Source organism: Kocuria sp. KD4 (assembly GCF_011769905.1).
GTDB classification, from domain to species: Bacteria; Actinomycetota; Actinomycetes; order Actinomycetales; family Micrococcaceae; genus Kocuria; species Kocuria marina.
Map to the genome: position 1 here is coordinate 1,949,679 of NZ_CP050449.1, position 461,373 is coordinate 2,411,051.

380 protein-coding genes, 8 tRNA genes, 3 rRNA genes, 11 pseudogenes and 3 riboswitches (2 of these 405 running past the window's edge) are annotated in these 461,373 nt (G+C 69.0%); of the genes and pseudogenes, 160 read left to right on the forward strand and 242 right to left on the reverse strand.

Annotated elements, in window-relative coordinates; genetic code table 11:
• The 7 genes from HBK84_RS08780 to HBK84_RS08810 form a co-directional block, all read right to left on the reverse strand.
• On the reverse strand, positions 1 to 200 hold the 5' portion of the coding sequence (locus HBK84_RS08780) for a hypothetical protein (RefSeq protein ID WP_240918913.1). The gene continues 652 nt to the left of window position 1, outside the view; 200 of the gene's 852 nt are visible here — the first part of the coding sequence; its start codon is at positions 198 to 200; its stop codon lies off the left edge, out of view.
• Positions 201 to 284: 84 nt separating this feature from the next.
• Positions 285 to 1,646: a galactokinase family protein gene (locus tag HBK84_RS08785; RefSeq protein ID WP_167318690.1), complete on the reverse strand. Its 1,362-nt coding sequence runs from the start codon at positions 1,644 to 1,646 to the stop codon at positions 285 to 287.
• Positions 1,647 to 1,706: 60 nt separating this feature from the next.
• The gene (locus tag HBK84_RS08790; protein ID WP_167318691.1) at positions 1,707 to 3,119 is read right to left on the reverse strand and encodes a sugar porter family MFS transporter; all 1,413 of its coding nucleotides are present in this window, start codon (positions 3,117 to 3,119) and stop codon (positions 1,707 to 1,709) included.
• 239 nt (positions 3,120 to 3,358) lie between these two features.
• Positions 3,359 to 3,643: a glycosyltransferase gene (locus HBK84_RS08795; protein ID WP_035963562.1), complete on the reverse strand. Its 285-nt coding sequence runs from the start codon at positions 3,641 to 3,643 to the stop codon at positions 3,359 to 3,361.
• Between the two features lie 623 nt (positions 3,644 to 4,266).
• Positions 4,267 to 5,244, reverse strand: a complete 978-nt coding sequence (locus HBK84_RS08800) for a GNAT family N-acetyltransferase (RefSeq protein WP_167318692.1) — start codon at positions 5,242 to 5,244, stop codon at positions 4,267 to 4,269.
• 7 nt (positions 5,245 to 5,251) lie between these two features.
• On the reverse strand, positions 5,252 to 6,634 hold the full coding sequence (locus tag HBK84_RS08805; RefSeq protein WP_144999046.1) for a glycine--tRNA ligase: 1,383 nt from the start codon (positions 6,632 to 6,634) through the stop codon (positions 5,252 to 5,254).
• 309 nt (positions 6,635 to 6,943) lie between these two features.
• Positions 6,944 to 8,140, reverse strand: coding sequence for an acyl-CoA dehydrogenase family protein (locus tag HBK84_RS08810; RefSeq protein ID WP_167318693.1), 1,197 nt, complete (start codon positions 8,138 to 8,140; stop codon positions 6,944 to 6,946).
• Positions 8,141 to 8,342: 202 nt separating this feature from the next.
• On the opposite strand from HBK84_RS08810, the pseudogene HBK84_RS08815 reads away from it, so the two are divergent.
• Positions 8,343 to 9,233, forward strand: a pseudogene (locus HBK84_RS08815) (AMP-binding protein); the annotation flags it as partial.
• 154 nt (positions 9,234 to 9,387) lie between these two features.
• Positions 9,388 to 9,906, forward strand: coding sequence for a MarR family winged helix-turn-helix transcriptional regulator (locus tag HBK84_RS08820; protein ID WP_167318695.1), 519 nt, complete (start codon positions 9,388 to 9,390; stop codon positions 9,904 to 9,906).
• An 82-nt stretch (positions 9,907 to 9,988) separates the two neighbouring features.
• On the opposite strand, the gene mmsB is transcribed toward HBK84_RS08820, so the two are convergent.
• The 3 genes from mmsB to HBK84_RS08835 all read right to left on the reverse strand — a co-directional run bounded on the left by mmsB (position 9,989) and on the right by HBK84_RS08835 (position 13,716).
• Complete coding sequence (gene mmsB / locus HBK84_RS08825; protein ID WP_167318696.1) at positions 9,989 to 10,921, reverse strand: 3-hydroxyisobutyrate dehydrogenase; 933 nt, start codon at positions 10,919 to 10,921, stop codon at positions 9,989 to 9,991.
• 156 nt (positions 10,922 to 11,077) lie between these two features.
• Positions 11,078 to 12,574: a CoA-acylating methylmalonate-semialdehyde dehydrogenase gene (locus HBK84_RS08830; RefSeq protein ID WP_167318697.1), complete on the reverse strand. Its 1,497-nt coding sequence runs from the start codon at positions 12,572 to 12,574 to the stop codon at positions 11,078 to 11,080.
• A gap of 122 nt (positions 12,575 to 12,696) precedes the next feature.
• A complete protein-coding gene (locus HBK84_RS08835; RefSeq protein ID WP_167318698.1) occupies positions 12,697 to 13,716 on the reverse strand; it encodes a DMT family transporter in 1,020 nt (339 codons plus the stop codon).
• Between the two features lie 37 nt (positions 13,717 to 13,753).
• On the opposite strand from HBK84_RS08835, the gene HBK84_RS08840 reads away from it, so the two are divergent.
• On the forward strand, positions 13,754 to 13,990 hold the full coding sequence (locus tag HBK84_RS08840; RefSeq protein ID WP_064846925.1) for an RNA-binding S4 domain-containing protein: 237 nt from the start codon (positions 13,754 to 13,756) through the stop codon (positions 13,988 to 13,990).
• Between the two features lie 4 nt (positions 13,991 to 13,994).
• Here the strand turns inward: HBK84_RS08840 and HBK84_RS08845 are convergent, their stop codons facing one another.
• Complete coding sequence (locus HBK84_RS08845) at positions 13,995 to 14,648, reverse strand: alpha/beta hydrolase (protein ID WP_167318699.1); 654 nt, start codon at positions 14,646 to 14,648, stop codon at positions 13,995 to 13,997.
• A 75-nt stretch (positions 14,649 to 14,723) separates the two neighbouring features.
• On the opposite strand from HBK84_RS08845, the gene HBK84_RS08850 reads away from it, so the two are divergent.
• Positions 14,724 to 15,572 carry an SGNH/GDSL hydrolase family protein gene (locus tag HBK84_RS08850; protein WP_085106631.1) on the forward strand — a complete coding sequence of 283 codons (849 nt, stop codon included), beginning with the start codon at positions 14,724 to 14,726 and terminating at the stop codon, positions 15,570 to 15,572.
• 110 nt (positions 15,573 to 15,682) lie between these two features.
• Here HBK84_RS08850 and HBK84_RS08855 read toward each other — a convergent pair whose 3' ends face one another.
• From HBK84_RS08855 to HBK84_RS12675, 3 genes are all read right to left on the reverse strand, one after another.
• Entirely contained in the window at positions 15,683 to 16,840 is a 1,158-nt protein-coding gene (locus HBK84_RS08855) for a homoserine O-acetyltransferase (protein ID WP_085106630.1), read from the reverse strand.
• Positions 16,841 to 16,842: 2 nt separating this feature from the next.
• Positions 16,843 to 18,231 (reverse strand): bifunctional o-acetylhomoserine/o-acetylserine sulfhydrylase, encoded by a 1,389-nt coding sequence (locus tag HBK84_RS08860; RefSeq protein ID WP_167318700.1) that lies wholly within the window; start codon positions 18,229 to 18,231, stop codon positions 16,843 to 16,845.
• Between the two features lie 76 nt (positions 18,232 to 18,307).
• Positions 18,308 to 18,428: riboswitch (SAM riboswitch) on the reverse strand.
• Positions 18,393 to 18,734: a hypothetical protein gene (locus HBK84_RS12675; RefSeq protein WP_206069143.1), complete on the reverse strand. Its 342-nt coding sequence runs from the start codon at positions 18,732 to 18,734 to the stop codon at positions 18,393 to 18,395. It overlaps the preceding riboswitch by 36 nt.
• A gap of 661 nt (positions 18,735 to 19,395) precedes the next feature.
• Here HBK84_RS12675 and HBK84_RS08870 point away from each other — a divergent pair.
• Complete coding sequence (locus HBK84_RS08870) at positions 19,396 to 20,034, forward strand: VOC family protein (protein ID WP_064846920.1); 639 nt, start codon at positions 19,396 to 19,398, stop codon at positions 20,032 to 20,034.
• A gap of 51 nt (positions 20,035 to 20,085) precedes the next feature.
• Here the strand turns inward: HBK84_RS08870 and HBK84_RS08875 are convergent, their stop codons facing one another.
• The gene (locus HBK84_RS08875; RefSeq protein ID WP_240918914.1) at positions 20,086 to 20,850 is read right to left on the reverse strand and encodes a CPBP family intramembrane glutamic endopeptidase; all 765 of its coding nucleotides are present in this window, start codon (positions 20,848 to 20,850) and stop codon (positions 20,086 to 20,088) included.
• A gap of 68 nt (positions 20,851 to 20,918) precedes the next feature.
• On the opposite strand from HBK84_RS08875, the gene HBK84_RS08880 reads away from it, so the two are divergent.
• The gene (locus HBK84_RS08880; protein WP_167318701.1) at positions 20,919 to 23,261 is read left to right on the forward strand and encodes a S9 family peptidase; all 2,343 of its coding nucleotides are present in this window, start codon (positions 20,919 to 20,921) and stop codon (positions 23,259 to 23,261) included.
• On the opposite strand, the gene HBK84_RS08885 is transcribed toward HBK84_RS08880, so the two are convergent.
• From HBK84_RS08885 to HBK84_RS08915, 7 genes are all read right to left on the reverse strand, one after another.
• Positions 23,240 to 24,370 (reverse strand): FAD-binding oxidoreductase, encoded by a 1,131-nt coding sequence (locus HBK84_RS08885; protein ID WP_167318702.1) that lies wholly within the window; start codon positions 24,368 to 24,370, stop codon positions 23,240 to 23,242. The two genes, HBK84_RS08880 and HBK84_RS08885, sit on opposite strands and share 22 nt — an antisense overlap.
• A 241-nt stretch (positions 24,371 to 24,611) precedes the next feature.
• The gene (locus HBK84_RS08890) at positions 24,612 to 25,346 is read right to left on the reverse strand and encodes a transglycosylase family protein (RefSeq protein ID WP_167318703.1); all 735 of its coding nucleotides are present in this window, start codon (positions 25,344 to 25,346) and stop codon (positions 24,612 to 24,614) included.
• 434 nt (positions 25,347 to 25,780) lie between these two features.
• On the reverse strand, positions 25,781 to 26,638 hold the full coding sequence (locus tag HBK84_RS08895) for an inositol monophosphatase family protein (protein WP_167318704.1): 858 nt from the start codon (positions 26,636 to 26,638) through the stop codon (positions 25,781 to 25,783).
• An 8-nt stretch (positions 26,639 to 26,646) separates the two neighbouring features.
• The gene (gene ligA / locus HBK84_RS08900) at positions 26,647 to 29,058 is read right to left on the reverse strand and encodes an NAD-dependent DNA ligase LigA (protein WP_370520524.1); all 2,412 of its coding nucleotides are present in this window, start codon (positions 29,056 to 29,058) and stop codon (positions 26,647 to 26,649) included.
• Between the two features lie 80 nt (positions 29,059 to 29,138).
• Positions 29,139 to 30,215, reverse strand: coding sequence for a MaoC/PaaZ C-terminal domain-containing protein (locus tag HBK84_RS08905; protein WP_167318705.1), 1,077 nt, complete (start codon positions 30,213 to 30,215; stop codon positions 29,139 to 29,141).
• A gap of 4 nt (positions 30,216 to 30,219) precedes the next feature.
• On the reverse strand, positions 30,220 to 31,602 hold the full coding sequence (locus HBK84_RS08910; protein ID WP_144931330.1) for a 3-oxoacyl-ACP reductase: 1,383 nt from the start codon (positions 31,600 to 31,602) through the stop codon (positions 30,220 to 30,222).
• Between the two features lie 50 nt (positions 31,603 to 31,652).
• The gene (locus HBK84_RS08915) at positions 31,653 to 33,062 is read right to left on the reverse strand and encodes an acetyl-CoA C-acetyltransferase (protein ID WP_085106621.1); all 1,410 of its coding nucleotides are present in this window, start codon (positions 33,060 to 33,062) and stop codon (positions 31,653 to 31,655) included.
• A gap of 72 nt (positions 33,063 to 33,134) precedes the next feature.
• On the opposite strand from HBK84_RS08915, the gene HBK84_RS08920 reads away from it, so the two are divergent.
• Both HBK84_RS08920 and HBK84_RS08925 read left to right on the forward strand, forming a co-directional pair.
• The gene (locus HBK84_RS08920; protein ID WP_231885613.1) at positions 33,135 to 33,836 is read left to right on the forward strand and encodes a TetR/AcrR family transcriptional regulator; all 702 of its coding nucleotides are present in this window, start codon (positions 33,135 to 33,137) and stop codon (positions 33,834 to 33,836) included.
• Positions 33,836 to 35,950, forward strand: a complete 2,115-nt coding sequence (locus tag HBK84_RS08925) for an acyl-CoA dehydrogenase (protein ID WP_167319179.1) — start codon at positions 33,836 to 33,838, stop codon at positions 35,948 to 35,950. The genes HBK84_RS08920 and HBK84_RS08925 overlap by 1 nt, the downstream gene beginning before the upstream one ends.
• A 135-nt stretch (positions 35,951 to 36,085) precedes the next feature.
• On the opposite strand, the gene HBK84_RS08930 is transcribed toward HBK84_RS08925, so the two are convergent.
• From HBK84_RS08930 to HBK84_RS08945, 4 genes are read right to left on the reverse strand one after another with little or no spacing between them, the layout of a single operon-like run.
• Positions 36,086 to 37,003 (reverse strand): PP2C family serine/threonine-protein phosphatase, encoded by a 918-nt coding sequence (locus HBK84_RS08930; protein WP_144999020.1) that lies wholly within the window; start codon positions 37,001 to 37,003, stop codon positions 36,086 to 36,088.
• Complete coding sequence (locus HBK84_RS08935; RefSeq protein WP_144999018.1) at positions 37,000 to 38,160, reverse strand: adenylate/guanylate cyclase domain-containing protein; 1,161 nt, start codon at positions 38,158 to 38,160, stop codon at positions 37,000 to 37,002. Before HBK84_RS08935 ends, HBK84_RS08930 begins: the two co-directional genes overlap by 4 nt.
• Positions 38,153 to 38,764 (reverse strand): hypothetical protein, encoded by a 612-nt coding sequence (locus tag HBK84_RS08940; protein ID WP_064846907.1) that lies wholly within the window; start codon positions 38,762 to 38,764, stop codon positions 38,153 to 38,155. Before HBK84_RS08940 ends, HBK84_RS08935 begins: the two co-directional genes overlap by 8 nt.
• A complete protein-coding gene (locus tag HBK84_RS08945; RefSeq protein WP_144999016.1) occupies positions 38,761 to 39,687 on the reverse strand; it encodes a biotin--[acetyl-CoA-carboxylase] ligase in 927 nt (308 codons plus the stop codon). The genes HBK84_RS08940 and HBK84_RS08945 overlap by 4 nt, the downstream gene beginning before the upstream one ends.
• Before the next feature lie 126 nt (positions 39,688 to 39,813).
• On the opposite strand from HBK84_RS08945, the gene HBK84_RS08950 reads away from it, so the two are divergent.
• The 8 genes from HBK84_RS08950 to HBK84_RS08985 all read left to right on the forward strand — a co-directional run bounded on the left by HBK84_RS08950 (position 39,814) and on the right by HBK84_RS08985 (position 49,037).
• Entirely contained in the window at positions 39,814 to 40,104 is a 291-nt protein-coding gene (locus HBK84_RS08950) for a YciI family protein (protein ID WP_064846905.1), read from the forward strand.
• A gap of 152 nt (positions 40,105 to 40,256) precedes the next feature.
• A complete protein-coding gene (locus tag HBK84_RS08955; RefSeq protein WP_064846904.1) occupies positions 40,257 to 41,837 on the forward strand; it encodes an acyl-CoA carboxylase subunit beta in 1,581 nt (526 codons plus the stop codon).
• Positions 41,834 to 42,157, forward strand: a complete 324-nt coding sequence (locus HBK84_RS08960) for an acyl-CoA carboxylase subunit epsilon (protein ID WP_240918917.1) — start codon at positions 41,834 to 41,836, stop codon at positions 42,155 to 42,157. Before HBK84_RS08955 ends, HBK84_RS08960 begins: the two co-directional genes overlap by 4 nt.
• Positions 42,158 to 42,229: 72 nt before the next feature.
• The gene (locus HBK84_RS08965; RefSeq protein ID WP_167318706.1) at positions 42,230 to 43,375 is read left to right on the forward strand and encodes a MauE/DoxX family redox-associated membrane protein; all 1,146 of its coding nucleotides are present in this window, start codon (positions 42,230 to 42,232) and stop codon (positions 43,373 to 43,375) included.
• 197 nt (positions 43,376 to 43,572) lie between these two features.
• Positions 43,573 to 45,300, forward strand: coding sequence for a DUF885 domain-containing protein (locus tag HBK84_RS08970; protein WP_370520637.1), 1,728 nt, complete (start codon positions 43,573 to 43,575; stop codon positions 45,298 to 45,300).
• Positions 45,301 to 45,412: 112 nt separating this feature from the next.
• Positions 45,413 to 46,843 (forward strand): dicarboxylate/amino acid:cation symporter, encoded by a 1,431-nt coding sequence (locus HBK84_RS08975; protein WP_085106614.1) that lies wholly within the window; start codon positions 45,413 to 45,415, stop codon positions 46,841 to 46,843.
• A gap of 172 nt (positions 46,844 to 47,015) precedes the next feature.
• The gene (locus HBK84_RS08980) at positions 47,016 to 48,539 is read left to right on the forward strand and encodes an aldehyde dehydrogenase family protein (RefSeq protein WP_167318707.1); all 1,524 of its coding nucleotides are present in this window, start codon (positions 47,016 to 47,018) and stop codon (positions 48,537 to 48,539) included.
• Between the two features lie 27 nt (positions 48,540 to 48,566).
• Positions 48,567 to 49,037: a DUF779 domain-containing protein gene (locus HBK84_RS08985; protein ID WP_144931317.1), complete on the forward strand. Its 471-nt coding sequence runs from the start codon at positions 48,567 to 48,569 to the stop codon at positions 49,035 to 49,037.
• On the opposite strand, the pseudogene HBK84_RS08990 reads toward HBK84_RS08985, so the two are convergent.
• The 6 genes and pseudogenes from HBK84_RS08990 to HBK84_RS09015 all read right to left on the reverse strand — a co-directional run.
• A pseudogene (locus tag HBK84_RS08990) lies at positions 49,031 to 49,418 on the reverse strand (integrase core domain-containing protein); the annotation flags it as partial. The gene HBK84_RS08985 and the pseudogene HBK84_RS08990 overlap by 7 nt on opposite strands.
• A gap of 27 nt (positions 49,419 to 49,445) precedes the next feature.
• Entirely contained in the window at positions 49,446 to 49,889 is a 444-nt protein-coding gene (locus HBK84_RS08995; RefSeq protein WP_167318708.1) for a nuclear transport factor 2 family protein, read from the reverse strand.
• A gap of 150 nt (positions 49,890 to 50,039) precedes the next feature.
• Positions 50,040 to 50,453 carry a DDE-type integrase/transposase/recombinase gene (locus HBK84_RS09000; protein ID WP_167318709.1) on the reverse strand — a complete coding sequence of 138 codons (414 nt, stop codon included), beginning with the start codon at positions 50,451 to 50,453 and terminating at the stop codon, positions 50,040 to 50,042.
• A gap of 576 nt (positions 50,454 to 51,029) precedes the next feature.
• Complete coding sequence (locus HBK84_RS09005; protein WP_167319181.1) at positions 51,030 to 51,893, reverse strand: SDR family oxidoreductase; 864 nt, start codon at positions 51,891 to 51,893, stop codon at positions 51,030 to 51,032.
• Positions 51,894 to 51,959: 66 nt separating this feature from the next.
• A pseudogene (locus HBK84_RS09010) lies at positions 51,960 to 52,191 on the reverse strand (IS481 family transposase); the annotation flags it as partial.
• A 246-nt stretch (positions 52,192 to 52,437) separates the two neighbouring features.
• Complete coding sequence (locus HBK84_RS09015; RefSeq protein ID WP_167318710.1) at positions 52,438 to 53,130, reverse strand: hypothetical protein; 693 nt, start codon at positions 53,128 to 53,130, stop codon at positions 52,438 to 52,440.
• Between the two features lie 156 nt (positions 53,131 to 53,286).
• Here HBK84_RS09015 and HBK84_RS09020 point away from each other — a divergent pair, with 156 nt between their 5' ends.
• From HBK84_RS09020 to HBK84_RS09030, 3 genes are all read left to right on the forward strand, one after another.
• Positions 53,287 to 53,925, forward strand: a complete 639-nt coding sequence (locus tag HBK84_RS09020; RefSeq protein ID WP_167318711.1) for a nucleoside triphosphate pyrophosphatase — start codon at positions 53,287 to 53,289, stop codon at positions 53,923 to 53,925.
• 104 nt (positions 53,926 to 54,029) lie between these two features.
• Positions 54,030 to 55,835 (forward strand): biotin carboxylase N-terminal domain-containing protein, encoded by a 1,806-nt coding sequence (locus HBK84_RS09025; RefSeq protein WP_167318712.1) that lies wholly within the window; start codon positions 54,030 to 54,032, stop codon positions 55,833 to 55,835.
• A gap of 245 nt (positions 55,836 to 56,080) precedes the next feature.
• Positions 56,081 to 57,487: an MFS transporter gene (locus HBK84_RS09030; protein WP_064846928.1), complete on the forward strand. Its 1,407-nt coding sequence runs from the start codon at positions 56,081 to 56,083 to the stop codon at positions 57,485 to 57,487.
• Between the two features lie 107 nt (positions 57,488 to 57,594).
• Here HBK84_RS09030 and HBK84_RS09035 read toward each other — a convergent pair whose 3' ends face one another.
• Complete coding sequence (locus HBK84_RS09035; protein ID WP_085106941.1) at positions 57,595 to 59,031, reverse strand: NAD(P)H-quinone dehydrogenase; 1,437 nt, start codon at positions 59,029 to 59,031, stop codon at positions 57,595 to 57,597.
• Between the two features lie 106 nt (positions 59,032 to 59,137).
• On the opposite strand from HBK84_RS09035, the gene HBK84_RS09040 reads away from it, so the two are divergent.
• The 3 genes from HBK84_RS09040 (at position 59,138) to HBK84_RS09050 (ending at position 60,764) form a co-directional block, all read left to right on the forward strand.
• The gene (locus HBK84_RS09040) at positions 59,138 to 59,317 is read left to right on the forward strand and encodes a hypothetical protein (RefSeq protein WP_085106942.1); all 180 of its coding nucleotides are present in this window, start codon (positions 59,138 to 59,140) and stop codon (positions 59,315 to 59,317) included.
• Between the two features lie 77 nt (positions 59,318 to 59,394).
• A complete protein-coding gene (locus HBK84_RS09045; RefSeq protein WP_085106998.1) occupies positions 59,395 to 60,213 on the forward strand; it encodes a purine-nucleoside phosphorylase in 819 nt (272 codons plus the stop codon).
• Positions 60,214 to 60,332: 119 nt separating this feature from the next.
• The gene (locus tag HBK84_RS09050) at positions 60,333 to 60,764 is read left to right on the forward strand and encodes a hypothetical protein (RefSeq protein WP_098053338.1); all 432 of its coding nucleotides are present in this window, start codon (positions 60,333 to 60,335) and stop codon (positions 60,762 to 60,764) included.
• Between the two features lie 144 nt (positions 60,765 to 60,908).
• On the opposite strand, the gene mfd is transcribed toward HBK84_RS09050, so the two are convergent.
• On the reverse strand, positions 60,909 to 64,658 hold the full coding sequence (mfd, locus tag HBK84_RS09055; RefSeq protein WP_167318713.1) for a transcription-repair coupling factor: 3,750 nt from the start codon (positions 64,656 to 64,658) through the stop codon (positions 60,909 to 60,911).
• A gap of 258 nt (positions 64,659 to 64,916) precedes the next feature.
• Here mfd and HBK84_RS09060 point away from each other — a divergent pair, with 258 nt between their 5' ends.
• Entirely contained in the window at positions 64,917 to 65,765 is an 849-nt protein-coding gene (locus HBK84_RS09060; RefSeq protein ID WP_167318714.1) for a uroporphyrinogen-III synthase, read from the forward strand.
• On the opposite strand, the gene HBK84_RS09065 is transcribed toward HBK84_RS09060, so the two are convergent.
• A complete protein-coding gene (locus HBK84_RS09065; protein ID WP_167318715.1) occupies positions 65,738 to 66,565 on the reverse strand; it encodes a sirohydrochlorin chelatase in 828 nt (275 codons plus the stop codon). The genes HBK84_RS09060 and HBK84_RS09065 overlap by 28 nt on opposite strands.
• 137 nt (positions 66,566 to 66,702) lie before the next feature.
• Here HBK84_RS09065 and HBK84_RS09070 point away from each other — a divergent pair, with 137 nt between their 5' ends.
• Both HBK84_RS09070 and nhaA read left to right on the forward strand, forming a co-directional pair.
• Complete coding sequence (locus tag HBK84_RS09070; RefSeq protein ID WP_167318716.1) at positions 66,703 to 67,203, forward strand: DUF2505 domain-containing protein; 501 nt, start codon at positions 66,703 to 66,705, stop codon at positions 67,201 to 67,203.
• A 115-nt stretch (positions 67,204 to 67,318) separates the two neighbouring features.
• On the forward strand, positions 67,319 to 68,611 hold the full coding sequence (gene nhaA / locus HBK84_RS09075; protein WP_167318717.1) for a Na+/H+ antiporter NhaA: 1,293 nt from the start codon (positions 67,319 to 67,321) through the stop codon (positions 68,609 to 68,611).
• A gap of 76 nt (positions 68,612 to 68,687) precedes the next feature.
• Here nhaA and HBK84_RS09080 read toward each other — a convergent pair.
• Together HBK84_RS09080 and HBK84_RS12860 are read right to left on the reverse strand one after the other, a co-directional pair.
• Positions 68,688 to 68,945: pseudogene (locus HBK84_RS09080) on the reverse strand (aminoacyl-tRNA hydrolase); the annotation flags it as partial.
• Positions 68,946 to 68,959: 14 nt separating this feature from the next.
• Positions 68,960 to 69,025 (reverse strand): annotated as a pseudogene (locus HBK84_RS12860) (aminoacyl-tRNA hydrolase); the annotation flags it as partial.
• A gap of 206 nt (positions 69,026 to 69,231) precedes the next feature.
• Here HBK84_RS12860 and HBK84_RS09085 point away from each other — a divergent pair.
• Positions 69,232 to 70,041: pseudogene (locus tag HBK84_RS09085) on the forward strand (Na+/H+ antiporter NhaA).
• A 301-nt stretch (positions 70,042 to 70,342) separates the two neighbouring features.
• Here the strand turns inward: HBK84_RS09085 and HBK84_RS09090 are convergent.
• From HBK84_RS09090 to HBK84_RS09110, 5 genes are all read right to left on the reverse strand, one after another.
• The gene (locus tag HBK84_RS09090) at positions 70,343 to 70,885 is read right to left on the reverse strand and encodes a hypothetical protein (protein ID WP_240918918.1); all 543 of its coding nucleotides are present in this window, start codon (positions 70,883 to 70,885) and stop codon (positions 70,343 to 70,345) included.
• A 383-nt stretch (positions 70,886 to 71,268) separates the two neighbouring features.
• Positions 71,269 to 71,742 (reverse strand): Fe-S cluster assembly sulfur transfer protein SufU, encoded by a 474-nt coding sequence (gene sufU / locus HBK84_RS09095; RefSeq protein ID WP_144999544.1) that lies wholly within the window; start codon positions 71,740 to 71,742, stop codon positions 71,269 to 71,271.
• The gene (locus tag HBK84_RS09100; RefSeq protein ID WP_167318718.1) at positions 71,739 to 73,034 is read right to left on the reverse strand and encodes an aminotransferase class V-fold PLP-dependent enzyme; all 1,296 of its coding nucleotides are present in this window, start codon (positions 73,032 to 73,034) and stop codon (positions 71,739 to 71,741) included. Before HBK84_RS09100 ends, sufU begins: the two co-directional genes overlap by 4 nt.
• Positions 73,035 to 73,208: 174 nt before the next feature.
• A complete protein-coding gene (gene pth / locus HBK84_RS09105; protein ID WP_035963638.1) occupies positions 73,209 to 73,793 on the reverse strand; it encodes an aminoacyl-tRNA hydrolase in 585 nt (194 codons plus the stop codon).
• A gap of 179 nt (positions 73,794 to 73,972) precedes the next feature.
• The gene (locus HBK84_RS09110) at positions 73,973 to 74,599 is read right to left on the reverse strand and encodes a 50S ribosomal protein L25/general stress protein Ctc (RefSeq protein WP_167318719.1); all 627 of its coding nucleotides are present in this window, start codon (positions 74,597 to 74,599) and stop codon (positions 73,973 to 73,975) included.
• Between the two features lie 510 nt (positions 74,600 to 75,109).
• Between HBK84_RS09110 and HBK84_RS09115 the strand changes: the two genes are divergently transcribed.
• Together HBK84_RS09115 and HBK84_RS09120 are read left to right on the forward strand one after the other, a co-directional pair.
• Positions 75,110 to 76,588 carry a sugar transferase gene (locus tag HBK84_RS09115; protein WP_144931293.1) on the forward strand — a complete coding sequence of 493 codons (1,479 nt, stop codon included), beginning with the start codon at positions 75,110 to 75,112 and terminating at the stop codon, positions 76,586 to 76,588.
• A 169-nt stretch (positions 76,589 to 76,757) separates the two neighbouring features.
• Positions 76,758 to 78,455, forward strand: coding sequence for a GH25 family lysozyme (locus tag HBK84_RS09120; protein ID WP_144999472.1), 1,698 nt, complete (start codon positions 76,758 to 76,760; stop codon positions 78,453 to 78,455).
• Between the two features lie 127 nt (positions 78,456 to 78,582).
• On the opposite strand, the gene HBK84_RS09125 is transcribed toward HBK84_RS09120, so the two are convergent.
• The 4 genes from HBK84_RS09125 to HBK84_RS09140 form a co-directional block, all read right to left on the reverse strand.
• Positions 78,583 to 79,563, reverse strand: a complete 981-nt coding sequence (locus HBK84_RS09125) for a ribose-phosphate diphosphokinase (protein WP_064847154.1) — start codon at positions 79,561 to 79,563, stop codon at positions 78,583 to 78,585.
• Between the two features lie 58 nt (positions 79,564 to 79,621).
• Positions 79,622 to 81,097, reverse strand: a complete 1,476-nt coding sequence (gene glmU / locus HBK84_RS09130) for a bifunctional UDP-N-acetylglucosamine diphosphorylase/glucosamine-1-phosphate N-acetyltransferase GlmU (RefSeq protein ID WP_370520525.1) — start codon at positions 81,095 to 81,097, stop codon at positions 79,622 to 79,624.
• Positions 81,098 to 81,161: 64 nt separating this feature from the next.
• Positions 81,162 to 81,233 (reverse strand) — tRNA-Gln (locus tag HBK84_RS09135).
• 73 nt (positions 81,234 to 81,306) lie between these two features.
• Complete coding sequence (locus tag HBK84_RS09140; protein WP_167318720.1) at positions 81,307 to 82,038, reverse strand: hypothetical protein; 732 nt, start codon at positions 82,036 to 82,038, stop codon at positions 81,307 to 81,309.
• A gap of 76 nt (positions 82,039 to 82,114) precedes the next feature.
• On the opposite strand from HBK84_RS09140, the gene HBK84_RS09145 reads away from it, so the two are divergent.
• A complete protein-coding gene (locus tag HBK84_RS09145; protein WP_167318721.1) occupies positions 82,115 to 84,067 on the forward strand; it encodes an ABC-F family ATP-binding cassette domain-containing protein in 1,953 nt (650 codons plus the stop codon).
• A 16-nt stretch (positions 84,068 to 84,083) separates the two neighbouring features.
• Here the strand turns inward: HBK84_RS09145 and HBK84_RS09150 are convergent, their stop codons facing one another.
• The gene (locus HBK84_RS09150; protein ID WP_167318722.1) at positions 84,084 to 84,722 is read right to left on the reverse strand and encodes an HD domain-containing protein; all 639 of its coding nucleotides are present in this window, start codon (positions 84,720 to 84,722) and stop codon (positions 84,084 to 84,086) included.
• 157 nt (positions 84,723 to 84,879) lie between these two features.
• Here HBK84_RS09150 and HBK84_RS09155 point away from each other — a divergent pair, with 157 nt between their 5' ends.
• The gene (locus tag HBK84_RS09155) at positions 84,880 to 85,911 is read left to right on the forward strand and encodes a GlxA family transcriptional regulator (RefSeq protein WP_167318723.1); all 1,032 of its coding nucleotides are present in this window, start codon (positions 84,880 to 84,882) and stop codon (positions 85,909 to 85,911) included.
• Here the strand turns inward: HBK84_RS09155 and HBK84_RS09160 are convergent.
• The 6 genes from HBK84_RS09160 to HBK84_RS09185 form a co-directional block, all read right to left on the reverse strand.
• Positions 85,851 to 86,144 (reverse strand): antibiotic biosynthesis monooxygenase, encoded by a 294-nt coding sequence (locus tag HBK84_RS09160; protein ID WP_167318724.1) that lies wholly within the window; start codon positions 86,142 to 86,144, stop codon positions 85,851 to 85,853. The two genes, HBK84_RS09155 and HBK84_RS09160, sit on opposite strands and share 61 nt — an antisense overlap.
• A gap of 90 nt (positions 86,145 to 86,234) precedes the next feature.
• Entirely contained in the window at positions 86,235 to 87,674 is a 1,440-nt protein-coding gene (locus tag HBK84_RS09165) for an RNB domain-containing ribonuclease (protein ID WP_167318725.1), read from the reverse strand.
• A gap of 119 nt (positions 87,675 to 87,793) precedes the next feature.
• The gene (locus HBK84_RS09170; RefSeq protein ID WP_167318726.1) at positions 87,794 to 88,816 is read right to left on the reverse strand and encodes a 4-(cytidine 5'-diphospho)-2-C-methyl-D-erythritol kinase; all 1,023 of its coding nucleotides are present in this window, start codon (positions 88,814 to 88,816) and stop codon (positions 87,794 to 87,796) included.
• Positions 88,813 to 89,871 (reverse strand): 16S rRNA (adenine(1518)-N(6)/adenine(1519)-N(6))-dimethyltransferase RsmA, encoded by a 1,059-nt coding sequence (gene rsmA / locus HBK84_RS09175; RefSeq protein ID WP_167318727.1) that lies wholly within the window; start codon positions 89,869 to 89,871, stop codon positions 88,813 to 88,815. Before rsmA ends, HBK84_RS09170 begins: the two co-directional genes overlap by 4 nt.
• A gap of 156 nt (positions 89,872 to 90,027) precedes the next feature.
• Positions 90,028 to 90,714: a hypothetical protein gene (locus HBK84_RS09180; protein WP_167318728.1), complete on the reverse strand. Its 687-nt coding sequence runs from the start codon at positions 90,712 to 90,714 to the stop codon at positions 90,028 to 90,030.
• Positions 90,715 to 91,415: 701 nt separating this feature from the next.
• On the reverse strand, positions 91,416 to 92,576 hold the full coding sequence (locus HBK84_RS09185; protein WP_144931269.1) for a TatD family hydrolase: 1,161 nt from the start codon (positions 92,574 to 92,576) through the stop codon (positions 91,416 to 91,418).
• A 170-nt stretch (positions 92,577 to 92,746) separates the two neighbouring features.
• On the opposite strand from HBK84_RS09185, the gene HBK84_RS09190 reads away from it, so the two are divergent.
• Genes HBK84_RS09190 through HBK84_RS09205 form a run of 3 tightly spaced genes read left to right on the forward strand, consistent with a single transcriptional unit; the run spans position 92,747 to position 97,748 of the window.
• Complete coding sequence (locus HBK84_RS09190) at positions 92,747 to 93,697, forward strand: MoxR family ATPase (protein WP_098053364.1); 951 nt, start codon at positions 92,747 to 92,749, stop codon at positions 93,695 to 93,697.
• Complete coding sequence (locus tag HBK84_RS09200) at positions 93,694 to 95,280, forward strand: DUF58 domain-containing protein (protein WP_240918922.1); 1,587 nt, start codon at positions 93,694 to 93,696, stop codon at positions 95,278 to 95,280. Before HBK84_RS09190 ends, HBK84_RS09200 begins: the two co-directional genes overlap by 4 nt.
• Positions 95,277 to 97,748 carry a transglutaminaseTgpA domain-containing protein gene (locus HBK84_RS09205; RefSeq protein ID WP_240918930.1) on the forward strand — a complete coding sequence of 824 codons (2,472 nt, stop codon included), beginning with the start codon at positions 95,277 to 95,279 and terminating at the stop codon, positions 97,746 to 97,748. The genes HBK84_RS09200 and HBK84_RS09205 overlap by 4 nt, the downstream gene beginning before the upstream one ends.
• A gap of 151 nt (positions 97,749 to 97,899) precedes the next feature.
• Here HBK84_RS09205 and rsmI read toward each other — a convergent pair whose 3' ends face one another.
• Positions 97,900 to 98,790, reverse strand: a complete 891-nt coding sequence (gene rsmI / locus HBK84_RS09210) for a 16S rRNA (cytidine(1402)-2'-O)-methyltransferase (RefSeq protein ID WP_167318729.1) — start codon at positions 98,788 to 98,790, stop codon at positions 97,900 to 97,902.
• 81 nt (positions 98,791 to 98,871) lie between these two features.
• Here rsmI and HBK84_RS09215 point away from each other — a divergent pair, with 81 nt between their 5' ends.
• Complete coding sequence (locus tag HBK84_RS09215; RefSeq protein WP_167318730.1) at positions 98,872 to 100,497, forward strand: dolichyl-phosphate-mannose--protein mannosyltransferase; 1,626 nt, start codon at positions 98,872 to 98,874, stop codon at positions 100,495 to 100,497.
• On the opposite strand, the gene HBK84_RS09220 is transcribed toward HBK84_RS09215, so the two are convergent.
• From HBK84_RS09220 to HBK84_RS12865, 4 genes are all read right to left on the reverse strand, one after another.
• On the reverse strand, positions 100,481 to 101,200 hold the full coding sequence (locus HBK84_RS09220; RefSeq protein WP_167318731.1) for a TIGR01906 family membrane protein: 720 nt from the start codon (positions 101,198 to 101,200) through the stop codon (positions 100,481 to 100,483). The two genes, HBK84_RS09215 and HBK84_RS09220, sit on opposite strands and share 17 nt — an antisense overlap.
• A 9-nt stretch (positions 101,201 to 101,209) precedes the next feature.
• Positions 101,210 to 102,499, reverse strand: coding sequence for an Ig-like domain-containing protein (locus HBK84_RS09225; protein ID WP_167318732.1), 1,290 nt, complete (start codon positions 102,497 to 102,499; stop codon positions 101,210 to 101,212).
• A gap of 76 nt (positions 102,500 to 102,575) precedes the next feature.
• The gene (locus HBK84_RS09230; RefSeq protein ID WP_240918931.1) at positions 102,576 to 103,232 is read right to left on the reverse strand and encodes a DUF3499 family protein; all 657 of its coding nucleotides are present in this window, start codon (positions 103,230 to 103,232) and stop codon (positions 102,576 to 102,578) included.
• A 5-nt stretch (positions 103,233 to 103,237) separates the two neighbouring features.
• On the reverse strand, positions 103,238 to 103,807 hold the full coding sequence (locus HBK84_RS12865; RefSeq protein WP_064846188.1) for a WhiB family transcriptional regulator: 570 nt from the start codon (positions 103,805 to 103,807) through the stop codon (positions 103,238 to 103,240).
• 233 nt (positions 103,808 to 104,040) lie between these two features.
• On the opposite strand from HBK84_RS12865, the gene HBK84_RS09240 reads away from it, so the two are divergent.
• Entirely contained in the window at positions 104,041 to 104,745 is a 705-nt protein-coding gene (locus HBK84_RS09240) for a TIGR03089 family protein (protein ID WP_167318733.1), read from the forward strand.
• 98 nt (positions 104,746 to 104,843) lie between these two features.
• Here HBK84_RS09240 and HBK84_RS09245 read toward each other — a convergent pair whose 3' ends face one another.
• Entirely contained in the window at positions 104,844 to 105,476 is a 633-nt protein-coding gene (locus HBK84_RS09245; RefSeq protein WP_094067096.1) for a GtrA family protein, read from the reverse strand.
• A 227-nt stretch (positions 105,477 to 105,703) separates the two neighbouring features.
• Between HBK84_RS09245 and HBK84_RS13150 the strand changes: the two are divergent.
• From HBK84_RS13150 to HBK84_RS09265, 5 genes and pseudogenes are all read left to right on the forward strand, one after another.
• A pseudogene (locus tag HBK84_RS13150) lies at positions 105,704 to 106,825 on the forward strand (5-(carboxyamino)imidazole ribonucleotide synthase); the annotation flags it as partial.
• 102 nt (positions 106,826 to 106,927) lie between these two features.
• Positions 106,928 to 107,434, forward strand: coding sequence for a 5-(carboxyamino)imidazole ribonucleotide mutase (purE, locus tag HBK84_RS13155; protein ID WP_370520638.1), 507 nt, complete (start codon positions 106,928 to 106,930; stop codon positions 107,432 to 107,434).
• 157 nt (positions 107,435 to 107,591) lie between these two features.
• On the forward strand, positions 107,592 to 109,304 hold the full coding sequence (locus HBK84_RS09255; RefSeq protein WP_167318735.1) for an LCP family protein: 1,713 nt from the start codon (positions 107,592 to 107,594) through the stop codon (positions 109,302 to 109,304).
• A 40-nt stretch (positions 109,305 to 109,344) separates the two neighbouring features.
• Complete coding sequence (locus HBK84_RS09260) at positions 109,345 to 110,337, forward strand: peptidoglycan bridge formation glycyltransferase FemA/FemB family protein (RefSeq protein ID WP_085106968.1); 993 nt, start codon at positions 109,345 to 109,347, stop codon at positions 110,335 to 110,337.
• On the forward strand, positions 110,334 to 111,089 hold the full coding sequence (locus tag HBK84_RS09265; protein WP_167318736.1) for an SDR family oxidoreductase: 756 nt from the start codon (positions 110,334 to 110,336) through the stop codon (positions 111,087 to 111,089). Before HBK84_RS09260 ends, HBK84_RS09265 begins: the two co-directional genes overlap by 4 nt.
• A gap of 173 nt (positions 111,090 to 111,262) precedes the next feature.
• Here the strand turns inward: HBK84_RS09265 and HBK84_RS09270 are convergent, their stop codons facing one another.
• Both HBK84_RS09270 and glpX read right to left on the reverse strand, forming a co-directional pair.
• Positions 111,263 to 112,816 carry a hypothetical protein gene (locus tag HBK84_RS09270; protein ID WP_144998748.1) on the reverse strand — a complete coding sequence of 518 codons (1,554 nt, stop codon included), beginning with the start codon at positions 112,814 to 112,816 and terminating at the stop codon, positions 111,263 to 111,265.
• Between the two features lie 75 nt (positions 112,817 to 112,891).
• The gene (gene glpX, locus HBK84_RS09275) at positions 112,892 to 113,902 is read right to left on the reverse strand and encodes a class II fructose-bisphosphatase (protein WP_064846181.1); all 1,011 of its coding nucleotides are present in this window, start codon (positions 113,900 to 113,902) and stop codon (positions 112,892 to 112,894) included.
• Between the two features lie 140 nt (positions 113,903 to 114,042).
• Between glpX and HBK84_RS09280 the strand changes: the two genes are divergently transcribed.
• From HBK84_RS09280 to HBK84_RS09305, 6 genes are all read left to right on the forward strand, one after another.
• Positions 114,043 to 114,834, forward strand: coding sequence for a DUF4245 domain-containing protein (locus tag HBK84_RS09280; protein ID WP_144998746.1), 792 nt, complete (start codon positions 114,043 to 114,045; stop codon positions 114,832 to 114,834).
• Positions 114,835 to 114,970: 136 nt separating this feature from the next.
• Entirely contained in the window at positions 114,971 to 115,621 is a 651-nt protein-coding gene (locus tag HBK84_RS09285) for a carbonic anhydrase (RefSeq protein ID WP_206069145.1), read from the forward strand.
• 148 nt (positions 115,622 to 115,769) lie between these two features.
• Entirely contained in the window at positions 115,770 to 117,176 is a 1,407-nt protein-coding gene (locus HBK84_RS09290; protein ID WP_167318737.1) for a class II fumarate hydratase, read from the forward strand.
• Positions 117,177 to 117,816: 640 nt separating this feature from the next.
• Positions 117,817 to 119,559 (forward strand): pyruvate dehydrogenase, encoded by a 1,743-nt coding sequence (locus HBK84_RS09295; RefSeq protein WP_167318738.1) that lies wholly within the window; start codon positions 117,817 to 117,819, stop codon positions 119,557 to 119,559.
• A gap of 276 nt (positions 119,560 to 119,835) precedes the next feature.
• Complete coding sequence (locus tag HBK84_RS09300) at positions 119,836 to 121,002, forward strand: ABC transporter ATP-binding protein (protein WP_167318739.1); 1,167 nt, start codon at positions 119,836 to 119,838, stop codon at positions 121,000 to 121,002.
• Between the two features lie 70 nt (positions 121,003 to 121,072).
• A complete protein-coding gene (locus HBK84_RS09305; RefSeq protein ID WP_338121586.1) occupies positions 121,073 to 122,119 on the forward strand; it encodes an NAD(P)-dependent alcohol dehydrogenase in 1,047 nt (348 codons plus the stop codon).
• A gap of 18 nt (positions 122,120 to 122,137) precedes the next feature.
• Here HBK84_RS09305 and HBK84_RS09310 read toward each other — a convergent pair whose 3' ends face one another.
• The 3 genes from HBK84_RS09310 to HBK84_RS09320 are packed head-to-tail and all read right to left on the reverse strand — an operon-like array spanning position 122,138 to position 124,343.
• Positions 122,138 to 123,043, reverse strand: coding sequence for a carbohydrate ABC transporter permease (locus tag HBK84_RS09310; RefSeq protein ID WP_167318740.1), 906 nt, complete (start codon positions 123,041 to 123,043; stop codon positions 122,138 to 122,140).
• Positions 123,043 to 124,008: a carbohydrate ABC transporter permease gene (locus tag HBK84_RS09315; protein WP_167319188.1), complete on the reverse strand. Its 966-nt coding sequence runs from the start codon at positions 124,006 to 124,008 to the stop codon at positions 123,043 to 123,045. The genes HBK84_RS09310 and HBK84_RS09315 overlap by 1 nt, the downstream gene beginning before the upstream one ends.
• Positions 124,009 to 124,010: 2 nt before the next feature.
• Positions 124,011 to 124,343 carry a hypothetical protein gene (locus HBK84_RS09320; protein ID WP_240918932.1) on the reverse strand — a complete coding sequence of 111 codons (333 nt, stop codon included), beginning with the start codon at positions 124,341 to 124,343 and terminating at the stop codon, positions 124,011 to 124,013.
• An 81-nt stretch (positions 124,344 to 124,424) separates the two neighbouring features.
• Here HBK84_RS09320 and HBK84_RS09325 point away from each other — a divergent pair.
• Positions 124,425 to 125,590, forward strand: a protein-coding gene (locus HBK84_RS09325; protein ID WP_240918877.1) for an IS3 family transposase whose coding sequence is annotated in 2 segments (ribosomal slippage) — positions 124,425 to 124,709 and positions 124,712 to 125,590 — 1,164 coding nt in all. Because the reading frame shifts where the segments join, the coding sequence is not laid out codon by codon here.
• Here HBK84_RS09325 and HBK84_RS09330 read toward each other — a convergent pair.
• Positions 125,559 to 126,701 carry a sugar ABC transporter substrate-binding protein gene (locus HBK84_RS09330; protein WP_167318741.1) on the reverse strand — a complete coding sequence of 381 codons (1,143 nt, stop codon included), beginning with the start codon at positions 126,699 to 126,701 and terminating at the stop codon, positions 125,559 to 125,561. The two genes, HBK84_RS09325 and HBK84_RS09330, sit on opposite strands and share 32 nt — an antisense overlap.
• A 167-nt stretch (positions 126,702 to 126,868) precedes the next feature.
• Between HBK84_RS09330 and HBK84_RS09335 the strand changes: the two genes are divergently transcribed.
• Both HBK84_RS09335 and xylB read left to right on the forward strand, forming a co-directional pair.
• On the forward strand, positions 126,869 to 127,828 hold the full coding sequence (locus tag HBK84_RS09335) for a sugar-binding transcriptional regulator (RefSeq protein ID WP_167318742.1): 960 nt from the start codon (positions 126,869 to 126,871) through the stop codon (positions 127,826 to 127,828).
• 46 nt (positions 127,829 to 127,874) lie between these two features.
• Complete coding sequence (xylB, locus tag HBK84_RS09340; RefSeq protein ID WP_167318743.1) at positions 127,875 to 129,320, forward strand: xylulokinase; 1,446 nt, start codon at positions 127,875 to 127,877, stop codon at positions 129,318 to 129,320.
• Between the two features lie 116 nt (positions 129,321 to 129,436).
• On the opposite strand, the gene HBK84_RS09345 is transcribed toward xylB, so the two are convergent.
• The 3 genes from HBK84_RS09345 to HBK84_RS09355 all read right to left on the reverse strand — a co-directional run bounded on the left by HBK84_RS09345 (position 129,437) and on the right by HBK84_RS09355 (position 132,133).
• Complete coding sequence (locus HBK84_RS09345) at positions 129,437 to 130,969, reverse strand: mannitol dehydrogenase family protein (RefSeq protein WP_167318744.1); 1,533 nt, start codon at positions 130,967 to 130,969, stop codon at positions 129,437 to 129,439.
• A gap of 115 nt (positions 130,970 to 131,084) precedes the next feature.
• A complete protein-coding gene (locus tag HBK84_RS09350) occupies positions 131,085 to 131,552 on the reverse strand; it encodes an NUDIX domain-containing protein (RefSeq protein WP_167318745.1) in 468 nt (155 codons plus the stop codon).
• A gap of 41 nt (positions 131,553 to 131,593) precedes the next feature.
• The gene (locus HBK84_RS09355) at positions 131,594 to 132,133 is read right to left on the reverse strand and encodes an A24 family peptidase (protein WP_085106976.1); all 540 of its coding nucleotides are present in this window, start codon (positions 132,131 to 132,133) and stop codon (positions 131,594 to 131,596) included.
• A 79-nt stretch (positions 132,134 to 132,212) separates the two neighbouring features.
• Between HBK84_RS09355 and HBK84_RS09360 the strand changes: the two genes are divergently transcribed.
• Entirely contained in the window at positions 132,213 to 132,983 is a 771-nt protein-coding gene (locus HBK84_RS09360) for a hypothetical protein (protein ID WP_167318746.1), read from the forward strand.
• A 159-nt stretch (positions 132,984 to 133,142) separates the two neighbouring features.
• Here the strand turns inward: HBK84_RS09360 and HBK84_RS09365 are convergent, their stop codons facing one another.
• Both HBK84_RS09365 and HBK84_RS09370 read right to left on the reverse strand, forming a co-directional pair.
• Entirely contained in the window at positions 133,143 to 134,498 is a 1,356-nt protein-coding gene (locus tag HBK84_RS09365) for a PhoH family protein (RefSeq protein ID WP_240918934.1), read from the reverse strand.
• Positions 134,499 to 134,640: 142 nt separating this feature from the next.
• Positions 134,641 to 135,402 (reverse strand): isoprenyl transferase, encoded by a 762-nt coding sequence (locus HBK84_RS09370; protein WP_085106979.1) that lies wholly within the window; start codon positions 135,400 to 135,402, stop codon positions 134,641 to 134,643.
• A 135-nt stretch (positions 135,403 to 135,537) separates the two neighbouring features.
• On the opposite strand from HBK84_RS09370, the gene HBK84_RS09375 reads away from it, so the two are divergent.
• The gene (locus tag HBK84_RS09375; RefSeq protein WP_167318747.1) at positions 135,538 to 136,251 is read left to right on the forward strand and encodes a hemolysin III family protein; all 714 of its coding nucleotides are present in this window, start codon (positions 135,538 to 135,540) and stop codon (positions 136,249 to 136,251) included.
• A 117-nt stretch (positions 136,252 to 136,368) separates the two neighbouring features.
• On the opposite strand, the gene HBK84_RS09380 is transcribed toward HBK84_RS09375, so the two are convergent.
• The 3 genes from HBK84_RS09380 to mca all read right to left on the reverse strand — a co-directional run bounded on the left by HBK84_RS09380 (position 136,369) and on the right by mca (position 139,959).
• Entirely contained in the window at positions 136,369 to 138,513 is a 2,145-nt protein-coding gene (locus tag HBK84_RS09380; RefSeq protein WP_167318748.1) for a thioredoxin domain-containing protein, read from the reverse strand.
• A gap of 163 nt (positions 138,514 to 138,676) precedes the next feature.
• Complete coding sequence (locus tag HBK84_RS12870) at positions 138,677 to 139,033, reverse strand: hypothetical protein (RefSeq protein ID WP_240918935.1); 357 nt, start codon at positions 139,031 to 139,033, stop codon at positions 138,677 to 138,679.
• A gap of 8 nt (positions 139,034 to 139,041) precedes the next feature.
• A complete protein-coding gene (mca, locus tag HBK84_RS09390) occupies positions 139,042 to 139,959 on the reverse strand; it encodes a mycothiol conjugate amidase Mca (protein WP_094067098.1) in 918 nt (305 codons plus the stop codon).
• Positions 139,960 to 140,119: 160 nt separating this feature from the next.
• Between mca and HBK84_RS09395 the strand changes: the two genes are divergently transcribed.
• From HBK84_RS09395 to HBK84_RS09405, 3 genes are all read left to right on the forward strand, one after another.
• On the forward strand, positions 140,120 to 140,620 hold the full coding sequence (locus HBK84_RS09395; RefSeq protein WP_085106981.1) for a DUF4307 domain-containing protein: 501 nt from the start codon (positions 140,120 to 140,122) through the stop codon (positions 140,618 to 140,620).
• A 260-nt stretch (positions 140,621 to 140,880) separates the two neighbouring features.
• Positions 140,881 to 141,378, forward strand: coding sequence for a transcription elongation factor GreA (gene greA, locus HBK84_RS09400; protein ID WP_085106982.1), 498 nt, complete (start codon positions 140,881 to 140,883; stop codon positions 141,376 to 141,378).
• Between the two features lie 170 nt (positions 141,379 to 141,548).
• Positions 141,549 to 141,764, forward strand: a complete 216-nt coding sequence (locus HBK84_RS09405) for a hypothetical protein (RefSeq protein WP_064846168.1) — start codon at positions 141,549 to 141,551, stop codon at positions 141,762 to 141,764.
• A gap of 30 nt (positions 141,765 to 141,794) precedes the next feature.
• On the opposite strand, the gene ilvA is transcribed toward HBK84_RS09405, so the two are convergent.
• Positions 141,795 to 143,042, reverse strand: a complete 1,248-nt coding sequence (gene ilvA, locus HBK84_RS09410) for a threonine ammonia-lyase (RefSeq protein WP_167318749.1) — start codon at positions 143,040 to 143,042, stop codon at positions 141,795 to 141,797.
• Positions 143,043 to 143,192: 150 nt separating this feature from the next.
• Positions 143,193 to 144,617 (reverse strand): AI-2E family transporter, encoded by a 1,425-nt coding sequence (locus HBK84_RS09415; protein ID WP_144998717.1) that lies wholly within the window; start codon positions 144,615 to 144,617, stop codon positions 143,193 to 143,195.
• 72 nt (positions 144,618 to 144,689) lie between these two features.
• Between HBK84_RS09415 and HBK84_RS09420 the strand changes: the two genes are divergently transcribed.
• Positions 144,690 to 145,292, forward strand: coding sequence for a hypothetical protein (locus HBK84_RS09420; RefSeq protein WP_231885537.1), 603 nt, complete (start codon positions 144,690 to 144,692; stop codon positions 145,290 to 145,292).
• A gap of 105 nt (positions 145,293 to 145,397) precedes the next feature.
• Here HBK84_RS09420 and HBK84_RS09425 read toward each other — a convergent pair whose 3' ends face one another.
• The 5 genes from HBK84_RS09425 to HBK84_RS09445 all read right to left on the reverse strand — a co-directional run bounded on the left by HBK84_RS09425 (position 145,398) and on the right by HBK84_RS09445 (position 150,420).
• Complete coding sequence (locus tag HBK84_RS09425; protein WP_035963708.1) at positions 145,398 to 146,201, reverse strand: Bax inhibitor-1/YccA family protein; 804 nt, start codon at positions 146,199 to 146,201, stop codon at positions 145,398 to 145,400.
• A 112-nt stretch (positions 146,202 to 146,313) separates the two neighbouring features.
• Positions 146,314 to 146,387: transfer RNA gene (locus HBK84_RS09430), tRNA-Leu, on the reverse strand.
• Positions 146,388 to 146,447: 60 nt separating this feature from the next.
• Positions 146,448 to 147,833, reverse strand: coding sequence for an NAD(P)/FAD-dependent oxidoreductase (locus HBK84_RS09435; RefSeq protein ID WP_064846165.1), 1,386 nt, complete (start codon positions 147,831 to 147,833; stop codon positions 146,448 to 146,450).
• 72 nt (positions 147,834 to 147,905) lie between these two features.
• Positions 147,906 to 149,249: a S8 family serine peptidase gene (locus HBK84_RS09440; RefSeq protein WP_167318750.1), complete on the reverse strand. Its 1,344-nt coding sequence runs from the start codon at positions 149,247 to 149,249 to the stop codon at positions 147,906 to 147,908.
• A 220-nt stretch (positions 149,250 to 149,469) separates the two neighbouring features.
• Positions 149,470 to 150,420: a Ppx/GppA phosphatase family protein gene (locus HBK84_RS09445; RefSeq protein ID WP_167318751.1), complete on the reverse strand. Its 951-nt coding sequence runs from the start codon at positions 150,418 to 150,420 to the stop codon at positions 149,470 to 149,472.
• 455 nt (positions 150,421 to 150,875) lie between these two features.
• Here HBK84_RS09445 and HBK84_RS09450 point away from each other — a divergent pair, with 455 nt between their 5' ends.
• The 4 genes from HBK84_RS09450 (at position 150,876) to HBK84_RS09465 (ending at position 153,254) form a co-directional block, all read left to right on the forward strand.
• Positions 150,876 to 151,271 carry a monovalent cation/H(+) antiporter subunit G gene (locus HBK84_RS09450; protein ID WP_052160781.1) on the forward strand — a complete coding sequence of 132 codons (396 nt, stop codon included), beginning with the start codon at positions 150,876 to 150,878 and terminating at the stop codon, positions 151,269 to 151,271.
• 118 nt (positions 151,272 to 151,389) lie between these two features.
• Positions 151,390 to 152,415: a proton-conducting transporter membrane subunit gene (locus HBK84_RS09455; protein ID WP_206069146.1), complete on the forward strand. Its 1,026-nt coding sequence runs from the start codon at positions 151,390 to 151,392 to the stop codon at positions 152,413 to 152,415.
• On the forward strand, positions 152,415 to 152,699 hold the full coding sequence (locus HBK84_RS09460) for a hypothetical protein (RefSeq protein ID WP_167318753.1): 285 nt from the start codon (positions 152,415 to 152,417) through the stop codon (positions 152,697 to 152,699). Before HBK84_RS09455 ends, HBK84_RS09460 begins: the two co-directional genes overlap by 1 nt.
• Positions 152,700 to 152,747: 48 nt before the next feature.
• Positions 152,748 to 153,254, forward strand: a complete 507-nt coding sequence (locus HBK84_RS09465; protein WP_167318754.1) for a hypothetical protein — start codon at positions 152,748 to 152,750, stop codon at positions 153,252 to 153,254.
• A 71-nt stretch (positions 153,255 to 153,325) separates the two neighbouring features.
• On the opposite strand, the gene HBK84_RS09470 is transcribed toward HBK84_RS09465, so the two are convergent.
• From HBK84_RS09470 to HBK84_RS09530, 13 genes are all read right to left on the reverse strand, one after another.
• Positions 153,326 to 153,880 carry a DUF501 domain-containing protein gene (locus HBK84_RS09470; RefSeq protein ID WP_131333312.1) on the reverse strand — a complete coding sequence of 185 codons (555 nt, stop codon included), beginning with the start codon at positions 153,878 to 153,880 and terminating at the stop codon, positions 153,326 to 153,328.
• Entirely contained in the window at positions 153,877 to 154,506 is a 630-nt protein-coding gene (locus HBK84_RS09475) for a septum formation initiator family protein (RefSeq protein WP_144931226.1), read from the reverse strand. Before HBK84_RS09475 ends, HBK84_RS09470 begins: the two co-directional genes overlap by 4 nt.
• A gap of 134 nt (positions 154,507 to 154,640) precedes the next feature.
• Complete coding sequence (gene eno / locus HBK84_RS09480) at positions 154,641 to 155,924, reverse strand: phosphopyruvate hydratase (RefSeq protein WP_167318755.1); 1,284 nt, start codon at positions 155,922 to 155,924, stop codon at positions 154,641 to 154,643.
• 52 nt (positions 155,925 to 155,976) lie between these two features.
• Positions 155,977 to 156,879 (reverse strand): MazG nucleotide pyrophosphohydrolase domain-containing protein, encoded by a 903-nt coding sequence (locus HBK84_RS09485; protein ID WP_167318756.1) that lies wholly within the window; start codon positions 156,877 to 156,879, stop codon positions 155,977 to 155,979.
• An 86-nt stretch (positions 156,880 to 156,965) separates the two neighbouring features.
• Positions 156,966 to 158,141 (reverse strand): adenosine deaminase, encoded by a 1,176-nt coding sequence (locus HBK84_RS09490; RefSeq protein WP_167318757.1) that lies wholly within the window; start codon positions 158,139 to 158,141, stop codon positions 156,966 to 156,968.
• A 3-nt stretch (positions 158,142 to 158,144) separates the two neighbouring features.
• Complete coding sequence (locus HBK84_RS09495; protein ID WP_167318758.1) at positions 158,145 to 160,037, reverse strand: hypothetical protein; 1,893 nt, start codon at positions 160,035 to 160,037, stop codon at positions 158,145 to 158,147.
• A gap of 125 nt (positions 160,038 to 160,162) precedes the next feature.
• Positions 160,163 to 160,570 (reverse strand): cytidine deaminase, encoded by a 408-nt coding sequence (locus HBK84_RS09500; RefSeq protein WP_167318759.1) that lies wholly within the window; start codon positions 160,568 to 160,570, stop codon positions 160,163 to 160,165.
• Positions 160,571 to 160,712: 142 nt separating this feature from the next.
• Positions 160,713 to 162,044 (reverse strand): ABC transporter permease, encoded by a 1,332-nt coding sequence (locus HBK84_RS09505; protein WP_370520527.1) that lies wholly within the window; start codon positions 162,042 to 162,044, stop codon positions 160,713 to 160,715.
• Positions 162,041 to 163,252 (reverse strand): ABC transporter permease, encoded by a 1,212-nt coding sequence (locus HBK84_RS09510; RefSeq protein WP_167318760.1) that lies wholly within the window; start codon positions 163,250 to 163,252, stop codon positions 162,041 to 162,043. The genes HBK84_RS09505 and HBK84_RS09510 overlap by 4 nt, the downstream gene beginning before the upstream one ends.
• The gene (locus HBK84_RS09515; RefSeq protein ID WP_167318761.1) at positions 163,249 to 164,958 is read right to left on the reverse strand and encodes an ABC transporter ATP-binding protein; all 1,710 of its coding nucleotides are present in this window, start codon (positions 164,956 to 164,958) and stop codon (positions 163,249 to 163,251) included. Before HBK84_RS09515 ends, HBK84_RS09510 begins: the two co-directional genes overlap by 4 nt.
• A gap of 27 nt (positions 164,959 to 164,985) precedes the next feature.
• A complete protein-coding gene (locus tag HBK84_RS09520) occupies positions 164,986 to 166,077 on the reverse strand; it encodes a BMP family protein (RefSeq protein WP_035963736.1) in 1,092 nt (363 codons plus the stop codon).
• Between the two features lie 165 nt (positions 166,078 to 166,242).
• Complete coding sequence (locus tag HBK84_RS09525) at positions 166,243 to 167,502, reverse strand: amidohydrolase (protein WP_052160783.1); 1,260 nt, start codon at positions 167,500 to 167,502, stop codon at positions 166,243 to 166,245.
• A gap of 58 nt (positions 167,503 to 167,560) precedes the next feature.
• Positions 167,561 to 168,676 carry a mannose-1-phosphate guanylyltransferase gene (locus tag HBK84_RS09530; RefSeq protein ID WP_064847179.1) on the reverse strand — a complete coding sequence of 372 codons (1,116 nt, stop codon included), beginning with the start codon at positions 168,674 to 168,676 and terminating at the stop codon, positions 167,561 to 167,563.
• A gap of 540 nt (positions 168,677 to 169,216) precedes the next feature.
• On the opposite strand from HBK84_RS09530, the gene sdhC reads away from it, so the two are divergent.
• The 4 genes from sdhC to HBK84_RS09550 all read left to right on the forward strand — a co-directional run bounded on the left by sdhC (position 169,217) and on the right by HBK84_RS09550 (position 172,724).
• Positions 169,217 to 169,594, forward strand: coding sequence for a succinate dehydrogenase, cytochrome b556 subunit (gene sdhC / locus HBK84_RS09535; RefSeq protein WP_082943437.1), 378 nt, complete (start codon positions 169,217 to 169,219; stop codon positions 169,592 to 169,594).
• Positions 169,595 to 169,598: 4 nt separating this feature from the next.
• Positions 169,599 to 170,084 carry a succinate dehydrogenase hydrophobic membrane anchor subunit gene (locus HBK84_RS09540; RefSeq protein ID WP_035963740.1) on the forward strand — a complete coding sequence of 162 codons (486 nt, stop codon included), beginning with the start codon at positions 169,599 to 169,601 and terminating at the stop codon, positions 170,082 to 170,084.
• Positions 170,085 to 170,190: 106 nt separating this feature from the next.
• On the forward strand, positions 170,191 to 171,942 hold the full coding sequence (gene sdhA / locus HBK84_RS09545; RefSeq protein WP_064847180.1) for a succinate dehydrogenase flavoprotein subunit: 1,752 nt from the start codon (positions 170,191 to 170,193) through the stop codon (positions 171,940 to 171,942).
• Complete coding sequence (locus HBK84_RS09550) at positions 171,942 to 172,724, forward strand: succinate dehydrogenase iron-sulfur subunit (RefSeq protein ID WP_064847181.1); 783 nt, start codon at positions 171,942 to 171,944, stop codon at positions 172,722 to 172,724. Before sdhA ends, HBK84_RS09550 begins: the two co-directional genes overlap by 1 nt.
• A 68-nt stretch (positions 172,725 to 172,792) precedes the next feature.
• Here HBK84_RS09550 and HBK84_RS09555 read toward each other — a convergent pair whose 3' ends face one another.
• The 5 genes from HBK84_RS09555 to HBK84_RS09575 all read right to left on the reverse strand — a co-directional run bounded on the left by HBK84_RS09555 (position 172,793) and on the right by HBK84_RS09575 (position 177,157).
• Entirely contained in the window at positions 172,793 to 173,986 is a 1,194-nt protein-coding gene (locus HBK84_RS09555; protein WP_167318762.1) for a YihY/virulence factor BrkB family protein, read from the reverse strand.
• Positions 173,973 to 174,545: a 2'-5' RNA ligase family protein gene (locus HBK84_RS09560; RefSeq protein ID WP_240918937.1), complete on the reverse strand. Its 573-nt coding sequence runs from the start codon at positions 174,543 to 174,545 to the stop codon at positions 173,973 to 173,975. The genes HBK84_RS09555 and HBK84_RS09560 overlap by 14 nt, the downstream gene beginning before the upstream one ends.
• A gap of 86 nt (positions 174,546 to 174,631) precedes the next feature.
• Complete coding sequence (gene trpS / locus HBK84_RS09565) at positions 174,632 to 175,669, reverse strand: tryptophan--tRNA ligase (protein ID WP_167319190.1); 1,038 nt, start codon at positions 175,667 to 175,669, stop codon at positions 174,632 to 174,634.
• Positions 175,670 to 175,748: 79 nt separating this feature from the next.
• Positions 175,749 to 176,588, reverse strand: coding sequence for an exodeoxyribonuclease III (locus tag HBK84_RS09570; protein ID WP_064847184.1), 840 nt, complete (start codon positions 176,586 to 176,588; stop codon positions 175,749 to 175,751).
• 35 nt (positions 176,589 to 176,623) lie between these two features.
• Positions 176,624 to 177,157 (reverse strand): hypothetical protein, encoded by a 534-nt coding sequence (locus tag HBK84_RS09575; protein WP_064847185.1) that lies wholly within the window; start codon positions 177,155 to 177,157, stop codon positions 176,624 to 176,626.
• Between the two features lie 120 nt (positions 177,158 to 177,277).
• Here HBK84_RS09575 and HBK84_RS09580 point away from each other — a divergent pair, with 120 nt between their 5' ends.
• Complete coding sequence (locus tag HBK84_RS09580; protein WP_240918938.1) at positions 177,278 to 177,772, forward strand: MFS transporter; 495 nt, start codon at positions 177,278 to 177,280, stop codon at positions 177,770 to 177,772.
• A complete protein-coding gene (locus HBK84_RS12680) occupies positions 177,745 to 177,927 on the forward strand; it encodes a hypothetical protein (protein WP_206069147.1) in 183 nt (60 codons plus the stop codon). The genes HBK84_RS09580 and HBK84_RS12680 overlap by 28 nt, the downstream gene beginning before the upstream one ends.
• Before the next feature lie 156 nt (positions 177,928 to 178,083).
• On the opposite strand, the gene HBK84_RS09585 is transcribed toward HBK84_RS12680, so the two are convergent.
• Positions 178,084 to 178,971: a bifunctional methylenetetrahydrofolate dehydrogenase/methenyltetrahydrofolate cyclohydrolase gene (locus HBK84_RS09585; RefSeq protein WP_167318763.1), complete on the reverse strand. Its 888-nt coding sequence runs from the start codon at positions 178,969 to 178,971 to the stop codon at positions 178,084 to 178,086.
• Between the two features lies 1 nt (position 178,972).
• Positions 178,973 to 180,259 carry a serine hydroxymethyltransferase gene (glyA, locus tag HBK84_RS09590; RefSeq protein ID WP_085107027.1) on the reverse strand — a complete coding sequence of 429 codons (1,287 nt, stop codon included), beginning with the start codon at positions 180,257 to 180,259 and terminating at the stop codon, positions 178,973 to 178,975.
• Between the two features lie 306 nt (positions 180,260 to 180,565).
• On the opposite strand from glyA, the gene HBK84_RS09595 reads away from it, so the two are divergent.
• Both HBK84_RS09595 and HBK84_RS09600 read left to right on the forward strand, forming a co-directional pair.
• Positions 180,566 to 183,922 carry a beta-phosphoglucomutase family hydrolase gene (locus HBK84_RS09595; protein WP_167318764.1) on the forward strand — a complete coding sequence of 1,119 codons (3,357 nt, stop codon included), beginning with the start codon at positions 180,566 to 180,568 and terminating at the stop codon, positions 183,920 to 183,922.
• A 155-nt stretch (positions 183,923 to 184,077) separates the two neighbouring features.
• Positions 184,078 to 184,638 carry a gamma carbonic anhydrase family protein gene (locus HBK84_RS09600; RefSeq protein ID WP_052160784.1) on the forward strand — a complete coding sequence of 187 codons (561 nt, stop codon included), beginning with the start codon at positions 184,078 to 184,080 and terminating at the stop codon, positions 184,636 to 184,638.
• 146 nt (positions 184,639 to 184,784) lie between these two features.
• On the opposite strand, the gene purH is transcribed toward HBK84_RS09600, so the two are convergent.
• Both purH and purN read right to left on the reverse strand, forming a co-directional pair.
• Positions 184,785 to 186,395: a bifunctional phosphoribosylaminoimidazolecarboxamide formyltransferase/IMP cyclohydrolase gene (gene purH, locus HBK84_RS09605; protein WP_144931204.1), complete on the reverse strand. Its 1,611-nt coding sequence runs from the start codon at positions 186,393 to 186,395 to the stop codon at positions 184,785 to 184,787.
• Positions 186,396 to 186,452: 57 nt separating this feature from the next.
• Positions 186,453 to 187,046 (reverse strand): phosphoribosylglycinamide formyltransferase, encoded by a 594-nt coding sequence (gene purN, locus HBK84_RS12685; RefSeq protein WP_084118061.1) that lies wholly within the window; start codon positions 187,044 to 187,046, stop codon positions 186,453 to 186,455.
• 96 nt (positions 187,047 to 187,142) lie between these two features.
• On the opposite strand from purN, the gene HBK84_RS09610 reads away from it, so the two are divergent.
• Positions 187,143 to 187,862, forward strand: coding sequence for a DUF308 domain-containing protein (locus HBK84_RS09610; RefSeq protein WP_167318765.1), 720 nt, complete (start codon positions 187,143 to 187,145; stop codon positions 187,860 to 187,862).
• A gap of 110 nt (positions 187,863 to 187,972) precedes the next feature.
• Here HBK84_RS09610 and HBK84_RS09615 read toward each other — a convergent pair whose 3' ends face one another.
• A complete protein-coding gene (locus HBK84_RS09615) occupies positions 187,973 to 189,769 on the reverse strand; it encodes a DUF6350 family protein (RefSeq protein ID WP_240918940.1) in 1,797 nt (598 codons plus the stop codon).
• A 118-nt stretch (positions 189,770 to 189,887) separates the two neighbouring features.
• Here HBK84_RS09615 and HBK84_RS09620 point away from each other — a divergent pair, with 118 nt between their 5' ends.
• Both HBK84_RS09620 and HBK84_RS09625 read left to right on the forward strand, forming a co-directional pair.
• On the forward strand, positions 189,888 to 191,051 hold the full coding sequence (locus tag HBK84_RS09620) for a glycosyltransferase family 1 protein (protein ID WP_167318766.1): 1,164 nt from the start codon (positions 189,888 to 189,890) through the stop codon (positions 191,049 to 191,051).
• Between the two features lie 111 nt (positions 191,052 to 191,162).
• A riboswitch (SAM riboswitch) is annotated at positions 191,163 to 191,305 on the forward strand.
• Between the two features lie 20 nt (positions 191,306 to 191,325).
• Positions 191,326 to 191,604, forward strand: coding sequence for a hypothetical protein (locus HBK84_RS09625; protein WP_035963768.1), 279 nt, complete (start codon positions 191,326 to 191,328; stop codon positions 191,602 to 191,604).
• 114 nt (positions 191,605 to 191,718) lie between these two features.
• Here the strand turns inward: HBK84_RS09625 and HBK84_RS12875 are convergent, their stop codons facing one another.
• From HBK84_RS12875 to HBK84_RS09640, 3 genes are all read right to left on the reverse strand, one after another.
• On the reverse strand, positions 191,719 to 192,147 hold the full coding sequence (locus tag HBK84_RS12875; protein WP_240918941.1) for a BCCT family transporter: 429 nt from the start codon (positions 192,145 to 192,147) through the stop codon (positions 191,719 to 191,721).
• 35 nt (positions 192,148 to 192,182) lie between these two features.
• Positions 192,183 to 192,521 (reverse strand): BCCT family transporter, encoded by a 339-nt coding sequence (locus HBK84_RS12880; protein ID WP_167318767.1) that lies wholly within the window; start codon positions 192,519 to 192,521, stop codon positions 192,183 to 192,185.
• A gap of 271 nt (positions 192,522 to 192,792) precedes the next feature.
• Positions 192,793 to 195,873 carry a hypothetical protein gene (locus tag HBK84_RS09640; protein ID WP_240918942.1) on the reverse strand — a complete coding sequence of 1,027 codons (3,081 nt, stop codon included), beginning with the start codon at positions 195,871 to 195,873 and terminating at the stop codon, positions 192,793 to 192,795.
• Positions 195,874 to 196,100: 227 nt separating this feature from the next.
• Here HBK84_RS09640 and HBK84_RS09645 point away from each other — a divergent pair, with 227 nt between their 5' ends.
• The 5 genes from HBK84_RS09645 (at position 196,101) to purU (ending at position 203,018) form a co-directional block, all read left to right on the forward strand.
• Complete coding sequence (locus HBK84_RS09645; RefSeq protein WP_167318769.1) at positions 196,101 to 199,094, forward strand: DEAD/DEAH box helicase; 2,994 nt, start codon at positions 196,101 to 196,103, stop codon at positions 199,092 to 199,094.
• Positions 199,095 to 199,391: 297 nt separating this feature from the next.
• Positions 199,392 to 199,955 carry a hypothetical protein gene (locus HBK84_RS09650; RefSeq protein WP_085107035.1) on the forward strand — a complete coding sequence of 188 codons (564 nt, stop codon included), beginning with the start codon at positions 199,392 to 199,394 and terminating at the stop codon, positions 199,953 to 199,955.
• Entirely contained in the window at positions 199,937 to 200,083 is a 147-nt protein-coding gene (locus HBK84_RS12885; protein WP_240505687.1) for a benzoate/H(+) symporter BenE family transporter, read from the forward strand. Before HBK84_RS09650 ends, HBK84_RS12885 begins: the two co-directional genes overlap by 19 nt.
• A gap of 214 nt (positions 200,084 to 200,297) precedes the next feature.
• Entirely contained in the window at positions 200,298 to 201,458 is a 1,161-nt protein-coding gene (locus HBK84_RS09655) for a VIT1/CCC1 transporter family protein (RefSeq protein ID WP_167318771.1), read from the forward strand.
• Positions 201,459 to 202,145: 687 nt separating this feature from the next.
• Positions 202,146 to 203,018, forward strand: coding sequence for a formyltetrahydrofolate deformylase (gene purU, locus HBK84_RS09660; protein WP_131333334.1), 873 nt, complete (start codon positions 202,146 to 202,148; stop codon positions 203,016 to 203,018).
• 204 nt (positions 203,019 to 203,222) lie between these two features.
• On the opposite strand, the gene sucD is transcribed toward purU, so the two are convergent.
• Together sucD and sucC are read right to left on the reverse strand one after the other, a co-directional pair.
• Complete coding sequence (sucD, locus tag HBK84_RS09665) at positions 203,223 to 204,140, reverse strand: succinate--CoA ligase subunit alpha (protein ID WP_167318772.1); 918 nt, start codon at positions 204,138 to 204,140, stop codon at positions 203,223 to 203,225.
• A 32-nt stretch (positions 204,141 to 204,172) separates the two neighbouring features.
• The gene (gene sucC, locus HBK84_RS09670; RefSeq protein WP_085107038.1) at positions 204,173 to 205,342 is read right to left on the reverse strand and encodes an ADP-forming succinate--CoA ligase subunit beta; all 1,170 of its coding nucleotides are present in this window, start codon (positions 205,340 to 205,342) and stop codon (positions 204,173 to 204,175) included.
• Positions 205,343 to 205,563: 221 nt separating this feature from the next.
• Between sucC and HBK84_RS12890 the strand changes: the two genes are divergently transcribed.
• Entirely contained in the window at positions 205,564 to 206,445 is an 882-nt protein-coding gene (locus tag HBK84_RS12890) for a hypothetical protein (RefSeq protein ID WP_240918944.1), read from the forward strand.
• A gap of 219 nt (positions 206,446 to 206,664) precedes the next feature.
• On the opposite strand, the gene pcrA is transcribed toward HBK84_RS12890, so the two are convergent.
• Both pcrA and HBK84_RS09685 read right to left on the reverse strand, forming a co-directional pair.
• Positions 206,665 to 209,121 (reverse strand): DNA helicase PcrA, encoded by a 2,457-nt coding sequence (pcrA, locus tag HBK84_RS09680; protein WP_167318773.1) that lies wholly within the window; start codon positions 209,119 to 209,121, stop codon positions 206,665 to 206,667.
• Positions 209,122 to 209,180: 59 nt separating this feature from the next.
• The gene (locus HBK84_RS09685) at positions 209,181 to 209,909 is read right to left on the reverse strand and encodes an integrase (protein ID WP_231885634.1); all 729 of its coding nucleotides are present in this window, start codon (positions 209,907 to 209,909) and stop codon (positions 209,181 to 209,183) included.
• A gap of 107 nt (positions 209,910 to 210,016) precedes the next feature.
• On the opposite strand from HBK84_RS09685, the gene HBK84_RS09690 reads away from it, so the two are divergent.
• Entirely contained in the window at positions 210,017 to 210,718 is a 702-nt protein-coding gene (locus tag HBK84_RS09690; RefSeq protein ID WP_064847205.1) for a hypothetical protein, read from the forward strand.
• Positions 210,719 to 210,941: 223 nt separating this feature from the next.
• On the opposite strand, the gene HBK84_RS09695 is transcribed toward HBK84_RS09690, so the two are convergent.
• Positions 210,942 to 211,014 (reverse strand) — tRNA-Arg (locus HBK84_RS09695).
• Positions 211,015 to 211,089: 75 nt separating this feature from the next.
• On the opposite strand from HBK84_RS09695, the gene HBK84_RS09700 reads away from it, so the two are divergent.
• Positions 211,090 to 211,971, forward strand: coding sequence for a DUF4031 domain-containing protein (locus HBK84_RS09700; protein WP_167318774.1), 882 nt, complete (start codon positions 211,090 to 211,092; stop codon positions 211,969 to 211,971).
• A 186-nt stretch (positions 211,972 to 212,157) separates the two neighbouring features.
• On the opposite strand, the gene HBK84_RS09705 is transcribed toward HBK84_RS09700, so the two are convergent.
• From HBK84_RS09705 to HBK84_RS09720, 4 genes are all read right to left on the reverse strand, one after another.
• Positions 212,158 to 212,445 carry a hypothetical protein gene (locus HBK84_RS09705; RefSeq protein WP_167318775.1) on the reverse strand — a complete coding sequence of 96 codons (288 nt, stop codon included), beginning with the start codon at positions 212,443 to 212,445 and terminating at the stop codon, positions 212,158 to 212,160.
• Positions 212,446 to 212,722: 277 nt separating this feature from the next.
• On the reverse strand, positions 212,723 to 213,760 hold the full coding sequence (locus HBK84_RS09710) for an NlpC/P60 family protein (protein ID WP_167318776.1): 1,038 nt from the start codon (positions 213,758 to 213,760) through the stop codon (positions 212,723 to 212,725).
• 232 nt (positions 213,761 to 213,992) lie between these two features.
• Positions 213,993 to 214,604, reverse strand: a complete 612-nt coding sequence (locus HBK84_RS09715) for a C40 family peptidase (protein ID WP_144998660.1) — start codon at positions 214,602 to 214,604, stop codon at positions 213,993 to 213,995.
• Positions 214,605 to 214,607: 3 nt separating this feature from the next.
• Positions 214,608 to 214,806: riboswitch (cyclic di-AMP (ydaO/yuaA leader) on the reverse strand.
• A 359-nt stretch (positions 214,807 to 215,165) separates the two neighbouring features.
• The gene (locus HBK84_RS09720) at positions 215,166 to 215,876 is read right to left on the reverse strand and encodes a metal-dependent transcriptional regulator (RefSeq protein WP_064847209.1); all 711 of its coding nucleotides are present in this window, start codon (positions 215,874 to 215,876) and stop codon (positions 215,166 to 215,168) included.
• Positions 215,877 to 216,082: 206 nt separating this feature from the next.
• Between HBK84_RS09720 and serC the strand changes: the two genes are divergently transcribed.
• Positions 216,083 to 217,201, forward strand: coding sequence for a phosphoserine transaminase (gene serC, locus HBK84_RS09725; RefSeq protein ID WP_167319192.1), 1,119 nt, complete (start codon positions 216,083 to 216,085; stop codon positions 217,199 to 217,201).
• A 6-nt stretch (positions 217,202 to 217,207) separates the two neighbouring features.
• Here the strand turns inward: serC and HBK84_RS09730 are convergent, their stop codons facing one another.
• Genes HBK84_RS09730 through HBK84_RS09740 form a run of 3 tightly spaced genes read right to left on the reverse strand, consistent with a single transcriptional unit; the run spans position 217,208 to position 219,448 of the window.
• Positions 217,208 to 218,455, reverse strand: a complete 1,248-nt coding sequence (locus HBK84_RS09730) for an MFS transporter (RefSeq protein ID WP_144998658.1) — start codon at positions 218,453 to 218,455, stop codon at positions 217,208 to 217,210.
• A 56-nt stretch (positions 218,456 to 218,511) separates the two neighbouring features.
• On the reverse strand, positions 218,512 to 219,072 hold the full coding sequence (locus HBK84_RS12895) for a DUF3027 domain-containing protein (RefSeq protein WP_240918948.1): 561 nt from the start codon (positions 219,070 to 219,072) through the stop codon (positions 218,512 to 218,514).
• Positions 219,065 to 219,448, reverse strand: coding sequence for a cold-shock protein (locus HBK84_RS09740; RefSeq protein ID WP_098054966.1), 384 nt, complete (start codon positions 219,446 to 219,448; stop codon positions 219,065 to 219,067). The genes HBK84_RS12895 and HBK84_RS09740 overlap by 8 nt, the downstream gene beginning before the upstream one ends.
• Before the next feature lie 149 nt (positions 219,449 to 219,597).
• Here HBK84_RS09740 and HBK84_RS09745 point away from each other — a divergent pair, with 149 nt between their 5' ends.
• The 4 genes from HBK84_RS09745 (at position 219,598) to HBK84_RS09760 (ending at position 222,527) form a co-directional block, all read left to right on the forward strand.
• Entirely contained in the window at positions 219,598 to 219,855 is a 258-nt protein-coding gene (locus HBK84_RS09745) for a hypothetical protein (RefSeq protein WP_085107046.1), read from the forward strand.
• Between the two features lie 84 nt (positions 219,856 to 219,939).
• Complete coding sequence (locus HBK84_RS09750; RefSeq protein WP_167318778.1) at positions 219,940 to 220,653, forward strand: response regulator transcription factor; 714 nt, start codon at positions 219,940 to 219,942, stop codon at positions 220,651 to 220,653.
• 4 nt (positions 220,654 to 220,657) lie between these two features.
• Complete coding sequence (locus HBK84_RS09755; protein WP_179861285.1) at positions 220,658 to 222,130, forward strand: HAMP domain-containing sensor histidine kinase; 1,473 nt, start codon at positions 220,658 to 220,660, stop codon at positions 222,128 to 222,130.
• Between the two features lie 106 nt (positions 222,131 to 222,236).
• Positions 222,237 to 222,527, forward strand: coding sequence for a WXG100 family type VII secretion target (locus HBK84_RS09760; RefSeq protein ID WP_064847213.1), 291 nt, complete (start codon positions 222,237 to 222,239; stop codon positions 222,525 to 222,527).
• Between the two features lie 8 nt (positions 222,528 to 222,535).
• Here the strand turns inward: HBK84_RS09760 and HBK84_RS09765 are convergent, their stop codons facing one another.
• The 4 genes from HBK84_RS09765 to HBK84_RS09780 all read right to left on the reverse strand — a co-directional run bounded on the left by HBK84_RS09765 (position 222,536) and on the right by HBK84_RS09780 (position 226,337).
• Positions 222,536 to 223,504, reverse strand: a complete 969-nt coding sequence (locus HBK84_RS09765; RefSeq protein ID WP_167318779.1) for an RNase H family protein — start codon at positions 223,502 to 223,504, stop codon at positions 222,536 to 222,538.
• A 239-nt stretch (positions 223,505 to 223,743) separates the two neighbouring features.
• The gene (groL, locus tag HBK84_RS09770; protein ID WP_064847215.1) at positions 223,744 to 225,378 is read right to left on the reverse strand and encodes a chaperonin GroEL; all 1,635 of its coding nucleotides are present in this window, start codon (positions 225,376 to 225,378) and stop codon (positions 223,744 to 223,746) included.
• Between the two features lie 256 nt (positions 225,379 to 225,634).
• Complete coding sequence (locus HBK84_RS12900; RefSeq protein ID WP_240918949.1) at positions 225,635 to 225,961, reverse strand: hypothetical protein; 327 nt, start codon at positions 225,959 to 225,961, stop codon at positions 225,635 to 225,637.
• A 151-nt stretch (positions 225,962 to 226,112) separates the two neighbouring features.
• On the reverse strand, positions 226,113 to 226,337 hold the full coding sequence (locus tag HBK84_RS09780) for a DUF3263 domain-containing protein (protein ID WP_035963809.1): 225 nt from the start codon (positions 226,335 to 226,337) through the stop codon (positions 226,113 to 226,115).
• Between the two features lie 59 nt (positions 226,338 to 226,396).
• Here HBK84_RS09780 and HBK84_RS09785 point away from each other — a divergent pair, with 59 nt between their 5' ends.
• Together HBK84_RS09785 and HBK84_RS09790 are read left to right on the forward strand one after the other, a co-directional pair.
• Complete coding sequence (locus HBK84_RS09785) at positions 226,397 to 227,080, forward strand: uracil-DNA glycosylase (RefSeq protein ID WP_206051961.1); 684 nt, start codon at positions 226,397 to 226,399, stop codon at positions 227,078 to 227,080.
• Positions 227,081 to 227,099: 19 nt separating this feature from the next.
• Positions 227,100 to 227,951, forward strand: coding sequence for a siderophore-interacting protein (locus HBK84_RS09790; RefSeq protein WP_144998650.1), 852 nt, complete (start codon positions 227,100 to 227,102; stop codon positions 227,949 to 227,951).
• Between the two features lie 4 nt (positions 227,952 to 227,955).
• Here the strand turns inward: HBK84_RS09790 and HBK84_RS09795 are convergent, their stop codons facing one another.
• The 9 genes from HBK84_RS09795 to HBK84_RS09835 all read right to left on the reverse strand — a co-directional run bounded on the left by HBK84_RS09795 (position 227,956) and on the right by HBK84_RS09835 (position 240,946).
• Entirely contained in the window at positions 227,956 to 230,067 is a 2,112-nt protein-coding gene (locus HBK84_RS09795; protein WP_240918951.1) for a threonine/serine exporter ThrE family protein, read from the reverse strand.
• Positions 230,068 to 230,221: 154 nt separating this feature from the next.
• Positions 230,222 to 231,304: a peptidoglycan bridge formation glycyltransferase FemA/FemB family protein gene (locus tag HBK84_RS09800; RefSeq protein WP_035963815.1), complete on the reverse strand. Its 1,083-nt coding sequence runs from the start codon at positions 231,302 to 231,304 to the stop codon at positions 230,222 to 230,224.
• Between the two features lie 87 nt (positions 231,305 to 231,391).
• Positions 231,392 to 233,299, reverse strand: coding sequence for an FMN-binding glutamate synthase family protein (locus HBK84_RS09805; protein WP_167318781.1), 1,908 nt, complete (start codon positions 233,297 to 233,299; stop codon positions 231,392 to 231,394).
• Between the two features lie 124 nt (positions 233,300 to 233,423).
• Positions 233,424 to 233,705, reverse strand: coding sequence for an HPr family phosphocarrier protein (locus HBK84_RS09810; RefSeq protein WP_035963817.1), 282 nt, complete (start codon positions 233,703 to 233,705; stop codon positions 233,424 to 233,426).
• Positions 233,706 to 233,752: 47 nt separating this feature from the next.
• A complete protein-coding gene (ptsP, locus tag HBK84_RS09815; RefSeq protein WP_167318782.1) occupies positions 233,753 to 235,486 on the reverse strand; it encodes a phosphoenolpyruvate--protein phosphotransferase in 1,734 nt (577 codons plus the stop codon).
• 6 nt (positions 235,487 to 235,492) lie between these two features.
• Positions 235,493 to 237,721 carry a fructose-specific PTS transporter subunit EIIC gene (locus HBK84_RS09820; RefSeq protein ID WP_167318783.1) on the reverse strand — a complete coding sequence of 743 codons (2,229 nt, stop codon included), beginning with the start codon at positions 237,719 to 237,721 and terminating at the stop codon, positions 235,493 to 235,495.
• A 34-nt stretch (positions 237,722 to 237,755) separates the two neighbouring features.
• Positions 237,756 to 238,802 carry a 1-phosphofructokinase family hexose kinase gene (locus HBK84_RS09825; RefSeq protein WP_167318784.1) on the reverse strand — a complete coding sequence of 349 codons (1,047 nt, stop codon included), beginning with the start codon at positions 238,800 to 238,802 and terminating at the stop codon, positions 237,756 to 237,758.
• Entirely contained in the window at positions 238,799 to 239,590 is a 792-nt protein-coding gene (locus tag HBK84_RS09830; protein ID WP_085107057.1) for a DeoR/GlpR family DNA-binding transcription regulator, read from the reverse strand. Before HBK84_RS09830 ends, HBK84_RS09825 begins: the two co-directional genes overlap by 4 nt.
• Positions 239,591 to 239,671: 81 nt before the next feature.
• Entirely contained in the window at positions 239,672 to 240,946 is a 1,275-nt protein-coding gene (locus HBK84_RS09835; RefSeq protein ID WP_167318785.1) for an Nramp family divalent metal transporter, read from the reverse strand.
• A 186-nt stretch (positions 240,947 to 241,132) separates the two neighbouring features.
• Here HBK84_RS09835 and HBK84_RS09840 point away from each other — a divergent pair, with 186 nt between their 5' ends.
• The 3 genes from HBK84_RS09840 (at position 241,133) to HBK84_RS09850 (ending at position 245,475) form a co-directional block, all read left to right on the forward strand.
• Positions 241,133 to 242,878 (forward strand): ABC transporter ATP-binding protein, encoded by a 1,746-nt coding sequence (locus tag HBK84_RS09840; RefSeq protein ID WP_167318786.1) that lies wholly within the window; start codon positions 241,133 to 241,135, stop codon positions 242,876 to 242,878.
• On the forward strand, positions 242,875 to 244,794 hold the full coding sequence (locus HBK84_RS09845) for an ABC transporter ATP-binding protein (RefSeq protein ID WP_144998635.1): 1,920 nt from the start codon (positions 242,875 to 242,877) through the stop codon (positions 244,792 to 244,794). The genes HBK84_RS09840 and HBK84_RS09845 overlap by 4 nt, the downstream gene beginning before the upstream one ends.
• Before the next feature lie 78 nt (positions 244,795 to 244,872).
• Positions 244,873 to 245,475, forward strand: a complete 603-nt coding sequence (locus HBK84_RS09850; protein WP_240918952.1) for a TIGR03085 family metal-binding protein — start codon at positions 244,873 to 244,875, stop codon at positions 245,473 to 245,475.
• A 95-nt stretch (positions 245,476 to 245,570) separates the two neighbouring features.
• Here the strand turns inward: HBK84_RS09850 and HBK84_RS09855 are convergent, their stop codons facing one another.
• On the reverse strand, positions 245,571 to 246,056 hold the full coding sequence (locus tag HBK84_RS09855; RefSeq protein WP_167318787.1) for a ferritin: 486 nt from the start codon (positions 246,054 to 246,056) through the stop codon (positions 245,571 to 245,573).
• Positions 246,057 to 246,229: 173 nt separating this feature from the next.
• Between HBK84_RS09855 and HBK84_RS09860 the strand changes: the two genes are divergently transcribed.
• A tRNA-Thr gene (locus tag HBK84_RS09860) sits at positions 246,230 to 246,303 on the forward strand.
• 98 nt (positions 246,304 to 246,401) lie between these two features.
• Here the strand turns inward: HBK84_RS09860 and HBK84_RS09865 are convergent.
• On the reverse strand, positions 246,402 to 247,277 hold the full coding sequence (locus HBK84_RS09865; RefSeq protein WP_064846617.1) for a thioredoxin domain-containing protein: 876 nt from the start codon (positions 247,275 to 247,277) through the stop codon (positions 246,402 to 246,404).
• Between the two features lie 247 nt (positions 247,278 to 247,524).
• Between HBK84_RS09865 and HBK84_RS09870 the strand changes: the two genes are divergently transcribed.
• From HBK84_RS09870 to HBK84_RS09880, 3 genes are read left to right on the forward strand one after another with little or no spacing between them, the layout of a single operon-like run.
• Positions 247,525 to 249,069: a trehalose-6-phosphate synthase gene (locus HBK84_RS09870; RefSeq protein ID WP_167318788.1), complete on the forward strand. Its 1,545-nt coding sequence runs from the start codon at positions 247,525 to 247,527 to the stop codon at positions 249,067 to 249,069.
• Positions 249,062 to 249,859: a trehalose-phosphatase gene (gene otsB, locus HBK84_RS09875; RefSeq protein WP_240918954.1), complete on the forward strand. Its 798-nt coding sequence runs from the start codon at positions 249,062 to 249,064 to the stop codon at positions 249,857 to 249,859. Before HBK84_RS09870 ends, otsB begins: the two co-directional genes overlap by 8 nt.
• A 1-nt stretch (position 249,860) precedes the next feature.
• Positions 249,861 to 251,141, forward strand: coding sequence for a DUF4032 domain-containing protein (locus tag HBK84_RS09880; RefSeq protein ID WP_144998624.1), 1,281 nt, complete (start codon positions 249,861 to 249,863; stop codon positions 251,139 to 251,141).
• Here the strand turns inward: HBK84_RS09880 and HBK84_RS09885 are convergent.
• From HBK84_RS09885 to HBK84_RS09900, 4 genes are read right to left on the reverse strand one after another with little or no spacing between them, the layout of a single operon-like run.
• Positions 251,138 to 251,758 carry a TetR/AcrR family transcriptional regulator gene (locus HBK84_RS09885; RefSeq protein ID WP_064846614.1) on the reverse strand — a complete coding sequence of 207 codons (621 nt, stop codon included), beginning with the start codon at positions 251,756 to 251,758 and terminating at the stop codon, positions 251,138 to 251,140. The genes HBK84_RS09880 and HBK84_RS09885 overlap by 4 nt on opposite strands.
• Positions 251,759 to 251,760: 2 nt before the next feature.
• Positions 251,761 to 252,576 (reverse strand): ferritin-like domain-containing protein, encoded by an 816-nt coding sequence (locus HBK84_RS09890; RefSeq protein WP_167318789.1) that lies wholly within the window; start codon positions 252,574 to 252,576, stop codon positions 251,761 to 251,763.
• Positions 252,577 to 252,579: 3 nt separating this feature from the next.
• Entirely contained in the window at positions 252,580 to 254,838 is a 2,259-nt protein-coding gene (locus HBK84_RS09895) for an HAD-IB family hydrolase (protein WP_167318790.1), read from the reverse strand.
• Positions 254,835 to 255,641 carry a hypothetical protein gene (locus HBK84_RS09900; protein ID WP_167318791.1) on the reverse strand — a complete coding sequence of 269 codons (807 nt, stop codon included), beginning with the start codon at positions 255,639 to 255,641 and terminating at the stop codon, positions 254,835 to 254,837. The genes HBK84_RS09895 and HBK84_RS09900 overlap by 4 nt, the downstream gene beginning before the upstream one ends.
• Before the next feature lie 275 nt (positions 255,642 to 255,916).
• Here HBK84_RS09900 and HBK84_RS09905 point away from each other — a divergent pair, with 275 nt between their 5' ends.
• From HBK84_RS09905 to HBK84_RS09915, 3 genes are read left to right on the forward strand one after another with little or no spacing between them, the layout of a single operon-like run.
• On the forward strand, positions 255,917 to 256,699 hold the full coding sequence (locus tag HBK84_RS09905) for an SDR family oxidoreductase (RefSeq protein ID WP_064846610.1): 783 nt from the start codon (positions 255,917 to 255,919) through the stop codon (positions 256,697 to 256,699).
• Between the two features lie 4 nt (positions 256,700 to 256,703).
• Positions 256,704 to 257,567: a 1-acyl-sn-glycerol-3-phosphate acyltransferase gene (locus HBK84_RS09910; protein WP_240505691.1), complete on the forward strand. Its 864-nt coding sequence runs from the start codon at positions 256,704 to 256,706 to the stop codon at positions 257,565 to 257,567.
• 28 nt (positions 257,568 to 257,595) lie between these two features.
• Complete coding sequence (locus HBK84_RS09915; RefSeq protein ID WP_064846609.1) at positions 257,596 to 259,272, forward strand: FAD-binding oxidoreductase; 1,677 nt, start codon at positions 257,596 to 257,598, stop codon at positions 259,270 to 259,272.
• A gap of 59 nt (positions 259,273 to 259,331) precedes the next feature.
• On the opposite strand, the gene HBK84_RS09920 is transcribed toward HBK84_RS09915, so the two are convergent.
• The 7 genes from HBK84_RS09920 to HBK84_RS09950 all read right to left on the reverse strand — a co-directional run bounded on the left by HBK84_RS09920 (position 259,332) and on the right by HBK84_RS09950 (position 276,391).
• Entirely contained in the window at positions 259,332 to 261,347 is a 2,016-nt protein-coding gene (locus HBK84_RS09920; protein ID WP_167318792.1) for an acetoacetate--CoA ligase, read from the reverse strand.
• 335 nt (positions 261,348 to 261,682) lie between these two features.
• Positions 261,683 to 261,799, reverse strand: a 5S ribosomal RNA gene (gene rrf / locus HBK84_RS09925).
• Between the two features lie 213 nt (positions 261,800 to 262,012).
• Positions 262,013 to 265,140: ribosomal RNA gene (locus tag HBK84_RS09930) — 23S ribosomal RNA — on the reverse strand.
• Positions 265,141 to 265,577: 437 nt separating this feature from the next.
• Positions 265,578 to 267,109, reverse strand: a 16S ribosomal RNA gene (locus HBK84_RS09935).
• Together the 16S, 23S and 5S rRNA genes form the textbook arrangement of a ribosomal RNA operon.
• Before the next feature lie 551 nt (positions 267,110 to 267,660).
• Complete coding sequence (glgB, locus tag HBK84_RS09940; protein ID WP_167318793.1) at positions 267,661 to 271,929, reverse strand: 1,4-alpha-glucan branching protein GlgB; 4,269 nt, start codon at positions 271,927 to 271,929, stop codon at positions 267,661 to 267,663.
• Positions 271,930 to 271,992: 63 nt separating this feature from the next.
• Positions 271,993 to 273,762, reverse strand: a complete 1,770-nt coding sequence (gene treS / locus HBK84_RS09945) for a maltose alpha-D-glucosyltransferase (protein WP_144998980.1) — start codon at positions 273,760 to 273,762, stop codon at positions 271,993 to 271,995.
• A gap of 115 nt (positions 273,763 to 273,877) precedes the next feature.
• On the reverse strand, positions 273,878 to 276,391 hold the full coding sequence (locus tag HBK84_RS09950; protein ID WP_370520529.1) for a maltotransferase domain-containing protein: 2,514 nt from the start codon (positions 276,389 to 276,391) through the stop codon (positions 273,878 to 273,880).
• A 133-nt stretch (positions 276,392 to 276,524) separates the two neighbouring features.
• On the opposite strand from HBK84_RS09950, the gene glgP reads away from it, so the two are divergent.
• Complete coding sequence (gene glgP / locus HBK84_RS09955; RefSeq protein ID WP_085108340.1) at positions 276,525 to 279,155, forward strand: alpha-glucan family phosphorylase; 2,631 nt, start codon at positions 276,525 to 276,527, stop codon at positions 279,153 to 279,155.
• A gap of 17 nt (positions 279,156 to 279,172) precedes the next feature.
• Here glgP and glgX read toward each other — a convergent pair whose 3' ends face one another.
• The 6 genes from glgX to HBK84_RS09985 form a co-directional block, all read right to left on the reverse strand.
• Positions 279,173 to 281,317, reverse strand: a complete 2,145-nt coding sequence (gene glgX, locus HBK84_RS09960) for a glycogen debranching protein GlgX (protein ID WP_167318794.1) — start codon at positions 281,315 to 281,317, stop codon at positions 279,173 to 279,175.
• A complete protein-coding gene (gene rlmB / locus HBK84_RS09965; RefSeq protein WP_085108335.1) occupies positions 281,304 to 282,272 on the reverse strand; it encodes a 23S rRNA (guanosine(2251)-2'-O)-methyltransferase RlmB in 969 nt (322 codons plus the stop codon). The genes glgX and rlmB overlap by 14 nt, the downstream gene beginning before the upstream one ends.
• A gap of 84 nt (positions 282,273 to 282,356) precedes the next feature.
• Positions 282,357 to 283,799 (reverse strand): cysteine--tRNA ligase, encoded by a 1,443-nt coding sequence (gene cysS / locus HBK84_RS09970; protein WP_085108332.1) that lies wholly within the window; start codon positions 283,797 to 283,799, stop codon positions 282,357 to 282,359.
• 137 nt (positions 283,800 to 283,936) lie between these two features.
• Complete coding sequence (gene ispF / locus HBK84_RS09975; RefSeq protein ID WP_144932129.1) at positions 283,937 to 284,470, reverse strand: 2-C-methyl-D-erythritol 2,4-cyclodiphosphate synthase; 534 nt, start codon at positions 284,468 to 284,470, stop codon at positions 283,937 to 283,939.
• A complete protein-coding gene (locus HBK84_RS09980; RefSeq protein WP_240918956.1) occupies positions 284,463 to 285,311 on the reverse strand; it encodes a 2-C-methyl-D-erythritol 4-phosphate cytidylyltransferase in 849 nt (282 codons plus the stop codon). Before HBK84_RS09980 ends, ispF begins: the two co-directional genes overlap by 8 nt.
• Before the next feature lie 18 nt (positions 285,312 to 285,329).
• Complete coding sequence (locus HBK84_RS09985; protein WP_064846759.1) at positions 285,330 to 285,815, reverse strand: CarD family transcriptional regulator; 486 nt, start codon at positions 285,813 to 285,815, stop codon at positions 285,330 to 285,332.
• A gap of 299 nt (positions 285,816 to 286,114) precedes the next feature.
• Between HBK84_RS09985 and HBK84_RS09990 the strand changes: the two genes are divergently transcribed.
• Complete coding sequence (locus tag HBK84_RS09990; protein WP_082943372.1) at positions 286,115 to 286,654, forward strand: hypothetical protein; 540 nt, start codon at positions 286,115 to 286,117, stop codon at positions 286,652 to 286,654.
• A gap of 168 nt (positions 286,655 to 286,822) precedes the next feature.
• Here HBK84_RS09990 and HBK84_RS09995 read toward each other — a convergent pair whose 3' ends face one another.
• Together HBK84_RS09995 and HBK84_RS10000 are read right to left on the reverse strand one after the other, a co-directional pair.
• A complete protein-coding gene (locus HBK84_RS09995; RefSeq protein WP_241247156.1) occupies positions 286,823 to 287,488 on the reverse strand; it encodes a response regulator transcription factor in 666 nt (221 codons plus the stop codon).
• An 11-nt stretch (positions 287,489 to 287,499) separates the two neighbouring features.
• The gene (locus tag HBK84_RS10000; protein WP_167318795.1) at positions 287,500 to 288,687 is read right to left on the reverse strand and encodes a cell wall metabolism sensor histidine kinase WalK; all 1,188 of its coding nucleotides are present in this window, start codon (positions 288,685 to 288,687) and stop codon (positions 287,500 to 287,502) included.
• Between the two features lie 233 nt (positions 288,688 to 288,920).
• On the opposite strand from HBK84_RS10000, the gene phoU reads away from it, so the two are divergent.
• A complete protein-coding gene (phoU, locus tag HBK84_RS10005; RefSeq protein WP_167318796.1) occupies positions 288,921 to 289,619 on the forward strand; it encodes a phosphate signaling complex protein PhoU in 699 nt (232 codons plus the stop codon).
• A 195-nt stretch (positions 289,620 to 289,814) separates the two neighbouring features.
• Here the strand turns inward: phoU and HBK84_RS10010 are convergent, their stop codons facing one another.
• Complete coding sequence (locus HBK84_RS10010) at positions 289,815 to 290,573, reverse strand: phosphoglyceromutase (protein WP_167318797.1); 759 nt, start codon at positions 290,571 to 290,573, stop codon at positions 289,815 to 289,817.
• Positions 290,574 to 290,641: 68 nt separating this feature from the next.
• Here HBK84_RS10010 and HBK84_RS10015 point away from each other — a divergent pair, with 68 nt between their 5' ends.
• Positions 290,642 to 291,457, forward strand: a complete 816-nt coding sequence (locus tag HBK84_RS10015; protein ID WP_167318798.1) for a class I SAM-dependent methyltransferase — start codon at positions 290,642 to 290,644, stop codon at positions 291,455 to 291,457.
• A gap of 81 nt (positions 291,458 to 291,538) precedes the next feature.
• Here HBK84_RS10015 and HBK84_RS10020 read toward each other — a convergent pair whose 3' ends face one another.
• A complete protein-coding gene (locus HBK84_RS10020) occupies positions 291,539 to 291,886 on the reverse strand; it encodes a DUF2516 family protein (protein ID WP_167318799.1) in 348 nt (115 codons plus the stop codon).
• Positions 291,887 to 291,895: 9 nt separating this feature from the next.
• The gene (locus HBK84_RS10025; RefSeq protein WP_085108318.1) at positions 291,896 to 293,026 is read right to left on the reverse strand and encodes a PLP-dependent aspartate aminotransferase family protein; all 1,131 of its coding nucleotides are present in this window, start codon (positions 293,024 to 293,026) and stop codon (positions 291,896 to 291,898) included.
• Positions 293,027 to 293,119: 93 nt separating this feature from the next.
• On the opposite strand from HBK84_RS10025, the gene tmk reads away from it, so the two are divergent.
• From tmk to HBK84_RS10045, 4 genes are all read left to right on the forward strand, one after another.
• Positions 293,120 to 293,776 (forward strand): dTMP kinase, encoded by a 657-nt coding sequence (gene tmk, locus HBK84_RS10030; RefSeq protein WP_167318800.1) that lies wholly within the window; start codon positions 293,120 to 293,122, stop codon positions 293,774 to 293,776.
• Complete coding sequence (locus HBK84_RS10035; RefSeq protein WP_167318801.1) at positions 293,773 to 294,900, forward strand: DNA polymerase III subunit delta'; 1,128 nt, start codon at positions 293,773 to 293,775, stop codon at positions 294,898 to 294,900. The genes tmk and HBK84_RS10035 overlap by 4 nt, the downstream gene beginning before the upstream one ends.
• A 14-nt stretch (positions 294,901 to 294,914) precedes the next feature.
• Positions 294,915 to 296,483 (forward strand): alpha/beta hydrolase, encoded by a 1,569-nt coding sequence (locus HBK84_RS10040; RefSeq protein ID WP_167318802.1) that lies wholly within the window; start codon positions 294,915 to 294,917, stop codon positions 296,481 to 296,483.
• 126 nt (positions 296,484 to 296,609) lie between these two features.
• Positions 296,610 to 296,685: transfer RNA gene (locus HBK84_RS10045), tRNA-Thr, on the forward strand.
• 519 nt (positions 296,686 to 297,204) lie between these two features.
• On the opposite strand, the gene HBK84_RS10050 is transcribed toward HBK84_RS10045, so the two are convergent.
• The 4 genes from HBK84_RS10050 to HBK84_RS10065 form a co-directional block, all read right to left on the reverse strand.
• The gene (locus tag HBK84_RS10050) at positions 297,205 to 297,789 is read right to left on the reverse strand and encodes a hypothetical protein (protein ID WP_167318803.1); all 585 of its coding nucleotides are present in this window, start codon (positions 297,787 to 297,789) and stop codon (positions 297,205 to 297,207) included.
• 51 nt (positions 297,790 to 297,840) lie between these two features.
• Complete coding sequence (locus HBK84_RS10055) at positions 297,841 to 298,059, reverse strand: YbdD/YjiX family protein (protein WP_064846287.1); 219 nt, start codon at positions 298,057 to 298,059, stop codon at positions 297,841 to 297,843.
• Complete coding sequence (locus HBK84_RS10060; RefSeq protein WP_144998964.1) at positions 298,059 to 300,344, reverse strand: carbon starvation CstA family protein; 2,286 nt, start codon at positions 300,342 to 300,344, stop codon at positions 298,059 to 298,061. The genes HBK84_RS10055 and HBK84_RS10060 overlap by 1 nt, the downstream gene beginning before the upstream one ends.
• Positions 300,345 to 300,461: 117 nt before the next feature.
• Positions 300,462 to 301,445 carry an NAD(P)H-quinone oxidoreductase gene (locus HBK84_RS10065; protein WP_144998962.1) on the reverse strand — a complete coding sequence of 328 codons (984 nt, stop codon included), beginning with the start codon at positions 301,443 to 301,445 and terminating at the stop codon, positions 300,462 to 300,464.
• 182 nt (positions 301,446 to 301,627) lie between these two features.
• On the opposite strand from HBK84_RS10065, the gene HBK84_RS10070 reads away from it, so the two are divergent.
• A tRNA-Ser gene (locus tag HBK84_RS10070) sits at positions 301,628 to 301,715 on the forward strand.
• 431 nt (positions 301,716 to 302,146) lie between these two features.
• Positions 302,147 to 302,479, forward strand: a pseudogene (locus HBK84_RS12905) (DDE-type integrase/transposase/recombinase); the annotation flags it as partial.
• A gap of 1,100 nt (positions 302,480 to 303,579) precedes the next feature.
• Here the strand turns inward: HBK84_RS12905 and HBK84_RS10075 are convergent.
• On the reverse strand, positions 303,580 to 304,272 hold the full coding sequence (locus HBK84_RS10075; RefSeq protein ID WP_167318804.1) for a TetR/AcrR family transcriptional regulator: 693 nt from the start codon (positions 304,270 to 304,272) through the stop codon (positions 303,580 to 303,582).
• 107 nt (positions 304,273 to 304,379) lie between these two features.
• Between HBK84_RS10075 and HBK84_RS10080 the strand changes: the two genes are divergently transcribed.
• From HBK84_RS10080 to HBK84_RS10090, 3 genes are all read left to right on the forward strand, one after another.
• Positions 304,380 to 305,333 (forward strand): NAD-dependent epimerase/dehydratase family protein, encoded by a 954-nt coding sequence (locus tag HBK84_RS10080; protein WP_167318805.1) that lies wholly within the window; start codon positions 304,380 to 304,382, stop codon positions 305,331 to 305,333.
• A gap of 200 nt (positions 305,334 to 305,533) precedes the next feature.
• Positions 305,534 to 306,304, forward strand: coding sequence for a CHRD domain-containing protein (locus tag HBK84_RS10085; RefSeq protein WP_167318806.1), 771 nt, complete (start codon positions 305,534 to 305,536; stop codon positions 306,302 to 306,304).
• 15 nt (positions 306,305 to 306,319) lie between these two features.
• Entirely contained in the window at positions 306,320 to 307,120 is an 801-nt protein-coding gene (locus HBK84_RS10090; protein ID WP_167318807.1) for a class F sortase, read from the forward strand.
• A gap of 124 nt (positions 307,121 to 307,244) precedes the next feature.
• Here the strand turns inward: HBK84_RS10090 and HBK84_RS10095 are convergent, their stop codons facing one another.
• From HBK84_RS10095 to HBK84_RS10105, 3 genes are all read right to left on the reverse strand, one after another.
• The gene (locus tag HBK84_RS10095) at positions 307,245 to 308,945 is read right to left on the reverse strand and encodes a phospho-sugar mutase (RefSeq protein WP_167318808.1); all 1,701 of its coding nucleotides are present in this window, start codon (positions 308,943 to 308,945) and stop codon (positions 307,245 to 307,247) included.
• Complete coding sequence (gene deoC, locus HBK84_RS10100) at positions 308,945 to 309,601, reverse strand: deoxyribose-phosphate aldolase (RefSeq protein WP_035960579.1); 657 nt, start codon at positions 309,599 to 309,601, stop codon at positions 308,945 to 308,947. Before deoC ends, HBK84_RS10095 begins: the two co-directional genes overlap by 1 nt.
• 100 nt (positions 309,602 to 309,701) lie before the next feature.
• Positions 309,702 to 310,997, reverse strand: coding sequence for a thymidine phosphorylase (locus tag HBK84_RS10105; RefSeq protein WP_167319195.1), 1,296 nt, complete (start codon positions 310,995 to 310,997; stop codon positions 309,702 to 309,704).
• Positions 310,998 to 311,119: 122 nt separating this feature from the next.
• On the opposite strand from HBK84_RS10105, the gene HBK84_RS10110 reads away from it, so the two are divergent.
• Both HBK84_RS10110 and HBK84_RS10115 read left to right on the forward strand, forming a co-directional pair.
• Entirely contained in the window at positions 311,120 to 312,394 is a 1,275-nt protein-coding gene (locus tag HBK84_RS10110; RefSeq protein WP_240918957.1) for a NupC/NupG family nucleoside CNT transporter, read from the forward strand.
• Positions 312,395 to 312,427: 33 nt separating this feature from the next.
• On the forward strand, positions 312,428 to 313,363 hold the full coding sequence (locus tag HBK84_RS10115; RefSeq protein WP_144932119.1) for a sugar-binding transcriptional regulator: 936 nt from the start codon (positions 312,428 to 312,430) through the stop codon (positions 313,361 to 313,363).
• 159 nt (positions 313,364 to 313,522) lie between these two features.
• On the opposite strand, the gene HBK84_RS10120 is transcribed toward HBK84_RS10115, so the two are convergent.
• Positions 313,523 to 315,526 carry an FAD/NAD(P)-binding protein gene (locus HBK84_RS10120; protein WP_167318809.1) on the reverse strand — a complete coding sequence of 668 codons (2,004 nt, stop codon included), beginning with the start codon at positions 315,524 to 315,526 and terminating at the stop codon, positions 313,523 to 313,525.
• Positions 315,527 to 315,772: 246 nt separating this feature from the next.
• On the opposite strand from HBK84_RS10120, the gene HBK84_RS10125 reads away from it, so the two are divergent.
• Positions 315,773 to 317,263 carry an MDR family MFS transporter gene (locus HBK84_RS10125; RefSeq protein ID WP_167318810.1) on the forward strand — a complete coding sequence of 497 codons (1,491 nt, stop codon included), beginning with the start codon at positions 315,773 to 315,775 and terminating at the stop codon, positions 317,261 to 317,263.
• Positions 317,264 to 317,404: 141 nt separating this feature from the next.
• Here HBK84_RS10125 and HBK84_RS10130 read toward each other — a convergent pair whose 3' ends face one another.
• Positions 317,405 to 319,363 carry a S8 family serine peptidase gene (locus HBK84_RS10130; RefSeq protein ID WP_167318811.1) on the reverse strand — a complete coding sequence of 653 codons (1,959 nt, stop codon included), beginning with the start codon at positions 319,361 to 319,363 and terminating at the stop codon, positions 317,405 to 317,407.
• Between the two features lie 179 nt (positions 319,364 to 319,542).
• A tRNA-Ser gene (locus tag HBK84_RS10135) sits at positions 319,543 to 319,631 on the reverse strand.
• A gap of 200 nt (positions 319,632 to 319,831) precedes the next feature.
• On the opposite strand from HBK84_RS10135, the gene HBK84_RS10140 reads away from it, so the two are divergent.
• Both HBK84_RS10140 and HBK84_RS10145 read left to right on the forward strand, forming a co-directional pair.
• On the forward strand, positions 319,832 to 320,953 hold the full coding sequence (locus HBK84_RS10140; protein WP_167318812.1) for a glycosyltransferase: 1,122 nt from the start codon (positions 319,832 to 319,834) through the stop codon (positions 320,951 to 320,953).
• A gap of 10 nt (positions 320,954 to 320,963) precedes the next feature.
• Positions 320,964 to 322,466: a lipopolysaccharide biosynthesis protein gene (locus HBK84_RS10145; RefSeq protein ID WP_240918958.1), complete on the forward strand. Its 1,503-nt coding sequence runs from the start codon at positions 320,964 to 320,966 to the stop codon at positions 322,464 to 322,466.
• Positions 322,467 to 322,488: 22 nt separating this feature from the next.
• On the opposite strand, the gene HBK84_RS10150 is transcribed toward HBK84_RS10145, so the two are convergent.
• From HBK84_RS10150 to HBK84_RS10160, 3 genes are all read right to left on the reverse strand, one after another.
• Positions 322,489 to 323,622 (reverse strand): glycosyltransferase, encoded by a 1,134-nt coding sequence (locus HBK84_RS10150; protein ID WP_167318813.1) that lies wholly within the window; start codon positions 323,620 to 323,622, stop codon positions 322,489 to 322,491.
• 81 nt (positions 323,623 to 323,703) lie between these two features.
• Positions 323,704 to 325,860 carry an ATP-dependent DNA helicase RecQ gene (locus tag HBK84_RS10155; protein ID WP_167318814.1) on the reverse strand — a complete coding sequence of 719 codons (2,157 nt, stop codon included), beginning with the start codon at positions 325,858 to 325,860 and terminating at the stop codon, positions 323,704 to 323,706.
• A 598-nt stretch (positions 325,861 to 326,458) separates the two neighbouring features.
• Complete coding sequence (locus HBK84_RS10160; protein ID WP_206069148.1) at positions 326,459 to 327,499, reverse strand: hypothetical protein; 1,041 nt, start codon at positions 327,497 to 327,499, stop codon at positions 326,459 to 326,461.
• Between the two features lie 100 nt (positions 327,500 to 327,599).
• On the opposite strand from HBK84_RS10160, the gene HBK84_RS10165 reads away from it, so the two are divergent.
• Complete coding sequence (locus HBK84_RS10165) at positions 327,600 to 327,998, forward strand: SRPBCC family protein (RefSeq protein WP_085108167.1); 399 nt, start codon at positions 327,600 to 327,602, stop codon at positions 327,996 to 327,998.
• A 143-nt stretch (positions 327,999 to 328,141) separates the two neighbouring features.
• On the opposite strand, the gene HBK84_RS10170 is transcribed toward HBK84_RS10165, so the two are convergent.
• Positions 328,142 to 328,217, reverse strand: a tRNA-Lys gene (locus HBK84_RS10170).
• Positions 328,218 to 328,495: 278 nt separating this feature from the next.
• Here HBK84_RS10170 and glsA point away from each other — a divergent pair.
• The 4 genes from glsA to HBK84_RS10190 all read left to right on the forward strand — a co-directional run bounded on the left by glsA (position 328,496) and on the right by HBK84_RS10190 (position 332,915).
• On the forward strand, positions 328,496 to 330,337 hold the full coding sequence (gene glsA / locus HBK84_RS10175) for a glutaminase A (RefSeq protein WP_167318815.1): 1,842 nt from the start codon (positions 328,496 to 328,498) through the stop codon (positions 330,335 to 330,337).
• Positions 330,338 to 330,380: 43 nt separating this feature from the next.
• Positions 330,381 to 331,001, forward strand: coding sequence for a hypothetical protein (locus tag HBK84_RS10180; RefSeq protein WP_035959140.1), 621 nt, complete (start codon positions 330,381 to 330,383; stop codon positions 330,999 to 331,001).
• Between the two features lie 258 nt (positions 331,002 to 331,259).
• Positions 331,260 to 331,877: a hypothetical protein gene (locus HBK84_RS10185; protein ID WP_035959144.1), complete on the forward strand. Its 618-nt coding sequence runs from the start codon at positions 331,260 to 331,262 to the stop codon at positions 331,875 to 331,877.
• Between the two features lie 6 nt (positions 331,878 to 331,883).
• A complete protein-coding gene (locus HBK84_RS10190; RefSeq protein WP_167318816.1) occupies positions 331,884 to 332,915 on the forward strand; it encodes an inorganic phosphate transporter in 1,032 nt (343 codons plus the stop codon).
• Between the two features lie 206 nt (positions 332,916 to 333,121).
• On the opposite strand, the gene pstB is transcribed toward HBK84_RS10190, so the two are convergent.
• The 4 genes from pstB to pstS form a co-directional block, all read right to left on the reverse strand.
• Positions 333,122 to 333,901: a phosphate ABC transporter ATP-binding protein PstB gene (pstB, locus tag HBK84_RS10195; protein WP_064846305.1), complete on the reverse strand. Its 780-nt coding sequence runs from the start codon at positions 333,899 to 333,901 to the stop codon at positions 333,122 to 333,124.
• Between the two features lie 36 nt (positions 333,902 to 333,937).
• Positions 333,938 to 335,053, reverse strand: coding sequence for a phosphate ABC transporter permease PstA (pstA, locus tag HBK84_RS10200; protein ID WP_167318817.1), 1,116 nt, complete (start codon positions 335,051 to 335,053; stop codon positions 333,938 to 333,940).
• A complete protein-coding gene (pstC, locus tag HBK84_RS10205; RefSeq protein WP_064846307.1) occupies positions 335,053 to 336,000 on the reverse strand; it encodes a phosphate ABC transporter permease subunit PstC in 948 nt (315 codons plus the stop codon). Before pstC ends, pstA begins: the two co-directional genes overlap by 1 nt.
• Before the next feature lie 149 nt (positions 336,001 to 336,149).
• Positions 336,150 to 337,262, reverse strand: coding sequence for a phosphate ABC transporter substrate-binding protein PstS (pstS, locus tag HBK84_RS10210; RefSeq protein WP_064846308.1), 1,113 nt, complete (start codon positions 337,260 to 337,262; stop codon positions 336,150 to 336,152).
• A 252-nt stretch (positions 337,263 to 337,514) separates the two neighbouring features.
• On the opposite strand from pstS, the gene HBK84_RS10215 reads away from it, so the two are divergent.
• The 3 genes from HBK84_RS10215 (at position 337,515) to disA (ending at position 341,306) form a co-directional block, all read left to right on the forward strand.
• Positions 337,515 to 338,672 carry an aromatic acid exporter family protein gene (locus tag HBK84_RS10215; RefSeq protein ID WP_167318818.1) on the forward strand — a complete coding sequence of 386 codons (1,158 nt, stop codon included), beginning with the start codon at positions 337,515 to 337,517 and terminating at the stop codon, positions 338,670 to 338,672.
• A gap of 57 nt (positions 338,673 to 338,729) precedes the next feature.
• On the forward strand, positions 338,730 to 340,121 hold the full coding sequence (gene radA / locus HBK84_RS10220) for a DNA repair protein RadA (protein WP_064846324.1): 1,392 nt from the start codon (positions 338,730 to 338,732) through the stop codon (positions 340,119 to 340,121).
• Between the two features lie 108 nt (positions 340,122 to 340,229).
• Positions 340,230 to 341,306 carry a DNA integrity scanning diadenylate cyclase DisA gene (gene disA / locus HBK84_RS10225; protein WP_167318819.1) on the forward strand — a complete coding sequence of 359 codons (1,077 nt, stop codon included), beginning with the start codon at positions 340,230 to 340,232 and terminating at the stop codon, positions 341,304 to 341,306.
• A gap of 144 nt (positions 341,307 to 341,450) precedes the next feature.
• On the opposite strand, the gene HBK84_RS10230 is transcribed toward disA, so the two are convergent.
• Positions 341,451 to 342,176: a hypothetical protein gene (locus tag HBK84_RS10230; protein ID WP_167318820.1), complete on the reverse strand. Its 726-nt coding sequence runs from the start codon at positions 342,174 to 342,176 to the stop codon at positions 341,451 to 341,453.
• On the opposite strand from HBK84_RS10230, the gene HBK84_RS10235 reads away from it, so the two are divergent.
• Positions 342,175 to 343,185 (forward strand): A/G-specific adenine glycosylase, encoded by a 1,011-nt coding sequence (locus HBK84_RS10235; protein WP_167318821.1) that lies wholly within the window; start codon positions 342,175 to 342,177, stop codon positions 343,183 to 343,185. The two genes, HBK84_RS10230 and HBK84_RS10235, sit on opposite strands and share 2 nt — an antisense overlap.
• On the opposite strand, the gene HBK84_RS10240 is transcribed toward HBK84_RS10235, so the two are convergent.
• The 20 genes from HBK84_RS10240 to dacB form a co-directional block, all read right to left on the reverse strand.
• Positions 343,169 to 343,687, reverse strand: a complete 519-nt coding sequence (locus HBK84_RS10240) for an amino-acid N-acetyltransferase (protein ID WP_179861259.1) — start codon at positions 343,685 to 343,687, stop codon at positions 343,169 to 343,171. The two genes, HBK84_RS10235 and HBK84_RS10240, sit on opposite strands and share 17 nt — an antisense overlap.
• 115 nt (positions 343,688 to 343,802) lie before the next feature.
• Entirely contained in the window at positions 343,803 to 346,421 is a 2,619-nt protein-coding gene (locus HBK84_RS10245) for an ATP-dependent Clp protease ATP-binding subunit (RefSeq protein WP_131333407.1), read from the reverse strand.
• A 218-nt stretch (positions 346,422 to 346,639) separates the two neighbouring features.
• A complete protein-coding gene (locus HBK84_RS10250) occupies positions 346,640 to 346,981 on the reverse strand; it encodes an Lsr2 family protein (RefSeq protein ID WP_035959173.1) in 342 nt (113 codons plus the stop codon).
• 218 nt (positions 346,982 to 347,199) lie between these two features.
• Positions 347,200 to 347,472 carry a hypothetical protein gene (locus HBK84_RS10255; protein WP_240918959.1) on the reverse strand — a complete coding sequence of 91 codons (273 nt, stop codon included), beginning with the start codon at positions 347,470 to 347,472 and terminating at the stop codon, positions 347,200 to 347,202.
• A gap of 61 nt (positions 347,473 to 347,533) precedes the next feature.
• The gene (lysS, locus tag HBK84_RS10260) at positions 347,534 to 348,982 is read right to left on the reverse strand and encodes a lysine--tRNA ligase (protein ID WP_370520639.1); all 1,449 of its coding nucleotides are present in this window, start codon (positions 348,980 to 348,982) and stop codon (positions 347,534 to 347,536) included.
• Positions 348,983 to 349,090: 108 nt separating this feature from the next.
• Entirely contained in the window at positions 349,091 to 349,933 is an 843-nt protein-coding gene (gene panC, locus HBK84_RS10265) for a pantoate--beta-alanine ligase (protein ID WP_085108112.1), read from the reverse strand.
• Positions 349,930 to 350,922 (reverse strand): Rossmann-like and DUF2520 domain-containing protein, encoded by a 993-nt coding sequence (locus HBK84_RS10270; RefSeq protein WP_064846316.1) that lies wholly within the window; start codon positions 350,920 to 350,922, stop codon positions 349,930 to 349,932. The genes panC and HBK84_RS10270 overlap by 4 nt, the downstream gene beginning before the upstream one ends.
• 51 nt (positions 350,923 to 350,973) lie before the next feature.
• On the reverse strand, positions 350,974 to 352,809 hold the full coding sequence (locus HBK84_RS10275) for a PH domain-containing protein (RefSeq protein ID WP_167318824.1): 1,836 nt from the start codon (positions 352,807 to 352,809) through the stop codon (positions 350,974 to 350,976).
• Positions 352,809 to 353,324, reverse strand: coding sequence for a PH domain-containing protein (locus tag HBK84_RS10280; protein WP_167318825.1), 516 nt, complete (start codon positions 353,322 to 353,324; stop codon positions 352,809 to 352,811). Before HBK84_RS10280 ends, HBK84_RS10275 begins: the two co-directional genes overlap by 1 nt.
• Complete coding sequence (locus HBK84_RS10285) at positions 353,308 to 353,862, reverse strand: DUF3180 domain-containing protein (RefSeq protein WP_131333415.1); 555 nt, start codon at positions 353,860 to 353,862, stop codon at positions 353,308 to 353,310. Before HBK84_RS10285 ends, HBK84_RS10280 begins: the two co-directional genes overlap by 17 nt.
• The gene (gene folK, locus HBK84_RS10290; protein WP_085108098.1) at positions 353,850 to 354,374 is read right to left on the reverse strand and encodes a 2-amino-4-hydroxy-6-hydroxymethyldihydropteridine diphosphokinase; all 525 of its coding nucleotides are present in this window, start codon (positions 354,372 to 354,374) and stop codon (positions 353,850 to 353,852) included. Before folK ends, HBK84_RS10285 begins: the two co-directional genes overlap by 13 nt.
• On the reverse strand, positions 354,371 to 354,787 hold the full coding sequence (gene folB, locus HBK84_RS10295) for a dihydroneopterin aldolase (RefSeq protein ID WP_085108096.1): 417 nt from the start codon (positions 354,785 to 354,787) through the stop codon (positions 354,371 to 354,373). Before folB ends, folK begins: the two co-directional genes overlap by 4 nt.
• Positions 354,788 to 354,794: 7 nt before the next feature.
• Positions 354,795 to 355,742 carry a dihydropteroate synthase gene (gene folP / locus HBK84_RS10300; RefSeq protein ID WP_167318826.1) on the reverse strand — a complete coding sequence of 316 codons (948 nt, stop codon included), beginning with the start codon at positions 355,740 to 355,742 and terminating at the stop codon, positions 354,795 to 354,797.
• Positions 355,739 to 356,395: a GTP cyclohydrolase I FolE gene (gene folE, locus HBK84_RS10305; RefSeq protein ID WP_167318827.1), complete on the reverse strand. Its 657-nt coding sequence runs from the start codon at positions 356,393 to 356,395 to the stop codon at positions 355,739 to 355,741. The genes folP and folE overlap by 4 nt, the downstream gene beginning before the upstream one ends.
• Positions 356,395 to 358,515, reverse strand: a complete 2,121-nt coding sequence (ftsH, locus tag HBK84_RS10310; protein ID WP_064847374.1) for an ATP-dependent zinc metalloprotease FtsH — start codon at positions 358,513 to 358,515, stop codon at positions 356,395 to 356,397. The genes folE and ftsH overlap by 1 nt, the downstream gene beginning before the upstream one ends.
• A 230-nt stretch (positions 358,516 to 358,745) precedes the next feature.
• Entirely contained in the window at positions 358,746 to 359,297 is a 552-nt protein-coding gene (gene hpt / locus HBK84_RS10315) for a hypoxanthine phosphoribosyltransferase (protein ID WP_085108084.1), read from the reverse strand.
• A complete protein-coding gene (gene tilS / locus HBK84_RS10320) occupies positions 359,294 to 360,496 on the reverse strand; it encodes a tRNA lysidine(34) synthetase TilS (protein ID WP_260849388.1) in 1,203 nt (400 codons plus the stop codon). The genes hpt and tilS overlap by 4 nt, the downstream gene beginning before the upstream one ends.
• A gap of 4 nt (positions 360,497 to 360,500) precedes the next feature.
• Positions 360,501 to 360,962 (reverse strand): hypothetical protein, encoded by a 462-nt coding sequence (locus tag HBK84_RS10325; RefSeq protein ID WP_064847371.1) that lies wholly within the window; start codon positions 360,960 to 360,962, stop codon positions 360,501 to 360,503.
• A gap of 53 nt (positions 360,963 to 361,015) precedes the next feature.
• A complete protein-coding gene (locus HBK84_RS10330) occupies positions 361,016 to 362,110 on the reverse strand; it encodes a zinc-dependent metalloprotease (protein ID WP_167318828.1) in 1,095 nt (364 codons plus the stop codon).
• An 87-nt stretch (positions 362,111 to 362,197) separates the two neighbouring features.
• Entirely contained in the window at positions 362,198 to 363,637 is a 1,440-nt protein-coding gene (dacB, locus tag HBK84_RS10335; protein ID WP_167318829.1) for a D-alanyl-D-alanine carboxypeptidase/D-alanyl-D-alanine-endopeptidase, read from the reverse strand.
• A 219-nt stretch (positions 363,638 to 363,856) separates the two neighbouring features.
• On the opposite strand from dacB, the gene HBK84_RS10340 reads away from it, so the two are divergent.
• Positions 363,857 to 364,372: an inorganic diphosphatase gene (locus HBK84_RS10340; protein ID WP_035959224.1), complete on the forward strand. Its 516-nt coding sequence runs from the start codon at positions 363,857 to 363,859 to the stop codon at positions 364,370 to 364,372.
• A gap of 240 nt (positions 364,373 to 364,612) precedes the next feature.
• Complete coding sequence (locus HBK84_RS10345) at positions 364,613 to 365,407, forward strand: hypothetical protein (protein ID WP_240918964.1); 795 nt, start codon at positions 364,613 to 364,615, stop codon at positions 365,405 to 365,407.
• Positions 365,408 to 365,527: 120 nt separating this feature from the next.
• Here HBK84_RS10345 and HBK84_RS10350 read toward each other — a convergent pair whose 3' ends face one another.
• From HBK84_RS10350 to serS, 3 genes are all read right to left on the reverse strand, one after another.
• The gene (locus tag HBK84_RS10350; RefSeq protein ID WP_167318831.1) at positions 365,528 to 366,139 is read right to left on the reverse strand and encodes a hypothetical protein; all 612 of its coding nucleotides are present in this window, start codon (positions 366,137 to 366,139) and stop codon (positions 365,528 to 365,530) included.
• 73 nt (positions 366,140 to 366,212) lie between these two features.
• Positions 366,213 to 367,127 carry an HAD family hydrolase gene (locus HBK84_RS10355; protein ID WP_167318832.1) on the reverse strand — a complete coding sequence of 305 codons (915 nt, stop codon included), beginning with the start codon at positions 367,125 to 367,127 and terminating at the stop codon, positions 366,213 to 366,215.
• A gap of 87 nt (positions 367,128 to 367,214) precedes the next feature.
• The gene (gene serS / locus HBK84_RS10360) at positions 367,215 to 368,519 is read right to left on the reverse strand and encodes a serine--tRNA ligase (RefSeq protein ID WP_064847366.1); all 1,305 of its coding nucleotides are present in this window, start codon (positions 368,517 to 368,519) and stop codon (positions 367,215 to 367,217) included.
• Positions 368,520 to 368,645: 126 nt separating this feature from the next.
• Between serS and HBK84_RS10365 the strand changes: the two genes are divergently transcribed.
• Positions 368,646 to 369,587, forward strand: coding sequence for a diacylglycerol kinase family protein (locus HBK84_RS10365; RefSeq protein ID WP_167318833.1), 942 nt, complete (start codon positions 368,646 to 368,648; stop codon positions 369,585 to 369,587).
• 141 nt (positions 369,588 to 369,728) lie between these two features.
• Here HBK84_RS10365 and HBK84_RS10370 read toward each other — a convergent pair whose 3' ends face one another.
• From HBK84_RS10370 to HBK84_RS10385, 4 genes are all read right to left on the reverse strand, one after another.
• On the reverse strand, positions 369,729 to 371,123 hold the full coding sequence (locus HBK84_RS10370) for a GntP family permease (RefSeq protein ID WP_085108063.1): 1,395 nt from the start codon (positions 371,121 to 371,123) through the stop codon (positions 369,729 to 369,731).
• Positions 371,124 to 371,128: 5 nt separating this feature from the next.
• Positions 371,129 to 372,130, reverse strand: coding sequence for a prephenate dehydratase (pheA, locus tag HBK84_RS10375; protein WP_085108060.1), 1,002 nt, complete (start codon positions 372,128 to 372,130; stop codon positions 371,129 to 371,131).
• Positions 372,127 to 372,462 carry a rhodanese-like domain-containing protein gene (locus HBK84_RS10380; RefSeq protein ID WP_064847362.1) on the reverse strand — a complete coding sequence of 112 codons (336 nt, stop codon included), beginning with the start codon at positions 372,460 to 372,462 and terminating at the stop codon, positions 372,127 to 372,129. Before HBK84_RS10380 ends, pheA begins: the two co-directional genes overlap by 4 nt.
• A gap of 103 nt (positions 372,463 to 372,565) precedes the next feature.
• The gene (locus HBK84_RS10385; RefSeq protein WP_240918966.1) at positions 372,566 to 372,889 is read right to left on the reverse strand and encodes a hypothetical protein; all 324 of its coding nucleotides are present in this window, start codon (positions 372,887 to 372,889) and stop codon (positions 372,566 to 372,568) included.
• Between HBK84_RS10385 and HBK84_RS13040 the strand changes: the two genes are divergently transcribed.
• The 3 genes from HBK84_RS13040 to HBK84_RS10400 all read left to right on the forward strand — a co-directional run bounded on the left by HBK84_RS13040 (position 372,879) and on the right by HBK84_RS10400 (position 375,554).
• A complete protein-coding gene (locus HBK84_RS13040; RefSeq protein ID WP_167318834.1) occupies positions 372,879 to 373,067 on the forward strand; it encodes an aminotransferase class I/II-fold pyridoxal phosphate-dependent enzyme in 189 nt (62 codons plus the stop codon). The genes HBK84_RS10385 and HBK84_RS13040 overlap by 11 nt on opposite strands.
• 53 nt (positions 373,068 to 373,120) lie before the next feature.
• Positions 373,121 to 373,711 carry an aminotransferase class I/II-fold pyridoxal phosphate-dependent enzyme gene (locus HBK84_RS10395; RefSeq protein ID WP_253270425.1) on the forward strand — a complete coding sequence of 197 codons (591 nt, stop codon included), beginning with the start codon at positions 373,121 to 373,123 and terminating at the stop codon, positions 373,709 to 373,711.
• Positions 373,712 to 373,925: 214 nt separating this feature from the next.
• Complete coding sequence (locus HBK84_RS10400; protein WP_167318835.1) at positions 373,926 to 375,554, forward strand: amidohydrolase; 1,629 nt, start codon at positions 373,926 to 373,928, stop codon at positions 375,552 to 375,554.
• A 132-nt stretch (positions 375,555 to 375,686) separates the two neighbouring features.
• Here the strand turns inward: HBK84_RS10400 and HBK84_RS10405 are convergent, their stop codons facing one another.
• Positions 375,687 to 376,727 (reverse strand): Lrp/AsnC family transcriptional regulator, encoded by a 1,041-nt coding sequence (locus tag HBK84_RS10405; RefSeq protein ID WP_167318836.1) that lies wholly within the window; start codon positions 376,725 to 376,727, stop codon positions 375,687 to 375,689.
• 367 nt (positions 376,728 to 377,094) lie between these two features.
• Here HBK84_RS10405 and HBK84_RS13045 point away from each other — a divergent pair, with 367 nt between their 5' ends.
• Together HBK84_RS13045 and HBK84_RS10410 are read left to right on the forward strand one after the other, a co-directional pair.
• A complete protein-coding gene (locus HBK84_RS13045; protein WP_255458053.1) occupies positions 377,095 to 377,217 on the forward strand; it encodes a hypothetical protein in 123 nt (40 codons plus the stop codon).
• 215 nt (positions 377,218 to 377,432) lie between these two features.
• Positions 377,433 to 377,663 (forward strand): MFS transporter, encoded by a 231-nt coding sequence (locus HBK84_RS10410; protein ID WP_167318837.1) that lies wholly within the window; start codon positions 377,433 to 377,435, stop codon positions 377,661 to 377,663.
• A gap of 105 nt (positions 377,664 to 377,768) precedes the next feature.
• On the opposite strand, the gene HBK84_RS10415 is transcribed toward HBK84_RS10410, so the two are convergent.
• Positions 377,769 to 379,145 (reverse strand): NAD-dependent succinate-semialdehyde dehydrogenase, encoded by a 1,377-nt coding sequence (locus HBK84_RS10415; protein ID WP_167318838.1) that lies wholly within the window; start codon positions 379,143 to 379,145, stop codon positions 377,769 to 377,771.
• A 269-nt stretch (positions 379,146 to 379,414) separates the two neighbouring features.
• Here HBK84_RS10415 and HBK84_RS10420 point away from each other — a divergent pair, with 269 nt between their 5' ends.
• The 3 genes from HBK84_RS10420 (at position 379,415) to gabT (ending at position 383,959) form a co-directional block, all read left to right on the forward strand.
• Positions 379,415 to 380,863: an APC family permease gene (locus HBK84_RS10420; protein ID WP_167318839.1), complete on the forward strand. Its 1,449-nt coding sequence runs from the start codon at positions 379,415 to 379,417 to the stop codon at positions 380,861 to 380,863.
• A 103-nt stretch (positions 380,864 to 380,966) separates the two neighbouring features.
• Positions 380,967 to 382,442, forward strand: a complete 1,476-nt coding sequence (locus tag HBK84_RS10425) for an NAD-dependent succinate-semialdehyde dehydrogenase (RefSeq protein ID WP_035959265.1) — start codon at positions 380,967 to 380,969, stop codon at positions 382,440 to 382,442.
• A 173-nt stretch (positions 382,443 to 382,615) separates the two neighbouring features.
• Positions 382,616 to 383,959, forward strand: coding sequence for a 4-aminobutyrate--2-oxoglutarate transaminase (gabT, locus tag HBK84_RS10430; RefSeq protein ID WP_167318840.1), 1,344 nt, complete (start codon positions 382,616 to 382,618; stop codon positions 383,957 to 383,959).
• Positions 383,960 to 384,152: 193 nt separating this feature from the next.
• Here gabT and HBK84_RS10435 read toward each other — a convergent pair whose 3' ends face one another.
• Positions 384,153 to 385,199 (reverse strand): hypothetical protein, encoded by a 1,047-nt coding sequence (locus tag HBK84_RS10435; protein ID WP_167318841.1) that lies wholly within the window; start codon positions 385,197 to 385,199, stop codon positions 384,153 to 384,155.
• 262 nt (positions 385,200 to 385,461) lie between these two features.
• Between HBK84_RS10435 and HBK84_RS10440 the strand changes: the two genes are divergently transcribed.
• Complete coding sequence (locus HBK84_RS10440; RefSeq protein WP_167318842.1) at positions 385,462 to 386,979, forward strand: amidase; 1,518 nt, start codon at positions 385,462 to 385,464, stop codon at positions 386,977 to 386,979.
• A gap of 124 nt (positions 386,980 to 387,103) precedes the next feature.
• Positions 387,104 to 388,738: a phosphoglucomutase (alpha-D-glucose-1,6-bisphosphate-dependent) gene (gene pgm, locus HBK84_RS10445; protein ID WP_167318843.1), complete on the forward strand. Its 1,635-nt coding sequence runs from the start codon at positions 387,104 to 387,106 to the stop codon at positions 388,736 to 388,738.
• Between the two features lie 869 nt (positions 388,739 to 389,607).
• Here the strand turns inward: pgm and HBK84_RS10450 are convergent.
• The 3 genes from HBK84_RS10450 to HBK84_RS10460 form a co-directional block, all read right to left on the reverse strand.
• Positions 389,608 to 391,170, reverse strand: a complete 1,563-nt coding sequence (locus HBK84_RS10450) for a sulfatase-like hydrolase/transferase (protein ID WP_240918968.1) — start codon at positions 391,168 to 391,170, stop codon at positions 389,608 to 389,610.
• A gap of 219 nt (positions 391,171 to 391,389) precedes the next feature.
• On the reverse strand, positions 391,390 to 392,172 hold the full coding sequence (locus tag HBK84_RS10455; protein WP_085108639.1) for a metal-dependent transcriptional regulator: 783 nt from the start codon (positions 392,170 to 392,172) through the stop codon (positions 391,390 to 391,392).
• Positions 392,173 to 392,539: 367 nt separating this feature from the next.
• Positions 392,540 to 393,394, reverse strand: a complete 855-nt coding sequence (locus tag HBK84_RS10460; protein ID WP_167318844.1) for a 3-hydroxyacyl-CoA dehydrogenase — start codon at positions 393,392 to 393,394, stop codon at positions 392,540 to 392,542.
• Between the two features lie 253 nt (positions 393,395 to 393,647).
• Here HBK84_RS10460 and HBK84_RS10465 point away from each other — a divergent pair, with 253 nt between their 5' ends.
• Complete coding sequence (locus tag HBK84_RS10465) at positions 393,648 to 395,063, forward strand: uracil-xanthine permease family protein (RefSeq protein ID WP_240918970.1); 1,416 nt, start codon at positions 393,648 to 393,650, stop codon at positions 395,061 to 395,063.
• Positions 395,064 to 395,071: 8 nt separating this feature from the next.
• On the opposite strand, the gene HBK84_RS10470 is transcribed toward HBK84_RS10465, so the two are convergent.
• Together HBK84_RS10470 and HBK84_RS10475 are read right to left on the reverse strand one after the other, a co-directional pair.
• Positions 395,072 to 396,133 (reverse strand): enoyl-CoA hydratase/isomerase family protein, encoded by a 1,062-nt coding sequence (locus HBK84_RS10470; RefSeq protein ID WP_240918972.1) that lies wholly within the window; start codon positions 396,131 to 396,133, stop codon positions 395,072 to 395,074.
• A gap of 10 nt (positions 396,134 to 396,143) precedes the next feature.
• A complete protein-coding gene (locus tag HBK84_RS10475) occupies positions 396,144 to 397,214 on the reverse strand; it encodes a YeiH family protein (protein ID WP_370520533.1) in 1,071 nt (356 codons plus the stop codon).
• Between the two features lie 244 nt (positions 397,215 to 397,458).
• On the opposite strand from HBK84_RS10475, the gene HBK84_RS10480 reads away from it, so the two are divergent.
• Positions 397,459 to 398,427, forward strand: coding sequence for a LysR family transcriptional regulator (locus tag HBK84_RS10480; RefSeq protein WP_167318847.1), 969 nt, complete (start codon positions 397,459 to 397,461; stop codon positions 398,425 to 398,427).
• On the opposite strand, the gene HBK84_RS10485 is transcribed toward HBK84_RS10480, so the two are convergent.
• From HBK84_RS10485 to HBK84_RS10525, 9 genes are all read right to left on the reverse strand, one after another.
• Positions 398,360 to 399,526 carry a serine hydrolase domain-containing protein gene (locus HBK84_RS10485; RefSeq protein WP_167318848.1) on the reverse strand — a complete coding sequence of 389 codons (1,167 nt, stop codon included), beginning with the start codon at positions 399,524 to 399,526 and terminating at the stop codon, positions 398,360 to 398,362. The two genes, HBK84_RS10480 and HBK84_RS10485, sit on opposite strands and share 68 nt — an antisense overlap.
• A 9-nt stretch (positions 399,527 to 399,535) precedes the next feature.
• Positions 399,536 to 401,653: an ABC transporter ATP-binding protein gene (locus HBK84_RS10490; RefSeq protein ID WP_167318849.1), complete on the reverse strand. Its 2,118-nt coding sequence runs from the start codon at positions 401,651 to 401,653 to the stop codon at positions 399,536 to 399,538.
• Positions 401,650 to 402,513: an ABC transporter permease gene (locus HBK84_RS10495; RefSeq protein ID WP_167318850.1), complete on the reverse strand. Its 864-nt coding sequence runs from the start codon at positions 402,511 to 402,513 to the stop codon at positions 401,650 to 401,652. Before HBK84_RS10495 ends, HBK84_RS10490 begins: the two co-directional genes overlap by 4 nt.
• A complete protein-coding gene (locus HBK84_RS10500; protein WP_167318851.1) occupies positions 402,510 to 403,466 on the reverse strand; it encodes an ABC transporter permease in 957 nt (318 codons plus the stop codon). Before HBK84_RS10500 ends, HBK84_RS10495 begins: the two co-directional genes overlap by 4 nt.
• A gap of 4 nt (positions 403,467 to 403,470) precedes the next feature.
• A complete protein-coding gene (locus HBK84_RS10505) occupies positions 403,471 to 405,003 on the reverse strand; it encodes an ABC transporter substrate-binding protein (protein ID WP_167319199.1) in 1,533 nt (510 codons plus the stop codon).
• 511 nt (positions 405,004 to 405,514) lie between these two features.
• On the reverse strand, positions 405,515 to 406,414 hold the full coding sequence (locus HBK84_RS10510; RefSeq protein WP_167318852.1) for a glycerophosphodiester phosphodiesterase family protein: 900 nt from the start codon (positions 406,412 to 406,414) through the stop codon (positions 405,515 to 405,517).
• Positions 406,407 to 407,276: an HAD family hydrolase gene (locus HBK84_RS10515; protein WP_167318853.1), complete on the reverse strand. Its 870-nt coding sequence runs from the start codon at positions 407,274 to 407,276 to the stop codon at positions 406,407 to 406,409. Before HBK84_RS10515 ends, HBK84_RS10510 begins: the two co-directional genes overlap by 8 nt.
• A 3-nt stretch (positions 407,277 to 407,279) precedes the next feature.
• A complete protein-coding gene (locus tag HBK84_RS10520; RefSeq protein ID WP_167318854.1) occupies positions 407,280 to 407,801 on the reverse strand; it encodes a YbhB/YbcL family Raf kinase inhibitor-like protein in 522 nt (173 codons plus the stop codon).
• Positions 407,802 to 407,872: 71 nt separating this feature from the next.
• Positions 407,873 to 408,805: a carbohydrate kinase gene (locus HBK84_RS10525; protein ID WP_035959299.1), complete on the reverse strand. Its 933-nt coding sequence runs from the start codon at positions 408,803 to 408,805 to the stop codon at positions 407,873 to 407,875.
• Between the two features lie 206 nt (positions 408,806 to 409,011).
• Between HBK84_RS10525 and HBK84_RS10530 the strand changes: the two genes are divergently transcribed.
• Positions 409,012 to 410,427, forward strand: coding sequence for a glyceraldehyde-3-phosphate dehydrogenase (locus HBK84_RS10530; RefSeq protein WP_240505791.1), 1,416 nt, complete (start codon positions 409,012 to 409,014; stop codon positions 410,425 to 410,427).
• Between the two features lie 92 nt (positions 410,428 to 410,519).
• Here HBK84_RS10530 and HBK84_RS10535 read toward each other — a convergent pair whose 3' ends face one another.
• The 3 genes from HBK84_RS10535 to HBK84_RS10545 all read right to left on the reverse strand — a co-directional run bounded on the left by HBK84_RS10535 (position 410,520) and on the right by HBK84_RS10545 (position 414,234).
• Complete coding sequence (locus HBK84_RS10535) at positions 410,520 to 411,959, reverse strand: M18 family aminopeptidase (protein ID WP_167318855.1); 1,440 nt, start codon at positions 411,957 to 411,959, stop codon at positions 410,520 to 410,522.
• Positions 411,949 to 413,283 (reverse strand): CPBP family intramembrane glutamic endopeptidase, encoded by a 1,335-nt coding sequence (locus HBK84_RS10540; RefSeq protein ID WP_098055768.1) that lies wholly within the window; start codon positions 413,281 to 413,283, stop codon positions 411,949 to 411,951. Before HBK84_RS10540 ends, HBK84_RS10535 begins: the two co-directional genes overlap by 11 nt.
• 216 nt (positions 413,284 to 413,499) lie before the next feature.
• On the reverse strand, positions 413,500 to 414,234 hold the full coding sequence (locus HBK84_RS10545; RefSeq protein WP_064847463.1) for a glutamine amidotransferase: 735 nt from the start codon (positions 414,232 to 414,234) through the stop codon (positions 413,500 to 413,502).
• A gap of 339 nt (positions 414,235 to 414,573) precedes the next feature.
• Between HBK84_RS10545 and HBK84_RS10550 the strand changes: the two genes are divergently transcribed.
• From HBK84_RS10550 to HBK84_RS10560, 3 genes are all read left to right on the forward strand, one after another.
• Positions 414,574 to 414,747: a hypothetical protein gene (locus tag HBK84_RS10550; protein ID WP_206069149.1), complete on the forward strand. Its 174-nt coding sequence runs from the start codon at positions 414,574 to 414,576 to the stop codon at positions 414,745 to 414,747.
• 146 nt (positions 414,748 to 414,893) lie between these two features.
• On the forward strand, positions 414,894 to 417,632 hold the full coding sequence (gene aceE, locus HBK84_RS10555) for a pyruvate dehydrogenase (acetyl-transferring), homodimeric type (RefSeq protein WP_167318856.1): 2,739 nt from the start codon (positions 414,894 to 414,896) through the stop codon (positions 417,630 to 417,632).
• A gap of 294 nt (positions 417,633 to 417,926) precedes the next feature.
• On the forward strand, positions 417,927 to 419,261 hold the full coding sequence (locus HBK84_RS10560) for an aminotransferase class V-fold PLP-dependent enzyme (protein WP_167318857.1): 1,335 nt from the start codon (positions 417,927 to 417,929) through the stop codon (positions 419,259 to 419,261).
• Between the two features lie 58 nt (positions 419,262 to 419,319).
• On the opposite strand, the gene HBK84_RS10565 is transcribed toward HBK84_RS10560, so the two are convergent.
• Positions 419,320 to 420,081, reverse strand: a complete 762-nt coding sequence (locus tag HBK84_RS10565) for an IclR family transcriptional regulator (protein ID WP_035964809.1) — start codon at positions 420,079 to 420,081, stop codon at positions 419,320 to 419,322.
• A 202-nt stretch (positions 420,082 to 420,283) separates the two neighbouring features.
• Here HBK84_RS10565 and HBK84_RS10570 point away from each other — a divergent pair.
• A pseudogene (locus HBK84_RS10570) lies at positions 420,284 to 421,240 on the forward strand (hypothetical protein).
• A 97-nt stretch (positions 421,241 to 421,337) separates the two neighbouring features.
• The gene (aceB, locus tag HBK84_RS10575; protein WP_098056069.1) at positions 421,338 to 422,945 is read left to right on the forward strand and encodes a malate synthase A; all 1,608 of its coding nucleotides are present in this window, start codon (positions 421,338 to 421,340) and stop codon (positions 422,943 to 422,945) included.
• Positions 422,946 to 423,124: 179 nt separating this feature from the next.
• Here aceB and HBK84_RS13160 read toward each other — a convergent pair whose 3' ends face one another.
• Both HBK84_RS13160 and HBK84_RS10585 read right to left on the reverse strand, forming a co-directional pair.
• Positions 423,125 to 423,511, reverse strand: a complete 387-nt coding sequence (locus HBK84_RS13160; RefSeq protein ID WP_167318858.1) for a GtrA family protein — start codon at positions 423,509 to 423,511, stop codon at positions 423,125 to 423,127.
• 209 nt (positions 423,512 to 423,720) lie between these two features.
• Entirely contained in the window at positions 423,721 to 424,767 is a 1,047-nt protein-coding gene (locus HBK84_RS10585; RefSeq protein ID WP_064847457.1) for an NAD(P)-dependent alcohol dehydrogenase, read from the reverse strand.
• A gap of 213 nt (positions 424,768 to 424,980) precedes the next feature.
• Here HBK84_RS10585 and HBK84_RS10590 point away from each other — a divergent pair, with 213 nt between their 5' ends.
• Positions 424,981 to 426,351: an NAD-dependent succinate-semialdehyde dehydrogenase gene (locus HBK84_RS10590; protein WP_167318859.1), complete on the forward strand. Its 1,371-nt coding sequence runs from the start codon at positions 424,981 to 424,983 to the stop codon at positions 426,349 to 426,351.
• 37 nt (positions 426,352 to 426,388) lie between these two features.
• Positions 426,389 to 426,826 carry a hypothetical protein gene (locus HBK84_RS10595; RefSeq protein ID WP_052160891.1) on the forward strand — a complete coding sequence of 146 codons (438 nt, stop codon included), beginning with the start codon at positions 426,389 to 426,391 and terminating at the stop codon, positions 426,824 to 426,826.
• A gap of 27 nt (positions 426,827 to 426,853) precedes the next feature.
• Here the strand turns inward: HBK84_RS10595 and HBK84_RS12915 are convergent.
• Together HBK84_RS12915 and HBK84_RS12700 are read right to left on the reverse strand one after the other, a co-directional pair.
• Positions 426,854 to 427,458: pseudogene (locus HBK84_RS12915) on the reverse strand (aspartate/glutamate racemase family protein); the annotation flags it as partial.
• A gap of 185 nt (positions 427,459 to 427,643) precedes the next feature.
• Entirely contained in the window at positions 427,644 to 428,312 is a 669-nt protein-coding gene (locus tag HBK84_RS12700) for a hypothetical protein (protein ID WP_206069150.1), read from the reverse strand.
• A 117-nt stretch (positions 428,313 to 428,429) separates the two neighbouring features.
• On the opposite strand from HBK84_RS12700, the gene HBK84_RS10615 reads away from it, so the two are divergent.
• The 6 genes and pseudogenes from HBK84_RS10615 to HBK84_RS10640 all read left to right on the forward strand — a co-directional run bounded on the left by HBK84_RS10615 (position 428,430) and on the right by HBK84_RS10640 (position 435,670).
• Entirely contained in the window at positions 428,430 to 429,203 is a 774-nt protein-coding gene (locus HBK84_RS10615) for a hydroxypyruvate isomerase family protein (RefSeq protein ID WP_370520534.1), read from the forward strand.
• A 178-nt stretch (positions 429,204 to 429,381) separates the two neighbouring features.
• Positions 429,382 to 430,512, forward strand: coding sequence for a glycerate kinase (locus tag HBK84_RS10620; protein ID WP_167318863.1), 1,131 nt, complete (start codon positions 429,382 to 429,384; stop codon positions 430,510 to 430,512).
• Positions 430,513 to 430,664: 152 nt separating this feature from the next.
• A pseudogene (gene allB / locus HBK84_RS10625) lies at positions 430,665 to 431,795 on the forward strand (allantoinase AllB); the annotation flags it as partial.
• 50 nt (positions 431,796 to 431,845) lie between these two features.
• Positions 431,846 to 433,108 (forward strand): M24 family metallopeptidase, encoded by a 1,263-nt coding sequence (locus HBK84_RS10630; protein ID WP_167318864.1) that lies wholly within the window; start codon positions 431,846 to 431,848, stop codon positions 433,106 to 433,108.
• 4 nt (positions 433,109 to 433,112) lie between these two features.
• Positions 433,113 to 434,396, forward strand: coding sequence for a PLP-dependent aminotransferase family protein (locus tag HBK84_RS10635; RefSeq protein ID WP_240918978.1), 1,284 nt, complete (start codon positions 433,113 to 433,115; stop codon positions 434,394 to 434,396).
• Between the two features lie 59 nt (positions 434,397 to 434,455).
• The gene (locus HBK84_RS10640) at positions 434,456 to 435,670 is read left to right on the forward strand and encodes a M20 family metallopeptidase (RefSeq protein ID WP_167318865.1); all 1,215 of its coding nucleotides are present in this window, start codon (positions 434,456 to 434,458) and stop codon (positions 435,668 to 435,670) included.
• Positions 435,671 to 435,679: 9 nt separating this feature from the next.
• On the opposite strand, the gene HBK84_RS10645 is transcribed toward HBK84_RS10640, so the two are convergent.
• Positions 435,680 to 437,080, reverse strand: a complete 1,401-nt coding sequence (locus tag HBK84_RS10645) for an MFS transporter (RefSeq protein ID WP_206069151.1) — start codon at positions 437,078 to 437,080, stop codon at positions 435,680 to 435,682.
• 179 nt (positions 437,081 to 437,259) lie between these two features.
• Here HBK84_RS10645 and HBK84_RS10650 point away from each other — a divergent pair, with 179 nt between their 5' ends.
• Positions 437,260 to 437,922: a GntR family transcriptional regulator gene (locus HBK84_RS10650; protein WP_064847449.1), complete on the forward strand. Its 663-nt coding sequence runs from the start codon at positions 437,260 to 437,262 to the stop codon at positions 437,920 to 437,922.
• Positions 437,923 to 437,934: 12 nt separating this feature from the next.
• Here the strand turns inward: HBK84_RS10650 and HBK84_RS10655 are convergent, their stop codons facing one another.
• The 3 genes from HBK84_RS10655 to HBK84_RS10665 are packed head-to-tail and all read right to left on the reverse strand — an operon-like array spanning position 437,935 to position 443,788.
• Positions 437,935 to 439,425 (reverse strand): NAD-dependent succinate-semialdehyde dehydrogenase, encoded by a 1,491-nt coding sequence (locus HBK84_RS10655; RefSeq protein WP_167318866.1) that lies wholly within the window; start codon positions 439,423 to 439,425, stop codon positions 437,935 to 437,937.
• 53 nt (positions 439,426 to 439,478) lie between these two features.
• On the reverse strand, positions 439,479 to 442,502 hold the full coding sequence (locus tag HBK84_RS10660; RefSeq protein ID WP_167318867.1) for an FAD-binding and (Fe-S)-binding domain-containing protein: 3,024 nt from the start codon (positions 442,500 to 442,502) through the stop codon (positions 439,479 to 439,481).
• Positions 442,499 to 443,788 carry an aspartate aminotransferase family protein gene (locus HBK84_RS10665; RefSeq protein WP_167318868.1) on the reverse strand — a complete coding sequence of 430 codons (1,290 nt, stop codon included), beginning with the start codon at positions 443,786 to 443,788 and terminating at the stop codon, positions 442,499 to 442,501. The genes HBK84_RS10660 and HBK84_RS10665 overlap by 4 nt, the downstream gene beginning before the upstream one ends.
• Before the next feature lie 105 nt (positions 443,789 to 443,893).
• Between HBK84_RS10665 and HBK84_RS10670 the strand changes: the two genes are divergently transcribed.
• The 4 genes from HBK84_RS10670 to HBK84_RS10685 all read left to right on the forward strand — a co-directional run bounded on the left by HBK84_RS10670 (position 443,894) and on the right by HBK84_RS10685 (position 446,768).
• Entirely contained in the window at positions 443,894 to 444,961 is a 1,068-nt protein-coding gene (locus tag HBK84_RS10670) for a D-2-hydroxyacid dehydrogenase (RefSeq protein ID WP_206069152.1), read from the forward strand.
• Between the two features lie 281 nt (positions 444,962 to 445,242).
• Positions 445,243 to 445,536: a peroxiredoxin gene (locus tag HBK84_RS10675; protein WP_167318869.1), complete on the forward strand. Its 294-nt coding sequence runs from the start codon at positions 445,243 to 445,245 to the stop codon at positions 445,534 to 445,536.
• A 156-nt stretch (positions 445,537 to 445,692) separates the two neighbouring features.
• On the forward strand, positions 445,693 to 445,917 hold the full coding sequence (locus HBK84_RS10680) for a hypothetical protein (RefSeq protein WP_144998457.1): 225 nt from the start codon (positions 445,693 to 445,695) through the stop codon (positions 445,915 to 445,917).
• 71 nt (positions 445,918 to 445,988) lie between these two features.
• Positions 445,989 to 446,768, forward strand: coding sequence for a hypothetical protein (locus HBK84_RS10685; RefSeq protein WP_167318870.1), 780 nt, complete (start codon positions 445,989 to 445,991; stop codon positions 446,766 to 446,768).
• Here the strand turns inward: HBK84_RS10685 and HBK84_RS10690 are convergent.
• Positions 446,746 to 447,096, reverse strand: coding sequence for a hypothetical protein (locus HBK84_RS10690; protein ID WP_167318871.1), 351 nt, complete (start codon positions 447,094 to 447,096; stop codon positions 446,746 to 446,748). The genes HBK84_RS10685 and HBK84_RS10690 overlap by 23 nt on opposite strands.
• Before the next feature lie 230 nt (positions 447,097 to 447,326).
• Between HBK84_RS10690 and HBK84_RS10695 the strand changes: the two genes are divergently transcribed.
• From HBK84_RS10695 to HBK84_RS10705, 3 genes are all read left to right on the forward strand, one after another.
• Entirely contained in the window at positions 447,327 to 448,262 is a 936-nt protein-coding gene (locus tag HBK84_RS10695) for a VOC family protein (protein WP_206069153.1), read from the forward strand.
• An 84-nt stretch (positions 448,263 to 448,346) separates the two neighbouring features.
• Complete coding sequence (locus HBK84_RS10700) at positions 448,347 to 449,309, forward strand: aldo/keto reductase (protein WP_167318872.1); 963 nt, start codon at positions 448,347 to 448,349, stop codon at positions 449,307 to 449,309.
• 145 nt (positions 449,310 to 449,454) lie between these two features.
• Positions 449,455 to 450,009: a type 1 glutamine amidotransferase domain-containing protein gene (locus HBK84_RS10705; protein WP_144998467.1), complete on the forward strand. Its 555-nt coding sequence runs from the start codon at positions 449,455 to 449,457 to the stop codon at positions 450,007 to 450,009.
• A 243-nt stretch (positions 450,010 to 450,252) separates the two neighbouring features.
• Here HBK84_RS10705 and HBK84_RS10710 read toward each other — a convergent pair whose 3' ends face one another.
• From HBK84_RS10710 to HBK84_RS10735, 6 genes are all read right to left on the reverse strand, one after another.
• A complete protein-coding gene (locus tag HBK84_RS10710) occupies positions 450,253 to 451,344 on the reverse strand; it encodes an alanine--glyoxylate aminotransferase family protein (RefSeq protein WP_144998469.1) in 1,092 nt (363 codons plus the stop codon).
• Positions 451,345 to 451,532: 188 nt separating this feature from the next.
• The gene (locus HBK84_RS10715; protein WP_167318873.1) at positions 451,533 to 452,762 is read right to left on the reverse strand and encodes an MFS transporter; all 1,230 of its coding nucleotides are present in this window, start codon (positions 452,760 to 452,762) and stop codon (positions 451,533 to 451,535) included.
• A gap of 269 nt (positions 452,763 to 453,031) precedes the next feature.
• Positions 453,032 to 453,496 (reverse strand): SRPBCC domain-containing protein, encoded by a 465-nt coding sequence (locus HBK84_RS10720; protein ID WP_064847396.1) that lies wholly within the window; start codon positions 453,494 to 453,496, stop codon positions 453,032 to 453,034.
• Positions 453,489 to 454,433, reverse strand: a complete 945-nt coding sequence (locus HBK84_RS10725; protein ID WP_085106508.1) for a glycosyltransferase family 2 protein — start codon at positions 454,431 to 454,433, stop codon at positions 453,489 to 453,491. The genes HBK84_RS10720 and HBK84_RS10725 overlap by 8 nt, the downstream gene beginning before the upstream one ends.
• Entirely contained in the window at positions 454,430 to 455,764 is a 1,335-nt protein-coding gene (locus HBK84_RS10730) for a bifunctional PIG-L family deacetylase/class I SAM-dependent methyltransferase (RefSeq protein WP_240918980.1), read from the reverse strand. Before HBK84_RS10730 ends, HBK84_RS10725 begins: the two co-directional genes overlap by 4 nt.
• Positions 455,761 to 456,855, reverse strand: coding sequence for an acyl-CoA/acyl-ACP dehydrogenase (locus HBK84_RS10735; RefSeq protein ID WP_240918981.1), 1,095 nt, complete (start codon positions 456,853 to 456,855; stop codon positions 455,761 to 455,763). Before HBK84_RS10735 ends, HBK84_RS10730 begins: the two co-directional genes overlap by 4 nt.
• Before the next feature lie 92 nt (positions 456,856 to 456,947).
• Here HBK84_RS10735 and HBK84_RS10740 point away from each other — a divergent pair, with 92 nt between their 5' ends.
• Positions 456,948 to 457,316, forward strand: coding sequence for a GntR family transcriptional regulator (locus tag HBK84_RS10740; RefSeq protein WP_068468289.1), 369 nt, complete (start codon positions 456,948 to 456,950; stop codon positions 457,314 to 457,316).
• A gap of 44 nt (positions 457,317 to 457,360) precedes the next feature.
• On the opposite strand, the gene HBK84_RS10745 is transcribed toward HBK84_RS10740, so the two are convergent.
• The 4 genes in view from HBK84_RS10745 to narH are tightly spaced (at most 36 nt apart) and all read right to left on the reverse strand, a layout consistent with a single transcriptional unit that may run on beyond the window.
• Positions 457,361 to 458,584, reverse strand: coding sequence for a nitrate/nitrite transporter (locus tag HBK84_RS10745; protein ID WP_064845564.1), 1,224 nt, complete (start codon positions 458,582 to 458,584; stop codon positions 457,361 to 457,363).
• Positions 458,585 to 458,620: 36 nt separating this feature from the next.
• Entirely contained in the window at positions 458,621 to 459,427 is an 807-nt protein-coding gene (narI, locus tag HBK84_RS10750) for a respiratory nitrate reductase subunit gamma (protein ID WP_035964865.1), read from the reverse strand.
• On the reverse strand, positions 459,424 to 460,119 hold the full coding sequence (gene narJ, locus HBK84_RS10755; protein ID WP_085106510.1) for a nitrate reductase molybdenum cofactor assembly chaperone: 696 nt from the start codon (positions 460,117 to 460,119) through the stop codon (positions 459,424 to 459,426). The genes narI and narJ overlap by 4 nt, the downstream gene beginning before the upstream one ends.
• Positions 460,119 to 461,373, reverse strand: partial view of a nitrate reductase subunit beta gene (gene narH, locus HBK84_RS10760; protein WP_131333533.1) — the 3' portion only. Its footprint extends 488 nt past the window's final position; only the last 1,255 of its 1,743 coding nucleotides appear in the window; the start codon falls outside the window, past its right edge — the gene reads right to left on this strand; its stop codon occupies positions 460,119 to 460,121. Before narH ends, narJ begins: the two co-directional genes overlap by 1 nt.

The following is a 461,373-nucleotide window of genomic DNA, read 5'->3' on the forward strand; positions in this document are numbered from 1 at the left end:
TCCGCGTCCGCCCAGTCACCGGCGTCCCGCGCGAGATCCCCCAACGACGACGCCGCCTGGCCCGCTTCCAGCCACGCCTCCCCGAGTCGCGCGGTGCGCAGGGCCGCCGCGAAGTGGCCGCGTGCCGTGGCGGTGTCCCCGGACGACGACGCCGCCCGGCCCCGTTGCAGCCTGCGCGCCACCCTGGCCCGTGCGAACATGCGCCCTCCTCCTATGCTCCTACCGCGTGATTCTTCCAGCACCGAATCATTGCCCCGTGCAACCGATGCCGCAGGGGCGCGGGGTCAGAGGACCCTGCGGGCGGCGTCGGACGGGGTGAGCGTGAGGAACAGCGGATCGGGGAACCTGTTCTCCGCGAACCGGTGCTGCACCGCGCTCGCGAGTCGCTCCACGTGGGTCTCGGGAACCAGGGCGATCACCGAGCCCCCGAAACCGCCGCCCACGACCTTGGCGCCCACGGCCCCGGCGGCCAGGCAGCCCTCGACCGCCGTATCCAGTTCCGGGACCGTGACCTGGCAGTCGTCCCGCATGGACTCGTGGCCCGCCACGAGCAGCCGCCCCACGGCCGCCCAGTCCGGGTCCGCCTCACGCAGGAGTCGGGCGATCTTCTCCGAGCGCACCATCTCGGTCACGGAATGACGCAGGCGCAACCGGGTCCCTCGGGGGTCCTCGGTCAGCGGAGCGCCCGCCCCGAGCAGGTGGTCGAAGCGCTCGAGGACCGCCGCGGCGTCGTCGAACCCCGGATCCTCGGGCAGGGCGTCCCGCAACCGGGAGACCCCGAGCACGGCGGCGGCGGCCTCGCACTCGGCGCGGCGGGAACTGTACTGACCGTCGGCCAGTTTGTGCGGGGCGCACGTGTCCACGGCGAGCCACGTGAGACCCGCGAGCGCGGGATCGGCGGGCAAACGGGCGACGTCGAAATCGCGGCAGTCCAGCGCGAGCAACTGCCCGGCGTGCGAGCGCAGAGACGCCGTCTGGTCCAGGCCGCCGGTGTTGGCGCCCACGATGTAGTTCTCCGCGTCCATGCAGGCTCGGGCCAGGGCGCGGCGCAGGGTGTCGTCCGGGTGGTCGTCGCCCGTGCGCAGCGAGAACAGGGCGAGCGCGACCGAGCACTCGAGCGCCGCGGAGGAGGCGAGCCCCGCGCCGATGGGCACGGTCGAGTCCACGAGCAGGTCCGCGCCGAAGTCCGCACCGAGCGCGAGTTCGGGCACGGCCTCGTGCTCGGAGTGCCCCACGGCCACGCGGTTCATCCCCCACGCCACGCCCGCGGCGTAGCCGAACCAGCCGTGGATGGCTCCGGGTTGGACGTCACTCACCCGGGCCGCGCGCGGCTCACGGTCCGCGACGGAGGCGTCCGCGTCCTGGAGGGACTGCGCGTGCAGCAGCCCGTCCGTGCGGGGTGCGGCGGCGGTCAACGTCACGTACTGGTGGGCGAAGGGCAGGCACATCCCGCCCGAGTAGTCGATGTACTCGCCCATGAGATTCGCGCGGCCGGGCGCGGCCCACACCCCTGCGGGCGGGCGGGCGTAGACCTCCTCGAACTTCGTGCTCAACCGCTGCGCCCGCTCACGCACGTCCGGTTGCGCGACCCAGCGCGGGCGCGCGAAGTCTTCCGGGGTGGCGGTTTCGCTGAGCTCACAGGACACGGACGGTTCCTCACATGGTGTGGACGGGGCGTCGTAGGACGACTGACGAACCATTGTCCCCTACCCGGCGCGGAAGTAGCGCTCCAGCTCCTCGAGGGACTTGTCCTTGGTCTCCGGGGCCACGCAGTACACCCACACGATCGCTACGAGCTGGAGCACCACGAAGATCATGATCGTGTACCCCACGCCCAGCGCGTCCGTGAGCACGGGGAACGTGAGCCCCACCAGGAACGTCATCATCCACAGGATCCATGCGCACACACCCATGCCCACACCGCGCACGTTGAGCGGGAAGATCTCGGACATGTACAACCACGTCACGGTGCCGATGCAGCACTGCATGAACCCCACGAACACCACGATGCACGCGAGGATCACCCACGCGCGCGCCGGACTGCCCTCGGGGATCGTCAGGTAGGACACCGCGAAGCCCGTCAACGACGTTGCCGTCCCCACCAACCCGGTCAGCAACAGTGTCCGGCGGCCCACGTGCTTGAGCAGGTACATGGCCAGGGCCACAGCCACGACCCCCATGATCCCGGGGATGATGTTGGCGTAGAACGCCCCGTTGCCGCCGAAGCCCACGTCCTGCAGCACCGTGACGCCGTAGTACTGGATCGCGTTGATCCCCGAGATCTGGTTGATCACGGCCATGGACGCGCCCAGCACGAAGATTCGTCTGATCCACGGGACGCGGACCAGATCCGTGATCCGGGCCGCGGGGCGGTGCTCGTCCTCGTGGGCGAGTTCCAGGACGGTCTCACCCTCGCGCCGGTCGTAGGAGTCCTCGCGGATGCGGCGCAACACCTGGAACATCTTCTCCACCGCTCCGTGGCGGGCCAGCCAGCGGGGGGACTCCGGCACCACGATCATCCCGATCCACAGCACGAGCGCGGGGACGGTCGCGAGCACGAGCATGACGCGCCACACGTGCGGGAGGTGCCCGAACGCCGTCGCCAACCCCGCGTTGAACACGAAGGCGAGCGCCTGGCCGCCCACGATCATCAGCTCGTTCTGAGCGACCACGCGACCGCGCAGGTGCGAGGGGGCGAGTTCGGCGAGGAACACGGGCACGATCACGGAACACGCGCCCACGGCCAGCCCCAGCAGGCAGCGGAACATCACGAGCACCGCGACGGTGGGTGCGATCGAACACCCGATCGTGGCAACCACGAAGACCACAGCCAGTATCATCAGCACCCGGCGGCGGCCGTAGCGGTCGGCGAGCTTGCCGCCGAACGCCGCGCCCCACGCCCCGCCGAACGGCAGGATCGAGGCCACGAGACCCTCCAGGAACGGCGTCAACCGCAGATCCGCCACGATGGACGGCAGCGCTCCGTTGATCACCCCGGTGTCGTAACCGAACAGCAATCCGCCGAACGTGGCCACCGTGGCGATCAGCCGCAACCGGCCGTTCATCTCCTGGCGTCGCGGTGGCTCCGTGCGCGACGGACTCGCCTGGGTCTCGGGCATGGGACTCCTTTCCTCCGTGAACGTCTTACCACGAACGACGCATTGCGTGGCCCGCGGGGCTGCTCGGCGCCGACCCGCTCGACGTTCTGTCGTCAGGTCAGTCCTCGGTGCCCGCGATCCTGGCCGCGGGCTCCACCGCCGTGGCGCTCGCGAGCGTGGCCGCGTGGCTCATGACGGCCGTGCTGTCTCGGCACGAGCAGCACGCGGAGGCCTCGTAGGCCGAGACCGGGCGGCGGCGGTCAGTTCGCACCGCGGCCCGAACGGATCCCGTGATCGTGGAGCTCGTCCCGCAACGCGCGCCACATCCTGTGGTACGTGAACCGCTCGGTGACCACGGCCCTACCCGCCTCCGCGAGCGCCTCCCGCTCGGCCGGGTGGCGCAGCAAGCGGTCCACGGTGTGTCGCCAACCCTCGGGGTCACCGACCGCCACGGGTGCCGCGAACCCTGCGTTGAGGTATTCGCTCAGGGCTTCGGTCGCGGTGAAGGCCACGGCTGCCCCGCCGGCCGCGGCCTCGAGTGCCACCGTTTGCCCGGTGAGGTACGCGAGCTCCCGCGTGGGAACGGCCGTGATCGAACCTGGCGGCGAGGACGTCGACGGCCCGGTGCGTCCCGTCGTCGGTCAACAGTTCCGGTGCGCAGCCGAACGGGATAGCGGCCACCTGATCGGCCCGGAACCCTGCATCCACGAGGATGTCGATCTGGTTCCGGCTCAGCATGAGGATCAGATCCACCGCCGAGAACCGGCGGACGAGCGTGCGTCTGCGATCGGGATCCGCTCGTCGGATCCATTCCACGAGCCAGCACGAGATCATCACCAGGAGTGTGCCTGCGTACGGCGGCACGTCCCGCCGCTTGAGCTGCGCGGCGAGTGCCGTGACGGGTTCGAGCACCCCCAAGACCAGTTCGGCGTTCCGCACCCCGGGCACGGCCCTGAGGGGCACGTCCACCATAGTGTGGGTCCGATGCTTCACGACGTCCCGCAGTTTCCGGCGTAGCCTGCCCCGCAGGGGTCGGACACCGGTGACCGGGAAACCCGGACCCGGAAACAGGTCGATGCCGTACGGGCACGCCGTGTGGTCACCCGCGTGGAGAACCAGTGTCCTCACCGCACCCGTCCTCCCCCCGCACCGGCTTGGACCGGCGGCCTTACACGCGGTCGTCCACCAGCGTGACCGTTTCCGTGACCACGTGCGCGACCCCGGCCTCCAGCAGGTTGTCCACCACGGCCACGAGCGGGGTCATGGAGTCGTCCACCTCGAGCTCCACGGGGTAGTCCCGGACCAGCAGGGCCAGCAGCGTCTCCACGGCCGCACCCGCCTCACGCGCGGAACCGTCACCGGAAGAGGCGCCCGGCACGTAGCCCAGCAACACGTCCGCGGCCTCGAACCGGGTGGCCCGGTCCTCGGGATCCTGCGGATCGAACGGGCGGTAGCTGACGGCGAACGCGGTGATCGGTGCGGGACCGTCACTCCCCGGAGCGCCCGCGCGCAGCACCAGGGCTCCGAACGCTCCGGCGGTGTCCGAGAGCAACTGCCGGTTCACCGCACCGATCCCGATCTCCGCAACCGGGTCCCAGTCGTGGACCGAGCGGTAGAACTCCCACACGGCGCGTGTTAGTTCCACTGAACCGGTCGCGAGATCTTCCACGGAGCGCACCCACGAGCCGTCCGCGGTCTGTCCGAGCGCGGGTTCGGGCAGGGCACCCGCGGCCACGCGCACCACGCGCGAGCGCATGGTCGGGGTCAGGCCCTCCGCCTTCGCGAAGCTCTCCCCCGCGGAGCCGGGGGTCACGCGGGAGCGCAGCGCCGTGACGCTCGACGGCGCGTCCGCGGCCACTTTCCGCAAGCGCGCCAGGAGCTCCCGGCCGATGCCTTCGCGCTGCCGGTCCGGAGCCACCTCCACGTATGCCCACAACCGGCGCGGGTGCCACGGGGACTCGTAGACCACCCCGGCCGCCACGGGGACGCCGTCGTCGACGGCCACGAGCGTGCGGGAGAACGCGGCGTCGTCGTCGGCACCCAGTCGCGCACGGAAGGCCTGCGCGGGGGCCGACGGCGCGTCCGGCCAGACCTCGAGCAGACGCAGGTCGTCGTCCTCTCGCCACGGACGGTACTCGATGCTCATGCGGTGCCTACTTCTCGAGGTGGTCGGCGAGGTACTGCTGGACGCGGTCCAGACCCACGCGCTCCTGGGTCATCTCGTCGCGCGAGCGCACGGTCACGGCTTGGTCCTCGAGGGTGTCGAAGTCCACGGTGATGCAGAACGGCGTGCCGATCTCGTCCTGGCGGCGGTAGCGGCGGCCGATGGCCCCGGCGTCGTCGTAGTCGATGTTCCAGCGCTTGCGCAGCTCGGCGTCCAGGTTCTGCGCGGCGGGGCGCAGGTCCTCCTTCTTGGACAACGGCAGCACGGCGGCCTTGACCGGAGCGAGGCGCGGGTCCAGGCGCAGCACGGTGCGCTTGTCCACGCCGCCCTTGGTGTTGGGGGCCTCGTCCTCCACGTACGCGTCCACGAGGAACGCCATCATGGAACGGGTCAGCCCGAATGACGGCTCGATCACGTACGGGGTATAACGCTCCCCCGAGGCCTGGTCGAAGTACTGCATCTTGGTGCCGGAGTGTTCGGTGTGGTTGTTCAGGTCGAAGTCCGTGCGGTTGGCCACGCCCATCAGCTCGCCCCACTCGGAGCCCTGGAAACCGAAACGGTACTCGATGTCGATCGTGCCGTCCGAGTAGTGCGCGCGGTCGTCCTCGGGGACGTCGTAGCGGCGCATGTTGTCGGGGTTCACACCCAGGTCCACGAACCAGTTCCAACACGCCTCGACCCACTCGTCGAAGTACTGCTTCGCCTCGTCCGGGTGGATGAAATACTCGATCTCCATCTGCTCGAACTCCCGCGTGCGGAAGATGAAGTTGCCCGGGGTGATCTCGTTGCGGAACGCCTTGCCGATCTGCCCAATCCCGAACGGGGGCTTCTTGCGCGCGGCGGTCACCACGTTGAGGAAGTTCACGAAGATGCCCTGAGCGGTCTCCGGGCGCAGGTAGTGCTTGCCCTCCTCGTTGTCCACGGGACCCAGGAAGGTCTTCATGAGCCCGGAGAACTGCTGGGGGTCGGTCCACTTGCCGTCCTGGCCCGTCTCGGGGTCCTTGACGTCCGCGAGCCCGTTGACCGGCGGGTGGCCGTGCTTGGCCTCGTACGCCTCGAGCAGGTGGTCCGCGCGGTAGCGCTTGTGGGTGTGCAGCGACTCCACGAGTGGGTCCGTGAAGGTCTCCACGTGGCCCGAGGCCTCCCACACCGCGGAGGGCAGGATGATCGAGGAGTCCAGGCCCACCATGTCCGCGCGGCCGCGCACGAAGGTCTGCCACCACTCGCGCTTGATGTTCTCCTTCAGTTCCGCGCCCAGGGGCCCGTAGTCCCACGCGGAGCGCGAACCGCCGTAGATCTCACCCGCCTGGAACACGAAGCCCCGGCGCTTGGCCAGGGAGATGACATTGTCCAGGGTGGATTTGGCAGCCATGCGGTCTCACGTCCGTTTCTCGCCCGACCGCTGGCTGCGGCCGTGCGTGGAGTACTGGGTGGGTCGTTCACGGCACCGACGACAACGCCGCGGGGCCGCCCACGCGGGACCGGCACCGAAGGGTGCGGGTGCGGTGGGGACGAGAACGCCCGACGGCGCGCGAAGGCGCTGTCACCAGGGTAACGAGGATGCCGAATCCCCGCCTAACCGTGCGGCCCTCGCTCATGAGGGACCGCGCCTGGTCGGTCACGACCCCGGGCGCGGTCCTGCGGGCACGGCTTCCGCTTCTGGTCGTCAGCTCCCGGCCACTCAGACGAACGCGGAAACCCCCGTGAGCGCCCGGGAGACGATGAGCGAGTTGATGTGGTAGCTGCCCTCGTACGTGTAGATGGCCTCGAGGTCCCCCAGGACCTTGGCGATCTCGTAGTCGCTCAGCAGGCCGTTGCCGCCCAGGGCGTCACGCGCCAGTGAGGCCGAGCGCCGGCCGAGCCGGGTCGCGGTGGACTTGGCGAGGGCCGCGTGCATCATGTCCATCTCGTCGCACGTTTGCAGGCGGGTGACTTGCACCATGAGCGCGGAGCTCGCCGCGAGGTTGCCCGCGATCTCCGCCATGGCCTGCTGGACCATCTGGAAGCTCGCGAGAGGCTTGCCGAACTGTTCCCGCCGCAGGGTGTACTCGCGCAGGACGTCCAGGATGGCCTGTTGGGCGCCCACCGCTTGCCACCCGACCCATGCGCGCGAGTCCTTGAGCAGCATGTTGGCGGCGTCGAAACTCACTGCCCCGGGGAGCGGGGCGTCCGCGGGGACACGCAGGTCCGTGAACGTCACGTCCGCGTTCTGCATGATGCGCAGACCCATCTTGTTGCCGATCTTGGTCGCGGCGTACCCGGGTGTCCCGGTGGGCACGGCGAAACACTTGACCTGACCGTCGGCCGTGTTCCTCGCCCACACGAGGGCCAGTTGGGCCACGGTTCCGGCACCGATCCAACGTTTTCGACCGTTGATGACCCACTCGTCACCCTCGCGGGTGACCGTAGTGGCCAGGCCGCCGGCGATGTCCGAGCCGTGCTCGGGTTCGGTGAGGCAGAACGCCCCGATCGTGGAGAGGTCCGAGAGTCCGGGGAGCCACGTGTCCTGTTGCTGCTGCGACCCCAGTTCCACGAGGGTCCCCACGATCAACTCGTTGTGGATCCCGATCAGCGCGGACAGGGACACGTCCGCCCGGGCGAGCTGCGCATGCACGAGTCCTTGGAACAACCGGGACGAGCCGTCCCGGAACAGGTTGCCCAGGCCGAGCTCGGCGAGCGGGGGCAGCATCTCCAGGGGCAGGTGCTCCCGGTTCCACGGGTCGATCGACTGACGGCGGACGTTGTCCTGCAGGTGCTTCTCGATCCCCGCCAAACGGATGCGTTCGTCATCGCAGAGCAGCTGCTGGATCTTCAGCAGGTCCACTCCGGGAAGCTCGGACGCGGCACGGGGACGAGAGGAGGTGATGGTGGTGGTCATCCTGGCCCTCGGGTGCTCGGTAATCCAATGGTGATCTTTTCAACTATAGACCGTCCAAGTACATATGTGTGTCACAGATCACATGGATTTGAGGGGCCGGTCATGACCGTCACGGACGAGTTTCGCGCCGCACGCGACCACCTGGTGTCGCTCCAGCAGGAGTGGGAACGGGCCCGGGAGGAGTTCGTGTGGCTGCGCTTCGATGCTCAACAACCAGGTGGAGCTGTGGGAGTGCATGCTCGCGTGCATCAAGCTGGGGGCGGTGGTGATCCCCACGACCACCCAGATGGGACCCACCGACCTCACGGACCGGGTGGAATGCGACGGCGCCTCGTGGGCGGTGGGCGGCGTGGAGGATGCCGCCAAGTTCACCTCCGGGCCCGGGGACTACGCGGTCGTGTACGTCCCGGGGGTCCGGGCGGGTTCCGAACCGGTCGCCGCACCCGAGCTTCCCCACCGCACGTGCCTGGACTACCGGGACGCGTACGCGAGCTCGGACGAACTGGAACCGGACTCGCCCACGGGCGGGGACACTACCCTGCTGCTGTACTTCACGTCCGGGACCACGTCCAAGCCGAAACTCGTGGAGCACACCCACACGTCCTACCCCGTGGGCCACCTCTCCACGATGTACTGGATCGGTCTGGAACCCGGTGACATCGTCTCGGTGGACGAGAACGGGGTGTTCAGCTACATGGGCCGCTCCGACGACGTGTTCAAGTCCAACAACTACAAGATCTCCCCGTTCGAGCTCGAGTCCGTGCTCGTGGAACACCCCGCGGTGCTGGAAGCGGCCATCGTCCCCACCCCGGACGAGCTGCGCCTCGCGGTCCCCAAGGCCTGCGTCACGCTCGCGCCCGGCCGCATGGCCGACGTCGCGACCGCCACGGAGATCCTGGCCTACTGCCGCACCAAGGTGGCACCCTACAAGCGGATCCGTCGGATCGAGTTCCTCGAACTGCCTAAGACCATCTCGGGCAAGATCCGTCGCGTGGAACTGCGTTCGGTGGAGACGCGGCGCTCCGAATCCGGCCGAGCGCCGGAGGGGTACGGGACGGAGTACCGCGAGGAGGATCTGTCCCTGGACCAGTAATGGCCGCCCGGTGACGGCCCTCCCGTGACGGTCTCCCGAGGACGGTCGCCCGGTACCGGCCGTCCGGTGACGGACGTTCGATGACAGGCCCTTGGTACCCTGACCGGGCCGCGGGAGGGCACCGACGGCATCCGATGAGGAAGGCGGGTTCCCTATGTCGACCACTCCCGGGCTCCCCAGGGACCCCATTGCCGAGGCCCAACGCAACTGGATGCGGCACGGGTGGGAGGACACCGCCGCGCCCATGGCGGCGGTCACGGCCATCATGCGCGTGCAACAGATCCTGCTGTCCCGGGCCGAGGCCGTCCTCAAACCGTTCGGGCTCACATTCGCGCGCTACGAGCTGATCGCGCTGCTGAGTTTCTCGCGCGAGCACCAGATGCTCATGAAGAAGGCCAGTGCCCTGTTGCAGGTCCACCCGACCTCCGTGACCAACGCGGTGGACCGCCTCGAGGACGCGGGCCTGGTGCGCCGCGAACCGCTGCCCAGTGACCGGCGGGCCATCACCATCGTGCTCACGGATCGGGGGACGGCCGTAGCCGCCGAAGCCACCGAGGCGCTCAACCGTGACCTGTTCCGCGACACGGGGTTCGCACCGGACGAGGTGGACTCGCTCATCGCGATCCTGCGGCGCTTCCGCGCACACGCCGGGGACTTCGCGATCGAGGGCTGACGCCCCTGCGACGCCAGGCCCCGCCATTTAAGCCCCGCCGCGCAAGCTCCCCGCTCAATCCTTGCTGGTCAGGCGATGCCATTCAGGCCCCGCGCTCGCTCTCGGCGCGGATGGTCTCGATGATCCCCGAGAAGTCCCGGTGGGCGCCGTCGCCGGCCGCGAACTCGCGGTACAGCTGCGCGGCGAGCGGGCCCATGTGGGCCGCGACCCCGGTATCGGTCAGTGCGGAGACGGCCAGGTTCAGGTCCTTGGCCATCAGGGCTCCGGCGAAGCCCGGCCGGAAATCGCGGTTGGCGGGACTCGCGGGAACCGGCCCGGGCACCGGGCAGTTCGTGGTCAGGGACCAGCACTGTCCCGAGGCCTGTGAGACGACGTCGTACATCGCGTCGTGCGTGAGCCCCAGTTTCTCGGCGAGCACGAACGCCTCGCTCACCGCGATCATGGACACGCCCAGGATCATGTTGTTGCAGATCTTCGCGGCCTGCCCCATGCCGTTGCCCCCGCAGTGCACGATCCGCCCGCCCATGATCTCGAGCAGCGGGAGCACGTCCCGGTATACGTCCTTCGGGGCGCCCACCATGAACGCGAGCGTTCCCGCTTCCGCCCCGACGACGCCGCCCGAGACCGGTGCGTCCGCCGCCCGGTGACCCGCCGCCACGGCAAGTTCGGCGGCGTCCTGAGCGTCGGAGATGTCGATCGTGGAGCAGTCGAGGAACGTGGTCCCGGCGGGTGCCGCCGCGAGCAGACCGGGCGCGGCGTCGTCGCCCGTGTAGGCCTGCCGGACGTGTCGACCCGAAGGGAACATGGTGATGACGACCTGCGCCTCATGGACCGCGGCCGCGGGCGAGTCCACCACTGTGACCCCGGCCGCGCGGGCGGCGTCCATCGCGGCGGGGACCACGTCGAACCCCAGGACCGGGACGCCCGCGGCCACCAAGTTGGCGGCCATGGGCCCGCCCATATGGCCCAGGCCCAGGAAGGCCACCCGGAGATCTGTTGTGCCGGATGTGTTCATGGTGCTCCCTGACGGTACGGAACCCGGGGGTTCGGGACGTTCGGTTCGGGCGTTCGGCTCGGGTCGCGAAGTGCGGGTCGTGAGGCGCGGGACCTATGGGGCGGGGACCAGGGCCGGGCCCCGTGGAAGGGAACCCGCGGCCGCCCGCGGGCCCGCTCAGCTGCCGGCGGGCATCACGAAGCTCGAGCCCTCCTTGGCCCCGAAGGGCCAGCGCGTGGTCACGGTCTTGGTCTTCGTGTAGAACTTCAACCCGTCCGTGCCGTGCTGGTTGAGGTCGCCGAAACCGGAGGCCTTCCACCCGCCGAAAGTGTAGTACGCGATGGGCACGGGGATCGGGACGTTCACGCCCACCATCCCCACGTCCACCCGGGACGTGAAGTCGCGCGCGGTGTCCCCGTCGCGCGTGAAGATAGCCACGCCGTTGCCGTACTCGTGCTCGGAGGGCAGGCGCAGGGCCTCCTCGTAGTCCTCGGCACGCACAACACATAGCACGGGGCCGAAGATCTCGTCCTTGTAGATCTGCATGTCCGGTGTGACGTGGTCGAACAGGGTGGCCCCGACCCAGAAGCCGTCGGGGTGACCCGCGACCTCCGCGCCGCGCCCGTCCACGAGCAGCGTGGCGCCCTCCTGCTCACCGATGCCGATGTAGCGCTCGATGCGTTCCTTGGCGTCCGGGCCCACGACCGGGCCGAAGTCCGAGGCCGGGTCGAGGGACGGGCCCAGGGTGAGTTGGTCAATGCGTTCGCGCAGCAGGTCGACCAACCGGTCTGCGGTGGCCTCCCCCACGGGCACCGCCACGGACACCGCCATACAGCGCTCCCCCGCGGAGCCGTAGGCGGCGCCCATGAGGGCGTCCGCGGCCTGCTCGAGGTCCGCGTCCGGCATGATGACCATGTGGTTCTTGGCACCCCCAAAGCACTGGGCGCGCTTGTTGTGCTGCGCGGCGGCCACGTAGATGGACTGGGCGATCGGACTCGAACCCACGAATCCCATGGCCTTGACGCGCGGGTCCTCGATCAGCGCGTCCACGGCGGTTTTGTCCCCGTGGACCACGTTCAGCACGCCCTCGGGCATCCCGGCCTCGACGGCGAGTTCCGCGAGCCGCACGGGCACGGACGGGTCGCGCTCCGAGGGCTTGAGCACGAACGTGTTGCCCGCTGCGAGCGCGATGCCGGTCTTCCACAGCGGGATCATGGCCGGGAAATTGAACGGTGTGATCCCCGCGACCACGCCGAGGGGCTGGCGGACCGAGTGGACGTCGATCCCCGTGCCGGCGTTCGCGGAGAACTCCCCCTTGAGCAGGTGGGGTGCCCCGGCGGCGAATTCCACGACCTCGACGCCGCGCTGAATGTCCCCGCGCGCGTCCTCCAGCGTCTTGCCGTGTTCGTTGGACAGCAGCTCGGCCAACTCGTCCGCGTTCTCGTTAATCCGGTCCACCCATTTGAGCAAGAGCCGCCCCCGGCGTTGGGGGTTGAGCGCGGACCATACGGGGAACGCCTCCTGGGCCGAGGTGACGGCGCGCTCGACCTCGTCCGCGGTGGCCAGGGGCACCTGCGCCGCGACCGTGCCCCGCACGGGGTTGTAGACGTCCCCGAATCGCCCGGACTCCCCCGGGACGCGTGTGCCTGCGATGAAATGTGGGATCTGGGTCATGGTCGTCTCCTCGCGGCGCTCCAGTGTGACGTGCGTCTCACGAAAAATCTAACGACAAACCATTACACGTGCAATCAATCGTGGGGCGACGGATTCCCGACCACACCACGCAGAATCGCGCCTCAGGAAAGGCGGCGTGAACCCCACGGGAGTGTGACGACCACGAGGCCCACGAGGGTGGCCAGCGTGCCCGCGACCGTGACGGGGGTGACCACGGTGGCCGCGGTGGGCACGGCGACGTCGAGCACGAGCGCCCCAAGCAGCATGCCCGTCACGAGCCCCAGGCTGGTCTGCAGCACACCCACGTGCCGGGCCAGCACCGCCCCGGCGGCCACGAACACGATGCCCAGGATCCCGCCCGTGTAGAGCCACCACTCGTGGGGCCACTGCACGGGGCCGGGGCGCGTGAGCCAGCGGGCCACACCGGCCACGACCACGAGTGCCACGGTCCCGGCCGCGAAGTTCGTGAGCGTGGATGTGAGGGGCGTCCCTGTGGCCGCGGCAATGTGAGCGTTCCACGCCGTCTGCACCGTGTTGAGCACACCCGCCAGAATCGGCAACGCCACCGCGCCCACGAGCGCCGGGGTGGACATGTGCAGGGAACCCGCCGAGAACCGCGGCACCATGGCCACGGCCACGGCGGCCAGGATCAGGACGGTACCGAGCACCCTGTAGCGGCTCAGCGGTTGCATCCCGCCGGGGCCGATCCCCCACCGGTCCACGAGCATCCCGCCCAGGGACTGGCCCACCACGAGACCCAGGATGAACACGGACACGCCCAGCAGCGCCGTCGTGAGCGTCTGCGCGATCACGAGGTACGCGCCGAAGACCCCGGCCAGGAAGTACCACCAGCGGATCCGCCGCGTGCGCAGCACGCCCGGCAACCGCGCCGCGCCGCGCCGGCCCGCAGGCAGTAGGACGGAGCCCACGAGCAACACTGCGAACCCGATCCCGAAGCTCACGAGCGCGGCGAGGTACGGGTCCCCCATGGCGCGGCCCAGCGCGCCGTTGAACCGCGACTGGACGGCCAGGCACGAGCCCGCCAGGATACTCAGCACGACCCCCGTGAGCAGGACGAGCGGGCTCCGGGCGGGCGCGTGTGGAGTGGGAGCGGGACGGCGGACGGGGGTGGAAGAGGTCACCGATGAAGACTACTCCCGAGCCTGCGAGGATGGACCCATGCATCACGACGACTACGAAGAACTCCCGATCCGTGACGAGATGATCCGATTGGGCCAAGCGCTCAAGCTCGCGAACCTCGCGGAGGACGGCCAACACGCCAAGCACTTGGTGTCCGAGGGGCAGGTCACGGTCAACGGCGCGGTGGAACTGCGCCGCGGCGCGCAACTGCACGCCGGAGACGTGATCGCGGTGGTCGGGGCGGAGCTGCCGCCCGTGCGCATCGTGACGGGCTGACGCCCTACGAGGTCGCGTCCACGGCGGCCTGGAGATACTCCTTAATGTGCGCGAGTTCCTCCGGGCAGACCCCGTGACCGATGCCCCGGTACTGGATTTTGGTCAGCTCGGTGTGGTCGTTGGCCCACTCGGCGGTGCCGTCTACGAGCACCGAGGTGATCACGGGGTCCTCCGGGTCCCGGCCCCAGAACATGCGCAGCGGCTCGGCGCGCAGTCGATCGTCCCGGAAGAACCCCGCCTGGGCGTCGTCGGGCGCCACGGGGATCACGAACCCGGACATCCCCACGACGGCGTCCACGAGCTCGGGGACGTGACGCGCCACGGTCGTGGCCATGGCCATGCCCTGGGAGAACCCCAGTAGGAAGACGTGCGTGTGCTGCTGGGACTCTTCGCGCAACCACTCGATCACGGCCTCGGCCGCGGCGACCACGGCGTCCGTGGTGAACGCGAGATCTGCGGCCAACGGGAACCATTGGAAACCCATACCCGCGCGCTGCGGTGCGCGCACGGACGCGTACGTGTAGCCCTGCGGTAGCGCGAAGCTCAGGGCCATGAGGTCTTCCTCGTACGAACCGTAGCCGTGGAACATGACCACCAAGGGTGTTCCGGCGCGGTCCTGCGGTTCGTTGTTCCAGATCACGTGGGGAGCTTGCTGCATGGTTCCATCCTGACATGCCCACCCGGCACTGCCCGCGGGCCTGAGTCGTTCAGGCGGGTGTGTTAGAAACCGGGTATGGATAAGAGCACGCACTCCCGAGCCCCCTCCGACCCGAAGCACCCTTGGCACCGCATGGTCTCGATCGGCGATTCTTTCACGGAGGGCGTCGGCGATCCCGACGACGCCGTCCCCGGCGGTGTGCGCGGTTGGGCCGATCGCGTGGCCGAGGAGCTCGCGCGCCACACCGACGACTTCGCGTACGCCAACCTCGCGATCCGCGGTCGGCTCTTCCAGGGCATCGTGGACGAACAGCTGGAACCGGCCATCGAACTGCGCCCGGACCTCGTGACCATCAGCGCGGGCGGCAACGACATGCTGCGACCCGGTGCGGATCCGGACGACATCGCGGTGCGGCTCGACGCCGTGATCGAGAAACTCGCCGCCACGGGTGCCACGGTCACGATGTTCGACGGCCCGGACATCGGCAACACCCCCGTGCTGCGCGGCATCCGCGGGCGCGTGGCGATCTTCAACGAGAACGTGCGCGTGGTGGCCGCCCGGCACGACGCCGTGATGGTGGACCTCTGGGGACTGCAGCAACTGGGGGAACCTGCCATGTGGGCACCGGACCGGTTGCACTTCTCGCCCCTGGGCCACCAGCTCATCGCGTGCGAGGTCCTGGACTCCCTGGGGGTCGAGCACGACCTGGTTCCCGGTGAACTCGGGGACCGCCCCGCGCGCACGTGGCGCGAGGCGCGTCGAGAGGACCTCGTGTGGGCCGGGAAGTACCTGGTCCCGTGGGTCGGCCGCCGGATCCGGCGTCGCAGCTCGGGGGACAACATCACCGCCAAGCGCCCTTCGTTCGGGCGCACCACGATCCCCGGTGCGGGCGAGGGCATCCCTGTCGAGGACCGGGAGGCCTGAGCCGGCCCGGGGCCGGGTCACCCAGTCCCGCCAGTCAGGGCCGCGCCCACTGAAGCCGACCCGTTCCCACCGGGTCTCACCGCTGAAGCCGACCCGTCAGGGCTCCCTGCTCAGTCCCGCAGCACGGTCTCCCGCAGCAACATGCCCACCTGCGGAGTTTCGATCAGGAACCCGTCGTGCCCGCTCGGGGACGTGATCGTGTGCAGCTCCTGCTCCCCCGGCAGCGCAGCCACGAGTTCGGCGGATTCCGAGGGGAAGAACAACCGATCGGAGTCCACCGCGGCCACGAGCCACTCGCACCGCGTGCGGGCGAGGACGTCCCGTAGCTCGCCGCGGCCCCGAGCGACGTCGTGCGACATCAAGGTCTCGTTGACACTCAGGTACGAGTTCGCGTCGAAGCGGCCCGCGAGTTTGGACGCCTGGTGGTCCAGGTAGCTCTCCACCTGGTACCGACCGCGGTCCGCGACGTGGGTGGCCTCGGGGTCCTCACGGGGTTGGGGTTCGCGGCCGAAGCGCGTTTCCAGCTCGTGCGCGCTGCGATAGGTGATGTGCGCGATCCGCCGCGCGAGCCCCAGACCCGCCTCCGGGTACTCGCCCGCGTAGTAGTCGCCGCCCCGGAAGTTCGGGTCCTGGCGGATCGCGAGCGACTGTGCCTGTCCCCACGCGAGCTGCTCGGCACCCACGCGCGCGTTGGCCGCGATCACGGCGCACGCGGCCACCCGATCCGGGTGGGACACGGCCCACTCGAGGGCGCGCGCTCCGCCCATGGACCCGCCGATCACGAGCCGCCACCGGGAGACTCCGAGCGCCCGAGCGAGCAGGGCCTCCGCGGTCACCGAGTCCCGCACGGTCACGCGCGGGAAACGCGAGCCCCACGGGACGCCGTCCGGTGCGGGGCTCGCGGGTCCCGTGCTGCCGTAGCACCCACCCAGGATGTTGGCGCACACCACGAAGTAGCGGTCCGTGTCGATCGCGGCACCCGGGCCCACGAGTCCGTCCCACCAACCGTCCGCCGCGGCGGCCGCGCCCTCGGGAGCGCTCGCGGCGTCCTCATGCCCCGCACCACCGCGCGCCACGTGCGTGTCACCCGTGAGCGCGTGCTCGATCAGCACCGCGTTGGAACCGTCCGCCGCGAGCTCGCCCCACGTCTCGTACGCGAGGTGCACGTCCGGCAGCCGGAACCGGGACTCGAGCACGAGCTCGCCGAGTTCGGCCCGCCGTACGACGCCGTCGCGCCGCGTGCGCGGCCCGTTGCCCACGACCGTCATGGTCAGTTCCCCGTGTCCTCCGCCGACGACGCCGCGTCGCCGGCAGCGTCGCCGCGCGCACCCACCGCGGCGAATCCGGACTCGAGGTCCGCGAGGATGTCGTCGATGCCCTCGACACCCACGGACAGCCGCACGAATCCCGGTTCCACGCCGGCCGCGAGCTGCTCCTCGTCCTTGAGCTGGGCGTGCGTCGTGGAGGCGGGGTGAATCACGAGCGAGCGCACGTCACCGATGTTCGCCACGTTGGAGTGCAGGCTCAGGGCGTCCACGAACGCGACACCGGCGTCCCGACCGCCGTCGAGCACGAAGCCGAGCACCGACCCGGCGCCGTTGGGCGCGTACTTCAGGGCGCGGTCGTGCCAGCGCGAGGACTCGAGACCGGCGTAGGACACCGAGCGCACCTCGGGGCGGGCCTCGAGCCACTCGGCGACCTTCTGCGCGTTGGCCACGTGACGTTCCATGCGCAACGACAGCGTCTCGATGCCCTGCTCGATCAAGAACGCGTTGAACGGAGAGATCGAGGTCCCCAGATCGCGCAGCAACTGCACGCGCGCTTTGAGGATGTACGAGAGGTTGACGCCGAAGGCACCGTCCGCACCGAGATCGCGGGCGTAGACGAGTCCGTTGTACGTCTCGTCCGGTTGGTTGAAACCGGGGAAGCGCTCGGGGTCCCGCGAGTAGTCGAACGCTCCGGTGTCCACGATGAACCCGCCGATCGCCGTGCCGTGGCCGCCCAGGAACTTGGTGGCCGAGTGCAGCACGATGTCCGCGCCCCACTCGATGGGCCGCACCAGGTAGGGCGTGGCGATCGTGTTGTCCACGATGAGCGGGACACCCGCCTCGTGGGCGATCCCGGCGATCGTCTCGATGTCGAACACGTCGTTGCGGGGGTTCGGGATGGATTCACCGAAGAACGCCACGGTGTTCTCGCGCACCGCGTCCCGCCACTGCGCGGGATTGTCCGGGTCCGAGACGAACGTGGTCTCCACGCCCATGCGCGGCAGCGTGTGCTTGAGCAGGTTGTACGACCCGCCGTACAGGGACGGGCTGGCCACCACGTGGGTCCCGGCGCCGCCCAGGTTAAGGATCGCGAGCGTGGCCGCGGCCTGCCCGGAGGAGACCATCAGGGCCCCCACGCCGCCCTCGAGGGATGCGACCCGGTTCTCCACGACCTCCGTGGTGGGGTTGGTCAGGCGCGAGTAGATGGGCCCCATCTCCTCGAGCGCGAACCGGGCCGCCGCCGTGCGGGCGTCCGGGAACACGAAGGACGTGGTCTGGTGGATCGGCAGGGCTCGCGACCCGGTCACAGGGTCGGGGTTCTGGCCCGCGTGGATCTGTCGGGTTTCGAACGACCAGCCCTGGGGATTGTCGGGGGTGGGTGCGGTGCTCATGGCCGTACTCCTTCTCGGAGGGATCAGGGGTCCGGTGGCGATCCGCACGGTGCCCGTGCTGTGACCGGGCACCAATGACCCGCGCTTGCCGCACGACGTCGGTCGACGCCACGGCCAGGTCCTCACCCAGGGCACCCCACCGCGGAAGGGAGGGTTGCCGGTCAGCTAGCTGGGGCTTCGCGCTGACTCTCGTGACCTATTACCTCATTGTCCGAACCCGGCGGGGCGGGAGTCAAGCCGGGGACGCTGCGAGCGGGCTCGGGGTCAGTGGCCGCTCGTTCCTGCTGTTCCATCTCCCGGGTGTGCAGTTCCCGGTCCTTCATCTCACGTGGATGGACGTAGAACAGACCCATGAGCACCGCGATCACGAACACCGCGAGCATCACGAAGAACAACGGCCTCACGCCGGTCAGGTAGATGACGGGGATGGCCAGCACCGTGACCAACCCGCCCCCGAAGAACGGTTCGAACACCAGCTGCTTGTAACCGAACGCCTCGAACACCGGGTCTTGGCCTCCGGGTCCACCACGCGCATGAGGATCAGCCCGGTGGCGGTCACCCCCATGGACGGGTGGTAGTCACCGATACCGCGCGCGAGCCAGTAGCGACCGATGATGTGGGGTGCCAACCACAAGAAAATGGCCACGTTGAACGCGATGCCGACCACCGCCAGGATGGTGAACGCCGCCAGCCACGGCCGCGATGGACATGTGCAGGGAGAACGGTTCCACGGAGGACGGGCAGCTGGTCATGGTGCCAGCGGAGTAGTACTCGTCGCTGCGGAACAGGCTCTGGACCCAACCCACCTTGACGCGCACGAACTTCCCCAGGAGCAGGGCGACTCCGAGGATCAGGAGTGCGAAACCGACGGCATTTGCGGACACGGGAACCACCTCGTAGTGATCGGGATCGATATCGGTCTCAGGTCACATAGCGAGGGCTCGGTCGGAGACTCCCCGGCTGATGCTGCGGACTCCAGCCTCTGAGACGCGCGTCTCGTTGACCTGGACCAACACAGTCCCCGCCCGGATCAGCCGTCCCGATGTCAGGTCTCGGGAGGTGCGGAGAGCCGGCCCTGCCCACCGGACCGGGCGGCGCAGGTCACACACTCGCCGGGCTCGCGCTCGATTTGGTGGCCCGTGTGGCCGGTGCCACCATGGCGTCATGAACTTGGATCACGTTTCCTTCGCGGCTCAGCCCGACGGCCTCGAGGCCACCACCGAACGCATCGCGAACCGGTTGGGGATCGAACCGGTCAAGGGCGGTGTGCACCCCCGTTTCGGCACTCGGAACATGATCCTGCCGCTCACCGACCACCAGTACGTGGAGGTCGTCACGGTGCTCGAGCACCCCGCCGCGGAGAAGGCGCCGTTCGGTCAGGCCGTCCGTGCCCGTTCTGACGCCGGCGGCGGCTGGCTCGGCTGGGTCGTAGAGGTCCCCGACCTCGCGCCCTTCGAGGCCAAGCTGGGCCGCCCCTCCGTGCCCGGTGGCCGGTTGTTCCCCGACGGTCGGCAGCTCGAATGGCATCAGATCGGCGTGAAGGGTTTGATCTCCGACCCGCAGTTGCCGTTCATGGTGCACTTCGATTCCGAGGACGAGATGCACCCGTCCCAGGCGCGGATCACGGACGTCCGGTTGAGCGGAATGGAGATCGCCGGCTCCCCCGACCGCGTCACGGAGTGGCTCGGCGGTCCCGTGGAGGACGTCCTGGGCTCGCTGGACGTCACCTGGTGCGCCCCCAATGGCACCCCCGGGGTCATGGCCGTCTCGTTCGACACCCCGGACGGCACCGTCACCATTTGATCTGGTTCCCTTCGGTGCGGCCGACGACGCCGCTCCGCCCGGTCTCCGGCATCAGCCCGCGAGCAGTTGCGGGGCCAGGAAGCCCACGGTGTCCAGGAGGGCGTGGGCGATCAGCAGCGGCATGAGTCGACCGCCGCGGCGGTAGAGCCACACGAACACGAGTCCCATGACCAGGTTCCCGAGCGTGGGTCCGAACCCCTGGTACAGGTGATAGCTGGCCCGCGCCACCGCGGAGGCCACCGCCACGAGCCACCACGACCATCCGAGGGATCGCAAGCGCTCGCACAGGAACGCCACCACGATCATCTCTTCCACGATCGAGTGGCGCAGCGCGGAGAGCACGAGCAAAGAAACCGCCCACCAGGTCTGCTCCATGGTGGATGTGGTGATCTGCGCGGTGATCTCCAGGGACCGGCCCACCTGATAGAGCACCAGGGTGCCGCCGCCCATCACCGCGAACAGGCCCATTCCCCACAGCGTGTCCCACACGGGTCTGCGCCCATCCACCCCGATCCTGCACAGCACGCCGGGGATCCCCCGCGCCACCCCGGCCATGAGGTACAGGGCCAGCAGCACGGGGACGAGCGCGAAGCCGATGCCCGTGAGCTGACGCAACGCGTCGATCAGGGGGACGCTGCTCAGGGGCCGGTTGAGCGTCGTCGTGGTGTCGGCCAGCGAGGACCGCATGAGCACCTCGGCCAGATCCAGCATGGCGTAGACCGCGGACGCCCCGAGGGACACGCCGAGCACCAGGACGATCTGAAGCCACGTGTCGGCGCGCGACATGCCGCGCTGCGAAGGGGTGGGAGTCTGCACGGGACCATTGTGGCCGCTCGCGAGCGGGACCACGTCTGCGCGTCCCCACCCGTCCCTAGACTGTGGGCATGACTTCCGAGCAGCCGTCCTATCCCGTGGCCCCGAGCCGCCCGGTGGAACGCACGTTCCACAGGCACACCTTCGCCGATCCCTACGAGTGGCTCCGGGACAAGGACTCCCCCGAGGTGCGCTCGCACCTGGACGCCGAGAACGCCTACGCGGAGGCCACGACCGAGGATCTGGCGCCCCTGCGCGAGCGGATCTACGGGGAGATCAAGGACCGCACGCTCGAGACGGACCTGTCCGTGCCGTCGCGTCGCGGGGACTGGTGGTACTTCACGCGCACGGTCGAGGGCGGCGCCCACCAGATCTTCTGCCGCGTCCCGGTCACCGACCCCGCGCAGTGGACACCGCCCACCGTGGAACCGGGCACCGCACTGGACGGCGAACAAACCCTCCTGGACGCTAACGCCGCATCCCAGGAGCACGACTTCTACGCGCTGGGCGCCTTCAGCGTGTCGGAGGACGGCTCCAGGTTGGCCTGGTCCGAGGACACCGCAGGTGACGAACGGTTCACGATCCAGGTCAAGGATCTCGCCACGGGACAACTGCTCGCGGACCGGATCGAGCAGACCTCGTACGGCGCGTTCCTCACACCGGACGCCTCCCAGCTGATCTACATCGTCGTGGACGAGTCGTGGCGGCCGTGGCGCGTGTACCGGCACGTCATCGGCCGGGACGCATCCTCCGACGAGCTGCTGTTCCAGGAGGACGACCCCGGCCTGTGGCTCGGGGCCGAGCTCTCCGCGGACAAGCAGTGGCTCATGCTGTCCTCGTCCTGCTCGGAGTACAGCGAGTACCGGATCCTGCCGTTGACCGAGCTGACCGGCTCCCCCACGGATGAGCCGGTCGCCGATGCGTCCGACGACACCGCTGGGCCGGATTCCCTGCCCTGGCGCGTCATGATCTCGCGCGAGGACCGGGTGCTCTACGAGGTGGAACCCCTCACGGTGGCCGGCCAGGACCACGTGCTCCTGACCCACGACGCGCACGCCCCCAACGGCCGGGTGAGCCTCATGCCGCTCGGGCACGCGGGCCGTGCCCTCGCGGACCTCGAGCTCACGGATGTCATCCCGGCGTCGGAGGACGTGCGGATCGAGTCCTGTGTTCCCACCGCCACCCACCTGGTCGTGGCCCTGCGCGCGGACACCACGCCCCGGGTCCGCCTGATCCCGCGCCGCGCGGTGGACGAGATCGTTGCGGGCCCACGCGAGGCCGTGCCCTCGACATCGGACACGGGCTCAGGACGCCTTGCGGACTCGGACGACGCCGCGGCGTCGAGCGCGGCGGCCGGTGCGGCGTCGTCGTCGCTGCTGGACGGGGCCGAGGCCGCGTTCGACGAGGAGCTCTACACGAGTGGCGTGCTCTCCGCGGAGTACGAGAACCCCGTGGTGCGGGTGTCCTACACGTCCTTCGTGACGCCGCCGCGCGTCTACGACATCCCCACGGCCGAACCCGGCGAGTCCGGGACGAACGAGTACGGCGTGGGCGAGCCCGTCCTGCGGCGCGAGGCCACCGTACTGGGCGGGTACCGCAGCCAGGACTACACCGTGGAACGGGACTGGGCCGTGACCGAGGACGGGACCCGGATCCCCGTGAGCATCGTGCGCCGCGCGGACCTGGACCCCACCCGCCCCGCACCCGTACTCCAGTACGCCTACGGGTCCTACGAGATCAGCACGGACCCCGGCTTCTCCGTGTCCCGGTTGTCGCTGCTGGACCGGGGCGTGATCTGGGCGGTCGCGCACGTGCGCGGCGGTGGCGAACTCGGTCGCGGGTGGTACGAGAACGGTAAGAAGGACACCAAGACCAACACGTTCACCGACTACGTGGCCGTCACCCGCCACCTCGCCACCCGCCCGGACGTGGACGCCCAGCGGATCGCCGTGATGGGTGGCTCGGCCGGCGGCCTGCTCGTGGGAGCCGTGCTCAACCTCGCGCCCGAGCTGTACTGTGCGGCGCTCGCGGCGGTCCCGTTCGTGGACCCGCTGACGTCCATGCTCATGCCCGAGCTGCCGCTCACCGCCCTCGAGTGGGAGGAGTGGGGCAACCCCGTGGACTCGGCCGAGGTCTACGAGTACATGCGTTCGTACTCCCCCTACGAGAACCTCCGGGACGCGGACTACCCGCCCGTCCTGGCGGTCACGAGCCTCAACGACACCCGCGTGCTGTACGTGGAACCGGCCAAGTGGGTCGCCGCCCTGCGCACTCGTGCCCGGCACCCGGAGACCGTGGTGCTGCGCTGTGAGATGGCGGGCGGCCACGGTGGCGCGTCCGGGCGCTATTCGCAGTGGAAGGACACGGCCTGGGAGTACGCGTGGCTCGCGCGCTACCTGGGGGTCGCGGACTGATCGGGTGAGCCGTCCGGGGCCAGAGCATCGCGAGTGGCGGGGCTGAGCCAGTCCCCCACCTCACCGCGCAGCACCAGTTCCGCGGCAGCCCTGGCGAGTGCCGAACTCGTCTGGAACCCGTACCCGCCCTGGCCTGCGAGCCAGAACATCCCCGGTGCCACCGGGTCCCAGCCGCACACGGGGACGTCGCTCGGACGCTCCGTGCGTAGTCCGGTCCACGCCTTGATCACGCCCGTGATCCGCAGGCTGGTCTCCCGCTCGATCATGGCGATCAGCCCGGCGACGGCGCCCTCGTGCGGTTGGGCGTCGCACGGTTCGCTGGGTTCGGCCTCCCCGAGCGAGATCATGGCGCCCGCGGCGTCGGGGCGGTAGTACCAGTCCTCGGCGGCATCGTCGACCATGGGGTGTTCCGGCGGCATGGGCTCGGCCAAGGTCACGAGGGCCGCCGTGCGTCGCAGAGGCCGTAATCCCTGGGGCGCCGCGCCGAACAGCGCTCCCACCTCGTCCGCCCACGCACCCGCGGCATTGACGACCGTGGCGGCACGCACGGTCTTCGGCGGGGCGGCGCCGAGGGTCAGCTCCCACAGGTCCCCGGCCCGCCGTGCGCCGGTCACGCGGCTGTTCGTCCGGATCTCGACGCCGGCCGCCAGCGCTCGCTCGCGATGCCATGCCACGAGGGCGGTGGCATCCGTGCGCACGGCGGACTCGTCCACGGCGGCGGTCCGGAAGCGCTGCGGGTTTACCCGCAGTTCGGGGCACAGCTCGAACAGTTCGGCGCCCTCAAGGGTACGCAGCCCGGGAACAGTCATGGCGGCCACGTCCTCGGGCGAGCCGGCGACGACGAACGAGCTGGGCCACGCGAGCGGCGCCGCCAGATAGTTGCCAGCTTCGAGCAACCGGGCAATGCTCCAGCGGGTGAGCTCGAGCACCGGTTCCGGACCGTAGCTCGGGATCAGTTGCTGCGCGGACCGGGAGGACGTGTGTATGGCCGCGTCCCGTTCCGCCTCCACCACGAGGATTCCCTCACCAGTCCCCCGGTGTTCCGCCAGCTCCGAGGCCGCGGACAATCCGGCGATGCCTGCTCCAATGATCGCGATCTCAGTCGTCATGACCTCATTGTGGCACCCCACCGGTCGCATCCCGGAAGCCGGAGAGGAATCCTCCGGCTCGGCAATCGGGGCCCCGCAGGATGCCGTGGCGTGACAGCCCACACCGTGGGATCCGGACCGGTTCCGGGTACGACAAAGCCCCGCCCCACACCGGGATCGGTGCGGGGCGGGGCTTCGAGGGGTCAGCGGCGGACCTCGGTCCTCCGCATCACCCGGTCATCGCAAGCGATGAGTGCCTGGATCAGGCGGGGATGTTCAGAACCTGGCCCGGGAAGATCAGGTTGGCGTCCGCCACGGTGCCGGAGTTGGCGGCGAACAGGGCCTGCCAGCCACCGTTGACACCCAGCTTGTTGGCGATGGTGCCCAGGGTGTCCCCGGCCTGCACGGTGTAGGTGCCGGCGGCGGGAGCGGCCTGCTGCACGGGAGCCGCGGGAGCGGTGTACTCCACGGCCGGGGCCTGCTGCACGGGGGCAACCTGCTGCACGGGGGCAGCCTGCTGAACCGGAGCGGCCTGCTGCACGGGGGCAGCCTGCTGAACCGGAGCAGCCTTCTGGACGGGGGCAGCCTGCTGAACCGGAGCAGCCTTCTGGACGGAGGAAGACTGCGGGGCCACGGAAGCGGCAACCGGAGCGGTGTAAGAACCGCCGGAAATCATGCCGGAGCACTCCCACTGGCTCGGGCCGGAACGCTCCATCAGCGCAGCCGCAGCAGCGTCCTGCACGTGGGCGGGAGCATCGGCGGCGTTGGCGTAGCCAGCGGTGATGGCGCCCATGCTCTGCCAGGTGGAGGTCAGGAACTGGTAGGCACCCGAGGCACCGGAGGAAGCGTTGTGCGCCTGGTAGTTTCCACCGGACTCGCACTGCTTGATCGCGTCAAGGCTGGGAGCGGCGTTGGCGGGGACGGCGAACGCGCCCACGGCCACGCCGCCCATCAGGACAGCAGCGGCACCACGGCGAATAGCGGTTGAAGTCTTCATTATGCTCCGTAAGGCCACCTACGCTCGTTCCCATCCCTGGGTGTCTTCGCGCCGTCGTCCACCCTTGACAGTTGGTGTTAGGGGTAGAAACTACGGAATGCTGCCATACAGACGACGTACGGTGTTGCGGCAACATCCAGCACAAGCCGAGCCACGGATCGAGCGGGCCCGGAAGCGAACTTCCGCTCACGAAAGTCCGCTGAGGAAGTTGATAATAACGATAACGTAACGTTCCGGGCGTTGCCAAGCAGAAAGTTACTTTTTCGTTATCCCGTTTCTGGGGACACCCCCAGTCGCGGACACGTATCACGGCCACCACGGCCAATCAACTCCGGCCACGCTAGGCCACCCGCGACGAACAGGTCAACCCGACCCGGGTTCCCGGCTCGCATAACGGTGTGATTGCCAACCGATAACGGTGTGATTACCACTACTCAGCGCGGGGCCCAGGCCGCGATCACACTGGTCACGCGGGCCTTTTCGTATGCTTTCGCGATCGCACTGCCCGCTGAGTGTTCTTGCTCACTCAGCGCCGGTGGAACGGGCAGATCGGGGCGCTGCACCCCCGCCCCGGCCTCGTGGGCGATCAATGCGCCGGCCGCCCAGTCGTGCTCGTGCAGTCCACGTTCGGAGTAACCGTCCAGGGTGCCGTCGGCCACCATGCAGAGATCCAGGGAGGCCGCTCCCAGACGCCGCATGTCCGAGAAGTTCTCCATGGTGTCCAGGAACGAGCCGAATTGCTCACGCCGCACGGCGGGGTCGTACGAGAAACCCGTGCCGTAGAGCGCGCCCCGGCGGCCGGGGACCGGACCCGTGAGCCTCGTGTCCCGTCCGTCCCGCCGGACCCACGCACCCAGGCCTGCGACGCCGTAATAGATCCGCCCGAGAGCGGGGGCGTTCACGACCCCTACGAGCCAGTTCCCGTGCTCGTCGCACGCGGCCACGGAGGTGGCGTAGTACACGATGTCCCGGATGAAGTTGGTGGTCCCGTCCAACGGGTCCACCGACCACCGCACGGGGCTGCGGTGCTCGGGCACGTACGTTCCCGATTCCTCCCCCGTGATGGCGTCCCGGGGCCGTTCACGGCGCAGGACGGCACTCACAGCCTCCTCCGCGGCGACGTCGAAGGACGTCACCCAGTCGCCGTCCGAGGACTTGGTCTGCGCGTGGAACTCGGTGCTGTCACGACCGCTCAGGACGTCGGCCCCGGCCTGTGCGGCGCGCAGCGCGACCTCCAACAGCTCCTGCAGTTCGTCCGACCCCGGACCCAGCCCTTCCAGTGCATCCGCCATCTCGCGTCTCACTTCCCCGCGTTGTCGTGGGATGCAGCGGCATCCGGGGCGTCAGCCGCGGCGCCCTGGCCATCCGACTCGGCCACGTCCGGGGCCGAGGCCTCCGGGTCACCGTCCTGGGCGTCCTCGGCCGAGGACGCTCCCGGTGCGGCAGCGGCGTCGTGGAACGCCGACGGGCCCTGCGCGAGCAAGCGCTCGAAACCGGCCTCGTCCAGCACGGGAACCCCGAGGGACTCCGCCTTGTCGAGCTTGGAACCCGCGTTCTCGCCGGCCACCAGGAACGCCGTCTTCCTGGACACCGACCCGGACGCCTTGCCGCCGCGTTTTAGGATGGCCTCCTTCGCGGAGTCCCGGCTGTAGGCCTCGAGCGATCCCGTGACCACCACGGTGACTCCCTCAAGTGTGCGGGGGGTGGACTCGTCCACCTCTTCCTCCATGCGCACACCCGCGGCGGCCCAGCGGTCCACGACCTCACACCGCCACGGCTCCTCGAAAAACTCGATGACGGCCTGCGCGATGATGGGGCCCACCCCGTCCGTGCCCGCGAGCGTGTCCAGGTCCGCCGAGCGGATCGCGTCCATGCTGCGCAGGGACGTGGCCAGCGAGCGCGCGGCCGTGGGACCCACGTGGCGGATGGACAGCGCCACGAGGATCCGCCACAGGTCGGTGTCCTTGGCCTGTTCCATCTGCTGGAACATGATCTCCGTGGTCTTGGAGGGCACGCTCGGCTTGTTCTTGGTGGGCTTGGTCCAGAAGTACGGGACGAGTTCGGGGGTGACCCGCTGGGTCTTCTCCCCCGTCTCCTTGTCCGTGACGGTGCGCCGGGAGTCCCGCCACACCTTCACCTCCTTGAGGTCCTCCGGCGTGAGATCGAACAACCCGGCCTCGTTGCGCAGCGGGGGCACGGAGAACTCGGTGCCGTCCGGTGCGTCCTGGGGAACAGGTTGGGTCAGGGCCTTGGCCGCTTCCTCGCCCAGTGCCTCGATGTCGAAGGCCCCGCGACTCGCCGCGTGGTTGACGCGCTCCTTGAGCTGGGACGGGCACGTCTCCGCATTGGGGCAGCGGATGTCCACGTCCCCCTCCTTGGCGGGACGCAGGGGCGTGCCGCACGACGGGCACTCGGTGGGCATCACGAATTCCCGCTCCATGCCGTCCCGCAGTGCGACGACGGGCCCCACGATCTCCGGGATGACGTCACCGGCCTTGCGCAGCACCACGGTGTCCCCGATGAGCACGCCCTTGGCCTTGACCACGTCCTGGTTGTGCAGGGTGGCCATCTCCACGGTGGAACCCGCCACGCGCACCGGGTCCATGAGCCCGAAGGGCGTGACGCGACCGGTACGACCCACGTTGACCAGGATGTCCACGAGTTTCGTATTGACCTCCTCCGGCGGGTACTTGTACGCCACGGCCCACCGGGGGACGCGGGAGGTGTAGCCGAGCCGGAACTGCGTGCGGCGGTCGTCCACCTTGATCACGATGCCGTCGATCTCGTGCAGCAGGCTGTGCCGCTGCTCGCCGTACTCCGCGATGAACTCGAGCACCTCGTCCACCGATTCCAGCACCCGGGAGTAGGGGCTCACGGGCAGTCCCCAGTCCCGCAGGACGTCGTACGCCTGCGACTGCGTCTCCAGCTCGAAACCGCGGGAGAACCCGATGCCGTGCACGAACATGGACAGCGGCCGTCGCGCGGTGACCTGCGGGTCCTTCTGGCGCAGGGACCCCGCCGCGGCGTTGCGGGGGTTCGCGAACGGCGCACGCCCCTCCTCCACGATGGCCTCGTTGAGCGCGCGGAAATCCTTGGAGGAGATGAACACCTCGCCGCGGATCTCGACCTCCTCCGGGAAGTCCTCCCCGGTCAGTCGCTGCGGGATGGTCTTGATGGTGGCCACGTTGTGGGTGATGTCCTCACCCGTGGTGCCGTCCCCGCGCGTGGCGGCCCGGACAAGCACACCGTTGCGGTACAGCAGGTTCACGGCCAGGCCGTCGATCTTGACCTCGCTCAACCACGCCACGGTGGGCGCACCCGGCAACTGCTCGACCTGCTGCTGGGCGCGGGTCAACCACGCTACGAGCTCGTCCGTGGAGAAGACGTCCTCGAGCGAGTACATCTTCTCGAGGTGCTTCACGGCGCTGAACGCCGCGGAAACGTCACCGCCCACCTCCTGCGTGGGGGAATCGTTCGCCTTGAGTTCGGGATGCAGGGCCTCGAACTCCTCGAGGGAGCGGTACAACCGGTCGTACTCGGCGTCCGACATGACGGGTTGGTCGTGGACGTAGTACGCCGTGCGTGCTTCGCGGACGCGGTCCGCGAGATCGGCGTACTCCTCCCGCAACGCCTCGCTGGGCTCGTCCGGATTCAGGCTCTGGCCGGTGGCGTCCGTGGCCCGCCGCGCGTTGTCTGTGCTCACGCCCCCCATTGTGTCCCACCCCACCGACAGACACGAACACCCCCGGAACCTCGGTCCCGGGGGCGTTCGTCAGGCGGATCAGCGAGCGGTCACAGGGCCGTGACCGTAACCTCCGCGTGTGGGCGTTGCCGCTTGGGGTCCCACACGAGGACGCGGGAACCGCGCCAGTGGGCGCCCCGACCGTCGTCTTCCACCGAGACCGCCACCGTAGTCGGCAGCTGCACCGGGACGGCGAAGTCCACGGACCACGCGAAGGGGACCTCCGCGGGCACGCCGGTCAGCGCCAGCGCGCGCGAGGCCGTGTACATCCCGTGCGCGATCGCCCCCTTCATCCCGAGCGCCTTGGCGGACGGGTCGGAGAGGTGGATGGGGTTGTAGTCGCCGCTGACCGCCGCGTAGTTCCGCCCGGTCCGGGCGCCCAGGACCCACTGCGCGGTCTGCTGCGGCGGATCGAACGGTGCGCGCTCGTGGGAGGACTCCTCGGGAACGCGCGCGCCCTCGTCCGCGATCGCGGTGTGCACGCCCTTGGCCAGGTACGTGGAGCGCCCGGCCCAGACCACGGACCCGCCCTCGCGGGACAGTGTCACCACGGCGTCCACCGTGGTCCCGGACCGGTGGGTGCCCAAATTCTCGGTCCACGCCGTGGCGGTGAGCCGCTCCCCCACGGCCACGTCCGTGACGTGGCGGATGGTGTTGCTCAGGTGCACCATGCCCAGCACGGGCAGGGGGAAGTCCTTGCGCGTGAGCACCGACATGGCCACGGGGAACGCGAGCGCGTGCAGCGCACCCGAGAACACCGTGGTGTGCTGCGACCCCGGGGCCACGGGATGCGTGCTTGCGTGCACCACGCGGCAGAACTTCTCGTGCCACTCGGGTTCCGCGCTGACGTCCTCCACGACGTGGGCCACGCGCGGCACCTGCAGGGCAGCCCCCACGCGTTCCGTGCGGGACTTACGCAGCGCGCCGGGCAGCACGCGCCCCACGGGCGAGTCGCGCAGAGCCGGGAGCACCTTGTGCGTGGCCGCAGCGGCGGCGTCGGAAGCCGCCGACGACGCCGCGCGCGCCCCCGCGGACGCGTACAGCGCGGGCAGCTTCACCGAACCCGCCGGCTGGACGAGTTCGTAGTCGGAGGGAACGGTGGGCAGGACCGGGTCAGGAGTGCTCATGCGATCATGCTCCCACGAGGCTCTGGCCGCACACGCGCAACGTCTGACCGTTGATCCCACCGGCGGCGTCCGAGAGCAGGAACGTGATGGCCTGTGCCACGTCCTCCGGCGTACCGCCCTGCTGCAGGGAGTTCAACCGGCGGGAGATCTGGCGGCGGGCCGCCGGGATCTTGGCCGTCATGTCCGACTCGATGAACCCGGGAGCCACGGCGTTGATGGTCCCGCCCTTCTCCGCGATCAGCGGTGCCGTGGCGGCCACCGCACCGATCACCCCGGCCTTGGAGGCGGCGTAGTTGGTCTGACCGCGGTTGCCCGCCACGCCGCTCGTGGACGCGAGGCACACGATGCGCGGCGCCGGGCCCAGCTGATCGGAGGCGAGCAGGGTCTCGGTGATCCGCAACTGCGATTCGATGTTGACCGCGATCACGGAATCCCACTTGGCCTGGTCCATGTTGGCAAGCATCTTGTCCCGCGTGATGCCCGCGTTGTGCACCACGAGGTCCAGCCGGCCGTACCGGGACACCGCGAGGTCCAGGATCTTCTGTCCGGCCTGCGGGTCCGTGACGTCCAGCTGCAACGCGGGCACGCGCAGTTCGTTGGCGAGCTTGCTCAGCGCGTCACCGGCGGCGGGCACGTCCACGGGGATGACCGTGGCGCCCGAGGCCGCGAGCGTACGCGTGACCTGCGCGCCGATCCCGCGTGCGGCACCCGTGACCACTGCGACCTTGCCCGCGACGGGGTGCACCCAGTCCACGTCCGCGTCCCCGCGGTCGTCACCCACAGTCAGGAACTGCCCGTCCACGTACGCGCTGCGGCCCGAGAGGAAGAAGCGCAGGGCGCCCGTGACACCGGGAGCGTCCGCAGCGACGTCGTCCGCAAGCAGGATGCCGTTGGCGGTCACGCCGCCGCGCATCTCCTGGGCGATCGAGCGCAGCATGCCCACGACACCCTGGCGCGCCGCGGCCTGCGACGGGGTCAACTGCCGCGCGCCGGGCAGCGTGCCCGACGCCGCTCCGGTCCCGATCCCGGGCGCCGGTCGCGACAGCGTGATGACCCGTCCGCCCGGGCGCAGCTTGCGCACGGCCGAGGCCAGCTCGAGGGCCGCGTCCGCGAGATCGGCGGGGCTGTCGACCTCCGTGTAGTCGATCACCACCGCACCCACCCGGTCCACGTCCTGAGCGTGCCGGCGCACGTCCAGGTCCCAGCCGAGCAGGGCCGACGATGCGGCGTCGCCCGCCGCACCCCGGCCGAGCACGAGCACGGAGCCGCTCGGGAAGTCCCCGTCCGCGGTGAACCGGCGCAGCGTAACCGGGCGCGGGAGGCCCAATTTGCCCGCGAGCTGCTTGCCCAGCCCCGAATTGACCATGTCCAGATATGTGTCCGTCACTTGTGTCCTCTCCCAGAAATCGTGGTGTCTCGCCGTGGCCGTGAACTCGCTTAGACCGAGCGCAGCAGCATGGCCACACCCTGACCACCGGCGGCGCACACCGAGATCAGCGCTGTCTGCGGCTTGCCCGTCTCCTTGGCACGTGCGGCCAGTTCCTTGGCGGTGGAGGCAACGATGCGACCACCCGTGGCGGCGAAGGGGTGCCCAGTGGCGAGTGAGGACCCGTTGACGTTGAGCTTGGCGCGGTCCACCGAGCCCAGGGGCGCGTCCAGGCCCAGGCGGTCCTTGCAGAACTCCGGGGACTCCCATGCGGCGAGGATCGACAGCACGGTGGAGGCGAACGCCTCGTGGATCTCCACGAGGTCCAGCTCCTGCAGCGTGAGGCCGTGGCGGGCCAGCAGACGCGGCACGGCGTAGGCCGGGGCCATGAGCAGGCCCTCGTTGCCGGTCACGAAGTCCACCGCGGCGGCCTCGCTGTCCACGACCTCGGCGAGTGGGGTCAGGTGGTGCTCACCGGCCCATTCCTCGGACGAGATGAGCACCGTGGAGGCACCGTCCGTGAGCGGCGTGGAGTTGCCGGCCGTCATGGTGGCTTCACCGGAGAGCTTCTTGCCGAACACCGGGTTCAGCCCGCCCAGCTTCTCCACGGTGGAGTCCGGGCGCATGTTGTTGTCCTTGGTCAGACCCTTGAACGGGGTCACGAGGTCGTCGAAGAAGCCCCGCTCGTACGCGGCGGCCAGGTGCTGGTGGGAGGCCGCGGCCAACTCGTCCTGGGCCTCGCGTGTGATGCCCCACTTCTGGGTGGTCAGCGCCTGGTGCTCACCCATGCTCAGGCCCGTGCGCGGCTCACCGGACGAGGGCACCGACGGCGAGAGGTCGCCCGGGCGCAGGTCCTTGAACGCCTTGAGCTTCTGGGCGGTGGTCTTGGCGCGCTGCAGCTTGAGCAGCGCGCGGCGCAGCCCCTCGCTCACGGCGATGGGAGCGTCCGAGGACGAGTCCACACCACCGGCGATCCCGGCCCGGATCTGGCCCAGCCGGATCTTGTTGGCGATCGAGCTCACGGTCTCCATGCCCGTGGCGCACGCCATCTGGACGTCGTAGGCCGGGGTCGCGGGGTCCAGCGCGGAGCCCAGCACGGACTCGCGCGTGAGGTTGAAGTCCCGGGAGTGCTTGATCACGGCACCGGCCGCCACGGCGCCCAGGCGTTCGCCCGCGATCCCGGTCCGGGCCACGAGCCCGTCGATCGCGGCGGTCAACATGTCCTGGTTGGACGCGTTCGCGTACGGCCCGCCCGCGCGGGAGAAGGGGATGCGGTTGCCCGCCACGACGACGGCGCGGGCTCCCGTCGCTCCGCCCTGCGGCGCGGAGGAGGCGGCCGGGGCCGCAACTCGCTTGGCGGCTTCGGAACCGGTTCCGGTGGCCGGGGTGGACGGTGCCGTGTTCTGCGTGTTCTCGCTCATGCGTAGTTCCTTTCGGGGAATTTATGCGATCTGGATCACTCGGGATCCAGAATAGCTGATACTCTCGGTATCGTGAAACAGGTCACCCACCCCGTGGACGGCAGGAGCTCGCGTTGGCAGCGGCACCGCGCCGTGCGGCGGATCGAACTGATCACGGCCGCGCGCGACGCCGTGGCCGCGAACGGTGCTGCGCTGTCCATGGAGGAGATCGCCACGGCGTGCGGGACCTCCAAGTCCGTCTTCTACCGCTACTTCAAGGACAAGGCCGGCGTGCAGGCCGCGGTGGGTGAGTACTTCGTGACCCGGATGCGTCGACGCATGGTGGCCGCGGCCAGCGAAGCGGACACGTTCGCCGCCATGATCCACGCCCTCGTCTCCGAGTACCTCAAGTCCGTGGCGGCCTCCGGTGAGGTCTACCGCTTCGTGGTGACCGCACCCACGGAACGGGGTTCCACGATCGAACGCTTCGTGGATTCCGTAAGGGACCTGCTCATGGAGCAACACATGCGCCACCACGGCAGCCGGGCCACGCCCGAGGGGGTCCTGAAGTGCTGGGCCGCTTCCACCGTGGGCATGGTCCGCGGTGCGGGTGAGGCCTGGCTCGAACTCGGCGGCGATACCGCGAAACCGGATCGCCACACCATGAGTCGGATCATCACCACGTGGGCCGTGGAGGGCCTGCGCCCCGTGACCGGCAGTGAATCCGCACCACCAACTTCCCCCATCAGGACGACGGGTAAACCACCCGTCCCAGAGAACCGTCAGGAGTCATGATGTCCATTACCTCGGTCAGCGGAACAGTTCCCAATACCGACCGCATCGAAGACCTGCCCGAGGACGGTGCCACCACCCCGTCCGGGATCGACACCGCCGAGCTCGGCGCCATCCTGCTGGGGCGCTGGCCCGAAGCACGCAAGGCGGCACGCGAGCGGGCGAAGGATCCCCGCTTCCAGTCCCAGTACGACCAGTCCTTTGCGGACCAGCGCAACGTCACGTTCGAGCAGCTCAAGCTGCTCGCGGATGCCGGGCCCCAGTACCTGGGCATGCCCGAGAGCGTGGGCGGGGCCATGAGCCCCGGCGCCAACCTCTCCGCGTTCGAGGAGCTCGTGCTCGCGGACCCGTCCCTGCAGATCAAGTCCGGTGTGCAGTGGGGCCTGTTCGGCTCCGCCGTGCTGAACCTGGGCACCGAGGAGCACCACAAGAAGTGGCTCCCCTCCATCCTGGACCTCAGCATGCCCGGTGCGTTCGCCATGACGGAGATCGGCCACGGTTCTGACGTCGCCTCGATCGGCACCACCGCCACGTACATCCCGGAGACGGACGAGTTCGAGATCCACACGCCGTTCAAGGCCGCGTGGAAGGACTACCTCGGCAACGCCGCGGTGCACGGCCGCGCGGCCACCGTGTTCGCGCAGCTCATCGTCAACGGCACCAACCACGGTGTGCACTGCCTCTACGTGCCCCTGCGGGACGAGAACGGCGAGTTCCTGCCGGGCGTGGGCGGCGAGGACGACGGCCGCAAGGGTGGGCTCAACGGCATCGACAACGGCCGACTGCACTTCGACCACGTGCGCGTGCCCCGCACCAACCTGCTCAACAAGTACGGGGACGTGGACGAGAACGGCGTCTACTCCTCCCCCATCCCGTCCCCGGGCCGGCGCTTCTTCACCATGATCGGCACGCTGGTGCAGGGCCGCGTGTCCCTCGACGGCGCCGCGACGATCGCGAACCAGGCCGCGCTGAGCATCGCGGTGCGCTACGCCGAGCAGCGTCGGCAGTTCACCACGGACTCGGACATCCAGGAGCAGACGCTGCTGGATTACCAGCGCCACCAGCGCCGGTTGATCCCCCGCATCGCCGAGACGTACGCCATGACGTTTGCGCACCAGCAGTTGCTCGACAAGTTCCACGAGGTCTTCTCGGGCGAGGACGACTCGGACGGCAACCGTCAGGAGCTCGAGACCCTGGCCGCGGCGTTCAAGCCGATGTCCACGTGGAGCGCCCTAGACACGCTGCAGGAGTGCCGCGAGGCGTGCGGTGGCGCGGGCTTCTTGGCCAAGAACCGGCTCGTAGAACTGCGCGCGGACCTGGACGTCTACGTCACGTTCGAGGGCGACAACACCGTGTTGCTGCAGCTCGTGGCCAAGCGCCTGCTCAACGATTACTCGGCGGAGTTCAAGAACGCGGACGTGGGCGTGATGGCCCGCTACGTGGCGGACCGCGCCACCGAGGCCGGCTTCAACCGCTCCGGGTTGCGCAAGCTGACCCAGGCGTTCTCGGACACCGGGGACTCCCGCAAGTCCGTCAACGCCCTGCGCGATCCCGCGGCCCAGCGCGCGCTGCTCACCGACCGGGTGCAAACCATGATCGGCGACATCGCGGACGAGCTGCGGGCCGTGTCCCGCAAGTCCCGCACCGAGCAGGCAAAGGCGTTCAACGACAACCAGAACCAGCTGCTCGAGGCCGCCCGCTCCCACGCCCAGCTGCTGCAGTGGGAGGCGTTCACCGCTGGTCTCGAGAAGATCGAGGACCCGGACACCAAGCGCGTGCTCACGTGGCTGCGGGACCTCTTCGGTCTGCACCTGATCGAGCAGGACCTCGCGTGGTACCTCTCCTACGGTCGGCTCTCGATGCGCCGCGGCCGCGCTCTGGAGTCCTACATCAACCGCCTCATTGCGCGCCTGCGCCCCTACTCCCTGGAGCTGGTGGACGCGTTCGGGCTCTCGCCCGAGCTACTGCGCGCTGAGATCGGCGGCACGGTGGAGGCCGAGCGCCAGGAGGAGGCCGCGGGCTACTACCGCCGGTTGCGCGCGAGCGGCAAGGCCCCCGTCAAGGAGCCCAAGCCCGCCAAGGACCCGGGCGCCCAGACGCGCGGCCACCATGCCTGACCCGGCCGGCTCGCGCGGGGGTTCCGCGTCCGCGTGAGCCGCGCCCCGACCGTTTCATTGCGAACGAAACGCTCGGCTTGACGCGCGCACGCAAGCGTGCCCAGGCACCGGCCGCGCGATGCCCGGGACGTGAACTCAGCGGATCCTGGGGATGGACGTGGTGTTGGCGCGGGGGTCGTCCGCGCGCAGCACGTCCGCGACCACGAGCGTGACATTGTCCCGGCCACCAGTGCGCAGCGCGGCCTGGACCAGGACGTCTGCGGCCTCCTTGGGGTGCGGGACCGAGTGCAGGACGCGGGCGATGTGCGCGGGCGAGAGTTCCCCCGTGAGACCGTCGGAGCACATGAGCAACCGCTGCCCCGGCACCGCGGGCACCACGATCACGTCCGGTTCCCAGATTTGGCCCGTGCCAAGGGCGCGCGTGATGACGTTGCGCCGCGGGTGCACGAGCGCTTGGGCCGGGGTGAGCTGGCCGATCGAGACGAGGTACTGCACCTCGGAGTGGTCCACGGTCAGCTGGGTCACGCCCACGGGTCCGGTCTCGGTCGTGGGCGGCTCCCCCACGGGCGGGCCCACGAGTTGGTAGGTGCGCGAATCCCCCACGTTGAACACGAGCCACAGCCAGGTGCCGGCGATCTCCACAAGCCACGCACCCGTGACCGTGGTCCCGGCGCGCGTGCCGCACTGGGCCTGGATGGCCTGGTCCGCTTCCCACAGCACCGAGCGCACCCGGTGCACGGCCTCCAGTGCCTCGTTGGGCACGTCCGGGTCGAGCTTGAGCTGGCGGTCGATCGTCGCGCGGAACCGGGCGACGTCCGATCCGGGTGCCGGTTCCACGATCACGTAGTCGCGGAAGTCGTCGAGCGAGAACAGGTCCGAGCCACCCAGCGTGGACACGCACAGCGCGCTGGCCACCTCACCGGCCTCGTGACCGCCCATCCCGTCCGCGACGGCACACATGGTGTCCGTGACGATCAGTGCGTCCTCGTTCGTCTCACGACGCAGTCCCCGATCGGTGACACCGCCCGATCGGATGGTCAGGGGAACGGTCATTCGACCTCGTCTTCCAGAAAGGGCCCGTGGCCCTGGGTGATCGACACGGGGCGCACGTCCCCGAAGCCGCGCACGTTGCGGGTGGGTTGCGGGGTCAGCACGAACCGGTCGTCGTCGCCGAGCACACGGGCGGTGGAGGCGTCCACCATGACACCCCCGGGTTCCGTGAGGGCCACGAGCCGGGACGCGAGGTTCACGGTGGGCCCGTAGAGATCACCGAGTCGCGGCAGCACGCGCCCCCACACGAACGCGACGCGGGCCTGCGGCAACAGGGGATCGTTCTTGATCACGCGGGCGAGTGCGAGCGAGATCTGCGCCCCGCCCTCGGGAGTCTCGGACAGGAACATCACTTCGTCGCCGATGGTCTTGATCACGCGGCCACCGCCGATCGAGATCACCTCCGCGCACCGCTTCTCGAAGCGCTGCACGAGGTTGGCCAGGGTGCGCTCGTTCATCTGCCGGGACAGGGACGTGTAGGAGACGAGGTCCGCGAACCCCACGCCGCGCGCGAGCGGCAGGGACGAGGAGCCCACGTCCGGGCCCGCCATCCCGAGGCTCACCGTGGACCCGTCCGCGCGTTCACCGCGCATGGCCAGTCGTTGCACGGCTGCGGAGAGCTGACGGCGCCACGCGTAGTCGAGCAGGTTCTCGAGCGGTTCGAGAATCTCCGGGAGCATGCGCAGCAGTTCGCGCCGCGCCTGGGCGTCCGTCATGTCCCGGTGGGCCACCATGTCCTCGACGAGCGCCTCGATCTGCCACACGACCATGCGGTCGGTCAGTTGCGCCACGGAGCGGGCCAGGGACAGCGCGGCCTCCTCGCTGAGCTTCTCCTCCTGCACGAGGTTGGAGACCACCCGCAGGGCCCGGACGTCCTCGCCCGTGAAGTAGACGTCGTCGTCGCTGAGGTTCGGGAAGCCCAGGGCACGCCAGATCTTCCGGGCGGACGCCGTGGACAGCCCCGCTTCACGCGCGGCCTCCCGGCGCCGTAGGTGACGCTGCGAACCCAACAACAGGGAGTCGAGGTGGCGCGCCGCCGCCTTGGACTCCTCCGACCCGTACAGGTTGGACTGCACGGGATTGTGCACGTTCAGGTTGAGCTGTTCGGTCTGCGGCCCGGTGACGTATCCGTCCGTGTGCTCCGAGGGGTCGTCAGCCACGCGGTCCTCCTTGCTGGGCGATATGGGTTCCGGGATACCCCGGTCCGGCCGTGTTGCCTCCACCACTGTAGTTGCCCGCGTCCGCCGCGGACTCGCGGACCAACGCGGCGAAGCGGGCCGGTTGCGGGCAGCTGGCGAGTTTGAGCCCGCCCAGGCCCCCGAAATCCGCGAGCACGGTGCCGCGGTCCAGGCCCTCGCGGGCCTCGCCGGGCCGGGTGGCCCCGCGCGTGACGCGCACCGAGCGCAGTTCGTTCAGGGGCAGGAACACCGCGCCGTCCCGCGCCGGGGGCCCCACGAGGGCAAGCCGCGCGGTGGTCAGCACGAAGCGCGTGCGCAGCCAGCGCCACGCGGGCGAGAGCACGAACCGCCACGCGAGCAGCAATGCCGCGATGAGCAGCAGCCACCCCACGAACGCGTGCAGCGTGGTCCATGGGGTGGCTGTGGGCCGCCACGTGAGGTCCAGGACGCGGCGCAGGGCCGAATAACCGAACACGATCGCCCACGCGGCGAGCGCCGGGGCCACGAGTTTCAAGGGGTGGGCGCGGGTGGCCACGACCGTGTCCTCCCCCGGTGCCAGGTCCAGGGCGCGGCGCGAGCGTGTCATCGGGGCCTCTCGTTCTCGTGTCCGGCGTCCTCCGGGGTGCGGGGGCCGGGTCGCACGTGGACGACGTCGCCCGCGCCGTACTCGTGCTCGCGGCCGTCGTCGTCGCGCACGCGCAGCTGACCGGACGATCCCAGTCCCACGGCGGTAGCGGGCAATGGCGCGTTGCGCCCGGGCAGGTGCACGAGCACGCGGCGTCCCAGGGTGTCGAGAGCGGATTCGAGCTCCCGTCGCAGTTCCCCACCCGGCCCGAGTTGCGCGGCGGGGTCCACGCTCGCGCGGTCGAGGGCGCGGGAGAAGTGGGCGAGCACCCCGGTGAGCACCGCGCTGCGGGTGGGGACAGCGGCGTCGTTCCCGGTCTCGAGGCGCAGGGACGTGGCGCCGGGGACCGGGAGGTGGCCCTGCTGGACGTTGATGCCCGCGCCGAGCACCACGGTGGGTCCTTGGTGTGCGGCACCGGGGGGCGAGGGTACGAGGGACGCGAGGATGCCGCAGACCTTGCGTTCGCGGATCAGGACGTCGTTGGGCCACTTCACCGCCGCGGGGACGCCGGTCAGCTCGCGCACGGTGGCCGTGACACTGTGCGCGAGCATCAGCGTGAGCCACGGCAGGAGGTCCTGCGGCCACGCGCGGCCCGAGCGGTCCCGCGGCGTGAGGGCCACCGAGAACGTCACGGCGGTGCCCGCGGGGGTGAACCAGCTGCGGTCCAGGCGCCCCTTGCCGCGGCTCTGGAATCCCGCGACGACCGCTCGCAGCGGTGCCCCGGCGGCATCGTGCGCCGCGTCCCGCGAGAGCTGTTCGACGAGCCACTCGTTGGTGGACGGGACGCTGTCCAGGATCGTGAGGCGGCACCCGTGGCCGCGCAGCGCCCCGTCCAGCTCCGCGGCGCGATAATCCGCGGCGGGCCGGTCCTCGGTGGCTTCCATGGGTACTCCTCACATGATTGTGCCCACGACGCATGTCGACGACGGGGCGGTACCGCAAGTTTATGTCTAGCGTCGTGAGCCGGGCATATGCTGGGACCAGCCAGCGCCACCACGAGAGGACCCGGTATGAGCGTCTACGCCTTGAACTACGTCTACGGCGGCCCGCAGGACATCCTGACCGAGCACCGCCCCGCCCACCGCGCGTTCCTGCGCGAACTGCACGAGCGCGGCGTCGTGATCGTCTCGGGGCCCTTGGAAGGTGACGCCGCATTGATCGTCCTGCGTGCGGACAGCGCCGAGGAGATCGAACGGATCATCGCCGAGGACCCCCTGGTGGTCCACGGTGTGGTCACGGAGCACACGATCCGGGAATGGACCGTGACGATCGGCTCGGTGGGGTCCGACACCTCCGCCTGAGGGACCCGGGACGCTCGCGCCCGTCGAAAGAGCACCGGCCTGCGTTGTGGGACTTCTACAAAGGCGCGTGTGGGCCCTGCAATTACACTGGGGGGCGTTCCCAGGGCTCGCGGTACGCCCAACCAGTACCGATCACGATGACGCGAGGTGTTATGAGCCACGACCTGTCCACCACAGCAGGCAAGATCGCCGACTTCCGGCAGCGCCGCGAGGAGGCCGCGGTACCGTCCGGACAGGCGGCCGTGGACAAGCAGCACGCGCGCGGGAAGAACACCGCCCGGGAACGCATCGAGATGTTGCTGGACCCCGACTCGTTCGTGGAGTTCGACGCCCTGGCCGTGCACCACAGCACCATGTTCGGCATGGAGAAGAAGAAGCCGCTGGGTGACGGCGTGGTGAGCGGTTTCGGCACCGTGGACGGGCGCCTCGTGGCCGTCTACTCCCAGGATTTCGGCGTGTTCGGGGGCTCCCTGTCCCAGGTCAACGGCGAGAAGATCGTCAAGGTCCAGAAGTTCGCACTGCGCAACGGGTGCCCGGTGATCGGGATCAACGACGGCGGCGGCGCCCGCATCCAGGAGGGCGTGGCCTCTCTGGCGATGTTCGCGGACATCTTCCGCATGAACGTGCGCTCCTCCGGGGTGGTCCCGCAGATCTCGCTCATCATGGGCCCGTGCGCCGGTGGCGCCGCCTACTCCCCCGCACTGACCGACTTCGTGGTCATGGTGGACAAGACCTCCCACATGTTCATCACGGGCCCAGACGTCATCAAGACCGTCACGGGTGAGACCGTGGACATGGAGACCCTGGGTGGGGCCCGCTCCCACAACGAGCGCACGGGCACCGCCGCCTACCTGGCCTCGGACGAGCAGGACGCCTTCGACTTCGTCCACGAGCTGCTCGAGTACCTGCCCGGCAATAACCTGCAGGACAGCCCGGTGCTCGACCACGACCAGGTCGAAGAGGTCACGGACGAGGACCTCGCCCTGGACACCTTGATCCCGGACTCCGCGAACCAGCCGTACGACATGCGCACCGTGATCGAGACGGTCGTGGACGACGGGCACTTCATGCAGATCCAGGAACTCTACGCCCCCAACGTGATGGTGGGCTACGCCCGCGTTGAGGGTCACACCGTGGGGATCGTGGCAAACCAGCCCATGCAGTTCGCCGGGACCCTGGACATCGCGGCCTCCGAGAAGGCCGCGCGGTTCGTGCGTCATTGCGACGCGTTTAACATCCCGATCCTCACGTTCGTGGACGTCCCCGGGTTCCTGCCCGGCACGGACCAGGAGTTCAACGGGATCATCCGCCGCGGGGCCAAGCTGCTCTACGCGTACGCGGAGGCCACGGTCCCCCTGGTCACGCTCATCACCCGCAAGGCCTACGGCGGCGCGTACATCGTGATGGGGTCCAAGAAGCTGGGCGCGGACATCAACCTCGCGTGGCCCACCGCCCAGATCGGTGTCATGGGCTCCCAGGGTGCTGTGGAGATCCTCTACCGCCGGGACCTCAAGGCCGCCCAGGAAACCGGTGAGGACCAGCAGCTGCGCGCCGAACTCGCGCAGAAGTTCGAGGAGGACCTGCTCAACCCCTACCAGGCCGCCGAACTTGGGTATGTGGACGCGGTGATCTGCCCGTCCGAGACCCGCGAGCAGATCATCCGGGCCCTGCGCGGGCTCGCGGACAAGCGCGCGTCCACCCCCGCCAAGAAGCATGGGAACATCCCGCTGTGAGCACGGCCGAGAACAACTCACCGGCCTCGCGGGCGGCCGGTGACGTGTCCCGTCTCGCCCATGATCCGGGGACCGCGGCGGTCGCTTGGCTGCCCGAGACCACGAGTCGCCAGGACCCCCTGTTCACGGTCACCCACGGCAACCCGACCCCGGAGGAACTGGCCGCGCTCACCGTGGTGTTCTCCGCGCAGGCCGCGGCGCAGGACGCCCAGCCCTCCCGTGCACCCAAGCCTCCGCGGTCCCAGACCCGGCGACTGCGCCTGGGCCTGCGGTTGCGACCGGGGCGCGGTGCATGGCGGCGCACCCTGCCCGATCGCTGAGCCCAGTCCGCCGCCCCCTTGTCGGCTTGTCAGCGCACATGAGGAGGATGCATCGAAATGGATAATGTTTCCGTGGCTGTCATCTCCTCGTCCTCCCTGGGTTCACTCGCCCTCGTGCTGCTGATCAGCGGGGTGGCCAAGCTCGTCTCCCCCTCCACCGGCCCGTCCCTGCTGACGTCCCTGCCCACGCCCCTCACGGCGCGCTGGCTACAGGGTGCCCTGCCGTGGCTCGAACTGGTCCTGGCGATCGCGCTCCTGCTGGCCTCCGGGGTGGTGCTGTGGGCCGCGGCCTCCGCCGCCACGGTGCTGTTTTCGGTGTTCACGGCCGCGGTGTTCCGCGGCACCCGGCAGTCGGATCCCGCCTCGTGCGGGTGCTTCGGCTCCCTGTCCCGCGCCCCGGTGTCCATGCGGACCGTGGTGCGCAACCTCGCCTTCACGATCGTGGCCGTCCTGGCCCTGCTGCTCGTCACCGTGGGCGGTTACGACGGGCCGGTCCTGGACGTCCCGTGGTGGGTCGTCGCGGCGGTCGCGATCCCCGTGGGACTCATGCTCGTGAGCCTGTGGAGCGAACGCCCGGGTCCGTCCCGCGCCGGTGACCCGCATGCGCTCGCCGGGATCCCGCCGCTGCCGGGTTCCTCGCACGACGACGCCGCTGTGCCCGCCTACGCGCTCACGGCGGGTACTCCGGTCCCCGCGCAGGCGGGCCCACCGGCGGGTGCGGTCCCCGGCGCCGTCGCGCCTCGACCCGCGGGAGGCTCCGCAGCCCCTCGACCGGCCGGCATTTCCAAAGCCCCCGAAGAACACGACGTCTACGTGCGTTTGCCTATTCCCTACGCGGGGCTCACAGACGCCGCCGGTAACCCGGTGACCCTGCGTGGCCTGGCCGCCACCGCGGCGCGCGCCCTGGTCCACGTGAGTCCCTCGTGCGGCGCATGCACCCCCGCGATCGACCGTGCGGCGGGGATGCCCGACCACCTGGGGCCGGTCGCGGTGCACGCCGTGGTGGCCCGCGAGGAGGACCGAGATCTGCTCCCTCCGAGCCTGCGTGCAGCGTGTTTGGTGGACCGCGAGCACGAGGTGAGCGCCATGTTCGAGCACCCCGGTACCCCGTGGGTCGTGGTGCTCGGTGCGGATGGGCTGCTCGCCGGCGGGCCGGTCTCGGGTACGGACGCAGTGCTCGAGCTGCTCGCGGAACTCGAGGAACGATTCGCGGGCTGAACTCGCGGCCCCGGTGCTTCGCGGCGGCCACACCGGTGAGTACACCGGCGCGCTCCCCGGTGCCGCGGGAACCGCGCCGTCGCCGCGCCGAATTGCGACAGCGCCGACGTGCGAGCGCACACCGCCCGGGCGTGTCGGACTCGCCAGGGTGCTTGCCGCCGGCCGGAGCGTGACTAGGGTGACACTCTGTGACGCACATCGACTCCACCCCGCAGAGCCGCGAACCCCTGGCACCCCTGGGCACCACGCACCGCTCCGCGACCGCCGTGGACACCCTCGCAGAAACCTACTTCGACCATTGCATGGCCCTGGATCCCAGCGCCGCCACGTTCAACGGCATTCCCGGCCACGAGACCGACTACCCGGACTACGGGCCCGCGGGCCGCGCGGCCGCCGCGGAACTGGCCCGCACCACGCTCGAGCTCGTCGAACGGGCGGAGCCCCAGGACGACGTGGACCGCGTGACGCTGCACGCGCTGCGCGACGAGCTGCGCCTGCAGCTGGACCGCCACGAGGCGAACCTGGACGTGTCCGTGGTCAGCAACATCGCGTCCCCGGTGCAGGAGATCCGGCAGATCCTGGACGCCATGCCGCGGGACACGGAGCAGGAGTGGAAGCACATCGCGGGCCGGATGGCCAACATCCCCGCGGCCCTGGAGCAGTACCTCGAGGGCCTGCGCGAGGCCGTGGAACTGGACCGCCCGCCGTCCGCCCCGCAGATCGTGGAGGCCTCCCAGCAGGCGGAGCAGTACGCGTCGGACGAGGGCTCCTTCGCGGTGCTCACGAACGACCCCGCCGCGCCGGAGGGCGTGCGCGAGGAGCTGCGCCGCGCCGCGGACGCTGCGCGCGAGGCGTACCGCGGCGTCGCCCGGGCTCTGCGCGAGGAGTTCGCCCCCGGGGCGCGGGAATCGGACGCGTGCGGGATTGACGACTACCGATTGCACCTTGCCTCGTTCCTGGGCGCCCGGCTGGACCCGCGCGAGGTCTACGACTGGGCGGTGCAGCAACTGCTCGAGCTGGATGCCGAACAGCGCCGGATCGCGGAGCAGATCCAGCCGGGAGCGAGCATCCCCGAGGCCATGGCCGCCCTCACCGCGGACCCCGCACGGCAACTGCACTCCCCCGAGGAGCTGCAGGCCTGGATGCAGCGGCTATCAGACGCCGCACTGGACACCCTCGCGGACACCCACTTCGAGATCACCGAGCCCATGCGCGAACTCGAGTGCCGGATCGCCCCTACGCACGACGGCGTCATCTACTACACGCCCCCGAGCGGTGATTTCACCCGGCCCGGGCGCATGTGGTGGTCCGTCCCCGAGAACGTCTCCCAGCACGCCACGTGGGAGGAGACCACCACGGTCTACCACGAGGGTGTCCCCGGTCATCACCTGCAGATCGCCACAGCCCTGGCGAACGCGGGTGAGCTCAACAGATGGCGCCGGATGGGCATCTGGGTCTCCGGTCACGGCGAGGGCTGGGCGTTGTACGCCGAGCGACTCATGGCCGAGCTGGGCTTCTTGGACGACCCCGGGGATCGGATGGGCATGCTCGACTCGCAGCGCCTGCGGACGGTGCGCGTGATCTTCGACGTGGGATTCCACTGCGGCTTCGAGATCCCGGAGGTGCTCGGGGACCTGCTGGGCGGCGCGCGCGCGGGTGAGACCTGGACCTCCGACGATGGTTGGGCGTTCCTGCGCCACAACGTAGTGATGGCCGATTCCGTGCTGCGCTTCGAATGGTTGCGCTACATGGGATGGCCGGGTCAGGCGCCGTCCTACCGGATCGGCCAGCAGATGTGGCTCGACGCCCGGCAGCAGGCCATGGCGCGCGAGGGAGCGGACTTCGACCTCAGGCAGTTTCATGCCCGCGCACTGCGCCTGGGCTCCGTGGGATTGGACACACTCTCGTACGCCTTGGCCCTGTAGACGGCGGATTCTCAGGGATTCGTCAGGGTGCGGGATTTTATTCCCGTGTCACGCTGTCATATTTCGTCATGTGACCCGTGCCGTTTAGGATACCCGGGCCTATCCTGGGCGCATGAATTCCGCAGAAAGTACTCGCCGTCTCCCGCGGTGGATGACGTCGTTCGGGTGGCAGATCCTGATCGCTCTGATTTTGGGTCTTCTCCTCGGATCGCTGGCCGCTGCCATGGGTGGCGACCCCGAGGAGAACCCCAACTGGCTCATGACCACGTTGGACACGATCGGCACGAGCTACGTCACCATCCTCAAGGCCGCCGTGGTCCCGCTCGTGGTCACGGCCGTGATCTCCTCCATCGCCAACCTGCGTGACGTCTCCAACGCCGCGCGCCTCGCGTGGAAGACCCTGTTGTGGTTCGCCATCACCGCGTTGATCGCGGTGGTGATCGGCATGCTGCTCGGTGTCATCGCGCAGCCCGGTGTGGGCACCGGCCAGGAACAGCCCGGCACGTATTCCGGCAGCGAGGGCTCGTGGCTCGGGTTCCTCAAGGGCCTGATCCCCGTGAACTTCCTTGGTCTGGAGACCAGCTCCAAGGTCGTGGATCCGGAGACCGTGACCACCGCCGTGAACTTCAACATCCTGCAGATCCTGGTGGTCTCGCTCGTGATCGGCATCGCCGCGCTGAAGGTCGGCAAGGCCGCCGAGCCGTTCCTGACCTTCATGCAGTCCGCGCTGGCCATCATGCAGAAGGTCGTGTGGTGGATCATCCGCCTGGCTCCCCTGGGCACCCTGGGGCTCATCGGCCGCGCCGTGTTCGAGTACGGCTGGACCTCCATGGGTTCGCTCGTGAAGTTCGTGATCACGGTTTACGTGGGCCTGCTGCTCGTGGCCTTCGTGGTCTACCCCCTGTTGATCAAGCTCAACGGGCTGTCCGTCAAGCAGTTCTTCTCGGGCGTGTGGCCCGCCATGCAGCTGGGCTTCGTCTCCCGTTCGTCCCTGGGTACCATGCCCATGACGCAGCGCGTGAGCGAGCGCAACCTGGGTGTCCCCGGGCACTACGCGTCCTTCGCGATCCCGCTGGGTGCGACCACCAAGATGGACGGTTGCGCCGCGATCTACCCGGCGATCGCCGCGATCTTCGTCGCGCAGTTCTACGGTGTGCCCCTGACCCCGATGCACTTCGTGCTGATCGCGCTGGTCTCCGTCCTGGGTTCCGCCGCGACCGCCGGCACCACCGGTGCCACGGTCATGCTGACCCTGACGCTGTCCACGCTGGGCTTGCCGCTCGACGGCGTGGGCCTGCTGCTCGCCGTGGACCCGATCCTGGACATGGGCCGCACCGCCCTGAACGTCACCGGTCAGGCCCTCGTGGCCACGATCGTCTCCAAGCGCGAAGGCATCCTGGACACCCGGCTCTACGACGCCCCGCGTTCGGGTGAGCCGTTCAAGGACGACGCCGCCCTCATGGAGCAGCCCGCCCACTCCGGTGAGCAGGGTTCGCACGCGTACGCTCCCGCCGCGCCTTCGGACGGGCAACGCACCGAGTAGGCGCCACCGACCACCGGCACTTTCTGTGAACGGGGCAGTCCGGGTTCTCCCGGGCCGCCCCGTTGCGTGTGCACATTGTGTCCGCATAAGGGGGCATGCGGGTGCCTGTCATGATGTCGGGGGCCTGGCTATAGTGTGGTGCACCTCACTTTCGGACAACAGGATGGTCGCCATGAGCGTGTACACCCAGCCCAGCACGGACGGATCCGTCGTCAGCTTCAAATCCCGTTACGAACACTTCATCGGCGGCGCGTGGGTGCCCCCGGTCAAGGGGCAGTACTTCGAGGACGTCACCCCCGTCACGGGCAAGGCGTTCACCGAGGTCGGCCGGGGAACGGCCGAAGACATCGAGGCCGCACTCGACGCCGCGTGGGCCGCAGCGCCGTCGTGGAACGCCTCTACGCCCGCGCAGCGAGCGCTCATGCTCAACAGGATCGCGGACCGCATGGAGGAGAACCTCGAGGTGATCGCGGTCGCAGAAACCTGGGACAACGGCAAACCCGTGCGCGAGACGCTCAACGCGGACATCCCCCTGGCCATCGACCACTTCCGCTACTTCGCCGGTGCGATCCGCGCGCAGGAAGGGCGGCTGTCCCAGCTGGACGAGGATACCGTGGCGTACCACTTCCACGAGCCCCTCGGCGTCGTCGGCCAGATCATCCCCTGGAACTTCCCCATCCTCATGGCCGTGTGGAAGCTCGCCCCGGCGCTCGCCGCCGGCAACTGCGTGGTGCTCAAGCCCGCCGAGCAGACCCCGGCGTCCATCCTGGTGCTCATGGAGCTGATCCAAGACCTGATCCCGGACGGCGTGGTCAACATCGTCAACGGCTTCGGCGTGGAGTGCGGCAAGCCGCTCGCGTCCAACAAGCGCATTCGCAAGATCGCGTTCACCGGTGAGACCACCACGGGCCGACTCATCATGCAGTACGCGTCCGAGAACATCATCCCGGTGACCCTGGAACTCGGGGGCAAGTCGCCCAACATCTTCTTCGAGGACGTCGCCCAGCAGAAGGACGGCTTCTACGACAAGGCCCTGGAAGGCTTCGCGTTCTTCGCTCTGAACCAGGGGGAGATCTGCACGTGCCCGTCGCGCGCGCTGATCCAGGAATCGATGTACGACCAGTTCCTCGCGGACGGGGTCGAGCGCGTCTCTCGCATCACCGCCGGCAACCCGCTCGACACCGACACCATGATCGGCGCGCAGGCCTCCACGGACCAGCTCGAGAAGATCCTGTCCTACCTGGACATCGGCAAGAAGGAGAGAGCGAAGGTTCTCATCGGCGGCGAGCGCGCGGAGCTCGAGGGCGACCTCGCTGGCGGCTACTACGTGCAGCCCACCGTGTTCGAGGGCACCAACGACATGCGCATCTTCCAGGAGGAGATCTTCGGTCCGGTGCTCTCGGTGGCGAAGTTCGGCTCGTACGACGACGCTATCTCGATCGCCAACGACACCCTCTACGGTTTGGGTGCCGGTGTGTGGGCTCGTAGCGGTAACACCGCCTACCGCGCCGGCAGGGCCATCCAGTCCGGCCGCGTGTGGGTGAACCAGTACCACAGCTACCCCGCGCACTCCGCGTTCGGCGGCTACAAGTCCTCGGGCATCGGCAGGGAGAACCACCTCATGATGCTCGACCACTACCAGCAGACCAAGAACATGCTCGTGAGCTACACCGAGAACGCGCAGGGCTTCTTCTAGACCCTGACCGGAAGGCGAGGAACCGTCATGAGCACCCCTTCATTACCGGCGGACCCGTCCCCGGCGGACATCGCGGATCCCGAACACCCCGTGGTGCTCGAGGCGACCGCTGCGGTACCCGGTGAGACCACCTCACGGGTCGGTTTCACCGGGCCCGCAGTGGCCCTGTTGCAGGAACTGTGGGAGCAACATGGACCCCTCATGTTCCACCAGTCCGGGGGATGCTGTGACGGTTCCTCGCCCATGTGCTTCCCCGCCGGTGAGTTCCGCACGGGCGCGGCCGATGTCCTGCTGGGCACCGCCCGGTTGCCGTCCCCGACCGGCGAGGATCTCGGGGGCCTGGAGTTCTGGATCTCCGCCGAGCAGTTCGAGTACTGGCGGCACACGCGGTTGGTGATCGACGCCGTTCCCGGCCGCGGTGGGGGCTTCTCCCTCGAGGCCCCTACGGGCCGGCGCTTCCTCACCCGCAGCGAACTGTGTGGGATCGAGGTGTACTGATCGGAGACGTTGGTCAATCGTGAGAAGGGTGGTTGGTTCCCGCAGGCTGTGTGGGGCGGTGGTGGTTGTAGTAGTGCAGCCAGCCCTTGAGTTTCCCGCGGCGCTCGGCCTCGCTCGTGTAACAGCGGGCGTAGCCCCAGCCGTCGGCCAGGGTGAGGTGGAACCGCTCGCTCTTCCCGTTGGTCTGCGGCCGATACGGCCTCGTGCGCTTGTGCCGGATGCCGAGGTCGATGCAGGTGTCTCGCCACAAGTGTGAGCGGTAGGCGCTGCCGTTGTCGGACAGCACCTCTCGACGGTGACACCACGCTGGTTGAACCACTCGACGGCCCGGACGAGGACGGCAGTGGCAGTGAGGGCAATGTCGTCGTCGTGGATCTCGGCGGGGCATTCAATCGCTGGGCGAAAGGCTCACCAGGTGGGAAGTTCGCCGTGGCCTGGGGTGACGCGTCGCTCATCCTGACCAATGGGACGGTCGTTGATGCTGGCCTCGCGATGGGTCATGTAGCCCTGTGCGTCGAAACGCCACAGCTCATTGCCGTAGGAGCGCCACCACCGGCCGTCATGGTCGTGCCACTCGTACTGGAATCGCACGGCGATCTGATCGTCGGTGAACGCCCACAGGTTCTTGCGGAGTTGATAGTCGAGTTCCCGATCCCACTTGGCGGTGAGGAAGGCAATCACCTGGTCCCGGCCGGTGATCGTCTGGTCACGGTTTCGCCACACGGTATCGACGCTGTAGGCCTGGGCGACCATCTCGGGGTCGCGAGTATTCCAGGCGTCTTCGGCGGCCTGTACCTTGCGGGCAGCGGTTTCGGCGGTGAACGGTGGGATCGGGTTACGGGTTTGGGTCATGTGATGGCGCCTTGACCTGGGAGCGGATGTGTCAGTGGTTTGCGGGCGTTGGCCACATGGGTGGCGCCGGGTGGTACTCGATGCTTTTTTGTACCAGTTGTAAGAGAGCGTGTCGTTGGGAGTGGGGAACGAGCCGGCGACGGTTTCGGTTTAGGCCGCGAGTGTGAGCGGCTTGGTTAGTTTGGCTTCGAACTCGATGGGCGTCATCCCGCCGAGTCTGTCCTGGGCTCGTTGACGGTGATACTTCCGCTCGATCCAGACCACGATGGCCAGGCGCAGCTGCCGGGCCATCGCGCGACCACGGAACTGGCTATCTCTGTCGGCGTGCAGCATGCACCCGGCGACGTCGCCTCGGCGGGCGAGTGCATTGCGGACCGCGTCCACGGCGAGTTTCGCGGTCATCCGCTCCGAGATCGAGTATCCGACGACGCGGGTGGAGAACACGTCTTCGATCGCGCAACAGTAGAGCGTGCCCTCCCTCGTCCAATCCCCCGTGATACCCCTCAGCCAGAGCCGGTTCGGCTCATCGGCGCGGAAGACCCGCTGGAGGTGGTCCTCGAACACCGGCGGGCCCGTTGTGTTCCCCTTCCCGCGCCGGCGAGCTCGGCAACGAGCGGGTATGTCAGTGTGGGCAGCCGCCGAAACGCAGATTCGCTTGCGACACATACGCCGCAGCCCTACTGAGCACCTCGTTGTCCTGCTCCAGGAGGCGGATCCGCTTCTTCAGCTGACAAGGACCGGGCATGATGACATCCTCCCCCACCAGCGCCTCTCAACGCTAACGATCAGTCATCACCTACTCGTTCCCCACGCCCGGTCTCGACCACCAAGATGACCTACGACGCCCTGACTCGGCTATACGTCACCAAGCGCCGAGCGGAAGGAAGGTACGACCGAGAGATCCGCCGCTGCATCAAGCACTACCTAGCCCGTCACGTCTATCGAACCCTCAACGCTACGACCCCGAGCGTGAATGGCTCTTGACCGACATAGAAGAATCTGGGCACCCCTCGGCAGACGTCACCATCGGACGCCAGTGTGGGGTTTGCCGGCAGGGGCGAGGTCGGCGGGTAGTTCTGGTTGTCCGGTTGGAAGGTTGGACAAACAGAACTAGCCACTCATGCAGGTTCTACCGAGAGGTTAGATTGCGGCGACAGCCGAACGAACAGCCTCGGCCATGGACGTGGCCGGGCGTCCGATAAGCCTGCTCAGGTCTCCAGAGTTCACCAGGAGGTCTCCGCGGGCTATTCCCAGATCAGAATCTGCGAGGATTTCCGCGCCCCCCTCGGGCACTCCGACCCTGACGAGCATTGCGGCGTATTCGCGCGGCGGCAGGTCCTGGTAGGAGATGTGCTTGCCGGCCGCGGCGCTGATCTCTGCCGCAAGCTCGGCCATGGTGAACGGCTTGTCACCGCCGAGTTCATAGATCCTGCCGGCCTGGTCGTCGGCCAGCAGCACCGCGGCGGCCGCCTGGGCATAGTCTGCGCGGGAGGCGGCGCTCACCCGACCATCGCCGGCACTGCCGACGAGGGCACCCTGAGCGAGCACGCCCGGCAATTGGTCGGTGTAGTTCTCCAGATACCAGCTGTTGCGCAACAGGACGAAAGGAACGCCGGACTGCTCCAGGAGGGTCTCGGTGGCTTGGTGCTCGACGGCCAGCTTCATCCCACTACCGTCTGCGTTGGCGATGCTCGTGTAGGCGACCAGCTGGATACCCTCGCGCTGAGCGGCCTCGATCACGGTACGGTGCTGCTCCACCCGCTGGCCCACCTCGGAACCTGAGATCAGGAGGACTTTGCTGGCCCCCTCCATGGCCTTTCCTACGGAGGCCGCGTCGGTGTAGTCCAGCTTCCTCACGTGGACACCGCGCTGTGCCAGATCCGCGATCTTCTCAACCGCACGCCCTGCGGCCACAATCTCCTGCGGCGGAACGTTGCGCTCCAGCAGTGTCTCCACGACCTGGCGGCCAAGCTGGCCGGTAGCTCCGGTGATAACGATGCTCATGATGTCCTTCAATGGGGTCCTTGACGGAAGGTATAACCACCCCACCTTCCGATTACTTCCGAAAAGCCGGGAGAAGAACCCGATTGTGGTGGCTGCTTTCTCATCCTCGAGGGCCTCGGTGTAGGCCAGCCGGGAAAACCCGTCCACGGCGCTGGGAAGGTAGGTGTACCCGCCACGCTGCTTGGGCGCGTTCGGAAGCCAGGGCTTGGCGGGAGTCTCGCCCGTGGGCCCACCAACCACCACCGTCGGGGATTCTCCCGAGCTTCTTCACATCCAGGTGGCCACAGTGGGCCGGGAAACCCGGAACTTTGCAGCCACGTGAGCCTGGGGCACACCATCGTAAAGATGACGGTGCACCATCCGCAGAAGGCCGGTCGGGGTCAGGGGTGCATTAGCGTGGGTCATGAACGGGCTCTCTCGTACGGGTGGGTGGTGTAGGAACTTCCATCCCGCGACGAGCAGCCCGCTCCTCATCTCACCACCACACCCGTGCCAACAACCCCATCCCCCACAACAGCTAGGAAGCACCTTCATCGGGCCCGCGTCACTCGTGAACGGCGGCGCTCCGCGCCTCGGATCCCAGGTGCGGACCCGCCGTTCGCGCGCGGTCGTCCCGTCGGCGGAGGGCGGCGCGCCGGATGAGCCACCGGCTCACGAGCTGCAGGAGCAGCCCCGCGGCGAACGTCACGGCCATGAACGGGCGGTCGATGTCGAGCAGCAGAACCACGGCCGCCATGCACACCGCACCGAGCACGATGAACGCGGCACGAGCGATGCAGCGGCACTCGGTGCGCCAATAACCACGGGGCAGCCGTACGGCCCGTCGGCATGTGGCGAGCGCCGCGAGCCACCCAGTTCCCAGTGGAACGGACAGTTGGGGGTACGTGAGTCCGGCGTCGCCCGGCAGGGCGATCACCGCGCCTCGAGCCACCACCTGGTTGGCAAGGATCAGGGCCAGGGTCACGGCCAGGGCGTCCAGCAGTATCGACGTCAGGGGGCGGGACAGCCATCGCGAAGGCCGCGCCGGTGGTGTCCCGGTGGCGTTCGTAAGGCCGATGCCGTCCGAGAGCCACGGCCCGTGCGGGAGCCCGGCTCCTATGGACGGCCCGTTCGCCAGCCCGGCCCCGAGGGACAGCACGGGCCCGTTCGAGGCGTGGGATGCTGTCGCTGGTCGGGACCCGGTGACGCCGGGGAGGTCCCGTGGGATGCGCGCACCACGACGCACGATCTCGACCATCCGGGCCACCTCCCTCTCCACGCGCGCGGCCGACGTCACAGGGTACATCCAGATGCTTGAGGGTGTCCCTATTTGTATGATCGCGGCCCTCCCGCGAGCACACCCCTCCTCACCGGACCGACGTCCCCTCACCCGATCCGCCGTAGAGTGAGGGGCGTGCACCCCGCTCTCGTCCTGGCCTCGCAATCACCGGCGCGCGCGTCCCTGTTGGAGCGCGCGCACATCCCGTACCGCGCCGTCGTCTCCCACGTGGACGAGGACGCCCTCGTGGCCGCGGAAGCCCCCGAGACCCCCGCAGAGACCGCCTTGCTACTGGCACGGGCCAAGGCGGAGGCCGTCGCAGCGCTTCCGGAAGCGGAGGGGCGGCTCGTGCTGGGTTGCGACTCCGTGTTCGAGCTCGACGGCGCCCCCTACGGCAAGCCGTACGAGCCGGACGTCGCGATCGAGCGCATCAGCGCCATGAGCGGGCGCACGGGCACGCTGCACACGGGCCACTGGCTCGTGGATGCGCGCACGGGCGAGGCTTCCGGCAACGGCCTGGTCTGTTCCGCGGACGTGCACTTCGCCACCATGACACGCGCGGAGATCGAGGACTACGTGGCCACGGGTGAGCCCCTCCAGGTCGCAGGCTCCTTCACCCTGGACGGGCGGGGATCCCAGTTCATCGAACGGGTGAACGGGGATCCGAACGCCGTGATCGGGCTGAGCCTGTCCACCCTGCGTACCCTGCTCGCCGGGGTAGGGATCCGGGCGTCCTCGTGGTGGGGTGCCGCAGCACAGGGCGGGGCGCAATGATTTGTAGATCTTCCACAGTTACCGCACCGCGGTGCCCCCGCGCTTAGGCGTTCCCCGGCACGGGGCACTAACCTTTCGGCAGAGAGTCGACAAGGAGCTATCACGTGACAACCACCTCGCGGCAGCAAGAGGCCGCCACCGCAACCCGCCCCGTCACCAAGGTCCTCGTGGCCAACCGAGGGGAGATCGCGGTGCGCGTGATCCGCGCCGCGCGCGACGAGGGCATCGCCTCCGTGGCCGTCTACGCGGACCCGGACCGGGATGCGCTGCACGTGCGCATGGCGGACGAGGCGTACTCACTGGGCGGGACGACCGCCGCGGACTCCTACCTGCGGATCGACAAGATCCTCGACGCCGCTCGACGCGCCGGTGCTGACTCCGTCCACCCCGGTTACGGGTTCCTGTCCGAGAACGCGGAATTCGCCTCAGCGGTGATCGCGGCGGGACTCACATGGATCGGCCCTCCCCCGGCGGCGATAGCCCAGCTCGGTGACAAGGTCGCGGCCCGCCACATCGCGGAGAAGGTCGAGGCGCCGCAGGTCCCCGGCACCGCCGACCCGGTGTCCTCGGCCCAGGAGGTCCTGGACTTCGCGGACGAACACGGCCTGCCGATCGCGATCAAGGCCGCCTTCGGTGGTGGCGGCCGTGGCATCAAGGTGGTGCGTGAGCGCGCCGCGATCCCCGAGCTCTACGAATCGGCCGTGCGCGAGGCCACCGCCGCGTTCGGCCGCGGTGAGTGCTTCGTGGAACGGTTCCTGGACGCACCCCGCCACGTGGAGACCCAGTGCCTCGCGGACCAGTTCGGCAGCGTCGTCGTGGTGTCCACTCGCGACTGCTCGCTGCAGCGGCGCAATCAGAAACTCGTGGAGGAGGCACCCGCGCCGTTCCTGTCGGACGAGCAGATCGAACGGCTCTACGAGTCCTCCAAGGCCATCCTCAAGGAAGCCCAGTACCAGGGCGCGGGGACGTGCGAGTTCCTCGTGGGCCAGGACGGGACGATCTCCTTCCTGGAGGTCAATACGCGCCTACAAGTGGAGCACCCCGTGTCGGAGGAGGTCTCGGGACTGGACCTGGTGCGGGAGCAGTTCCGCATCGCCCGCGGTGAGGCTCTCGGCTACGACGACCCCGAGATCCGCGGGCACAGCTTCGAGTTCCGGATCAACGGCGAGGACGCCGGCCGCAACTTCATGCCCTCCCCCGGCACGCTCACCACGTTCACCGTGCCCTCCGGGCCGGGCGTGCGCGTGGACTCCGGCGTGGAGGCCGGCGAGACCGTGGGCGGGAACTTCGACTCGATGCTCGCCAAGCTCGTGGTGACCGGCGCGACCCGCACGCAGGCCCTCGAACGGTCCCGCCGGGCCCTGCAGGAACTGACGATCGAGGGCATGCCCACTGTCGTCCCGTTTCACCGGGCCGTGGTGAGCGATCCCGCGTTCGCAACCCCGGACGACACCCCCTTCACCGTGCACACCCGGTGGATCGAGACGGAGTTCGACAACCGGATCGAGCCCTTCACCGTGGCACCCGAACCCTCGGCGGACGAACCCGAACGGCAGAGCGTCGTTGTGGAGGTGGGCGGTAAGCGCCTCGAGGTGACCATGCCGCAGCTGGGAGGTGCGGCCCGCCCGGACGCGGCCCAGCCCAAGGCACGCAAGCAGCGCAGCGGACGCGGCACGGCGGCCCGCGGAGCCTCGGGGGATTCCCTCTCCTCACCCATGCAGGGCACGATCGTGAAGATCGCCGTGGCCAACGGGGACGAGGTCTCCGAGGGGGACCTGATCGTGGTGCTCGAAGCCATGAAGATGGAGCAGCCGCTCACCGCCCACAAGTCCGGTGTGATCAAAGACCTGGACGTGTCCGAGGGGGACACCGTCTCGGCCGGCACCGTGCTGGCCTCCATCACGGGCTGACGCCCCGGCGCATCGCTTTACGGGGCCGGGGCATCGCCCCGGAGCTCCCACCAATCCGTCGTAGCGGCCCCGGTTCGGAACAGGACCGGGGCCGCTCCGCACCCGCTCGACGACGAGACCGGCCCAGCACGCGAACTGAGCGACGTCGAGGTTCCATCTCAGAATGTGGACGCCAGAATTCACCATGCGGTATGGCCGGTCTTATCTTGAAGGCATTTCGCCCCTGAGTCCCTGTGAGGTTCTTCATGTCTTCCACCGTGTCCACCGTGGATCCGGGATCCCCCGCGGAGCAATCACGTGTGCCCCGCAGCCGCGTGATCCTGGCGTCCCTCGCGGGAACCACGATCGAGTTCTACGACTTCTACGTGTACGCGACCGCTGCGGTGGCCGTGTTCCCCGCCCTGTTCTTCACGGGCGAGAACGACACCGCCAAGCTGCTGGCCTCCATGGCCACGTTCGCCGCCGCGTTCTTCGGCCGGCCCATCGGCTCCGTGATCTTCGGTCATTACGGGGACCGGATCGGGCGTAAGGCCACCCTGATCGGCGCACTGCTGACCATGGGTATCGCCACGTTCCTGATCGGCCTGTTGCCCACGTTCTACCAGATCGGCATCTGGGCTCCCCTGATCCTCACGATCCTGCGCTTCTGTCAGGGCCTGGGACTGGGCGGCGAATGGTCCGGTGCCTCCCTGCTCGCGACCGAGTACGCGGAGGAGGGCAAACGGGCCCGCGCCGCAATGTGGCCGCAACTCGGCGCGCCGTTCGGGTTCATCCTGGCCAACGGCTTCTTCCTGCTGCTGACCGTGGTCATGCAGTTCGGCACCGCGGGTCACCACCTGGGCACGGGCCACCCGTTCCTGGTGTGGGGCTGGCGAATCCCGTTCCTCGCGTCCGTGGTCATGGTCCTGCTGGGCCTGTGGGTGCGGATCAAGCTGGAAGAGACCCCGGTGTTCCAGCGCGCGGAACAGCAGGGTGAGAAGGTCAAGGCCCCCGTGGCCGAAGTCTTCAAGACGTCGTGGGTGCAGATCATCCAGGGCACGTTCATCATGCTCGCCACGTACGTTCTGTTCTACCTGATGACCGCATGGGTGCTGTCCTACGGGATCGGCAAGCCGGAGACCGGTGGCCTGGGCATCGAGTACCGCACGTTCCTGATCCTGCAGTTGCTCGCCGTGCTGCTGTTCGCCGCCATGGTCCCCGTCTCGGGCTGGCTCGCGGACCGCTACGGCCGCCGCTCCTCGCAGCTCGTGATCACGAGCCTCATCCTGCTGTTCGGCCTGAGCTTCGCCCTGATCATGAACCCCGACCTCGTGGGCACGGGCGCGGATGCGTCCCTGCTGCGCGTGCTGGTCTTCCTCACGATCGGCATGACCCTCATGGGCCTGACGTTCGGTTCCATGTCCGCGATCCTGCCCGAACTGTTCCCCACGAATGTGCGCTACACCGGTTCGGGCATCGCGTACAACGTCGCGTCCATCCTGGGTGCGGCGATCACCCCCTACATCGCGGTGCTGCTCAACGCGCGCTTCGGCGTGGGCGCGGTGGGCCTGTACCTGTCCTTCGCCGCCGTCATCACGCTCATCGCGCTGTGGTTCTCCCCCGAGACCCGGCACGTGAACATGTACACCGTGGGCACCAAGGCCGCCAAGTAGGCCTTCCGCTTCCACGGACGACGACGCCGCGGTGACCTTCCGTACGAAGGTCACCGCGGCGTCGTACCCGGGGTGCGAACCGTGCCCGGCCGGAACGAGCGGGGCAGTCAGCGGTGGACATGCAAGCGGCGCGCGGCCTCCGCGATCGTGCCGGACAGGGACGGGTAGACCGCGAACGTGTCGGAGAGGTCGTCCACGCCCAGGCGGTGGGTCACCGCGAGCGCGATCGGGAAGATCAGCTCGGAGGCGCGCGGTCCCACGACCACGCCGCCCATGACCGTCCCGCTGCCGCGGCGGGCGAAGATCTTCACGAAACCGTCGTCCACGGCCATCATCTTGGCGCGCGGGTTGGTGGACAGCTTCATGGTCATGCCGGTGAACATCGTGGGATCCGCCTCGACGTCCGACTGGGAAATGCCCACGGAAGCGATCTCCGGGGACGTGAAGATGTTGGACGCGACCTCGCCAGTGTGCAGAGGGTGCACGGTGTCACCCAGGATGTGGGCCACGGCGATCCGGCCCTGCATGGCGGCCACGGAGGCCAGGGGCAGCACGCCCGTGCAGTCACCGGCGGCGTAGATCCCGGGGACGGACGTGCGGGAGACCGAGTCCACCTTGATGTGACCGCGCTCGTCCATGGCGACCCCGGCCTCCTCGAGACCCATGTCCGCGGTGTTCGGGATTGAGCCCACGGCCAGCAGGCAGTGCGATCCGCGCACCTTGCGCCCGTCAGAGAGCGTCACGCGCACGCCGTCCCCGGTGTTCTCCACGGAGTCGGCGCGGGAGCGGGACAGCACGCGCAGACCGCGGCGCTCGAAGACGTTCTCGAGCACCTGGGCGGCATCGGTGTCGGAACCGGGCAGCACCTGGTCGCGGGACGAGATCAGGGTGACCTCCGAGCCCAGGCCGTTGTACGCGGAGGCGAACTCGGCGCCGGTGACACCCGAACCCACCACGATCAGCTTCTCGGGGATCTCGGTGAGCTGGTAGATCTGCTTCCAGTTGAAGATCCGCTCGCCGTCAGGCTTGGCGGTGTCCATCTCCCGGGGGTGCGAGCCCACGGCGAGCAGGACGACGTTCGCGTGGAGTTCGTACTCGGCGTCGTCGTCGGAGGGGCTGACCACCACGGTGTGCTGATCGGCCAGGCGGCCGCGGCCCTGCACCACGCGCACGCCCACGCGCTCCAGGCCGCGCTTGATGTCACGGGACTGCGTGGCGGCGAGGCGCAGCAGGCGCACGTTGACGGTGTCCAGGTCCACGCGGAGGTTGTTCAACTCCTCGCTCGCGTCCTGACCGTCCCCCACGTGCACGCCCAGGTCCTTGGCGTCCGCGAACCGGTTCATGGTGTCCGCGGACGCGATCAGGGTCTTGGAGGGGACCACGTCCGTGAGCACGGCGGAACCGCCCATGCCCTGCTCCTCGATCACGGTGACCTCCGCACCGAGGGACGCGGCGACCAGTGCGGCCTCGTAACCACCGGGGCCGCCGCCGATGATCACGAGCTTCGGATTCGCAAATTCAGTCTGCACACTCACGGTCCCCATTGTTGCAGCATTTACCCCGGGTGCTACCGCCCATGATGGTGGTCCGGCTCTTCCGCGGGCCGGTTACGAGTGGCCGAGTCAGCGAACACACGTCGTAGGAGGAGACATGTCCACCGTCGCTCTCGTTGTCGTTCTGGGCTTCGTGCTTTTCGTCGTCCTCGTCGTCGTCCTGGTCGTCGGGGTGGTTCTCACGGCCTCACTCCGCCGGCAGCGCCCGCCCGCGTCCGACCCGGCCCCTCCGCTCAAGGGCCACGTGATGCGGGGCGCACCTCCCGCCGATCGTTGAGGACGACCCCTTGCCGGCAGGACCCTTGCCCGGGCCTTTCACGTCCGAGCGGTGGATCGCGGCTTAGAGTGGTGCCCGTGACTGAGAACGCAACGGCTTGCACGGATCCCTTCGACCTCGCCCGCCGCGCCGCGGACGTCCTGCGTGAGCGCACCGGCGTGCAGAGGCACCGGATCGCCCTGACCCTGGGCTCCGGGTGGGGCGGTGCCGCGGACCTCATCGGTGAGACCGAACACGAGATCCCCGCGACCGAGATCCCCGGCTTCTCCGCCCCCGCCCTGCAGGGCCACGGCGGCACCCTGCGTTCCATCCGGCTCACGAACGGGGATCACGCCCTGGTGATCGGGGCGCGCACCCACTTCTACGAGGGCAAGGGTGTGCGGGCCGTGGCCCACGGCGTGCGCACGGCCGCCGCGGCCGGAGCCGAGATCATGATCCTGACGAACGGATGCGGCGGACTGAACCCCGCATGGGCGCCCGGGACCCCCGTGTTGATCCGCGATCACATCAACCTCACCGCACACTCCCCGCTCGAAGGCGCCACCTTCGTGGACCTCACCGACCTTTATTCTCGGCGGATGCGGGACATCGCCCACCAGGTGGACCCCGGACTCGACGAAGGCGTTTACGCCCAGTTCACCGGACCTCACTACGAGACACCGGCGGAGGTTCGGATGGCCAAGGTGCTCGGAGCGGACCTCGTGGGCATGTCTACGGCGCTCGAGGCGATTGCCGCGCGCCACGCCGGCCTCGAGGTGCTGGGGATGTCTCTCGTGACCAATCTCGCGGCGGGGATCAGCGACGAGCCACTGTCCCACGAGGAAGTGCTCGAGGCCGGCCAGGCCGCCGGTCCCCGGATCTCCCGGCTGCTCGCGGACGTCGTCGCAAAGTTGTGAGAACGCCCGCCGGTTCGGGTGCTCGATATCGACGGAATGTCGGCAAGTTCCGGTCCCAGGCACTAGACTGGACGCAGGAACGTAATGGGCCCGCCGCGGCGGTCTGAAAGGGTGAACTCATGGTCAGAAGAGCCGAAACACACACGAGCGATCAGTACTCCGCTGGGCGCACGGTGGAGGATGGCAGCCACGCGGTGACCGAGGACCACCGGGCCGCCCGCTCCGACCACGATTCCGCGTCCCGCCGCAAGCCGCAATACTCTGGCCAGGACGACGTCGTGAAGAACGCCATCCTCTTCGGCGGCGGTTTCATCACCATCCTGGTGAGCCTTTACCTCTTCGCGTCCTACCCGGACAGCTGGTTGTTGTTCCTGCTCGGGATCCTGGCCTACGGTCTGGCCCTCATGGTCCCCACCACTATCCTCAACGGCAGCACCGCCAAGCACTCCACGGGTGGCAAGGAAGTCACCCTGGACCTCCCGCGCGACGCCTCCGAGATGGCCCGCCAGCCCATCGGAGCGGGTCAGCTCCAGGACAACGTGAGCCACTGACGCACCACATCCACGACAGCCCCGCTCGTCCACCCGGATGAGCGGGGCTGTTTCCGTGTGCGGGCCTGCGACGACGCCGCGCCAAGGTACCCGGGGTGAGTCAGTACCCGGGCGAGGCGGAGCCCGGACGGGGCCGCGCTATCCCTACTGCGAGACCTCTTCCGTAGGTGCCTGTACCGGAGGGAAGATCGCGTCCAGCACCTCCCGTGCCCATGCGAGGATCTCCCCGTCCACGAGGTCCTTGCCCCCGATCCGCGCGGTCTTGGGTTTGGGGATCAGCGCCATGCGGGTGTCCGCCCCCGGGACCAACTTCACCTGCGCGCCCGGGTACATCCGGGTCAGGCGCATCTCGCGGGACTCGGTGAGCTCGGCCGGCGAGAACCGGATCATGGTGCCCTGGGTGGCCACGTCCGTGAGACCCGCGGCGCGCGCCCTGATCCGCAACCGGGCGACGTCGAGCAGGTTCTCCACCGGGGTGGGTAGCGGGCCGTAACGGTCCTTGAGTTCCTCGCCGGCCTCCGCGACGGCTTCTTCCGTGGCGGCGTTCGCGATCGTGCGGTACGCCTCGAGCCGCAAGCGCTCACCGGGCACGTAGTCGTGCGGGAGGTGGGCGTTGACGGGCAGCTCGATCTTCATCTCGGCGGGACCCGTGTCCTGGTCGCCGCGGTACTCGGCTACGGCCTCCCCCACGAGCCGCAGGTACATGTCGAAGCCCACGCCCGCGATGTGTCCGGACTGTTCCCCGCCCAGCAGGTTGCCCGCACCGCGGATCTCGAGGTCCTTCATGGCCAATTGCAGACCCGAGCCGAGCTCGTTGTGGGCGGCCACGGCCTTGAGCCGTTCCAGTGCCGTCTCACTGAGGGGTTTCTCCGTGGGGTACAGGAAATAGGCGTAGGCACGTTCACGCCCACGGCCCACGCGACCGCGCAACTGGTGCAGCTGCGACAGCCCGTAGCGGTCCGCGTGGTCCACGATCAGCGTGTTGGCGTTGGCGATGTCCAGGCCCGTTTCCACGATGGTGGTGCACACCAGGACGTCGAACTTCTTCTCCCAGAAGTCCACGATGATCTGCTCCAGGCGCGACTCGCTCATCTGTCCGTGGGCCACCGCGATCCGCGCCTCGGGGACGAGTTCGGCGAGCGCCTTGGCCTGCGCCTCGATCGAGGAGACACGGTTGTGGATGAAAAACACCTGGCCCTCGCGCATGAGCTCACGCCGGATGGCCGCGGAGACCTGCTTGTCCGTGTAGGGCCCCGCGTACGTGAGCACGGGGTGGCGTTCCTCGGGCGGGGTCGCGAGCGTGGAGGTCTCACGGATGCCCGTCATGGACATCTCCAACGTGCGCGGGATGGGGGTCGCGGACATGGCCAGGACGTCCACGTCCGTGCGCATGGCCTTGAGCTTCTCCTTGTGCTCCACGCCGAAACGCTGTTCCTCGTCGATGATCACCAGGCCCAGGTTCTTGAACTGGGTCTCCTTGGAGAGCAGTCGGTGGGTCCCGATGACGACGTCGATCGCGCCGGAGCGCAGTCCCTCGAGCGTGGCCTTGGACTCCTTGGCGCTCTGGAACCGGGACAGCGTGGCCAGGCGCACCGGGAAGCCCGAGAAGCGTTCGGCGAAGGTCTCGGTGTGCTGCTGGGCGAGCAGCGTGGTGGGCACGAGCACGGCCACCTGTTTGCCGTCCTGCACGGCCTTGAACGCCGCGCGCACCGCGACCTCGGTCTTGCCGTAGCCCACGTCCCCGGAGATCAACCGGTCCATGGGGATGGGCCGTTCCATGTCCGCCTTGACCTCGTCGATCGTGGTGAGCTGATCCGGGGTCTCCACGTACGGGAAGGCCTGTTCGAGTTCGCGCTGCCACGGGGTGTCCGGGCCGAACGCGTACCCCTTGGACGCCATGCGCGCCGAGTACAGCCGGATCAGCTCGTTGGCGATCTCCTTGACGGCCTTCTTGGCGCTGCGCTTGGTCTTGTTCCAGTCCGCGCCACCCATCTTGGACAACGACGGCGCTTCCCCGCCCACGTACGTGCTCACCTGGTCGAGCTGCTCCGTGGGCACGAACAACCGGTCCCGGGGACCGTTGCGCTTGGACGGCGCGTACTCGAGCACGAGGTACTCGCGCACGGGCTTGGGTTGACCCGGGGCAGTCATGGCCCCGGCGATCGGTCGCTGCACGAGTTCGATGAACTGCCCGATCCCGTGCTGCTCGTGCACCACGTAGTCGCCCTTCTGCAGGGCCAGGGGGTCCACCTGGTTGCGCTTGCGCCGCTGCGGCAGTTTGCGCTGGGCCCGGTTGTCGTAGGCGGTGGAACGCCCGAGCACGTCCGCCTCGGTCAACAGGGCGGTGCGCGTGGCATCGATGACGAACCCGCGTCCGGCGCGGGCCGTGGTCAGTTCCACGAGACCGGCCCGGGGCACCTCCGTGAGGCTGTCGCACCGGGCGGCGGGGATCTCCGCCCCGTGCAGCAGCTCGCTCAGCCGCTGCAGCGGTCCGGGGCCGTCCGTGACGAGCACGACCCGCCAGTCGTCGTGCACGCGCTCCCCCAGGAAGCGCAGCATGGCCTCCACGTCCCCCGAGAACCGGGTGGGTTCGCGCGCCGTGACGGTCAGGGTGTCGGCGTCGGTGTCCGCGAGCCGGACCTCCTCGTCCGCGGTGTCGGCGTCGATCTGGGAGGTCGTCACGGCGTTGACGTTGAGCCCCGTGACGGACCACCACCCCACCGACCGGTCGAGCGCGAGTTCCCGGACCTCCCCCACTGTGTGGAAGGACCCGGCGGCGAGCGTGCGGGACGCGCCGTCGAGCGCGGCGTGCAGGTCCAGCGGGGCGTCGTTGCCGCCCGAGGCGGACTCCCACGCGGCCGTGAGGAACTCCTGGTTGGTGGCCACGAGGTCGTGCGCGCGGGCCCGGACCTTCTCGGGTTCGAGCACCACGGTCATGGAGCCTTCGGGCAGCAGGGACATGAGCTGGACCATCTCGTCCGCGAGCAGTGGCGCGAGCGATTCCATGCCCTCCACGTACTGCCCGCCAGCAATACGCTCCAGGATCTCGCGCCCGCCCGGCAGCTGTTCCTTGAGCTTGGCGGCGCGCGACTGCACCGACGGGGTGATGAGTAGTTCGCGGCACGGCGGCGCCACGATCACGGACGGGTGTTCGGCATCGGTCAGCGTGCGCTGGTCCGCGACCGCGAACCACCGCATCTCGTCGAGCTCGTCCCCGAAGAACTCCGCGCGCACCGGGTGGTCCTCGGTGGGCGGGAAGACGTCGATGATGCCACCGCGCACCGCGAACTCACCGCGGCGGGTCACCATGTCCACGCGCGAATACGCTGCCCCGGCAAGACTTGTCACGAGCTGCTGGAAGTCGTACTCCTGGCCCGTGCGCAGCGTCACCGGTTTCATGGCACCCAGCCCGGCGACCACGGGCTGCAGCACCGAACGCACCGGCGCCACGACCACGCGCAGCGGCTGTTCCCCGTCCTGCGCGTGGTCCAGGCGCCGCAGCACGCTCAATCGCTGACCCACGGTGTCCGAGCGCGGCGAGAGTCGTTCGTGCGGCAGGGTCTCCCAGGACGGGAAGTTCGCGATCTGCTCGGCGGGCACGTAGGACGCGAGCCCCGACTGCAGTTCCTCGGCCTCACGTCCCGTGGCGGTCACGGCAAGCAGGATCGGGGTGGACCCCGCGGAACCGCCCTTGGCCCCGTCGGACGACGACGCTGCCCCGGCCCCGTCCGCGAGCCCCCGCGCGATCTGCGCGAGCACCGGCGCGCGCAAGCCGTCGGTCGCGCTGATGATCGTCTCGGCGGAGCGTTCCGTGAGCGGCCGGGCGGCCTGCGCGCGGATGTTCGCGAAGCTGCGGTCCTCGGAGAGCGCGGTGAGCAGACCGGTCAGGGACATGGGTGGCTGACTCCTGGTGGGTGCGGTGATCGGGACCTGTGGCCCCGCGCCCATGACGGGCGCGACGGAACGCGCTACAGCCTACTCGGGACGTCGGACACGATCCCCCGCGAGCGCCCCGTCCGGACCATGCCCTCGCAAGAAGTGCACCGGGTCGGCCGGACTCACGCGAGGTCAGCCCCGTACGCGAGCGCGCGGACCCGACACCCGTTCCCACGGCCGGACTCGCACCGGGCGGCCCGCTCGTACCCTGGAGACATGACAACAGCTGAGCACCCCGCCCTGACCGGACTGACCGTGGCCGTGACCGCGCATCGCCGCGCCGCCGAGCAGGGCGGGGCGTTCGAACGCCACGGGGCACGTGTGCTCCACGCGCCCGCGCTCAAGCTCGCCCCGGTGGACGAGGACGACGCCGTGTTCGCCACCGTGCGCGAGACGATCGCGACTCCCCCGGACGCCGTGCTCGTCACGACGGGCTACGGCTTCGACCGGTGGCTGCGCGTGGCCGAGCAGGAAGGGCTGGGTGACGAGCTGCTGAAGGCGCTGCGCGGCGTCGTCGTCATGGCACGCGGAGCGAAGGCCCGGGGGCAGTTGCAGGCCAAGGGCGTGACGTGCGCGTACACGGGTGCGTCCGGGCGCACCGCGGAGCTCGTGGACCGCGTGCTCGCGGGGGATCCCGCGGCGCAGCGCCCCGCGACCGTGACTGTGCAGGTGCACGGCACCACGGACGAGGAGCAGCTCGAGCGGTTGCGCGCGGGTGGGATCGCGGTGCGCGTGGTGGCGCCCTATCAGTGGGAGTCCGCGGACGAGGGTTCCCGACTGGCCGGGCTCGTGCGCGACGTCGTGGCCGGGGAGATCGACTACGTCACGTTCACCGCCGCGCCCGCCGTGGACGCGCTGTTCGACGCCGCTCGCTCGGTGGGCGCGTACGACGAGTTGGTGGGTGCATTACGCGAGGGCCGGTGCACCGCGGTGGCGATCGGGCCGGTGTGTGTACAACCGCTCGAGGAAGCGGGCATCACGAACGCCGTGGTGCCCGAGCGGTTCCGCCTGGGGGCCATGGTCAAGGCCGTGTGCGATCACGCGCGGGAGGCCGCCTCGCGGTAGTGCTCCACAGTGAGCTCCGTGAGTTCCGGGGGCACCGATCCAGGGTGGACGAGTAGCGGCTCGGCCACGACGTCGCCGCCGGCCGTGAGGACGCGACCGTGGAAGAAGCCCGGCGCCAGGAGGTACGGGACGAGCAGCACGCGCCCGGCATCGGCTGGCGTGGTTTCCGAGCTCTGCGCTGCGTACGGGCGCGATGCTCGACCGTGGGAGCCGGGCCGTTCGGAGTGTTGACCGAGCTCCGCGCGCGCGGCGGCCACGGCATCGGGAACCGAGGGCCGCGCCGCTGAGAGGTAGGCGGCCGTCACGGGCGTGCCCAGTGCATCGCCGAGGTATCGGGCCATGAGCTCGCAATCGTCCCGCGAACGGGGATCGGAGGATCCCGCCGCGACCATGAGCACGCGATCGGCCGGTGCGAGACCGGGTGCGCCCGCGGCGTCGAGCGCCTCGGTGAGCCGCCGGGCCATCACGCCCGCCAGGCGCCGGTCGGGGCCCAGTGCCGCGGCCACGACGTGCTGTGGTGAGGACTGGACGGCCCGGGCCATGTCCACGAACACGTGGTACCCGGCGGAGAGCAACAGCGGCACGACCACCGCGGGGTGCTCGGCGTGTTCCCGGGTGCGCGCCACCAGGTCGGGTTCCTGGACGTCCACCCACGTGTCCACCACGTCCACCTCGGGAAGGGCGGCACGCACCTGCTCGACCAGGGCGGCGACGGCGCGTTGTCCCCGCTCGTCGCGGGTCCCGTGGGCGCACGCGAGCAGGACGGGAGCGGAGGCGGGATGCGTGTTCACATAGTCCATTGTGCCGGTTTCCCAGGTTGCGCGGCGCATCCGGGAGGCCGCGGTCGCGGGACCGATGACTAGGATGAGGGCAGCCCGCGCACCGTGTCCCATGGCGCGCGGAAACCGACGATTCGGCGACGACCCTGAGGAGCACCATGTCCGTCAACGCTTCCACCACCATCAAGGCCCCCGTGGACACCGTCCTGGCCACGTTCGTGGACGAGGCCTTCGTCCGTCACGTGAGCGCCTTGGCCGGAACGCAGTTCGAGTCCTTCAAGGTCAACGGGGACACCTCCACGGCGTTCACCGCGACCACCGTGCGCAGCATGGGCTCGGACAAGCTGCCGGACGTGGCGCAGAAGTTCGTCAAGGGCGGGGTGAAGCTCACCCAGGTGGACACGTACGGCGCCCCCGCCGCGGACGGTACCCGTACCGTGCGCACCGAGATCAACGTGGCCGGTCTGCCCGTGGGAGCCACCGCGCACCAGACCATCAAACCCCTGGGTGAGGACGAGACCTCGGTAGACGTCACCGGTGAGGTGCAGGCCAACATCCCGCTCGTGGGCAAGAAGATCGCCGCGGCCGCCGAGCCCTACATCGGCAAGGCCCTGACCCTGCAGGCCCGCCAGGCCGAGGCGTGGATCATCAAGAACTGAGCGCCTCGCGGGTCTAGGATGGCCGGGCGGGCACCATCGATGCCCGCCCGGCCATCCTTCGTCCTACTCGACAACCGCGGTTCACCCGTGAACCACGTGACGGGAGTTCCTTGTCTTGAGCACAGACACGCAGACGTCCTCCGGTTCCGGTGGATCCTTCACGAATTTCCTGCGCCGGGACACCACCGGCGGTCTCTTCCTTCTGATCGCCATGGTGTTGGCCCTCGTGATCGCCAATTCCCCGTGGGGGGAGGTCTACTTCGGGCTGCGTGACACCGAGGTGGGCCCGAGTGTGGCCGGGCTGCAGCACACCGTGGGGCACTGGGCCTCGGACGGGCTGCTCGCGATCTTCTTCTTCCTCACGGGGTTGGAGTTGAAGACCGAGTTCGTGGACGGGGAACTGCACAACATCCGTAAGGCGATCCTGCCGGTCGTGGCCGCGTGCGGCGGCGTGCTCGTTCCCGCGTTGATCTTCCTGGGGGTCAACCTGGCCGCCGGTTCGGAGCGCACCGCGCTGCACGGCTGGGCGATCCCCACCGCCACGGACATCGCCTTCGCGGTGTCGGTGCTCGCGGTCGTGGGTTCGTCCCTTCCCGTGGCCATGCGCACGTTCCTGTTGACCCTGGCGGTCGTGGACGACCTCATCGCGATCGCGATCATCGCGTTCGTCTACACCGAGAGCGTGAACTTCCCGTTCCTGGGCGGGGCCGCGGTGCTGCTGACACTGTACTGGTTCCTCACCCACAAGTTCATGGGGTGGTTCATGGCCCGGCACTGGGCCGCGTGGGTCATCCTGCTGCCCATCGGTGTGGTGACGTGGTGGCTGGTCTACGAGTCCGGGATCCACGCGACGATCGCGGGCGTCCTGTTGGGCTTCATGGTCCCCGTGCTCAAGCAGAAGCCGCGCATCATCCGTCAGGAGGACCCCCGCATGGGGTTGGCGCCCGCGCTCGAACACCGCTTCCGTCCGCTGTCCAACGGCTTCGTGATCCCCGTCTTCGCGTTCTTCTCGGCGGGTGTGGCCGTGGGCGGCTGGGACGGTGTGACCTCCGCCGCCACGGACCCGGTGGCCCTGGGCATCGTGGCCGGTCTACTGCTCGGCAAGCCCATCGGCATCTTCGGTGCCGCGTGGCTCATGGACCGTTTCACGTCCGCGGAGAAGGACCGGGACTACACCTGGTTCGACATGTTCGGCATGACGATCGTCGCGGGCATCGGGTTCACGGTGTCCCTGCTCGTGGGCGAACTGAGCTTCGGAGAGGGCAGCCCCCACGGCGACCACGCCAAGGTGGGCATCCTGTGCGGTTCCCTGCTCGCCGCGCTGATCGGTGGCACTCTCGTGGCCACGCGCAACAAGAAGTACAAGGCGATGCGCACGGCCGGCCACGACCCGGACACCCTGGACTGACGCCCACACACCGCTGCACAAGAGACGCGCCCGCTCCCCCGATGCGGGGGGCGGGCGCGTTACGCGTGACGGGCGGTCAGGCCGGGTTGCGGGGGTGGAAGTACTGCTGCGCGGCGGTCAAGCCCCGCTCGCTGAGCATCTCGACGGCGTCGGCGGCGTCACTGATGAGCAGCGGCAGTTCTTTGGCCTGCGCGCCGGAAAATCGCTTGAGCACATAATCGGCGGTATCCATGCGTCCCGGGGGTCGACCCACGCCCACGCGAACCCGGATGTAATCCCTAGTCCCCAGAGCCTTGGTGATGTCCCGCAGCCCGTTGTGACCGCCCCCACGACCATGGCACCGCTGTTGTGCCGGGTCCCCGCGTAGCGGTCCCCCGGGTTGCACAGTCCCACGACCAGCGTCCGCTGCGTCATCTCGTGTCCCTTCTTCGGGGCGGGGGCCCGCTCGTTCGTCCCGCACCGTATCGGGTGTCGGATTGTTCGTTGCCGTCCACGTCGATCTCGAGCACGGCGTTGGAGTTACGGGACGCGAGCATCATGTCGTGGCCCGGCAGGATCACGTGCAGCGGCTCGGCACCGTGGCCGTCCTGGCGGTCGTGGGCTCGGCCCTGCCCACTGCCATGCGCACCTTTCTCTTGACCCTGGCCGTTGTCGATGATCTGATCGCGCTCATCATCATTGCGTTCGTGTACACGGATTCCGTGCGCGTGCTCTTCCTGGGCGGCGCAGCCGTGCTGCTCGGGATCCTCTGGGTACTCACCCACAAGTACGCCAACTAGTTCATCGCCAAGCACTGGGCCGCCTGGGTGATCCTGTTGCCCTTTGGAGTGGCCACGTGGTGGTTCGTCTACGAAGCCGGCGTGCATGCCACCATTGCCGGTGTCTTGCTGGGGTTCATGGTGCCCGTCATGAAGAACACTCCCCGAGTCATCCGTCACGAGGACCCCGAGATGGGCCTGGCCCCGGCCCTCGAGCATCGTTTCCGCCCGCTATCCAACGGCCTGGTCATCCCCATTTTCGCGTTCTTATCCGCTGGCGTGGCCGTGGGCGGCATCGAGGGCATCAACTCCGCAGCCACTGATCCCGTGGCGCTGGGTATCGTGGCCGGTCTGCTGATCGGTAAACCCGTGGGGATTTTCGGCGCATCCTGGCTCATGGACCGGTTCAGTCCAGCGGTCAAGGACAACGACTACACCTGGACCGATATGTTCGGCATGCCGTTCGTGGCCGGTATCGGCTTCACGGTGTCCCTGCTCGTGACCGAGCTGAGCTTCGGCACCGGCAGCCCCCACAACGACCACGCCAGGGCGGGAATTCTGTTCGGCTCCATGTTGGCCGCCGTCATTGGTGGCATCATGCTGCTGACCCGCAACGCCACGTACAAGAAAATCCGGGCCCACGGCGTGGATCCGGACGTCTACGACAACTGACATGTACGGGAGTTCTGTCGAGAGGACAGGGTGAGGTGCCGTCCGGAAGCTATCCGGGCGGCGCCTCTTGTTGGCCCAGCCGGTGCTGGTCGGAAAGCGTGTCAGGTGGCGACGCGCGGTCAGACTGATATGCGCGGGTTGGGTACCGCAGGACGGTGTTCGGCTAGAACGGACCGCGTGTCTACAATCCAGCGTGGCACCGCAACAGGAACCTCGTGCTGCTGCTCATAGTTGTATCGCGGGTCGCTCCACGCGCTACCTCCCGGGACCACCGGCGGGTCGGCTTGTAGGGGCGGGAGACCTATCCGGTGGCGGCCCCGCCCATCTGCTCATCCATCACGGCCAAGGACCAGCACCACCCGGCCAGCTCCCGTGCGATAGCCACGTTAGCGATCGTGGAGCGCGTCTTCCGTTCAAGCATCCGCACCCAGCGGTTGTGCAATCTGCGGTTGCTGGCATCGCCGCGGGCCCGAGCCGCAGCCGGGGCCAGGTCCCAGCGGTCCCGCATGATCTTGCCGATGCAGTATGCCCGGCGGTGGTGCCAGGCTGCGTCGACCAGCAGCCGCCAGGCATGGGTGTTACCGGTGAAGCGGTGCCAGTCCCCGATCTCCACTGCCAGCCCGAAGCCGGTCAGTGTGGAGATCCCGCGCAAGCACCCCAGCCAGTGGACGACCTCGGCGAATTGGGACTCGGCGGCCATCTTGGTAATTGCTTGATCCAGTCGGTCACGGCGGTCCGCAGTGGCCAGAACCGTCTCGTGCTCGGCATCAAAAGCCATCCGCGTGGCCGGGGATTCCAAGTACTGGCGGGCCAGGTGCACCGCGTCCTTCGCATCAGTTTTCACCCGGTCCCCAAAAGACCGTTGCAGCTTCCAGGGGCCGCCACCACACACCGGATCCCGTCTGCGTTCAACACCCGAGATGACCCGAAACCGATGGGGCGGCCTCGTAGGTCACCGCCACCGGCCCGGGCAGCTGGCGGATCCAGGACCGAATGCGATTGTGATCTGAATCAGCCGGGCCTGGAGTAGTTCACCGGTCAACCCGTCGATGGCTGCTGCCCCTACCGATCGGGCGTGCACATCCAGCCCTACGCTCGTACGCTCTGTCAACACCGGGGCCTCCGACAACTGTTGGATAGGCCGGGCATGTCCGGTAACCCACGAATCTCTGTGAGGGAGGCTCCGGCCCGCAACCCCTCCACGACAGACGGGTCACTAGATACCGTTTAGACGGTCTTGGACGCCGCGTGCTTCACGGCGTCCTCGACGGCCACCCAGCTGAGCATCGCGCACTTCACGCGCGCCACGAACTTGGACACCCCCGCGAAAGCAGCGGCGTCGCCCAGGATCTCTTCATCCGGAGTCACCTGGCCACGCGACCGCAGCATGTCACGGAAGTGCTCAATCAGTGTGTCCAGCTCGGGCAGGCTCATTCCCGGTGCCGTTTCCGCTAACACCGACGCCGCCGCCATGGAAATCGAGCAGCCCTCGCCGTTCCACTCCACGGCCTCCACCGTGGGGGTCTCCCCGCCTGTCACCGTCACCCGCACGGTGATTTCATCACCGCACGTGGGGTTGTACTGATGCGACACTCCGCTGCGCTCATCAGCCGATGAAACGTCCTGGCTCGCCTCCCCACTGCGCTTGTGCGAGTGCTCCAAAATGATGGTCTGGTACAGCTGGTCCAATTCAGCGCTCATGCGCCCTCCGCCCGGAAGTAGCCGCGAACACGCGAAAGCTCGTCGAGGAAGCGATCGATGTCGTCGGTGGTGTTGTACAAATACGTGCTTGCGCGTGTGCTGGCCGTGAGGCCCAATTCGCGGTGGAGCGGCTGGGCGCAGTGGTGACCAACGCGCACGGCAATTCCCGCGGCATCCAAGAGCTGACCCACATCGTGCGCGTGCACCCCGGCCACGTCAATGCTGACCAGGCCCACGCGCTCCATCCCGGGTTCGGGACCGAGGAGACGAACGCCGTTGATCTCGGTGACACCTCGTGCCAACTGGCGGCCGAGTTCGGCCTCCCACGCCTCGATCCGGCCCATGCCGATCGCCTGCAGGTATCGCACGGCCTCAGCCCAGGCGACGGCCTGGCTGATGCGCTGGGTACCGGCTTCGAAGCGGACGGGCGAGTCCAGATAGCGAGCATGCTCGGTGGTGACCTCGGTGATCATGGAGCCGCCGGTGAGGAACGTGGGCAGCGCATTGAGCAACTCGTGGCGACCGTAGAGCGCGCCGATGCCCGTGGGACCCAGCATCTTGTGCGCGGAGAACACGGCGAAGTCCACGCCGAGCGCGGGAAAATCTATGGGCATGTGCGGCACGGATTGGCACGCATCGAGAACCGTGAGCGCGCCGATCTTTTGGGCCTCCCCCACGATGGCCTGCACATCCGTGATCGCACCGGTCACGTTGGACACGTGAGTGAACGCGACGAGCTTGGTGCGCTCCGAGACTGTGTCGGCAACCGCCTGGGGCGTGATCAGACCGCGCGCGTCCACGGGAACCACGCGCAGGCTCGCACCCGTGCGGGCTGCCAGTTCCTGCCACGGGATCAAATTCGCGTGGTGCTCCGCCTGGGTCGTGACGATCTCATCATCGGGCCCCACTCGAAACCGCTCCGCGTTCTCGGAACCATTGGAACCTGCGGTCGCGTTGGACATCGCGTAACTGAGCAGGTTCAGCCCCTCGGTGGCGTTGGAGGTCCAGACCAGTGAATAAGGGTCCGCACCCACGAAGTGCGCGATCGTGGCCCGTGCGTCCTCGAAGAGATCCGTGGCCTCGACAGCCAGCGTGTGGGCGCCGCGGTGGACTGCTGCACGATGATGCAGGGTGAAGTCGCGTTCCGCGTCAGCGACCGCCAGGGGCACCTGGGAGGTGGCACCGGTGTCTAGGTACACCAACGGATGACCCGCCACCTGCGATTCGGTGAGCAGCGGGAAATCCTGCTTCAGCCTCAAGACCTGCTCGTTGTCCAAGGGGGTTGTGGGCATGACTCCTTCTTACGAGCTTCCGCTCCTTGACGAACGCTACGGGCATTTCGACCGTAGTCCGGTGCGAGCACGGTGACGAATGGTGATTACGCAGTGTTGAGGCCACCGTCACTATGGGCCGGGTCCGCGGTGTCACCGGCCGGCGCGGGCCGGACGCGAGAACCCGGCCCGGTGTCAGGACAATCTGGCGTGGAAGTACTGTTGCGCGGCGGTCAAGCCCCGCTCGCTGAGCATTTCCACGGCGTCGGCGGCGTCACTGATGAGCAGCGGCAGTTCTTTGGCCTGCGCGCCGGAAAATCGCTTGAGCACATAATCGGCGGTATCCATGCGTCCCGGGGGTCGACCCACGCCCACGCGAACCCGGATGTAATCCCTGGTCCCCAGAGCCTTGGTGATGTCCCGCAGCCCGTTGTGACCGCCCTCCCCACCACCGCGCTTGAGCTTGACGGCACCGAAGGGCAGGTCAACGTCGTCGTGGACCACCACGAGCTCGTCCGCACCCAGGGAGTAGTACTGGGCCAGCGCGCTCACAGGCCCCCCGGAGACGTTCATGTAGCTCAAGGGCTGGGCCACCACGAGTCGCGGCGCCCCCGGACGTATCCGGGTCTCCGCCACGGCGGCGCGCGCCTTGTGGGCGGAGAGTTTCACGCCGGCGCGCTGCGCGAGTTCGGCCACGACCATGGCACCGATGTTGTGCCGGGTCCCCGCGTAGCGGTCCCCCGGGTTGCCCAGTCCCACGACCAGCGTCCGCTGCGTCATCTCGTGTCCCTTCTTCCGTGCGGGGCCCCGCTCGTTCGTCCCGCACCGTATCGAGTGTCGGATTGTTCGCTGCCGTCCCCGTGTCCGGACCCGGGGACGACGGCGGCGGCAGGCACACGTGGTGCTTGCCGCCGCTCATCACATCGCCTCAACCCGTTACGGACGGGCGACCACTTGGATCACTCGTCGTCCGAGGACTCCTCGGCCGACTCCTGCGCGGTCTCGCCCTCGACGTCCTCGGTCTCCGGCTCCTCACCCAGATCCTGCTCCACGGGCTCGGACACATTGATGACCAGCAGCTCGGGGTCGGACACGAGCGTGACACCGGAGGGCAGGGTCACGTCCGCGGCGTAGATGTGCTCGCCGGCCTCGCGGCCCTCGATGTCCACGACGACGTTCTCAGGAACCTTCAGCGCGTCGGCCTCGACGAGCAGGACGTTCTCCTCCACGTTGTGCACGGCGGTCGCGGCGACCTCGCCCTCGACGGTCACGGGGATCTCGACCTCGACACGCTCACCGCGGCGCACGGTCAGCAGGTCGATGTGCAGGATCTCGGGGCGCACGGGGTGGCGCTGGACGTCCTTGATCATCGCGAGGTGGCCCTCGCCGTCCACGTCGATCTCGAGCACGGCGTTGGAGTTACGGGACGCGAGCATCATTTCGTGGCCCGGCAGGATCACGTGCAGCGGCTCGGCACCGTGGCCGTAGATCACGGCGGGGATCTGGTCGTTGGCGCGCACGCGGCGGGAGTAGCCCTTGCCGAACTCGGTGCGCAGGGTCGCGGGAATGGTGATGACGTCCACCATGGTGGGTCTCCTTCGATCGTGGGTCTGGTTGGTTACCGTCAGACCGTCCGAGTCACGGTGGAGGTGCTCGCACCGTGCGTCCCGAACGTTGTTACGACCGACGTGGTGCGGTACCCCACTCGCCCACCGCTCGGGATGCACTCACCGGTCGCGGTGGATTATAAGGATCCACAAGCCGTCGTCGATAACGGGGCGGGACGACCGCCCCCTCGCCTTGGCAACGGGCCCACGATAGCACGTGCCCCACCCCCGGCGCCGCCTCTGGGTTTGACCCCCAAGCGGGCGACGACGCGGCCCCGTCAAGGACGTCACATGTCCACAATTCTGTACCGATTCATGAACTCCGGGGATATTCGAGCAGGTGAGAGAGTATGTTGACTAATTAGCGGGCGTAAATCTCGGGGGAGATGAACACCGCGGTGCGGGGACTCGTTGGGAACGGTCCACGCATCGGAGCGAGCGCGTGGGGCGTCTCGCCGTCGAACGGTTTTGGGGGAAGGTTCGTCGACCGTGTTCCAACATGCAAGCCAGAAACACAAGCACTTGTCGTGGCGCGAGAGCTACCAGACGGAACTGAGGATCTACGACGCTTTGTCCCTGGTGCTCGCGCTCGCCGCGGCCCAGGCCCTGCGGTTCGGCTGGCTGCAGGGGTTGCTGCAGGTGGACGTGCTGCCCGTGCCCTACTGGCTCGTGGGGCTGCTGCTGGCCGTGGGGTGGTGGCTGTGGCTCGAGCTGCGCGGCACCCGCGGTGTGCGGCTGATCGGTAACGGCGCGGAGGAGGCAAAGCAGCTCGTCACGGCCTCGCTCACGTTGTTCGCCGCGATCGCCATCGCCTCCTACGCCTTCAACGTGCCCACGGCGCGCGGGTACATCCTGATCGCGCTGCCTCTCGGCACACTGGCCCTTTTCGCAGGACGCATGTGGGCGCGGCGTCAACTCATGCAGCGGCGCAAGAACGGGCTCAACATGTCCCGCACCATGGTGGTGGGTCGCTTCCCGGGGGCGGTGGAACTTGTTGGAGAGCTGCAGAGTCGCCCGGACGCCGGGTTCAACCCCGTGGCGGTCTATATGCCCACCTCGCACCACCAACTGCCGCAGTCCCTGCACTCCGTGCGGGTACCCGTCAACGCACTCGCGCCGGAGGAACGCCCGAGCGTCCAGGGGATCATGCAGGCGTGCCGCGAGCACGACATCGAGACGCTCGTGATGGCCGCCGCTGTACCCCTGAACACCACTGAGATCCGCCACCTGGGCTGGGCGCTCGCGGACGAGCGGATCCGACTGGTCATGAACACCGGGCTCACGGACGTGGCCGGACCCCGGATCCACACCCAGCAGCTCGTGGGTCTGCCGCTGATCCACGTGGCCACCCCGCGTTTCACCCGGTCCAAGAAGATCGTCAAGCGCATCATCGACGTCACCGGCTCTCTGGCCGCGCTGATCATCCTCTTCCCCGTGATGCTCGTGCTGGGCATCCTGGTCAAGGCGCACGACGGCGGTCCCGCGTTCTTCGCGCAGGAGCGCGTGGGGATTGACGGCACCCGGTTCCGGATGCTCAAGTTCCGTTCCATGTACACGGACGCCGAGGAACGCAAGGCCGCCCTGATGGCCGCCAATGAGTCTCAGGGGGACGTGCTCTTCAAGATGAAGGATGATCCCCGCGTGACCGCACCCGGCAAGTGGATGCGCCGGTTCAGCCTGGACGAGCTGCCGCAGTTCATCAACGTGCTCAACGGCACCATGTCCCTCGTGGGGCCCCGCCCGCCGCTGGCCAGCGAGGTGGACAAGTACGAGCAGCACGTCTACCGCCGCTTGCGTGTGCGCCCCGGGATCACTGGCCTATGGCAGGTCTCCGGTCGTTCGGACCTCGACTGGAACCAGACCGTGCGCCTGGACCTGTACTACGTGGAGAACTGGTCGCCGGTGCAGGACTTGATCATCATGCTGCGGACCGTGCGCGCGGTCTTCGCATCCGAAGGCGCCTACTGAGGTCGAAATCAGAAGTATTTCTTCTCGAAATGCAATCGTGATGACCGTTGCGTGTGAGATACATCAAATTCCTGGGTGACCACTTACACTTTCTAGTGCGTCCCCCTGGCCGCTCGCCTTCCCCCCCAACGAGTGGCTCCCCCCCCCACACGCAGTAAAGGCTACGCGTATGATCTCCCCCCGAAAATCAGTGCTGCCCGCTGCCGTGACCGCCGCGGTCCTGGCACTGACCACCTTCATGCCCGCCACGGCGGCCAACGATCCCGCGGAGAACCTCAATCCCGAGAAGGGGAAAGTGGTCTCCGTGGAAACCCACGAACTCGAGACGGTTGTCAAGGACCCCCAGCTGCCCACGGCCCCGCCCAAGACCGGTGACAAGAATCCCGGCGCGACCATGGGCCAGAAGATGAAGTCCATGGCGACCACGACCAACCTCTCGGAGGCATCCGAGAAGGAACTCGACAAGGTGGCCGAGAACGTCCTGGGCCCCGAGGCGGCGAAACCCTCCGCCGCGCCGTCGACCGCGACGCCGTCGCCCAAGACCCCCGCCACGCCGTCCGCGAGCGCGAACCCGAAGGCCACCGCGAGTGCCGCCGCGCAGGCCGCGGGCACCACGGGCATCGGCCCGGCCGGTTCCATGTCCCTCGTGATCCGGGAGAACAACTGGATCCCGACCGGGATCCAGGGCATGGACGTCTCCGGGTGGCAGCCTGCCGTGAACTGGAGCGCGGAATACGCCGCCGGCGCACGCTTCGCTTACGTCAAGGCCACCGAGGGGACCGGTTATCACTCCGAGGCCTTCGACGACCAGTACACGGGCTCGTACGAGGTGGGCATGTTCCGCGGCGCGTACCACTTCGCGCTGCCCTCACAGTCCTCGGGTGCCGCCCAGGCGGACTTCTTCATCAACAACGGCGGCGGCTGGTCCTCGGACGGCAAGACCCTGCCCGGCCTGCTGGACATCGAGTACAACCCGTACGCCTCCCTGGGTGGCACGTGCTACAACATGTCCCAGCCGCAGATGACCGCGTGGATCAAGTCCTTCTCGGACCGCTACAAGCAGCGCACTGGTCGACTGCCCGCGATCTACACGACCGCGGACTGGTGGCAGACCTGCACGGGCAACACGGCGCAGTTCAACGACCACCCCCTGCACCTCGCGTCCTACGGCGTCATGGCACCCCAGTGGTACCCCAATGGCTGGTCGCGCTACGACATCTGGCAGTACACGGACAGCGGGCCCTTCTCGGGTGACTCGAACGTGTACGGCGGTTCGTGGGCGCAGCTGCAGGCCCTGGCATCGTCGTCGAACTACAAGCCGCTGGGCGGGCGCGCGACCGGCTACTCCGTGGCCGGCGGCATCGGCGCGATCTACCGCGCCACGGGCGGCGCCGCGAAGTGGGGCACCCCGGTGGGCCCCGAGGCCAACGCCGCGAACGGCGGCCGGTACCAAGAGTTCGTGCGCAACGGCGTGAAGTCCACCGCGTACTGGCACCGCACCACGGGCGGGCACATGGTCCGCAACACGAGCAGCATCGGCGGGAAGTTCATCGGCGCCGGACGGGAACGCGGTTACGGCTTCCCGATCACCGAGGAGCGCTCGCTGGCGGGCGGGGCCTACCAGGTCTTCCGTACCCCGTCCGGTAAGTCCACCAAGCTCATGTGGTCCCCGCGCACGGGTTCGCGCGCGATCAAGGAGTACGGCGCGATCGGTCAGCGCTGGGCGAAGTCCGGTATGGAGCGCGGCCTGGGCTATCCCACGACCGACGAGTACCGCGCGGGCTACGAGATCCGTCAGCAGTTCTCCAACGGATACGTGATCGGGTACAACACCGTCTACGGCGGGACCCGGATCAGCCGGTTGTGATGCCGTGGTGTCCGGGGTGATGCGCCCCGGACACCACGACTCCCGAGCACGACGAAGGCCGGGGTGGCGTGTGCCGCCCCGGCCTTCGTCGTACCGGAAACCGCGTCGTAGCGGTCACCGGCGGTTGTCAGGAGCGGCCGTTGAACAGGCTGGTGACCGATCCGTCCTCGAAGACCTCCTGGATGGCACGGGCGATCAGCGGGGCGATCGAGAGCACCTCGAGGTTCTCGAACTGGTGCTCCGGGGGCACGGGCAGGGTGTCGGTCACGGCCACCTTGTCCGCGCCGCACGAGGACAACCGCTCCACGGCGGGACCGGAGAACACGGCGTGCGTGGCCGCGATGATCACGTTCTTCGCGCCCTGGTCCTTGAGCACCTTCACGGCGCCGGTGATCGTTCCGCCGGTGTCGATCATGTCGTCGATGAGCACGCACGTGCGGCCCTTGATGTTGCCCACGACCTCCTTGGACACCGCCTGGTTGGGCACGGTGATGTCCCGGGTCTTGTGCACGAACGCGAGCGGGGCACCGCCCAGGCGCTCGGCCCACTGCTCGGCCACGCGCACACGGCCGGTGTCCGGAGACACCACGGTCACGTTGTCCACGTCCACCACGGAGCGCACGTAGTCGCTCAGCAGCGGGATGGCCATGAGGTGGTCCACGGGTCCGTCGAAGAAACCCTGAATCTGCGCGGTGTGCAGGTCCACGGACATCAGCCGGTCCGCGCCCGCGGTCTTGTAGAGGTCCGCGATCAGGCGAGCGGAGATGGGCTCGCGGCCGCGGTGCTTCTTGTCCTGGCGCGCGTACGGGTAGAACGGGCTGACCACGGTGATGGACTTGGCGGACGCCCGTTTGAGGGAGTCCAGCATGATGAGCTGCTCCATCAACCACTGGTTGATGGGAGCGGGGTGGGACTGAATCAGGAACGCGTCCGCGCCGCGCACCGACTCACCGAAGCGCACGTAGGTCTCCCCGTTCGCGAAGTCGTACGCGTCCGTGGGGACCAGTTCGGTGCCCAGCTCACGGGCGATGTTGTTGGCGAGCTCGGGATGGGCCCGACCCGAGAGCAGAACCATGCGGTTCGAACCCGTGTTGGTGATGCCGGTCATGTGAACTCGCTTTCCTTGAATTCCTGTGGATCACTGCTCGCGTGCCGTGCGCCCGGACTCAGGCGTGGTCGTCGCGGTCAGAGTCTTGAGCGGCCTGGGCCGCGCGTGCCGCCGCGGTTCCGGGACGGTGCTCCTGCACCCATCCTTCCACGATGACCTGCTTGCCCTCCGTGAGCACCAGGGCCCCGGCGGGGACGTCCTTGCGCACGGTGGTCCCGGCACCCGAGTAGGCGCCGTCGCCCACGGTCACGGGGGCCACGTACATGTTGTCCGAACCCATGCGGACGTCGTTGCCGATCCTGGTGTGGTGCTTGGCCACGCCGTCGTAGTTCACGAAGACCGAGGCCGCGCCGATGTTGGAGTTCTCCCCGATCGTGGCGTCCCCCACGTAGGACAGGTGCGGGACCTTGGAGCCGCGTCCGATCGTGGCCTTCTTGGTCTCCACGAACGTGCCGATCTTGCCGTACTCGCCCAGGACCGTGCCAGGGCGCAGGTACGCGAAGGGGCCCACCGTGGCGCCCGCGCGCAGCTCGGAATCGCTGCCGTGGGTGCGCGTGACGTGCGCTCCGCGGCCCACGATCACGTCGGTCAGGGTGGTGTCGGGGCCCACGACGGCGTCCTCCGCGACCCGCGTACGCCCGTGCAGTTGGGTCCCGGGTAGCACGGTGCTGTCCGCCTCGAGCTCCACGGTGTCGTCGATCCACGTGGTCGCGGGGTCCACGATGGACACCCCGTTGCGCATGTGCATTTGCAGGGTGCGCTGGTTGAGGTAGTGCCCCAGTGCCGCGAGCTGGACGCGGTCGTTGGCGCCCTCGAGCTCCATGTAATCCGTCATCTTCAAGGCGTCCACGCGGTGGCCGGCCTCGCGCGCGAGACGCGGGACGTCCGTGAGGTACTTCTCCGCCTGGGCGTTGTCGGTGTCCACGCGGGAGAGCGCATCCCGCAGCACCGCGGCGTCGAACGCGAAGATCCCGGAGTTGACCTCGCTCACGGCACGCTCGGCGTCCGTGGCGTCCTTGAACTCCTTGATCTCGGCGAACTCGCCGCGCTCGTCCCGCAGGATCCGGCCGTACTTGCCGGGCTCGGGGTGATCGGCGGTCAGCACCGTCACGGCGTTGCCGTGGGAGTCGTGGTGCGCCACGAACTCGCGCAGCGTGTCCACCATGAGCAGGGGGACGTCCCCGTAGGTCACCAGCACAGTGCCGCTCACGGGGGTCTCGGCGTCGAGGACCTCGAGGCCCGCGTCCACGGCGGAACCGGTACCGGGGACGTCCGACTGGTCCGCGGTCAGGACCTCGGGATCCACGGCCGCGATGTGCTCGGCCACGAGATCGCGCTGGTGACGGATCACGGCCACGATGCGCTGCGGCGCGAGCTCGCGGGCCACCTTCAAGGCGTGGCCGAGCATGGAACGACCCCCGATCTCATGCAGGATCTTGGGGGTCTTGGACTTCATGCGGGTGCCCTTACCCGCGGCCAGGACGATGACGGCGGCGGGGTTCTGCCCGGTGCTCGCGGTGTCAATGGTGCTCACGGAGCAGACTCCTCTGGTTGCTCGTGAGGCGGTGGGGGCCATCTACGCCTCGATGTATCGTGCGTTCCGCCACTAGGACTCGAACCTAGACTCACGGCTCCAAAGGCCGGTGTGCTGCCAATTACACCATGGCGGAGCGTTGTCACCCGCGGGCGCCAACATGTGCGTGCGCCCGGAGGACCCACGAGACGTCACTTTATCATCTGCGTTCAGCGCGTCAGCACGAGCAGAACCCGCCCCGCTGCACGGTTCTCCTCGAATCCGGGGAGCCCCCGGGACAGGGTCTCGGCGTCCTCCACGGTGATCCCGCGCACGAGCACGGGGGCGCGTGCGGCGGCGCGGCGCACGTACTCCCACGCGGCGTTGTCGGCCTGTCCGGCGGCCCGGGAACGCGAGACGTCCCACGCCATGGAGGTGACGTCCGGGGCGGTGACGTCCAGCGCGCCGTTGTCGTACTCGCGGTCCAGCAGGGCCATGAGCATGCCCACTTCCTCCACGATCGTGCTGTTCTGCACCATGAGCTTGACCTGGCGGTGGGACGCTGCTTCCGCGAGCGCGGCGAGCATCGAGTACAGCCGCCGCCGCTGCCGCCCCCGGTGCGCCACCCCGCCCAGGGCGAGCACGAGCCACCCGGCGCCCACACCGCGGCACAGCTCCAGGGCGTCGTCCACGGCCGCGAGCACGCCCTCGTCGGGGATGTCGTCGTCCACGGCCACGGGCGCGCGCAACAACAGGGGTTCCGCGCCGGCCTCGCGCAGGCGTAGAGCGGTCTGGCGGCGCACGAGCGAACCCATGTGCGGCCCCACGGGGTGGTCCCCGCCGATCGTGATCTCCACCGGCCCCGGGAACTCACGGATCCGGGCCACCGCCTCGGCGAGGCCCTGGGGATCGTCCAGGACGGTTCCCGCGGGCGTCTCCCCGCGTCCTGTTGCGTCGTGCATGGCACACAGTCTCGCACGCCCGTGGGGCGGGGGGACGACGCCGCGGCCCGTCGGTGCGCGCTTGTATCCTTGCCGGGTGGCTCATCTGATCGGCGGAGAAAACTTACATCTCGAGTACCCCACCAAGACCGTGTTCGACTCGGTCACCGTGGGGATCGACGAGGGCGACCGGATCGGGATCGTGGGTCGCAACGGGGACGGCAAGTCCACTCTCATGCGACTGCTCGCGGGGCGCATCGCACCGGACTCCGGGCGGGTGACCGTGCGCAGCGGGACGACCGTGGGCATGCTCGACCAGGCCGACATGCTGGACCCGGACCAGACCGTGGGCCACGCCGTGGTGGGGGACGTGCCCGACTACGTGTGGGCCGCGGATCCCAAGGTGCGGGACGTGATCTCCGGGCTCGTCTCGGACGTGGACTGGGACACCCCCGTGGGGCAGCTCTCGGGCGGGCAGCGCCGCCGGGTCGCGCTCGCGAGCCTGCTGACCGGCGACTGGGACGTGATCTTTCTGGACGAGCCCACCAACCACCTGGACGTGGACGGCATCACGTGGCTCGCGAAACACCTCAACAACCGCTGGTCCAGGAACGCCGGCGCGCTCGTGGTCGTGACCCACGACCGCTGGTTCCTGGACGCCGTGTGCACCGACACGTGGGAGGTCCACGACCGGATCGTGGAACCCTTCGAGGGCGGGTACGCGGCGTACGTGCTGCAGCGCGTGGAGCGCGACCGGCAGGCCGCCGTGGTGGAGCAGAAGCGGCAGAACCTCATGCGCAAGGAGCTCGCATGGCTGCGCCGCGGGGCACCCGCGCGCACGTCCAAGCCCAAGTTCCGCATCGACGCCGCCAACCAGTTGATCTCCGACGTCCCGCCGCCGCGCGATTCCGTGTCGCTGTCCCGCATGGCGGTGTCCCGGTTGGGCAAGGACGTGGTGGACATCGAGGACGTGTCGGTGGAGTTCCCCTCCCCCGCCGTTTCCGGTTCCGCGGGTTCGTCCGGTCTGTCCGGCCCTTCCGCGGACGACGACGGCGCCGCGACTGCCGCTTCGTCGGGCGCCTCTTCGCCTGGCGCCTCCGGTGGGACACGCGTGCTGCAGGACGTCACGTGGTTGATCGCTCCCGGGGAGCGCACGGGCATCCTGGGCGTCAACGGCGCGGGCAAGTCCACACTCCTGGGGCTCGTCACGGGTGCCGTGGAGCCCACCACGGGGCGGGTCAAGCGCGGGAAGACCGTCAAGATCGCGACCTTGACCCAGCAGCTCGCCGAGCTCGAGGACGTCGCGAACGACCGGGTCTCGGACGTCGTCGCCCGGAAGAAGACCTCCTACGTGACCGAGGGCAAGGAGATGACCCCCACCCAGCTCTTGGAGCGGCTGGGGTTCTCCTCCGCGCAGCTGAAGACCCCGGTCAAGGACCTCTCGGGTGGGCAGAAGCGGCGCCTGCAGTTGCTGCTCATCCTGCTGGACGAGCCCAACGTGTTGATCCTGGACGAGCCCTCCAACGACCTGGACACGGACATGCTCGCCGCCATGGAGGATCTCCTGGACACGTGGCCCGGGACCCTGCTGGTGGTCTCCCACGACCGCTATCTCCTGGAGCGGGTGACCGATCAGCAGTACGCGGTAATCAACGGCCGGTTCCGGCACCTGCCCGGCGGGGTCGAGGAGTACCTCAACCTCTCGGCGACCGCGGCGTCCGGCACCGCAGCCGGTTCCTCCGGGGCGTCCAACCCGCTTGCGGCGTCCTCTTCCTCCTCTGGCACTGCCCCTGCCTCCGACGGCGCTGCCCCCTCCGAGCCGCGGCTGTCCGGCGCGCAGGCGCGGGCCGCGCAGAAGGAACTGGGCGCCGTCGAACGCAAGATGCAGAAACTCGGCGAGCAGATCAAGGCATTGGACGGGACCATGGCCGCCGCGGACCCCTCGGACTTCGAAGGCCTCGGCAAGCTGGCGGCGCAGAAGTCCGATCTGCAGGAGCAGCTGGACGAACTCGAGCTGCGATGGCTCGAGCTGGGCGAGGCGCTGGAGTAGACGAGCGAGCCGGAGCTCACTCGCTCCAGGGATTCGCCTTGATGATCTCCACGAAGTTGTCGCGCTTGAATTCCGGGTCGAAGTGCTCCAGCACGTCCGCGTTCATGTTCCCGAACGTGGAGTGCGGGCGGTGCACGTTGGCGTCGTTGAACGCCTTGAGGATCTGGTTCTTGAAGTCCGGGCGGGGATGGACCTCCACCACGGCCTGCCGTTGGGCGTCCGTGAGCTCGTCGAAGTGCATGCCCAGCACGTCCGTCTCCACACCCGCACTCACGAGCGCGATCTCCGGGGCCATGAACTCGGGCACCCCGGGGGTCGTGTGCAGCGCGATCCCGAGCCACGCGTTGTGCGCCCGCTCCTGCGACGCACCGCGTTCCAGGAGGAACTCGCGGACCTCGTTCGCGCCGTCCACCTCGAAACGCAGCATGGAGTCGAAGTAGGTATCCGTGAGGCCGCGATCGTGGAACATGGCCGCCGCATACAGCAGCTCGTGGTCCACGCTCAGGTCCTGGGCCTGCCCCACGAGCGCGCCGAAGAAGAACACGCGGCGGGAGTGGTGGTAGAGCAGGTCGTCCTCGTTGTCCCGGATGTACTCGGTGATCTCCCGGGCGAGTTTGCTGTCAGGGACGGAGATGCCGGAAATGGTGTCGGTCATGAGCTGACTCCTGTTCTGGGCGGGCCGTGCATGGGCGGGCAGGGGCCGCTGCAGCTGAGGAGCCGCGCTGCCCCACCTTTCCATTGTGGGCTCGCTGCACACCCGTCCGCCAGGTCCACAGTGACAGGAACCCCTCGGATTCGGACATACTGAACACATGACAGCCCGCCATCACGTCGTCGTTCTGCTGTTCCCCGGGGTCACCCTGCTGGACGTCTCCGGGCCCGCTGAGGTTTTCGCCGCGGCCAACTCCGCGGGTGCCGACTACGCGGTGCGCTTCGTGTCGCCGTCCGGCGGAGACGTCGAGACGTCGGTGGGCGCGCGGATCGCGACCGAATCACTCGCGGATCTGAAGGGCGCACCCCGGATCGGCACGCTGCTGGTGGCCGGTGGAGAATCCCTCGCCACGCGCCCGGTGCCGGACGGCGTCGTCACGGCAGTGCGCGCCGTCGCCGACCATAGCGACCGCGTGGCGAGCGTGTGCACCGGGGCGTTCGCGCTGGCCGAGGCGGGCCTGCTCGACGGACGCCGGGCCACGACCCACTGGCGTCACGCCGCCGAGCTGGCCCGCCGCTACCCGGTAGTGACCGTACGCCCCGACGAGCTGTACGTGCGGGACGGAGCCGTGTTCACGAGCGCGGGCATCTCGTCCGGGATCGACCTCGCCCTGTCACTCGTGGCCGTGGACCACGGGCGGAACTTGGCCCACGGCGTGGCCCGGGAACTCGTGGTCTACATGCAGCGCGTGGGAGGGCAGTCCCAGTTCTCGGCCGCGCTGGACTGGCCCGCGCCGTCGTCCGCTCCCCTGCGCGAGCTGTGCGCCGATATCGTGAGCGACCCCGCGGCCGCACCCCCGGTGGCGGAGCTGGCCCGGCGCGCGCACATGAGCGTGCGCCATCTGAGCCGGCTGTTCACCGCGGAGCTGGGCGTATCGCCGGGGAAATTCGTGGAACAGGTCAGGGTCGAAACCGCCAGGTCTCTGCTGGACCGCGGGCACGGCGTCATGGACACCGCGCGACTGTCCGGCTTCGGCACGGACGAAACCCTGCGCCGCGCGTTCGTGCGGCACTTCGGCGTCACGCCCAGCTACTACCGCGGCCGCTTCCCGGCCGATCCAGTCCGGGAGCCTTACAGGTCCACGACCTCGAACTCGAGCAGCGACGCACCCGTGGCCACCGGTTTGCGCTGACCCCCGGCGTGGGCGGCCTTGGCATTACCGTCCCGCCACGCCTCGAAGTCCTCCTGGGTGGCCCACGTGGTCACCACGAAGTAGCGGTTCTCCCCCGCGACCGGGCGCAACAGCTGGAACCCCTCGAAACCGGGCTCACCGTCCACCGCGTGCTTGCGCGCCGTGAACCGGGCCTCGAGCTCGGCGCCGGCACCCTCGGGGACCTCGATGGCATTGATCTTCACCACGGACATGACTGCCTCCTGTCGTTCGTCATCACTTCTCTCCCAGGCTTACGACGCCGCCTGACCGGTCACTGCGACGAGGTTCCGGACCAGGCGGCGTCACCCGGCGACGTCGGACACGAGTTCGAACTCGGCGCGGCCCTCCGCGACGTCGGCCCGCACGAGACGCACCCGGACCTCTTTGCCGAGCGGCAAATCGGGGGCCTTGAGGATGACCTCAACGGCGGGTTCGCGGATGATGATGGTGCCGCGAGCGCCGTCGTCCTTGACCTCCACCACGGTGGCCGTGAATTCCTCGCCCACGTGCGCGGACAGCGCCAGCGTCTCGACCATGTTCACGATCCCGCGCTCGTACGCCGAGGCCTTGCGCGCGGACGCCTCCATCTCGGCCGGCAGCTGCGGCAGCGCCTCGAGCACCCAGTCGGGAACGGGGTTCCCGGCGCTGATCGCGAGGCACACCTCGCTCCCGTAGCGGTCCACGAGTCGGCGCAGCGGCGCGGTCACGTGCGCGTACGACGTCGCGAGGGCCGAGTGTTCGCGATGCTCCGGGGCCGCGCCGTGGAACGCCTCGTAACCGGCCCCCCGAAACAACAGGGTGCACGCGTGCAGCATGGCCGCGTGGGTCCCGAGCTGCGGATCGAGTGCGCGCACGAATTCCGGGTAGCTGACGTCCTCGGGCCACGGGATGCGCAGGGCGGCCGCCGTGGCCCGCAGTTTGCGGATCGCGGAGTCGGCCGCGCGGGGCAAGATGCGCAACAGGCCCGTGCCGGCGTCGAGCATCAACTGCGCGGCGGCGATGCCCGTGAGCAGCGAGATCTGGGCGTTCCACCCCTCCACGGGCAGCGCACTGCGGTGGACCACGCGCCACTGCTCGTGATCGATCACCACTTCCTGCTCGGGGATGCGCAGGCTCACCCCGCCGCGTTCCCGTTCGATCCGTTCCCGTAATTGCCCCACGGTGCGCAACAGTGTGAGGGACGGGTCCGCGGTCCCCGCGTCCAGCCGATCCTGTACTTCTCGATAGGTCAGCTGGGCGCGGCTACGCACGAGGGCCCGCCGCACCGATGTGCTGCGGAGTGCGCCCTGTTCGTCCAGCCCCAGTTCCCACAGCACGGCGGGGCGCACGGTGTGCGGCAGCAGACTCGCGGCGTCCTCCGAGAGTTCGGGAGGGTGCAACGGCGTGCGCTGGTGCGGGGCGTAGAGGGTCTGGCCGCGGCGGTAGGCCTCGACATCGATCGGATCGCCCGGGTGCACGAACGCGGCGAGGTCGGCAATCGCGTACCACACGGTGAAACCCGTATCCGCGGTGCCGATGAGCACCGCTTGGTCCAGGTCCCGGGAGCCCTCCGGGTCGATCGTGACGAGCTCGAGGTCCGTGCGGTCCAGAGACGGTAGGCGCGGTGCGGCGGCAGCGGCCACGGCGGCGTCGTGCACGGCCGGTGGGAAGTCGTCGGGGATGTTGAGCTCGTGACGCAGGGCCTCGAGTGCGCGCACGAGTGGCTCGGGAACGGGATGGACCTGCTGCGGACGGATGGCCAAGATTGACTCCTCACCCGGGGGCTCGGGGAGTGCACCGCCCGGGCCGGCCCAGACCTCGAAACCGTGGTGACGCGCCTACGTTGACCCGATTCTGCCCCGGGACACCCCGGCGGGCGGGTTCATTCGCGCGATTCGACCCGCGCGCCGGGCACGGGGCCGGCCACGGCGAGGGCGTGGCGGTGTTCCCGCACGAAGTCGAGCACGAGGCGGCGCGCGGCATCCCGCGAGCGCACCAGGAAACACACCGTGGGGCCCGACCCGGAGACCCATCCGGCGAGCGCACCCAGTTCCACGCCGTGGTTGAGCAGCCCCTCGAGTTCGGGTAGCAACTGGATCGCGGGGCCCTGGAGGTCATTGCGGATCCGGGCGGCGAGGGCATCGGGGTCCGCGTCGGCCAAGGCCGTGAGCACCGCGGTGGGGACGGGGTCGGGGGCGATGCCGGTGCGCGGGGCACTCCTCGTCGACGCGTTCGTCACCGTGTGATTGGCATCCCACTGGCGGTACACGGCCGGTGTGGACAGGCCCTGGTCCTGGGGGACGAACACGAAATGCAATTGCTCCTCCGCAGCCACCGACTCCAACTCGGTTCCCGTGCCGCGGCCGATCGCGGCACCTCCCAGGAGCATGAACGGCACGTCGGCGCCCAGGCCGGCGCCCAGTCGGAGGAGTTCGTCCGTATCCATTGGGGCGATGCCCGCGTGGCGGGCCACGAGGTCGTTGACCGCCACGAGCGCGGCGGCGGCGTCCGCGGATCCCCCGCCCATGCCGCCGGCGACCGGCACGGCCTTGCGGACATGCAGCTCGAGTCCGGGCATGGGAACGTCCAGCGCCTCACACACCGCGAGCGCGGCCTTCACGGCCAGGTTCGTCCCGTCCAGGGGGACATCGGAGAGGCGGGCGGTTCCCTCGCTCACCATGCGGGCGTACTCGCTACCGCGCTCGGCCTCCACCGTGATGCGGATCCCCACCCCACGACGGGCGATCGCGGGATTCACGGCGGCCGTCACGGTTTCCCGCAGGTCCACGGCCACGAAGAGGGTCTCCAGGGGGTGGTAACCGTCCGGGGTGGGGCTGCCCACGTGCAGCACGAGGTTCGTCTTGGCCGGGGCGCTCGCGCGGACCCGGGTCGGTGTGGGACTCATGGGTGCTCCCCCGGGTCGGTGGCAGGTACGTCGTTCACTCCGGACCGGTCTCGGGGCGCGGTCTCAACGGCTTCCGCGGGGCGCTCGTCCGGCGCCGTCCCAGTGGCAGACGCGGTTCGTGGAGTCGTGAGGTTCCCCGGAACTTCTCCGGGTCGGCTATCGGCTCCGGCCACTTCCTCCGTCCCCTCCGAACTTACCGTCCCGGCGGCCGCCGCGATCCGGGCGAAGTCGGCGACGTCGAGCCGCTCACCGCGCGCGGCGGGGTCCACACCGGCGGCGCGCAGGATCTCCTCGGCGCGGGCACCGGACCCCGCCCAGCCGCTCAGCGCCGCCCGTAAGGTCTTGCGACGCTGGGCGAATGCGGCGTCTACCACCGCGAACGTGTCCCGGCGCAGCGACTCGGCGACCGGGGGCTCGCGGCGCTCGAAGCGCACGAGCCCGGACGCGATCTTCGGGGCGGGCCAGAACACGTTCTTGCCGATCACCCCGGCCTTGCTCACGTGCGCGTACCAGGTGGCCTTCACGGACGGCACGCCGTACACGCGCGACCCGGGCCCGGCCGCCAATCGGTCAGCGACCTCGTCCTGGACCATCACGAGCCCGTGGCGCACGGTCGGGAAGGTCTCCAGGATGTGCAGCAGCACCGGCACGGCCACGTTGTAGGGCAGGTTCGCGACGAGCGCGGTCGGCTCACCGGGCAGCTCACGCACGCGGGCGGCGTCGGCCTCCACCACGGACAACCGGTCCGCAGCGCTCGGGAAGAACCGTTCCACGGTCTGGGGCAGCTGCCGCGCGAGGGGCGGGTCGATCTCCACGGCCGTGACCGACGACGACGCCGCCAACAGCCCCAGCGTCAACGACCCCAGGCCGGGCCCCACCTCCAGGACGTGTTCGTCCTGCCCCAGGTGGGCGGCGGCCACGATCCGGCGGATGGTGTTGGGATCGATCACGAAGTTCTGACCGAGCGTCTTGGTGGGGCGGATCCCCGCTTGCTCGGCGAGTTCTCGAATCTCGGCGGGGCCTAGGAGAGGGCCGTCGGTACTGGGCTCGGTCACCGGTCAATCCTACGTGGCGTGCCTGCGCGATCCGCACCCGCACCTGTGCCCGCGCCCCGCCCCGCTCACTCCCCCATACCTGAACCTTCCCTCCCACCCTTATTGGGCCCCGCGGCAATCCCACTGCACAACACGTGTGCCCCAGAACGACACCGATCACGGGATATGGATGCCTTTTCGGGACACGGATGTGCGAGCGCGAGATCCTGCTGCCGGGAAACGGGGCACGACCCAAAGTTGGCGCCCCAACCAGGTGCGCCACTCGACTGAGCGGGCGGGATCTCGGAGATCATCGAACACGATGATGCGAAGTTTCCACCCCAGATCTCGGAGCACCTCGTTGCGATACATCTCGTTCTTGTATGCGTGGTGGTTCTCGCTGTGCACCCGCCCGTTGAACTCAATGGCTGTCTTGTGTTCAGGCCACGCCAGGTCGAGCAGGCTGTAACCCAGGCGTGTGTCCACGCGAAAGTTCATAACGGGACACGGCAGGCCACACGCCAACAGCATCAACCGCGTCAAGGTCTCCATGGGAGAAAGCGTGGGAAATTGCGTGCTCTTCAATGCCGTGCGCACCGCCATGACCGCACGGGATGTCGGAGGCAGCGTCTCCAATGCCGAGTAGATGTCCGCCAGCGAGAGCGGCTCCCCACAGGATTGAGACGTCCACGCGGGTGTCGAGTCCACCGGCCTCAGATCACGATGCACCAGCAACGCATCCAGTGCGGCGGTGAGTGCCCAGCGGGACATCATGGGCGCGGCCACGACGAGTGCCTCCACCGGATGAACCAGCGTGGATCCCCACGGTCCGGCATAGGACCCCAAGCCGTAGGACTTGGTCATAAGAACACTGGGATCACGAGTTTTACACCGCTCACCATGCCATGAGAGGTGGAGAACGCGGTGAAGATGTTCGTCCAGGTCGTTACCCCGCGGCGGCGCGGGATGACACAGCGCCCGATCCGCCCATCGATAGTGGGACCCGATCGGAATCCCAAGGACTTGTAGCGCGGTGATTCCCGTGATGCGGACGGACGATCCAGGGCCGTTGAGATGACGTTGCAGCAACATGGCCCGTTGCACGTGATCCGGGGGCGAATCGGCGCGGCACCACAGCCCGTGGGCCAGTTGATGCATCGAAGGATCACGGGTCAGCTGGTGTTTCCGCCGACCCAGTTCACCGGTAGTGGCCACGAGAGGTCGTGGGCCTCGGTAAGTGGCAGTGATTCGTGAGTCCATGCCAGGAATCTAGGAACGGACGACCTAAAAATCGGAGGGCCTGGACTGGATGGGGAGTGCGGATGACCTCACGCCCCCGATCTCGCAAACATCTGTGCTCCGAAACGACACTGGATCCGCCTCGCTCCTTGCTTTTTCGGGGCACTGGTGTGGTGCAGCCCGGTTGCCGCGGTGGGGAGGTGGGTGGGTTGGTTGTGGGAGCACGCATGAGAAGCCAAGTGGGCGCAGGGTGTGGGTGGGCATGGTGGATGGGTCGCGGGGCGGGGTGGGAGCCCCTCAGAACTGCCCGCACACCCGTTCCGAATTCAGAACTGCCCGTACACCCGCTCCGAGTTCTCCCAGATCCGCCGGCACAGCTCCTCGAGGTCCGTGTCCAGGATCTCCGCCATCCCCCGCACTGTGTAGTTGACCATGTACGGCGCATTGGGCCGGCCCCTGAACGGGTGCGGCGTGAGGAACGGCGCATCCGTCTCGCACAGCACGAGCCCCGGATCCGCTTCCCGCAGCGCTGCCTTGAGCGGTGCCGCGTTCTTGAACGTCACGGTTCCCGCGAACGACATGTACCACCCGTTCTCGTTGCACAACCGCGCGAGCTCCGCGTCCCCCGAGAAGCAGTGGAACACCGTACGTTCGGGAGCCCCGGCATCACGGAGGATGCGCACCACGTCCTCGTGGGCCTCACGGTCGTGGATCTGCATGGCCACCCCGCGCCGCTTGGCGATCTCGATGTGCGCCCGGAACGACTCCTCCTGCACCGCCAACCCCGACTCCGGGGTGTGTACACGATCCATTCCCGTCTCGCCGACGCAGCGCACCCTACGCTGCCCCGCCAATTCATCGATCACCGCGAGCGCTTCGTCCAGCGAGCGCCCGCCCGTTGAGCCCGCGTCGCGTGCCCCCGTGAAACGCCCAGCCGCGGAAACTCCCCCTGGTCCATCGGACTCGAAGCGCCCCGCTCCGGACCCCTTCGCCGAGCCGTCACCCGCCGGAGCCGGTGCATCCAGGTCTCCGGAGACACCCGACCCGGCCAAGGTGGGGGCCTCGTTCGGGTGCAGCGCCACCGCGGCCAGCACCCTCGGAACCGTCTGCGCCGCTGCCACCGCGAATCGCGACGACTCCACGTCGCACCCTGCCTGGACCACCCCGCACACGGAGGCGTCCCTGGCCGTGGCCATCGCATCCACCACGGACACCCGTACCAACCCGTCCTGCATGTCCAGGTGGGTGTGGTTGTCCACCACGGGGTGCGGCAACGGCTCCGGCAGCGCAGGGAACGTGAGATTGCGACGTCGTCCTTGTGCATCCGTGTGCGCACGACGCTCCGTGCCCTCACCGTTGGGCACGTCGTCACCGGAATCGGCGACCGCGTACCGCTCCACGGTGTACGCCTCGGGCGTCTGTCCCGCCACGGGCTCGGGTCGGGCTGCGTGGTCCCACACGGATTCGGATACGGGTGTCTCGATCACCCCTCCACGATAGATGACGCGCTCCCGCCCGGCCCCGGGCAACCGCATCCGTGCGCCGCTCGGTGAGGAAGGGGCCCCGACCCCGTTCGCAATGCACCCGCACCTGGCAAATACCTGCGAACATGGGGACAAACACCCCCGGATCCCCCTGCCCGTGAGACGAGGAAATAATGGAGCAGTTCGCCGCCCGCACCAAGGCCATCCTTGACCGCATGAACTCGGTCATCGACGGCAAACCCGCCGAGACCCGCACGGCCCTGCTGACCCTGCTGGCCGGCGGCCACCTGTTGGTCGAGGACGTCCCGGGCGTGGGCAAGACCATGCTGGCCCGTACCCTGGCCGGCGCGGTGGGTGGGACGATCAACCGGATCCAGTTCACCCCGGACCTGCTCCCCACGGACATCACGGGTGTGTCGGTGTACGACCAGACCCGCAACCAGTTCGAGTTCAAACCCGGCCCGGTGTTCGCGAACGTGGTGATCGGGGACGAGATCAACCGCGCTTCGGCCAAGACCCAGTCCGCGCTGCTGGAGGCCATGGCGGAGGGCCAGGTCACGGCGGACGGCACCACGTACCGGCTGGCCGAACCGTTCATGGTCGTGGCCACCCAGAACCCGGTGGAGATGGACGGCACGTTCCCCCTCCCGGAGGCCCAGCGGGACCGGTTCATGGCGCGGATCTCCATGGGCTACCCGGACGCGGACGCCGAGGTCGCCATGCTGCGCGATCACGGCGCAGGCTCCCCGTTGACGGGTCTCGGGCCGGTCGTGGACATCGAGGAGGCCCGCGACCTCGTACGCCACGTGGCCTCGCTGCACGTGTCCACCCCGGTGCGCCGCTACGTGGTGGCACTGTGCCAGGCCACCCGCACGCACCCGCACCTGCGCCTGGGCGCGAGCCCCCGCGCGGCCCTGCAGTTGCAGGCGGCCGCCCGCGCGCAGGCCGCCCTGGCCGGACGCGACCACGTGCTGCCGGACGACGTCAAGGACGTCGCGGTGGCCGTACTCTCCCACCGCCTGCTCCTCGAGCGTCGCTCGGGTGCGGACAGCGCCCAGGACATCGTGCGCACGATCCTCTCCGACGTCCGCGTCCCCACCGAAGACGCCCCCCAGACCCGATGAAGGCCGCCGCTCCCGAGGCGCGGGTGGACTCACGCGCCAAGTTCACGGTGCGCGGGTGGTGTTTCCTGGCGGCAGCCGTGCTGTGCCTGGCTGCCGCCACGTGGCTCGGCCGCAAGGACGTCCTGGCGCTGTCCCTGTTCCTGGGCATGGTGCCGCTGCTGTCCTCCCTGGCCATGTGGCTCGTCAAACCTCGCGTCCTGCTCAAACGTTCGGTGGACCCGCCGCTCGTCACGCTCGGCGACGCCGCCCAGGTGGCCCTGCGCGTACGACGTCGCTCCGCCTTCTCCGCGCGCAACCGCACCTCGGGTGCCGGTCGAGCAAGCTCCACCCACGACCCGGTGGACCCCGCGGTCCACGACATGGGCACGGCGGGAGGCGGCCTGACGGGTGGCATGGGCGATGGCTCGGCGGATGCCGCGAACCCCGGCCGCGGGGCAGGCCCGGACACCACCGACGCGGACCGCAAGGGCACCCTCCGCTCGGGCCGCACGAGCGCCGTCGCCGCCGTGGACGTGCACGAGACCGTGGACCCCCTGCTGGGCCGGGACCAGGACGTCTCGGTACCGGTGTCCGGGGCGCCGGTCACGTACACGGTGCGCCCGCGGCGTCGGGGGATCCACGAACTGGGTCCGGCCACGGTGCGCGTGGGCGACCCGTTCGGCGTGGTGACCGAACTGCTGGACGTGGCCGAGCGGACGTCGCTGTACGTGGCCCCGGAACCCGAGGACCTCACCGAGCACGGGGTCACCATGGCGCGTGAATCCGGCAACGACCCGTCCCGGCGCGCCCAACCGCAACCGGGACCCGACAACGTGATGACCCGCGAGTACCGCCACGGTGACCCCATGCGCCGGGTGCACTGGGCGGCGTCCGCCAAGCACGGCCAGCTCATGGTGCGCCAGGAGGACCCGCGCAGCACGCGCAGCGCCGTCGTGGTCCTGGACTCCGCGGCCGAACACTGGCCGGGCGCTCGTGTGTGGGCCGGTGTGCTCGAATCCACCGAGGAGTTCGAGTGGTCGGTGCGCGCGGCGGCGTCCGTGATCGAGCACCTCACGCGCCGCGAGACCGTGGTGCACGCGCTCGACGACCAGGGCCGCGCAATGCCCCGCGGCGAGGCACCGGTGGCCGACCTGCGGGATACGGACGTCACCGACGACACCGCCACGGAAGTCGTCCACGGCCTCTCCCGAGCGGCCCTCGTGAGCCGGCCCGAATCCGAGGCGTCGACCGGTCCCCTGACCGAGCGCCTCGAACGGGAGGGGCTCTCCCACCCGCTGTTGCTGCTCACGGGCCGACTCTCCCCAGCGGCCGCGCGGCGCTACGTCACGGCAGCGGCGGCGAACACGGTGTGTTCGGTCATCATGGTGATCGACGCCCCCGCGCACCGCCCCGACAGCGCCGCGGTGTTCGAGTCCGCGGGGTGGTCCGTGGTGTTGGTGACGCGCTGGACGGACGTGGACGCCGCATGGCTCGCGACCACCCGCGGGGCCACCCTGCTGACTCCGCCGCCGCCCGACCCCGGTACCCGACAGCTGCGCATGGACGAGATGATGGGCCACGCCCGAGGGAGGGCCACCGCATGAGCACCCCCGATCCCACGCCCCACGCGGACCACGACGCCGCCACCGCGGCGCCCACGGTTCAGGGCCGCTCGGTGACCCCCGCCGCCACCGGCCTCCGGGCCGCTCCGGACGGCCGGAGCTCCGCCGGCCACTCCCGCACTCCGCACGGTCAGCACATCCAGGGAGCGCGTCCGCCCCGGCCCCGCGTGATCGAACTCAGTCTGCTTCTGCTCACCGCGATCGCCCTGGGCTGCGTGGGCATGGCCGGTGCGCTGAACGGCCTGTGGTGGCTGCCCTCCGTGGCGGCCACCGTGCTCACGGTGCTCGTGGTCACGGGCGCGGCCCGCTGGTTGCGCGTGCCCTCACCGCTCGTCACGGTCCTGGGCCTGGCCGCCCTGTTGCTCGCGTTGACCGTGGTGCACCTGCCTTCCCACGCCCTGCTGGGCTTCATCCCCACCGGGGAGACCTTCACCGCGGCCGGTGAGCTGTGGCGTTCCTCCGGCGACTTCATCTCCCGCGACGCCGCCCCCTACGGCCCGAACCCCGGGCTGGCCTTCGTGCTGTGCACCCTGGTGGGGCTGGTGACCGTGTTCATGGAAACCGTGCTCGTGGGCCTACGCATGGCCGGGCTCGCATGCCTGGGGGTCCTGGCGCTGCTCGTGCTCCCCGCGCTGACCCTGCCGGGCAGCGTCACTGCCCTCGGTCTGGCCGCGGCCGCGCTCGCCGCCCTGGCGCTGCTGGCCGGTTCACGGTTCTGGGGTGCCACGCGCGCCCAGCGCATCGCCCCGACCCCGGGAGGATTCCCCCGCGCCCTGCTCGTCATCGCCGGTGTACTCGCGGTGGTGCTGTTCATCCCCGCGGTCATGCCCGGATTCTTCAACGGGGCCTTCCCACAGGGCAGCTCGTTCACCGCGGAGCGCGCCTCCGGGGTGGGCCCGCTGCGCGCGGTGGGTCAGGACCTGCGCTCGGACGAGCACACCCGGCGGTTCTCCTACACGACCTCGGACGACCAGCCCCAATACATGCGGTTGCTCACCCTTTCCGATTTCGACCAGGACGAGTGGTTCCCGGACGTCGAGAACCTGGACGGCGATCTGTCGGGTCTGGCCGACGCCGCGCGCAACCCGGTCCCCCGCGGCACCGAGGTCTCGGCCAAGGTCATGTTCGACGACTTCTCCGAGCACTGGCTGCCAGCACCCTACGCCCCGGTGGCCGTGAGTGGACTCGGTGACGAGGGGTGGGCGTGGAATCCCCGCGACCTGTCCATCTTCAGCGAGTCCACGGGAATGTCCGGGGCCGAGTACACGGTCACGTCCGCGCTGTCACGAGCCACCCCGGAGGCACTGCGGACGGCACCGTCGGCAGCGTCGGACCCGCAGCTCGGCGACTACCTGCGGCTGCCCGCGAACCGCCCGCAATCGGTCGCGGACGCCGCGCGCACGTTCACCGAGGGTGCGGACACGGACTACGACCGCGCCCTCGCGATCCAGAACCACCTGCGCGACGACTTCCGCTACGACGTGACCGCGCCGCTCGCCCAGGGTTACGACGCCGGCGGGATGGGATCACTCGACGAGTTCATGCGCACCCGCACGGGGTACTCGGGGCATTTCGCCCCGGCCATGGCCCTCATGGCCCGGGAAGTGGGTATCCCCGCGCGGGTCGCTGTGGGTTACCTGCCCACCGCCCCGGTCGAGGACCCGGACGGCGGCCGTTCCTTCCCCGTGAGCACGGGCGATTCCCACGCGTGGCCCGAGCTGTACTTCGAGGGCGTGGGCTGGGTCCGTTTCGAGCCCACCCCCGGGGTGCCCAGCACCCCCGATTACGCGCCGGATTCGGCCCAGGACCAGGGTGGGGAGGGTTCGCAGACCCCGGAGGAGACCGCGGCGCCGAGCGACGAGCCCGAGCAACAGCCCAGCAAGGAACCCTCCGACCAGCCGTCCGATCAGCCGCGTGAACAACCCAGCGAGCAACCGGGGGACGACCCCTCGCAGGAGCCATCACCCCAGGACGAGGCGGCGCCGACCACCGCCACGGTGCCGTGGTGGCTCGTGACCGGGGTGCTCGGTCTGCTCGCGCTGCTGGCCCTCGCGGCGGCGCCGCGGGTGGTGCGCGGGCGGCGTCGTCGGGCGCGACTCGCGGCACTGCAGGACGCGTCCCTGACCCCGCAGCGCCGGGCCAACGCCGCGTGGGACGAGTTCCGCGCGCTCGCCGAGGACCACGGCGTCACCTCCCCCGCGTCCGACACGCCTCGCGTGCGGGCACGCCGGCTCGCGGCGGGGCTACCGGGTGCGCAGACCGCCGTGGATCACCTCGTCGCGGACCTGGAATCCGCGAGCTACGGCGCCCCGGACTCCCGCTGGACCCCGCGGACCACGCCGGAGGACCTCACGCTGGTCCGGGACGAGTTCCGGAAGCGGGCCTCGCGCGGCGGGCGGCTGCGCGCCGACTGGTGGCCGGCGTCGCTGTGGAGCGGCCCGCGCGGGTGACCACGACGCCGCGCGGGCGGGTCCGTCCCGCCCGCGCGGAGGCCGGGGCCGCGCCGTCATCACTGCACGGAGACCGGCAAGTCCGACCCGAGGGGCACTCGTCGGCGAGACGGTCGTTCTACATATCTGCGCGCCGTTACCGCGGGTCGGGTCAGTTCTGACCGCGCGCGGTGATCACGGCGTCGTAGAGCTTGCGTGTGCTCACCCCGTGCTCGGTGGCCACTTCGCGCGCGGCGGCCTTGAGCTTGACGTCGCTCGTGGCCACGAGGTGCTCGACCTCCTGAACGAGGTCCTCGGGCTCGGGAGCCGCGGCCGGTGGGGCACCATGCACGACTACCACGATCTCCCCGCGCACCTGGTTGTTCGCGGCCCACTCGACCAGACCCGCGAGGTCATCGCGCAGCACCTCTTCATGCAGCTTGGTCAGCTCGCGGCACACGGCCGCGCGCCGGTCCGCGCCCAGGGCGTCCCGCAGCGCGGTGAGCATCTCCGCGAGACGGTGCGGGGACTCGTAGAAGACCATGGTGCGGGGTTCGTCCCGCAGGGTCGCGAGGTGGGCCGCACGCTCGCCCGTCTTACGCGGCAGGAAGCCCTCGAACGTGAACCGGTCGGTGGGCAGCCCGGAGACCGCGAGCGCCGCGAGGACCGCCGAGGGCCCGGGGAGCACACTCACGGGCAGGTCCGCCTCGGCCGCGGCGCGCACGAGCGGGAACCCGGGGTCGGAGACCGTGGGCATGCCCGCGTCGGAGAGCACGGCCACGGTCCGACCGCGGCGCACCTCGTCCAGCAGTTCGCCGGTGCGCGCGTTCTCATTGTGTTCGTGGTGGGTGACCACCCGCCCGGTCACGGTCACGCCGAGCCCGGAGGCCAGGCGGTGCAGGGTGCGGGTGTCCTCCACGGCCAGCACGTCCGCGGTGTGCAGGATGTCCTTGAGCCGCTGGGACGCGTCCGAGAGGTTGCCGATGGGGGTGCCCACGACCACCACGGCACCGGGGCGGTGGTCCTCGGTGCCGGGGGTGGTCGTCGATGTCTGTGAACTCACCCGTCCACTCTACGAAGGTCCGCCGGTCGAACGCGGTGACGCCACCGTGGCCGGGCTGAATCTCCAGGGGTGCACCCTACGATGGGATCCGTGCCCTCGACTGTCTTCTCCCCCGCCTCGACCGCACCCGTGGCCCCCTCCGTGCGCGACCGCCTGCTCCCTGCGGTCACCCGGTTGCCCCGGTACTGGTGGGTCCCCCTGGCGCTCGTAACCCTGCTGGGCGGGGTGCTGCGCTTCGTGCACCTGTCGTGGCCGCACGCCGTGGTCTTCGACGAGACGTACTACCTCAAAGACGCCTACTCGCTGCTGCTCCACGGCACGGAGCAGCAATGGCCCGAGGGCGCGGACGAGGGTTTCGTCTCCGGGAACATCCCGGACACACAGGGTCACCCCTCTTTCGTGGTGCACCCGCCCCTGGGCAAGTGGCTCATCGCGATCGGGCTGTGGTTGTTCGGCGCGGACGACCCGTTCGGGTGGCGCTTCTCCGCGGCCCTGTTCGGCACGGCGTCCATCGCGGTGATCTGGTGCGCGGGATGGTTGTTGTTCCGCTCGGTCACCCTGGCCACGATCGCCGGTGTGCTGACCTCCCTGGACGGGCTGCACCTCGTGGAGTCCCGCCTGGCCCTGCTGGACGTCTTCCTCATGTTCTTCCTGTTGCTCGCCTTCGTCTTCGTCCTGTTGGACCGCGACGACGGTCGACGCCGCCTGCTCGCCCGCGGCCCCGGCGGCGTCCTGGGCCCGTGGTTGGGCGTGCGGGGGTGGCGGATCGCCGCGGGCGTGGCGTGCGGTGCGGCCGCAGCCGTGAAGTGGAACGCGCTGTTCAGCATCGCCGCGCTCGGGATCCTGGCGGTGCTGTGGGACATGAACGCGCGGCGGATCGCCGGGGTCAAGAACTGGTTCGCCGGTGCGGTGCTCAAGGACGGCCCGTGGGGATTCCTGAGCATGATCGGCGTGGGCGCGGTGGTGTACGTGATCACGTGGACCGGGTGGCTCACCACGAGCACGGGCTACAACCGCAACTGGGCCGAGCTGAACCCGGGCGACGGCCCGCAGTGGCTCCCGCCCGCCCTACGTTCCCTGTGGGAGTACCACGTGGCGGCCTATTCGTTCCACGCGGGGCTGTCCTCGCACCACACGTACATGGCCGGCCCGGCCACGTGGCCGGTCATGGCCCGCCCCACGTCCTACTTCTACGAATCCCCCGGACGAGGCGTGGACGGCTGCACGGTGGACTCGTGCAGCCAGGCCATCCTCAACCTGGGCAACCCCGCCGTGTGGTGGGTGGGGATCCTGGCGGTGCTGCTGGGACTGTGGTTGTGGGCGGTGCTCCGTGACTGGCGCTTCGGTGCCCTCGTGGGCGTGTACGCGGCCGGTTACCTCCCGTGGTTCCTCTACCCGGAACGCACGATGTTCTTCTTCTACGCGCTGTCCTACTTCCCCTCCATGGTCCTGCTGATCACGGGGATGATCGGGGTGCTCACAGGCAAGCTCGCGGTCCCCCGCCTGGGTGCCACCGCGGGCACGCCGTCCGCCGCGGTGCACGAGCAGGTGATCTCACCGGTGTGGGCGCGGCGCTGGCGCAGGGTGAGCCTGGTGTTCCTGCTGCTCGTGGTGGTGCTCGCGGTGTTCTTCTGGCCCGTGTGGACCGCCCAGACCATTCCCTACGAGCACTGGCGCTGGCGGATGTGGTTCACCTCGTGGATCTGAAAGAGCGTGCCGCCCGCATCCGGCGGGTCGTGGCGAGCATGACCGCGAACGCCCCGATGAGCGTCACGAGCGCCACGGCGATCGCGGCGTCGATCCAGAACTGGGTGGGATAGAGCCGGATCAGGGTGTCCGAGATGCTGAAGGTCCACGTCCCGGAGCTGAAGAACAAGGAGTGGAACGCCGCGAAGAAGCTCTGCCACCCCACCACCGCGAACACGGCCGTGAGCAGCAACAGGATCACGGTGAGCCACGAGCCCGCGAACCACGCGGAAGAGGCGGTCCCCGGGGTCGCCCGGTGCAGGTACCAGGCCGCCAGGACGCTCAGCACGAGCAGGACGAACGCGATCAGCAGCCCCCAGTACATCACGTGCTGGACGTCCCGCATGTGAGAGACCTCCGCCGGGGTGAACGCCATGCCACCCTCGCTGCTCACCAGGCCGCCCAAGTACTCGGGCGGGGCCAGGTTCATGATGTAGTCCATCCCGTAGGAACCGAACGTCATCCGTTCCTGCGTGCTCATCCCCCAGTGGTCAGCGGGGAAGCCGGGGCGGTGGTACTCGAGCCACAGGAAGACCGGGGTGGCCACGAGTCGTACCCCCAGCGCCACGAGCAGGACGGGCAGAGTGAGTGCCAGGAATCCCTGGAGGATGCGCTGCACCGCGGTGGGGCGGGGCCAGGGGCCGCGTGGGATGGAGGAGCTCACCGGGCTGTATCACCAGTTTCCGTGCCAGTCCTCGTCCGAGTAGTGCTCGAACGGGATGTTCCAGTCCCCGTAGCCATCGTCGGGATCGGCCTGGGGGTAGTCAGTGTTGACCACCTCCACCATGTCACCCGGGCGGAAGGTCTCAAAAATGTAGGCCGCACCCTCCGGCGGCATCCCCACGCACCCGTGGGACACGTTGGCCACGCCCAGCACGGGCATCGCGGACGGCAGCGCCTGGTGGATGAACTCGCCGCTCCACGTCAGCCGGGACACGTTGGACGCGTCGAACGGCGGGTAGTAGTGGGGGTCGCCGGGCTTGAGGTTCAGCGACGACGCCTTGAACTCGTAGGAGGCCGCTTGCTCGATGATGACCTTCTTGCCCGTGGTGGACGGCCAGTCCGGGTTGCCCAGGGTCACGGGCCAGCGACCGGTCTCCTTGCCGTTCACGTAGGCCACGAGGGTCTTGGTGTTGTTGTCCACGAACACCCGCTGCTCGGCACCGGTGCTGAACGACACCGTCTCGTTGCCGTTGCCGATCATCCCGTTGCCCAGATCCTTGCCCAGGATGTTAGCGGTGACCGTGACCTTGGAGTTCGGGTCCCACGGTTGCTCCGGGCGGAAGCGCAGTTTGCGGTCCGAGTACCACCGGAACGCGCCGTCGCGGTGCGCCCCGTCCACGGTCACGGCCTTCTCGACCTCGTCCTTGTTCATGACGGGCTCGGAGAAGTTGAACTCCACGACCTGCCACACGCCGTAGGTCTGCCCGTCCTTGACGTTGAGGGCCACGTCCGCCTCGTGGGCGGCGTCCACCGTGCTGAACACGGACTGCCCCGTGCTGTCCCGGTCCCCGGAGCGCGCGGTGTAGTCCACCGTGTAGGTCTCGTCGAACGCAAGGGGCGCCTTCGAGCGCCACTCGTGGCCGTCCTGCGCGAGTTCGCCCTCGACCCGCTCCCCCGAGCCCGCGGCGCTCACGGTCACGTCCGTGAGTTCCCCGCCGTCCGCTGTGACGACCACGGGGTCCACGGGGTTGACCATGCTCGTGTCGGCGGCCGGGCTCACCTCGACCCGCACGGTCCCGAAACTCTTCGTGGGCGCGGGGCTCGATGGAGCGGCGTCGGCGGACGACGGCGCTGCCGGAGTGGCGTCGTTCCCCCCGGCGCACGCGCTCAGGCCCAGGAGCCCCGCGAGAGCGAGGCACGCGATGCCCGGACGACGACGCCGCGCGCTCGCCCCGGCGGGACGCGCCGGCTCGCGCGGTGTCCCGGGCAGCGGATCGCGGTGGTGGGAAGGGAGTCTCATGGGCACCTCACATCGGGGGGAGAACGGCGGCCGTGGGAATCACGGTCTCGCAGCCCACCCGGACGGGGCAACCGGGTTACGGCCGCCGCCAGTGCGGGGTGCGCAGGGCTGCGGGGAGGGGGACGGAGTCCATGCGCTGCCCCACCTGCGTATTTGCGTTCGCAATCGTACGCGTCACTACAGAATAGCCGGTATCCGCCCCGGAACGGCCCATGGGAACATGACACGCCGGGCGCGCGCCATTGGCGCCCGCGGAGCCCTCGGAACGGGGCATTTCGGCGGAACCGGAGTCGCCCGCGGGGCCGGAATCGGCGTCGGCCCGGGATTCGTCATCGCGGCCCTGGTAGGAGACGTCGCGCAACACGGGACCCCGTGACCGGGACGGGCCCGAGGGTCGCGCAGCCCCGGGCGGTCGCACGGCGCCCAGGAACGTACCGCGCGCCGTGCGGTGGGGTGCGGGATCCTCGTCCGGTCGGATGGCTTCCACCACGGCGTCGAGGTCGTCGTGGTTCCAGCCGTCCGGTGACTCCAGGCGCACCACGCGCCAGCCCTTGGGTGCCGTCAATGAGTCCGCGTGCACGGGGCACAGGTCGTACGCGTGCGGTTCCCGCCGCGCGGACAGGGCACCGATCACCGCGGTGGAATCGGAATAGACATAGGTCAGGGTGCACACCGCGTCACGGTTGCACATCTGCTTGGAGCACGTGCGCCGCGGAGTCTCGGGAGCGGCCACGGGGTTCAGCGTCCCCGGCGACGCAGCCTGCGCCGCTCGCGCTCGGACAGGCCGCCCCAGATCCCGAACTTCTCGTCGTTGGCCATGGCGTAGTCCAGGCACTTGCCGCTCACGGGGCACGCCTCGCACACGCGCTTGGCGTCCCGGGTGGACCCGCCCTTCTCGGGGAAGAAGGCCTCGGGATCGGTCTGGGCGCACAGGGCGTCGGTCTGCCACGCGAGCTCGCCCTCGGCGTCGCCCTCGCTCACGGAGTACAGCCCGGCCACGGCCTGCCACACGGAGGCGTCCACGCTCTGGACGTCGTGGACCTCGGTGGTGCTCAGGTCTTGGGGGGTGCTCACGGGGGGTTGCGGTTCACGCGGCTTCTTGCGGTCGGAACGCAGGAGCACGTCCCCGGCGACCTCGGGGTGTGCGGCCAGGAAGGCCGTGGCGAGATCGTCCAGTGTGGTCACACCCGAGTCCCCCCGGGCTTGATCCACGGGATCCACGAACCAGTCCACGGGAGCTGCACCCCCGGTCGACCCGGGTTCGTAGTCCTCCCGAGCATCGATCTGGCGGCGTGCGGCCTCTCCCATGTCGCTCCTTCCGTCCCACGCGTTCGCTGTTCAAATGCCCTCAACCAGCCCGGTTGTCCCGACCGAAAACGAGTGCGCCACGTAGGGGCGTACACCGTCGATATCTAGGTGGACCCCCTAATTACACGCGTGTAAGTCCTATTGAGTCAAGCCGAGTATCCTGGGCTTCCCGGGTCCACCGGCGCGCCGTTCGGGAACCCGTGGTTCCGTCACATACCCTAAGGAGTTTCCTCGTGGGACGCACACCGACAGACCTGGCCCAGGCCCTGCAGACCGTGGCCGAGCGCCCCACCCCCGCTCTGATCTGGCGCGACGGCGCCGAACGGGTCGAGCTGTCCGGGCGGGTCCTGGTGAACTGGGTCGAGAAGGCCGCCGGGCTGCTCGTGGACGAGCTCGACGTCGTCGCCTCCGACGTCCTCACGATTTCCCCCGTGCCGCACTGGCGACTCGCGGTGCTCACGTTCGCGGCGTTACGCGCGGGTGCGCGCGTGGACTTCACGCGTCATCCCGAACCGGATTCGGTGGTCCATGCGTACCCGGAGTCTCACCCTGACGACGACGCCGCGGCGCAGACCCTGCTGGTGGTCGCCGAACCCGCACTGGCCTTCGAGTGCTCGGGGCCCCTGCCCAAGGGCGCGGTGGACTTCTGCGACGAGGTCCGGGCCCAACCGGACATGTACGGGGGTCTCGAGAACCCGGAGCCCAACAGCGTGGCCCTGCCGTCCGGGGTGACCCACGCGGAGGTACTGCCGCGAGCGTTGGAGCTCGCCGGAACCGACGGGGGCACCGTGTACCTGCCGCTCACCGAGGGTTGGAGCGAGAACGCGGCCCTGCGGACCCTGGGAATCATCACGGCCGGTGGGGCGGTGGTGCTGACCGCGCGTCCCGAGGATGCCACGGCCGCTGTCCTGGACCAGGAGCGCGCAACCCGCGGTTGACACCGAAACACGGTGGCGCCTGCACCGGGCCGCGCGACCGGCGGTGGTCCGGCCGGCGTTTGTGTGGTGCAGGCGCCCTGTTCGACGGTCCTCGCGGATCAGGACGCGCGGCGCACGTCCTGCTCGGGAAGGGTGTTCGCCACCGTGTCCTCGGGCCGCGGCGCCGGGTTCCCGTGGTGGGATGCCGGGTCGTTGTGTCGGGGCGTCTTGTCCTCGCGCTGCGGGATCACGGGGATCTGCCCGGTGATGAACGCGAGTTCCTGGTCCGGGCTGCTCGCGAAGTCCGGGTCCTGGTCCAGCTTGGTGCTGAACACCCAGAAGCGGTAGGCGAAGTAGCGGAAGATCGTGCCCAGGATGGTGCCGATGATCGTGCCGGAGATGAAGGACGCGGTCGCGGAGGTCAGGCCCAGGACGTAGTAGCTGACCCCGAGGCACCCGAGTTCGATCCCCATGCCGATGCCGTTGGCCACCAGGAACTGCACGAGTTCCTTGCGTTTGTCCTCTTGGCGCTTGTCCCGGAAGGTCCACAACCGGTTGGCGACCCACGAGAAGATGATGGCCACGACCGTGGCGACCACCTTGGCCTTGATGTGGCTTTCCGCGAAGTACTGCGTGTGCATGAGCACCCAGACCAGGCCCGCGTTGATGGCGAACGCAGCCGCACCCACGACCCCGAACTTCGCGAGTTCTTTGACGAACAGATTCCACAGCGCGTGTGCGCGATCAAACATTTTGTTCAAGATTCGATCCCAATCTGACGCTCGGGGAAGAGGGATGGGTGGCCGCACCGGCGTGGCCCGCCGCCCGCCACGACACGGATGATGTGGCGTCCGCAGGATGATTGAGTGCATCGTACTCCGAAATGGCTGAACGTCCGCTGTGGCGCTAGCCTGAAACCGTGAATTCTCCCATTACCGGTCCTGTCATTGGTGTGGTGGGCGGCGGGCAGTTGGCCCGCATGATGGCCCCCGCCGCCGTCGCTCTCGGCGTGGAACTGCGCGTGTTGGCCGAGGGCCCGGAGGTCAGTGCCGTGGCCGCGGTGCGCACGGCACCCACAGGTGACTACACGGATCTCGAGACCCTGCAGCGTTTCGCCGCGGACGTGGACGTGCTCACGTTCGACCACGAACACGTTCCCACCGAGCATCTGCGCGCGCTCGAGGCGCAGGCTGTGGCGGTGCGTCCGGGGCCGTCCGCCCTGGTGCATGCGCAGGACAAGCTCGTGATGCGCCGCGCCGTCGCCGAGCTGGGCTTGCCCAATCCGCAGTGGCAGGAAGTCTACTCCCCGCAGGAACTCGTGGCGTTCGGCGAGCGCGTGGGTTGGCCCGTGATCCTCAAAACCCCGCGCGGCGGGTACGACGGCAAGGGCGTCCTCAAGGTCGACGGCCCGCAGGACGCCGGCACCGGCACCGCCGCCGAGTGGTTCGAACGCGCCACCGGCCAGGACGACGGCGCCGGGTTGCTCGCCGAGGAAGCGGTCGCGTTCTCGCGGGAACTGTCCGCGATGGTCGCGCGCCGGCCCTCGGGGCAGACCGTGACGTGGCCCGTGGTGGAGTCCATCCAGGTGGCCGGGGTGTGCGACGAGGTCATCGCCCCCGCCCCCGGCCTGGATCCCCGGGTGGCCCGCGCGGCACAGGACGCCGCGGTCCGGCTGGCCGAGGAACTGGGCGTGACCGGGGTGATGGCCGTGGAGCTGTTCGAGACCCCCGGGACGGACGCGGGTTTCGCGGTCAACGAGCTCGCCATGCGCCCCCACAACTCGGGTCACTGGAGCATGGACGGATCCGTCACGGGACAGTTCGAGCAGCACCTGCGCGCCGTGCTGGACTGGCCCCTGGGCGCCACGGACGTCGTGGCCGGGGCGGCCGTGATGAAGAACTACCTGGGCGGGGACAACCAGGACCTCTTCGCCGCGTATCCGCAGGCACTGAGCGCGGAACCCCGCGCCAAAATCCACAACTACGGCAAGTCCGTGCGCCCGGGGCGCAAGATCGGTCACGTCAACGTGGTGGGCGGCGCCCACGAGGTGCAGCGGCTGCGGGAGATCGCGACCCACGCGGCGAGCATCCTGCGCGACGGCGAGGACCGCGGGGTGCAACCCACCGACGTGAGCGATGCTCCCGAGCGGCAACCGTGGGGTGCGGTCCCGTCCGGTCAGGACGAGGCCCCGCGCGTGGGTCTCGTGATGGGCTCGGACTCGGACTGGGCCACCATGCGGGCCGCGGCCGAGGCCCTCGAGGAACTCGGGGTCCCGTACGAGGCGGACGTGGTCTCCGCGCACCGGATGCCTACCGAGATGCTCGAGTACGGCCGTACCGCCCACGAGCGTGGCCTGCGGGTCATCATCGCCGGGGCCGGCGGTGCCGCCCACCTGCCGGGCATGCTCGCGTCCGTCACGCCGCTGCCCGTGATCGGGGTGCCCGTGGCGTTGAAGACCCTGGACGGCATGGATTCCCTGCTGTCCATCGTGCAGATGCCCGCGGGGGTTCCCGTGGCGACGGTGTCGATCAACGGCGCCCGCAACGCCGGTCTGCTCGCCGCCCGGGTGCTGGGATCGGCGCCGGACGCGTCCGGGCAGGACCTGCGGGAACGACTGCGGGACTTCGCACAGGAGCTCTCGGAGGCGGCGCATCGGAAGGGCTCCGCGCTGCGTGACGCCGTGAGCCGCGGAACCGCCTCCCAGGACTGAGCGCCACCCCCTTCGGGGTGCATTGTCGGCCCGGACCCAGGCGGACAAGGCACAATGATCGGGTCGGGATCCGTTCTCCTCTGATGGATCCCGGCCCGGCGGGCCCGCACCCATGGCCCGTCGCAACACCGACTTCCCCTTCAGCACGGAGTTGCACGTGAACGGATCCAGCGACCGGCCCGACGACGCCGCCCCCCATCCCACGGCCACCAAGGCCTACGAGAGCGTGGCGTCGGGCTCCCACACCGCATCGGACGAGCCGCCCGCGGGCGCCACCGCCGAGCGTCACCCGGGCGACGGGCCGCGACGATCGCGTTCCCGCGTGGGGGATCCCCTCAGGAGTCCCCGGTTCGCTGCACCCGCCACCCGCACCAAGCGGGCCTGGTGGCTGCTGGGTACCACGCTGCTCGTGCCCGGTTCCGCGCAACTCGTGGCGGGCCGACGCGGCCTGGGGCGGATCGCCGTGCGCGTGACCGCCGTGGTGTGGGCGCTCGTGCTCGCCGCCCTGTTGTTGTGGGTCGTGTGGCGCAGCGCGCTGATCTGGTTGCTGACCAACACCGTGACCTCCGCGGTGCTCATGTACGGCCTCGTGGCGCTCGCGATCGGGTGGGTGCTGTTGTGGTTCGACACGCTGCGCCTGATCAGACCCGGGCTGCTCGGGGACGGGACGCGCCGGGCCGTGGTGCTCGTAACCGTGCTCGCGATGCTCGTGACCGGAGGGGGACTCGGCTACGCGGCGCACCTGGTCTCTGTGGCCCGCAACGCGGTCTCGGACATCTTCGGCGGGGGCATGCCGTTCGCCCCGGAGGACGGGCGCTATAACATCCTGCTCATGGGCGGTGACGCCGGTGACGACCGCGAGGGCCGCCGCCCGGACTCCATGACGGTGCTCAGCATCGACGCCTCCTCGGGACAGACGGTCACGATCTCCCTGCCCCGCAACCTGCAGAACGTCCCGTTCCCGGCGGACTCCCCCATGAACTCGGTCTACCCCGAGGGGTTCAATTGCGGGGACGAGTGCATCATGAACGCCGTCTACACGGACGTGATGCAGAACCACAAGGACCTCTACCCGGACGTCGCCGATCCCGGGGCGCAGGCCACCAAGGAGGCCGCCGAGGGCGTCACGGGCCTGAAGATCCAGGCGTACGCGCTGATCGACATGGACGGCTTCGCGTCCCTCGTGGACGCGCTCGGCGGGATCGACATCAACGTGGGTGGCCGCGTACCGATCGGCGGCGGGACCAACCTGGACACGGGACTGAAGAACCCCATCCTGGGGTGGATCGAGCCCGGGACCCAGCACATGGACGGCTTCCACGCCCTGTGGTACGCCCGCTCCCGCGAGGGCGCCACGGACTACGACCGCCAGGCCCGGCAGCGCTGCGTCCAGGCCGCGATGCTCGCGCAGCTGAACCCGGTCGCGGTGGCCACCAAGTTCGACGAGCTCGCGAGCTCTGGCCAGCAGATCCTCGAGACAGACATCCCGCAGTCCTCGATCGGCTCCATGGTCACCGTGGCCACGAAGGCCAAGGACCACGAGCTGCAGGCGTACGCGGCGGGTCCTCCCTACTACGACCAGTCCTTCCCCACCTATCCGGACTACGCGCAATTCCAGTCCGACGTCTCCCGGGTCCTGGCGAACGCGAACGGCGACGACGCCCAGGCCGCCGGGGGCGTGCGCGGCGACGCAGCGGCGTCGTCCGCCGACACGCCCGGCACCGTGGGTTCCCAGGGTGCGGCGCGAGCGGGCGGGGTGTCCGCGCTGGGCGGCGGTGCGGGCGTCGGGACGGCCGTGGTCGTGCCCGCCGCGCTCAAGGTACCGGCGCAGGAGCAGTTGTCGCCGAACGGGACGTGCTCGGTCCCCTGACCCGGCACCCCGGACCCGCGCACTCGGTACAGTTGGGGGCGTGGCGAACATCCTGCAGTCCCCCGAATGGGCACGGTTTCAGCAAAGCATCGGACACCGCGTGATCCAGGCGAATGGGCCGGGCTGGCGGTACCTCGCGACCGTCGAGGGCGGGCGCACCGGACGGTACCTGTACTGCCCGTACGGCCCCGAAGCGGACTCCCCGCAGACGTTCGACGCCGCTCTGGCGGACCTCACGGCGCAGGCCGAGGCGCACCGGTGCTGGTTCGTGCGCGTGGAGCCGATCAACGGTCACCCGGTGGACGGTCTGGAGACCCCGGAGGCATCGCTCAAGCGGCGAGGCATGAAGCTCGCGCCGCGACAGGTGCAACCGGGACACACCCAGCTGATCGACCTGCGCAAGGACGCCAAGGACCTGCTCAAGGACATGAAGTCCACCAACCGCAATCTCTACCGCAACATCCACAAGAAGGGCGTGAGCATCGAGCGCTCCGAGGATCCCGCGGACGTGCGGTACCTGCTGACCTTCCTGGACGCGACCGCCAAGCGGCGCAACTTCAATCGACAGCATGACGACTACCTGCGGGCCGTCGCGGAATCGCTCATGCCCGCGGGTGCCGCGAGCCTCTATCTCGCCAAGTTGGACGGTGAGCCGATCGCGGCCTCGCTCGTGTACGACTCCGAGGACACCCGCACCTACGCGCACGCGGCCACGGACCAGACCCACCGGAAGCTTTCGGCGGGGATCCCGCTCGTGGTGACCATGATCATGGACGCCAAGGAGAAGGGGCTCACGTGGTTCGACCTCTTCGGCACCGCTCCCGAGGGCGCGGGGCCCGAACACGAGTGGTACGGCTTCACGTCCTTCAAGAAGTCCTTCGGCGGCGAGCCCGTGTCCTACCCGGGGACGTGGGACCTGCCGGTCTCCCGCGCGGGCTACACTGCCTACGGTGCGGTGCGTGCGGGCCGTGAGACCCTCGGGGCAGCCCGGGGCAAACTGCGCACCCTGCGCGAGCGTAGGGTGGGCGCATGATTCGTACAGCCCTGATCACGGGTGCCACCGGTGGCATCGGACGTTCCTTCACCCATGCCCTGCACGAGCGCGGCTACGGCCTGATCCTCACGGGCCGCAGCACCGAGAAGCTCACGGAACTGTCCCAGACCGTCACGGGCGGCACCGCGCAGATCGTCGTGGCGGACCTCGGGACCACTGAGGGGATCGACACCATCGTGGACGTGCTGGAACACAACCCCGTGGACCTGCTGATCAACAACGCGGGCTTCGGCAGTCACGGCGAGTTCGCGCACCTGGACCTGGACCACGAGATCGAGGAGCTCACGGTCAATGTCCGGGCCCTCATGACGCTGACCCACACCGCTCTGGGTGCCATGACCGCCGCGGGGCACGGCGCGATCGTGAACATCGCGTCCGTGGCGGGCTTCCAGCCCCTGCCGTCCATGGCCACGTATAGCGCGTCCAAGGCGTTCGTGGACCGCTTCAGCCTCGCCGTGGGTGTGGAGGCCCGCAAGCACGGCGTACACGTGTTGAGCGTTAACCCCGGTCCCGTGGACACCCAGTTCTTCACGGTCGCCAATGCGCAGGCCATCGAGCTGGGCCGTTCCGCGAATCCGGACGACCTCGTGGCCGCGACGCTCTCGGCACTCGACAAGAAGCGGTCCCGGCTCGTGTTCCCGCGCGCCTACTACCTCATGGACGCGCTCACGGGTGTGCTCCCGCGGTCGCTGGTCGCGCGCGCCGCGAACGTGGTCTCGGGCCGCAAGTAGTCCCACCCCGCGCCGGCAGAGTTCGTCCCGGGCGGGCGGGGCTCGTCTCCCACACGGGCAAGTCTCGTCCCCACCGCGCCGTGCGGCCAGGCACGGCCCTCTTCGCGCCGCGCGCCTCGGCTCGCGCGAGTCGCCCACACCGTCCACGGCGTGCGCCGCAGGTCAGGACCCGTTCACCAGCGGGCGGCGTCGCGGACCGCCGCCCGGCCCTCCTCGACGGCGCGACGCAGCAGTCCGGCGGCCGCGCTCTGACGCCGCGAAGCGCTCTGCGTGTCCCCGTCCGTGCTCGGGGTTCCGGTGACCGGTGTGCCGGTGGGCTGCGCGGTCCGCTTGCGGCGGGCCAGCGGGCCCGGAAGCATGCCCGTGATCTTGCCGCCCCGCGCCGAGCGTGGTGAACGGGCCGCCCCGGAGTCCTTCGATGTACCGCCCGGGAGCTGATCCGCGGAGCGCACCAGATCCGGATCGGCGTCCACCCCGGGGCTCGTCCGGGAGGACGGTGCGGCGTCGTCCTCACGGGAACGCGCTGCGGTAAGACTGTCGGATGGCTCGACGGGCGAGCCCTCGAAAGCCGCGGACCCGGCAGTCGCGTTCCCGGCGCGTGTCGGCTGGGGCACGTGGTGGGGGGCCGCGGCCGACGTCGTCGGCTCGGGTGCGGCGTCGTCGCGGACCGCGGGCTGCTCCGGCAACAGGTCGTCGGGGGCCGCGTTCTTCGAGCGTCTGCCCAGGAACCGGCGCCGGGTCTTTTCCACACGGCCGGCCACCTGGAACTCGCCGAGCAGCGGGTACTCCCACGTGCCGGGGGCCTCGTGCTCCTCGGTCGCGAGCTCGCGCAACACCATGGGTTGCGAGGGCCGGTCGGGGTCCCCCGCGAGGACCTTGTGCACCTGGCGCTGCTGCAGTTGGACCAGGCCCGTGAGCAGGAGGGCGTCGTCCACGCCCAGCTGGCGGGCGCGATCGGTGAAACCCAGCCGGTAGATCATGGCGGATTCCCCGGTGTGCACGAACCACAGGTACCCCAGGGCGGTCTCCGTCCCGTCCTCGAGGTGCTCGGTGGCCACGAGAAACACGGAGTTCTCCCCCACGGCGCGTAACAGTTCACGGATGTACTCACTGCGCAGACCCACGTTGGAAAGATCGCGGTCCGAGGCGCGCACCCTGCGCACCCGCACGCCGGAATCACGCAGCCCGGCGCGGCAGCGCTGCAGCGTGTCCTCCGACAACCGCTTGGACAGCTCACCCTCGGTCTCGCCCAGTCGCACCACGAGGTGACGCGGTCCGGCCTCCCCCTTGCGGGGCTTGTCCGCGCGGCGGTAGCCCGCGCCGGTGAGCAGCTCGGTGAGTTCGGGGGTGGCGTCGGTGTCCGGGCTCACCCGTAACACGGCGGCCTCGTGTGCCGTGCGGGCGTGGTCCTGCAACGCGGCCAGGACCTCCGTGAGGTGGCGCGGATCCTTGACGTGCAGGGACCGGGCGTCCACGACCGTGTGCAGGTCCTCCCGCAGGATCACCAACTGGCTGTAGCCCACGGTCTGCTGACCCCGATCCACGGCCACGCGTTCGACCCTGGCGTCCTGCGCGGTCAGGGCCTCGGCGTCACCGATGCCCCACAGCAGTTCGGGGTGTCCGCCCGTGACACGGACCCGGGCGTCCCAGGTCTTCCGATTTCCGCAGGGGGTCACGCTCAGCGCCACGGGGTTTCCTCTCCTCAGGCCCACAACGCGTTCCAGCATAGCCGGGCACACACCGCGCGCGTGCCCTCCCCGACCGGGGTGAACACGCGCGCGGTGTGTAGAGAGTGTCGGGGATCAGCCCTGGTTGCGCTCGTACTTCTCCCACTTCTTGGCCAGGTGCTCGGCCTCGACCATGCGTACCGTGCCCGAACGCGAACGCATCACGATGGACTGGGTGGTGATGGTGCGCCCGCGATAGCGCACACCGCGCAGCAGGTCGCCGTCGGTGATGCCCGTGGCGGCGAAGAAGCAGTTGTCGGACGTCACGAGCTCGTCCGTGGTGAGGATCCGATCCACGTCGAGTCCTGCGGCGGCGGCCTTCTCCCGCTCGGCATCGTCCGTGGGGGCCAGCCGGCCCTGGATCACACCGCCGGTGGCCTTGACGGCGCACGCGGTCACGATGCCCTCGGGCGTGCCGCCGATGCCCATCATGATGTCCACGCCGGTGCCCTCACGGCACGCGGCGATCGCCCCGGCGACGTCCCCGTCGAGGATCATGCGGGTGCGGGCACCGGTCGCGCGGATCTCGTCCACGAGGCCCTGGTGGCGGGGGCGGTCCAGGACGCACACGGTGACCTGGTTGGCCTTGACACCCTTGGCCTTGGCCACGAGGTGCACGTTCTGCTTGACGGGCAGGCGCAGGTCCACGAGATCGGCGGCCTCGGGGCCCACCACGAGCTTGTCCATGTAGAACACCGCGGAGGGGTCGAACATGGAGCCGCCGTCCGCCACGGCGATCACGGCTAGCGCGTTGTTCATGCCGAGAGCCGTGAGCCGGGTGCCGTCGATGGGGTCCACGGCGACGTCCGAAGCCGGGCCCTTGCCGTCGCCCACCTGTTCGCCGTTGAACAGCATGGGGGCCTCGTCCTTCTCGCCCTCACCGATCACCACGGTGCCGTTGAAGTCCACGGTGGAGAGGAACGAACGCATGGCGTCCACGGCCGCGCCGTCCGCGCTGTTCTTGTCACCGGCGCCCACCCAGTGGCCACCCGCGATCGCGGCGGCCTCCGTGACCCGCACCAGTTCCAAGGCCAAATTCCGGTCCGCCACATTGCCCGCTCTGCTCTGCTGGGTCGCTTCTGCCACGTTGTTCCTCACATTCGAGTTTCGGGTCGCCCCGGTGGCCGCCAGCCGGGCCCCGGCGGCACCACCATGACACGTACGTCCAGCATATCCTCGGGTTCCCAGGATTGGGCCGGTCCCCGGGAGCACGGCACAATGGGTCCGTGAGTTCTTCCGCTTCCGGTCCCGGTGCCGGGTCCTCCCCCGATCCCCGCGACGCGCACGCCGCGCCCGCCTCCGCCGTACCCGGTCCGAGCGACTCCACCGCGGACGGTCCCGCCTCGGGCAGCACTCGCTCGGAGCGCACCTCCTCGGACGGGGCTTCGGCGGAAGCTCCCTCGGCGAGCGCCTCCGCCGCGGCCGACGACGCCGCCACCCCGGACGCGGGTCAGGCGCCGGTCCCGCAGCTCACCCGCAAGCAGGCCTCGCGGATCAACGCACCCATCCGCGGCATGGTCATCTCCATGCTCGTGCTCATTCTCCTGTTGTTGCCGTTTTTGTGGTTGCAGCCCAAGCCCGATGCCCAGCCCTACCGAGCACACGTGGACGTGAGCGAGGAGGCGCGCTTTGCGGGTGACCAGGCCCCGTTCACCCCCGCGGCCCCGGCGTTGGGGGACGGGTGGAGCGCCAACTACGCGCGCTGGGAGGCGCAGTCCCAGGACGGCGTCCCCCTGTGGAACGTGGGTTTCCTCTCCCCCGGTTACCACCTGGTGGACATGGCGCAGACCGCCCGATCCAATCCCACGTGGCTCGCGCAGCGCACCCAGCTGATCCCGCCCACGGACGAGCGCACGGTCAATGGGATCACATGGCAGATCCATCACCGTGACGCGTCGGGCAAGCAGGACGAGTTCACCGCGTGGGTCGGTGAGCTCAAGGACTCCACGGTGGTGCTCAGCGGCCAGGCCCCGAGCGCCGAGTTCGAGCACGTCGCGGGGGCCGTGTCCGGGCAGTGACGCCGGGCAGTGACACCGGGCAGCGGGACCGGGCGCAGCGACGTCGTCGAACCGAGGTCCCGGAACCGGGGCTAGTCTAGGAGCCGAGCGAGCCGACCCGGCCCAGCCGTCGTGCCTTCGAGATTTGGAGATCAGCGTGAGCACTCAGCCGTCTGCCGTGGAGAACACACCCCGCACCCCGTTGGGGGCCTGGCGGAAACTGCGGGAGGGCAACGCCCGGTTCATCTCGGGTGACACCCTGCACCCCCACCAGGACGCCCAGCGCCGCAAGGAACTCGCGCAGTCCCAGAAGCCGTTCGCGGTGATCTTCGGGTGCTCCGACTCCCGCCTGGCCGCGGAGATCATCTTCGATCTCGGGCTCGGCGACGCCTTCGTGATCCGCACCGCGGGCCAGGTGATCGACAACGCCGTCCTGGGCACGCTCGAGTACGCGATCGAGGTCCTCGGCACGCCGCTGATCATGGTGCTCGGCCACGACTCGTGCGGCGCCGTGACCGCGACCAAGGCCTCCGTGGAATCCGGGGAACTGCCCCGCGGTTTCCAGCGGGACCTCGTGGAGCGCATCACGCCGTCGGTGCTCGAGGCCCGGAGGCAGGGCCACACGGACCTACAGGACATGGTCGTGGAGCACACCAAGCAGACCGCGGCGCGCATGCTCGACCAGTCCGCGGCGATCTCCGGCGCGGTCTCCCGGGGCGAAGCCGCCGTGGTCGGCGTGTTCTACCATCTCTCGGACGGCCAGGCGGACCTCGTCTACAGCAACGACCCGGCGTTCCGGGACGCGTGAGTCCCACTCCCGGATCTCACCTCCCATGCCCTGCTGAATGACGACGACGCCGCGCGCTCCCGTGCACACGGCGTCGTCGCCCTCCGCACCGCGGTAGTACGGCGACCGCGACGGCTGACGACGGGGCCGTGGGCCTAAACTGTGGGCCATGGCAGAAAACACCGAGTACCGCATCGAACACGACACCATGGGTGAGGTCCGCGTTCCCAAGAACGCGCTCTACCGAGCCCAGACCCAGCGCGCCGTGGAGAACTTCCCGATCTCCGGCACCACCCTGGAACGCGAGCACATCAAGGCGCTCGCGCAGGTGAAGAAGGCCGCCGCCACGGCCAACGAGGAACTGGGTGTCCTCGACGCCCAGCGCGCCCAGGCCATCCGCGACGCCGGGGACGCCGTGGCCTCTGGCCAGTACGACGAGCACTTCCCGATCGACGTCTTCCAGACCGGCTCGGGGACCTCCTCCAACATGAACACCAACGAGGTGCTCGCGACCCTGGCCACGCGCTCCCTCGAGTCCGAGGGCGTGGAGGTCCACCCCAACGACCACGTCAACGCATCCCAGTCCTCCAACGACGTGTTCCCCACCTCGGTGCACGTGGCCGTGACCAACGCGCTGATCAACGACCTCAAGCCGGCCATGGACGTGCTCGCGATCTCCCTGGAGAAGAAGGCCTCGGAGTTCAAGGACGTCGTGAAGTCCGGGCGCACGCACCTCATGGACGCGACCCCCGTGACCCTGGGTCAGGAGTTCGGCGGCTGGGCCGCCCAGGTGCGCTACGGCATCGAGCGCATCGACGCGTCCCTGCCGCGCGTGGCCGAGGTGCCGCTGGGCGGCACGGCCGTGGGTACCGGGATCAACACCCCGGACGGCTTCTCCGCGCGTGTGATCGAGCTGCTCTCCGAGGAGACCGGCCTGCCCCTCACGGAGGCCCGCAACCACTTCGAGGCGCAGGCCAACCGCGACGGGCTGGTGGAGGCCTCAGGACAGCTGCGCAACATCGCGTACTCGTACATGAAGATCATGAACGACATCCGCTGGATGGGTTCCGGGCCGAACACGGGCCTGGGCGAGCTGCACATCCCCGACCTGCAGCCGGGATCCTCAATCATGCCGGGCAAGGTCAACCCCGTGATCTGCGAAGCAACCATCCAGGTGGCCGCCCAGGTGATCGGCAACGACACCACCGTGGCGCTGTCCTCCACCAACGGCGCGTTCGAGCTGAACGTGGGCATCCCTGTGATGGCCGCGAACCTGCTCGAGTCCATCCGTCTGCTCGCCAACTCCTCCCGCGTGGCCGCGGAGAAGATGGTGGACGGACTGCAGGCCAACGAGGATCGCTGCCGCTTCCTGGCCGAGGCCTCCCCCTCGATCGTGACCCCGCTGAACAAGGCCATCGGCTACGAAGCCGCCGCGAAGATCGCCAAGCACGCCGTGGCCAACAAGGTCACCGTGCGCGAGGCCACCATCGAGCTCGGCTACGTGGACGGCGAGAAGCTCACCGAGGAGCAGCTGGACAAGGCCCTGGACGTCACCACGATGACCGGCAAGCACTGATCCGCTCGTCCCGTATGGCACTCACCGGCCCCCGGTGAGCGCCCCGGGAAACAGGGGCGTGCTCGCGTCACCCCGTCAACGGCAGAACTCGGCCACCCGTTCACCGGGTGGCCGAGTTCTTCGTCGCGGCGGGGACCTCCTGACCGCCGAGCGGTCGGGGAGGTCCTACGGAAGGTCACGCCTTCCGGGGTGAGGAGGCCGCGCACCGGGAGACCCCGGTGGCGCCGGCCACGGCGCAGGAACGCTGCGCCCGTGCCACGGTTCGAGCACCCACACCCGGGTGTTCCCCCACCGCCCCGCTGATGCGCGACAGAGCCCGAGGCGCTCCCGCGTTCCCGCGGCCGCTCAGATGCACGTGGAACTGCGGCGCCGTGGTCCCCGCATGGGACACGGTGGGCTCACGATCGGACGGGGTGGGTGTGCGAATGCTCACGGGCTCCATCATGTCACGTGCGGGGCGATCGCGCGGCGGCGCGGGACCGAGCGGCCGCGGGGCCCTCGTGGGACGCCGCACGCACCGGTGTTCCGTTGCCCACAGATCTCTTTGACCGCAAGGACCCGGGGCTACCCTGGATGGCAGAGACATTCGTGATGCCAGCCCGGGTGCTCCCGCGGCGGGCCGTTCCCCCGAGGAGACAGTGTGAAACTTGCAGAGCAGATCGTCCAGCAGCTAGTGGAAGCAGGTGTGGAACGGATCTACGGCGTGGTGGGCGATAGCCTGAACCCCATCGTGGACGCCGTGCGCCGCACCGGCGGCTCCGCCAAGGGCGGGATCGACTGGGTGCACGTGCGCCATGAGGAGGCCGGTGCGTTCGCAGCGAGCGCCGAGGCTCAGCTGACCGGCAAGCTCGCCGTGTGCGCGGGCTCGTGCGGGCCGGGCAACCTGCACCTGATCAACGGGCTCTACGACGCCAACCGCTCCGGTGCGCCCGTGCTGGCGATCGCCTCCCACATCCCCTCGCAGTACATCGGCTCCGAGTACTTCCAGGAGACCCACCCGGACCGGATCTTCACCGAGTGCTCCGTGTACTCGGAGCTGGTGAGCACCCCGCAGCAGTGCCCCGCCGTGGTGAGCTCCGCGATCCAGTTCGCCGTCACCAGCCCGGGCGTCTCCGTGGTCACCTTGCCGGGCGATCTCGCGGACTCGGACGCCGCCGTGGAAGCCCGCCCGTTCGCCGTGCCGGCACCCAGCGCCGTGGTCCCCTCAGACGAGACGGTCGAGCGCATGGCACAGGCCCTGAACTCGGCCAAGAGGGTCGCGATCTTCGCGGGCATCGGCGTGGCTGGCGCCCACGACGAGGTGATTGCCCTCGCAGACACCTTGAAGGCGCCCGTGGGCCACTCGCTGCGCGGCAAGGACCAGATCCAGTACGACAACCCGTTCGACGTGGGCATGACCGGGCTGCTGGGCTACGGCGCCGCGGCGGAGGGGCTGCACGACGCGGACGTGATGGTCATGCTCGGCACGGACTTCCCGTACGACCAGTTCCTCCCGGACGTCACCACCATCCAGGTGGACACCGATCCCACCGTGATCGGGCGCCGGACCGGCGTGGACATCCCCGTGCACGGTGACGTGAAATCCACGATCCTCAAGCTGCTGCCCGAGCTCACGGTCAAGTCCGACCGCTCGTTCCTGGACAAGACCCTGGCCAAGCACGACAAGCTCATGAACAAGGCCGTGGGTGCGTACACCCGCAAGGTCGAGAAGATCACGCCTATCCACCCCGAGTACGCCGCGTCCATCCTGGACCAGGTGGCCGCCGAGGACGCCGTGTTCACCGCGGACACCGGTATGTGCAACGTGTGGAGCGCCCGCTACATCAACCCGCTCGGCACTCGTCGCATCCTGGGCTCCTACCTGCACGGGTCCATGGCCAACGCCCTGCCGCAGGCGATCGGCGCGCAGCTGGCCGATCCGGGACGCCAGGTCATCTCGATGTCGGGCGACGGCGGGCTCTCCATGCTCATGGGCGAGCTGCTGACGCTGGCGACCTACAACCTGCCCGTGACCGTGGTGGTGTTCAACAACTCCACGCTGGGCATGGTCAAGCTGGAGATGCTCGTGGACGGGCTACCGGACTTCGGCGTGGACGTACCCCAGGCGAACTACGCGCAGATCGCAACCGCCATGGGCATGCAGGGCATCCGGGTGGAGAAGCCCAAGGACCTCGAGTCCGCGTTCACCACCGCACTCGCCCACCAGGGCCCGTCCGTGGTGGAGGTCATCACCGACCCCAACGCCCTGTCCATCCCCCCGGAGATCAAGAAGGACCAGGTCTTCGGCTTCGCCACAGCGATGTCCCGCATCGTGCTCAACCGCGGCGTCGGTGAGGCCGTCTCCATGGCCCGCTCCAACCTGCGCAACATCCCGCGCGGCTGACCGGCGCGGCAGTCCCGCGCAACTGACCCACGCTCCGGGTCGGAGGCCTGACCCGCTCTTCGGCCCGGGCGACGACGCCGCTCGGCCCGTGCGTCCCGAAGGCCCCGGGGACCCCTGGTTACCCGGGGCCTTCGCCATATCCGGGTCGTGAACCAGCGGGGTGGTGTGAATCACACGCGACGGATATGCTCACATTTGAGAGTGAAGCACTTCACTTTTGTGCCCCTTTTCTCCCACGGATCGTCCGGCACGTGCCTGCCGGGAAAGAGGATCGCCATGTCGAGCGTGCAGTACGAACACGTCACCTGTCATTACCCGGGCGCCGAACGCCCCTCCGTCAGCGATCTCAGTCTGAAAATCGCCGACGGGGAGTTCCTGGTCCTCGTGGGACCCTCGGGTTGCGGCAAGTCCACAACCCTGCGCATGCTCGCGGGCCTCGAGGACGTCAGTGACGGCGCCATCCGAATCGGGGGTGAGGACGTCACCCACGTGGCCTCCCGCGACCGGGACATCGCCATGGTGTTCCAGAACTACGCGCTCTACCCGCACATGAGCGTGCGGGACAACATGGGATTCGCCCTGAAGATTGCCAAGGTTCCCGAGTCCGAGCGCAATCAGCGCATCGAGGAGGCGGCCAGGATCCTGGACCTCACCGACTACCTGGAGCGCAAACCCAAGGCCCTGTCCGGTGGCCAGCGGCAACGCGTGGCCATGGGCCGTGCGATCGTACGCTCGCCCCAGGTGTTCCTGATGGACGAGCCGCTGTCCAACCTGGACGCCAAGCTGCGTGTCCAGACCCGCACCCAGATCGCGTCCCTGACCCGCCGGCTGGGCGTGACCACGGTGTACGTGACCCACGACCAGACCGAGGCCATGACCATGGGTGACCGGGTCGCGGTGCTCAAGGACGGCCGCCTCATGCAGGTCGACACCCCGCGGGAACTCTACGACCGCCCGGCCAACGAGTTCGTCGCCGGGTTCATCGGCTCGCCCGCCATGAACCTGTTCCGCACCACCGTGAGCCCCCAGCACACCGTGGAACTCGGAACGCTGTCCTGGCAGTTGAGTCCGGCCGCGCGGGAGGCGCTCACGGGTCCCGAGGTCACCGTGGGGGTGCGCCCCGAGGACCTCGTGATCTCCTCCAAGGGTCACGGACTGGCCGTGGTCGCGGACGTCGTCGAGGAGCTCGGCGCGGACGCGTACGTATACGGTCACCTGGACCAGCGCACCGCCCAGCACGTGACCCCCGTGGCCACGTCCCACGGCGAGGACGAGGACACCGTTCCCAACACCGGCCTGAACACCGAGGCGGATGCGAGCCCACTCGTGATCCGCGTAGACGGTCGGCAGCCACCGCGCGTGGAGACCACCGTGTGGGTGGCCCCCGATCCCGAGCGCGCCCACCTGTTCGACACCACCACGGGCCTGCGACTGCCCGACTGATCCCACGCCGCGGGCTCCGCTCAGCCGTCGGTGCCCGGACCCCTTCCGAACCGACGAGGAGAACGACACCGTGAGCGACACCTCCTTCCAGATCCCCACCGAGATGCGCGTGAGCGTCCTGAGCGCCCCGGGCGAGATCCACGTGGAGCACCGACCCGTCCCGCGCCCCGGACCGCACGACGTGCTGGTACGGATCGCGTCCGTGGGCGTGTGCGGATCGGACACCCACTACTTCGAGCACGGGCGGATCGGTAGCTTCGTGGTCGAGCAACCGCTCGTGCTGGGCCACGAACCGTCCGGCACGGTGGTGGCCGTGGGTTCCGAGGTCACGGATCGCCACCCGGGCCAGCGCGTGTCCTTGGAACCCGGCGTCCCCTCGGCCTTCTCCCCCGAGACGCTGGGCGGGCATTACAACCTGGATCCCGCGGTGCGCTTCTTCGCGACTCCCCCCGTGGACGGTGTGTTCAGCGAGTACGCCGTCCACCCGGCGGCCTTCGCGCACCCCGTCCCGGATTCCGTGTCCGACGACGCCGCCGCCCTCCTGGAGCCGCTGTCCGTGGCCGTGAGCGCGGTGCGCGCCGCGAACGTGACGCTGGGCGACCGCGTCCTGGTCAGCGGCGCGGGCCCCGTGGGTCTGCTCGTGGCACGGTGTGCCCGGCTGGCCGGGGCCGTGGCCGTGGTGGTCACCGACACTCGGGAGGACCGGTTGCGGGTCGCGGAGGCCTACGGCGCCACCGACACCTTCGCGGTCGCGTCCGCTCCCCCGGACTCGGACCCGTTCCCCGGTTCCGGGTACACCGCCCTGGTGGATGCGAGCGGCGCGGAGGCCGCGATCCTCGCGGGCATGCGCCGCGTGGCCCCACGCGGCAGGATCGTGCTCGTGGGCATGGGCTCGGACACCCTGTCCGTTCCCGTTCCGCTCCTACAGGAACGGGAACTACAGCTCACGGGCATCTTCCGCTACGCCAACACGTGGCCCACCGCGATCGCCCTGGCGGCCTCCGGGGACGTGAACCTGGACGCCCTCGTGACCTCCCGGCACACATTGGACGAGGTCCCCGCGGCCTTGACCGCGGGGACCTCTCCGGGGGCCCTCAAGGCGATCGTCACGCCCTGAGCCCGAGCGCCCCGTCGGCTACTTGATGGCGCCCATCGACAGACCGCGAACCAGCTGCTTCTGGGCGATCCACCCGGCCACCACCACGGGCAGGGACGCCAGCACGCTCGCGGCGGAGAGCCGGGCGAGGTAGAGGCCCTCGCTCGTCATGGTGGACACGAGCATGATGGGTGCGGTCGCGGCCTCGGCGGCGGTGAGGTTCAGCGCGAAGAAGAACTCGTTCCACGCGAAGATCACGCAGATCAGCGCGGTCGAGGCGATGCCCGGGGTGACCATGGGGATCAGGATCGAGCGCATGGTGGTCATCAGGGAAGCACCGTCCATCTGGGCGGCCTCGAGGACCTCGCGCGGGACCTCCTGGAAGAACGAGCGCATCATCCACACCGCCAACGGGAGGTTCATGGCGGTGTAGAGGAACACGAGCGTCCACACGTTGTCGAGCACCTTGAGCTTGCCCGCGACCACGTAGATGGGCATGATCACGGCCACCACCGGCAGCATCTTGGTGGAGATGAAGAAGAACAGCACGTCCCGGGTCTTCTCCACGGGGCGGATGCTCACCGCGTAGGCCGCGGGAACGGCCAACAGGATCACCAGCAGCGTGGAGACCACGGTCGCCACCGCGGAGTTCCAGAAGTACCCGCCCGCTCCGGCCTCGAAGACCGCCTTGTACTGGTCCAGCGTGGGATCGAAGAAGAACGTGGGAGGGTCGGACGCGGCGTCGGCCTCCTGCTTGAAGGACGTCAGGACGAGCCACAGGACGGGCATGAAGAACCCGATGGCGACGAGCCATGTGAACAGGGTCAGGGCTGCGGAGCCCGCCCCGGAGGAGTTCCGGCGGGAACGGCGCGGCGCGCGGGACGGCGCGGTGGTCTGGGCGGCGGCGGGGATCCCGGCCGGGGACGCTGCGGTGCTGGTGCTCATCAGTTCTGCTCCGTGCTCATGAAGCCCTTGAAGATCAGACGCAGGGCGAAGTTGGCGATGATGATGGTGGCGATGACCACGACCACACCCATGGCCGCCGCCTGGCCGATGTCGAAGCCCAGGAACGCGCGCTGGTAGATGTAGTAGGGCAGGTTCGCGCTGCTCGTGCCCGGACCACCGGCGGTCATGAGGTAGATCTGGTCGAACGTGTTGACCACGTAGATCGCGCCCAGCAGGACGGACAGTTCGATGTAGCGGCGCAGGTGCGGCAGAGTGATGTGCACGAACGTCTGCCACCGGGTGGCGCCGTCCATCTGGGCGGCTTCCAGGACGTCACGGGGCTGGGACTGCAGGCCCGCCAGGATGAGGAGCATCATGAACGGCGTCCATTGCCACACGAGCGCGATCAGGATGGACAGCACCGGGTAGGCCGAGGTCCAGTCGATCGCCGGGATGCCCACGAGCCCCAGCAGCCAGTTCACCAGCCCGAACGTGGGGTTGAACATGGACACGCCCCACAGGGTCGCGGAGGCCACCGGCATGATCAGGAACGGGGTGATCAACAGGGTCCGTACGATGCCCCGACCCCGGAACTTCCGGTCCAGGAGCAGGGCGAAGACGGTGCCCAGCACCATGGCGGCCAGGACGCAGCCCAGGGTGTAGATCACCGAGTTCAGCGCCACCTGGCGGAAGGTGCTGTCCGTGAAGATCGCCGCGTAGTTGGCCAGGCCCACGAACACGTCCGAGGCGGGGTTCAGCAGGTTCCACGAGCGCAGCGAATACCAGATGGTGATCAGGAACGGGATCTGGGTCGCGATGATCGTGAAGATTAGGGCGGGCAGCAGCGGGAGCCTGCGGGACCACGCGTCGTGACGACGGCGCTCGTCACCGGTGGCCGGCGAACGGCCGGCACCGTGCGGGCCGGCCAGGGCGCGCACGCGGGTGGAGGTCGAGGAGGACGACATGGTCACTGCCCTTCTTCACGCTGGTAGGTACGGGCCACTTGCTGCGCGTACTCCTGGGACTGCTGCAGGGCCTCGTCCACCGAGGTGCTCCCCGCGATCGCGGCCGACATCTGCTGTCCCACCCGGGTTCCCAGGTCCTGGAACTCGGGGATGGACACGAACTGCAGTCCCTCGTACGGGACGGGGTGCGTCATGGAGGTCTTCTGGGACGCCCCGTCCATGGCGCGTAGGGTCGGTTGGGCGTAGGCCTGGGAAATCTTGCGGTACTCGGGGATCTCGTACGTGGAGTAGCGCGAGCCCGGGGGAACCCGTTCCCACCCGAACCGTTCACCCACGGTCTTGATGTAGGGACTGCCGCATGGATAGGTGACATCTGATCTGGCTTGCCCACCGGGCGGCCTGGAAGGATGTGCACCATGCCCGCTCCCTATCCCCAGGAGTTCCGCGACGATGTCGTGCGGGTGGCCCGGACTCGTGAGAACGGCGTCACCATCGCGCAGATCGCGAAGGACTTCGGCGTCCACGAGATGACGCTCCACAAGTGGATCCGCCAAGCTGACATCGACGACGGCAGCCGCCCCGGCCGGAGCCGTGAGGAGTCGACGGAACTGCGCGATGCGAGGAAGCGGATCCGCCTGCTCGAGCAGGAGAACGAGGTCCTCCGCCGCGCAGCCGCCTATCTCTCCCAGGCGAATCTGCCGGGAAAAGGCTCTACCCGCTCGTGAGCGAGCTCGCCGACGATGGAATCCCCGTCGCGGTGTCCTTGCGGGTCCTGAAGCTCTCGCGCCAGCCCTACTACCGCTGGCGCAAACAGCAGGTCACCGAGGCCGAGCTCACCGAGGCCTACCGCGCCAACGCCCTGCTCGACGCCCACCGCGACGACCCTGCGTTCGGCTACCGATTCCTCGCAGATGAAGCCGCCATCGCTGGCGAGGTGATGAGCCAACGAACAGCGTGGAAGATCTGTCGTGACAACCAGTGGTGGTCAGCCTTCGGCAAGAAGCGCGGCAAGAACGGTAAGCGCCCCGGACCGCCGGTCCACGACGACCTGGTCCGGCGCGACTTTACTGCGGATGACGTCAACGAGCTCTGGCTCACCGACATCACTGAGCACTGGACCGACGAGGGCAAGCTCTACCTCTGCGCCATCAAGGACGCGTTCTCCGGTCGCATCGTCGGCTACTCCATAGACTCCCGGATGAAGGCTCGTCTCGCGGTGAACGCCCTGGACAGCGCAGTATCTCGGCGTGGAGACGCGGCCGGCTGCATAGTGCATTCGGACCGCGGATCCCAGTTCAGATCACGAAAATACGTCCACGCATTGAACGGTCACCACCTCATCGGATCGATGGGCCAGGTCGGTGCCGCCGGCGACAACGCCGCTATGGAATCCTTCTTCGCCCTGCTCCAGAAGAACGTCCTGGACCGAGGCCGCTGGAGGACCCGAGAAGAACTCCGAATCGCGATCGTCACCTGGATCGAACGGACCTATCATCGACGCCGCCGACAGGCTCGCCTGGGCCGATTGACCCCCATCGAATACGAGACCATCATGAACCCAGCCGTGAGCCTTGCGGCCTAACACCCCGACTGTCACCTAAACGTGCATCAGTCCCGTACTCCTTGTCGGTCACCCAACTCACGAAGTCCCATGCGGCGTCCTTGTGCTCGGACGTGGTGGGGATCGCGAGCGACCAGCTATACAACCACCCCGCGGCTTCCGTGTTCATCACGGGCGCGGGTGCGTACCCGTTCTTGTGGGCCACGGTGGAGGACGCCGGGTCCTCGATCGCCGAGACCATGGCGGTCGCGTCGTACCACATGGCCGCGTTGCCCTGGCTGTAGCGGGTGATGCAGTCCCCGTACCCGGACGTCGCGGCACCGGGTTGACCGTGCGTGCGCACGAGGTCCACGTACTCGGTGACCGCTTCCTTGGTCTCGGGGGACGTGAGGGTGGGGTTCCAGTTCTCGTCGAACCAACCACCGCCGTAGGTGTTCATGACCGTGCTCAGCGGTGCCATGACCTCACCCCAGCCGGCCAGACCGCGCAAGCAGATCCCCGAGACACCGTTCGCCGGATCGTCCAGCTTGGCAGCGAGTTCGGCGACCTGGGGCCACGTGGGCTTCTCGGGCATGGTCACCCCGGCCTTCTCGAAGAGTTCCTTGTTGTAGACCAGGAACGAGGACTCGCCGTAGAACGGGACCGAGTACATGTCCCCGTCCTTGCTCAGGGCGGTGCGGATGGAGCCGATGAAGTCCTTGTCGTCGTAGCCCTCGGTGCGGTCGATGTAGGGCTGGAGGTCCTCGATCCACCCGTTCTCGGCCCAGATGGGGGTTTCGTAGTTGGAGATCATCACCACGTCGAACTCACCGCCGCCCGTGGCCACGGACGCGGTGATCTTGGCCCGCGCCTCGTTCTCTGGAAGGGACACGAATTTCACGTCCACCCCGGGGTGCTCCTTGCGGAACTCGTCCTGCAGCTGCATGGCGTCCTGCATCTGGGGGTTGGACACGATCGCCACGACGATCTGGTCCGTGGTGTCGTCCGCGGCGGCGGCACATCCCGTGAGCGTGAAGCCCGTGAGCACCGCGACGGCGGCCGCGGGCCACCACGCCGAACAGCGCGTCCCATGCCGCCCTCGCCGGGGCGGATGGCCGGAGGCGCAGGGTGGGTCCGTGAATCGTCGACTCATGATCTTCCTTGTCCTCGGGGCACGTGATGCGCGGGAGGAATCACTGGTCGAGCCCCAGAATCTCATCTGAGATCACCGCATTCCTCAAGTGTGATGTGATGCTAGTCATATAGACTCAGATGAGCAAGGCCCTCGGGCACGAATGATGACCCCGGATGCGGTGAGATATGCCAACCACGGCCCCCTGGCCCCCCACTGACCCGGGCCAGCGCCAGCGTCTGCTCGCGCACCTGGCCCACGAGTACTTCGTGGAGGGCACGTCCAAGATCGCGCTCGGCAAGAAGTCCGGGCTCTCTCGCTTCCAGGTGGCCGCGCTGCTGCAGGAGGCACAGGACACGGGGATCGTCCGGATCGAGATCGCGGTCCCGCTCGAGAACTCGGACGAGGGCCTTGCGCGCGCCGCGGGGCTGCAACGCCTCGTCACGGTGGGTTCCGCGCAGTGGCCCGCGGACCGGGAGGCGCTGGCCAAGGCCGTGGCCCGGGAGATCACGCGCGTGCTGCATGACGACGACGTCCTGGGGATCTCGTGGTCCCGCACCCTGCAGCTCGTGGTCCATGACCTACCCGCGCTGCCGCACAACGACGTCATCCAACTCGCGGGAGCCCTCAGCACCGACGACCGCGCGGCGGAGTCGCCACGGCTGCTCGCGTCCCTGCACTGTCGCTCGGTCTGGCCGCTATGGGCACCGCTCGTGGTGGAACAGGCCGATTCGCTCAAGAAGTCCCGCGAGATTGAACTGACGCTACGGCGCGCAGATTCCCTCGACGTCGCCGTGCTGGCCGTGGGCGGGTGGACGCCCGACACCTCCACGGTGTGGCCCCGGATCGCGGACGACGTCGCTCGCGCCGCCCAGCGCGCGGGCGCCGTCGCCGAGGTCTCCGGGCACCTGCTGGACGCCGAGGGCCACGAACTGGACACCCCCGTGAGCGGGATGATCGTCGCCGCGAGCGTGGCGCAGCTGCGCACCGCCCGCCGCAAGGTGGCCGTGGCCTCGGGTGCGGAACGCGCACCCGCGGTGCTGGCAGCCGTCCGGGGCGGTCTCGTGGACCACCTCGTGTGCGACGCCGCCCTGCGCGACGCCCTCGAGGGCCTACTCCCCCGTGCCAATCCGGCCAATGGCGAGTGACACCCGGCCGCACCCATACCCAGCCCGTTCCCACGGAAAGGACCCCATGACCACGGTCGTTGGCATCGATTCCTCCACGCAGTCCTGCAAGGTCGTGGTGGTGGACGAGCGCACCGGGCGGACACTCGCCCAGGCGAGTGCCCCGCACCCGGACGGGACCAGCGTGGACCCCGCGGCATGGTTGGCCGCGCTGCGCACCGCCTGGCGGGACGCCGGGGTCCCGGATCGCGGTGACGTGGTGGGCGTGGCGGTGGCCGGTCAACAGCACGGCATGGTCGCCGTGGACCGCCACGGTGAGCCCGTCCACGATGCGCTGCTGTGGAACGACGTCCGTAGCGCAGCCCAGGCCGCGCGCATGCTCGCCGAGCACGGGACCGAGTGGTGGATGGAGCGCGTGGACATGGCGCCCGTCCCCTCCATGACGCTGTCCAAGCTCGCGTGGTTGCGGGAGAACGACCCCGGGGCCGCCTCACGGGTGGAGCGCGTCATGCTCCCCCACGACTGGTTGACCCTGCAGCTGTGCGGTGAGTTCGTCACCGATCGCTCGGACGCCTCCGGCACGGGGTACTTCGACGCCGCGCACGACCAGTACCGCCCCGAACTGCTCCAGGAGTACTTCGGGGCCGTTCCCCAGCTGCCCCGCGTCCTGGCGGCGGGCGAGGCCGCGGGAACGCTGGGTGAGGAGTGGGGCTGCGGCAGCGGCGTCGTCGTGGGCCCCGGCGCCGGGGACAACGCCGCGGCCGCGCTGGGACTGGGCCTGGGCGAGGGCGAGGTCACGATCTCCGTGGGGACCTCGGGCACGGTGTTCGCGTGCAGTGCCGAACCTCCACGGGACCCGAGCGGGGTGACGGCGGGCTTCGCGGATGCCACGGGCCGGTTCCTCCCGCTGCTGTGCACGATCAACGCCGCGCGCGTCATGACCTCCACGGCGGAGCTGCTGGGCGTGGGGCTCGACGAGTTCACGCGCCTGGCCACGTCCGGCGCGTCGGACGCCGGCGGCCTCACATTGCTGCCGTATTTCGGCGGCGAGCGCACGCCCAACCTGCCCAAGGCCACCGGTCGGCTGGACGGGATGACGCGCGCGTCCCTCACGCGGGAGAACCTCGCGCGCGCCGCCGTGCTGTCCGTGGCCAATTCACTCGCGGACTGCCTGAGCGTGCTGCGCGGGCTGGACGTCGCGGTCGAGCGGGTCCTGCTGATCGGTGGGGGCGCCAAGTCCGAGGCGCTGTGCAGCGTCCTGCCGGACACCCTCGGGATGCCGGTGGACGTGCCGGACACGGGCGAGTACGTGGCGCTGGGTGCCGCGCGGCAAGCAGCGTGGGTCGCTACCGGGTCCTTCCCGGAGTGGGAGCGTTCGGTGGGGCGGCGGTTGCACCCCTCCTTGGACACCGGTGCGCAGCGGTTCCGGCAGCGGTACGGGGACGCTCGCGCGAACCTCGAGACCGAGCTCGCGGCGGACCCCACGGAGCAGCGGCCGGAACCGACGGACTGAGACGGCGGGCCGGCACTCCCGCAGCGCCGACACCCCGGCGCACCCCCATGTGCCCTGGCGCGATGCCGGTACCGGGGCCGACCCGTGAGGCCGTACCGGTCTCGCACGTCCTCCGGCTACCGCGCGAACCGGGCGACGGCGTCCTCGATCGTCGCGCGCGCCCCGCGCTCGTGGAAGCTGCGCAGCGCCTCGAGGTAGGGCCGGGTGAATTCCTCGTGGTCCGCGAGATCCCCGAACAGGTCCGTGTCCCGCACGAACGCGAGCTCGTCCTCGGACTGCCGGGCCGCGGCCGCCATGACACGTTCCTTCCGACCGTCCACCACGGTGATGGGTGCTCCGTGCTCGTCCGTGCCCTCCGCGTAGCGCGCCCAGGAGGCCACGATCGTGGCACCGAGCTCGACCGGGCGACCGTGGGCCAGGTTGTCCTTGATCACCGGGACCAGCCACTTGGGGATCCGGTCGGAGGATTCCGCGCACAACCTCGCGAGGGTGTCCCGCACGTGCGGATTGGCGAAGCGCTCGATCAGCTGGTGCTTGTAGGCGTCCAGGTCCACACCGTCCACCGGTCGCAGCGTGGGAGTGGCCTCACGGTTCATGTACGCGAGCAGGTAGGAGACGAACGTGGGGTCCTGGCACACCTCGTGCGCGTACTCGTACCCGGCCAGGAATCCGGGGTAACACAGGGCCTGGTGACTCACATTGAGCAGGCGCAGCTTCATGAGTTCGTACGGCTCCACGTCCGGGACCACCTGCACGCCGACCTCCTCGAACGCGGGGCGCCCGTCGGTGAACGCGTCCTCGAGCGCCCACTGGGCGAACGGTTCCGCGACCACGGGCCACGCGTCCCGGACCCCGAACCGTTCGGCGACCATGAGGCGGTCCGCGTCCGTGGTCACGGGCGTGATCCGGTCCACCATGGAATTGGGGAACGGCACCTCCTGCTCGATCCACTCCGCGAGTTCGGGATCACGCAATCGGGCGTAGGCCGTGAACTGGCGGCGGGCCATGTCCCCGTTGCCCTGGATGTTGTCGCAGGACATGACGGTGAACGGGCGGGTACCCGCGGCGCGCCGTCGGACCAGTGCTTCGACCACGAGTCCGAAGACCGTGGCCGGGGGTTCGGCCTCTCCACCCTGCGTGGCGACCCGTGCCTGCTCGAGGTCGTGGGCCACCGCCGGGTTCTGGGCGTCGAACTCACCCGTGGCCTGGCTGAAGTTGTACCCGCCCTCGGTGATGGTCAGCGAGACGATGCGCGTGGCGGGATCGGTGAGCCGCGCCATGGCCTGCTCGGCCTCGGCCGGCGCGAACACGTAGTCCACGATGGATCCGATGACCCGCGGTTCCAGGGTCCCGTCCGGGTGCTTGAGCACGAGCGTGTAGAGGTGATCCTGCTCCGCCATGACCTGCTTCATCGCGGCGTCCCCGGGGAGCACACCCATGCCGCAGATGCCCCAGTCCAGGTCCTTGCCCTCGTTCATGAGGCGGTCCACGTACATGGCCTGGTGCGCGCGATGGAAGCCCCCCACGCCGAAATGCACGATCCCGACCGAGACCTGGGAACGGTCGTAGCCGGGGACCGGGATGTCCAGCTCACCCAGCACGGCCTGGGAAAGTGTCACGGCGTCCTGGGCGGATGTGTCCTGCTGCATGGCTGCTCCCATCAGAGACCCGGGAGTGGCTGATGTGACCCACCCCACGTGCCCAAAATATCAGATGAGAACCATCTCGTGCTCATCAGAGCACCTCCGAGCGGAGTGTGCAGCCTCAGCGTTCGAATTCCGTGCGGCCCGTGAACGCCAGCGCGGCTCGCAGGCGCTCCGCCTGGTGCTCGGGCATCGGGGGCAGGTCGTCGAGTGAGTACCACCCCACCTGGAGGGACTCGTCGTCCGCCACCCGCGCCTCGCCGGAGACGTAACTGCACAGGAACGTGTGGTCCAGGAACTGGCAGCGGTCCCCGTTGGGGAATTCGACGACGTCCCCGGCCTTGACCCGCACGAGGTCGTCCACCGTGACCTCCACGCCGGTCTCCTCGAGGCACTCGCGGCGCGCGGCGACCCCGGGGTCCTCCCCCGGTTCCACGATCCCGGTGATCAGACCCCAGTTCCCGTTGTCGGAGCGCTGCCCGAGCAGCACCCGGCCCTCGTGCAGGACCACGGCGGTGCACCCGGGCACCCACAACAGGTCGTGATCGATCTTGCGGCGCAGGTGGGCGATGAACTCGGGAACGGGCACGGGTGTCTCCTCCTGGGTGGGTACGACTGCGCGGGCGGCGTTCACAGGAACGCCACGACACCCAAGCTTCCCACGATCATGAACGGCCCCAGGGGGATGCGACTGCTCGCCCGGGCGCGGCGCAGGATCAGCAGTACGGCGCAGAACAGCCCGGCCAGCACGAACGTGGCCGCGAGCGCGAGCACCGTATGGGTCACGGACGAGAATCCCGTGAGCAGCCCCAGGACCCCCGCGAGCCGCACGTCCCCCATTCCCATGCCGGCGGGGTTGATCAACCGCAGGGCCAGGAAGAGTCCTTTCATGATGAGCAGACCCCACAGCATCCACCACAGGCGCACGGTGTCGTGGGCGAGGACGGCGGAGGCGCCCAACAGGAGGGCGGTCACGGGATACAGCGGGCGCACCACCCGCCCCGGCAGGCGGTGGTATCGGATGTCGGTGGCGGCGAGCCACACTCCTGTGCATGCGAGCACCATGACGGCCAGGGCGCATGCCACCGCGGCCAGCTGTGCGCCGACCGTGGCTTCCTGCAGGTGCGCCCCCACGAACCCGCCGATGCCCGTAGTGTCGGGCTGAAGCATGAACTCATCCTAGGCACCCCGCTGTGGTGCGGGTCACGGATTGCGAGCAGTGTGGATAACGGGTTCGTAGACTGGGCCCATGATCGCTCCCTGGCAGAACAGGTCCGCCCGATCGACCGTGTCCGAGGAGTCCTTCGCCGCGCTGTGCCGGTCCTCCCCGTGGCGCTGGGACACGGTGCGGTTCACGCTGTACTGGGTGAGCGAGGATCCGGACAGCGCCGCCCGCCCCGTGCGCGTGTGGCTGCGCCGGCCCTCCGATGTGCGCGTGGAGACACTGCAGGGCGACGTGCTGTACGCGAGTACGTCCCTCGAACGCTCCCGGGACGACTTCTACGTCACGGACACGTCCCGCTCCTGGTTGCTGCCTCCCGCGCTCGTCTCACCGGTCTACGACGACGACGGCCTCGTGGTCCGCCGCCCCGAGGCCGCCTACGGGGACCCGATCTTCGGGGGCGGGCGCTGGCAGGCGATCCTGGACCCCGTGGAATGCGTGGGCCCCGCGCCCACCCCGCCCTACCTCCCGGAGCAGCGCCCCTCGCAGTTGTCCTCCGTGGTGGCCGGGGCCTTCGCCAAACGCCGGGTGTGGTGCGCGACCGTGGAGCCCACCGTGCGCTACCGGCCCGTGACCGCGAACCACCCGCTCGCCCCGGGTCCCACGCGGATCGCGGTGGACACCGCGACCGGCGTCTGCGTCTACTCCCACGTGCTGCGCGGACCGTACGCGGGTGAGGGCCACCGACTCGTGATCGAGGCGGTGGACGAATACCAACTGGACGACCTGTTCACGCAACAGGACTTCAACCTCACGGACGTCTCCCGTCACGTGCCGTGGCCCGTGCTCCCAGCCTGAGCCGCCGCCCGCGATCCGCACCGGGCGGATTCCCCAGGGGCCGCGTTTCTCGGGTGTCCAGGGCGCGCAGCCCGTTCGGACCTGACGACGACGCCGCGGGCTCGGGACGACCAGGCCGGGCGGGGGACGACGCCGCCCTCCCGGCCCGGCGTCGTCGGGTCACACGTCCTGGCGCTCGAGCAGGTCGGTCACGAGGGCCGCGATGGGTGAACGCTCGGAGCGCGTGAGGCTCACGTGCCCGAACAACCGCTGACCCTTGAGCGCCTCGACCACGGCCATGATGCCGTCGTGACGTCCCACCCGCAGGTTGTCCCGCTGGGCAACGTCGTGGGTGAGCACCACCTTGGAGTTCTGCCCGATCCGGGACAGGGCGGTGAGCAACACGTTGCGTTCGAGCGACTGCGCCTCGTCCACGATGACCCACGCGTCGTGCAGGGACCGCCCGCGGATGTGGGTCAGGGGCAGCACCTCGAGCATCCCGCGCGCCACGACGTCGTCCACGACCGCGGGTGAGACCACGGAGGACAGCGTGTCGAAGACCGCCTGACCCCACGGGTTCATCTTCTCCTCCTCGGTGCCGGGGAGGTAGCCCAGGTCCTGGCCACCCACCGCGTAGAGCGGGCGGAACACCATGATCCGGCGGTGCTCCCGGCGTTCCAGAACGGCCTCGAGACCGGCGCACAGCGCGAGCGCGGACTTGCCCGTTCCCGCGCGACCGCCCAGCGAGACGATGCCCACGGCGGGGTCGGTCAGCAGGTCGATGGCCAACCGCTGTTCGGCCGAGCGTCCCTGCACCCCGAACACGTCCCGGTCCGCGGCGACCAGGCGCGCCTGCCCGTCCGGTTCGGTCCGGGCGAGAGCGCTGCCCGCGGACGAGCGCAGGACCAGACCCGTGTTCACGGGAAGCTCCCGGGCGCCCGGCGCTTCCGTGCGGCCCTCGGCGTAGAGGACGGAGACGACGTCGTCCGCGACGTCCAGATGGGCCACGCCCGTGTAGGCGTCGTCACCACCGATCCACTCACCGCGGTACTCCTCCGCGGCGAGTCCCAGGGCGGAGGCCTTGAGCCGCATGGGCAGGTCCTTGGACACCACACACACGTCGTGGCCCTCGCCGGAGAGGTTCGCGGCCACGCTGAGGATGCGTGAATCGTTGTCCCGCAGCCGGAAACTCTGGGGCAGCACCGTGTCCGCGACGTGGTTGAGCTCCACCTGCAGGCACCCGCCGTCCGCGAGGTCCACGGGCCGGTCCAGGCCGCCGTGGGTCACGCGGAGGTCGTCCAGCAACCGCAGCGCCTTGCGCGCGAAGTACCCCAGTTCCGGGTCGTGACGCTTGGCCTCGAGCTCGGTGATCACCACCACGGGCAGCACCACGCGGTGCTCGGCGAAGCGGAACACAGCGCGCGGGTCCGAGAGCAGCACGGACGTGTCGATCACGTACGTGCGCACACCGGCCGCGGAGCCGTCCTCCTCGAGCGCGCCGGATCGGACGGGGGTTACGGGGGTGTCGATGCTCATGGGGCCCTTTCCCTGCGAAGTCCTTGGCCGGTGTGTCCGGCACCTCTCACGCTAGGGAGGCCGATCAAGGGTGGCGCGCCCCACCGGTGAACGGCGCGTGAACATCCGCCACGGGCCCGTGAGCGGGACCGGTAGGGCCCGCTCAGCCCCCGAATCGGCGCTGACGGCGCGCGTAATCGCGCAGGGCCCGCAGGAAGTCGACCCGGCGGAAGTCCGGCCACAGCGCTTCGCAGAAGTAGAACTCGCTGTATGCGGACTGCCACATCAAGAAGCCCGAGAGGCGTTGTTCGCCGGAGGTGCGGATCAGCAGGTCGGGATCGGGTTGCCCGCGCGTGTAGAGGTGTGCGGAGATGTCCTCCACGCTGAGCTCCTGCGCCATTTGCGCGAGCGACGCACCGCGGGCGTCGGCATCGGTGAGCACCTCGCGTACCGCGTCCACGATCTCCTGCCGCCCCCCGTACCCCACGGCGATGTTCAGGTGGGGGCCGGGATTGTCCACCGTGCGCTGTGCACTGTTCAGCAGTTGCTCCTGGAGCTTCTCCGGGAGGGTTCCCAGGGCACCCACGGGCTGGATCCGGCAGATCCCTTCTTCCTGCAGCTCGCACATGAGGTTGGTGATGATCTCCAGCAGGGCCGTGAGTTCCTCGCGCGGACGGTTGAGGTTCTCGGTGGAGAGGATGTAAAGGGTGACCACCTGGATGTTCAGCTCGTGGCACCAGCGCAGGAACTCCACGATCTTGCGCGCGCCCGCCCGGTGGCCCTCCTCCGTGGTGGCCCCGAACTGGCGCGCCCACCGGCGGTTGCCGTCCACGAGCACACCCACGTGATGCGGCAACTCGTCCGCGGTGAGGGTGCGCGCCAAGCGGTGTTCGTAGAAGGAATACATGACACGGGGAAGTTTCACAGCGTCATTCCTCCCCTGAGTCGGCCCGGTCCACACGGATTCACACCCCTAAACTACCTGTAGGGCAGACCCAATCCAGTAGCACCCCCGAGCTCCGTGTCCGCGGGGCACCCATGAGAGGCAGTGGTGTCCACCATGTCAAACGAACGCACCGAGAAGCGCACCGCTCCCGGCCCGGTGACGATCGTGCGTCACACGCGTAACGGTCCCCTCACGGTGGAGAAGAAACCGTCCTGGCGCGGGTGGATCCACGCGGGCTTCAGCCCGGTGGCCGCGGTGCTGGGTGTGGTGGCCATCGTCGTGGCACCCACGGTGGAGCTGCGTCTCGCATGTCTGGTCTACACCATCACGGCGATCATGCTGTTCGGCACCTCGGCCGTATACCACCGCTTCTACTGGGGCGCGCGCATGAACGCGGTGCTGCGGCGGATGGACCATTCGAACATTGCCCTGATCATCGCCGGGACGTACACGCCCCTGGCCGTGAGTTTCCTCCCGGTGCGGGGCGCCACGATCCTGCTCGGCGTGATCTGGACGATCGGTGCCCTGCTCGTGATCTTCCGTGTCTTCTGGATGAGCGCGCCGCGATGGCTCTACACCCCGCTCTACGTGATCATGGGGTGCCTGGCCCTGCTCTACCTCCCGGCGTTCTTCGCGGTGAACGTCCCCGCGACCGTCCTGCTGATCTGCGGCGGCGTGTTCTACATCGCCGGTGCGGTGTGTTATGCGACCAGGCGCCCCCGGTTGCTCCCGGCGACGTTCAGCTTCCACGAGGTCTTCCACGCGTGCACGATCGGCGGCTTCGTCTGCCACTACATCGCGATCATGTTCGCGATGTTCGCCGCGTGAGCGATGTGTGACGCCCCGGTCAGAGGTCCGACGGCGCTCGGCGTGCGGGGACCTCTCGGCGCGGTGACGTCTGCGTCGTCCACGCGATGCCGACGACGACGCAGCGCCCCGGTGCGCTCAGCCCCGCTCCGCGCGGATCCGGGTGACGAGTGCGCTCACGTCCGGCACGGAACGGACGGGAAGTTCGCAGCGTCCGTCCCGGCACAACCACACCGTGTAGCCGGGTTCCGATGCCGCAGGAACCCCGTACGGCGCCGCACTCCCGTCCAGGACCAGGACATCCAGCACGCGTGCCGCACCGACCGCGTCGAGCGTCTCGCGCCACTGCTCGGCGCTCGCTTCCACGACCTGCAACAGGGCCGGTGGATGCTCGTCGGCCAGAACGGCCGACACCATGCCCCCGGCCGTCGTGGGGGCCTTGAGGACCACCCCGGTCGCGGGCGCGGTCACGGCGTCGACCACCTCCCGGGCCTGGCGCTCACCGATCGTCGGTTGGGACAGCTCCGTGAGCCACCGGGAGAGCACCGCGGAACTGGACGCGGCGACGTCGTCGAACGGCTCCGCACGGCCCGTGGCCCCGGCCGCCGCGAGGGTGGGATCCACCTCGGCGGACTCGAGCACGGTACTCCCGCGCACAAAACGCTTCACGGCGACCTCGGCGAGCGCGCGGCTACGCTCGTACCACGCGGTCTCGCCCGTGGCCCGGTACAGCGCGAGCAGCCCGGCGCCGAAGCGCGCGTAGTCCTCGAGCTGGCCCTCGTGGGGGTCCACGACGCCGCCGCGTGACGTGCGCGTGATGCGTCCCGTGGCGGAGTCCCGGTGCCGTTCCCACAGGAAACCGGCGGCCGTGGCGGCCAACTCGATCCACTCGGGGTGCCCCAGCAGCACACCCGCGTCCGCGAGTTCCGTGAGCGCCATGCCGTTCCAGGCCGTGACGATCTTGTCGTCCAGGTGGGGTGCCGTGCGCGTGATCCGCCGCTGCCACAGCTCCTGCCGTACGGACTCGTCCAGGATCCCCGTGACCGCACCCGCCTCACCCCAGGCCGCCGTGGCCGGCGCGGGGCGACCCCCTGCGGGGCTTCCGGCGTGACCCGAGAACGTGTAGTAGGCGCCCTCACGTTCGGCATGCGGCTCGTCGGACGCGGGATCGCTGTCCGCGTCGAGGGATGCGGCGAACGCGCCCTCGGGGGTGATCATCTCCCGTTCAAGCCACTCGACCAGCAGCTCTGCGGCCCGGCGGTAACGGGCCGCGCGAGTGGCATCCGTGCCGGTACGTTCCAGCAGCGCCACGGTGCGCGCCAGCACGCCGAGCAGCTGGGCGTTGTCGTAGAGCATCTTCTCGTAGTGGGGCAGGGACCAGTCCGGGGTCACCGAGTACCGAAAGAACCCGCCGCCCACATGGTCCTGCAGCGCCCCCGTGACCATCGCGTCGAGCGTGGCGCACAACAGATCACGTGCGGTGCGCGCGTGCTGCGCCGCGGCGTCGTCGTGGCCGGAAGCAGCGTGCGCGCTCGCCGACACGGGATCCCCAGCCAGGGCATCGCGGTGCGCAGTGCTCGCAATGCGCGTGAGGGCGTCCAGGGTGGGCGAGGGCGGGAACTTGGCGCCGGTTCCGAAGCCCTCGTGGGCGGCGTCCCGGGCGACTTCAAGGCCGTCGAGCCAGGCTCCCGTGAGTTGTTCCGCGGCGTCCTCGGCGGCCTCGCCACCCTCCACGCGCACGACCGACGGACCCGCGTCGGCGAGCATCCGGTCCACGAGTTCGGGGTGGCGGGACAGCGCATCGTAGACCTGTTCGGCCCCGCGCAACACCTCGTCACGGCGCTCGGTCCAGGCCTCGGTGACGGCCCGCAGGACCTGCATGAAGGACGGCCGCCCCTGCACGGGACGCGGCGGGTAGTAGGTCCCGGCATGGAACACCCTGCCCTGCGGGGTCAGGAAAGCGGTCATGGGCCAGCCGCCCTGACCAGTGAGCAGCTGGGTGGCCGCCATGTAGATCGAGTCCACGTCCGGGCGTTGTTCGCGGTCCACCTTGATCGCCACGAAATGTTCGTTGAGGTAGCGCCCCACCTCCGGGTCCTCGAAGGACTCGTGGGCCATCACATGGCACCAGTGGCACGCGGCATAGCCCACGGACAGCAGGACGGGCACCTCCCGCGCGTGGGCCTCCTCGAAGGCCTCGGGGCAGAACTCCCACCAGTCCACGGGGTTCTCCGCGTGCTGCAGCAGGTAGGGACTCGTGGAGTGGGCCAGACGATTGGACATACCCCACGGTCTCACACGGGAGCGGGGATGACAGCCCGGGAGCTCACGGCTCGAGGGTCATGAGGCGCAGCTCTGGTTGCGGTTGCCCGCCACCGGGTGGTGCGTCGCTCCCAGGAGCGGGGCGCCCGTCGGGTTCAGGCGCAGGACGGGGCGCCTGTGGCAGTCAGTCGCGGGGCGGACCGTCCCGGCGGTCACCCGCGCGAGGCGGGCGGGCGACGTCGCCCTCGCTCGACCCACCGGTGCGGGACGTGCTCGACGGCGACGCCGCGGCATCGTCCGCGTAGCCACCCACGTGATCCTCCGCGGCGCGCTGCTCGGCGTACTGGGCACGGTAGCGCAGTCGCCGGTTACGGCGGTTGAAGTCCATCACGAGCAGGACCACGGCGGCGGCCAGCAGGAACGTCATGAGGAAGCCCACGAGGCCCGGCGAGACCTGGCTGGGGTCCAACCCCGGGCGCAGGGTGTTCTCCGGACTCGGGGCCGGCGTCGCGGCGGTCAGGACGGTCAGCAGCGTGGGCACGGGAAGGCTCATTTCCGGGGGGTCGAGGCGGCGTCGGTGACGCCCGCGAACAGATCCGTCTCGGGCAGGGAGGTCTCCACGCGGGACTCCGCGAGCGTGTAGTCCTCCCACGGCCACACTTCGGCCTGGGTCTCGGCGGAGACCGCGAAGAACAGGCCCTTGGGGTCCACCTGGGTCCGGTGGCTGCTCAGGGCCGCATCCCGGACGGTGAACTGGTGCGCGCACTCGATCTTGGTGGTGGTCTCGTGGCGCGGCATGGGCGGGCGGTGACCCTCCGGGTCCGACTCCTGGATCGCGGCGATGCGCTGGGCGTACGGGGACTGCAGTCCGCGGGCCTCGAGGGCCTCGTGCAGTGCGATGAACCGCTCCACGTTGAACGCGCGGTCGTAGTACAGCTTGGACGGGGTCCACGGCTCACCCGTTTCGGGGTACGCCTGCGGGTCCCCCGCGCGCTGGTATGCCTCCATGGCCACGTTGTGGGTCTGGATGTGGTCCGGGTGCGGGTAACCGCCGTTCTCGTCGTAGCTCAGGATCACGTGCGGGCGGAACTCACGCACCAGCTGCACCACGGGGGCCGCGGCGCGTTCGAGCGGTTGCAGGGCGAAGCAGCCCCACGGCAGCGGGGGCAGCGGGTCCCCCTCGGGCAGACCGGAGTCCGTGAACCCGATCCACCGGTGCTCCACGCCCAGGGCCTTCGCGGCCGCGGCCATCTCGTGACGACGCAGCCCGGGCAGGTCACGTTCGGCCCAGACGTCCCCCTCCATCTCGGCGTTGAGGATCGAGCCGCGCTCGCCACCGGTGCACGTGGCCACCATGACGCGCGCGCCCAGCTGGGCGTAATGTGCCATGGTCGCGGCACCCTTGCTGGACTCGTCGTCCGGGTGGGCGTGGATGGCCAACAATCGAAGCTGTGAATAATCCGTCACCGAACGGATGCCTCCAAGACGTCATCGCGGGAAAAATGCAATCCCCGGTATCTTACGCCGCTCGTGCTGCCGGAGCTGTCGTGCCCATCACGGCTGCCGCGCACCGCACGGCGACCGGCCTCCCAGAAACCACACACGCGCGCTGGGTACAGTGGGCGCCATGAGTTCTGCGACGCCCCGGCCTACCTCCCGGCCGCAGACGGGCGCCACTGCCCCCGGCACCTCCGCGATCCAGCGGGCGCTCGCACAGCGCTACGGGACCGGACACCGCGCCGTCGCCCGCTCCCCCCGCCGCGGGCCCAGCACCCGTGGCTGGATGCTGATCGCGGCCGCGGCCACGCTGGTGGCGGCGCTGTTCGTGGTGTGGATCGTGTGGGGCAACTCCCAGCGGCCCGTGTTCAAGGACGTGAGCTTCCAGATCACGGACTCGGGGCACGTGTACGCGGACTTCGACCTCACCAAGGACCCCGACCAGACCGTCACGTGCGCGGTGGAGGCCCTCAACGAGCAGTACGCCGTGGTGGGTTGGACCGAGGTCACGATCGGCCAATTGCCGGACGACCAACTCAACGGCCGCACGAGCACCCACCGGGTGCCCCTGCGCACCACGAACCTGGCCACGACGGCGGGGGTCGACTCGTGCTGGGAGAGTGCTGGCTGAGCCTCCCGCGGTGGTCGGGTAATTCCTGACTGACCATCCGCGCAGCTTCGGACCGGCCACATCCGTGACGGGAACCATGACGTCGGATTGCATGACCCAACGCACCCCCGCACGCGCTTTGGGCCGTGGGCACGGACTCCACTAGACTGGACGGAGATCACATCCCCGACCCGGACGCGCTGGGCCACTCGGCTCGCCCCGGGGCGGGGTTTTTCTACACGTGTCCGTCAGGGCGACGGACACCAGAGAACGGAGGCACCGTGGCTACTAATGAGGGAGCCTGGCTCACCCAGGAAGCCTACGACCGGCTCAAGAAGGAGCTTGACCACATCTCCGGGCCGTACCGCCAGGAGATCGTGGACCGGATCGAACAGGCGCGTTCCGAGGGTGACCTCAAGGAGAACGGCGGCTACCACGCTGCACGCGAGGAGCAGGGCAAGAACGAGGGCCGGATCGCCCAGTTGACCCAGCTGCTCGAGAACGCCCAGGTGGGCGAGGCCCCCGCGGACGACGGCGTGATCGAGGCCGGCATGGTCGTGACCGCGGAGATCGCGGGCGACGAGATGACCTTCCTCATGGGTTCCCGCGAGGTCGCCGAAGACCTCACCGGCGGTTCGGACCTCGAGGTCTTCTCCGAGCGCTCTCCCATGGGTGCCGCGATCAACGGCCACAAGGTCGGTGACACCGTGAGCTACAAGGCCCCGAACGGCAAGGACATCACGGTGAAGATCCTGAAGGCCAAGCCCTTCAGCCGCTGATCGACCCCGGTTCATCACGAAGGCCACCTCGCCCGTGCGAGGTGGTCTTCGTCGTGCGCGACCCGATGCGGCCCAGGAGTCTTACGCGGCTCGACACGGTCCATGAGTCGCCCGGGTGTGGCCCGTAGGATCGAAGCACGCCCCGTCGAGCCCCGCTAGGAGTTTCCCCCGTGGTCACACACTGGAACCGGACCCCCAACTCGTGGACGGTCCCGCTGATCATCCTCACCGCGCTGCTGGGGATCGCCGCGATCGTCGTGCACTTCCTGGGTCAGGACGACCCCGCACTGAACGCGACCGGCGGCCTGCGCAACATCCTGTGGTTCGCCACCTTCGTGGCCGCGTTCGTCACGTACTTCACGGCCCGGCGCGGACGACGCCGCTGACGCACGCGCGCCGCGCGGGTCACCTCCCGCTCAGTGCACCACCACGGGTCGGTAGCCGTGGGACTCCAGGGCGTCGATCACGTGATCACAGTGCCCGTGGCCCTTGGTCTCCATGTCAATCGTGATGGACACGTCCCCCATGGACAACGAGCCCCCGATCCGGGTGTGATTCACCCCGGTCACATTGGCGTCCATGTCCGCGATGATCTGCGAGATCTGGGCGAGCTCACCGGGGCGGTCCGTGAGCATCATCTTGATGGTCATGTAGCGCCCCGCCGCGGAGAGACCCCGCTGGATCACCTTGAGCATCAGCATGGGATCGATATTGCCGCCCGAGAGCAGCACGACAGTGGTCCCCAGATCCGGGTACTCGCGCTTGAGCGCCCCCTCGAGGATCGCCGCCACACCCACGGCACCCGCGGGTTCCACGACCATCTTGTTGCGCTCGAGCATGAAGATCAGCGCCTGGGCGAGCGAGTCCTCGGAGACCGTGACGACGTCGTCCGCGAGGTGGCGGATCACGTTGAACGGCAACTGTCCGGGCCGGCCCACGGCGATGCCGTCCGCAATGGTGGAGACCTTGGACAGCGTGACGATCGCGTCCCCGGCGAGTGAGGGCGGGTAGGCCGCGGCGTTCTCCGCCTGCACCCCGATGACCCGGATGTCCTTGCCCTGCTCCTGTGCCTTAGCCTTCAGCGCCACGGACACTCCCGCGAGCAGGCCTCCCCCGCCCACACCGGCGATGACGGTGTCCACGGTGGGCAGCTGGTCGAGGATCTCCAGACCCAGGGTGCCCTGGCCGGCGATGATGTCCGGGTGATCGAACGGGTGGACGAACACCGCGCCGGTCTCGTCCGCGTAGCGCTGGGCCTCTGCGAGCGCCTGGTCCACGTTCGACCCGTGCAGCACGACCTCCGCACCGTGGTCCTGGGTGGCCGCGATCTTTGGCAGCGCCGCTCCGCGGGGCATGTAGATCCGCGCCGTGATCCCCAGTTTGGCCGCCGCGAGCGCCACACCCTGGGCGTGGTTGCCCGCCGACGCCGCCACGACGCCCCGTCGCTTCTCCTCGTCCGAGAGCTGGGCCATGCGCACGTACGCACCGCGGACCTTGAACGATCCCGCACGCTGGAGGTTCTCGCACTTGAGGTACACCTCGGAACCGAGCATGCGAGACAGCGCGCGCGAGTGCGCGAGCGGCGTCGTCTCGATCACCCCGTCGAGCAAATGCGCGGCGTGGCGGACGTCGGCCACCGAGACGGGCAAATCAGTGAGGCCCACAGAGAACTTCTTTCGTGGTAGTCGGCCGTTGCGGCTCGTTCGAAACGCGCGAACCCGGGGTGGATCACGACCTCGAGGCTCGGCGCGGACACACAGAACGCGGCGTCCGGGGTGAGGACGCCGCGTTCCATGGTATTACGCCGTGCGGGACTAGACGTTCCGGGAGTCCCCCGAACCCACCTCGTCCGCCTCGATGGACGCGTTGTGCTTGGTTTCCTTCTTGTGCTTCTCCTCGCGCTTCTTCTCCGCGTTCTGGCGCTCACGATGGCGCTTGCCACGGAAACGCTGCAGCTGGGCCATGACCTGTTCGCGCGTGAGGTCCTGCTTCTTGGCTGCCTTCTTGATCTCCCACGGGTACATGAAGGGCTGCCATGCGATCTCCTCGTCCCGCTCCCAGGCGCGGCTGCCGAGGTAGCGGATGATCGTGTTGAGCATGGCCATCAGGGGCACGGCGAACAGCGCACCGGCGATCCCGAAGAGCACGCTACCGGCGGCCACCGCCAGGAACACGGCCACGGGGTGCAGGGCCACGGCCTTGCCCATCACGAGCGGCTGCAGGACGTTGGACTCGACCTGCTGGACGAGCAGCACCACACCGAGCATGGCGAGCGCGATACCGGGCCCGATCGCCACGAGGGCCACCAGGACGGCCACCGCACCGGTCAGCACGGCACCCACGATGGGGATGAAGGACGCCAGGAACACCAACACACCGATCGGCAGCGCCAGCGGCACACCCAGCAGGAACGCACCAAGCCCGATACCCACGGCGTCCACGAACGCCACGAACACCTGGATGCGCACGTACTGCGCGAGCGAGATCCAGCCCTTGCGCCCGGCACCGTTCACGGCGGGGCGGGCGCGGCGGGGGAACAGTTTGACCAGGAACAGCCAGATGTTCTCGCCGTCCATGAGGAAGAACAGCAGGACGAACAGCATGATGATCATGCCCGTGACGATGCTGGTCGCCGTGGAGCCGAAGGTCATCGCGCCGGAGAGGATGGCGTCCGAGTTGCGCTGCAGCGTGGCCCCGATGTCCGAGAGCCACTGGTTGATGTTGTCCGTGGAGATGTTGAGGGGGCTGTCCTCCAGCATTCCGATCAACTGCTGGAAACCGGCCACCGCGCTGTCGGAGAGCTGTGCGAAACCGGCGATCATCTGCTGACCCGCGAGCACCAACAGGCCCAGGACCCCCAGGATCAGTCCGAGCTCCACGGTGATCGCGGCCAGCGCGGACGGGAAGTGCTTGGAGCGCAGCCAGCGGACGGCCGGCGAGAGCAACCCCGCGAGCAGCGCGGCCAACAGCACCGGGATGAACACGGTGGTCACGTGGCTCAGCAGCCACCCCACCACACCCACACCGGCGATGATGAGCAAGATCCGCCACGACCACGCGGCCGCGATCCGGACCGGGGTCGTGACCATGGTCTGCGCGTCAGGGGCGTTGGGCCCCGTGGAGGGGGGCGACGCGCCGTCGTACTGGGTGACGAGTTCGGAGGATGTGTCGGACTGGGGACGTTTGACCACGGGGTTCGGGGATGAGCCCGCGTGGGACGTCGTAACACTGGATGACATGCCCTTATCATGACACCATCGCGCAACGTGCTGATACCGGCGTGCGGGGCCGAGGGTGACAAAATGGGCGTCATGTCCACCACACTGCTGCGCGTCCTGTCCCAACGCCGCCCCGCGAGCGTCCTGACACAGGAGGCCCCGCGGCGTGAGGAGCTCGAGGCCGTCCTGCGGGCCGCCGCCGGCGCCAAGTACGACGAGCGCCCCACGGGTTGGCGCGTGGTCGCGACGAGCGGGCAGGCCGCGTCCCTGCTGGCCGCGGCCATGGCGGGCCTCACGTCCGTCCCCGCCCTCTCGGGCCCCGTCCCCCGGTTGAAGGGTCGCAAGATCCGGGTCCTGGCCGCGTATCGCGGGAGCCTGCAGTGGGCGTCCCGGGGCGGGGTGGCCCTGGCCATCATCTTCCGCCACCACCCGGAACTGCCGCAGTCCAAGAAGGACCAGCGCGGGGACGTGTACGCCGCCCGCGGGATCCTCGAAGCCGCGTTCTACGCGCAGGGATGGGCCACCGTCTGGTCCCATCGCGAGCCCTACGACCGGGACGTGGTGCGCGAGTTCTACGGTCTGGACGAGCACGAGGAGATCCTGGGCTGGCTGTTCGTGGGACGAGCCGCGAGCAATAACATCCCCGCCCGCGCGATCAACCTGCCCCCGCGCGAACTCGAGATCCGCTACATGTGAACGATCCCCACAACGCGAGAAGCGGCGACCCACTGGGCCGCCGCTTCTCATTCCGGCGTACGTCACCGGGCCCTGAGGGCCCCGAGCGACGCGCGGGGATGGGAGTCAGTCGCTCATGGAGCGGATGATCGAGAGCACGCGCAGGATCTCCACGTAGGCCCAGATCAGGGTCACGGTCAGCCCGAACGCCGCGGACCATGCCGCCTTCTTGGGAATACCGCGCTTGACGCCGTCGCTGATGTTCTCGAAGTCGAGCACGAAGCTGTAGACGGCCAGCAGGATGGCGATCGCGCCCACGAACAGCCCCAGCGGGATGCCGAAGATCGTGGCGTCGTAGCGCATGTTGTAGCCGCCCAGCAGGCTCGTGCCCAGGTTCACCAGGGCGAACAGGGCGTAGGCCAGCAGTGCGACCATGAAGAACTTGGTCACGCGCGGGGAGGAGCGCAGCACGCCCACCTTGTAGAGCACCAGCACGGAGACGAACACCGCCAGGGTGCCGATCACCGCCTGGACCACGATGCCCGGGTAGGCGCCCTCGAACATGCGGGAGATGCCACCCAGGAACAGGCCCTCGGCGAGCGCGTAGAGCGTGATCAACAGCGGGCTGGGCTCACGCTTGAACGCGTTGACCAGACCCAGCACGAGACCCACGATGGCGCCCGGCAGCGCGAGCACCGGGGCGACCCAACCCACCACGGCCGTGACGATTACGCAACCGAGCACGAGCGAGGTGCGCATGACGACGTCGTCGTAGCTCATGCGTCCGGTGCGGTCCGGACCCGCGGCGGGCGCGTTGTAGAGGTTCTCCAGGTTCTCGGGTGAGTAACGGGGGTCGCGGGAGATATCCGGGGTGGTCGCGGTGCCGTTCTTCTTGTTGAAGTCGCGTAGCAGTGGGTTTCCGCCGGCCATGGGACGTCCTTTCGAGGCGTGGGCGAGCTGTTCGTTCAGCCTAACATTGACGCGTCACAGGAACCTGGGAGTTTGTGCTGAGCGAACAGGGCCCCCGCGGGTGCGGAATCGGTGCCCCCACTGGGACTCGAACCCAGACTGAGCGGATTTTAAGTCCGCTGCCTCTGCCGATTGGGCTATGGGGGCGTGACCGAGCCGGTGAGTCCGCGCGGGTGCGCGGGCCCACCGGCTCGGTGCGATGGAGTGTTACAGGCTCGCCTTCTCGGCCGGGACGTCCGCGCCCGCGGCCTTCTGGAAGGCACGGCGGGGGTCCCGCAGGTGACGCAGCGGGGTGGTGTCACGGCCGAAGAGCAGGTTCACTCCCCACTCCGTGAACACCCGCACCTTGCGCTCCACCGTGGGGATCGCGTACCCGTGGTAGAGGCGGTGCATGGCCCACGCCGGCAGACCGCCGAGGTCGATGCCGCGGATGGTGGCGGCACCCTTGTACAGACCCAGACCCGCCACGGACCCGAGGTTCTCGTGATAGTAGTCCTCGAGCGGCTCGCCCTTGTGCGCGGCCATGATGTTCTTGGCCATGGTCGCGGCCTGACGCACGGCGTGCTGCGCGTTGGGGACGCAGAACCCGCCGGGGCCGGCGCCCGTGAGATCCGGGACGGCGGCGATGTCACCGGCGGCCCAGGCACCCTCGAAGGGCCCGTCGTCGCCGGTCACGCGCAGGTCCGCGCCCACGCGCACGCGTCCGCGGTCGTCGATGGGCAGGTCGCTGTTCTTGGCGAAGGACGCAGCCTGCACGCCGGCCGTCCAGATCAGGGTGTCCGTGGCCATCTCGCCGGCCGGGGACTTGTCCTGCATGTTGATGAGCTTGACCAGGTCACCGTCCACCTCGGACAGGGACGTGTTCAGCAGCACCTCGATGCCGCGGGCGCGCATCTCGGCCACGACCTTCTCGGCACGGTCCTCGGAGACCTCGGGCATGATCCGGCCCATGGCCTCGACCAGCACGAAGCGCAGGTCCGAGACCTTCAGGAGGTCGTTGCGCTGCACGGCCGAACGCGCCATGTCCTCAAGCTCGGCGATGGTCTCGGAACCGGCGTAGCCGCCGCCCACCACGATGAAGGTCAGCGCCTTGCGCTTCTCGTCCTCGTCGTTGGTGAGGGAAGCCACCTCGATGCGCTCGAGCACCCAGTTGCGCACGGACACGGCCTCTTCGATGGTCTTCATGCCGATGGCCTTGTCCGCGAGCCCCGGGATGGGGAACGTGCGGGTGTTGGAACCGCCGGCGAGCACGATCTCGTCGTACGTGAGCTCGAACTCGGGGCCCTCGTCGATGCCGTGGACGGTGACCGTACGGTTGGCGTGGTCGATGCTCTCCACGCGGCCGGTGATCAACTCGCAGTCGGCCAGGTGCTGACGGTGCGGGATCACGGCGGAGCGCGCCTCGATGTTGCCGGCCGAGACCTCGGGCAGGAACGGGAGGTAGGTCATGTACGGGTTGGGGTCCACCACCGTGACCACGCCGCCGGACTCCTTAATGCGGGTCTGCAGCTTCTGCGCCAGTGTGAAACCGACGTAACCGCCACCCACGATGAGAAGGCGCGGACGGTCCTTAGCAAGTTGATTGAAAGCCATACCCGAAAGTTTACTCACCGTGGCACGGTTTTGCCGACGCGGTGTCAGCGGCCCGGTGAGCTGATCGTGAAATCAGCGCGAGAGCCTGCGGATGTGCAGGACCGCGGCTACGGTGAGGCCCGCGACGATCACCCCGAAGCTGACGAGGATCACCACGGGTAGCGCGCCGGTCTCGTTGAGGGGTGCCTGCGCCACGGGTGGGGTGGCCTCCCCGGTCACCTGCCGTGTGTCCGGCGCGGGCGGGGTCGGGGAGCTGCTCGGGGTGGGTGTCTGCGAGGGCGGGCGGTTCTGCGCAATCCATTGCCGCACGCTGCCCAGGGGATTGGTGTCGGAGATCCGGACGTCGTCCTCTACGGCCGCGCGCACATCCAGGATCCCATACCCGTAGAGCGGGTCCTTGCCCTGCGCTCCCGCGTCGTGCGCGGTGTCCACGATCCGCTGGGCGATCCCAGCGGCCGTGAGGTCGGGGTGCTTCTGCTTGATCAGCGCCGCTGTCCCGGCCACGAGGGGCACGGTGGCGGAGGTCCCGGACCACCGGGCGTAGCCGTCCCCCGGGATCGCACCCACCATCTCCTCGCTGGGCCCGGCCACCGCGATCGAGATGCCCTGGGAGGACGAGTCCCAACTTGCCGTGCGCGACCGGTCCACGCCGCCCACGGACAGCACCCCCGGAATCGTGGCGGGCGCCCCCACCTGGTTGAGCCCCGATCCCCGGTTGCCCGCCGCCGCGACCACGAGAACACCCTTCTCCTCCGCGTACGCGAACGCCGAGTCCCATGCGGGGGGCCAGCCCGTGGCGTTCGAGCCCAGGGACATGTTGATCACGTTCGCGCCGTGGTCCACGGCCCAACGCACGGCGTCCGGGATCTGTTCGTCGATGTCGCGGGCGCCGGGGTGTTCGCTGCCCACCCACAGGGACACGGGCAGGATCTCCGCCTCCGGGGCCACGCCGATGATGCCCCGCGTGCCACCCGGACCGTCCGGGTTCTCGGATCCGTGACCGCGTCCCGCGGCGAGCGAGGCCACCAGGGTCCCGTGTTCGGGTTCCGCGCCCAGGCCCTCCTGACCGTTCCCGCGGCCCACGCTCGAGACATCCGTCCCCTCACCGACCGCGCCCCGCAGATCCTGGTGGGAGCCGTCTACGCCGGTGTCGATCACGGCGATCTTCACACCCTTGCCGGTCGCGGACTTCCACGCGTCCCGCACGCCGTAGTCGTCCAGCCAGTACTCCTCCTTGCGCACGTCCACCGGCTCCACGGGGACCTTGCCGTTCGGGGGCGGTGCCACGGGGGTCTCCACGGGCACCGACGGCGCAGGCATGGGTTCCACCGCGAGCGCCGGGGCGACACCGGTCCCGCCGAGCAGCAGGCCCACCGCGGCGAGTGACAGCGCGCCGCGTGTTCTCAGCCGTCCCATGATCCCTCTGCTTTCCCGCGCTGCACGCGCGTCTTCGACCGCTCCCGGCGGCCGACGTACCGGGCCCCCGCCCGGCGTCACGACGACGTCGCCCGCTGACCCGTCCACTCCGGCTCGCTTCCGCTCCGGGCCCGTCCACACCGGGTGCCGGCGCGGGCGTCCGCTCCCCCGCGCGCCCGCGGGTGGTGTGCCGGGGTGCAACGGCGACCGGCCCGTGATCTCAGGCCGCGAGGGACAGGGCGATTCCGTCCAAAATATCGTGTTCGCTCGCGGTCACGGTGCTGACGCGCCCGTTGGTCGCGTCCGAGACACGTTCGATGATCCGGCGCCACACGAGCGCACCCGCCCCGATGACGTCCACGCGACCCTCGTGCATGAACCCGAGCTCGGCGCGTTCCTCCTGCGTCATCCCGGTGAGCTCCCGGCACGCGCGGATAACGACGTCGCTGTCCAGGACGCTGCCGTTGATCCGGTCCTCGTCGTAGCGGCTCAGGCCCATGGCCATGGCACTGACCGTGGTGACCGTCCCGGCGACACCCACGAGCCGGGTGGTCAGTTCGAGCGGTACGGTGCGTGCCACGGTGTCCATGGCCTCGTCCACGTCCCGCAGCACGAGGCGTTGCTGTTCCTCGGTGGGCGGGTTGGACCCCAGGTGGCGTTCGGTCATGCGCACGCACCCCACGTCCACGCTGCGGGCGGCGATCACGTGCTCCGGAGACCCCAGGACGCACTCTGTGGAACCGCCGCCCAGGTCCACCACGAGCACGCGGTCCTCCGGGGTCAGTCCCGCGGCCGCGTTGAGGGCGCCGCGGAAGGACAACGCCGCTTCCTCGTCACCGCTCACGACCTCCGGGGTCACCCCCAGGCGGGACCTGATCCCGTCCACGAAGACCTGCCGGTTGCCGGCGTCGCGCGTGGCGGACGTGGCCACGAACCGGACGGCGTCCACCTTGTGCTTGGTGATGAGCCGGGCGTACTCCTCGGCGGCGGCGAAGGTCCGCTCCAGGGCGGCCTCGGCGAGCCAGCCGGTGGCGTCCACACCCTGGCCCAGACGCACGATGCGCATCTCGCGCACCCTGTCCTTGAGCTCGAGGTGGCCGTCCTTGTCCTTCACGTCCGCGATGAGCAGACGGATGGAGTTCGTACCGCAGTCGATGGCCGCAACGCGCATGGGTGATGGATCCTCGGTTCGGTGGGAGCGTGCCGGTTGACCGGCCCGGCACCAATTTACCCGCGTCGCGGGGCACTTCCGTCCCCTCCCCCGTAAATCACCTGCGCAGCCCGTGACCCGCGATCCGAGGAGCCGATGTGTTCGAGATCCTGCTCACCGCGGTCTTCGTGGTGCTCCTGGTCAATGTCGTGGTCGCGTTCGTGGTCACGGCCCGCCCCCCGTCACCGACCGCTGGCTGTTGTCGCTGCTGCTGAGCGGTACCACCGGCGCCGCGCTCGTGGCGCTGCTGACCGTGCTGCTGGGCCCGCGGCGTCGTCGCGATTCCCGGACGTGGCCGTGGTGCTGATCGGGCTGGCCTCGCTCACGGCCGTCGTCCGAATGACCGCGGCGCGCACCCCCGGTGCCGCTCGGGGCGCGAGGACGAGCCCCGCGCCGCTTGGAGGCGGTGACGGCGCATGATCACCGGCCTCAGCGCCGTCCTGATCGTGTGCGGAGTGTTGTTCTTCACCGCGGGCACGGCAGCGCTCATCCGGTTCCCGGACATACGCAGTCAACTGCACGTGCTCACCAAGGCGGACAACCTGGGCCCGGGACTCATCATGGTCGGCGCCGCCGTGTACCTGGGGAGCTGGTCCAGCGCGGCGTTGCTCGCGATCGCGTGGGTGCTCATCCTCGGCCAGGCGTCCGTCTCGGCGCACGCCCTGACCGCATTGGGGCCACGGAGCACGACGTCGCTCGCACCCTTGACGGCCCCGGCGCCTCCCCCGCGGTGGGCGAAATGGGGTTCCGCGCGCACGGCAGATGAGCCCAGCGCGCCCGGCACCGCGGACCCGAGGCGGCCCGCCCCGTGACCGAACTCATCGCCCTCGACGTGGCCCTCGGCGTCGCCGTGCTCGCGACCACCGCGGCCACCGTGCTCCCCCGTGCGCAGCGTGCAGGCCATGTCCTTCCTGGGTCTGGGGGGTGCTCATGATCCTCGTGTGGCTGCGGCTGGGCAGCTCGGACTCCGGCGGTGCGTTTCAGTCCGGGGCTGTGCTGGCAGGCGCGCTCATCCTGCTGCGCAGCGCCGGGGTGCCCCTGGACCGGCTGACCGGCCGGTGGCTACGGCCCCTGCTGATCGTGGGCATGATCGGTTTCATCCTGACCGGGGCGCTGATTGTCTTGCTCGGTAACGCGCGGCTGGGGTGGTCCCCGGAATGGTCCTTCGCGGCCATGCTCACCGTGGAGATCGCGCTGACCGCCGGGATCGTGCGCGTGGTGGACGACGTGTACGGGATCTACGTGGCCTCGGAACTGGGCGTGCTCACCCCGTTGCTGATCGTTGCGTGCTTAACCATCCTGTACGGCTGCTACCAGGCCCGGCGCCAGGAGGACCTCAAGAAGCGGCTCGCGTACTCCACGGTCTCGCACGTCAGCTACGTGGTGGTCGGGATCTCCCTGGTCACGCTCGCGGGGACCACGCGCGGTGTGGTGCACCTGGTGCACCAGGGACTCATGAAGATCGCCCTGTTCTTCTGCGCGGGACTGTTCGCCGAGGCCCTGGGCATCACCAAGCTCTCGCAGATGCACGGTCTGGGTCGGCGCATGCCGTGGACCTCCGCGGCCTTCACCGTGGGCGCGTTCGGCATGATCGGTCTGCCCGTGACCGCCGGTTTCGTGTCCAAGTGGATGCTGGGCCTGGGTGCCCTGGAGTCGGAACACCCCTGGGTCGTGGGCGTGCTGATCGCCTCGTCTCTGCTCAACGCCATGTATTTCCTGCCGGCGGTCTACCACATGTGGTTCCGCGACCCCGCTGACCAGGATGCTTCCCCTGCGACGTCCGGCGGCAGCACGGCCGCGCAGCCCGGTGCGACCGTCGTGATGCGGGAACCGGCCAGCCTGCTGGTGCCCACCGTGATCACCGCGGCCGCGTCCGTGTTCGTGGGTCTGGCGGCATCGATCGAGTTCGCTCCGCTGCAGATCGCCCGCCAGGTTGCAGAGGGGGTGCTCGGCTGATGCTCTTCGCCCTCACGTTCCTGGTCCCGATCGCGGTGGTCGCCGTCGTGGTGCTCGCGGGAGTGCTCCCGGCACAGCGCGCGGCGCCCGTGCGCCGCGGCGCCGCCCTATGTGCCCCACTGGCCGCGGTGCCGGCCGGGCTGCTGGCGGTGTTCGGTGGCGGCGAGTCCGTGGACGTCCCGTGGTTGTTGTTCGGCACCCGCTTCTCAGTGGACGCCGTGGCCCGGCCCCTGTTGTTGATCGCCGCGCTGCTGTACGGCGGGTCCCTGCTGGCCCTGACGTAGCTCAAACTGCGCCACACCGAACGGCACCACGGTGCGCTCACCGCCTTCATGCTCTTGTCCTTCGTGGGCAACATCGGCACGTACCTGGCCGCCGTCGCTGGCGCCCCGCTGACCCCGGACGCGTTCGACACGCACGTGTCCAAGGAAGCCGTATCGCCCATCTCCGTACTGGGAGTGGGCCTGGACTCGATCCTGCCGCTCGTGGCCACCGGTTCCACCCTGCTGCTCATGCGGTTCACATGGCTGGTATGGACGGCGAAGCGCGATCCGCGCCGCAGGCCCGACGGCGAATTGGTCTCGTGGTTGCTCGTGGCCGCGGCGGGCATCGTGGTGCCGTGGCACGGGGCTGGGGGTCGTTCTGGACCGCGGCCGCGCGCACGTAGCTCCGGCGCGCGGCGGGGACGCTCACGTTGCTCGGGTGGTTCTTGTGGCAGTCCGCGCGCGGCGGTGTGGACGTGGCGCTGCGCGCCGTGGACCCCGACCCGGGACTCTGACCAGCGAACGCGCCACCGCCCATGCCCGCGGTGGTCACGGCACACGCATGATCGCGCATGAGTGATCGGGGCAGTCACGATCGGACCGCCCCTCGGGAACGTCACCCCACCGGGGCGAACGCCGTACGAGGGTCAGTCCGCGCTGCGCCACGCGGGATCGCATGCGCAGTGGTCCCGGGACCAGGTGTCGGAGATCAGCTCGAGGGTCTCGTCCCCCAGGGGGTTCACCCCCGGACCGGCCGCGAGGCTGTGCCCCACGAGCACGTGCAGGCACTTCACGCGCGTGGGCATGCCGCCCGCGGAGATCCCCTCGATCTCGGGAACCTCGCCGATCCCCGCTTCCTCCCCGATCCGGCGCCGCTGCTCCAGGTAGTGCTCGTGCGCGGCCCGGTACCGCTCGGCGAGTTCCGGGTCCTCGGTGATCCGGTCGGACATGCCGTACATGGTGCCCTCGGCCTCGAGCCGGGACACCGCGGACGTGATCACGGGGTGCGTGAGGTAGAAGACCGTGGGGAACGGGGAACCGTTGCTCAACCGGGGGGCCGTGGCCACGACCAGCGGGTTCCCGCACACGCAGCGCGCCGCGATCTCCACGACGTCCCGCGGGGGCCGACCCAGCTGGTGTCCCACCACGGTGCGGTCCTGATCGGTCACGGACGGGCGGTGTTCATGGGCCGCTGCGGTCACTGATTGCCACTTCCTCGGGTCTGCGGTTCAAGGGTGATCTGTTCGGGCGGGTACGCGGAGTCCACCACGGACTGCCACAGCCCGTCCGCCCACGCCGGCTTGCTAGCCTCGACCTGCTCGGCGGAGGATTCGACGCTCTGGCGCACGCCCGGTTGCGCGCCGAGCACCAGGTAGGCGTTCTCCCCCGGCATCACGTAGGACATCCGCTCACGCGCTTGTTGCTCCACGTAGGAGTCGTCCGCCCACAGTTGTTCCTCGTGCTTGAGCTGCTGTTGTCGCTCTTGTTCGTGGGCGATGCTCTGCTGCAGCGCGGAGATCTGCGCGCGCTGGTCGAAGAAGATCTTGGTGGTGGGCGCGGCCAGGAACACGATGAGCGTGGCCACCACGATCAGGGCCACGAGGCGCCCGTTGAACGAGTGGGCGGGTGTGGGGGCCGCGAGCGTCGACGAGCCGCCAGCGCTGTCCTGGGAGGGGGTGTCTCTCAGCGAGTCCCGTTTCGCGGACCGTTGCGTATCCCGCGGAGGGTTGCGCCGAGCGTCCCGCGAGCGCCCGCCGCGCGGTTCGCGCGGGGTGTCGTCAGCGGGTTCGGGGCCCATACGGGGGATCCGCGGGCGGGGTCCGACCATGGGTGCCTCCCGGGTGACGTGGGTGGTTCGTGCTCGGTCAGTCTACCCGCAGCACGACGCCGCCCGGCCCCGGGAACGGGGCGAGCGGCGTCGTCGTCAGGGAACCCACGGCGGCACGGGGGCCGCCGCACAGCTCACTTGCCGGTGAAGCGGGGGAACGCGGAGGCGCCGGCGTAGGTCGCGGAATCGCCGAGCTCCTCCTCGATGCGCAGCAGCTGGTTGTACTTCGCCACGCGCTCGGAACGCGCCGGGGCACCGGTCTTGATCTGACCCGCGTTCACGGCCACGGAGATGTCCGCGATCGTGGTGTCCTCGGTCTCGCCGGAACGGTGGGAGATCATGCAGCGGTAGCCGTTGCGCTGGGCGAGCTCGATCGCGTCGAAGGTCTCGGTGAGGGAGCCGATCTGGTTGACCTTCACGAGCAGGGCGTTGGCCACGTGCTCGTCGATGCCGCGACCCAGGCGCTCCGGGTTGGTCACGAAGAGGTCGTCACCCACGAGCTGGACCTTGTCCCCGATGTGCTCGGTGAGCGCTGCCCAGCCCTCCCAGTCGTTCTCGTCCAGGGGGTCCTCGATGGACACGAGCGGGTACTTCTCGACCAGCTTGGCGTAGTACCGGGACATGTCTTCGGCCGAACGCTTCTGGCCCTCGAAGGTGTAGGAACCCTTCTCGTGGAACTCGGAGGACGCCACGTCCAGGGCCAGCGCGATCTCCTGACCGGGCTTGTACCCGGCCTTCTCGATGGCCTCGAGGATCAGGTCCAGCGCGGCGGCGTTGGACTCCAGGTTCGGGGCGAATCCGCCCTCGTCACCCAGACCGGTGGACAGCCCGCGGTCCTTGAGCACGGACTTGAGGCTGTGGTAGACCTCCACGCCCCAGCGCAGGGCCTCGGAGAACGTGGGAGCACCGATCGGGGCGATCATGAACTCCTGGATGTCCACGTTGGAGTCCGCGTGGGAACCGCCGTTGAGGATGTTCATCATGGGCACCGGCAGCACGTGCGCGTTGGGCCCGCCCAGGTACTTGTACAGTTCCAGGTCCGCGGAGCTCGCAGCCGCACGGGCGATCGCCATGGAGGCGCCCAGGATCGCGTTGGCGCCCAGCTTGGCCTTGTTGTCGGTACCGTCCAGTTCCAACATGGCCTGATCCACGGCGCGCTGGTCGGAGGCGTCCAGGCCCACCACGGCCTGCTCGATCTCCTCGTCCACGGCGTGGACGGCGTCCAGCACGCCCTTGCCCAGGAAGACCTTCTTGTCGCCGTCGCGGCGCTCCACGGCCTCGAACTCACCGGTGGACGCGCCGGAGGGCACGGCCGCGCGCCCGAAGCTGCCGTCCTCGAGCAGTGCCTCAACCTCGACCGTGGGGTTGCCACGGGAGTCCAGAATCTGGCGGGCTTGCAGCGCAATGATCATTGCCATGAAAATCTCCTTGTCGGTCGTCGACCCGTGGGGCGGTCCCCCGGTCTTTAGCCTACCGAGCGTCGCTGGGTGCGGGCGATAAAGGTGCGTCGTGGTCACGCACGAACCGTCGCACCGCCGTCCGCAATGCGCGCTCGGCGTCGAGGCCGCGCGCGGAGCTGTCCTGCACGCGGCGGAACAACTCCTCCCCCAGCGCGTCCTCCTCCGCCTGCCGGTCCTGCTCGTCCGACTCGGGGCGCGGTTCCGGGAGCCCGGCCACGCCGTGCCGGCGCGCCTTGGACAGGGCCTTCTCGGCGTACGCGAGCGCCGGCAGCGCCGGCGGGATGCCGTCGAAGATCCGCGTGCGCTGGGGTTTCTCGCGGCGTTTCACGGCGTCCCAGCGCGCGGCGAGTTCCGCGTCGCTCGGTGTCCCGTTGCCGACGACGCCGCTGCCCGCGCCCGTGACATCCGAGCCAGTGCCGCCTGGGCTGGCACTGTCCAGGGTGGTGCCCTCGACAACGGTGCTGTCCGCAGCGGTCGCCTTCACAGCGCCCGCAGTCGCAGCGGTCGTCCCCGCGGCCTGGCGCGCCGCGGCGTCGTCGCCCGGTGGGAACACCGCGGGATGGCGCCGCACGAGCTTGTCCGTGACCGCGGCCAGCACGTCCGAGATGTCGAAGCGCTGCCCGTCAGGGTGTTCCTGGCCGATGCGCGAGTGGAAGACGACCTGCAGCAGCACGTCCCCGAGCTCCTCCACGAGCTCGGTACGACGCCGCTCGGACGGCTCGAGCGCCTCGACCGCCTCCACGACCTCGTAACTCTCCTCCACGAGGTAGCGCAGCAGCGACTCGTGGGTCTGGGCGGCATCCCACGGGCACCCGCCCGGCGAACGCAAGCGGTCCATGACGGCGAGCAGCCGCTCGAACTCCGCGCCCGGTGCGTAGCCTCGGTCCGGCGCCGCCGGGTCATGGGCGGTCATGTTCCCCGTCCTGGCTTTCTGCGCCGACTCATCGTGCGGGGTCACAGACCCCGCGGGCGCCTCTCGTGTCGGTTCCTCGGGCGCCGTCATGCGTCCTCACCCGTCACTTGGCGTTCGAGCCATTCCTGATAGGTCCGCGGCACGAACGCCGCGCGGGCCGCGTTGCGCTGCACCGCGACCAGATCGGCCTCGTCCCACCCCGCCTGCTCACGCAACAGCTCGAGCTCGTTGCCCACGGAGGTGTCGCTCATGAGCCGGTTATCCGGGGAGATCGTGACCGCGAAGCCGTGCCGCAGAAACCGGGTGGCCGGGTGATGGGCGATGTCGTCCCCCCACACCGCGCTCGCACCGGTCTGCAGGTTGGAGCACGGGCAGACCTCCAGCGCGATCCTGCGGTCGCGGATCCACCGGGACAGCGGCGACCGCGCATCGGGGTCCTCGTTGAACAACCGCACGCCGTGACCCAGGCGCAGGGCGCGTCCGGCGGTGAGCGCATCCGCCATGGACTCCGCACCGTCCGCTTCACCCGCATGCAGCGTCACGGGGATGAAGTTCTCCGCGAGTAGGTCGAGGGCCGGTTGGTGGCCCGACGCCGGGAAACCGCGCTCGGGTCCGGCGAGGTCGAACGCGACCACGGACCCGGGTGCAGGTTCGCCGGGGACGCCCCCGTGCGACGTCGTGGTGTCAGACGCCGCGTGGTCGGAGCCCGCGTGATCGGACGCCGCGGCACGCACGCGGCGCACCACGAGCTCGGCGATCTCGAGAGAGCGGTCCAGGTGGCGCATGGCGCACAGGATCTGCACGACTGAGAGGTGACCGCCCGCGGCCTTGACCTCGGTCACGCCCTCGGCGAGACCGGCCTGCACGGCATCCACGGCGTCGTCGAGCGTGAGCCCACCGGCCACGTGCTGTTCCGGGGCCCAGCGCACTTCCGCGTGCACGATCCCGTCCGCCGCGCAGTCCGCGACGTACTCGCGGGCCACCCGGCGCAGCGCGTCCGCGGTCTGGGTCACGGCCACGGTGTGCGCGAAGGTCTCGAGATATCGCTCCAGACTGCCCGAGTTCGCGCTGTCCCGAAACCAGCGACCGAGCGCGGCGGGGTCCGTGGCGGGCAGCTCATGGCCGAAACCTGCGGCGAGGTCGATGATCGTGGCCGGTCGCAGCGCGCCGTCCAGGTGATCGTGCAGGCAGATCCGGCGCTGTGGCCCGAGGCCCCCGTCCGTGGTGCGGTCGGGGGCCTCGGGAGTGGTTCTCGTGGTCATGGATCAGTAGTTCCAGTCCTGCAGTGCCTCGTTCACGTGCTCCGGGATGTTGGAGCCGGTGCGCGGGTACATCCGCAGCTCCTCGAGATAGTTCTGCCCCGGCAGGCGCTGCTCGTAACGAACGAAGGCCTCCTCGTCCGAGTAGTCGAACGTGACCTCGGGCGGGACGCCCGGGCGGAAGCGGAACATCATGGCCAGCGGTGCGCCGGAGCCCTCCACGTAGGAGTCGTCCTTGAGCTCCTGGACCTTGAGCAGTTCCTCCGGAACCAGCTCGAAGGTCGGACGCTGATCCCAGAACCCGTTGAGGCGCACGTGGGTCAGCGCGTCGTAGTACGTGCCCAGGGCGCGCACACGGATCAACACGGTGGAGACGTCCCGCGCGGTGCCCTCGGAATCGAACAGGTGCCGCTGCGCGTCCGCCAAGCGGGAGACCACGTCACCCGTGGTCAGCGCGAGGTTGCCCGGGGCCAACGCGTCCGGGTCGAGTCCCTGCTCCGGCTCGGCCCCGCGGTACGACGGCGCCACGTCCGTGGCGAGCGCGACCTGCGGTGCGCTCGCGGGGTCGTCCTCGGTGTCCTGCGCAGAGGCGCCGGGCACGAGGTTCTCGGCGGGTTCCATGCCGAACTCGGACTCGTCCACGTGGGCCGGGAGGTCCTCGGGGCCGGACTCCTCAGCGGTGTTCCGCGCACCGAGCTCGGTCTCGTCCGCGGTGGACATGCCCACCACACCGGCGCCCACGGCCTGGGCGGCGGAATCAAAGTGCACGTCGTGCGCGGTTTCGGGCTGCTCGTCCGAGAGGTCCTGATCCGCGGACTCGTACTCCGTGGCGTCCTGAGCGGGGGCGACCTCGGAGGACTCGTCGGTCTCGGTGGCGCGTTCCTCGATCGCGTCGGTCCCCTCGGGGCGATCCTCCGGGGTCAGCGCGACGGGCTCGGCGTCGAGCGCCGGATCGCGCTCCTCGAACTGCCCCCGCTCGTCGAGCGGCTCCGACCGCTGGAGCTGCTCGGCCTCTTCCTGCTGCGCCGTGAGCTCGGCGGCATCCCGATCGGCCACCGCGGGCGCCTCGAGGAATTCGTCCTGCGCGACCGGGGCCGCGGGCTCGACGAACTCAGGCTGCTCGGGCTCGTGCACCGCGGCGGGTGCGGGGGCGGTGCCCTCGGCGACCACGGGGGCCGCGTGACCGGCTGTGAGCACCTCGCCGTCCTCGGCGGGTTCACTCGGGCCGTGTTCGGGAACCACGCGCACGGCGTCGTCGTCGGCCAGCGCGGTGTCAGCGGGAACGGTCCCGGCGGCGAGCCGGGAGTCCTCTGCGGGCGCGCCGTCGGCGACGGGGGCCCCGGCCACCGGGTCATGCTGCGAGGCCTCGGCCGGGGCGTCGCCGTGCACGTACTGCTCCGTGCGGGACTCGCCGTTGGGGAAGTCGTAGGTCACGGTGATCTCGCGCTGCCCGTCGTGCGGGTTGGCGGCGATCAGGTCCAGCTGGCGCCACGGCCCCACGGGGGTGTTCATGGCCTGGGTGTAGAGGTCCGCGACATCGTCGAACAGCGGCGAGCCCTGGTCCACCGTGCCGTTCTCGACCTCGTCCTGGGCGTCCCCCACGGCCTGGCGGGTCTGGTGCGTCATGATGTTGCCCGACTGCACGAGGGTCAGCCGTGCACGGTCCGCGCCACGGGACAGCAGCAGCTCCACGAGGTTGCGCAGCGCGCCGGACTCCGGCAGCGCCACGGCGTTCGGATCGGGACGACGCGGCGCGTTCTCCTGGGCATGCTGCGGTGCCTCGGGAGCGCCCTGCGCGCTCTGGGGAGCGGCCGCAGGGTCGACGGGGCGGGCGCCGGGAGCCGGCTGGGGTGTCGGGGTGTCGTTCTTCTTGCTGCGGAACAGATCTCTCAGACCCACGTGTTCGTTTCCCTTTCAGAGCCGGGCTTGGTTTCCTGCAAAGTATAGGTGGCGCGGGCTCCGCCGATACCGGGAACCGGGCCCGTGCGCCGGTCCGTGACGGGCTCGACGTCGCTCCGCCCCGGTTACAGGTTCTCCGGCCCGAAGGCGTCCGGGAGCACCTGGTCCATGGGTCGGACCCCGCCGACCGTGAGCAGTTCCATCCCGGGGGCGCGGTGTTCGTACAGCAACTGGCGGCAGCGCCCGCACGGCATGAGCACCTCACCGTGGCCGTCCACGCACACGAACGCCACGAGCTTGCCCCCGCCGGACATGAACAGCGCGCTCACCATGGAGCACTCGGCGCACAGGGTCACCCCATACGACGCGTTCTCGATGTTCGCGCCCGTGACCACGCGGCCGTCATCCACGAGTGCGGCCGCCCCCACCGGGTATCGGGAGTACGGCGAGTAGGAGTGGGCCAGGGCGTCCGTGGCGGCACGCTGCAGTTCGCGCCACGTGGCCTCGTCCACCGGGTTGCGGGTGTCACTCATGATCCTTGCCTCTCCTCGTCGCTCGAACGTCAGAATTGCTCGGTTCTGGAACTGCTCGGTCTCACGTTTGCACCACCGGTCGACGACGCCGCGTGGCCATGCGAGCGGCGCATGCGCCGGCGTCGTCGTACGGTGGTGCGCGTCATTCCTTGGTGTACGGCTCGCCCGAGGCGGCCGGGCCGCGGGAACGGCCCACGAGACCCGCCACCGCGAGGATCGTGACCACGTACGGCAGCATGGCCAGGAACTGGCTGGGCACAGGGGTGCCCAGGAAGGACAGGATGGATTCCAGGTTGGATGCGAAACCGAACAGCAGGGACGCGAGCAGCGCACCCACGGGGTTCCAGCGGCCGAAGATCAGCGCGGCCAGGGCGATGTACCCGGCGCCCGCGGTCATATCGCGCGTGAACGCGGAGACCGAGACGAGCGTGTAGAACGCCCCGCCCAGACCGGCCACGGCACCGCCCAACAACACGTTGCGCACGCGCAGCGCATTCACCGAGACACCCAGGGTGTCCGCGGCCTTGGGGTGCTCCCCCACCGCGCGGGTACGCAGACCCCATCGGGTCCGGTACAGCGCGAACCACACCACGATCACCGCGAGGTACATGATGTAGCCGATCACCGACTGGTCGAACAGCACGGGACCCACCACGGGGATCTCGGCGAGGACCGGAATGCGCACGTGCGGCAAGCGGTCCGGTGCGTTGAAGGACGCGGCGTTGGGCTCGAGCACGGTCGCGAAGAGGAACCCGGTCAGGCCGGAGACGAGCACGTTGAGCACCACACCCACGATCACCTGGTTCACGCGGTAGCGGATCGCGAACAGCGCGAGCACGGCGGCGACCAGCACCGCTCCCAGCATCGCCGCGAGCAGACCCACCCAGGGGTTGCCGGCCACGGTCCCGGCGACCGCGGCGGAGAACGCACCGAAGAGCAGCTGGGCCTCGATCGCGATGTTCACCACGCCCGAGCGCTCACACAGCAGACCGCCCAAGGAACCGAAAACGAGCGGCGTGGCGAGTGCCACGGACCCGGCGAGCAACGCCGTGATGGAGATGCTGGGCGTCTGGGCGGTGCCCACGATCCACACCAGGAACCCGGTCACGAAGAAGAAACCGGCCACGATCACCGCCCAGCGCGGCAGCTTGCGCGCCTGCACGGCCGCGTACACCGCGAGGGCGGCGAGCACGATCGTGACTACCCAACCGTAGGGGGCGGAGGGCACGGAGACGTCGGGCAGGCGGATGGCACCGCCGTCATTCGAGAACCGGAAGTCCACCCTCTGCCCGGAGGCGTTCAGCGCGAAGACGATCAGGGACACGAGCGCCAGGACACCCAGGCCGATCGCGGGCCGCAGGGTCCGCACACCCACGGCGCGGTTCGCGGCGGAGGTGGCCAGAGCGGCTTCGGGCGCGTGCTCCGGAGATCCGGACGAAGGACCGGAGGACTGCGAAGTAATAGCGGTACTCACGCGGCGGCCTCCTGCGAGCGACGGGTAGCGAACTCGAATAGCGGGGGCAGCGCCACGAACAGCACGATCAGGGACTGCACGACCAGCACGATGTCGATGTTGGTCCCCGTCATGGACTGCATGGTCACGCCACCGGCGCGGAAGGCCCCGTAGAGGATGCCCGCGAAGAACGTCCCCCACGGACGCGAGCGGCCGAGCAGGGCCACGGTGATCGCGTCGAAGCCGAAGGACGCGGCCACGCCCGAGGTCAGCGAGTGTTCCGTACCGGCGATCTGCGCGGTACCCGCGAGCCCGGCCAGCAGGCCGGCGAGGAGCATGACGACGACGAACCCGCGGGTCACGGAAATGCCCGCGGTACGCGCGGCGCGGGGGTTCGCTCCCACGGCGCGCAGCTCGAAGCCCACGGTGGAACGGTTGAGCAGCCACGCCACGGCCACGGTGGCCAGCACGGCCACCACGAAGCCCCAGTGCAACCGGAAGTGGTCACCCAGCAGCTTGGGGAACATCGCGGTGTCCGCGACGGGCGGGCTGATGGGGTTGGACGAGCCCTCGCGCTGAAACCCCGGCAGCGTGAGCAACCACGCCACGAGGTTCAGGGCCACGTAGTTGAGCATGATCGTGAGGATGACCTCGTGCGCGCCCGTGCGCGCCTTGATCAGTCCCACGATCCCGCCCCACACGGCACCGCCCGCGGCGCCGGCGACGACGACGGCGAGCAGGTGCAGTCCCACGGGCAACTGCCACGCGAAACCAACCCACGCCGCAAGCGTGGCACCGATCAGGATCTGTCCCTGGGCGCCGATGTTGAACAGCCCGGCCCGGAACGCGAGGGCCACGCCCAGACCCGCGAGGATCAGGGGGGTCGCCACGGTCAGGGTCTCGGTCAGCGGATACAACCGGTCCGCGAGCGTGCTGCCGTTGGGGTTATACACCGCGCCGTAGAACATGGCGATGTACGCGCTCGAGGCCGCTCGCCACATCGCGGAGAGCGTGTCCCCGGGGCGGGCGAAGAAGTACCCGGCGGCCTGGCGGACGCGCTCGTCCGTGACTGCGATCAGCAGCCCGCCCAGGATCAGCGCCACGACGACCGCGAGCACCGACTGCAGGGTGGAGCCCAGCAGGGTGCGACGCGGGTCCTCAGCGGAGAGTTCGGTGGGTGGCGGGGCCGAGACCTGATCGGAGGTGGCCGGTGCGGTGGACGCGCTCATGCCGTGCGGTTCCCCTCGGGTCGGTCGGTGGTTCGGTCGGTGGGGTGGGCGCCGGGATCGAGGCCGTCCCCATCCAGGGTGACGGCAGCGGCATCGCCCGCGTGAGCGGGAGCGGTCGCGGGTGCGGCCGTCGAGCCGCCCGCGGGGGCACCCGCCGGGGACCCGCCGTCGTCGTGCGAGTGATCCCACGGCGCGGGCGGCAGCACGCTGTCCGCGGGCTCACCGGCCATCATGCGCCCAAGGGCCTCGCGGGGGGTGTCCGGGCCCACGATACCCATGAGGCGACCGTGGAAGAACACCGCGATGCGGTCCGCGAGTGCGTAGATCTCGTCCAGTTCGGTGGACACGATGAGCACCGCGGTGCCCTTGTCCCGCTCGGCCACGATGCGCTTGTGGATGAACTCGATGGATCCCACGTCCACGCCGCGCGTGGGCTGGGACGCCACGAACAGTTTGAGGGGCCGCCCGAGCTCGCGGGCGATCACGACCTTCTGCTGATTGCCGCCGGAGAGCGTGGCCACCGGAGAGTCCACGGATCCGGTGCGGATGTCGTACTCGTTCACCTCAGAGCCGGCGTGCCCACTGATCGCACCGAGGCGCAGGGACGGTCCCGCCGCGAACTCCCGTTCCCGGTAACGGTCCAGCACGAGGTTCTCGGCCACGGTGAAGGTGCCCACGAGTCCGTCCGTGGAACGGTCCTCGGGCACGAAACCCACACCGCTGGCCAGGATCTCCCGGGTGCGCAGCCCCACGAGTTCCTGCCCGTCCAGGCGCGCGGAACCGCTCACCTGCTCCTCGAGTCCCACGAGGGCCTGGGTGAGCTCGGTCTGTCCGTTGCCCTGCACACCGGCCACGGCCAGGATCTCGCCGGGCGCGACGTCGAATTCCACGTCGTCCAACAGGACGACGCCGTTGTCCCCCACCACGGTGAGCCCGCGCACCTCGAGCGCGGTACCGGTGGTGTGGGCGGTGTCCTTGGCCACGGTCAGGGAGACGTCACGGCCCACCATGAGCGCCGCGAGCTCATCCGTGGACGTCTCAGGGCCCACCTGTCCGACCACTTCCCCGCGGCGGATCACGGTGATCACGTCCGACACGGCCCGGACCTCGCGTAGCTTGTGGGAGATGAACACGATGGACGTGCCGTTGTCCCGCAGTTGCCGCATGATCTCGAGCAGCTCGTCCGTCTCCCGCGGGGTCAGCACGGCCGTGGGCTCGTCGAGGATCAGCACCTTGGCGTCCCGCACGAGGGCCTTAATAATCTCGACCCGCTGTTGGACGCCCACGGGCAGGTCCTCGACCACGGCGTCCGGGTCCACCGCGAAGCCGTAGCGTTCGGAGATCTCCCGGATCCGGGCCCGGGTGGTCTCCAGGTCCAGGGACATCCCGCGCGTGTTCTCGTGACCCAGGGCCACGTTCTCGGCGACCGTGAAGACCGGGATCAGCATGAAGTGCTGGTGCACCATGCCGATCCCGGCCGCCATGGCATCGCCGGGGCCGGAGAAACTGACGGGCGCGCCGTCGATCTCGATCGTGCCGGACGTGGGCTCGTACAGCCCGTACAGCACGTTCATGAGCGTGGACTTGCCCGCACCGTTCTCACCGAGCAAACAGTGGATCTGATGTGTTTCCACCGTGAGGTTCACACGGTTGTTGGCGGTGAAGTCACCGAACTTCTTGGTGACGTCCGTCAGTTTCAACTGCACTGTTCTGCTCCTGCCGGGCCCGCCCGCTCAGGCGGTGGGGGCGTTCTTGGACTGCACCGTGACCTTGCCGTCGATGATGTCCTGCTTGAGCTGCTGGACCTGCTTGTCGAGGTCCTCGCTGACCTCGTCCTGCTGGTCGTGGTAGGGGGCCAGGCCCACACCACCGTTCTCGAGCGTGCCCACGTACTGGGTGTTGTCGAAGTTGCCGTCCGCGGCCTGCGTCACGACGTCCTCGACCGAGGTGGACATCTCCTTGAGCACGGACGTGAGCAGGAACTCCTTGCCGGCGTCCAGGGTCTCGTAGCCGTCGGTGTCCGGCCAGATCAACCGGACGTCCTTGCCGCTGCGGTTGGCCTCGGTCACGGCGTCCACGGTGCCCTGGGCCGCCTGGCCCGCGACGGGCAGCACCACGTCCGCGCCCTCGCCGATGAGGTTCTGCGTGACGGTCTTGGCCTTGGAAGAATCCTGGAACGAGCTCAGGAACGTGCCGTTCTGGGAGTCCTTGTTCCACCCGAGGACCTGCACGTCCGCCTTGTTCTTCTCGTTGTAGTACTTCACCCCGTCCGCGAAACCGTCCATGAACACGGTCACGGTGGGGATGTCCATGCCGCCGTACGTGGCGACCTTGCCCGTCTCGGACGTGCCCGCCGCGAGGTACCCGGCCAGGAACGCCGCCTGGGCGGTGTTGTAGACGATGGGCTTGACGTTGTCCGCCTTGATCGAGTTGTCGTCCACGATCGCGAAGTGCTTGTCCGGGTTGGCCGCGGCCACCTTCTTGGTGGTGTCCGCGAGCAGGAAGCCCACGGAGACCGTGAGGTTGCAGCCCTGCTGCGCCATGGAGGTCAGGTTGGGCTCGAACTCCGTCTCGGACTGGGACTCGGCCTGGCTGATCTGGATGCCCTTGTGCTCCTCGGCGGCCTTGAGGCCCTCATAGGAGCTCTGGTTGAAGGAACGGTCCTGGAAACCGCCGTCGTCGGAGACGATGCAGCCCTTGAAGTCGGAGGCCTGGGCGCTGCTGTCGCCGGCGTTGTCCGGGGCGGCACCGCAACCCGCCAGGACCAGGCCGGTGACCCCGGCCAGGCCAAGCGTCCCCAGGGTGCGCAAACGTCGAGTGGTCATGAGGTCCTCCGGTCGGACTGGGATCAGATGTGGGTCGTGACCCGGGAACACAGTGCACGGGTCACCGGCCCGTGCCCCCGGGCGGTGACCCGTGCAGTGAGCCGGGTCATAGGTCAGCTCAGTGTAGCCCCGGAAGTACCCAGCAGTACGCTCACCGCGGGCGTGTCAGGACTGCGGGGCGTCCGGCGTCGTCGTCGCGTCCGCGAGCTCGCGCACGCGCAAGCGGATGGCGCGCAACGCCGTGGAGGCCATGACCTGCACGCCGCAGCCGATCGCCTCCTCCTGAGGGGCGTAGTCGGACTGGTGCAGGTCGTAGGTTCGGCCGCCGGGAGCCCGGGTCCCCAGGCGCATCATGGCGCCGGGGACGTGCTGCAGGAACCACGCGAAGTCCTCCCCGCCCATGGACTGCTCCACCAGCAGGATGCTCTCCTCCCCCAGCTCCGCTCGCGCGGCGATCTCCAGCAGGGTGGTCTCGGTCTCGCCGTTGACCACCGGCGGCACACCCCGGATGTGCTCGAGGTCCACGTTCACGCCGTACGGTGCGGCCACCTGCTCCACGACCTCGTCCAGCATGTCCCCGGCGCGCGACCACGCGTCCGCGTCCAGGCAGCGCATGGTCCCGGACATGAAACCGGACATGGGGATCGCGTTGGGTGCCACACCTGCGTGGATCTGACCCCACACCACGGCCACCCCGGAGCGCACGTCCACGCGCCGGGAGAGCACCGCGGGCACGTTGATCGCGATCTGGCTCATCGCGTAGACCAGGTCCTCGGTCAGGTGCGGGCGGGACGTGTGCCCGCCGCGTCCGGACAGCTCGATCCGGATGGTGTCCGACGCCGAGGTGATCGCCCCGATGCGCGTGCCTACCTGGCCCACGTCCACCTTGGGTTCGCAGTGCAGGGCGAACATCCGCGGCACGCCGGCCAGCACGTCCTCCTTGATGATGGTCAGGGCGCCGCCGGGCAGTTTCTCCTCGGCCGGCTGGAAGACCACGCGCACGGTGCCCGCGAACGGGGACGAACGGTGCACGTCGGCGAGCACGCGGGCCACCCCGAGCATGACCGTGGTGTGGATGTCGTGACCGCACGCATGCATCACGCCCTCGTTGACGGACGCGTAGTCCAGGCCCGTGTCCTCGAGGATGGGCAGGGCGTCGATGTCCGCGCGCAGGCCCACCATCACGGGCCCGCGACCCACGTCCACGTAGCACCCGGTGCGTTCGAAGCGCACGGGGTGCAACCCGGCGGCCTCGAGGGCGTGCACGATCCGGTCCGTGGTGCGGTACTCCTCGTAGGACAGTTCCGGGTGCTTGTGGATGTCCCGGCGGAAGCGCACGAGGTCCGGGAGGTAGTGCGAGAGCAGGGGGCCGATGGCCGGGGGCAGTCCGATGTCGTCGGCGGACGGCAGAGGCAGATCCAACATGTGTGTCACAGTACCGCCGGGACCCCGCGCGGTGATTCAGCGCGGGCGGCGGCGGGGCTCACAGGACGTCCGTGTCGCCGTTGCGCTTGAGGGAGTCCACCGCGTTCTTGACCCGTTGCGCGTGCTCGGCCGTGGTGACCAGCAGGGCATCCGGGGTGTCCACGACCACGATGTCCGCCACGCCGATTAGCGCGATCAACCGCCCCGTGTCGGACACGACGATCCCGGAGGACTCGTCCGTGAGCACACGGTTGTTCTGGCCCAGGATGGACACTGGCGCGTCCGTGCGCGGGTCCACCTTGTTGAGCCGGTTGATCGCCGCGAAGTCCCCCACGTCCTCCCACGTGAAGTCCCCGGGGACCATGGCCACGTCCCCGGCCGCGGCGGCGGGTTCGGCCACGGCGTAGTCGATCGCGGTCTTGGTCAGGGTGGGCCACACCTCGTCCACGACGGCGTCCCGCTCGGGAGTCTCCCACGCGTCCGCGATTCGGTCCAGGCCCCGCGCGAGCTCGGGTTCGCTGCGGCGCAGGTAGGAGAGCATGAGACCCACGGGCGCCACGAACATGCCCGCGTTCCACGTGTACTTCCCGCTGGCCACGTAAGCGCGCGCGGTCTCCTCGTCCGGCTTCTCCACGAACTGCTCCACGGCGAGCGCGTGGGGTGCCTGATCGAGTCCCAGGGACTGCCCCGCCTTGATGTAGCCGAAGCCCGTGGCGGGCGACGACGGCGTGATCCCGATCGTGACGATGCGTCCGGTGTCCGCCGCCCGCACCGCTTCCTTGACGACCTCCTGGAACGCCGAGGCGGGCTCCACCACGTGGTCCGCCGCGAACGAACCGATGATCGCGGTGGGGTCGCGGCGCTCGATGAGCGTGCACGCGAGGCCGATCGCCGCCGCGGAGTCCTTGGGGGACGGCTCGAGCACGAGGTCGTCCGCCGTGAGCTCGGGCAGCTGTTCCTGCACCGCCCCGGCGTGGGAGCGCCCGGTCACGACCATGACCGGACCGGCGGACAGGCCCGCGAGCCGGTCAAAGGTGGCCCGCAGCAGGGACGAGCCGGAGCCCGTGAGGTCCAGCAAGAACTTGGGGGCATCCGCACGGGACAGCGGCCACAGCCGTGAACCCACCCCGCCCGCGGGGATGAACGGATGGAAACGTTGCAATGGCGAAGTCACGACGGTCAGTGTACGGCCCCCTCCCCCGGCGGCCCTGGATGCGTCACCCGTGACATCCCGGGGTACGGGCCGCACACGGGCCGGGTGTGCCCACCCACGACGCGGCCGGCCGGCCCACGGGGACTTCCCGTGAGCCTTCGCGGGCCCGACCCCGCACCCGGGCGAGAGGGGCCCTCGAAGGCCCCGTGAGACGTCGCAGGCGGACCTTACGCACGGAGGTCGTGGGGCCGCTCGGGCGCGTATCACGGGCCGCTTGGGGGCCGCTTGACGGCCGCTCGCGGGGCGTTCGGACGGCGCACGGCCGGAGCCGATTCAGACACAGAACAATGCGCTAATTCCGCGCTATTCCGGGGGGCACACTTGCAGACACGTTGTCAGGAAATGTGCGGGGGGCTGGTATCTTTGACGAGAACTACCGCATCATCCATGACAGAGCCAGCCAGGGCTCCGCCATCGCCGTGCACTCGCGCGAGAACGCTGCCTTCTTCTTCGACCATTCTTCGGTGCGCACGACGACGAGCGACACAGGGAGGACATTCCGTGGCGAACTCAACCAGGGGCACCCTTTACCGCGGCCAGTACGGCATGTGGTCTTGGGTCGCCCACCGTATTACCGGCGTGGCCATCTTCTTCTTCTTGCTGGTCCACGTCCTCGACACCGCTCTCGTGCGTGTATCCCCCGAGGCGTATAACGCAGTGATGGCGACCTACAAGAACCCCGTGATGGGTCTCGGCGAGGCCGGCCTCGTGGCCGCGATCGTCTACCACGCCTTCAACGGCCTGCGCATCATCCTGATCGACTTCTGGAAGGGTGGGACCAAGAACCAGAAGGGTCTGCTCTGGGGCGTCATCGCCCTCTGGGTCATCGTGATGATCCCGTTCCTCATCCGTCACCTCTCAGTCGTTTTCGGGGGTTAATTCCGTGAGCACTCCTCTCAAGACCAAGATCAGCGTCCCCCGCAGCCGGGACCTTCAGGTGGACGGCGTGAAGTACAACCGCGCCGGTTCGTCCCGCAGCAGCTTCGAGATGATCGCGTGGCTGTTCATGCGCATGTCGGGCGTGGTGCTGCTCGTGCTCGTGTTCGGTCACCTCTACGTCAACCTCATGGTGGGGGACGGCGTGCACGCGATCGACTTCGGATTCGTGGGCGGCAAGTGGGCCAACCCGTTCTGGCAGGTCTGGGACCTGGTCATGCTGTGGCTGGCCATGCTCCACGGCACCAACGGTATCCGCACCATCATCGACGACTACGCCGATCGCAACACCACCCGCTTCTGGCTCAAGGTGCTGCTCTTCGTGGCCTCGGGCTTCGTGATCCTGCTGGGCACCATGGTGATCTTCACCTTCGAGCCGTGCCCCGCCGGTGCGGACCCCGCGCTGCTGGCGTCCTTCTGCCCCGGAGCGTGATCGCGGCCACGGCAGAGCCCCCGGCTCCGCCGTCGTGCGTCGTCCCGGCCCGAGCGGCCGGGACCCGATACTTCTCCCACTCACCCACATAGAAAGAACATCTGGTATGCAGGTTCACAAGTACGATGTGGTAATCGTCGGCGCCGGCGGCGCCGGCATGCGTGCCGCCATTGAATCCGGCCAGCGCGCCCGCACTGCCGTACTGACCAAGCTCTACCCCACGCGCTCCCACACCGGTGCGGCCCAGGGCGGCATGTGCGCCGCCCTCGCCAACGTCGAGGAGGACAACTGGGAGTGGCACACGTTCGACACCGTCAAGGGTGGCGACTACCTGGTGGACCAGGACGCCGCGGAGGTCATGGCCAAGGAAGCCATCGACGCGGTGCTGGACCTGGAGCACATGGGACTGCCCTTCAACCGCACCCCCGAGGGCAAGATCGACCAGCGTCGCTTCGGTGGGCACACCCGCGACCACGGTAAGAACCCCGTCCGCCGCGCGTGCTATGCCGCGGACCGTACCGGTCACATGATCCTGCAGACCCTCTACCAGACGTGCATCAAGCACAACGTGGAGTTCTACAACGAGTACTACGTCCTGGACCTGATCATGGTGGACACCCCGGAGGGCCGCCGCCCCGCCGGTGTGGTCTCCTACGATCTCGCGACCGGCGAGCTGCACGTGTTCCAGTGCAAGTCCGTGATCTTCGCCTCCGGTGGCGCGGGCAAGGTCTTCAAGACCACGTCCAATGCCCACACCCTCACGGGCGACGGCATGGCGATCGCGTTCCGCAACGGCCTGCCCCTCGAGGACATGGAGTTCGTGCAGTTCCACCCCACGGGCCTGGCGGGCCTGGGCATCCTGGTCTCGGAGGCCGCCCGTGGTGAGGGTGGCATCCTGCGTAACTCCGAGGGTGAGCGTTTCATGGAGCGCTACGCCCCCACCATCAAGGACCTGGCCCCCCGTGACATCGTGGCCCGTTCCATGGCCAACGAGGTCCGTGAGGGCCGCGGTTGCGGCCCCAACAAGGACTACGTCCTGCTGGACCTGACCCACCTGGAGCCGGCGCACATCGACGCCAAGCTCCCGGACATCACCGAGTTCGCCCGCACCTACCTGGGTGTGGAGCCCTACACTGAGCCGGTGCCCGTGTTCCCCACCGCGCACTACTGCATGGGTGGCATCCCCACCGACATCAAGGGCGAGGTCTTCCAGGACTCCGAGAACACGGTTCCCGGTCTCTACGCCGCTGGTGAGGTCGCGTGCGTGTCCGTGCACGGCTCCAACCGTCTGGGCACCAACTCGCTGCTCGACATCAACGTGTTCGGCAAGCGCTCCGGAATCTACGCCGCGGAATACGCGCGGGACGCCGAGTTCCTGCCGATCCCCGACAACGCCACCGAGCGCACCGAGGCGCTGCTCAACAACGCGCGCAGCCCGCACGGTGACGAGAAGGTCGCGGCCATCCGCAAGGACCTGCAGGACACCATGGACGCCAACATGCAGGTGTTCCGCACGGCCGAGACCATCCAGACGGCCCTGGACGACATCGCCGCTCTGGAGGAGCGCTACTCCCACATCTCCATCCAGGACCAGGGCAAGCGGTTCAACCTGGACCTGCTGGAGGCCGTGGAGCTGGGTTTCCTGCTGCAGCTGGCCAAGGTGATGTCCGTGGCCGCCCTTCACCGCGAGGAGTCCCGCGGGGGTCACTTCCGCGAGGACTTCCCCAACCGAGACGATGAGAACTTCATGGTCCACTCCATGGTGTACGAGGACCCGTCGTCCCCCACCGCGGGAATCCGGCAGGAGACCAAGCCGGTGATCATGACCCGCTACGAGCCGATGGAGCGTAAGTACTGATGTCCACTGCAGCCACCGAGAACCAGACCCAGGACGCCCAGAAACCCGGCGACAAGGGCGAGGAGTCGATCCCCACGTACGACGTGGTGCTCAAGGTCCGCCGCTATGATCCCGAGTTCAGCTCCGAGGCGCACTGGGATGAGTGGAACCTGACCATGTACGGCACCGACCGCGTGCTGGACGCCCTGCACAAGGTCAAGTGGGAGCTGGACGGTTCCCTGTCCTTCCGCCGCTCGTGCGCGCACGGCGTGTGCGGTTCGGACGCCATGCGCATCAACGGCCGCAACCGGCTCGCGTGCAAGACCCTTCTCAAGGACCTGGACCTGTCCAAGCCCATCCTCGTGGAGCCCATCAAGGGCCTCCCGTGCGAGAAGGACCTGATCGTGGACATGGAACCGTTCTTCCAGTCCTACCGCGAGATCATGCCGTTCCTGGTGAACGAGGACCACACCCCCACCGGAGAACGCTTCCAGTCCCAGGAGGACCGCGCGCGCTTCGACGACACCACCAAGTGCATCCTCTGCGCCGCGTGCACGTCCTCGTGCCCGGTGTTCTGGACGGACGGGCAGTACTTCGGCCCGGCCGCGATCGTCAACGCGCACCGGTTCATCTTCGACTCGCGTGACCAGGCCGGTGACATGCGCCTGGAGATCCTCAACGATAAGGAAGGCGTGTGGCGCTGCCGCACCACCTTCAACTGCACCGAGGCGTGCCCCCGCGGCATCCAGGTGACCAAGGCCATCGCCGAGGTCAAGAAGGCGGTCTTCGCCTCCGCCTTGTGACCCCTCGTCGCACGACCGCGGCCCCGGGATCCCTCGTGGATCCCGGGGCCGCGGTCTTTCCCGGGCTTTCATCTCTCCGACGACGACGCCGCGGGGCCACTACCTACCGCGGGGCTGCTGCCCGCCGCCGGCCTGTCGAAGCGGACGGGAGTTGCGTGTCCGAGGCCCCGAGCGGCATCGGGCAGGGAGGTCGCCGCCACGACCGTGACGGCCCGGTCCTCGCGCTCCGGCTGGGCGCGGGCCCCTCGGATGTCCGCCTGCACGAGCGCGCCCACGGCGGCCGCGAGCAACAGAACCTGCCCGTAGAGGTTGAACCACAGCAGTACACCCACGAGCACCGCGAACGAGAGCAGATAGGGGTTGTCCGCGCTGCGGGCGATGATTTCGCTGCCGCCGTAGCGCAGCACCTGCGAGCCCAGGGCACCCGTGACGATGGTGGCCAGCAGGGCCTTGCGATGCAGTTTGAGCTGGGCGACCCCGCTCACCAGGGCCAGGCTCATCAGGATGTCCACGAGCAGACCCACGCCGAGCGTGACCGCGGACTTGGCCCCGCCGTCCAACCACGGCTGCAGGCGCGTGAGACCGAGCTGACCGAGCCACCCCAGCACCCCGTCCACGGCGCCGGACGCGAAGACGCTCACGGTCGCGGAGGCGAGCAGCAGGATCCCGATCACCACGAGCCACGCGAGATCGCGCGGTACGGCCGCCACGGGCACCCCGGGGGCGGGCGGCAGTTCGAACATCCGCCGCGTGGCCAGCCGGATACCGGCCACCCAGCGCCACGCGGTGAACAACAACACCGCGAGCGCCACGGTGGAGGCCACGGTGAAGGGCCCCGTGTTCTCGAGCAGGCTCAGCGGGATGACTCCCCCGTTACCGTCCCCCACGTCCAGGAGTCCGGGGATGTTCTGCACCAGACCCGCCACGAGCGTCTGCTGCAGCGGCGAGTCGGTTCCCAGGAACGTGGCGAGTGCTGCGAAGCAGATCACCAGCAGGGACGAGGACGCGAAGAGCAATTGGTACGCGAGCCCGGCGGACATGAGCGGCCCGCCGTGGAACATGTAGTGCGCCACCACGCGCACGGGGAACACCGACATGAACCGCGCGAAGAACCACGCACCCAGGGCGCCGGCCCGCCTGCCCAGGGGTGCCCCCTCGGCGGCGAGCTGTCGGCGTACTTCGCGCAGGCGCCGGTGTTCCGCGTGCAGTCCAGTGCGGTCCGTGAGGGCGGGGACCACCGGGGGCGGGTCAGTGTGCGTCACGGTCGTCCGTGCCGGCCCCGCCGAAGGGGATGCGGTCCCGCACGTGCCACGCACCGTGTTCGTCCCCCTCGTAGAGGTCGATGTGGTCCACCAGGAAGGACGCGTGGTACGTGCGCAGCACGTGCTGGGCGCGGTCCAGCCCCTCCTCCGTGGTGCCGTGGGCCAGCGTCACGTGGGGGTGGAAGTCGAAGGGGGACGCGGACTCCAGGTGGTGCTCGCTCAGATCGCAGTGCAACTGCACGCATTGGTCGTGACCGCCCTCGATGCGCAGGTAGACCACCGGGGTCACGGGTCGGAACGTCCCCGTGCCGCGGATCTCCACGTGGAACGGTTGCCAGCGGTCGGCAACCTCCCGGATGTGGGACACGAGGTCCGCCCAGTCCTCCCCGCGCTCGGCGATCATGAGTGTGATGTGCGCGGGGACCGAGCCCGCTTGCGCGTCCCCGAAGGACGAACGCCAGTCCTGCAACTCCTGGCCCATGGGTTCGGGCAGCCGGATGACCACACCCGCGTACACCCGGCCCGGGCGCACGGTGGGGGAAGGATGTCCCTCGCTCACACGATCCTCCTCAGGTCGGCCCCGTCCAGACTATCCCACGGCGTCTGGCGCCACACGGCGTGCCGCACGGGGCCCCGCCCGGCGACTCACGCGCCGAGGAGGAAGCCCATCCGCTCGTAGACGTCCGTGACCGTGCGGGCCGCGATCTCCCGGGCCTTGTGCGCGCCCCGGGCCAGCAGCCGGTCCAGCTCGGCGGGATCGTCGAGCAGTTCCTGGGCGCGCTTCTGGATGGGGTCCAGGGTCTGGGTGACCACCTCGGCCAGGTCCACCTTGAGGTGGCCGTACATCTTGCCCTCGTACTCGGCCACGAGGGTGTCCACCGGGGTGCCCGTGAGGGACGAGTAGATGGTCAGCAGGTTGGAGATCCCCGGCTTGGCCTGGCGGTCGAAGCGCACTTCGGTGCCGTCGTCCGTCACGGCGGACTTGATCTTCTTGGCGTTGGATTTCGCGGGATCCAACAGGCGGATGAGCCCGGCATCCGACGGCGCGGACTTGGACATCTTGGCCGTGGGGTTCGCGAGGTCGTAGACCTTCGCGGAGTTCTCGAGAATCTTGGCGTCCGGGACCACGAACGTCTCACCGAACCGGGAGTTGAACCGCTGCGCGAGGTTGCGGGTCAGCTCGAGGTGCTGGCGCTGATCCTCCCCCACCGGGACCTGGTTCGCCTGGTACACCAGGATGTCCGCGGCCATCAGCACGGGGTAGGTGAACAACCCCACCGTGGTGTTCTCCGCCCCCTGCTTGAGGGACTTGTCCTTGAACTGGGTCATCCGCGCGGCCTCCCCGTAACCGGTGATGCAGTTGAGCACCCATGACAACTGCGTGTGCTCCGGCACCTGGGACTGGATGAGCAGCGTGGAGCGCTCGGGGTCGATGCCCGCGGCGATGTACTGCGCGGCCGTGACCCGGGTGCGCTCGGACATCGTGGCCGGGTTCTGGCCCGCGGTGATCGAGTGCAGGTCCGCCACGAAGAACACGCACTCGTTGTCGTCCTGCATGTCCACCCAGTTGCGCAGCGCTCCCACGTAGTTACCCAGGTGCAGGGAGTCCGCGGAGGGCTGCACGCCCGACACCACGCGGGGTGTGGGGTTCGGGGCGGTGTTCTGTTCGGTCACGGTCGACATCTTCTTTCGGTTCTCGGTCACGGGAGGCGGGGAGGTGCGGTGCGGGCAGCGGCGTCGTCGTCCGACGGCGCGCGGGACCTCACGAGAGGCGGTAGTCCACCACGAGCGGGGCGTGGTCGGAGAAGCGCGTGTCGTACGCGGCGGCCCGGTCCACGACGGCACTCCGGGCGGCCGCGGCGAGCCCGGGGGTGGCCATGTGGTAGTCGATGCGCCACCCGGCGTCCGTGTCGAACGCCTTGCCGCGGTAGGACCACCACGTGTAGGGCCCGGGGACGTCCCCGGCGAGGCTGCGGGCCACGTCCACGTAGCCCACGTCCCCGAAGAACTTGTCGAAGTACGCCCGTTCCTGCGGCAGGAAGCCCGCGTTCTTGACGTTGCCCTTCCAGTTCTTGATGTCCCGCTCGGTGTGGCCCACGTTGAGGTCACCCACCACGAGGGCATGATCGCCGCGCTCGGCCAGTTGCGGCATGCGGGTGAGCATCGCGTCCAGGAAGCGGTACTTGTCGTCCTGGCGGGGTGTGTCCACCTCGCCGGAGTGGACGTACGCGGAGACCAGGGTCAGTGTGGTGCCGTCCGGCAGGCGGACGTCGTTCTCGATCCAGCGCCCGGAGTCGTCGAAGTACTCGTCCCCGATGCCCACGCGGGACTCGGTGGGGAGCAGGGCGCCGTCGAACGCGTCGCGGCGCGTAGCGATCGCGACGCCCGCGCGGCCCTTGGCGGCGGCCTCGGTGTGCCGCACGTCCCACACGTCCTCGTCGAGCAGCTCGCGCGTGATCTTGTCCGGCGCGCGCACCTCCTGCAGGCACAACAGGTCGACGCCGCGCGGGGCCAGCCAGTCCGCCATCCCGCGCCGGTACGCCGCTCGGATGCCGTTCACGTTCACCGTGGCAATGCGCACCGTCTGCTGGGAATCCGCCATGTGCCTGTGTCTCCTCGCTCGTTACGGGGTAGTTTTCAGTCCACCACCGTACCGCTCACGGGCTTCGAGGAGTCCTTGAGGCTGCGCAGCCCGTTGGCCGCGGTCATGTCGATGGTCTCCAGAGCCCGCTGGATCTGCTCAGGATCGGGCTCGGCGCCGGAGAGCTGTTCCTTCACGACCTTGGACTGCACCAGGATCACCTGCATGCCGTGGGCGAGCTTCTCGTCCCGCAGGGACTGACCCGCACCGGCGGACGCCGAGGCGGCGGGAGCGCGGCCGTGCTGGGCCTGGAACTGCTCCTGTGCCTGGCGCACCTGCTCACGGCCGTACGCCGCGGCCTTGCGCACCATGCTCAGCGCCCACACCGCGAGCATGAGCCAGCCCAGGGCGATCCCCGCGAGGATCCAGCCGAGCAGGGAGTTGGAGTTGGCGGCCTGGATCAGGGCCACCGCGAAGATCACGGCCAGGACGGCCAGCCCGATCACCGTCCCCCAAAGGGCGGTGCGTCCGGTGCGGGGAGCGTCCGGGGAGTCGGTGGCGCGGGTGTGTGCTGATCCGATCGACTGCATGAACCCATTGTCTCAAACCGCGCGGGGCGCACCGAATCGGGCGGGTCCCCGGGGACCCGACCCACCGGCGTCGCCCGAGCCCCTCGGCACAACCGGGCCCCGAGGGGGTATCAAGAGAGGGTGAGCACATCTTCCGCGGACTCTCCGCGCTCCCCCGGGGACGACTCCCCCGCCCTGGACCCCGCCGAACGACGCCGCATCCTGTGGGTCCTGCTCGTTCCCCTGTTCATGTCCCTCATCAGCGTCTCGATCGTGAACGTGGCCCTGAGTTCCATCCAGCAGGAGCTGGGGGCGAGTTCCTCGGCACTCCAGTGGGTGCTCACCGGGTACGCGCTCGCGTTCGGGGTGCTGCTCGTGGCCAGCGGCCGCGCGGGGGACGTGTTCGGCCGCCGGAAGCTGTTCATCGCGGGGATCGCGGTCTTCGCGGGGGCCTCGCTGTTGTGCGGTCTCGCGCCCAACACCACGGTGCTCAACATCGGCCGGGTGATCCAGGGCCTCGGATCCGGGATGCTCAACCCCCAGACGGTGGGCATGATCCAGGAGTACTTCCAGGGTCGGGAGCGCGCCAAGGCGTTCGGGCTGTTCGGTTGGGCACCGCGATCGGCACCGCCCTGATCACGGCGGTGACCTTCGGTGTGCTCGCCCGCGCCGACTGGGATGCCGCGTTCACGGCGAGCTTCGCGGTGATCACTGTGATCGTGCTGATCGCCATGGGGATCGGGATCGCGGACATGCGCCGACGCACCCCCGAGGAGCCATCCCGGGGCTGAGCCCCACGCACCTCGTTCCCGGCACGTGTTCGGACCACGGACTCCCGGGTTTTACGGCCGCCCGCGTGCCGCACAGACCCCGGGGACGACGCCGCCGCGCGGCCGGCTCGAACGAACGAGACGGCCGCGCGGCGTCGTGACCGGAAGGCTACGGGATCAGGCCGACTCGACGGCCCGTTCGCAGGACTCCACCACGTTGACGAGCAACATGGCCCGGGTCATGGGACCCACGCCCCCGGGGTTGGGCGACAGCCACGAGGCGCGCTCGGCGGCGGCCGGGTCGATGTCCCCCGTGAGCTTCTTCTTGCCGGTCTCCGTGTCCTCGACCCGGGAGACACCCACGTCGAGCAGGACGGCACCCTGCTTGATCTGGTCCGCCCCGATCATGTGCGGGCGCCCCGCCGCGGCCACCACGACGTCCGCTTGCGCGAGCAGCTCGGGCAGGTTGCGGGTGCCCGTGTGGGCCAGGGTCACGGTCGCGTTGATCTCCCGGCGGGTCAGTAACAGACCGATGGGCCGACCCACGGTCACACCGCGGCCGATCACCAGCACGTGGCGCCCCGCGAGGTCCACCCCGTGACGCGTGAGCAGCTCCACGATCCCGTGCGGCGTGCACGGCAGCGGGGACGTGATGGGCTCGTTGACGTTGAGCACCAGCCGCCCCAGGTTCGTGGGGTGCAACCCGTCGGCGTCCTTGACGGGATCGATGCGCTCGAGCACGGCGTTGGTGTCCATGTGCGGCGGCAGGGGCAACTGCACGATGTACCCCGTGCACCGGGGATCGTCGTTGAGCTCGTCGATGACGCGCTCGAGCTCCTCCTGGGACGCGTCCGCGGGCAGTTCCTTACGGATCGAGGCGATCCCCACCTGCTCGCAGTCGCGGTGCTTGCCCGCCACGTACGAGTGCGAGGCGGGATCGTCGCCCACGATCACGGTCCCGAGACCGGGCACCACGTCCCGCTCGCGCAGTGCGGTCACGCGCTCGGTCAGTTCTTCCTTGATCCGGGCCGCGGTCGCCTTACCGTCGAGGACCTGGGCCGTCATCTCACCACTCCTCGAGGCCGGGGTACAGCGGGAACTGCTCGGTCAGGGCGTCCACGCGCGAGCGCAGGACGGAGACGTCCGCACCGGGCTTGAGGGCCTCGGCGATCACGTCCGCGACCTCCTCGAACTCGCCCGCGCCGAAACCGCGGGTCGCGAGCGCCGGGGTCCCGATACGCAGCCCGGACGTGGTCATGGGCGGGCGGGGGTCCCACGGCACCGCGTTGCGGTTGACCGTGATCCCCGCCTGGTGCAGCAGGTCCTCGGCCTGCTTGCCGTCCAGCTCGGAGTGGCGCAGGTCCACGAGGACCAGGTGCACGTCCGTGCCGCCGGTCAGCACGGACACACCGTGCTCCGCGAGATCCGGGGAGTTCAACCGCTCGGAGAGGATCTGCGCGCCCTCGATCGTGCGCTGCTGGCGCTCGCGGAACTCCTCGGTGGCCGCGATCTTGAACGCCACGGCCTTGGCCGCGATCGCGTGCATGAGGGGCCCGCCCTGCTGGCCGGGGAACACTGCGGAATCGACCTTCTTCTTGAGGTCCGCTTCCGCGAGGATCACACCGGAGCGCGGGCCCGCGAGGGTCTTGTGCACCGTGGAGGTGGTCACGTGCGCGTGGGGCACCGGGTTGGGGTGCAGCCCCGCGGCCACGAGACCCGCGAAGTGGGCCATGTCCACCCACAGCTTGGCATCCACCTCGTCCGCGATCGAGCGGAACGCCTCGAAGTCCAGCTGGCGCGAGTAGGCGGACCAGCCGGCCACGATCACGTTCGGCCGGGCCTGCAGTGCCTGCTCGCGCACCTTGTCCATGTCAATGCGGTAGGTGTCCGGGTCCACCTCGTACGCGGCGATGTTGTAGAGCTTGCCCGAGACATTGATCTTCATGCCGTGGGTCAAGTGCCCACCGTGGGCCAGGGACAACCCCATGAGGGTGTCACCGGGCTGCATGAGCGCGGCCATCACGGCGGTGTTCGCCTGGGCGCCCGAGTGCGGCTGCACGTTCGCGTGATCCGCCCCGAACAGTTCGCACGCGCGGTCACGAGCGAGGTTCTCCACGACGTCCACGTACTCGCAACCGCCGTAGTAGCGACGGCCGGGGTAGCCCTCCGCGTACTTGTTCGTGAGCACCGAGCCCTGCGCCTCGAGCACGGCACGCGGCGCGAAGTTCTCCGACGCGATCATCTCGAGCGTGGAGCGCTGGCGCCCCAGTTCGTCCTCGATGGCCCGTGCGACGTCCGGGTCCACCTCCGACAGCGGTTGATTGGTCACAGGGTGTCCCAGGGATTCCGTCATGCTCCACCTTCTTTGTGCGCGGGAGGGTCCGCTCCAGCATATCCGCGCGTCGCGGTGTTGCGCCTCAGCACGGCGGGGGCACGAGCGCGGCGATGCTCGTAGAGTTTCTGGATCGTCCGGGCCCTCGGCGGGCGGGTCCCGCCCGGGGAGCGAATGCGGGTAGCATGTGTACCCGTACCGCGTGCGTACCCCCTGCGCGCGGCAGCCGTCACAGCGCAGCCGGGCTGCCGCTCTCGCTCAGCGAGCGCGAGCATTCGCATCGTCCCGCCCCACGTCCTGATCCTTCGTGTTAGGAGATCTCGCGCCGTGAACGTTCTTCCCACCGCCCCGTTCACCGCTTCCATGCCGCGCATCACCGACGGCCAGTCGCCGCCGGAACCCGTGGACGTGGTGCGCACCCCGTACGCCGCCGTGATCTTCGACATGGACGGTGTGGTGACCGACACCGCCGGGGTGCACGCCCGCGCGTGGCAGAAGCTCTTCGACCGGTTGCTGACCGATCCCCGCCTCGAGCCCGTAGCTCCGGCCACCGAGGTGGACCGGCGCCCGTTCGACATGGGCGGTGACTACCGCACGTACGTGGACGGACGACGTCGCGAGGACGGCGTCCGCGCGTTGCTCGCCGCCCGCGGGACCATGCTCCCCGAGGCCCAGAGCCACGAGGACCCGCAGCCGGGTGACTGGACCGTGCAGGGCCAGGCCGCCGCGAAGGACGGCTTCTTCCACGAGGAGCTGCGCGAGCACGGTGTGCGCGTGTTCACGGGCACCGTGGCCCTGATCGAGCGGCTGCGCGAGGGCGGTGTGCCCGTGGGGCTGGTGACCGCGAGCCGCAACAGCGCCGTGGTCCTCGAGGCCGCCGGGTTGCAGCACTTGTTCGACCGCATCGTGGACGGCAATTGGGCCGCCTCGCACGACCTGCCGGGCAAGCCCGCCCCGGACACCTTCCTCGAGTGCGCACGCCTGCTGGGCGTGGCCCCCGGCGAGAGCGTCGTCGTGGAGGACGCCGTGGCCGGCGTCCAGGCCGGTGCCGCCGGCGACTTCGGCCTGGTCGTGGGGATCAACCGGGACGGTGCCCGGGAACGGCTCTACCGCGCGGGCGCCCACGTGGTGCTCAACGACGTCGCCGAGCTGGACCTGGGCGCGCGCCGGGACGACCCGTGGGCGCTCGTGTTCGACGGTTTCGACCCCGCCACCGAGCCCCGCCGCGAGGCCCTGCTGACCCTGGCCAACGGCTACATGGGCGTGCGCGGCGCGGCCTGTGAGTTCGCCGCGAACACCGTCCACTACCCCGGAACCTACCTGGCTGGCGTGTTCAACCGGGTGCTCAGCCACATCAACGGCCGGGACGTGGAACACGAGTCCATGGTCAACGTGCCCAACTGGCTGCACCTGGACCTGCGTTTCGCGGAGGGCCAGTGGTGGTCCGAGGGCGGAATGAAGCCCTCCGAGGAACGCGTGGAACTGGACCTGCGCCGCGGTCTGCTGACCCGCACGCTCGTGCTCACGGAAGCGGACGAGGACCCCGGCGCGGACCAACCCCCGCGCAGCCTGGAGATCACCCAGCGCCGCCTGGTGTCCCTGCGCTACCGCCACCTGGGCGCCCAGGAGACCCGGATCGTCTCGCGTGGATTCAGCGGGCGGTTGCACGTGCGCACCGGTGTGGACCCCGCCGTGACCAACAGCGGCGTGGCCGAGTACCGGGAACTCAACGCCCACCACCTCGCGCTACTCGAGTCCACGACCCTGCCGGACGAGCACGAGACCCTGCTGTCCCTCGTGCGCACCTCCCAGTCCAAAATCGAGATCGCGATGGCCCAGCGCACGCGCATCGAGTCCGAAACCCCCGTGCGCGAGCGCCGCGAGGTGCGCCCCGGCGGGATCGAGTTCCGCCGCTACACGGTGCAGATCGACCCGCACAACCCCGTGCTCGTGGACAGCACGACCGCGGTGGTCACGAGCCGCGACGCCGCGATCGGTTCCCCCCGCGAGGGAGCACTCGCCGAGCTGAACCGCACGCCGTTCGGGGTGCGTAAGCTGCTGGCCTCTCACGAGATCGAGTGGGCCCGGTTGTGGGACCGCTACGAGGTCACCCTGGAGGCCGCGGAGGACACCCCCGAGCACGTGGCCACCCAGCTCGCGGTGCGCACCCACCTGTTCCACGCGGCCCAGACCCTGGCCCCCCACCTGTCCCTGCGGGACGCCGGCATCCCCGCCCGCGGTCTGCACGGTGAGGGCTACCGCGGCCACATCTTCTGGGACGAGCTGTTCATCCTGCCCGTGATCAACATGCGTCAGCCGCACGTGACCCGGTCCCTGCTCTCCTACCGGTGGCGGCGCCTGGCTATGGCCCAACAGCACGCCCGGGACTTCGGTCTCTACGGCGCGGCCTTCCCGTGGCAGTCCGGTTCCGACGGGCGCGAGGAGACCCCGCCCGAGCTGTACAACCACCACTCCCGGCGCTGGCTACCGGACAACTCGTGGCGCCAGTTCCACGTGGGCCTGGCGATCGCGTACAACGCGTGGGTGTACTACGAGTCCACCGGGGACATCGACTGGCTCTCCAGCCACGGGACCGAGCTGATCGTGGGAATCACCCGCCTGTTCGCGTCCCTCGCGGAGTACGACTCGCACGACGGCAAGTACCACATCTCCGGTGTCATGGGCCCCGACGAGTACCACGACGGCCCCGCGGGCCAGCACGGTGGCGGGCTCAAGGACAACGCCTACACCAACGTGCTTACGTCCTGGCTGTTCCGTCACTCGGCCCACATCTTCCACGACATGGTCGAGCACCAGCGCGAGGACCTGGAGTCCCGCTTCGAGATCTCCCCGCAGGAGGTCCAGAAGTGGCTCAAGATGGCCGAGAACATGTACGTCCCGTTCAACGCGGACGGCACGATCGCGCAGTTCGAGGGCTACGACGAACTCGCCGAACTGGACTGGGACTTCTACCGCACCAAGTACCGCAACATCGGCCGCCTGGACCTGTTGCTCGAGAACGAGGGCGACCTGACCAACAACTACAAGCTCTCCAAGCAGGCGGACACGATCATGCTCGTGTACCTGCTGGGTCCCGAGGGTTTGATCGAGGAACTCGCGCGCATGGGCTACACCACGGACCTGGACGCCATCCAGCGCACCGTGGACCACTACATCACACGCTCCTCCAACGGTTCGTCCCTGTCCCGCGTGGTCAATGCCGCGGTGCTCGCGTGGCTCGACCCGGACCGCTCGTGGGGTTCGTTCCAAGACGCGCTCATGATCGACATGGACGACACCCAGGGCGGCACAACGGGTGAGGGCATCCACCTGGGTGCCATGGCCGGTTCGGTGGACGTGATCACCCGCGCGTACGCCGGGCTGCGCGTGCGGGGCCAGTGGCTCGAGTTCCAGCCCGCACTGCCCCGCGAGTTGGACGCCGTGGACTTCACGGTCCTGTACTGCGGTCAGGTCATCGAGGTCTCGCTGGACCACGACATCCTGGAGCTCGAGGCGAGCTCGGTCAAGGCGGATCCGGTCACGGTGCACGTCAACGGCGCCGAGTACGTGCTCAAGGGCGGGCAGAAGATCTCGGTGTCACTGCGCCACCGCGAGTCCCGGCGTCCCGAGAAGGCCATGGTCGCCCTGCGGCGCCGGTTCATCTCCGACGCCGGCGAAGGCTGAGCCCCGCCCCGAACCGTGGCCGTACGACAACGCCGCGCGGCTCGGGCGCGCCTGCGTACCGCGCGCACACCGGGCCGAGCCCCGGCCACGCGGCGGGCGCGTGGCGGCTACCGGCGGCGTCGTGACGAGCGCGAGCGCGCACTATGCTATGGCTCATGACACAGTTCTCCGAGCCCGCGGGCGCCGACGCCGCCCGCGAACCCCTGATCCTGCCCTACGGCCAGCACCGGCCCTCCGTGGCCCGCTCCGCTTTCGTGGCACCCAACGCCACGATCGTGGGTGACGTGGTGGTGGGTGCCGGGGCGGGCATCTTCTACGGCGCCGTGGTGCGCGGTGACCGCTCCCCCCTGCGGATCGGGACGAACTCCAACCTGCAAGACAACGTCACGGTGCACTCGGACCCGGACCACCCCACGACCATCGGCGAGCGCGTGAGCGTGGGCCACAACGCGGTCATCCACGGGTGCGTCCTGGAGGACGACGTCCTCGTGGGGATGAACGCCACCGTGCTCAACGGCGCCGTGGTGGGCCGCGGGAGCCTGATCGCCGCCGGGACCGTGGTACTCGAGGGCGAACGCATCCCGCCCGGTTCCCTCGTGGCCGGGGTCCCGGGCAAGGTCCGGCGGGAGCTGTCCGTGGACGAGCAGCATGCCGTGAGTCGCAACGCCCAGAACTACATCGAGCTCTCCCGGGAACACCGCGCCATGTTCTCCTGAGCCCGCCTGGACAACCGCAACACACGACGACGCGCGGCCCCGGAAGCCCGGGGCCGCGCGTCGTCGTACGCCGGGTGAAAACGCGGTAGCCCGGCGGGAGCGGCTCAGTGAGTGTCGCCCAGTGGATGCGGCTCGGTGGATGCCGCTCAGTGGAAGAAGTGCCGCGCCCCCGTGAGGTACATGGTCACGCCCGCGGCCTGGGCCGCCTCGATGACCTCCTCGTCACGGATGGAACCGCCCGGCTGCACCACGGCGCGCACGCCCGCGTCCAGGAGCACCTGCAACCCGTCCGCGAACGGGAAGAACGCGTCCGACGCCGCGACCGCACCGCGGGCACGTTCGGCGTGATCCTCGGCGAGCGTGTTCGCCCGCTCCACGGACAGGCGGCACGAGTCCACGCGGTTGACCTGGCCCATGCCGATGCCCACCGAGGCGCCGTCGTTCGCGAGCAGGATCGCGTTGGACTTCACGGCTCGCAGGGAACGCCATGCGAACTCGAGGTCCGCCAGGGTCTTCTCGTCCGCGGCGTCACCCGAGACCAGGGTCCAGTCGGCAGGGTCGTCGCCCTCGGCGTCGAGGCGGTCGGCCTGCTGGAACAGTGCGCCGCCGGAGATCCCGCGGTACTCCAAGGGATCGCGGCCGAAGCCCTCGGGCAGCGCGAGCAGGCGGATGTTCTTCTTGGCCCCGAGGATCTCGAGCGCCTCCGGCTCGAACTCGGGGGCCACGACCACCTCAGTGAAGATGGGCTTGAGGTTGCGGGCCATGTCCGCCGTGACCGTGCGGTTGGCCGCCACGACACCGCCGTACGCGGAGAGCGGGTCGCACGCGTGGGCCTTGAGGTGGGCGTCCGCAATGGGGTCCTGCGCGCCGGGGGTGGCCACGGCCACGCCGCACGGGTTGTTGTGCTTGACCACGGCCACGGCGGGCTCGTCGTAGTCGAATGCGGCGCGGACGGCGGCGTCCGCATCCACGTAGTTGTTGTAGGACATCGCCTTGCCGTGCAACTGCTCGGCCTGCGCGATCCCGGGCGCCGCGGCGTCGTTCGTGTAGAGCGCGGCCTTCTGGTGCGGGTTCTCGCCGTAGCGCAGGGACTCCGCGCGCTGCAGCGCGAGACCCGCGTACGGGGGCCAGAAGTTCGCCTCGGGGTCGTGGTCGAACTGCTGGGCGGTCCACGTGGCCACGGCGGTGTCGTAGGCCGCGGTGTGGGCGAACGCCGCCGCCGCGAGCTTCTGCCGGGCCGCGAGGTCGTAACCGCCCTCCTGGGCCGCGCGCACCACGTCTGGGTAACCGGCAGGATCCACGACCACGGAGACCGCGGCGTGGTTCTTGGCGGCCGCGCGCACCATGGACGGACCACCGATGTCGATCTGCTCCACCACGGCGTCCTGCTCCGCACCCGAGCGCACGGTGTCCTGGAACGGGTAGAGGTTCACGATCACCAGGTCGAACGGCTCGATCTCGAGCTCGGTGAGCTGATCCATGTGTTCCTGCTTGCGCCGGTCCGCGAGGATTCCCGAGTGCACGCGCGGGTGCAGGGTCTTGACCCGCCCGTCCAGGCACTCCTGGAACCCGGTGACCTCGGAGACCTCGGTCACGGGGACCCCCGCGCCGCGGATGGTCCCGGCGGTGGAACCGGTCGAGACGATGCTCACGCCGGCGTCGTGCAGCCCTCGCGCGAGCTCCTCCAGACCGGTCTTGTCGTACACGGAGATCAGTGCGCGCTTGAGCGGCACACGGTTCAGGTCGGCAGTGTTCACGAGCTCTCCAGTGGGGACGAGGGTACGGACGGTAGGCGGGCCGGAGCCCGGTTCAGTCTACGACCGGGGCAGATCGGGGTCGGTGCTCGTGACGTCCCAGCTCAGTTTCGCCAGCGCGTTGACGAGCAGGGTGCGCTCGGCGGATTTGATCCGCTCGTGCAGCACGGCCTCGGTATCGTCCTCGGCCACGGGGACCGCGACCTGGGCCAGGATGGGTCCGGCGTCCACGTCCGCGACAACCTCGTGCACCGTGGCGCCCGTGACCTTCACGCCGTAGGCCAGGGCGTCCCGCACGGCATGGGCACCGGGGAAGGACGGCAACAAGGACGGGTGCGTGTTGATGATCCGGCCCGGGAACACGGACACGAACTCCGCGTCCACGATCCGCATGAACCCGGCGAACACCACGCGGTCGGGGTGGTAGGACGCCACGCGTCGTTGCAGCGCACGGTTCCACTGCTCCCGGTCCGGGTACTCGGACAGCGGCACCACGAAGGTGTCGATGCCCGCGGCGCGCGCCCGGTCCAGACCGGCGCACTCCAGGTCCGCACCCACGGCGGCGATATCCACCTCCACGTCCCCCTGGTGCAGGGCGTCGATCATCGCCTGCAAATTCGTACCGGAGCCCGAGACCAGAACCACTAAACGCATGGGCCCACTCTATCCAGCGAGGCTGCCTCGATGGCGCCGCGGCGGTGCCGCACCCGCGGCGCTGCTCGGTCCGTCGGCTCGCCTACAGTGGTGGGTATGCACGATTCCCGCCACCGGAGCACGCCGCCCCACGCCACGCACTCGATGGGTTCGACCTCCGGCGGCTCCCCTTCCGGGGGTTCCCACTCAGGGGGACCGCACTCCGGCGGCCCGCAGCACCGTGGCCCGCACGCCGGCGACCCGCGCGGTGAGAAGCCCTCACCTCGCGGCCCCCAGTCCGGGGACCCCTCCGACGGCGACGGCGCTCGGCTCCGGTTCGCCGCGGTGGCCGCGGCCCTCGCGGTGCTCGCCTCCGCACTCGTGGTGGGTGACGTGTGGTCCACCGTGGCGGGGCTCGTACTCGCCATCGCCGGGATCGTGCTGGGCATCATCGCGCTCGCGCGCTCCCGCGGTTCGTCCTCACGGGTCCTGATCACGGTGCTCGCGGTGTTGGCCATCGTGTGGGGTGTGATCAATGCGCTGGGCGGTGGCACCCGATTGCTCGTGTGGCCGGCCACCCAGGTCTACCAGGAATGCACCGAGCGGGCCCTCACGCTGTCCTCGACCAGCCGGTGCGAGCAACAGCTCAACGACAACGTGTGGAAGCACTTCTCCGGTGCGCCCCTCGAGACGGGTGCGCCGCAGGACGATCCGACGGCCACCGCCACGCCTGAGGCCTCCCTTGTCACGCCCACGCCGAGCGCCTCGAACCCTGCCCCTTCAGGGAGTGCTACACCGGGAGCGACCTCGCCGACCTCCGCCGGTCCCGGGTCCTGAGACGCCCGTTCCCAGCGAGTCCATTGCTATCGGGAGCGGTTCGTCATCGGCCCAGTCCCACGTCCTGGGACGCCCGAGCCCGTCGGCGCCAGGAGCGGATCATCGTCGTCTCAGTCCCGCTCGTCGTCGAGGGCGGCCAGCCGCGCGGCCTTGCGCTTCTCGGACCTGCGCTGCGCACGACGACGCTTGGCCTCCTCACGGCGGGACAGTCCCGGTTCGTCTGCCGATCGTCCCACGGCCGTGGACCCGCCGCGGGGCTGGGACTCCCGCTCGGGCTCGGCGGCAGCGCGCGACGCGCGGCCCCGGAACAGACCCCGGACACCCCGAGCCGTGACCTCGCCGTCCGGGACGGCCGCCCCGGATCCAGGACGGCCACCGGGTGCCGTGCGAGCATCCTGCCCGGCGCCGGGGCCGGAAGCCGAGCGGGAACTGTGCACAGCGCCAGCGGCGGGCAGGGCGTCGTGGTGGGCCACAGCGGCGTCGTCCTCCGGGGCCGAGGAATCCGGCACGGGGAGCTCGTCCGCCTCGGCGCGGGAGCGGGAACGGTAGCCCTCGCGTTCGAGCCAGGGCCCGGCCAGGCACCCCACGGTGGCGCCCACCGCGAGTTCGGCACCGAGCCACAGGAACACATGCCACGCGTGCGGGCCGATGTCCGTGAGCCTGCCGATGCCCAGCGAACCGCTGGAGAGCCACGCGAGCGCGGTCACGAGGCCCGCCCCCACCGCGGCCATGAACACCGCCGTGAGCACGGTGGAGAGCACGAACGTGATCCAGCGCAGGGGCAGGCGGATGGCCATCCAGTCGTCCAGGTGGTTCTCACCCTCGCGGCAGAACCACCACCCCGCGAGCAGACCCGCGAGCACGGGCAACCCCAGGACCGCAGGGGCGTACAGCCACGGGTCACCGGTGGGCAGCGCGGCGAGCGCCGGGAACTGCGGCAGCGGTCCCAGCGTGCTCTGGAACGGCGACACCAGGGTCCCGGTGCCCAGCGAGAAGCCGGCACCGGTGGCCCACGTAAGCGCCCACACGACCATGTTGGGCAGGTACCCGAACTGCAGTGCCGTCAGGGCGGTGTCCCCCGCAGCGCCGGTACCGAGGTCCTGGTAGACCGTGATCACGCGGTCCCAGTTCCACGCGAGCGCCACCACGAACAACAGGGCACCGGCCGCCACAGCGGTGACCGCGGCGAGGAAACCGGCGCGGATCACGGCCCACACGTAGGAACCGGCCCAGCGTGAGTGCTGGCTCGTGCGCTGCAACCAGGACGCGACGTCGGCCCCGAGCACCGCGGCGAGCGAGCGCGAAGCGCTCCACCCGCCCACGAGGGTGCCCAACCCGGCCGGGACCAGGGGCAACAGGGCGGCCGCCACGAGGTCCACCGAGACTTGTTCAGTGCGGCTGAGCCAGCCCACGAGGGCCCCGAAGAGCGCGTACGCGAGCATCCCGGCGAAGAACGGGATCAGGAACTGACCGCGCCAGCACGCCCGGGCGATCCGGCGGCCCGCGATCACCGCGAGGCCGAACGGGATCAGCGTGAGCCCTAGAGGCACGAGCGTGACCGTCCCGCCACCGTCCAGCGACAGGCCCTGGATGGCTTGGATCGTGAGGGGCACGCAGTGCGCGAGCAACCAGACCTGACCGGCGAGCTGCAGGCTCCCGCCCGCGCCCAGGGTCGCGAAGCCCCCCGCAGCCCATACCGCACCCAAGAGCACGGTGCCCAGCAACAGGCCCACCACGGCCACCGCGAGCAGCTCGATCACGCCCTGCAGCGCGAGCGGCATGGGCAGTCCCGGGGAGTCGTCCGGTTCGGGGCGGGGCACGTCGGCGGCGCGCACGGGGGACGAACCGTGCGACGTGAAGCGGTCGCGTACGCCCGAGACCACGCCGGGCAGTGAGGGAAGTTTCATCACCGGACATCTTTTCACGTTCACCCGCGCACCACGGGCAGCGAAGTTAGCCCGGACTTCACCTGCGGGCCACCCCCGGGTGACTCCCCCGTGAGGCGCCGGGCCCACAGTGGGAACCGTGAGAATCGCATTGGTGGCCGAACAGTTCCTCCCCCACGTCAACGGTGTCACTCATTCGGTGATCCGCGTCCTGGAACACCTGCGGGATCACGGGCACGAGGCCATGGTGATCGCCCCCTCCTACGAGAAGACCCTGTTCCTGGGCTCTGTGGACCACGTGGACGGCGTGCGGATCGAACGCATCCCGTCCCTGCCGCTCGCGGGCTATCCCGAGGTCCGCGTGGCGAGCTGCACCGTGAGTCGCATGCAGCGCATCCTGGCCCGTTTCGCCCCGGACGTGGTGCACGTGGCGTCCCCGTTCGTGCTCGGGTGGCAAGCCATCCAGGCCGCCAAGGGTCTGGGTCTGCCGTGCGTGGCCGTGTACCAGACGGACGTGCCCGGTTACGCCGCACGCTACGGTGCATCCGTGCTGGAGACCGCCATGTGGTCCCACGTGCGTGCGATGCACAACAGCTCGACCCTCACGCTCGCTCCCTCCACGGCGTCGATCAGCCAGCTCCACGAGCACGGCGTCCAGCGGGTGCACATGTGGCGCCGCGGCGTGGACACGAGCCGGTTCCGTCCCGCGCTGCGCGATCACGCGTGGCGCGAGCGCGTGGGCGGCGGCAAGCGACTCGTGGGATACGTGGGGCGGTTGGCCCCCGAGAAGCAGGTCGCGGACCTCGCCGCGATCGACGCCCTGCCGGACACCCGGCTCGTGATCATCGGTTCCGGCCCCGGGAAGGAGTCGCTGCGCTCGGTATTGCCCAACGCGCACTTCGAGGGCTTCCTCACGGGCACCGAACTCGCCACGGCCATGGCGTCGCTGGACGTGTTCGTGCACCCCGGTGAGCACGAGACGTTCTGCCAGACCATCCAGGAAGCCATGGCCTCCGGGGTCCCAGTGGTGGCCGTGGGCCGCGGCGGCCCCCTGGACCTCGTGGACTCCTCGCGCAACGGGTGGCTCTACGCCCCGGGTGACCTGGCCGGGTTGCGCGAGCGCGTCCGGGACCTCGCGGGCGACGACGCCAAACGCCTCGCCTTCGCGCGCACCGCCCACCAGTGCGTGCAGGAGCGCACGTGGGGTGCCGTGTGCGAGCAGTTGCTGGGCCACTACGAGCGCGCTCGCACGGTCACCTCCCGGATGCGCGGTACGCGCGGGGCCGGCCTGCGCACCCCGTGAGAAACGCCGCCGGGTGCCAGATGTTACTCAACAGAAGCTTGATTAAGTTTTGATGACATTCTCGGTCCGCGCCTGGCTGGTCCCCCGAATCCACGGATAGGCTCGAAGCAGCTTCACGAGATGCGCCCGCGCAACGACAAGGACGTCACCGCGCGCCCAGAGCTCCAACTCGGCGTACGCCAACCCTCGGTTCAGGGGTGGATTGGATGACGAAGCGGCCGGGGCCACACGTGTGGTTCCGGCAAGCGACCGGAAAAATCAGAGGCCCGACATCATGAACACGACAACCCAGAAATCCCACCCCGACACCCGCGAACAGTGGGTGGACGTCACCGTTCAGGCGGACCCCGCCCGGCACGTGGTGTCCATCACGGGATCGGACGGTCACGAGCACGAGTACTTCGCGGACGACGCCCGTGAGGTCGCACTCGCCGCACAGCACACACGGGGGCGCGGCCAGTGGTGCGCCAAGTACAGCAGACTCCTGGTCCCCGGAGCGTCCCGGGTGACCGGCGGGGTGTCCTTCTACAAGCTGGAGCCCTTGCCCGCGTAGTCCTCACGAGCACGGTCCCCGCGACCGCGAACTCCACGATCGGGTGTGGCCCGGGTCCGGACGGACCCGGGCCACACCCATGTTCTCAGCCTGCTCGGTTCTTGGCGGCCGTGCTCACCGGGCGGTCGCGTCCCGGTCCTGGGCGATCAGCTCGGCGGCGCGTTCACCGATCATGAAGACCGTGATCTTCGGGTTCACCGTCACGAGCTCGGACATCACCGAGGCGTCTGCCACGCGCAATCCGCTCACGCCCTTGACGATCGCATCCAGCAGGAACGCCGTGCGCCCGGTGATGAGCACGTACAGCATGAGCCCGATCGCCAGGATGATGCTCTGCTCGGAAAGCCGCCGGATGCCCTTGTCCACGCCCAAGACGCACGAAGCCACCGCCATGAAGACCCCCAGGGCGGTCAGTGCCGACGGCACCGCCAGGTTTTCGGGGACGCCGAACAGGTAGCGCAGTCCGAAGTTCAACTGGACCACCCCGATCCCCAGGGACGCGGCCACCCCAAGGATGGTCCCCAGCAGCGCCGCGGTGTCCACGGCGTCGCCGGCGGCACCGTGGATCCGGCACCCGATCAGGGGTAGAGAGCGGAGCGGATGCTCAGCGGCATGCCGAAGCCGTAGGCGAAGTAGCCGAAGGCCATGCCCATCAGGGCGTACATGGCCCACCCCGTGAACAGGTTGAACTGGGGTTTCGCGTGGTCCGGGCCCATCTTGATCGTGCCGTGCCTGCTGTCCGCGACCAGGATCACGAGAGCGGCCGTGAGGATGTAGAACCACCCCAGCCGGGAGGCGACCCACGCGACCACGCCGCCGATCACGGCGTCAGCGTGCTCGGGTGCCTCCGTGGCCCAGGCGGACGGCGAGACATGCAGGGTTGCCGCGGCAACGAAGACCCGCCAGTTGACGGGCAACCGGGGTGGCGCAGAGCGAGGGGCCCGGACGGGGCGGGCGGATCCGCGACGGGCGACGAGCCCGGGCGTGGGTGACGGATGGACGAGGAATCGTGTGTGGTCACGTCGGGGATGCGGGTCGGACGTCGGACGACCCGGGGTTGAGGCGCCTTACTACCAGCCGTTAGTCATGGCACGCCACCTCACTTTAGGAAAGGGCCGCGCAGCGGCCGAATGCAGCCGCGCGGCCCCACGAGTACACCCCCCCCCCCGCTCGCCCGGGGCGGCACTGTCAGCCCAGCAGCTTGGCCACGAGGGCGCTCGCGAACTCCTCGGAGACATCCCCGTAGTTCAGGGAGAAGTCCTCGTCCACGAGCGTGGGCAGCAGCCCCGAGCACAGCACCGTGGCGCGCGCGTACAGCCCCGGCAGGGCGGCACCGATGGGCACGGAGAGCAACCGCAGCTCGGGATCGTAGCTGACCAACGCCGTGCCGGTATCCCGCGCCGCGAGGTGCTTGCCGAGCCCCGAGGACACGGGACGGGCGTGACCCGAGACCACGTCCTCCGCGGTGCGGTACGCGTAGCGCGTCTTGTGGTGGTGGTTGATCCGGTACAGCCCCGCCTGGTTGCGGTCGTCCGTGGCCTCCCACGTGGCGTCCGCGGGCACGAAGCGTTCCGCGACCCCGTTGTACTGCATCTCCTTCAGTGGCAGCCCGGCGACGACCGAGGACAATGGGGGCAGGGTGTCGAGCATGACGGGCCCGGCGTCGTAGACCACGTCGCACAGCCCCTCGGGCAGCAGCTTGCTCAGCGCGTCGAGGTCCACATCCTGGAGCATGGTGGTCGCGTGGTCCTCCGGGGACAGCACCACGACCTCACCACCCTGGGCCCCGACCGCCTGCGTCACGGCGTCCTCTTGGTCGGTCTTCCACCCGCCCGTGAGCAGGATGGAGCCGTCCACGAGCTGGGTCAGGGCCGGGGAGCACACCTGCCAGCGGCGCACCGTCCAGTTCTCGTCCCGGATCACCTCGAGGAAACCGAGGGCCTGCAGGTGACCCACGAACCATTCCTCGAAGCGCTCGGAGTCCTCGAGCTGGCGCGCCACGATGGACAGGCTCGACCGCTTGCCGCCACCCAAGAACGTGAGGATGTCCTTGAACGGCGCCCAGGACCCCGGGTACTCGCCCTCGTCCGGGCCGATGAACTGCAGTGCCTCGACCGAACCCGTCTGACCCACCGCCGAGAGCTTGGTGAGCCGGCCGGGGTAGCGCTTGGTGAGCCCGCAGAACTTGCAGCGCCCGAACACCCACGGCGCCTTGGCCTTGGGATCCATGGGGGGCAGGATCACTTTGTGCTTGCCCGTGACCATGCAGGACACGTCCGGGGCCTCGGGCAGCTCGTTGCTGCGCTCGGGGAACATCTGCCCCTCGGCGGACTCCCACCCGGCGACCTCGGGCACGGGGACCTCGTCCACGGTGGCCTCGTGGGGGTCCATGTTGTCGAACGACCCCTGGACGTACTCGTCCGGGATCTCGTCCCGCGTCACCGCGGTGACGGGCCACAACGGTTCCTCCGCGACGTGGACCATCTCACCGTCGTAGCCCAGGGAGCGTTGAGTGATGTAGTAGGAACTGTCCCGCACGCGGAACTCGAGGCGCTGCTTCACGGTGCGCCCGGAACGCAGCACCAGCGTGTAGTCGTTGGGCTTGAGGTGGCCGTCCTCGCGGGCCAGATCGGTCCCGCCCAGGCTCACCTGGAACGGTGGCACCCGGGGTGCGGTGAGCTTGGTGCTCATGAGCTTGAACGAGTGCGGGTTGCGCCACTCGCACTCCACGGACAGGGGGTCGTCGCTGTCCGATGTCACGGTCAACTGCGGGGGCCGCAGGGCCGAGAACCGGTCCACGTCCCCGGGGATCCGCAGCCCGCCGGACAGGGTGATTGCGGGGACCAGGCGGGGTACCAGGGCCGAGAAGTTGTCGTTGACGGTCAGCGCGGGGTCACCGGCACGCAGCACCTGGACGTCGTCGAAGAGCACCCAGCCCTCGCAGACCCCGTTCTCCCCCGGGCCCACCACGCGGTAGTCGGGAGAGGCCGAATCGTCCAGGATCGCGCGGATCTGATCCACCCATTCAGGTTGATCGCGCACCATGATCCGGCACGGCCACGCCGCGGGGACGTGGTCCACGGAGATGAACGTGTCCGAGTACGCGTCCTTGGCGAAGACCACCACGGGCCGCGGATTACGCGTGAGGGTGAGCTCCCCCGCGGTGATCTGCAGCTGCCCGGACAGCAGCGTGTCACTCGTCATGCGGGCGTTGTACGCGGAGATCCCCAGGAACGCGTCCCCGATGTAGGACAGGAACATGGTGCGCGGGCCGACCGTGGTCGCGAGATCCACCTCACGACCGGGCACCAGCCGCTTGGGCACCACGAAACCGAGTTCGTAGATGGGGTTGCCCACGTAGTCCGTGCCGTCCGTGAGGGACAACCCGGGGCTGCGCGAGCCCAGGTGCCGCGTGCCGCGGGCGGCGGCAGCGGCATCGTCGTCGGGGGCGGACTCCCACGCGTCCAACTGGGCGAGGGCGACCTGCAACGCGGGATCGCGCGTGAGGGGGTTGGTCCAGATGCTGCGCAGGCTCTTGGGCACATCGGTGTCCGCGATGTCGAGCCAGAAGTCGATGTAGATCCCGAGCTCCGCCGCGCTCATCCCCTGCGCCGTGGTCAGTTCGAGGTCCTCGAACATCTGGTGCAGTTGCCGCAGCTCGGACGGGCCGAACAGGGTCTGGGACAGAGCGAGGCCCACGGGACGGTGGTTCACGGCGTACGCGGACGGCAACCCGAGTTGGCCGTCGAAGGCCTCGAGCCAATAGCGCAGCGCGTCCCAGTAGGTCTCGGAGTCCTTGCGCACCGAGGTCTCGAGCGCCTTGACGTTGTCCTGGCCCGCTTGCAGCAACACCGCGAGCGGCAGGTAGAACGTGGACACGGACTTCTTGCCCGTGCGCGCCGCGAGCGCGGACATGTGCCGCCCGGCCAGGGCGAACAGGGCCAACAGCGCCACGATGGGCGGCGGGCCGATCCTGGTGAGGTCCTCGAGCTGGCGCCGGGACGTCCGGTACCACGCCTCGGTGAGCTTGTTGAACGCGTCGAACACGGACCGGCGGGAGCCGTCCGTCACGAGCAGCGGCGTCACGGAGTCGGCGAGCGCACGCAGCGTGGCCGGGCCGTCCAGGCCGAATTCCGAGCCGATCTGTTCGAGCATCTTCTCGTCCAGGTCCAGGTGGACCAGTTCCCCGGCCCTCCTGGGGCCGAAGAATGCCCGCGCCACGGCGTCGTTCCAGCGCAGGTACTCGACTTCCCGGGGTCCGGATGCCATTGCGTGGTCCCCCGTGTGGAAACCGGCAGCGTCAGCCACAAATCCTCCGTCTGCGCCGTGCGGCGCGCTCGAAACACGACAATCCCTGTCGATTATAAGTTCCCGCCCGTCGGCGGTTCACTGCCCGATCCCACCGCGCCCCCGGTTTGCACGACGACGACGACGCTGCCCGGGCCCTCGCCCACCGGCGCCCTGCCGTGTCCGCACCGGGCGGTACGGTAGGGGCCATGGATGGTGCTGCGCAGTTCACGGACGCCCGCGGTCCGGGTGCCGCCCCGGACTGGCGCAGCGAACTCTCCCGGATCGTGCCCGGCACGAGTCCCGACAGGGTCGTGGCGGACCCGGAATCCGGACCCACCGTGGCCCTCGAACTGGACCTGGCCCGGGTGCAGAACCGCACCCCGAAAGCGTGGCAGGAATCACCCCGGGAGACCCCGCTGAGTCTCACGGCCCGTCCGGTGCTGCGCGGACAGCGCCACGGGTGGGTGCACACCGGCATCGACTGGGGCAACCTGGCCTCCCACGCCCGCTCCGGGCACCTGAGCGCGGAGCAACTGGACTGGTTCGAGGAGCTGCGAGCGCTCTCCGAGTCGCACCGCGGCAGTTTCGCTGCGGACCGGCACCAGCTGCACATGGAGCGCTACACCTCTCCCCTGTTGTGGCCCATCCTGGGGCGCGCCCGGGGGCTCGGGATCCCGCTCGTCTCCAAGGGCACGGGAGCACCCGTGATCGTGGATCGCGACGGCCGGTTCGAGGTGCGCGTGGATCCCGGCGAGCACGGCGAGCTCGCCCTGCACCCCCAGCTCATCGTGGGCGAGAACGAGATCCCCCTGCGCTGGACCCGGATCATCGGCCAGCCAGGTCACGGCCTGTTCTACCCGGACGCGACCCCCGCGGCCCTGGACACCGCGGAGGACCTCAACCAGTTCCCGTTGCACCTGGTCGCCCTGGGCACCCGCCTCAATCAGCAGCAACGCTCGTTCCTGGACCGCGCCGAATCCCTCACGGTCCCGCAGGACGGTGTGGAGGAGTTCTTCGACACCTACTTCCCCCGGTTGCACCAGAGCATGCACGTGATCGCGGGCGAGGACTCCCTGGTGCTGCCCCAGGTCGCGGATCCGCAGTTCGTGCTCACCATCCACCACGACGACCTCACCGAGCGCGTGGAGTGGGAGTGGGAGTACCAGAAGGGTCGCGAACGGATCCGGCTGCCCTTCCGCCCCCTGGACCCTCTCGGGGACGAGCCCGTGGCCCGCGAGTCCCGGTGGGAGTCCTCCATGGTCCAGGCCGTGCACCGCCGGATCCCCGAGTTGGACTTCAAACGCAGTTCGTACGCGGCGCAGGACGCCCTGACCCTGTTGCGGGTGTGGTTGCCGCTGCTGCGCAAGATCCCCGACCTGCGCATCGTGGAGACCGGCGGGAGTCCCGCCTACCGCGAGGTCACCGAACCCACCGAGATCACGGTGTCCACCGCGCCCACCGAACACCACGACTGGTTCGGCCTGGGTGTCACCATCAGGGTCGGTGAGCACTACCTCCCGTTCTCCCAGATCTTTCAAGCGCTCGACCGCGGCCAGGACGTGATGTTGCTGCCGGACGGTTCCTACTTCTCCCTGGACCGCCCCGAGTTCACGCGGCTGCGCACGCTCATCGCCGAGGCTCGCACCCTGCAGGAGGACAAGGACGCGCCGCTCGCGTTGAACCGCTACCAGGCGAGCCTGTGGGAGCAGTTTGAGGACCTCGCCACGGACACCCGCCAGGCCGAGCAGTGGCGCGAGGGCGTGCGCGCACTGACCCACCTGCACGAAATCCCCTCTCCCCCGGTCCCCGAGGCCCTACAGGCCAACCTGCGCCCCTACCAGTACGAGGGCTTCCGGTGGCTGAGCTTCCTGTGGGACCACGGACTGGGCGGGATCCTCGCGGACGACATGGGCCTGGGCAAGACCGTGCAGACCATTGCCGCGATCCTGCGCGCCACGGATCGGGACCCGCAGCTGCCGCCCCACCTGGTGATCGCACCCACCTCCGTGGTGGCCAACTGGTCCGCCGAGCTGCGCCGCTTCGCGCCCTCCTTGGACATCACCGTGCTCAACCACACCAAAGACTCCGTGGCCGACGCCGCCGCGCATTCCCATGTGGTGCTCACGTCCTATGCCCTGCTGCGTCTGGACGCGGAGGCCTACCGCTCGGTCGGGTGGACCGGGGTGATCATGGACGAGGCCCAGTTCGTCAAGAACCCCCGGACCAAGGCCTACCGCGCCGTGAAGAACCTGCGGGCACGCACGTGTCTCGCGATCACCGGCACCCCCATGGAGAACAGTCTTTCCGAACTGTGGTCGTTGCTCTCGCTCACCGCCCCCGGGCTGTTCCCGTCCAAGAAACGTTTCACCGAGCACTACCAGCGTCCCATCGAACGCGCCATGGACTCGGACGCCCTGGCCCGGCTGCGGGCCCGGATGCGCCCGTTCATGCTGCGCCGCACCAAGGCGGACGTGGACCTGCAGCTGCCACCCAAGCTCGAGCACGTCCTGCCCGTGGGCTTGAACCCCGAACACCGCAGTGCGTACGACCGCCGGCTGCAGCGTGAGCGCGCCAAGATCCTGGGCCTGCTGCGCAACTTCGACAAGAACCGGTTCACGATCTTCCAGTCGCTGACCACCCTGCGGATGTTGGCGCTGGACCCCGTCCTGGTGGACCCGGAGTCCAAGGCGCCATCCTCAAAACTGGACGTCCTCTTCGACCAGCTGCCCCAGCTCGTCCAGGAAGGCCACCGCCCGCTCGTGTTCAGCCAGTTCACGAGTTTCCTCAAGATCGTGGCCCAGCGCCTCGACGACGCCGGGATCGCCTACAGCTACCTCGACGGCAGCACGCGGGACCGCGCGGGGGCGCTCGAGAAGTTCCGCAGCGGCCGCGCTCCCGTGTTCCTGGTGAGCCTCAAGGCCGGCGGTTTCGGCATCAACCTCACCGAGGCCGACTACTGCTACCTCCTGGACCCGTGGTGGAATCCCGCGGCGGAGAACCAGGCCGTGGACCGCACCCACCGGATCGGGCAGACCAAGAAGGTCATGGTCTACCGCATGGTCGCGCAGGGCACGATCGAGGAGAAGGTCATGGACCTCAAGGCCCGCAAGGCGGACCTGTTCGGGGCCGTGCTCGACGATGAACGGTTCTTCTCCGCCACGCTCGACGCCGAGGACATCCGCGCGCTGGTTGGTGTCTGAGCGAACCCCGGGGTCCGTTGAGTGCCCTGCACGGTCCCGATCACGCCGACGGTCGAGCTCGGGCGCACGCGGGAACACCGCGCGGGGTCTTTTCCGTGGAAGTCACACTCCCCCCGACCTGTCGACCCGGCACGGTCAGCGGGTTAGCGTGAGCACAGATCACGCCGGCCCCGGCGCACCCGCACCGCGTGCGCCGGGGCCCTGACCCGATCCGTGGGTGTTGCGTGATCAGGTGTTGGGAGGCACTCGAGCATGTCACACAGCAGGACGCCGCACGGCCACAGTCCGAGTACCGAGGTGGCACTGCGGCGCGCCGGGATCGGTGTTGTGCTGGCCCGGGTTGCCTCCGCCGTCCCCGATCCGCCGGTCTGTCCATGGTCCCGTCTGGAGTCCGTCCTCACCGGGGCCATCGCCGGGATGCTCTGGAACGACTTCCTCATGGTCGAGTACGACCCACCGGAGGGCACCCCGGACGTTCCCGCCGCGTGGGTGCGCACGGGACCCCGCGGGGTGCAGTGCGCCCTGCAGCGCGTTGCGGGCCGTTCCGCGGCCGCCACCCACGGACCCGCCGAGTTCACCGGGCCGTGGTGTCCCGCGGAGCGGCTGAGGTCGTGGGGGTGGGACGATCCCACCGCCCCCGGACGGCCGTGGACGTGCGGACCGTGCCTGCCGCGGGCGGCCGCGCGCAGCGTCCTCGCTGGCATGCGCAGTCACCGGGCGTGCGGGGACCCGTACGAGTTCCACTGGGGCGTGGGGTCGCTCCCCGCCCCGGAGATCACCGCCAGCCGCCTGCTCGCGCTACCCTCGGCAACTACGAGTTCTCCGACGCCGAGGGTGCCCACGTGGTCGCCGCCCTCGTGAGTCTCGTGCCGGGCGCGACCGGGCTGTTCGGCAAACTCCTGGCCGCCGTACCCCAACCCATCACCGCGGGGTTGCTCGCGGGGGTCCTGTTGCCGTTCGCGATGCGGGTGGCTCCGGCCGTCGCCTAGCGTCCCGGCACGCTGAGCGGCCCACGGGCTGGATGGCTCCGCGGGCTGACTGGCTCCGCGGTCGATGGCGCGCAGAGCGTATTGCGGCGCAGACAGCGTTCGGCGCGGGTTCAGGTGCGAGCCAGGCGCGAGGCGGGATCCACGGCCGACGGCGCGCGGGGTGCTTCGGAGCCCCGAAACCACCGCCGGTGACCCGCGCGTAAAATACGGGTACATGCCCGAGCACCACAGCGCTTCCTCCACCGTTCCCGAGTCACCGGAACCCACTGCCGCCCAGATCCGCAGGTGGCGTCACTACCTCGCGGACGAACTCGCCGAGGCCGCCACGTACGAACACCTGGCCCGCCACAGCTCGGGCCGCCATGCCGAGATCTTACAGAGCGTGGCCGAGGCGGAGGGCCGCCACGCCGAACACTGGCGTCGTCTGCTCGGACCCCACGCCGATCGTCCGGCGAGACCCGCCCTGCAAGCGCAACTGCTCATGTTCTTGGCCAAGCACGTGGGATCCGTCTTCGTCCTGGCGCTGCTGCAGCGCGCCGAGTCCCGCTCCCCGTACCGCGAGGACCCGGATGCCACGGCCGCCATGGCGGCGGACGAGGCCGTCCACGAGGAGATCATCCGCGCACTCGCAACCGATGGCCGCACGCGGTTGTCCGGCAACTTCCGGGCCGCCGTGTTCGGCGCCAACGACGGCCTGGTGTCCAACCTGGCCCTGGTGATGGGCGTGGGCGCCACGGGCACGTCCAGCTCCCTGGTGCTGTTCTCGGGCATCGCCGGACTGCTCGCGGGTGCCCTGTCCATGGGAGCGGGCGAATACGTCTCCGTGCGATCCCAGCGGGAACTGCTGGACGCCTCCCAACCCACCCAGGTGACCCTGCGCGTGGCGCCGGCGTTGGACCTGAACGCCAACGAGCTCACACTGATCTACCGGGCCCGGGGCATGAGCGAGAAGGCTGCAGAGCACCGGGCGGCCGAGCGACTCGGACACTTCGACTGCGACTGCGATCCATCGCTGTCGTTCCAAGACGAGAAGGCGCGTCGTGTGCTCAACACGGAACCCGGCGAGGAGCTTCCCGCCACGGACGACAACCAGGCCCTGGGCACCGATCTGGGGGCGGCGGCATCGAGCTTCTGCTTCTTCGCGTCCGGGGCGATCATCCCGATCCTGCCCTACCTCTTCGGCCTGGGCGGCGGAGTGGCCATGGCCGTGGGAATGGCGCTCGTGGGCATCGCGTTGTTGATCACGGGCGGTTTCGTTGGGCTGCTCTCCGGCGCCTCCCCGTTCAGGCGGGGACTGCGGCAGCTCGGGATCGGGTACGGGGCCGCGATCGCCACCTACCTTCTGGGGCTCGCATTCAACACGACGGTCTCGTGAGTACCGAACGGCGACTGTTCTCCGTAGGCAGAAGTGTGATTTGTACGACATAAAAGTGGTGCGTGCCCACAATCAGGAGGCATTACTTGTCCCCTCTACCGCCCACAAGTGCAGTAAGTATTGTTGAGATATTCGCTCATTAGCATTTGTTAACCTTCGCTCACTAGGCGAAAAACCCTGTTATTGCAGGTCAGAGCGGCTTTAAGGGGTCAATTTCCGGCTAATTTACACGCATAAATCGGTGGGCCGATTGGCGCGAACCACACTCCATGAAACTTCACCGGCTCCGAGTCATCTGAGAAATTCCGATATTCTGGGGGCGTGGTTCTACGAACCACCGCAACGGGAGACTTCGCACAGGGAAATCGCCACACATGCACTGGGGGGTGCTCTGTGGTTGATGCTGTGCGTCGGTAGCCGCTCAGCCCACGGCTTGATCCCGTTGAGGCGTTATCGCCTGCCGGTGGCTGCGGGTTCTCTCGCAGAGGCGCACCTCTCCCCGCGCCGGACGGGCTCCTACCGTCCGCTCCCGCGGCCACCGGTCGTTAACGCCCCTTCCGAGATCCGGACCATCCCGCGCGCTGTGTAGCCCGGGGCGATAAGATCGTCTGCGGTCCCCGGACGGATGACATCCCGTGCTCCGGGGCCGCTCCGTTCCCCGTTCCGCGATCCCAGGAGTATCCCCTCATGTCGGCCCAGCAGCCCACGTCCGATGAACACGTCCTGACCGTCCACTGCCCCGAGGCCTACGGTCTCGTCAGCGCCGTGGCGTCGAACCTCACGGAGCAGGGTTGCGACATCTTCGACGTCAAGCATTTCTCGGACCGGCACAACGACGAATTCTTCATCCGCTGCCACACCATGAGCGAACCGGGCACCGTGACCACTGAGTCCCTGATCGAGGGGTTCCGCCCGGTGGCCGAGAAGCACGACATGCGCTTCCGTCTGGTGGACGCCCGGCACAAAACCCGTGTGCTCGTCATGGTCTCCAAGATCTCGCACTGCCTCGTGAACCTGCTCCACCGAGCGCGCGTGGGCTCGCTGCCCATCGAGATCGTGGGTGTGGTGTCCAATCACACGGACCTGCAACCCCTCGTGGATTTCTACGGTGTGCCGTTCCACCACGTGCCCGTCACCCGGCACACCAAGCCGCAGGCCGAGGCGCAACTGCTCGAGATCGCCGCGTCCTACGACACCGAACTCGTGGTGCTGGCCCGCTACATGCAGATCCTCTCGGACGAGCTCACGCAACAGCTCGCGGGTCGGTGCATCAACATCCACCACTCGTTCCTGCCCTCCTTCAAGGGCGCCAAGCCGTACCACCAGGCCTACGAGCGCGGGGTCAAGATGGTCGGGGCCACCGCCCACTATGTCACCCCGGACCTGGACGAGGGTCCGATCATCGCGCAGCGCGTGATCCCGGTGGATCACGCGCACACCCCGGAGGACCTCGTGGCGGTGGGTTCCGAGGCGGAGACCCAGGCCCTGTCCCGCGCCGTGAAGTGGCACGCGGAGGGTCGCGTGGTGATCTCCGGCAATCGGACCATCGTCCTGGCCTGAGTCCCGGCCTGAGTCACGGTCCGCATCGCGCGCCCGCATCCCGTCCGGCCGGCGCTCGACTCGCACCGCGACGAACCGCACCGCTGTCCCTCACCGGCTGACACTCGCGTCCGAACGGCGCCACGACGAACGACGCCGCTCCTCCACCGAGGTGGGCGAGCGGCGTCGTCGTGGATGCACCGGCGGCGAAGCACCGGGAGGGTTTTACTTGCCCTCGAAGATCTCCCGCATGAGCTGCGCGGTCTCCGACGGAGTCTTGCCCACCTTCACACCGACGGCCTCGAGGGCCTCCTTCTTGGCTTGGGCCGTGCCCGAGGAACCAGAGACGATGGCCCCGGCGTGGCCCATGGTCTTGCCCTCGGGAGCGGTGAAGCCCGCGACGTAGCCCACCACGGGCTTGGTCACGTTCGCCTTGATGAACTCCGCGGCGCGCTCCTCGGCGTCGCCGCCGATCTCACCGATCATCACGATGGCCTCGGTCTCGGGGTCCGCCTCGAAGGCCTCGAGGGCGTCGATGTGCGTGGTGCCGATGACCGGGTCACCGCCGATGCCGATGGCCGTGGTGAAGCCCAGGTCCCGCAGTTCGTACATCATCTGGTAGGTCAGCGTGCCGGACTTGGAGACCAGGCCCAGCTTGCCCTTGCCCGTGATGTTCGCGGGGGTGATCCCCAGCAGCGACTCCTCGGGGGAGATGATGCCCGGGCAATTGGGGCCGATGATCCGGGTCTTGGGCTTGCCGTCCGCGCCGGTGTTCGCCTTGGCGTGCGCCCAGAACTCGGCGGAGTCCTGCACGGGGATGCCCTCTGTGATGACCACCACGAGCGGGATCTCGGCGTCGATGGCCTCGATCACGGCGTCCTTACAGAAGGCCGGCGGTACGAACACGATCGACGCGTTCGCCCCGGTCTCCTGCACGGCCTCGCTCACGCTGCCGAACACGGGCAGTTCGACGGCGTTGCCGTCCTTGTCCTGGTGGTTCACCGTGGTGCCCGCCTTACGGGCGTTGACACCGCCGAGCACGTTGGTGCCGGCAGCGAGCATGCGCGCGGTGTGCTTGGTGCCCTCGCCGCCGGTGATGCCCTGAACGATGACCTTGGAGTCCTTGTTCAAAAAGATCGACATGTCTTCTTCCTGATAGCTGTTCGCGTGGGCGATTACTTGGCGGAGTGGGCCAGCTCGGCCGCCTTGTCGGCGCCGGAGTCCATGGTGTCCGCGGAGGTGACCAGCGGGTGGTTGGCCTCGCGCAGGATCTGGCGGCCCTCCTCCACGTTGTTGCCGTCCAGACGCACCACGATGGGCTTGGTGGCGGAGTCACCGAGGATGTCCAGCGCCTTCACGATGCCGTTGGCAACGGCGTCGCACGCGGTGATGCCACCGAAGACGTTGACGAACACGGACTCGACCTGCGGGTCATTGAGGATCACGTCCAGACCGGCGGCCATGACCTCGGCGGACGCGCCGCCTCCGATGTCCAGGAAGTTGGCGGGCTTCACGTTGCCGTGCTTCTCACCGGCGTAGGCCACGACGTCCAGGGTGGACATCACGAGACCGGCACCGTTGCCGATGATGCCCACTTCGCCGTCGAGTTTGACGTAGTTGAGGTCGTTCTCCTTGGCCTTCTCCTCGAGGGGGTCCGCGGAGGACTTGTCCGCGAGCGCCGCGTGGTCCTCGTGGCGGAACTCGGCGTTGTCGTCCAGCGAGACCTTGCCGTCCAGGGCGAGGATCTCGCCGTCGCCGGTCTTGACCAGCGGGTTGACCTCCACCAGGGTGGCGTCCTCCTTGGTGTAGACCTCACCGAGCTTGACGAGCACGGGGACGACCTTCTCGGCGGTCTCGGCGTCGAACTTGGCCTGCTCCACGATCTCGCGGGCCTTGGCCTCGGTGATGCCCTCCGCGGGGTTGACGTCCACGCGGGCCAGGGCGTCCGGGCGCTCCACGGCGAGCTGCTCGATCTCCATGCCCCCCTCGACCGAGCACATGGCCAGGTAGGAGCGGTTGGCGCGGTCCAACAGGACGGAGAAGTAGTATTCCTCGGCGATGTCCGCGCCCTGCGCGATCATCACGCGGTGCACGGTGTGGCCCTTGATGTCCATTCCCAGAATCTGCTGGGCGTACTCGTAGGCCTCGTCGGCGGACTTCGCGACCTTCACACCGCCGGCCTTGCCGCGGCCGCCCACCTTGACCTGTGCCTTGACGACGGTGACCCCGCCGATCTTCTCTGCTGCTGCCTTGGCTTCTTCTGGGGTAGTGGCGACGATGCCGGCCAGCACGGGAACGCCGTGCTTCTCGAACAGGTCGCGTGCCTGGTACTCAAACAGGTCCACGGATAAGTGTCCTTCTGCGTCGAGGTGTGTCGTTCCGCACCGGGAACCCCCGGTTGGAGCGACCTGATGTGGGGGGATGCAGCGCAGCACTGCGCTCACAGAGCCCTCACGAGCATTTTAGGCCATGGGCCCTTGATTCGCGTCACACCCGGCCCCCGCGGACACCGCGGGACCGGGCCCGGGATTCCCGCCCGCACGGCAGCGGCTGGTTGACTGGGGGCATGCGACGCATCGGACTGCCGGAGATCTGGGACGCCCGCGAGGCGGACCCGGGGTTCATGGCCTCGTTGGCCACCTTCTCGTTCGTGGCACTCGGGCTGGAGTTGGTGGTCAGCGGGACGATCCTGACCCTCACGGGTTCGGTATCCACCTTCTATCCCCTGGGCTGGCAGGTCGTGGAATGGGTGGGTCTCGGGGCACTGTGGGTGCTGCTTGCGCGCGCTCTGGTGGCCTGGTCCCGGCGCCGCGGGGTCGATCCGTTGCCGAGCGAGGAAGCGGGCGCGGGGCGCGACGACGCGGTCGACGGCCGGGACGACGCCGCCGCGGGCACGTTCACCGCGAACAGGAGCAATACGGGCCGGGCCGCTGTGGGACGGGGTGCCGCGGGTCGGGACGACGCCGCCGCGGGCCGAGTCGGCGTCGACGGCGGGGTGGACCACCGCCGCTGGCGGGAGATCCTGTTGTGCTTCGTCCTGGCCGTGGTGCTCGCGATCGTGCTGCCCGCATTGATCGGGGCGCCGTGGGGTCTGGCCCCGCTGGACCGCTACCTGCAACTGTTCGACGTGTACGGGCCCCTCGGGTGGCTCGCGATGGTCGCGTGGGTCTGCTACCTGGTGGGCCGCAGTTTCCTGGTCGCGGGCCTGCTGGCGTACTCGCACCGTGCCATCCGGGAGGTCCTCACGTTCCGGGGGTCCCGGTGGGTCCCGTGGGGCGGTCTCGTGGCGGGCCTCACGATGGGGGCCGTGGCTTTCCTCGCCGGCGGCCAGGCGGCCGCCGTGACCACCCTGTTGAGCTGCGTGCTGCTGGGCGTGATCCACGTCCGCTCCGGCGAATCCCTGCGCGTGACCACGCTGTTCACCGTGCTCGTGTTGATCTTCGTCTGAGCGATCACCGCCTCTACTGTCTCCATGCCTGGGAGCAACCCTGATCGGTTGCGCTCCGATCCCGCCGGGCCACCCGAACGGTTCGAGCATCCGGGTGAGTCTCAGCACACCGGGCTGCGCCGGGCCGCCAGATGGGTTCGCCAGGCAGGTTCGAGCCACCCGGTGCGTTTCGGCGCACCGGACGACACTGCGCGCGACGGGGCCGCGGCGTCGTACCCCTTACGAGACCTTGGTCATGGGCGCGTAACGCAATAGGAGCCGCTTCTCCTCCGCACCGAAGCGCACCTTGGCGACCGTCTTGTCCCCAGAGCCCTCCATGGCGACCACGGAACCGCGGCCGAACGCCTTGTGCTCCACCGTGTCCCCCACGCTGAGGGAAGGAATCTCCCGCTGGGGCTGCACGCGCCCGGCGGAGGCCGGTGAGAGCCTGCGGAAACTTGCCCCGGATCCGGCGCCCGCACCCCACGAGGAACCGCGCAACGGATCGCGGGCCTGGAATCCGGCGTGCACGGGCGAACCCCATCCGCCCTCGGCGCTGGCGCCCTCACGCTTCCACTCGATCAACCGCGAAGGGATCTCGTCCAGGAACGGGCTTGCGGGATTGAATTGGGACTGCCCCCACATGGAGCGGGACTCGGCGCGCGTGAGGTACAGCCGTTTGCGCGCCCGGGTGATCCCCACGTACGCGAGGCGGCGTTCCTCCTCCATGCTCGAGGCGTCGGCGAAGCTGCGCTGGTGCGGGAAGATCCCGTGCTCCATGCCCGTGAGGAACACGACCGGGAACTCGAGTCCCTTGGCGGTGTGCAGGGTCATGAGCGTCACGACCCCCTGGGAACGCGCTTGCGCGACCTGCTCCGCGATCTGCTGGGCACTCGCGCCGCCCTCGGGTTCGGGCTGGGTGGGGATCTGGTCCGCGTCCGCCACGAGGGCCACGTGTTCCAGGAACTCCCCGAGGCCCGCGTCCGGGTGGTCCTTCTCGAACTCGCGCACCACGGCCACGAGCTCCGCGAGGTTCTCCACACGGGACTCGTCCTGCGGGTCGGTGGACGTACGCAGGGCCTCGAGGTACCCGGACTGTTCGAGTACAGCCTCGAGAACCGCGGTCACCGAGGCGCCCTGAGCGAGTTCCGCGAGATCGTCCATGAGCTGGGAGAACTTCTTGATGGCGTTCGCCGAGCGAGTGGCCAGGGCGGGTGCCTCGTCCAAGCGGTGCATGGCCTCGGAGAAGGAGATGCCCTCGCGGTCGGCGAGCGCCGCGATCGAGCCCTGGGCGCGGTCCCCGATCCCTCTCTTGGGCTCGTTGATGATGCGCCGCACGGTGATGTCGTCCGCGGGGTTCGCGATCGCGCGCAGGTAGGATATGGCGTCCTTGATCTCCTTGCGCTCGTAGAAGCGGGTCCCGCCCACCACCTTGTAGGGCAGTCCCACGCGCATCAGGATCTCCTCGAGGGAGCGCGATTGTGCGTTGGTGCGGTAGAACACGGCGACGTCGCCGGGGCGGATCCCGTGCTCGTCCTGCAGCGTGTCGATCTCCTCCGCGATGAAGCGGGCCTCTTCGTGTTCGTTCTCAGCGGCGTACCCGATGATGGGGGCGCCATCGCCTTCCGCGGTCCACAGTTTCTTGTCCCGGCGGTCCGCGTTCTGGGAGATCACGGAGTTGGCCGCGGAGAGGATGTTCTGCGTGGAGCGGTAGTTCTGTTCCAGCAGGATGGTGCGCGCGGAGGGAAAGTCCCGCTCGAAGTCCGTGATGTTGCGGATGTCCGCGCCGCGGAACGCGTAGATGGACTGGTCCGAGTCCCCCACCACCGTGAGTTCGGCCGGCGGGATCCCGGAGTCATCCGGGTGGTTCTCGGAACCGCCTCCCACGAGTTCCCGCACGAGCGCGTACTGGGCGTGGTTGGTGTCCTGGTACTCGTCCACGAGCACGTGCCGGAAGCGGCGTCGGTAGTACTCGAGCACCTGAGGGAACGCGCGGAACATGTGCACGGTCTCGCCGATGAGGTCGTCGAAGTCCATGGCGTTGGCCGCACGCAACCGCTGGGTGTAGCCCCGGTAGACCCGGGCCACGGCGGACTCGAACGGGTCCGAGGAACTCGCGCGGGCCAGGTAGGTCTCGTCGTCCACGAGCTCGTTCTTGAGGGCGGAGATCTTGTGCTGGATGGCCTTGGGCGCGAACCGCTTGGGGTCCAACTCATGCTGCTTGGCCACCTGGGTGATCAACCGCAGGGAGTCCGCGGAGTCGTAGATGGAGAAGTTGGTGGACAGCCCCAGGGTCTTGGCCTCGCGGCGTAGGATCCGCACGCACAGCGAGTGGAACGTGGAGATCCACATGGAGCGCGCGGACTCCCCCACGAGATCCACGATCCGCTCCCGCATCTCCGCGGCGGCCTTGTTCGTGAACGTGATCGCGAGGATCTCCCCCCGGCGGGCGCGGCCCGTGGCCAGCAAGTAGGCGATCCGGTGCGTGAGGACCCTGGTCTTGCCGGAACCGGCACCGGCCACGATGAGCAGCGGGGAACCCGCGTGCTCCACGGCGGCGCGTTGGGGGTCGTTCAGTCCCTCCACGAGTTGAGCCCCGGATGCCGGGGTGGGCTGGGAGAACTCGTCCGAGTCGGGCGCGTTCGCCGAGCGCACCGAGGCCGCGGACAGGAGGGGATTGTCAGAGAGGAAGTCCATGGTGGCACCAGTTTAGCCAGCGGTGGGGACGCCCTCACCGGCCCGTGGACAACCCCGGATCACACGTAGCGCGGTTCCAACAGGTGGCGCCCGTTGGCGTCCTCGACCCACAGGTGCGAATCCGCGACGGTGACCCGCGCCGGGGCCTGCAGCACGACGTCTTCGTCGAGGTCGTCCCCGTCCTGGTCGGGCCCGCCGTAAATGGTGAAGACCTCCCCCGCGGAGGGGTCCAAATGGCGGATGGCGTCGTTGCCGGTGTCCGCGACCACCACGGAACCGTCGTAGAGGATCTGCAGGTCCTCGGGGCGGGCGAGCTTGGCGTCCGCCGCGGGGCCGTCCTGGTACCCGGCACCGTGGCGGCCGATGACCGTGACCACGTGGGGATCGCCGTCGGGCCGGTCCGTATCGATCGCAATGTAGCGCAGCGCGGAGGAATCCTTGTCCACGAGCCACAACTTGCCGTCACCGGCCTCGGTGATCGAGACCGTGGCCGCGAACTTGGCCTGAGCGATCTTCCCGTCCCGGCGGCCGGGCTCACCCGTGCCGCCGTACTCCTGGAGGGCGTCGGTGTACGGGTCCCAGCGGAACAACTGGTTCTTGTCCGGAACGGCGGCGATCACGGCGGAGAGCTTGTGGGACCACACGATGTCCGCGATCCGCGCGCCCTCCAGGACGGAGCAGTTGATCCTGCGCCGGACCGTGGTGTGATCGGCCTCGTACAGGGTGAGTTCCGTGCCGTCACCCGCGCTCATGAGCAGTCCGTCCGGCAGGCCGATGGAGAGTTCCATGACCATCACCACCCTTCCGCAGTGCCCGCGGGGCACCTGTTCACCACCTCGTCATCGAGCGTGGTACCCGTAGTCATTCACAGTACAACCCGGGGGATAATGGGGCCATGGGTATGACCAGAGCGCAGAAGGCCAGGAAGTACGGGGAGAACGCGGGCTCCGCGAAGGCGGGGTCCTCGCCCGCTCGTGCACCCCGAGTGCGCCCCGCGAGCGTCCACGAGATGCGCCCCGGTGAGCTCGCCGCGGAACCCACCAAGGCGTCGTCGGCCGGGATCCTGGTGGGCGTCGCGTTCTTCGTGGGTGCCGCGCTGTGGCTCTACTACCACCTGCTCGTGCTGCAGGGCGTCTCCGGAAACCTTGCCGGCGGCGTCACCGCGCCCGAACTCATGGCCGGCGGTTTTTCCCAGGGCCACCTCGCGGACTTCGCCCGCGGCCTGGGCGCGGACGGCCGCACCGAGTACGAGGGCGTGCACGCGACCACGGGGCTCTTCACTCCCCTTCTCATGTGCCTGGGCTGGCTGCTGTTCACCGGGCTCAACACCCCGCAGCGCGCCCGCAAATGGGTGTACTGGGCGGTCATCCTGGTCTACGCGGTGGTCTTCCTGGTGGGCAACACCGTGCTCGACGCCGCCGTGGCCGACCCCGCGGACGCGTCCGCCGTGGCACTCGCCTCGGGGCTCGTGATCGCGCGGTGGGTGTTGTTCGCTCTGCTCGTGCTGATCGCCGTGATCGTGGCGGTATCCGTGACGCGCCGCAAACTCGACGACTTCTCCGAGGGCAAGCTGCCGGGCCAGCGCCCGCGCGCCTGAGCTCGGGGATACACCCCTCGCGCTTCCCCACGCCGCGATTCCACTGAGCTGACGCAGGTCTCAGGGCCGCGGGCTGCTTGTACTCCACTCATACATCCCCGTTGATGTGCGGGGTCGGCCATCCTCACCGGGCGGGCGGGTTTCGCTGGGCGGGTCGGCCGGTTGTGGGAATGCACTGCGGGAATGACGACGTCCCGCCCGTTATCGGGCGGGACGTCCTCGGTGCCCCCGATTGGATTCGAACCAACGACACCGGCTTTAGGAGAGCCGTGCTCTATCCCCTGAGCTACGGGGGCAACACTGCACCACTGTATCGGCGGCGCGTTCGCCCCGCGAGTTGAGAGCACATCGGAACAGCGCACAATGGAGCCATGACCGTCTACATCGATCCACCCCGATGGCCCGCGCACGGCACGGTGTTCTCGCATCTGATCTCCGACACCTCCCTGGCCGAGCTGCACGAGTTCGCCCGCGGCCTGGGGGTCTCGGAACGTGCCTTCGACCGCGACCACTACGACGTCCCCGCGCACCGCCACGCTGACGCTGTGGCCGCGGGTGCCCTCGCTGTCGACGGCAAGAAACTCGTCCGTGTCCTGATCCACAGTGGCCTGCGGGTCCCCGCACGACGCCGCCCGGCCAAGCTCGCGGTGACCCTCACGCGCCGCTGGGCGCACCACTTCCCCGAGCATCCCGACCTGGGTGCCAAGCTGCTGAGCCGCTGGAGCGAACCGCACCGCGTCTACCACGGGCCTTCGCATCTGCTGAACGTGCTGGAAGGCATCGACCGGCTCACCCACGGCGCCCCGAGCGCGGAGCTCGTGCTCGCCGCGTGGTTCCACGATGCCGTGTATGACGGGCAAGCAGGTCAGGACGAACGGGACTCCGCCGAGCTGGCCCGGCAACGACTGTCAGGCCCGGAGTGGCCCGCGGCCATCGGGCGCCGCGTGGCGGAGCTCGTGCTCGTGACCGTGGACCACCACCCGGATCCGAACGACGTGGACGCCTGTCGACTCGTGGACGCGGACCTGTCCGTGCTGGGCGGCAGCGAGAACGAGTACGAGCGGTATCGGACCACGGTGCGCCGCGAGTACGCCCACGTCCCGGACGAGCAGTTCAGGGCGGGCCGCGCCGAGATCCTGCGCGGACTCCTGGAAAAAGACACGTTGTTCCACGATCCTCGTGCGGTGACGTTGTGGGAGGCCCGCGCCCGGGAGAACCTGGAACGGGAGATCACGCAGCTGATCGCGGCCTGAGCCAGCCTCCGAGGTCGATTGGAAATAACGGGGGACGGAGAGAACTCACCGCCGCGTGGAGCTCGGGGCCGGGCTGGACGGCCACGCGGACGCGTACGAATACCCAGCGACGTCGACCCGGCTCTCCGGTGGGTGGGTCTGCGACGAGCGCCGACAGCGGCGTGCCGGGTCCCCGGTGGGACGGGCTCAGCTGCGGCGATCGGCGACATCGTCGCCCGGCGCTGCGGGCGAGGTGGGCTGGGCTGCCCGGGCGGCCGCGCGGCGTCGCCGGAAGACGACCGTGGCGACCACGAGGCCGATGATGATCCCCACGCCACCGAAAACCGACAACCACATGGCGGCGTGGCCCAGGAACGCGGCCACTATGAACCCCACGACGATCCCCGGGATGGCACCGGCAACCATGCCCACGGCGTAGTAGGTGAATTCCTGGTCCTGCGGGGTGCGTGCGGCGGTGGAGAGATCGGAGGGCATGGCGTCCATTCTACGGGCCGGGGCTGCGCGATCGCTGGGGCCGATCCGCGATCGACGCTTGCACGACGGGGATCGGGTGCTAGGAGGGCTGAGTGATCACCGCTGCCAGTCCACGTCCGGGTTCCGGGTTCCGGGCACGAAAAAACGTACGGACCCTGCGGTCAACAGGGTCCGTACGTTCTCTATCGCTCTCATCGGGATCGGGTACACAACCGGTCCCGACTCGACACGAGGTGTGGCGCCGCGCGGATCAGCGCTGTGCCGAACTCGATCCGGTTCAGCCGACGCGGATGAACTCGGGGCCGGAGCCCACGTAGGCGCTGGTCTTCACGGTCTGGTTACCGTTCCAACCGCCGTGGATGGCCTGGCCGTTACCGGCGTAGATGGCCACGTGAGCCATGCCGGAACCGCCGTTGGCGTAGTAGGCGATGTCACCGGCGCGGGCCTGGTCCGCGGAGACCTGGGTGCCCAGCGACTTGTAGCTGGCCGGCCAGCCGTGGTGGTTGATGCCCACGGCCTTGAGGGAGTTGGTCACCAGCATGGTGCAGTCCTGGGCCACACCGAGCTGAGCCTCGGCGGCACCCAGGATGGCCTGGCCCTTCGCGGAGCCGGACACGGAGGAGGCCTTGGCGGCGGGAGCAGCCTGAGCCTTCGCCTGGGTGTTGGACTGCGTGGCCACCTGGGTGGCGGCCTGAGCCTGGGGGGCAGCCTGCGCCTTCGGGGCGGCCGGGGCCTGCGGAGCCTTGTAGGACGCGGGCTGGGCGGCAGCGGCACCCTGGGCGGGGGCGTAGTTCGGGATCACCGGGGAAGCCACAGCGGCGCGCTTCTCGGCGGCGGCCTCCTTGGCAACGGTCTGAGCGGTGGCGGGAGCGGCGTGGCGGCCCTGGGCCACCGGAGCCTGCTCGGCGACCGAGGTGACGTTCTCGGAAGCGGTCACGACGGTGGGGGCTGCAGCCGGAACGGCGGGAGCCTGCAGCGGGGTCACGTCGGCCACGGGAGCGGCCTGGACCACGGAGGGCTGAGCGGGAGCCTGAGCGGCGGGCTGCGCCTTCTCGGTCTTCGCGGCGTTCTGCTCCTTGGCAGCGTTCTCCTGGGCCTTGTCGGCCTTGGCGGCGGGCTCCGCGGAGACGGTGTTGTCGGAGGCGGGAGCCTCGGACACAGCGGCGGCGGGGGCCTGCTCGGAGGCATTCTGCGTGGCCTGCACGGACACGGTGGTCGCGAGGGCCAGGCCTGAGAAGGCCGCGACGGCGGCGACGGTGCGGGCCTTACCCGCGAAGAGGCCCTTGGCGGCGTGAGGAGCGGTTTCGTTCGACATTCGTGTGGTTTCCTAACACGTTCGTGTCCACCCAGGGCACGGAGGTGTGCGGTGACCGGCACATCCGTCAGGACGCAGCAGCGGTGCACGGATTTGGGCGGGAGATTACTTTCGGTTTTCAGGTGGTTCCGGCGCGGTGTGCCGACCGAGGTCCGGGGACCCGGCCAGCACACCCGGCCGCAATGTGGCTCGGTGTGGACCGCGCATCATGCTCGGGCGCGGTGTCACCGGGTCACCGGAAGGTGTAGTAACCGTCCAGCTGCATGGCATTCACGGAGTGAACCTGAGTGCCCTGCGAGGGATTGAGAGCGGAGATCATCTGGCCGTTGCCGATGTAGATCCCCACGTGGGAGCCGCCGTTCTGGGAGACCAGATCGCCGGGCTGCGGGTTGGAGGTGGGGGTGCCAGCGGCGAACTGGGCCCAGGTGGTGCGGGGCAGGTTGATGCCGTTCTGGGCGTAGGCCCACTGGGTGAAGCCGGAGCAGTCCCAGGCCTTGAAGCCGACGCCGCCCCAGACGTACGCGCCGCCGATGCCCTGGTAGGCGGTGCCCACCAGACCACCCGTGGAGTGGTTCGACTGGGTGCTCACGCTGGCGGCGGAGCCCACGGTGTTGGTGGTCTGCATGGTGTACGACGCGTTGTAGGCCTGCACCGAGGAGGTGGACGCCTGGTAGCCGTAGGAAGCCGTGGAGCCCAGATCGATGGGACCGCTCGAGGCCTGCGCGGGGGCCGCGAGGCCGACCACGGCGGCACCAGCGACGACCGTACCGATAGTGGTGTTACGCACGAGGTGCGACTGCGTCTCTGCGCGGTGCCGGGCAGAGTTCTGCTTCATGAAAGACATGTGTGTTCCTCCCTGCGCCTACGAGGTGAGCTGTCGGGTTCGGATGGGAGACATCCGGCCGCACGCACCTAGGTGCCGTGCTGGCTTGACCCCGAGGACCCGTCTGATGCAACGAGTCCGGAAGTGGTTCCCCCGCTTCTGCCATGCGGATGTTCTGTGTACGGGTCCCGGAGCGCATGGCAGAACTCGGCGAACGCTCGGGAGTGGCGATCCGACCAGTGATCGGCACGGGCATGACTGTACAGGATGGATAACGAAAATGTCACGTTTTGATTACAGCCGGTCACGCATCGGGCATCGGTCGTTATGAATCACCGTGGATTACCACGACCGTCGATATCAATCGGCCGCCTCAGCACGCCCGCCCGCTCGAAAGCCCACACCACGGAAAGGGCTCCTGACCTGCGGTGATACATGGCTCACCCAGTGAGCGAAGGTCGAAACCGCACCGATCACCCGTGATTGTCCACACAGTCGAAAGATCACGGTCAACTTCTCGAAGATCACGGCGCGTCGCGTTCCGACGTCACCGGAAGCAACCGCGGAGAGACGCAGCGGCGATCAGGCCTCGGCGGCGGCCACCCGAATGGCGCGCGCGGTGGCGGAGTCCAGGTCCAGGGACACTCCCGAATCGACCCGGGTCACCACGACCCGGTTCTCGTCCCCGGGGTTGATCTCGGCCGTGACCCTGGAGCCCGTGAGAATGCCCGCGGAGCTGAGCATCTCGATGAGTTCCTGATCCGCCTGCACCACTTCCGGCAGCAGCCGGACCACGTATTCCGTGGAGTCCTGGGCTCCGGCGACCTCGAGCAGGGTGAGGCCGTCGAAGACCTCGGCCGCGGCACCGGTGCCGTGGTGCTCGCCCCGCCCCGGGATGGGCGTGCCGTACGGGGAGTTCTCGGGATCCCCCAGGAGGTTCACGAGCCGCTGTTCCACGCGCTCACTCATCACGTGTTCCCAGCGGCAGGCCTCCTCGTGGACGTGCGCCATGTCCAGGCCCACCACATCCGCGAGGAGTCGTTCGGCGAGCCGGTGCTTGCGCATCACGGACACAGCGGTGGTGCGCCCGGCCTCGGTGAGTTGCAGGGAGCGGTCCGGCGCGACCGAGAGCAGGCCGTCGCGCTCCATGCGGGAGACGGTCTGAGACACGGTGGGGCCGGAGTGGTGCAGGCGTTCCACAATGCGGGCTCGCATGGGGGTGATCCCCTCTTCCTCCAGCTCCAGCACCGTGCGCAAGTACATTTCGGTGGTGTCGATCAGATCGCCGCTCATGGTTCGTCCTCAGATTTCTGCGCACCACAGCGCGCGGGTCAACGACCCCCGGTGGGGGCTGCCGTTCAGCCTAGTCTGAATGATTCAGGATAATTATAGCCAGTGGGTGTCCTGGCGGCAGGCGTCTCGAACGCGCCATCGACTCCCCGGGCGGGCACAATGGGGGACACACCCGACCGCCCGCCAGAGGAGCCTTCGTGACCAGCATGCCCGTGATCCCCCCGTCCCTGTTGCCCGCGGATGGCCGTTTCGGCGCGGGCCCGTCCCGGGTGCGGGCCGAGCAGGTGGCCGCGCTCGAACGCGGTGGCAGCACGCTGCTGGGTACGTCCCACCGCCAGGCCCCGGTCAAGAACCTGGTAGCGCAGGTGCAGGAGCGCCTCGCCGAGTTCTTCGCACTGCCCGAGGGGTACGAGATCGTGCTGGGTCTCGGTGGGTCCAGCACCTTCTGGGACAGCGCGGCCTTCAGCCTCGTGTCCCGGCGCGCCGAGCACCTCAGCTTCGGGGAGTTCGGCGCCAAGTTCGCGCACGTGACGGATCGCGCACCGTTCCTCGAATCCTCCGTGGTCATCGAGGCCCCGGCCGGTTCGCGCCCCGAGGGGCCTCGCGTGGCGCCCGGGGTGGACGTCTACGCGTGGCCCCAGAACGAGACTTCCACCGGCGTCGCCATGCCCGTACAGCGCGTTCACGCGGACGACGGCGCTCTGACGGTCATCGACGCGACGTCCGCCGCGGGTGGGATGGCGGTCGACCTCTCTGAGACCGATGTCTACTACTTCTCCCCGCAGAAGAACTTCGGCAGTGACGGCGGGATCTGGTTCGCCGCCTTCTCCCCCGCCGCGCTCGAGCGGGTCGAGCGCATCGCAGCGTCCGGTCGCTGGATCCCGGACGTGCTGTCCCTTGCCACGGCCGTGGAGAACTCCCGCAAGCACCAGACCTACAACACCCCCGCACTCGCGGGGCTCGTGATGCTCAACGAGCAGGCGGGCTGGCTCAACGCCCAGGGCGGTCTGGACTGGGCATCCCGCCGCACGGCCGAGACCTCGGGGCTCGTCTACGACTGGGCGCAACGCAGCGACGTCGCCGCCCCGTTCGTCACGCTGGCCGAGCACCGCTCCCCCGTGGTGTGCACGGTGGACTTCGACGACGCGGTGGACGCCGCCCGGATCGCGGCCGTCCTGCGCGCGAACGGCGTGGTGGACGTTGAGCCGTACCGCAAGCTCGGGCGCAACCAGTTGCGGATCGCCACGTTCGTCTCCGTACCGTCGGAGGACGTCCGCGCCCTGTTGGAGTGCATCGACTGGACCGTGGCGAACAGCCTGGACTGAGCGGACTCAGCCGCGCGACGTCGTCCCCGGCGTCGCCGTGGACGACGTCGTGAGCTGCCGTTCCCGGCGCAGTCGCCACGCGAAGCACGCGCCGATCAGCGCGCCCACGACCCCGGCGAGCACCGCCGCACCCATGCCCCACCGCGCCCCGAGCGTGTCGGTCAGCCACCCCACGGTGGGTGCGCCGATCGGCGTACCGCCCATGAAGATGGCCATGTAGAGACTCATCACGCGCCCGCGCATCGCGGGTGCGGTGGTCGTCTGGACATAGGCGTTGGCGGTGGTCATGATCGTGAGCGACGCGATGCCGCACGGGATCAGCCACAGCGCGAAAACCCACAGCGTGGGGGCGGTGGCCGCACCCAGGCACGTGATCGCGAAGGCCACGCAGCCTAAGAAGATGTAGCGCAACCGCGCCCGCGCGCGGCGGGCGGAGAGCAACGCCCCGGTCAGGGTGCCTACTGCCAGGATCGAGTTGAGGACGCCGAACTCCTCGGAGCCGCGCCCGAACACGGAACCACCCATGGCCGCGAGGAACACGGCGAAGTTCATCCCGAACGTGCCGATCATGAAGATCGTGCTCATGACCGCCACGAGGTCCGGGCGGTGGAGCACATAGCCGATGCCCTCCCGGATCTGCCCGCGTGCCCGCCGCGCGCGTGGAGCGGGGCGCAACTTGGCGGCGTCGATCAGCACGATCGCGCAGATCATCGCGGCGAACGTGAGGGTGTTGATCATGAAGACCCACCCCGTGCCCACGGCGGCGACCAGCACACCGGCGACCGCGGGACCGATCAACCGCGCCGAGTTGAACGATGTGGAATTCAGGGCCACTGCGTTGGACACGTGGGTGTCCGGGACCATCTCCGAGACGAACGTCTGCCGGACGGGGGCGTCGAACGTCGCGACGATCCCCAGGCCCAGCGCGAACGCGTACACGGTGGGCAACTGCGCGACGTCCAGGAGCAACAGGATGCCCAGCCCCAGGGCCAGCAGTGCCATGACACCCTGCGTGATCACAAGGATCCGGCGCCGGTCGTAGCGGTCCGCGAGCACCCCCGCGTAGGGGGCGAGCAGCAATTGCGGAACGAACTGTAGGGCCATCACCACGCCCATGGCCGTGGCGTCGTGATCGGTCAGTTCATCGAACACGAGCCAGGACTGGGCGGTGCGCTGCATCCACGTACCCACGTTGGACACGAGCGCACCCGTGAACCACAGACGGTAGTTACGGATGCGCAGGGACCGGAACATCCCCGACTCCGGGACCGCCGGCGGCGGGGTCCCGGGGGCGGCGGCCGGTCCGCTGCCTACGATGCTGAGCCGTCCTCGGCGTCTTCCGATGCAGCGGACTCGTCCTCGGTGCGGGAGGTCTCCCCATCGGTGGAGGTCTCCTCGGCGGGTGCGGTGTCACCGTCACCGGCGTGCTCGGCGTCGGCGGAGTCCTGCCCGTCGCCCGGGTGCTCGTCCCCCTCCGCCGGGGAGTCGTGCTCGTCCTGCGCCTCCTGCTCCTGCAGCGCCTGCATCCGCTCCTCCCACGGCACCCAGTCCGGGGCCAGGAGGGAATCAGGACCCGCCACGAGGCCGGTCTCGCACACGGTCACGTGCTTGCTGCGCGGGGCCCGGGCCACGGTCGCGTACCACGCCCAGCCGGGGTAGCCAGCCAGGCGACAGTCGAAGAGGTGGGTCAGCAGCCGGTCCTCGTGCACGGTGACACCGAGGTGTTCCCCCACCGAGGACGCGTCCGCCACGGGGGCCAGCACGGCCTCCCGCGCGAGATCCACCGCGCCCGTAAGCACCGGGTCCTGCTTGGGTGTGCGTGTACGCCCCGTGGGTCGCTGCGGAGCGGTCTCCGCGGTGGTCTCAGACATCGAGCTCATCCGCCACGGTGCGCAGGATGGTCGCGATCTTCTTGCCGTGCACGTGGTCCGGGTACCGCCCCCGGCGCAGTCCGTTGGACATCCCGTCCAACAACCGGATGAGGTCCTCGGTGAGCACGGCCATCTCCTCGGGGGGCTTGCGCGTGTTGCGAGCCACGGACTGCGGCTTGCTCAGTAAGGTCGCGGACAGGGCCTGCGCACCGCGCTTGCCGTCCGCGATCCCGAAATCCATGCGGGTCCCGGGCTTGACCGTGGTGACCCCCTTGGGCAGGGCGGACGAATGCAGGAACACTTCCTGGCCGTCGTCGGTGGCCAGGAAGCCGAAACCCTTGTCTGCGTCGAACCACTTGACCTTGCCCGTGGGCACGCGGATCACCTCAGTCTCTCGTCGCCGTGTCTGCGCGGCCACCGACGGGAACGCGGGCGGCTCGCGAAGTCAATAGTTTAGTCCCCTCATGATCGCCCCGGGCCCGGATTCAACCCACCGCGTAACCGGTCCTTGCTACCGTGAGGACCATGTCCGAACCCACCGTTCCCACCGCATCCGGCCGCACCTCCCCGAGCCCTCGCCGGGGCATGTCCCCCCTGCTCGTCGTCGCACTGGTCCTCGCGTTCATGTGCGCGCTGTCGCTGGTGGCGGTGCTCGTGGCGGCCGCCGGAGGGCACGTGATCTGGGGCGGGTTCACGGTCTTCCCCGCGATCTTTCTCCCCGTGGCCTTCCTGCTGATGTGCGTGGAACTGTTGCGGGGCGCGCGACGGCGCTCGGCCCGCTGAGGCGCGCGCAGCGGCGTCGCCCTTCCAGATAACGGACGGCCGGAGAACAGAATCCATTCAGGAAACTTGGAGATACTGACGGGCGTGAACACGAAAACACCCGAAGCGAAACTGCTCGTCGTCGACGACGAACCCAACATCCTGGAACTGCTGGCCACCTCCCTGCGATTCGCGGGCTTCGAAGTGGTCACCGCGGCGAACGGCCGGGACGCCCTGCTCAAGGCCGAGGCCGAGGACCCGGACCTCGCCGTGCTGGACGTCATGCTCCCGGACATCGACGGATTCTCCGTGACCCGCAAGCTGCGCGCCGCCGGACACCACTTCCCCATCCTGTTCCTCACCGCCAAGGACGACACCGACGACAAGGTCGCCGGCCTGACCGTGGGCGGTGACGACTACGTGACAAAGCCGTTCAGCCTGGACGAGGTCGTCGCCCGCATCCGCGCCGTCCTGCGCCGCACCCAGCCGCTCGAGGAGGAGGACTCCCGGCTGCGCGTGGACGACCTGGTCCTGGACGACGACGCCCACGAGGTCTTCCGCGGCGGGCGCGAGATCGACCTGTCCCCCACCGAGTTCAAGCTCCTGCGCTACCTCATGCTCAACCCCAACCGGGTGCTGTCCAAGGCCCAGATCCTGGACCACGTGTGGGAGTACGACTTCAACGGGGACGCCTCCATCGTGGAGTCCTACATCTCCTATCTGCGCCGCAAGATCGACAACGACCCCGAGCAGCCGTCCCTGATCCACACCAAGCGCGGCGTGGGTTACCTCTTGCGCTCGGCGGACAAGCGCCACTGAACCGTTGAACGTCCTCACCCGCCGGTTCCGCTCCGCATCCCTGCGTTCCCAGCTGATGGCCCTCACGGGGCTGTTGCTGGCCATCAGCATCTCGGTGACCACGCTCGTGGCCGTGTCCGTGCTGCGCGACTCGCTCGTGACCAGCATGGACCAGGAACTGCGCGGGTCCGTGAACACCGTGGCCCCGGTGCTCACGGGAGCGCTGCAGGGTGACGTGACCACACCGGTGCCCAATTCGGGGTACCTGCTGGATCAGAACGGCAACGTGGTGGCGAGCGCTCGCAGCGGTACCGGCACGTCCCCGGACAGCTCGAGTCCAGATCTGAGCGGGATGACCCTGGACTACGTCATGGCCCACGACGGCCAGGCGGAGACCGTGGGATCCGTGGGCGTCCCCGAGCGCAAGTGGCGGGTGGTGCCCACCAAACTCACGGCGTTCGACATGTCCGTGGTCGTGGCCGAACCCCTGGACCGCACCAACGCGATCATCTCCGGCGTGGGGTTGCTGACGTTCAGCTTCGGCCTGGCCACCCTGCTCGCGGCCATGACCGTGGGCTGGGTCATGGTCACCCGGGCGTTCCAACCGTTGCGGCAGGTCGAGGCCACGGCCGCCCGGATCGCGGAGGGGGACCTCTCCCAGCGCATGGAGGGTTACAACCCCCAGACCGAGATCGGACAGCTCTCGGGCTCGCTCAACGCGATGCTCGGCCACATCGAGGACGCGTTCGACGCCCGCACCCGCTCCGAGATCAAACTGCGGCGGTTCGTCGCGGACGCCTCCCACGAGCTGCGCACCCCCCTGGTGTCGATCCGCGGGTACTCGGAGTTGTACCGCCACGGCGCGCTGCAGACGCCCGAGGACGTGGGCAAGGCCATGGAACGCATCGAGTCCGAGTCCAAGCGGATGACCCAGCTCGTGGAGGACCTGCTGACCCTGGCCCGGTTGGACGAACGCCGGGTCGCCACCACTCGACCAGTGGACCTCTTGCACCTGGCGTACGACGCCGCGTCCGACGCCCACGCCACGGCACCGGACCGCACGGTGCGGGTCGTGGGGCTGCACGACTCCCAGCCCGAGGCCGCGTGGGTGCACGGGGACGAGTCCAAGCTGCGCCAGGTCGTGGCCAATCTGATCACCAACGCCCTGCGCTACACCCCCGCGGGATCGCCGCTCGAACTTGCGGTGGGTCTGGAGAGTGCCGTGGACGGCGGGTTCACCTCCGTGCTGCAGGTGCGCGACCACGGGCCCGGTATCGACCGGGAGGACGCCGAGCGCGTCTTCGAACGCTTCTACCGCGCGGATTCCTCCCGCACCCGCGAGACCGGCGGCACGGGGCTGGGCCTGTCCATCGTGGCCGCGATCATCGCCCAGCACGACGGCGCGGTGAAACTCGAGGAGACCGACGGCGGTGGGGCGACCTTCACCGTGCGGATCCCCCACACGAAACCTGTGGACGAGGACTCCGAGGACGCCTGAGTCCCCATCCCCTCCCTCTCCGGGGCGTTGCGCGGCACGTGCTGCCTAGCGTGGATCGGGCCCGGGAACCCACCGGCCACCGCATCCGCTCCAGGGAGGAAACACCATGGCCCACTTCGTCGTGGACAGTGACACCATTGCCGCCAAGTCCCAGCAGGCCCACGGGCACATCGAACGGCTCAGCTCCGAGGTCAACGGTATGAGCGCCACGCTCGCCGATCTCCAGGCCTCGTGGACCGGCACCGCCTCGGCCAGCTTCCAGGAGGCCTTCCACTCCTGGCGCTCCGCGCAGGCCCAGATGGAACAGGCCGTGGCCCAGATCAACCAGGCGCTCGCGACCGCGGGCACCCAGTACGCCGAGACCGAGGCCGCGAACGCGCGGATGTTCGCCGGGTGAGCCCGGGCTCAGACCTCCGCCGTGACCTGGTGGTACCGCAGTAGCCATGGGCCCATGTCGTGGTGCTGGTCCTCGCGGACCCACACGGAACTGCGCCGGGTCACGACGGATGTCTCCTCGAGCCGGTAGCTCACGTGGTAGGCGTGCGCGCCCAGGGCCGTGACCCGCAGCTCCCGGGGCTCACACCCTGCCGCTTCGACGATGCTCAGCACGGACTCGGGGGCTGCCGTGGCACCTCGCCGGTCCACGCACACCAGGTCGGGGTGCAGGGACTCCCCCGGTCCACCGGGAGCATTCCCGCGGCCGAGGACCGTGGCCTCACGCGAGGCCGCGTCCGAGATGAGATGCTCGGGGGTGCCGTCGGAATCCGGGGAGTCCGTGGAGTCCGTGGAGTCCGTGGAGTCCGTGGACCCAGCGTGACCCGCCGGGAGGTCCTCCGGGGAGGCCCACGCGGAGAAAAGATCCGGTCCCACGTCTCCCGCCTCGATTCCGCGGCCCGCGTCGTCCCGGAAGCCCGGCCCCGCGGGCATGTCCTCCGGCGCGGTGCCGGACTGGTAGGCCGTGGCCATGGCGCGGGCGCGCTCGTCCGCGGCCTCGTTGAGCTCGTGACCCGCGTGCCCCTTGACCCACTCGAAGCTGACGTCCCGACCGGAGAGCTCGCGGTCCAGCGCCTTCATGATCTCCACGTTGAGCACGGGTTTGCCGTCGCGCTTCTTCCAGCCCTTCTTCTTCCAGCCCGGCATCCACTTGGTGACCGAGTTGATCACGTACTGGCTGTCGCACAGCACCCGCAGCGGTTCGTCCGCGCGGTGCCGGGTGGAGCGGAGCAGATCGAGCACCGCGGTGAGCTCGCCCATGTTGTTGGTCCCGTGGGCCCAACCCCCCGCGCGCCACGAGGTGGGATCGATGTACCAGGCCCACCCCGCGGGTCCGGGGTTGCCGAGTGCGGAGCCGTCCGCGGAAGCGATGATCGTCATGCGCTCATCCTCGCAAAACCTCCCGACACGTTGAACCACCGCCGCTGGCAGGCGATCGCCCGGTCCCGCATCGGCCCGCGGTTCAGCGGACCGCCCCGGGGCCACCACCTGGGCGCGCGAAGAGCACCCGGGTGCACGAGCACTCCCGGAGATGCGAGAACCCCGGGGACAGCACGTGTCCCCGGGGTTCTCGCAATGTCCGCCCGTGTAGCGGGCGGAACTCACTCAGAAGAGCGAGATCACATCATGCCGCCCATGCCACCCATGGGATCGGCACCCGCGCCCGCACCGGCGGCCTCGGGCTCGGGCTTGTCCGCGACCACGGCTTCGGTAGTCAGGAACAGCCCGGCGATGGACGCCGCGTTCTGCAGGGCGGAACGGGTCACCTTGACGGGGTCGTTGATGCCCGCGGCCATGAGGTCCTCGTACTCGCCGGTGGCGGCGTTGAGGCCCCAACCGGTCTCGAGCCCGCGCACCTTGTCCACAACCACGCCCGGCTCGAGACCGGCGTTCAGCGCGATCTGCTTGAGCGGCGCGTCGATCGCGACCTTGACGATGTTGGCACCGGTCGCCTCGTCCCCGGACAGCCCGAGGGACTCGAAGACCTTGGCACCGGCCTGGATCAAGGCCACGCCACCACCGGCGACGATGCCCTCCTCCACGGCGGCCTTGGCGTTGCGCACAGCATCCTCGATGCGGTGCTTGCGCTCCTTGAGCTCGACCTCGGTGGCGGCACCCGCCTTGAGGACGGCCACTCCGCCGGCCAGCTTGGCCAGGCGCTCTTGCAGCTTCTCGCGGTCGTAGTCGGAGTCGGAGTTGTTGATCTCCGCGCGGATCTGGGCCACGCGACCCTCGATCTCCTCCTGCGTACCGGCGCCGTCCACGATGGTGGTCTCGTCCTTGGTCACCACGACCTTGCGGGCCTGGCCCAGCAGGTCGATCGTGGCGGACTCGAGCGACAGGCCCACCTCTTCGGTGATGACCTGGCCGCCGGTGAGGATCGCGATGTCCGCAAGCTGCGCCTTGCGGCGGTCACCGAAACCGGGAGCCTTGACGGCCACGGACTTCACGGCACCGCGCATCTTGTTCAGCACGAGCATGGCGAGCGCTTCGCCGTCCACGTCCTCGGCGATGATCAGCAGCGGCTTGCCGGCCTGCATGATCTTCTCGAGTACGGGGACCAGGTCCTTCACGGCGGAGATCTTGGAGTTGACGATCAGGATGTAGGGGTCCTCGAGGACGGCTTCCTGACGGTCGGCGTCGGTCACGAAGTAACCGGAGAGGTAGCCCTTGTCGAAGCGCATGCCCTCGGTCAGCTCGAGGTCCAGCCCGAAGGTGTTGGACTCCTCGACGGTGATGACACCTTCCTTGCCGACCTTCTCCATGGCCTCGGCGATGAGCTTGCCGATCTCCGGGTCCGCGGCGGAGATGGACGCGGTCGCGGCGATCTCCTCCTCGGTCTCGATCTCCTTGGCGGAGGACAGCAGCTGCTCGGTCACGGCGGCCACGGCCTTCTCGATGCCACGCTTGAGGGACAGCGGGTCCGCACCGGCGGCCACGTTGCGCAGGCCCTCCTTCACGAGGGCCTGGGCCAACACCGTGGCTGTGGTGGTGCCGTCACCGGCGACGTCGTCGGTCTTCTTGGCGACCTCCTTGACGAGCTCGGCGCCGATCTTCTCGTACGGCTCCTCGAGCTCGATCTCCTTGGCGATGGACACGCCGTCGTTGGTGATCGTGGGGGCGCCCCAGGACTTCTCGAGGACCACGTTGCGTCCGCGCGGGCCGAGGGTGACCTTGACGGCGTCCGCGAGGGTGTTCAGGCCCCGCTCGAGGCCGCGGCGGGCTTCTTCGTCGAATGCGATCATCTTTGCCATGTGTTTCGTCCCTCCTGGACGGTTGACAAACAAGACTTGTCATCACGATGCCCGCGACGGACGGTGCCGCGCCGCGATCCTCACCGCGCCGCAACCACCTCACCGTGATGTCACTCGTCCGCCGCGCGACCACCACCGGACCCGGTTAGCAGTCCACGCGACTGAGTGCTAATCCCATAGTGGCACTCGTCATGCCGGAACCGCAAACGCCCTGCGTCCAGTGGACTCAGGTTTCGTCCCCGGCTGAACGGGCGGCTCAGGCGGCCGCGGGGGCTCCGGGCACGACGTCGCTCGCGGCCGTCCCGAGCGCCACGGCACCCACCGCGGAGGCACCGGCCGCGGCGTCGTCGTCCGGGGACACCGCAACGGCTGCGGCGGAGAGGGCGAGCGCTTCCTGGGCCGTGCGCGGGGCGTTCACGAAGGCCACCGCCCCCAGGACGAGGGCGAGCACACCGGTCACGAGGATCGCCAGGAACTTGCCCCGGGACCCCGCTCGGGCATTCGGGTTATGGCCTCGGTGGGCACCCTGCCGGGCGCCGTCCTCGGGGACGTCGTCGAACTCGTCACGGGGGTACTCGCTCATGCTGTGGCTCTCCTCAACGAACGGCGGGATCGGGGGCGCCGACCCGCGGATGCCGGGACCGTGGGACGGCGTGCGCCCCGCCTGCCGGACCCGCGGCGGCCAGGGGTCCGCGGTGCGCTGCCCACTATCCCACGCGCACCCGGGGACCCACTCAGCGATTGCGCGCGCGGCGCAACCGGGAGATCAGCATGGGGGCGTGGCGCGCGGCGGCCTCTGAGGAGATCAGGGCGTTGAGCCGCTGATAGTAGTGCACGGGGCTCAACCCCAGGCGGGAGCGGATCGCGGACTCCTTGGCGCCGCGGTACTTCCAGTGCTCGGACTCCAGGTCCAGGATGGCCCGGTCGAGCTCGTCGAGGCCGTCGCCCGTGGTAGACATGGGCTCAACCCTAACGCTCCGGGCGGTACCCGGAGGCCGCACGCCCTGGAGGTCGCACCGTGAACACCCCGCCCCCGTTGCACGAGATCATGAACGAGGAGTGGGCCCGTGCCTTGCAACCCGTGGAGCCGCAGATCCGGGCCGTGGGCGAGTTCCTGCGCGCCGAACACGCCGAGGGCCACCACACCCTGCCCGCTGGGGACCACATCTTCCGCGCGCTTCGCGAGCCGATGTCCGCGGTCAAGGTGTTGATCGTGGGCCAGGACCCCTACCCCACCCCGGGCCACGCGATGGGCCTCTCGTTCTCGGTGGCCCCGGACGTGCGCCCGATCCCGCGGTCCCTGCAGAACATCTACAAGGAACTGCACTCCGATCTGGGGATCACGCCGCCCGCGCACGGGGACCTGTCCTCGTGGGCCGAGCAGGGCGTCATGCTGCTCAACAGGGTCCTCACGGTGCGCGCGGGCTCCCCCGCGTCCCACCGGGGCAAGGGCTGGGAAGCGGTCACGGAGTGCGCGATCCGCGCGCTCGGGGCGCGCGAGCAACCCCTCGTCGGCATCCTGTGGGGTCGCGACGCCCGCGGCACCAAGGACTGGCTGGGTGGGGCGCCCACCGTGGAATCGGTGCACCCGTCCCCGTTGTCCGCGTCCCGGGGGTTCTTCGGTTCCCGCCCGTTCTCCCGCGCCAACGAGCTGCTGCAACAACAGGGCGCCCAGCCCGTCTCGTGGGAACTGCCCGCGTAGCAGCACCTACGCTGGACGCATGGCACAAACTCCGGCGCGACCCCGCAAACCCCAGCTCAACCTCACGGTTACGGACCGGATTCAGCTCTCCCCGGGCATGGTGCGCGTGGTGTGCAGGATCGAGAACGCCGAGCAGTTCCAGGACATGGAGGCGCCGGAGAAGTACGTCAAGCTCGTCTTCTTCTCCGCAGCCACGCTCGCGGCGACCGCGCCCGGCGCGTTCCCCGACTACTGGGCCGCGCGCGAAAACGCCGCACCCCAGGACCAGCCCGTCACGCGGCACATGACCCTGCGCCACACGGAACCCGACACCGAGACCGTGTGGATCGACGTCGCCCTGCACGGCACCGAAGGCTACGCGGGGCCGTGGGCGGATGCCGCGTCCCCCGGCGACCGGATCGTGGCGCTCGGCCCGGGCGGCAAGTGGATCCCGGATCCGGCCGCCGCGTGGAGCGTCTTCGCTGGCGACGACGCCGCCGTCCCCGCCGTGCTCGCGAACCTCGAGGCGCTGCCCGCCTCGGCGCGCGGAGAAGCCGTCCTGGAGGTCGAGGACGCCTCCCACGAACTCGACCTCACCGACCTCGCGATCCCCGAGGGCGTCCGGGTGCGCTGGGTGCACCGCGCCGCTCAGCAGGACGGTGAGCGCGCCCTCGTGACGGGACTCGCGAACGCCGCGTGGCCCGAGGACACCGCGGGGGTGCAGGCGTTCGTGCACGGCGAGCGCGAGGCCATGAAGGCTGCCCGGAAGGAACTGCTCGACGTCCGCGGGCTCGAGCGTTCGCAGGTATCCCTGTCCGGGTACTGGGCGGCCGGGCGGGCCGAGGAGACGTTCCAGGCGGAGAAGAAGCTGCCCGTGGGCAAGATCCTCTGACCGGTCAGCGGCGGCGGTTGCGCCGCTGGGAGAGGTACTGCATCCGCTCGATGAACGGGCGCATGAGGTACTTGGCGAGCACCACGCCCGCCGCGAGGAGCACGATGGACACCATGGCGTTGACGAGTCCCGTGATGCCGTCCCCCGTGGTCTCGTTCTCCACGGTGATCGCGTACATTCCGCGGAACAGGCTCAACCCGGGCAGCAGGTAGGTCATCGCGGGGATCGCGAGGATCGCCTGCGGGATCTTGGCCCTCGCCGCGAGCAGCGCGGCCACGCAACCGCTCGCCACAGCCCCCACGCCCGTGGCCAATCGTGTGCTGGGATCGAAGCTGCCGATGCCGTGGTAAAAACCGAGGCCCACGAGGGCCGCGGCCACGGCGGGCAGCAGGTGACGCGGCTTCGCCTGCATGGTGATCGCGATCAGAGCGGTGGAGATCAGCATGAACACCGTGTTGGTCATGGCTGCCGCGGGTGTGAACCCGGACTGGGAAACGTCAATCCGTGGGACCCCCAGGTGCGCGGACAAGGTGATCCCCAGGGCGATCCCGGCCACGATCCCCAGGAACGCCATGGCGGTGGACAGTAGTCGTCCGGCCGCGGTCACGGGGAAACCGTTGATCGCGTCCTGCATCGTGGAGACCATGCGGGTGGTGGGCAACAGCATAATGATCCCACCGGCGATGACCCTGGGCGGGGACACCTCGACCCCCACCGCCGAGATCAACAGGGCACCGAGCGTGACCACCAGGGCGTTGGCCGCGAGGGAGAAGAACTCCGGGATCCGCCACGCCCCCAGTTTCGCTGTGACGGACTGCACCACCACGGAGGAGACCACGGCCACGAGCGCACCGGCCGGGCTGCCGCCGATCGCCAGCGTGATGGTCCCCGCCGCGATCACCGTGGCGAGCCACACGACCCACTTGGGGTAGGGCTTGGGCCGGGCGTTGATCCGGGCGAGCTCCCGTTCGGCGTCCCGCAGGGGCGTGTTGCCCTCGATGATCCGGGTCACGAGCTGATGGGAGTCCGCGAGACCCGAGTAGTTGTCGGTCCATGAACGCACCACGCGCATCACGGTGTGGCTCGAGGTCGAAGAATCGCCCCACGGGTCCTGGCCGGTGCGCGGCGCGGAGCTCCCGCGCTGCTCCCCCGTGGTCCCGGGTGTGCCCGCCAGGGCGGTCGCGGGGTGGGCGGAGGAACCGGTGTCCTCGGTGACCCGCCGCGGGGCCTCGCCGGCGGCGGTGAGTTTGCCCGTGGCCGTGGTCTCCGCGACGTAGTTGATGGTCACCGACTGGTTGGTGATGTCCACGTCCAGGTTCTCCACCCCGTACGTGGCGCACACCGCGATGATCGCGTTCTCCACGTCCAGCGCGTCCGCGCCGTAGTGGAACATGGTCTCGGCCAGGCGCAGCGCGAAGTTGAGGGTGCGCCGGGCCTGGCGGTCCGTGCTGTCCCCGAACTTGCGCAGGTGCTGGAACGGTGTGGCGGTGAGCCGGTCCACCACACGCATGGGCGCGGTGGGCGCGGCGTCCCCCTGCACGAGGGAGCGCAACAGTGCCTTGGGTGCCCGCGACGGTTTGACCCGGGTTGCCGGGTACACGCCCCGCGAGATCGCGGTGGTCGCGGGCGCTGGCTCGTGCGCCACGGTTTCCGGGCGCTCCACGGGTGAGCTCGCGGGGGCGGTGCCACGCCGGGACGGGCTGCTGATGGGTTCGGTCAATGCCGCGGGAACCGCCGCCCGGTGCCCCTGGCCCGCGCGGTCGGCGGCGATCTGGCCCGGTGTGAGGACGGGCAGGGAGGAGACCTGCGGCGTTCCGGTGCCGGTCGCGGGACCGTGCCCGGCGCTGCGGGGACGGACGCCGGGGACCCGCAGCTGCGACGTCGTCCGGGTGTCGGTGTGCACGGGCGCGCTACGCAGTTCCGCCCGGGCGGCCTGTTCCTCGGTGGGGCGCGGTGCGTAACGCGTACGACGCCGCGGACTCGTGTGCTGCACGGCGTCGCGCAGCGCGGTGTCCCCGGCGGGACCGAACGGTTCACCGTCCACCGCGTGCGGGCCCGTGCTCTCACCCGAGGACGGGTAGCCCTGGTGCGCCAGACGCGTCAATTGCTCGCTCACGCTCACGTGGGATCACCCTTCCCTGCCGCCGCAGGCACTGTTCGACTCCTGTGTGCTGGGGTGCGGCCCACACGCATCCGCTCGCGCGCCCGTGCTCGCCCACGTCCTCGCCTGCGGGCGAGCGGGGGCCGGGTGGAGGGGCCGCGGCCGCCGGTCAGTAGAAGGGCTGACCCGTGCGGCGCACCCACAACTGGCGCTGTACCTTCTCCGCCACGTTGTTCCACACAGCGTATTTCGCGCGGCTGAGTGGCTGATCCCAAACGCCCACGTAATCCACGACAGTCTTGGTGAAGCTCGTCTTGAACAACCCCAGACCGTAGTAGGGGTGCTCCTTGTTCTTGAGCTGGTCGGAGGGCGGGGTCCCGCAGAAGTCGTACTGGGTGATCTCGTGGTCCTGCTTCAGGTCCGTGATGGCGCTCCACTGCACGAGGTGCGAGTCCCCGTACTGCTTGCGCCGCGGCTTGGAGCCGCCGTCCTTGTAGGTGCCCTTGCGCCCGTAGGAGATCACGTAGGCACCCACCGAGGGCTTGCCGTCCTCGTACGTGAAGTAGAGCCGGCCCTGACCGCGATCGGCGAAATTGTTCCAGAACGCCCGGTAGTACTCGTAGGAACGCAGGGTCACCTTGGCGTGACCCTGACCCACGGAATCCATGAGCGCGTACATCGCGCGCATGTTCTCCTCCGTGAGCGGGACCTGGTCCACCTCGCAGCCCTCGCGGGTCGCACGGCGCACCGCGTTGCGACCCCGCGAGTGCAGGGACTTGAGCAGGGCCTTCTCGTCCATGTCCGTGTCCAGCACGGCGGTGGAGTCGTTGGGCTGAATCTCGAAGGACTTCACGAGTCCACTGCGCGCCATCACGCCCGCGGCGTAGTCGGAGGCCACGATCTCGGGTTCGTACTTGATCGCGAACACGCCGCGCGCGGGACCCGCCACGAAGCGCTCGTTGGCCGCCACGATGCCGGGGATGTCGTCCACGCTCGCCACGTCCGGGCCCTTGATCATGTACCACAGCCTGCCCAGGGCGGGCACGGACTTCTCGAGCACCAGGTTGTAACTGGGCTGCGAACCGTCCGTGGGTTCGTACACCACGTACTGCGGCTTCCACCCGTGGTCCTTCTTGACCAGCGCGAACGCCTCCGACTGCAACAGGTTGCCGCCCGAGGGGTTGGCCGTGACGTGGGAGTCCCACTCGGCGATTTCCTGATCGGTGGCAAAACGTGCCGTGAATTCTCGCAAGGCTCTCTCAATCCTGTACAGGGGGCACTGACGACGTGAGGCGGCGCCGCGCTGTCGCGGCACCGCCTCACATGGTATCCCTCGGGCTCAGGCGAGCCCGGGGTTGCGGGTGCGTGAGTCGTCGGAGGGGTCCACGTGATCGGAGTCCGGGGACGGGTCGCTCGTCGTGTGCTGGGCACCGGCCGCGTTGCCAGGCTGCCCCTCGGGACGCCGGCTCGTGCCCGCGGTGGACTGCCCGGGGTTCGCCTCGGAGGCCTGCCCCGCGGACGGCCCGCTCGTGCGCGGCGTGGCGGACTCGGTACCGCGCTCGCCGCCGCGGGCACCGGACAGCGCCGGCTCGCGATCGTCCGCCGGCATGACGTCGCCGGGTTCCAGCGGGCTGCGGCCCTTGAACACGTACTTGCCCGGGTGACCCGGGGTGAACTTGTCCGGATCGGCGTAATCCCAGTCCTCACCCCAACCGCCTTCGACGCCCTCGAACAGCTCGCCCGGCGTGAGCCAGCGGTAGAGGGTCTCGTACGAGATGCTCTGGGTGGCCGTGACCTTGCGGCGCAGCATCTGACGCGTGAGCTCCTCGGGGTGCTCGCAGCCCATGGTGGAGATGATCTGGCCCGCTTCCTCCACGGTCAGGCGGTGGTAACGCTCCACGCGGTCACCCTTGTCCTCGATGTCGAGGGCCTTGTAGAGCTTGGGGTTCTGCGTGGTCACGCCCACGGGGCACTTGTTGGTGTGGCACGCCTGGGCCTGGATGCAGCCCACGGCCATCATCATGGCGCGCGCGCTCATGCAGAAGTCAGCACCCTGGATGATGTGGCGCACGATGTCGTGGCCCGAGGTGATCTTCCCGGCGGCGCCGATCTTGATCCGGTCCCGCAGTCCCGCACCCACGAGCGCGTTGTGCACCAGGATCAGACCCTCCACGAGCGGGGTGCCCACGTGGTCCTGGTACTCGAGCGGTGCGGCACCGGTGCCGCCCTCGGAACCGTCCACGATGATGAAGTCCGGGGTGACCTTCTCCTCGATCATGGCCTTGCAGATGGCCAGGAACTCCACGCGCGAGCCCACGCACAGCTTGAAGCCAATCGGCTTGCCGTTGGACAGTTCCCGCAGGTGGGCCACGAACTGGATCAGACCGTGCGGCGTGGTGAACGCCGAGTGGCTGGCCGGGGAGATGCAGGTCTGGCCCACGGGGACCATGCGCGCCTCCGCGATCTCCTCGGTCACCTTGGAGCCCGGCAGCACGCCGCCCAGGCCCGGCTTGGCGCCCTGGGAGAGCTTGATGTTGATGGCCTTGACCTGCGGCAGGTTGGACTTCTTGCGGAAGGCCTCCGGGTCGAAGTTGCCGTTCTCGTCACGCGTGCCGAAGTACCCGGAACCGAACTCCCAAATGATGTCGGCGTCGTGGGCGAGGTGGTACTTGGTCAGCCCGCCCTCACCGGTCTCCTGCGCGAACCCGCCCATGGCCGCGCCCTTGTTCATGGCGAGCACGGCGTTCTTGGACAGGGAGCCGAAGCTCATGGAGGAGATGTTCAGCAGCGAGGCGTCGTACGGCTGCTTGCAGTCCGGCCCGCCCAGGCGCACGCGGTGCTCGCTCTCCGGGGCCGCCTTGGGCGCCACGGACTGGACGAAATACTCGTAGCCCGGTTCGTTCACGTTGAGCTCGGTGCCGAACGCCTTGTCGCCCTTGAAGCCCTTGGCCCGCGAGTACACGAGCGAGCGCTGGTCACGGTTGAACGGCTTGCCGTCGTAGTTGCGCTCGATGAAGTACTGCTGGATCTCGGGGCGGATCTTCTCCATGAAGAACCGCGCGTGCCCGAGCACGGGGAAGTTGCGCAGGATCGAATGCCTGCGCTGCGTCGCATCGCGGATGCCCACGAGCAACAGCAGGAAGAAGATGACTGCGAGGATCCACCATCCCCAGGGACCGAAGACCGCTGCGAGAACCGTGGCAATCGTGGCCACGACCAGACCGGTCAGAATGAGAAACCGCACCATGCGATTCACCGTACTCCTCGCCCTGGGCCCCGACCCCGGTCACCGGAATGAGACGATCACCCCCCGGGAAAGCGCCGACGCCGGGTGCCCACACAGGGGCGCCCGGCGTCGGCGGTGGTGAGGATCACTCGGCGTCGAGGTCCGTCTCGATGATCGAGGCGAGGTGCTCGAGGGCTTCCTCGGCGCCGTCGCCGTCGGCCGCGAGGACCACCTTGTCCCCGTGGGCCGCGCCCAGGGACATCAGGGACAGCACAGAGGACGCGTCCATGCCCTCCTCGGCGTCCTCGCCCTCGGCGCGGATGGTGATCTCCAGGTTCTCGTACTCGCCGGCGGCCTCCGCGAAGATCGCGGCGGGCCGGGCGTGCAGCCCCACACGGGAGGCCACGGTGGCAATGCGTTCTGACATGTCAGCTCCTTGCTGGGTCGGTTCGGGTGACGCTGGTTCGGGCGGGGTCACAGCCCCAGTTCGTGCAGCACGGGCAACTGTGCCCGCACGGCTTCCTTGGCCTCGCGCGCGCTCGTGGCGGACACGGCGAGTGCGGCCAGCCGCTCGGCCTGGGCGGTGTCCACGCGGGCGAGCACGGCGGCGACGGCGGCGAGCGAGCGCGCGCTCATGGACAGGGTGTCCACCCCGAGCCCCACGAGCACCACGGCGAGCGCGGGGTCCGCGGCGGCCTCGCCGCACACGCCCACGTTCTTGTGTTCACCGGACGCGTCAGACGCCGCTCGCGCACCCGCCGCGGTGCGCTCGATCATGCGCAGCACGGCCGGTTGCCACGGGGAGTTCAACTCGGCGAGTGCACCCAGCATGCGGTCCGCGGCCATCGTGTACTGGGTGAGGTCGTTGGTCCCGAGCGACACGAAGTCCACGCGCTCGAGGATCTGCTCGGCGGTGATGGCCGCGGCGGGTGTCTCGACCATGACGCCGGTGACCTGCAGCCCCTCGGCGCTCGCGAGTTCGTGGAACCGGGCGGCCTCCTCCGCGGTGGCGATCATGGGTGCCATGACCCACACGTGCGCACCGGTCTCCCGGGCCGCCGCCGCGATCGCCTCGAGCTGGCGCTGCAGCACGCCCGGGGTGGTCCAGTCGGTGCGGTAGCCGCGCACACCGAGCGCGGGATTGGGCTCGGTGGTGTCCGTGAGGAAGGGCAGGGGCTTGTCCGCCCCGGCGTCGAGCGTACGCACGACCACCTTCTTGCCCTCGAACGCCGCGAAGATCTCGGCGTACGCCTGGGTCTGTTCGGCCACGGTGGGTTCGCTGTCCCGGCCCAGGAAGCAGAACTCGGTGCGCAACAACCCCACGCCCTCGGCGCCGGCCTCGGCAGCCGCGCGGGCGTCGTCGCCGGTGCCCACGTTGGCGAGCAGCGGGACCTCGGTGCCGTCCGCGAGCGCGCCCCGGCCGTCGAAGGACGCGAGTTGCGCGGCCGCGCGCTGCCACGCGGTCACTGCCTCGCGTTCGTGCTCTGCCGGTGCCGCGACGACGGCGCCCTCGGCACCGTCCACGAACACGGGCGTCCCCGCGGGGACCTCGAGGATCCCCTCGACGGCCACGGCGGCCGGCAGCCCGAGGTTGCGCGCGAGGATCGCCGTGTGGGACTGGGGTCCGCCGGAGGCTGTCACCAGCGCCACGACGACGTCCGGATCCAGCACCGCGGTGTCCGCCGGTGCGAGGTCCTCGGCCGCGAGCACGAACGGCTCCTTGCGCTGGGGCACACCCGGGGCGTCTTCCCCGCGCAGTCGGGCGACGATGCGCGCGCGGACGTCCTCGATGTCCGCGGCACGTTCGGCCATGTAGCCGCCCATGGCCCGCATCTGGTCCGCGTACGCCGTGGCAGCCTGCCACAGCGCCCGCTCGGGGCTGAGCTGCTGATCGGTCACGAGCTTGCCCGCGTTCTTGATCAGGGCCTTGTCCCCCGCCATGAGGGACGTGGCCTTGAGTACCTCCGCCGCGGATTCCGAGCGCGCCCGAGCGGCCCTTTCCTTGAGCTCGGCCTTGACCTCGAGCGCCGCTGCCTTGAGGCGGTCGATCGCGGCCTCGGCGTCCCCGGTGAGCGGCTCACCCTCGGGCGGCTCGCTCACGGCGGGTGCCATGTGCACCACGGGGGCGATCACACGCCCGGGGCTGACCCCCGCACCGCGCAGTTCCACGCGCTGCTGTGCGGCACCGGTCACGTCGTTGTCAGTCATGATGTCTCACACTTCCACGGTTTGTTGTGTCTGCGGAACCCCGGGGACCTCGCCCACGTGCTTCTTCACGTTGCCAATGCGCTTGAAGAGGGTGACCAGCACGGCGGTGACCACGGTGCCCGCCAGGATGGCGGCCACGAAGCCCCAGCGTCCGTCCACGACCGGCAGGATCCAGATCCCACCGTGCGGGGCAGCCGAGGTCACGCCCCACGCCATCGTCAGGGCACCGGTGATCACGCCACCGGCCATGGAGGCGGGGATCACGCGCAGCGGATCGGCCGCGGCGAACGGGATGGCACCCTCGGAGATGAAGGACGCGCCGAGCAGCCACGAGGTCTTGCCGTTCTCACGCTCCGCGGCGCTGAAGTACTTGCGGCCCAGCACGGTGGAGGCGAGCGCCATCCCGAGCGGGGGCACCATGCCCGCGGCGATCACGGTGGCCATGATCTCCTGCGGCGCCGTGTTGGTCACGGTCGCGGCACCCAGTCCGGCCACGGCGAAGGAATAGGCCACCTTGTTGATAGGACCGCCCAGGTCCGAGCACATCATCAGACCAAGCACGGCACCCAGGGTCACGGCCGAGGCACCGCTCATCCCGGCGAGCAGGCTCGTGAGCCACGTCATGAACGCGGCGATGGGCCCGCCGATCAGCAGGAACAGCAACCCGCCGGCGAACAGCGTGGCGAGCAGCGGGATGATGACCACGGGCATGAGTGATCCGAGCCAGCGGGGCAGTCGGGGCAGCGTCAGCCAGTACGCGCAGATGCCAGCCAGCAGACCGCCCACGATGCCGCCGATGAACCCGGCGCCCATGAAGTTGGCCACGAGACCGGCCGCGAAGCCGGGGGCGATGCCCGGACGGTCCGCGAGCCCGTAGGCGATGTAGCCCGCGAGCGCGGGGACCAACAGGCTGATCGCCAGGTTGCCGGTCTTGAACAGCACGGCACCCAGGTACATGGCCAGGGACACGTCCCCCAGGTTGCCCAGGGTGGTGGTGGCCAGGATGTCGTCGGCCTGCTGGGCCACGAGCACCGGGTCCGCGATCATGAACGCGATCGCCATGAGCAGACCGCCCGCGGCCACGAACGGGATCATGTAGCTGACACCCGTCATCACGGCCTTGCGGATCCGCGTGCCCCACCCCTCGCTGCCGGTCACGGCGGCGGAGATCTCACCGCCGTCGCCCGTGACCTTGGACGCCTGGGGATCGTCCGCGGCCTCGAGGGCCTCCTGGATCATCTCGCGGGGTTCGTCGATCCCGCGCTTGACCGCGGACGCGATGTACGGCAGACCCGCGAACCGCGAGCGCTCCCGCACGTCCACGTCGGTCGCGAAGATCACGGCCTCCGCCTGACCGATCACGGCCGGGTCCAGACGCGTGGCGCCCGAGGAGCCCTGGGTCTCGACCTGCAGGTCCACCCCCATTTCCTGGGCGGTGTTGGTCAGGGCGTCCGCGGCCATGTAGGTGTGGGCGATGCCGGTGGGGCACGCCGTGACGGCCACGAGCCTGCGCGGACCTCGGGCGCCCGCGTCATCGGGCGCCGTCGACGTCGCGGATTCGGTCAGCGGCGCGTGCGTTCCGGTGGGTGCCTGCGTCCCGGCGTTCGACGCCGCGGTCGCACCGCTCGCACCAGCTACGGCTGCGCCGGCAGCGGCACCGCCGGTTCCCGTGGCAGCGGACCCGTCGGCACCGGTCGCGGCGGGACCGGTCGCGGCGGAGGATCCCGCGGCCGCGGTTCCGGTCGCCGCGGTGGGTGCCGCAGCGGCGTCGTCCGGCTGCGGAGCGAGACCGAGGGCCGTGTCCACGATGTCCACGACCTCCTCCGGCGACTGCGCTGCGCGCAGGGACGCCACGAAGGGCTTCTTCATGAGGGAACGTGCGAGCTTGGACAGCAGCTTGAGGTGCTCCTGGTCCGCGCCGGCCGGTGCGGCGATGAAGAAGACGATGTCCGCCGGTCCGTCCTTGGCCCCGAAGTCCACGGCGGGGGCGAGCCGCGCCATGACCAGCGTGGCCTGCGTGACGGCCTCGGACCGGCAGTGCGGGATGCCGATCCCGCCCGGGATCCCGGTGGCGTTCTTGGCCTCCCGGGCCAGGGCGTCCGCGGCGAGGGAAGCCGCGGTGCTCGCGCGGCCCTCCCGGTGGACGGTGGCCGCGAGTGCACGGATCACACTCTCCGTGGACTCGCCCAGGTCCCGGTCCAACAGGACCAGGCCGGGATTGATCAGATCTGACATGTCGGTGCTCCTTGGCTACGGGGCGGTGGGTGGATCAGGTCCGGGGCTGCGTCTCGCGGGGCGCGGCCGGGGTCGGTGGGTTCGGCGTCGGGACGTCCGGTGTCGCGGCGCCTTGCCGTGCGGACGTCAGCTGCGTGACCCGCACGGCGTCGGGCGTGGTCTGCGCGACCGTGGGCATCTGCGTCCCGGGCAGGGCGGCGGCGGCGGAGCCGTGGGCCACGGCCCGGCGCAGGCGTTCGGCCGGCGCCTCCCCGCGCTGGGCGGCCACGAGGTACCCGGTCAGGGCGCTGTCGCCGGCGCCCACGGTCGAGCGCACCGTGACGGGTTCGTGCACGGCGTGCCACGCGCCCTCGGGCGTCACGAGCACGGCACCATTGCCGCCCAGAGTGCACAGCACGGCCCCCACGCCGCGGGCCACGAGCTCCCGCCCGGCATCCGCTGCGGCGCGCGGATCGGCCTCGAGCGCATCGCCGTCGGTGCGGCCCAGCAGCTCCGCGAGTTCGTGGCCGTTGGGTTTGATCACGTCCGGCAGGACGGTGACACCCGGGGCGAGAGCCGCGCGCAGCACGTCCCCGGAGGTGTCCAGCGCGAACGACGGCGCGGCCGCACCGAGCGCGCCGCTCACGCGGGCGGCCAGCACGGCGTAGATGTCCGGGGCGGGCCCGGGCGGCACGGACCCCGCGAACACGAGCCACTGCGCACCCGCGCCGCGGGAGACGATCCGTTCCACGATCCGGTCCACGGTGTGCTCGTCCAGCGGGGGGCCGGGCTCGTTGATCTTGGTCGTGGTCCCGTCCGGTTCGGTCACGGTGATGTTGGACCGCACGGGCGCACCGATGGACACGCTGTCGTAGCGCACCCCCGCGGCGTCGAGCGCGGTGAACAGCGGATCGGTGCCGTCCCCCGGGACCACGGCCACAGTGTCCACACCGCTCGCGGCCAGCGCGCGCGAGATGTTCACACCCTTACCCCCGGGGTCCTGGCGGGTGTCGCTCGCGCGCTGCACGCGACCGCGGGCCAGCGGGCCGGGCAGGTCCACGGTGCGGTCCACGGAGGGGTTGAGGGTCACGGTGATGATCATGCGAGAACCACTTCCACGTCGGCGTCTTCGAGGGCTTGGGCCAGCTCCCCCACGGGAGCGCGGTCGGTGATGAAGGTGTCGATCTGTTCGAGCGAGCAGAAGCGCGTGAGGGTCTCCTGGTCCTGCTTGCTCGCGTCGCACAGGACGACGACGCGGCGCGCGGCCCGCACGATCGTCGCCTTGACCACGGCCTCGATGGGGTCCGGGGTGGACAGCCCGAAGGAGGCGTGGGCGCCGTTGCAGCCCACGAACGCGAGGTCCGGGCGCAACTGGTCGTAGTGCTGGGCGGCCCGCGAGCCGGTGGCCGCCCACGTGAGTTTGCGGATCCGCCCACCCACGAGCTCGAGCCCCACACCCTCGGCGTCCGCGAGTTTCGCCGCGATGTGCAGGGCGTGGGTGATGATCAGCTGTTCCTGCCCGCCGGGCAGGTGGTTGTCCCGGGCCAGCAACAGGTCCGCGAGCGCCTCGACCGTGGTGCCGGCATCCAGGACCACGGCACCGGCCTCGGCATGTTCGAGTACCTCGAGGGCTTTGCGGGCGATGGCCCGTTTCTCATCGGCCGCGAGGCGCGATCGGGAGTCCATCCCCTGTTCCCCGCTCGTCGACTGGTCCACGGACACGGCACCGCCGTGCACACGGCGCAGGTTCCCCTGGGACTCGAGCACGGCGAGATCCCGGCGGATCGTCTCCATGGTCACACCGAACCGTTTCGCCAGTTCCGCACCGTTGACACGGCGCTCGTGGCTCACGGTGCGTGTGATCTCCTCGTGGCGTTCTGCAGCGAACATCTTCACCTCACGGACCGGGGTGTCGGCGGTGAAACCCCTGTGTGATGTGAGCTTATGTCTGTTTATGTGGTTTTGCTAGCCCTAACCCACATTTCCCACGCCCATGACGAGCAGGACCACGTTCAGCACCACCACGATCGCGGCGCTCACCCACCCGATGGCCGCGAGCACCGGGCCGTTGCGGAAGCGACCCATGAGGGAGGCCCTGCCCGTGGCGCGCACCAGGGGGATGAGCGCGAACGCGATCCCGAAGCTCAGCACCACTTGACTCCCGACCAAGGCTGCAGTGGGTTCCGCGCCGAGCGCCAGGATCACGACGGCGGGGATCACCGTGATCAGCCGCCGCGCGAGCAGCGGGATGCGCCACCGCAACAGACCCGCCGTGACCACGTCCCCCGCGTAGGCACCCACTGCGGTGGAGGCGAGCCCGGAGGCCAGCAACCCCAGGGAGAAGACGACCCCCACGGTGGGCCCGAGCGCGTCGGAGATCGCGTGCTGCGCACCCTCGATCGTGTCCGTGCCCTCCACGCCGTAGAGGTTCCTGGCCGCGAGCAGGAGCATCCCTATGTTCACCGCACCGGCCACCACGAGTGCCAGCACCACGTCCACGCGGGTCGCGCGCAGGAGTTGGGAGACGCGCTCGGGGGCGTGGCCCATGCCGTGACGGTCCCGACTCAGTGCGGAGTGGATGTAGATCGCGTGGGGCATCACGGTGGCACCCAGCATCCCCGCCGCGATCACCAAGGACTCGAAGCCCTCCAGCCGCGGTACCAGGCCGTCGAGCACACCCCGCGGATCGGGCGGGCCCACCACGAGTCCCCCGAGGAACCCCACCGTGATGATCCCGAGCATCCCCAGGATCACGGTCTCGAACACGCGCTGACCGCGGTGGTTCTGGAGCGCGAGCACGAGCATGGACAGCGCGGCCACGATCACCCCGCCCAGGGGCAACGGGATGCCGAACAGCAACCACAATGCGAGCGCCCCGCCGATCACCTCGGCGACGTCCGTGGCGATCGCCATGAGCTGGGCCTGGGCCCAGTAGAGCACCCGGGTACCGGGCGGCAGCGAACCGCCTAGGACCTGCGGCAGGGACAGCCCCGTCACGATCCCGAGCTTGGCGGAGAGGTACTGGATGACCATGGCCATGAGGTTGGCGAGCACGAGCACCCATACGAGCAGGTAGCCATGCCCCGCACCCGCGCTCACGTTCGCGGCCACGTTGCCGGGGTCCACGTACGCGATCGCGGCCACGAACGCCGGCCCGAGTGCGGCGATGGTCCCGTGCGACGACGCCCGCGCCGTCGTACCCCCCGCACCGGTCGCGTCCTGCGGCGCTGGATTGCCCGACGTCATGGTGGCCTCCTGCTCATGTCCACCGTCCCGCGCACCGCGTGGAACGGCAAGTTTCGGTGCACCGAAACTTTAGCGCGTGACGCCCGGATAGCCCGGGGTGCCCCGGTCCGTTCAGCGTGTCCCGGCCCACGCGTATATTGGGCGCGTATTCGGCTCCCTCCGTGCTCGACGTCAGGATCGACCGTCATGCTGCTGAGTTTGTTACGCACTTTCACGCGCCCCTACGTCCCGTGGGTCGTGGGCGTTCTCGTGTTCCAACTGGCGGCCACGATCGCTACGCTCTACCTCCCGAGCCTCAATGCCCGGATCATTGACAACGGTGTGGCCCGCGGGGACACCGACTACATCTGGCGCGCCGGCGCCGTGATGCTCGCCGTGGCGTTCGCCCAGGTGATCGCCGCCGTCGTGGCCGTGTGGTGCGGTGCCCGCACGGCGATCGGTGTGGGCCGGGACCTGCGCCGGGACGTCTACCGCCGGGTCGGGCAGTTCAGCGCGCGCGAGGTCGGGACGTTCGGGGCGCCGTCGCTGATCACGCGCACCACCAACGACGTCCAGCAGATCCAGATGCTCACCCTCATGGGCCTGAACTTCATGGTCATGGCGCCCATCATGTGCGTGGGCGGGATCGTCATGGCCCTGCGGGAGGACCCGGGGCTGTCGTGGCTCGTGTGGGTGTCCATCCCTGTAATGGGGGTGCTGCTGGGCCTCGTGGTCTCCCGGTTGATGCCGTGGTTCCGGATCATGCAGGAACGCATCGACGGGATCAACGGGGTGCTGCGCGAACAGATCACCGGGATCCGGGTGATCCGCGCCTTCGTCAAGGAGCCGTTCGAGACCGCGCGTTTTCGCAGCGCGAACCAGGACCTCACGGACATCTCCCTGCGCATCGGGGCGCTGTTCGTGCTGATGTTCCCCGTGATCAACATGGTCATGCACCTGGCCACCGCGGCCGTGCTGTGGTTCGGCGGCCACCGCGTGGACCAGGGCCAGATCCAGGTCGGGGCGCTGACCGCCTTCCTGCAGTACATGCTGCAGATCCTCATGGCCGTGATGCTGGCCACGTTCATGTTCATGATGGTCCCGCGCGCGGTCGTGTGCGCCGAGCGGATCGGGGAGGTGCTCGACACCCGCCCCACCATGCACCCGCCGCAGCGACCGGCCGTAGCACCGCGCGCGGTGGGCCACGTCCGGTTCGAGGACGTCACGTTCCAGTACCCCGGCGCGGAGGACCCCGTGCTGTCCGGGATCGACTTCGCGGCGGGACCGGGACGCACCGTGGCCGTGGTCGGGGCCACGGGTTCCGGGAAGAGCACACTTATTAGCCTGATCCCCCGCTTGCTCGATCCCGTGACCGGCCGTGTGCTGCTGGACGGGGTGGATCTGCGCGACTACGCCCCGGACGACCTCGCGGGCCGGGTGGGCCTGGTCCCGCAGCGGCCGTTCCTGTTCTCCGGGACCGTGGCGTCCAACCTGCGCTTCGGCCGCGCGGACGCCACCGACGACGAGTTGTGGGAGGCCCTGCGCGTGGCCCAGGCGGACGACTTCGTCCGCGAGATGCCCGACGGTCTGGACGCCCCCGTGTCCCAGGGTGGGACCAACGTGTCCGGGGGTCAGCGCCAGCGGCTCAGCATCGCCCGCGCCCTCGTGGCCCGCCCCCGGGTCTACGTCTTCGACGACTCGTTCTCGGCACTCGACGTCGCCACGGACGCCCGGTTGCGCGCCGCCCTGCGCCCCGTGACCCGGGACGCCACCGTAATCACGGTGGCCCAGCGCGTCTCCACCATCACGGACGCGGACCTCATCCTGGTCCTCGAGCACGGCCGGATCATCGCGCGCGGCACCCACGAGGAACTCGTGGCCGCGAGCGAGACCTACCGGGAGATCGTCACGTCACAGCTCTCGGCCGAACAGACCACGGGAGGCGAACGGTGAGCGAGACACAGGAACCGGCCCGGAAGCCGCAGCGCTTCTGGGCCTCGGCCGGGCGGCTCGTGAAGCTCATGGCCCCGCACAAGGCGGCGCTCGCCGTCGTCGTCGCGGCCGTCGTGCTGTCCGTGGTGCTCACGGTGTGGGCCCCGCGCGTGCTGGGACGCGCCATGGACGTGATCTTCGCCGGCGTCGTCGGCAGATCCCTGCCAGCGGGCGCGAGCCAGCAACAGGTCGAGGCCGGGCTGCGTGCGCAGGGCCAGGACACGCTCGCGGACATGATGTCCGCCATGACGCTCGTCCCGGGACAGGGCGTGGACTTCACCCGACTAGGCACCCTCATCCTCGTGGTGCTCGGCATGTACACCGTGGCCTCGGTGCTCATGTGGTTGCAGGGCTACGTGCTCAACCGCGTGGTCATGCGGGTCGTGTACGACCTGCGCGAGGAGATCGAGCGCAAGGTCAACGCCCTGCCCCTGAGCTACTTCGACGCGCGCCAGCGCGGGGACGTGATGTCCCGCGTGACCAACGACGTGGACAACATCCAGACGGCGCTGCAACAGACCTTCGCGCAGCTCGTGCAGAACGTGCTGACCGTGCTCGGCATCATGGTCATGATGTTCATCGTCTCGTGGCAGTTGGCGCTCGTCGCGCTCGTGGCTCTGCCGTTGTCCGCCGTGGCGGCGGGGGTCATCGGCACCCGCTCCCAGCGGTTGTTCAAACAGCAATGGCACGCCACGGGTCAGCTCAACGGGCACATCGAGGAATCCTTCTCGGGCCACGAGCTCGTGCACGCGTACGGCCGACAGCGTCAGATGCAGCAGCAGTTCGACGAGCGCAACGAGGAACTGTACCGGGCGGCGTTCGGGGCGCAGTTCATGTCCGGGACGATCATGCCGGTCATGCAGTTCATCTCGTACCTGTCCTACGTGGGCATCGCCGTGCTGGGCGGGCTGCGCGTGGCCACGGGCCAGCTGACCCTGGGGGACGCCACCGCGTTCATCCAGTACTCCCGGGAATTCACCCAGCCGCTGTCCCAGGTCGCGGGCATGGCCACCCAGTTGCAGTCCGGCATCGCCTCCGCGGAACGCACCTTCGAACTGCTCGACGCCCCCGAACAGGAACCGGAGACGCCCACCGCCCACCTGCCGGGCACGCTGCGCGGTGAGGTGCGCTTCGACCACGTGAACTTCTCCTACGACAAGGCCGCCCTGGCCCGGGGTGCCGAGCCCCTGATCGAGGACATGTGCCTGCACGTGGCTCCGGGGCGCACCGTGGCGATCGTGGGACCCACGGGCGCCGGGAAGACCACGCTCGTGAACCTCATCCTGCGCTTCTACGAGATCGACGCGGGCCGGATCAGCTTGGACGGGATCGACATCCGGGACCTCTCCCGCCACGAACTGCGTTCACAGGTGGGCATGGTGCTCCAGGACGCGTGGTTGTTCAGCGGCACCATCCGGGAGAACATCCGCTACGGCCGTCAGGACGCCACGGACGAGGAGGTACTGGCCGCTGCGCGCGCCACGTACGTGGACCGTTTCGCGCGCGCCCTGCCGGACGGGTACGACACCGTGATCTCCGAGGACGGCTCCTCGGTCTCGGCCGGTGAGAAGCAGCTGATCACGATCGCCCGGGCGTTCCTGGCGCAACCGTCCCTGCTCATCCTGGACGAGGCGACCTCCGCGGTGGACACCCGCACGGAGCTGCTCGTGCAGAAGGCCATGGCCGCGCTGCGGGAGCGCCGCACGTCCTTCGTGATCGCCCACCGGCTCTCCACCATCCGGGACGCGGACACGATCATCGTCATGGAGTCGGGGCGGATCGTGGAGCAGGGTTCCCACGACGAGCTGATCGAGGCGGACGGGGCCTACGCCAACCTCTACAGGGCGCAGTTCAACGCGGCGGACCCCGCCTCGTGAGCGCGCGCGGCGGTGGCAATCACCGCGGCGCCCGTCTACCGTGGACGTGACGGTCCACCCCACAGAATGGATGTTCACGTGACCAACTTCGCCAATGTCGAACGTCGTCATCTTGCCGCGCTGCTGCGCCGTGTGGGGCCGGACGCCCCCACCCTCTGCGAAGACTGGGACGCCCGGGACCTCGCGATCCACCTGATCATCCGTGATTCCCGTCCGGACGCGGTCGCCGGGATGCTCTCCCCCAAGCTGCCCGTGCTCGGGCGCCACGCCAAGTCGGTGGACGCCGACTACCGGGAGATGCCGTGGGAGAAGCTCGTGGACCTCGTGGAGCGCCCCCCGCTCTTCTCCCCGGGTCGCTGGTCCCCGATCGACAAGCGGATGAACACCGGGGAGTTCTTCATCCACCACGAGGACGTCCGCCGCGCGCAGCCTCAGTGGCACGCCCGGCAGTTGCTCAACGACGAGCAGAAAGACCTGTGGAACGTGCTCAAGCTCATGGGCCCGGCACTGCTGCGCAAGAAGTCCGAGTCCGTGGTGCTGCTCGCGGGCGGTTTCGGTGCGGTGCGCGGCGGCAAGAAGTCCGCCCGGCGCGTGGAACTCGTGCGCGGTGAACCGTCCGAGCTGCTCTTGTGGGCCTTTGGCCGCGAGGAGCAGGCGGACGTGGAGAGCACCCAGGAGTAGTACCCGCCATGCAGGAAGAACCGGCCCCGCTCAAGCGGGGCCGGTTCTTCCGTGTTCGGGCGTTTTCGGGGTCGCCCGGACCGGGCAAGGTGCGCTCAGTCGGCCCGGACTGGCCGGGAACCCAGTTCGGAGTCCAGGCGCAACAGGCCAGGCCCGTCGTTGTGGACCAGGCGCACCTGGTCGCAGATCTCCTCCACGGTGGCCTCCTCCTCGATCTGCTCGCTGATGAACCAGTGCAGCAGGGGCATGGCATCGATGTCGCCTTCTTCCTGCGCCAGCCGGTACAGGTTGCGGATCGATTCGGATACCTTGCGCTCGTGCGCGAGCGCGGCCTCGAAGCACCCCAGGACGGATTTGTCGGCGATGTTCGGACCGGCCATATCCCCGATCTGTGGATCACCGCCGCGGTCCACGATGTGGTCGATGAACTTCTCGGCGTGCGTGATCTCCTCGGCCGCCTGGGCGCGGAACCACTGCGAGAAACCGGGCAGACTCGCCACGTCCATCTCAATGGACAACTGGCGGTAGACCACGGTCGCCTGCAGCTCCATGGTGATCTGGTCGTTGAACGCTTCTGCCATTCTTCCCTTGATTTCCATGACCCCATCGAAGCAGTTTTTCTCCGGCATGGGTAGGTAGCACGCCACCGCATGACGGGTCCCGCCGCCCCGGCCGGTTCCCGCGCGCCGGGTGCCCGCCCTCGGCGCGTCGTCCAGTACCATGGAGCGGTCCCGTGATCGCACTGGGCAGCAGTGCCTCCTTAGCTCAGATGGCCAGAGCATCTGTCTTGTAAACAGAGGGTCGCCGGTTCGAATCCGGCAGGGGGCTCCGAACCCGGGCACGGCGCCGTCGTCCCCGCGTGACAGACGATGAGAGCCCCGGTCGGGATGACCGGGGCTCTCGTCGCGTCGGGGGCACCGCCCGCGTCACTTCTTCTCGTCGACCGCCTTCTTCAGTGCGTCCTGGAAGTTGCCTTCCTCGTAGCGCTTGCCGTCGATGAAGATGGTGGGCGTCCCGGCCACACCGTTGTTGATGGACTCGCGGGACATCACGTTGACCATGGGGCGGTAGGTGTTCTCACCGAGCTGGCCCGCCGTCACGTTCGCGCCGTGCTTGTTGGCGATGTCCGCGATCTGCTGGTTGCTCAGGCCGCCGGTGCCCTGGTGGCTGAACAGCTCCTGGGCGAACTCCATGTACTGGTCGCTGTCGACCTGCTCGGCGACCACGTAGGCCGCGTTGGCGGCGCGGGACGAGTACTGATCGCGGGTGGCCCGGTCCAGGAAGTTGAGGTTGCGGTACTCCACCTGCACGTCACCGGCGTCCACGGCCCGCTTGATCGCGTCCGCGTTCTGCTTCTCGAAGTCGGCGCAGTGCACGCACTCGAAGTCCTGGAAGATCACGACCTGCACGGGCTTGCCGTTGCTCGCGGCCTGGTCCTGGTCCACGACCCCCGGGGGCGTCTTGGAGGTGTCCGCGGTGGCAGCGGGCTCGGGCTCCTGGGAGAGGTCCCGTTCCTGGACGTCCGAGCTGTTCTGCACGATCCCGTCCTTCGTGACCGTGATGCCTCCGTACTGGTTGGCGCTCGCGGGCACGGGGCCGGCGTCGGGGATCCTGGCCCTGTTGTTCTGCCACACGACCACCCCGATGATCAGCGCGATGATCACGAGCAGCGCGATGACGGCGGCGATCAGCCCCACGGGTTTACCGTTGGAGCGGCGGGACTGCCGGTCTGCGATCTGGCGTGCCCGCTCCCGGGCCTGGTCCGAGGACGAGGAACCGGCGGTGTTGTTCTTGGAAGCCATGGGGGCCCGGGTTTCCTTCCGATGTGCTACACGGGTGTCGGTCTTCGTCCCCAGATTACCCGGGCCCGGCGGGGCCCCGATTCAGCCCGTTCCCAGCTGCCGGGGACGATGCCGCTCGGGCCCCGTCGCGGCCGCCCCGCACCGGCGCGGCGTCGTGCTCCCGTCCCGGCGGCGACTTCTCCCCCGGTGCCGGTGGTACGCACACTTAGGATGGGGGTGAACAGCCGCCCCGGGGAAGGAAGCGATCGTGTCCGCAGACCAGTCTCTTGAGAAGGTGCCCGTCCCGCAGGACGGCTACGACTTCGTGGTGGTGTCCAACCGTCTTCCCGTGGACCGGGACGTGGACGAGGACGGCAACAGCACGTGGCGCCGTTCCCCCGGCGGGTTGGTGAGCGCCCTGGCACCCGTGATGGCCCAGCGCGGCGGCGCGTGGGTGGGGTGGCACGGCGCCCCGGACGAGACGCTGGAGCCGTTCGACCACGACGTCTTCCATCTCGTGCCGGTGAGCCTGTCCGAGCTCGAGGTCAAGCGCTACTACGAGGGCTTCTCGAACGCCACGCTGTGGCCGCTGTACCACGATGTCATCGCGCCGCCCGAGTTCCACCGCACGTGGTGGTACGCCTACCGTCGCGTCAACGAGCGCTTCGCGCGCCGGGCCGCGGAGACGGCCTCCCAGGGTGCGACCGTGTGGGTCCAGGACTACCAGTTGCAGTTGGTGCCGCGCATGCTGCGTCGGTTGCGCCCGGACGTGACCATCGGGTTCTTCAACCACATCCCGTTCCCGCCCACCGAGATCTACTCCCAGTTGCCGTGGCGCAAGGCCGTGCTGGAGGGTCTCACGGGTGCGGACCTGATCGGCTTCCAGCGCCCCGGGGACGCCCAGAACTTCCAGCGCTGCGTGCGCAAGTACCTGGGGGTGCAGTTCACCAAGGGCAGCGCCCGGTTCTCCGAGGACACGGCGGACGGCGAGAGCACCGAGTGGGCCGTCAACGCGGGCTCGTACCCCATCTCGATCGACGTGGAATCCATCAAGGAACTCGCGTCGGACCCGCAGGTCCAGGCCCGGGCGCGGGAGATCCGCGAGGAGCTGGGCAACCCGGACACCGTGTTCCTGGGAGTGGACCGTCTGGACTACACCAAGGGCATCCGGCACCGCATCAAGGCCTACGGCGAGCTGCTCGAGGACGGGGAGATCTCCGTGGAGAACTCGGTGCTCGTCCAGGTCGCGAGCCCGTCGCGCGAGCGCGTGGACTCCTACCGGCAACTGCGCGAACTCGTGGAGGGCATGGTGGGGCGGATCAACGGCCAGTTCGACACCATTTCCCACACCGCCGTCCGCTACCTGCACCACGGCTACCCGTTCGAGGAGATGGTGGCCCTGTACCTCGCCGCGGACGTCATGCTCGTCACGGCCCTGCGGGACGGGATGAACCTCGTGGCCAAGGAGTACGTCGCGGCCCGGCAGGACCGCTCGGGGCGACTCGTGCTCTCGGAGTTCACCGGCGCCGCCGAGCAGCTCAAGCAAGCGGTGCTCGTCAACCCACACGACATCGACGGGCTCAAGTCCGCCATGCTGCACGCGAGGGACATGTCCGACGCCGAGGCGCGCAAGCGCATGTCCTCGATGCGCCGGCAGGTGCTCACGCACGACGTCGTCGACTGGTCCCACCGTTTCCTCGACGACCTCGCCACACACGCCCCGGAGCTCGAGCAGGGCACCGCGCCCGGGCGGGATTCCGCGCGCGACGACGGCGCCGCGGCCGACACGACGCCCGGAGCGGATCGTGACTGACTCGCTCGCGGACGCCCTCGCCACCGCGGCCACGGCCGACACCATGTTGCTGGCCCTGGACTTCGACGGCACCCTGGCACCGTTCACCGAGGACCCCGCGGATTCCCGGCCGCTGCCCGCCGCGCGGGACGCGCTCGACGCGCTCGCCGGACTGCCCCGCACCACGGTCGCGATCATCTCGGGGCGGCCCCTCGAGTTCCTGCGCACCGTAGTGGACCCGCGGCGCCGCATGGTGCTCTCCGGTTCGCACGGCGCGGAGCTGGACCTCGGCGCCGCGCCCGGCTCCGGTGCGGACACCGAGATCGAACTGACCGAGGACCAGTTGGCATTGCTGGACCGGGCGATCGATGCGACGTACGGGTTCGTGCAGCGCTATCCGGGCTCGCGGGCGGAACTCAAACCCGCGGGTGTGGCCTTCCACACGCGTCCCATGGAGGACCCGGACACCGCCCGGCGAGCGCTGGACGAGATGACCGAGGCCTATGCCGCGATGCCCGGCCTGCGATTGACCCCGGGTCAGCAGGTCATCGAGTGCTCGGTGCTCAGCGCGACCAAGGGGGACGGTCTCACGGCCATCCGCGGAGCCGTGCACCCGCAGGTCACGGTCTTCGCCGGTGACGACGACACCGACGAGGACGCCATGGCGATCCTGGGACCCCACGACGTGGGGATCAAGGTGGGCACCAAGGACTCCGCGGCCCCGTGGCGCGTGGCGGATCCGGACGAACTGACCCGGCTGCTCACGGAATTCGCCCGACAGCGGGCCCGTGCGGTGACTAGCATGAACTGACATGACCGCCTCCCCGTCCCCCGAGCCCGCGGCACCGAGCCCCCCGCCCGCTCACCGCGGTGTCTCCATCAACACGGCCTTCCCGGAGCCGGGCCTGCTGGAACTGCCGTGGGACACGCCCCTCGAGGACTGGCCCGAGCAGGTGCTCGCGGCGTACCCGCGCGGGATCTCGCGCCACGTGGTGCGCTTCGCGCGGGTCGGGGAGAAGGTCGTGGCGGTCAAGGAGACCACTCAGTACTATGCCCGGCGCGAGTACGGGCTGCTGCGCAAGCTCCAACGCATGACCACGCCCTCCGTGGTCCCGGACTCGGTGGTCACGGACCGCTACTCCCCCGACGGCGAGTTGCTGCCCGCCGCGCTCGTCACGGAACACCTGAGTTTCTCGTTGCCCTACCGCACGATCTTCGAGCAGGTCCCCTCACCGGGGACCATCGACCGGTTGGTGGACGCCCTCGCGTCCCTGATCGTGCAACTGCACCTGTCCGGTTTCTACTGGGGGGACGTGTCCCTGTCCAACACGCTGTTCCGACGCGACGCCGGGGAGTTCGCCGCCTACCTCGTGGACGCCGAGACCGGCGAACTGCACCCGCAGCTCACGCGGGGTCAGCGCGAGTACGACATCGAGCTCGCCAGGACCAACGTGGCCGGTGAGGTCATGGACCTGCTGGCCGGGGAGCACATGCAGCAGCGCCTGGCCCAGGCCGGGGTGGATCCGGCCTCGGTGGACCCGTTCGCGGTCTCGGAACGGCTCGTGGACACCTACACCGGGCTGTGGGACGAGCTGACCGCGACCGAGATCTTCCCCGTGGGTGACCGGTGGCGGGTCCAGGCGCGCGTGCAACGGCTCAACGACCTGGGCTTCGACGTGGAGGAGGCCTCCATGGACGCGGATGAGTCTGGTCAGGTCCACCTGCGCCCGCGGGTCGTGGAACCGGGCCACCACGCGCGCAGGTTGTTGCACCTCACGGGGTTGAACACCCAGGAGAACCAGGCCCGGCGCATCCTCACGGACATCGACCAGTTCGGGCACGCGCTCTACCCCGGTCTGCCCGAGGACCTCACCGCCCAGTTGTGGATGCGCGAGATCTTCGTGCCCATCATGGCGGCCGTTCCCGCCGAGTTGCGGCGCAAACGGGAACCGGCGCAGATGATCCACGAGGTGCTCGAGCACCGCTGGTTCATGTCGGAGAAGGCCGGCAAGGACGTCCCCACGCAGGACGCCGTCCAGGACTACGTGCAGTCCTACCTGACCGAACGCCCGGACGAGAAGGACGTGTTCTAGTCCGCCGCGGGTCGCGTGGTGATCAGGTCCGTGACGGCGCGGTGCACCCGCGCGGTCCAGTTCTCGTCCAGCGAGCCATAGCGCGCCACGTGCGCGTACGCCGCCCCCAGGATGAAATCCACGACCATGTCCAGGTCCACGGTGTCCCGGATCAGTCCCCGGTCCTTGTCCCGTTGCAACAGTTTGCGCAGCGCATCCAAGCGTGGGCGCACCACGGTGGCCCGCAGCACCTGCGCAGTGGCCGAATGTGGTTCCTGCAGCAGGGTGATGGCCACGCCGAGTCCCATGTCCCGCAGGAGAATGTCCACGGCCGCGGTGAGCGCCTGCTCCCACGTGGCGTCCGGCGCCAGCGGTGCGGTCGCGGTGACCGTGTGCTCGAGCGCGGCCTCCAACAGTTGCGTGCTGTTGGCGTAGCGGCGGTAGATCGAGGTTTTGGCCACGCCGGTGCGGGCGGACACCGCCTCGATCGTGACCCGCCGGGGCCCGCCCTCCCGGAGCAGGCGCAACGCCCCCGCCACGATCTTGCGATCGGTGCGGGCCGTGCGGGGGTCCACGGAAGCGGCGTCGGCGCGTTCGGGCGCGGACGCGGATCGCGAACCAGCGGGGTGCGCGTTCATGATCAGGCGGGGACGGTGTCCCGGACGGGCGCCTCACGGGCCGGCGCCGTGGCCCTGCGGAAGATCTGCAGTCCCGCCATACCGGGCAGTCTGGCAATGTTCGCGTCCAACCGGTCGATCTCGTGGGCCCCGCCCCCGCCACCGAAGAGGTGGCGCATCACGTGGCCCACCTCGCGGTCGTCCATGACCCCGGAGCCCACGGGGGCCCAGAACTTGCGCAGGGCGAAGCGCGTGAGGCGCTGGGCCTTGCGGGACGCTTCCAGGCGGCGTCGTGCCTGGGTCGCGTAGAAGGCCACGTGGCGGGACTCCTGGTGGGCGATCCGCTGCAGCAGCACCGCGAGCACCGGGTGCTTCTCGAGGGACGCCATGCGCCGGTAGGCCGCCACGGCGGACCACTCGTTGGCCGCGCCCCACGCCATGTGCGTGGCGATGAAGTCCACGCCCACCATGTTGGACAGCAGCGACTGCTTGAGAGGCTTGAGCGACTCGGACCAGCCGAGCTTCATGCGCTTGGCCTTGATCTCGTCGTAGTCCACCACGATCCCGTGCATCCCGAGCACCTCCGCGAGTGCCTCACCGTGCCAGTACTCCTCGCGGTTCCACATGGTCATGAAGGTGGAGACGTCTTGGTCCTGGTGGGACGGCGTGACGAGCATGTCCCGCATGTAGCACACGGTGTGGTATTCGACGTCGCACATGTAGCGCAGGCAGCGCAGCGAGTCCTCGGACAGCGGGTTGGCCAGGAACTCGTCCATGTCCAGGTCCGACCACTTGACCCGCGCCGAGGTCTCCGCGAACTTGTCGATGTTGAACGCCATGACTCAGACCTTCCTCCAGTCCTCTACGGGCCAATGGGACTTCTTGGCACGCCGGTACAGGGGCAGGTCGGGGTTCACCGCGTACGGGTGGCCCACGAGGGACAACCAGCTCACGTCCGCCACGGAGTCCCCGTACCCGTACGAGCGGCTTAGGTCCAGGCCGTGGTCCTGCGCGTAGCGCTTGAGCCACTGCGCCCGGGCCTCATCCACGAGCGGCGGGGCCGCCAGGTACCCGGTCAGCACGCCGTCCACCTGGTCCATCCGCCCGGCCACGACGTCGTCGAACAGTTCAGCGACGGGGCTCACGAGCAGGTCCAGGGACCCGGTCACGAGCACCGTGCGGTGCCCCGCACGCCGGTGTTCCTCGATCCGTTCGAGTGCTCCCGGGCGGATGCTGTTCTCCACGACCCGGCCGAGCGACCCGTTCATCAGTTCCTCGACCCGCGCCACGGGCACGCCCGCGTAGCGGCGCAGGAACGCCCGGATGAACTCGCCCCGATCGCGCCGTTCCGCCTTGATGTAGGTGGGGGCGTTGCCGAACAGTTCGGTGAGTTCCGCGGGCCACTGCAGCGGGCTCAGCTCCCGGCGGCGCAGTTGCGCGTACTGGGTGATGATGTTGCCCGAGGCCACGGTGCCCTCGAGGTCGAACACGGCCACGACGTCCGTGCCCTCGTTCAGTCCCCGACTGCGCACGGCCCGCTTGTGCGACGCCGCCTTGGCCCGGGTGTACGCACGGGTCATCTCGGTCAGTGCGGGCAGGTGCACTCTCTGCCAGTAGTCCCGCCAGTCGATGGCCCGCACGTCGAAGTGCTGGTCCTCGGGCGTGCCCTGCGGCAGGGAGCGGTCCAGTTGCCGCGTGTGGGTGTCGTCGAAGATCATCTCCGTGCGCGTGTAGTTCTGGTACAGGTCCACGTAGGTGCGCAGCGAGCCCAGCCCGGTCTGCATCCGGTGCAGGGAATTGGTCCACTCGCGTGTGCGCGCCGTGGCCGGCAGCACCGAGCTCAATCGGCTCCCCGCGGCGGCCAGTTTCTCCTTGACCGCAAGCCCGCGTTCCATCGAGTTGTTCGCGGGGAACTTCCACTCGGGCACCGCGATGGGATTGCCATGGGAGTCCTCGAGCGGGCGCTCGCGGAAGTACGAGCGCACGCTCTCGTACATCTGATGGAACGGCAGGGGGTTCGAGGCCCCCGAGCACACCTGGTAGTACCGCGCTGCCGGATCCTGGGCGTCCCGCAGCGTGGGTGCCCCATTGGCTTCCCGGTGCCCCTCCCTCACGAGGGCCACGATCGCGTTGACCACGAAGTCCACAGGGATCACGTCCAGCACCGAGTCCGGCAGGCCCGGGAACTCGGGCAGCGCGCCCTTCGCGTACGCCATGATGAGCGGGTCCGCGACCTTGTAGCCGTCGATCCACCCCGGGAAGGGGTGACGCAGGGCGGACTCGATGATGGACGGGCGCACGATTGACAACGGGTGCCCGGCTCCGGCCCACTTCTGCTCCGCCACACGCTCGCCCAGGGCCTTGGTGAACGTGTAGATGTCCGTCCACCCCAGGGACTGCGCGCGCGTGCGGCCGTGGTCCACGAGCCGGGAGCGCACCCACTCCAGGCGTGCTTCCTCGGCGGCGCGGGCCACGGACTTGGGCCCCTCCTTGCCGCGCGTGCTCGTGGCGCGCCGGATGAACGACTCGAGACGCTCGGGTGAGCGGGACTCCACCTGGGCGGTGTCCGCGGCGCGGACGGCGGCGTCGTACTCCACCTGCCAGTCCACGTCGTGATCCACCGAGGCCTCCGGGCGCAACCCCTTGGCGATCCCGCCCACGTAGCACGTGGACACGTGGATCACGTGGGGGTCCTGACCCGTGCTGCGCAGCGCGTCGTAGAGCCCCACGGCGCCACCCACGTTCGTGCGGAACGCCTCGTCGATGGGCGGGTCGAATGAGACCGTGGACGCGGAGTGCACCACCACGTCGAAGGGTTCCGCGATCTCCCGCAGCCTCGTGAGGTCGCCCTCGAGCACGCTCGTGCGGGCGTCGAAGATCTCCTGAGCGCGTTCCCGGCCCACGGCGTCCCGCCAGGTCTTGAAGGACGGCTTGCGCAACAACTGCTTCAGGCGCGCCTCACCGGACTGTGTGCCCTTGGGTCGGACCACCGCCGTCACGTGGATGTCGTCCGAGCCGGAGAGCAGGCGCTCAAGGACGGCCTGGCCCAGGAAGCCCGTGGCCCCCGTGAGCAGGACGCGAGTCGTGGTGGTCTGGGTCAACGGGATCCTCCGGTGCTTGGGAACGGGTGCGCCGTGGGCGCGGTGGCCACCCGCGCCGACCGCGACGCGGGTGGAAGGGTCTGGTGGGGAGCGTATCGGCTCAGTCGCCACTCGCGTTCCACGGCCCGGCGCAGGGGTTCGCTGCCCGCGGTGCCCGGCGTGGCCTGCAAGGGCTCGTCCGCGAGCGCGAACAGTTCGCGTCGCTGCGCGACCGTGGGCGCCAGGTCCCGCAGGAACCGGCGCGCGTGGGCGTGGGACAGGCCCACGGGCCGCAGCGGGTGGAATGCGAAGGTCAGGTAGGCGCGGGCGAAGCGCTGGGCGCGCGGGTCGGTACGGACCCGCGCGGTGGTCTCCTCGGCGAAGAAGCGTTCGTGGGTGGCCTTCACCTCGGCCACGCGCCGCAGCAGCGAGGACAGTTCCGGGTGCCCGGCGCGGCGTTCGAGCATCCGCAGGACCGCGCGGGTGCTCGCTTCCTGGGACCAGCCGCGCGCGGTCTGTCCCGCGACCACGGCCTCCCCGGAGAAGTTGGTCCACACGGAGTCCACCATGGGCGAGAGGTTGTCCAGGGCGGTCTCGACCCGCTCGACCCACGAGTGCTCGGGCGGCTGTGGAGCCCCGGCGTGCGGTCCGTGGGCGTCCAGGACGGCTTGGTAGGCGTCCGCGATCCAGTGCCGCTCGTACGCCCACGTGGTCAGGAACGCGGCGACCCGCGACTCCTTGTTGGTGTAGCTGACCACCACGGAACGCACCTGGCCCATGGTGGAGCGTTCCATGTCCCGCAGGTAGCGCAGGTCCTCGAGCACGGCCGGGTCCAGGGGTGCGCGGTCGAAAGCGGCGAGGTCCAGCTGGGGTCGGAGGCTGCCCTGCGCGCGGTACGTGAAGTCCTTGACGTCGAAGCCCGAGCCGCAGCACGATCGGTTGTTCCACGGGCCCGTAGAGCCGGCCCTGGCGATGCCGGGCGAGGTAGGACTGCTGGCTCACGGGACGCTCCTTCGATACTCCGTCATGGCTCGCCGAGGGGCGCTCACGCCGGGCCGGGGGACGCTGCGCTACGCCTACCGTAGTGTATCTTAGTGGCATGCTTACCGCTCTCGTGACCGGTGGGACGTCAGGCATCGGTGCCGCGTTCGCACGTTCCCTCGCCCGCAGAGGCTTCAACCTGGTCCTGGTGGCCAGGGACACGCAACGGCTCGAGAGCACCGCCCGGGAGCTCGGCGCCGCACACGGGATCCACGTGGAGACGCTGACCGCCGATCTGGCCGAGACCGAGGACCTGCTGCACGTGGCCGAGCGGCTCGAGGACCCCGATCGTCCCGTGGACATGCTCGTGAACAACGCGGGCTTCTCAGTCAAGGTGCCCTACACCGCCCAGGACTTCTCCCAGCACGAGGCCGGTTTCCAGGTCATGTGCGCGGCCGTCGCACGACTCTCGGGGGCTGCGGCCCGCGCCATGACCGCCCGCCACTCGGGGTGGATCGTCAACGTCACCTCCACCTCGGGCTGCGTGACGATGGGCGACTACTCCGCGATCAAGGCCTATGCGACCGCCATGACCGAGTCGCTCGCCGTGGAGCTGCACGGCACGGGGGTCCACGTGACCGCCCTGCTGCCCGGGTGGGTCCGCACCGAGTTCCACAGCCGCGCGGGCATCACCGGCTCCTCGATCCCCGATTTCATGTGGCTCGACGCGGACCGGCTCGTGGAGGAGGCCCTCGCGGACGTGGCCCGCGGCAAGGTGATCTCGGTGCCCACTCTGCGCTACAAGGTCATGGTCACCGCGCTGCGCCACCTCCCGCGCCCCACCGTCCGGTGGATCTCCCGTCAGATCTCGAGCGTCCGACGCCGCGAGCTCCAGGCCTGATCTCATGGCACCCCAGGATTCCTCCCCGCAGCACGACGGCACTCCCGCCCGGCGTCCGCGCGCCGCGTCCCGCCAGCGCCCCGGATCCACGCCTCGGTCGACCCCGGAGCCCCGCCCTCGCGTGTTGGACTCCCTCGAGGGCCACACCGGTCGGCAGGAACCCGATCCGCCCGCTCCCCCGGCGGAGTCGGCGGATCTCACGGCGGCCCACTACACCCAGCCCGTGCGCCGGATACTGCGCCGGATCACCCAGACCGTCTTCTTCCGGGGGATCGTCAACCGCACGATCACCCGCACCAACGTGGTGGATCCCGCGGCCTACGGGGTCAAGGGCACGTGCGTGGTCGTCGCGAACCACTCGAGCCACCTGGACGCCCCGCTCGTGATGAGCGGCGTGCCGCACTACATCTCCCGCGATCTCGCGACCGGGGTGGCCGCGGACTACTTCTTCACCGCGTGGCACAAGAAACTGTTCACGCAGCTGATCTTCAACGCGTTCCCCGTGGATCGTCGCGGTGAGGGCGCGAACAAGGGCCTGTCCAAGAAGCTGCTGGCCGCGGGTGTCCCGCTACTGATCTTCCCGGAGGGGACCCGCTCGAAGACCGGGAAGATGGCCCCGTTCAAGGTGGGAGCGGCGTCATTGGCGCTGGCGGTGCAGGTGCCGGTCGTGCCCGTGGCCCTGATCGGGGCGCACGAGGCCATGCCGCGCGGTACGAGCTGGCCCCGCCGGGGCCGCCCGCCGGTGGTCGTGGCCGTGGGTGCACCCCTGCGAGCGCGGGGCAACGAGAACGCCTACAGCTTCAACGAGCGCATCGAGGCCGCGGTGCGTGCGCTGTACGCTGCGAACCGGCACAGAATCCAGGACTAGTCGGACCCAGGAAAGAGGTTGTTCCTCAGTGGCACACGTGAAGCATCAGAAGTGGTGGGGCTGGGGCGAGGAAGGCGTGTTCTTCGACTACCAGAACAAGCCGGCCTTCGCGCCGTTCGTCAAGAACGCGATCGGGGTGTCCCTGCGGCCGCGCGAACGGGACACCGTGGACTTCGCCACGGCGCGGGTCCCGGCGTCCACCGCGTCCGAGGACGTGCTGACCGTCCTGCGCGGGATCAGCGGCGCGGAGCACGTGTCCGTGGACGACGAACTGCGCATCGTGCACTGGGCCGGCAAGTCCGTCCTGGAACTGATGCAGACACTGCGCAATGATTTCGCGCGCGTCCCGGACGCGGTGGTCTACCCCGGCTCCGAGGACGAGGTCACCGCGATCCTCACCGCCGCCGTGGAGCACGACCTCGTGGTGATCCCCTTCGGGGGTGGCTCGAGCATCTCGCGCAGCCTCCAGGCCGAGGCGGACGAGACCCGCTGCATCGTGTCCGTGGACATGGGCCGGTTGAACAAGGTGCTCGAGATCGACGAGACCTCCGGGCTCGCGACCATCCAGGCCGGCGTGCTGGGCCCGGACATGGAGGAACAGCTCAACGCCCGCGGGTGGACCCTGGGCCACTTCCCGGACTCGTTCGCCCACTCTACGCTCGGCGGCTGGGCGGCCACCCGCTCCTCCGGCATGCAGTCGGACAAGTACGGGGACATCGCGGACATCGTGCGCGGCCTGCGCATGGTCCGCCCGTCCGGCACGGTCGTGCTACGCTCCCTGCCCTCGACCTCCACCGGGCCCAGCCTGCGCGAGATGATCATCGGCTCTGAGGGCCGGCTCGGGATCATCACCGAGCTCACCGTCCAGGTGCACCGGTTGCCCCAGGAGCACGAGGTCATCGCCTACATGTTCCCCACGTGGCAGCAGGCCCTGACCGCGGTGCGCCAGTATACCGAGGCGGAGATCCCCCTCACGTTCGCCCGCGTGTCGGACGCCCACGAGACCGCGTTCTCCTTGGCCACGCAGAAGGCCGCGACCTCCGTCAAGGGCAAGCTCGCCGCCAAGGGCCAGGACGCCCTGTGGGCCGTGATGCGCAAGCGCGGGTGGGACACGGACGCCATGTGCATTTCGTACGTGTGCTTCGAGGGCACCCCCAAGGACGTCGCCGAGCGCAAGAAGGCCGTCGCGAAGATCGCCAAGGCCCAGGGCGCCGTCGTCCTGGGGTCGGGGCCGGGCGCGCTCTACGACCAGAAGAAGTTCGACACCCCGCACCTGCGCGACTTCCTGCTCGAGCAGAACACGGTGGGGGACGTCTCCGAAACCGCCGCGCCGTGGTCGCGCCTGACCACGGTCCACAAGGCCGCGTACGACGCCGCTCAGCGCGCCTACGAGCGGATCGGCAAGACCGGCTGGATCATGTCCCACATGTCGCACTCGTACCACTCCGGGGCGTGCCTGTACTTCACGTTCGCCTACGTGTTCGACGACGAGAAACCGTACGAGGAGTACGAGATCGTCAAGTCCGCGATCCAGCAGTCCTTCGTGGACTCGGGTGCCACCCTGTCCCACCACCACGGCGTGGGCGTGGAGCACCAGCCGTGGATGGAGCAGGACGTCTCCCCCGAGGGTGTGGCCCTCATGAAGGGGCTGTTCCACGCGGCGGATCCGGGAACGAACTTCAACCCGGGCAAGATCGTGTCCTGATCCGACCCACCCATGCCGCAGGCCCCGCTCCCGGTTCACCGGGGACGGGGCCTGCGCCGTCAGGCCCCCGAGGTGTACTTTCGGGCCGCTTCGGCGTACCAGTCCAGGACCTCGGCGTCCTCCGCGGTCGCGCGGTTGACGCTGCTCGGGTCCGCGCCCTGGAAGAGCCTTTTGACGGGGATCTCCAGCAGCTTGCCCGTACGGGTGCGGGGAACGGCCGGGGCCTCGATGATCTCGTCCGGGACGTACCGCGGGGAGATCTTCTCGCGGATGGCCCGCACGATGCGTTCCTCGAGCTCCTGCGTGAGCCGTGTGCCCGGTTGCGGGACCACGAACAGGGGCATGTAGTAGTCCCCGTCCGCGAGCTCCGCCCCGATCACCATGGACGCCGCCACGCCGTCCACCTGGTCCACCACATGGGTCAGATCGGCTGAGCCCATCCGGATCCCCCCGCGGTTGATCGTGGCGTCGGATCGCCCGTGCACCACGAACGGGCCCTCCGAGAGCTGGGTGACCCAGTCCCCTTGCCGCCACACGCCGGGGAACATGTCGAAGTAGGCCGCGTGATACCGGGAGCCGTCCGGATCGTCCCAGAAGAACACGGGCATGCTCGGCATGGGTCGGGTGATCACGAGTTCCCCCACCTGGTCGTACACCCGCCGTCCCTCGCGGTCCCACGACTGGGCGTCCACTCCCAGGTACGGGCCCATGAGCTCGCCCTTGTACACGGGTTGATATGGGTTCGTGCCGATGAACGCGCTCGTGACGTCCGTGCCGCCCGAATCGGATCCGAGACGCACCGTGTCGGACACGGATTCGTACACCCAGTCCCACGTGGCATCGGGCAGCGGTGATCCGGTCACGAGGATCGATTTCAGTGCGGAGAGGTCCATGCTCACATTGGGGACCACGCCGGCGCGCTGCATCATGGCCAGTACGCCCGCTCCCGTCCCGAAGAACGTGGCCCCGTTGCGCGCCGCCAGCTCGAGGGACTTCTCCGGTCCCCCGTACACGGGTGAACCGTCGTAGGTGATGATGCGGGAGCCGGTGAGCAGGATGCCCACGAGCATGTTCCAGACCATCCACGTGGTGGCCACGGCGTAGTACGCGATGTCCTCCGGTCCGAGACTGGCGTGCAGCCCCAAGGCCTTCAGGAACTCCAGGATCACCCCGCCGTGGGAATGCACAATCCCCTTCGGTTTACCCGTGGTTCCCGAGGAGTAGAGGATCCACAGGGGATGGTCGAAAGGAAGCTGCTCGTACCGCGGCGTCACGTCGCGCCCGCTGATCTCGGAAAAGCGCAGCGACCCCTCCGGCAGGTCGCCCACCTTGTCCCGCGGTTGTTGGTCAACCACGACCAGTTGCTCCACAGTGGGCAGGACCTCGAGCAAACCGGCGTAGCTCCCCGTCATATCCCGCAGCGACCCGCCGAACTCGTAGCCGTCCACCACGAACAGCACCCGCGGTTCGATCTGCGCGAAGCGGTCCGCGACCCCGGACGGCCCGAAGTCGGTGTTCACCACCGACCACACGGCACCCACGGACGCGGTGGCCAGCATAGCGATCGCAGTTTCCGGAAGGTTGGGAAGTACAGCGGCCACCCGGTCCCCCGGGACGATCCCGAGATCACGCAATTGTTGCGCCACGGAGGCCACTCGAGCTTCCAACTCACCCCAAGTCCAGGTGCTCGGTGCACGTGATTCGTGCTCCCCGATGATGGCGACGTCGTCCGGCCGGGTGCGGGCCGCCCGTAGCGAGTTCTCAGCGTAGTTGAGGCGGGCACCGGGGAACCACTGAGCGCCGGGCATCCCCGTATCCGCCTCCGAGTTCTCGGAGGTACTTAGTGCCTGTTCCCCCGGCCGGGAAGCCACAACGTCGAAGTAGTCCCAGACACCCTCCCAGAACTCGTTTATCTGCTCCACCGACCACGCGTGCAGCGAGGGATAGTCCGGGAGCTCGATCCCGTGCCGGCGTTCTGCCCACCGGGCGAAGTCGAACATCCGCGAGCCACGAATGGAGTCCTCCGCGGGGGTCCACAGTGGCGTTCTCAGGCCGTCATTCAATGAAGTGTTCATGGCCCCATCGTTGCATCCGCGGTGAGCGGCGTCACGCAAGGCGTCACCGGGATGCGATGTGGCGACAACGGGAATCATTCGTTGAATGCCCATTCCCGGAACGGAAGGGGTAAGGACTCAGAGAGGCTACCCATGGGACACATGGAAAAAGTCCCCGGGCTGGGAGCCTGGGGGCGTGTGCTGGTGATCGTGCGTTCAACGGGGCTCGCGAGTGGGCTGGGTGTTCGTGGGTGGGCTTGGTGTTCGCGCCGGTGCTCAGGAATAGGCGTGTTAAATGGTGGGAGGCCGCGCCCCTAAGGGGGTGCGGCCTCGACCACTTCTTTCTTTCATGTTAATCCCGGCGGTGTCTTACTCTCCCACACCCTTCCGAGTGCAGTACCATCAGCGCTGTGGGTCTTAGCTACCGGGTTCGGGATGGGACCGGGCGTTTCCCCCACGCTATAACCACCGGAAACCCTGCCACCAACCCCGTGCACGGTGACTACCAGCAACCATGCGTGGGGTGATGAAACCATGGGGTCCCGTGTTTCGTGGACCAAGCTTTATTATATTACCAACCACTACCCCCAGCCCACCCATCAGCCCACAGGCTGGGGGGTGGGGGGTTGTTGGTGGTCAACCACATGGTGGACGCGAACATCACATTCTTCGAATGAAGGCTGTGTGTGTAGAAGTCTTCGGTGTATTAGTACCAGTCAGCTCCACGTCTTGCAACGCTTCCACATCTGGCCTATCAACCCAGTCGTCTACTGGGCACCTCACACCCCACCAAGGAGGTCAGGAAATCTCATCTCGGAGCAAGCTTCCCGCTTAGATGCTTTCAGCGGTTATCAATCCCGAACGTAGCTAATCAGCGGTGCTCCTGGCGGAACAACTGACATACCAGAGGTTCGTCCGTCCCGGTCCTCTCGTACTAAGGACAGGCCTCCACAAATTTCCAACGCACGCAGCGGATAGGGACCGAACTGTCTCACGACGTTCTGAACCCAGCTCGCGTACCGCTTTAATGGGCGAACAGCCCAACCCTTGGGACCAACTCCAGCCCCAGGATGCGACGAGCCGACATCGAGGTGCCAAACCATGCCGTCGATATGGACTCTTGGGCAAGATCAGCCTGTTATCCCCGAGGTACCTTTTATCCGTTGAGCGACGGCCATTCCACAATGTACCGCCGGATCACTAGTCCCGACTTTCGTCCCTGCTCGAGCTGTCACTCTCACAGTCAAGCTCCCTTGTGCACTTACACTCAACACCTGATTGCCGACCAGGCTGAGGGAACCTTTGGGCGCCTCCGTTACTCTTTAGGAGGCAACCGCCCCAGTTAAACTACCCATCAGGCACTGTCCCTGACCCGGATCACGGGCCGAAGTTAGATATCCAGAGTGACCAGAGTGGTATTTCAACAACGACTCCACCACCACTAGCGTGACGGCTTCACAGTCTCCCACCTATCCTACACAAGCCACACCGAACACCAATACCAAACTATAGTAAAGGTCTCGGGGTCTTTCCGTCCTGCTGCGCGAAACGAGCATCTTTACTCGTACTGCAATTTCGCCGAGTTCATGGTTGAGACAGTAGGGAAGTCGTTACTCCATTCGTGCAGGTCGGAACTTACCCGACAAGGAATTTCGCTACCTTAGGATGGTTATAGTTACCACCGCCGTTTACTGGGGCTTAAATTCTCCGCTTCAACCCCGAAGGGTTTAACGAGTCCTCTTAACCTTCCAGCACCGGGCAGGAGTCAGTCCGTATACATCGTCTTACGACTTCGCACGGACCTGTGTTTTTGATAAACAGTCGCTTCCCTCTAGCCTCTGCGACCCCGACCAGCTCACACCGCGTGGGTGTTCACCAACCAGGGCCCCCCTTCTCCCGAAGTTACGGGGGCATTTTGCCGAGTTCCTTAACCATGATTCTCTCGAACGCCTTAGTATTCTCTACCTGATCACCTGTGTCGGTTTAGGGTACGGGCGACTAGAACCTCACGTCGATGCTTTTCTTGGCAGCATAGGATCACCGAATTCCCTCACCTAAGAGAGTCCCATCACATCTCAGGCCCATGACCCGCGGATTTACCAACGGGTCGCCCTACATGCTTAGACCAGGACAACCATCGCCTGGCTCGGCTACCTTCCTGCGTCACACCTGTTAACACGTTTACCTCCCCGGATCAGGTCCCACGCTCCCCACACACTCCCGTGACCGTAAACGGCCACGGATCGTGATGGTTCGGGTGGTTAGTATCCCCGGTTCGATAGGGTCGGTTCTTCGTCGGTACGGGAATATCAACCCGTTGTCCATCGACTACGCCTGTCGGCCTCGCCTTAGGTCCCGACTCACCCAGGGCAGATTAGCTTGACCCTGGAACCCTTGATCATCCGGCGGACGGGTTTCTCACCCGTCTATCGCTACTCATGCCTGCATTCTCACTCGTTGAGGTTCCACCACTGGGTCACCCCGCAGCTTCACTACCCCAACGACGCTCCCCTACCCACAACACCACCTCAACCACAAACGGCTCGGCTATACGGTGTCATGCCACAACTTCGGCGGTGTACTTGAGCCCCGCTACATTATCGGCGCGGAATCACTTGACCAGTGAGCTATTACGCACTCTTTCAAGGGTGGCTGCTTCTAAGCCAACCTCCTGGTTGTCTAAGCAACTCCACATCCTTTCCCACTTAGCACACGCTTAGGGGCCTTAGTTGATGGTCTGGGCTGTTTCCCTTTCGACTATGAAGCTTATCCCCCACAGTCTCACTGCCACGCTTACACTTCACCGGCATTCGGAGTTTGGTTGACGTCAGTAACCTTGTAGGGCCCATCAGCCATCCAGTAGCTCTACCTCCGGGAAGCAACACGCAACGCTGCACCTAAATGCATTTCGGGGAGAACCAGCTATCACGGAGTTTGATTGGCCTTTCACCCCTACCCACAGCTCATCCCCTCCATTTTCAACTGAAGTGGGTTCGGTCCTCCACGCGCTCTTACACGCGCTTCAACCTGGCCATGGGTAGATCACCCCGCTTCGGGTCTAGATCACGCCACTACACAACGCCCTATTCAGACTCGCTTTCGCTACGACTACCCCACACGGGTTAATCTCGCGACGTAACACTAACTCGCAGGCTCATTCTTCAAAAGGCACGCTGTCACCCCAAAAGGCTCCAACGGCTTGTAAGCACACGGTTTCAGGTACTATTTCACTCCCCTCCCGGGGTACTTTTCACCATTCCCTCACGGTACTGATCCGCTATCGGTCATCAGGAAGTATTCAGGCTTACCAGGTGGTCCTGGCAGATTCACACGAGATTTCACGGGCCCCGTGCTACTCGGGAACAACGTCACACCACGCACACCACGGTTTCGTCTACGGGACTCACACCCCCTACGGTCTGGCACTCACCACCAGTTCGACTACCACAGCGCCACAGCGCCCGGGGTGGCGACCCCGAGAACAACGCATCCCACAACCCCGATCATGCAACCCTCGCCAGGTATCACACACAACCGGTTTAGCCACCATCCGCTTTCGCTCGCCACTACTCACGGAATCACTATTGTTTTCTCTTCCTATGGGTACTGAGATGTTTCACTTCCCCACGTTCCTCCTCGCACCCTATGAATTCAGATACGAGTGACCACGCATGATACGCAGCCGGGTTACCCCATTCGGAGACCCTCGGATCACAGCTCGTTTATCAGCTCCCCGAGGCTTATCGCAGATTTCCACGTCCTTCATCAGCTCCTGATGCCAAGGCATCCACCGTGTGCCCGTAACAACTTCTACGCCACACAACACAAAATAATCATCAAAGAACACACCACACACACCCACCACACCACCACAACCAGGAATCCGAAAACCCCTCGACCGTGATCATCGTGTGACCAGATGCACGCGGCGTCAAAGATGCTCGCGTCCACTATGTAGTTGACAAACAACAACCCACCAACACCACACACCCACCACAATGGATGCGTCAGTGTCCCAGGAAACCAACCAACGTAACTTGTTGATCGACAACCCAACAATGTGCCACCACGAACCCCCACACACACCACCACCAACCATCCAAGCCGGCAGTGTTCCCGTGTGCGTAGTATCCGTGTCCGCTTGCTGATATTCCACCCATGAGCAAAACACCCACCACCGACTCAACGGCGCACCACGATCTCGTGGTCTGTGGGGCCACCAGCCACCCGGCCGGTTAGCGTGCTCCTTAGAAAGGAGGTGATCCAGCCGCACCTTCCGGTACGGCTACCTTGTTACGACTTAGTCCCAATCGCCAGTCCCACCTTCGACGGCTCCCCCCACAAGGGTTAGGCCACCGGCTTCGGGTGTTACCAACTTTCGTGACTTGACGGGCGGTGTGTACAAGGCCCGGGAACGTATTCACCGCAGCGTTGCTGATCTGCGATTACTAGCGACTCCGACTTCACGTGGTCGAGTTGCAGACCACGATCCGAACTGAGACCAGCTTTTTGGGATTAGCTCCACCTCACGGTATCGCAACCCATTGTACTGGCCATTGTAGCATGCGTGAAGCCCAAGACATAAGGGGCATGATGATTTGACGTCATCCCCACCTTCCTCCGAGTTGACCCCGGCAGTCTCCTATGAGTCCCCACCATCACGTGCTGGCAACATAGAACGAGGGTTGCGCTCGTTGCGGGACTTAACCCAACATCTCACGACACGAGCTGACGACAACCATGCACCACCTGTACACCAGCCCCACAAGGAGGAAAACCCATCTCTGAGCCGATCCGGTGTATGTCAAGCCTTGGTAAGGTTCTTCGCGTTGCATCGAATTAATCCGCATGCTCCGCCGCTTGTGCGGGCCCCCGTCAATTCCTTTGAGTTTTAGCCTTGCGGCCGTACTCCCCAGGCGGGGCACTTAATGCGTTAGCTACGGCGCGGAAAACGTGGAATGTCCCCCACACCTAGTGCCCAACGTTTACGGCATGGACTACCAGGGTATCTAATCCTGTTCGCTCCCCATGCTTTCGCTCCTCAGCGTCAGTAACAGCCCAGAGACCTGCCTTCGCCATCGGTGTTCTTCCTGATATCTGCGCATTTCACCGCTACACCAGGAGTTCCAGTCTCCCCTACTGCACTCAAGTCTGCCCGTACCCACTGCACACCCGGGGTTAAGCCCCGGGCTTTCACAGCAGACGCGACAAACCGCCTACGAGCTCTTTACGCCCAATAATTCCGGACAACGCTTGCGCCCTACGTATTACCGCGGCTGCTGGCACGTAGTTAGCCGGCGCTTCTTCTGCACGTACCGTCACTTTCGCTTCTTCCGTGCTGAAAGAGGTTTACAACCCGAAGGCCGTCATCCCTCACGCGGCGTCGCTGCATCAGGCTTGCGCCCATTGTGCAATATTCCCCACTGCTGCCTCCCGTAGGAGTCTGGGCCGTGTCTCAGTCCCAGTGTGGCCGGTCACCCTCTCAGGCCGGCTACCCGTCGTCGCCTTGGTAGGCCATTACCCCACCAACAAGCTGATAGGCCGTGAGCCCATCCACAACCAGTACAAACCCTTTCCACCCCCCACCATGCGACAGGAGGTCATATCCAGTATTAGACCCAGTTTCCCAGGCTTATCCCAGAGTCAAGGGCAGGTTACTCACGTATTACTCACCCGTTCGCCACTCATCCACCCAGTGCAAGCACCAAGCTTCAGCGTTCGACTTGCATGTGTTAAGCACGCCGCCAGCGTTCGTCCTGAGCCAGGATCAAACTCTCCGTCAAAAAACATTCAACAGAAACCACCCCACCACCACACCAAACAGCGCAGCAGAACCAGGGCAGGATCCCAGCTGACACCCAACACCCCCAGGAAACGGGAAAACACCCAGGGGACTGTCAGGCCATCAACCAAAAACAAAAAAACTTTGGTATCAACAAACTAGACACACTATTGAGTTGACAAACAACAAACCACACCACACAGCCCCTCACCAGGGCCACAACGGTCGGTTGCGATCTGCAAGCTTAGCTGCGGGTGACCCGGGCTGCAACTCGAAATGAACCTCGATTGCTTCCTGCTGTCACCGCTCTTCAGCGGCTTGCGGGGAACCATCCTAGCACACCTTCTCGCCGTTGTGCGCGGCTCGTCAGTGGTGGGATCGACTCCGTTTCGTTGCCCCGTTCGGCCTTCGCGGCCGCTGCCGTGGCAACTCGGAAGACATTACACGCCCCCACCGGAGACGGCAAACCTGAGACGGCGAACCCTCCGGAGATGGAGAACCCGCGGGAGCACGTGCTCCCGCGGGTTCTGCATTCAATGATGCGTGACCTGATCAGTCCCGGTCGCGCGCCGTCGGGCTGGTGCTCGCGCCCTTGGCCGGCTTCAGGAACAACACCGCGAGCGGAGGGACGGTGACCTCGGCGGATGCCGGCTTCCCGTTGTATGCACCCTCGGCCGCGGTGACCCGGCCCAGGTTGCCCACGCCGGAACCACCGAAGATGTCGGAGTCCGTGTTGAGCACCTCGTCCCACTCACCCGCCCACGGCAGACCCAACCGGAAGCGCTCGTGGGTGTTGCCCGCGAAGTTGGCCACGCACACGAGCGGGTTGCCCTGGTCGTCCCATCGGGTGAAGGACAGCGTGTTGCGCTTGGCGTCGTTGGCGTCGATCCACTCGAAACCGGACGGGTCATTGTCCCGTGCGTACAGGGCCGGGGTCTCGCGGTAGATCTCATTGAGGCTCTTCACCAGCTCCTGCACGCCGTGGTGCGGTGGGGTCTCGGAGAGCCACCAGTCCAGGCCGTGCTCCTGGGACCACTCAGACTCCTGGGCGTACTCGGTGCCCATGAAGATCAGCTGCTTACCCGGGTGGGCCCACATGTATGCAAGGTACGCGCGCACGTTGGCGAGCTGCTGCCACCGGTCACCCGGCATCTTGCGCAGCAGGGAGCCCTTGCCGTACACGACCTCGTCGTGGGAGATGGGGAGGACGAAGTTCTCCGAGTAGGCGTAGACCATGGAGAACGTGGCCTTGTTGTGGTGGTAGTGCCGGTTGACGGGATCCTCGGCCATGTACTCGAGACTGTCGTGCATCCACCCCATGTTCCACTTGATCCCGAAGCCGAGACCGCCGGCGCTCGTGGGTTTGGTGACCCCTGGGAAGGACGTGGACTCCTCCGCAACCATGACGATCCCGGGATTGCGCCGGTACGCGGTGGCGTTGGCCTCCTGCAGGAACGCGATGGCCTCGAGGTTCTCGCGTCCGCCGTACTGGTTGGGCTCCCACTCGCCGTCGTTGCGCGAGTAGTCCAGGTAGAGCATGGAGGCCACGGCGTCCACGCGAAGCCCGTCCACGTGGAACTCCTCGAGCCAGTAGTTCGCGTTGGCCACGAGGAAGTTGCGCACCTCCCGGCGGCCGTAATCGAAGATTAGCGTGCCCCAGTCCTTGTGCTCGCCGCGGCGGGGGTCCGGGTGCTCGTAGAGCGGTTGCCCGTCGAACTTGGCGAGCGCCCACTCGTCCTTGGGGAAGTGGCCGGGGACCCAGTCCACGAGCACACCGATGCCGGCCTGGTGCAGCTGGTCCACGAGGTAGCGGAACTCGTCCGGGGAACCGAAGCGCGACGACGGCGCGTAGTAGCCGGTGACCTGGTAACCCCACGAACCACCGAAGGGGTGCTCCGCAACGGGCATGAACTCCACGTGGGTGAAGCCCTGCCACGTGAGGTACTCCACGAGTTCGCGGGCGAGATCCACGTAGCCGAGACCCATGCGCCACGAGCCGATGTGCATCTCGTACACGCTCATGGGTGCGTTGTGGGGATCCTTGGCCGCGCGGGCCTGCATCCACGCGTCGTCCTGGAACTCGTAGGAGGACTCGAACACGCGCGACGCGGTGGACGGCGGGATCTCGGTGCCGAAGGCCATGGGGTCCGCCTTGTCCCGCCACGAGCCGTCCGCCGCCCGGATCCGGAACTTGTAGGTGTCTCCGGAGCCCATGCCGGGCACGAACACTTCCCACACACCGCTGGAACCCAGCGAGCGCATGGCATGCTCGGAACCGTCCCACCCGTTGAAGTCACCAATCACGCGCACGGCCCGGGCATTGGGGGCCCACACCGCAAAGCTCACGCCGGAGACGTCCCCCATGGAGGACGGGTAGTGGTGCACGTGGGCACCGAGCACGGTCCACAGGGTCTCGTGCCGGCCCTCGCCGATCAGGTGCAGGTCCAGCTCGCCCAGGGTGGGCGCGAAGCGGTAGGGGTCGTCGACCTCGGCGGGCTCCTTGCCCGCATAGGTCACCAGGACGCGGTAGTCGGGGATCTTGCCCTCGTCGTGCGCGGGGACCACGCCGGTGAAGATCCCACCCCACTCGTGCTCGAGGGGGAACGTCCCGTTGAGCGTGCGCACCGAGACGTGCGTCGCGAAGCGTCGCAGGGTCCGGATGGTCACCGAACCGTCCGGGTTGAAGTGCGCCCCGAGCACCGCGTGGGGATCGTGGTAGCGCCCCTCGGCCACCGCTGCGAGCACGTCCGCGCTCACGGGCACGGGCCCGCCCGCGGGGTGCTCCCGTTCCGACGCCGCTGCGACGCTCTGCTGGGAAGTCCCGGCCCGAGTTGACGCATGGTTCCCGCCCGCGGTCTCCGCCGGAGCCGTCACGTCATTACCGTCGGTGGTCCGAGCCGACGCGTCGTTCGTCCCGGTCGCCTCCGACGCAGCGCCCCGCGCGTTGCGCGGTTCCGCCGACGGCGCCCGGCCGTCGGCGTGCTGCGCGGACTCGGATGCCGGGGTCGGCGTGGATTCGGGGCCCGTAGGAGTCGACGACGCCGCGGGGCCGGTGTTCTCGGGGTGTTCAGGGGTCACGAAATCCTCGGTTCTGGATGCAGGTGTGTGGCTCTCGTGTGTTTCACGCCTCACGTTACGGGAGCGCGCACGTTCAAGCGAACGCACCACGGCACCGGCCGGGACCGCGACCCAGCCCGGGCGGTTGCGCTGCTCGTAGACCACTTCGTACAGGCTCTTGTCAAGCCACAGGGCGCGGAAGAGCACCGAATCCCGGTCCACGCCAGAATCGCTCGTGCGGGCGTACCCCTCGAGGAACGCGTCCGAGACCGCGTCGGTCCAGGCGCTCATGTCCTCGTCCCGCTCGCGCGCGGCCATGGCGCCCGCATAGTCGAACGAGCGCAGCATGCCGACGACGTCGCGCAGGGCCACGTCCGGGCGGACACGCTCCTTAATGGGTCGTAGGGGCTCACCCTCGAAGTCCAGGATCCGGAACCCCTGGGCGTCGTTGTGCAGCACCTGGCCCAGGTGGTAATCACCGTGGATCCGTTGCAGGGCGGGGATCTCCCGGATCCGGGACAGCTGCTCGAGCAGGTCCTCGACCTCGGCCTGGTAGGAATCGAAGTAGTCCCCGCAGGACTCCCACGCCCAGCGGATCCGCGAGGCGAGGTCGTCCAGGAACCGGCGCCGAGCATCGTCGTTCGCGGTGACGGGGTCGAAGGCGCCGAGGAGGTCGGCGTGGACGCGCGCGGTCGTGGCACCCAGCTCGGCCGCGAGCTCGGAGAAGTCCCGGGCATGGCTCGCCGCATCCAGGGCCATGGCCCACGCGTCCCGCGAATCGGCCAGGAACTGGGCGGCCACCGCGAGCTGACCGGACGTGGTGACCAGGCCCTGGCGCCACTGGGCGTCGAGCCATCCAGCCGTGGCCGGGACCGCGGTGGAACCGTGCGACGTGAGTTTGACGCCCACCTCCACGTCCGGGTTGCGCCCCTCCCCCACCACGCGGAAGAACTTCACGATCACCGCGTCGCCGCCCAGCGCCGAATCCGAGTCCTCTGCGTCCTGCGGGGTGAGGATCACGGACGTGTTGGACTGCTCTGAGGAGATCACCCGCACCTGATCCGCGGAGGCAATCCGATAATCCGTGTTCATGGCCCCGGTGTAGCGGCCGTGCAGGCCCATCCCGTGGCGCAGCACCCCGCCCTCGGTCAGCTGCGCATCCATGATCCGCAGCACCCGGTCCATGAAACCTGGGTCCCCCACGGCGTCGTAGAGGTGGAACGTGGCCGTCTCGTCCGCGGTGGTGCTCTCGCTGCCCTGTGCATCGGCGCGGGCCTCACTACGACCGGACGCGCCGGCCTTCTCCTGGGCGCCGGCGGTTTGACCGGCCTCCGGGGAGTCCTCCGAGGTGATGGGTTGGGCGGTCCGCGAGCGCTCCGAGCGGCGTCGTTCGCGGAAAGAACCCGCGTGCGAGATGGCGCGGCGCAGGAACGAGGCCGAGGCCTCCGCACCCGCGATCAGCTGCTCGGGCAGGGGACGGTCCGGGCCGCCGGAGCAATAGCTGCCGATCGCGAAGCGCTCGAGCTCGGGCAGGGCTTCGGTGCTGCGCACGACCGGTACGTTGAGTAATTCGCTGCGCTCGCCCACCGTGGCCTGGACCAGGAACATGATGCGTTCCGTGCCGCGATGCGATCCGGTGCCGGAATCCAGGGTCGCGCGGCCCACGACGCTCAAGCGCAACTGGTCCGGGGTGGCCGTGAACGGGAACCACCGCTGCCGCGGCAACCAGTCGCGCAACCTGTCGAGAAATTGCTGATCCGTCATGGAGGGTCCCCCGCTTTCGTCTGGACAATCACTGCTTCGCGCGCGGGCCGTACCCGCGCGCGCTCACTCGTTGCGCGCGGGCTTGATGATGGGCATGGCCACCGTCTCGGGGTGGGAACCGTCCGTGCCGGGGGTCGTGCGCAACCGGAGCCAGAAGAAGTCCTGCGAACCGAGCGTGATGCGGTAGTCGCCCTGTTCCGAGAAGGAGCCGAACGGTTCACCGCCGAACAGTTCCCGGGTGCCCCGGCCCGCGTACTCGGCCAGGTGCACGCTGCAGCTCGCGGGGACGTGGGAAAGGTTGAACACGCACAGCAGGGTCTCCCCCACGCCGTCGTCCGCGTCCTGCGGGCTCAAGCGGCGCAGGAACGCCAGGACGGATTCGTGGTCCGTGCTCACGTTGACGTAGTCCCCCAGACCGAACGCCGGGTGCGCCTTGCGCACCATGAGCATCTGCCGGATCCAGTGCAGCAGGGAGGAGGACGACGCGAGCTGCGTCTCCACGTTCGTCTGCGCGTAGTTGTAGACGAGCGACTGCACGACCGGGAGGTAGAGCTTGCCCGGATCCGCGGTGGAGAAGCCGGCGTTGCGGTCGGGGGTCCACTGCATGGGTGTGCGGGACGCGTCGCGGTCGTCGAGCCAGATGTTGTCCCCCATGCCGATCTCGTCCCCGTAGTACAGGAACGGCGACCCGGGCAGGGACAACAACAGCGCGTGCGCGAGTTCGAGCTCCGCGCGGGAGTTGTCGAGCAGGGGTGCCAAGCGGCGTCGGATACCGATGTTCGCGCGCATGCGCGAATCCGGGGCGTACCACCCGAGCATGGCCTGGCGTTCCTCGCTCGTGACCATCTCGAGCGTCAACTCGTCGTGGTTGCGCAGGAACGTGCCCCACTGCGTGCCCCGCGGGATCTGCGGCGTGTGCTCCATGGTGGAGACGATGGGCGCGGCCTTCTGATCGCGCAACGAGTAGTAGATCCGCGGCATGATCGGGAAGTGGAAGCACATGTGGCACTCGGGCGCCTGCTCCGTGCCGAAGTACTCCACGACCTCGTGCGGCATCTGGTTGGCCTCCGCGATGATCACGCGGCCGGGGTACTCGCGGTCCACCATCTCGCGCAGCCGCACGAGGAAGTCGTGGGTCCCGGGCAGGTTCTCGCAGTTGGTCCCCTCCTCCTCGATGAGGTAGGGGATGGCGTCCGCGCGGAAGCCGTCGATGCCCATGTCCAGCCAGAACTTCACGACGTCGAACACGGCCTCGACGACCTTGGGGTTCTCGAAGTTCAGGTCCGGCTGGTGGGAGAAGAACCGGTGCCAGAAGAACTGCCGCCGCACGGGGTCGAAGGTCCAGTTGGAGACCTCGGTGTCCACGAAGATGATCCGCGCGTCCTGGTATTTCTCGTCCGTGTCCGACCACACGTAGAAATCGCCGTACGGCCCCTCCGGGTCCTCCCGGGAGGCCTGGAACCACGGGTGCTGGTCCGAGGTGTGGTTCAGCGGCAGGTCGGTGATGACCCGCAGACCCCGCGCGTGGGCCTCCGCGACTAGTCGCTTGAAGTCGCTCACGGTGCCGAACTCGTCCAGCACGGAGTAGTAGTCGGAGATGTCGTAGCCGCCGTCCCGCAGCGGGGACTCGTAGAACGGGGGCAGCCACAAGCAATCGATCCCGAGCCACTGCAGGTAGTCGAGTTTGTCGATCAGACCCGAGAAGTCGCCGGAGCCGTCACCGTTGGCGTCCGAGAAGGCTCGCACGAGCACCTCGTAGAACACGGCCTTGCGGAACCAGTCCGGGTCGTGCGCGAGCCCGGGAGCGTTGAGTTGGAAAGGAGTGGTGCTCATGGTCGGCTGGACTGCCCTCTCGGAGAAACGTGCGTGTCGGTCATGACGGGTGCGGGGTGCCGGCCGCCGTGGTGCGCCGCGCTCAGCGGTCGGGGCGCATCGCGACGGCGCTCGCTCACTTGACCCCGCGGCGGACGCTGAGCACGTGCGCGGGTTCCACGTACGGATCCAGGCGCACGTAGTTGTGGGTGCCCCACTTCCAGCTCGCACCGGAGATCAGGTCGTCCACCCAGAAAGAGCCGTCCTCGTTGAAGTCCTGGCCCCGCAGGTCCAGGGAGTCGAGGTCCAGCCACACGGTGGCCTCCCGCGCGCTGTGCGGGTCCGTGTTGAGCACCACGATCACGGTGTCCCGGACCTGCTCGCCGCCCCGTTCCACGGTCTTGGTCTTGCTGTAGGCCACGATGGCGTCGTCCGTGGAATTCTGCAGCGTGAGGTTCTGCAGGTCCCCGAGTGCGGGATGGTCCTTGCGGATCCGGTTCAGCCGCGTGATGTACGGCGCGAGCGACTCGCCGCGTTCCACGGCGGCGTCGAAGTTGCGCGGGCGCAACTGGAACTTCTCGTTGTCCATGTACTCCTCCGCCCCGGGACGAGCGACGTTCTCGAACAACTCGAAGCCGGCGTACACGCCCCACAGCGGGGACGCGGTGGCCGCCAGGGCCGCGCGCACCTTGAACGCGGCCGGGCCACCGAACTGCAGGTACTCGGTGAGGATGTCCGGGGTGTTCACGAAGAAGTTGGGCCGGTAGAACCCGGAGGTCTCGTGGGAGATCTCCTGGAGGTACTCCTCGATCTCCTCCTTGGTGTTGCGCCACGTGAAGTACGAGTAGGACTGCTGGAACCCGGCCTTGGCCAGCCCCTGCATCATGGCCGGACGCGTGAACGCCTCCGCGAGGAACACCGTGTCCGGGTGGTTCTTGCGCACCCTGGCGATCAGCCACTCCCAAAACCACAGGGGCTTGGTGTGCGGGTTGTCCACGCGGAAGATGTCCACGCCGTGACCGATCCACAGCTCCACGACCCGCAGTATCTCGGCGGCGAGGCCCTCGGGGTCGTTGTCGAAGTTCAGGGGGTAGATGTCCTGGTACTTCTTGGGCGGGTTCTCGGCGTAGGCGATGCTGCCGTCCGCGCGGGTCGTGAACCACTGCGGGTGCTCGGCGACCCACGGGTGATCCGGGGACGCCTGCAGCGCGAGGTCCAGCGCGACCTCGAGACCGAGATCACGGGCGTGCGCGACGAACGCGTCGAAGTCCTCGAAGCTCCCGAGGTCCGGGTGGATCGTGTCGTGACCGCCCTCCGGCCCACCGATGGCCCACGGGGAACCGGGGTCCTGGGGTCCGGCCGTGAGGGTGTTGTTCGGCCCCTTGCGGTGGTTGCGCCCGATCGGGTGGATGGGCGGGAGGTACGCGACGTCGAAGCCCATGGCCGCGGCCCGGTCCAGGGCCGCGATGGCCGTGCGGAACGTCCCCGGGGTCCACTCGCCCGTCTCGGGGTCGTACGTGGCGCCCTCGGAGCGCGGGAAGAACTCGTACCACGCACCACGACCCGCGGCCTCGCGCTCGACGCCGAGCGGGTAGCGCGGGGACGAGCTGAGCAGATCGCGCAGCGGCCGCTCACGAACGTAGTCCAGGAGCTGCGGGGACGTGGCGATCTCCCACCGCTGTTCCGGCGTGCGGTCGGTGTCCGCCATCGCTTCGGCGGCGTCCTCGAAGACCCGGGCCTCATCGGTCGAGCGATCGGACTCCTTGGAGGCGGCGTCGAAGAGCAGGGCCGCTTCCTGGAACATGAGCTCGACGTCCTGGCCGACCCCCAACTTGATCTGCGCGGCGTGGTGCCACGTGTCGTAGAGATCCGACCAGCCCTCCACCGCGAAACTCCAGGGGCCCTCGTACTCGGGACGCAGCCACGCCTCGTAGCGGTCCGTCCCGGGGGCCACGAGCGTCATGAGTCGGCGCTGGGTCTCACGGCCCTGCGGGTCGTACAGCACCGCGGTCACACCGAGGGAGTCATGACCCTCGCGGAACACGGTCGCGCTCACCCGGATGTCCTCACCGGGAACGGCCGTGGCGGGGAAACGCCCACCCTCGATCACGGGGCTCACGTCCGTCACGGGGATCCGCCCGTACACGAGATCGTCCGACGGGAAGTCCGCCAGGTGCTCGTCGTCCCCGGAATCGGTGTCCTGCTCGGCCGGGGCCTGCGCCGCGGCTTCGGCGTGCGGATCAGGTGCGGACTGAGTGTCGGGCTCGTACTGCGTGTCGGGCTCGCGCTGCGCTCCGGGTGCGGACTGTTGGTCGGATGCGGGCTGCGCCTCGGATTCGGTGTCCTCGGTAGGTGTTACGACCGCGGCGACCTCCTCGGCCGCGCCCGGTTCCGCATATGCGTGGGCGTCCGGCTGCCCGGCACCGGCGGACGACGCCGCTTCGGTTGCCTCCGGCGCGGACGGGACGCGAGCGGCATCGTCGTGGGGCTCCGCTCGGCGTACCGAGGGGGCGACGTCGGGAACGCCCGTGGCCGGGACCGGCGGGGTCAAGCGGGACCCGACGTCCGGGTGGGCATCGCCCGCGTGGGGATCCGGCACGGGATCTGAGGACGGACGGCGGCCCTGGGGCTGTGAGTTCTGCTGCGACACGAGACCAACGTTAGCGACAAACGCCCCGATTCATAAGGCCGTGGCCGTGGTCCCCGAACCGCGACGGCGACGCGCTCGCGTCACACGTCGGACCCCGTGGAGCGGCGGGGCCGAAGCCGCTAGGCTCGGGACCGTGAAGGCCATCCACAGGTTCACCGTCCGCACCGTCCTGCCCGAGTCGATCGCTGCACTCTCACGATTGGCCAAGAACCTCCGATGGACGTGGCATCAGCCCACCGAGGACCTCTTCGCCGAACTCAACCCGCACGCGTGGGACGCGGTCCACGGGGACCCCGTCAAGCTCCTGGGCTCGCTCACGCGCGAGGAGATCCAGCAGATCGCCGCGGACCCCGAGCTCGTGGCACGCATCCGCGACCTCGACGCCGATCTGGACACCTACCTCACCGAACCCCAGTGGTACCAGCGCACGCAGGGCGAGGACGCCCCGGCGGCCGTGGCGTACTTCAGCGCCGAGTACGGCATCACGTCCGCGCTTCCGCAGTACTCGGGCGGACTCGGGATCCTCGCCGGGGACCACTTGAAGACCGCGTCCGACATGGGCGTGCCCGTGGTGGGCGTGGGATTGCTGTACCAGGCCGGGTACTTCAAGCAGTCGCTGTCCCGGGACGGCTGGCAGCAGGAGACCTACCCGGTGCTGGACCCGGATGAACTCCCTCTCACCCTGCTGCGCGAAGCGGACGGTACGCCCGCGCGCGTGGTTCTCCCGCTGCCCGAGGGCCGGACGCTGTCCGCGCAGATTTGGCGGGCGGACGTGGGCCGCGTGCCGCTACTGCTGCTGGACTCCAACATCAGCGAGAACGACGACGCCGCACGCAACGTCACCGACCGGTTGTATGGCGGCGGCAGCGACCACCGGTTGTACCAGGAACTCTTGCTGGGCATGGGAGGGATCCGGGCGCTGCGCGCGCACAGCAGGATCACGGGTGCGCCCACGCCGGAGGTCTACCACTGCAACGAGGGCCACGCGGGTTTCCTGGGCGTCGAGCGGATCCAGGAACTCATGAACCCCGGGGCCGACGCCCAGGCCATGATGTGGGAGGAAGCACTCACCGCGGTGCGCGCCGCGACCGTGTTCACGACCCACACCCCGGTCCCGGCCGGCATCGACCGCTTCGAACGCGATCAGATCGCCCACGTCCTCGCCGCGGGGCTCGCCCCGGATGTCCCCTCCGAGCGCGTGCTTGAGCTGGGTGCGGAGACCATGCCGGGCGGTGACCCGAGCAAATTCAACATGGCGGTCATGGGGTTGCGGCTCGCCCAGCGTGCCAATGGCGTGGCCGAGCTCCACGGTGCCGTGTCCCGGTCCATGTTCCACGGGCTGTGGGAGGGCTTCGACACCGAGGAGGTCCCGATCACCTCGGTGACCAACGGCGTGCACGTCCCCTCCTGGATCGACCCCGCCGTGTGGCGCATGGCCGTGGACCCGGAGGAGAACGACACCAACCCGGCCGCTCGTTGGCGCAGGATCTACAATGTGTCCGACGCCGAGCTCTGGGCCACCCGCCGCGCCCTGCGGGAACGCCTCGTGCACGACGTCCGCGAGCGTCTACGGGCCTCGTGGAAGCGCCGCGGTGCTGCGGACGCGGAACTGGGCTGGACGGAGTCCGTGCTGGACCCGGACGTGCTGACCATCGGTTTCGCACGCCGCGTCCCCACGTACAAGCGGCTCACGCTCATGCTGCGCAACCCGGAACGGCTCAAGCGGATCCTATTGGACCCCCGCCGCCCCGTGCAGTTGGTGGTCGCGGGCAAGTCCCACCCCGCGGACGAGATGGGCAAGCGGATGATCCAGGACCTCGTACGGTTCACGGACGATCCGCAGGTGCGTCACCGGATCGTGTTCCTGCCCAACTACGACATCGCCATGGCGCGTGTCCTGTTCCCGGGGTGCGACGTGTGGCTCAACAACCCGCTGCGTCCGCTCGAGGCGTGCGGGACCTCCGGGATGAAGGCCGCGATCAACGGCGGGCTCAACCTTTCCGTCCTGGACGGGTGGTGGGACGAGATGTACGACGGGCAGAACGGCTGGGCCATCCCCACCGCGGACAACAAGGCCGGCACGGACGAGCGCGATGACATCGAGGCCGCCGCGCTGTACGAACTCATCGAGAGCCACGTGGCACCGCGGTTCTACGGTGACGGTTCCGAGGACGCCACGACCGCGGCCGGACCCGACACCGCGCCGTCGCGAGCGAGCACCGTGCCGCACCAGTGGCTCGCCATGGTGCGCCACACGCTCGCGACCCTCGGGCCCAAGGTCTCCGCCCGGCGGATGCTCACCGACTACGTCAACGAGCTGTACGTCCCCGCGTGCGTCGCCGGCCGGCGCGTGACCACGGACGACGGCGCCCTGGCCCGCGGCACGGCCCACTGGGTCGAGCGCGTGCGTACCGCGTGGCCGCAGCTGCGGATCGAGCACGTGGACGCACACGGTGTGCGCCAGGAACCGCAGATCGGTGACGAGCTCACGGTCAACGCGTACGTAGATCTGGGCGAGCTGACCCCCGAGGACGTGACCGTGCAGGTCAGCTACGGGCGCGTCTCGGAAACCGATCACATCCACGAACGGTCCTACGCCACGCTCGAGGACGTGACCGAGCTGGGTGGGGGACGCATGACGTTCTCCGGGCCCATCACGATCGACCGCTCCGGCCCGTTCGGGTACACCGTGAGGGTGTTGCCGCGCCACGACGAGTTGGCCTCACCGGCCGAACTCGCTCTCGTGCGCAACGCCGGGGACTGACGTCCGGCCCGCCCGGTTCACGCGATCGCGAACATCGCGATGCTCTGTGCCGGGACCGTGAGCTCCTCCCCGGCACGCCATCGGTTGCCGGTCAGTTCGTCGAGCTGAGGGTCCGTGGCGAGCACGAGCCGGTACGAGGCCCCCTCCACGTCCGAGCCGGCCAGGTTCTCGAAGCGCGGCAACACCGCGGCCACGGGCGATGCGGTGCCGTTGAGCACGAACAGTCCCGCGAGGTCACCCCCGCGCGCGCCGAGCACGATCTGCAGCGCACGGACCCCGTCCGTCTGCCACAGATCGTCGCTCATGGGCTCCCCGGAACTCGCGTACCAATTGAGCACCACGTCCCGGGGGCGCGTGGGGAAGTCCCGGGGTTGGCTCGCCAGGAAGGCCCGGCGGATCCGGATGAGCCGCTGGGTCGTGCGTAGCATGGACCGATCCAGGGGTGTGAGTCGCCAGTCCACCCACGAGAGCCGGTTGTCCTGGCAGTACGCGTTGTTGTTGCCCTCCTGGGAGCGCAACAGCTCGTCCCCCGCGGTGATCATGGGGATGCCCTGCGAGAACAACAGGGTGGCCATCATGTTGCGCGCGGTGGCCGCGCGGGCGGCCCGCACGCGCACGTCCGGGGAGAAGCCCTCGTGGTCGTGGTTCCACGAGTGGTTGTCGTTGGTGCCGTCCGCGTTGTTCTCGCGGTTGGCCTCGTTGTGCTTGGCGTCGTACGCCGTGAGGTCGTAGAGCGTGAACCCGTCGTGCGCGGTGATGAAGTTGACCGAGGCCAGTGTGGTGCGCCCGTGCGGGGCGAACAGGTCCGCGGACCCGGAGATCGCCCCGGCGAGCCGACCGGCGGTGCCCCCACCGCCCCCGCGACGCATGGTGCGCTGACCCGAGAGCCAGAAGTCCCGCACGGTGTCCCGGTAGTGGTCGTTCCAGTCCGCCCAGCCGGTGGGGAAGCGCCCGGTCTGCCAGCCACCGGCGCCCACGTCCCACGGTTCGGAGATCATCCGCACGCCCTGCAGCACCGGATCCGCGGCGATCGCCACGAAGAACGGGTGGTTGCGCGTGAAGTGGTGGTGCTCGTCGCGGCCCAGTTCGGGGGCCAGGTCGAAGCGGAAGCCGTCCACGTGGCACTGCGTGACCCAGTAGCGCAGGGAGTCCAGAGCCATGCGCACGACCTGGGGGTTGCCGAAATCCATGGAATTGCCGCACCCGGTCACGTCCACGTAGTTGCCGTGCTCGTCGTGGCGGTAGTACTCCCAGTCCCCGAGCCCGCGCCAGCAGTACGGGCGCTGCGTGGGTCCGCCTTCTGCGGTGTGGTTGTACACGACGTCCAGGAACACCTGCAGCCCCGCGCCGTGCAAGGCGTCCACGGCGGCCTTGAACTCGTTGAGCACCGCGGTGGGCCCGGCCTCCTGGGCGGCCTTGGTCGCGTACCCCGCATGGGGTGCAAAGAACGCGAGGGTGTTGTACCCCCAGTAGTTGGTGAGCCCGTTCGCGGTCAGGTGGGCCTCGTCCAGGTGGGCGTGCACGGGCAACAGCTCCACCGCGGTGATCCCCAGGCTGCGCAGGTACTCGAGCATCACGGGGTGCGCGAGTCCCGCGTAGGTGCCGCGCAGCTCGTGAGGGATCCCCGGGTGCAGCATGGTGAGGCCCTTCACGTGGGCCTCGTAGATCACGGTCTCGCGCCACGCCGGCCGGGGCCGGTCGTGGTCGCGCCACTCGTGGTCCTGGGCGACCACCACGGAGACGTACTCCCCGCCGTAGGCGTCCGCGCCGGGATTGACGACGTCGCGCGGTGGCGCCACACGCGTCAGTCCCCGCCCGTAGGGGTCCAGCAGGACCGGTTCGTACGCCGGATCCGGCACGGGACTGCCCTCGGGCCGGGCACTCACGAATCCGTACTCGGTTCCCTCGGGCATCGCGGGACACACGTCCCGTGCGAGCTCGCCCGGGGTGAGTTCCACCTCCGGCACATGGCGTGGGCGCGAGACGGTCGCGTAATGGATCCCGTGGTTCTCCCCCGCGAGCCGTAACCGCTGCCACGATTCACCGGGGCGCCGGAACATGAGGTCCACCTCGGTCAGTCCCGGGGCGTAGACCGCGACGTTGGCGGTCCCGTCCCCGGACGGGGAGGGGTGGACGCCCAGCGGATAACTACGCGCTTGCACGCCGGCGCGCGATCTCGTACAGCGTGATCCCCACCGCCATGGACGCGTTGAGGGACTCCATCGCGGATTCGATGGGGATCGACACGATCGCGTCGCAGTGCTCTGTCACCAGGCGGGACAGGCCCTTGCCCTCGGAACCCACGACCACCACGAGGGGCTCGGTGGCCAACTCGAGCTGCGGCAGGTCCACGTCCCCGCCGCCGTCGAGGCCGACCACGAAGTAGCCCTGCTTCTTGCAGTTCTCGAGCGTGCGCGTGAGGTTCGTGGCCTTGGCCACGGGGACGCGCGCCGCAGCACCCGAACTCGTCTTCCACGCCGTGGCCGTGACCCCGGCGGAGCGGCGCTCGGGCAGGATGACCCCGTCCCCGGCGAACGCGGAGACGCTGCGGATGATCGCACCCAGGTTGCGGGGATCGGTGATCCCGTCCGCCGCGATGAGCAGGGGCGGGCGGGAATCATCGCCCCGGTCGGCCATGAGGGAGGCCGCGAGCTCGTCCGCGTCCTGGTAGTCGTACGGCGGGACCTGCAGCACCACACCCTGATGGATCGCGTCCGCGGAGAGCCGGTCCAGCTCGCCGCGCGAGGCCTCGAGCGTGGGCACCTGGGCCTCGGCGCACAACTGCAGGATGTCCTTGACGCGGTCGTCCATCTCGATCTTGGTGGCCACGAACAACGTCTTGGCGGGCACCCCGGCGCGCAGGGCCTCCAGCACGGCATTGCGCCCCGTGACGAGGTCCTCCTTGATGGGCCCGGACCCCGTGCGGGACGGACGCCGGTGCAGGTTCTGCTGCTTGCGCGCGACCGCCTGCTTGGCCTTGTACGCCTTGTGGTAGACGCGGTCCTCGGCCTTGGGCGTGGGGCCGCGGCCCTCCAGGCCCTTGCGGCGCTGGCCGCCGCTACCCACGACCGGACCCTTCTTCTTGCGCGTGGCTCCGGGTCGGTTCTTCTGGGCCATGGTCAATACTCCGTGTCTGTCACGGGTCACGGCCCGCGGGCCGCCCCGGGGTGGTCGGCGATCTGGCTCCAGTTTAGGCCAGGCTCATTCCCCCACGGACCACTCGGACCCCCGGGCGCCGTCCTTCACGACGACGCCAGCAGCGGCCAGCTGGTCCCGGATCCGGTCCGCGAGCGCCCAGTCCTTCGCCTCACGCGCGGCGGCACGCTGGGCCAGCAGGTCCTGGACGAGGGAGTCGAGCGCGCGGTGCTCGGCGCCGTCGGCGTCCCGAGCGCCGTCGAGACTCATCAAGGGGAGCAATCCCAGGACGTCGGACATGCCCGCGATCGCGGAGACGAGCGGCTGGGCGGTCGAGGCCTCCGGGCCCGAGAGAGCCGTGTTGGCCGCGCGCACCGTCTCGTGCAGCACCGCGAGCGCACGGGGCACGTTGAGGTCGTCGTCCATGACCGCGACGAACTCCTCAGGCACATCCATGTGCTCCCAGGACACGCTGAGTCCGGAATGCTGCGCGGCCGCGAGGACGGCTTCCACGCGCTCGACGGCGGCGGTGGCCTCCCGCAGGGACGTGGGCCGGTAGTCCAGCACGGAACGGTAGTGGGCCTGGCCCAGGTAGTAGCGCACGGCGAGCGGCCGTGCTTCCTCGAGCATGCTCGCCGGGGAGACCGTGTTGCCGATCGACTTGGACATCTTCTCGCCCTCGTACGTCACGAGCCCGTTGTGCAACCAGAAGTTGGCGAACGGGCGGCCCGCCGCGGTGGACTGGGCGAGCTCGTTCTCGTGGTGCGGGAAGCGCAGGTCTAGGCCACCGCCGTGGATGTCGAAGTGCGCGCCCAGGTATTTGTGGGCCATGGCCGAGCACTCCAGGTGCCAGCCGGGGCGGCCGCGGCCCCACGGGGAATCCCACGACGCCGTGGCGGGTTCGCCCTCCTTGTGTCCCTTCCACAGCGCGAAGTCGCGGGGATCGCGCTTGCCGCGGGGATCGGCGTCCGGGGCGTCCTGCATGTCCTCCACGCGTTGCCGGGTGAGTTCGCCGTAGCGGGGCCACGAACGGACGTCGAAGTAGACGTCGCCGGAATCGTCGAGTGCGGGGTACGCGTGCCCGGCGTCGATCAGCTCCTGGATCAGCGAGTGCATCTCCGGGACGTGGCCCGTGGCCCGGGGTTCGTACGTGGGGGCCTCGATACCGAGCGCGGCGTAGGCCCGCCCGAACACACCCTCGAACCGGTAGGCCAGCGCCCACCACGGTTCGCGCGGGTGGTCACCCTGGTAGTCGTTCTCGAACGAGGCGTGCGCGTTGGCCAGGATCTTGTCGTCGATGTCCGTCACGTTGCGCACCGTGGTGACCTCGTAGCCACGGAAGCGCAGCCAGCGGGCCAGGATGTCGAACACGAGCGCGGAACGCACGTGGCCGATGTGCGGTGCGCCCTGCACCGTGGCACCGCAGTAGTAGAGGCCCGCCTCGCCGGGTCGCACGGGGACGAAGTCCTTGACGGTCGCGGAAGCGGTGTCGTAGAAGCGCAAAGTCACCCTGCCAGTCTAACGGGGTGGCGCCGCACGCTCGCGGCGGGCGGGTTCGGTCGGCCGGCACTACTGGCGCCCCCCCCGGTGGACTCGACCGGTCTGCTGGGTTGCGGCCGGTGGGCTCGGTCGCCGCCCGTTTGGGCTCAGCCGCGCGGGAACACGATCGCGGTGGCGATCGCCGCGAGACCCTCGCCCCGGCCCGTGAGCCCCAGGGCGTCCGTGGTGGTCGCGCTCAGGTGCACCGGCGCGCCGGCCGCTTCCGTGAGCACCGCGGCGGCCTCGTCCCGCCGCGGGGAGAACTTGGGTCGGTCGCCCACGAGCTGGACGGAGACATTGCCCACCCGGAAGCCGGCCTCGGTCACGATCCGCACTGCCTCCGAGAGGATCCGACACCCCGAGGCCCCGGCGAACTCCGGGCGGTCCGTTCCGAAGTGCGCTCCCAGGTCCCCCACGCCGGCCGCGGAGAACAGCGCGTCCGCCGCGGCGTGTGCCACGACGTCCCCGTCCGAGTGCCCGCTCAGTCCCCGCTCGCCGGGCCACATGAGTCCGGCGATCCACAGCGGAGTGCCCTCCGGGCCGAAGGCGTGCACATCCACCCCGATCCCCACGAGCGGGACGGGGGACGGCCGGGGTTCCGGGGTCGATGGATCGGCGGGGCCTGGGGTTGCGTCACTCATGCGGCCATTGTGCCGGACGGGCCGAGTCCCGCTCACGCACGATCGCGTGGGCGAGTACGAGGTCCAGGGGACGGGTGATCTTGAAGGACTCCTCGTCCCCGGCCACGAACTCCACGGGGTGCTCGGGGGCGAACAGTTCCACAAGACTCGCATCGTCCGTGATGCCTTCGGGATCCCCTGCGGAACCCGTCACCGTAGTGGCCGCCTCTGCCGTTCGAACGCTGTGCCCGAGCTGGGGGTCCTCCCCCGTGGCGTCCAGTGGGCCGTCCGGGAGCAGACCGGCCGCGCGGTTCACCCGTTCGAGCAGTGCACGGTGGAAACCCTGGGGTGTCTGGACGCTGCGCAGCCCCGCCCGGTCCACCGTCCCGGTACTGCGCCCGTGGGTGTCCACCCCGCGCACGGTGTCGGTCACCGGGGTCACGGGAACCACGGCCTGTGCACCCGTATGCAGGGCGGTGACCACCCGCTCGAGGACGGCGGGCGGAGTGAGACAGCGAGCGGCGTCGTGCACCAGGACGTGGGTGACACCCGCGGGCAGGGCGGTCAGTGCTGCCGCGACCGACTGGGCGCGTGTGGCACCCCCGGTCACGGCCGCGGCCCCCGCGGCGCGCGCGACGGCCGTGAGGTCCGTGTCTCCGGCGGGCACGGTCACGATCACCGCGGCACCGGGCAGGGTCCCGCACACCGTGGCAAGCGCGTGCTCCAGGATCGGTCGACCGGCCACGGGGACGAGCGCCTTGGGCATCCCGTACCCGAGCCGCGTGCCGGAACCGGCGGCCACGACAATGACGGCGAGCCCGTCCATGGCGGACGGGCTCGCGAGGTCGGAAATCTGGGACACGAAGACGTGCTACGGGAATCAGGCCGCGGACAGGATGTCGTCCAGGCGCTTCTCCGCTTCTTCCTCGTCGATCTTCTTGGCCAGTGCCAGCTCGGAGGTGAGGATCTGGCGGGCCTTGGTCAGCATGCGCTTCTCGCCGGCGGAGAGGCCCTTGCCGCGATCGCGGCGCCACAGATCACGCACGACCTCGGCGACCTTGAGGACGTCGCCGGAGGCGAGCTTCTCGAGGTTGGCCTTGTAGCGGCGCGACCAGTTGGAGGCTTCCTCGGCGTCCTTGGCCTGCAGGACCGCGATGACCTCCTTGAGGCCTTCCTCGTCCACGACGTCCCGCACACCCACGAGATCGACGTTCTCCGCCGGGACCTCGATCATGAGATCGCCCTGGGTGACCTTCAACCGGAGATACATCTTCTCCTCACCTTTGATGGTTCGAGTCTTGATCTCCTCGATAGTTGCGGCACCGTGGTGCGGATAGACAACCGTTTCGCCAACCTCAAAAACCATGCACAAACCCCTTTCAGCCCGCCAAGTCTACCACGGTGTATGATTGCCCACCTTTCCGCGAGCCCCGTCCGTGGCCGCTCCACGGACCGCATCACGGGGCCTTATGGAGGCCACCCGGGCAGCGCCCGGGCGGGTGTGCGTGACCCGGCCGTGCGGCGTCGTCGTCACTCCATAGCGCGCACACCACGGGCCCACGGGCGCGCCACGAACGGGGCGCGGATGCAGACGATCCGTGGCCAAACCGATAGACTGACTGCAGATTTTGCACCCGCTGTCAGAGAGCCCGAGGAGTTCGTGCCGTGAAGAACGCCGCCCACAAGAAGTTGCAGCACCTCGGAATGGGTGCGGCGGCACTCGCCGTCCTGACCGGTGTGAGCGGGTGCGCGTACATCAGCCCGCAGGCCACCATGGACAGCTACGCCCCGACGGACGGGATCCAGATGGACCTGGGTGACGTCCAGCTGCGCAACATCCTGGTCGTCGCCGAGGACGAGAACTCCGAGGGCCGCGTGCTGGGCACCCTGATCAACACCGGCGACCAGACTGAGACCGTCACCATGGACGCCAACGGCGCCCGCGCGAGCGTGGAGGTCCCCGCCAACCAGGAGGTCGTGCTCGAGAAGTCCCGGCCCGTGCTGTTGGACCGAGCCGGCGCGAACCCCGGCCTGATGGTGGACACCACGTTCACGGCGGACGACCAGGACCAGACCACCCAGGTCCCCGTCCTGGACCACACCTACCCGCGCTACGCATCCTTCGTGCCCGGCGGCGCACCGTCCACCCCGGCCAACCCCTCCAACACCCCGGCCCCCGCGGGCGAGGCGCACGGCGGGCACTGACCCCTCACACCACCCGCGCCAACCGGCGCGATCGAGCGAGCGCCCGGGCCCCGGACACGAGGGTCCGGGCGCTCGCTTTCTCAGACCGGTGTACAGACGTAAGAACCGCACCCTGCTAAGGGTGCGGTTCTTCCGTCATACGGGTGCCGCTCCGTGGAGGCGTCGGGATCAGGGCTCGAACTTGTACCCGAGACCGCGCACGGTCACGATGTGCTGCGGCGCGGACGGCTCCGGTTCCACCTTGGAACGCAGCCGCTTGATGTGCACGTCCAGGGTCTTGGTGTCCCCCACGTAGTCGGAACCCCACACCCGGTCGATGAGCTGGCCCCGGGTGAGCACGCGGCCCGCGTTGCGCAGCAGCATCTCCAGCAGTTCGAACTCCTTGAGCGGCATGGCCACCGGCTCCCCGCCCACGTGGACCACGTGACGCTCGACGTCCATCCGCACGGGACCCGCGGCGACCGTGGCCGTGATCAGTTCCTCCGGTTCGGAATGCCGCCGCAGCACCGCCCGGATCCGCGCCACGAGTTCGCGCGACGAATACGGCTTGGTCACGTAGTCGTCCGCGCCGAGCTCCAACCCGAGCACCTTGTCAATCTCCGCGTCCTTGGCGGTGAGCATGATAATCGGGACCGTGGAGCGCTGCCGGATCTGTTTGCAGACCTCGGTCCCTGACTGGCCGGGCAGCATGAGGTCCAACAGGACGAGGTCCGCCCCCGTGCGGTCGAACTGCGCCACGGCCTCGAGCCCGTCCGCGACCACGGTGACCTCGAACCCCTCACGGCCCAGCAGGTACGCCAACGGGTCGCTCAGGGATTCCTCGTCCTCGATCATGAGAATCTGGGTCACGCGCGCTCCTCCACTCGCTGTTTACGCAGCCCTCCGCGCGGGGGCTCCGCCTGGTCCTCGAGTTCCTCCATGGGCGGCAGCACGAGGGTGAACGTGGACCCCCGGCCCGGCTGGGACCACACGGAGACCTCCCCGCCGTGCTGCGCCATGACGTGTTTGACGATGCTCAATCCCAGACCGGTACCCCCGGTCTGGCGGGACCGAGCGCTGTCCACCCGGTAGAAACGTTCGAAGATCCGGTCCTGCTCGGTCTCCGTGATGCCGGGGCCCTGATCCGTGACGGTGATGTGCGCCATCCCCTCCCGCTCCCGCAGGCCGATGCCCACGCGGGTGTTCTCCGGGGAGTACCGCACGGCGTTGTCGATCAGGTTGCGCACCGCGGTCACGAGCATGTCCGGGTCCCCGAACACGGGGGTCTCGATCCGCCCGCCCACCTTGATGCTGATGTTCTTGGCCTCCGCGGCCAGTTTGTTCCGGTCCACGGCCTCACGCACCGCGCGGTTAAGATCCACGGCAGTGCCTTTGGCCACCACGTCCGTGGCCTGCAACCGGGACAGTTCGATGATGTCCTGCACGAGCGCACTCAGCCTCATGGACTCGCGCTGCAGGCTCGCGGCGAAGTGGCGGACCGCGTCCTGGTCCTCCGCGGCGTCCTCGATGGCCTCGGACAACAGGCTGATGGCGCCCACGGGCGTCTTCAACTCGTGGGAGACGTTGGCCACGAAGTCGGTGCGGATGGACTGGGCGCGCACGATCTCGGTCTGGTCATCCGCGAGCAACAGGATGTACTCGTCCGCGATGGTCACGACCCGCACGTCCAGCACGATCGACCCGTGTTGGAACTGCCCGCGGGTCAGCTCCAGGCGCTTCTCCTCCACGACGCCGTTGCGGCGCGTATTGCGGATCATCTCCAGCAGGTCCTGGTGCACCACCGTGTGCCCGCGCACAATCCCGTACGCGTAGGACGCGGGGGACGCGCGCACGACGCCGTCCACGCCGTCGACCACGACGTACGCGAGGCCCAGTGCCGCGAGGATCTCCGCGGTGCCCTCGGGCAGCGTGGGTTCCTGGACGTCCGCCAGCGAATGACGACGCCGCTGGCTCACCCGCACGGCGATCACCCCGCTGATGCCGAGCAAGAAGCCGATGAAACCGGCCAGCAGGGCAATCGACGTATCGCTCACGGTGTCAGCTTAGACGGCCCGCCCGGACGCACCCCGGTCATCCGCGCCCCGTGGGGGCCGGTTCAACGAACGTTCACCTGGGGATGACGATTCGTTCACGGCAGCCTGTGAACCTGGTCGGGCGCGTGCGAATTCGTCGTGCCGCTCCCCCGATGACATCCCGATGGCACCCGGCCCACTCAACCCGCGTAGGCTACGGACCAGGACTTGCCATGAACGAAAGGACGCCCCCTGTGCGTAAGGTTTTCCAGGCTGAGCTCCACCAGGTCGGTGAGGAGCTGATTCAGATCGCCACGCTCGTGCAGCAGGCATTGGACAGCGCTCGCACCGCATTCCTCGACGCCGACATCCAGGTGGCCGAAGAGGTCATCTCCAACGACGCTCGCATCGACTTCCTGCAGAACGATCTCGATGAGCGTTCCATCGACATCCTGGCCCTGCAGTCCCCCGTGGCCTCCGACCTGCGCATGATCGTGGGCGCGTTGCGTATGAGTGCCTCGCTCGAGCGCATGGGCGACCTGGCCCGTCACCTGGCCCAGCTGGCCCGGTTGCGCTTCCCCGAGCCCGTCCTGCCCGAGGCCATGCGCGGGCACTTCGAGGAGATGTTCGACATCGACGCGCGTCTGGTCGAGCGCGTGATCTCCGCGCTCGAGGACCGGGACATCTCCGAGGCGGACCAGATCTTCGCCCTGAAGTCCGAGCTGAACCTCAAGCACCAGCAGGTGTTCGAGATGCTCGCGGATCCCGACTGGGATTCCTCCGTGCCCACCGCGGTGGACGTCACGCTCGCGTCCCGCTACCTCGAACGCATCGGTGACCACGGCGTCTCCGTGGCCCGCAAGGTCTCCTACCTCGTGACCGGCGACTGGGCCCCCGCGACCGACAGCCACCCCACCGGCCACGGACACATCGGCGCCGACGCCGGCGAGTGAGCGGTGCGGGTCCCGGTGGCGTGAGCCGCCGGAACCCGTGACGGCGCGCCCCGGGTGGGATCATCCGGGGACCGGCCCGAGCGGCGTCGTCCGATCGCTCCGAACGGCGGCGTACACGCGGCCCCGCGAGACACGGCGACAATGAGAATCCCCGGCACCGAAGTGTGCCGGGGATTCTTCACGGTGCCAGAAGGGTTACTTCTTGCCCTGGTTAGCCACGGCCTGGATGGACTCGGCGGCGGCGTCCGGGTCCAGGTAGCGCCCACCGGGGGTCACGGGCTTGAGGTTCTGATCCAGCTCGTAGTACAGCGGGATGCCCGTGGGGATGTTCAGCCCGGCGATGTCGTCGTCCGAGATGCCGTCCAGGTGCTTGACGAGTGCGCGCAGCGAGTTGCCGTGCGCGGCCACGAGGACCGTCCTGCCGCTCTTGAGATCGGGGACGATCTGCTCCTCCCAGTACGGCAGGAACCGCTCCAGGACGTCCTTGAGGCACTCGGTGCGGGGCAGGTCGGCGACGTCCGCGTAGCGGGGATCCCCGGCTTGCGACCACTCGGAGGAATCGTCCAGGGCGGGCGGCGGGGTGTCGTAGGAACGGCGCCAGACCATGAACTGTTCCTCGCCGTACTGCTCGCGGATCTCCGCCTTGTTCTTGCCCTGCAGGGCACCGTAGTGGCGCTCGTTGAGCCGCCACGACCGCTTGACGGGGATCCAGAGGCGGTCCGCGGCGTCGAGCGCGAGGTTGGCGGTGTTCATGGCGCGGCGCAACAGGGACGTGTGCACCACGTCCGGCAGCAGCTGGTTCTCGGCGATCAGTTCACCGCCGCGGGTGGCCTCGGCGCGGCCCCTGTCCGTGAGCGGGACGTCCACCCAGCCCGTGAACAGGTTCTTCTCGTTCCAGTCGGACTGACCGTGGCGCAGCAGGATGAGCTTGTGGGTAGCGGAATCGTTAGCCATGGGGCCATTGTCCCACCCCGGGGCCACCGAGGGAACGCGTGTCGTGACGTGCGCACTACAGTGTGGGTGTGCCAACCCAGCCCCGCCCCGTGGGATCGATCACCCGCGGGACCACGAACCCGAACCGCCTCCGGCGCGCGGACCGGTACCTCACCGGGGTCCTGGCCCCGCTCGTGCGCCGGGCATACGACCCCCTGCTCGTGGACCTGGGGTTCGGGGCGGCCCCGATCACCGCGGTCGAGCTGTGGCAGCGGGCGCGCACGGTGCGCCCGGACGTGGAGGTCATGGGCATCGAGATCGACCCGGACCGGGTGGCCGCGGCCCAACCCCACACCCGCCCGGGGCTGTCCTTCCGGTGCGGGGGCTTCGAGATCCCCTCGGGGTCACGCTCCCCGGTCTTCGTACGCGCGTTCAACGTGCTGCGGCAGTACCCGGTGGAAGAGGTCCCCGCCGCGTGGCACCTCGCGTGCGGGCGGCTCGCGCCGAACGGGGTCCTGATGGACGGCACGTGCGACGAGATCGGGCGCCTGGCCACGTGGTTGTGTTGCACCGTGGAGGGCCCCCGCACCTTCACCGTGAGTATGCGTCCAGGTGCGTTCACCGTGCCCTCGGACGTGGCCGCGCGACTGCCCAAGGCGTTGATCCACCGTAACGTCCCGGGCGAGCGGGTCCACGCATTCCTCGCGGCCGCCGACGCCGCGTGGCTGGCCAACGCGGCCCTGTCACCATTCGGTCATCGACAGCGCTGGACGGCGATGTGCCGGGACCTGCGCGCCGCCGGGTGGCCCCTACTGCACGGGCCCCACCGGTGGCGGTTCGGGGAACTCACGGTGCCGTGGTCCGCGGTCGCGCCGGACGAACCGGGATGGCGCGTCGAGGGCTGACCCACCGAGCCCGTGGGAGGTCGACCCCACGGTGGCTCGACATGCGCTCCGGGAGAGACCTCGAACGGTAAGTGCCTACTACTAGTACCCGGGGTTCTTGGACTCGCCCGAGACAGCGGGGCGCACGTCCGCGAGGTACACCCCGGTGATCGTCGCGGCGATCAGCATGAGGATCAACGAGCCGGTCCCCGGGACACCCACGGCCAGCAGCGCGAGGGTGGAGAACACTGCACTGAACACGGACACCACCGCGGCACCACCGGTCAGGGCGAGCCAGAACGTCTTGGTCCGCTTCCACGCGCGTTCGAACTGCACCGCCGAACGCCGCAAGCAGTCGAACACCGCGAGCAGCGCGAGGACGGCCACCACCAGGGTGATGGCGTAGTCCAGGTAGTTCGCCAGAACGATGGCCCAAGGAATGGAAGTCACGGGGTCAGTCTATCGATCCGCGAGCGCGTCGAGTCCGGCCCGGAGGTCCTCCCAGAGGTCCTCCACGTTCTCGATCCCCACGGACAGGCGCAGCAGGTTCTCGGGGACGGTCTCCGGTTCGTCGTGGTGGCGACGACGCCGCTCGATCAAGGACTCCACCCCGCCCAGGGACGTGGCGGGGGTCCACACGCGAAGGTCCGTCAGGAGACGTTCGGCCGCAGCGACGTCGCCGTGGGGGACCACCGAGATCACCGAACCGAAACCGCCCTGCAATTGCGCGGCGGCGCGCTCGTGGCCGGGATCGGACGCGAGGCCCGGGTAGCGCACGTGGGCCACGGCGGGATGGGCCTCGAGCCGGCGGGCCAGTTCCGCGGCGGTGGCCATGGAACGCTCCACGCGCACCGCGAGGGTACGCACGCCGCGCAGCGCGAGCCACGCCTCGAAGGGCCCGGGGATCCCGCCCTCGAGAGATCGCTGGGAATGCAGCCGTTGCCGCAACTCGGGCGTGGCGCACAGCACCGCACCCATCAACACGTCCGAGTGACCGGCGATGTACTTGGTCGCGGAATGCACCACCAGATCCGCCCCTACGCCCAGGGGACGCTGCAGCAGGGGCGTGGCGAACGTGTTGTCCACGCACGTGAGCACCCCCTTTTCCCGTGCGGCGCGCACGAGTGCGGGCACGTCCGCGATCTCGAGCATGGGGTTGGTGGGGCTCTCGACCCAGAGCATGTCCGCGCCGTCGAGTGCCGCGGAGGTGGCCTCGGTGTCCGTGATGTCCACGGTGCGCACCGTGAAGATGCCGCGCTCCTGCCATGTGTGCGCGAGTGCCACGCTGCCCTGGTAGCTGTGGCGCGGCAGCACGAGCGTGCCGCCCACGGGCACGAGGGTGAGCACCGCGGTGATCGCGGCGAGCCCGGACGCGTAGGACAACGCGGGGCACGGGGCCTCCTCGAGCTGGGCCAGGACGTCCTCGAACGCCTCCCACGTGGGGTTGGTCAACCGCGCGTAGGTGCGGTCCGCGGGGTCGAGCTCCCCGGTGCCCCGGTAGGTGGAGGTCAGCACCACGGGCGGGTTCACGGGCGCGTCGTGTTCGTGGTCGGGGCGGCCGCCGGCGACCACCACGGTGTCTTTACGCATTGCTCCAGCCTAATCCCGCGGCGCCGTGCGGCCCGTCCTGTGGACGCCCACGGCACCGCTGTAGCTGTCGGGTGCGATCGCTACAGTGGGGGCGTGAAGCAATCAGCGGGCGGGGCCCTCATCGTGTTCGAAGGCGGTGACGGCGCCGGGAAGTCCACCCAGGCTGCGGCGCTGGTGGCCGCCCTGCGCCGCGACGGTCGTACCGTGACGCTCACGCGCGAGCCCGGGGGCACACCCCTCGCGGAATCGGTGCGCGCGCTCGTGCTCGATCCTTCCCACGCGCCGGTGTCCGCGGTGACCGAGGCACTGTTGTTCGCGTCCGCGCGCGCGGACCACGTGGCGCGCAGGATCCGCCCCGCCCTCGAGCGCGGGGAGGTCGTGATCTGCGACCGGTTCGTGGACTCCTCCGTGGCGTACCAGGGGGCGGGACGCGGGCTGGGCACCGAACGCGTGCTCGAACTGAACCGGTGGGCCGTGCAGGGTCTCGTCCCGGAGCTCACCGTGCTGTTGGACGTGGACCAGACCACCGCCGAGGCCCGACGCCGCGAGCGCGCCCTGGCCACGGACCGCATGGAGTCCGAGGCGCGGGCGTTCCACGACGCCGTCAACGCGGCCTTCCGCGAGCTCGCCGCGCATGAACCCTCCCGCTACCTGGTCCTGGACGCGTCCGCGCCCGCGGCCGAGCTCACGGACGCGATCGTGGACCGGGTCACCGGGATCCTCGCCGAGCGCACAGAGGTCTCCGCGTGAGCGTGTGGGACGAGGTCGTCGGTCAGCCCCGCGTGGTGGAGCAGTTACAACGCGCGGCGCGCGACAACGACCCGACCCACGCGTGGCTGTTCACCGGGCCCCCGGGCTCCGGTCGCTCCACGGCCGCGCGCGCCCTGGCCGCAGCGCTGTTGTGCGAGCACGGCACGGGCTGCGGCGCGTGCCACGCGTGTCGCACGGCGTTCGCCGGGACCCACGCGGACGTGACCCATTTCGTCACGGAGAACCCGCAGATCAGCATCGAGGAAGCCCGCGAGCTCGTGGTCAAGGCGCAGGACCGGCCCTCCGTGGGCTCGTGGCGGATCATGATCGTCGAGGACGCCGACCGGATGACCGAGCGCACCTCCAACGTGATGCTCAAGAGCATCGAGGAACCCCCTCCGCACACCATCTGGTTGTTGTGCGCCCCCTCCCCCATGGACGTGCTCGTGACCATCCGTTCCCGCTGCCGCCCCGTGACCCTCAAGGTCCCGTCCCCCGAGGACGTCGCCCGGTTGCTCGTGGCCCGGCACGGGGTCCCGGAGCAGCGCGCCATCGAGTGCGCGCGGTTGTCCCAGTGCCACGTGGGCGTGGCCACGCGACTCGCCCTGTACGACGACGCCCGCACCCGCCGCCAGGAGGTCGTCTCCCTGCCGCTGTCCATGCACGGGGTGACCCGGGCGGTCAAGGCCGCGGACCGCTTGCACCGCCTCGCCGTGGACGAGTCCACCGCGGACGCCGAGGCCCGCAACAACGAGGAACGCGAGCAGTTGCTCGCGGCCATGGGTGCCCCCGAAACCGGCCGTGTGCCACCCGCCATCCGGGGTGCCCTCAACCGGCTCGAAGCCGATCAGAAGCGACGCTCCCGGCGCATCCAGACCGACACCCTGGACCGCTTCCTGATCGACCTCACCACGTTCTACCGGGACGTGCTGAGCGTTCAGCTCGACACCGGGACGGCCCTGATCAACCAACACCTGGGTGAGCAGATCCACGGGTACGCGACCAACACCACCGCCGAGCACACCTTGCACAAGATCGACGTGATCAGCGAGACCCGGCGCCGCATCCGCACCAACGTCAGCGCACAACTCGCGTTCGAGGCCATGATGGTGGCCATCGTCTGAGCCGAGAGGACCCCGTGAACCGTTCCCTCCCCCGCCGCCTGGCCGTCCTGCTGTGCACCGCCGCGCTGGCCTTGACCGCGTGCGCCGATCCCTCCCGGGGGTCCGGCGCCCGGGGCAGCGCGGACCCGGACGTCACCTCCGGCGTGGACTCCGCGCTGACGTCCTACTACACCCAGACGCCGCAGTGGCGGGAGTGCACCAAGACCTCCGAACGGCAACAGTTCCCGAGCGGTCTGGAGTGCGCGGGCATCGCGGTCCCCGTGGACTACGCGAACCCCTCCGCCGGTGACACCACCGTGGAGATCGCCCGGTTGAAGGCCACCGGTTCCTCCCCCGTGGGTGCCCTGTTCCTCAACCCCGGCGGGCCGGGCGGATCCGGCGTGGACATGATGGGCTCCGCAGACTACTTCACGGCCAAGGAGGTGCGCAGGAAGTACGACCTCGTGGGGTTCGACCCCCGCGGTGTGGACCGTTCGGACGGGATCCGCTGTCTCACGGATCGGGAGATGGACCAGTGGCGTTCCGAACCGGCCTTCGACCCGCGCCGGCAGTCCCTGGACGAGGTGCGGCAGAGCTCCCGGCAGATCGGTGAGAAGTGCCACGAGCACTCCTCGGCCGTGGTCTCCCACATGGACACCCAGAGCGTGGCCCGGGACCTGGACGTCCTGCGCGCCGTCCTGGACCAGCCCACGACCCACTACCTGGGGTTCTCCTACGGCACCGAGATCGGCGCCACGTACGCGCACCTGTTCCCCCAGCGTGCCGGTCGCATGGTGTTGGACGGCGCCGTGGACCCCACCCTGGACGATCGCGCCACCACGCTCGCGCAGGCCAAGGGCTTCGAGGACAACCTGCGCCACTTCGTGGCCGACTGCCAGGAGACGAACAACGACTGCGCCGTGGCCGGCGCGGACGTGGACGCGGGGATGGCCACCATCCAGCGCATGTTGCGCTCGGTGGCCCAGGATCGCCCCACGGTCTCGGACGGACGCTCCGTGACGCCGACCAATGCGATCGAGGGGATCCTGGTCCCCCTCTACTCGACCGCCTCGTACCCGCAGCTGAACTCCGCCCTGCAGCAGGCCCTGGACGGCAACCTGGACGCGCTCATGGCGTTCTCCGATTCCAACCACGGGCGTGAACCCTCCGGGAAGTACACGTCCAACGTGTCCATGGCGTTCACGGCGGTCTCCTGCCTGGACACGGTCTCCAACGGCGTCACGGACGAACAGATGGCCCGGGCGGCCCGTGAGATGACCCAGCAGGCCCCCACGTTCGGTCCCTACCTGGGTTATGGTGCGGCCGCGTGCCAGGGCTGGCCGGACAAGCCCGTCAAGCCCTTGGACACGTATCGGGCGGATCTGGAGACTCCCACCCTGGTGATCGGCACGACCCACGATCCCGCCACCCCGTACCCGTGGGCCCATTCCCTGCAGCAGCAGATGGGCGACGCCCGTCTGCTCACCCACGAGGGGTACGGGCACACCGCCTACACCTCCGGCAACCCCTGCGTGACCCGCGCCGTGGACGACTACCTCCTGGACGGCACCCTGCCGGACGAGGGTGCCACGTGCGGTGACTGAGGCCCGCCGCCGGGTGCCATCCACGCGACCACCGGCCCCTGTACCCGGGTGATCCGTGATTGGTGGTGTTCCGGCCCGATCTGATACTGTTTCCGGGTGCATCTGGGCCGCAATGGTCCCGGTCACGCCGCCTTAGCTCAGTCGGTAGAGCGATTCACTCGTAATGAATAGGTCGCCGGTTCGATTCCGGCAGGCGGCTCCATGGACCATCCCCGTTCTCCCCGGCAGGGCCTGTTGCGCGGAGGGCGGGGATCGTCATTTCCGCGCCTGCTCCCTGTCTAGTGCGGCCGGCCCCTGTCACCCACCCTCCGCCGGCCGGCATCTGTGGTTTCAGGCCTGTGGGTCCTTATGCCGGTAACATATTGGCAACGATTTCGCGCAGTACTTCCTAAACGCAACGCTGTTCCATAACATATGTGTCAGGACGTTGTGGCTCTGGCTGCCCAATGATCCAGGACAGGGGACACCATGGCGCCCCGGGGGTTCCTTCAATCGGCCGAGATCCACGACCGACGGGCAAGGGGAACCCCCGGAGCCCCTCCCGAGCCTGAGACGCCACCGTCCACACCCGCATTTGTTGCCTGCGGGCATCGGGTGCGCTAAGGGTGCAATACCTCTGAGACACCGCTCATCCGACGTGAACGTCAACCACCCAGGGGAACGTCAACCATCCCGAGAGACGTAACGGGTCCGGTCACACACCCGTTACCCGGTGGGACCCTCAATCCTCCGGCGAGTGCTCCGCATGCTCACCGAGCAGCCGCTCCGCCGCAGTTACGTACTCCGTCACGACCGTTGAGCGGCGTTGGATGGCGCTCACACCCTGCGATGGTGCCGAGAGCTGCTCGGGGGACCCAGCGGCGTCGCTCCCGGAACCTGGCTCACCCACGAGACCAGACGTCCCCTCCCCCGCCATACCCGACGCGGACGAATGGGCATGGGAACCCGCGGCGAACCGCGCCATGGTGAGCGCCTCCGCGGCCTGAGCCATGGAATTGCCGGCCCGGGAGAGCTGCCGGTGCACGTCCGAGAGGTAACCGTCCGTGGAGTGCGGGATGTCCTGCGAGCGCGATGGGGCGCGCACGTGCGCTTCCATGCACACGGCGCGCACCCTGGGCAATAGGTCCGCGAGGTCGTTGGCCACCGGCACGGCGGCGGCGCGCAGTTCGGGGTCGCGCACGGATTCCAGGATCTGGTGGTAGCGGTCCAGGCCGCGCTTGAAGCGGTCGTGGGCCCGGCGCCAGACGCCCTCGCCCAGTTCACGTTCGTCGCGGCGCGTGGCCCTGTAGTCGCTGAAGAAACCCACCGATACCCCTTTCCGATCCGCCACCCGCGGGCAGCAGTCCATGGTACCGCTTCAGCAGCAACGGCCCTCGGGGTGCGCCTCCTGCCAGTCCTGGTAGTCCCGCCAGAATTCGCGTTCCGTCATGAGCGGCGTCCCGCACCCCGAGGCCCGGTGGTACTGCACGTAGTGCTCGTACTTGTCCGCACCGAGCACCCCGTTGCCGAAGCGCAACGCGCCGCGCCACCACGAGCCGACGCGGGCGAGCACCGGGATCTGCGCCGCGCCCGACATCAGTGGTGTCCTCCGCCCGTGGGGGTGCGCTGCTCGATCGGCAGCGCGTCCCATTGCTTGGCCAGGGCCTTCTCGGAGGGTGTGGCTCCCAGACCCGACGGCGCGTAGAAGCGGGACTCCACGTAGGGGTCCTCGTGCGTGCGGCGCTCGTGCCCGCGCAACGCCTTGACGGCCTCCACGACGGCCATGATCACCACGATGATCGTGAGCACCACGAAGAGGATGGACAGGGTGCCCTGCACGAACGTGTTGCGCACGACCGCTTCCATGGCCTCCACGTTCTTGGCGGTCCCGAAGCTCGTCTGTCCCTGGGCCAGTGCGTCCTTGAACGCGAAGTGGTTGGCCCAGTAGCCCACCTTGGGATCCGGGGAGAAGATCTTCTGCCAGGACCCCGTGACGGTAACCAGGACGTCGAATGCGAGCGGCAGCAGGATGATCCACAGGTACTTGAAGCGGTGCAGGTTGGCCGCTATGGCCAGACACACCGCGAGCGCGATGGCCGCGAGCAGCTGGTTGGCGATGCCGAACAGCGGGAAGAACGTGTTGATACCGCCCAGCGGGTCCGTGACGCCCAGGATCAGGATGGATCCCCAGCCGGCGACCATGATGGCCGTGGTAAGCCACGCACCCGCGCGCCAATCGGCGTCGCGGAACTTGGGGATGAAGTTACCCAGGGTGTCGGTGAGCATGAAGCGGGCCACGCGCGTGCCGGCGTCCACCGCGGTAAGGATGAACAGGGCCTCGAACATGATCGCGAAGTGGTACCAGAAGCTCATCATGGAGGCCCCGCCGAGCCACTGGTGCATGATGTGCGACAGCCCGAGCGCGAGGGTGGGTGCGCCACCCGTGCGGGAGATGATGGTCTCTTCGCCCACGGCGTCCGCGGTGCCCTGCAGCAGTTCCGGGGTCACGTGCACGCCGGAGAGACCCAGCGAGTTCACGAACGCCGCGGCGCCCTCCACGGTGCCCATGGTGGCCGCCGGGGAGGAGTTCATCGCGAAGTAGATGCCGCGGTCGATCGACACCGCCGCCACGAGCGCCATGATGGCCACGAAGGACTCCATGAGCATGCCGCCGTACCCGATGAACCGGGTCTGGCGTTCCTTCTCGATCATCTTGGGCGTGGTCCCGGATGCGATCAGGGCGTGGAACCCGGAGAGCGCACCGCACGCGATGGTCACAAACAGGAACGGGAACAGAGAACCGGCGAACACGGGCCCGTCCGAACGGCCCGCGAACTCGCTGACCGCGGGGACTGTGATCTCGGGGCGCACCACCACGATGGCGGCCGCGAGCAGCACGATGGTGCCCACCTTCATGAACGTGGAGAGGTAGTCGCGCGGGGACAGCAGCAACCACACGGGTAGCACGGCCGCGATGAAACCGTAGACGATCACGCACCACGCGAGGGTCACGCGGTCCAGGGTGAACAATTGGGCGCCGAGGTCCGTGCCCGCGACCCAGCCACCGGCAACGATCGCGGCCATGAGCAGGACGAACCCGATGATCGAGACCTCCATGACCTTGCCCGGGCGCAAGTACCGCAGGTAGACACCCATGAACAGCGCGATGGGGATCGTCATCCCCACGGAGAACACACCCCACGGCGACTCGCCCAGGGCATTGACCACCACGAGCGCGAGGATGGCCACGATGATGATCATGATCGCCAAGGTCGCGATGATGGCGGCGTACCCGCCCACCACGCCGAGCTCCTCACGGGCCATCTGACCCAGGGAACGGCCACCGCGGCGCATGGAGAAGAAGAGCACCAGGTAGTCCTGGACCGCACCGGCCAGGATCACGCCCACGATGATCCAGATGGTCCCGGGGAGGTAGCCCATCTGGGCGGCCAACACCGGACCCACGAGCGGGCCCGCGCCGGCGATGGCCGCGAAGTGGTGGCCGTAGAGCACCCGCCGGTCGGTGGGCATGAAGTCCTTACCGTTGGCGTTGTACTCCGCCGGCGTAGCGCGACGGTCGTCCGGGCGGGTCAGCTTCCGTTCGATGAACTTGGAGTAGAAGCGGTACGCGATGAAGTAGCTGCACACCGCCGCGAAGACGAACCAGATGGCGTTGATGGACTCACCACGCGCGAACGCGATCATGGCCCATGCGATCGCGCCCAGCAGGGCGATGCCCACCCAGATCACGATCCGCAGCGGGGTCCAGCGAGTCTGCTCGTGTTCCAGGACCTCGGGGTCCACGTGATTGAGGGGAAGGTCGGTGCGACCCTCGCCCGCGGGCCGGGGTGCGCCCGCCGATTGCTGATGTGTGGTGCTCATGGGGAAGGCTCCGGATCTCGTGCCAACACGCTGGCAGAAGCGTGAGATTATTGGCACGAGTGTATGCGAGCGGGACCACATTGTCCCGGCATTGGCACCCTGTCGCGGGCACCCCGATCACACGGTCAGCAGCACCTTGCCCACGTGCGATCCGCTGTCGAAGTACTCGTGCGCTTCACGCACCTGGTCGAGCGGGAACGTGCGCGCGACCAGGGGGCGCACCTGTCCGGACGCCACGAGCGGCCACACGTATTCGCCCACCGCCGCCATGATCCGCGCCTTCTCGTCCGCCGGGCGTGCCCGCAGGGTCGTACCGATCACCGCGGCCCGCTTGTTGAGCAACCGTCCCACGTTGAGTTCGCCCTTGATCCCGCCCTGCATCCCGATGATCACGATGCGCCCGTTCGTCGCCACGGCCCGGAGGTTGGGGTCGAGGTACTTGGCGCCGACGACGTCCAGGATCACGTCCGCGCCGTGGCCGTCCGTGAGTTCGTGGACCCGGTCCACGAAGTCCCCGTCCTTGTAGTTGATGGGCGTGGCGCCGAGCTCGCTCACGACGCGCATCTTCTCGTCAGTGCCCACGGTCGCCAGCACCGTAAGCCCCAGGGCGCGGGCCACCTGGATCGCGTGCGTCCCGATCCCGCCCGCTCCGCCGTGGACGAGCAGGGTTTCCCCCTCCCGGGCCGCGGCGGCCATGAACACGTTGGAGAACACGGTCGCTGCCACCTCGGGCAGCCCCGCCGCGGCGACCGGGTCCACACCGTCGGGCAGCGGGAGGACCTGCCGCCACGGCGCGACCACGCGTTCGGCGTAGCCGCCCGAGTCCACCAGGGCGACGACGCTGTCGCCCACCGCGAGACCCGCCGCCTCCGGGACGTCCGCCCCGAGTTCCACGACCGTGCCCGACACCTCCAGGCCGAAGATGTCCGTGGCGTCCGGCGGGACGGGGTAGTTGCCGTTGCGCTGCATGACGTCCGCGCGATTGAGCCCCGCGGCGGTCACGGCGATCAGGACCCCCTCTGGGATCAGCTGTGGCTCGGCGGTCTCCGCGGCCTCGAGGACCTCCGGCCCCCCCGATCGGACATCGCGTACTGCTCGCATGGCACTTCCTTCTCTGACGACGGCGTTGTACCCCATTCTCCCGCAGCGGCATCACCCGCGCCAGGGGCGCACCACCGCACCCCTCCCTCCCTGCACCGCGCCGAGGGCATTGGCCCCCCGGGCGCGGCGCATGGAATAATGGCGATTCGTTCACCCGCGCCGCCGCGGGAGCGCGCGACACTGGAAGGTTGTCCGAGCGGCCTAAGGAGCTGGTCTTGAAAACCAGTGTGCGGTAACCCCGTACCAAGGGTTCAAATCCCTTACCTTCCGCCCAGTGTCCTGAGTCGGGTCGTCATTGACAGATGAGTCGGTAGATGGATGACAGAAGGGTCCTGGAACTTTATGGTTCCGGGGCCCTTTTGTCGTGTGCGGGGGTGGGGTGACGGTGGGTTCAGGATGAGGACTGCCCCGGTTTTCCTTGACTCCTGACTTGTGAGGATGCTTCCTCACGGTGTGGATGTTTCCATGCCTAGGCCCTTCCCCGACGAGTTTTGCCACGACGTAGTCACCGTGACCCGCAAGCGAGAAGCTCCGCTGGCCTAGATCGCCAAGGACTTCGGCATCTCGGAATTCTGCCTGCAAAACTGGCTGCGCAAGACCAACATCGAGGACAACACCACACCTGGTGACACCTCGGCCGAATCCCAGCAGACCCGAGAGCTCAAAAGCACACCCGGTTGCTAGATTAGGGGGTCTGCTGAAGGGCCGGCCCGACCCTGCACGATGACTTGGCGGGCCGGGACTTCACCGCGCAGGTCCACAACCGGCTGTAGCCAAGCGATATTACCGAGCAGAGCCCCAGGGAGGGCAAGCTCTATCTGTACGCAGTCAAGGACGTGTACTCCAACCGCATCACCGACTACTCCATCGACTCCCGCATGAAGGCGTCCCTTGCTGTCATGGCACTGCGCGGCACGGCAGCCCGACGCTGTCAGGCGGACGGGTACGTGGTCCACTAGGACAGGGGCAGCGCGTTTCGGTCCCGGAAGTTCGTCCAAGAACTGGCCCACCACGGCCTCATGCGGTCCATGGGCTGAGTCGGGGCGTGTAGGGACAACGCCGCAATGGAGTCCACCGGTGAATTACTTTACGTATATGCATGCAGAAACGGTGGGCGATCTCTTCCACTTCCAGATGCTGATCTCGGTGGGAGTTCCGATAGGGGCAGCACTGTTGGGCGCTGGCATTGGCTTCTTCGGCAATGCAATTCTTGACCAGCACAAGAGATCCCGGGAGCACCGCCTCGCAGTTCAAGACACGGGGTTGAAGCTCATCGAGCTTTGTAAGCAAACGAATCGATGGAACTTGGAGCGAGCCCACTCCGCCAAGGTAGCGGCGAGAACGCGGGAATTGGCCCGCAACTCGCACCGATTCGGGGTACCCCCGGGCCCAACGGAGAGGCGGAACGTAGAAATTGCTCAGCGAGACGAGACGGTTCTTCGCCAGAGAAGCGAGACGTACCGGCGTCTCGAGGAACAGGTGAAAGAGCAGAGCCGACTCCTTAGGTTTCTGGCGCCGCAACTAGATGCACCCCGTGAGGCCTTGGTGAAACGTGCTACCGGGAACTGCCCAGCCGAGAACCCGGCCGGCCGGGAATGGGTCGAGGAGTACAACCAAGAAGAAGGCAATTTCTATTCGCACTTACGCGAGTACGTGGACCTTTCTCGCCCGACGCGCCACTATTTGCGCTGGGCGCGCAAGCACGGCTAATAGCTCAGCGGCGCAACCGGTTCGACCCTGGAGCAAGGCACCCTGGTCCATAGCCCGCGCGTTCCCACATTGAGCCCGTGGCGACGCATCCACTGAGGGACATCATGGCCTATATTCGCCCCATGAAGCCAGAGGAACTATCGCTAGCGGAGGCACAGATCTCCTCGCTGTTGCACAAATGCGAAGCCGTGCTCGCTGGAGATAAGCTGAGCCCGTCACGTACCACGCTCATGACGAAAAGCGTTTCTGCGCGCAAGATCTCCCTCGAAATCATTCGACACGCGTAGCGCGACAACTGCGGGTAGCTTTCGTCCCAACTGCAGCTCAATGCAGGGCACCAATCGGGAGGTCCCACGGCGCACGGTTTGCGTGCGAAGATTTCCGTCACACATGGGTCGCCCTGCCGAGGCGATTCCCGGGCGTGCTAGCTGGTATGAAAGTGCCGTGACAGCTCATCGACCTGGGAAGCGAGGATGGCGTGGCCCAGAGATGGGTCGCTGCGAGGCTCCGGACCGAGTTGACCGAAGATTTCTATACTGATGGTCCCCACAATGGTGCACCACGCACGCACGGCGAACAGGGCCGCGCTCGGAGCAGCTGCCTGACCAAGGTCCGCGCTCCCGGCGAGAAGGTAATCGCGCAGCTCGGGAGCACTTCGAACATCACCTGGATCAGCCGTGCATGCAATGGCCAGGATCTGTGACATGACGCGTGTGCCGGGCGCGCTCGTCGCCTCCGAGGGGGCCTCGTACCCGGGTACGGGCGCACCGTAGATCAACCCCCATTGCTCCGGGTGGGACCGAGCCCACTCGCGCATGGCGAAGGCCAGGACAGACAGCCGTTTCCCACCGTCCCTCTCCTCGATCTGCTTCAAGGCGGCCTCGACGGCCACGGCGAGCTGTGTGTAGGCGTCCGCCACCAACAGGGTCAATAGCGCATCGCGGCTTTCCACATAGCGATAGACGGCGGAACTCGCGACACCGATGGATCGCGCGACTTCCCGGAGCGACAGCGCCGCCGCCCCCCGATCCGCCAGCTGCCGGCGGCCCGTGGCCAGGATGGCGGCCTCCATTTCGGCGCGTGCTCGGGCGCGACGCCCGGGTTTCTGTGCAGTCATAGAAGCATTCTGCCATGAAACGAGAGCAGTGCTCTTGCTTCCACACCCTCCTGGGGATACTGTCGTCGTAAACGAGAGCACCGCTCTCATTTAGGAACGGGTGCGAGATGAAACATATTGTCATCGGGGCGGGACAGGTCGGCTCAGCTCTTGTTCATGCACTCTCCGAGAGGGGCGCCGAGGTCGTCGTGATCCGTCGGTCCGACGCCCCCATGCCGGGCATGCGAACGGTGGTCGCCGACGCCCTCGATGAGGAGACGCTGGCCCGGGAATTCGAGGGGGCGGCCGCGGTCCACCACTGCATCCACGCACCCTATGACCATCGAGCCTGGCGCCGGGAACTTCCCCACCGCGAGCGGGCGGTCATGGATGTCGCAGCGGCCATGGGCGTGCCCGTGATCTTTCCCGAATCCGTCTACGCGTTCGGCCGAGCCGCCGCCGACCTGGAAGAGGGAAACCCGATCGCGCCGTGCACCCCGTTGGGGGATGTCCGCGCCGAATTGCTCGAGGCTCGATCTCGCCACGATGCACGGACGGCGAGCATCGTGGCCTCGGACTTCTTCGGCCCCACGGCCAATGACGGCTCGGTCGCGACGCTGACGATGCTTCGCCCTCTTGCGCGGGGACGACGAGCATGGGTGCCGGCAGACCTCGACGCACCCCACTCCTGGAGCTACCTTCCGGACCTGGCGGCTGCCATGATCCATGCCGGAACGCATTTCGACACGCTGCCCTCGTCATGGACAGCCACGGGCGACCCCATATTCCACGCCCCCACCACGGAACCTCGGTCGTGTCGACGAGTGGCCCAGGACGTCGGCGCCTCGCTGCACCGTAAGACCCACATCTCCAGCGTTCCCGAATGGGTTCTGGCGGTCGGATCCCGCGTCGATCCCACGGTCCGAGAGCTTCACGCCCAGCGCTACCTCTGGCGGACACAAGCTCGACTACGCCCTGGACAGCTCACAACCACGGAGGGGCTGCAGCCGACCCCCTGGCCCACGGCCCTACAGGAATCCTTGAACGCGCCGGGTCGTACGAACACGACTGGAGCCGCGTAGCCCGAGCGGGGGATTGTGCGTCATAAGAGGCCGGCGGGATCCCGGCCCACGCCGTGCGGGCCGGGTGGTCTCTCACGGTCGTCCCAGGTCAGGCGAAGTTTGTCGTTTGCATGGATCCTGGTCGGCCTCCGAAATAGACAGTAGGCTGTGAATCGCCTCACAGTTCGGCCCCGCACCCATCCAGCCGAAAGGCCATCGTCATGAAGAAGTCCGCTCTCCTCGCCCTTCCCACTCTCACCCTGGGGGCACTGGCGCTCGCCGCAGGCCCCGCCACCGCGGCCGATTCCTGGTCCTTCCAAGCGCAACTGGCTCCGGTCAACAACAGCACGGCGGCCGGTACCGCCATGGTGGACGTGACCGGTGACCAGGCCACGATCACCGTCAACGTGGCCGGCGCGCCCGCCCTGCTGCAGGGGATGCCCTACGGTCACGCCCAGCACATCCACATCGGCGGCCAGGGCGTTTGCGCACCGCCCACCGCGGACGCCAACGGCGACGGCGTGGTGGACTCCATGGAGGGCAAGCCCTTCGCCGGGGCTATCGCCGTCTCACTGACCACCGCCGGGGACGTCAGCCCGGCGTCGGGCGCCGTCGCCGACCGCTACCCGACCGGGGGCGCGTACAACTACGAGCGCACGGTGACGCTCGACCCCGCCACGTTGCAGGCCTTGCAATCGGGCAACGCGGTGATCAACGTGCACGGCGCCGATCCCGCAGCCCTCTCGCCTGCGGCGACGAGCGCTGTCAACCCGATGAACCCGGCGCTGCCCCTGGCCACGGACGTACCGATCGCGTGCGGCCAGTTCGTGTCCTCGCAGATGGCGATGCCCGAAGGCCCCGCCGACACCGGGGTCACGACCCCGGCCGAGAATGCCGATCTCAATGCGGTCGCGGGAGTGGGTGTGCTCGGCCTGCTCGCGGCCGGAGCCGCGGCCCTGGGCCTGCGGCGTCGTGCGACCCAGCGCAGCTGACCGGTAGACGCCTTCATGGGCAAGCACCGCAGCGAGTCCCGTCACCTCTCCCTGGTGGTGGCGGGACTCGTCGTGGTGCTGGCCCTGTGGTGCTCCGGTGACACCGCCGGAACACCAGCAGCGCCCACAGCAGGGGCGACCACGCATGTCTCGGACGCACCCGGCCTCGAAGCACGGATCCCCGATGCGCAGGGCTCCGAATCCCGCGCGCCTGACGACGCCGCGGCCCCCACTGCCCGGGCGGCCGCCCCGGACGACGCCGCTTCCCCGGCCTCCGAGGCGCGCGAACCCAGCGCATCACCCATTCCGACGCACTCGCCCCGGTCCTCGGGCCCGGCCACATCACTTCCGGCCGGGGCTCCGGTCTCCCCGCCGTCACGACTCGTCGTGGAACGGATCGGGCTCGACCAGGACCTCATGCAGCTCGGCCTGCGCCCCGATCACACCCTCGAGGTACCCCCGGAAGGACCCGGCTCGCCGGCCGGGTGGTACCGGGGTTCACCGGCACCGGGGCGGCCGGGACCGGCCGTGGTGCTGGGCCACGTGAACGCCACGGGCGGTGGGCCAGGCGTCTTCGCGGACCTGCACGCCCTGACGCCGGGGGACGAGATCCGCGTGCACCGTGCAGATGGAACGCAGGCCCAGTTCCGGGTCACGCACGCGGAACGCTACGCCAAGAACGCCTTCCCCACGATGCGCGTCTACGGCAACACGACGGACCCGCAACTGCGGCTCATCACGTGCGACGGCTACGACCCCGCCACCGGCACCTTCGACGAGAACCTCGTGGTCTACGCGACCCTCGTCGACACGTGAGACCCGCGGTGAGACCCGAGAGGCGATTAGGTGCGTAGCCCGCAGCAGATCCCGCGGCGCAGCCCATGGTGGATGCCCCGGTGTATATAGGGGCGTACCCCACGGTGCACGCCGTACGAGGAGTTCAGAGCCCCACGACCTCCCGCAGCTGTTCACTGATCCGCTCGAGCCGCGCGGCGGCCTCCTCGCGGGGAACGGTACCGCCCTCGGGAACCGGGAGGACGACCTCGAGGTAGCACTTGAGCTTGGGCTCGGTCCCGGAGGGCCGCACGATCACGCGGTCATCGGCCTCGGTGCGGATGAGGATCCCCTCGGTGGGCAGCATCTCGGGCCCGCCCTTGGACAGATCCGTGTACTCGACCACGGACGAGCCCGCGATCTCCCGCGGCGGGTTCTCCCGCAACCGGTCCAGCCCGCGGGTGATGAGCGAGAGATCCGCCACCCGGAACGTCAACGGCGCGGTCGCGTAGAGCCCGTGGAGCGTGGCGAGCCGGTCCAGTTCCTGCTGCACCGTGGCGCCCCGGTCCTTGAGAGCGGCCACGTAGGAGGCCACCCGCACGGCCGTGGAGATCCCGTCCTTGTCACGCACGGCGCTGGGATCGGTGCAATAGCCGATGGCTTCCTCGTACCCGAAACGCAGCCCGGGGGTGCGGGCGATCCACTTGAACCCCGTGAGGGTCTGACGGAACGAGAGCCCGTGGTGCTCGGCGATCCGCCCGAGCAACCGCCCGGAGACGATCGAGCACGCGAGGGTGTCCCCCGCGCGATCGGGATCCGCTGCGGCGTTCTCCCCCAGCAACGCGCCGAGCTCGTCGCCGCTCAGTCGCCGCCAGTCACGTGCGGGATCGCCCGTACCCGCGCCCGTGGGGATGGCGACGGCGCAGCGGTCCGCGTCCGGGTCCAGGGCGATCGCGACGTCCGCGTCCTGGTCCGCTGCGAGTGCCACGAGCAGGTCCATGGCCCCGGGTTCCTCCGGATTGGGAAAGGCCACGGTCGGGAAGTCGGGATCCGGCTCGGCCTGTTCGGCCACCACGGAGACCCGCTCGAAACCGGCGCCACGCAGTACGGCGAGCGCGGTGTCCAGGCCCACGCCGTGCATGGGGGTCAGCGCGATGGAGATCTCGGAACGGGCCTCGGGGTCGCGCAGGCACCCGGCGCGTTCGATGTAGCTGGCGACCAGATCGGCGTCGGCGGCTGAAACACGCGAGGAGTCCCGGGGAACGCGATCTGCAGGAGGGGCGGCAGCCATGTGCTCAGCGATCAGGGCGTCGTCCGGGGGCACGATCTGCACGCCGCGCTCGTCGTCGGAGCCCACCGCGCGACCACCCAGGTAGACCTTGTACCCGTTGTCCGCGGGCGGGTTGTGGGACGCGGTGACCATGACGCCGGCGTCCGCGCCCAGTTGTCGCACGGCGTAGGCCACGAGCGGGGTGGGCAGCCGGGACGGCAACCGCACGGCCCGGCATCCGGCGGCGGAGAAGACCGCAGCGGCGTCGGCGGCGAAGTCCTCGGAACCGTGGCGCGCATCGCACCCGACCACGACCAGGGGCGCGGGCCCCACGCGCTCCGTGAGGAAGGAGGCGAGCCCTGCGCTCGCGCGGATCACGACCGCGCGGTTCATCCGCGATTCCCCCGCGCCCACGGCCGCGCGCAGCCCGGCGGTGCCGAACACGAGCGGTCCGGAGAAGCGCGAGTCGAGCTCGGCGAGCGCGGGCTCGTCACCGGAGGCGGCGGCGTTCGACAGCTCGGTGAGTTCGTCGCGGGTCGCGGGATCGGGGTCGTGCTCGACCCACTGCCGCACCCGCTCGAGCAGCTGGTCGTTCATCAGGAATCGAGCCCCTCGAGCACCGCGCGGGTCCCGGACAGCCCGAGGCGCGTGGCGCCGGCGTCGATCATGGCCAGCGCGGCCTCGGTCGTGCGGATCCCGCCGGAGGCCTTCACGCCCAGGCGCCCGCCCACGGTCTCGGCCATGAGGCGCACCGCCTCGACCGACGCCCCGCCCGCGGGGTGGAAGCCCGTGGACGTCTTGACGAAGTCCGCGCCGGCGGCCTCGGCCTCGCGGCACGCGGCCACGATCTGATCGTCGGTCAGGGCCGCGGACTCGATGATCACCTTGAGCACCGCGGGCGCGGGGCACGCCGCGCGCACGGCCTCGATGTCGTCGCGCACGCCGTCCCAGTCCCCCGCGACGGCGAGGCCCAGGTTGATGACCATGTCCACCTCGTCCGCGCCGTTCGCCACGGACACGGCTGCCTCCGCGGCCTTGACCTGGGCGGGGTGCGCGCCGGACGGGAAGCCGCACACGGTCGCGAGCTTGACCCCCTCGGGCAGGTCCACGTCCAGCCGGGACGGGGAGACACAGATGGAGTACGTCCCGAGTTCACCCGCCTCCCGGGCGAGCTCGGCGACCTGATCGGCCGTGGACTCGGGCTTGAGCAGGGTGTGGTCGACCATGGCGGCCAGTTCTTCACGGGTGATCATGCGGTTCTCCTCGCGGGGGTGGTGCGGCGCGGTGACAATGCACCACGGTGGGGCGACGACGCCCGGTCCCCGAGCGTCGTCGTTGCGGTCGGACGGTGGGTCAGGCGATGCGATCCAGCACGACGTCGTCGCGCGCCCCGGTGCCCTCGGCGGCATCGGGGTCGATCGTGGCGCCGCCGTGGAGGGACTCGAGCGCGCGCTCGAAGCGGTCGGGGGTGTCGGTGTGCAGGGTGAACAGCTTCTGGCCCTTACTCACGCGCTCGCCGGGCACCGCGTGGATCTCCACGCCGGCGCCGGCCTGGACGGGGTCGCCCTGCCGGGCGCGGCCAGCACCCAGTCGCCAGGACGCCACGCCCACGGACATCGCGTCCATCTCGATGAGCACGCCCGAGGTCTCGGCCAGCACGTCCTGCGTGTGCTCCGCCTGCGGCAGCTGGGCGTCCGGGTCCCCGCCCTGGGCGGCGACCATGCGCTTCCACGTGTCCATCGCGCGGCCGTCGCGCAGGGCCTCCTCGACGTCCGCGTCGTGCACGCCGGCCGCCGCGAGCATCTCGCGGGCCAACGCCACGGTCAGGCGCACGACGTCGCTCGGGCCACCCCCGGCCAGCACCTCGACCGATTCGCGCACCTCCAGGGCGTTGCCCACGGTGCGCCCCAGCGGGCGGGACATGTCGGTGAGCAGGGCCACGGTGTCCACGCCGTGGTCCTTGCCGAGCTCGACCATGGTGCGCGCGAGTTCGCGAGCGTCCTCCTCCGCCTTCATGAACGCGCCCGGGCCGGTCTTGACGTCTAGGACCAGGGCTCCGGTGCCCTCGGCGATCTTCTTGGACATGATCGAGGAGGCGATCAGCGGGATGCACTCCACGGTGGAGGTGGTGTCACGCAGCGCGTAGAGCTTCTTGTCCGCGGGGGCCAGGCCGGTTCCGGCGGCGCAGATCACCGCGCCCACGGTGTCCAGGATGTCCATCATCTCGGCGTTGCTCAGATCCGCACGCCACCCGGGGATGGCCTCCATCTTGTCCAGGGTCCCACCGGTGTGCCCGAGCCCCCGCCCGGACAGCTGCGGGACGGCCACCCCGAAGCTCGCGACGAGCGGGGCGAGCGGCAGCGTAATCTTGTCCCCCACGCCACCCGTGGAGTGCTTGTCCGCCGTGGGGCGGGACAGCTCCCCGAAGTTCATGCGCTCGCCCGAATCGATCATGGCCTGGGTCCAGTGCGAGATCTCCGTTCGGTCCATCCCGTTGAGGAAGATCGCCATGGCCAGCGCGGACATCTGCTCGTCCGCGACCGCGCCGCGCGTGTAGGCGTCGATCACCCAGTCGATGGCCTCGGGGGACAGCGTCTCGCGGTCCCGTTTCATGCGGATGACGTCGACGGCGTCGAACGCTTCAACCACCGTGATCACTCCCTCGTGTAGCTGCGGCACGGTGTCGTGTCGGCGCCGGGCGTCCCAGGACACGACCTGTCCTGCAATCCTAGGCGGCGTATCGGAAAATTTGTCAATTATAGTTTTGACAAATGTTCGCGCCGCGGCGGATCCCGTCCCGGCGCCGGAAGTCGAAAGCTGGGGTCACCGTGGACCGTTTCCAGGGCCTGGTGGGGATCGTCCTCATCCTGGGCATCATCATTCTCCTATCCCGCCACCGCACCGCGATCAAGTGGCGCACCCTGGCGGTGGGACTGCTGTTGCAGGTGGGCGTGGCGCTGCTGATCCTCAAGTGGGGTCCGGGCTACGAGGCCCTGAAATGGTTCTCCGGCCTGGTCCAGGGACTGATCGGGTTCACGAACGAGGGCACGCAGTTCGTCTTCGGCGGGCTGCTCAGTGACAACAACGGGTTCGTGTTCGCGCTCAGTGTGCTGCCCGTGATCATCTTCCTGGGTGCCGTGATCGGTGCGTTGTACTACCTGCGGGTCATCCAGGTCTTCGTGCACGTGTTGGGCACGACGCTGAACAAGATCATGGGCACGTCCAAGATCGAGTCCGTGTTCGCGTCCACCGTGATCTTCCTGGGCCAGAGCGAGGCACCGCTCATGATCAAGCCGTACCTGAGCAAGCTCACCCGCTCCGAACTGTTCGCGTGTATGACCGGTGGGTTCGCCGCCGTGGCCGGATCGACCCTCGTGGGGTACTCCCTGCTGGGCGCACCGCTGCCCTATTTGCTCGCCGCGTCTGTAATGAACGCCCCCGGTTCCCTGCTCGTGGCCAAGGCCCTCATGCCCGAGACCGAGACCTCCGTGGCCTCCGTGAACACGCTGAAGGTCCGGGACACCGAGTCCAAGAACTTGATCGACGCGATCGGCAACGGCGCCATCAGCGGCGGCCGGATCGCCGTGATCGTGGGCTGCCTGCTGATCGCGTTCATCGCGCTGATCGCCTTGGTCTCCGCCGTGCTCGGCTGGGTCGGCTCACTCTTCGGTTTCGAGGGCTGGTCCCTCGAGGGGCTGTTCGGGATCATCTTCGCGCCGCTCGCGTGGGCCCTGGGCGTGCCGTGGCAGGACGCCGCACAGGTGGGCAACTTCATCGGCCAGAAGACCATCCTCAACGAGTTCGTGGGCTACACCGCGTTCGGCCCGGAGATCCCCAACCTGGATCCCCAGTCCGTGCTGATCACCACGTTCGCGCTCGCGGGCTTCGCCAACCTGTCCTCGATCGCGATCCAGATCGGTTCCATCGGCGGGCTGGCCCCGGACCGGCGCGCGGACGTGGCCCAGCTGGGCTTGTTCGCCCTGCTCGGTGGGTTCCTCACGAACATGCTCAACGCCGCGCTCGTCGGCGTGATCATGGGGCTGTGACGTGGCTGCACGGCCGGTGACCGGAGCGCCGTCGTGGACCTGACCGCGCGGGACGTCCAGTCCCTGGAGGCGGCCCGGCTCTACCACGAACGCGGCCTGTCCCAGGCGGAGGTGGCCCGGACACTGGCCATGTCCCGCCCCACGGTGTCCAAACTGCTGCAGCACGCGCGCGAGCGCGGTTTCGTGAGCATCGAGATCCGGGACCCCCGCACGGTGTCCACGGACGTGGGGCGCGAGCTGTGCTCCGCGTTCGGGCTCGCCCAGGCCACCGTGGTGGCCGATGCGGAGACCGAGCACGAGTTGCTGCACAACCTGGGTGTCGCCGGGGCGCGGATGCTCGAGGAGAATGTGGCCGACGGCGATCTCGTGGGCATCACGTGGGGTCGCACCATGCGCGCCGTGGCCCAGGCGCTGACCCCCCAACCGCGTAGCGGCGTGCACATGGTCCAGCTCAAAGGCGGCAGCAGCCTGGCCTCACCGGCGGCGGGGCACTTCGAGACCGTGCGGATGTTCTGCACCGCGTTCAACGCCTACCCCCACACGCTGCCCCTCCCGGCGCTCTTCGACAGCCCCGAGGTCAAACGCCTCGTGGCGCAGGACCGGCACATCGAGTACGTCCTGGACCTGGGCCGCAGCGCCCGGGTGGCGGTGTTCACCGTGGGCTCCGCCGGACGGGACGCACCCCTGCTCGCACGCGACTACCTGACCACCGAGGAGCGGGAAGGGGCCGCGCAACGCGCGGTGGGTGACCTGTGTTCGCATTTCATTGACGACGCCGGCAACCCCGCCGTGCCCGAGCTCGACGCCCGCACCGTGGCCATCCCCCTGGACTCCCTGCGGCACAAGGAGATCCGGATCTGCGTGGCCGGCGGCGCGGCGAAGACCCCGGTCCTACGCGCGGCACTGCGGGCCGGGTACGTGTCCCACCTCGTCACCGACGAACGCACCGCCCGCACCGTCCTGGGCTGAGCCGGCGGCGCGGTTGTGGTGGGACCCGCATGGTTCGGCGCGATCCCGGCCGGGTCGACGTAATCCCGGCGGTGTCGGCCCGAGCCCACCCGTCCCGGTCCCATGGCGCGCGGTTGCTCCGCGCACGGTCACTCCCCGTATGACGCCGCCCGGGCCGGATCACTGCCGCGCGCGCGGCTCCCCCAGGATCTCCCGGGCGATGGCGTCCGCGTCCGCGATGGTCCGGGCACCCAGGTGGGCCGGTGCACCGGCCTCGGCCGTGATCGACACACCCCACTGCACCGAGGACAGTTGCAGACCGATCACGTGGATGCCGGGTTCCACCGCGTCCTTGTCCCCCACGGCGCGGTAGACGAACGAGCCGGCCGCGGCGTCGTCGCCGTGGGCACCCCGCGGACGCTCGCGCGAGACGTCCAGACCCGTGCTCGTCTCGGGGCTCGCGCCGTCGCGCGTCTCCATGAGTTTCGCGCGCACCAGGCCGCGCTCGTGCATGTGCGTGAGCAGCGGGGAGATGTTGCGGTGGACGTCGTTGCTCGGGGACATGGCCTCGATCATCCACCGTGAGCGCACGGGTGCCGCCTCGACCCACGGGGACGCGGCCACGAAGTAACCCTCGGAGCGGTCCACCACGAAACGCGGTTCGGGACCCAGGAACCGCACGATCCCTGCGCGGGTCAGCGCGGCGAGCTGCTGGATCCGCAGCACGGGCGGTCCGGAGGCCAGCCCCTCCACGAAGGGTTCGAACTCGCGCTGCAGCTCGTGGACCCAGGACGAGTCCGAGATGCCGATCTCCGCAAGGACGCACTTGAGCACGCTGCGCGCGGCATTGAGGGACGCGATCGCCATTTTGACGGGATCGTCCTCACCCTGCAGGGACCCGTGGACGTCCCGGTCCAGGTAGTGCACCACGGCGGCCGCGTACTCGTCGTGGCTCGCGAAGCTCACGTCCTCGAAGGGCCGAGCGAGCCGGGCCTGCTGCAGTTGCCGCCCGGGGACCACCGAGTCCGAGATCAGCGCATCGCTCTTGCGCGCCCAGTTCACGTCCGTGCGATCCGTGAGGATTTCATCCAGCCGGTCCAGGAACGCCCGGGGGTCCCCCAGGAACGCGTCCGGTGCCGTGCGCGCGAGCACCACGTAGTAGTTCCACACGGCGTCCTTGCGGATCAGGGGTCCGAGTTGCCGGTCGAAGGACAGCTCGCCGGGGCTCGAGGCCGCAAGGTGGCGCACCGCGTCCACGGTGAAGAAGCGGGTCTGCAACGACGCCGCGTAGTACCCCCGGAGCCGCGGCTTCGCCCGGTACGGCGTTCCGCGACGCGAGCCCGCCACGATCTTCGGTTCCCGTCCGGAGGGGTGGTACACCAACCGTTCAGGGTTGTCCAGATCGGTCGTGAAGCGGCCTCCCCGCCCCTCGGTGAGCTGGGCGAGCGCGTCGCAGAAGTTCAGGCCCATGCCCCGCACGAGCACCGTCTCGCCGTGCGGTAGATCGGGCCACGCGGCGTCCGCGGGCACGGTGGGCGGCCAGTACGTCAGTCCGTGTTCGGCGGCGCCGTCCACGAGTTCCTTCTGGGACGGACGCAGGTGCGCGTCCAGGTGGCCCAGCGCGAGCACGACAGCGTCCGCGGGCAGCACCACACCGCCCGCGAGTTCCACGGAGTAGCGATGACGCCCGTCCGTCCTGACCCACGCGTCCACGGCCTCGGCGCGGTGCACCGTGAGCTCCACGGTGCGCGGCAGGTTCTCCCGCAGGGTCGCGAAGACCCACGCGAGGTAGCGCCCGTACGTGGCGCGCGGCGGGTACCCCTGCGGGGTCAGCCGCGCGAGTTGGTCGCGTTGCTCGTCCGTGAGCGGGCTCACCGGGGTGATCTCCCCGGCGACGACGCCGCGGCGCCACCGTTCGAAGCTCACCCCCCGCAGGGGCTCCAGCGCGGGGACTGCCAATGCGCCGTCGGCGGCGATCACGGTGGGGAAAAGAGAAGGGGTGTTCATGAGGAACAGCTCCGACTGGTCGGTGCGCCACACGTGCCCCGGTCCGGGAGGAAAAGGATCCACCAGGTCCACGTGGACGCGGATCCCGTGGGCCGCGGAGTGCGCCGCGAGCCGTTCCACCACGGACAGGCCTCTGGGGCCCGCTCCCACCACCACCACGCGTTGCTGAATCACCACGTCCTTCAGGATAACGAAGGGTGACCCCCGCTCGGGCCGGGCATGAATCCGACGTGGACGTCCGGCCGGTGTCGCGCTCGAGTGCTCGACGGACCGACCAGCACACCACCCGCGGGCGTGCCGCGGGCCTGGCGGAGCGCTCCCGATGCGCATGTGCACGCGCTCGTCTGTGACCGTTACCCTTACAGGGGCCCGGCCCCGGAAGGCCCGCCCGACCCCGTCCGCTCCAACGCTGGGAACCTCTCCATGTCCTCTGCCGCTCCGGCCGAACCACGCACGTTCGCCCCCCACGGCACCACCGGGACCATTGCGGTGCTGCTCGTGGCCGCGTTCGTGGTGATCCTCAACGAGACCGTCCTGAACGTGGCGCTGCCCCACATCATGGGAGACCTGCACGTGGACGCCGCCACAGTGCAGTGGGTGACCACGTCCTTCATGCTCACGATGGCCGTGGTGATCCCCACCACCGGGTTCCTGCTACAACGCTTCAGTACCCGCGCGGTCTTCGCCCTGGCCATGGGCAGTTTCGCGGCCGGGACCCTACTGGCCGCGCTGTCCCCGAGTTTCGGGGTGCTGATCGCCGCGCGCGTGATTCAGGCCTTCGGCTCGGCGATCATGCTCCCGCTGCTGATGACCACCATCCTCATGCTCGTCCCCCAGCAGCGCCGCGGGGTGGTGATGGGCAACGTGTCCATCGTGATCTCGGTGGCCCCCGCCCTGGGTCCCACGCTATCCGGGTTGATCCTGGCGCACTTCCCGTGGCGCACGGTGTTCTGGTTCGTACTGCCCATCGTCCTGCTGGCCCTGGTGATCGGCCTGCTGCGGTTGCGGGACGTGAGCGAGCGCGGGAGCCTCACACTGGACCTGCTGTCCGTGGTGCTGTCCGTGCTGGGCTTCGGTTCCCTGGTCCAGGGCCTGTCCGTGGTGGGGGCCGCCGGTTCCCACGCCGGCGCCGAGTCCGGCTGGCTTTCCACGACCGCCGGCGGTGCCACCGTGCTCGCGCTGGGCGTGGTCCTCGTGGCCCTGTTCGTGTGGCGGCAGATCCGGTTGCAGCGCAAGGACCAACCGTTCCTGGACCTGCGCACGTTCCGGCACCGGGACTTCACGGTCTCCGTGGCGGTGCTCGCACTCGGCATGATGGCGTTGTTCGGCGGTGTGATCGTGTTGCCCCTCTACCTGCAGACGGGCCGCGGGCTGGACACCCTGCAGACCGGCCTGATCCTGCTGCCCGGTGGGCTCATCATGGGTCTGCTGGGACCGCTCGTGGGTCGGTTGTTCGACGCGTTCGGCCCCCGCCCCCTGGCTGTTCCCGGCGCCGCACTGCTGACCCTCGTGATGTTCGGCTTCTCCCGGTTGCAGTCCGACACCCCCGTGTGGTGGATCGTGACCCTGCAGATCTCCATGTCCGTGGGGCTCGCGCTGATCTTCACGCCCGCGTTCACCTCCGGGCTGAACCCGCTGCCGCCGCAGTTGTACTCGCACGGTTCCGCGACGCTGTCCACGTTGCAACAGGTGGCCGGCGGCGCGGGCACGGCGTTGCTCGTGGGCGTCCTGCAGGCCGGCACCGTGATTCATGGACAGGCCGACGGCACCACCGTGACCGATTCCATCCCCGGCGTCCACGCGGCATTCGTCACCGCCACGGTGATCGCGGCGATCGTCCTCGTGCTCACGTGCTTCATGCGCCGCTCCACCCCCACGGAACTGACCCGCGTGGGGGACGACGCCGCTCGGTAATGTCCGCGCGCGGATGCCGCAGCGCTGTCGTACCCCGCCCACGAACCGCTCGAGAACATCCGAGGCCCGAAAAGGCACGCTGCCAATCGGTGGCGTGCCCTTTCGGGCCAGGAATGCAGCGGGTGGATCACCGCGGGGCGGTCACTTGATGCGGGTGACCTTGACACCCCCGCGCGGGGTCCAGGTGTACTGCGTGCGCTCGCCCGTCTTGATGTTCTGGAACCGCTGGTAGGCGCCGGTGGACGTGCGGACCTCCGGGGAGATCGGGTACCCCGCCTTGGTCTCGTACCCCTTGCGGACCCAGACCCGGCCGATGCCCGAGCTCTCGACGATCGGTTGCGCACCCGTGCGAGCGCTCCACAGGATCTTGGTGGTCTTGCCCGAACGCGGGTCCACGAAGCTCTGGTAGTAGCCTCCCGTGGCGGTGCGCTGCTCGTTGTTGAACGGGATGCCCACCGCGCGGGCACCGCCCAGGCCCTCGTGGCGCGAGCCGATGCCCGTCCACGTGCGGACCTCGCGCACCCCAGTGCGGGAGGACCAGTAGAGCTTGGTGGTGCGCCCGTTCTTCACGAAGTGCTGCACGACGCCGCCCACGCCCGTGTCCCGCTCCCCGGTGGTCGGATTGCCGTAGACGCCCGCCCCACCGTGGGACTTGTAGTACGTGGCGATCGCCCCGCGCGTGGTGGGCGCCACCGCGCGGGCGGCGCGCACCGCGTCCACCTTGCGGTAACCGTTCACGTTCACGCCGGTGTCCCGCAGGGTCTTGCGGATGGCCTCCACGCCGATGTTCGGGTTGCGTTCCTTCATGAGCGCGATCACCCCGGACACGTGCGGCGCCGCCATGGACGTCCCGCTCAGGTCCCCGTACGAGGGAGCGCCCAGGCTGAACGCCCCCGTGTTGACCGTGGACCAGATCGGCGCGTTGGTGTCCCCGCCCGGGGCTGCGACGTCCACCATGGGCCCCCAGTTGGAGTAGCCGGTGATCCGGTTCTGGGACGACGTCGCGGCGACCACGATCGCGCCGCCACAGTTGGCGGGGGCGGCGAGATTGGCGCTCTTGCCCGCGTTCCCGGCCGCGACCACGAGCGGGACCCCGATCTTGTGCATGCGGTTGACCGCGTTCTGCATGACGGGTGCGCACGTGGGAGCGTCCCACGCCTCGGAGAGGTTCACGACCTTGGCGGGGGTCGTGTTGCGCGGGACCCCGGGGATGGCGATGCCCGCGGACCACATCACACCGTCCGCGATGTCCGAGACGTACCCGCGACCGTCCGCTCCCAGGACGCGGGCGTGCTGGATCCGGGCGTCCGGGGCCACCCCGGCGATCCCCGTGCGGTTGTTGGTGTGGGCCGCGGCGATCCCGGCCACGTGCGAACCGTGCCACCAGTTGGGCCGTCCGGGGCTCCAGTCGCCCTCGTCCTGCGGGTTGCCGTCCCGGCCGTTGCCGTCCCGTGAGTGGTACAGGTCCGAGAGGAAGTCGTACCCGCGCACCGTGCGCTGATTGAGGTCCGGGTGGTTGATCTGGCCCGTGTCCGCGATTCCGATCACCACACCATTGCCCGTGCCGTGGGACCACGCGGAGGGCACGCCGATGTTGCGGGGACCCCACTGGTAGTTCCAGTAGCGGTCGTTCGGGGCGGACGCCGCGTGCGCCGCGAGCCCGTTGACCACGATCAGGTCCGGTTCCGCCGATTCCACGGCGGGGTCCTTCTCGAGGGTCTCGACCACCGCTTGCTGCTCCGCCTTGTCGAGCATCGTGTCGGATTCCACGACCTGCTCGGCGTTGCCCGTGGTCTTGACGATCTCCGGGTCCTCGATCTCGGTGGCCGTCTCCACCTCGGTCAGGACCTCTTCCTTCTGCGCCTCGGGGACGTGGTCCTTGAACTTCACCACGACCCGGTCGGTTTCCGCCAGGACCTTGCCCTGGGCGCCCGTTCCTCTTCCGAGGGATTCGACGCCGCCCACGGTCGGGGGTTTCGTCTGAGCCTGTTGTTCCGGGGTGGGTCCCTCCGGGGGTGCCGCCGAGGCGGGTGCGGCCGTGGCCAGCAACAGCGCGGAGACGGACAACGTGAGAAGTGTTCGTGCGGAGCGTCGTGGCATGATGTCCCCCTCGGGAATCAGCTCGCGGAGGCGGGATCAGCACCGGATCGAGGTGGCTGACGCCCGTGGGCGGGAGCACCGGACTGCGAGTGCCACGGACTTTACCAATGTAAATATCGCGAGGGTACCCCCGACACGAACGAGGGCCCCACATGACGTGTGGGGCCCTCGACATTTCGCGGAGACGGGGGGATTTGAACCCCCGGTCCGGTTTAACCCGGACCCTTCATTAGCAGTGAAGTCCATTCGGCCGCTCTGGCACGTCTCCGTGTCGTTCGTGATGCTCCAGTTCCATGAGAACAGGCTCATCCCAAAACAACGGACGTCAGCTTATCGGCACGGTGCGCGAGCGGTCAAAGCGGCGGGCGCGTCGTTCCCGCCGGGATGCAGCGGCAGCACACCCCGGCGTGGTAGTCATGGTGCGGGGCGTTGTGCTCCGTCCGCTTCCTCCCGAAAGGTCTTCGTCCCGTGCGATCACTCGTCGTCACCGCGTGGTTCCCCGACGCGGAAACCCCCAGCCGCACCCCCTTCATCGTGGAGCACTGCTGGGCGCTGCAGGAAGCGGGCCACAACGTCGCTGCGGTGCACGTGAACATCGGTCGACGCGCGCACACCACGGAGCAAGAGGTCTACCAGCGCATCCCTGTCACCCGCGTGTGGCTCGACGTAACGGATCCGCGGTCCTACGCGCACGTGACCCGCGTGCTCTCCGCCGGGCTGTGCGGCGCGGACGTGCTGCACACCATGGCGTTCTCCGCGGTCCTGCTGAGCGCGCCGGCGTGGGCCGCGCGACGGCTGCCCTGGGTGCACACCGAGCACTGGAACGGAGTGGTCAATCCCGCGAGTGTGAATCCGCTGTGGCAGCGGCTGGCGTGGCTGCGGCATGCCTTGCGACTGCCTCACGTGGTCACGGGCGTGACCGCCGAGCTGTGCACCGAGATGGCGCGCTTCTCCCGCCCCGGGGCGACCCACGTGGTGCCGTGCGTCGTGGAGAACCCTCACCCGGCCGCCGAGTTCCCGGCGAGCCCGCCCCTGCGACTGGTGGGCGTGGGGGCACTCATCGATCGCAAACGCCCCGTCCTGGCGTTGGAGACCGTCGCGGAACTGGTGCGCCGCGGAGTGGACGTGCACTACACCCTGGTGGGCAAGGGCCCCCTCATGGAGTCCCTCCCGCAGACCGCCCGTGAGCTGGGCATCGAGGACCGGGTCGAGCTGACCGGGGCGGTCCCCCCGGCGGAGATCGCCCAGCGGCTCTCCGACGCGCACATCTTCTTCCTCCCGAGCGCCCAGGAGAACTTCTTCACCGCGGTTGCCGAGGCGATCGCGGCCGGACGGCCCGCCGCGGTCCCCCTGAGCGGTGGGTTCGACGACTACTGCACCCCCGAGAACTCGGTGCTCACCCACAGCTGGGACGTCCCCGTGCTCGCGGACGCGATCGAGACCGCGCGGGACCGCTTCCGTGAGGCCGATCCGGCCGCCATCGCCGCCACCGTGCGCTCCCGGTTCTCCCGCGCGGAGATCGGTGCGCAGTTCTCCCGGCTCTACCGTGCCGTGACGCGGGATGCGTCCGGTCGACACGCGAGTCGATAAACTCCACGATGTGACATCCTCCCCCACCTCAGGCTCCCCCTCTCGGCGGTGGCGGGGAATCCTCTTCCCCCCGCCGAATCACGAGAACCGGGACAACCCCATCGGTTCGTCGTTCGCGTTAACCGTGATCGCCGTGTTCGTGCAGGGACTCTCCCGTTTCGGGTACAGCCTGCTGGTGGGCAACATCCTGGGCAGTGAGATCCTGGGGCGGGTCAACCTGGCCATCTCCCTGGCCCTGTTCCTGGTCCTGCTGTGGCCGCAGGCCTCGGGCAACGCGGCGGCCAAGTTCATTGCCATGGCGCGCGGTCAGCAACACCGCGAGGAGCAGTTGTCCGTGGCGGTCTACGCATCACGCACCGCGGCCCTGGCCTCGGCGGTGCTGACCGTGGTGGCGGTCGTGGTGGCCACGTACTTCCTGCACCTGCCCCCAAGCTACGCGCTGTCCGCGGGCCTGCTGGTGATCGCGCTGTCTGCCTACAACTTCGTACGCGGTGTGCGCACCGGCAACAACCAGTTCGTGACCACGGCCGTGTGGGACTGCATCAGCTCGGGGATCACCTTGACCCTCCTGCTCGTGGTGCTGCTGGGTGGTTTCACACCGCTGCTGCTGGTGCCGCTGAGCCTGGGCTACCTGATCTACGCGATCCCGGGCTGGCCGCACCGTTCCGGCGGCCCGCTGCCCACATCCCTCAAACGGCAGATCAACTCGTTCACGGCGTGGGCGTCCATCAACATCCTCACCGCTTCGGGTCTGCTGCAGCTGTCCATGATGCTCGGCAAGCACTACGACACCCCCGCCGCGGTGGGTCAGTACTCCGCCGCGGTGAGCATCGCGACGCCGGCCAGCATGCTCTCTTCCTCCATGCTCGTGGCCCTCGCGCCGGCCGTGGCCCGCATGTTCACCGCCGGGGACATGGCCGGCATGAAACGGCAGCTCGATTCCATCCTGCGGGTCATGGTGCTCGTGTTCCTGCCCGTGTTCGGCGTGGGCATCCTCTGGGCGCCGTACGTGATCCACGGGCTCTACAACGCCCGCGCCGAGGAGTTCACCGGGGCCGTCCCCCTGCTCATCGTCCTGTTCTTCGCGGTCTCCGCCACGAGCTTCAACGCCTCCAACTCGCGGCTCAACGGCGGGGAGAGCTGGGGGGTCCGCGCGCTCGCGGCGTGCAACGCGCTCGGGCTGGCCCTGGGCGTCGCCACCGTCCTGTGGTGGGGTCCGCGGCTCGGTGTCATGGCCGCGGCCATGGGGTACCTGGTCGGCTGCCTCATCAGTGCGGTGGGGCCGCTGATCATTGTGTGGGTCCACGACCGCATGAAGTGGTCCGGTCTCATGCTCCGGGTGGTGTTGGGGTACGTGCTGATCCTGGCCGGGCTGTGGCTCGTGTTCACACACCAGGGCGTGCTCGTGACCGTCCTGGCGACCGTGGGATTCTTGGCGCTGTGGTGTGTGATCTCATGGCGTGATCTCGCACCGCGTGTGGACATGGTCAGGCGCAGGCTCCGTCGCGGCTGACCCGTTCGCGACGGCGGTCGGTTCAGTTCCGCGACCCTGCCGCGAGCGCCCAGCGGTAACGCAGGATCTGGACGGCGCTCGCGGCGACCACCCGCAGGGGTGCCTGCCGGCCCAGCACCCGGGTCCAGCGCTCGGTGAGCAGCGCGTCCGGCGTGGCGAAACGACGTCGCTCGGCCAGGGCCGTGAGCAACTCCTGTTCCCCCGTGCCCGGGGACAATAACCGCGCGACCCGCAGGTCCGCCCGCGAGAGCTGGTCCGCGACGCGCGGCGCGTACTGCGTCAGTTCGCCGAACACGGCGTTCGCCGACCGCGCGTAGTGGGCGTCCCACGCCCCCGAGCGCACGGCATGTTCCAGAGCGGGGAAGAAGTTCACGCGGATGTACTTGAGGATGTAGGCCCGCTTCAGCTCGTCCGGAACCCCTGCGAACCAGGGTTCGCGTGTCAGGTCCAGCGCGGCGGCCACCTCGTCGCGTACTGGGAGGGACTGCCGGGAGACACGCGCGTCGGCATCGGCGTGGACGAGGTAACCGGGCGTGCCCGGCGCGGAGTCGATCCGGCGGGAACCCGCGTAGAGGGCCATGACGAAGGACTGGTCCTCCCCTGTACGCACGGACTCGTCGAACCGGGCGCCCATCTGCCGAGCGGCGTCGACCCGGACGAGGCCGAACGCCGAGCTGCGGTACCCCAGGCGGTCCTTCACGGGATCCAGATCCGAACGGCGCAACGGCCTGACGATGGGGGTGATGTCCACCCTCGGGTTCTCGTGGTGCTGGAAGGGCATGACCAGGTCGCTACCGCGCCGCTCGGCGATCCTGAGCCACCGGGTCACCGCGCCGGGATCCAGGGTGTCGTCGCTGTCCAGGAAACTGATGTAGCGGGCGCTGGTCCGTCGCAGCGCCTCGTTGCGCGGCACGGCCGCGGTACTCCCCCGGTCCTCGGACTCGATGACGTCCACCACGGCGCGTTGCTCGACGCTCAACATGGAATGCACTTGCTCGGCGGTGAGGTGATGCGCGACCGCCGTCACCCGGCACTGACCGGGGGCCGCACCGGGGGCCGCACGCAATGCCGAGGACACGGCCCGCTGCAAAGGCCGCGAGGTGGAATGGACCGGGATCACGATGTCCACGAGCGGCGGTTGCGGGTGTTCGACCATGTCGCAAGGATAATTCACACACGTTTCCCGTCGCCTGGGTGTCCCCTTAAGAGTGCCCGATCCATCCCACGGCGGCCCGATTCACGCCTGGGCGGCGAGTATGAACGGCAGCACCGCGTCCGCCCCGGCGTGGCGCAACTGCCGGGCCGCGACCGTGAGGCTCCACCGGCTGTCCACGAGGTCGTCCACGAGCAGCACGCTCGCCCGCGGCGCCCGCCCCAACTGTTCCGCGAGGGGCTCCGGGACCAGGAACCGGTCCCACACCTCGGCGAGCCGATAGGCGCTGTTGCCGCCGTGGGAGCCGCGGGGGACGTCCGGGTTCAGTTCGAGCGAGCCCCAAAACGGCAGGTGCCCCGCGGAGGCGAGCCCGCGGGCCAGCGAGTCCACGAGCTGTGGGCGGGACAGTGACGGCATGGCCACGACCGCGGTGGGCCGTTCCTGCCAGTCCCACTGCGCCAGGACGGTGATGCTCGCGCGTCCCAGGTCCGCCGTGACCACCGAATCCACGGGATCGCCGTGCTCGTCCGAGCGGAAGATTTCCCGCAACCGCTGCCCCCATCCGAGATCGGTGAGCCGGGCCAGGGCGCGGCCGCGTTCGGCGCGTTCCGTTTCCGGGATTTTCCCCTTGGCCTGCAACCCCAATCGATCCATGCCGGTGGGCCACTGCGCGCGGGGTTCCACGGGGACACCGGCCCGGTGCAGGGCGGCGTCCGCTGCGGCGGAGGCGTCGGAATGCACGGTGGTGGGGTACCACGGCCCGGCGCACACGTCGCACCGACCGCACGGTTCCGCGGTGGCGTCGTCGAGCTGACGGGTGAGGAAGCGCATGCGGCACTCGCTCGTGAACTGGTAATCCATCATGGCCTGCTGTTCCGCGATCCTGGCCTTGCGCACCCGCTCGTAACGCGGGGCGTCGTAGGTCCAGGGCCGGCCCGTGCTCTGCCAGCCGCCGGAGACCCGTTCCACCGCGCCGTCCACCGCGAGCACCTTGAGCAACAGCTCGAGCGGGGTGCGTTTGATGTTGACCCGCGGCTCGAGAGCCGCGACCGACAACGGGCCGCCGTTCTCCGCGAGCGCGGTGACCACCGCGGTGACCTTCTCCTCGGTGGGCATGGACGCGGTGGCGAAGTACTCCCAGATCTCCCGGTCCTCGCCGCCCGGTAGCAGCAGGACGTCCGCGGTGTCGGTCGCGCGCCCCGCGCGGCCCACCTGCTGGTAGTACGCCACCGGGGACGACGGCGCTCCCAGGTGCACCACGAAACCCAGGTCCGGTTTGTCGAAGCCCATGCCCAGCGCGGACGTGGCCACAAGGGCCTTGACCCGGTTCTCCTTCAGGGCGACCTCGAGTTCCTCGCGTTCCGCCGCGTCCGTGCGACCGGTGTAGGCCGCCACGGGATGGCCCGCCTCCGTCAGCGCTCGGGCAGTGTCCTCCGCCGCCCCGATGGTCAACGCGTAGATGATCCCGCTGCCCGGAAGCTGGTCCAGGTGTTCGAGCAACCAGGCGAGCCGTGTGGCGGTGGAGGGCAGTCGCAGCACGCCGAGCCGCAGGGACGCGCGGGACAGCGGACCGCGCAGGGTGAACACCTCGCCGCGGTACCCGGAGCCCACCCCAAGCTGCTCCCGGACGTCCTCGATCACGCGTTCATTGGCGGTGGCCGTGGTGGCCAGTACGGCCACCGAGTCCGAGAGGTCCGCGAGCAGGTCCTTGATTCGCCGGTAGTCCGGACGGAAGTCGTGACCCCAGTCCGAGATGCAGTGGGCCTCGTCCACGACGAGCAGTCCGAGCCGGGAGACGAGCTGTGGGAGTTGCTCGTCCCGGAAACGGGGATTGTTGAGGCGTTCCGGGGACACCAACAGGACGTCGATCTCGCCGCGATCCAGGGCCGCGGAGATCTCCGCCCACTCGGTGGGATTGGCGGACGAGATGGCCGCGGCGCGGACACCCGCGCGCTGGGCCGCCGCGACCTGGTCCCGCATGAGTGCGAGCAGCGGGGAGATGATCAGCGTGGGGCCGTAGCCCTGGGCCCGCATCAACAGCGCGGACAGGAAGTACACCGCCGATTTCCCCCACCCGGTGCGCTGCACCACGAGTGCCCGCCGGTGCTCCTGGACGAGTGCGGAGATGGCCTCGAACTGGCCGGGGTGGAAATCGGCGTGCGGGTTCCCCGTGAGCTCACGGAGGTGATCCAGGGCTCGGTCCCGGAGGGATGCGGTGTTCTCGTGCGAAGGCGCGATCATGACTCGAGTGTCCCAGCAGGTTCGGACACGCAGAAGCGACCGGAGCGCCCACCACGGCGCGAGGTGCGGCCCTCTGCATCAGGCCCCATGACGCGCCGGGTCGGGCGTACGACCCCTTAACGCGTTGCGTCCGCTGCGCCAGGACTCATTCCCCCGAAGGAGTCCATGCGGCGCAGCGGACGCATATGCCGGAGAACCGGCGCGGATCAGGTCCGCTCGAAGCACATGCCCCCCGGCATGAACCTCGTACCGTCGCCTCACGGGTGACCCGGACACACCACGCCCCCCAGCGTGGAACGCGTACGAATCCGTCATGGACGTACGGCCCGTATTCCCCCCGGTCATGACCGCACATCACTGAATGTCCCGTGTTGCGACATGAATATGCTGGCACGCCCGCTCCAGGATTTCCAGCGGTCACCGCGTCGCGCAAGACCCATCGCAGTTTTGTGGACAAATCAACTCAAGCGTATGTTCTCCCATGTCGGAGGCCGATTCCCTGCTTCCATTGCGCGCAATCGACCGGACGGCGGCGCTGATTCGTAGCGCAAAATGGGGACAGCTCGGACGCCCCGAATGCCCGTCATGGGGACCCGTGTCAGTGGTCGTCGTCCTTCTCGACCCGCTCGGCGTTCCGCTGACCGTGCGTCAACCGCTCGATGTCCGCGTGGCTGTCGAAGTTCGACCCGAGAGCACCGGCGATCGTGCCGAGCGAGGCAGAGAGCCAAGCGATGTCCACGTAGTTGCTCAGCGAGGGAGAGACTCCGATCACGGATTGCATGTATCCGACTTCGATCACCACCAGAGCGGCCACGAGGATCCCCGCCATGAGCACGGTGTAGAACGTGAGAACCGTCACGAGCAGCGTGGCGATCGTGGAGGCGTTGTACATCGCGGCCTCCACGCGACTGCCGAGCCGCCGGGGCGGGTCCCACAGGCGGTTGCTGAACATCAGCCACCCCACCATGGCCCCAACCGCCAAGAGCGAGATCAGGGCGAGCCGCCACGAGGGCAACGCCAGGGACATCTGCCAGATGGAGGAGTAGAACACGCCGAACGCGCCGGTGGCCGACGCCGCCGCCCACATGCGCTTGAGCTTGGTGACGTCCTGGAACGGCTGGTTGGTGCGCACCATGCCCAGGACCAGGCGGATGCGACCTGGCCACCACCACGGCGACGCAATGAACACGGAACGCCCGGTGTCCACGTCCTGCTCGTGGACCACTCCGAAGCGCACACGCCGGTCCTGGACGTCCGGGAGGTCCTGATGGGCCAGGGTGTCCAGGGAGTCGAAGATGGCGCGTTCCAGTTTGGTCGTGAGCCCCCGCCAGCCCAGCGCGGGCAGCGAGATGATCACGAGCCCGTCCTCGAAGTGCAGCTCCGCCATCTTGGGCAGCTTGCCCGCCCGCCGGGGGATCTCCGTGATCACGACCTGGAAATCGGCCTCGCCCTCGCGGGACCACGCGCGCACGGCGTCCACGTCCAGGCTGTTGTCGGGGCGCAGGGGGATGGTCCTGTCCCGGCGCACGAGCTGGTAGTCCCCGAAGCCGTCCCCGCCGTGGCGTTGCTGCAATCGACTGAAGATCGCGGAGCACAGCCCGGGATCGGTGAAGACGTCTACGCGATAGGCCGGGTCCATGCGCCCCATGATCCCAGCCCGCCGGCTCGCCCCACAATCGACAGTGGGCTTACCGTTGCGTGACGCCCCCGTCCGCACGGATCCCGGGCACACTGGTGCCATGGACATGACCGTGACCCGCACCGGCCCCGCTCGCCCGGCGGACGTGTGGCAGCACTACGAGCGCCTCGACCTGTGGACCGTGTGGGCTCCCCACCTCACGAACGTCCGCGCCGATTCCGCCACCCTGGCCCCCGGCACCTCGGGCGTGGTCACGGCCCTCGGCGTGGTACCCGCGGCGTTCCGTGTGATGAGCGTCCGCGCCAACCTGCATTCGTGGTCCTGGCGCGTGCGCGTGGGTCCCGTGACGCTGGAGCTCACGCACGATGTCGCTCCCACCCCGAGCGGCGGTTCCCGCGCGGACGTCAGGATCCAGGGCCCCGCCCCCGTCCTGCTGGCCTACCGCCCGCTCATGGGCTGGGCGCTCGCGCGCCTCGTACGGGTCGGCCCGGCGCACTGAGCGCGACTCGGCCAGAGGCGCTGCACGCGGGCAGGTCCGGGGCACCGAAGGCCGCTTGCCCCGGGCCCGGAATGCGAGCGGACACGGAAATGCCCCGCGCGATCGTGATCGCCACGGGGCACATGGTCTCCGGTTCCGGGAGGTGGTGCGCCCTGTGGGGCTCGAACCCACGACCCATGGATTAAAAGTCCACTGCTCTACCAACTGAGCTAAAGGCGCGTGCCCAGCCGCGAGTTCCCGCCACCGAGCACGGCTACTCTACCGCAGCGCGGGCGCATTTCCAGTTCGGGAAGCGGCCTCCCGCGCGGCACCGACGGCAACCACGGGCGGGCCCAGCGGGCCGCACCGCGCGGCGCGACGAGCCACCGCGCCGTGGGCGAGCGCGCGGCGTCGTCGTCAACCGGGCCCGGTCGCAATATGGGACCCTGGGAGGAGACGACACCCGGGGCGTGCGCAGCCCGCCGCGGGGTTCCCGCCGAGCCTTCGAGGAATGACCCATGAGCACCGTCGCGATGTCCAAGCTGGGCCCCTCCCCCGTCACCGAGTACCTGCGCCGCGTGGTGGAGGACCTGCGCCCGCTGACGGACGGCACGGTGAACAATTCCGTCCCGGAGCTCGCGGCCGCGGACGAGAACATCGTGGGGATCGCCGTGGCCACCGTGGACGGCGCGCTCTACCAGGCCGGGGACACCAAGCTCGAATTCTGCATCCAGTCCATCTCCAAGGCCTTCACGTATGCCCAGGCGCTCACGGACCGCGGCCCGGAGGGTGTGTTCGAGAAGATCGACGTGGAACCGAGCGGTGACGCCTTCAACGAGATCTCACTGCAGCCGGAGACGGGACGCCCCGCGAACCCCATGATCAACGCGGGCGCGATCGCGGCGACGTCCCTCGTGCGCAACACGTCCCACGGCACGCGCATGGAACGGATCCTGCGGTTGCATTCCCGATGCGCGGGCCGGCAGCTGCGGATCAACAAGAACATCCAGTCGCAGGAGCACAAGGCCGGGGACCGCAACCGCGCGCTGGGCTGGCTGCTCGCGTCCCGGGGGATCATCGAGGGGGATCCCACCGGCGCGCTCGAGGACTACTTCGGCCAGTGCTCGATCATGCTCAACTGCGTGGACCTGGCCCGCATGGGTGCCACGCTCGCGGCCGGCGGGCGCAACCCCGTGACCGGCGAGCGCGTCCTGGACCCCGAGGTCGTCTCGGACGTGCTGTCCGTGATGAGCACGTGCGGGATGTACGACGACGCCGGGCGCTGGGCCATCCGCGTGGGCCTGCCCGCCAAGTCCGGGGTCAGCGGCGGCGTGGTGACCGTGCTCCCGGGGCAGCTCGCGGTCGCGGTGTTCTCCCCGCCCCTGGACCGCCACGGCAACTCCGTGCGCGGCGTGGCCGCATGCGAACGGCTCACCAAGGACCTGGACCTGCACTTCGCCCGCACGGAACGCAACGGGCACTCCACGGTGCGCTCCGAGTACACCCTGGCGGAAGCGCCGTCGTTGGTGCGGCGCAACGAGGCCGCCACCGAGGTGCTCGACGCGCACGGCGAGGACGCTCGGATCATCGAGCTGCAGGGCGATCTGCGCTTCGCCGGGGCCGAGACCGCGGTGCGCACGGTGCGCGACGCCGCCCGCAGGTCCAGTTACGTGCTCGTGGACATCCGGCAGGTGGACGATATGGCCCGCTTCGTCCTGCCCATGCTCAGCCGCACCGCCGAACAGATCGAGAAGACGGGCCACCACATGGTGCTCGTCGCGGAGAAGAGCGGTGAGAACACGCGGAACCTGGAACACCCGCTCACGGTCTTCGCCACGCGCGCCGAGGCCCTCACGTGGGCCGAGGACCAGATCCTGGAGCGCTTCGGCGGCCCCGAGTGCACCCCGGACAAGGTGCACTCCACCCGTTCCGAACTGCTGAGCACGCTCGGCGAGGAGGACGTGGAGCGCATCCGCTCACGCACCGAGTCCGTGGACTGGAAGGCCGGGACCACGGTGTTGCGCACGGGCCAGAAGTTCAACGGCGTGTACATGGTCACGTCCGGCAACGTGGAGGTCTCCCGGCGCTCACCGCAGGGTGACCGCGTGGAACTGGAGGTGATCGGCCCGGGGATGAGCTTCGGTGAGATCGCCCTGGGTACCAATATGCGCCACCTGGTGAGCTTCACCGCGCTCACGGACGTCTCCGCGCGCAGGCTCTCCCCGGAGGCGATCCAGGAGATCGAGGAGGAGGACCCCCGGCTGGCCCTGCGGTGGTGGCGCGCGGTGTCCCAGCAGGCCCTGCTGCGCATCGAGGAACGCTGGCGTCAGCAGGCCGGGGAGACGCACACGGTCGACTGATCCGCCGAGCCCCGTGAAAGGTGCGCGGCGTACACTCGGGCGCATGTCCGAACGCCGCACGCATCATTCGCCCGTGAAGTTCTCCCCCGAGAAGTTCGACGCCCACGAGGGCGGCACGGACCCCGCCCGAGTGTCGGAGGCGGCCCACCTGGCCGCGCAGGCGCTCGTGTCGCGGGGCCGGGAATCCGCGGATCCGGTGGTCCACGATCGCCTCGTTCGGCTCACGGACGAGCAGGGTCTCGAGGGGATCGCGGAGATGTGGGCGCAGGCCCCCGCGGTGTCCCTGCCGGGTGCGCTGTGGCGGCTCTACGCGCTGCGCGCCGCCGCCCGCAAGGACCCCTACCGCATGGGCCGCTGGTTCGCCGCGGGCAAGCAGACCGCGCAGGTGTCCAACGTGGTCGCGGGCGTCGCGGACCCGCCCGGCGCGGAGGAGATCTGCGAGGTCGCGGACGCCATCCTCTCCGGCGCGTTCGACGGCGAGTTCGACGTCGCTCTCGAACGCTCCGCCGCGTTCTGCCGCGTGATCGCCACGGGCCAGGAACGCACACTGGACATCTCAAGCCTCGGCGTGCGCGATCCGTGGCGCCGCATCCCCCGCCTGATCCGCACCGCGGAGGAACTCGAGTCCGCGGCCGCCGCGTGGCGCAGGGGTGCGCTCGAGTAAGGGTCTGCCCTCCGCGGGGCGTCCTCGTCCGGACGGACCGCTTTGCGGCACCCCCGGGGTCGGGGATTATGATGGAAGCAGGTGTCGGGCCGTGGCAGCCCCGGGCTCCATCATTTAGCCGCTACGAGCGGCCTTCCGCCGAGAGGCGCTCCCGGCCCGGCACCGCCCCCCTCAACAAGATCCACATGTCTCCCCGGTTAACTTTCGTTCGGTACAGTGACGGCCGAAAAGTGAACGGTTCAACGGGAGGACGAACGGATGGCCTTTCGGATCTTCCCGGAGGACGAGCGGGTGACCGAGCTCCTGGTCCAGATGTCCCAGTGCGTGGGCACCGCGGTGGATCAGCTCGCCGAACACATCGGGCAGATCGACAAGACCTGGCAGCGCCCCATCACGGACCTCCTGGACACCGAGGACCGCTGCACCAACCTTTACTTCTCCCTGATGACCACCACGCGCTCCTCGTACGTGGTGCCCATCCCGCGTCAGGACGTCTACATCTTGGGGCAGTGGCTGTTGCGAGCCGTCCAGTGCCTCGTGGCGAGTGCCGAGACCCACCAGCTGTACAAGCTGGAGCGGCCCACCTCGCACGCGACCGAGCAGCTCGCGGTGATCCAGCACATGTCGCTCATGACCACCAAGGCCATGGGCCGGCTGACCAGCTTGAACGAGCTGGACGACTACTGGTTCGAGATGATCCGTCTCACGCGCCAGGCCGAACGGACCCACCGGGTGTACCGCGCGAGCTTGCTGGATCAGTTCAAGACGGCCCAGGCCATCCGCCGCATGGACGCCGCCCGCCAGCTCTTTGATGCCGCACGCGCCCTGGGCCAGGTCTCCGCAGAGGTGGGCCGGATCCTCGTGGCAGAGTCCTGACGCGCCGTGACAGAGTTACTGGCCGTCGTAGGCATCCTCCTGACCCTGGTCTTAACGGTCGTCAACGGTTTCCACGACGCCTCCAACGCCGTGGCCCTGCCCGTACGGTTCAACGCCCTGACACCCCGTGTGGCCCTGTGGACCGGAGCGGTGTTCAACCTCATGGGCGCCCTCCTGGTGGGGCTGGTCCTGGACCGGCTGATCTCGTTCGAGATCCCCATCCCCCTCAACGACGCGGGCGTGGTGGCCCTGTTGTGCGCCCTGTTCACGGCCATCGGGTGGGACCTCCTCACGTGGTGGTGGCGCATGCCCACGTCCTCCACCGCCGCGATCGGCGGCGCCGTGGTGGGTGCTCTGCTCGGAGCACGCGCCGCGGGGCTCTACGACGAGCACCTGGCCATGGGCTCCTACTTCTCCTGGAACGTGCTGCTGCCCCTGCTGATCTCCCCCGTGATCGCGTTCGGGCTCGCGTTCCTGCTGGTCGTGCCCATCGTGTACCTGGTACGCCACGAGACCCCGGGACGCGTGAACTTCCGCGCCGGGGTCGTGCAGGCCACGGGTGCCGCGGCCATCCACTTCGGACACGGGATCCAGCACGCCCGGCGCACGCTGTGGATCCTGTTGGTCCTCCTGCTGATCGTGACCCCCAACCTCTCCCGGGACAGCATCCCCGTGTGGCTCACGGTGCTCGTGGGGGTGTGTCTCGCGTTCGGTACCCTGCTGGGCGGCTGGCGGATCTCCTACACCCTCTCCGCACGCATCGTGACGCTGGATCCCCTGCGCGGAGCGGCGGCGCAAACGGTGTCCGGCGCCCTGCTGTTCGTGGGGGGGTTCCTCTCCCCCATTCCGCTCTCTACGTCCCAGACCACCACCGCGGCGATCCTGGGCGCGGGTTCCGCCCAGAAGTTCCGCACCGTGTATCACGCCACCGTGCTGCGGGTCATCGCCTCGTGGGTCGCCACGGTCCCCGTGTGCGGCCTGGTCTCCGCCATCCTGTTCCTGGCGGCCTCCCCGCTGATTCAGGTCCCCGCGGTCTGATCCGTACCCGCGGTTCGCTCGGGGCACGCGTCACGATCGGGGCACACGGAGGCTGACGACGTCGCACGGTGCGGATCGCTACGCGCTCCCGGTGCGTGCGTCGTCGTACCCCCGGGTCCGGCCGGAGCGCCGTCGTACCCCCGGGCGTGCACGCGAACGGTGCCCTCCGAGACGGAGGGCACCGTTCGCGTGCGCGATGACGCGGATCAGCCGAAGCGGCCGGACACGTAGTCCTCGGTGTCCTTCTTCTGCGGGTTGTTGAAGATGTCCGTGGTGGGCGCGTACTCGATCAGACGGCCGGGCTTGCCCGTGCCCTCGATGTTGAAGAACGCGGTCTTGTCCGACACACGGGACGCCTGCTGCATGTTGTGGGTCACGATCACCACGGTGTAATCGGTCTTGATCTCGTTGATCAGGTCCTCGATCGCGAGCGTGGAGATGGGGTCCAGCGCGGAGCACGGCTCGTCCATGAGGATCACGTCCGGCTTGACCGCGATTGCGCGGGCGATGCACAGCCGCTGCTGCTGACCACCGGAGAGACCGGAACCGGGCTTGTCCAAACGGTCCTTGACCTCGTTCCAGAGGTTCGCGCCGCGCAGCGAGCTCTCCACGAGCTCGTCCGCGTCCTTGCTCGAGATGCGCTTGTTGTTGAGCTTCACGCCCGCGAGCACGTTGTCGCGGATGGACATCGTGGGGAACGGGTTGGGGCGCTGGAACACCATGCCCACCATGGAGCGCACGGTCACGGGGTCCACGCCCTTGCCGTAGAGATCGTCCCCGTCCAGCAGCACCTTGCCCTGGGCGTAAGCACCCGGGATCACCTCGTGCATGCGGTTGAGGGTGCGCAGGAACGTGGACTTGCCGCAACCGGAGGGACCGATGAACGCGGTGACCGAGCGCGGTTCGATGTTCATGCTGACGTCCTGGACCGCCAGGAAATCGCCGTAGTAGACGTTGAGGTTTTCGACGTCGATTCGTTTCGACATGGGTGTGTTTCCTTAGATCGAATGGTCGGCCAGCACTCAGCGGCCGGCGGTCTTGGGAGCGAAGGCCCTGGCGATCAAGCGTGCCACGAGGTTGAGCAGCATCACGATCACGATCAGGATCAGCGCCGCGGCCCAGGCCCGCTGCAGGGACGGATCGGGGTTCGTGGGCGAGGTGGGCGTCATGATCTGGTAGTAGATGAACGTGGGCAGCGTGGTCATCCAGCCGGAGAACGAGTTCCAGTTGATGGCCGTGGCGAAGCCCGCGGTCACGAGCAGCGGCGCCGTCTCACCGATCACACGGGCGATCGCGAGGGTCACACCCGAGGCGATACCCGAGATGGCCGTGGGGATGACCACCTTGAGGATGGTCCGCCACTTGCGCACACCCAGCGCGTAGGACGCCTCGCGCAGTTCGTTGGGCACGATCCGCAGCATCTCCTCGGTGTTCTTGACCACCGTGGGGATCATCAGCACGGTCAGCGCGACCGCCGCCACGAACCCGGTACGGGTCGAGGGGCCGAAGATCATGCCGAACAGAGCGGCCGCGAACAGACCAGCCACGATGGACGGGATACCGGTCATGACGTCCACGAAGAACGTGATGGCCTTGCCGAGCCAGCCGCCCCGGGAGTACTCCACGAGGTAGATCGCGGTGAGCAACCCCACGGGCACCGACATGAGCGTGGCCCAGAACGTGATGGACACCGTACCGATGATCGCGTGGTAGGCGCCGCCCATCACCTGACTGGGCGCATCGGCCTGGTTGTCGTGGAAGCCCGTGACCCCGTTCATGGAGGTAAACAACATGTTGGAGGTCAGACCGGGGATGCCGTTGGCGAGCACCGTCCAGATCACGGAGATCAGCGGGATCACCGCGAGGATGAAGGCGGCATAGACCAGGAAGGTCATGAACGAATCGGCCCCGGCGCGGGAACCCTCGATCATGCCCACGGCCAGCGGGCCGACCACCAGGAAGATCACGGTGGCGAACAGGGCCCACAGCGCGATGCTGAACCCCACCAGAGCGGCAAGCGCGGCCCCCGCCACGATCGCGGCCACGCCGATGACGGGGACGAGCCACTTGGGGCGCTGACCGCGGGTGAGCCTTGACTGGCGGACGGGTGAGGTTCCGGGTTGGGTGGACGTGGTCATCAGTTGGCCCCCGAGAATTCCTTGTAGCGAGCGATGATGGCGCGGGCGATCATGTTGACCACGAGGGTGATCAGGAACAGCACGAGACCGGCCGCGATCAGTTCGGACAACCGCAGGCCGTAGGCCTCGGGGAAGTTCAGCGCGATCTCCGCGGCGATCGTCTGGTTACCGGACTTGATCAGGGACGCGATCATGGGCCCGGAGGACAGCACCAGGGCCACCGCCATGGTCTCGCCGAGCGCGCGGCCCAGGGCCAGCATGATCGAGGAGATGATCCCGGGGCGCGCGAACGGCAGCACGGCCATCCGGATCATCTCCCACCGCGTGGCCCCCAGTGCCAGTGCGGCCTCCTCGTGGAGCTTGGGCGTCTGCGTGAAGATCTCGCGGGACATGGACGTGATGATCGGCAGGATCATGATGGCCAGCACGATGCCTGCGGTGAGCATGGTCTTACCCGTCTGGGACGCGGGCCCGTCGAAGATGGGGATGAAGCCCAGGTGCTCGGTGAGCCAGTTGTACAGCGGTACGAGCGCCGGCGCGAGCACCGTGGCACCCCACGCGCCGTAGATCACGGAGGGAATGGCCGCGAGCAGGTCGATCACGTAGCCCACCGGCTTGGAGATCTTGGCCGGTGCGTAGTGGGAGATGTAGAGCGCCACCAGGATGCCCACGGGTGTGGCGATCAGCAGGGCGATCACCGCGGCGATGAGCGTGCCCACGATGAGCGGCCAAATGTAGTGGAAGAAGCCCTGCCCACCGGTGATCTCCTCGGCGGGGGCGGCGAACGTGGGCAGCGCCTGCAGCAACAGGAATAGCGCGACGGCCGCGAGCACCGCGAAGATCAGGATGCCGGCGGCCAGGCTGAGTCCGGAGAAGACGGAGTCACCGGCACGTCCGGCCGAGGACTGGCGGGTCCCCGGTTTCTGGGCGCTGATGGTGGTGGACATGAACCAGTCCCTTCGATCAAGGTGTGGAACGAGCTGAGCGGTGAATTCGGCCAGCGTAGGACGTGGCGGTCCGAGATGACCGCGTGCGTGGCTGCGGCGCCGACGCGCGATGACACGCCGGCGCCGCACTCACACGTCGTCGGGGCGGATCAGCCCTTCGCGGTGATGGAGTCCACGGCCGCCTTGGCCTGGTCGCGCAGGGTCTGGCTCAGCGGGGCGGAACCGGCGGAGTCCGCAGCGGCCTTCTGCCCGTCCTCGGAGATCACGTAGTTCTCGAAGGCCTTGACCAGGTCCGCGGTCTCCTGGGAGTCGTACTGGGAGCACACGATGTGGTAGGAGATCAGCACGAGCGGGTACGCACCGGATTCTTTGGTGTCGCGCCCGATGTTGATCGCGAGGTCGTGCTCGCCGCGGCCCTCGGCCTGGGCGGAGACCTCGACGGCCTTGGCGGCGGCCTCGGGCGAGTGGGTCACGTACTGGTCGCCCACCTTGATCGCGGCGGTGCCGAGATCGCCCACGGCGGAGGAGTCCGCGTAGGTCACGGCGCCCTCGGTGCCGGAGGTCGTGGAGACCACGCCGGAGGTGCCCTTGTTGTTCTCCGCCGCGTACTCGGAGGGCCAGGCCTGTGCCGGGTCCTTGGTCCACTCCTGCGGAGCGGCCTTGTGCAGGTAGTCGGTGAAGTTCTCGGTGGTCCCGGAGTCATCGCTGCGGTGCACCACCGTGATCGGGGTGTCCGGGAGATCGGCGTCCGGGTTCTGCTGCTTGATCTGCTCCGCGTTCCAGCGCTTGATCTCACCCTTGAAGATCTTGGCGATGGTGGGGGCGTCCAGGTTCAGGGACTCGATACCGGGCAGGTTGAACGCCACGGAGATCGGGGAGATGTAGACCGGGAGGTCCATGGCGCCGTCGGGGCCGCACTGCTGCTTGGCCTGCTCGACCTCGTCGTCGGAGAGGTAGGCGTCCGAGCCGGCGAAGTTCGCGCCGCCCGCCAGGAAGGCCTTGCGCCCGGCGCCGGAGCCGTCCGGGGAGTACTGCACGGTGGAGCCGCTGTTAGCGGACTGGAAGCCGTTCTGCCACGCGGTCATGGCGGCCTGCTGGGAGGACGCCCCGATGCCGGTCAGCGTTCCGGACACGCCGCTGCTCTCGCCCGAGCCCCCGCCGCTGTTGGTGTTGCCGGTGGCGTTGTCGGAACCGCAAGCGGTCAGAGCGAGGGCACCAATGGCCAGGACTGCGGCCGAACGGCCGACATGCGAAACCTTCACTGTATTTCCCTTCGAAAGCGTGAACCGGAGAGCCCGGTGGGTGCGGACAACCGGATCTTGGAGTCCAACGCCGCTGCGTCCGCAGCGCGCCCGGGAATTACCGTAGGCAGGCGATATTGACAGATGCGGCCGGGAAGGTGAACTGGCGGTTAACAACCCCTGTGACCGGCGCCACCCCTGGCCACGGCGCCGCCCGGTCACGCGTCCCGCGCGGTACGCGTCCGTCCGAGGCGCCCGCCTAGGATGGGAGCCATGACGTCCTCGGAAGCAGCTCAGTACCGCTCCCGATTCCGTCGTGTTCCCGAGGTCGTGGGCAAGCGCGGGCGCTCCGGCTGGGCACGCATGACGTCCGGTTTCTTCCAGGCCGTGCAGATGACCGTGGCGGCCGTTGGCGCGTACGTGATCGCGGAACGGCTGCTGGGCCATCAAGGCCCCATCTTCGCCGCGACCGCCGCGCTCGTGTCCCTGGGGTACGCCAAGGGCGGGCTACGCTACCGCCGGGTGCTGGAGGTCTCGATCGGGTGCACCCTGGGGATCGTGATGGGCGATCTGCTCATCCAGGTCCTGGGCCATGGTGAGTGGCAAGCGGCCCTCGTGTTGCTCCTGTCCCTCTTGCTCGCCCGGTTCCTTGACAACGGCGCGATCTTCACCACGCAGATGGGGCTGCAGTCCGTGCTGGTGGTGCTCCTCCCGCCGTCGCAGGACGGCGTGTTCGCGCGGTCCTTCGACGCCGTGGTGGGGTGCCTCTGCGCGCTGCTCCTCGCGTACGTGATTCCCCAAGACCCGCGCCGCGAACCGCGCCAGGACCTCAGCAAGCTCATCGTGGAGTTCACCCAGGTGCTCACGGACTGCTCCCGTGCGGTCTCGGACACCGATTCGCGCCTCGCGTGGCACGCCCTCGTGCGGGCTCGTCAGACGCAGCCGCTCGTGGACTCGGTACGCTCGGGGCTCACGGCCTCCCGGGAGATCGCCCACGCATCCCCTCTGCACCGCCGGCACCGCCGCGAGATCGACGACCTGAGCGAGAGCATCCGGTACGTGGACCTCGCCGTGCGCAACTCGCGCGTGTTCGCACGCCGCCTCGCGTCCGTCCTCAACCGCGTCTCCCTGTCCGACGACGCCGTGGCCTCCCTCTCCGAGACCCTCGCCGATCTCTCCGACGCCATCCTGAGCCTGGATCACACGTTCTCCGCGAGTCATCCCCAGACCCGTGAAAGCTACCTGCGCCAGACGCGCAATGAACTGATCTCGGTGGCCGGTCGCCTGGAACCCGGGCTCATGGGGGTGCGGACCATGGAGGGCGAGGCACTCGTGCTGCTGATCCGTCCGTTGGTCGTGGACCTGTTGGAGTCCACCGGTCTCACCCACGAGGAGGCGATCCGGCACCTGCCCACGCTGGGCGGTCGGTGACCGAGCCACGGATCCGTGCCGCTTATGCGCGTCAGATCCGCCCCCTACGGTGACAGCATGAGCGCGAAGACCAGGAAGCCGTCCGTCTCCTACCGGTGCACGGAATGCGGCTGGACCACGGCCAAATGGGTGGGCCGGTGCGGTGAGTGCCAGTCCTGGGGCACCGTGCAGGAGATCTCCACGAACCTGGAACACGGGCGCACCCGGGCCGCGGCCAGCGTGGCGGTGCCCGCTCAACCCATCGGCCAGGTGGATTCCTCGGTGGCCCGCTTCACCCCCACGCGCGTCACCGAGTTCGACCGCGTCCTGGGCGGCGGACTCGTGCCCGGTGCGGTCATCCTGATCGCGGGGGAACCCGGCGTGGGTAAGTCCACGCTGCTCCTGGACGCAGCCGCCAAGGTGGCGGGCGGGCCCGATCCCCGCACCGTGTTGTACGTGACCGGGGAGGAGTCCGCGGCGCAGGTCAAACTGCGGGCCGAGCGCATCGATGCCCTCTCGGAAAAGCTGTACCTCACCGCGGAGACCGACCTCTCCGCGGCGCTCGCGCAGGTCAAGGACTTAAAACCGGAACTGTTGATCGTGGACTCGGTGCAGACCCTCGCGAGCCCGGAGATCGAGGGTTCGGCGGGCGGGGTGAGCCAGGTGCGGGAGGTCGCGGCGAGCCTCATCCACGCCGCCAAGACCCGGAACATGACCACCCTGCTCGTGGGCCACGTGACCAAGGAGGGTTCGATCGCCGGTCCCCGGTTGCTCGAACACCTCGTGGACGTCGTGTGTCAGTTCGAGGGGGACAAACACTCGCGCATCCGCCTACTGCGGGCCGTGAAGAACCGGTTCGGCCCCACGGACGAGGTCGGGTGCTTCGATCTCGAGGAGAACGGTATCCGCTCGGTCTCGGACCCGTCCGGCCTGTTCGTCTCCCGCACCCCCGTCCCGGTCGCGGGAACATGTCTGAGCGTCACCGTGGAGGGGCGCAGGCCGCTGCTCGCGGAGGTCCAGGCCCTGCTGGACAAGTCCAGCACCGCGCAACCCCGACGGGCCACCTCCGGCCTGGACGGTTCCCGGGTGGCCATGCTGCTCGCGGTGTTGCAGCGCCGGGCGGGCGTGGCCCTCGCGACCATGGACTGCTACGTGTCCACCGTGGGCGGTGTGCGGCTCACCGAACCCGCCACGGACCTCGCGGTGTGCATGGCGCTCGCGTCCGCCGCCCAGGATCGACCGCTGCCCCAGCGGCTCGTGTGCTTCGGGGAGATCGGACTGGCCGGTGAGGTCCGCCCCGTACCCGAGATCAACCGCAGGATCCAGGAGGTCGCCCGGCTGGGCTTCACCCACGCCGTGGTCCCGGCATCCCCCAACGGACCCGGCAAGATCCCTCCGGGCTTCTCCGTGCGTGAGGTCACCACCGTCTCACAGGCCATGGAGCTGCTCTTCCCGCCGCGGCAGGGCTGAATCCGACGCCGTACGGCCGAGTTCGCCGGGGCAGGGCCGAGTCCGAACACACATGCCACGCGGGGCATGTTGGCCTTCGGGCGGGGCGAGCGCACATAGAATGAGGCCGTGGTGAAATCGCACGAGACTGCCCTGAGACGGACCCTGGCCAGGGTCTCCCCCGGTACCGAACTGAGGACGGGGCTGGAGCGCATCCTCCGGGGCCGCACAGGCGCGCTCATCGTGCTCGGATTCGACCGCTCCGTGGAGTCGCTGTGTTCGGGCGGGTTCGACATCGACACCGAATTCACCCCCACCAAGTTGCGCGAACTCGCCAAGATGGACGGGGCGATCGTGTGCGACAAGGAAGCCACCCGCATCCTCAAGGCCGGGGTCCAGCTCATGCCGGACGCGTCCATCCGCACCCAGGAGTCCGGCACGCGTCACCGCTCCGCCGAGCGCACCGCCAAGCAGACCGGTGTTCCCGTGATCTCGGTCAGCCAGTCCATGAGCGTCATCACGATCTACGTGGCCGATTACCGCTACGCGATCGACGGTTCCCAGGCCATCATGGCTCGCGCGAACCAGGCCCTGCAGACCCTGGAGCACTACAGCAACCGCCTCGCGCAGGTCCTGGGCAGCCTCTCGGCGCTCGAGATCGAAGCCGCCGTGACCGCCCGCGACGTGGCCCTGACGCTGCAGCGGATGGAGATGGTGCGCAGGATCTCGGACGAGATCGGGTGGTACGTCCTGGAACTCGGCTCGGACGGACGTCTGATCTCCCTGCAGCTCGAGGAGCTCACGGCCGGGACGGGACCGGGGCCCGGCGTAGTCCTGCGGGACTACCTGCCCGAGGCCACGACGCCCGAGGTGATCGCGGAGTCCCTGGACCGACTCGCCCGGTTGTCGTCCACCGAACTGATCGATCTGCAGCGGGTCGCAGTGGCCGCGGGTCTCACCGGGCCGCAGGGCAACTTGGAGGTGGACCTGCACCCCCACGGTTACCGGCTGCTCGAGGGCATCAAGTCCATGCCGCGTGCGGTGGCGAAACGGCTCGTGGCCCAGTTCGACGGCCTGCAGTCGCTCATGGCCGCGAACCTCGAGGACCTGATGTCCGTGGAGGGCATCGGCGAGCAGCGTGCCCGCACCGTACGCGAGTCCTTGTCCCGTATGGCCGAGACGAGCCTGCTGGAACGGTTCATGTAGCAGTCCGGGTGGCCCGGTCGCGGACGCGGCCCGTGCACCGCCCGGGCATCGCCCACCGATGGTCACCTCGAGGGCCGCCAGCCGGCCGCGCGAACCCCGGGACCGCCGTCGCCGGTGGATCTGCGCAAGCCGCGAGCCGCCCACTCACTGCAGACTAAAAACGGCCTGCTGGCTCGCGACGTCCCCGAGTGACGTCGTGAGGTTGTAGTACCCGGCGAGCGCCTCGGACTGGCCGGCCGGGCAGCCCTCCGCGGTGCGCACCCGGTTCCACGTGAGCCGTGCGGTCTCCTTCTGCCCCGTGTCCAGGGTGATCTGACGGTCCTCACCGGCTGCCGCGCAGTGCCGTGAATCAAAGACGGTGTCCGCACCGGAGGTCACCACGAAGGCCATGTGATTGCTACCGGCGTCCACGCGGCACGGGTGCTGGCCCTTGTTCTCGAGGGTCAGTTCGAGCACCGGGTTCTGGCCCGCCGCGTAGCTCTGTTCGTCGGTCGCGGCACTCACCGCCAGATCCGCGCCGCATTCCGGCGCCGCCGTACTGCTCGCACTCGGGCTGCCGGACGCGCCGGGTGCACCAGACCCGGACGGTGTGGGCCGGGCAGTGAAGTCCGCGAACTTGTTCTGGGGATCCGTGCTCGGCTGCGCCGCGGCGTCGGGCTGCTGCGTGGCATTCGTGTCGTCGGCGTCCGGTGCCGTGAGTGCGCGCACGCCCGAGACCACTGCCCACAGCAGGGCCAGGACCAGGGCGACGATCACGGCGAGCGCGACCATGCGGCGTCGCCGATAGACGTGCTCCGGGAGCCTGCCCCCGGTGTCCGCGGATTCCGTGGGGGACGTGGGGGGATCGTGCTGTTCGGAACCGGAAGCCATGGTCTCCAGGCTACCGTGGACAGTTATGAACTCGAGCCGCACACCAGCCCGCGACGAGCGACTTCACGGCACTCACGCAGCCGTGATCGAGTGGTACCGGCGGGCGTCCCGCGACCTGCCGTGGCGCGCGCCCGAACGCACACCGTGGCAGGTGCTCGTGAGCGAGATCATGCTGCAGCAGACCCCGGTGGGGCGCGTCCTGCCAGTGTGGCGCCGGTGGCTCGAACAGTGGCCGGAACCGGGCGATCTCGCGGCGGCGTCGCCGGCGGAGGTCCTGCGCGCGTGGGACAGGCTCGGCTACCCGCGCCGCGCGCTGCGGCTGCACGCGGCTGCCCAGAACATCGCCGCGGAGCACGACGGGCGGGTGCCCGAGGACCACGCACAGCTGTTGGCGTTGCCCGGGATCGGCGCGTACACCGCGGCGGCAGTGGCCGTGTTCGCGTTCGGTCAGCGCCACACGGTCGTGGACACGAACATCCGCCGGGTCGAGGCCCGGGTGTTCTCCGGGCGGGCCCTGCCGTCCCGTTCCCTCACCGCGGCGGAGACCCGGTTGGCGCAGGACGTCCTGCCGCAGGACGTCGCGGAATCGGTCGCGTGGAACCAGGCCGTGATGGAACTGGGCGCACTGATCTGCACCGCGCGTTCCCCGCGCTGCGACGAGTGCCCCGTGCGGCGGGACTGCGCGTGGGTCGCGGCTGGCAGCCCTCCCGCGCAGGAGACGCCCAGGGGCCAGTTGTGGCACGGCACGGACCGCCAGGTCCGGGGGGCCATGATGGCGGTGCTGCGCGCCGCAGACGAGCCCGTGCCCGCGCAGTTGCTGCTCACGGACCTCGCGGGCTCGGAACAGATCGCCGGGGAGCACGCGGCCCCGCCCGCCGTGGTGATCGAACGGCTCGGGGCCCTGTGGCGGCTGCCCGCGCCCGCCGAACAACGGGAGCGTGCGTTGAACGGACTGCTCGCGGACGGTCTGGCCACCTCGGACGACGGCGCGGTCAGCCTTCCGGGGTGATCGCGCGGATCATCCGCGTGTTGCCCAGCGTGTTGGGTTTGACCCGGGCCAGGTCCAGGAACTCCGCGACGCCCTCGTCGTGGGAACGCAACAGCTCTGCGAAGACCTCGGGCTCGATGGTCTCCTGGTTCTCCATCACGGCGAATCCGTGCCGCGCGAAGAACGCCACCTCGAAGGTCAGGCAGAAAACCCGGCCGACCCCGAGCCGAGCCGCACGGGCCAGCAGTTCCTCGATCATCCGCCCGCCCACGCCATGACCGCGCGCCGCGGGGGACGTGGCCAGGGTGCGCACCTCCGCGAGGTCCTCCCACATCACGTGCAAGGCCCCGCAGCCCACGAGGTTCCCGGCGTCGTCCTCCGCAACCACGAACTCCTGGATACTCTCGAAGTACGTCACCGTGTCCTTGGTGATCAGGATGCGCTCGGCCGCCATGGGCGCCACGAGCTCCTTGATGCCATGGACGTCCGAGGTCCGGGCGGGGCGGATGCGGATCTCTACCATGCCCACGACTGTACGCGTCCGTTCGAACGCGAGCGGGCGGCGTCGCCGACCGTTGTGGTCGACGACGCCGCCCGCTCGCGGAGGCGCCGCGGTGCCGGGCACCGCGCGGGGTGGCTCAGGCCTGCGCCTGGGCCGCTCCCCCGCCGCTGTCGGGCCCCGAGTGGGGCGAGCGCGGCACGTCTTTGCCGGACTGGCTGTCGGCGTCGTCCGAGAACGCCGGGGTGTTCTCGATCTCCCGGATCTCGTCGTCGGAGAGCTCGGACATGGGCGTGGAGGAGAAGGTGAAGGTGGCGTCGTCGCCCTCACCCTCGACGTCCACCGAGATCTTCTCGCCCGAGGCGATCTCGCCGAACAGGATCCGCTCGGAGAGCTGATCCTCGATCTCGCGCTGCATGGTCCGGCGCAGCGGCCGGGCACCCATCGCGGGGTCGTAGCCCTTCTTGGCGAGCAACTGCTTGGCGGCGTCGGACAGCGAGATGGACATGTCCTGCTCACGCAACCGCCGCTGCAGGCGCGCGACGAACAGGTCCACGATCTGCACGATCTCACTCTCGCTCAGCTGCGGGAACACGATGATCTCGTCCACGCGATTGAGGAACTCGGGACGGAAGTGCTCCTTGAGCTCCTCCTGCACCTTGGCCTGCATTCGGTCGTAGGACGTGGCCGCGTCCCCGCTGGCCTGGAAGCCCACGGGAACCGTGCGGGAGATGTCCCGGGTACCGAGGTTCGTGGTCATGATGATCACGGTGTTCTTGAAGTCCACCACACGGCCCTGCGAGTCGGTCAGGCGACCGTCCTCGAGGATCTGCAGCAGCGAGTTGAAGAGGTCCTGGTGGGCCTTCTCGACCTCGTCGAACAGCACCACGGAGAACGGCTTGCGGCGGACCTTCTCGGTCAACTGACCGCCCTCCTCGTACCCCACGTAGCCCGGAGGGGCACCGAAGAGCCGGGAGACGGTGTGCTTCTCCTGATACTCGGACATGTCCAGCGTGATCAGGGCGTCCTCGTCACCGAACAGGAACTCCGCGAGCGCCTTGGCCAGCTCGGTCTTACCCACACCAGTGGGCCCGGCGAAGATGAACGAGCCACCCGGGCGGCGCGGGTCCTTCAGACCAGCTCGGGTACGGCGGATGGAGCGGGACAGGGCCTTGATGGCCTCGTTCTGCCCGATGACGCGCTTGTGCAACTCGTCCTCCATGTGCAGCAGCCGCCCGGACTCCTCCTCGGAGAGCTTGTACACGGGCACACCCGTGGAGGCGGACAGGACGTCCGAGATGACCTCCGGGGTCACCTCCGAGATCTGGTCGTCGCCCTCGCGCCACGCGGTGTCCTTCTCGTCACGCTCGGCGATGAGCTTCTGCTCGGTGTCGCGCAGGGACGCGGCCTTCTCGTAGTCCTGGCCCTCGATCGCGGCTTCCTTGGCACGCTTGGTGTCCGCGATCTTCTGGTCCAGGGCCTTGATCTCCGGCGGCGCGGTCATGCGCTTGATGCGCAGACGTGCACCGGCCTCGTCGATCAGGTCGATGGCCTTGTCGGGCAGGAACCGGTCCGAGACGTAGCGCGCGGACATGTGCACCGCGGCCTCCAGCGCGTCGTCCGAGATGGACACGCGGTGGTGCGCCTCGTACTTGTCGCGCAGGCCCTTGAGGATCTCCACGGCGTGGGCCTCGGAGGGCTCGTCCACCTGGATGGGCTGGAAGCGCCGTTCGAGGGCGGCGTCCTTCTCGATGTGCTTGCGGTACTCGTCCAGCGTGGTGGCACCGATGGTCTGCAGCTCGCCGCGCGCCAGCATGGGCTTGAGGATCGACGCGGCGTCGATCGCGCCTTCCGCGGCACCCGCACCCACGAGCGTGTGGATCTCGTCGATGAACAGGATGATGTCCCCGCGCGTACGGATCTCCTTGAGCACCTTCTTGAGGCGTTCCTCGAAGTCACCGCGGTAGCGGGAACCGGCCACGAGCGATCCCAGGTCCAGCGTGTAGAGCTGCTTGTCCTTAAGCGTCTCGGGGACGTCCCCGCGCACGATCGCCTGGGCCAGGCCCTCCACGACTGCGGTCTTACCGACACCGGGTTCACCGATCAGCACCGGGTTGTTCTTGGTGCGCCGGGAGAGCACCTGCATCACGCGCTCCATCTCGCGGTAGCGCCCGATCACGGGGTCCAGCGTGGACTCGCGCGCGGCGGCGGTGAGGTTGCGACCGAACTGGTCCAGCACGGCCGAACCCGCGGGAGCGCCCTCGGCGCGGCCACCGGTGCCGACACCGGCGGCTTCCTTCTCCCCGCCGGCGTTGCCGGACTGGTAACCGGAGATCAGTTCCAGCACCGTGGCGCGGACCTTGCCGGGATCGGCGCCGAGCTTGACGAGCACCTGGGAGGCCACGCCCTCGCCAGCGCGGATGATCCCGAGCAGGATGTGCTCGGTCCCGATGTAGTTGTGCCCCAACTGCAGGGCCTCGCGCAGCGAGTGCTCGAGCACCTTCTTGGCGCGGGGCGTGAACGGGATGTGACCCGAGGGCGCTTGCTGGCCCGGGCCGATGATGTCCTGGACCTGCTCGCGGGCGGCGCTCAGGGTGATGCCCATGGACTCGAGGGCCTTGGCGGCGACGCCCTCACCCTCGTGGATCAGGCCGAGCAGCAGGTGCTCGGTCCCGATGTAGTTGTGGTTGAGCATCCTGGCCTCTTCCTGGGCCAGCACGACGACCCTGCGGGCGCGGTCGGTGAAGCGTTCGAACATGGATACTCCTTCATTGATCTCTGTCAACGATGCTAGGCATCCCGCGCGGCGTTTCCGGCACTGTTCGCCACTGGCGCACGGTATCCAGCCCTCAGCAAAATTCCCCCCGGGGGGCCTTTCGCAACTCCCCCGTCCCGTGCTCCCCGGTAACGACGACAACGGCCGGAACACGCCTGTTGCGGCGTGTTCCGGCCGTGATGCCGGGGTGTGCTACGAACTCAGTCGTTGTGAGCGGCGTAGTACTTGTCCTGGATGTCCTGGTGGATGCGGCCGCGGTCCGAGACCTGCAGGCCCTGCTTTTTGGCCCACGCGCGGATCTTGGGGGTCTCGGGGTTGCCCGAGCGGTTCGGGCGTGTGGTGGTGTTCTGGCTGCGCCCGCTCTTGGCGGACGCGCGGCGACCGGCCGCGACGTAGGGACGCAGGGCGTCGCGCAGCTTGGTGGCGTTGGCCGAGCTCAGGTCGATCTCGTACTGGCCGCCGTCCAGACCGAAACGCACGGTCTCATTGGCCTCGCCGCCGTCGATATCGTCTTCAAGAATGATTTTCACGGTCTGAGCCATGCTCCAGCTCCTCCAAACGCCCTACGGGCTCGTCGATCAATTATTCGCGCTAGCAAATTCATGCTGTGGGGTGAAACACAGGAATTTGTCCCCCGTGTGATTCCGATCTCCATTCCTCATGGAAACTGTTCGGATTCACCCATGGGAACGTCCCCGGAATGAAATGCAGGGACCGCGGATTCACGGTCCTATCATGGCAGATATTCGAATAATTGTCATCACGGTCTATTGGGATCTTCCGGGGATTCACGAATAGGAATGCTGTTGCGTAAGCCCAGACCCCGTTGTTGCCGGGGCTTATCCTCCTGATATCCGAACGGGACTTTGTCCCCCTCGCGTTCGCGTACCGAGCGGTACCACTGCTCGGCGTCGTCGCGGGCCTGTGCCTGCGCACTGCGCTCGGTCCTGTCCCCGCGCAGCAACCAGCGCATCACGAGGTAGAAGACCACACCCACACCGAGTGAGGGTACGAAGACGGCCAGGTAATCCATGACGGTGATCATCCTCTCCAGGACTGGACGGCGGCTGGACGCGGTACTGCGCCGGGCCGGTTCACTCGGGCTTCATGAGTGGGAAGAGGATGGTGTCCCGGATGCCCAGGTTGGTGAACAGCATGATGAGCCGGTCCAGCCCCAGGCCGAGCCCGCCCATGGGCGGCGCGCCGTATTCGAGGGCCCGCAGGAAGTCCTCGTCCAACCGCATGGCCTCGTCGTCCCCCGCCGCGGCGAGCCGGGACTGCTCCGTGAGCCGGTCGCGCTGCACCACCGGGTCCACGAGCTCGGAGAACGCGGTGCCACGCTCCATCCCTCCGATGATCAGGTCCCACGCCTCGATCAACCCCGGCTTCTCGCGGTGGGGCCGGGCGAGCGGTTGTGCGGCCGGCGGGTAGTCGTACACGAACGTGGGTTGGATCAGGGTGGGCTCCACGATTTCCTCGAAGAGTTCCATGACGAGTTTCTGTGCGTCCCATGCAGGATTCACTTGAATATCGCGCTGAGCGGCGATCTTTCGCAGTTCCGTGACATCCGTGTCCGGGGTGACCTCCCGTCCCACGGCCTCGGACAGTCCCGGATACACGGAAACCCATGCCCACTCCCCGAACAAATCAATGCGGCCGTCCTCGGTGTCCACCCCGTCCACACCGAGCGCGCGGGCACATTCCTGGATGATCTCCTGGATCCGCTGCGCCATCACGAATTGATCGGCATAGGCCTCATACGCCTCGAGCGTGGTGAATTCCGGGCTGTGGGAGGAATCCACACCCTCGTTACGGAAGACCCGGCCGATCTCGAAAACCCTGTCGATACCGCCCACGACCGCGCGCTTGAGATACAGCTCGGTGGCGATACGCAGCGTCATGTCCTGGTCGAACGCGTTGAGGTGCGTACCGAATGGGCGCGCCGCGGCCCCGCCGTGCACGAGCTGGAGCACGGGGGTCTCGATCTCCACGTACCCCTGTTCCTCCATGACACGGCGTACGGTGCGCGTGATCGTGGAGCGCGTGAGGACGACGTCGCGGGCCTCCTGGCGCACGATCAGGTCCAGGTAGCGCTGGCGCACCCGGGTTTCCTCGTTGAGTTCCTTATGCATGGTGGGCAGGGGGCGCAGGGCCTTGGAGGCCATGGTCCACGAGTCCGCCATCACGGACAGCTCCCCGCGCCGCGAGCTGATCACGCGACCGGTGATGGCCACGAAGTCGCCAAGGTCCACGAGGGCCTTCCACTGCGCGAGGGGTTCGTCCCCCACGTTGACCTTGGAGAGCATGGCCTGCAGCCGAGTGCCGTCCCCCTCCTGGAGGGTCGCGAAGCACAGCTTGCCGGTGTTGCGCACGTGGACCACACGACCGGCCACGGTCACGACGTGCTCGGTCTCCTCCCCGGCTTCGAGCTGACCGAACTGCTCACGGACCGCGGCAAGGGTCGTGGTGCGGTGCACGTCCACGGGATAGGGCGCCATCCCGGCGTCCTGCGCTGCCTGGCGCTTGGCGGCGCGCACGGCCATCTGATCGTTGAGCTCGTGGGCGCTCAGCTCCGGATCGGTGCTGGCGGTGTCTGCGGGAACGGTGGATTCGGGCTGCTCGGTCACAATGGACCAGGATACCGCCCGCGCTCAGATTCGCATGTTGTCGATCAGGCGGGTGGGGCCCACCCACGCCGCCACGAGCGCGAGGGTCCCGGGGCCGGGTTCCACGAGGGAAAGATCTCCCGGGTCCACGGTCACGAAGTAGTCCAGGCGCACCTCCGGCTCGGCGTCGATGGCGCTGCGCGCCCGCTCGAGCGTGAGCTCCCCTGCCGCGAGCGCGCGCAAAGTCCGGTGCAGCACGAGCGCGTGGTCGGCCTGCTCGGCGGAGAGGTACTGGTTGCGCGAGGACAGGGCGAGCCCTTGCTCCGAGCGCACGATGGGCACCGCACGGATCTCCACCGGGTAATCGAAATCACGCACCATCCGCTGCATGAGCAGCAGTTGCTGCGCGTCCTTCTCCCCGAAATAGGCCCGCAGTTCGGCGGCGGGGCCCGGTGCCGCGATCGTGAACAGCTTGTTGACCACGGTCAGGGCGCCGTCGAAGTGCCCGGGGCGCGTGGCCCCCTCCAGGATCGACCCTGCCCGCCCGGACGTCACGGACACCACGGGCGTCCCGTCCGGGTACATCTGCTCGACCGACGGCGCGAAGACGAGGTCCACACCCACCTCGGCGAGCCGCGCAACGTCCCCGTCCAGGTCCCGCGGGTAGCTCTCGAAGTCCTCGCCGGGACCGAACTGCAGTGGGTTGACGAACACGGACACCACCGCGAGGTCGTTCTCCGCACGCGTGCGCTGCGCGATCCGCGCGTGCCCGTCGTGCAGGGCACCCATGGTGGGGAACAACCCCACGGTGCGGGCGCCGCGGGTCACGCGCGCCCCGATCTCCTCGCGCAACTGCGCCACGGTGGTGCACACCACGGGTCCCGTCACGGGCGTTCCTCTCCGTCGAGCGCGGCAAGCACCGCGCGATAGGTCGTCTCGTCGATCCGGCCCGACGACGCCGCGCGGGCCGCGGTCTGCCGCGCCAGTGCGCGGTACCCCGCCAACAACTGCTCCCCGGCGTCCGTCTGGCGCGCTCCCCGCACGGAGGCGTCGGGTGCCGTGACGCGCTCGGGCGAGCGGGCGGCGTCGGCGGCGGAGACCCCATCTTGGGACAGCTCCCGTAGGGCGGCGACGTGGGCGGCCACCGTGGCGACGTCCCCGCGGGCCACGGGACCGGTCAGGGCGTCCTCCCCGGAGGCCAGGGCGTTGTCCACCGTGGCGCGCGCGAGGGGGCCCAGGACGCGTTCCGGGTGGGTGACCCCGATCTGCCCGAGCACTTGCATGGACTCCCCGAGCAGGGTCATCACGTGGTTGGAACCGTGGGCGAGCGCCGCGTGGTACAGGGGGCGATCCGCTTCCGCGATCACCACGGGCTCGGCGCCCATCTCCACCACGAGAGCTTGCGCGATGGGCAGGACGGGTGCCGCGGCGGTGACGCCGAAGCTGCAGTCCGCGAGCCGGTGCAGGTCCAGGCTGAGCCCCGTGAAGGTCATGGCGGGGTGCACGGCCAGGCCAATCCCCCCGGCGCGGCGCACGGGTTCGAGCACATCCGTGCCGTAGCGCCCCGCGGTGTGCACCACGAGCTGACCGGGTTGCCACGCGCCCGTGGCACCGAGCCCGCTCACCAGACCTGGTAGTTGGTCGTCCGGGACCGCGAGCAGTACGAGTTCACTGCGTTCCACGATCGTGGGGACGTCCAACACGGGCACGTCCGGCAACAGGGCGCCCGCGCGCTCCCGGCTCTGTTCGGAGGACGCGTGCACACCCACGACGGCGTGTCCCGCAGCCCGCAGCGCGGCGCCCAGCACCGCGCCCACCTTGCCGGCACTGATCACGCCCACGCCCAACCGGCCCGGGCGGTCACTGGGTTGTCTCACGGAAATTCTCCTCGACGGGGACGACGGCACGCACAGAGTAGCGCACGCGCGTCAGCTCCCCCGCGGGTCGGGCGGGCCGGCCAGCGCAGTGGCGTGCTGTTCGCGGCCCCGACCGTTGACGCGGTCGCGCGCCGCGCGGGCAAGGTCCGTGTGGCGTGCCTGCAGCTCGCGGACCTGTGCAGTGTCCAGGTGGTGCACGGACGTGGTCACCGACCCGGGGGTCACGTGCACCGCGAAACCACTCAGCCGCAACCGCCGGTCCACGGGACCCTGGGTCACGGCCACGGACTGCGTCTTGTGGTGCGGGATCACGCTCGCGTGCCGTGCGAGTCTGCCCCACCGCAGCACGAGCGCGGACGTGTTCAAGGCGAAGCCCGTGCGACGCCACGTGAGCGGATCCAACCAGCGAGCCCTCCGAGGGCTCGTGGTGAAGTCCTCCGAGCCGCCGATCCCCGTGAGTCCCTGGTCCACGAGCTCGGTGGGCGCGTGTTCGAGCGGCAGCACGAGGTCGAGGATCTCGTGCACGTTCTCGAGTGTGCCCACGGGCAACACCGTGGAACCGAGCCCCTCGGTGCCCTCGGAGCCGCCTTTACCCGCGGTGATCACCCGGACGTGGTGGCCGTCGAAACCGCGCCACATCAGGGGTTTACCGACCTCCAAGGCCTGCACCCTCCCCGTGGGAATCGTGGAGGAGCGCTCGTTGAACAACCCGGATCGGGTGCGCACCCCGGAGGGGACCACGCTGAGCGTGAACCCCCAGCTCTTCTCGAGCCGCGAGTACACCGTGGAGACCACGCCGAGCAGCAGGGGGACGAAACTGGGGATCATGACCCGCATCACCTGGACGTTCCAGAACGCGGCGATCACCGCCGCCACCGCCATGAGCAGCAGGATCACGGCGGGCGGGGAACACACGAGGCTCAGCAGCACCCGGCTCGTGGGCACCGTGAACACGCGCCGCAACTCGTCCTGTTCGCCCAACAGGCCGTACTTCCGGGCGGCCCGCACGTCCACGGTGTCGCGCCGGCCGCGCTCGCCCGTACCGGCCGCGGGGTTCCCCGGGTACGCGGGGTAGCGGTCGGTCGCGCCGGAGTCCACGGCGGGGACGACGGCGCTCGCCGCCGAACGGTCCCACGGCGCCACGCGCCCGGGGCGGGTGACCTGCGGATCCCGGTACCGGTCGGCAGCCGCCTCCCCCGTTGCTTGGCCGTCATGAGCGGCCGACGCCTCGTGGGCGTCCGGGGCGGTGTGCGGGATCGGCGCGTCCGACGCGTGGTGCGCGGCCACGAGCAGTTGTTGCCGCAGCTGGCGGGCGTGGTCGCGGCGAAGGTAGGACAGCTCGAGGACGCTGGACCCGCCGTCTGCGACGTCGAACTTCAAGGACGCGAGACCCAGGATCCGGGGGACGAACTTGCGCTCGATGTCGATGCCCTGGACCCGGTCCAGGCGGGCCTGGCGGTGCGTGCGGAACAGCCACCCCGTGCGCAGGCGCACGTGTTCGTCCGTGATCTGGTAGCGGATGAACCACCACGAGAGTAGACCCAGACCGATGAGCAGGCCGAGCACACCGCACAGGATCGCGATCGCAAGGCCCGCGCCCGCGAGCTGCACCGCCCCGCCCACGTCCATCTCGATGGGGTCCCCGTTGAGCACCGCCGTGACGAGGTCGTCCAGGAACACGTTGCCGAAGCCCCACGCGAGGGCCACCACGAGTAGCCAGCTGCGCACGAAGGGCGTGAGCGGGTGCACCCGGTGCCACGCGCCGTCGGCGTCCGCCCCGGGGCGTGGACCCGTGCCAGTGCGCTGGGCGGGCCCGGGGAGCGGACCGGAGCCCGGGTCTGCCGGCGACCCCGGCTGCGCGTAGCGGTGGGATGGGTCCGGGCTCATCACAACCCCACCATGTGCTCTTCCCCGCGCTCCGTGAGCTGCTCGCGCAACCGGCCTGCCTCCGCGCGGGGTAACCCGGGCAGCACGGCGTCCGTGGCCGCGGACGCGGTGTGGAGCGTGAGCGTGGCCAGCCCGAACGCGTTGAGCACCGGCCCCGTCTTGATGTCCACGTACTGCATCCGCCCGTACGGCACCACGGTCACGCTGCGGAAGAACAGGCCCTTGCGCAGCCACAGTTCGGTGGGTGCCTCCGCGTAGCCGATGGCCCGGACCCGGCGCGGGATCAGGGACAGGTTCACGAGACCCAGCCCGAGCACGATCCCGGACAGCACCCACATCCACCACTGCGGGCGGTCGCCCCAGGTCCCGAGCAGACCCAGGATCAGGGGGATCGAGAAGATCGCGGTCCACACGACGGTGGAGATGGCGGAGCTGATCAGGCGTACGGAAACGTACTGGGGCGCCACCCGGTGCCAGGTCAGTCCCGGAGGTGACAGTTCATCGGTGGCGGGCATATCCTCCCTCTCCTGGGGCGTACGGGTCCCGCCGTCCACCGTAGGGGGTTTCCTCCTCCGCGTCCGGGTCATCGGGTGGGAGCCGACACGATTTCTCCACGATCCAGCCCACGACCGCCAGCACGATCCCCGCCACGCCTTGGGCAATGCACAGCCACAACGGTTCCTGCGTGGAACGCACCCCGAGCAGGGTGAGCTGGTCCACGCCGATCCCGGCGTGCCACCCGGCGGTCAGCGCTCCGTAGTACGCGATCGCCTGCGCCGCCGCTGCCGTGCCCACGGCCCACACGGGATCGTACGGTTTGCGCCGAGCCGGGTCGCGACGTCGCCCGGCACCGCGTTCGGGGTCCCGGTAGGCGCGCAACCGCAGCCCCAGGTACCCCACCACGAGCGCGGCCGCGAGTTCGGCGAGCAGACTGAGCCACGGCAGGATGAGCAGGCTCTGGTGTTGCCCGCTCACCACGTGATTGAGGCTCCACCCCACGGCCGCCGCGACCGCGGCGGCCGCCACGAGGGACAACACGTTCAGGTATCGCACGGGGACCCCACCTCCGGTCGCACGCGGTGCTCGGTCACGGTCAGATCCGCGAAGTCCGAGGCCTCACGGGCCAGCTTACGGACGGGACGGCCGTCGAGGTGGGCCCGCGGATCCATGAGGGCCCACGGTTCGAGCACGAACGCGCGTTCGTGGGCCCGCGGGTGCGGCAACTGCAAACGCGGATCGTCGCTGTGGACGTCCTCGAACCACACGACGTCCAGGTCCAGGGTGCGCGGCCCCCAGCGCACGTCACGCGTGCGACCGTGCTCGGCCTCGATGCTCTGGCACACCGCGAGCACCTCGAACGGCGTGAGCCGGGTACGCAGTTCCACGACCGCGTTGAGGTAGTCCGGGGAGTCCTGCGGTCCACCCACCGCGCGGGTCTCCACGACCGGTGAGCTCGCCGTGACACTGATCCCGGGTGTCGCGTCCAGCGTCCGCACGGCCTGCCGCAGCACCGTCAACCGCTCCCCCAGGTTCGCCCCCAGGGCCACAACACACCGGGCCGTCATCCGGCCGCGCTCGCCTCGTAGTGTCCTCGGCGGCGGTGGATGCTCACGGCCACGTCCGAGAACGTCACGTCGATCGGCGCCTTGGGTTTGTGGACCGTGACCTCGAGTTCGGCCACCGCGGGGAAATTCTCCACGAGCGCCCGCGCGATCTCCTCCGCGAGTGCCTCGATCAACTGGAACCGGGTCCCGATGATGATCTCCCGCACCATTTCCGCGACCTCCCCGTAGTGCACGGTGCGGGTGAGGTCGTCGCTGGTCCCGGCCGGTCGCAGGTCCATGTAGAGCACGAGGTCCACGAAGAACGGCTGACCGCTGCGGCGTTCCTTCTCGAACACGCCGTGGTAGCCCACCGCGCCCAGGCCGGTGAGGGTGATCCGATCGCGATGGTTCTTGTCAGGGGCGGGTGTGTTCATGGCGGGCTCAGTTTCCCATATCCCGGGGGTGCAGTACGGGCGGGGCGACGCCGCGCCACGCGTGAGCCGCGGCCACCGCGTCCACCGTGGTCGGGACGTCGTGAACGCGCACGGCCCAGGCTCCCCCGAACGCGGACAGTGCGCTGATGGCTGCCGTGGCCGTGTCCCGCTCATCCACGGGACGCGGTCCGTCCTGCGTGGCCAGCAGGGCGCCCACGAAGCGTTTACGGGACGCGGCGATCAGGACCTTGCCGAGACCGGTCAGCCGGGGCAGGGCGCGCAGCAGTTCCCAGTTCTGCTCGCCCGCCTTGGCGAAGCCGAGCCCCGGGTCCACCATCAGGTGCTCCGGGCGGATCCCCGCGGCGAGGCAGCGCTCCCGCAGCTGCTCGAGCTCGGCGAGCACCTCGGTCACGGTGTCGTCGTAGTCCGCGAGGGACGTCATGGTCTGGGGGGTCCCGCGCGAATGCATGAGCACGTACGGCATGCCCCGGTCCCCGGCCAGCTCGATCATGCGGGGGTCCAGGTTCGTCCCGGAGACGTCGTTGATGATGTGCGCCCCGGCGTCCAGGGCGGCCTCGGCCGTGTCCGGGTGCAGGGTGTCCACGCTCACGACGACGCCGCGGTCGCTCAGTTCGCGGATCACGGCCAGCACGCGCCGCTGTTCCTCCCGCGGATCCACCCGTTCGGAGTCGGGCCGGGTGGACTCCCCGCCCACGTCCACGATGTCCGCGCCCTGTTCGGCGAGCAGCAGCCCGTGCGCCACCGCCGCGGCCTCGGTGTCGTGGCGACCGCCGTCACTGAACGAATCTGGGGTCACGTTGAGGATGCCCATCACGAGTGTGCGTCCGGTGGGCAGCGCGTCGAACGAACCCCAGCCAAGCGCGTGCCGAGCGGGCCCGGCATGGTGGGCCCGAACGCCGTCGGGCGAGCTCGCGGCGTCGTGCGGCGCGCTCATTGCGCGCGCCCCGCCTGGATCAGGTTCATGGCCTCGGCGCGGGTTGCCGGGTTACGCAGTTGACCGCGCACGGCCGACGTCACGGTCTTGGCACCGGGTTTGCGAACCCCCCGCATGGACATGCACAGGTGCTCGCACTCGATCACCACGATCGCCCCGGCCGGGTGCAGGTGCTCGCTCAGGGCCTCAACAACCTGCGTGGTGAGCCGCTCCTGGACCTGGGGACGTTTGGCGTAGAGGTCCACGAGCCGCGCGAGCTTGGACAGGCCCGTGACCTTGCCTTCCGGACCCGGGATGTACCCCACGTGAGCGAGCCCGTGGAACGGCACCAGGTGGTGCTCGCACGTGGAGTAGAACGGGATGTCCCGCACGAGCACCATCTCGGAGTGGCCGATGTCGAAGGACGTGGCCAGCAGGTCCGCGGGGTCCTGGTGCAGACCCGCGAAGACCTCGGCGTACGCGCGTGCCACCCGGGCCGGGGTGTCCCGCAGACCATCGCGGTCCGGGTCCTCCCCCACGGCCAACAGGATCTCGCGCACCGCGGCCGCGATCCGAGGTTGGTCGATCGTCGGATCGAGCTGGGGGGCCTCGGCGTAGTCCGCGTAGGACCCCGACACCGGCTCGTGCGGATCGTCCTCGTGGGTGCCGTGCATCAGGGGTTCTCCCGCCGCACACCGCCCGGTTCCTGTCCGGACGGCCCGTCCGGGCCCGCGCCGGAGGCGTCGGCCCCCGGCTGTGGGTCCTGGTGCTCGGGCACCTCGAGCGGGTGTTCCGGCTTGGCGGCCACGGCCTGGTCCTGCGGTGCCATGGTGCTGGGGTCCTGGAGGTTCTTGCGGCGGGCCTCCTCCCGTTCGGCGGACGTGACCACCGGCGGGATGTCGGATACCTCGCGCTCCTCCCCGGAAAGCCACACCGGGCGCAGGTCCCGCTTGGTGACGTCCCGGAAGATCTCCTGGATCTGGGCCTCGTTGAGGGTTTCCTTTTCGAGCAGCTCCAGGGCCAGGCGGTCCAGGACGGGACGGTTCTCGAGCAGGATCTGGTGTGCCTCGGTATGGGCCTGGTCGAGCAGTGCCCGCACCTCGTCGTCCACGACGGCCAGCGTGTGGTCCGAGTACTCCTTGGAGCCCGAGCCCATCTCGCGGCCCACGAACGGGTCCGAGTTGTCCCCGCCGATCTTGACCGAGCCGATCCGCGAGCTCATCCCGTACTGGGTGACCATCTTGCGCGCGGTGTCCGTGGCCTTCTGGATGTCGTTGGACGCACCCGTGGAGGGGTCGTGGAACACGATCTCCTCCGCCGCGCGACCGCCCATGGCGTAGGCCATCTGGTCCAACAGCTCGTTGCGGGTCGTGGAGTACTTGTCGTCCGAGGGCATCACCATGGTGTAGCCCAGCGCGCGGCCGCGCGGCAAGATCGTGATCTTGGTGACGGGGTCCGTGTTACGCAGTGCGGCGGCGACGAGCGCGTGGCCGCCCTCGTGGTACGCGGTGACCTTGCGCTCGAGTTCCTTCATCACGCGGGAACGCTTCTGCGGGCCGGCGATCACGCGGTCGATCGCCTCGTCCACCGCGCGGTCGTCGATCAGCTGCGCGTGGGAGCGGGCGGTCAACAGCGCGGCCTCGTTCATCACGTTCGCGAGTTCCGCACCCGTGAACCCTGGCGTGCGCTTGGCCACGGAGGCCAGGTCCACGTTGTTCGCGAGCGGCTTGTTCTGGGAGTGCACGCGCAGGATCTGCTCGCGGCCCTTCATGTCGGGGGCATCCACGCCGATCTGGCGGTCGAAACGGCCCGGGCGCAACAGCGCGGGGTCCAGGACGTCCGGGCGGTTGGTCGCGGCGATCAGGATCACGTTCGTGTTGGCGTCGAAGCCGTCCATCTCCACGAGCAACTGGTTCAGGGTCTGCTCGCGTTCGTCGTTGCCGCCGCCCATACCGGCACCGCGCTGGCGGCCCACGGCGTCGATCTCGTCCACGAACACGATGGCCGGGGCGTTCTCCTTGGCCTGCTGGAACAGGTCGCGCACGCGGGACGCACCCACGCCCACGAACATCTCCACGAAGTCGGAACCGGAGATCGAGTAGAACGGAACACCGGCCTCACCCGCCACGGCCTTGGCCAGCAGGGTCTTGCCGGTACCCGGAGGGCCGTAGAGCAGCACACCCTTGGGAACCTTGGCACCCACAGCGGTGAAGCGGTCGTGCTCCACCAGGAACTGCTTGATCTCGTCGAGCTCCTGGACGGCCTCATCCGCGCCGGCCACATTCGCGAACGTGACCTCGGAGTTCTCCTTGTTGAACATCTTGGCCTTGGACCGGCCGAACTTCATGGCCTGCCCGCCGGTCTGCATGCGGGCGAAGATGAACCAGAAGATACCCAGGATGATCAGGAACGGGAGCAGGAAGCGTACGAGCGACAGGAACCAGTTGTTCTCCACGGGTTGGTCCGTGAAGCCGCTCAACTGGGCGTCGTTCATGGTCCGCACGACGTCTTCCGCGCGGGGCTGGACGTAGAAGAACTCCACGTCCTTACCGAGGTTCTGGCCGTCCCGGTTCAGATCGTCCCTGAGGCTGAGCTCCACCTTCTGCTCGCCGTCGTAGATCTTGGCTTCGTCGACCTTGTGGTCCCTGAGCAGTTCCAGACCCACGTTGGTGTCCACGCGGGACGAGGTGGGGCTGAACACGCTGGCGCCCACGGGAACCAGGACCACAATGGCCAGCAGGATCCAGAAGAGTGGACCCTTGAAGAAACTCGTGGGTTTTTTTGCCGTGGCCAAGCCGTTGATCCTCCCATGGACGTGACACGTTTCGTCACGGCCCGCTCGTGCACCTGTCTCCATGGGGCGGAGGGGTGGGGAACGGTGGCCGTGACGTGTATGGCACAATCTATCGCTTCGAATGGCGCTGCGACGCCGTGCGTGCGGTCCGTTCTTTCACAGCGCACACGATTGGGCCACGGTACACGCCTCTGCCCGACATTGGCTGGGCGTGAGGGTCCGTGCGCGACTCACTCGTAAACGTGCGGTGCGAGCGTGGCGATGCAGTCCAGGTTGCGGTACTGCTCCGCGAAGTCCAACCCGTACCCCACCACGAACTCGTTGGGGATGTCCCAGCCTACATAGCGCACGTCGATGTCCGTCTTGGCGGCGTCGGGCTTGCGCAGCAGCGTGCAGATCTCCACCGAGGCGGGTCCGCGCGACTCCAGGTTGGTGCGCAGCCAGGACAGCGTGAGGCCCGAGTCGATGACGTCCTCCACGATCAGCACGTCCTTGCCGTGCAGGTCCGTGTCCAGGTCCTTGAGGATGCGCACCACGCCCGAGGATTTGGTGCCCGAACCGTAGGAGGACACCGCCATCCAGTCCATGGGGTACTGCCCCTCGAGCTCGCGCATGAGGTCCGCCATGACCATCACCGCACCCTTGAGCACCCCCACGAGCAGCACGTCCCGCCCGTGGTAGTCGCGGTCGATCTGCTGGGCGAGTTCACGGACCTTCTGCGCGATCTGTTCCTTGGTGAACAGGACGTTGCTCAGGTCGTCGTGGACGTGTTCGGCCTTCACTGTGCACTCCCGGGGTCGTTCGTGGGTGGACTTGTCTCCAGCGGGCGAGGTCCGCGCTCACCGCGCAGCTCGAGGCACCCTCGCGCATGGGTCGCGTCCGAGCGGTGCCGCCACGCTGCCACCTTACCCGCCATCTGCACCGGCCCGGCCGCCCCGTACCCGAGCGCGAACTGCTCGAGCGCGCTCAACCGTTCGAACGTGGGCGTCTCCCCGCCCGCGAGGACACATGCCTTCGCGAGCATGCGTCGGCGCAGTGCCGCCGGGGTCCCCTGGAGGACGGCACCGTCCAGCACGACCGACGAGCCGGACGACGCCGCGGGCACCAGGGCGGCGTCGAACGCCAGGGACGCCTGTTCGTCCAGGTAGTCGGCATCGGCGCCGAGTACCGACGCCGTGCGGGCCAGTGCCCTGCCCACCCCCGGCCCCAGCTGGGACTCGAGATAGGGCAGGACCTCGTGGCGCACGCGTGCGCGGGTCAGTGCAGTGTCTGCGTTGGTGGGATCGTGCCATGGCGACAGCCCCTCGGCCGCGCACACCGTCTCGGTCTCGGCGCGCGTGACGTTGAGGAACGGACGCAGGTACAGCACGTCGTCGACATGATGCCGCTCGGGCATCCCGGACAGCGAACGCGTTCCCGAGCCCCGGGCGAGGCCCAGCAACACGGTCTCCGCCTGGTCGTCCCGTGTGTGTCCGAGCAGGACGGCGGCAGCGCCGGTTCGGCGCGCGACATCGCTGAGGGCGCCGTAGCGGGCGAGGCGCGCGGCCATCTCGGGGCCGTGGTGCTCGCGCACCACCGTGACCCGCTCGACCGCGACGGGCTCGAGGCCGAGCTCCCGCACGGTGCGCGCCGCGTCACGGGCCACCTCGGCCGAGCCCTCTTGGAGTCCATGGTCCACCACGACGGCGCCCACCCGCACGCGGCCGCGCCGCGCGAGGTGCGCAGTCGCTGCGGCGAGCGCGAGGGAATCGGCGCCACCGCTGCATGCCACGAGCACGAGGGGCGGGCGGGGATCAGTGCCCGCCCGCGCGTGCTCGGTAGTTGTTTCCCGCGGGGTCGTCGAGGGGTCCGGACGCATCGGATCACGTGCGTCCGCTCCCCCGGCCGACGTCTCACGGGGTAGGTGGTCGACGGCGCGGGCCACCGCACGCCGGGCGCGGGCGACCACGGGATGGAGGCGACCGGTCCGTCCGTGCTGCACCCCGTCAGTCCTGGGCGGACCTGGCGCGCTGCGCCGTTTCCTCGGCCATCCCCAGGACCTTGCTCAGCACGGGGGTGGTGTCACCGAGCATGACCAGGGCGCGTTCCAGTTCCCCCACCGGAACCACCGAGGCGAGCGCGGACACGGCATCCGTGTCCGTGGTGATCCGCGTGCGGATCTGTGACGTGGACAGCACCGGTTGGGATGCCTCCACCCTGTTCAGGACGGCCTCCTGGTCCGAGGACCCTGCGCTGTCCTCGAGCATGACCAAGCGTTCGTAGACCGCAGGGTTACCGATCTTGATGCGTCTGCCGCTGATGAGTTGGGAGAGCATGGGCGCGGACAGGCCCAGGACCTGGGCCAGCCTGCGCTGCGTAATACCGTAGACCCCCACCACGGCGCCAAAACGCTCTGATAGCGGCTGACCGTACAGCCGGATCTGTTGATTGATGTTTTCAGAGCTCACACGGTCATCTTGGCACAGACAACCGGGGGAAAACCCGAGAGCACGTCCCGGGCTCAGCCCAGGACGCGATCCATCCAGGCCTGCGGGTCGTGGATCTCCACCTCGGTGGGCAGGGTCTCGGGTGAGGTCCACACCGTGTTGAAGCGCTCCATGCCCACACGCTCCACGATGTACTCCACGAACTTCTGGCCGTTGCTGTACTGGCGCATCTTGGCGTCCATGCCCAGCAGGGAACGAATGAACCGGTCCAGGGCGCCGTGGGTCGCGGAGCGGTCGTCGAAGCGGCGGCGGATGGTCTTCACGGAGGGCACGATGGACGAGTCCACGGCGTCCATGACGGCGTTGGCGTGACCCTCGAGCAGGGACATCACCGCCGTCACGTGGGAGACCGTGTCACGTTCGGCGTCCGTGAGCAGATGGGTCATGGGACCCAGACCCGCGTCCGGGCGGCCGGCGGAGCGGCCCGTGATCGACGCCGCGGCGGCGCGCAGGCGATCCCACGCGGACGCGTCCAGCGAACCCAGGCGGGAGATCTGCTCGAGCATGTGATCGCGCAGCCACGGGGCCGCCGCGAACTGCACACGGTGGGTCTGTTCGTGCAGGCACACCCACAATCGGAAGTCCTCGGGGGCCACGTTGAGTTCGTGCTCGGTCCACAACACGTTGGGTGCCACGAACATGAGCCGACCCCCGGGATGGGAACGGGCCGCCTGTTCGGAGACGAGCCCGGCGTAGGGGTCGTACTGCCCCAGGACCTTGGCGGACAGGAAACCCACCAGGGCCCCCATCTCCGCGGCGATGGCCGTGGGCGCCACGCCCCGCAGGGCGGCGTCGAACGTGCCGGGGTCCTTGGCGTGCAACCGGTCGAAGACGGGCTGGACGAGCACGGAGAACGTCTGCGTGTTGGCCTTGGCCCAGCCCGCGCGATCCACCACGAGCACGGTGGAGTCCCGCAGGTTCTCCGCGGCGTCCAGACGCGTGATCGCGTGGACGTGGTGCACCGATTCATGTGCGAAGTAGCGCAGGGACTCCACGGCGCGGGACATCTCACGCGGCCCGGGCGTGGGGCCCGGCGGGGTCAGTTTGGCAGCGATCTGGGCGGCTGCGTCCCAGTCCACGAGCGAACGACGTGTCAGTTCTTGGCTCATGCGCTCACTCAATCACACCCGGGCGGTCACGCGAATGGGCGGAGGCTGGAAACTCCCGGGGCACGGCGCGTTCCGCGAGTGGTCGGCTCACGCAGATCTCGCGAGCGCGGCCACCGTGCGATCCACGGTGTCCTTGGCCCGGGTGGTGTCCCCGCTGACCCCGTTGAGCACCAGGGAGTACACGAGCACGCTGCCGTCGGCGCGTTGCACGTACCCGGACAGCGCCACGACGTCCAGCAGGGTCCCGGTCTTGGCCCGGGTGACACCGCGCGCCGCGGCCTCCGCCGGGTCGTCGAAGCGCTCCGAGAGCGTTCCCTGGGCTCCCGCCAGTGGCAGCCCCCGGCCGTACGGACCGTAGCGGGGATCCGTGACCAGGGTGTCCACCACGCGGGCGAGTGTGGTGGCGCTGACCCTGTCCTGCTGCGCCATCCCGCTCGCGTCCGCGGCCCGCAGGCCCTCGGTGTCGATCCCGTGCTCGGCCAGGGCGGCCGGGATCAGCTCCTGCACACCCGTCACGCTGCCCTCACGTCCGGAGGCCACCGCGGCGACCCGCGCGAGGCTCTCGGCGAGGGAATTGTCCGAGTGCGCGAGCATATAGGCACTCTGTTCGGACACGGGCGCGGATGCCACGCGCGCGAGCCCCACGGCGTCCTCCGGGGCACTCGCGGCGCCTCCCACTGTGACGCTCGCCCCTGCGCCCAGGCGCTGTTCGAGCTGGCGCGCGAATTCTCGCGTGACCGCGGCCGCGGGGTCCTGGGGCCGTTCGCCGCGGGAGCCCGGGTCCGCGCCGTCCGCGGTGGGCACCCGGTGGGAATACAGGGCCACGGGCGCCACACGGGTGATCTCCCCGGCGGCGATGTCCTCCCCCTCCCACGCGGGGTTCAGCTCCGGTCCGGCGAACAGGTCCGTGTCCAGTTCCACGGTCCACTGCCCGGAGGCCGCGGCGTCGGGATCGTCCTGTCGCAGTGCCTGCGCGGTGCGTTCCGCGAGCGTCCCCAGTCCCGCATGACCGTTGACCGCATCCGCCCGCCCCTCGCCCGGAGCGAGCAGGGTGTCACCACCGGCCACCAGGACGAGTTTCCGCGGCTGATCCCCCCGGACCACGGTGGTCTCCAGTCGTTCGTACGGGTCCACGGTCGCGGCCAGCGCCAGGGCGGTCAGCACCTTCTGGTTCGACGCCGGCACCATGGGCCGCTCCGGCGACCGCCCCGCGACCACGGAGTCCTCCCCCGCCACCGCCACGGCGGCTGCCACGGTTCCCGGGGCCCCGGTCAGACCCGCGTCCAGGGCCTCCGCCACGCCCTCGGCATCCACCGTCCCGGACGCTGCCGCCAGACCGGCCGCAGCGGGATCGGGCGACGCCGCGGCGTCGTCCGCGTCCTGCGCGTGCTGCCATGCCGGCCGTAGCTCCGCGACGACCGCGGGCACGGCGAATGTTGCCGCGACGAGCACCGCGAGCGCGAGCAGTGCACACGCGAGGGGCCAGGAGCGGCGACGCGCGGAGGTACTCGGTGGGGGTGCGGGCATGGCCCTCATTCTCCCGTACCCGCCCGACACGGACAACGCACCGAGCGCCGTCGTACGCCGAACACCGGACCGCTGCGGGCGGGCGCTGCCCTACGGCGCGGCCACGGCCGGTATCGTGGGAGCATCCGATCGAACGCGCGGCGGCTCGGCGCTGTCCCGCGCGGTACCCGGGTGCGCGAACCGCCCGGCACACAGCACTACGACCCGAGGAGTTTCACCATGGAGCTTGACGTCACCATCGAGATCCCGCGGTATTCCCGCGTGAAGTACGAGATCGACCACGAGACCGGTCGACTCCGCCTGGACCGCGTACTCTTCACCTCCATGCAGTACCCCACGCACTACGGCTACTTCGAGAACACCCTGGGCGAGGACGGCGACCCGCTGGACGCCATGGTCATCCTGGACGTGGACGTGGTCCCCGGTGTGATCGTGGAGGCCCGGCCCATCGCCGTGTTCAACATGACGGACGAGGCCGGCGGGGACGCCAAGATCCTGTGCGTGTCCACGGACAAGCGCTACGACGAGATCCAGGGTCTCGAGGACGTCAACGAGTTCAAGCAGAAGGAGATCCAGCACTTCTTCGAGCGCTACAAGGACCTGGAACCCAACAAGTGGGTCAAGGGCGAGGGCTGGGACGGCAAGGAGGCCGCGGAGCGGCTCATCGTGGAGGCCCAGCAGCGCTTCGAGCAGTCCCACTACGACAGCGCCGCGGAGGCCGAGCAGGACGACTGAGTCCGTCCCCCTCCACCCGGGGTCCCCGTGGTCGGTGTGCGCACCGAGCACGGGGACCTCACCCGTGCACACCGGCTCGGTGACGGTCACGCCCGGTGCCCCCCACGCCCGGTGACTCCGCATCCCGCGCCCCTCGGAACCGCGGGCGCTTATGCCTGTCGGCGGGCCGTGGTGGGATGATCCTGCGGGACGCGGCCGCGAGAACCCGGCGGTCCCCTGCGCTTCGGAAAGGTGGTACCCGTGTTCGATCCGCACGCACGTGAACACGGGCACGTCTACGTCTTCCACGGCACCGAGTCCACGCAGGTCCTGGGCCCCGAGCACCTCATGGGTCAGGTGCGCACGCTGCTGTCGGCGGCCGGAACCGATCCGGCGCCCGAGCCGTCCCTGCACCCGGACATCGTCCCGCGCCCCTACACCTCGGAATCCCAGCAGGATCCGGGTGACCCGGCACCCGAACACTGGACGGACGTGCGTAGCACGGTCACGGAAGTCTCCGTGGACCTCGGGGCGGACGCCTTCTGGGACCGGGTGGACAAGGGCAGCTGGGCCACGTGGCAGGACCGCTGGCCCGATCCCCCGGGGGGACCGTTGTTCCCGCCCAGCGCACCGGACTGGCTCGTGCGCGCCCCGCGATGGGAACTCGATCCCCTGGCTCCGGCACTCGGCCCCGCGGCGTCGGGCGGGTGGGTACGCAGTCCCGCGCGGGCGTGGGGTTCCGGGGAGCCCGCGGTCCCCCGCGACCCCTCTGACCGGCCTGGTGATCCCGCCCGCCCGGAGCCCGGAGGCACCGGCGTGGGGCTGTTCCAGCTCACGGACCTCGAGTCCTTCTGGGTCTTCGCCCCCGAGGCGGACGTCGCGGACATCATGGCGCGCTGCGAAGCGCTCGCCACCGACCACCCCGCCTTCACGTGGCTCACCGGGTACTTCGACGCCCGGGACATCGCCGGGTCACTGCGGCTGCCGTCCCCGTGCCTGCCCATCCTGGAAGCGGACCTCGCGAGCGCGGGTTATGCCGTGGACACGTGGTGGTGACGCCGCAGCCACCCGCTCACGCGAGCGGGCATTGACGTGTTCGACCGCTGACCCGGCCGCCGTTCCCCGACCGGGCACCGCCTCGGACGCCCATAGCGCGGGTACCCATTGGCCCAGGGCTCACTCGCACAGGCGCAACAGCGTCGCGGCCGCCGGACGGGCCTGCCACTCCTCGTTCCACAGGGAGCGCACCACGGCCTTGGACACCGCTTGGGGTGTGATCCCGAGCTGCTGGGCCACGGTCTTCTGCTGACCTCTGGCTCCGGGGACCAGCAGGTCCACCACGCGCCACTCGGCCTCGCTGCGCTCGCTCACGATCCGGCCCACGAGCTTGAGCACCGCCTGGGCCTGCTCCGCGGCCGTCGCGTCCACCGCGCTGACCCGCACGGCCGCCCGCTCGGCGTCACGGCCCGGTTGCGCAGCGAGGTGACCGTGGTTCATGCCCGGCCCCTCGGCGGTCACGGCCACGCGGCCGTCCTCGTGGTCCACGCGCGTGAGGAACACGTCCCCCACGCCGATGCCCACCGCATAGCGGTCCTCGCGCACGGCGATCATGGCCGCCGCGACCGCGGCGTGGGCGTCCTCGGTCAGACCGCGCACCTCACCCGGCGCCATGGGCTGGAACGGGGCGCGCGCGGGCACGTCACGCAGGCGCCGACACAGTTCGTGGTCCATGGCGGGGTCGGGGCGGGACGCGTCCGCCACACGCTGGGTCAGGGTCAGGACGAACACGGTTCCAGTATCGCAGTTCCGCACCGGGCAACCCGGCCACGACGCCGCGCATTTCCCGAACCGGACGTCCCGCTCAGAGCAGCGTGCGCAGGATGGCCGCGGCGCCGTCGTCGTACACGCTGCCGGTGACCTCGCGGGCGACCTGCTCGACCTCGTCCGGGGCCTGACCCATGGCCACACCGCGCGCGGCCCATTGCAGCATCTCGATGTCGTTACGCCCGTCCCCCATGGCCACGGTGTGCGCGGGGTCCACGTCCAGCTGCTTGCGGATCTGCTCCAAAGCGCTGGCCTTGGAGACGCCGTTCGCGGCGACGTCGAGCCACGAGGACCAGCCCACGGAGTAGGCGACGCCGTGCAGACCGGACTGCTCGATGGCCTGGGCGAAGTCCCCGGGGGCGTCCGTGGCGCTGTAGACCACGAGCCGCACCGCGGGCATCTCGGAGAGCTCCTGAAGGTCCACGCCCACGGCCTCGATCCCGAAGGACGAGTCCTGGAAGCGTTCGGTCGAGTAGAACTGCCCATCCACGCCCTCGAGGGCGAACTTGGCGGTGGGCAGCTTGCTGGACAGCGCCCGCAGCGCGTTGGAGGGGTCGAAGCTCACGCGGTCGGTGATCTCGTAGCGCTGCTCCAGCTGCGGGTCCAATCGCAGGGTCACGCCCCCGTTGGAGCAGACCGCGAACCCGGAGTGGATGTGGCCCTGGCGGATCACGGGCAGCGCGGCGCCTTTGGAGCGGCCCGTGGCGATCACCACGTGGTGGCCGGCGCCCACGACGGCGCGCAGGGTGTCCTTCACGCCGCGGGACATGTGGCCGTCGTGGTCCACGAGGGTCCCGTCCACGTCCAGCGCCACGAGGTACCGGACGCCCTCTTCCCTGGTCCAGGAACTCGAACGGGGGGTCTGTATTTTCATGGGCGCGAACGCCGCTGCAGCACTCTGCGCCTTCTCCTCGGTGTGCCGGTCATCGATGCCGGCCTGGATATCAGTCATGACAGTCATGGTGTCACATCACCATCGATGCATGTCTTGCGATGGACCGCCCGGTGACGGGAGCGTGAAGTTCCCGGGGGATGTGCGTCACCCGACCGGGCGCAGGACCTCCTGGCCGCGCAGGTACGGGCGCAAGATCTCGGGGACGACCACGGAGCCGTCCTGTTGCTGATGAGTCTCGAGGATCGCCACGAGCCAGCGGGTCGTGGCGAGCGTCCCGTTGAGCGTGGCCACCGCGCGGGTCCCACCCTTCTTGGTCCTGCCCTGGGCGTCCGTGGTCTCAGGCAGGCGTTCCCGGATATTGAGCCGGCGCGCCTGGTACGTGGTGCAGTTGGATGTGGAGGTCAGCTCACGGTACTTGCCCTGGGTGGGGATCCACGCCTCGCAGTCGAACTTGCGGGCCGCGGAGGTCCCGAGGTCCCCGGCCGCGGTGTCGATCACGCGGTAGCTCAGCCCACACGCCCGCAACATCTGCTCCTCCCACGCGAGCAACCGCTCATGCTCGGCGGCGGCGTCCTCGGGGTGGCAGTAGACGAACATCTCGAGTTTGTTGAACTGGTGCACGCGGATGATCCCGCGGGTGTCCTTGCCCGCGGAACCGGCCTCGCGGCGGTAGCACGAGGACCAGCCGGCGTAGCGCAGCGGCCCGTCGCTGAGGTCCAGGATCTCGTCCGCGTGGTAGCCCGCGAGCGCGACCTCGGACGTGCCCACGAGGTAGAGGTCGTCCTTGCCCACGCGGTAGATCTCGTCGTCGTGCTCCACGTCGAATCCCGTGCCGTTCATGATGGCCGGGCGCACCAGGTTGGGCGTGGACATGGGGATGAACCCGTTGTCCAGGGCGAGGTCCTGGGCCGCGAGCAACAGGGCCGTCTCGAGGCGGGCGACGTCCCGTTTGAGAAAGTAGAAGCGCGAGCCGGAGACCTTGGCCCCGCGTTCCATGTCGATCCCGTCCAGCAACTCCCCCAGCTCCAGGTGGTCCCGGGGTTCGAAGCCCTCGGCCTCGAAGTCGCGCGGGGTGCCCTCGGTGCGCAACAGGACGAAGTCGTCCTCGCCGCCGGATGGGATGCCCTCCACGATCAGGTTGGGGAACTGGGCCACGAGCTCCTGCTGGGTGAGCTGGGCGGCGTCTGCCTCCGCCTGGGCGGCCTTGACGTCCGCGGCGAGCTGCTTGACCTGGGCGAGCAACTGCTGCTTCTCCTCACCCTGGGCCTTGGCCACCTTCTTGCCGAACGCGTTCTGCTCCGCGCGCAGGGACTCGAAGTCGGTGATCGCCCCGCGCCGCCGGGAGTCCGCCTCCAGGATGCGGTCCACCAGTCCCGCGTCCGCCCCCCGGGCGGTCTGGGAAGCACGGTAGGTCTCAGGGTCGGCGCGCAGGTCGTTGATGTCGATCACCCGTCCAGGGTATCCAACGAAACGCGCGGGTGCGCGATCCGACGTGGAGGCGGCGCCCGGCCCGCGCGCCAGTAGACTGGCCGCGTCCGACAGCCGCCTTTCGAACGATCCAGGAAGGGGACTCCCGTGCCGCAGCACACAGTGGAACCCCAGCGAGTGGCCGTGGTGATCAACCCCATCAAGGCCCAGGCAGACGCAGCACGGGACGCGGTGATCATCGCGTGCCGCAAGGGTGGTTGGGCGGATCCCGTCTTCTACGAGACAGAAGTGGACGATCCCGGGTTCTCCATGGCCCGCGGCGCCGTCGAGGAGGGCGCGGACGTCGTGCTCGCCGCGGGCGGTGACGGCACCATCCGTGCCGTGGGCGAGTCGCTGGCCAGCGGGGACATCCCGCTGGGGCTCGTGCCGCTGGGCACCGGCAACCTGCTGGCGCGCAACCTCAAGGCGGACCTCGCGGACCCGCACCACTCCGTGGACGTGGCGCTGTTCGGGTCCCAGAAGGCCATCGACACCGTGGCCGTGCACCTCGAGACGGACGACGACCGCACCGAGGACCACCGCTTCCTGGTCATGGGCGGCGCGGGTTTCGACGCCCAGATCATGGCCGACACCAAGGACGACCTCAAGGACCTCGTGGGGTGGGCCGCCTACGGCGAAGCCGGCTTCCGGCACCTGTTCAACCGGCCCCGCTGGGCGCGCTACAGCATCGACGACGGCCCCTGGGAGTCCAAGCTCGTACGCTCCGTGATGGTGTGCAACTGCGGCGAACTCACCGCCGGGTTGATCCTGGTGCCGGAGGCCAAGATCGACGACGGCGTGCTGGACCTCGTGGTGATGACCCCGCGCTCGCTCGTGGGCTGGCTGGGCATGGTTGCCAAGGTCGCGTTCCGCCACCGCCACGAGCTGCCCGTGATCGACTACCGCAGCGGCAAGAAGGTCCGGGTGGAGTTCCACGAACCCATCGAGTACCAGGTGGACGGCGATCCTCTGGGGCGGATCAAGGCGTTCGAGACCACCATGCACCACAAGTCCCTGCAGGTCCGCGTGCCACCGACCCAGGCCGACTGATCCGCACGCGAACGGCCCGGTCCCTCCTCTCGGAGGGACCGGGCCGTTCGTTCATGCGGGCCTCAGGGCCGACGACGCCGCACGGGCATCATGTGCCGCACGGGCGCCACGCCCCGCACAGGCGCCACGCACCGCGCCGGCTCAGACCGCGCCTGCGAGTCCGAAGATCGCCGCGGCGATCGCGAAGCCCAGCACACCGATGATGGTCTCGAGCACCGTCCAGGTCTTGAACGTGGTGCGCACGTCCATCTCCAGGAACCGGCCCACGAGCCAGAACCCGGAGTCGTTGACGTGGGAGAGCACCACGGAACCGGCGGCCACGGCCACGACCATGGCCGCGAGCTGCACCACGTTGTAGTCGGCGGCCAGCACCGCCGGGGCGATCAGACCCGCGGCCGTGGTCAGCGCGACCGTGGCGGAACCCTGCGCCACGCGCATGACCGCGGCGATCAGGAAGCCCGCGATGATCAGGGGGATGCCCAGGTCCGCGAGCACGTCCTCGAGGGCGTTGCCGATCCCGGAGGTGCGCAGCACACCGCCGAACATGCCGCCGGCGCCGGTGATCAGGATGACCGAACACACGGGGCCCAGGGCGGACTCGAACGTCTTCTCGATCGCGGAACCGCTCACCCCGCGGGCCTTGCCGATGGTCAGTGCGGCGATGATGAGCGTGAGCGTCAGGGCGATGGGCGTCTCACCGATCGCGCGCAGCAGCTCGAACCACGCCTGGGACGAGGTCTCCTCGGAGACCGCTCCGGACTTGGCGAGCGTGCCCAGGCCGGTGTTGAGGAAGATCAGCAGCATGGGCAGCAGCAGCATGGCCACCACGGTGCCCACCGCAGGAGGGTTGCGGACGTCCTCGGCCTGGCCCAGGATCGCGGGGACCGGGAGCTTGATCCGGCGCCCCGAGAACTTGCCGAACAGGTAGGAGGAGACGTACCACGTGGGGATCGCGCAGATCAGGCCCACCAGGATGATGTAGCCCACGTTCGCCTCGAAGAACGTGGCGGCGGTGACCGGACCCGGGTGGGGCGGCAGGAACACGTGCATCACGGAGAACGCGCCCACGGCGGGCAGCGCGTACGTGAGCACGCTGCCGCCCAGTCGGCGTGCGACCGAGAAGACCACGGGCAGCATGACCACCAGACCGGCGTCGAAGAAGATGGGGAAGCCGAACAGTAGGGAGGCCACACCCAGGGCCAGCGGCGCGCGCTTCTCCCCGAACGCGCGGATGAGCCGGTCCGCGAGCACCTGGGCGCCGCCCGAGGTCTCGAGCAAGCGGCCCAGCATGGCTCCCAGCCCCACGAGCAGCGCCACGCTGGCGAGCGTGTTACCGAAGCCGTAGAGCAGGACGGGCACCACCTGGGAGGTGGGGATGCCCGTGGCGAACGCCGTGAGCGCCGAGATGATGATCAGCGCGAGGAAGGCGTGCACGCGGAATGTGATGATCAGCACCAACAACACCGCGATGGCCGCCGCCGCGATCAGCAGCAACGGCCCCGCTGTCAGTGTCTGACTCCAGCCCTCGATCTCCATGGACGTCAATGTCCTTTCAGGTTGTTGACCCACGAACGGGCCTGGATGAAGGCGGCGTCGCTGTAGTGCTTGGCCACGTGGACCGCGCGCCCGTCGGCGCGGGGGTAGGACCCGAGGAACCGGGTGCGGGGGCAGATCCGGCGCACACCCATGAGGGCTTCGGAGACCCGGTCCTCCCGGATGTGGCCGTCGATGTCCACCGAGAAGAAGTAGTCGCCCAGGTGGGTGCCCGTGGGGCGGGACTCGATGCGGGTCAGGTTGACCCCGCGCGTGGCGAACTGCTCGAGGATCTCCAGCAGCGCCCCGGGACGGTCCTCCCACAGCGGGATCACCAGGGACGTCTTGTCCGCCCCGGTGGGCTCGGGCATGGGTGCATCTGGGCGGGCCACGAGCACGAAACGCGTGACCGCGTGCTCGTTGTCCCCGATGTCCTCGGCCAGCACGTTCAGCTCGGGGTGGCGCTGCACGACCACGGGGGAACACACGCCGGCGTCGTAGCCCAGGCCCTCGGTGCTCACCCCGCCCGTGCCGTCCAACATGTCCATGGCCGAGGCCGCCGTGGAGGACGCGGGGACGTAGCTCACGCCTGGGAGGTTCTGCTCGACCCAGCCGCGGATCTGCGCCCAGGCGTGACTGTGGGTCGCCACGGCGTGGACGTCGGACAGGCTCACGCCCGGCGGGGCCACGAGGACGAACTGGATGGGCACCAGGATCTCGCGCAGGATCCGCAGTTCGGCACCGAAGGAGACGTCGTCGAGCGTGGCGGTCACGCCGCCCTCCACCGAGTTCTCGATGGGCACCACGGCGGCGTCCACACGTTCCTCTCGAACGGCCGCGAGCGCGGCCGGGACGGAGCTCATGGGGGTGCACGCGGCGTCGTCGACCCCCGGGACCTGCCTCAGTGCCGCCTCGGTGAACGTGCCCTCGGGGCCCAGGAAGGCGTACTCACGAGCGTATGGCCCCGGGTCCACAGGACCCGAGGCCACGCCGGACAGTGCTGCGTTCACAGAACGCGCGCCGTTTCCCCGGTCTCGGACACGATGGGCTTCTCCGCGTCCGCCCACGCGCCCATGCCACCCACCACGTTGACGGGGTCGTACCCGTACTGCGCGAGGTACGCGGTGGCGCGCAGCGAGCGGCCGCCGGAACGGCAGATCACGTAGACGTCCTGGTCCAGCGGGACCTCGTCCGTGCGCTCCGCGAGCTGCGACAGCGGCAGGTGCTGGGCACCGTCGATGTGCCCGGCATCCCACTCGTCCTGTTCGCGCACGTCCAGGATGGGTGCGCCCGCCGGGATCTCGTCCACTGTGGCGGACGGCAAGTTGTTCACGTTGTCCATGGCGTCCCTCGTCGTTCGACTGCTCAGTTCACTCGGACCCCCACCATAGCGGCAGGGCGCGGTGTTCGGCGCCGACGGCGCGGGGTGCCGCGGGCGACGTCGCTCAGCGCACGTCGGTGCCGGTCTTGTCGTGCTCGGACGGGTGCGAGCGCCCCAGCTCGGACAGGCCGTGCTTGGCCACGTGACGCGCGGAGATCTCGTAGCCGATGTCGATGCCCACGAGGATCACGATGCCCGCGATGAGGCTGTAGTACCAGTGCGGGTTGGTCATGTCGAACATGATGTACAGGCTCAGCAGGATCAGGAACGCGAGGCACACGTAGTTGGTCACGGGAGCGTCGGGCAGCGTGAAGGACACGCCGCGCGCCTGACCGTGGGCCGCGAGGTTGCGCAGCGAGCGGGCGCACGCGTACAGCGTGGCGTTCACGCGTGAGAACGCGCTCGTGACCACCGGTTCCCAGAACGGTCTGGACACCCTCGCCCGAGTGATGATCGATCCGGGGGACGTCATCCTCGCGGAAGCGCCTTCCTACTCGGGCGCCGTGGCCGTGTTCGCGGGCGCCCAGGCGGAGGTCGTCCACGTGGCGATCGACCACGAGGGCTGACCCCGGACGAACTCGAGGAGACCATCGAGGAGCTCGAGTCCCAGGGCCGGCGCATCAAGTTCCTGTACACCATCCCGAGTTTCCAGAACGCGGGCGGGACCATGATGCCGCAACAGCGCCGCGACCGGATCTGTGAGGTCTGCGCCGCGCACCACGTGCTGATCGCGGAGGACAACCCCTACGGCCTGCTGGGCTTCGAGGGTCAGACTGCCCGTGCCGTGCGCGCGGACGACGAGAACGTGGTCTACCTGGGCTCGGCGTCCAAGATGTTCACGCCGGGTCTGCGCGTGGGCTGGACCGTGGCCCCCGATTCGCTCGCCACGATCCTGGGTCTGCAGAGTGAGGCCGCTGCGCTCAATCCCTCGGTCTTCGCTCAGGAAGTGGTCGCCGGGTGCCTCGAGAAGTACGACTGGCGTTCCGTGCGGGACGAGTACCGCGTGCTGTACGGCAAGTGGGCCCAGGCCCTGATGGACGCGTTCGACGAGCACATGCCCGACGGTGTGACCTGGACCCGCCCCGAGGGCGGCTTCTACTCGTGGATCACCCTGCCGCAGGACGTGGACTCCTACGACCTGTGCATGAAGGGCATCGACAAGGGTGCGGAGATCTTCACCATCACCCTGAAGAAGGCCATGAACGCCTGATCGGTTCGCCCGAACGCCACGGCGCCGGTGTCAACAATCCTGTGGCCCGGCGCCGTCGTTCTGCCGGGCCGTATCCGCTGCGACCTAGACTGATGGATCGAGGACCGCGGTTGCCCGATCCTTGCACCCCGCTTCGTGGGGGCGCCGTCGCGGGGGTCGGCGCACCATCACGCAACTGTGTCGGCGCCGGGGCCGGCCGTTAGGAGCCCGTTCCATGTTCCGCCTCTTCCACAACGCCACGGTGCACGCCATGAATCCGGCCACCGGATGGACTCCCCAGGCCCAGTGGCACTCCCACGACATGCCCCATCCGGACGCCATCCTGACCTCCGACGACCGCATCGTGGCCGTGGGCGACTACCAGCGGCTCAAGGATCTCGCGCCGCTCGGCACCGAACGTACCGATCTCGGCGGCACCCACGTGCTCCCGGGCATGGGCGACGGCCACATCCACTCGGCCATGTACTCCCGCTCCCTCATCGAGCCGGACATGCGCCACTGTACGTCCCTGGAGTCCGCGCTCGAGGTGCTACGCCCGTTCGTGGAGCGAGGCATGGCGGACGAGTCCATCACGTGGATCTTCGGCGGGCAGTGGAACGTTAACGCGTGGGACGTCCCCGAGCTGCCGGACCGCCACGCGTTGGACACCGTGGCCCCGGACATCCCTGTGGCCCTGGGGTCCCTGGACTGGCACACCCTGTGGTTGAACTCCAAGGCGCTGCAGGAGCTGGGCCTGGACCGGAACGTCAAGGACCCTGACGGCGGCGAGTTCGTGCGGGACGAGCACGGTGAGCTCACCGGCGTGATCCGGGAGGCCGCGGCCATCCCCATCCGGGACGGGCTCATGCAGTCGGACGTCTCCGGCAACATCGACGACTACCTGCCCCTGGGTCAGCGTGAGCTGCTCAAGCGGGGCATCACATCCATCCACGACATCGACGGCGCGGACTGCCTGTACGCGTACCAGAAGCTGCGCGAACGCGGCGAGCTGGACATCCGCATCCACAAGGTGCTGCGCCAGGAACAGGTCCACGACTTCATCCGGCGCGGGATCCGCACGGCCTCCGGGGACGAGTGGATCTCGATCGGCCCGCTCAAGCTCTTCGCGGACGGCGCCCTGGGCTCGCACACGTGCCACATGTCCGAGGCGTGGCCGGGCACCGAGAACCACGGCATGACGGTCACGTCCCCGCACGAGCTCGAGCACTGGATCGGTCTGGCGGCGTCCGCCGGGATCGCCACGGCCGTCCACGCGATCGGTGACCAGGCCACCACGGAGGTGCTGGATGCGTTCGCCAAGAGTCAGTCGATCGCCCGGGTCTTCGGCCTGCGCCAGCGCGTGGAGCACGCCCAGTACATGAAGCGCTCGGACGTCCCCCGGTTCCGTGAGCTGGGAGTCACCGCGTCCATGCAGCCCATGCACTGCACGGCGGACATCCCCATGAACGACTTCCTGGCCGAGCGCGACCTCGTAGCCTACGGGTGGAACAGTCTGCGCGAGGCCGGCGCCGAGCTCGTGTTCGGTTCCGACGGCCCCGTAGAGGACCCCAACCCGTTCCAGGGCATCCACGCGGCCATCACCCGCACCCGGGACGGGGCGCCCGAGGGCGGGTGGCAGCCCCACGAGCGGCTCCCGCGCGCCGAGACCGTGTACTACTACACCCACGCGGTGGCCCGCGCGTCCTACGAGGAGAACCTCAAGGGCTGCCTGGCCCCGGGGATGCTCGCGGACTTCGTGAGCGTGGACCGCGACATCTTCTCCGAGGACGCCGAGGTCGTGAAGGACACCGTGGTCGAGGCCACCGTGGTGGGCGCCCAGATCCGCTACCAGCGCGCGGACTGACAGCGCGGGGCACAACGACGACGCTCACCCACGTCCCACGGGCGACGTCGCCCGCGTGCGTCCCCGGGCGACGTCGTCCGGGCGGGCGACCCTGCGGCGTCGTACCCCGCGACCGCGCAGACCGACGCGCGCTCAGCTCAGGTGCAGGTGCGGGGCCACGAAGGTCCTGGTGGCGTTACGTTCGTTCTCCAGGACCCAGCCCATGCGCTTGAGCGGGCGCAGGGAGATCACCGATTCCTGGATCTCCACGTCCGAGACGAGACTCTGGATGGCCTGCTCGGCCTCGATGATCTCCCCCACGGAGGAGAGCCACATAACCACCATCATGTTGGAGCGCCCCGTGATGGAGGAGACCACGCGGGTGCGTGGGTCCTTCGCGAGTGCCTCGGCCGCGTCCTCGTGCCGATAAGCATTCAAACGCATGAACCACTGCGCGGTCACGGGGGAGGACAAGAGCCCCTGCACCAGGTCGCAGCGGATGCTCAACAGCCCGGAGGCCAGGACCTTCTGCAGGTAGCGCCGGGCCGTAGCCGGGTGCAGCCCCGTGCTGCGGGCGATCTCCGCGGCGCTCGCGCGGCCGTCACGCATGAGGGCCTCGATCACCGGGCGCTGGTCCTCCCCGAGCGCGGTGGTTGAGGTGGGCAGGGCGGCCTGTTCGGCGGAGGTCCACGCCTGGGCCGCGGCGCGCTGCTCGTCGCTGAGCCGGTCCAGTCGCCACTTGTCGCCCGCGCGGTGCAGGCGTGACGAGAGCATGAGCTGCACCTTGGCCACGCCCGGCACCTGCGAGATCTGTTCCTCCACGAAACGGGACAGCGATTCCAGGTCGTGACTGAGCACGGTCAACCCCAGGTCCGGGGACGGCGCGAACGCCTCCACGGAGATCACCTCGGGCATCGCGGTGAAGGTGTCCACCACGTGAGCCCACCCTCCCGGATCACACGAGATCTCGATGAAGCTGAGCTGGTTGCGGGTGTCCGAGAGGTTGACCTGCGCCGTGATCCACGCGATGCCCGAACGTTCCAGCTTCTCCCACCGGCCGGCGAGCGTGGTGGCGTGCGCGCCCAGGATCTCGGCCGCCTCCCCCCACGTGATGCGCGGCGCCCACTGCAGCAAACTGATCAGTTCCTGATCCTGGGGGGAGAGCTCACTCTTGATGTGGCCGTTGCTCAGCATGGGTCCTCTGTTTCCTGGGCTCGTGGCACGGGTGGCGCCGGGGTGGCGGCGCGGGCGGTGCCGCTCAGCCGTCCCGAGGTGGCGGCATGCGACCCGTGGGACGGACGTACTCCCGGGCCCGACCGCGGCTCCCAACGCCCCATGATGAGTGCGAGGACCGTCCGGTGCCAAGTCGTAACCGAGACGTCCGGACACCCGAGTTGAAATAAGATCGATTAAAGCGACCCAAAATTGTAGAAATTTATGTCACACAGTTGGTTATTTGTATCACATCATGCAGAGTTGCTAGCACGCTGCATAGCTGTTGCCCACAGTGACGACTTGACAGGGCTGATCTGACCCGCCCTCACCTCTCAGGATGCACGACATGTCTCCTTCCACTGCTTCCTCTGAGATAGCCACCGAGACCAACCCCGGCGGCCCGGCGGTCTCCTCCAGGAAAACACTCATGAACACCGGTATCGGCAACGCACTCGAGTGGTACGACTGAAGCAGCTACGCAACGTTCTCCAGCTACTGCGCGCGTGAGATCTTCAACCCCCAGGCCACCGCCCTGCAGGCGAACCTGTTGGCCAACGTGGTCCTGATCATTCCCTGCCGTTGTGGGGCAAGCTCTCCGACATCTGGGGCCGGCGTCCGTCGCTGATCATCGGCAATCTGGTGCCGCTGCTGCTGTTCTTCCCGCTCAACGCCATGGTGGGCTAGATGTTCCTCTCCCTGTTCCTGCCCGCCACGAGCGTACGCACCGTGGGCGTGGCCTTCCCGTACGCGGTGGCCGTGGCCATCTTCGGTGGCACCGCCCCGTACCTGCAGAACTGGATCAGCACGCAGTACTCGGCGGGCATGTTCTCGCTGCACGTGTGCCTGCTGCTGGTGGTCTCCACCGTGGTCGCCTCCATCCTGCCCGAGACCAAGGCCAACGACCTGCGGCACTAGGGTCCGCCTTCTCCCGGTACGACGTCGCCCCCGCACCTTCTCGGTGCGGGGGCGACGTCGTCGTACAGGGCCGGGTCCCGGACGTGGAACCCGGCCGCGCGGGAATTACTTCTTGGGGGTATGCAGCAGCTTCTTGTTGGCGAACTCCTCGATGCCGAACGGGCCGAGCTCACGGCCCACACCGGAGCGCTTGACGCCGCCGAAGGGCAGGTCCGGAGCGGTGCCGGTGACCTCGTTGACGAACACCATGCCGGAGTCCACACGCTTGGCGACCTCCAGGGCCTCGGCCTCGTCGGCGCCGAACACGGAACCGCCCAGACCGAACGAGGAGGAGTTGGCCAGCTCGATGGCCTCGTCCACGTCCTTGACCTTGTAGACCACAGCTACCGGGCCGAAGATCTCCTCGGCGTAGGCGCGCATCTTGGGGGTCACGTCCGCGAGCAGCGTGGCCTCCATCCAAGCACCGGGCTTGTCCAGCTTCTTGCCGCCGGCCAGCACCGTGGCACCCTTGTCCACGGCGTCCTGGACCTGCTCCATGATCTCGTCACGCGCGGACACGGTGCACAGCGGGCCCAGGAAGGTCTTCTCGTCCGTGGGATCGCTCGGGGTGATTCCCTGCACGGCCTCCGCGAAGTTCTCCACGAAGGTCTCGTACGCGTCCTCGAGCACGATGAACCGCTTGGCGTTGGTGCACGCCTGGCCGTTGTTGTTCATGCGCCCATTCACGGCCTGCTTAACGGTGCGTTCCACGTTCTTATCGTCGAGCACGATGAAGGGGTCCGAACCGCCCAACTCCAGCACAACCTTCTTCAGGTTCTTGCCGGCGGTCGCGGCCACGGAGGCACCCGCACGCTCGGAGCCCGTGAGGGACACACCCTGGACGGCGGGGTCCGGGATGATGATCTCCGCGATCTGGTCGCTGGACGCGAACACGTTGATGTAGACGTCCTCGGGGAAGCCCGCCTCGTGGAACAGCTCTTCCTGCACCAGCGCGGACTGCGGGACGTTACCGGCGTGCTTGAGCAGGATGGTGTTGCCCAGCATCACGTTGGGGGCCGCGAAACGGGCCACCTGGTAGTACGGGAAGTTCCACGGCATGATGCCCAGCAGGACACCCGTGGAGTCCAGGACCACACGGGCCTCTCCCCCGGTGGAGGGGGTCAGGCTGCGGCCCTTCATGAACTCCTCCGCGTTGTCCGCGTAGTAGTCGTAGATCGCGGCGACGATCTGGACCTCGCCCACGGCCTGCGCGGCCGGCTTGCCCATCTCCTCCGTGAGGATCGCGGCGAGCTCGTCCTGACGCTCGCGGTACAGCTCCGCCATCTTGTGCATCAGTTGAGCGCGCTCGGCCACCGGGACATTGCGCCAGGAGGAGTACTCCTTGGCGGAACGCTGGACGGCGTCCTTGATCTCCTGATCCGTGGCGGTGTCGAACTTCTTGAGAGTCTCACCCGTTGCAGGGTTGATTGTTGCGTAAGCCATGCTGTCAGCGTATGCCCCGCCACACTCTCACGACATAGCGTTCACCGAGGGCGAGACTTCATGACACCTGCCCCCCACCCCGCGCCGTCATTCCCCTCTCTGCCGGGACCTGCTGCCCACCGACGACGACGCCATTCCCACCGCCAAGGGGACCCGCCGCTCCACCGACGGCGAGGCCACTTACGCTGCCAAGGGCACCCAGCACCGTCGTCCGCGCGGACAATGGAGCGCAACAACCTCGACCTCCTCGACATCCCAGGACGGCATGCATGACACACGAACGCCATCTCCCGGAGCACCGCGCAGGGTTCAAGAAGGTCCTGGGGCGGCTGGACGCCATCGCCCTGGGTGTGGGGGCCATGATCGGCTTCGGCTGGGTGGTCCTCACGGGAGGCTGGCTGAACGACGCCGGGACCATGGGCGCGGTGCTCGCCATGGTGGCCGGCGGGGCGATCATGGCCGTGGTGGGCCTGGTGTACGGCGAACTCGTGGCCGCGATGCCCGCCGCGGGCGGTGAGCACAACTACCTGCTGCGGGGCATGGGTGCCAGGTGGGCGTTCATCGGCTCGTGGGCGATCACGGTCGGGTACATCACGATCGTGGCGTTCGAGGCCGTGGCCGTACCTCGCACGGTGGAGTACATCTTCCCGAAACTCAGCCACGTCCCGCTGTGGACGATCGCCGGATTCGAGGTGAACCTCACGTGGGCGCTCGTGGGTGCGCTCAGCGCCGTGGTGATCACGTGGATCAACCTGCGCGGTGTGAAGCAGGCGTCCACGGTGCAGGTCTTCGTAATCATCTTCCTGGCGATCGTGGGACTCATGATGGTCTTCGGCGCGTTCACGCGCGGCTCGGAACAGAACATGGAGCCCTTCTTCCACAACGGTGTCTCCGGGTTCTCCCTGGTGCTCGTGGTGGTCCCGTTCCTGTTCGTGGGCTTCGACGTGATCCCGCAGGTCTCCGAGGAGATGCACCTGCCGCCCAAGAAACTGGGCGGCACGATCGTCACCTCCGTGCTGATAGCGACCGCGTGGTACGTGATGGTCATCCTCACCACGTCCTCGGCGATGTCCGCACATGACCTCGCGAACGCGGACATCGCCGTGGCGGACGCGTTCGGCAACCTCTTCACCTCGGGCGCCATGGCCAACGTGCTGCTTGCCGGTGGCCTGGCCGGGATCCTCACGTCCTGGAACTCCCTGCTCATGGGTGCCTCACGTCTGCTCTGGGCCCTGGGCAACTCCCGGATGCTGTTCCGCTGGTTCGCCAAGCTGCACCCCAAGTACAGGACCCCCTCCAATGCCCTGCTGTTCGTGGGAGCGCTGTCCTTCATCGCCCCGTTCTTCGGCACCGAGATGCTCGGCTGGCTCGTGGACTCCGGCTCGCCCTCGATCGTGGTGGCGTACCTGCTGGTGTCGATCGTGTTCGTGATCCTGCGACGCCGCGAACCGGAGATGGAGCGGCCCTACCGGATCGGCGGGAAGCACCACGGCGGTGTGGTGATCGGTGTGCTGTCCGTAGTGCTCTGCCTGGGACTCGCTGTGCTGTATCTACCCGGGATGCCCGCGGGGTTGGGCACCGCCCCCTACGTGATCTTCGCGCTGTGGTGGGTCCTGGGGCTGATCTTCATGCTGCGCATCCCGCGCGGGATCGCCCCCGGCGCGGACGCCGAGGAGCGGCTAGTGGCAGCGAGCGAGTCACGAACCCGCAGCCGCTGATCGCACCGTTGCGGCCGGGCATACCATGGAGGAAGGGAGCTATGTCCCACGAGTTCGAGACTGCACCGGACCACGCCGAGTGGAGTTCCCAGAAAGGAACCAGATGAGCATCAAAGACCGGGTTTCAGAAGTCCTCGAGGCCACACCCAAGGGCCTCCTGATCAACGGCGAGTGGCGAGATGCCTCCGACGGCGGGACGTTCGACGTCGAGAATCCCGCGACCGGCGAGGTGCTGGCCACGCTGGCCTCCGCGACCGAGGAGGACTCGCGCGCGGCCATGGACGCCGCCGCGAACGCCCAGGAGTCCTGGGCCCGCACGAGTGCTCGCGAGCGTTCCGAGATCCTACGCAGGACGTTCGACCTCGTCCAGGAGCACAAGGACGATCTCGCACTGCTGATGACCCTGGAGATGGGCAAGCCGTTCAAGGAGTCCCAGGGCGAGGTCGTCTACGGCGGCGAGTTCCTGCGCTGGTTCTCCGAGGAGGCCGTGCGTCACTACGGGCGCTACGTGGACACCCCCGAGGGCAACCTCAAGATGATCGTGACCCACAAGCCCGTGGGCCCGTGCCTGCTGATCACCCCGTGGAACTTTCCGCTGGCCATGGCCACCCGCAAGGTGGCCCCCGCGGTGGCCGCCGGGTGCACCATGATCCTCAAGCCCGCGCGCCTGACCCCGCTGACCTCACAGTTCTTCGCGAAGCTCATGATCGAGGCCGGCATCCCCGCGGGTGTGCTCAACGTGGTGTCCTCCGCGTCCGCGTCCAACGTCTCCGGGCCCATCATGGAGGATCCCCGGCTGCGCAAGATCTCCTTCACGGGCTCCACCCCGGTGGGCAAGCAGCTCATGAAGACCGCTGCGGACCGCGTGCTGCGTACCTCCATGGAACTGGGCGGCAACGGCCCGTTCATCGTGTTCGAGGACGCGGACCTGGACAAGGCCGTGGATGGCGCCATGGCCGCCAAGATGCGCAACATGGGTGAGGCGTGCACCGCAGCCAACCGCTTCCTGGTGCACGAGTCCGTCGCGGACGAGTTCTCCAAGAAGTTCGCGGAGAAGCTCGACGCCCTCAAGCCCGGCAACGGTCTCGAGGAGGACACCACCGTGGGTCCCCTGGTCGAGAAGAAGGCGCGTGACAGCGTCGCCGAATTCGTCCAGGACGCGCTCGACAACGGCGCCGAGGCCGTCGTGGGCGGCAAGGCCGTGGACGGACCGGGGTACTTCTTCGAGCCCACCCTGCTGACCGGCGTGACCGAGCAGTGCCGCGTGTTCAAGGAGGAGATCTTCGGCCCCGTGGCCCCCGTGATCACGTTCAAGGACGAGGACGACGCCGTCCGCCTGGCCAACGCCACCGAGTACGGCCTGGCGTCCTACGTGTTCACCGAGGACATCTCGCGTGCCCTGCGCATCGGCGACCGCATCGAGTACGGCCTACTGGGCATGAACGTGGGAGTGATCTCCAACGCCGCGGCGCCGTTCGGCGGCGTCAAGGAATCGGGCCTGGGCCGCGAGGGCGGCGCCGAGGGCATCGAGGAGTACACCACCGTGCAGTACATGGGCATGCCCTCGCCCTGGGCCTGAGCACGCCCGCGCCCGCCTGACGGGAGGAGGGCCCCACGAGGGTCCGAACTCCCGGCACCGGCCGCACACGGACCCGCCTCGGCTGGAGCCCCGGATCACCGGGGCTTTCCGGGGCGGATCCGATTATCGAGTTTTCGCGTCCCCGTGCCGCTGTAGTGAAAGGGCAACCGAACATGGCTGACATCGAATACCGGCTTGAGCAGAAGCGCGATCTGAAGACCGCCCTCCCGGGCCCCAAGTCGCAGGAACTCGCGGCGCGGCGGGAGAAGGCGGTCGCGGCCGGCGTCGCCTCCTCCGTGCCCGTCTACGCGGACGAGCTCGACGGCGGCATCATCAAGGACGCGGACGGCAACCAGCTCATCGACCTGGGCTCCGGCATCGCCGTGACCTCCGTGGGCGCCACCGCGCCCAAGGTTGTGGAGAAGGTGCGCGAGGCCGTGGGTAAGTTCACCCATACGTGCTTCATGGTGACCCCCTACGAGGGGTACGTGGAGGTCGCCGAGAAGATCGCGTCCCTGACCCCTGGGGCCTTCGACAAGCGCGCCGCGCTGTTCAACTCCGGTTCGGAGGCCGTGGAGAACGCCGTGAAGATCGCGCGCGTGCACACCAAGCGCAACGCGATCGTGGTCTTCGACCACGCCTACCACGGCCGCACCAACCTGACCTTGGCCATGACCTCCAAGGTCATGCCGTACAAGCAGGGATTCGGGCCGTTTGCCAACGAGGTGTACCGCGTTCCCATGTCCTACCCCTTCCGCGATCCGGAGGGCATGACGGGCGAGGAAGCCGCCAAGCGCGCCCTGACCCTCGTGGAGAAGCAGGTGGGTGCGGAGAACGTGGCCGCGATCGTGATCGAGCCCATCCAGGGTGAGGGCGGGTTCATCGTCCCGGCCCCGGGCTTCCTGCCCGCCCTGTCGCAGTGGTGCAAGGACAACGGCGCGGTCTTCGTCGCGGACGAGGTCCAGGCCGGCGTGGCCCGCACGGGCAAGTGGTTCTCCTCCGAGTACGAGGGTGTGGAGCCGGACCTCGTGACCTTCGCCAAGGGCATCGCCGGCGGTATGCCGCTGTCCGGAGTGGTGGGCCGCGCGGAGCTCGTGAACGTGGTGCACGGTGGCGGCCTGGGCGGCACCTACGGCGGTAACCCCGTCGCGTGCGCCGCCGCTCTCGGCGCGATCGAGACCATCGAGGACTGGAACCTCGCAGACCGTGCCCTCGAGATCGAGAAGATCATCAAGGAGGAGCTCGGCTCCCTGGCAGAGTCCTCCCCCATCGTGGGCGAGCTGCGTGGGCGCGGCGCCATGATGGCGCTCGAGTTCGTGAAGCCCCGTTCCAAGGAACCCAACGCGGACGCCGCCCAGCAGATCGCGGCCAAGTGCCTCGAGCAGGGCGTCGTCATCCTCACGTGTGGCACGTTCGGCAACAACGTGCGTCTGCTGCCGCCGCTCGTGATCGACTTCGACCTGCTGCGCGAGGGCCTACGGATCTTCGCCAAGGCCATCGAGGAGGTCGGCGCCTGATCCGCGCTTCCTGAGCTTTACCGCGTACGACGGCGGGCGGTCACCGGGGTTCTGGTGGCCGCCCGTTCGCGTGTCCGGCGCGCAGGGCTGGGGTATCCGTCAAACGCACGACATCGACTGAGCCAGTCAGCCCGAAGGCGGGCTCTACCCCCCCACAGTTCCCCAGGGGGGCGTCCGATCCGGAGCCCGGAGGCTACCTCACGTACACCGTGGCTTCCAGAGTCGAGTTGCCCAGGTAGTGGCCCACGGAGGCGACGCTGGTTTTGGTGGCAGCAGATGTGTCCGGTGACTGGATGACGGCGCAGGATCCCCCGTGAGAAAGTTCTGCCAGCGAGGCCGCTTCATATTCTTTGGACTTCGCATCGCCGCTGAGTGGGGGCGCACCGCTCTCAGTCACCGCGTACTGGAAGGGCCGCCAATTGTGACCGTTCGCGTTGACGCCAGTCTCCATGAGCTGTTCCTGGGTGGCGGCATGTGAACACAATGCGCCCCATGCGCCATTGAGCTGGGGAGGCATCACGGCGTTGAGTTCTTTCTGGGCATTCGGGCTGAAAATGCGGAAATTGATGTCGTTGCCCTTCAGCGTGGTGCCGTAGAGCTCAGCCAGCCGATCATTGCTGCCGACGGGAACCTTTGCCTCGGGGGCTCCGGTGGCCCTATCCGTTTCAGCGGATCGGTCGGAGGGAGTAAGGGTTATGCCCTCTCCCACAGTCGCGTGAGTCACCTGGTGAGGGTACGCGCTCTCCGTGGCGAGAACGACGGTTTTCTTCTGGCCCGCAATTACTTCGTATTCATCCCAACTGAAAGCGTTGTGCACCTCGATGATCCGGTTGGTGGCATCGACGCTCGAGCTCTCCGGCGCTTCCGATTCGTTCAGGTAGTCGCCGAGTGCGGTGTATTCGACCAGGTCACCGGCCGGCGTCGTGAAAGTCGCCTTCAGCGTGGTGATTGAGTCTGCGCCCTTGATGTTGTCAACGGTGACGGCCAGGAAATGCAGCGGAGTGATCGATTTTCCCATCAACTGGCGGGCTTCCTCGACCCCGGACGGCGCTTTCACTTCAGCGGTAGCGGTGAATCGTGCCCCGTTATCACCGGCGCCTGACCAGTTCTGCACATCCTGGTACACCTGGGGGCTGGGCGCGCCTACGCTTGATTGGCCGGTGTCCGAGGCGTCATTGTTCGCGGAACACCCGGTGAGCACGACGAAGGCTAAAACCGCGACGGAGAGCGACCGTTTCATGGGGGATCTACTTTCTCGGTGTGATGCGTGAGGGGAAATTCGAGCATACTGCGGCGACTTTGGCGTCGGGATCGAACAGGCGATCATGACGGAGCTCAGAGGGTTGGACTGGTTCGATTCCCTTGAATGAGTCGTCGGAGTATTTTCCCGGGCGGTGTCGGCCGGCCGTTGTCGGCAGCACCGCCCTTGCTCTGAGAACTTCATGACGCGCAATGGTTAGGCTGGGGTCCCCGCACACGTCCCGAACGCCATGGAGGACACGGTGGAACACTTCCCCACGTTGACCGAGACCGTTGCCGCCCTGCGCCGCGGGGAGGTGACGAGCGAGGAGCTGACCCGGCGGACGCTCGAGCGGATAACCGAGCTCAACGCGCACTTGGGGGCCTTTGTCCATGTGGCCCCAGAGGCCACCCTCGAGCGGGCCCGCAGCGCGGACGAGCGGCTCTCGAGCGCCCGAGGCGACTCCGAGGAGGATGCCTCCGAGCTCCCCGCCCTGCTGGGTATCCCCACCGCGCTCAAGGACGGGCACGACGTCGCCGGGATGCCCACCACGTGGGGCGCACTGACCACGCGGGACGAGACCGGTACCGTGCCGCCCGCTGCCGTATCCGAGCCGCTCGCCGCGACCCTCGAAGCCTCCGGTGCGGTGATCCTCGGCAAGACCCAGGTCCCCGAGTTCCTGCTCAATTGCTATTCGGAGAATCGCGCTTTCCCTCCGGCCCGCAACCCGTTCGCCCTGGACTGCTCCCCTGGCGGGTCCTCCGGGGGTCAAGCGGCCGCCGTGGCCGCGGGGATCCTGCCCGGGGCCGTGGGTTCCGACGGCGGCGGCTCCATCCGGATCCCCGCGGCGGCCTGCGGACTCATCGGCCTGAAACCCAATCGTGGGCGTGTCCCGAGCAACGACGCCCTGTCCAACGTGGGACAACTTGGGGTCAACGGCCCCATCACGCGCACCGCCAGGGATGCCGCCCTGTTCATGGACGTGCTGTGCCACACCCCCGGACACGATCGGATCGACCGCCCCGTCCGGGCCGCGCCCGAGCCGTCCTTCACGGCAGTGGTCGACGCCGCCCTGGCCGGGCGGATGCCGTGGGGTGAGCGCCCGCTGCGGATCGGTGTCAGCACGGCGTCGCCCTTCGACGAGACCTACGACATCTCCGTATCACCCGAGGCGCATGCCGCGCTCGACGACGGGGTGCGGCGCCTCGAGCGGGCGGGGCACGACGTCGTCGACGCCCGGATCTCCTACGACCCGGCCTACCCGGACGCGTTCTTCCGGCTGTGGAGCACCGTCATGGGGCAGCTGCCGCTAACCGGGCAGGAAGGACAGCTCACGGGCCTGGCCCGGGCGTTCCGGGACCGCGCGCTGACACGGTCCGCGGTGGATCTCGCCGATGCCGTGGCGGTCCTGCGGGACATCGAGGCCAATGTGATCAGCCAATATGCCCAGTACGACATGATCCTCACTCCGGCGCTGGCCATGCCCCCGCGCCCGATCGGCTGGTTCCACGAGGGCTTCGACATCACCGACCCCGCCGGTGCCGAGCAGGATTATATGCGGCAATGCCAGTACACCCCGTGGACCTCCCTGATCAACGTGGTGGGGCTGCCCGCGATCACGATCCCCACCACGTGGGCTACACCCGAGCGAGGCAACTACCCCGGGCCGGTGCCCATGGGCGTGCACCTGGTGGGAGCGGCGTCGTCCGAGGCGTGGCTGCTCGCGCTCGCGGCGCAGTTGGACCCGCCGACCACGCCGCGCGCGTCCTTGGTGGCCTGACGGCACCTGCTCTGAGCGCGAGCTGCGAGCGCGCTGCCACCGGCCGTTCGGGCCCCGGCGTGCGGTGCGCGGAAACCTGCGGAAAACGACTGACGGGCGCCGCGATCGGGACTAGGTTTGAACCATGGCTAACCGTGCGGGCACCGTCGCCCAACCCAGTGACCTCGTGGACATCGACCAGCTCCTGGCCGCGTACTTCGACCGCGTCCCGGACGCGGACGATCCTGATCAGCGCGTGGTATTCGGCACCTCCGGGCACCGCGGGTCCTCACTGAAGACCTCGTTCAACGAGCACCACATCGCCGCGATCACGCAGGCGATCGTGGAGTACCGCACCGCCCAGGGGATCACCGGCCCCCTGTTCATGGGCAAGGACACGCACGCGCTGTCCGGACCCGCGCAGGACACCGCGCTGCAGGTGCTCGCGGCCAACGGCGTGCGCACCCTGCTGGACTCCCGGGACGGCTTCACGCCCACCCCGGCGCTGTCCCACGCGATCCTCACGTACAACGCCTCCGAGCCCGAGGACCGCGCGGATGGCATCGTGATCACCCCGTCCCACAACCCGCCCACGGACGGCGGCTTCAAGTACAACCCCCCGCACGGCGGTCCCGCGGACACGGACGCCACCGAGTGGATCGCGAACCGCGCCAACGACCTCATCGCGGCGGGCCTCGATGGTGTGGAACGAGTGCCCCTGGAGGAGGCCGCCGCCGCGGAGACCACCGGGACCTTCGACTTCCTGGACAGCTACGTCTCCGCGCTGCCGGAAATCATCGACCTCGAAGTCATCAAGGAATCCGGGCTGCACATCGGCGCGGATCCCATGGGCTCGGCGTCCGTGGCGTACTGGCAGGAGATCGGCGAGCGCTTCGGGCTGAACCTGACCGTGGTCAACCCCGAGGTGGACCCGCAGTGGGCGTTCATGACGCTGGACTGGGACGAGAAGATCCGCATGGATTGCTCCTCCCCCTCGGCCATGGCGTCCCTGATCGGCAACCGGGACGAGTACGACATCGCGACCGGCAACGACGCCGACAGCGACCGACACGGCATCGTGACCCCGGATGCCGGGCTCATGAATCCCAACCACTACCTGGCCGTGGCCATCGACTACCTCTACCGCAACCGTTCCGGGTGGTCCCCGGAAGCCGGGATCGGCAAGACCCTGGTGTCGTCCTCGATCATCGACCGCGTGGCCGACTCGCTGGGCCGCCGGTTGGTGGAGGTCCCCGTGGGCTTCAAGTGGTTCGTGCCCGGTCTGCTGGACGGATCCATCGGCTTCGGCGGGGAGGAATCCGCGGGCGCGTCCTTCCTTCGGATGGACGGTTCCGCGTGGACCACTGACAAGGACGGCATCATCCTGGCGCTGCTCGCCGCGGAGATCACCGCACGCACGGGCAAGACGCCGTCGCAGCGCTACGCCGAACTCACCGAGCAGTTCGGGGATCCGGTGTACGAGCGCATCGACGCCCCGGCCGATCGCGAGCAGAAGGCCGTACTGAAGAAGCTGTCCGCCGAGCAGGTCACCGCGGAGACCCTCGCCGGGGAACCCATCATCGCCAAGCTCACCGAGGCGCCGGGTAACGGCGCCACTGTGGGCGGGCTGAAGGTGGTCACGGAATCCGCGTGGTTCGCGGCCCGGCCGTCCGGGACCGAGGACGTGTACAAGATCTACGCGGAGTCGTTCAAGGGCGCGGAGCATCTGGCGCAGGTCCAGAAGGAGGCCAAGGCGCTCGTGGATTCAGTGATTGGCTGAGACCGCAGAACGCGGGACGTCACGGAGGCGGCACTCACCGACGCGGCGTCCCTGAGCCGCCCCGGCGGTGTAACCTCCCTGCGCAGCAGGGCCGTGAGCGGGAGGGGCGTGCAACTGCACGCCCTCCCGTTCGTTGTCGACCATGGGCAGGTCCCGATTCCCGGTGGGGGGGGTCCCCCGTGCCGCACTCGCGAACGTCGACCAGCGCTCCACCCCGTCCCCAGCCCCTGGGCAGTCCACGCAGCGCCCGGCACCCGCCCCCAACCCCCCGACCGTTCTCGGACCCGGCGCCGTGCTGCAGTCCGAACCATGGCACCGTTTCCAGGCCGCCCTGGGCCCGCCACCCACCTCTTCTCAGGGCCCGGTTGGCACGCCCTGGTCGTTGAGGAGACCTCACGGTCGGGGCGGCTCTGGTACGCGCCGTACGGCCCCGTGCTCATCCACCCGGGTGGCGCGCATGCCGTGATCGAGCTGCTGCACCACACGGCGGGCCGCCGGGGCTTCACCGCGTACGGCTCCGACTCCCTGCGCACGACCGCCCGTGTGCTGGGCGAGACCGGGAGCTGCACCGCTTACACGAGCTCGGTGGACGGCACCGTGGTCAGCGCGTTGCTCCCCTACGGCTCCCCCACCACGTGGGTGTTCGCCCCCCTCCGGGATGGACCTCGCGCTGCGCAAGCTACGCCCCAACCAGCCGCTGATCGTCCAGGCGCTGCTCGACGCCGCAGCACAGGGTCAGCCCGTGGCCGGCCTCTTCGGGGTGGCCTCCGCGAACGACCCCGGCCACCCCTGGACGGGATTCAGCGCGTTCAAGCGATCCTTCGGCGGGGCGGCCGGAACCGTCTCCGGGGGTCGAGCCGCCCCTGCCCTCAGCGCACCGGATCCTGCGGGTTCCACGCGCGGGTGTAGAACTCGGCCGAGCGGGACTCGAGCAGCAGTGCGTACTCCTCCGGGTCCATGGCCTGGGCCGAGCCCTGGGGAGGCTGTTGCCGCCGGACGGACGTGCCGAGGCCCGCCGCGCCGTCGTGCACCGATAGCCCCGCCGCCTCCAGGAGGGTGGGGTACATGGACAGCTGGTCCGCGCCCGCCCGCAGGGGCTGGTCCGAGGACTCCCCCGGGATCCACACGCGGTTGAAGATGGTGCGGTTGGGGTGGTGGTCCAGCTGCTCGTGGAACGCGTCCCCGGCGCTCATGTGCTTGAGGTGGTCCCCCATGACCACCACGGAGGTGTCCTCCAGGTAGCCCTGGAGCCTCATGTGCTCGATGAAGCCCGCCACCTGCGTCATGGAGCACGCGAACACCGAGGTCACCTGGTTCTGGGTGTCCACGCCGCAAGAGTCATAGACGTGCACCGGTTCGTGGGTGTCCAGGGTCAGCATGGACAGGTTGAACGGCTGGCCCGTGCGCTCGGAGCGGGCGTGCAGACGGTCCACCTCGTCCTTCGCGTGGGCCATGAGCCGCTCGTCGCTGAGCCCCCAGTCGCCGCGAAAGTTCTGCTCCGGCTCGCCGGCGGCCCGCCAGTCCGCGAGCCCCTTGTCCTCCGTGTAGCCGTGCGATCGCAGGAAGGCGTCCTTGCCGGCGAACGAGGAGTTGGCCCCGCCCAGGAACGTGCTGGTGTAGCCGTGGTTCTGCAGCACGTCCCCCAGACACGTAACGCCTCCCAGGTACTGCTCCATCCCGGCGCCGATGTCACTCGAGCTGATGCCCTCCCCCGAGCTCTTGAGGGGGATGCCGCACTGGGTGGATGTGAGCCCGGCCATGGTCCAGCCGCCGCCCTCGTACTGCTGGAGGTCGGTGACGCTGCGCCAGCCGTCCTCCGTGCGGGTGACGTCCTCCAGGGGCGCGAACGCATTCTTCTCGAACAGCTGGTCGTCCGCGAGGGTCTGCTCCCCCGACTCGAGGTAGACCACCACCAGGTTGCGCTTGCCCGCGTCCCCGGTGACGGTGGGCTGGACGTAGCGCGATCCGATGTCATGCGGGAACTTGGCGGCCTTGACGTAGCGGGGCAGGTCCACCGCGGACGCGAAGCTCGCGGTACCCCCCACCACCACCGCAGCCACCGCGATCACGGAGACGGAGCGGACCACGCCGCGCGGAGCGCGCGCAGTGTGCCCGGACAGGCGGCGGCGCCACACCCACCGGCCCAGCGCGACCGCCAAGGTCAGCAGCACGGGAAGCACGCCGATCAACAGCACCGAGACCCACACGATCGACCCGCCGCCGCCGTCCGTCTGCACGGACACCAGGTTCATGCGCATCTGCCCCACGGAGATCTGACCCCAGTAGTGCCGGATCACCCCTGCGGCCGCCAGCAGGGTGAGGCCCAGCCAGATCAGGCCGTAGCAGAGCCCTCGGCCCGTCCACCGGCCCAGCCGTCTGCTCGCACGCAGAAAACCCTCGGACATGTTGTGGACCTCGTGCTCCTCGATCACCGGTGCCAGCCGGCACCGCCGCGGCCCGGGCATGGTGTGCCGCCGCCTACATATTCGTGTTCTTTCAAGGGTAGGACATGTTCCGGTCACCTGCTGTTCACCTTGTGGGCCCGCGACGGCGCCGGACGCAGCAGGGGAGCCCACTGTCCGAGGCGGCGCCGCTCGGTCCAGCGCGAGCCTGATGCTGTCCGCAGCCGGGCCGGGGAGCGCCTGTCCCGTTCAGCTCGCGTGGGTGAGGGCCTGCACCCAGACGGCCTCCGCCACGAGGATGCCGAGTTCCACCGTGACCCCACCGGACGCTACCGTCCCCACAACGTCGGGCGGCCCCTGCGTCACCAGAGCTGCGGGCGAGCTGCCCCCCGGGACGTCACCGCCCGGCGTCGTGCCCCCGCCGGCTACGCGCACGCGCACCGTGGCGCTGCGGTCCGGACCCGGAAGCACCCGCAGCACCGCGCCCGGCCGAATCTCGGCCTCCGCGAGAACCCGCAGGGTCTCGGGGCTCTCGTCCGAGACGCGCGTGACCCGCACGGGCTCCGGGTGGGTGACGTCCCCGAGCGGAACGGCCGGGGCGGGAGTGATCACCCCGTCCCGCGAGGGGATCGCATCCCCGTGCGGGTCCTCGGACGGGTGGCCGAGCTTGGCGTCCACACGGTCGATGAATCGGTCGGTGACGGCATGCTCGAGAACCTCGGCCTCGTCGTGGATCTCGTCCCACGCGTAGCCCAGCTCGGTGGCCAGGAACATCTCCAGGATGCGGTGGCGGCGCACCATGTGCACGGCCACGTCACGTCCCTCGGCGGTCAGCTCCACGACCCCGTATGCGGGCCGGGTCACCAGGCCCTGTGCGGTGAGCTTCTTCAGCGCCTCGGACACGGTGGAGGCCGCCAGACCCATTCGCGCGGCCAGCGACGTGGTGGTCACCCGCTCCGGCTCCCACTCGCCCAGCCGCCAGATGGTCTTCAGGTAGTCCTGGGTGGACGGGCTCAGCTCTGCGGGGTGCACGCGTTAAGCCTAGCGGCCCTCCGGGGACGTCCCCAAGGGTGCGCCCCGCGGCGTTCGCGCCGGGGATGACAGACGGCGACGACGGCGCTGCACCCCCTCCGGGGGCCGCGCCCGGGGATGTGCCCGGGGTCGCTTCGGGTGCCGCGGCACCCGGCGACGCCGCGCCGTCGGCTGGGTGCGAGGGGCCACCGTGCGACGTCGTCAGGCCGTGCGACGGTGACGCGCCTGCGCGCCGGGCCGCTGCGGCGGAATGACTCCCGCAGGAGGCGCGCAATAACGGAGCAAACGCAGAAAATGGCGCTCAGATCTGCATGTGCTCCGTTATTGCCCATCGTAGGCCGCGGCCGTGCCGGGCTCGGCCGGGGCATCACTCGTACGTGTAGAACCCCCGCCCGGAGCTGCGCCCCATGTGACCCTGGTCGATGAACTCCCGCTTCACGCGTTCCGCAACCCGCTGGGACTCCTCGGTCCCCGCATTCATGTTGATCTGGTAATAGGTCTCCATGCCCACGTGGTCCAGGATCTGGAACGGGCCTAGGGGAGAACCGGTGGCGGTGCGCCAGGTCTTGTCGATGTCCTCGGCCTGTGCGATGTCGTTGACCCACAGGTGCGATGCCGCCGTCAGGAACGGCACCAGCAGGGTGTTGAGGATGTAGCCCGCCTGCTCCTTCTTGATGTGGATGGGCACCATCCCGATCTGCCCGGCGAACTCCAGGACGGCCTCGGCCGCGGCGGGGTCCGTGCCCGCGTGCCCCATGACCTCACCGGTGTTGTTGCGCCACACCTCGTTGGCGAAGTGCAGCGCCAGGAACCGCTCCGGGTGGCCTGTGGACTCGGCAATGTCACTGGGCAGCAGCGTGGAGGAGTTGGTGCACAGGACGGCTTTCTCCGGCGCGGCCGCACCGATCTGGGACCACACCTTCTTCTTGAGCTCCAGGTTCTCGGGCACGGCCTCGATCACGATGTCCGCGTCCTGCAGGGCCGCCGCGAGGTCCGTGGTGCCGCTCAACCGGACCTTGGCCGCCTCCAGCTGCTCGGGGGTGGCCGCCATGTCCCGCGTGTACAGCAGGGACAGCTTCTCCCACTTGCCGGGCAGCGCCCCGACGATCTCGTCGCTGATGTCGTACACGGTCACGGTCTTGCCGAAGTACGCCGCCTGGAACGCGATCTGCGATCCGAGCACCCCGGATCCGATCACGGTCACGTTGGTCAGTTCAGCCATGATGTCCTCCCCCACTACTGTGTGAGTCACGCTCGCGCGAGTCGGCCTCCCGCGGGCCCGGTGGCCACGGGCGTGGCCCCCGTCACTCACCCTACTCGCCCGTAGATTTCTCGCCAGGCGCCGACAACGCCGCACGGCCACCTCCCGCGGCACCTCACCACCGCGGGTGGGCCCCGCACCACCAGTCGGGCCCCACCCGCGCACTAGAATCCTCGGGGCGGCACCCACGGCCCGCCCAGGACAAGGAGCACCCATGAGTTCATCGGTTTCCCCCGACCACACCCCGCCCACGCGCCACGAGCAGCACGAGCCGCGCAAGCAGGACCGGCGCGGCGGCGTCGTCGAGCGCCTGGGCCTGAACTGGCGGCTGCACGGGGACGGCAGGCACGTGGCCCCCGGTGATGTGGTGACCCCGCGGGAACGGCTCGCCTGGCCGCGGACCATCTCGATCGGCGCGCAGCACGTGGTCGCGATGTTCGGCGCCACGTTCCTGGTGCCGCTGCTCACCGGCTTCCCTCCGGCCACCACGCTGTTCTTCTCGGGCATCGGCACGGTGCTGTTCCTGGTGGTCACGGCGGGGCGGGTGCCCAGCTACTTGGGGTCTTCGTTCGCGTTCATCGCCCCGATCACCGCGTCCGTGAACCAGTACGGTCCGGGTGGCGCGCTCGGCGGCGTGATCATGGCCGGTGCCGCGCTGTTCCTGATCGGCGTGATCGTGCAGATCGCGGGCACGGGGTGGCTGCAGAAACTCATGCCACCGGCCGTCACGGGCACCATCGTGGCCCTCATCGGTTTCAACCTGGCCCCCTCCGCCAAGCAGAACTTCACCGCGGCACCCGTCACGGCCCTCGTGACCCTGGGTTCGATCATCCTGATCTCGGTGTTGTTCCGCGGGCTGCTGGGCCGCCTGTCCATCCTCCTGGGCGTGGCGATTGGCTACGTCACCGCCGTGATCCGCGGTGAGGTGGACTTCACCTCGATCCAGGCTGCATGGGATGAACAAGGCGTGTTCGGCCTGCCCCAGTTCCACTCCCCCGAGTTCCACCTCAACCTGGCCGGGTTGTTCATCCCGGTGATCCTGGTGCTCGTGGCGGAGAACATCGGTCACGTGAAGTCCGTGGCCCTAATGACCGGCGACGACCTGGACCCCTACATGGGCCGCGCCATCATCTCGGACGGTCTAGCCACCATGATCGCGGGCGCCGGGGGCGGTTCCGGCACCACCACGTACGCGGAGAACATCGGCGTCATGGCCGCCACGCGCGTCTACTCGACCGCCGCGTACTGGGTGGCCGCGCTCGTCGCCATTCTGCTGAGCGTGCTGCCCGTCTTCGGCGCCGCGGTGGCCACGGTCCCCCAGGGTGTGCTGGGCGGAGCGGCCACGGTGCTGTACGGCATGATCGGCATGCTGGGCGTGCGGATCTGGGTGCAGAACCGCGTGGACTTCTCCAACCCGGTCAACCTCACGACCGCGGCGATCGCCATGATCGTGGGCATCGGTGACTACGCGTGGTCGATCGGCGGCCTGGACTTCGCAGGCATCGCCCTGGGTACCGCCGCCGCCCTGGTGGTCTACCACCTCATGGCGGCCATCGCCCGCGCCCGCGGCTCGGTGGGCTCGGACCCCCTCACCCCGGACTCTTCGCAGAGCCCGTCACCGCTGGGCTGACCCGCGGTTCACACGCTGATCGGGAGGTCCGATTCCTGGTCCGCCACGTTCCGGATCCGGTCCATGTCCACCTCGGCCACCGTGGCCGGCTCCCACTGCGGGTTCTTGTCCTTGTCCACGACCATGGCGCGCACGCCCTCGATGAAGTCGTGGCCCACCGCAGTGTCCTCCGCCATACGCAGTTCGCGGCGCAGGCAGGAGACGACGTCGTCGTCCTGCGCGCCGCGCTGCAGCAGCTCGAACACGCGCGCGAGCGACGTGGGGCTCATCCCGTCCAGGTCCGAGCCCGCGTTGCGCACGACCTCCTCGAAGCCGTCCGCACCGTAGGTCGCCACGATCTCGTCCCAGCGCCCCACGAGTTCGGATTCCGGGGCCTGCTTGGCATACGACGACGTCGCGGCGTCCACTCCATCCGCCAGCACGGTGTCCACGAACGCGTCCACGTCCGCGGAATCGATGTAGGTGTCCGCCAGCCCCAGCGCGATCGCATCCGCGCCGTTGATGCGCGCACCGCTCAGCCCGAGGTAGCGGGCGACGGCGAGGGATTCGTGGCGAGCGGCGTCGTCGTCGGTCGAGGAACCGGCACCCCGGGTGACGCGCGGCAGGAAATAGCTCGCCCCGATGTCCGTGAAGAAGCCGATGGCCGTCTCCGGCATGGCCATCTGTGTGGTCTCCGTGACCACTCGGTACGAACCGTGCACGGACAGGCCCATGCCGCCGCCCATCACGATGCCGTTCATGATGGCCACGTACGGCTTGGGGTAGCGCGCGATGATCGCGTTCATGGAGTACTCGGTGCCGAAGGCGTCGCGGATCTCGTCCTGGCGGCCACCCAACGCCGCCTCGCGGACCTCCTTGATGTCCCCGCCCGCGCAGAACGCCTTGGCGAGCTGCGCGCGGATCACGACCTGCGTGATCGCGGGATCGTCCCGCCACATCTGCAGTGCGCTGACCAGCTGGTGGTACATGCTGCGGTTCAACGCGTTCAGCGCCTTGTCACGGGTCAGGGTCAACAGCCCGGTCTGGCCCTGGATCTCGGCCCGGACGAACGATTCTTCAGTAGCCTTCATGTTCCCCATGCTAGCCATCACCATGGGCTCCTGTGACGACCAGCATGCCCCCGAGGGCGGTGGCCGCCACGACGACCGTGGAGATCGCACCGAGCAGCACGGGCTTGAAGCCCACTCGCACGAGTTCCTTGGCCTTCACCCCGAGCCCCAGCGCGAACATCGCCATGCTGAGACACCACGTCTCCAGGGTGCCCAGGGCTCCCATGACCGGTTCAGGTACGACGCCGCTCGAGGCCACCAGCGCGGCGAGCACGAACCCCACCACGAACAGGGGCACGATTGGGGGTCGCTTGCCGTTGCGGGCGGCGGTGCCCGAACGGCGCGCCCGGATCCCCACGATCGTCATGATCGGCGCGAGCATGACCACGCGGGTCAGTTTGACCAACACCGCGGACGCCAGTGCCGCCGAGCCGATGGCCCCGCCCGCGGCCACGACCTGGGCGACCTCGTGGATCGAGCCGCCCGCCCACAGACCGGCCTGGTGTTCGGTCAACCCCAGGACCCCGCTGAGGAGCGGGATCACCGGGATCATCAGACTGCCGTAGAGCACCACGAGTCCCACGGCGGTCGCGACGTCCTCGTCCTCCGAGTCCGTGACCCCCTCCACCGCGGCCACGGCGGCGGCCCCGCAGATCGAGAACCCGCACGCGATCAACAGGCGCTGTGCACGCGGGACCCCCATCAGGCCGCCGATCCACACCGTGGTCAGGATGCCCACGCCGACCACGGCCACGACGACCGCGATCATCCCGAAGCCGAGTCCCGCGATGTCCTGGAGCGAGACGGACAGCCCCAGCAGGACGATGCCGACGCGCAGGACCCACTTGGCGGCCACGGCGCTCCCCGGAGCCAGAACCCGGGGCATCCTGACCACGTTGGCGATCAGGGCGCCCACGACAATCGCGATCAGCAGCGGGCTCACCCCCGGGATCAACCACCCGAGCACGAGGGATACGGCCATGCCCGCAGCGCAGAACGCCAGCCCGGGGAGGACCGCCGCACGGGAACCCGGTTGCCGTTCGGTGCCAGGGGCAGCCGGGGGCGCGGGCATCGTCGCACGCGCCACTGGAACAGGATGCATGGCCGATGCCGCGGCTGCGGCGGTTGCCGAGGTCGACGCCGCTCCTCGCGGGACGACTGCGCCACTGGGAGCGCCCCGCCCAGCGAGCGCACCAGTCCCACCGAGTATGCCTGCCCCGCCGAGGGCGCTTGTCCCGTCAGGGGTGCCGTGGGAAGATTCGTGACCCGTCGCCATGCCTCCACTGTGCTCGCGCGAACACCCGCCGGGTAGTCGTGATCTGAGCATTGGGTCATACACTGCTGATATGGCCGAGGTCGATCTCTCCCTACTGCGCGTGATCGTGGCCGTCATGGACCACCACTCCATGGGCGCGACCGCCCGCGCGCTGGACATGGCCCAGCCCAATGTCTCACGCGCCGTGGCCCGCGCCGAGCGGATGTGGCGGCTGCGCCTGCTGGACCGCTCACCCACCGGGTCCAGACCCACCCCCGAGGGCCGCGCCGTGGCCGAGCGCGCCCGCAGGGTCCTCGCGGAGTACGACGGGTTCACGACGGAGATCGAGAAACTGCGCCTCGAGTGGACCCAGCACGTGAAGGTCGCGGCATCCGTGACCGTGGCCGAGTACCTGGCCCCCACGTGGTTGTCCCGGTTGCGGGACTCCCACCCGGGGCTGGAGCTGCAGTTGTTCGCGTGCAACTCCGCGGAAGTCATGCGTCGCACGCGCCGGGGCGTGGTGGACGTGGGCTTCGTGGAGAGCCCGGATCCCGCGGAGGGGCTGCGAGAAACGGTGGTCGCTCGGGACCGACTGGAGGTCGTGGTGGCCCCGCTCCACCCGTGGGGTCAGCGCACCGAGCCCTTGACGGCTGCGGAACTCGCGGCCACCCCGCTGGTCATGCGTGAAGAAGGATCGGGAACGCGACGCACACTGCTCGCCGCGCTCGCGCCCCTCGTCCCGGTGCCCCCGGCCATGGAGCTCAGCTCCAACGCGGCTGTCCTCGGTGCCGTGCGGGCCGGGGTGGGCCCAGCGGTGCTCAGCGCGCTCGCCGTCGCCGCGGAAGTCGAGCGCGAGAACCTGGTGCGCGTGCCCGTGTTCGGCGGCGTGCTGGACCGTGATCTGCGCGCGGTGTGGCGCGCGGGTCTGGACACGGACGGCGCCGCGTGGCACCTCGTGGAACTCGCGGCGCACGCGCACCGCGCCACCCCGTTCAGCCCAGATCGCACTGCGCGAGCGCGGCCAGCAGATCCTTGGCCCGGCGGTCCACGTTCTCGCTGAGCATCTCGTTGGTGTGGAACGAGAAACCGATCCGCGCGTCCGGCCAGACCCCGTGCAGGCAGCCGCCCGCGCCGGAGTGACCGTAGGCCCGCTCCACTGGGCCGTACGTGCACAGGGGGTCCTGCACCTCAAACCCCAGCCCGAACGCCACGGGCCGGTCATTCACCGCGTCCCTGCCGTGGGACCACGTGCGCGTGAACGTCTCGAGGGTCGCCGGTGACACGAGTTCACCCGATGCTACGAGCGAGTAGAACCGCGCAATCGCATCCGCACCGGCGATCCCGCCTCCCGAGACCAGTCCGCTCGCGTGGAACGCGCGGGAATTGGCGGGCAGTTCCTCCCCGAGCAGTGCGTTGCCGTACATCCGCTCCACGATGGCGCGCCTTTGCGGATCCTCCAGGAACGTGCTGATCGCGTACCCGGGGGCGCGGAACACGGGAGCCACCCGGTCCTCGAGCTCGGCGGGCAGTCCCAGGTACAGCTCGAGCCCGTGGGGCCGGGCCACGTGCTCGCGCAGCAGCTGTCCGGCGCGGTGACCCGTGACCCGCACGAGCAACTCCTCAACCATGTGCCCGAACGTCACCGCGTGATACGCCACCTTGCTCCCGGGGTCCCACAGGGGCTCCTGCCGCGCGAGCACCGCCGCATGCGCGGAGGCGTCCAGCATCCCGGCGGGAGGTTCCGGATGCGTGTACACGAGTCCCACGGTGTGATCGAGGACCTGCGCCACGCTCACATGCTCCTTGCCGCGGGCCGCGAACTCGGGCCAGTAGCGCGCCACGGGCTCGTTCACATCCAGCAGCCCTCGGTCCACCGCCATGGCCACGAGGGTTGCGGAGACCCCCTTGGTCCCCGAGAACATCACGGCCAGGGTGTGCTCGTCCCACGGCCGCTCGACCGCGTCCCCCGGGGAGGACCGGCGGTCGAACGATCCCCCGTGCAGCCGGATGAGCGGGCGCCCGTCCCGGTACACGCAGAAGGACATCCCTCCGTGTGCGCGGGACAGGTGCTCCTCGAAGGTCTCACGCACCCGGCTCACGGCGGGACCGCGCAGGTTCGTGTGCGCCGTCGTCAACTCGACCCGGCTTCGGACGGTCATCGTCCCACCTCAGCCCGCGCTCTCGAGGGTGGGTACATGCTCGAGCAGGGACCACGTGTACTCGTGCCGAGGGTCGCGCAGCACGGTGTCCGTGGGCCCGTACTCCACGAGCTTCCCGTGCTCGAGCACCGCGAGCCGGTGCGAGATGTGCCGCGCCAGGGCGATGTTGTGGGTCACGAACAGCATGGCCAGCCCGCGCTCGCGCTGGATTTCCCGCAGCAGTTCGATCACGGACGCCTGCACGGACACGTCCAGCGCGGACGTGATCTCGTCGCACACCAACAACGACGGCGCGTTCACGAGCGCCCGCGCCACGGCCGCCCGCTGCCGCTCCCCGCCCGAAAGGTCACCGGGGCGACGGTCGATGTAGCTGCGTCCCAGCCGCACGGCGTCGAGCGCATCCGCCACGGCCGCGCGCCGCTGCGCTCGGGAGAGCTCCCCGTTCATCTCGAGCGGCACCTGCAGCGAGTCACCGATGCTGCGCCGCGGGTTCAGCGACGAGAACGGCGACTGGAACACGTACTGGATCCGCTGCCGCTGCTCCCGGGTGCGCTGGCGCGTCCCGGGCGCGAGCACGCGCCCGTCCAGCAGGACCTGCCCGGTGTAGCGGTCGTTGAGCCCGGTCACACTGCGGGACAGCGTGGTCTTGCCCGAGCCGGACTCCCCGAGCAGCATGGTGGTCCGCCCGGCCGGCAGGTCCATGCTGATCCCATCGAGGATCACCGCCTGCCCGTACGCCATCCGCAGGCCCCGCACGGCGACCACGGGTTCGACGGAGGCGCGGTCGCCGCCCGCCGCCCCGGGACTGGACGCCGCGGGCACCCCGGAGGCATCCCGCGATGGGTCGGAACCTCCAGCTTCAATGCTCGCCCGGGGCTCGACGACGCCGCTCCCGCGCCCCCGCGTCGCCTCCTCACTGCGCGGGGTACTCGCGTCGCGCGACCGGCTCGGCCCGGCGACGTCGTCCCCGCCGCGCCCGTCTTCCCGACCGAGACCGTCGTCCCACGGCGCACGCACCGAGTGGACGGGTGCCACCGAGGGACCGCCGCCCATCTCGCGGGCGCCCGCCATGTCAGGAACCGCGTCCAGCAGCGTGCGCGTGTAGGGGTGTTCCGGGTGGTGCAGCACCTGCCGGGCCGAGCCCCGCTCCACGATGGTGCCGCGGAGCATGACCGCGACGTCGTCCGCGACCTGCGCCACGACCGCGAGGTCGTGCGTGATGTAGAGCCCCGCGACGTCGTGCTTGGTGGTCAGCTCGTACACGGTCTTCAGCACGAGGTCCTGCGTGGCGACGTCCAGACCCGTGGTGGGTTCGTCCAGGATGATGACCGCGGGGCGGCACGCGAACGCCATGGCGATCCCGATCCGCTGCTGTTGCCCACCGGAGAGCTCGTGCGGGAACCGGCGCTGGTACGCGCGATCGCTCGGCAGACCCACCTCGGTGAGCACCTCGGCCACGCGGGCGTCACGCACACGGGCATCGCGGCCGAACTCGTGGGCGCGCAGCACCTCCGCGATCTGCTCACCCACACGCAGGGACCCGTTGAGCGACAGCGCGGGGTCCTGAGGCACGTACGCGATCGTCCCGCCCCGCAACCCGCGCGTCCGGCGTTCGGTGAGCGTCAGCAGGTCCACGGCCTCGGGGTGGAAGCGGGACGCGCCCGCGTGCAGTTCCACGGTGCCGCGGCGCAGTTCCAGCCCGGCGCGCAGGTGGTTCATGCACGCGAGCGCCGCGGTGGTCTTGCCGGAGCCGGACTCCCCCACGAGCGCGAGGATCCGCCCGGGGTGCAGCCGGAAGCTCACGTCGTCCAGGATGAGCTCGCCGCCAGTGACCCCCACACTCAGGTGGGACACCGTGATCGCGGTGTCCACGCTCGCGCGGGGCACCACGGTGCGGGGGACGCCGCCGCCGCGGTCGTCGGCGCGTCGGTCCGTCGTGGCGGAAGTGGGGCCCCGACCCGTCGTGTGCGGGAAGTTGTCCCGGTCTACAGCGGGGCGGACGTTACCGCCGCCCGATGAGTTCGCAGCATTGCGTGGGGCGTTGGCACCGGAGGCGTTGTGCGGGCCGTCGGCACCGGAGGCGTTGGCTCGAGCCGCGGCGCGGGCCTTCTGTTCCGAGCGTCTCATCGAGTTCTCTTCCCAGTGGTGCGCACGCGGCCCGCGGAGGCGCCGGCCACGGCGTCGGCGATCAGGTTGGTCCCCACCGTGAGCACGGCGATCGCGATGACCGGCAGGATCACACCCCACGGTTGCAAGGACAGCGCGATCCGGTTCTCGTTGATCATGAGGCCCCAGTCCGGGGTGGGCGGTTGCATCCCGAGCCCCAGGAAGGACAGGGAGGCCACCGCGCCGATCGAGTAGGTCAGCCGCAGTCCTACCTCCACCATGAGCGGGCCCATGATGTTGGGCACCACGTCCCGGCCCAGGATCTTCCACTGGGGGACGCCGTACATCTGGGAGGCCAGGACGTAGTCCTCGGCCACGACCCCGGCGGTCGCAGCGCGGATCACGCGCGCCACCCGGGGAGCGTGGGTCACGCCGATCACGAGTACCAGCACCCAGCCCTGCGGACCCAGGACGGTCACGGCCAGCAGCGCGAAGACCAGCTGCGGGATGGCGAGCAACACGTCCCCGCAGCGCATGATCACCGAGTCCAACCACCCGCCGCGCAGCGCGGCGAGCATCCCCAGGACGGCGCCCAGGCCCACGCCCACGACGGTCGCGAGCGCGGAGTACAGCAGCAATCGCCAGCCACCGGCCAGGAACCGGGAGAGCACGTCACGGCCCAGGTTGTCGGTGCCGAAGACGCCGGTCTGAAACGGTTTGCCCGCAAACGAGTTGGTGCCGTACCCGGTCCACGCGGGCACGGCCAGCGGCCCCAGCACGGCGAGGAGCAGCACGATGGCGGTGAGCACGATGCCGAGTTTCGCGGCCGGTTGCCGCAGTACACGGCGCGTGAACGACTCCGAGGTTCTCTGCGCGCTCATGAGCGGGACTCCGTACGCAGTTTCGGGTTCGCGAGGATCCCGACCACGTCGGCGAGCAGGTTGACGATCACGTAGAACGCCGCGATGATCATGGACAGCGCCTGTACCACCTGGACGTCACGTATGTTCACGGCGTCCACCATGGCCTGACCGAGACCGGGATAGCGGAAGAGGAACTCCACGACCACGATGCCCCCGGCCAGCCACGCGAGCTGCATCGCGACCACCTGGGCCACCGGCCCGATGGCGTGCGGGAGGGCATGTTTGAAGATCACCTGGCGTTCGGGCAGCCCCTTGAGCCGGGCCATCTCCACGTACCCGGAGTCCAGAACGTCCGCCATGGTGGTGCGGGTCATGCGGATCATGTAGGGCACCACCACCAGGATCAGGGTCAGGGTGGGCAGGATCAGTTGCAGCGGGTAGTCCCACACACGCGTGCCCGGCGCGGCCATCGTGACCGAGGGCAGCAAGCGGAACACGGTCGTGGACAACAGCGTGGTCAGCGCCACGCCGATCACGAACTCGGGCAGCGCCGCCAGCACGAGCGAGATCCCCGTGAGCCCCTGATCCGCTGCGCGGCCCCGGCGCATCGCGGACCACGTGCCGAGCATGAGCCCCACGGGAATGGCGATCACGGCCGCGATGGCCATGAGCACCACAGACGCGGAGACCTTGCTCGCGAGCAAAGCGTTGACGGAACCGCCCGTGGCGGCCGACGTCCCCAGGTCCCCCACGAGCAGACCGCCCACCCACGAGAGGTAGCGCTCGTACCACGGGGCGTTGAGGTCCAGTTGTTCGCGCAGAGCGGCAAGCCGTTCGGGTGTGGCCTGCTGGCCCAGGATCGCCTGGGCCGGGTCACCAGGCAGCAACAGGGTAAAGAAGAAGACCAGAAGGGACACGGCCAGGAGCACGAAGACCGAGATGCCCAGCCGTTTCAGGATCATGGCGGCCACGCGATCACTTCCCTTCCCGGTCGATCCAGAGGGTGCGCAGCTGGAACCCGCTCACGGGCATCCCCGCGCGGTGCTCGGAACCGCCGCCCACGTAATTCTGGTACGCGTCCGCCTGGTTGAAGAACCCCCACACGATGTACCCGCCGGCGTCGTACAACCGCTTCTGGGCCCGCGCCACGAGGTCGTGCCGCGCATCGTCGTCGAGCGTGGCCCGGGCCTTCTCGTACAGCGCAATGAACTCGGGATCCGCCCAGTGCGTCTCGTTGAACGGGGACGCCGGCAGGGTCCCGTTCGCGGTCTGGGGCAGGAAGCTGCGGGTGTACCAGAAGTCCTGGGAGAAGGGGTATTGCAGATAGCCGTCCCCGAAGAACGTGGTGGTGTCCACGCGGCGCAGGTTCACGGTGATCCCGGCCTCAGATGCCTGCTCAGCGAAGACCTGGGCGGCCTCCACCGCGCCGGACTGGATGGGTGCCGTCACGAGTTCCACCTCGAGCCCGTCCGGGTGACCCGCTTGCGTGAGCAGGTCCCGGGCCCGGGCCACGTCCCTCGTGCGCTGCTCGAGCCGCGGTGTCCCCGGGTCGAACGGAGCGTACATGTCATTGCCCACCGTGCCGTGCCCCGAAAAGACCTGCTCGACCATTTGTTCCCGGTCCACCACGAGGCGGAACGCCTCCCGCACGCGGGCGTCGTCGAACGGTGCTGTGTCCACGCGCATGGTGAACGGCAGCCAGTTACCGGTCTCGGAGACCACGGTGTACAGCCGCGGGTCCGTGTTGACCACGTCGATCAGGGACAACGGCAACTGCCCCACGACGTCCACCTGGGTGGAGAGCAGGGCGTTGACCAGCGCGTCCTGGTCGTTGAAGTTCACCAGGTGGACCTCATCCACGAACGGTGGTTCCCGCCAGTAGTCCCGGTTGGCCTCGAGCACCGTGAGTTGACCGGGTTCGAACGTGCCCAGCCGGAACGGGCCGGTGCCCACGGGTGCGGCGGGGTCGTAGTCCACCGGCACGATCCCCATGGAGTACTGCGCGGTCGAGTCCACGAACATGGCATCCGGTTCCGACAGTTCGAAGCGCACCGTGTGATCGTTCACCGCCACGGTGCGCCGCAACAGGGCCAGCCCGGAAGCGCCCGTCTTGGGGTCCTTCGGGTCGGTGACCCGGTCGTACGTGGCCACGACGTCCCGCGCGGTGAACGGACGCCCGTCGTGGAATACCACGCCCTTGCGCAGCCGCACGAGCCACTCGCGCCCGCCGTCCTGCGGCGTGGCCGACTCGGCGAGCACGGGCACGGGGACGTAGTCGGCGTCGAACTCGTAGAGCCCGTCGTAGAGGTTGATCACGCGCCCGGCATCCGCGGTGCCCACCGGGACGTGGGCGTCCACGCTGTCGGACGCACCGCCGCCCGTGAGACCCACACGCAAGATGCCCCCGCGCTGCGGTGCGCCCGTGGCGCGGATCGCCGCCGCGCCCGGCTGCTCGCCCGCAGCGCAGCCGGCCAGGGCGAACGACGCCGCCGCGGCGCCCAGTCCCATGAACTCGCGCCGGGAGAACGCGCCGTACCGCGCGGATCCACCACCGGGACCCCGCGCCGCAGGGACCCCGGCCACCGGGGCCGACGGCGGGCAATCGGGTGGAGGTAACTCGGACGGTGCGGTGCGGGGTGGACGGAGTGACGGTCGTGGGTTCATGGTTCCTCGCAGGGGTGAACGATCCCGGGCACGCAACAGGGCGGCGACGAGCGTGACGCTCGGAGGGTGTCGCGGGACGCGCGACACCGATTGAGGGGCGAGCTTCGTCCAGCTACGGGATCTTGCTCAGGCGGGGGGCCATGATCCGGCGCCCGGCCGGCACGCATTGCGATGTCAGATGACGCAGCACGGACTTGCGGAACAGGGCGGACATGTTGGACGTGCGTCGCATACTTCCTCCCTGTGATCGAGGCCGACGGGTCGGTTCACCCGGCGGGAACGGCCCACCGGTGCTCTGGATCACATTCAACCTACCCCGGAACGGCGCACAAGGGTGCGCGATCCGGGGTAGGTGTCACAGTGGGTCGGGCGGCCATTGACCCCGGCATTGCAGGACGTCCTTGAGCAGATCGGCCCGATCCGTGATCAGCCCGTCCACCCCCATGTCCAGCAGGCGCTTCATGTCCGCGGGGTCGTTGACGGTCCACACCTGCACCGACAGCCCCGTGCGGTGGGCCAGGTCCAGGAACGCGGGCGTGACGATCCGCAGGGTCAACCGGTGCCCCCCGGGCAAACGCACCGGGTGCTGTTCGGGCAATTGGAGGGTGTCGAACGGCGCCACGAGGCGCGACCACGCCGCGATGTGCGCCCGCCACAGCGCGGGCGCGATCTTCCGGGACACCCGGTCGGTCAGGGGTGCCACGACGGACACGGCCAGGAATCCCGCGGTGCCCAGGGTCCCGGCCGAGGACCGGACCCGTTCACCGGTGAGCCGGGTGATCCCGGCGAGCGCGCGGCGTCGTCGTGATTCGGAGAAGGACGTGACGCGCAACCGGTGCGCGGCGTGCTCGCGCGCCACGACCCCGGGCAGGGCGGCGACGGACGCCTCGTCCTTGACGTCGATGTTCAGGCACGCCTCGGGCAGCGCGCGCAGCAGCTCGGTGAGCGTGGGGATCTCCTCGGTGCCGCCGATGCGCACTTCCCGCAGTTGCTCCCACGTGAGGTCGTTGACGTTGCCGCTCGTGCCCGTGACGCGCTCCAACGTGGGGTCGTGGAATGCCACGACCACGCCGTCCAGGGTCGTGTGCACGTCCGTCTCGAGCCACACGAAACCGAGCTCCGCGGCGGCCCGGAACGCGGCCAGCGTGTTTTCGTGACCGTCCGGGGAGAACCCACGGTGGGCGAGCGCGGCGGGGTGCCGCCGCACACCGGGGTCCTGGCGGGCGGCCGGATCGGAACGGGACGACTCAGACATGGCGACCCTCCCGGGCCACGGGAACGATGTGCTCGTGCTCCAGGTAGGCCTCGATCACCTGCGCTACGCCGTCCTCGGTGAACGCCGGTGCGGTGCGTCCCACCGTGGCGACCACGTGCGGGTGCCCGTCCGCCATGGCGTAGCCGCGCTCGGCCCACGTGAGCATCTCGAGGTCGTTGGGCATGTCCCCGAAGGCCATGACCTCCCGGTGGGAGATGCCGTGCTCCGCGGCGAAGTGTTCGAGCGTGCGGGCCTTGGTGAGCCCGCGCTGCCCCATTTCCACGAGGGGTGCGGCGGCCACCGAATGCGTCACGGACAACCGCCCCGCCACGATCTCACGGACGTGCTCGAAGTACCGATTGGGATCGGCGCCGTCCAGCTTGGCCAACAGCTTGACCACCTCGGTGCCGGGCGCGAGCGACTCCTTCACGGGCGCTTCGGTGATGTGGCGGATCTCCATACGGTCCGTACGGGACCACCCGTGATCCGTGTAGACGCGCTCCAGGGTCTCCGCGGCGAACAGAGAATCCGGGAACTCGCGGGCCACGTCCGCCATGACGGGCAGGGCCTCGCTCACGTCGAACAGGCTCGCCTCCAGGACACGCTCCGCGCCGGGATCGTAGATCACCGCCCCGTTGGAGCAGATCACGACCCCCACGTCATCGAGTTGTTCGTGCAGGGGGTCCAACCACCGCATGGGGCGCCCGGTCACGAAGACCACGTGAATCCCGGCGTCCCGCGCGGCAGTGATCGCGGCGACGGTGCGCGGCCGGAACCGGAAGTCACGGCCCAGCACTGTCCCGTCCAGGTCACTCGCGATGAGCCGGACGGGTGGCTGGTCCGCGGCGTGTTCCGGCGCCACGGGTTACTTCACTTCGTAGACGGGCGTAAGGAACGCGCGTCCCAGGGCGTGCGAGAACAGGTTGAAGTTGACCACTGCGGGGCTCGCGGACTCGTCCACCTCGAGCTCGGGGACGTCCACGGCCGTGACGCAGACGATGTAGCGGTGCGGGCCGTGGCCCTCGGGGGGTGCGGCGCCCAGATATTCGTCCGTGCCGCCGTCGTTGCGGTGCTTCACGGCGCCCTCGGGCGGGTTCGACGCCGCCCCGGTCGCCAGTTCGGTGACGTCCGCCGGGATGTTGGACAGGCACCAGTGCCAGAACCCGCTGGGGGTGGGGGCATCCGGGTCGAACATCGTGACCACGTAGGAACGGGTGCCCTCCGGGGCACCGCTCCACGACAGCTGCGGGGAGACGTCCCCTCCCCCGGCGCCCATGATCCCGGAGACCTGGGGCGTGTTCATGCTCTCGCCCTCGGCCACGTCCGTGGACGTCACTGTGAACGTGGGCAGTTCGGGCAGATCGGCGTAGGGATGACGGTCGTACATGGGAGCGTTCCTTTCCTCGTTACGGTCATGACACAGCTGGGGGCCTCGCACGGCCACGGGAAAGCAGTGGATCAGGCGTGGTCGATCAGGTCCGCGCGCGTGGGCAGATCCGCGCCGGAGCGCGAGACCGTGACCCCGGCGGCGGCCGCGGCGTGGCGCAACAGCTCCGTGAGTTGCGCGCTGTCCAACTCGTCGAGGGCGCTCGCCGCAGTGGGGCCCAGGATGTTCCGGTCCGCGAGTCCCGAGAGCAGGGCCGCCATGAAGGAGTCACCCGCGCCCACGGTGTCCGCGACGGTGACCCGGGCGGCGGGGACCTCCACGCCATCGCGTCCGGTGCCGCGACTGACAGCCCACGGCCCCATGACCCCGCGGGTCACGACCACAAGCCGTGCTCCGGCCTTGAGCCACGCACGCGCGGAGTCCTCGATGCTGCGGTGCGGGTAGAGCCACAACAGGTCCTCGTCGGAGGCCTTGATCACGTGGGACAGCGCCACGATCTTCTCCGCGCGGGCGCGCGCGTCCGAGGAGTCCGGGATGATGGACGGGCGGCAATTGGGGTCGTAGGAGATCAATGCGTGGCCGCGAGCGCGTTCGAGTGCCTGGCCCACCACGGTGGCGCCGGGTTCCAGCATGGCCCCGATGGATCCGGCGTGCAGGGCGTCGGTGTCCCGCAGGAGCTCGTCGATCCGCTCCGGGGAGACGTCCAGGGACCAGTCGAGTTGGAAGTCGTAGCTCGCGGCACCGGTCTCATCCAGGGTCGCCTGGGCCACGGAGGTGGGCAGGGCGTCCGCGTCGAACGGCAACCGCACCCCGTTGCCCGTAAGGTGATCGGCCACCTGACGGCCGTACTCGTCCCGGCCGTAGCGGCCCAGGAACTGGACGTCGTGACCCAGCCGGGCCAGTCCCACAGCCACGTTCATGGGGCTGCCACCCACATGGGCCCGGGGTTCTTCACCCTCGCGGGACACCACGTCCACGAGGGCCTCACCGATCACCGTCAACATGACCCCACGTTAGCAAAGCGTGCGGGGAGTCACCGGGGCTGTCACGACGCCGCACGGGCGGGAGAAGCCCCCCCCGCGCACCGTAAACTTGGGGCCACGACGAGCAGCGCCGCTCCCGCGCGCGCCATCACCCGAGTCAGCGCACCGCCGCGCGACCCCCAACACGGCCCTCACGACGACGTCCGGGCCGAGGAAGAAGGATGCTCATGAGCGCCACGTGGTCCGAACGAGAAGCCGTTGCCGAGCAGCTGGTCCCCCTGGTGGGTCAGCTGCACCGCGGCAATAAGGTGGTCACCACGGTGTTCGGCCGTTCCCTGGTCCACAAGTCCGTCACGGAGATCATCAAGGTCCACCGCTTCACGCGCCGCATCCTGGGCGAGGAAATGCCCATCGACAAGACCCTCGAGATCGTCCACACGCTGGGCGAGCTCAACCTCGGCGTGTGCAACGTGGACGTGGCCAAGCTCTACCAGGGCTACACCGTGGCCGGCAGCGGTGACCTGCAGGCGTACCTGCGCGAGGCCCTTGCTCCCGCCGTGGACCAGCGCGGGCGCAACGAACCTGGGTCCCGCGACGTCGTGCTCTACGGCTTCGGGCGCATCGGGCGCCTGCTCGCGCGCATCCTGCTCAACCGCAACGACGGCACCGGGCTGAACCTGCGCGCCGTGGTGGTGCGCCGCAAGCCCGGCAACGACCTCGTCAAGCGCGCCTCGCTGCTGCGCCGCGACTCGGTGCACGGCCCCTTCAACGGGACCATTACCGTGGACGAGGACAAGAACGTGATCACCGCCAACGGTGTGCCGATCCAATTCATCTACGCCAACTCCCCGGCGGAGATCGACTACACCGAGTACGGGATCGACAACGCCCTGGTCGTGGACAACACCGGCGTGTGGCGTGACGAGGAAGGCCTCTCCCAGCACCTGCAGTCCAAGGGTGTGGGCAAGGTCCTGCTGACGGCCCCCGGTAAGGGCGACATGAAGAACATCGTGTGCGGCGTGAACGACAAGGACATCTCCCCGGAGGACACCATCCTCTCCGCGGCGTCCTGCACTACGAACGCCATCACACCCGTGATCAAGGTCCTCAACGACGAGTACGGGATCATCCAGGGTCACGTGGAGACCGTGCACTCCTACACCAACGACCAGAACCTGATCGACAACTGGCACAAGGGTGACCGCCGCGGCCGTTCCGCCGCCCTGAACATGGTCATCACCGAGACCGGTGCCGCCAAGGCCGTGGCCAAGGCGCTGCCCGTGATGAAGGGCAAGCTCACCGGTAACGCGATCCGCGTCCCCACCCCGGACGTGTCCATGGCGATCCTCAACCTGCAGTTGGAGAACGCCCCGGAGTCCAAGGACCAGATCAACGAGTTCCTCAAGGACATCTCGCTGAACTCGCCGCTGCGCAAGCAGATCGACTACGTGGACTCCCCGGACGTGGTCTCCACGGACCTCGTGGGCTCCCGCCGCGCCGGCGTGGTGGACGGACTCGCGACCATCGTGAACAACAACTCCGTGGTGCTCTACGTCTGGTACGACAACGAGTTCGGTTACTCGTGCCAGGTGGTGCGCGTGATGGCCCGCATGGCGGACATCTCTATGCTCCAACTCCCGTAAGGGTCAGGGTCCCGCGCGCCGCTGGTGCGCTCGACGACGACGCCGCCCCGGCCACCTTCCGCGTGAAGGTCGCCGGGGCGGCGTCATTGCGCTCACGGGCGCCAGAACGCGGCGACCGCCCGGTACAGGGCGTACAGGTCCCCGGTGTGCACGAGCTCGCGTGCCGAGTGCATGGACAGCAGCCCCACGCCCACGTCCAGCGTGCGGATGCCCAGACGGGTCGCGGTGATGGGTCCGATGGTCGAGCCGCACGGCACGGTGTTGTTGGAGACGAACTCCTGGTAAGTCACTCCGGCCCGTTCGCACACCCGGGCCCATTCGGCCGCACCCGTGGCATCGGTCGTGTAGCGCTGCTGCGCGTTGATCTTGAGCAGGGGCCCTCCCCCGGGCTCGGGGGTGTTCACGGGATCGTGGTGACCCTGGTAATTGGGGTGCACCAGGTGCCCCGCGTCCGAGGACAAGCACACGGAGGCCGCGAGCGAGCGCCGGTATTCGTCCGTGGTCTCGCCCCGCGCGGCGCTGATGCGCACGAGCACGTCCTCGAGGAACGGGCCGGCGGCGCCCGAGCGGGTGGCCGAACCGACCTCCTCGTGGTCGAACGCGGCGAGCACGCTCACGTGCTCCGCGCTCTCGAGGTCGTGGGCGTGTTCCATCAGGGCACGCAGGCCCGCGAACACGGAGGTCAGGTTGTCCAGGCGGCCGCTCGCGAGCAGCGTGCGCTGCGCGCCGATGAGTTCCGGGGCCTGGGAGTCCGCGACGACGATGTCGTAGCCGAGAATGTCCGACGCCGTGATCGGTTCGGCCGACGCATCGTCGCCGGCCGGGGCACCCGGTGCACCCGTCACGGTCGTCCGGCGCGTTCCGCGCGACTCGTTCGCGGCATCCGCGAGCACGGTCAGGACGTCCGTGTCCTGGTCCTGTCCCACTCCCCACACGGGTTGCACGTGACGCTGCTTGTCGAGCGTGAGACCCTCGTTCGCGCTGCGGTCCAGGTGGATCGCCAACTGCGGGATCCGGGCCACGGGGCCGGTCGCGGTGAGGACCTGCCGGGTCCCGCCGTCACGGCCACGCACCACGAGCCGGCCGGCGAAGCGCAGATCCCGGTCCAACCACGAGTTCAACAGGGGACCGCCGTAGATCTCCACACCCGCCTGGTACCACCGGTGCGTCACGGTGGTGGGTCGGGGCTTGAGCTTGAACCCCGGCGAATCGGTGTGAGCCCCCAGGATCCGGTACCCCGCACCCGGTGCGGCACTGGACGGGATCACCCACGCGATCAGGGCGCCGTCGCGCACGGTGTAGTAGCCGCCCGCGGACAGGTCCGACCACGGCCGGGTCTCGTCCAGGGCGGTGAACCCCGCGGCGTCGAGCGCGGCGGCAGCCGTGGCCACGGCGTGGAACGAGCTGGGCGAGGCCGTGATGCACTCACCCAGTGCCCGCGCGAAGCCGGCCTCCGGAGTTTCGGGGCCGGGCTCCGGCGTCCCGTTGGCGGGGTCGGCCGGGGTGGTGGATTCGTGCGAGCTATCCGTCATGACGCCCAGTGTAGGTGGGGGCGACATCCCGCTCGCCCGGGGTGGCGGGCGGCGGCGTTGCACCGGGCGAGGGAGGCGTCGCCGTACCGTGTGAATCGGAACCGTTGGGCCGGGAAGTGCTCTCGCTCGAGGTATCGCCCCAGGGCTCGCCCGGCACTGCGGGAGCGACGTCGTCCCCCGTGTGCGCGCCGTGAGCGGTGCGGGTGTCCAGCAGACCCACGTAGCGGCCCTGCCCGTCCCGCACGGAGTACGGACCGTACTGCGGCGGCAGGACCAGGTAGCGCTGCGTGGCCGGGTCCAGGACGTAGGCCGCCAGGCCCGAGGCGTCCTCGGCCAACCGAGAGGGCCGGTGGCCGAGCTCGGGAAGCCGGGCCGGTTGCGGGAGTGGCGGCAGGACGATCGTGCGAGTCACGGCCACGGACCGGTTGCGGCGCACGAGCCAGAACACGAGTGCCACGTAACCACCGTTGATCAGCGTCACCGCGATCAGGTCCGTGGGCGCCCCGGAGGTGTCGTTCATGTCCGTGAGCCCCACCATGGCCATGAGGGACACCGTCATGTTGTTCACGGCGTGCAGTGCGATCGCCGCTTCCAGACCACCGGTGCGCCACGTGATGATGCCCATGGCCACGGCCATGATCCCCACCGAGAGCTGCCCCCAGATGTCGTACGCGTGACCGAGCACGAACAGCGGCACCGGGAGCAGGATGGCCCACGCGGGGTGCTTGAGCCACCGGCCGATGGTCTGGGCCAGGTAGCCGCGGAACACGACCTCCTCTGCCGCGCACTGCAGGGGGACCACGAAGATCAGCAAGGCCATGAGCCACCAGAAACCGGGGGCCGGTTGCAAGGACACGGGCCTGCCGCCCGCGGCGAGTTCCAGGCCCACGGCGATCGCGTTGATCAGGGCGTAGATCGCGACCGCCGCCACGAAACACGTGAGCAGCCACTTCCACCGAATCCGCCCGGTCACGGAGAAGATCAGCCCCAGGGGACGCGGGCCGAGCACCAGCCGGGCCAGCAGGGCGCTGGGGAGCATGAGGACCACGGAGCCGAAGAGGATGAAGAACACCACGGGGTCCAGCTGGTTCATGGCCAGCAGGTCCCCGTCGATCCGCTCCGGGGCCGCGAAGACCATGACGAGCAGGAATACGATGGTCAGAAGCAGGAGGACGGCCAGCAGGATGAGCCCCTCCACGAGCGGCATCCACCAGCGGTGGCGGGGGTCCGCGTGCGCCAAACGGTGGTAGAAGAGGCTACGGGTCCGTGGCGGATCCTGGACGGGGGGCGACGGACGGGACCACGGTGCGCTGGCGTGACTCATGACTCCACGGTAGCCGTCACGGGGGACGCTCAGGGCCCTCTGTGCAGGGCGCTGGCCGTGAATCCGGGGTGGCTCCGACGGAGAACCGGCGAATTCCGACCGCCGTATGAGATGCCAGCCCGAGGCGGATCCGCCCGGTGGTACCGGAAGTCCCGGGTGGCCCGCCCCCGGGCGTTGACGACCGGGCTCGTGATCGGACGCCTCGACCCGGGCGGGTCAACGCCGGTAACGCTCCACGAACGCCCGTAGGATCCGTGGGGCCTGGTCCACGGCGGGGCCGTTGACCACCCGGTCGATCACGGTGTCTGTGTCCTCCGGCCGGAAGTACCCCAAGTCCTTGTACGCGCGCACGCGGCTCACGAGCCCCTCGGGGTCCAGTTCGGGGTGGAACTGGGTGGCGTAGAGGTTGTTCTTGATCCGGTACATCTGCACGTGGCACGCGGTCCCGGTGGCGAGCAGCACCGCGTTGGGCGGCAGCACGCGGGTGCCCTCCTTGTGCCCCACGTACGCGGTGAACTCACGGGGCAGTTGCACGAGTAGGGGATCCCGAGCCCCCTCGTCGGTCACGCTCACGGTGATGGGACCCACGTCCTCGTGGCACGACCGGTCCACCTTGGCCCCCTGGTGGATCCCCAGGGTGCCCACGCCGTAGCACGCGCCGAGGAACGGGAAGTCTCGGGCCACGACGTCGTCCAGCAGGGCGCTGATCCAGGTCTCAGCGACGCGCTGCGCCCTGGACTTCTCCTCCGGCGGGTCCGAGGAGTTGAACGGCGACCCGCCCACGATGATCCCGCTGTACCTGTCCAGGTCCAGCGCGGGCCACTCACCGGACTCCAGACGGATGCGTTCGAGTTGGTCCTCTTCGAGGCCCCCGAAGTGGGCCACGGCCCGGTATTCCTCGTCCGCGAGGACGTTGTCATCACGGGTGGCCAGCAGCACGAACGGTTTCATGGCTTACACCTATGCCACGGGGGCCTCGGGATGCAAACTGCCCGGGGACGAGGCCGCTTTCCGACGCTTCGATGACACCCGTGGAAGAGTCCGGCGGTTACTCGGAAGAAACGTGGTTCCACTCGGTGACTTACCCCGTGTGACCCAGTTCGCTGTTCCTAAATGAAATTTAGATTTCACATCACGAAATATTTGAGGATGGATCGTGGATTTAACCGAGTTCAACAGCCTCGATCGTGAAGCCGCCGTCGCGGCCGTAGGACCGGCCCTGGACGTCCAGCGCTGGATCGAGGAACTCGTGTCCGGGCGCCCGTACGGGTCGAGGCCCCGCCGCGCTTCGTGCCCATCGCATCCATCGAGCACCTCCAGAATCACCTGCGGGAAGGTGACACCGTCAAGGATGGTAAGCTCGTGGACTCCGAGAGCAACGAGATCCCGTGCATTATCGCATCCGGTGAAGTGGTCCCGGCGCCCCTGGACTCCAAGAAGTCCGGGACCGCGGGCGAGCACTGATTTCCCGCCGCCAACCGTGTCCTCACGCGATGAGCGGAAGGACACGGTTCGCACATATCCTTCACGTGCGGTGGCCGGACCCCCACCCGGGGACCGACAACCGCACGGTCAGAACTGCCCCGCCTCTCATGGCAGGAGAACAACACATGCAGCCTTCAAGCAATCACCACATTTTGAGTGGGTTGACGAATAATCTTCAGGACGCTGATGTTCAGGAGACGCAGGAGTGGATCGAGTCGTTTGACGCGTTGATCCAGGCGCAGGGTACCGCGCGGGCGCAGTACGTGATGCGGGCGTTGTTGCAGCACGCGGGCACGCATTCGGTGGGTGTGCCGATGGTGACGACGTCGGATTATGTGAACACGATCCCGGTGGATCAAGAACCCGAGTTCCCCGGTGATGAGGAGATCGAGCGCCGTTACCGGGCTTTCCTGCGCTGGAACGCGGCGGTGATGGTCCACCGCGCTCAACGCCCGGAAGTCTCCGTTGGCGGGCATATCTCCTCGTACGCGGGGGTGGCGACGTTGTATGAGGTGGGGTTGAACCACTTCTTCCGCGGACCTGGCCATTCCGGGGGCGGGGATCAGGTGTTCTTCCAGGGTCATTCCTCCCCCGGTAACTACGCCCGCGCTTACCTCGAGGGCCGGCTCACGGAGGAGCAGTTGGATGGGTTCCGGCAGGAGAAGACCCACGCCCCCAACGGGTTGCCCTCGTACCCGCATCCGCGGTGTTTACCGGATTTCTGGCAGTTCCCCACCGTGTCGATGGGGATCGGGCCGATGAACGCGATCTACCAGGCCCAGTTCAACCGGTACCTGCACAACCGCGGTATCAAGGACACCTCGGACCAGCACGTGTGGGCGTTTTTGGGCGACGGGGAGATGGATGAACCCGAATCCCGTGGTGTGCTGCAGTTAGCGGCGAATGAGAAGTTGGACAACCTCACCTTCGTGATCAACTGCAACCTGCAACGCTTGGATGGTCCGGTACGCGGGAACGGGAAGATCATCCAGGAGCTGGAAGCGTTCTTCCGCGGTGCGGGGTGGAATGTGATCAAGGTCGTGTGGGGCCGGGAATGGGACGCCCTACTGGAGGCGGATCACACCGGGGAGTTGGTGCGGATCATGAACGAGACCCTGGACGGGGACTACCAGACCTTCAAAGCCGAATCCGGTGGGTTCGTCCGTGACCACTTCTTCGCCCGCTCCGCAGCCACCAAAGAACTGGTGGCCGATTACACGGATGAGCAGATCTGGAACCTCAAGCGCGGCGCCCATGACTACCGCAAGGTGTATGCGGCGTACAAGGCGGCGGTGGAACACACCGGCCAGCCCACGGTGATCCTGGCCCAAGGCGTCAAGGGCTACGGGTTGGGTCCGCACTTCGAGGCCCGTAACGCCACCCACCAGATGAAAAAACTCACCCTCGAAGACCTCAAGGCCTTCCGGGATCACTTACGGATCCCGATCAGTGATGAGCAACTGGACTCGGATCTCTACAACGCCCCCTACTACCACCCCGGACCCGACTCCCCGGAAATCAAGTATTTGTTGGAGCGCCGTCAGGAGTTGGGGGGGTTCCTCCCGGATCGCCCCCACACCCAGCAGGCGCTCACCTTGCCCTCGGACAAAGCCTTCGCTTCGGGGAAGAAGGGCTCGGGCAAACAACTGGCGGCCACGACCATGGCGTTCGTGCGGATCCTCAAAGACCTGATGCGGGAGAAGGACTTCGGGCACCGCATCGTACCCATCGTCCCGGACGAGGCCAGAACGTTTGGGATGGACTCTTTCTTCCCGACCGCGAAGATCTATAACCCCAACGGGCAGAACTACCTCTCCGTGGACCGCGAACTGATGCTCGCGTACAAGGAATCCGCCCAGGGTGTGATCCTGCACCCGGGGATCAACGAGGCCGGGGCCACCGCTGCGTTCACCGCCGCGGGCACCTCCTACGCCACCCACGGTGAAACCATGATCCCGGTGTACATCTTCTACTCCATGTTCGGGTTCCAACGCACCGGGGATGAGTTCTGGGCAGCAGCCGATCAGATGGCCCGCGGGTTCGTGATCGGCGCCACCGCCGGGCGTACCACCCTGACCGGTGAGGGCCTGCAACACGCTGACGGGCACTCCCCGATCCTGGCTTCGACCAACCCCGCGGTGATCCACTACGACCCCGCCTACGGGTACGAGATCGCCCACATCGTCAAACGCGGGATCGAACACATGTACGGGCAGGCGGATGAGGATCACAACGTGATGTACTACCTCACCGTCTACAACGAACCCATCCACCAACCCGCCGAACCCGAAGACGTCGATGTGGACGGGATCCTCAACGGCATCTACCTGCTCAAACCCGCCACCAACGAAGGCCCGCGCGCCCAGTTGCTGGCCTCCGGGGTCGGGGTGCCCTGGGCGTTGGAAGCCCAACGGATCCTCGCCGAGGAATGGTCGGTCTCCGCCGACGTGTGGTCGGTGACGTCGTGGACGAACCTACGCCGGGATGCTCACGCCGCCGAACATGAGGCGTTCCTCAACCCCGGTGAAGGAGCACGCACCCCCTACATCACCCAAGCACTAGCAGGGGCAACGGGACCGGTGATCGCTACCAGTGATTACACCTCGGCCCTACCGGACTCCGTGCGTCAGTACGTGCCCAACGACTGGGCCTCGTTGGGCGCTGACGGATTCGGGTTCGCTGACACCCGCGCCGGAGCACGCCGGTACTTCACCATCGATGCGCACTCAATGGTCGTACGCACCCTGGAAATGCTGGCCAAACGCGGAGAGATCGACTGGTCCGCCCCCGCAGAAGCCATCACCCGCTACGACCTCACCAACCCCGCCGCCGGCACCAGCGGTAACACCGGAGGCGACGCCTAACCCACCAACCCACCACCACGACGCCCCCACACCGCGCGGCACAGTGACGTACCGCCGCGCGTTCACCGTGCCCGGGCCGTGATGGGCCGGCGAGAAGCACCCCGTATGACTGCCCGATGAGTCGATTGGTTCGACGACGCAGCCCGCAGGCTAGGGCCCCGCCCGCGTCGCACCGTGATGCGCACCCGAATTTCATCTGCGGATCGTGAATTGGAAATTTACGGTTTGACTAGTGGCGATGTCCGGCATCCAGGCTGTGGTGCGCATCAGCACACTTCCGGGGGCCTGCACATCATGGAACTCAATCGCCGAAATCTGGTCGCGGGAACAGCAAGCCTGGGCGCGCTGGCGGCGGGCGGCCTCGTCACCTCCCCCGCCCACGCCCACCAGGGTGGGCGCCATGGTCGAGACCCCTCCGGACTGCCCACTGCACCGCGGACCCCCGCAGGCCGCCTGGCCCGTGACGAGAAGTACTGGCGCACCGTCGCACGGCATTTCCGCATGGACATGCCCGTCACCAACTTCGAGAACGGGTACTTCGGAGCGAACCCTCAGAACGTACGAGATGCCTATGCCCACGCCAACCGGACCATCCAGGAACAGAACTCTTGGTTCCTCCGCAACGCGTACGAGGAGCACATCACAGATGTGCGGGCTCGACTGGCGGAAGCTGTCGGGTGCTCCGTGGAGGAGATCGCCATCACGCGCGGCGCTACGGAGGCGCTACAGGCCCTGATCGGCGGCTACAACAAGCTCAAGCCCGGTGACGCCGTGGCCTACGCCGATCTCGACTACGACTCCATGCAGTACGCCATGAAGTGGCTCAAGGACCGCCGCGGGGTGGACGTGATCGCCACCGCGATCCCGGAACCCGCGACGTACCAGAACGTGATCGATCATTACACCAAGCTGCTCCGGGGCAATCCGCGGATCACATTGCTCCTGCTGACCCATATCTCCCACCGCACGGGCCTCAAGCTGCCGATCGCGGAGATCAGCCGGATGGCCGCGCAGCACGGGGTCGACACGATCGTGGATGCCGCGCACTCGTGGGGCCATGTGGATTTCAGCGTCAGGGATCTCGAGAGCCCCTTCGTGGGGTTCAATCTGCACAAGTGGATCGGCGCACCGCTGGGCTGCGGCTTTCTCTACATCAAGAAGGATCGCCTTCCCGATATCGATCGTCACTTTGCGGACGAGGACCACGACGCCGATGACGTGCGATCACGGATTCACACGGGAACCGCCAATTCGGCCAACTACCTGGCGGTCCCGGCGGCTCTGGACTTCCACCGAGCCGTGGGAGCCTCCAACAAGTTCGCGCGCCTGCAGTACCTGCGTGATCGCTGGGTGCACCAGGTCTTGGACGTGTCCAATCTGACCATCATGACTCCGGAGGATCGGCGCATGTACGGCGCACTGACGTCCTTCCGGATCGACGGGAACACGACCCGGGAACGCAGCGTGGCCATCACGGACTACCTCACCAAGGCGTGGGGGATATTCACGGTACGTCGCGGCGGTGTGACGAACGGCGAGGTCATCCGTGTGACCCCCGCCCTGTACAACACACCGCAGGACAGCGACCGCTTGGCGCGGGCATTGAGGGCTGCCGCCAGGCGGTTCTGAAGCCCGTGGACCAAACGGTACCGGGACCGACGCGGCGTCGAGACTCGGACGAAGGCGTTCAGCCGGCCTGGGCCAGCTGTCCGCACAGCCGCTCGGCGGCCTCGCGCAACAGGGGCACGGCGCGGTCGCCGAAGTCCCAGTCCACGCGGGACGTGGGCCCGGACACCGAGATCGCAGTGGGTGTGGGTGCATCCGGCAGTGCCATGGCAAAGCAGCGCACGCCGATCTCCTGTTCCTCGTCGTCCACGGCGTAGCCGCGTTCTCGGATCTTTTCGAGATCGGCGAGAAGCTCGTCCACAGTCCCGAGGCTCTTCTCGGTGGGGGTAGGCATGCCCATGGACGCCACGATGGACACGACCTGCTGTTCGGGCAGGGTCGCCAGGATCGCCTTGCCCACACCGGTGTCGTGCACGTGGGCGCGCCGGCCCACCTCGGTGAACATGCGCATGGAGCGGGAGGACTGCGCCTGACCCACGTAGACCACCATGTGACCGTCCAGCACCGCCATGTTGGCAGACTCCCCCAGCTCGTTCACGAGCCCCTGCAGGACTGGTTGCGCGTAGGTGCCCAGTTGCAGGCCCGCCGCATAGCCGAGGCGGATCAGTCCGGGGCCCAGCGCGTAACTGCGGTTGGGCAGCTGACGCACGTAGCCCAGCGGGATCAGGGTGCGTAGCAACCGGTGGATGGTGGGCAGCGGAAGATCCGCGCGCGATGCGAGCTCGCTGAGCGAGGACTCCCCTCCGGACGCGGTGATGATGTTGAGCAGGTCGAAGACCCGCTCCACCGATTGCACGCCGCCCGCACTCTTGCCTTCGGCCATGACCGTTCTCCCTCTGCTGCCGGAGCGATTACCGTCCCACGTGGGGTCGCGTACGGTGACCGCAATGTGAAACAAGTCTCACGAAGACCTTGTCATGCCTCGTACTCTACGCCTAGGATTCAATTAATGAAATTTATTTTCCACAATACGGATAGGTAGCGGGCCACCGCGGTTCCGCTCGACTCGGAAGGAAACCCGTCACATGGCGGCTCCCAACCCCGGCTACTCCATGGTCCTGCGCTTGGAGGCGCCCGCGACCTTCAACTCCACGAGTGAGATCACCACGGCGGCGGCCGCCGCCGCTGCCCAGGTGACCGCACTGGACATCGTGGAGTCCTTCCCCCACAGCGTCGTCGTGGACATCAGCTGCAACGTGTCCAACGCCGAGCACCGGGACGAGGTGCGCGACGCGCTCAACGCCCTGGACGGCGTCAAGGTCCACAAGATCTCCGACCGCACCTTCCTGATCCACCTGGGCGGCAAGATCGAGGTCACCCCGCGCGTGTCCCTGCGCAACCGTGACGACCTCTCCCGCGCCTACACACCGAGCGTGGCCCGCGTGTGCATACCCGTCCGAGAGAGCCCCAAAGACGCCCGGCGGCTGACCGTCAAGCGCAACACCGTGGCCGTGGTCACGGACGGCACCGCGGTACTGGGCCTCGGTGACATCGGACCAGCCGCGGCCCTGCCAGCCATGGAGGGCAAGGCCGCCCTGTTCAAGGCGTTGAAGGACGTCAAGGTGGTCGTCTCCGGCGTGGGTGCCGCGGACGTGTTCATCGGCGTCTCCGCCCCCAATGTCCTGGACGGCAACGACATCGCGACCATGGCCGACGACGCCATCGTCTTCGCCAGGGCCAATCCGGAGCCCGAGGTCCACCCCCGTGGAAGGTGTCGAGCACGCGACCGTAGTGGCTACCGGTCGGCCGGACTTCCCGAACCAGATCAACAGCGTGCTGGCCTTCTCCGGGCTGCTGGACACGGGCGCTTGCGAGATCACCTCAGAGGTGCTCGCGGCCGCCGCGAGGGCCATCGCCGACTGCGTGCACGAGGACGAGCGCAACGCGAGCTTCATCGTCCCCCAGCGTGTTCGGCCAAGAATGTCGCCCCGGCCGTGGCCGAGGCCGTGAAGTCCGTGGCGGAGGCCCCCCAGGCCGGCTGACGGGAACGACCGGGTGCGGCGGCGTCGTACCGAGTGCAGGGCCTGCCGCACCCGCAATGAGCAGTACAAACTACACCGAAAATCCAGGAGGCAACCCATGAGCATCACCCACAACACACCCGACAACATCCCCGCCGCGAACGAGATCCTCTCATCCGACGCCCTCGCATTCGTGGAGGCGCTGCACGAGAAGTTCGCGGACCGTCGTGAGGAGCTGCTCGGCAAGCGCGAGACCGCCCGCGCGAAGGCCGCCGAGAGCGGCACCATGGACTTTCTCCCCGAGACGCGCGAGGTTCGGGAAGGCGACTGGAAGGTCGCCCCGGCCCCCGCGGCCCTGCAGGACCGGCGCGTGGAGATGACCGGACCGGCGTCGCCCGCGAAGATGGCCATCAATGCCCTGAACTCCGGCGCCAAGGTGTGGCTCGCGGACCTCGAGGACGCCGCCTCCCCCAGCTGGGCCAACCAGGTGGACGCGATCGCCAACCTGCGCGACGCCGCCCGCGGCACCCTGGGCTTCACCTCCCCGGAGGGCAAGGAGTACAAGCTCCGCGAGGACGTGCCCCTGGCCGTGGTGGTCATGCGCCCGCGCGGCTGGCACCTGCCCGAGTACAACATCACGGTCAACGGGAAGACCGGTTCCGGTTCCCTCACGGACTTCGGGCTGCACTTCTTCCACACGGCGAAGCAGCTGATCGAGAACGGCCAGGGGCCGTACTACTACCTGCCCAAGATGGAGTCGTACCTGGAGGCGCGACTGTGGAACGACGTGTTCACGTTCGCGGAGGACTACCTGGGCATCGAGCACGGCACCGTCCGCGCGACCGTGCTGATCGAGACCATCCCCGCCGCGTTCCAGATGGACGAGATTCTCTACGAGCTGCGGGATCACGCCTCCGGGCTCAACGCCGGACGCTGGGACTACCTGTTCTCCATCATCAAGTACTTCCGCGACGCCGGGGAGAAGTTCATCCTGGCGGACCGCTCCGCCGTGACCATGACCGCTCCCCTGATGCGCGCGTACACGGACCTGCTGGTGCAGACGTGCCACAAGCGCGGCGCGTTCGCGATGGGTGGCATGGCCGCGTTCATCCCGTCCCGCAAGGATGAGGAGGTCAACCGGGCCGCCTTCGAGAAGGTCCGCAACGACAAGACCCGCGAGGCCAATGACGGCTTCGACGGCTCGTGGGTGGCCCACCCGGACCTCGTGCCCGTGTGCCGGGAGGTCTTCGACGGCGTGCTCGGCGAGAAGCCCAACCAGGTGGACCACCAGCGCCCCGACGTGGACGTGACCGCCGAGATGCTGCTGGACGTGCCCTCCGCGGGGGACCAGCGCACCGAAAAGGAACTCAACGCCAACCTGTACGTGGCCATCCGCTACGTGGCGGTGTGGCTGTCCGGCAGCGGCGCGGTGGCCATCCACAACCTGATGGAGGACGCCGCCACCGCGGAGATCTCCCGCTCGCAGATCTGGCAGCAGATCAAGAACGGCGTGGTCTACACGGACACCGACAACACCGCCACGCGCGAGCTCGTCTCCGACGCACTGGACACTCAGCTCGAGGTGCTGCGCGGTGAGATCGACCAGGAGAACTACGAGAAGTGGTTCGTGCCCGCCGGGCGGCTCATCTCGGACATGGTGCTCAGGGAGGACTACCCGGCGTTCCTCACGCTGTCCGCCTACGACCTCATGGAAGGCAGCAAGTAACACCGGCGCGCCTGGACGCCACCCCGGCCCCCGCCACGACCGCCCCGCGCGGCGGGGGCCGCCCCCTCTCTACCGGCGGGCTTCGGTCACCGCGCGGACCTGCTGCTCGCGGGCACGGACGCTGACCTCGCACGGTTCCTCCCCGGGGACTCCGGGACCCGCCAGCCCGTGCACACGTGCTACGTCCTGGCGGACCTCGTCACGGAGCGGACGCCCGCCGAGTGGGGTGCCGCGGCGTCGTCGGCGACCGGGGAAGCGGGTGGTCTCGCGGCCCTGGCTGAGCTCGCCGGGGTCGACGACGCGGCGGCACCCGATCTCGTGGCCCGCGTCCACAAGAAGCTGCGCACCGAACCGGTCGAGGACACGAACGCCTCCACTTCCGGGTGCCTGCTCCCCCGTGAGCTGAAGGTCCACCGTTTGTTCGGCGAGCAGGAGACCACGCTGGCGATCGTGGTGGCGATGAGCAGCGCAGTGGTGGGCTTCTCCTCCAGCACCGTCCACTTGAGGAGGACGTTGATGCCGATGGTGGTGAGGTAGCAGATGCCACCCACCGTCAGGAACCGCATCTGACGTTTGCCCCGGGTGGTCGAGGTCGATCCGGTGCCGGCGGACTGCGTCGTGGTGCCTTCCCTGTCAACGTGTCAGGCCCGTGTTCAGGGGTGCTTTCAGCGGACGGGAGCGGCTCCACAATCTACACGGGGGCGGGACACGGCCCGTGCACGCACAACGCCCCGGACCGTAGTGGTCCGGGGCGTTGTGCGTGCTGCGCGGTTGCTCAGATGGTCTTCGCGTCGATCACGAAGCGGTAGCGGACGTCCGAGTCCACCACGCGGTCGTAGGCCTCGTTGATGTCCTCGGCGCTGATCAGCTCGATCTCCGCGGTGACACCGTGCTCGGCGCAGAAGTCCAGCATCTCCTGGGTCTCGCGGATGCCGCCGATGTTGGAGCCCGTGAGGGACTTGCGGCCGCCGATGAGCGAGCCCGCGCTGACCTCCAGGGCCTCGGTGGGCAGCCCCAGCAGGACCATGGCACCGTGCGGGCGCAGGGTGGCCATGAACTCCTGCACGTCTACGTGGGCGGAGACGGTGTTGATGATGACGTCGAACTCGCCCTTGTGGTTCTTGAGGGCCTCGGGATCCTCCTTGCGGGCGATCCAGTCGGTGGCGCCGAAGCGGCGGCCGTCCTCCTCCTTGGAGCGGGTCTGGCTGATCACGGTGACCTCCGCGCCCATGGCGGCGGCGAGCTTCACGGCCACGTGGCCCAGACCGCCCATGCCCACCACGGCCACCTTGGAGCCCTCGGTGACGCCCCACGTCCGTAGCGGGGAGTACGTGGTGATGCCCGCGCACAGCAACGGCGTGGTCGCGGCCGGGTCCAGGTTTTCGGGGATGTGCAGCGCGAAGGCCTCGGAGACGAGGATTTCGGTCGAGTACCCGCCGTCGGTGGGGCGCCCGTCGAAGCGGTCCTTGCCGTTGTAGGTGCCCACGGCCTTCGGACAGTTGTTCTCCTCGCCCTTCAGGCACCACTCGCACTCGCGGCAGGAGTCGACCAGGCAGCCGACGCCCGCGCGCTCGCCGACCGAGAACTTCGTGACCTCGGAACCGACCTCGGTGACGCGGCCGATGATCTCGTGTCCCGGGACCATGGGGAACTCGATCGGTCCCCACTCCTCGCGCACGGTGTGGATGTCGGAGTGGCAGATGCCGGCGAACTCGATTTCGATGCGGATATCGTCCGGGCGCAGGTCCCGGCGCTCGATGGTGCCCTTCTCCAGCGGGGCGTCGGAGGCGACGGCCTGGTAGGCAGCAACATTGGTAGTCATGGGCCGTGACTCTAGACCCCCGCCGTGGCCTTGTCACGTCACTCCTTTCACAGGGGACCATATCCGCAGACAGAACAACATGGACCCGGCCGTTGCTCGCCCAGCCCATCCTCGAATGCCCCACCGTGCGGGGCGTTTCGAGGAGCCGGGAATATCCGCGGACACCTCCCCGCTGTTATTGATGAGTTTCATCGAGATGAGTGAGGAGTCATCATGGCTTTCCGTACGGAGAATCCCGCCACCGGCATTGTGGAGCAGGAGTTCACCTCGGCCACCGATGCTGATGTCACCCGCGCGATCGAGCGCGCCGACACCGCATTCGCTTCCTGGCGCAAGACCCCGGCCGCTGACCGCGCCAAAGCGCTGGCCGGTGTCGCCCAGGCGTTCCAGGACCGCGGGGACGAGCTCGCGCGCGTGATCAGCACCGAGATGGGCAAGCCCTTCGCCCAGGCGCAGGGAGAGGTCGCACTCTCGGCATCGATCTACCAGTGGTACGCCGACCACGGCGAGGGCCTGCTGGAGGAGGAGAGCCTGGACGTGGGTGACGACGCCAAGTCCGTGGTCGTCGCCGAGCCCATCGGTGTGCTCATGGGTGTCATGCCGTGGAACTTCCCGCAGTACCAGGTGGCGCGTTTCGCGGCCCCGAACCTCATGTTGGGCAACACCATTCTGCTCAAGCATGCCTCCATCTGCGCCCGGACGGGTGAGCTGATCGAGGAAATCCTGCACGCCGCGGGTATCCCGGAGGACGCCTACATCAACTTGTTCGTGAGCACCGACCAGGTGACCACGATCATCGAGGACCGGCGGGTGCGGGGCGTGTCCCTGACCGGCAGCGAGGGTGCCGGTGCCGCGGTGGCCACCACGGCCGCGCAGAACCTGAAGAAGAGCGTTCTGGAGCTCGGCGGGTCCGACCCGCTGATCGTGCTCGACGACGTGGACGTGAAGGAGACCGCCACGACCGTGGCGACGGCGCGGATGAGCAACGCAGGCCAGGCCTGCAACTCGCCCAAGCGCATCCTGGTGCCCGCCGGCATGTTCGACGAGTTCGTGCAGACGGTCGTCGAGACCGTCGAGGGCATGCCGGTGGGGGACCCGCTGGCGGAGGACACCGAGATCGGCCCCCTGTCCTCCGTGCAGGGCCGCGACGACGCCGTGTCCCAGGTCGAGCGCGCGGTGGAGCAGGGTGCGACCCTGCACACCGGTGGTAGGGCTCTGGATAAGGACGGGGCGTGGATGTCCCCGGCGGTGCTGACCGGTGTGACCCGGGAGATGGATGCGTTCAAGGAGGAGATCTTCGGTCCGGTGGCGGTGATCTACTCCTACGACTCGGTGGACGAGGCGGTGGAGATCGCCAACGACTCCGACTTCGGTCTCTCCGGCTCCGTGTGGAGCAAGGATGAGGCGAAGGCTGAGGAAGTCGCGCGTCGTCTGGAGGTGGGCATGGCCTACGTCAACGAGCACGCGACGACGAAGGCGGGCCTGCCCTTCGGCGGCGTGCGCCGCTCCGGCTACGGCCGTGAGCTGGGCCGCTGGGGCTTCACCGAGTTCGCCAACACCAAGCTGGTGCGCGTCGCCGGCTGACACCCGCCCGGCGCCCACCACGAGAGAGGTTTGCACTATGGCTCGCATTACCAAGGCTCTGCAGTCCCTGACCGCACCGTCTCCCAAGCCCACTGCGACGGAGACGGCAGCGCGCCTGGCCCTGGGAGCGTTCATGTCCACCGCGGGCATATCCCACCTGACCTTTGCCCGGGAGGACTTCCAGGCACAGGTTCCGGACTGGTTCCCCATGGACAAGGACACCGTGGTTCTGGCCTCCGGTGTGGTGGAGATCGCCTTTGGTGCCGCACTGTTGGCGCTGCCCAGGCAGCGCGCAGCCGTGGGCGCCGGTCTGGCCGCGTTCTACGCCGCGATCTTCCCCGGCAACATCAGCCAGTACGCCGAGCGGCACGACGCATTCAATCTGGACACTGATGCCAAGCGGCTGGCCCGGCTGTTCGGTCAACCGGCCTTGATCGCCGCGGCCCTCCGGGCCGGGGGCTTCCCCCGGAAGTAGTCGGAAAGCGCAGGACGCGAGCCGACCTCACCGCCCGAACGGGAAACCCTTCAGGTCCTTCGGCAGAGGGTTCGCGTATGTGCGGACCTTGGAGGTCCTCAGCCCCAGCCACACCAGCGACTGCGCCACGGTGACCGCAGCAGCCACGCCGTCCGTCACGTGCACGCCGCACCACTCGAGCACGGCGTGCTCAAGGGCGGCCATCCCGCCGCAGCCGAGGACAACCACCTCGGCTGCGGCCCTGTTCGATGGCCCGCTGCGCTTCAGCGACGATCGTCTCGACCGCCGCGTTCTCATCCCGCTCCAGGTCCAGCGCGGAGGTGTTCGACGCCCGCACGGACGCGCAGCGCTCCATCAGCCCGGCCAGCCGCAACCGGTCCTCGATGAGCGGCACGGTGCGGCCCAGGGTGGTCACTCCCGGTGTAGCTGCGCCTCATGAAGATGGCGATGGAAGCGGCCGCCTCGGGATGTCCACGACGGGCTGGTCGAGGAGCTCCTGCAGACCTTCCCGCCGGTGCTCGCCGAACCTGGCCTGGATCACAGGGTCGAAGGGCGGGTCGTAGGTCAGCACCGCGTCCATCACCCCCCACCGCGGCGAGGTAGGACTCCACGTTCCCTTCGCACGACGACGCCGTGCTCCACCCTGCGGGGCGAGCGGGAGGCAGCCTGCGGCGGCGTCGTTGGGCGCGATCTCGTGCGAGACGCAGGGTCGGTGCGAAGTGGCGACCACGATGGCCCCACCGTGCTGGTCGCTGCACTCGAGCTCGCGCTTGGCGGTGACCAGGTAGCACCGGGCGCCCAGGTCGGCCCCAATGAACTACGAGAACTCGCCGACGGCCTGGAAGACGGGCAGCAGGGCGACCGCCAGAGAGGGCAGTATCGTGGGGACGAACGCCCCGATTGCCCGGGGGTCACGCCGCCGCGGTAGACGTACTCGCCGTCGTGGGTGTCCATGGAGAGCTGGGGCACGTTCACGCTGGAGCGGCGGATCAGCCAGTAGTCCACCATGATGATCCCGAAGAGCGACCAGAGCAGCGGCACCCAGCCCACCCAGGAAGCACACGATCACCACGGGCGAGGTGTAGAGGTTCCACGGCAGGATCAGCAGCGCTAGGGACGCGAGCACCTGCAGCGCGCCCACACCCAGGACCGTGAGCACCTGCCCCGCACCGAGTCCGAGGGCGAAGAGGCCGATGGCGAAGCCGTAGTTGCCCAGGGAGTGCACGTCGTTGGCCCTCATGGTGAAGATGCTGTACGCGCTCCACGTGCGCCCGTAACGGCTGGTGGGAGCGAGGTCCACGTTGTAGAGCCTGTCGCTCGTGTCCGAGCGCGGCTCGTGGGCGACGCCGGGCGGTGCGTGCGGGCGCCCGGGCTCGGGGCGCCCGCCCGCCTGCTCCGTGGTGCGAGGGAAGTCCTGGAGAAAACCGTGAGACGACGTCGCACCGTTCAGCTCCCAAATCTCACACCACGGGTTGACGCGCATCACACCCGGTCGATAACTTTTTCATTCATCAGAACTTGAATTTCACGTCATGGAATCAAGGCGTAAGAAAACGGGGCGGCCGCGCCACCGCCCCGGGGAGGGCCCACCGTGCGGTACACCGTGAACGCCTCGATCTTGCTGACCGACCTGCCCGTGCTGGAGCGCCCCGCCGCCGTGGCGCGCGCAGGCTTCTCCGCGGTCGAGTTCTGGTGGCCGTTCCCCGCCACCACCCCGTCCGAGAGGGAGATCGAGGACTTCGCCCGGTCGCTGGAGGACGCGAACGTCCAGCTCACGGGCCTGAACTTCTTTGCCGGGGACATGCCTGCCGGTGAGCGGGGAGTCCTCTCCCACCCCACGCGCACGGATGAGTTCCGGCGAGGCGTGGACTCCCTGGTCCGCGTGGCCCGGGCCACGGGCTGCCGGGCCTTCAACGCCCTCCACGGCAACCGCCTGCCGGACGTGCCCGTGGCCGAGCAGGACGACGCCGCCATCGAGAACCTCCGGTACGCAGCGGACGCGGTCGCGGTCTTCGGCGGGACGGTCCTGGTGGAACCGCTCTCCGGCGCCTCGACGTATCCTCTGCGCACCGCCGCGGACGTCATGGCCGTGCTCGACCGCGTGAACTGCCCGAACGTGAAGCTGCTCGCGGACTTCTACCACCTGGCGGTCAACGGGGAGGACGTCGAGGCCCTGATCGAACGGCACGCCGCGGAGTTCGGGCACATCCAGCTCGCGGATGCACCCGGCCGCCACGAGCCGGGCACGGGCGATCTGCCGCTGCTCCGGTGGGTGGCCCGGGCCCACGAGCACGGCTACCACGGACCGGTGGCGCTGGAGTACGTCCCCTCCCAGGACGACCCCTTCGCGTGGCTCCCCCGCGACCGGCGCGCGTGAGCCCGCAAACCGACCCCACCCACAGAGGCCGCGCGGGTGAGCACCGCGTGGCCGGGCCCCGAGCGGGCGGGCACGCCGGGCGGGTGCCACTTGAACAGGTACCGAGCGAGCGGGTACCGCGCGGGCGGCGTTGTGCTGGAATGGTCCCGGAACCGGACATCCCCAGAAGGAGGACACCGTGCGCGTCGTCGTGGCACCGGACAAGTTCAAGGGGTCGGTGACCGCCCACGAGGCGGCGGCCGAGCTTGCGGCGGGCATCGCCGAGGTGCGCCCGGACGCCGTCGTGGAGGTCCTCCCGGTCGCCGACGGCGGAGAGGGGACGCTCGACGCCGCCCTGGACGCGGGCTTCGAGCGCCACGACCTCACCGTCACCGGACCCGCGGGAGGTCCCGTCCCCGCCGCGTGGGGTCGACGCGGAGACGAGGCCGTGGTGGAGATGTCGTTGGCTTCGGGCCTCGCTGTCCTCCCCATCCAGGACGGCCGCCCCGTGCTCGCACCCCGCACCGCCACGAGCCGCGGCACGGGCGAGCTCGTGGCCGCCGCGCTCGATGCCGGCTGCACCCGCGTGCTGCTCGGCGTGGGCGGCAGCGCGACCACTGACGGCGGCGCGGGGATGCTCGCCGCGCTGGGGCTGCGCCTGCTGGACGTGAACGGCCGCGACCTGCCCACTGGCGGCGCGGCGCTCGCCGAGTTGCATCACGTGGATGCGGCACAGCTGCACCCACGCATCCGGGACGTCGAGTTCGTCCTTGCCGCGGACGTCGACAACCCTCTGCTCGGCCCGCACGGTGCCGCCACGGTCTTCGGCCCGCAGAAGGGCGCCTCCGAACGAGATGTCTTGGACCTCGACGCCGCCCTGGCCGTGTTCCGCGACCGCCTCGCGGACGTGCTCGGCGAACCGGCCCGCCAGGCCGCGGATGCCCCCGGCGCGGGGGCCGCGGGCGGCGTCGGATACGCGGGACTCGCGGTGCTGGGGGCGCGGCGCAGGCCGGGGATCGACGTCGTGCTCGACCTTGTGGGGCTGGATGCCGCCGTGGCCGGCGCGGACCTGCTGCTCACCGGCGAGGGCAGCCTGGACGAGCAGAGTCTCGGCGGGAAGACGCCGCTGGGCGTGCTGCACGTGGGGCGGCGCCACGGCGTGCCCGTGGTGGCCGTGTGCGGGCGCACCACCCTGGATGCCGCGACACTTCGCGAGGCGGGGTTCGCCGCCGTCCACGAACTGCGTGCGCTTGCAGCGGACCCAGAAACGTCGATGCGAGAGGCACCTCGCCTGCTCCGGGAGGTCGGTCGCCGCATCGCCTCGCAGTGACGGAGCTTTCCATTTCCACGGGCACTCGAGAGCGAGCAGCCCCTCACGCACCGCACCGCCCGGCCACGAGCGCCGGAACGCGCCAGCGGAAGGGCACCACTTCCATGAATGCCTCCCCGCAGCACGGTTCACCTCAAAAGAAGACCCCCGGCCCGGGGCGACCGCAGACCCGGAGGTCGACGAGGAGCGCGCGAACGAGCGGGTGCGGGCGACGGTGGAGCAGGCGCATGCCCCTGAACTCCGTGCCCGCCACCGTGAACATGCCCGCCTTGGAGTACGAGCGACTGTTCGCGGCGCAGAACGCGTTCGTGGACATCGGCTTCTGGGGCGGCGCCGTCCCCGGCAACAAGGAGGACCTGCGCCCCCCGCACGATGACGGCGTGTTCGGCTTCAAGTGCTTCCTACTGCATTCCGGGGTGGACGAGTTCCCGCACCTGGAGGCGGACGAAATGGAGGAGGCGCTCGAGGAGATCAAGACCTTCGACTCGCTGCTGATCGTGCACGCGGAGGACTCCCGCACGATCGCCAAGGCCCCGCAGCCCAATGGCAACGTGTACGACACGTTCCTGAAGTGACGCCCGCGCGGCGCGGAGAACATCGCGATCGCGGAGAACATCGAACGCACCCGCTGGACCGGGGCGCGCTCGCACATCCTGCACCCGTCCTCCTCGGACGCCATCCCCATGATCCGCTCCGCGAAGAACGACGGCCTGGACATCACCGTGGAGACCCGCCCCCACTACCTCACACTGCTCGCGTAGGAGATCCCGGACGGCGCCACCGCGGGCAAGTGCTGCCCGCCCGTGCGCGAGGTCTCCACCCGGGAGATGCTGTGGGGGGGTCTGTTGGACGGGACCATCGACTTCATCGTCTCGGACCACTCCCCCTCCACGCTGGACCTCAAGGACCTGGGCAACGGCGACTTCGGCGTGGCGTGGGGCGGCGTGTCCTCCCTGCAGCTCGGGCTGTCCCTGATCTGGACCGAGGCACGACGCCGCGGCGTGGGTCTGGGCCGCGTGTTGCAGTGGATGTCCACGCGCCCGGCCGAGCGTGTGGGTTTGCGCTCCAAGGGCCGGTTGTCCCTGGGGTACGACGCGGACATGGCCGTGTTCGCGCAGGACGAGAGCTTCGTGGTGGACGCCAAGGCCCTCAACCACAAGAACCCCATCACGCCGTACCAGGGCAAGGTGCTCCCCGGGAAGGTCCGCAAGACCTTCGTGGGCGGCCAGGAGGTCCACTACCAGACCCCCACGGGTCGTCTACTCGGCCGCGGCCAGGTGTGAGCCGATCGCCGGATTGTTGACAATAGGCGGATTTTTTTCAATCATGGACCATGAACTCGTGGGATGAGACCGAGAATCATGGTTCCCCCGATCCGGTGTCCACGGATGCCGGATCGGGCTCCGCCGACGTCCGTGAGCCCCTCTTCTCCGAGCAGGAATACGCGCACCGTCTGCACCGCGTCCGCGAGAAGATGGCGCACCAGGGACTGTCCGCCCTGATCGTCACGGATCCGGCCAACCTCTTCTACCTCACCGGCTACGACGCGTGGTCCTTCTACGTCCCGCAGATGCTGTTCGTCCCCGCCGAAGGCGACATCCTGTTGTTCCTGCGCGAGATGGACGCCCGGGGCGCCTTTCGCACCTCCTGGCTGCCCGAACACCAAATCATCGGGTACCCCGAACGCTATGTGCAGCGCCCCCACCTGCACCCCTTCGACTGGGTGGCCTTCGCCCTGCGGCGCCGCGGACAGATCGCCCCGTCCGCGCACGGCTGCGTGGGCCTGGAGATGGACGCCCACTTCTTCTCCCCCAAGGGCTACCGGGCCCTGGTCAATGCCATCCCCGAATGGTCGTTGGTCGACTGCTTCGAACTGGTCAACTGGGTTCGCTCCGTGAAGTCGGACGCCGAGATCCACTACATGCACGTGGCCTCGCGGGTGACCACCGCGGCCATGACCGCGGCGATCGACGCGATCGAACCCGGGGTCCCGCAGAACAGGGTGGCCGCCCGCATCGCGGCCGCCCAGGCGGAGGGGGACGGCGAGGCCTGGGGTGACTTCCCGGCCATCGTGCCCATGCTGCCCACCGGTGCGTCCGCGGACACACCCCACCTCACGTGGTCCGACCGTGTTCTGCTCAGCGGCGACGCCGTGGTGGTCGAGTTGAGCGGTGTGCACCGGAGATATCACGTCCCCCTGGCGCGCACCGTGACCCTCGGTCCCCCGAGCGATGCGATGGACCGCTTGGAGGAGGCGGTCGCCGACGGTCTGCGTGCCGTCCTGGACGCGACCGCCGCGGGCGTCCCCATCCGTGAACTGGCGAGCGCCTGGAACTGGAAACTGGCCTCGTACGGGCTCGAGAAGCCCAGCCGTCTGGGGTACTCCGTGGGCATCGGGTACCCGCCGGATTGGGGCGAGCGCACCATCAGCATCCGCTCCGAGGACGAGACGGTACTCGAGGAGAACATGACCTTCCACCTCATTTGCGGCATGTGGATGACGGGATACGGCTACGAAGTTTCGGAGACCATCCGAGTGACCAGCACGGGGGTGGAGGCCTTCACGTCCTTCCCCCGCCAGATCATCAGGAAGTGAGCTCATGACCATGACCCCGCACGTCACCACCGTCCGGTCCCTGGACCCCTGCCCCACCGCGGGTGTCTCGGGACCGGCCACCCAGGGCCTGCTCCCGCTCGCGTCCCGCTCGGACGGGCTCGTGGGCTCGGTCATCGATTCGTCCACCTCGCTGCTGGCCGCCCAGACCCACGACATCGTGCGTTTCGCGATGGGCGCTCCCGCGGCGGAGGTGATCCCCACGGAGGAGTTCCGACGGATCGCCGGGGAGATCCTCACGGACGCCAGTTTCACGTACGGCGCCACCGAGGGTGAACCGGACCTGATCGACACGGTCGTGAACCACTTCTCGGACAGTGCCTCCGATCCGGAGCGCATCGTGATCACCTCCGGCGGGATGCAGGGTCTGGATCTCGCGTTCAAGCTGTTCGTGGACCCCGGTGACCTGGTGGTCGTGGAGAGCCCCACCTACACCAACGGTTCCGGCACGGCGCTCAGCTACGGCGCGGACGTCCTGGAGGTCCCCGTGGACGACGACGGCATGGACGTCGACGCCCTCGAGACGCTCGTGGCCGATACGGGCCGCACGCCCCGGATGATCTACACGATCCCCAACTTCCAGAACCCGTCCGGCACCACCCTGAGCGAATCCCGACGGCGCCGCCTGCTCGATCTCGCGCACACGTGGGGCGCCATGATCCTCGACGACGACCCGTACGGCGAGCTGCGCTTCTCCGGCGATCCCGTCCCCGGGTTCCGCGAGCTCAGCCCGGACGACCCCCTGGTCTTCTCGGTGCGCACGTTCTCCAAGATCCTGGCCCCGGGCCTGCGGGTGGGCTGGGTCGACGTCGATCCCCGGCTGCGCGAGCTGCTGATCGCCGGGAAGCAGGCCATGGACACGTGCGCGAACGTCCCCGCCCAGCACATCGTGGCCGAGTACATCGCCCGCGGCGGCTACGACGAGCACCTCGCCGGGTTGCGCACCGAGTACAAACGCCGCAAAGAGGCCATGGACGCCTCCATCGCCGCCCACCTGGGCGATCGAGTGCGCACCACGGACCCGGACGGCGGCTTCTTCCTATGGGTCATCCTCCAGGGCGACGACGCACGGGTGTCCTCCTCGCGATTGTTCGAGATCGCGTTGGCCGAGGGGGTCGCGTTCATCCCGGGCCCGGCGCTTTCACCCTCGGGGCGGTTCCAGGACGCGTTCCGGCTGTGTTTCGCCTCGAGCACCCCCGAACGCATCGAGGAGGGACTGCAGCGACTCGCACGGGCCCTGGACATCGCCCGGGGAGAGCTCGACCGATAGCTCCGACCCGGCCACCTCGGCGCAGCGCCACCCATTCGGACTGGATAAGGAGACCCATCATGAGCCGCGACGGCGTGCGGTGCAGCCCGCAGGAGCAGGCCGTGCTCGACCTCATCGACACGGACGAGCTCGTGGACCTCACGTGCGCCCTGGTGAATGCCGCCGGCGAGAACCCCGGGGGCACCGAGGAGGACACCGCCCACGTCCTGGAGCGAGCGGCGAGCGAGCGCGGATTGACTGCTCGCAGCGACGTCGTGTCCCCCGGTCGGCCGAACGTGGACGTGGACCTGCCCGTGGGCGGTCCCGTGGCGGACGGGCCGGGGCTGCTGTTCCTGGGCCACTCGGACGTCGTGCCCGCGGGGCCCGGGTGGATGCGGGCGCCGTACGACGCGGTGGTCGACGGCGACCGGCTGTACGGGCGCGGGGCCACGGACATGAAGGGCGGGCTCGCCTCGGTGCTGTGTGCCATGGACGCCCTGCGCCGCTCGGGTGTGTGCCTGTCCGGACCCGTGAGGCTGTCGTCCACCGTGGACGAGGAGGACCTGGGTCTCGGGATCCGGCAACTCACCGCGCGGGGGCTGGGGCGTGCGTTCCTCGGCTGCGTGGTGGCCGAACCGACCGACCTGCAGACCGTGATCGCATGTCGTGGGGACGCGTACCTCGAGGTCGAGATCACCGGGGTCCCCGCGCACTCGGGGCGCCCCGCCGACGGGCGCAACGCGATCGATGCCGCGGCGGCCCTGCTGCGCCTGATCCGGCGGGACCACGAGGAACACGCCCGCCGCAGCGATCCGCTGCTGGGGTCGCCCACGTGGAACGTGGGCAAGATCGAGGGCGGTCGGGCCACCTCCATGGTGGCGCCGTCCTGTCACGTGTGGTTGGACCGGAGGCTCATGCCGGGTGAGGACCCCGAGCGCATCGTCGCCGAGCTGCGCGCGGCGGTGGACCGTGCGGGGATCACCGGCGACGGGATCTCCCTGGACGTGGAAATCACCATGTCCATGCCGGGTTTCCGCACCGACCGGGAGCACGAACTCGTCACCATCGTGCACGACGCCGTGGCGGACGCGGGCGGCCCAACGTCGATCGGCGGGTGGACGGCCGCGTGCGACGGCGGGTTCATCGCGCGGGACCACGGCGTGCCCACGGTGGTCATGGGACCCGGAGGACTCAACGACCAGGCGCACCAGGTGGACGAGTCCGTGAGCGTGGAAGAACTTTCGCGAGCGGCCAGGGCGTACACCCTGACCGCGTTGCGTCTGCTGTCCCGCTGAACGGACCGGCTACCGCCGGGCGACCACGGGCATCTTGCCCGTCTCCGGGATCTCCGTGCCGCGCAGGGACGCCCCCACGGTCTCCTTCATGAACTTGGCAGCGATCAAGCCGATCACGCATGCGCCCATCATGTAGAACGCGGGGATCAACGGGTTGCCGGTCGCCTCGATGAGCGCCTCGTTGACCAGCGGGGCGGTGCCGCCGAAGATCGCCGTGGACACGTTGTAGGTGATCGCGAACCCGGCGTAGCGCACCTGCGTGGGGAACATCGCCGGGAACGTGGCGGAGATGCACGCCAACTGGGGGATGTAGAGCAGCCCCAGCACCGCGAAGCCCAGCAGTGCCCACCAGAAGCCGTTGGCCATGAGCATGTACATGGGGATGGACATCACGATCAGACCGATGAGCGAGAAGTACCACATGGGTTTGCGCCCAAGCTTGTCGGAGAGTTTCCCGGCGAACGGGATCACGAGCATCATGGCGAACTGCGCGATGAACATGATGGTCAGCACCGTCTGTGAGGACATCTCGGTCTGACCCTCGAGGTAGGTGGGCATGTAGCTCAGCAGCGTGTAGTTGACCACGTTCACGGACACGACCAACCCGGCCATGATCAGCATGGGCTTCCAGTAGGTGGTGACCAGTTCCTTGAGGGCCATGCCCGCGGATTCCTCCGAGTGGCCGGCTTCCTCGAGCTCCAGGAACACGGGCGAATCCGCCAGCTTGGACCGCAGGTACAGGCCGATCAGGCCCAGCGGGCCGGCCAGCAGGAAGGGGATCCGCCAGCCCCACTCCATCATGGCGTCGTTGCCCAGGGTCACCTCGCCCATCAACACGATCAGTGAACCCAGCGCGAAACCGCCCAGGGTGCCGAACTCCAGGAAGCTACCCAGGAAGCCGCGCTTCTTGTCCGGGGCGTACTCGGCCATGAACGTGGCGGCACCGCCGTACTCACCGCCGGTCGAGAAGCCCTGGATCACACGCAGCAGCACGAGCAGGACGGGTGCCACGAAGCCGATGGTCGCGTGGGTGGGCAGGATGCCGATGCAGAACGTGGCACCGGCCATCAGGATGATGGTCAACGCAAGGATCTTCTTGCGTCCCAACCGGTCACCGAGCGGGCCCCAGAACAGTCCGCCCAGAGGGCGGACCAGGAACGACAGGGCGAACGTACTCAGAGCCAGCAGCGTGCCGGCCTCCCCCGGGAAGAAGTTCTGGGTGATGTACACGACCGACACGGCGTAGACGCCGTAGTCGAACCACTCCGTGGCATTACCGATCGCGGAGGCGGCCACCGCGCGGCGCACGGTACTCGCGTCCGGTTCCGGGTGTGACGACGCCGCGGGGGACGTCATGTCGCGCGGGTCCCGCGATTCGCGGGGCAGATCGGATTGATGTTGCGAATTCATGGAAACCTCTATGGTGCAATCGGTGGGCGTCGGCGCGCCCGGGATCGGTCCGGCATCGAGAGATCATGGAGCCTGGCGGCCCGTGGACCGTTTGATTGTCGACAATCCTACCCATAGGCTGTGCGATACGTAAGACTTGGATACGCGGACCTTCGGGTCTGCCAGGACCGGAGGCGGCCATGCCCGGCAATCTGCTGCGACCCGTGGTACAGGAAACCACCCCGTCCTTGTTGGCCCGGCAATTGCGTCAAGCCATCGGTGCGGGCGAGCTGGCCCCCGGCCAACAACTCAACGAGATGGAGTTGAGCCGCGCCCTGGGCGTGAGTCGGGGTCCGTTGCGCGAGGCCATGCAGCGCCTCACCCAGGAAGGCCTTCTGCTCAGCGTGCGCAACCGTGGGGTGTTCGTCACGCAGATCACCGACGACGATGTCCGGGACCTCTATCTCGCCCGCGGTGCCGTGGAGCGCGCGGCGGCCGCCCGGGTGATCACGACCGATCCGGAGGCTGCGGCACAGCGTCTGGGTGAGAAGGTCGAGGCGATGTCCCGGGCGATCGATCACGGGGACACCGCATCGCTCACGGAAGCGGACGTGCAGTTCCACGCGTTGCTCGTGGAACTCTCGGGCAGTCCCCGTCTGATCCGCATGCACGACACCCTCATGGTCGAGACCCGCATGTGCATGACCGCTCTGGAAACACGGTACGCGTCGCACAGTTTCCGCCTGGAGGAGCACCGCGAGATCACGGAGGCCATCGGGGCGGGCGACGCTCCCCGCGTGGACGCGCTGCTGCTCGAGCACATGCGCGACGCCGTGATGCGGTTGACCTCGAGCGACGACTGACCCGCCCCCAGCTCAGCCGCGCGGCACGGCCACGTACTTGTACTCGAGGAACTCCTCGATCCCCACGCGCCCGCCCTCGCGTCCGAGCCCGGACGCCTTGACGCCGCCGAACGGTGCCGCGGGATTGGAGACGATGCCCGTGTTCAGGCCCACCATCCCGACCTCCAGGGCGTCGCTCACGCGGAAGCTGCGATCCACGTCCTGGGTGAACAGGTAGCCCACGAGTCCCCACGGCGTGTCGTTGGCCAGTTCGAGCACCTCGTCCTCCGAGTCGAACGGGATCACCGGCGCCACGGGACCGAAGATCTCCTCACTCATCAGTTTGGAGTCCGGGTCCACACCGTGCAGCACGGTGGGGTCGTAGAAGAATCCGGGCCGGTCCGGGCGGGAGCCGCCGCACTCCACGGTGGCGCCGCGGGCCACGGCGTCGTCCACAAGTTCCTGGACCTTGTCGAGCGCCTTGGCCTCCACGAGGGGCCCGACGTCGGTGCCGTCCTGGGCGCCGTCGCCCACCGAGAGTGCCCCGAGCCGTTCGGCGAGCTTCCGGGAGAACTCGCTCATCACTGAGCGGTGCACGAACAACCGGTTGGCCGCGGTGCACGCCTCCCCCATGTTGCGCATCTTGGCCGCCACGGCGCCGTCCACGGCGCGATCCAGATCCGCGTCCTCGAAGACGATGAACGGGGCGTTGCCACCCAGTTCCATCGAGGAGCGCATCACGTGGTGCGCCGCTTGTTCCAACAGCCGCACGCCCACCTCGGTGGATCCGGTGAAACTGACCTTCCGGGCGATCCCGCTGGACATCCACGGGCCCACGACCGAGGACGCCTTCTTGGTGCACACCACGTTGAGCACCCCGCGGGGCAGACCCGCCTCGATCAGGATTTCCACGAGGGCCAGCGAGGACAGCGGGGTGAGGTTGGCGGGCTTGAACACCATGGTGCACCCCGCGGCCACGGCCGGGCCGATCTTGCGGGTGCCCATGGCCAGGGGAAAGTTCCACGGCGTGACCAGGACGCACGGCCCCACGGGCTCCTTGGACACCATGATCCGGTTCTTGCCGTCCCCGGTCATGGTCTGATCACCGCCGATCCGCACGGCCTCCTCGGAGAACCACCGGAAGAACTCGGCGGCGTACGCCACCTCGCCCCTGGCCTCGGCGAGCGGCTTGCCCATTTCCGTGGTCATGACGAGGGCCAGTTCGTCCTGGCGCTGCATGATCAACTCATAGGCCCGGCGGAGGATCTCGCCGCGCTCGCGCGGGGGTGTGGCCGCCCACTGCTTCTGCACGCGTCCCGCGGTCTCGATCGCGCGCTGGGCGTCCTCCGGGCCGCCGTCCGCGACCGTGGCGATGACCTCCTCGGTCGCGGGATTGACGACGTCGAACCGGGCGCCGGAGGCGGCCTCGCCCCATTGGCCGTCGATGAACGTGCCCGTGCTGACCTTGGCCACCGCATCGAGGGCGGCCCGGGAGGTGCGGTGTTGGGTGGTGTGTGCGCTCATGGGATTTCCTTCGTCGGTCGTGGGTACATGTCGGAGGGTGTCGGTGGGCCTGATCACGCGGTGCCCGATGGCTGGGGTCCGGTCGCTGCGGGTCCGGGGTCCAGAATCTGTGCGATGTGCAGGCCGCGAGCGCCGGGATCCACGTGGCCCACCTGCATCGCGCAAGAGAACCCGTCCGTGAGAACGGCGGTGTCCGGTGCGGCCGCGCGCAGTGCCGGCGCCAGGGACGTCTCCGCCACGAGCATGCTGACGTCGTAGTGCTCGACCTCGAAACCGAAGTTGCCCGCGACGCCGCAGCACCCGTTCGCCTCGCTCACCTCGGCCACTCCCGCGACGGCCAGGGCCCTGCGCTGGGTCGCGGGGCCGAACACGGAGTACTCGTGGCAGTGGGTCTGGACCACGGCGCGCCCCGGTACCGGCGCGGCCGGTGGGGCCATGTGCCGCTCACCCGCCCACGACGCGACGTAGGCGGCGAAACTCGTGACCCGCCGTGCCACCCGCCGCGCCTGTTCCGTGGGGACGAGTTCGGGCAGGTCCTTGCGCAGTGCCGCGGCACAGCTGGGTTCCACGACGACGATGGGGCGCTCGGACCCGTCGTCCAGCGCGGCCGCGGCACGGGTCAGTAGCTTCTTGGCGGTGCGCAGCTGTCCCGTGGAGATCCAGGTCAGCCCGCAGCACACGTCCGCCGAGCACTCCACCGCGTCCCCCGCCCCGGCGAGGACGCGCGCGGCGGCTCCGGCCACCTCGGGCCGGAAACCGCGGGTGAACGTGTCCACGAACAACACGACGTCCTGCCCACCGGGCGCGTCCGCGACGTGGGCCCCGGCGGGAGCCAGAACACCGGGGCGCTGGGAGGGGACACCGGTGCGCAAAGCGGGCCGAGCGGTGTCGTCGACCTCCCGGCGCCACTGCCCGGAACGGGCGAATCGCGGCAGGGCACGGTGCGGGGTGAGGCCGCCGAGCCGTGCGGCGAGTCCGCGCAGCGGCGTGGCCAGGATCGCATTGACGAGCGGCGCGATCCGCCCCGCGATCCCGAGCCACCGCGGCAGCCAGCCCAGGGAGTAGTGGGAGCGCGGTCGGAGCCGGCGCGCGTAGTAGTGGTCGAAGAACTCGGACTTGTAAGTGGCCATGTCCACCCCCGCGGGGCAGTCCGTGGCGCACGCCTTGCACGAGAGGCACAGGTCCAGGGCCTCGCGCGCGTCGTGGGACCGCCAACCCTCGGCCACGGTCGCGGCGCCGCGGACCATGTCCTGCAGCACCCGGGCGCGCCCGCGCGTGGAGTCCTTCTCGTCCCGCGTGGCCCGGAAACTGGGGCACATCACGCCACCGCTGTCCGCGCGGCACCGCCCCACACCGATGCACCCCTGGACGGCGTGCACCCAGGGGTCGGGCTGGGCGTCCCGCCCCGATTCGCGGGCGGTCTCCGCGGCGCCGACCGGTTGCAGGTCGAAGCTCGTGCGCCACTGCCGGTCCGGGACACCCTCCAACGCCAGGTGAGCGTCGATCGGTGCCGGATCCACGATCGAGCCCGGGTTCAACAGCCCCTCGGGATCCCATGCGCGCCGGAACGCGGCGAAGGCCTCGAGCACCTCGGGCGAATACATGAGGGGCAGCAGCGCGGAGCGGGCCCGGCCGTCCCCGTGTTCCCCGGACAGCGAGCCGCCGTGGCGCACCACCAGGCGGGCGGCGTCCCGGGTGAACTCGCGGTACACCTCGCGGCCGCGTTCGGTGCGCAGGTCGAACGTGATGCGGATGTGCATGCACCCGGCGCCGAAGTGCCCGTACATCACACCGTCCAGGTCGTACTCGCCCATCAGCGTGCGCAGCTCGGCGAGGTAGGCGGCCAGGTTCTCGGGGGCCACCGCGGAGTCCTCCCACCCCGGCCAGGACTCACCTCCCGTGGCCAGCCGCGACGAGAGCCCCGCGCCGTCCTCGCGGACCCGCCACAGGTTCGCACGTCCCTCGGGATCCGCGACGGCGATCCCCTCCACCAGGCGGCCGTTCCCACCGAGTCGTGCGAGCAACTCGTCCGCCTGCCTGGCCACGGCTTCGCGCGTGTCACCGTCCAGGTCCACGAACAACCACGCATTGCCATCCGGCAGTCCCGTCACGGAATCCGGTCCGCGCCGCCACCGCATGGTCTCCACGATGGCCTTGTCCGTACCCTCCACCGCTGCGGGTGAGAACTCGAGGATCGTGGTCACGTCACGAGCGGCGTCGACCACGGTGTCGTACCCCAGGCAGACCAGCAGCGCGCTCGTGGGCTTGGGAACGAGCCGCATGCGCGCGCCCACGATCAACGCGCACGTTCCCTCGGACCCCACCAGGGCGCGGGCCATGTCGAAGCCCTTCTCGGGGAGCAGGTTCTGCAGGTGGTACCCGGACACCTGGCGCGGGATCCGGCCGAGCTCGAGCCGGAACGCCGCGAGGTGCTCGCGGGCCAGCGCACGCAGCTCGCCGCTCAGCTCGCTCGCCCGCAGCACCGAGGCGCGGTCGTCGGGGTCCGTGGCGCGCAGTCCGGTCGCGGTGGCAGTGAGCCGGGCGCCGTCCGCGGTCACGACGTCGATCTCGACCGTGTGATCGCTCGTGCGCCCGTACCGCACGGAGTGGTTGCCACACGCGTCGTTGCCGATGGCCCCGCCCACCGTGGCGCGGTTCTTGGACGAGGGGTCCGGCGCGAAGGTGAGCCGCTGACCGGTCGCGGCCTCGACCTCGCGGGTGAGGGTCGCAAGGACCACACCGGGTTCCACGGCGGCCGTTCCCGCGCCCGGGTCGATCTCCAGGATGCGGTTCATGTGCCGCGAGAAGTCGACGACGACGCCGCTGCCCACCGCATTGCCCGCCATGGACGTCCCGCCGCCCCGACTGACCACGGGGGTGCGGGTGTCCGCGCACGCGCGCACCGTGGCCACGACGTCGTCCACGGTGCGCGGGAACACCGCGGCCAGCGGACGCACGCGGTAATTCGAGGCGTCGTAGGCGTACTCGGAGGTGCGGCGCTCGGACGCGTCCACCTCCACACCCGAGCCGCGCAACCGGGAGATCACGGCGTGCTCGGTGACCGGCGCGGCCGTCATCGGCTCCCTCGGTCCCCGGTGGTCGCGCCGGACGGCGACGTGACGGCGGCCAGAGCGGCGTCGAACCGCTCGAGACCCTGCTCGATCTCGCGTTCGGTGACCACGAGCGCGGGGATCAACCGGACCACGTTGCCCGCGGGACCGCACGTGAGGGTGAGGAGGTCCTGGTCCACCGTGGCCTGCTGGACCGCCGCGGCGGTGGCGGCGTCCGGTGACCCGTCCTCGGCGGTGAACTCGATGCCCTGCATCAGCCCCAAGCCGCGCACGTCCCCGATGACCGGGTAGCGGGTCTTGATCTCCTCCAGCCCGGCTCGGAGCTGCTCACCGCGCACCCGGGAGTTCTCGACCAGGCCCTCCTCCTCCACGACCCGCAGGGTGGCCACACCCGCCGCGGCGGAGACCGCGTTACCGCCGTAGGTCCCGCCCTGGGAACCGGGCCACCCCTGGGACATGAGCTCGGTGGAGGCCGCGATCACGGAGATAGGGAAGCCGGAGGCGATGCCCTTGGCCATGATCTGGATGTCCGGGGAGGCGGTGGAGTGCTGGTGCCCCCAGTACTTGCCGGTGCGGCCCACGCCGGCCTGCACCTCGTCGAAGATCAGGAGGATGCCGTGGCGGTCCGCCCGTTCCCGCAGTCCCTCGAGGAACCGCGGGGGCGTGGGGATATAGCCGCCGTCCCCCAGTGCGGGTTCGATGAGGAACGCCGCGGTGTCCTGGGGCGCGGTACGTGTCATCAGCAGGTAGTCGAGTTCCTGCAACGCGAAGTCCACGGCGGTGTCCATGTCCCAGCCGTAGCGGTAGGCATAGGGGAACGCGGACATGTGCACGCCGGCCATGAGCGGCGAGAAACCGGCGGAGAACTTGGTCCCGGCGGTCGTCAGGGAGGCCGCCGCCACCGTGCGGCCGTGGAACCCACCCTGGAACACCACAATGTTGGGACGACCGGTGGCCATGCGTGCCAAGCGGATGCCGGCCTCCACCGCTTCCGACCCCGAGTTGGCGAAGAAAAGAGAGTCCAACCCCGCGGGCAGCACCTCCCCCAGGCGCTCGGTGAACTCGAGCAGCGGCGGGTGCATCACGGTGGTGTACTGCGCGTGGATCACCTTGCCCACTTGTTCGCGCGCGGCCTCCACCACCCGGGGGTGGCAGTGACCGGTGCTGGTCACGCCGATGCCCGTGGTGAAGTCCAGGTACTCCCGCCCGTCGGTGCCGTGGATCCAACTCCCGGACGCGTGATCGACCACGACGGGAGTTGCCTGCTTGAGAAGAGGGCTCAGGGATGCCATGCGTCACATTGTCCGAGCCGGATCGAATGATTGTCAACAATCGGCGGATTGGCCTAGGGTGCGATGATGACGCAGCAACGGCCACCCGCCCAACCCTCCCACGACATGCACGCATTCCCCGATGCACCCCGCGCCGAGGCCGGTCGTCCGGCTCGCGATCACCGAGGGTCCGGTGACGACGACGCCGCGGCGCACAGTGCACGACGCCGCCCCCGCCTCGTGGTCCTCACCTCCCCCGACGCGCCTCCCCTACCCAATGCCGCACGGATCGAGGACATGGTGGAGGTGGTCTACACACACGCGGAGGATCTCGAATCCGCACTCCCCGGGGCCCGGGCGTTGCTGGTGTGGGACTTCTTCTCGTCGGCACTGCGGGACGCGTGGTCCGGCGCGACCGACCTCGAATGGATCCACGTGGCCGCCGCTGGCGTGGACTCGCTGTTGTTCGACGAGTTGCGCGCCTCGGACATCACCGTGACGAACGCGCGCGGCGCCTTCGACGTACCGATCGCGGAATTCGTGCTCGCGTCCGTCCTGGCCCACAACAAGCAGCTGCACCGCAGCAAGCAGCTGCAGAACGAGCGGACGTGGCAGCACCGCGAGCTGCAGCAGACCGGCGATCAACACGCCCTCGTGGTCGGTACGGGTGGGATCGGCAGGGCCACGGCCAGGCTCCTGCGGGCCGTCGGCCTGCGGGTCACGGGGGCCGGACGCACCGCCCGCGAGCACGACGAGGACTTCGGCTCGGTGGTCGACAGCAGCCGGCTCGCCGAGCACGTGGCCGATGTGGACCACCTCGTGCTCATCACGCCACTGACGGATGAGACACGAGGACTCCTGGACGCCGCGGTCCTTGAGCGCATGAAACCCACGGCGCACGTGATCAACGTGGGCCGTGGAGCCGTCGTGGACGAACCCGCACTACTGGACGCCCTGCGCGACGAACGCATCGCGGCGGCGTCCCTAGACGTGTTCGACCAGGAACCCCTCCCCCGAGACCACCCGTTCTGGAGGATGCCCACCGTGCACGTCTCCGCCCACATGAGCGGGGACGTTATTGGCTGGCGGGACACCCTGGCGGAACAGTTCGAGGCCAACGTGATCCGCTGGCTGCGCGGCGAGGAGTGGAAGAACGTCGTCGACAAGCAGCTGGGGTACGTGCGGGGACGCTGAGGCGGGGGCCACCCAGACGTATCAACCCTTCGGGAACGCTGGCCACACGGTGATTGCCGCCCCTGCACCACGCCGAGCCCGCCCCCGAACCCGGACCCTCGGACCCCGGATCCCGCAGGACATCGCAGGCACACCACACCGTTGTCATGTCCCGAGAAATTTGCCGTCCACCCCTTGACGCGTGATGTGGATTACAGGAGATTTCATATCTCGCATCTTCGCGCGCTGAACCACGCCGAACCTCAGCGCCGCAGCCCGTCCCCGACCCACGAGGAGCCCACATGTCACGCGAACTCTCCACCGGAGACCCCGCCCCCGCGCTGCGACTGACCGCCCACGACGGCAGCATCGTGGACCTTGCCGACGCCACCCACAGCGGCACCGTGGTGTACTTCTACCCCAAGGCCTTCACGCCGGGGTGCACCACCGAGGCATGCGACTTCCGGGACAACCTGGCCGCCTTGAAGGGCCAGGGCTACGACGTCTACGGCGTCTCCGGGGACGACCCCCAGGAGCTCCAGCGCTTCGTCACCGAGTACCACCTGCCCTACACGCTTCTCTCCGACGCCTCCTGAACCGAGACGCGTCCCTCATACTCCGCGCGGGCAGTGACCTCCTGGTCGCACGGTGACAGCGGCAGCCACCTCCGGGTGGCTGCCGTCCTGTCGTCTCCCGTCGGGTCGGCGCGAGGGCACGCCGCTGGATCACCGCGGGCTCCTGTTCGTCCCGTCATGACGACGACGCCGCGGGCCTGGCGAGGACGGCCCCGCCCCGCTCACGTCACCACGGCGCCGCGTGATCAGGCCCTGCGAGACCATCAAGTCGAACGCGACGTCGCCGGGCACGTGGACCTCGCCTCCTGGGTAGACGCGCTGCTCGCCTTCCTGCTGGGCACCCAGATCGCGGCGGTCCTGGACCCCGCGAACGTCACCCCTGCGCACCTGGAGCGCAGCTGACGGCGCAGCTGGCGCTCGTGCGCGCTTCCGCCGGGGCCACCGGGGGCGGGCAGGTCACGTACCCTACTGGGATGCGCTTGCCCCGCCCGCTTCCCGCCCGCCCCGACGACCACGACGACGGGCCACCGCCCGAGAGTCGCTACCAGCACCTGGACGACCAGGCCGTGCGCGCGTCCGCGGCCGCCCTGCAGCGCAGGATCTTCTCCCGCTTCCCCCAGCGCAGCCTGTGGGAGGTCTGCGGTGAGCTGATCGCCCTGGTGGACGAGGTCACCGAGGGTGGTGGCATCAGCCGGCGCCGGATCCGCACCGCCCGCGCCCTGTCCCGGCTGGGCGTCCTGGTGGTGCTGCTCGTCTTCGGCACGGCCATCACCCTGGCGGCGCTGAGCATCTGGGCGGACCCGGACGCCCTCGGCCCGGTGGACTGGCTACCCCTGCTGGAGACGGTGGTCAACGACCTCGTCTTCGCGGGCATCGCCATCTTCTTCCTGCTCGCGGTGCCGCAACGCCTGGAGCGCGCCCACGTGCTGCGCGTGGTGCACCGACTGCGCTCGCTCGCCCACGTGATTGACATGCACCAGCTCGTGAAGGTCCCGGAGCGCCTGCCCGCCGCCAGGGTCTACACCGAGGATGCGCGGGAGGACGAACCGGCACTGACGCGCGCACAGATGACCCAGTACCTGGACTACTGCACGGAGATGCTCTCGCTCGTGGGCAAGACCGCCGCACTGTTCGCAGAGGACACCACGGACGCAGACGTGCTGGACGCCGTGGAGGGCATCGAGGCCCTCACGTCGGACATGGCGCGGAAGGTATGGCAGAAGATCGCGATCATCCAGGAGCAGGGCGGCTGACCACCCACCGCGGGGGTGCCCGCCCCGCCGTGAAGACCCGTAGAGCCGGGAGCACCGCACAGGCCATGAGGCCCGCGACCGAGGAGCAGACCCCGAAGCCCAGGACGCACGCCAGCAGCACCATCAGACCGATGGCGGGTGCCCCCTCTCCGATGCCCGCGGCCACGAGCACGGGACGCCCGAATCGACGCAGCGGGCCGCGGGTCAGCGCAAGGCCCAGGGGAAGGACGAGCACGAGGGCGATCACCGTGGCCAGCGCCGTGAGGCCCAGGTGCTGCCAGCAGGCGGCGAGGAACTGCTTGGGGCGCCGGTCCAGAAACTCTCCCACGGGTCTGCCCCCTCTCTGCTCGACACACCCAGACCCGTCGACCAGGGCTCGGCCGAGTGGTCAGGGTCGATTGGCCGCCCGAGGGGCGACGTGATGATTGGCCCATCACAAGGTGGCTTTTTGTTGACGTGCATCCATGTTTTTGTCCGGATATACTTGCGGCAGTAACTATTTCTTAGGTAATATGTTGAGTATTCCGGCGGCCTCCTGGGCCGTCCCCCGACAAGGAAGTGGTTCCCGTGTCCCTGCTCATCCAGCGCCCCGATCCCCGCAGCCTGCGCCGCCGCCCGGCGGACGACCTGCTCTCCGACGGCACCACCATGGGTGCCGTGGAGCTGCTCGTGAAGGACCTGGACGGGATGATCGCCTACTACTCCACCGGCGTGACCCTGGACGTGCTGCAGCACTCCGGGGACACCGCCGTACTGGGCCACGACGGCCGCGTGGTCGTGCGCCTGCGCCGCGTCACGGACCTGCCGTCCTGGCGCCCGAACCAGGCGGGCCTGTTCCACACCGCCGTGCTCTTCGACGACGACGCCGCCCTGGCCCGCGCGCTGGCCTCGATGGCCCGTTTCGCACCGGGCACCTTCACGGGCTCCGCGGACCACCTCTACAGCCAGGCGTTCTATTTCACGGATCCCGAGGGCAACGGCGTGGAGCTCTACGCGGACCGCCCCCGTGAGACGTGGCAGCGCGAGGCGAACGGCCTGCTCAGCCTGGCCTCCAACTATCTGGACCCGAACGAGTTCTTGCGCACGAATCTGCCCCTGGAGGTGCCACAGCCGACCACGGCACCGGCCTCCACGCTGGGTCACGTCCACCTGCAGGTGGGCGACATTTCCACCGGGCGCGAGTTCTACGTGGACACGCTCGGCTTCGAGGTGATGAGCGACGCCGGGTCCGCCCTGTTCATCTCCGCCGGCGGCTACCACCACCACATCGCTTTGAACACGTGGAACAGCGCGGGCGCCGGTCCGCGCGCCGCGTCCCTGGGCCTGGGCCAGGTCAACATCGACCTCCCCACCGGCGAGGACATCGCCGCGCTGGAGGAGCGCCTCACGGACCACCGCGTGGCCACCCGCCACGACGGCGCCGTGCTGCGCTTCGAGGACCCCTGGGGCACTCTCATCCAGGTCGCGCAGGCCCCCGAGCCGGGCGTCGCCTGACACTGCCCGCCCCGTAATGTCGGCTTGCTACAGTCGCCAGGGAAAAGGCCCCGACCGGCCACCACACCACCGCAGGAGGTTCCCATGAGCCAGCACGCACCCACCACCGCACGGATCGCCGGGATCGAGCAGGAGATCTTCCGGCTGAACCTGGGCGGGAACACGTTCGGGTGGACGAGCGACGAGCAGCAGTCCTTCGACGTCCTGGACACCTTCGTGGCCGCGGGCGGAAACTTCGTGGACACCGCCGACATGTACTCCGTGTGGGCCGAGGGCCACGAGGGCGGGGAGTCCGAGACGGTTCTGGGGCGCTGGTTCGCGGCGCGCGGCAACCGTGACTCCGTGGTGCTCGCGACCAAGACCGGTGCGCACCCGCAGTTTCGCGGCCTGGCCCACGACACCGTGGTGGCTTCTCTCGAGGCGTCCCTCGACCGGTTGCAGACCGGCTACGTGGACCTCTACTACGCACACTATGACGACGCGGACACGCCCATCGAGCAGCAAGTGGAAACCTTTCACGAGCTCGTGGACTCCGGGCGCGTGCACGCGGTAGGGCTGTCCAACTACTCGCCGCAGCGCATGCGCGAGTTCTTCACGGTGGCCCGCGAGCGCGGCTTGGCGGTGCCCGCGGCCATCCAGCCGCAGTACAACCTGGTGCACCGCCGCGATTTCGAGCGGGACTACGCCGCGATCGCCCGGGAGTACGACGCTGCCGTGTTCCCCTACTTCGCCCTGGCCTCCGGCTTCCTCACGGGCAAGTACCGCACCACCGATGACCTCGAAGGAGCGGCCCGCGAGCAGATGGCCCGGGAGTACGTCTCCCCCGAGGGTTTCGCGGTTGTAGAGGAACTGGTCTCCGTGGCGGACAGGCACCGCGCCGAGCCGGCCACCGTGGCCCTCGCATGGCTGCTCGCCAAGGGCGTCACCGCACCCATTGCTTCCGCATCCTCCGCCGCGCAGCTGTCCTCGCTGGTGGCGGCGCCCGCACTGCACCTGGGCGCGGACGACATCGCCGCACTGGACCGGGCATCGCGCCCCTTCGCGTGAGGGGGACGCTGGGTGCACGCAGCAAACGCCGCGCGGCGGCGTCGTGATCGTGTCGCTGACAGCGGAACCGGCGGGGATACCCTTGCAAGGGAAAGTGCCGCGGTGCCACAGTGGAACCACCAACCAAGAGAAAGGATTCTCGACAATGGCTGAACTATCCGGCAAGAAGATTCTCGTTCTGGTGACCAACCAGGGCGTGGAGCAGGACGAATTGAAGGTCCCCCTGGAGAAGTTGCGGGCTGACGGGGCGGAGGTTACGGTGGCCGCCCCCGAGACCGGCGAGGTGAAGTCCCTCGTGGGCGACTGGGACCGGGGAGAGACCTTCCCCGTAGACCAGACCATCTCCAGCGTCAACGAGTCCGAGTACGACCTGCTGCTGCTGCCCGGCGGGACCCTCAACGCAGACGCCCTGCGCTTGGACCAGGACGCGCAGAAGACCGCCAAGGCCTTCGCGTCCTCCGGCCGCCCAGTGGCCGCCTTGTGCCACGGCCCGTGGCTGCTCGTGGAGACCGGCCTGGTGGACGGAAAGACCCTCACGTCCTACCCGTCAGTGAAGACGGATATCGTCAACGCTGGCGGCAACTGGGTGGACCAGGAGGTCAAGGTGTGCCCCGCCAAGGAGTGGACCTTGATCACTTCCCGCGACCCCGGTGACCTGGAGGCCTTCGTGGGTGCGATCAAGGAGCAATTGAGCATCTGATCCCCTCTTTGCACAGATGCACAATGGGCCCCGCCGGATCCGGCGGGGCCCATTGTGTCGTTGGGGGCCGTGTGCGGTGGACCGCTGTCCGTGGGGGTGGTGTCGGACCGGCGAGGGTGCCTGCGGATGAGAGTGTCGGCGGGTGCGCACAACACTTATGCTGCGCCGCCGCGCAGACCAGAGCCCCGATTTCGCCTCTTATCGCAGCACAGATGTCCCCCTGTCCAGGGCGGATAGCGCCCGTTACCGGCCCAGCACCTCCCGCAGCGCACCCAGGATCAGTGTGACCGACTCCGGGGCAGCATTCGGACCCATGAGCCCGATGCGCCACACCGTGTTCACGTACTCCTTCACACCGGCGCCGATCTCGATGTCGTACTTCTCGAGCAGTTCCCTACGCACCGCGGCCGAGTCCACGCCCTCTGGCACCTTGACCGTGGTCAGTTCCGGCAAGCGGTGTCCCTGCGCCGCGAACAGTTCCAGGCCCATGGCCTCCAAACCGTCCTGCAGCGCGCGGCCGGCGGCCTCGTGACGCTCGCGAACGGCGTCGAGCCCCTCGTCGAGGACACGGCGCAGACCCGCCTCGAGGGACGCGACCATCGCCACGGGCGCGGTGTGGTGGTAGGTACGGCTGGAACCGGAGGCCTCCCCCACGTAACCGCCCAGCATGCCGAGGTCCAGGTACCACGAGCGCGGCTTCTCGACCCGGCGCTGCCACGCGCGCTCGGACACCGTGAACGGCGCGAGCCCCGGAGCCACACCCAGGCATTTCTGGGTCCCGGCGTAGCCAATGTCGATGCCCCACTCGTCTGCCTTGAGCTCGATGCCGCCGATCGAGGTCACGGCGTCCACGAGCAGCAGGGCGTCACCCTTGATCCGGCCCAGGGCGGCGATGTCCGAGCGCACGCCCGTGGAAGTCTCCGCGTGCACCGCCGCGATGATCTTGGGCGAGGGGTGGGCCGCGGCGACCTTCTCCGCGTCCACGGCTTCGCCGAAGGGGAAGTCCACGCGGATCACGTCCGCGCCGCACCGGCAGGCGACGTCGCACATGCGCTCCCCGAACAGACCGTTGACCGCGATCACCACGGGGTCTCCGGGGTTCACGAAGTTCACGAACGCCGCTTCCATCCCGGCCGAACCGGTCGCGGAGAGCGGAAGCGTACGGCGGTTCTCGGTGCCCCACACCGCGCGCAGACCGTCGCATGCACTGTCCATGATCTCCAGGAACTGCGGATCGAGGTGGCCCAGCAGCGGCCGTGCCAGCGCCTCGGTGGCTTCCGGATACGGGTTGGTGGGGCCGGGCCCGAAGAGGTGACGGATGAGGATCTGGCTCATGACTGGGTCTCCTTGCTGGCACCGCCGCGGCGGACCGGGGTTCGCCCGCGGAACGTGCGGGCCCATCGGACGTGTTCCGGGTTACGTCCAGCGTAGGCCCAGGGCCCCGGGCCGCGCGATTCACCACCCGGTGGGTATCACACGACGACGCCGCTCGGGTTCCGTCGTACATTACCCGGCGGCACACCTCAGTTCCCGCTGGGTACCACCGGGCGGCGTGGCAGGAAGATGGCGGCCAGGACGATCGCGATCACGATCAACGCACCGATGCACAGGGCCGCCCCGCCCCAGCCCGCGCCCGTGAACGCGATGCCGACGGCGTACCCCAGCGCGGAGGAGCCGCCGTAGTAGAAGAGCGTGTAGAGGGAGGACGCCTGGGCCCGCCCCTCGGTGGCCATGGCGGGAACCCATCCGTTGGCCACGGAGTGCGCCGCGAAGAATCCGGCGGTGAACACCAGCAGCCCCGCGACGATCACCGGCAGCCACGGGACGACCGTGAGCAGCAGACCGCCCAGCATGATCAGGGCCGCGGCGATCAACACGGGGCGGCGGCCGAAGCGATCGGCGAGGCTTCCCGCCCGCGCGGAGGACCACGTCCCGGAGAGATAGGCCAGGAACAGCAGGGACACCACGCTCTGGGGCACGTTGAACGGTTCATCCCCCAGGTGGAAACCGATGTAGTTGTACACCGCCACGAAACCACCCATGAGCAGGAACCCCTGCAGGTAGAGGGTTACCAGGCGCACGTCCTTGAGGTTGACCCACAGGTGCGCGATCATCCCCTGCTCCCCCGTGAGCCGCACGGGCTGGGGCGTGAAACCGCGCTGACGCGGGATCAACAGGATGAAAGTCACGGCTGCGGCGGCGGCGATCAGCGCGACGACGCTCGTCCCCACGCGCCAACCGAAGAAGTCCGCGAGCGGGGCGGCCACGATGCGCCCGGAGAGCCCTCCCAGACTCGTCCCGGAGATGTAGGTCCCGGCTGCCACGGCCCCGTAGCGCGGATTGACCTCTTCCGCGAGGTACGCCATAGCCACCGCGGGAATCCCGCCCAGAGCCACGCCCTCCAGGAACCGTAGGCCCACGAGGGATTCGAACGTGGGCATGACGTTGATGAGCACGCCCAGGACGGCGGCGCAGCTGATCGCGGCGACCATGGCGCAGCGTCGTCCCCAGCGGTCCGAGACGAGCGACCACGGGATCACCCCCACGGCGAGACCCAGCGTGGCGGTGGAGACGGCGAGCGCGGCCTGGGCGGCGTCGATGTCGAGGTCCTGGGCCATGATGGGCAGCACGCCCTGCACGGAGTAGAGCTGGGCGAACGTGGCCACGCCGGCGCACAACAGAGCCACGAGGATCCGCTTGTATCCCGGACTGCCCTTGTCGTACCCCTCCCACACCCTGCGTGACGATCCCATACCCGGGTGCACCTCCTGCTGCGACTGTCCTGCCCGGGCAGCTGCGTCTTCCCGGGCCCGGCCGTACCATGCGTGCACGACCTCGGCCAGGGTACGCCCGGTGCGCGCCCGGGCCCGGGCCGCTCCCGCGCGAGGTTTCCGTGCGGCGTCGTGCGGGAGTCACGCGGAAGCGGCGGCACCGCAGCCGGACACGACGACGCCCGCGTCCTCCCTCGGGAGGACGCGGGCGAACGGTCATTCTGGCGCGGGGCACACCGCTCCGCGGGGTGTCAGGAGCCGGCGACGGTGGAGGCGAGCCGCTCGAGGGACTCCTCCAGAACCTTCTCGCCGAAGAGCGGGAAGCTGATCTTCTTCGTCACCTTGGGGTTGGCGTGCTCCCACGAGTAGGTGAGGGTCACGGTGGTGGAGTCCGAGCCCTCGGGCTGCAGCTCGTACACCCATTCCCAGCCGTTGTCCTCCACGGAGGTGCCCTCGGGGCAGGGCTTCCACGCGATGAGCTTGTTGGGGTCCAGACCGGTGACGTGGTTCTCCGTCTTGTAGTCCCCGCCCATCATCTCGGCGTGCATGTTCATCACGAAGACGTCGCCGACGTTCTGGATGCGCTGGTCCGTGCCAGAGATGACGGTCCCGGAGGCGTCCAGGCTGGGGTGTTTGGCGGGCAGTGTCAAGATCTCGAAGATCTCCTCCGCCGGGGCGTCGATGAGACGGCTGACGGTGATGGACTTCTCACTCATGGCATACCTCCTGATTGACGATGCTGATGGTTTCTACGTTAGCCACGGGAGAGGGAGGCCCTTCAAGCGTTTTTGCGATGGGCGAAGCGGGCGCACGCCACTCCGATTCCTCCCGCGGCAGTGAGAGCGTCCGCAGGTGATGCGCGAACCCGAGCTCCGCACGTCCTTCGAGCCGCCCCGACGTCACCGCACGGATCCGGTCCGTGGCCTCGACCCGTGCGCCCACTCGGTGCAGTGCAGCCAGCAGGGCTTCATCCTCGCTGCACGCCAGGGGCGGGAAACCGCCCGTGTGCTCGTAGAACGAGGCGCGCACACCCATGTTCGCCGCATGGATGTGCGGGTGGCTCTCTACGAGCGTGTGTTCGCGCTGCCACAGCTCGTACACGTGCGGCGGGCACTCCGCCGGGTCCGGTTCCACGGTCCCGAGAATCGCATCCACACCGTCGCCCGCGCGCTGCACCTGGTAGCGCAGCCAGTTCTCGGGCACCATCGTGTCCGCGTCCGTGGAGGCGATCCACTCCGGGTCCGACGCCGCGAGCGCCTGCCGGGCTGCCGCGGCGCGCGCTCCCCCGGCGCTGTGCCATTGCCCCGAAACGATCTCCAGTCGGGCTCGGCCACCGTCCCGGTTCGACACCGCCCACGCCTGGCGCGCGCGCTCCACCGTCCGGTCCGTGCAGCCGTCCGCGGCGAGCACGACCGTGACCTCGACGTCGCCCGTCCCCACACCGCGCGGCGCCCCCCGCAAGGCCCGCATGGCATCGATTCGGGACGTGCCGGGAGCGGGCCCGGCGACGTCGTCGGCGGACGCCCACTCGGACCGTGCGAACGACGGATCATGACCCAGCCCCGCGATCGCACCGGCGACCGACTCGAGGCACCGGCCCACGCGGTCCTCTTCGTTGCACGCCGGGATGATCACGGCGATCCGGCGGATCATGTGTCCCCCGCGGGAACGGGCGCGAAGACCTCGATCACGAAATCGGTTTCGCGGTGGCTCAGCACCCCGCGCAGCCCGGGAGTGCGCCGAGCCTCGCGGTGGACGTCCGCGCCGTCGAGCGGCCAATCCGCGATCGGGTGCCGCCAGTGGCACAGCACGAGGTGCCCGCCGTCCGCGAGCGCCGCCACGCAGCGCCGCAACAGCTCGCGCCATTGCTCGGGCGAGCAGAAGTACCCCATTTCGCTCACCACGATCAGCTCTCGCGGGGACCAGTCCTCGTCCCAGTCGCGCGGCAGCACGGCGCTGACGAGTTCCACGTTCGGCACGCCCTTCCGTTCGAGCCGGGTGCGGGCGGCGCTCAGGGCGACGTCGCTTGCGTCCACCGCGGTCACGGAACGCGCGCGCCGGGCCAGTTCCACCGTGAGGGCGCCCGTGGAGCACCCCAGATCCAGGACGCTGCCGTAATGCTCCCGCGGCAGGCACGCGAGTAGCACGTCCCGCTTGCGCCGCTCGTACCACGAGGTGTCCACGGCCCAGGGGTCCGCGCTCGCGGTGTGCACACGGTCGAACACGGTCCGCTGATCGGGCGTGCCGAGCACGAAAAACTCGACCGAGCGATCGAAGTGTTCGAGCACGTGGGGGCCTAGGAGCACCTCGTCCCCCCGCCGGTCGGACAGCGGCTGCACCTGGGTCACGTGGTGGGCCAGGGCGGAGCGCTTGGCGGTGCGAGCGGCGTCGTCCAGTGGGACCCGCACGAGCCCGCGCGGCAGGCGCGTGGGGGAACCCCAGTGCCAGAACCACACGGGGTACTGCAGGCAGCGCACCCCCCACGCCCCGGCGGCCGCGACGACCGTGCGGGCCAGAACCTCGTGGTCGGTGTGCCCGTCCTCCTCCCACGTGACGATCACCAACGGCTGCTCCCCCTGCTCGAGCCATTCGAGATGACGGGCCACCGGCTCGGACAGTTCATCCTCGGACAGGCCGCCGTCGGTCAGGGCGAGGTACTCCGGCGGGGTGTCCGTGCTGGTCAGGGTGTGCACCGCGGCGGCGAGCTCTTCGTGGCGCAATGCGGCCAATCGTTCGGGCGTGTGGGTCGGTGAATCCGGGTGGGAGTTCTCCCCCAGGGTCGCCACGACCACCCGCACATCCGCTCCCGCGTCCGCGAGCCGGCGCACGGTGCCGCCGGCCCCCAGGGTCTCGTCGTCCGGGTGGGCCGCGAACACGACGACCCGGTCCACGCCGGTCAGGTCCACCTCGGGGGCGCGGTGCAGAGCGCCGCAGCGGGCCCAGTCGGCCTCGGGCGTGCCCGGATCACGGTGGTCGAAGCTCACCACGGGGTCTCCTCCGACCCATCCTGGACCAGCTCCAGCAGGGTGCGTCCGAGGGCGGCGGTGTCCCGCTCGGCGTGGTCCTGGCGGATGTAGACCTGCAGGGACTCGACCCGCCGCACGTGTGCGGGGTCCCCCGTGAGCGGACCGGGCCCGGTGGCGCGGGAGACCACGCGGATCACGGTGTCGGCGGCGTCGGCCACCGTGCGGCGCACGCGCAACGCCCATGCGGCGCCGTGCTCACCCGTGGCCTCGCCGCGGTCCACCGCCGCGGCCGCACGGTCCAGGACGGCCTGAGCCGCGCCGAGCGTGAGGTCGAGCTGCCCGAGGGCGGTGCGAGCGGCGTCGTCGACGGGGCGTGCGGGGCGCACGAGTTTGCACCACAGCAGATCCGCGACGGACTGTGCGCCGCCGAGCCACACGGCCGCCACGCCCATCCCGCCCCACGCGAAGCCCGGGCGGGTCAGGTACCACTCGTCCGCGCCGAGCGGTTGCGCCGGAACGCCCTCGAAACGGACGGGTACCGTGACGACCTCGGCGAGACCGCGGGACGTCCACCCCGCGGCGGCTTCGGGCCGGAATCCCGGGTGGTCCGTGGCCACGACGAACGCCCGACGGTGTCCCGTGGGTTCCCCGACCTCGTCGGTGACGTGCGCGGTCACGACGGCGCGTGAGACGGAACCCGCGAGCGAGCACCAGGGCTTGGTCCCGGTCAGGGTCCAGTGCGGACCGTCGGCGGCGTCATCATCGGCCGAGTGCGCAGCGGACGACGGCGTGGCCAGCAACGGCTCGCCCGACCCCTCCGCGGCCCACACGCCCCACGTGTCGCGGTCGGTGATCAGGTCGGTGCGGCCCGCCTGGCGCAGGATGGCCAAGGCATCCAGGTGGGGTTCGATGATCCTCGCGTAGGCGAGGTCCATCCGACCCAGTGCGCTCAGCTCGCGCCACAGTTCACGCGTGGCGCCCTCACCCGGGGCGGGCAGGTCGCGTCCGAGTACGCGCGCCCGGCCCAGGGCGTGATCGACGAAGCGTTGCACGGCCCGGGGATCGGCCGGAGCCGCGGCGGGGACGGGAAGTTCTGGGTGCTCGGACACCCCATCAGCCTACGTGTCGGGGCGGACACCCACCCCACCTTTTCAGCGGTAGGCCACCTACCATGAGGGGAGTCGATCGAAGGGGACAAGGCATGTTCACGGTGGATCCCGCCGCTTCCACACCGGTGTACGAACAGCTCGTGGAATGCGTCCTGCGGGACGTCTCCTCCGGGGAACTCATGGTGGGTGACCGCATCCCACCGGTGCGCGCGCTCGCGTCCGAGCTGGGGCTGTCCGCGGGCACCGTGGCCAAGGCCTACCGGGAGATGGAGACCCACGGCGTGATCGAGACACGCGGGCGCAAGGGCACGTTCATCGCGCAGGGCCGGGACGACCGCGACGCCGCCGCGGCACGCGCCGCCGCCCGGTACCTCGACGAGGTGGCCGGGCAGCTGCACTACTCCCCCGAGGAGTGCATGGCGCTCGTGCAGCACGCGCTGCGCGCCCGTTCGGAGGGGTGACAGCGGCGTCGTCGTCCATGCCTCGGACGACGACGCCGCCAACCTCACTTCTCGGCCTTGCGCCCCCCGTGCCGGACCACCAGTGCCAGCAGGAACGCGGCAAGGCAGAACACAGCGAGCAGGGTGAGCCCCACGAAGTAGGAGTTGCTCTCGGGGTCGTAGGTGGCACCCATGACCAAGGGCGGGAAGTAGCCGCCCAGACCGCCGGCCGCGGCGATGATCCCGCCCACGGTGCCCACGTTCTTGGCGGGGGTCGCCCGACCCACCCAGCCGAACACACCGCCGGTGCCGAGGCCCAGGAACAGGGCCATGAGCAGGAACAGCGGACCGTAGACGTGTTCACCGCTGGGCTGGAGGGCCACGAGCATCGCGAGCACGATCGTGCCGCCGAACGAGAGCAGGGTGATGATCTTGGGACCGAAGCGGTCCGCGAGGGTACCGCCCACGGGGCGTGCGATCACGGCGGCGAGCGCAAAGCCCGCGGTGCGCGTGCCGGCCGCGGTGGGATCGTACGAGTACACGTTGGCCAGGTACGTGGGCAGGTAGTTGGAGAAGGCCACGAACGCACCGAAGACCACCGCGTAGAGGAAGCACAGCTGCCAGGTGACCTTGAGCTTGAACGCGGCCTTGAGCTTGGGCATGGCCGGTTCCGCCACGACCCCGGCGCGGGCGGGCGAGTCGCGCAGCAGCAACCAGCACAGCAGGGCGCTCACGGCCACGATGACGGCCACGATCACGTGGGTCATGAAGTACCCGGTCGCGGCGACCAGGCGCGGGGTGAAGAACGCGGAGACCGCGGTACCCACCATGCCCGCACCGAACACGCCCGTGGCGAAGCCCTTGCGGTGGGACTCGTACCACGCGGAACAGAACGGGATACCGATCGCGAACACGGTGCCCGCGATCCCCAGGAAGAACGCCACGACCACCAGCAGCGGGAAGGTGTTGAGCTGACCCACCACACCCGTGAGCAGCACGAGCGGTGCGGTGATCCCCAGGATCACGGTGAACATGAGCCGCCCGCCAAACTTGTCGGTGAGCGCACCCACGGGAACCCGGGCGATCGAGCCCACGAAGATCGGCATGGCCACGAGGATCGCGGTCTGCCCGGGACTCAGGTGCATGTCGTTCGCGTAGCGCTTGGACAGGGGCCCCACGATGGTCCACGCCCAGAAACCCACGGTGGACGCCAACGTGGCCAGGATGAGGTTCCTGAACTGGCCCTGTTTCAGGTTCGGTGCGGCCTCAGCGGCGGGGACGGCGGACATGACTCTCCTCAGGGGTGGGGCGGGGAAGGGGCCGGGTTATTTGACGCGCGTGGAACCGGAGCGTTCGCGCGGGGGCCGCGTGCGGCGTCGTGAACTGGCGCGGTCCTGGGTGCCGATGGGCTCCCAACCGCGGCGGTAGTTCACGGAACCGGCACGCGGGGCGTTACCCCGCGAGCGGTAGACGATGTACGGGCGGAAGAGGTAGTGCAGCGGCGCCGTGAAGGCGTGGACCAGGCGGGTGAACGGCCACACCGCGAACAGGGCCATGCCCCACAGCACGTGCACGTGGAAGCTCGTGGAGGCGGCAGCCATGGCCCCCACGTCCGGTTGCAGGATCCACAGGGACCGGAACCACGGCGACACCGTTTCGCGGTAGTCCACGGTGGCCGGGTCGAACACGGACAGCACCGTGGTGGCCAGACCGGCCAGGATCGCGCCGAGCAGCATCACGTACATGAACTTGTCGTTGGCCGTGGTGGCCATGAACACGGGCCCGGTCCGGCGGCGGCGCACGATGAGCATCACGATGCCCACGAGCGTGCCCACACCGGCGACCGAACCGATGGACAACGCCAGGAAGTGGTAGGCGTGCTGGGACAGACCCGCCGCCTCCGTCCACGACTTGGGGATCACGAGCCCCATGATGTGCCCCACGAGCACGGCCAGGATGCCGAAGTGGAACAGCGGCGAGGCAATGCGCAGCAACCGGGACTCGTAGAGCTGGGACGAGCGCGTGGTCCACCCGAACTGGTCGTACTTGTACCGCCAGATCAGCCCCCCCACGAGGGTCAGCATGACCACGTACGGCAGGATCCCCCACAAGAGGGTGTCGATCACGTTCACTGGTTTCCTCCGGTCATGGGCAGCAGGCGGGGGTCGTAGGCGTCCAGGCCCACGGCCTCGGTGGGCGGTCCATAACCGGCCATCCGGGCCACGGCTGACTCGTCCTCGGGCGACGGCCCGGGAAGCGTGGAGCACACGAGTTCCACGGCGCACGCCTGGGGCAGGTCGTCCCGGATCAACGCCAGGCGCAACAGCTCCAGGGACGGGCGGTAGCGCTGCAACAGCTCGAAACCGTCCTCGCCGGAGACCCGCGCGGCGAATTCGAGCACCACGGGCAAGTGGTCCGGCAGTTCCTCATCCCCGAACTCGCACCCGTGCGCGCGGTAGACCTGTTTGAACGCGGACAGGGCCTCACCGCGACGGCGCGTGTCACCGTCCGTCCAATAGGTCAGGTGCAGGCTGTGGCGCCGGGACAGGTCGAACTCCTGGACGTAGTCGCCCTGGATCTCCCGCAGGTCCGATTCCCGCAGCCACCGGATCAGGGGTGCCACCTGCACGGGGTCCACGCCCACCTCGGTCAGCGCCCGTTCCACGAGGGGCAGCTGCTCGATCACCTCGGGGCGCGGGTAGCTCAGCAGCAGGGCCGCCGATTGGCGGATCACCGCGGAACGCTGCGGGTTGCGGTCCCGGTACCCGGGCACCTCCACGGTCCCCTTCCCGGCCCTGCCCAGAAGGCTCGACAGCAGCCCCATCACCGGCCCCCGCTCGCCCCGGCGGTGCCCTGGTCCGGTCGCGAACCCGGGTTGTCGGAGGTCGCCGCGAGCGACGCCGCATCTCGCTCCGGTTGCGCCGGGAACAGTCCCGCGGGGGTCCCGTTGCCGTCCCAGTTGAGCAGGTTCACGCGACCGGCTAACTGGTCGTTGCCCGTGGGGTCCTCGCCCGTCTGCCGTGCCCGCAAGGCTGCGAAGTTCTCGACGGCGACCGGCATGGGTCGGCCGGAGGCCTCACCGAACACGCCGGTCTGGCCCATGCCCGGGCCGCCGTCCACGTCCAGGGAACACCCGATCTCCTCGAGGTTGTGGGCGTCCTCCACGTGGGCGGCGGGGATCACGTAGCGCTCGTCGTACTTGGCGATCGCCATGAGCCGGTACATCTGGCGGATCTCGGAACCCGTCATCCCCACGGCCTGGGCGATCGACTCGTCCGGTTCGTCCCCGAGCGTGACGTTGCGCATGTAGGCGCGCATCGCGGCGAGCTTGCGCAGCACGTGGGTGACCAGCTCGGTGTCCCCCGCGGTGAACAGTTCCGCGAGGTACTCCACCGGGATCCGCAGGGACTCGATGGCGCCGAACAGGTTGTCCGGGTCCTCGCCGTCGTGGCCCTGTTCCTTGAGCAGGTCCACGATGGGCGACAGCGGCGGGACGTACCAGACCATGGGCATGGTGCGGTACTCGGGGTGCAGCGGCAGGGCCACGCGCAGGGTCTTGGCGAGTGCGTACACAGGCGACTTGCGGGCCGCCTCGAGCCAGTCCTCGGGAATCCCGTCCCGGCGAGCGGCGTCGATCACCTCGGGGTCGCTGGGGTCCAACATGAGGTCCAATTGGGCCTCGTAGAGGTCCTGCTCGTTGGGCGTCGCGGCCGCCTGGGTGACCTTGTCGGCGTCGTACAGGAAGATGCCGATGTAGCGCATGCGCCCTACGCACGTCTCCGCGCACACCGTGGGGATGCCCACCTCGATGCGGGGGTAGCAGAACGTGCACTTCTCGGCCTTGCCGGACTTGTGGTTGTAGTAGATCTTCTTGTACGGGCACCCGGTCACGCACTGGCGCCACCCGCGGCACCGGTCCTGGTCCACGAGCACGATCCCGTCCTCGGACCGTTTGTAGATGGCGCCGGACGGGCACGAGGCCATGCAGGACGGGTTGAGGCAGTGCTCGCACAACCGCGGCAGGTAGAACATGAACGTCTGTTCGAACTCGAACTTGATCCGGTCGTTCGCCTCGTCC

Coding starts and splice junctions, on each gene's coding strand:
- HBK84_RS08790 (WP_167318691.1), bottom strand. CDS start 3,119: ATGCCCGAGACCCAGGCGAGTCCGTCGCGCACGGAGCCACCGCGACGC.
- HBK84_RS08800 (WP_167318692.1), bottom strand. CDS start 5,244: ATGAGCATCGAGTACCGTCCGTGGCGAGAGGACGACGACCTGCGTCTG.
- HBK84_RS08805 (WP_144999046.1), bottom strand. CDS start 6,634: ATGGCTGCCAAATCCACCCTGGACAATGTCATCTCCCTGGCCAAGCGC.
- HBK84_RS08810 (WP_167318693.1), bottom strand. CDS start 8,140: ATGACCACCACCATCACCTCCTCTCGTCCCCGTGCCGCGTCCGAGCTT.
- HBK84_RS08820 (WP_167318695.1), top strand. CDS start 9,388: ATGTCGACCACTCCCGGGCTCCCCAGGGACCCCATTGCCGAGGCCCAA.
- mmsB (WP_167318696.1), bottom strand. CDS start 10,921: ATGAACACATCCGGCACAACAGATCTCCGGGTGGCCTTCCTGGGCCTG.
- HBK84_RS08830 (WP_167318697.1), bottom strand. CDS start 12,574: ATGACCCAGATCCCACATTTCATCGCAGGCACACGCGTCCCGGGGGAG.
- HBK84_RS08840 (WP_064846925.1), top strand. CDS start 13,754: ATGCATCACGACGACTACGAAGAACTCCCGATCCGTGACGAGATGATC.
- HBK84_RS08845 (WP_167318699.1), bottom strand. CDS start 14,648: ATGCAGCAAGCTCCCCACGTGATCTGGAACAACGAACCGCAGGACCGC.
- HBK84_RS08850 (WP_085106631.1), top strand. CDS start 14,724: ATGGATAAGAGCACGCACTCCCGAGCCCCCTCCGACCCGAAGCACCCT.
- HBK84_RS08855 (WP_085106630.1), bottom strand. CDS start 16,840: ATGACGGTCGTGGGCAACGGGCCGCGCACGCGGCGCGACGGCGTCGTA.
- HBK84_RS08860 (WP_167318700.1), bottom strand. CDS start 18,231: ATGAGCACCGCACCCACCCCCGACAATCCCCAGGGCTGGTCGTTCGAA.
- HBK84_RS08870 (WP_064846920.1), top strand. CDS start 19,396: ATGAACTTGGATCACGTTTCCTTCGCGGCTCAGCCCGACGGCCTCGAG.
- HBK84_RS08880 (WP_167318701.1), top strand. CDS start 20,919: ATGACTTCCGAGCAGCCGTCCTATCCCGTGGCCCCGAGCCGCCCGGTG.
- HBK84_RS08885 (WP_167318702.1), bottom strand. CDS start 24,370: ATGACGACTGAGATCGCGATCATTGGAGCAGGCATCGCCGGATTGTCC.
- HBK84_RS08890 (WP_167318703.1), bottom strand. CDS start 25,346: ATGAAGACTTCAACCGCTATTCGCCGTGGTGCCGCTGCTGTCCTGATG.
- HBK84_RS08895 (WP_167318704.1), bottom strand. CDS start 26,638: ATGGCGGATGCACTGGAAGGGCTGGGTCCGGGGTCGGACGAACTGCAG.
- ligA (WP_370520524.1), bottom strand. CDS start 29,058: ATGGGGGGCGTGAGCACAGACAACGCGCGGCGGGCCACGGACGCCACC.
- HBK84_RS08905 (WP_167318705.1), bottom strand. CDS start 30,215: ATGAGCACTCCTGACCCGGTCCTGCCCACCGTTCCCTCCGACTACGAA.
- HBK84_RS08915 (WP_085106621.1), bottom strand. CDS start 33,062: ATGAGCGAGAACACGCAGAACACGGCACCGTCCACCCCGGCCACCGGA.
- HBK84_RS08925 (WP_167319179.1), top strand. CDS start 33,836: ATGTCCATTACCTCGGTCAGCGGAACAGTTCCCAATACCGACCGCATC.
- HBK84_RS08930 (WP_144999020.1), bottom strand. CDS start 37,003: ATGACCGTTCCCCTGACCATCCGATCGGGCGGTGTCACCGATCGGGGA.
- HBK84_RS08940 (WP_064846907.1), bottom strand. CDS start 38,764: ATGACACGCTCGCGCCGCGCCCTGGACCTGGCACCGGGGGAGGACACG.
- HBK84_RS08945 (WP_144999016.1), bottom strand. CDS start 39,687: ATGGAAGCCACCGAGGACCGGCCCGCCGCGGATTATCGCGCCGCGGAG.
- HBK84_RS08950 (WP_064846905.1), top strand. CDS start 39,814: ATGAGCGTCTACGCCTTGAACTACGTCTACGGCGGCCCGCAGGACATC.
- HBK84_RS08955 (WP_064846904.1), top strand. CDS start 40,257: ATGAGCCACGACCTGTCCACCACAGCAGGCAAGATCGCCGACTTCCGG.
- HBK84_RS08975 (WP_085106614.1), top strand. CDS start 45,413: ATGAATTCCGCAGAAAGTACTCGCCGTCTCCCGCGGTGGATGACGTCG.
- HBK84_RS08980 (WP_167318707.1), top strand. CDS start 47,016: ATGAGCGTGTACACCCAGCCCAGCACGGACGGATCCGTCGTCAGCTTC.
- HBK84_RS08985 (WP_144931317.1), top strand. CDS start 48,567: ATGAGCACCCCTTCATTACCGGCGGACCCGTCCCCGGCGGACATCGCG.
- HBK84_RS08995 (WP_167318708.1), bottom strand. CDS start 49,889: ATGACCCAAACCCGTAACCCGATCCCACCGTTCACCGCCGAAACCGCT.
- HBK84_RS09005 (WP_167319181.1), bottom strand. CDS start 51,893: ATGAGCATCGTTATCACCGGAGCTACCGGCCAGCTTGGCCGCCAGGTC.
- HBK84_RS09015 (WP_167318710.1), bottom strand. CDS start 53,130: ATGGTCGAGATCGTGCGTCGTGGTGCGCGCATCCCACGGGACCTCCCC.
- HBK84_RS09030 (WP_064846928.1), top strand. CDS start 56,081: ATGTCTTCCACCGTGTCCACCGTGGATCCGGGATCCCCCGCGGAGCAA.
- HBK84_RS09035 (WP_085106941.1), bottom strand. CDS start 59,031: ATGGGGACCGTGAGTGTGCAGACTGAATTTGCGAATCCGAAGCTCGTG.
- HBK84_RS09040 (WP_085106942.1), top strand. CDS start 59,138: ATGTCCACCGTCGCTCTCGTTGTCGTTCTGGGCTTCGTGCTTTTCGTC.
- HBK84_RS09050 (WP_098053338.1), top strand. CDS start 60,333: ATGGTCAGAAGAGCCGAAACACACACGAGCGATCAGTACTCCGCTGGG.
- mfd (WP_167318713.1), bottom strand. CDS start 64,658: ATGTCCCTGACCGGTCTGCTCACCGCGCTCTCCGAGGACCGCAGCTTC.
- HBK84_RS09060 (WP_167318714.1), top strand. CDS start 64,917: ATGACAACAGCTGAGCACCCCGCCCTGACCGGACTGACCGTGGCCGTG.
- HBK84_RS09065 (WP_167318715.1), bottom strand. CDS start 66,565: ATGGACTATGTGAACACGCATCCCGCCTCCGCTCCCGTCCTGCTCGCG.
- HBK84_RS09070 (WP_167318716.1), top strand. CDS start 66,703: ATGTCCGTCAACGCTTCCACCACCATCAAGGCCCCCGTGGACACCGTC.
- sufU (WP_144999544.1), bottom strand. CDS start 71,742: ATGAGCGCTGAATTGGACCAGCTGTACCAGACCATCATTTTGGAGCAC.
- HBK84_RS09100 (WP_167318718.1), bottom strand. CDS start 73,034: ATGCCCACAACCCCCTTGGACAACGAGCAGGTCTTGAGGCTGAAGCAG.
- pth (WP_035963638.1), bottom strand. CDS start 73,793: ATGACGCAGCGGACGCTGGTCGTGGGACTGGGCAACCCGGGGGACCGC.
- HBK84_RS09110 (WP_167318719.1), bottom strand. CDS start 74,599: ATGGTGGACGTCATCACCATTCCCGCGACCCTGCGCACCGAGTTCGGC.
- HBK84_RS09120 (WP_144999472.1), top strand. CDS start 76,758: ATGATCTCCCCCCGAAAATCAGTGCTGCCCGCTGCCGTGACCGCCGCG.
- HBK84_RS09125 (WP_064847154.1), bottom strand. CDS start 79,563: ATGACCGGCATCACCAACACGGGTTCGAACCGCATGGTTCTGCTCTCG.
- HBK84_RS09140 (WP_167318720.1), bottom strand. CDS start 82,038: ATGCACGACGCAACAGGACGCGGGGAGACGCCCGCGGGAACCGTCCTG.
- HBK84_RS09150 (WP_167318722.1), bottom strand. CDS start 84,722: ATGACCGACACCATTTCCGGCATCTCCGTCCCTGACAGCAAACTCGCC.
- HBK84_RS09155 (WP_167318723.1), top strand. CDS start 84,880: ATGACAGCCCGCCATCACGTCGTCGTTCTGCTGTTCCCCGGGGTCACC.
- HBK84_RS09160 (WP_167318724.1), bottom strand. CDS start 86,144: ATGTCCGTGGTGAAGATCAATGCCATCGAGGTCCCCGAGGGTGCCGGC.
- HBK84_RS09170 (WP_167318726.1), bottom strand. CDS start 88,816: ATGAGTCCCACACCGACCCGGGTCCGCGCGAGCGCCCCGGCCAAGACG.
- HBK84_RS09180 (WP_167318728.1), bottom strand. CDS start 90,714: ATGACCAAGTCCTACGGCTTGGGGTCCTATGCCGGACCGTGGGGATCC.
- HBK84_RS09190 (WP_098053364.1), top strand. CDS start 92,747: ATGGAGCAGTTCGCCGCCCGCACCAAGGCCATCCTTGACCGCATGAAC.
- HBK84_RS09200 (WP_240918922.1), top strand. CDS start 93,694: ATGAAGGCCGCCGCTCCCGAGGCGCGGGTGGACTCACGCGCCAAGTTC.
- HBK84_RS09205 (WP_240918930.1), top strand. CDS start 95,277: ATGAGCACCCCCGATCCCACGCCCCACGCGGACCACGACGCCGCCACC.
- HBK84_RS09215 (WP_167318730.1), top strand. CDS start 98,872: ATGGGATCCGTGCCCTCGACTGTCTTCTCCCCCGCCTCGACCGCACCC.
- HBK84_RS09225 (WP_167318732.1), bottom strand. CDS start 102,499: ATGAGACTCCCTTCCCACCACCGCGATCCGCTGCCCGGGACACCGCGC.
- HBK84_RS12865 (WP_064846188.1), bottom strand. CDS start 103,807: ATGGGAGAGGCCGCACGCCGCCAGATCGATGCTCGGGAGGACTACGAA.
- HBK84_RS09245 (WP_094067096.1), bottom strand. CDS start 105,476: ATGTTTGATCGCGCACACGCGCTGTGGAATCTGTTCGTCAAAGAACTC.
- HBK84_RS09265 (WP_167318736.1), top strand. CDS start 110,334: ATGATTCGTACAGCCCTGATCACGGGTGCCACCGGTGGCATCGGACGT.
- HBK84_RS09270 (WP_144998748.1), bottom strand. CDS start 112,816: ATGCTGGAACGCGTTGTGGGCCTGAGGAGAGGAAACCCCGTGGCGCTG.
- HBK84_RS09290 (WP_167318737.1), top strand. CDS start 115,770: ATGGCAGAAAACACCGAGTACCGCATCGAACACGACACCATGGGTGAG.
- HBK84_RS09300 (WP_167318739.1), top strand. CDS start 119,836: ATGTCGAGCGTGCAGTACGAACACGTCACCTGTCATTACCCGGGCGCC.
- HBK84_RS09310 (WP_167318740.1), bottom strand. CDS start 123,043: ATGAGCACCAGCACCGCAGCGTCCCCGGCCGGGATCCCCGCCGCCGCC.
- HBK84_RS09315 (WP_167319188.1), bottom strand. CDS start 124,008: ATGTCGTCCTCCTCGACCTCCACCCGCGTGCGCGCCCTGGCCGGCCCG.
- HBK84_RS09330 (WP_167318741.1), bottom strand. CDS start 126,701: ATGAGTCGACGATTCACGGACCCACCCTGCGCCTCCGGCCATCCGCCC.
- HBK84_RS09335 (WP_167318742.1), top strand. CDS start 126,869: ATGCCAACCACGGCCCCCTGGCCCCCCACTGACCCGGGCCAGCGCCAG.
- xylB (WP_167318743.1), top strand. CDS start 127,875: ATGACCACGGTCGTTGGCATCGATTCCTCCACGCAGTCCTGCAAGGTC.
- HBK84_RS09345 (WP_167318744.1), bottom strand. CDS start 130,969: ATGCAGCAGGACACATCCGCCCAGGACGCCGTGACACTTTCCCAGGCC.
- HBK84_RS09355 (WP_085106976.1), bottom strand. CDS start 132,133: ATGCTTCAGCCCGACACTACGGGCATCGGCGGGTTCGTGGGGGCGCAC.
- HBK84_RS09360 (WP_167318746.1), top strand. CDS start 132,213: ATGATCGCTCCCTGGCAGAACAGGTCCGCCCGATCGACCGTGTCCGAG.
- HBK84_RS09365 (WP_240918934.1), bottom strand. CDS start 134,498: ATGAGCATCGACACCCCCGTAACCCCCGTCCGATCCGGCGCGCTCGAG.
- HBK84_RS09375 (WP_167318747.1), top strand. CDS start 135,538: ATGTCAAACGAACGCACCGAGAAGCGCACCGCTCCCGGCCCGGTGACG.
- HBK84_RS09380 (WP_167318748.1), bottom strand. CDS start 138,513: ATGTCCAATCGTCTGGCCCACTCCACGAGTCCCTACCTGCTGCAGCAC.
- HBK84_RS09395 (WP_085106981.1), top strand. CDS start 140,120: ATGAGTTCTGCGACGCCCCGGCCTACCTCCCGGCCGCAGACGGGCGCC.
- HBK84_RS09415 (WP_144998717.1), bottom strand. CDS start 144,617: ATGTCATCCAGTGTTACGACGTCCCACGCGGGCTCATCCCCGAACCCC.
- HBK84_RS09420 (WP_231885537.1), top strand. CDS start 144,690: ATGTCCACCACACTGCTGCGCGTCCTGTCCCAACGCCGCCCCGCGAGC.
- HBK84_RS09425 (WP_035963708.1), bottom strand. CDS start 146,201: ATGGCCGGCGGAAACCCACTGCTACGCGACTTCAACAAGAAGAACGGC.
- HBK84_RS09435 (WP_064846165.1), bottom strand. CDS start 147,833: ATGGCTTTCAATCAACTTGCTAAGGACCGTCCGCGCCTTCTCATCGTG.
- HBK84_RS09440 (WP_167318750.1), bottom strand. CDS start 149,249: ATGGGACGGCTGAGAACACGCGGCGCGCTGTCACTCGCCGCGGTGGGC.
- HBK84_RS09445 (WP_167318751.1), bottom strand. CDS start 150,420: ATGCGCGTTGCGGCCATCGACTGCGGTACGAACTCCATCCGTCTGCTC.
- HBK84_RS09450 (WP_052160781.1), top strand. CDS start 150,876: ATGATCACCGGCCTCAGCGCCGTCCTGATCGTGTGCGGAGTGTTGTTC.
- HBK84_RS09455 (WP_206069146.1), top strand. CDS start 151,390: ATGATCCTCGTGTGGCTGCGGCTGGGCAGCTCGGACTCCGGCGGTGCG.
- HBK84_RS09460 (WP_167318753.1), top strand. CDS start 152,415: ATGCTCTTCGCCCTCACGTTCCTGGTCCCGATCGCGGTGGTCGCCGTC.
- HBK84_RS09465 (WP_167318754.1), top strand. CDS start 152,748: ATGCTCTTGTCCTTCGTGGGCAACATCGGCACGTACCTGGCCGCCGTC.
- HBK84_RS09475 (WP_144931226.1), bottom strand. CDS start 154,506: ATGGTCGGACCCCGCCCGCGGATCCCCCGTATGGGCCCCGAACCCGCT.
- eno (WP_167318755.1), bottom strand. CDS start 155,924: ATGGCAATGATCATTGCGCTGCAAGCCCGCCAGATTCTGGACTCCCGT.
- HBK84_RS09485 (WP_167318756.1), bottom strand. CDS start 156,879: ATGACCGCCCATGACCCGGCGGCGCCGGACCGAGGCTACGCACCGGGC.
- HBK84_RS09490 (WP_167318757.1), bottom strand. CDS start 158,141: ATGACCACGAGAACCACTCCCGAGGCCCCCGACCGCACCACGGACGGG.
- HBK84_RS09500 (WP_167318759.1), bottom strand. CDS start 160,570: ATGAGTGACACCCGCAACCCGGTGGACGAGGCCACGTGGCGCGAACTG.
- HBK84_RS09510 (WP_167318760.1), bottom strand. CDS start 163,252: ATGAGCGCGTCCACCGCACCGGCCACCTCCGATCAGGTCTCGGCCCCG.
- HBK84_RS09520 (WP_035963736.1), bottom strand. CDS start 166,077: ATGACCACTCGACGTTTGCGCACCCTGGGGACGCTTGGCCTGGCCGGG.
- HBK84_RS09525 (WP_052160783.1), bottom strand. CDS start 167,502: ATGTTGGATCTGCCTCTGCCGTCCGCCGACGACATCGGACTGCCCCCG.
- sdhA (WP_064847180.1), top strand. CDS start 170,191: ATGCAGGTTCACAAGTACGATGTGGTAATCGTCGGCGCCGGCGGCGCC.
- HBK84_RS09550 (WP_064847181.1), top strand. CDS start 171,942: ATGTCCACTGCAGCCACCGAGAACCAGACCCAGGACGCCCAGAAACCC.
- trpS (WP_167319190.1), bottom strand. CDS start 175,669: ATGTCGACCGTGACCGAACAGAACACCGCCCCGAACCCCACACCCCGC.
- HBK84_RS09570 (WP_064847184.1), bottom strand. CDS start 176,588: ATGGCGGATTCCCAGCAGACGGTGCGCATTGCCACGGTGAACGTGAAC.
- HBK84_RS09575 (WP_064847185.1), bottom strand. CDS start 177,157: ATGCAGTCGATCGGATCAGCACACACCCGCGCCACCGACTCCCCGGAC.
- HBK84_RS09585 (WP_167318763.1), bottom strand. CDS start 178,971: ATGACGGCCCAGGTCCTCGACGGTAAGGCGACCGCGGCCCGGATCAAG.
- glyA (WP_085107027.1), bottom strand. CDS start 180,259: ATGACGGAATCCCTGGGACACCCTGTGACCAATCAACCGCTGTCGGAG.
- HBK84_RS09600 (WP_052160784.1), top strand. CDS start 184,078: ATGACACAGTTCTCCGAGCCCGCGGGCGCCGACGCCGCCCGCGAACCC.
- purN (WP_084118061.1), bottom strand. CDS start 187,046: ATGCGTTTAGTGGTTCTGGTCTCGGGCTCCGGTACGAATTTGCAGGCG.
- HBK84_RS09610 (WP_167318765.1), top strand. CDS start 187,143: ATGCACGATTCCCGCCACCGGAGCACGCCGCCCCACGCCACGCACTCG.
- HBK84_RS09615 (WP_240918940.1), bottom strand. CDS start 189,769: ATGAAACTTCCCTCACTGCCCGGCGTGGTCTCGGGCGTACGCGACCGC.
- HBK84_RS09625 (WP_035963768.1), top strand. CDS start 191,326: ATGAACACGACAACCCAGAAATCCCACCCCGACACCCGCGAACAGTGG.
- HBK84_RS09640 (WP_240918942.1), bottom strand. CDS start 195,873: ATGGCATCCGGACCCCGGGAAGTCGAGTACCTGCGCTGGAACGACGCC.
- HBK84_RS09645 (WP_167318769.1), top strand. CDS start 196,101: ATGGATGGTGCTGCGCAGTTCACGGACGCCCGCGGTCCGGGTGCCGCC.
- HBK84_RS09655 (WP_167318771.1), top strand. CDS start 200,298: ATGCCCGAGCACCACAGCGCTTCCTCCACCGTTCCCGAGTCACCGGAA.
- purU (WP_131333334.1), top strand. CDS start 202,146: ATGTCGGCCCAGCAGCCCACGTCCGATGAACACGTCCTGACCGTCCAC.
- sucD (WP_167318772.1), bottom strand. CDS start 204,140: ATGTCGATCTTTTTGAACAAGGACTCCAAGGTCATCGTTCAGGGCATC.
- HBK84_RS12890 (WP_240918944.1), top strand. CDS start 205,564: ATGCGACGCATCGGACTGCCGGAGATCTGGGACGCCCGCGAGGCGGAC.
- pcrA (WP_167318773.1), bottom strand. CDS start 209,121: ATGGACTTCCTCTCTGACAATCCCCTCCTGTCCGCGGCCTCGGTGCGC.
- HBK84_RS09685 (WP_231885634.1), bottom strand. CDS start 209,909: ATGGAACTCTCCATCGGCCTGCCGGACGGACTGCTCATGAGCGCGGGT.
- HBK84_RS09690 (WP_064847205.1), top strand. CDS start 210,017: ATGGGTATGACCAGAGCGCAGAAGGCCAGGAAGTACGGGGAGAACGCG.
- HBK84_RS09700 (WP_167318774.1), top strand. CDS start 211,090: ATGACCGTCTACATCGATCCACCCCGATGGCCCGCGCACGGCACGGTG.
- HBK84_RS09705 (WP_167318775.1), bottom strand. CDS start 212,445: ATGCCCTCCGATCTCTCCACCGCCGCACGCACCCCGCAGGACCAGGAA.
- HBK84_RS09710 (WP_167318776.1), bottom strand. CDS start 213,760: ATGTCGAACGAAACCGCTCCTCACGCCGCCAAGGGCCTCTTCGCGGGT.
- HBK84_RS09715 (WP_144998660.1), bottom strand. CDS start 214,604: ATGTCTTTCATGAAGCAGAACTCTGCCCGGCACCGCGCAGAGACGCAG.
- HBK84_RS09720 (WP_064847209.1), bottom strand. CDS start 215,876: ATGAGCGGCGATCTGATCGACACCACCGAAATGTACTTGCGCACGGTG.
- serC (WP_167319192.1), top strand. CDS start 216,083: ATGCCCGTGATCCCCCCGTCCCTGTTGCCCGCGGATGGCCGTTTCGGC.
- HBK84_RS09730 (WP_144998658.1), bottom strand. CDS start 218,455: ATGTTCCGGTCCCTGCGCATCCGTAACTACCGTCTGTGGTTCACGGGT.
- HBK84_RS12895 (WP_240918948.1), bottom strand. CDS start 219,072: ATGTCTGAGACCACCGCGGAGACCGCTCCGCAGCGACCCACGGGGCGT.
- HBK84_RS09745 (WP_085107046.1), top strand. CDS start 219,598: ATGTCCGAACCCACCGTTCCCACCGCATCCGGCCGCACCTCCCCGAGC.
- HBK84_RS09760 (WP_064847213.1), top strand. CDS start 222,237: ATGGCCCACTTCGTCGTGGACAGTGACACCATTGCCGCCAAGTCCCAG.
- HBK84_RS09765 (WP_167318779.1), bottom strand. CDS start 223,504: ATGACGATCATCGCTTCCGCGGACGGCTCCGCACTCGGCAACCCCGGA.
- groL (WP_064847215.1), bottom strand. CDS start 225,378: ATGGCAAAGATGATCGCATTCGACGAAGAAGCCCGCCGCGGCCTCGAG.
- HBK84_RS12900 (WP_240918949.1), bottom strand. CDS start 225,961: ATGAGCGAGTACCCCCGTGACGAGTTCGACGACGTCCCCGAGGACGGC.
- HBK84_RS09780 (WP_035963809.1), bottom strand. CDS start 226,337: ATGTCTACCACGGGCGACGGCCTCGACGAGCTCGACCGGGCCATCCTG.
- HBK84_RS09790 (WP_144998650.1), top strand. CDS start 227,100: ATGGCACAAACTCCGGCGCGACCCCGCAAACCCCAGCTCAACCTCACG.
- HBK84_RS09805 (WP_167318781.1), bottom strand. CDS start 233,299: ATGGTGCGGTTTCTCATTCTGACCGGTCTGGTCGTGGCCACGATTGCC.
- HBK84_RS09810 (WP_035963817.1), bottom strand. CDS start 233,705: ATGTCAGAACGCATTGCCACCGTGGCCTCCCGTGTGGGGCTGCACGCC.
- ptsP (WP_167318782.1), bottom strand. CDS start 235,486: ATGACTGACAACGACGTGACCGGTGCCGCACAGCAGCGCGTGGAACTG.
- HBK84_RS09820 (WP_167318783.1), bottom strand. CDS start 237,721: ATGTCAGATCTGATCAATCCCGGCCTGGTCCTGTTGGACCGGGACCTG.
- HBK84_RS09825 (WP_167318784.1), bottom strand. CDS start 238,802: ATGATCATCACCGTGACCCTCAACCCCTCCGTGGACCGCACCGTGGAC.
- HBK84_RS09830 (WP_085107057.1), bottom strand. CDS start 239,590: ATGTTCGCTGCAGAACGCCACGAGGAGATCACACGCACCGTGAGCCAC.
- HBK84_RS09835 (WP_167318785.1), bottom strand. CDS start 240,946: ATGACGTCGGGCAATCCAGCGCCGCAGGACGCGACCGGTGCGGGGGGT.
- HBK84_RS09840 (WP_167318786.1), top strand. CDS start 241,133: ATGCTGCTGAGTTTGTTACGCACTTTCACGCGCCCCTACGTCCCGTGG.
- HBK84_RS09855 (WP_167318787.1), bottom strand. CDS start 246,056: ATGGCAGAAGCGTTCAACGACCAGATCACCATGGAGCTGCAGGCGACC.
- HBK84_RS09865 (WP_064846617.1), bottom strand. CDS start 247,277: ATGGCTTCCAAGAACAACACCGCCGGTTCCTCGTCCTCGGACCAGGCC.
- HBK84_RS09880 (WP_144998624.1), top strand. CDS start 249,861: ATGACCGCCTCCCCGTCCCCCGAGCCCGCGGCACCGAGCCCCCCGCCC.
- HBK84_RS09885 (WP_064846614.1), bottom strand. CDS start 251,758: ATGAACGCGCACCCCGCTGGTTCGCGATCCGCGTCCGCGCCCGAACGC.
- HBK84_RS09890 (WP_167318789.1), bottom strand. CDS start 252,576: ATGGCGTTCAACATCGACAAGTTCGCGGAGACCTCGGCGCGGGTCAAG.
- HBK84_RS09905 (WP_064846610.1), top strand. CDS start 255,917: ATGCTTACCGCTCTCGTGACCGGTGGGACGTCAGGCATCGGTGCCGCG.
- HBK84_RS09910 (WP_240505691.1), top strand. CDS start 256,704: ATGGCACCCCAGGATTCCTCCCCGCAGCACGACGGCACTCCCGCCCGG.
- HBK84_RS09920 (WP_167318792.1), bottom strand. CDS start 261,347: ATGAACACTTCATTGAATGACGGCCTGAGAACGCCACTGTGGACCCCC.
- glgB (WP_167318793.1), bottom strand. CDS start 271,929: ATGACGGATCAGCAATTTCTCGACAGGTTGCGCGACTGGTTGCCGCGG.
- treS (WP_144998980.1), bottom strand. CDS start 273,762: ATGAGCACCACTCCTTTCCAACTCAACGCTCCCGGGCTCGCGCACGAC.
- rlmB (WP_085108335.1), bottom strand. CDS start 282,272: ATGGCCCAGAAGAACCGACCCGGAGCCACGCGCAAGAAGAAGGGTCCG.
- ispF (WP_144932129.1), bottom strand. CDS start 284,470: ATGAGTGACGCAACCCCAGGCCCCGCCGATCCATCGACCCCGGAACCC.
- HBK84_RS09985 (WP_064846759.1), bottom strand. CDS start 285,815: ATGGTTTTTGAGGTTGGCGAAACGGTTGTCTATCCGCACCACGGTGCC.
- HBK84_RS09995 (WP_241247156.1), bottom strand. CDS start 287,488: ATGATCGAGGACGAGGAATCCCTGAGCGACCCGTTGGCGTACCTGCTG.
- HBK84_RS10010 (WP_167318797.1), bottom strand. CDS start 290,573: ATGGCTAACGATTCCGCTACCCACAAGCTCATCCTGCTGCGCCACGGT.
- HBK84_RS10025 (WP_085108318.1), bottom strand. CDS start 293,026: ATGCGTAAAGACACCGTGGTGGTCGCCGGCGGCCGCCCCGACCACGAA.
- HBK84_RS10055 (WP_064846287.1), bottom strand. CDS start 298,059: ATGTCGGGCGCGGCGCAGATCCCGGTGCTCGCCCGCGTCGGCTCGTGG.
- HBK84_RS10060 (WP_144998964.1), bottom strand. CDS start 300,344: ATGAGCACCACACATCAGCAATCGGCGGGCGCACCCCGGCCCGCGGGC.
- HBK84_RS10065 (WP_144998962.1), bottom strand. CDS start 301,445: ATGCGAGCAGTACGCGATGTCCGATCGGGGGGGCCGGAGGTCCTCGAG.
- HBK84_RS10075 (WP_167318804.1), bottom strand. CDS start 304,272: ATGACTGCACAGAAACCCGGGCGTCGCGCCCGAGCACGCGCCGAAATG.
- HBK84_RS10080 (WP_167318805.1), top strand. CDS start 304,380: ATGAAACATATTGTCATCGGGGCGGGACAGGTCGGCTCAGCTCTTGTT.
- HBK84_RS10085 (WP_167318806.1), top strand. CDS start 305,534: ATGAAGAAGTCCGCTCTCCTCGCCCTTCCCACTCTCACCCTGGGGGCA.
- HBK84_RS10090 (WP_167318807.1), top strand. CDS start 306,320: ATGGGCAAGCACCGCAGCGAGTCCCGTCACCTCTCCCTGGTGGTGGCG.
- HBK84_RS10095 (WP_167318808.1), bottom strand. CDS start 308,945: ATGAACGACCAGCTGCTCGAGCGGGTGCGGCAGTGGGTCGAGCACGAC.
- deoC (WP_035960579.1), bottom strand. CDS start 309,601: ATGATCACCCGTGAAGAACTGGCCGCCATGGTCGACCACACCCTGCTC.
- HBK84_RS10110 (WP_240918957.1), top strand. CDS start 311,120: ATGTTCGCGCCGCGGCGGATCCCGTCCCGGCGCCGGAAGTCGAAAGCT.
- HBK84_RS10125 (WP_167318810.1), top strand. CDS start 315,773: ATGTCCTCTGCCGCTCCGGCCGAACCACGCACGTTCGCCCCCCACGGC.
- HBK84_RS10130 (WP_167318811.1), bottom strand. CDS start 319,363: ATGCCACGACGCTCCGCACGAACACTTCTCACGTTGTCCGTCTCCGCG.
- HBK84_RS10150 (WP_167318813.1), bottom strand. CDS start 323,622: ATGGTCGAACACCCGCAACCGCCGCTCGTGGACATCGTGATCCCGGTC.
- HBK84_RS10155 (WP_167318814.1), bottom strand. CDS start 325,860: ATGATCGCGCCTTCGCACGAGAACACCGCATCCCTCCGGGACCGAGCC.
- HBK84_RS10160 (WP_206069148.1), bottom strand. CDS start 327,499: ATGGACCCGGCCTATCGCGTAGACGTCTTCACCGATCCCGGGCTGTGC.
- HBK84_RS10165 (WP_085108167.1), top strand. CDS start 327,600: ATGGACATGACCGTGACCCGCACCGGCCCCGCTCGCCCGGCGGACGTG.
- glsA (WP_167318815.1), top strand. CDS start 328,496: ATGAGCACCGTCGCGATGTCCAAGCTGGGCCCCTCCCCCGTCACCGAG.
- HBK84_RS10180 (WP_035959140.1), top strand. CDS start 330,381: ATGTCCGAACGCCGCACGCATCATTCGCCCGTGAAGTTCTCCCCCGAG.
- HBK84_RS10185 (WP_035959144.1), top strand. CDS start 331,260: ATGGCCTTTCGGATCTTCCCGGAGGACGAGCGGGTGACCGAGCTCCTG.
- pstB (WP_064846305.1), bottom strand. CDS start 333,901: ATGTCGAAACGAATCGACGTCGAAAACCTCAACGTCTACTACGGCGAT.
- pstA (WP_167318817.1), bottom strand. CDS start 335,053: ATGACCACGTCCACCCAACCCGGAACCTCACCCGTCCGCCAGTCAAGG.
- pstC (WP_064846307.1), bottom strand. CDS start 336,000: ATGTCCACCACCATCAGCGCCCAGAAACCGGGGACCCGCCAGTCCTCG.
- HBK84_RS10215 (WP_167318818.1), top strand. CDS start 337,515: ATGACGTCCTCGGAAGCAGCTCAGTACCGCTCCCGATTCCGTCGTGTT.
- radA (WP_064846324.1), top strand. CDS start 338,730: ATGAGCGCGAAGACCAGGAAGCCGTCCGTCTCCTACCGGTGCACGGAA.
- HBK84_RS10235 (WP_167318821.1), top strand. CDS start 342,175: ATGGTCTCCAGGCTACCGTGGACAGTTATGAACTCGAGCCGCACACCA.
- HBK84_RS10230 (WP_167318820.1), bottom strand. CDS start 342,176: ATGGCTTCCGGTTCCGAACAGCACGATCCCCCCACGTCCCCCACGGAA.
- HBK84_RS10240 (WP_179861259.1), bottom strand. CDS start 343,687: ATGGTAGAGATCCGCATCCGCCCCGCCCGGACCTCGGACGTCCATGGC.
- HBK84_RS10245 (WP_131333407.1), bottom strand. CDS start 346,421: ATGTTCGAACGCTTCACCGACCGCGCCCGCAGGGTCGTCGTGCTGGCC.
- HBK84_RS10250 (WP_035959173.1), bottom strand. CDS start 346,981: ATGGCTCAGACCGTGAAAATCATTCTTGAAGACGATATCGACGGCGGC.
- HBK84_RS10255 (WP_240918959.1), bottom strand. CDS start 347,472: ATGGATTACCTGGCCGTCTTCGTACCCTCACTCGGTGTGGGTGTGGTC.
- lysS (WP_370520639.1), bottom strand. CDS start 348,982: ATGGCCGTGCGCGCCGCCAAGCGCCAGGCAGCGCAGGACGCCGGGATG.
- HBK84_RS10275 (WP_167318824.1), bottom strand. CDS start 352,809: ATGAGCCCGGACCCATCCCACCGCTACGCGCAGCCGGGGTCGCCGGCA.
- HBK84_RS10280 (WP_167318825.1), bottom strand. CDS start 353,324: ATGCCCGCCACCGATGAACTGTCACCTCCGGGACTGACCTGGCACCGG.
- folK (WP_085108098.1), bottom strand. CDS start 354,374: ATGACGGCCCGGTGTGTTGTGGCCCTGGGGGCGAACCTGGGGGAGCGG.
- folB (WP_085108096.1), bottom strand. CDS start 354,787: ATGAACACACCCGCCCCTGACAAGAACCATCGCGATCGGATCACCCTC.
- folP (WP_167318826.1), bottom strand. CDS start 355,742: ATGAGCGCGCCGCACGACGCCGCGAGCTCGCCCGACGGCGTTCGGGCC.
- folE (WP_167318827.1), bottom strand. CDS start 356,395: ATGCACGGCACCCACGAGGACGATCCGCACGAGCCGGTGTCGGGGTCC.
- HBK84_RS10330 (WP_167318828.1), bottom strand. CDS start 362,110: ATGAGCCAAGAACTGACACGTCGTTCGCTCGTGGACTGGGACGCAGCC.
- dacB (WP_167318829.1), bottom strand. CDS start 363,637: ATGCCCGCACCCCCACCGAGTACCTCCGCGCGTCGCCGCTCCTGGCCC.
- HBK84_RS10340 (WP_035959224.1), top strand. CDS start 363,857: ATGGAGCTTGACGTCACCATCGAGATCCCGCGGTATTCCCGCGTGAAG.
- HBK84_RS10355 (WP_167318832.1), bottom strand. CDS start 367,127: ATGACTGATATCCAGGCCGGCATCGATGACCGGCACACCGAGGAGAAG.
- HBK84_RS10370 (WP_085108063.1), bottom strand. CDS start 371,123: ATGGAGATCGAGGGCTGGAGTCAGACACTGACAGCGGGGCCGTTGCTG.
- HBK84_RS10380 (WP_064847362.1), bottom strand. CDS start 372,462: ATGGACAACGTGAACAACTTGCCGTCCGCCACAGTGGACGAGATCCCG.
- HBK84_RS10400 (WP_167318835.1), top strand. CDS start 373,926: ATGTTCCGCCTCTTCCACAACGCCACGGTGCACGCCATGAATCCGGCC.
- HBK84_RS10405 (WP_167318836.1), bottom strand. CDS start 376,727: ATGCTGAGCAACGGCCACATCAAGAGTGAGCTCTCCCCCCAGGATCAG.
- HBK84_RS13045 (WP_255458053.1), top strand. CDS start 377,095: ATGTCTCCTTCCACTGCTTCCTCTGAGATAGCCACCGAGACCAACCCC.
- HBK84_RS10410 (WP_167318837.1), top strand. CDS start 377,433: ATGTTCCTCTCCCTGTTCCTGCCCGCCACGAGCGTACGCACCGTGGGC.
- HBK84_RS10415 (WP_167318838.1), bottom strand. CDS start 379,145: ATGGCTTACGCAACAATCAACCCTGCAACGGGTGAGACTCTCAAGAAG.
- HBK84_RS10420 (WP_167318839.1), top strand. CDS start 379,415: ATGACACACGAACGCCATCTCCCGGAGCACCGCGCAGGGTTCAAGAAG.
- HBK84_RS10425 (WP_035959265.1), top strand. CDS start 380,967: ATGAGCATCAAAGACCGGGTTTCAGAAGTCCTCGAGGCCACACCCAAG.
- gabT (WP_167318840.1), top strand. CDS start 382,616: ATGGCTGACATCGAATACCGGCTTGAGCAGAAGCGCGATCTGAAGACC.
- HBK84_RS10435 (WP_167318841.1), bottom strand. CDS start 385,199: ATGAAACGGTCGCTCTCCGTCGCGGTTTTAGCCTTCGTCGTGCTCACC.
- pgm (WP_167318843.1), top strand. CDS start 387,104: ATGGCTAACCGTGCGGGCACCGTCGCCCAACCCAGTGACCTCGTGGAC.
- HBK84_RS10460 (WP_167318844.1), bottom strand. CDS start 393,394: ATGGCTGAACTGACCAACGTGACCGTGATCGGATCCGGGGTGCTCGGA.
- HBK84_RS10465 (WP_240918970.1), top strand. CDS start 393,648: ATGAGTTCATCGGTTTCCCCCGACCACACCCCGCCCACGCGCCACGAG.
- HBK84_RS10470 (WP_240918972.1), bottom strand. CDS start 396,133: ATGAAGGCTACTGAAGAATCGTTCGTCCGGGCCGAGATCCAGGGCCAG.
- HBK84_RS10475 (WP_370520533.1), bottom strand. CDS start 397,214: ATGCATCCTGTTCCAGTGGCGCGTGCGACGATGCCCGCGCCCCCGGCT.
- HBK84_RS10480 (WP_167318847.1), top strand. CDS start 397,459: ATGGCCGAGGTCGATCTCTCCCTACTGCGCGTGATCGTGGCCGTCATG.
- HBK84_RS10485 (WP_167318848.1), bottom strand. CDS start 399,526: ATGACCGTCCGAAGCCGGGTCGAGTTGACGACGGCGCACACGAACCTG.
- HBK84_RS10490 (WP_167318849.1), bottom strand. CDS start 401,653: ATGAGACGCTCGGAACAGAAGGCCCGCGCCGCGGCTCGAGCCAACGCC.
- HBK84_RS10495 (WP_167318850.1), bottom strand. CDS start 402,513: ATGAGCGCGCAGAGAACCTCGGAGTCGTTCACGCGCCGTGTACTGCGG.
- HBK84_RS10505 (WP_167319199.1), bottom strand. CDS start 405,003: ATGGGACTGGGCGCCGCGGCGGCGTCGTTCGCCCTGGCCGGCTGCGCT.
- HBK84_RS10510 (WP_167318852.1), bottom strand. CDS start 406,414: ATGTCTGAGTCGTCCCGTTCCGATCCGGCCGCCCGCCAGGACCCCGGT.
- HBK84_RS10520 (WP_167318854.1), bottom strand. CDS start 407,801: ATGTACGACCGTCATCCCTACGCCGATCTGCCCGAACTGCCCACGTTC.
- HBK84_RS10525 (WP_035959299.1), bottom strand. CDS start 408,805: ATGTTGACGGTGATCGGTGAGGCCCTCGTGGACGTGGTGTCCCGCGAG.
- HBK84_RS10530 (WP_240505791.1), top strand. CDS start 409,012: ATGAGCGCCACGTGGTCCGAACGAGAAGCCGTTGCCGAGCAGCTGGTC.
- HBK84_RS10535 (WP_167318855.1), bottom strand. CDS start 411,959: ATGACGGATAGCTCGCACGAATCCACCACCCCGGCCGACCCCGCCAAC.
- HBK84_RS10540 (WP_098055768.1), bottom strand. CDS start 413,283: ATGAGTCACGCCAGCGCACCGTGGTCCCGTCCGTCGCCCCCCGTCCAG.
- HBK84_RS10545 (WP_064847463.1), bottom strand. CDS start 414,234: ATGAAACCGTTCGTGCTGCTGGCCACCCGTGATGACAACGTCCTCGCG.
- aceE (WP_167318856.1), top strand. CDS start 414,894: ATGCAGCCTTCAAGCAATCACCACATTTTGAGTGGGTTGACGAATAAT.
- HBK84_RS10560 (WP_167318857.1), top strand. CDS start 417,927: ATGGAACTCAATCGCCGAAATCTGGTCGCGGGAACAGCAAGCCTGGGC.
- HBK84_RS10565 (WP_035964809.1), bottom strand. CDS start 420,081: ATGGCCGAAGGCAAGAGTGCGGGCGGCGTGCAATCGGTGGAGCGGGTC.
- aceB (WP_098056069.1), top strand. CDS start 421,338: ATGAGCATCACCCACAACACACCCGACAACATCCCCGCCGCGAACGAG.
- HBK84_RS13160 (WP_167318858.1), bottom strand. CDS start 423,511: ATGCGGTTCCTGACGGTGGGTGGCATCTGCTACCTCACCACCATCGGC.
- HBK84_RS10585 (WP_064847457.1), bottom strand. CDS start 424,767: ATGACTACCAATGTTGCTGCCTACCAGGCCGTCGCCTCCGACGCCCCG.
- HBK84_RS10590 (WP_167318859.1), top strand. CDS start 424,981: ATGGCTTTCCGTACGGAGAATCCCGCCACCGGCATTGTGGAGCAGGAG.
- HBK84_RS10595 (WP_052160891.1), top strand. CDS start 426,389: ATGGCTCGCATTACCAAGGCTCTGCAGTCCCTGACCGCACCGTCTCCC.
- HBK84_RS10630 (WP_167318864.1), top strand. CDS start 431,846: ATGAACTCGTGGGATGAGACCGAGAATCATGGTTCCCCCGATCCGGTG.
- HBK84_RS10635 (WP_240918978.1), top strand. CDS start 433,113: ATGACCATGACCCCGCACGTCACCACCGTCCGGTCCCTGGACCCCTGC.
- HBK84_RS10640 (WP_167318865.1), top strand. CDS start 434,456: ATGAGCCGCGACGGCGTGCGGTGCAGCCCGCAGGAGCAGGCCGTGCTC.
- HBK84_RS10645 (WP_206069151.1), bottom strand. CDS start 437,080: ATGAATTCGCAACATCAATCCGATCTGCCCCGCGAATCGCGGGACCCG.
- HBK84_RS10650 (WP_064847449.1), top strand. CDS start 437,260: ATGCCCGGCAATCTGCTGCGACCCGTGGTACAGGAAACCACCCCGTCC.
- HBK84_RS10655 (WP_167318866.1), bottom strand. CDS start 439,425: ATGAGCGCACACACCACCCAACACCGCACCTCCCGGGCCGCCCTCGAT.
- HBK84_RS10660 (WP_167318867.1), bottom strand. CDS start 442,502: ATGACGGCCGCGCCGGTCACCGAGCACGCCGTGATCTCCCGGTTGCGC.
- HBK84_RS10665 (WP_167318868.1), bottom strand. CDS start 443,788: ATGGCATCCCTGAGCCCTCTTCTCAAGCAGGCAACTCCCGTCGTGGTC.
- HBK84_RS10670 (WP_206069152.1), top strand. CDS start 443,894: ATGCACGCATTCCCCGATGCACCCCGCGCCGAGGCCGGTCGTCCGGCT.
- HBK84_RS10675 (WP_167318869.1), top strand. CDS start 445,243: ATGTCACGCGAACTCTCCACCGGAGACCCCGCCCCCGCGCTGCGACTG.
- HBK84_RS10680 (WP_144998457.1), top strand. CDS start 445,693: ATGACGACGACGCCGCGGGCCTGGCGAGGACGGCCCCGCCCCGCTCAC.
- HBK84_RS10685 (WP_167318870.1), top strand. CDS start 445,989: ATGCGCTTGCCCCGCCCGCTTCCCGCCCGCCCCGACGACCACGACGAC.
- HBK84_RS10700 (WP_167318872.1), top strand. CDS start 448,347: ATGAGCCAGCACGCACCCACCACCGCACGGATCGCCGGGATCGAGCAG.
- HBK84_RS10705 (WP_144998467.1), top strand. CDS start 449,455: ATGGCTGAACTATCCGGCAAGAAGATTCTCGTTCTGGTGACCAACCAG.
- HBK84_RS10710 (WP_144998469.1), bottom strand. CDS start 451,344: ATGAGCCAGATCCTCATCCGTCACCTCTTCGGGCCCGGCCCCACCAAC.
- HBK84_RS10715 (WP_167318873.1), bottom strand. CDS start 452,762: ATGGGATCGTCACGCAGGGTGTGGGAGGGGTACGACAAGGGCAGTCCG.
- HBK84_RS10720 (WP_064847396.1), bottom strand. CDS start 453,496: ATGAGTGAGAAGTCCATCACCGTCAGCCGTCTCATCGACGCCCCGGCG.
- HBK84_RS10725 (WP_085106508.1), bottom strand. CDS start 454,433: ATGATCCGCCGGATCGCCGTGATCATCCCGGCGTGCAACGAAGAGGAC.
- HBK84_RS10740 (WP_068468289.1), top strand. CDS start 456,948: ATGTTCACGGTGGATCCCGCCGCTTCCACACCGGTGTACGAACAGCTC.
- HBK84_RS10745 (WP_064845564.1), bottom strand. CDS start 458,584: ATGTCCGCCGTCCCCGCCGCTGAGGCCGCACCGAACCTGAAACAGGGC.
- narJ (WP_085106510.1), bottom strand. CDS start 460,119: ATGGGGCTGCTGTCGAGCCTTCTGGGCAGGGCCGGGAAGGGGACCGTG.